The 457,608-nt window shown below is 63.4% G+C and carries 408 protein-coding genes and 7 pseudogenes (2 of these 415 cut by a window edge); 237 read left to right on the forward strand and 178 right to left on the reverse strand.

Annotated elements, in window-relative coordinates; genetic code table 11:
* On the reverse strand, positions 1–704 hold the 5' portion of the coding sequence (locus tag P9255_RS09010; protein ID WP_309767374.1) for an amino acid aminotransferase. The gene continues 493 nt to the left of window position 1, outside the view; the window shows 704 of its 1,197 coding nt (coding positions 1–704); it begins with the start codon at positions 702–704; its stop codon lies beyond the left edge, outside the window.
* Positions 705–738: 34 nt separating this feature from the next.
* Positions 739–2,142, reverse strand: coding sequence for an amino acid permease (locus tag P9255_RS09015; protein WP_309789387.1), 1,404 nt, complete (start codon positions 2,140–2,142; stop codon positions 739–741).
* A gap of 354 nt (positions 2,143–2,496) precedes the next feature.
* Here P9255_RS09015 and P9255_RS09020 point away from each other — a divergent pair, with 354 nt between their 5' ends.
* On the forward strand, positions 2,497–2,748 hold the full coding sequence (locus P9255_RS09020) for a hypothetical protein (protein ID WP_309767370.1): 252 nt from the start codon (positions 2,497–2,499) through the stop codon (positions 2,746–2,748).
* A 50-nt stretch (positions 2,749–2,798) separates the two neighbouring features.
* Positions 2,799–2,960 carry a hypothetical protein gene (locus tag P9255_RS09025; protein ID WP_309767369.1) on the forward strand — a complete coding sequence of 54 codons (162 nt, stop codon included), beginning with the start codon at positions 2,799–2,801 and terminating at the stop codon, positions 2,958–2,960.
* Positions 2,961–2,979: 19 nt separating this feature from the next.
* On the opposite strand, the gene aroQ is transcribed toward P9255_RS09025, so the two are convergent.
* The 9 genes from aroQ to P9255_RS09070 all read right to left on the reverse strand — a co-directional run bounded on the left by aroQ (position 2,980) and on the right by P9255_RS09070 (position 15,351).
* The gene (gene aroQ / locus P9255_RS09030; RefSeq protein ID WP_309767368.1) at positions 2,980–3,417 is read right to left on the reverse strand and encodes a type II 3-dehydroquinate dehydratase; all 438 of its coding nucleotides are present in this window, start codon (positions 3,415–3,417) and stop codon (positions 2,980–2,982) included.
* A gap of 103 nt (positions 3,418–3,520) precedes the next feature.
* Complete coding sequence (locus P9255_RS09035) at positions 3,521–6,814, reverse strand: ATP-binding protein (protein WP_309789388.1); 3,294 nt, start codon at positions 6,812–6,814, stop codon at positions 3,521–3,523.
* On the reverse strand, positions 6,814–7,479 hold the full coding sequence (locus tag P9255_RS09040) for a response regulator transcription factor (protein ID WP_309767364.1): 666 nt from the start codon (positions 7,477–7,479) through the stop codon (positions 6,814–6,816). The genes P9255_RS09035 and P9255_RS09040 overlap by 1 nt, the downstream gene beginning before the upstream one ends.
* Positions 7,480–7,776: 297 nt before the next feature.
* On the reverse strand, positions 7,777–8,124 hold the full coding sequence (locus P9255_RS09045) for a hypothetical protein (protein ID WP_309767362.1): 348 nt from the start codon (positions 8,122–8,124) through the stop codon (positions 7,777–7,779).
* 401 nt (positions 8,125–8,525) lie between these two features.
* Complete coding sequence (locus P9255_RS09050) at positions 8,526–10,295, reverse strand: methyltransferase domain-containing protein (protein WP_309767360.1); 1,770 nt, start codon at positions 10,293–10,295, stop codon at positions 8,526–8,528.
* Between the two features lie 7 nt (positions 10,296–10,302).
* On the reverse strand, positions 10,303–10,536 hold the full coding sequence (locus P9255_RS09055; protein ID WP_309767358.1) for a hypothetical protein: 234 nt from the start codon (positions 10,534–10,536) through the stop codon (positions 10,303–10,305).
* A gap of 2 nt (positions 10,537–10,538) precedes the next feature.
* Positions 10,539–12,275 (reverse strand): ShlB/FhaC/HecB family hemolysin secretion/activation protein, encoded by a 1,737-nt coding sequence (locus P9255_RS09060; protein WP_309789389.1) that lies wholly within the window; start codon positions 12,273–12,275, stop codon positions 10,539–10,541.
* Positions 12,276–12,538: 263 nt separating this feature from the next.
* Complete coding sequence (locus P9255_RS09065; RefSeq protein WP_309767356.1) at positions 12,539–14,425, reverse strand: peptide transporter; 1,887 nt, start codon at positions 14,423–14,425, stop codon at positions 12,539–12,541.
* A 278-nt stretch (positions 14,426–14,703) separates the two neighbouring features.
* On the reverse strand, positions 14,704–15,351 hold the full coding sequence (locus P9255_RS09070; protein WP_309789390.1) for a hypothetical protein: 648 nt from the start codon (positions 15,349–15,351) through the stop codon (positions 14,704–14,706).
* Between P9255_RS09070 and P9255_RS09075 the strand changes: the two genes are divergently transcribed.
* Positions 15,336–16,139, forward strand: coding sequence for a hypothetical protein (locus P9255_RS09075; RefSeq protein WP_309767353.1), 804 nt, complete (start codon positions 15,336–15,338; stop codon positions 16,137–16,139). The two genes, P9255_RS09070 and P9255_RS09075, sit on opposite strands and share 16 nt — an antisense overlap.
* Here the strand turns inward: P9255_RS09075 and P9255_RS09080 are convergent.
* The 13 genes and pseudogenes from P9255_RS09080 to P9255_RS09140 form a co-directional block, all read right to left on the reverse strand.
* The gene (locus P9255_RS09080) at positions 16,087–17,313 is read right to left on the reverse strand and encodes a filamentous hemagglutinin N-terminal domain-containing protein (protein WP_309789391.1); all 1,227 of its coding nucleotides are present in this window, start codon (positions 17,311–17,313) and stop codon (positions 16,087–16,089) included. The two genes, P9255_RS09075 and P9255_RS09080, sit on opposite strands and share 53 nt — an antisense overlap.
* Before the next feature lie 619 nt (positions 17,314–17,932).
* Positions 17,933–18,616, reverse strand: coding sequence for a response regulator transcription factor (locus P9255_RS09085; RefSeq protein WP_309789392.1), 684 nt, complete (start codon positions 18,614–18,616; stop codon positions 17,933–17,935).
* Between the two features lie 387 nt (positions 18,617–19,003).
* Entirely contained in the window at positions 19,004–21,328 is a 2,325-nt protein-coding gene (locus P9255_RS09090) for an EAL domain-containing protein (protein WP_309767348.1), read from the reverse strand.
* A 1-nt stretch (position 21,329) separates the two neighbouring features.
* On the reverse strand, positions 21,330–21,938 hold the full coding sequence (locus P9255_RS09095; RefSeq protein WP_309767346.1) for a methylamine utilization protein: 609 nt from the start codon (positions 21,936–21,938) through the stop codon (positions 21,330–21,332).
* Positions 21,935–22,369, reverse strand: coding sequence for a group 1 truncated hemoglobin (locus P9255_RS09100; protein ID WP_309767344.1), 435 nt, complete (start codon positions 22,367–22,369; stop codon positions 21,935–21,937). The genes P9255_RS09095 and P9255_RS09100 overlap by 4 nt, the downstream gene beginning before the upstream one ends.
* Before the next feature lie 8 nt (positions 22,370–22,377).
* Complete coding sequence (locus P9255_RS09105) at positions 22,378–23,271, reverse strand: DUF3034 family protein (RefSeq protein WP_309767343.1); 894 nt, start codon at positions 23,269–23,271, stop codon at positions 22,378–22,380.
* A 193-nt stretch (positions 23,272–23,464) separates the two neighbouring features.
* Positions 23,465–24,073, reverse strand: a complete 609-nt coding sequence (gene pssA, locus P9255_RS09110; protein WP_309767341.1) for a CDP-diacylglycerol--serine O-phosphatidyltransferase — start codon at positions 24,071–24,073, stop codon at positions 23,465–23,467.
* Between the two features lie 248 nt (positions 24,074–24,321).
* Positions 24,322–24,543, reverse strand: a complete 222-nt coding sequence (locus P9255_RS09115) for a hypothetical protein (RefSeq protein WP_309767339.1) — start codon at positions 24,541–24,543, stop codon at positions 24,322–24,324.
* Positions 24,540–24,938, reverse strand: coding sequence for an ester cyclase (locus P9255_RS09120; protein WP_309767338.1), 399 nt, complete (start codon positions 24,936–24,938; stop codon positions 24,540–24,542). The genes P9255_RS09115 and P9255_RS09120 overlap by 4 nt, the downstream gene beginning before the upstream one ends.
* Positions 24,939–25,046: 108 nt before the next feature.
* Complete coding sequence (locus P9255_RS09125; protein ID WP_309767336.1) at positions 25,047–27,179, reverse strand: DNA-binding protein; 2,133 nt, start codon at positions 27,177–27,179, stop codon at positions 25,047–25,049.
* Positions 27,180–27,302: 123 nt separating this feature from the next.
* Positions 27,303–28,337 (reverse strand): PDDEXK nuclease domain-containing protein, encoded by a 1,035-nt coding sequence (locus P9255_RS09130; protein ID WP_309767334.1) that lies wholly within the window; start codon positions 28,335–28,337, stop codon positions 27,303–27,305.
* Positions 28,338–28,444: 107 nt separating this feature from the next.
* Positions 28,445–28,867: an NUDIX domain-containing protein gene (locus P9255_RS09135; RefSeq protein WP_309767332.1), complete on the reverse strand. Its 423-nt coding sequence runs from the start codon at positions 28,865–28,867 to the stop codon at positions 28,445–28,447.
* Between the two features lie 191 nt (positions 28,868–29,058).
* Positions 29,059–29,433: pseudogene (locus tag P9255_RS09140) on the reverse strand (SDR family oxidoreductase); the annotation flags it as partial.
* Between the two features lie 85 nt (positions 29,434–29,518).
* On the opposite strand from P9255_RS09140, the gene P9255_RS09145 reads away from it, so the two are divergent.
* Entirely contained in the window at positions 29,519–30,724 is a 1,206-nt protein-coding gene (locus tag P9255_RS09145) for a DUF6402 family protein (protein WP_309789393.1), read from the forward strand.
* Entirely contained in the window at positions 30,724–31,206 is a 483-nt protein-coding gene (locus tag P9255_RS09150; RefSeq protein WP_309767327.1) for a hypothetical protein, read from the forward strand. Before P9255_RS09145 ends, P9255_RS09150 begins: the two co-directional genes overlap by 1 nt.
* 118 nt (positions 31,207–31,324) lie before the next feature.
* On the opposite strand, the gene fabG is transcribed toward P9255_RS09150, so the two are convergent.
* Genes fabG through P9255_RS09165 form a run of 3 tightly spaced genes read right to left on the reverse strand, consistent with a single transcriptional unit; the run spans position 31,325 to position 34,415 of the window.
* Positions 31,325–32,065 (reverse strand): 3-oxoacyl-[acyl-carrier-protein] reductase, encoded by a 741-nt coding sequence (gene fabG / locus P9255_RS09155; RefSeq protein WP_309767325.1) that lies wholly within the window; start codon positions 32,063–32,065, stop codon positions 31,325–31,327.
* 29 nt (positions 32,066–32,094) lie between these two features.
* A complete protein-coding gene (locus P9255_RS09160; RefSeq protein ID WP_309767323.1) occupies positions 32,095–33,429 on the reverse strand; it encodes an MFS transporter in 1,335 nt (444 codons plus the stop codon).
* Positions 33,430–33,476: 47 nt separating this feature from the next.
* On the reverse strand, positions 33,477–34,415 hold the full coding sequence (locus tag P9255_RS09165) for a 3-keto-5-aminohexanoate cleavage protein (RefSeq protein WP_309767321.1): 939 nt from the start codon (positions 34,413–34,415) through the stop codon (positions 33,477–33,479).
* 167 nt (positions 34,416–34,582) lie between these two features.
* Between P9255_RS09165 and P9255_RS09170 the strand changes: the two genes are divergently transcribed.
* From P9255_RS09170 to P9255_RS09215, 10 genes and pseudogenes are all read left to right on the forward strand, one after another.
* Positions 34,583–35,608: an AraC family transcriptional regulator gene (locus tag P9255_RS09170; protein WP_309767319.1), complete on the forward strand. Its 1,026-nt coding sequence runs from the start codon at positions 34,583–34,585 to the stop codon at positions 35,606–35,608.
* 197 nt (positions 35,609–35,805) lie between these two features.
* Positions 35,806–36,612: a class I SAM-dependent methyltransferase gene (locus P9255_RS09175; protein ID WP_309767317.1), complete on the forward strand. Its 807-nt coding sequence runs from the start codon at positions 35,806–35,808 to the stop codon at positions 36,610–36,612.
* Between the two features lie 316 nt (positions 36,613–36,928).
* Positions 36,929–39,175 (forward strand): polysaccharide biosynthesis tyrosine autokinase, encoded by a 2,247-nt coding sequence (locus tag P9255_RS09180; protein WP_309767315.1) that lies wholly within the window; start codon positions 36,929–36,931, stop codon positions 39,173–39,175.
* Positions 39,176–39,246: 71 nt separating this feature from the next.
* Positions 39,247–40,524 (forward strand): Vi polysaccharide biosynthesis UDP-N-acetylglucosamine C-6 dehydrogenase TviB, encoded by a 1,278-nt coding sequence (tviB, locus tag P9255_RS09185; RefSeq protein WP_309767313.1) that lies wholly within the window; start codon positions 39,247–39,249, stop codon positions 40,522–40,524.
* A gap of 23 nt (positions 40,525–40,547) precedes the next feature.
* A complete protein-coding gene (locus P9255_RS09190; protein WP_309767312.1) occupies positions 40,548–41,633 on the forward strand; it encodes an SDR family oxidoreductase in 1,086 nt (361 codons plus the stop codon).
* An 85-nt stretch (positions 41,634–41,718) separates the two neighbouring features.
* The gene (gene murJ, locus P9255_RS09195; RefSeq protein ID WP_309767310.1) at positions 41,719–43,014 is read left to right on the forward strand and encodes a lipid II flippase MurJ; all 1,296 of its coding nucleotides are present in this window, start codon (positions 41,719–41,721) and stop codon (positions 43,012–43,014) included.
* Entirely contained in the window at positions 43,011–44,177 is a 1,167-nt protein-coding gene (locus tag P9255_RS09200; protein ID WP_309767308.1) for a glycosyltransferase family 4 protein, read from the forward strand. Before murJ ends, P9255_RS09200 begins: the two co-directional genes overlap by 4 nt.
* A gap of 22 nt (positions 44,178–44,199) precedes the next feature.
* Positions 44,200–44,562 (forward strand): annotated as a pseudogene (locus P9255_RS09205) (glycosyltransferase); the annotation flags it as partial.
* A gap of 172 nt (positions 44,563–44,734) precedes the next feature.
* The gene (locus P9255_RS09210; protein WP_309789394.1) at positions 44,735–45,376 is read left to right on the forward strand and encodes a glycosyltransferase; all 642 of its coding nucleotides are present in this window, start codon (positions 44,735–44,737) and stop codon (positions 45,374–45,376) included.
* Positions 45,373–46,569, forward strand: coding sequence for a glycosyltransferase (locus P9255_RS09215; protein ID WP_309767306.1), 1,197 nt, complete (start codon positions 45,373–45,375; stop codon positions 46,567–46,569). Before P9255_RS09210 ends, P9255_RS09215 begins: the two co-directional genes overlap by 4 nt.
* A 95-nt stretch (positions 46,570–46,664) precedes the next feature.
* Here P9255_RS09215 and P9255_RS09220 read toward each other — a convergent pair whose 3' ends face one another.
* The 3 genes from P9255_RS09220 to P9255_RS09230 form a co-directional block, all read right to left on the reverse strand.
* Positions 46,665–46,904: a hypothetical protein gene (locus P9255_RS09220; RefSeq protein ID WP_309767304.1), complete on the reverse strand. Its 240-nt coding sequence runs from the start codon at positions 46,902–46,904 to the stop codon at positions 46,665–46,667.
* Between the two features lie 196 nt (positions 46,905–47,100).
* The gene (locus tag P9255_RS09225) at positions 47,101–48,204 is read right to left on the reverse strand and encodes a right-handed parallel beta-helix repeat-containing protein (RefSeq protein ID WP_309767302.1); all 1,104 of its coding nucleotides are present in this window, start codon (positions 48,202–48,204) and stop codon (positions 47,101–47,103) included.
* A gap of 559 nt (positions 48,205–48,763) precedes the next feature.
* On the reverse strand, positions 48,764–49,906 hold the full coding sequence (locus P9255_RS09230) for a GNAT family N-acetyltransferase (RefSeq protein ID WP_309789395.1): 1,143 nt from the start codon (positions 49,904–49,906) through the stop codon (positions 48,764–48,766).
* Positions 49,907–50,292: 386 nt separating this feature from the next.
* Between P9255_RS09230 and P9255_RS09235 the strand changes: the two genes are divergently transcribed.
* Positions 50,293–51,387, forward strand: a complete 1,095-nt coding sequence (locus P9255_RS09235) for a GNAT family N-acetyltransferase (RefSeq protein WP_309767298.1) — start codon at positions 50,293–50,295, stop codon at positions 51,385–51,387.
* A gap of 54 nt (positions 51,388–51,441) precedes the next feature.
* Here P9255_RS09235 and P9255_RS09240 read toward each other — a convergent pair whose 3' ends face one another.
* Together P9255_RS09240 and P9255_RS09245 are read right to left on the reverse strand one after the other, a co-directional pair.
* Positions 51,442–52,524 carry a hypothetical protein gene (locus P9255_RS09240; protein WP_309767296.1) on the reverse strand — a complete coding sequence of 361 codons (1,083 nt, stop codon included), beginning with the start codon at positions 52,522–52,524 and terminating at the stop codon, positions 51,442–51,444.
* A gap of 88 nt (positions 52,525–52,612) precedes the next feature.
* On the reverse strand, positions 52,613–53,527 hold the full coding sequence (locus P9255_RS09245) for a right-handed parallel beta-helix repeat-containing protein (RefSeq protein WP_309767294.1): 915 nt from the start codon (positions 53,525–53,527) through the stop codon (positions 52,613–52,615).
* A 207-nt stretch (positions 53,528–53,734) separates the two neighbouring features.
* Here P9255_RS09245 and P9255_RS09250 point away from each other — a divergent pair, with 207 nt between their 5' ends.
* A complete protein-coding gene (locus P9255_RS09250) occupies positions 53,735–54,289 on the forward strand; it encodes a DapH/DapD/GlmU-related protein (RefSeq protein ID WP_309767292.1) in 555 nt (184 codons plus the stop codon).
* 422 nt (positions 54,290–54,711) lie between these two features.
* Complete coding sequence (locus P9255_RS09255; protein ID WP_309767291.1) at positions 54,712–55,839, forward strand: glycosyltransferase; 1,128 nt, start codon at positions 54,712–54,714, stop codon at positions 55,837–55,839.
* Between the two features lie 24 nt (positions 55,840–55,863).
* On the opposite strand, the gene P9255_RS09260 is transcribed toward P9255_RS09255, so the two are convergent.
* Positions 55,864–56,883 carry a polysaccharide deacetylase family protein gene (locus tag P9255_RS09260; protein ID WP_309767290.1) on the reverse strand — a complete coding sequence of 340 codons (1,020 nt, stop codon included), beginning with the start codon at positions 56,881–56,883 and terminating at the stop codon, positions 55,864–55,866.
* Between the two features lie 187 nt (positions 56,884–57,070).
* Here P9255_RS09260 and bluB point away from each other — a divergent pair, with 187 nt between their 5' ends.
* A complete protein-coding gene (bluB, locus tag P9255_RS09265; RefSeq protein ID WP_309767288.1) occupies positions 57,071–57,739 on the forward strand; it encodes a 5,6-dimethylbenzimidazole synthase in 669 nt (222 codons plus the stop codon).
* 3 nt (positions 57,740–57,742) lie between these two features.
* On the opposite strand, the gene P9255_RS09270 is transcribed toward bluB, so the two are convergent.
* The 5 genes from P9255_RS09270 to fae all read right to left on the reverse strand — a co-directional run bounded on the left by P9255_RS09270 (position 57,743) and on the right by fae (position 64,404).
* Positions 57,743–58,957 (reverse strand): YeeE/YedE family protein, encoded by a 1,215-nt coding sequence (locus tag P9255_RS09270; RefSeq protein ID WP_309767287.1) that lies wholly within the window; start codon positions 58,955–58,957, stop codon positions 57,743–57,745.
* Positions 58,958–59,405: 448 nt separating this feature from the next.
* Positions 59,406–60,503 (reverse strand): carotenoid 1,2-hydratase, encoded by a 1,098-nt coding sequence (locus P9255_RS09275; protein ID WP_309789396.1) that lies wholly within the window; start codon positions 60,501–60,503, stop codon positions 59,406–59,408.
* Entirely contained in the window at positions 60,503–63,064 is a 2,562-nt protein-coding gene (locus P9255_RS09280) for an FtsX-like permease family protein (protein WP_309789397.1), read from the reverse strand. Before P9255_RS09280 ends, P9255_RS09275 begins: the two co-directional genes overlap by 1 nt.
* Positions 63,061–63,756, reverse strand: a complete 696-nt coding sequence (locus P9255_RS09285; RefSeq protein WP_309789398.1) for an ABC transporter ATP-binding protein — start codon at positions 63,754–63,756, stop codon at positions 63,061–63,063. Before P9255_RS09285 ends, P9255_RS09280 begins: the two co-directional genes overlap by 4 nt.
* Positions 63,757–63,870: 114 nt before the next feature.
* Positions 63,871–64,404: a formaldehyde-activating enzyme gene (gene fae / locus P9255_RS09290; RefSeq protein WP_309789400.1), complete on the reverse strand. Its 534-nt coding sequence runs from the start codon at positions 64,402–64,404 to the stop codon at positions 63,871–63,873.
* Positions 64,405–64,672: 268 nt separating this feature from the next.
* On the opposite strand from fae, the gene P9255_RS09295 reads away from it, so the two are divergent.
* The 6 genes and pseudogenes from P9255_RS09295 to P9255_RS09320 all read left to right on the forward strand — a co-directional run bounded on the left by P9255_RS09295 (position 64,673) and on the right by P9255_RS09320 (position 69,810).
* Positions 64,673–65,701, forward strand: a complete 1,029-nt coding sequence (locus P9255_RS09295) for a toxic anion resistance protein (RefSeq protein ID WP_309767281.1) — start codon at positions 64,673–64,675, stop codon at positions 65,699–65,701.
* A gap of 24 nt (positions 65,702–65,725) precedes the next feature.
* Positions 65,726–66,511: a VWA domain-containing protein gene (locus tag P9255_RS09300; RefSeq protein WP_309789401.1), complete on the forward strand. Its 786-nt coding sequence runs from the start codon at positions 65,726–65,728 to the stop codon at positions 66,509–66,511.
* Positions 66,512–66,525: 14 nt separating this feature from the next.
* Positions 66,526–67,563, forward strand: a pseudogene (locus tag P9255_RS09305) (DUF475 domain-containing protein).
* Positions 67,564–67,595: 32 nt separating this feature from the next.
* Positions 67,596–68,261 carry a TerD family protein gene (locus tag P9255_RS09310; RefSeq protein ID WP_309768208.1) on the forward strand — a complete coding sequence of 222 codons (666 nt, stop codon included), beginning with the start codon at positions 67,596–67,598 and terminating at the stop codon, positions 68,259–68,261.
* 62 nt (positions 68,262–68,323) lie between these two features.
* On the forward strand, positions 68,324–69,184 hold the full coding sequence (locus tag P9255_RS09315; protein WP_309789402.1) for a hypothetical protein: 861 nt from the start codon (positions 68,324–68,326) through the stop codon (positions 69,182–69,184).
* Entirely contained in the window at positions 69,181–69,810 is a 630-nt protein-coding gene (locus P9255_RS09320; protein ID WP_309767277.1) for an HAD-IB family hydrolase, read from the forward strand. The genes P9255_RS09315 and P9255_RS09320 overlap by 4 nt, the downstream gene beginning before the upstream one ends.
* A gap of 3 nt (positions 69,811–69,813) precedes the next feature.
* Here P9255_RS09320 and P9255_RS09325 read toward each other — a convergent pair whose 3' ends face one another.
* Together P9255_RS09325 and P9255_RS09330 are read right to left on the reverse strand one after the other, a co-directional pair.
* Positions 69,814–71,199 (reverse strand): sensor histidine kinase, encoded by a 1,386-nt coding sequence (locus P9255_RS09325; protein WP_309789403.1) that lies wholly within the window; start codon positions 71,197–71,199, stop codon positions 69,814–69,816.
* Positions 71,189–71,866 (reverse strand): response regulator, encoded by a 678-nt coding sequence (locus tag P9255_RS09330; RefSeq protein WP_309767274.1) that lies wholly within the window; start codon positions 71,864–71,866, stop codon positions 71,189–71,191. The genes P9255_RS09325 and P9255_RS09330 overlap by 11 nt, the downstream gene beginning before the upstream one ends.
* Positions 71,867–72,029: 163 nt before the next feature.
* Here P9255_RS09330 and P9255_RS09335 point away from each other — a divergent pair, with 163 nt between their 5' ends.
* Genes P9255_RS09335 through P9255_RS09345 form a run of 3 tightly spaced genes read left to right on the forward strand, consistent with a single transcriptional unit; the run spans position 72,030 to position 74,746 of the window.
* Positions 72,030–73,064 carry an ABC transporter substrate-binding protein gene (locus tag P9255_RS09335; protein WP_309789404.1) on the forward strand — a complete coding sequence of 345 codons (1,035 nt, stop codon included), beginning with the start codon at positions 72,030–72,032 and terminating at the stop codon, positions 73,062–73,064.
* Positions 73,065–73,072: 8 nt separating this feature from the next.
* A complete protein-coding gene (locus P9255_RS09340; protein WP_309767272.1) occupies positions 73,073–73,861 on the forward strand; it encodes an ABC transporter ATP-binding protein in 789 nt (262 codons plus the stop codon).
* Between the two features lie 24 nt (positions 73,862–73,885).
* Positions 73,886–74,746 carry an ABC transporter permease gene (locus tag P9255_RS09345; RefSeq protein WP_309767271.1) on the forward strand — a complete coding sequence of 287 codons (861 nt, stop codon included), beginning with the start codon at positions 73,886–73,888 and terminating at the stop codon, positions 74,744–74,746.
* Positions 74,747–74,822: 76 nt separating this feature from the next.
* Here P9255_RS09345 and P9255_RS09350 read toward each other — a convergent pair whose 3' ends face one another.
* Both P9255_RS09350 and P9255_RS09355 read right to left on the reverse strand, forming a co-directional pair.
* A complete protein-coding gene (locus P9255_RS09350; RefSeq protein WP_309789405.1) occupies positions 74,823–75,485 on the reverse strand; it encodes a hypothetical protein in 663 nt (220 codons plus the stop codon).
* A gap of 649 nt (positions 75,486–76,134) precedes the next feature.
* Positions 76,135–78,405 carry a multicopper oxidase domain-containing protein gene (locus P9255_RS09355; protein WP_309767267.1) on the reverse strand — a complete coding sequence of 757 codons (2,271 nt, stop codon included), beginning with the start codon at positions 78,403–78,405 and terminating at the stop codon, positions 76,135–76,137.
* Between the two features lie 106 nt (positions 78,406–78,511).
* Between P9255_RS09355 and P9255_RS09360 the strand changes: the two genes are divergently transcribed.
* The 3 genes from P9255_RS09360 (at position 78,512) to P9255_RS09370 (ending at position 80,765) form a co-directional block, all read left to right on the forward strand.
* Entirely contained in the window at positions 78,512–78,712 is a 201-nt protein-coding gene (locus tag P9255_RS09360; RefSeq protein WP_309767265.1) for a hypothetical protein, read from the forward strand.
* A 501-nt stretch (positions 78,713–79,213) separates the two neighbouring features.
* Positions 79,214–80,323, forward strand: coding sequence for an NADH:flavin oxidoreductase/NADH oxidase (locus P9255_RS09365; RefSeq protein ID WP_309767263.1), 1,110 nt, complete (start codon positions 79,214–79,216; stop codon positions 80,321–80,323).
* Between the two features lie 49 nt (positions 80,324–80,372).
* A complete protein-coding gene (locus P9255_RS09370; RefSeq protein WP_404980299.1) occupies positions 80,373–80,765 on the forward strand; it encodes a hypothetical protein in 393 nt (130 codons plus the stop codon).
* Between the two features lie 25 nt (positions 80,766–80,790).
* Here P9255_RS09370 and P9255_RS09375 read toward each other — a convergent pair whose 3' ends face one another.
* Positions 80,791–83,049 carry a glycogen debranching N-terminal domain-containing protein gene (locus tag P9255_RS09375; RefSeq protein WP_309789520.1) on the reverse strand — a complete coding sequence of 753 codons (2,259 nt, stop codon included), beginning with the start codon at positions 83,047–83,049 and terminating at the stop codon, positions 80,791–80,793.
* Here P9255_RS09375 and P9255_RS09380 point away from each other — a divergent pair.
* Positions 82,979–83,155 (forward strand): hypothetical protein, encoded by a 177-nt coding sequence (locus P9255_RS09380; RefSeq protein WP_309768262.1) that lies wholly within the window; start codon positions 82,979–82,981, stop codon positions 83,153–83,155. The genes P9255_RS09375 and P9255_RS09380 overlap by 71 nt on opposite strands.
* Positions 83,156–83,383: 228 nt before the next feature.
* Here the strand turns inward: P9255_RS09380 and P9255_RS09385 are convergent, their stop codons facing one another.
* Together P9255_RS09385 and P9255_RS09390 are read right to left on the reverse strand one after the other, a co-directional pair.
* On the reverse strand, positions 83,384–86,092 hold the full coding sequence (locus tag P9255_RS09385; RefSeq protein ID WP_309767261.1) for an ATP-dependent Clp protease ATP-binding subunit: 2,709 nt from the start codon (positions 86,090–86,092) through the stop codon (positions 83,384–83,386).
* A 130-nt stretch (positions 86,093–86,222) separates the two neighbouring features.
* The gene (locus P9255_RS09390; RefSeq protein WP_309767259.1) at positions 86,223–87,392 is read right to left on the reverse strand and encodes a zinc-dependent alcohol dehydrogenase; all 1,170 of its coding nucleotides are present in this window, start codon (positions 87,390–87,392) and stop codon (positions 86,223–86,225) included.
* Between the two features lie 379 nt (positions 87,393–87,771).
* On the opposite strand from P9255_RS09390, the gene P9255_RS09395 reads away from it, so the two are divergent.
* Positions 87,772–88,647, forward strand: a complete 876-nt coding sequence (locus P9255_RS09395; protein ID WP_309767256.1) for a manganese catalase family protein — start codon at positions 87,772–87,774, stop codon at positions 88,645–88,647.
* 179 nt (positions 88,648–88,826) lie between these two features.
* Positions 88,827–91,217, forward strand: a complete 2,391-nt coding sequence (locus P9255_RS09400; RefSeq protein WP_309767253.1) for an ATP-binding protein — start codon at positions 88,827–88,829, stop codon at positions 91,215–91,217.
* Between the two features lie 78 nt (positions 91,218–91,295).
* Here P9255_RS09400 and P9255_RS09405 read toward each other — a convergent pair whose 3' ends face one another.
* Positions 91,296–92,447, reverse strand: a complete 1,152-nt coding sequence (locus P9255_RS09405; RefSeq protein ID WP_309767251.1) for a porin — start codon at positions 92,445–92,447, stop codon at positions 91,296–91,298.
* 463 nt (positions 92,448–92,910) lie between these two features.
* On the opposite strand from P9255_RS09405, the gene P9255_RS09410 reads away from it, so the two are divergent.
* On the forward strand, positions 92,911–93,114 hold the full coding sequence (locus P9255_RS09410) for a CsbD family protein (RefSeq protein ID WP_309767250.1): 204 nt from the start codon (positions 92,911–92,913) through the stop codon (positions 93,112–93,114).
* 21 nt (positions 93,115–93,135) lie between these two features.
* Here the strand turns inward: P9255_RS09410 and P9255_RS09415 are convergent, their stop codons facing one another.
* A complete protein-coding gene (locus P9255_RS09415) occupies positions 93,136–94,947 on the reverse strand; it encodes an ATP-dependent DNA helicase RecQ (RefSeq protein ID WP_309789406.1) in 1,812 nt (603 codons plus the stop codon).
* A gap of 382 nt (positions 94,948–95,329) precedes the next feature.
* Between P9255_RS09415 and P9255_RS09420 the strand changes: the two genes are divergently transcribed.
* Positions 95,330–95,644: a hypothetical protein gene (locus P9255_RS09420; protein ID WP_309768200.1), complete on the forward strand. Its 315-nt coding sequence runs from the start codon at positions 95,330–95,332 to the stop codon at positions 95,642–95,644.
* 41 nt (positions 95,645–95,685) lie between these two features.
* Here the strand turns inward: P9255_RS09420 and P9255_RS09425 are convergent, their stop codons facing one another.
* The 4 genes from P9255_RS09425 to P9255_RS09440 all read right to left on the reverse strand — a co-directional run bounded on the left by P9255_RS09425 (position 95,686) and on the right by P9255_RS09440 (position 97,227).
* On the reverse strand, positions 95,686–96,075 hold the full coding sequence (locus P9255_RS09425; RefSeq protein WP_309768198.1) for a hypothetical protein: 390 nt from the start codon (positions 96,073–96,075) through the stop codon (positions 95,686–95,688).
* 162 nt (positions 96,076–96,237) lie between these two features.
* Positions 96,238–96,567 (reverse strand): cupin domain-containing protein, encoded by a 330-nt coding sequence (locus tag P9255_RS09430; RefSeq protein ID WP_309768196.1) that lies wholly within the window; start codon positions 96,565–96,567, stop codon positions 96,238–96,240.
* A gap of 85 nt (positions 96,568–96,652) precedes the next feature.
* Positions 96,653–96,943 (reverse strand): hypothetical protein, encoded by a 291-nt coding sequence (locus P9255_RS09435; protein WP_309768194.1) that lies wholly within the window; start codon positions 96,941–96,943, stop codon positions 96,653–96,655.
* Positions 96,944–97,023: 80 nt separating this feature from the next.
* Positions 97,024–97,227 carry a hypothetical protein gene (locus tag P9255_RS09440; protein WP_309768191.1) on the reverse strand — a complete coding sequence of 68 codons (204 nt, stop codon included), beginning with the start codon at positions 97,225–97,227 and terminating at the stop codon, positions 97,024–97,026.
* A gap of 112 nt (positions 97,228–97,339) precedes the next feature.
* Here P9255_RS09440 and P9255_RS09445 point away from each other — a divergent pair, with 112 nt between their 5' ends.
* Positions 97,340–97,783, forward strand: a complete 444-nt coding sequence (locus P9255_RS09445; protein ID WP_309768189.1) for an SET domain-containing protein — start codon at positions 97,340–97,342, stop codon at positions 97,781–97,783.
* A 25-nt stretch (positions 97,784–97,808) separates the two neighbouring features.
* On the opposite strand, the gene P9255_RS09450 is transcribed toward P9255_RS09445, so the two are convergent.
* Positions 97,809–99,053, reverse strand: a complete 1,245-nt coding sequence (locus P9255_RS09450; RefSeq protein WP_309768187.1) for a polysaccharide pyruvyl transferase family protein — start codon at positions 99,051–99,053, stop codon at positions 97,809–97,811.
* A 252-nt stretch (positions 99,054–99,305) separates the two neighbouring features.
* On the opposite strand from P9255_RS09450, the gene P9255_RS09455 reads away from it, so the two are divergent.
* Both P9255_RS09455 and P9255_RS09460 read left to right on the forward strand, forming a co-directional pair.
* A complete protein-coding gene (locus tag P9255_RS09455) occupies positions 99,306–100,574 on the forward strand; it encodes a PQQ-dependent sugar dehydrogenase (protein WP_309789407.1) in 1,269 nt (422 codons plus the stop codon).
* Positions 100,575–100,582: 8 nt separating this feature from the next.
* Complete coding sequence (locus tag P9255_RS09460; RefSeq protein WP_404980300.1) at positions 100,583–100,888, forward strand: c-type cytochrome; 306 nt, start codon at positions 100,583–100,585, stop codon at positions 100,886–100,888.
* A gap of 298 nt (positions 100,889–101,186) precedes the next feature.
* Here P9255_RS09460 and P9255_RS09465 read toward each other — a convergent pair whose 3' ends face one another.
* The 3 genes from P9255_RS09465 to P9255_RS09475 form a co-directional block, all read right to left on the reverse strand.
* Entirely contained in the window at positions 101,187–101,372 is a 186-nt protein-coding gene (locus P9255_RS09465; RefSeq protein ID WP_309768182.1) for a hypothetical protein, read from the reverse strand.
* Between the two features lie 127 nt (positions 101,373–101,499).
* Positions 101,500–102,165, reverse strand: a complete 666-nt coding sequence (locus P9255_RS09470; RefSeq protein WP_309789408.1) for a glutathione S-transferase family protein — start codon at positions 102,163–102,165, stop codon at positions 101,500–101,502.
* Between the two features lie 22 nt (positions 102,166–102,187).
* Positions 102,188–102,985 (reverse strand): enoyl-CoA hydratase/isomerase family protein, encoded by a 798-nt coding sequence (locus P9255_RS09475; RefSeq protein WP_309789409.1) that lies wholly within the window; start codon positions 102,983–102,985, stop codon positions 102,188–102,190.
* 273 nt (positions 102,986–103,258) lie between these two features.
* Here P9255_RS09475 and modA point away from each other — a divergent pair, with 273 nt between their 5' ends.
* From modA to modC, 3 genes are read left to right on the forward strand one after another with little or no spacing between them, the layout of a single operon-like run.
* Positions 103,259–104,002 (forward strand): molybdate ABC transporter substrate-binding protein, encoded by a 744-nt coding sequence (gene modA / locus P9255_RS09480; RefSeq protein ID WP_309768260.1) that lies wholly within the window; start codon positions 103,259–103,261, stop codon positions 104,000–104,002.
* Between the two features lie 7 nt (positions 104,003–104,009).
* Complete coding sequence (gene modB, locus P9255_RS09485) at positions 104,010–104,690, forward strand: molybdate ABC transporter permease subunit (protein ID WP_309768176.1); 681 nt, start codon at positions 104,010–104,012, stop codon at positions 104,688–104,690.
* Entirely contained in the window at positions 104,683–105,792 is a 1,110-nt protein-coding gene (gene modC, locus P9255_RS09490; protein ID WP_309768174.1) for a molybdenum ABC transporter ATP-binding protein, read from the forward strand. Before modB ends, modC begins: the two co-directional genes overlap by 8 nt.
* On the opposite strand, the gene P9255_RS09495 is transcribed toward modC, so the two are convergent.
* The gene (locus P9255_RS09495; protein WP_309789410.1) at positions 105,767–106,369 is read right to left on the reverse strand and encodes an NUDIX domain-containing protein; all 603 of its coding nucleotides are present in this window, start codon (positions 106,367–106,369) and stop codon (positions 105,767–105,769) included. The two genes, modC and P9255_RS09495, sit on opposite strands and share 26 nt — an antisense overlap.
* Before the next feature lie 194 nt (positions 106,370–106,563).
* Between P9255_RS09495 and P9255_RS09500 the strand changes: the two genes are divergently transcribed.
* Together P9255_RS09500 and P9255_RS09505 are read left to right on the forward strand one after the other, a co-directional pair.
* Entirely contained in the window at positions 106,564–106,902 is a 339-nt protein-coding gene (locus P9255_RS09500) for a hypothetical protein (protein WP_404980301.1), read from the forward strand.
* A gap of 27 nt (positions 106,903–106,929) precedes the next feature.
* On the forward strand, positions 106,930–107,442 hold the full coding sequence (locus tag P9255_RS09505) for a glycine zipper family protein (protein ID WP_309768170.1): 513 nt from the start codon (positions 106,930–106,932) through the stop codon (positions 107,440–107,442).
* A gap of 7 nt (positions 107,443–107,449) precedes the next feature.
* Here P9255_RS09505 and P9255_RS09510 read toward each other — a convergent pair whose 3' ends face one another.
* From P9255_RS09510 to P9255_RS09540, 7 genes are all read right to left on the reverse strand, one after another.
* A complete protein-coding gene (locus P9255_RS09510; protein ID WP_309768167.1) occupies positions 107,450–108,283 on the reverse strand; it encodes a hypothetical protein in 834 nt (277 codons plus the stop codon).
* 24 nt (positions 108,284–108,307) lie between these two features.
* Positions 108,308–109,060 carry a lipoyl protein ligase domain-containing protein gene (locus P9255_RS09515; protein ID WP_309768166.1) on the reverse strand — a complete coding sequence of 251 codons (753 nt, stop codon included), beginning with the start codon at positions 109,058–109,060 and terminating at the stop codon, positions 108,308–108,310.
* Positions 109,061–109,149: 89 nt separating this feature from the next.
* Entirely contained in the window at positions 109,150–110,280 is a 1,131-nt protein-coding gene (locus P9255_RS09520) for an acetoin dehydrogenase dihydrolipoyllysine-residue acetyltransferase subunit (RefSeq protein WP_309789412.1), read from the reverse strand.
* On the reverse strand, positions 110,280–111,296 hold the full coding sequence (locus P9255_RS09525) for an alpha-ketoacid dehydrogenase subunit beta (RefSeq protein ID WP_309768162.1): 1,017 nt from the start codon (positions 111,294–111,296) through the stop codon (positions 110,280–110,282). The genes P9255_RS09520 and P9255_RS09525 overlap by 1 nt, the downstream gene beginning before the upstream one ends.
* A gap of 27 nt (positions 111,297–111,323) precedes the next feature.
* Positions 111,324–112,322, reverse strand: coding sequence for a thiamine pyrophosphate-dependent dehydrogenase E1 component subunit alpha (locus tag P9255_RS09530; RefSeq protein ID WP_309768160.1), 999 nt, complete (start codon positions 112,320–112,322; stop codon positions 111,324–111,326).
* A complete protein-coding gene (locus tag P9255_RS09535; RefSeq protein ID WP_309789413.1) occupies positions 112,319–113,404 on the reverse strand; it encodes an NAD(+)/NADH kinase in 1,086 nt (361 codons plus the stop codon). The genes P9255_RS09530 and P9255_RS09535 overlap by 4 nt, the downstream gene beginning before the upstream one ends.
* Positions 113,405–113,576: 172 nt before the next feature.
* Positions 113,577–115,574, reverse strand: a complete 1,998-nt coding sequence (locus tag P9255_RS09540; protein ID WP_309789415.1) for a sigma-54-dependent Fis family transcriptional regulator — start codon at positions 115,572–115,574, stop codon at positions 113,577–113,579.
* A 220-nt stretch (positions 115,575–115,794) separates the two neighbouring features.
* Here P9255_RS09540 and P9255_RS09545 point away from each other — a divergent pair, with 220 nt between their 5' ends.
* Positions 115,795–116,025: a hypothetical protein gene (locus P9255_RS09545; protein ID WP_309789417.1), complete on the forward strand. Its 231-nt coding sequence runs from the start codon at positions 115,795–115,797 to the stop codon at positions 116,023–116,025.
* Between the two features lie 33 nt (positions 116,026–116,058).
* On the opposite strand, the gene P9255_RS09550 is transcribed toward P9255_RS09545, so the two are convergent.
* Positions 116,059–116,826, reverse strand: coding sequence for an SDR family oxidoreductase (locus tag P9255_RS09550; RefSeq protein ID WP_309768153.1), 768 nt, complete (start codon positions 116,824–116,826; stop codon positions 116,059–116,061).
* Between the two features lie 94 nt (positions 116,827–116,920).
* On the reverse strand, positions 116,921–117,427 hold the full coding sequence (locus tag P9255_RS09555) for a hypothetical protein (RefSeq protein ID WP_309768150.1): 507 nt from the start codon (positions 117,425–117,427) through the stop codon (positions 116,921–116,923).
* A 265-nt stretch (positions 117,428–117,692) separates the two neighbouring features.
* Between P9255_RS09555 and P9255_RS09560 the strand changes: the two genes are divergently transcribed.
* Together P9255_RS09560 and P9255_RS09565 are read left to right on the forward strand one after the other, a co-directional pair.
* Positions 117,693–118,397 (forward strand): glutathione S-transferase N-terminal domain-containing protein, encoded by a 705-nt coding sequence (locus P9255_RS09560; RefSeq protein ID WP_309768148.1) that lies wholly within the window; start codon positions 117,693–117,695, stop codon positions 118,395–118,397.
* 362 nt (positions 118,398–118,759) lie between these two features.
* Positions 118,760–119,086: a hypothetical protein gene (locus tag P9255_RS09565; RefSeq protein ID WP_309768147.1), complete on the forward strand. Its 327-nt coding sequence runs from the start codon at positions 118,760–118,762 to the stop codon at positions 119,084–119,086.
* Between the two features lie 76 nt (positions 119,087–119,162).
* On the opposite strand, the gene rpoD is transcribed toward P9255_RS09565, so the two are convergent.
* The 5 genes from rpoD to P9255_RS09590 form a co-directional block, all read right to left on the reverse strand.
* A complete protein-coding gene (gene rpoD / locus P9255_RS09570) occupies positions 119,163–121,166 on the reverse strand; it encodes an RNA polymerase sigma factor RpoD (RefSeq protein WP_309768145.1) in 2,004 nt (667 codons plus the stop codon).
* Positions 121,167–121,384: 218 nt separating this feature from the next.
* Entirely contained in the window at positions 121,385–122,674 is a 1,290-nt protein-coding gene (locus P9255_RS09575) for a replication protein O (RefSeq protein WP_309789418.1), read from the reverse strand.
* Positions 122,675–122,988: 314 nt separating this feature from the next.
* Positions 122,989–123,957: a ParB/RepB/Spo0J family partition protein gene (locus P9255_RS09580; RefSeq protein WP_309768140.1), complete on the reverse strand. Its 969-nt coding sequence runs from the start codon at positions 123,955–123,957 to the stop codon at positions 122,989–122,991.
* The gene (locus P9255_RS09585; protein ID WP_309768258.1) at positions 123,958–125,136 is read right to left on the reverse strand and encodes an AAA family ATPase; all 1,179 of its coding nucleotides are present in this window, start codon (positions 125,134–125,136) and stop codon (positions 123,958–123,960) included.
* Between the two features lie 172 nt (positions 125,137–125,308).
* Positions 125,309–127,273 (reverse strand): site-specific integrase, encoded by a 1,965-nt coding sequence (locus P9255_RS09590; RefSeq protein WP_309789419.1) that lies wholly within the window; start codon positions 127,271–127,273, stop codon positions 125,309–125,311.
* 176 nt (positions 127,274–127,449) lie between these two features.
* Here P9255_RS09590 and P9255_RS09595 point away from each other — a divergent pair, with 176 nt between their 5' ends.
* From P9255_RS09595 to P9255_RS09625, 7 genes are all read left to right on the forward strand, one after another.
* Positions 127,450–128,790, forward strand: coding sequence for an Nramp family divalent metal transporter (locus P9255_RS09595; RefSeq protein WP_309768138.1), 1,341 nt, complete (start codon positions 127,450–127,452; stop codon positions 128,788–128,790).
* Positions 128,791–128,814: 24 nt separating this feature from the next.
* Positions 128,815–129,960 (forward strand): dienelactone hydrolase family protein, encoded by a 1,146-nt coding sequence (locus P9255_RS09600; protein ID WP_309789420.1) that lies wholly within the window; start codon positions 128,815–128,817, stop codon positions 129,958–129,960.
* Between the two features lie 34 nt (positions 129,961–129,994).
* Complete coding sequence (locus P9255_RS09605) at positions 129,995–132,319, forward strand: cytochrome P450/oxidoreductase (RefSeq protein ID WP_309768136.1); 2,325 nt, start codon at positions 129,995–129,997, stop codon at positions 132,317–132,319.
* An 806-nt stretch (positions 132,320–133,125) separates the two neighbouring features.
* Positions 133,126–134,307 (forward strand): acetyl-CoA C-acetyltransferase, encoded by a 1,182-nt coding sequence (locus P9255_RS09610; RefSeq protein ID WP_309768134.1) that lies wholly within the window; start codon positions 133,126–133,128, stop codon positions 134,305–134,307.
* 117 nt (positions 134,308–134,424) lie between these two features.
* A complete protein-coding gene (gene phbB, locus P9255_RS09615; RefSeq protein ID WP_309768132.1) occupies positions 134,425–135,168 on the forward strand; it encodes an acetoacetyl-CoA reductase in 744 nt (247 codons plus the stop codon).
* A 104-nt stretch (positions 135,169–135,272) separates the two neighbouring features.
* Positions 135,273–135,491, forward strand: coding sequence for a hypothetical protein (locus P9255_RS09620; RefSeq protein ID WP_309768130.1), 219 nt, complete (start codon positions 135,273–135,275; stop codon positions 135,489–135,491).
* Between the two features lie 116 nt (positions 135,492–135,607).
* Positions 135,608–135,919 (forward strand): hypothetical protein, encoded by a 312-nt coding sequence (locus P9255_RS09625; RefSeq protein WP_309768129.1) that lies wholly within the window; start codon positions 135,608–135,610, stop codon positions 135,917–135,919.
* A gap of 2 nt (positions 135,920–135,921) precedes the next feature.
* On the opposite strand, the gene lpdA is transcribed toward P9255_RS09625, so the two are convergent.
* The 5 genes from lpdA to P9255_RS09650 form a co-directional block, all read right to left on the reverse strand.
* On the reverse strand, positions 135,922–137,676 hold the full coding sequence (gene lpdA / locus P9255_RS09630; RefSeq protein WP_309768128.1) for a dihydrolipoyl dehydrogenase: 1,755 nt from the start codon (positions 137,674–137,676) through the stop codon (positions 135,922–135,924).
* A 126-nt stretch (positions 137,677–137,802) separates the two neighbouring features.
* Positions 137,803–138,696, reverse strand: coding sequence for an ABC transporter substrate-binding protein (locus tag P9255_RS09635; protein ID WP_309768257.1), 894 nt, complete (start codon positions 138,694–138,696; stop codon positions 137,803–137,805).
* A gap of 112 nt (positions 138,697–138,808) precedes the next feature.
* Positions 138,809–139,831 (reverse strand): ABC transporter permease subunit, encoded by a 1,023-nt coding sequence (locus tag P9255_RS09640; protein WP_309768127.1) that lies wholly within the window; start codon positions 139,829–139,831, stop codon positions 138,809–138,811.
* 18 nt (positions 139,832–139,849) lie between these two features.
* The gene (locus P9255_RS09645) at positions 139,850–141,406 is read right to left on the reverse strand and encodes a sugar ABC transporter ATP-binding protein (protein ID WP_309768126.1); all 1,557 of its coding nucleotides are present in this window, start codon (positions 141,404–141,406) and stop codon (positions 139,850–139,852) included.
* Positions 141,396–142,655: an ROK family transcriptional regulator gene (locus tag P9255_RS09650; protein WP_309768125.1), complete on the reverse strand. Its 1,260-nt coding sequence runs from the start codon at positions 142,653–142,655 to the stop codon at positions 141,396–141,398. Before P9255_RS09650 ends, P9255_RS09645 begins: the two co-directional genes overlap by 11 nt.
* A gap of 223 nt (positions 142,656–142,878) precedes the next feature.
* Here P9255_RS09650 and P9255_RS09655 point away from each other — a divergent pair, with 223 nt between their 5' ends.
* Together P9255_RS09655 and P9255_RS09660 are read left to right on the forward strand one after the other, a co-directional pair.
* On the forward strand, positions 142,879–143,385 hold the full coding sequence (locus P9255_RS09655) for a GAF domain-containing protein (protein ID WP_309768124.1): 507 nt from the start codon (positions 142,879–142,881) through the stop codon (positions 143,383–143,385).
* A gap of 47 nt (positions 143,386–143,432) precedes the next feature.
* Positions 143,433–144,419, forward strand: coding sequence for a substrate-binding domain-containing protein (locus P9255_RS09660; RefSeq protein ID WP_404980302.1), 987 nt, complete (start codon positions 143,433–143,435; stop codon positions 144,417–144,419).
* A gap of 41 nt (positions 144,420–144,460) precedes the next feature.
* Here P9255_RS09660 and P9255_RS09665 read toward each other — a convergent pair whose 3' ends face one another.
* Complete coding sequence (locus tag P9255_RS09665; RefSeq protein WP_309768120.1) at positions 144,461–145,642, reverse strand: fumarylacetoacetate hydrolase family protein; 1,182 nt, start codon at positions 145,640–145,642, stop codon at positions 144,461–144,463.
* Between the two features lie 123 nt (positions 145,643–145,765).
* Here P9255_RS09665 and P9255_RS09670 point away from each other — a divergent pair, with 123 nt between their 5' ends.
* Positions 145,766–146,512 carry an IclR family transcriptional regulator gene (locus P9255_RS09670; protein ID WP_309768118.1) on the forward strand — a complete coding sequence of 249 codons (747 nt, stop codon included), beginning with the start codon at positions 145,766–145,768 and terminating at the stop codon, positions 146,510–146,512.
* Between the two features lie 18 nt (positions 146,513–146,530).
* On the opposite strand, the gene P9255_RS09675 is transcribed toward P9255_RS09670, so the two are convergent.
* Positions 146,531–147,022: a universal stress protein gene (locus P9255_RS09675; protein ID WP_309768116.1), complete on the reverse strand. Its 492-nt coding sequence runs from the start codon at positions 147,020–147,022 to the stop codon at positions 146,531–146,533.
* Positions 147,023–147,127: 105 nt separating this feature from the next.
* Entirely contained in the window at positions 147,128–147,367 is a 240-nt protein-coding gene (locus P9255_RS09680) for a hypothetical protein (protein WP_309768114.1), read from the reverse strand.
* 215 nt (positions 147,368–147,582) lie between these two features.
* On the opposite strand from P9255_RS09680, the gene P9255_RS09685 reads away from it, so the two are divergent.
* Complete coding sequence (locus tag P9255_RS09685; RefSeq protein ID WP_309768113.1) at positions 147,583–148,050, forward strand: response regulator; 468 nt, start codon at positions 147,583–147,585, stop codon at positions 148,048–148,050.
* A gap of 29 nt (positions 148,051–148,079) precedes the next feature.
* Here the strand turns inward: P9255_RS09685 and P9255_RS09690 are convergent, their stop codons facing one another.
* Positions 148,080–148,454: a hypothetical protein gene (locus P9255_RS09690; protein WP_309768112.1), complete on the reverse strand. Its 375-nt coding sequence runs from the start codon at positions 148,452–148,454 to the stop codon at positions 148,080–148,082.
* Between the two features lie 243 nt (positions 148,455–148,697).
* Positions 148,698–149,609 carry a serine hydrolase gene (locus tag P9255_RS09695; protein WP_309789421.1) on the reverse strand — a complete coding sequence of 304 codons (912 nt, stop codon included), beginning with the start codon at positions 149,607–149,609 and terminating at the stop codon, positions 148,698–148,700.
* 272 nt (positions 149,610–149,881) lie between these two features.
* Between P9255_RS09695 and P9255_RS09700 the strand changes: the two genes are divergently transcribed.
* Positions 149,882–151,309 carry an AarF/UbiB family protein gene (locus P9255_RS09700; RefSeq protein WP_309768109.1) on the forward strand — a complete coding sequence of 476 codons (1,428 nt, stop codon included), beginning with the start codon at positions 149,882–149,884 and terminating at the stop codon, positions 151,307–151,309.
* Here P9255_RS09700 and P9255_RS09705 read toward each other — a convergent pair.
* The 8 genes from P9255_RS09705 to cyoA form a co-directional block, all read right to left on the reverse strand.
* Positions 151,306–152,106: an IclR family transcriptional regulator gene (locus P9255_RS09705; protein ID WP_309768107.1), complete on the reverse strand. Its 801-nt coding sequence runs from the start codon at positions 152,104–152,106 to the stop codon at positions 151,306–151,308. The genes P9255_RS09700 and P9255_RS09705 overlap by 4 nt on opposite strands.
* A gap of 30 nt (positions 152,107–152,136) precedes the next feature.
* On the reverse strand, positions 152,137–152,862 hold the full coding sequence (locus P9255_RS09710) for an SDR family oxidoreductase (RefSeq protein WP_309789422.1): 726 nt from the start codon (positions 152,860–152,862) through the stop codon (positions 152,137–152,139).
* An 11-nt stretch (positions 152,863–152,873) separates the two neighbouring features.
* Entirely contained in the window at positions 152,874–154,175 is a 1,302-nt protein-coding gene (locus P9255_RS09715) for an MFS transporter (protein WP_309768104.1), read from the reverse strand.
* A gap of 61 nt (positions 154,176–154,236) precedes the next feature.
* Positions 154,237–154,764: a 2,4'-dihydroxyacetophenone dioxygenase family protein gene (locus P9255_RS09720; RefSeq protein ID WP_309768103.1), complete on the reverse strand. Its 528-nt coding sequence runs from the start codon at positions 154,762–154,764 to the stop codon at positions 154,237–154,239.
* A gap of 176 nt (positions 154,765–154,940) precedes the next feature.
* Positions 154,941–155,273 (reverse strand): cytochrome o ubiquinol oxidase subunit IV, encoded by a 333-nt coding sequence (gene cyoD / locus P9255_RS09725; RefSeq protein WP_309768101.1) that lies wholly within the window; start codon positions 155,271–155,273, stop codon positions 154,941–154,943.
* A complete protein-coding gene (gene cyoC, locus P9255_RS09730; protein ID WP_309768100.1) occupies positions 155,273–155,878 on the reverse strand; it encodes a cytochrome o ubiquinol oxidase subunit III in 606 nt (201 codons plus the stop codon). The genes cyoD and cyoC overlap by 1 nt, the downstream gene beginning before the upstream one ends.
* Complete coding sequence (cyoB, locus tag P9255_RS09735) at positions 155,879–157,885, reverse strand: cytochrome o ubiquinol oxidase subunit I (RefSeq protein WP_309789423.1); 2,007 nt, start codon at positions 157,883–157,885, stop codon at positions 155,879–155,881.
* Between the two features lie 3 nt (positions 157,886–157,888).
* Positions 157,889–158,776 carry a ubiquinol oxidase subunit II gene (gene cyoA / locus P9255_RS09740; RefSeq protein WP_309768095.1) on the reverse strand — a complete coding sequence of 296 codons (888 nt, stop codon included), beginning with the start codon at positions 158,774–158,776 and terminating at the stop codon, positions 157,889–157,891.
* Positions 158,777–159,201: 425 nt separating this feature from the next.
* Here cyoA and P9255_RS09745 point away from each other — a divergent pair, with 425 nt between their 5' ends.
* The 13 genes from P9255_RS09745 to P9255_RS09805 all read left to right on the forward strand — a co-directional run bounded on the left by P9255_RS09745 (position 159,202) and on the right by P9255_RS09805 (position 174,787).
* Positions 159,202–159,939 (forward strand): hypothetical protein, encoded by a 738-nt coding sequence (locus tag P9255_RS09745; protein ID WP_309768094.1) that lies wholly within the window; start codon positions 159,202–159,204, stop codon positions 159,937–159,939.
* Positions 159,940–159,965: 26 nt separating this feature from the next.
* Entirely contained in the window at positions 159,966–160,427 is a 462-nt protein-coding gene (locus tag P9255_RS09750) for a DUF2167 domain-containing protein (RefSeq protein WP_404980317.1), read from the forward strand.
* Between the two features lie 161 nt (positions 160,428–160,588).
* Positions 160,589–161,854 (forward strand): nitrate/nitrite transporter, encoded by a 1,266-nt coding sequence (locus tag P9255_RS09755; RefSeq protein WP_309789424.1) that lies wholly within the window; start codon positions 160,589–160,591, stop codon positions 161,852–161,854.
* Between the two features lie 54 nt (positions 161,855–161,908).
* Positions 161,909–163,294 (forward strand): NarK family nitrate/nitrite MFS transporter, encoded by a 1,386-nt coding sequence (locus tag P9255_RS09760; RefSeq protein WP_309768093.1) that lies wholly within the window; start codon positions 161,909–161,911, stop codon positions 163,292–163,294.
* Between the two features lie 181 nt (positions 163,295–163,475).
* The gene (locus P9255_RS09765) at positions 163,476–167,168 is read left to right on the forward strand and encodes a nitrate reductase subunit alpha (RefSeq protein WP_309768092.1); all 3,693 of its coding nucleotides are present in this window, start codon (positions 163,476–163,478) and stop codon (positions 167,166–167,168) included.
* Complete coding sequence (gene narH, locus P9255_RS09770; RefSeq protein ID WP_309789425.1) at positions 167,165–168,709, forward strand: nitrate reductase subunit beta; 1,545 nt, start codon at positions 167,165–167,167, stop codon at positions 168,707–168,709. Before P9255_RS09765 ends, narH begins: the two co-directional genes overlap by 4 nt.
* 13 nt (positions 168,710–168,722) lie before the next feature.
* Positions 168,723–169,370 carry a nitrate reductase molybdenum cofactor assembly chaperone gene (narJ, locus tag P9255_RS09775; RefSeq protein WP_309768089.1) on the forward strand — a complete coding sequence of 216 codons (648 nt, stop codon included), beginning with the start codon at positions 168,723–168,725 and terminating at the stop codon, positions 169,368–169,370.
* Positions 169,367–170,041: a respiratory nitrate reductase subunit gamma gene (narI, locus tag P9255_RS09780; RefSeq protein WP_309768088.1), complete on the forward strand. Its 675-nt coding sequence runs from the start codon at positions 169,367–169,369 to the stop codon at positions 170,039–170,041. The genes narJ and narI overlap by 4 nt, the downstream gene beginning before the upstream one ends.
* 2 nt (positions 170,042–170,043) lie before the next feature.
* Positions 170,044–171,954 carry a type IV pili methyl-accepting chemotaxis transducer N-terminal domain-containing protein gene (locus P9255_RS09785; protein ID WP_309768256.1) on the forward strand — a complete coding sequence of 637 codons (1,911 nt, stop codon included), beginning with the start codon at positions 170,044–170,046 and terminating at the stop codon, positions 171,952–171,954.
* Positions 171,955–171,965: 11 nt separating this feature from the next.
* Positions 171,966–172,655, forward strand: a complete 690-nt coding sequence (locus tag P9255_RS09790; protein ID WP_309768087.1) for a response regulator — start codon at positions 171,966–171,968, stop codon at positions 172,653–172,655.
* A gap of 50 nt (positions 172,656–172,705) precedes the next feature.
* Complete coding sequence (locus P9255_RS09795) at positions 172,706–173,914, forward strand: nitronate monooxygenase family protein (protein WP_309768086.1); 1,209 nt, start codon at positions 172,706–172,708, stop codon at positions 173,912–173,914.
* A gap of 116 nt (positions 173,915–174,030) precedes the next feature.
* On the forward strand, positions 174,031–174,249 hold the full coding sequence (locus P9255_RS09800) for a DUF3079 domain-containing protein (RefSeq protein ID WP_309768085.1): 219 nt from the start codon (positions 174,031–174,033) through the stop codon (positions 174,247–174,249).
* A gap of 106 nt (positions 174,250–174,355) precedes the next feature.
* Entirely contained in the window at positions 174,356–174,787 is a 432-nt protein-coding gene (locus P9255_RS09805; protein WP_309768084.1) for a hypothetical protein, read from the forward strand.
* Positions 174,788–174,800: 13 nt separating this feature from the next.
* On the opposite strand, the gene P9255_RS09810 is transcribed toward P9255_RS09805, so the two are convergent.
* Positions 174,801–175,103 carry a hypothetical protein gene (locus P9255_RS09810; RefSeq protein ID WP_309768083.1) on the reverse strand — a complete coding sequence of 101 codons (303 nt, stop codon included), beginning with the start codon at positions 175,101–175,103 and terminating at the stop codon, positions 174,801–174,803.
* A gap of 129 nt (positions 175,104–175,232) precedes the next feature.
* On the opposite strand from P9255_RS09810, the gene P9255_RS09815 reads away from it, so the two are divergent.
* On the forward strand, positions 175,233–175,553 hold the full coding sequence (locus P9255_RS09815; protein WP_309768082.1) for an HNH endonuclease: 321 nt from the start codon (positions 175,233–175,235) through the stop codon (positions 175,551–175,553).
* Here the strand turns inward: P9255_RS09815 and P9255_RS09820 are convergent.
* Positions 175,520–175,831: a hypothetical protein gene (locus tag P9255_RS09820; RefSeq protein ID WP_309768081.1), complete on the reverse strand. Its 312-nt coding sequence runs from the start codon at positions 175,829–175,831 to the stop codon at positions 175,520–175,522. The genes P9255_RS09815 and P9255_RS09820 overlap by 34 nt on opposite strands.
* 373 nt (positions 175,832–176,204) lie before the next feature.
* Between P9255_RS09820 and P9255_RS09825 the strand changes: the two genes are divergently transcribed.
* Positions 176,205–177,263, forward strand: coding sequence for an NAD(P)-dependent alcohol dehydrogenase (locus P9255_RS09825; RefSeq protein WP_309768080.1), 1,059 nt, complete (start codon positions 176,205–176,207; stop codon positions 177,261–177,263).
* 44 nt (positions 177,264–177,307) lie between these two features.
* Here the strand turns inward: P9255_RS09825 and P9255_RS09830 are convergent.
* A pseudogene (locus P9255_RS09830) lies at positions 177,308–177,659 on the reverse strand (type VI secretion system baseplate subunit TssE).
* A gap of 179 nt (positions 177,660–177,838) precedes the next feature.
* Between P9255_RS09830 and P9255_RS09835 the strand changes: the two are divergent.
* From P9255_RS09835 to P9255_RS09850, 4 genes are all read left to right on the forward strand, one after another.
* The gene (locus tag P9255_RS09835; protein ID WP_309768078.1) at positions 177,839–179,188 is read left to right on the forward strand and encodes a hypothetical protein; all 1,350 of its coding nucleotides are present in this window, start codon (positions 177,839–177,841) and stop codon (positions 179,186–179,188) included.
* 136 nt (positions 179,189–179,324) lie between these two features.
* Entirely contained in the window at positions 179,325–179,672 is a 348-nt protein-coding gene (locus P9255_RS09840) for a hypothetical protein (RefSeq protein ID WP_309768077.1), read from the forward strand.
* 107 nt (positions 179,673–179,779) lie between these two features.
* Positions 179,780–181,525, forward strand: coding sequence for an L-arabinonate dehydratase (araD, locus tag P9255_RS09845; protein ID WP_309768076.1), 1,746 nt, complete (start codon positions 179,780–179,782; stop codon positions 181,523–181,525).
* 15 nt (positions 181,526–181,540) lie between these two features.
* On the forward strand, positions 181,541–182,275 hold the full coding sequence (locus P9255_RS09850; protein ID WP_309768075.1) for a ribonuclease activity regulator RraA: 735 nt from the start codon (positions 181,541–181,543) through the stop codon (positions 182,273–182,275).
* A 74-nt stretch (positions 182,276–182,349) separates the two neighbouring features.
* Here the strand turns inward: P9255_RS09850 and nudC are convergent, their stop codons facing one another.
* Entirely contained in the window at positions 182,350–183,294 is a 945-nt protein-coding gene (gene nudC, locus P9255_RS09855) for an NAD(+) diphosphatase (RefSeq protein WP_309768074.1), read from the reverse strand.
* Between the two features lie 143 nt (positions 183,295–183,437).
* Here nudC and P9255_RS09860 point away from each other — a divergent pair, with 143 nt between their 5' ends.
* The 5 genes from P9255_RS09860 to P9255_RS09880 all read left to right on the forward strand — a co-directional run bounded on the left by P9255_RS09860 (position 183,438) and on the right by P9255_RS09880 (position 187,935).
* On the forward strand, positions 183,438–184,316 hold the full coding sequence (locus P9255_RS09860; protein ID WP_309768072.1) for a glycosyltransferase family 4 protein: 879 nt from the start codon (positions 183,438–183,440) through the stop codon (positions 184,314–184,316).
* A 327-nt stretch (positions 184,317–184,643) separates the two neighbouring features.
* Positions 184,644–185,303 carry a glutathione S-transferase family protein gene (locus P9255_RS09865; RefSeq protein WP_309789426.1) on the forward strand — a complete coding sequence of 220 codons (660 nt, stop codon included), beginning with the start codon at positions 184,644–184,646 and terminating at the stop codon, positions 185,301–185,303.
* Between the two features lie 34 nt (positions 185,304–185,337).
* Entirely contained in the window at positions 185,338–186,045 is a 708-nt protein-coding gene (locus P9255_RS09870; protein ID WP_309768070.1) for a DUF899 family protein, read from the forward strand.
* A 122-nt stretch (positions 186,046–186,167) separates the two neighbouring features.
* Positions 186,168–186,824, forward strand: coding sequence for a septal ring lytic transglycosylase RlpA family protein (locus P9255_RS09875; RefSeq protein WP_309768069.1), 657 nt, complete (start codon positions 186,168–186,170; stop codon positions 186,822–186,824).
* Positions 186,825–186,891: 67 nt separating this feature from the next.
* Positions 186,892–187,935 carry a phytoene/squalene synthase family protein gene (locus P9255_RS09880; protein WP_309768068.1) on the forward strand — a complete coding sequence of 348 codons (1,044 nt, stop codon included), beginning with the start codon at positions 186,892–186,894 and terminating at the stop codon, positions 187,933–187,935.
* Here P9255_RS09880 and P9255_RS09885 read toward each other — a convergent pair.
* Positions 187,932–188,783: a LysR substrate-binding domain-containing protein gene (locus P9255_RS09885; protein WP_309768066.1), complete on the reverse strand. Its 852-nt coding sequence runs from the start codon at positions 188,781–188,783 to the stop codon at positions 187,932–187,934. The genes P9255_RS09880 and P9255_RS09885 overlap by 4 nt on opposite strands.
* 109 nt (positions 188,784–188,892) lie before the next feature.
* On the opposite strand from P9255_RS09885, the gene P9255_RS09890 reads away from it, so the two are divergent.
* The 4 genes from P9255_RS09890 to P9255_RS09905 all read left to right on the forward strand — a co-directional run bounded on the left by P9255_RS09890 (position 188,893) and on the right by P9255_RS09905 (position 191,749).
* On the forward strand, positions 188,893–189,768 hold the full coding sequence (locus P9255_RS09890; RefSeq protein WP_309768065.1) for an alpha/beta hydrolase: 876 nt from the start codon (positions 188,893–188,895) through the stop codon (positions 189,766–189,768).
* 125 nt (positions 189,769–189,893) lie between these two features.
* On the forward strand, positions 189,894–190,241 hold the full coding sequence (locus tag P9255_RS09895; RefSeq protein ID WP_309768063.1) for a hypothetical protein: 348 nt from the start codon (positions 189,894–189,896) through the stop codon (positions 190,239–190,241).
* 153 nt (positions 190,242–190,394) lie between these two features.
* Positions 190,395–191,297 carry a fructose bisphosphate aldolase gene (locus P9255_RS09900; protein ID WP_404980303.1) on the forward strand — a complete coding sequence of 301 codons (903 nt, stop codon included), beginning with the start codon at positions 190,395–190,397 and terminating at the stop codon, positions 191,295–191,297.
* A 227-nt stretch (positions 191,298–191,524) separates the two neighbouring features.
* Complete coding sequence (locus tag P9255_RS09905) at positions 191,525–191,749, forward strand: hypothetical protein (RefSeq protein WP_309768060.1); 225 nt, start codon at positions 191,525–191,527, stop codon at positions 191,747–191,749.
* Here P9255_RS09905 and P9255_RS09910 read toward each other — a convergent pair.
* The gene (locus P9255_RS09910) at positions 191,742–192,692 is read right to left on the reverse strand and encodes a LysR family transcriptional regulator (RefSeq protein ID WP_309768059.1); all 951 of its coding nucleotides are present in this window, start codon (positions 192,690–192,692) and stop codon (positions 191,742–191,744) included. The two genes, P9255_RS09905 and P9255_RS09910, sit on opposite strands and share 8 nt — an antisense overlap.
* 114 nt (positions 192,693–192,806) lie before the next feature.
* On the opposite strand from P9255_RS09910, the gene P9255_RS09915 reads away from it, so the two are divergent.
* The 7 genes from P9255_RS09915 to P9255_RS09945 all read left to right on the forward strand — a co-directional run bounded on the left by P9255_RS09915 (position 192,807) and on the right by P9255_RS09945 (position 200,101).
* Entirely contained in the window at positions 192,807–194,318 is a 1,512-nt protein-coding gene (locus P9255_RS09915; protein WP_309789428.1) for a CoA-acylating methylmalonate-semialdehyde dehydrogenase, read from the forward strand.
* A 92-nt stretch (positions 194,319–194,410) separates the two neighbouring features.
* Positions 194,411–195,502 (forward strand): nitronate monooxygenase, encoded by a 1,092-nt coding sequence (locus P9255_RS09920; RefSeq protein ID WP_309768056.1) that lies wholly within the window; start codon positions 194,411–194,413, stop codon positions 195,500–195,502.
* Between the two features lie 124 nt (positions 195,503–195,626).
* Entirely contained in the window at positions 195,627–196,577 is a 951-nt protein-coding gene (locus P9255_RS09925; protein ID WP_309768054.1) for a TauD/TfdA family dioxygenase, read from the forward strand.
* A 20-nt stretch (positions 196,578–196,597) separates the two neighbouring features.
* The gene (locus tag P9255_RS09930; RefSeq protein ID WP_404980304.1) at positions 196,598–197,656 is read left to right on the forward strand and encodes an ABC transporter substrate-binding protein; all 1,059 of its coding nucleotides are present in this window, start codon (positions 196,598–196,600) and stop codon (positions 197,654–197,656) included.
* An 18-nt stretch (positions 197,657–197,674) separates the two neighbouring features.
* Complete coding sequence (locus P9255_RS09935; RefSeq protein ID WP_309768053.1) at positions 197,675–198,496, forward strand: ABC transporter permease; 822 nt, start codon at positions 197,675–197,677, stop codon at positions 198,494–198,496.
* 10 nt (positions 198,497–198,506) lie between these two features.
* Positions 198,507–199,310 (forward strand): ABC transporter permease, encoded by an 804-nt coding sequence (locus P9255_RS09940; RefSeq protein WP_309789429.1) that lies wholly within the window; start codon positions 198,507–198,509, stop codon positions 199,308–199,310.
* A 32-nt stretch (positions 199,311–199,342) separates the two neighbouring features.
* Positions 199,343–200,101 carry an ABC transporter ATP-binding protein gene (locus P9255_RS09945; RefSeq protein ID WP_309768048.1) on the forward strand — a complete coding sequence of 253 codons (759 nt, stop codon included), beginning with the start codon at positions 199,343–199,345 and terminating at the stop codon, positions 200,099–200,101.
* A gap of 1 nt (position 200,102) precedes the next feature.
* Here the strand turns inward: P9255_RS09945 and P9255_RS09950 are convergent, their stop codons facing one another.
* Entirely contained in the window at positions 200,103–202,457 is a 2,355-nt protein-coding gene (locus P9255_RS09950; protein ID WP_404980305.1) for a transglycosylase domain-containing protein, read from the reverse strand.
* Here P9255_RS09950 and P9255_RS27275 point away from each other — a divergent pair.
* A pseudogene (locus P9255_RS27275) lies at positions 202,372–202,653 on the forward strand (glycogen debranching N-terminal domain-containing protein); the annotation flags it as partial. The gene P9255_RS09950 and the pseudogene P9255_RS27275 sit on opposite strands and share 86 nt — an antisense overlap.
* Here P9255_RS27275 and P9255_RS09955 read toward each other — a convergent pair.
* From P9255_RS09955 to P9255_RS09970, 4 genes are read right to left on the reverse strand one after another with little or no spacing between them, the layout of a single operon-like run.
* Positions 202,540–202,881: a zinc ribbon domain-containing protein YjdM gene (locus tag P9255_RS09955; RefSeq protein WP_309789430.1), complete on the reverse strand. Its 342-nt coding sequence runs from the start codon at positions 202,879–202,881 to the stop codon at positions 202,540–202,542. The pseudogene P9255_RS27275 and the gene P9255_RS09955 overlap by 114 nt on opposite strands.
* A 58-nt stretch (positions 202,882–202,939) precedes the next feature.
* Positions 202,940–204,397: an efflux transporter outer membrane subunit gene (locus P9255_RS09960; RefSeq protein WP_404980306.1), complete on the reverse strand. Its 1,458-nt coding sequence runs from the start codon at positions 204,395–204,397 to the stop codon at positions 202,940–202,942.
* 19 nt (positions 204,398–204,416) lie between these two features.
* A complete protein-coding gene (locus P9255_RS09965; protein ID WP_309768045.1) occupies positions 204,417–205,988 on the reverse strand; it encodes an MDR family MFS transporter in 1,572 nt (523 codons plus the stop codon).
* Positions 205,981–207,108 (reverse strand): HlyD family secretion protein, encoded by a 1,128-nt coding sequence (locus tag P9255_RS09970; RefSeq protein WP_309768043.1) that lies wholly within the window; start codon positions 207,106–207,108, stop codon positions 205,981–205,983. Before P9255_RS09970 ends, P9255_RS09965 begins: the two co-directional genes overlap by 8 nt.
* A gap of 165 nt (positions 207,109–207,273) precedes the next feature.
* Here P9255_RS09970 and P9255_RS09975 point away from each other — a divergent pair, with 165 nt between their 5' ends.
* The 3 genes from P9255_RS09975 to P9255_RS09985 all read left to right on the forward strand — a co-directional run bounded on the left by P9255_RS09975 (position 207,274) and on the right by P9255_RS09985 (position 209,578).
* Positions 207,274–207,936: a TetR/AcrR family transcriptional regulator gene (locus tag P9255_RS09975; protein WP_309768041.1), complete on the forward strand. Its 663-nt coding sequence runs from the start codon at positions 207,274–207,276 to the stop codon at positions 207,934–207,936.
* A 213-nt stretch (positions 207,937–208,149) separates the two neighbouring features.
* Positions 208,150–208,437, forward strand: coding sequence for a heme-binding protein (locus P9255_RS09980; protein ID WP_404980318.1), 288 nt, complete (start codon positions 208,150–208,152; stop codon positions 208,435–208,437).
* A 181-nt stretch (positions 208,438–208,618) separates the two neighbouring features.
* Positions 208,619–209,578 carry a bile acid:sodium symporter family protein gene (locus tag P9255_RS09985; protein ID WP_309768040.1) on the forward strand — a complete coding sequence of 320 codons (960 nt, stop codon included), beginning with the start codon at positions 208,619–208,621 and terminating at the stop codon, positions 209,576–209,578.
* Here P9255_RS09985 and P9255_RS09990 read toward each other — a convergent pair.
* The gene (locus P9255_RS09990) at positions 209,575–209,997 is read right to left on the reverse strand and encodes an HIT family protein (RefSeq protein WP_309789432.1); all 423 of its coding nucleotides are present in this window, start codon (positions 209,995–209,997) and stop codon (positions 209,575–209,577) included. The genes P9255_RS09985 and P9255_RS09990 overlap by 4 nt on opposite strands.
* Positions 209,998–210,105: 108 nt before the next feature.
* On the opposite strand from P9255_RS09990, the gene P9255_RS09995 reads away from it, so the two are divergent.
* Both P9255_RS09995 and P9255_RS10000 read left to right on the forward strand, forming a co-directional pair.
* Positions 210,106–211,359, forward strand: coding sequence for a multidrug effflux MFS transporter (locus P9255_RS09995; RefSeq protein ID WP_309768252.1), 1,254 nt, complete (start codon positions 210,106–210,108; stop codon positions 211,357–211,359).
* 59 nt (positions 211,360–211,418) lie between these two features.
* Positions 211,419–211,712, forward strand: coding sequence for a DUF4148 domain-containing protein (locus P9255_RS10000; protein ID WP_309768037.1), 294 nt, complete (start codon positions 211,419–211,421; stop codon positions 211,710–211,712).
* 15 nt (positions 211,713–211,727) lie between these two features.
* Here P9255_RS10000 and P9255_RS10005 read toward each other — a convergent pair whose 3' ends face one another.
* Together P9255_RS10005 and P9255_RS10010 are read right to left on the reverse strand one after the other, a co-directional pair.
* Positions 211,728–212,192 carry a DUF2269 domain-containing protein gene (locus P9255_RS10005; RefSeq protein WP_309768036.1) on the reverse strand — a complete coding sequence of 155 codons (465 nt, stop codon included), beginning with the start codon at positions 212,190–212,192 and terminating at the stop codon, positions 211,728–211,730.
* A complete protein-coding gene (locus P9255_RS10010; RefSeq protein ID WP_309768035.1) occupies positions 212,189–213,484 on the reverse strand; it encodes an SDR family oxidoreductase in 1,296 nt (431 codons plus the stop codon). Before P9255_RS10010 ends, P9255_RS10005 begins: the two co-directional genes overlap by 4 nt.
* Here P9255_RS10010 and P9255_RS10015 point away from each other — a divergent pair.
* Positions 213,477–213,974 carry a hypothetical protein gene (locus P9255_RS10015; protein WP_309768033.1) on the forward strand — a complete coding sequence of 166 codons (498 nt, stop codon included), beginning with the start codon at positions 213,477–213,479 and terminating at the stop codon, positions 213,972–213,974. The genes P9255_RS10010 and P9255_RS10015 overlap by 8 nt on opposite strands.
* Positions 213,975–213,976: 2 nt before the next feature.
* On the opposite strand, the gene P9255_RS10020 is transcribed toward P9255_RS10015, so the two are convergent.
* Entirely contained in the window at positions 213,977–215,194 is a 1,218-nt protein-coding gene (locus tag P9255_RS10020) for a DUF2252 domain-containing protein (RefSeq protein WP_309768031.1), read from the reverse strand.
* 120 nt (positions 215,195–215,314) lie between these two features.
* On the opposite strand from P9255_RS10020, the gene P9255_RS10025 reads away from it, so the two are divergent.
* The 3 genes from P9255_RS10025 (at position 215,315) to P9255_RS10035 (ending at position 217,909) form a co-directional block, all read left to right on the forward strand.
* Entirely contained in the window at positions 215,315–216,424 is a 1,110-nt protein-coding gene (locus tag P9255_RS10025) for a patatin-like phospholipase family protein (RefSeq protein ID WP_309768030.1), read from the forward strand.
* Positions 216,425–216,497: 73 nt separating this feature from the next.
* The gene (locus P9255_RS10030) at positions 216,498–217,193 is read left to right on the forward strand and encodes a YetF domain-containing protein (RefSeq protein WP_309768029.1); all 696 of its coding nucleotides are present in this window, start codon (positions 216,498–216,500) and stop codon (positions 217,191–217,193) included.
* Positions 217,193–217,909: a YetF domain-containing protein gene (locus tag P9255_RS10035; protein WP_309789433.1), complete on the forward strand. Its 717-nt coding sequence runs from the start codon at positions 217,193–217,195 to the stop codon at positions 217,907–217,909. The genes P9255_RS10030 and P9255_RS10035 overlap by 1 nt, the downstream gene beginning before the upstream one ends.
* A 49-nt stretch (positions 217,910–217,958) precedes the next feature.
* On the opposite strand, the gene P9255_RS10040 is transcribed toward P9255_RS10035, so the two are convergent.
* The 6 genes from P9255_RS10040 to P9255_RS10065 form a co-directional block, all read right to left on the reverse strand.
* Positions 217,959–218,069 carry an oxalate:formate antiporter gene (locus P9255_RS10040; RefSeq protein ID WP_309768027.1) on the reverse strand — a complete coding sequence of 37 codons (111 nt, stop codon included), beginning with the start codon at positions 218,067–218,069 and terminating at the stop codon, positions 217,959–217,961.
* Between the two features lie 15 nt (positions 218,070–218,084).
* A complete protein-coding gene (locus P9255_RS10045) occupies positions 218,085–219,479 on the reverse strand; it encodes an OFA family MFS transporter (RefSeq protein WP_309768026.1) in 1,395 nt (464 codons plus the stop codon).
* 467 nt (positions 219,480–219,946) lie between these two features.
* A complete protein-coding gene (locus P9255_RS10050; RefSeq protein WP_309768025.1) occupies positions 219,947–220,732 on the reverse strand; it encodes an enoyl-CoA hydratase in 786 nt (261 codons plus the stop codon).
* Positions 220,733–220,747: 15 nt separating this feature from the next.
* Positions 220,748–222,391, reverse strand: coding sequence for an acyl-CoA synthetase (locus P9255_RS10055; RefSeq protein WP_309768024.1), 1,644 nt, complete (start codon positions 222,389–222,391; stop codon positions 220,748–220,750).
* A 67-nt stretch (positions 222,392–222,458) separates the two neighbouring features.
* Entirely contained in the window at positions 222,459–223,094 is a 636-nt protein-coding gene (locus P9255_RS10060) for a glutathione S-transferase N-terminal domain-containing protein (protein ID WP_309768023.1), read from the reverse strand.
* A 25-nt stretch (positions 223,095–223,119) separates the two neighbouring features.
* On the reverse strand, positions 223,120–223,746 hold the full coding sequence (locus P9255_RS10065; RefSeq protein WP_309789434.1) for a glutathione S-transferase N-terminal domain-containing protein: 627 nt from the start codon (positions 223,744–223,746) through the stop codon (positions 223,120–223,122).
* A gap of 364 nt (positions 223,747–224,110) precedes the next feature.
* Here P9255_RS10065 and P9255_RS10070 point away from each other — a divergent pair, with 364 nt between their 5' ends.
* Both P9255_RS10070 and P9255_RS10075 read left to right on the forward strand, forming a co-directional pair.
* Positions 224,111–225,247 carry a porin gene (locus P9255_RS10070; protein ID WP_309789435.1) on the forward strand — a complete coding sequence of 379 codons (1,137 nt, stop codon included), beginning with the start codon at positions 224,111–224,113 and terminating at the stop codon, positions 225,245–225,247.
* A gap of 78 nt (positions 225,248–225,325) precedes the next feature.
* The gene (locus P9255_RS10075) at positions 225,326–225,952 is read left to right on the forward strand and encodes a hypothetical protein (protein ID WP_309768019.1); all 627 of its coding nucleotides are present in this window, start codon (positions 225,326–225,328) and stop codon (positions 225,950–225,952) included.
* Positions 225,953–226,009: 57 nt separating this feature from the next.
* On the opposite strand, the gene P9255_RS10080 is transcribed toward P9255_RS10075, so the two are convergent.
* The 4 genes from P9255_RS10080 to P9255_RS10095 form a co-directional block, all read right to left on the reverse strand.
* Positions 226,010–226,174, reverse strand: coding sequence for a hypothetical protein (locus tag P9255_RS10080; RefSeq protein WP_309768018.1), 165 nt, complete (start codon positions 226,172–226,174; stop codon positions 226,010–226,012).
* A gap of 132 nt (positions 226,175–226,306) precedes the next feature.
* A complete protein-coding gene (locus P9255_RS10085) occupies positions 226,307–227,209 on the reverse strand; it encodes a DMT family transporter (protein WP_309768016.1) in 903 nt (300 codons plus the stop codon).
* A gap of 16 nt (positions 227,210–227,225) precedes the next feature.
* Complete coding sequence (locus P9255_RS10090) at positions 227,226–227,606, reverse strand: hypothetical protein (protein WP_309768015.1); 381 nt, start codon at positions 227,604–227,606, stop codon at positions 227,226–227,228.
* 3 nt (positions 227,607–227,609) lie between these two features.
* Positions 227,610–227,915, reverse strand: a complete 306-nt coding sequence (locus P9255_RS10095; RefSeq protein ID WP_309768014.1) for a DUF4148 domain-containing protein — start codon at positions 227,913–227,915, stop codon at positions 227,610–227,612.
* Positions 227,916–228,040: 125 nt separating this feature from the next.
* Here P9255_RS10095 and P9255_RS10100 point away from each other — a divergent pair, with 125 nt between their 5' ends.
* Positions 228,041–228,487 (forward strand): SRPBCC family protein, encoded by a 447-nt coding sequence (locus P9255_RS10100; RefSeq protein WP_309768013.1) that lies wholly within the window; start codon positions 228,041–228,043, stop codon positions 228,485–228,487.
* Positions 228,488–228,514: 27 nt separating this feature from the next.
* Here the strand turns inward: P9255_RS10100 and P9255_RS10105 are convergent, their stop codons facing one another.
* A complete protein-coding gene (locus tag P9255_RS10105) occupies positions 228,515–229,189 on the reverse strand; it encodes an HAD family hydrolase (RefSeq protein WP_309768011.1) in 675 nt (224 codons plus the stop codon).
* Between the two features lie 166 nt (positions 229,190–229,355).
* Here P9255_RS10105 and P9255_RS10110 point away from each other — a divergent pair, with 166 nt between their 5' ends.
* The gene (locus tag P9255_RS10110) at positions 229,356–230,474 is read left to right on the forward strand and encodes a 3-deoxy-7-phosphoheptulonate synthase (RefSeq protein WP_309768010.1); all 1,119 of its coding nucleotides are present in this window, start codon (positions 229,356–229,358) and stop codon (positions 230,472–230,474) included.
* Positions 230,475–230,496: 22 nt separating this feature from the next.
* On the opposite strand, the pseudogene P9255_RS10115 reads toward P9255_RS10110, so the two are convergent.
* Positions 230,497–235,382: pseudogene (locus P9255_RS10115) on the reverse strand (response regulator).
* A 287-nt stretch (positions 235,383–235,669) separates the two neighbouring features.
* On the opposite strand from P9255_RS10115, the gene P9255_RS10120 reads away from it, so the two are divergent.
* Positions 235,670–236,197 carry a low affinity iron permease family protein gene (locus tag P9255_RS10120; RefSeq protein ID WP_309768007.1) on the forward strand — a complete coding sequence of 176 codons (528 nt, stop codon included), beginning with the start codon at positions 235,670–235,672 and terminating at the stop codon, positions 236,195–236,197.
* Positions 236,198–236,226: 29 nt separating this feature from the next.
* Here the strand turns inward: P9255_RS10120 and P9255_RS10125 are convergent, their stop codons facing one another.
* From P9255_RS10125 to P9255_RS10150, 6 genes are all read right to left on the reverse strand, one after another.
* Complete coding sequence (locus P9255_RS10125; protein WP_309789436.1) at positions 236,227–238,023, reverse strand: thiamine pyrophosphate-requiring protein; 1,797 nt, start codon at positions 238,021–238,023, stop codon at positions 236,227–236,229.
* Between the two features lie 93 nt (positions 238,024–238,116).
* Positions 238,117–239,073, reverse strand: coding sequence for an ABC transporter permease (locus tag P9255_RS10130; protein ID WP_309789437.1), 957 nt, complete (start codon positions 239,071–239,073; stop codon positions 238,117–238,119).
* Position 239,074: 1 nt separating this feature from the next.
* Positions 239,075–240,070: an ABC transporter permease gene (locus P9255_RS10135; RefSeq protein ID WP_309789438.1), complete on the reverse strand. Its 996-nt coding sequence runs from the start codon at positions 240,068–240,070 to the stop codon at positions 239,075–239,077.
* Positions 240,067–241,629, reverse strand: coding sequence for a sugar ABC transporter ATP-binding protein (locus tag P9255_RS10140; protein WP_309768002.1), 1,563 nt, complete (start codon positions 241,627–241,629; stop codon positions 240,067–240,069). The genes P9255_RS10135 and P9255_RS10140 overlap by 4 nt, the downstream gene beginning before the upstream one ends.
* Positions 241,630–241,696: 67 nt before the next feature.
* Positions 241,697–242,713, reverse strand: a complete 1,017-nt coding sequence (locus P9255_RS10145) for an ABC transporter substrate-binding protein (protein ID WP_309789439.1) — start codon at positions 242,711–242,713, stop codon at positions 241,697–241,699.
* Positions 242,714–242,846: 133 nt separating this feature from the next.
* Positions 242,847–243,950: a LacI family DNA-binding transcriptional regulator gene (locus tag P9255_RS10150; RefSeq protein WP_309767999.1), complete on the reverse strand. Its 1,104-nt coding sequence runs from the start codon at positions 243,948–243,950 to the stop codon at positions 242,847–242,849.
* A gap of 191 nt (positions 243,951–244,141) precedes the next feature.
* Here P9255_RS10150 and P9255_RS10155 point away from each other — a divergent pair, with 191 nt between their 5' ends.
* Both P9255_RS10155 and P9255_RS10160 read left to right on the forward strand, forming a co-directional pair.
* On the forward strand, positions 244,142–244,942 hold the full coding sequence (locus P9255_RS10155; protein ID WP_309768251.1) for a phytanoyl-CoA dioxygenase family protein: 801 nt from the start codon (positions 244,142–244,144) through the stop codon (positions 244,940–244,942).
* Positions 244,939–245,883, forward strand: a complete 945-nt coding sequence (locus P9255_RS10160; protein ID WP_309767997.1) for an aldose 1-epimerase — start codon at positions 244,939–244,941, stop codon at positions 245,881–245,883. Before P9255_RS10155 ends, P9255_RS10160 begins: the two co-directional genes overlap by 4 nt.
* Before the next feature lie 23 nt (positions 245,884–245,906).
* Here P9255_RS10160 and P9255_RS10165 read toward each other — a convergent pair whose 3' ends face one another.
* From P9255_RS10165 to P9255_RS10175, 3 genes are all read right to left on the reverse strand, one after another.
* A complete protein-coding gene (locus P9255_RS10165) occupies positions 245,907–246,200 on the reverse strand; it encodes a hypothetical protein (RefSeq protein WP_309767996.1) in 294 nt (97 codons plus the stop codon).
* Between the two features lie 326 nt (positions 246,201–246,526).
* Positions 246,527–246,847, reverse strand: coding sequence for a hypothetical protein (locus P9255_RS10170; RefSeq protein WP_309767995.1), 321 nt, complete (start codon positions 246,845–246,847; stop codon positions 246,527–246,529).
* Between the two features lie 123 nt (positions 246,848–246,970).
* On the reverse strand, positions 246,971–247,192 hold the full coding sequence (locus P9255_RS10175; RefSeq protein WP_309767994.1) for a hypothetical protein: 222 nt from the start codon (positions 247,190–247,192) through the stop codon (positions 246,971–246,973).
* Between the two features lie 86 nt (positions 247,193–247,278).
* On the opposite strand from P9255_RS10175, the gene P9255_RS10180 reads away from it, so the two are divergent.
* From P9255_RS10180 to P9255_RS10190, 3 genes are all read left to right on the forward strand, one after another.
* On the forward strand, positions 247,279–247,638 hold the full coding sequence (locus P9255_RS10180) for a DUF3140 domain-containing protein (protein WP_309767992.1): 360 nt from the start codon (positions 247,279–247,281) through the stop codon (positions 247,636–247,638).
* 65 nt (positions 247,639–247,703) lie between these two features.
* Complete coding sequence (locus P9255_RS10185) at positions 247,704–248,915, forward strand: putative DNA modification/repair radical SAM protein (RefSeq protein ID WP_309767990.1); 1,212 nt, start codon at positions 247,704–247,706, stop codon at positions 248,913–248,915.
* Between the two features lie 7 nt (positions 248,916–248,922).
* Positions 248,923–250,356: a UdgX family uracil-DNA binding protein gene (locus tag P9255_RS10190; RefSeq protein ID WP_309767989.1), complete on the forward strand. Its 1,434-nt coding sequence runs from the start codon at positions 248,923–248,925 to the stop codon at positions 250,354–250,356.
* Here P9255_RS10190 and P9255_RS10195 read toward each other — a convergent pair.
* Positions 250,353–251,141 (reverse strand): SDR family oxidoreductase, encoded by a 789-nt coding sequence (locus P9255_RS10195; protein WP_309767988.1) that lies wholly within the window; start codon positions 251,139–251,141, stop codon positions 250,353–250,355. The genes P9255_RS10190 and P9255_RS10195 overlap by 4 nt on opposite strands.
* A 196-nt stretch (positions 251,142–251,337) precedes the next feature.
* Between P9255_RS10195 and P9255_RS10200 the strand changes: the two genes are divergently transcribed.
* The 11 genes from P9255_RS10200 to P9255_RS10250 all read left to right on the forward strand — a co-directional run bounded on the left by P9255_RS10200 (position 251,338) and on the right by P9255_RS10250 (position 262,861).
* A complete protein-coding gene (locus P9255_RS10200) occupies positions 251,338–252,117 on the forward strand; it encodes a DUF4410 domain-containing protein (protein WP_309767987.1) in 780 nt (259 codons plus the stop codon).
* 71 nt (positions 252,118–252,188) lie between these two features.
* Positions 252,189–254,255, forward strand: coding sequence for an EAL domain-containing protein (locus tag P9255_RS10205; RefSeq protein ID WP_309767986.1), 2,067 nt, complete (start codon positions 252,189–252,191; stop codon positions 254,253–254,255).
* Between the two features lie 142 nt (positions 254,256–254,397).
* Entirely contained in the window at positions 254,398–255,303 is a 906-nt protein-coding gene (locus P9255_RS10210) for an AAA family ATPase (protein ID WP_309767985.1), read from the forward strand.
* Positions 255,282–255,680 (forward strand): hypothetical protein, encoded by a 399-nt coding sequence (locus tag P9255_RS10215; RefSeq protein WP_309767984.1) that lies wholly within the window; start codon positions 255,282–255,284, stop codon positions 255,678–255,680. Before P9255_RS10210 ends, P9255_RS10215 begins: the two co-directional genes overlap by 22 nt.
* A gap of 399 nt (positions 255,681–256,079) precedes the next feature.
* Positions 256,080–257,996, forward strand: coding sequence for a type VI secretion system baseplate subunit TssF (tssF, locus tag P9255_RS10220; RefSeq protein WP_309789440.1), 1,917 nt, complete (start codon positions 256,080–256,082; stop codon positions 257,994–257,996).
* 14 nt (positions 257,997–258,010) lie between these two features.
* On the forward strand, positions 258,011–258,679 hold the full coding sequence (locus P9255_RS10225) for a DUF2345 domain-containing protein (protein ID WP_404980307.1): 669 nt from the start codon (positions 258,011–258,013) through the stop codon (positions 258,677–258,679).
* Between the two features lie 69 nt (positions 258,680–258,748).
* A complete protein-coding gene (locus tag P9255_RS10230) occupies positions 258,749–260,188 on the forward strand; it encodes a hypothetical protein (RefSeq protein WP_309789441.1) in 1,440 nt (479 codons plus the stop codon).
* Positions 260,181–261,086, forward strand: a complete 906-nt coding sequence (locus tag P9255_RS10235) for a hypothetical protein (RefSeq protein ID WP_309789442.1) — start codon at positions 260,181–260,183, stop codon at positions 261,084–261,086. The genes P9255_RS10230 and P9255_RS10235 overlap by 8 nt, the downstream gene beginning before the upstream one ends.
* A gap of 10 nt (positions 261,087–261,096) precedes the next feature.
* On the forward strand, positions 261,097–261,348 hold the full coding sequence (locus P9255_RS10240; RefSeq protein WP_309767978.1) for a PAAR domain-containing protein: 252 nt from the start codon (positions 261,097–261,099) through the stop codon (positions 261,346–261,348).
* A gap of 52 nt (positions 261,349–261,400) precedes the next feature.
* On the forward strand, positions 261,401–262,471 hold the full coding sequence (gene tssG, locus P9255_RS10245; protein ID WP_309767977.1) for a type VI secretion system baseplate subunit TssG: 1,071 nt from the start codon (positions 261,401–261,403) through the stop codon (positions 262,469–262,471).
* Positions 262,472–262,564: 93 nt separating this feature from the next.
* Positions 262,565–262,861: a DUF4148 domain-containing protein gene (locus tag P9255_RS10250; protein ID WP_309767976.1), complete on the forward strand. Its 297-nt coding sequence runs from the start codon at positions 262,565–262,567 to the stop codon at positions 262,859–262,861.
* 63 nt (positions 262,862–262,924) lie between these two features.
* Here P9255_RS10250 and P9255_RS10255 read toward each other — a convergent pair whose 3' ends face one another.
* A complete protein-coding gene (locus P9255_RS10255; protein WP_309767975.1) occupies positions 262,925–263,782 on the reverse strand; it encodes an EAL domain-containing protein in 858 nt (285 codons plus the stop codon).
* 292 nt (positions 263,783–264,074) lie between these two features.
* The gene (locus tag P9255_RS10260) at positions 264,075–265,196 is read right to left on the reverse strand and encodes a sn-glycerol-3-phosphate ABC transporter ATP-binding protein UgpC (RefSeq protein WP_309789443.1); all 1,122 of its coding nucleotides are present in this window, start codon (positions 265,194–265,196) and stop codon (positions 264,075–264,077) included.
* Between the two features lie 240 nt (positions 265,197–265,436).
* On the opposite strand from P9255_RS10260, the gene P9255_RS10265 reads away from it, so the two are divergent.
* From P9255_RS10265 to P9255_RS10295, 7 genes are read left to right on the forward strand one after another with little or no spacing between them, the layout of a single operon-like run.
* Entirely contained in the window at positions 265,437–266,807 is a 1,371-nt protein-coding gene (locus tag P9255_RS10265; RefSeq protein WP_309767972.1) for a sugar ABC transporter substrate-binding protein, read from the forward strand.
* Between the two features lie 42 nt (positions 266,808–266,849).
* The gene (locus P9255_RS10270) at positions 266,850–267,788 is read left to right on the forward strand and encodes a sugar ABC transporter permease (protein WP_309767971.1); all 939 of its coding nucleotides are present in this window, start codon (positions 266,850–266,852) and stop codon (positions 267,786–267,788) included.
* A complete protein-coding gene (locus P9255_RS10275; RefSeq protein ID WP_309767970.1) occupies positions 267,785–268,666 on the forward strand; it encodes a carbohydrate ABC transporter permease in 882 nt (293 codons plus the stop codon). Before P9255_RS10270 ends, P9255_RS10275 begins: the two co-directional genes overlap by 4 nt.
* 36 nt (positions 268,667–268,702) lie before the next feature.
* Positions 268,703–269,683: a sugar-binding transcriptional regulator gene (locus tag P9255_RS10280; RefSeq protein WP_309767968.1), complete on the forward strand. Its 981-nt coding sequence runs from the start codon at positions 268,703–268,705 to the stop codon at positions 269,681–269,683.
* A 7-nt stretch (positions 269,684–269,690) separates the two neighbouring features.
* Positions 269,691–270,437, forward strand: coding sequence for an SDR family oxidoreductase (locus P9255_RS10285; protein ID WP_309767967.1), 747 nt, complete (start codon positions 269,691–269,693; stop codon positions 270,435–270,437).
* A gap of 34 nt (positions 270,438–270,471) precedes the next feature.
* Entirely contained in the window at positions 270,472–271,506 is a 1,035-nt protein-coding gene (locus P9255_RS10290) for an NAD(P)-dependent alcohol dehydrogenase (RefSeq protein ID WP_309789444.1), read from the forward strand.
* Positions 271,507–271,532: 26 nt separating this feature from the next.
* Entirely contained in the window at positions 271,533–272,615 is a 1,083-nt protein-coding gene (locus tag P9255_RS10295; RefSeq protein ID WP_309767965.1) for an alcohol dehydrogenase catalytic domain-containing protein, read from the forward strand.
* Between the two features lie 38 nt (positions 272,616–272,653).
* On the opposite strand, the gene P9255_RS10300 is transcribed toward P9255_RS10295, so the two are convergent.
* Positions 272,654–273,997 (reverse strand): beta-glucosidase, encoded by a 1,344-nt coding sequence (locus P9255_RS10300; RefSeq protein WP_309767963.1) that lies wholly within the window; start codon positions 273,995–273,997, stop codon positions 272,654–272,656.
* Between the two features lie 654 nt (positions 273,998–274,651).
* Positions 274,652–277,033, reverse strand: coding sequence for a filamentous hemagglutinin N-terminal domain-containing protein (locus tag P9255_RS10305; RefSeq protein ID WP_309789445.1), 2,382 nt, complete (start codon positions 277,031–277,033; stop codon positions 274,652–274,654).
* 469 nt (positions 277,034–277,502) lie between these two features.
* Here P9255_RS10305 and P9255_RS10310 point away from each other — a divergent pair, with 469 nt between their 5' ends.
* Entirely contained in the window at positions 277,503–278,693 is a 1,191-nt protein-coding gene (locus P9255_RS10310; protein WP_309767961.1) for a glycosyl hydrolase, read from the forward strand.
* 82 nt (positions 278,694–278,775) lie between these two features.
* A complete protein-coding gene (locus tag P9255_RS10315; protein WP_309767960.1) occupies positions 278,776–279,615 on the forward strand; it encodes a methyltransferase in 840 nt (279 codons plus the stop codon).
* A 12-nt stretch (positions 279,616–279,627) separates the two neighbouring features.
* On the opposite strand, the gene P9255_RS10320 is transcribed toward P9255_RS10315, so the two are convergent.
* The 4 genes from P9255_RS10320 to P9255_RS10335 all read right to left on the reverse strand — a co-directional run bounded on the left by P9255_RS10320 (position 279,628) and on the right by P9255_RS10335 (position 284,263).
* Positions 279,628–280,599 (reverse strand): hydroxymethylglutaryl-CoA lyase, encoded by a 972-nt coding sequence (locus P9255_RS10320; protein ID WP_309767958.1) that lies wholly within the window; start codon positions 280,597–280,599, stop codon positions 279,628–279,630.
* Positions 280,596–281,804, reverse strand: a complete 1,209-nt coding sequence (locus P9255_RS10325; protein WP_309789446.1) for a CaiB/BaiF CoA-transferase family protein — start codon at positions 281,802–281,804, stop codon at positions 280,596–280,598. Before P9255_RS10325 ends, P9255_RS10320 begins: the two co-directional genes overlap by 4 nt.
* A 96-nt stretch (positions 281,805–281,900) precedes the next feature.
* Positions 281,901–283,229 (reverse strand): MFS transporter, encoded by a 1,329-nt coding sequence (locus P9255_RS10330; RefSeq protein ID WP_309767954.1) that lies wholly within the window; start codon positions 283,227–283,229, stop codon positions 281,901–281,903.
* A gap of 122 nt (positions 283,230–283,351) precedes the next feature.
* On the reverse strand, positions 283,352–284,263 hold the full coding sequence (locus tag P9255_RS10335) for a LysR substrate-binding domain-containing protein (protein WP_309767952.1): 912 nt from the start codon (positions 284,261–284,263) through the stop codon (positions 283,352–283,354).
* A gap of 309 nt (positions 284,264–284,572) precedes the next feature.
* Here P9255_RS10335 and P9255_RS10340 point away from each other — a divergent pair, with 309 nt between their 5' ends.
* The 5 genes from P9255_RS10340 to P9255_RS10360 all read left to right on the forward strand — a co-directional run bounded on the left by P9255_RS10340 (position 284,573) and on the right by P9255_RS10360 (position 291,564).
* Entirely contained in the window at positions 284,573–285,409 is an 837-nt protein-coding gene (locus P9255_RS10340) for an NAD(P)-dependent oxidoreductase (RefSeq protein ID WP_309789447.1), read from the forward strand.
* Positions 285,410–285,438: 29 nt separating this feature from the next.
* Complete coding sequence (locus tag P9255_RS10345) at positions 285,439–286,731, forward strand: MFS transporter (protein WP_309767950.1); 1,293 nt, start codon at positions 285,439–285,441, stop codon at positions 286,729–286,731.
* 246 nt (positions 286,732–286,977) lie between these two features.
* A complete protein-coding gene (locus tag P9255_RS10350) occupies positions 286,978–287,430 on the forward strand; it encodes a DUF2231 domain-containing protein (protein WP_309767948.1) in 453 nt (150 codons plus the stop codon).
* Complete coding sequence (locus P9255_RS10355; RefSeq protein ID WP_309767946.1) at positions 287,423–288,733, forward strand: sorbosone dehydrogenase family protein; 1,311 nt, start codon at positions 287,423–287,425, stop codon at positions 288,731–288,733. The genes P9255_RS10350 and P9255_RS10355 overlap by 8 nt, the downstream gene beginning before the upstream one ends.
* 506 nt (positions 288,734–289,239) lie before the next feature.
* Positions 289,240–291,564 carry a filamentous hemagglutinin N-terminal domain-containing protein gene (locus P9255_RS10360; protein WP_309789448.1) on the forward strand — a complete coding sequence of 775 codons (2,325 nt, stop codon included), beginning with the start codon at positions 289,240–289,242 and terminating at the stop codon, positions 291,562–291,564.
* An 8-nt stretch (positions 291,565–291,572) separates the two neighbouring features.
* On the opposite strand, the gene P9255_RS10365 is transcribed toward P9255_RS10360, so the two are convergent.
* Both P9255_RS10365 and P9255_RS10370 read right to left on the reverse strand, forming a co-directional pair.
* The gene (locus P9255_RS10365) at positions 291,573–292,838 is read right to left on the reverse strand and encodes an MFS transporter (protein ID WP_404980319.1); all 1,266 of its coding nucleotides are present in this window, start codon (positions 292,836–292,838) and stop codon (positions 291,573–291,575) included.
* Positions 292,839–292,951: 113 nt separating this feature from the next.
* Positions 292,952–293,854, reverse strand: a complete 903-nt coding sequence (locus P9255_RS10370; protein WP_309767941.1) for a LysR substrate-binding domain-containing protein — start codon at positions 293,852–293,854, stop codon at positions 292,952–292,954.
* A 165-nt stretch (positions 293,855–294,019) separates the two neighbouring features.
* Between P9255_RS10370 and P9255_RS10375 the strand changes: the two genes are divergently transcribed.
* The 8 genes from P9255_RS10375 to P9255_RS10410 all read left to right on the forward strand — a co-directional run bounded on the left by P9255_RS10375 (position 294,020) and on the right by P9255_RS10410 (position 303,833).
* On the forward strand, positions 294,020–295,147 hold the full coding sequence (locus tag P9255_RS10375) for a YbdK family carboxylate-amine ligase (RefSeq protein WP_309789450.1): 1,128 nt from the start codon (positions 294,020–294,022) through the stop codon (positions 295,145–295,147).
* Positions 295,148–295,159: 12 nt separating this feature from the next.
* Positions 295,160–295,762 (forward strand): intradiol ring-cleavage dioxygenase, encoded by a 603-nt coding sequence (locus P9255_RS10380; RefSeq protein WP_309767939.1) that lies wholly within the window; start codon positions 295,160–295,162, stop codon positions 295,760–295,762.
* Positions 295,763–295,926: 164 nt separating this feature from the next.
* Complete coding sequence (locus tag P9255_RS10385) at positions 295,927–297,531, forward strand: ABC transporter substrate-binding protein (RefSeq protein WP_309767937.1); 1,605 nt, start codon at positions 295,927–295,929, stop codon at positions 297,529–297,531.
* Positions 297,532–297,542: 11 nt separating this feature from the next.
* A complete protein-coding gene (locus tag P9255_RS10390) occupies positions 297,543–298,523 on the forward strand; it encodes an ABC transporter permease (RefSeq protein WP_309767936.1) in 981 nt (326 codons plus the stop codon).
* Positions 298,524–298,540: 17 nt separating this feature from the next.
* The gene (locus P9255_RS10395; RefSeq protein ID WP_309789451.1) at positions 298,541–299,497 is read left to right on the forward strand and encodes an ABC transporter permease; all 957 of its coding nucleotides are present in this window, start codon (positions 298,541–298,543) and stop codon (positions 299,495–299,497) included.
* 24 nt (positions 299,498–299,521) lie between these two features.
* Positions 299,522–301,213 carry an ABC transporter ATP-binding protein gene (locus P9255_RS10400; RefSeq protein ID WP_309767933.1) on the forward strand — a complete coding sequence of 564 codons (1,692 nt, stop codon included), beginning with the start codon at positions 299,522–299,524 and terminating at the stop codon, positions 301,211–301,213.
* Positions 301,214–301,237: 24 nt separating this feature from the next.
* Positions 301,238–302,455 (forward strand): acyl-CoA dehydrogenase family protein, encoded by a 1,218-nt coding sequence (locus P9255_RS10405; RefSeq protein ID WP_309767932.1) that lies wholly within the window; start codon positions 301,238–301,240, stop codon positions 302,453–302,455.
* A gap of 34 nt (positions 302,456–302,489) precedes the next feature.
* Positions 302,490–303,833 (forward strand): LLM class flavin-dependent oxidoreductase, encoded by a 1,344-nt coding sequence (locus tag P9255_RS10410; protein ID WP_309767931.1) that lies wholly within the window; start codon positions 302,490–302,492, stop codon positions 303,831–303,833.
* Between the two features lie 12 nt (positions 303,834–303,845).
* On the opposite strand, the gene P9255_RS10415 is transcribed toward P9255_RS10410, so the two are convergent.
* Positions 303,846–304,916: an MBL fold metallo-hydrolase gene (locus P9255_RS10415; RefSeq protein WP_309767930.1), complete on the reverse strand. Its 1,071-nt coding sequence runs from the start codon at positions 304,914–304,916 to the stop codon at positions 303,846–303,848.
* Positions 304,917–305,203: 287 nt separating this feature from the next.
* Here P9255_RS10415 and P9255_RS10420 point away from each other — a divergent pair, with 287 nt between their 5' ends.
* Both P9255_RS10420 and P9255_RS10425 read left to right on the forward strand, forming a co-directional pair.
* Complete coding sequence (locus P9255_RS10420; RefSeq protein ID WP_309767928.1) at positions 305,204–307,282, forward strand: EAL domain-containing protein; 2,079 nt, start codon at positions 305,204–305,206, stop codon at positions 307,280–307,282.
* Positions 307,283–307,402: 120 nt separating this feature from the next.
* Entirely contained in the window at positions 307,403–308,719 is a 1,317-nt protein-coding gene (locus P9255_RS10425) for a Gfo/Idh/MocA family oxidoreductase (RefSeq protein WP_309767926.1), read from the forward strand.
* 9 nt (positions 308,720–308,728) lie between these two features.
* On the opposite strand, the gene P9255_RS10430 is transcribed toward P9255_RS10425, so the two are convergent.
* Positions 308,729–308,977, reverse strand: coding sequence for an adhesin (locus P9255_RS10430; protein WP_309789452.1), 249 nt, complete (start codon positions 308,975–308,977; stop codon positions 308,729–308,731).
* Positions 308,978–309,316: 339 nt separating this feature from the next.
* Here P9255_RS10430 and P9255_RS10435 point away from each other — a divergent pair, with 339 nt between their 5' ends.
* From P9255_RS10435 to P9255_RS10505, 15 genes are all read left to right on the forward strand, one after another.
* Entirely contained in the window at positions 309,317–310,849 is a 1,533-nt protein-coding gene (locus tag P9255_RS10435; RefSeq protein ID WP_309789453.1) for an NADH-quinone oxidoreductase subunit M, read from the forward strand.
* A 601-nt stretch (positions 310,850–311,450) separates the two neighbouring features.
* Positions 311,451–312,740: a glycine betaine/L-proline ABC transporter ATP-binding protein gene (locus tag P9255_RS10440; protein ID WP_309767921.1), complete on the forward strand. Its 1,290-nt coding sequence runs from the start codon at positions 311,451–311,453 to the stop codon at positions 312,738–312,740.
* Positions 312,737–313,627, forward strand: coding sequence for a proline/glycine betaine ABC transporter permease (locus tag P9255_RS10445; RefSeq protein WP_309767920.1), 891 nt, complete (start codon positions 312,737–312,739; stop codon positions 313,625–313,627). The genes P9255_RS10440 and P9255_RS10445 overlap by 4 nt, the downstream gene beginning before the upstream one ends.
* 75 nt (positions 313,628–313,702) lie before the next feature.
* On the forward strand, positions 313,703–314,578 hold the full coding sequence (locus P9255_RS10450) for a glycine betaine ABC transporter substrate-binding protein (protein ID WP_309767919.1): 876 nt from the start codon (positions 313,703–313,705) through the stop codon (positions 314,576–314,578).
* Between the two features lie 83 nt (positions 314,579–314,661).
* Positions 314,662–315,957, forward strand: coding sequence for a serine hydroxymethyltransferase (gene glyA / locus P9255_RS10455; RefSeq protein WP_309767918.1), 1,296 nt, complete (start codon positions 314,662–314,664; stop codon positions 315,955–315,957).
* Positions 315,958–316,014: 57 nt separating this feature from the next.
* On the forward strand, positions 316,015–316,902 hold the full coding sequence (locus P9255_RS10460; protein ID WP_309767917.1) for a dihydrodipicolinate synthase family protein: 888 nt from the start codon (positions 316,015–316,017) through the stop codon (positions 316,900–316,902).
* Between the two features lie 12 nt (positions 316,903–316,914).
* Positions 316,915–318,246: an FAD-binding oxidoreductase gene (locus P9255_RS10465; protein ID WP_309767916.1), complete on the forward strand. Its 1,332-nt coding sequence runs from the start codon at positions 316,915–316,917 to the stop codon at positions 318,244–318,246.
* Positions 318,247–318,262: 16 nt separating this feature from the next.
* Positions 318,263–319,759, forward strand: coding sequence for an aldehyde dehydrogenase (locus P9255_RS10470; RefSeq protein ID WP_309767915.1), 1,497 nt, complete (start codon positions 318,263–318,265; stop codon positions 319,757–319,759).
* Between the two features lie 20 nt (positions 319,760–319,779).
* Positions 319,780–320,547, forward strand: coding sequence for a pyrroline-5-carboxylate reductase (locus P9255_RS10475; RefSeq protein WP_309789454.1), 768 nt, complete (start codon positions 319,780–319,782; stop codon positions 320,545–320,547).
* Positions 320,548–320,707: 160 nt separating this feature from the next.
* Positions 320,708–321,712, forward strand: a complete 1,005-nt coding sequence (locus tag P9255_RS10480) for a LysR substrate-binding domain-containing protein (protein WP_309767911.1) — start codon at positions 320,708–320,710, stop codon at positions 321,710–321,712.
* 114 nt (positions 321,713–321,826) lie between these two features.
* A complete protein-coding gene (locus tag P9255_RS10485; RefSeq protein ID WP_309767909.1) occupies positions 321,827–322,120 on the forward strand; it encodes a cupin domain-containing protein in 294 nt (97 codons plus the stop codon).
* A 234-nt stretch (positions 322,121–322,354) separates the two neighbouring features.
* Positions 322,355–323,146, forward strand: a complete 792-nt coding sequence (locus P9255_RS10490; RefSeq protein WP_309767908.1) for a PilZ domain-containing protein — start codon at positions 322,355–322,357, stop codon at positions 323,144–323,146.
* A 597-nt stretch (positions 323,147–323,743) separates the two neighbouring features.
* Positions 323,744–324,199, forward strand: coding sequence for a 2Fe-2S iron-sulfur cluster-binding protein (locus tag P9255_RS10495; protein WP_309767906.1), 456 nt, complete (start codon positions 323,744–323,746; stop codon positions 324,197–324,199).
* A gap of 1 nt (position 324,200) precedes the next feature.
* A complete protein-coding gene (locus P9255_RS10500) occupies positions 324,201–326,435 on the forward strand; it encodes a xanthine dehydrogenase family protein molybdopterin-binding subunit (protein ID WP_309767904.1) in 2,235 nt (744 codons plus the stop codon).
* Between the two features lie 11 nt (positions 326,436–326,446).
* Positions 326,447–327,736 carry a cytochrome c gene (locus P9255_RS10505; protein ID WP_309767903.1) on the forward strand — a complete coding sequence of 430 codons (1,290 nt, stop codon included), beginning with the start codon at positions 326,447–326,449 and terminating at the stop codon, positions 327,734–327,736.
* A gap of 31 nt (positions 327,737–327,767) precedes the next feature.
* Here the strand turns inward: P9255_RS10505 and P9255_RS10510 are convergent, their stop codons facing one another.
* The gene (locus P9255_RS10510) at positions 327,768–328,037 is read right to left on the reverse strand and encodes a DUF1488 family protein (protein WP_309767900.1); all 270 of its coding nucleotides are present in this window, start codon (positions 328,035–328,037) and stop codon (positions 327,768–327,770) included.
* A gap of 270 nt (positions 328,038–328,307) precedes the next feature.
* Between P9255_RS10510 and P9255_RS10515 the strand changes: the two genes are divergently transcribed.
* Entirely contained in the window at positions 328,308–328,706 is a 399-nt protein-coding gene (locus P9255_RS10515) for a DUF3331 domain-containing protein (protein ID WP_309767898.1), read from the forward strand.
* A gap of 265 nt (positions 328,707–328,971) precedes the next feature.
* Positions 328,972–329,376, forward strand: a complete 405-nt coding sequence (locus P9255_RS10520; RefSeq protein WP_309767897.1) for an H-NS histone family protein — start codon at positions 328,972–328,974, stop codon at positions 329,374–329,376.
* Here P9255_RS10520 and P9255_RS10525 read toward each other — a convergent pair.
* Both P9255_RS10525 and P9255_RS10530 read right to left on the reverse strand, forming a co-directional pair.
* Positions 329,365–330,801 (reverse strand): amidase, encoded by a 1,437-nt coding sequence (locus P9255_RS10525; RefSeq protein ID WP_309767895.1) that lies wholly within the window; start codon positions 330,799–330,801, stop codon positions 329,365–329,367. The two genes, P9255_RS10520 and P9255_RS10525, sit on opposite strands and share 12 nt — an antisense overlap.
* Before the next feature lie 43 nt (positions 330,802–330,844).
* Positions 330,845–331,552, reverse strand: coding sequence for a YceH family protein (locus P9255_RS10530; protein ID WP_309767893.1), 708 nt, complete (start codon positions 331,550–331,552; stop codon positions 330,845–330,847).
* A gap of 390 nt (positions 331,553–331,942) precedes the next feature.
* On the opposite strand from P9255_RS10530, the gene P9255_RS10535 reads away from it, so the two are divergent.
* Together P9255_RS10535 and P9255_RS10540 are read left to right on the forward strand one after the other, a co-directional pair.
* Positions 331,943–333,415 (forward strand): circularly permuted type 2 ATP-grasp protein, encoded by a 1,473-nt coding sequence (locus P9255_RS10535; protein WP_309789455.1) that lies wholly within the window; start codon positions 331,943–331,945, stop codon positions 333,413–333,415.
* Between the two features lie 55 nt (positions 333,416–333,470).
* On the forward strand, positions 333,471–334,493 hold the full coding sequence (locus P9255_RS10540; RefSeq protein WP_309767889.1) for an alpha-E domain-containing protein: 1,023 nt from the start codon (positions 333,471–333,473) through the stop codon (positions 334,491–334,493).
* 8 nt (positions 334,494–334,501) lie between these two features.
* On the opposite strand, the gene P9255_RS10545 is transcribed toward P9255_RS10540, so the two are convergent.
* Entirely contained in the window at positions 334,502–335,563 is a 1,062-nt protein-coding gene (locus P9255_RS10545) for a putative zinc-binding metallopeptidase (protein WP_309767887.1), read from the reverse strand.
* Positions 335,564–335,691: 128 nt separating this feature from the next.
* On the opposite strand from P9255_RS10545, the gene P9255_RS10550 reads away from it, so the two are divergent.
* The 4 genes from P9255_RS10550 (at position 335,692) to P9255_RS10565 (ending at position 343,637) form a co-directional block, all read left to right on the forward strand.
* Complete coding sequence (locus P9255_RS10550; RefSeq protein WP_309789456.1) at positions 335,692–339,123, forward strand: transglutaminase family protein; 3,432 nt, start codon at positions 335,692–335,694, stop codon at positions 339,121–339,123.
* A gap of 30 nt (positions 339,124–339,153) precedes the next feature.
* Positions 339,154–341,736 (forward strand): circularly permuted type 2 ATP-grasp protein, encoded by a 2,583-nt coding sequence (locus P9255_RS10555; RefSeq protein WP_309767885.1) that lies wholly within the window; start codon positions 339,154–339,156, stop codon positions 341,734–341,736.
* Positions 341,733–342,641 (forward strand): transglutaminase family protein, encoded by a 909-nt coding sequence (locus P9255_RS10560; protein WP_309767884.1) that lies wholly within the window; start codon positions 341,733–341,735, stop codon positions 342,639–342,641. Before P9255_RS10555 ends, P9255_RS10560 begins: the two co-directional genes overlap by 4 nt.
* Before the next feature lie 90 nt (positions 342,642–342,731).
* Positions 342,732–343,637 carry a hypothetical protein gene (locus P9255_RS10565; RefSeq protein ID WP_309767883.1) on the forward strand — a complete coding sequence of 302 codons (906 nt, stop codon included), beginning with the start codon at positions 342,732–342,734 and terminating at the stop codon, positions 343,635–343,637.
* An 11-nt stretch (positions 343,638–343,648) separates the two neighbouring features.
* Here the strand turns inward: P9255_RS10565 and P9255_RS10570 are convergent, their stop codons facing one another.
* Positions 343,649–344,398, reverse strand: coding sequence for a FadR/GntR family transcriptional regulator (locus P9255_RS10570; RefSeq protein ID WP_309767882.1), 750 nt, complete (start codon positions 344,396–344,398; stop codon positions 343,649–343,651).
* Between the two features lie 137 nt (positions 344,399–344,535).
* On the opposite strand from P9255_RS10570, the gene P9255_RS10575 reads away from it, so the two are divergent.
* From P9255_RS10575 to P9255_RS10595, 5 genes are all read left to right on the forward strand, one after another.
* The gene (locus tag P9255_RS10575; protein ID WP_309767881.1) at positions 344,536–345,384 is read left to right on the forward strand and encodes an NAD(P)-dependent oxidoreductase; all 849 of its coding nucleotides are present in this window, start codon (positions 344,536–344,538) and stop codon (positions 345,382–345,384) included.
* 100 nt (positions 345,385–345,484) lie between these two features.
* Positions 345,485–346,231 carry an amino acid ABC transporter permease gene (locus tag P9255_RS10580; protein WP_309767880.1) on the forward strand — a complete coding sequence of 249 codons (747 nt, stop codon included), beginning with the start codon at positions 345,485–345,487 and terminating at the stop codon, positions 346,229–346,231.
* Complete coding sequence (locus tag P9255_RS10585) at positions 346,228–346,881, forward strand: amino acid ABC transporter permease (protein WP_309767879.1); 654 nt, start codon at positions 346,228–346,230, stop codon at positions 346,879–346,881. Before P9255_RS10580 ends, P9255_RS10585 begins: the two co-directional genes overlap by 4 nt.
* Positions 346,865–347,593, forward strand: a complete 729-nt coding sequence (locus P9255_RS10590) for an amino acid ABC transporter ATP-binding protein (RefSeq protein WP_309767878.1) — start codon at positions 346,865–346,867, stop codon at positions 347,591–347,593. Before P9255_RS10585 ends, P9255_RS10590 begins: the two co-directional genes overlap by 17 nt.
* 43 nt (positions 347,594–347,636) lie before the next feature.
* Positions 347,637–348,431, forward strand: a complete 795-nt coding sequence (locus tag P9255_RS10595) for a transporter substrate-binding domain-containing protein (protein WP_309767877.1) — start codon at positions 347,637–347,639, stop codon at positions 348,429–348,431.
* 43 nt (positions 348,432–348,474) lie between these two features.
* Here P9255_RS10595 and P9255_RS10600 read toward each other — a convergent pair whose 3' ends face one another.
* A complete protein-coding gene (locus P9255_RS10600) occupies positions 348,475–349,155 on the reverse strand; it encodes a dihydrofolate reductase family protein (RefSeq protein WP_309789457.1) in 681 nt (226 codons plus the stop codon).
* Between the two features lie 54 nt (positions 349,156–349,209).
* Positions 349,210–349,437, reverse strand: a complete 228-nt coding sequence (locus P9255_RS10605; protein WP_309767874.1) for a hypothetical protein — start codon at positions 349,435–349,437, stop codon at positions 349,210–349,212.
* Between the two features lie 138 nt (positions 349,438–349,575).
* Between P9255_RS10605 and P9255_RS10610 the strand changes: the two genes are divergently transcribed.
* The gene (locus P9255_RS10610; protein ID WP_309767873.1) at positions 349,576–350,142 is read left to right on the forward strand and encodes an SLATT domain-containing protein; all 567 of its coding nucleotides are present in this window, start codon (positions 349,576–349,578) and stop codon (positions 350,140–350,142) included.
* Here the strand turns inward: P9255_RS10610 and P9255_RS10615 are convergent.
* A complete protein-coding gene (locus P9255_RS10615; protein ID WP_309789458.1) occupies positions 350,069–350,935 on the reverse strand; it encodes an ATP-grasp fold amidoligase family protein in 867 nt (288 codons plus the stop codon). The genes P9255_RS10610 and P9255_RS10615 overlap by 74 nt on opposite strands.
* A gap of 259 nt (positions 350,936–351,194) precedes the next feature.
* Positions 351,195–351,281, reverse strand: a complete 87-nt coding sequence (locus tag P9255_RS27280) for a hypothetical protein (RefSeq protein ID WP_404980320.1) — start codon at positions 351,279–351,281, stop codon at positions 351,195–351,197.
* Positions 351,282–351,952: 671 nt separating this feature from the next.
* Here P9255_RS27280 and bcsB point away from each other — a divergent pair.
* The 13 genes from bcsB (at position 351,953) to P9255_RS10680 (ending at position 369,819) form a co-directional block, all read left to right on the forward strand.
* Positions 351,953–354,115 (forward strand): cellulose biosynthesis cyclic di-GMP-binding regulatory protein BcsB, encoded by a 2,163-nt coding sequence (bcsB, locus tag P9255_RS10620; RefSeq protein WP_309789459.1) that lies wholly within the window; start codon positions 351,953–351,955, stop codon positions 354,113–354,115.
* Positions 354,116–354,130: 15 nt separating this feature from the next.
* Positions 354,131–355,312 carry a cellulose synthase complex periplasmic endoglucanase BcsZ gene (gene bcsZ / locus P9255_RS10625; protein ID WP_309789460.1) on the forward strand — a complete coding sequence of 394 codons (1,182 nt, stop codon included), beginning with the start codon at positions 354,131–354,133 and terminating at the stop codon, positions 355,310–355,312.
* The gene (locus tag P9255_RS10630) at positions 355,297–359,112 is read left to right on the forward strand and encodes a cellulose synthase subunit BcsC-related outer membrane protein (RefSeq protein WP_309767869.1); all 3,816 of its coding nucleotides are present in this window, start codon (positions 355,297–355,299) and stop codon (positions 359,110–359,112) included. Before bcsZ ends, P9255_RS10630 begins: the two co-directional genes overlap by 16 nt.
* Before the next feature lie 29 nt (positions 359,113–359,141).
* Positions 359,142–360,911 carry a BcsE family c-di-GMP-binding protein gene (locus P9255_RS10635; RefSeq protein ID WP_309767868.1) on the forward strand — a complete coding sequence of 590 codons (1,770 nt, stop codon included), beginning with the start codon at positions 359,142–359,144 and terminating at the stop codon, positions 360,909–360,911.
* A complete protein-coding gene (locus P9255_RS10640) occupies positions 360,908–361,099 on the forward strand; it encodes a hypothetical protein (protein ID WP_309767867.1) in 192 nt (63 codons plus the stop codon). The genes P9255_RS10635 and P9255_RS10640 overlap by 4 nt, the downstream gene beginning before the upstream one ends.
* The gene (gene bcsQ, locus P9255_RS10645) at positions 361,096–361,860 is read left to right on the forward strand and encodes a cellulose biosynthesis protein BcsQ (RefSeq protein WP_309767866.1); all 765 of its coding nucleotides are present in this window, start codon (positions 361,096–361,098) and stop codon (positions 361,858–361,860) included. The genes P9255_RS10640 and bcsQ overlap by 4 nt, the downstream gene beginning before the upstream one ends.
* Before the next feature lie 6 nt (positions 361,861–361,866).
* A complete protein-coding gene (gene bcsA, locus P9255_RS10650; RefSeq protein WP_309767865.1) occupies positions 361,867–364,398 on the forward strand; it encodes a UDP-forming cellulose synthase catalytic subunit in 2,532 nt (843 codons plus the stop codon).
* Positions 364,399–364,431: 33 nt separating this feature from the next.
* Positions 364,432–366,015 carry a cellulose biosynthesis protein BcsG gene (gene bcsG, locus P9255_RS10655; protein ID WP_309789461.1) on the forward strand — a complete coding sequence of 528 codons (1,584 nt, stop codon included), beginning with the start codon at positions 364,432–364,434 and terminating at the stop codon, positions 366,013–366,015.
* Positions 366,012–366,215, forward strand: a complete 204-nt coding sequence (locus P9255_RS10660; RefSeq protein WP_309767863.1) for a hypothetical protein — start codon at positions 366,012–366,014, stop codon at positions 366,213–366,215. Before bcsG ends, P9255_RS10660 begins: the two co-directional genes overlap by 4 nt.
* A gap of 11 nt (positions 366,216–366,226) precedes the next feature.
* Positions 366,227–368,347: a phosphocholine-specific phospholipase C gene (locus P9255_RS10665; protein ID WP_309767862.1), complete on the forward strand. Its 2,121-nt coding sequence runs from the start codon at positions 366,227–366,229 to the stop codon at positions 368,345–368,347.
* Between the two features lie 146 nt (positions 368,348–368,493).
* On the forward strand, positions 368,494–369,003 hold the full coding sequence (locus P9255_RS10670; protein ID WP_404980308.1) for an Hcp family type VI secretion system effector: 510 nt from the start codon (positions 368,494–368,496) through the stop codon (positions 369,001–369,003).
* The gene (locus P9255_RS10675) at positions 369,000–369,491 is read left to right on the forward strand and encodes an STM2901 family protein (RefSeq protein WP_309768263.1); all 492 of its coding nucleotides are present in this window, start codon (positions 369,000–369,002) and stop codon (positions 369,489–369,491) included. Before P9255_RS10670 ends, P9255_RS10675 begins: the two co-directional genes overlap by 4 nt.
* Positions 369,463–369,819: a DUF1493 family protein gene (locus tag P9255_RS10680; protein WP_309789462.1), complete on the forward strand. Its 357-nt coding sequence runs from the start codon at positions 369,463–369,465 to the stop codon at positions 369,817–369,819. Before P9255_RS10675 ends, P9255_RS10680 begins: the two co-directional genes overlap by 29 nt.
* Positions 369,820–369,834: 15 nt before the next feature.
* Here P9255_RS10680 and P9255_RS10685 read toward each other — a convergent pair whose 3' ends face one another.
* Positions 369,835–373,557 (reverse strand): tetratricopeptide repeat protein, encoded by a 3,723-nt coding sequence (locus P9255_RS10685; protein ID WP_309767860.1) that lies wholly within the window; start codon positions 373,555–373,557, stop codon positions 369,835–369,837.
* 356 nt (positions 373,558–373,913) lie between these two features.
* Here P9255_RS10685 and P9255_RS10690 point away from each other — a divergent pair, with 356 nt between their 5' ends.
* The 3 genes from P9255_RS10690 (at position 373,914) to P9255_RS10700 (ending at position 379,233) form a co-directional block, all read left to right on the forward strand.
* Entirely contained in the window at positions 373,914–376,772 is a 2,859-nt protein-coding gene (locus P9255_RS10690) for a PAS domain S-box protein (RefSeq protein WP_309767859.1), read from the forward strand.
* A complete protein-coding gene (locus P9255_RS10695) occupies positions 376,772–377,152 on the forward strand; it encodes a response regulator (protein ID WP_309767858.1) in 381 nt (126 codons plus the stop codon). The genes P9255_RS10690 and P9255_RS10695 overlap by 1 nt, the downstream gene beginning before the upstream one ends.
* 836 nt (positions 377,153–377,988) lie before the next feature.
* Positions 377,989–379,233 (forward strand): glycosyl hydrolase, encoded by a 1,245-nt coding sequence (locus P9255_RS10700; protein WP_309767857.1) that lies wholly within the window; start codon positions 377,989–377,991, stop codon positions 379,231–379,233.
* Positions 379,234–379,311: 78 nt separating this feature from the next.
* On the opposite strand, the gene P9255_RS10705 is transcribed toward P9255_RS10700, so the two are convergent.
* From P9255_RS10705 to P9255_RS10720, 4 genes are all read right to left on the reverse strand, one after another.
* Positions 379,312–381,021, reverse strand: a complete 1,710-nt coding sequence (locus tag P9255_RS10705; RefSeq protein ID WP_309789463.1) for a cellulase family glycosylhydrolase — start codon at positions 381,019–381,021, stop codon at positions 379,312–379,314.
* Positions 381,022–381,060: 39 nt separating this feature from the next.
* Positions 381,061–382,287, reverse strand: a complete 1,227-nt coding sequence (locus P9255_RS10710) for a hypothetical protein (protein ID WP_309767853.1) — start codon at positions 382,285–382,287, stop codon at positions 381,061–381,063.
* A 115-nt stretch (positions 382,288–382,402) separates the two neighbouring features.
* Positions 382,403–384,688 carry a polysaccharide biosynthesis tyrosine autokinase gene (locus P9255_RS10715; RefSeq protein ID WP_309789464.1) on the reverse strand — a complete coding sequence of 762 codons (2,286 nt, stop codon included), beginning with the start codon at positions 384,686–384,688 and terminating at the stop codon, positions 382,403–382,405.
* Between the two features lie 405 nt (positions 384,689–385,093).
* A complete protein-coding gene (locus P9255_RS10720; RefSeq protein WP_309789465.1) occupies positions 385,094–386,170 on the reverse strand; it encodes a glycosyltransferase family 1 protein in 1,077 nt (358 codons plus the stop codon).
* 568 nt (positions 386,171–386,738) lie between these two features.
* On the opposite strand from P9255_RS10720, the gene P9255_RS10725 reads away from it, so the two are divergent.
* Together P9255_RS10725 and P9255_RS10730 are read left to right on the forward strand one after the other, a co-directional pair.
* Positions 386,739–386,897, forward strand: a complete 159-nt coding sequence (locus P9255_RS10725; RefSeq protein ID WP_309767850.1) for a hypothetical protein — start codon at positions 386,739–386,741, stop codon at positions 386,895–386,897.
* Positions 386,898–387,012: 115 nt separating this feature from the next.
* Entirely contained in the window at positions 387,013–388,212 is a 1,200-nt protein-coding gene (locus P9255_RS10730) for a glycosyltransferase family 4 protein (RefSeq protein ID WP_309767849.1), read from the forward strand.
* 24 nt (positions 388,213–388,236) lie between these two features.
* Here P9255_RS10730 and P9255_RS10735 read toward each other — a convergent pair whose 3' ends face one another.
* Together P9255_RS10735 and P9255_RS10740 are read right to left on the reverse strand one after the other, a co-directional pair.
* A complete protein-coding gene (locus tag P9255_RS10735; protein WP_309789466.1) occupies positions 388,237–389,313 on the reverse strand; it encodes a hypothetical protein in 1,077 nt (358 codons plus the stop codon).
* A 349-nt stretch (positions 389,314–389,662) separates the two neighbouring features.
* A complete protein-coding gene (locus tag P9255_RS10740) occupies positions 389,663–390,856 on the reverse strand; it encodes a glycosyltransferase (RefSeq protein ID WP_309789467.1) in 1,194 nt (397 codons plus the stop codon).
* Positions 390,857–391,376: 520 nt separating this feature from the next.
* Between P9255_RS10740 and P9255_RS10745 the strand changes: the two genes are divergently transcribed.
* Complete coding sequence (locus P9255_RS10745; RefSeq protein WP_309789468.1) at positions 391,377–392,474, forward strand: zinc ribbon domain-containing protein; 1,098 nt, start codon at positions 391,377–391,379, stop codon at positions 392,472–392,474.
* Positions 392,475–392,539: 65 nt separating this feature from the next.
* On the opposite strand, the gene P9255_RS10750 is transcribed toward P9255_RS10745, so the two are convergent.
* Both P9255_RS10750 and P9255_RS10755 read right to left on the reverse strand, forming a co-directional pair.
* Positions 392,540–392,869: a hypothetical protein gene (locus tag P9255_RS10750; protein WP_309767844.1), complete on the reverse strand. Its 330-nt coding sequence runs from the start codon at positions 392,867–392,869 to the stop codon at positions 392,540–392,542.
* Between the two features lie 83 nt (positions 392,870–392,952).
* Complete coding sequence (locus P9255_RS10755) at positions 392,953–394,878, reverse strand: AAA family ATPase (protein WP_309789469.1); 1,926 nt, start codon at positions 394,876–394,878, stop codon at positions 392,953–392,955.
* Between the two features lie 460 nt (positions 394,879–395,338).
* Here P9255_RS10755 and deoC point away from each other — a divergent pair, with 460 nt between their 5' ends.
* The 8 genes from deoC to P9255_RS10795 all read left to right on the forward strand — a co-directional run bounded on the left by deoC (position 395,339) and on the right by P9255_RS10795 (position 404,994).
* Positions 395,339–396,346 carry a deoxyribose-phosphate aldolase gene (deoC, locus tag P9255_RS10760; RefSeq protein WP_309767841.1) on the forward strand — a complete coding sequence of 336 codons (1,008 nt, stop codon included), beginning with the start codon at positions 395,339–395,341 and terminating at the stop codon, positions 396,344–396,346.
* Positions 396,347–396,371: 25 nt separating this feature from the next.
* Positions 396,372–398,762 (forward strand): aldehyde dehydrogenase family protein, encoded by a 2,391-nt coding sequence (locus P9255_RS10765; RefSeq protein WP_309789470.1) that lies wholly within the window; start codon positions 396,372–396,374, stop codon positions 398,760–398,762.
* A gap of 73 nt (positions 398,763–398,835) precedes the next feature.
* Positions 398,836–399,306, forward strand: coding sequence for an RbsD/FucU domain-containing protein (locus P9255_RS10770; protein ID WP_309789472.1), 471 nt, complete (start codon positions 398,836–398,838; stop codon positions 399,304–399,306).
* Entirely contained in the window at positions 399,306–400,241 is a 936-nt protein-coding gene (gene rbsK, locus P9255_RS10775) for a ribokinase (protein ID WP_309789523.1), read from the forward strand. Before P9255_RS10770 ends, rbsK begins: the two co-directional genes overlap by 1 nt.
* Entirely contained in the window at positions 400,238–401,281 is a 1,044-nt protein-coding gene (locus P9255_RS10780) for an ABC transporter permease (RefSeq protein WP_309767837.1), read from the forward strand. Before rbsK ends, P9255_RS10780 begins: the two co-directional genes overlap by 4 nt.
* Positions 401,282–401,347: 66 nt before the next feature.
* On the forward strand, positions 401,348–402,352 hold the full coding sequence (locus P9255_RS10785) for a substrate-binding domain-containing protein (protein ID WP_309789473.1): 1,005 nt from the start codon (positions 401,348–401,350) through the stop codon (positions 402,350–402,352).
* Between the two features lie 54 nt (positions 402,353–402,406).
* Entirely contained in the window at positions 402,407–403,936 is a 1,530-nt protein-coding gene (locus P9255_RS10790) for a sugar ABC transporter ATP-binding protein (RefSeq protein WP_309767834.1), read from the forward strand.
* Positions 403,933–404,994, forward strand: coding sequence for an ABC transporter permease (locus P9255_RS10795; RefSeq protein ID WP_404980309.1), 1,062 nt, complete (start codon positions 403,933–403,935; stop codon positions 404,992–404,994). The genes P9255_RS10790 and P9255_RS10795 overlap by 4 nt, the downstream gene beginning before the upstream one ends.
* Before the next feature lie 4 nt (positions 404,995–404,998).
* Here P9255_RS10795 and P9255_RS10800 read toward each other — a convergent pair whose 3' ends face one another.
* The 8 genes from P9255_RS10800 to P9255_RS10835 form a co-directional block, all read right to left on the reverse strand.
* Entirely contained in the window at positions 404,999–405,724 is a 726-nt protein-coding gene (locus P9255_RS10800; RefSeq protein WP_309767832.1) for a DeoR family transcriptional regulator, read from the reverse strand.
* Positions 405,725–405,852: 128 nt separating this feature from the next.
* Positions 405,853–406,275 (reverse strand): hypothetical protein, encoded by a 423-nt coding sequence (locus tag P9255_RS10805; RefSeq protein ID WP_309768245.1) that lies wholly within the window; start codon positions 406,273–406,275, stop codon positions 405,853–405,855.
* A 99-nt stretch (positions 406,276–406,374) separates the two neighbouring features.
* On the reverse strand, positions 406,375–407,184 hold the full coding sequence (locus P9255_RS10810) for an alpha/beta hydrolase (protein WP_309767830.1): 810 nt from the start codon (positions 407,182–407,184) through the stop codon (positions 406,375–406,377).
* 44 nt (positions 407,185–407,228) lie between these two features.
* Complete coding sequence (locus P9255_RS10815) at positions 407,229–408,041, reverse strand: anti-sigma factor (protein ID WP_309767828.1); 813 nt, start codon at positions 408,039–408,041, stop codon at positions 407,229–407,231.
* Entirely contained in the window at positions 408,038–408,556 is a 519-nt protein-coding gene (locus tag P9255_RS10820; RefSeq protein ID WP_309789474.1) for a sigma-70 family RNA polymerase sigma factor, read from the reverse strand. Before P9255_RS10820 ends, P9255_RS10815 begins: the two co-directional genes overlap by 4 nt.
* Before the next feature lie 105 nt (positions 408,557–408,661).
* Positions 408,662–409,927: a LysR family transcriptional regulator gene (locus P9255_RS10825; RefSeq protein ID WP_309767824.1), complete on the reverse strand. Its 1,266-nt coding sequence runs from the start codon at positions 409,925–409,927 to the stop codon at positions 408,662–408,664.
* A 77-nt stretch (positions 409,928–410,004) separates the two neighbouring features.
* Entirely contained in the window at positions 410,005–410,841 is an 837-nt protein-coding gene (locus P9255_RS10830; RefSeq protein ID WP_309767823.1) for a siderophore-interacting protein, read from the reverse strand.
* Between the two features lie 11 nt (positions 410,842–410,852).
* Positions 410,853–411,602 (reverse strand): PadR family transcriptional regulator, encoded by a 750-nt coding sequence (locus P9255_RS10835; RefSeq protein ID WP_309767822.1) that lies wholly within the window; start codon positions 411,600–411,602, stop codon positions 410,853–410,855.
* A gap of 118 nt (positions 411,603–411,720) precedes the next feature.
* Here P9255_RS10835 and P9255_RS10840 point away from each other — a divergent pair, with 118 nt between their 5' ends.
* Positions 411,721–412,302 (forward strand): flavin reductase family protein, encoded by a 582-nt coding sequence (locus P9255_RS10840; RefSeq protein WP_309767821.1) that lies wholly within the window; start codon positions 411,721–411,723, stop codon positions 412,300–412,302.
* 20 nt (positions 412,303–412,322) lie between these two features.
* Here P9255_RS10840 and P9255_RS10845 read toward each other — a convergent pair whose 3' ends face one another.
* Together P9255_RS10845 and P9255_RS10850 are read right to left on the reverse strand one after the other, a co-directional pair.
* Positions 412,323–412,508 carry a hypothetical protein gene (locus P9255_RS10845; RefSeq protein WP_309767819.1) on the reverse strand — a complete coding sequence of 62 codons (186 nt, stop codon included), beginning with the start codon at positions 412,506–412,508 and terminating at the stop codon, positions 412,323–412,325.
* A 35-nt stretch (positions 412,509–412,543) separates the two neighbouring features.
* Positions 412,544–413,374, reverse strand: coding sequence for a CHAD domain-containing protein (locus P9255_RS10850; protein WP_309767818.1), 831 nt, complete (start codon positions 413,372–413,374; stop codon positions 412,544–412,546).
* Positions 413,375–413,786: 412 nt separating this feature from the next.
* Here P9255_RS10850 and P9255_RS10855 point away from each other — a divergent pair, with 412 nt between their 5' ends.
* From P9255_RS10855 to P9255_RS10865, 3 genes are all read left to right on the forward strand, one after another.
* Positions 413,787–414,005, forward strand: a complete 219-nt coding sequence (locus P9255_RS10855) for a hypothetical protein (protein WP_309767816.1) — start codon at positions 413,787–413,789, stop codon at positions 414,003–414,005.
* Positions 414,006–414,277: 272 nt separating this feature from the next.
* The gene (locus P9255_RS10860; RefSeq protein ID WP_309789475.1) at positions 414,278–415,534 is read left to right on the forward strand and encodes a PAS domain-containing protein; all 1,257 of its coding nucleotides are present in this window, start codon (positions 414,278–414,280) and stop codon (positions 415,532–415,534) included.
* 11 nt (positions 415,535–415,545) lie between these two features.
* On the forward strand, positions 415,546–415,899 hold the full coding sequence (locus tag P9255_RS10865) for a response regulator (RefSeq protein WP_309767813.1): 354 nt from the start codon (positions 415,546–415,548) through the stop codon (positions 415,897–415,899).
* A gap of 9 nt (positions 415,900–415,908) precedes the next feature.
* Here the strand turns inward: P9255_RS10865 and P9255_RS10870 are convergent, their stop codons facing one another.
* The 3 genes from P9255_RS10870 to P9255_RS10880 are packed head-to-tail and all read right to left on the reverse strand — an operon-like array spanning position 415,909 to position 419,235.
* The gene (locus P9255_RS10870) at positions 415,909–417,270 is read right to left on the reverse strand and encodes a 3-deoxy-D-arabino-heptulosonate 7-phosphate synthase (protein ID WP_309767812.1); all 1,362 of its coding nucleotides are present in this window, start codon (positions 417,268–417,270) and stop codon (positions 415,909–415,911) included.
* Between the two features lie 55 nt (positions 417,271–417,325).
* Positions 417,326–418,099: an alpha/beta fold hydrolase gene (locus tag P9255_RS10875; protein ID WP_309767811.1), complete on the reverse strand. Its 774-nt coding sequence runs from the start codon at positions 418,097–418,099 to the stop codon at positions 417,326–417,328.
* Positions 418,096–419,235, reverse strand: a complete 1,140-nt coding sequence (locus P9255_RS10880) for a DUF3182 family protein (RefSeq protein WP_309789476.1) — start codon at positions 419,233–419,235, stop codon at positions 418,096–418,098. The genes P9255_RS10875 and P9255_RS10880 overlap by 4 nt, the downstream gene beginning before the upstream one ends.
* Before the next feature lie 151 nt (positions 419,236–419,386).
* Between P9255_RS10880 and P9255_RS10885 the strand changes: the two genes are divergently transcribed.
* Positions 419,387–419,719, forward strand: coding sequence for a hypothetical protein (locus P9255_RS10885; RefSeq protein ID WP_309767809.1), 333 nt, complete (start codon positions 419,387–419,389; stop codon positions 419,717–419,719).
* Positions 419,720–420,113: 394 nt separating this feature from the next.
* Here P9255_RS10885 and P9255_RS10890 read toward each other — a convergent pair whose 3' ends face one another.
* The 6 genes from P9255_RS10890 to P9255_RS10915 form a co-directional block, all read right to left on the reverse strand.
* Positions 420,114–420,461, reverse strand: a complete 348-nt coding sequence (locus P9255_RS10890) for a multidrug efflux SMR transporter (RefSeq protein ID WP_309767808.1) — start codon at positions 420,459–420,461, stop codon at positions 420,114–420,116.
* A gap of 26 nt (positions 420,462–420,487) precedes the next feature.
* Positions 420,488–421,417, reverse strand: a complete 930-nt coding sequence (locus tag P9255_RS10895) for a choline ABC transporter substrate-binding protein (protein ID WP_404980321.1) — start codon at positions 421,415–421,417, stop codon at positions 420,488–420,490.
* A 76-nt stretch (positions 421,418–421,493) separates the two neighbouring features.
* Complete coding sequence (betA, locus tag P9255_RS10900; protein WP_309767806.1) at positions 421,494–423,197, reverse strand: choline dehydrogenase; 1,704 nt, start codon at positions 423,195–423,197, stop codon at positions 421,494–421,496.
* An 11-nt stretch (positions 423,198–423,208) separates the two neighbouring features.
* The gene (betB, locus tag P9255_RS10905) at positions 423,209–424,678 is read right to left on the reverse strand and encodes a betaine-aldehyde dehydrogenase (RefSeq protein ID WP_309767805.1); all 1,470 of its coding nucleotides are present in this window, start codon (positions 424,676–424,678) and stop codon (positions 423,209–423,211) included.
* Between the two features lie 32 nt (positions 424,679–424,710).
* Positions 424,711–425,298, reverse strand: coding sequence for a transcriptional regulator BetI (gene betI, locus P9255_RS10910; protein ID WP_309767804.1), 588 nt, complete (start codon positions 425,296–425,298; stop codon positions 424,711–424,713).
* A 125-nt stretch (positions 425,299–425,423) separates the two neighbouring features.
* A complete protein-coding gene (locus P9255_RS10915) occupies positions 425,424–426,323 on the reverse strand; it encodes a choline sulfate utilization transcriptional regulator (protein ID WP_309789478.1) in 900 nt (299 codons plus the stop codon).
* A 128-nt stretch (positions 426,324–426,451) separates the two neighbouring features.
* Between P9255_RS10915 and betC the strand changes: the two genes are divergently transcribed.
* The 3 genes from betC (at position 426,452) to P9255_RS10930 (ending at position 430,298) form a co-directional block, all read left to right on the forward strand.
* Complete coding sequence (betC, locus tag P9255_RS10920; RefSeq protein WP_309767801.1) at positions 426,452–427,987, forward strand: choline-sulfatase; 1,536 nt, start codon at positions 426,452–426,454, stop codon at positions 427,985–427,987.
* 41 nt (positions 427,988–428,028) lie between these two features.
* Positions 428,029–428,976 (forward strand): choline ABC transporter substrate-binding protein, encoded by a 948-nt coding sequence (locus P9255_RS10925; protein ID WP_309767799.1) that lies wholly within the window; start codon positions 428,029–428,031, stop codon positions 428,974–428,976.
* Positions 428,977–429,131: 155 nt separating this feature from the next.
* Positions 429,132–430,298, forward strand: a complete 1,167-nt coding sequence (locus P9255_RS10930) for a porin (RefSeq protein ID WP_404980310.1) — start codon at positions 429,132–429,134, stop codon at positions 430,296–430,298.
* Between the two features lie 2 nt (positions 430,299–430,300).
* Here the strand turns inward: P9255_RS10930 and P9255_RS10935 are convergent, their stop codons facing one another.
* A complete protein-coding gene (locus tag P9255_RS10935) occupies positions 430,301–431,272 on the reverse strand; it encodes a GlxA family transcriptional regulator (protein ID WP_309789479.1) in 972 nt (323 codons plus the stop codon).
* A 179-nt stretch (positions 431,273–431,451) separates the two neighbouring features.
* Between P9255_RS10935 and P9255_RS10940 the strand changes: the two genes are divergently transcribed.
* Genes P9255_RS10940 through P9255_RS10955 form a run of 4 tightly spaced genes read left to right on the forward strand, consistent with a single transcriptional unit; the run spans position 431,452 to position 434,818 of the window.
* Positions 431,452–432,396, forward strand: coding sequence for a choline ABC transporter substrate-binding protein (locus P9255_RS10940; protein WP_309789480.1), 945 nt, complete (start codon positions 431,452–431,454; stop codon positions 432,394–432,396).
* A 58-nt stretch (positions 432,397–432,454) separates the two neighbouring features.
* Positions 432,455–433,384, forward strand: coding sequence for a 3-keto-5-aminohexanoate cleavage protein (locus tag P9255_RS10945; RefSeq protein WP_309767795.1), 930 nt, complete (start codon positions 432,455–432,457; stop codon positions 433,382–433,384).
* 18 nt (positions 433,385–433,402) lie between these two features.
* Positions 433,403–434,350 carry an L-carnitine dehydrogenase gene (locus P9255_RS10950; RefSeq protein ID WP_309789481.1) on the forward strand — a complete coding sequence of 316 codons (948 nt, stop codon included), beginning with the start codon at positions 433,403–433,405 and terminating at the stop codon, positions 434,348–434,350.
* Between the two features lie 3 nt (positions 434,351–434,353).
* Entirely contained in the window at positions 434,354–434,818 is a 465-nt protein-coding gene (locus tag P9255_RS10955) for a thioesterase family protein (protein ID WP_309767792.1), read from the forward strand.
* Positions 434,819–434,893: 75 nt separating this feature from the next.
* Here P9255_RS10955 and P9255_RS10960 read toward each other — a convergent pair whose 3' ends face one another.
* On the reverse strand, positions 434,894–435,814 hold the full coding sequence (locus tag P9255_RS10960) for an EamA family transporter (RefSeq protein ID WP_309767790.1): 921 nt from the start codon (positions 435,812–435,814) through the stop codon (positions 434,894–434,896).
* 113 nt (positions 435,815–435,927) lie between these two features.
* Between P9255_RS10960 and P9255_RS10965 the strand changes: the two genes are divergently transcribed.
* From P9255_RS10965 to dctA, 3 genes are all read left to right on the forward strand, one after another.
* The gene (locus P9255_RS10965) at positions 435,928–436,848 is read left to right on the forward strand and encodes a LysR family transcriptional regulator (RefSeq protein WP_309767788.1); all 921 of its coding nucleotides are present in this window, start codon (positions 435,928–435,930) and stop codon (positions 436,846–436,848) included.
* 192 nt (positions 436,849–437,040) lie between these two features.
* A complete protein-coding gene (locus tag P9255_RS10970) occupies positions 437,041–438,009 on the forward strand; it encodes a LysR family transcriptional regulator (RefSeq protein WP_309767786.1) in 969 nt (322 codons plus the stop codon).
* A complete protein-coding gene (dctA, locus tag P9255_RS10975) occupies positions 438,006–439,280 on the forward strand; it encodes a C4-dicarboxylate transporter DctA (RefSeq protein ID WP_309767785.1) in 1,275 nt (424 codons plus the stop codon). The genes P9255_RS10970 and dctA overlap by 4 nt, the downstream gene beginning before the upstream one ends.
* 40 nt (positions 439,281–439,320) lie before the next feature.
* Here dctA and P9255_RS10980 read toward each other — a convergent pair whose 3' ends face one another.
* Together P9255_RS10980 and P9255_RS10985 are read right to left on the reverse strand one after the other, a co-directional pair.
* Entirely contained in the window at positions 439,321–440,103 is a 783-nt protein-coding gene (locus tag P9255_RS10980) for a substrate-binding domain-containing protein (RefSeq protein WP_309789482.1), read from the reverse strand.
* Between the two features lie 38 nt (positions 440,104–440,141).
* Positions 440,142–441,437, reverse strand: coding sequence for an MFS transporter (locus P9255_RS10985; protein WP_309767781.1), 1,296 nt, complete (start codon positions 441,435–441,437; stop codon positions 440,142–440,144).
* 297 nt (positions 441,438–441,734) lie between these two features.
* Between P9255_RS10985 and P9255_RS10990 the strand changes: the two genes are divergently transcribed.
* The 17 genes and pseudogenes from P9255_RS10990 to P9255_RS11070 all read left to right on the forward strand — a co-directional run.
* The gene (locus P9255_RS10990; protein WP_309767780.1) at positions 441,735–442,667 is read left to right on the forward strand and encodes an MBL fold metallo-hydrolase; all 933 of its coding nucleotides are present in this window, start codon (positions 441,735–441,737) and stop codon (positions 442,665–442,667) included.
* Between the two features lie 113 nt (positions 442,668–442,780).
* Entirely contained in the window at positions 442,781–443,701 is a 921-nt protein-coding gene (locus tag P9255_RS10995) for an RNA polymerase sigma-70 factor (RefSeq protein ID WP_309789483.1), read from the forward strand.
* A gap of 161 nt (positions 443,702–443,862) precedes the next feature.
* Positions 443,863–444,342, forward strand: coding sequence for a carboxymuconolactone decarboxylase family protein (locus P9255_RS11000; protein ID WP_309767775.1), 480 nt, complete (start codon positions 443,863–443,865; stop codon positions 444,340–444,342).
* 25 nt (positions 444,343–444,367) lie between these two features.
* Complete coding sequence (locus P9255_RS11005; RefSeq protein ID WP_309767773.1) at positions 444,368–444,763, forward strand: cupin domain-containing protein; 396 nt, start codon at positions 444,368–444,370, stop codon at positions 444,761–444,763.
* Between the two features lie 118 nt (positions 444,764–444,881).
* Positions 444,882–445,880: a LysR substrate-binding domain-containing protein gene (locus tag P9255_RS11010; protein ID WP_309789484.1), complete on the forward strand. Its 999-nt coding sequence runs from the start codon at positions 444,882–444,884 to the stop codon at positions 445,878–445,880.
* A gap of 174 nt (positions 445,881–446,054) precedes the next feature.
* The gene (locus tag P9255_RS11015) at positions 446,055–446,816 is read left to right on the forward strand and encodes an SDR family oxidoreductase (protein WP_309789485.1); all 762 of its coding nucleotides are present in this window, start codon (positions 446,055–446,057) and stop codon (positions 446,814–446,816) included.
* Between the two features lie 20 nt (positions 446,817–446,836).
* Entirely contained in the window at positions 446,837–447,388 is a 552-nt protein-coding gene (locus P9255_RS11020; RefSeq protein ID WP_309767766.1) for an Ohr family peroxiredoxin, read from the forward strand.
* 417 nt (positions 447,389–447,805) lie between these two features.
* Positions 447,806–448,501 (forward strand): GntR family transcriptional regulator, encoded by a 696-nt coding sequence (locus P9255_RS11025; protein WP_309789486.1) that lies wholly within the window; start codon positions 447,806–447,808, stop codon positions 448,499–448,501.
* Between the two features lie 46 nt (positions 448,502–448,547).
* Entirely contained in the window at positions 448,548–449,816 is a 1,269-nt protein-coding gene (gene mtnK / locus P9255_RS11030) for an S-methyl-5-thioribose kinase (protein ID WP_309767761.1), read from the forward strand.
* 11 nt (positions 449,817–449,827) lie between these two features.
* Positions 449,828–450,907, forward strand: a complete 1,080-nt coding sequence (gene mtnA / locus P9255_RS11035; protein ID WP_309767760.1) for an S-methyl-5-thioribose-1-phosphate isomerase — start codon at positions 449,828–449,830, stop codon at positions 450,905–450,907.
* On the forward strand, positions 450,904–451,572 hold the full coding sequence (locus P9255_RS11040) for a class II aldolase/adducin family protein (protein ID WP_309767758.1): 669 nt from the start codon (positions 450,904–450,906) through the stop codon (positions 451,570–451,572). The genes mtnA and P9255_RS11040 overlap by 4 nt, the downstream gene beginning before the upstream one ends.
* A 58-nt stretch (positions 451,573–451,630) precedes the next feature.
* On the forward strand, positions 451,631–452,740 hold the full coding sequence (locus P9255_RS11045) for a sugar ABC transporter substrate-binding protein (protein ID WP_309767756.1): 1,110 nt from the start codon (positions 451,631–451,633) through the stop codon (positions 452,738–452,740).
* 55 nt (positions 452,741–452,795) lie between these two features.
* Positions 452,796–454,331 (forward strand): sugar ABC transporter ATP-binding protein, encoded by a 1,536-nt coding sequence (locus tag P9255_RS11050; RefSeq protein WP_309767755.1) that lies wholly within the window; start codon positions 452,796–452,798, stop codon positions 454,329–454,331.
* Positions 454,328–455,329: an ABC transporter permease gene (locus tag P9255_RS11055; protein WP_309767753.1), complete on the forward strand. Its 1,002-nt coding sequence runs from the start codon at positions 454,328–454,330 to the stop codon at positions 455,327–455,329. The genes P9255_RS11050 and P9255_RS11055 overlap by 4 nt, the downstream gene beginning before the upstream one ends.
* A gap of 35 nt (positions 455,330–455,364) precedes the next feature.
* Entirely contained in the window at positions 455,365–456,375 is a 1,011-nt protein-coding gene (locus tag P9255_RS11060) for a dihydroxyacetone kinase subunit DhaK (protein WP_309767750.1), read from the forward strand.
* A gap of 13 nt (positions 456,376–456,388) precedes the next feature.
* Positions 456,389–457,018 (forward strand): DAK2 domain-containing protein, encoded by a 630-nt coding sequence (locus tag P9255_RS11065; protein WP_309767748.1) that lies wholly within the window; start codon positions 456,389–456,391, stop codon positions 457,016–457,018.
* Positions 457,019–457,329: 311 nt separating this feature from the next.
* Positions 457,330–457,608, forward strand: a pseudogene (locus P9255_RS11070) (IS110 family transposase); its annotated part runs 61 nt beyond the window's last position; the annotation flags it as partial.

Here is a 457,608-nt window from a genome sequence, read left to right on the forward strand (position 1 = left end):
CCGCGACGCGCAAGCTCGCGCACGGCGAACGCGTCGTCGTCGAGGCCGGAGCCGAATCCCTGATAGGCCATATCGACGAAGGGCAGCAACTCGCGCCGCTCGAGCACGTCGATGATCTTGACCCACTGCGCTTCGTCGAGATCGACGCCCGTCGGATTGTGACAGCACGCGTGCAGCAAGACGACGCTCTTCGCGGGCAACGCGTCGATGGCGTCCAGCATCGCATCGAAACGCAGGCCGCCGGTGGCTTCGTCGTAGTACGGATACGTGTTCACTTCGAAGCCCGCGCGCTCGAAGATGAAGCGATGGTTCTCCCACGTCGGATCGCTGACCCACAACTTCGACGCCGGAAAATAGCGCTTGATGAAATCCGCGCCCACTTTCAGCGCGCCCGAACCGCCGAGCGTCTGCACGCTGGCGATGCGGCCGTCGGCGCGCGCCGGGCTGTCGTTGCCGAACACGAGCGCCTGCACGGCATCGCGATAATGCGCGAAACCGGCCATCGGCAGATACGGCTTCGGGCCGGGATCGTTCAGGATCGACAGTTCGGCTTCGCGCACGGCCTGCATCACGGGCAGGCGGCCGGCGTCGTCGAAATAGATGCCGATGCTCAGATTGACTTTGTCGGTGCGCGGGTCCTTCTGAAAGTTTTCGTTGAGCGACAGGATCGGGTCGCCGGGGTAGGCATCGATATGTTCGAACATGGTGTCGGAATCGGATCGGAAGCGGAAGGAAGGATCAGCGAGACGGCGCACGGCGCGGCGCGCCCGCGTCGTCGCCGCGACTTTTGAGATAGTAGCCGATTCCCAGAACCGCGAGCCAGATGGGGATCAGGTACACCGACAGCCGCAGCCCCGGCGTCTCGAACATCACCCAGACGATGCCCGCGACGAACGCAAGGCAAAGATAGTTGGTGAGCGGAAAGCCGATGCTTCTGAACGACGTCGCCACGCCGCGTTCGCGCTTGTCGCGGCGAAACTTAAGGTGAATGACGCTGATCATCGCCCAGTTGATGACGAGCGCCGACACCGCGAGGCCCATGAGCAATCCGAACGCGCGGCCCGGAATGAAGTAGTTGATCAGCACGCACGCCGCCGTGACGAGCGCCGACACACACAGCGCCGCGATCGGAATGCCGCGCGCGTTCACGCCGCAGAGCGCACGCGGCGCATTGCCCTGTTGCGCGAGGCCGTAGAGCATGCGGCTGTTCGCATAGACGCCGCTGTTATAGACCGACAGCGCGGCGGTCAGCACGATCACGTTCAGCACGTTCGCCACGAGCGTGCTGTTCATCTCGCGAAAAATCAGCACGAAGGGGCTGCCGCCCGTCGCGACCTTGTCCCACGGATACAGCGACAGCAGCACGCCGAGCGCGCCGATATAGAAAATGAGGATGCGGTAGATGACCTGGTTCGTTGCGCGAGGAATGCTGTGCGACGGGTCTTCCGCTTCCGCCGCCGTGATGCCGACCAGTTCCAGCCCGCCGAACGAAAACATGATGACGGCCATCGACATGACGAGCCCGCTCACGCCGTAGGGGAAAAATCCGCCGAGCTTCCAGAGGTTCGTCACGCTGGCTTGCGGCCCTGCGTGACCTGAAACCAGCAGGTAGCCGCCGAACAGAATCATGCCGACGATCGCCGCGACCTTGACGATGGCGAACCAGAATTCGAGCTCGCCGTAGGACTTCACGCTCGTCAGGTTGATCGCGTTGACGATGACGAAGCACGCCAGCGCCGATACCCATGTCGGCAATGCCGGCCACCAGTACTGCATGTAGATGCCGACGGCGGAGAGCTCCGCCATGCTGACGAGGATATAGATGGCCCAGTAGTTCCAGCCGGAGATGAAGCCCGCCGCGCGGCCCCAGTACTTGTCGGCGAAATGGCTGAACGAGCCGGCGACGGGTTCGTTGACGACCATCTCGCCCAGTTGCCGCATGATGAAGAACGCCATGAGCCCGGCGATCGCATAGCCGAGCAGCACCGATGGGCCCGCCAGCCTGATCGTCTCCGCGACGCCGAGAAAGAGTCCGGTGCCGATCGCCCCGCCGAGGGCGATCAACTGGATGTGGCGGCTCTTGAGTCCGCGCCTGAGTGCTTCGGGCGATGTCGCCGTCGCGCCTGTATTGCCTGAAACCATGATCGATGCCTGCCTTCACTGCCCGTCCGCGCGTCGCCGCGACGCCCGCCGCCGCAACGTCTATAAAAACGCACGAAGTGTTGTTTTTCTGCGAGGAGAAATTCCCGCCGCCCCGCCATACGACCGCTTCGCTTCCCTTTCCGCCCGGACCAAAGTACGCGATTTTACAGCCCCACCGCCCGCAAAGCCTTGTGGAGCGGACTTGCGGCGGATTTCTAACCGTTTCGCGCCGTGCGTCGCGCGCGCCCCAAGCCGCGAAGAACAGGAAGTGAGGCCGGAATTGGGGCTTTTTCGGAGGATTGAGTTCGGGACCCGGCGCGCAGAATCACTTCATCCACTCAACGGGGAAGCGCCATGTTCCAGACGATGCAAAAAAACGCCGCGCCGCATCACATCGCGAATCTGAATGCATACGCGCACCTCGGCGCCCCGGCGGCCGAAGCCGATCTGCTTGCCCAGCTTCAGGCCGCCTCCGACAACGTGCTGCGCCTCGCCGGCGAACTGCATGCAAACGCGGACGCCGACGCCGATTCCCTCACCGAGCAGCACGCCATCGCGCAACGGCTGATCGGCCAGTTGCTCGCGATGCCCGCATCGCAACGCTGATTCATCGCCGCACCGCTCATCGCTCATCGCACTGAAACTGGAAGAACGAAATGAACTACTTGACCATCATCGCGGTTGTCTGGACGGTCTGCGCAATCTTCGCGGTGCTGTTCATCCGTGGAGCGACGGCGCAGGAACGCAAGCCGGCGCGCGTCGCCGCTCGCCGGGAGCGCGCTGCGGCCACGGTCAAGACGGCCGCTCGCATCTCCTGAGCGCGTTCCTGAAGCGGCATCACCGAATCGCGGATGCCGCCGCGCGCAAGCCGAGCAGATAGCTGTCCACGCCGAAGCCGCAGATTTGCCCCTTCGCGATTTCGGCGAAGACCGAGTGGTGACGGAACGGCTCGCGCGCATGAACGTTCGACATGTGCACTTCGACAATGGGCACGGTCAGAATGGCGAGCGCATCGCGAATGGCGACGCTGTAATGCGTCCACGCACCCGCGTTGATGACGACGGCATCGACCTTCTCGGCGAAAGCCTGGTGAATGCGCGCGCACATTTCGCCTTCGATGTTCGTCTGATAACACTCCACCTCCACGCCCAGTTCCTTGCCGAGCGCGTTCAGTTGCTCGTCGATTTGCGCGAGCGTCGCCGTGCCGTACTGCTTCGGATCGCGCTTGCCGAACATGTTGAGGTTGACGCCGTGCAGCGTCAGGATCTTTGCCATGATGTGTCCTCGAAGGTGGATGCCGCAGGCTGTAACGGGCAGATTCTGCAGTCCGTGACGCGCGATGACAATAGCCTCGACCCGGCGCCTCGCAATGCCGCCGCTATTTGTACTGCGCCTGCAGCGATGCGTGCAGCATGTCGCGAAGCTCGATCAGGTCGCCGCGCAGCAACGCGGTGAACGTGTTGACGTCCTCGACCCACTGGCCCGACTCCCGCAGCACCGTTCTCAGCTCTTCGCACTGGTCGTATAGCATCGACGGACCGAGCACCGTCATGCCGCCCGCCAGCTTGTGCGCCCATCCGCGCAATTGCTGCGGGTCCTTCGCGCGGCAGATGCGGTCGAGCGAAACGATATCCTCGTCCAGTTGCGTGACGAGATCGCGCATATACGCGGCGGGGATCGTCGGAAAGCGCGGCGGCAGGTCGTCGTCTTCAGCGTCGTCGAGCCGATGAATGTCCGCTTGACCGGCATGCTCCGCGCGCGCTGTCTGCAACACCCCTGCGAGCACGGCGAGCGGAAGCGGCTTCGTCAGATAATCGGTGAAGCCGCGAGCGCGGCCCGCTTCCACGTCCTGCGTGCTCGCGCTTGCGCTGACCGCGTAGACGCGCATCGACGGGTCCAGCGCGCGGGCGGCGACGAGCAGTTCCGCGCCCGACATCTTCGGCATGTCCATGTCGGTGAGCACGATATCCACGCGATTCTTGCGCAGCAGATCGAGCGCCTCTTCGCCATCGGCCGCCTCGAGCACGGTTGCGCCGAGCGTGAGCAACTGGTCGCGCAGCAGCCCGCGATTGAGCCGGTTGTCTTCAGCAATGACGACGGTCGGGCCTGCCGTGCGCCCGGACGGCACAGGCGTCGCATGGACGATGCCGGGCAGCGTGACGCCGCGCTCGCGTCCCCGGAGAATGTCGACCGCGTCCTTGAATCCTTTTACGCTGAAGATGCTCACTTCGAGCACGCCGTCATCGCTCTGCACGGGAACGAGCGGCCCGTTCTGTGTCATGCGGATCAGGCGTGCGGTGTCCTTCCAGGCCAACTGGATCTCCTTGTCAGTGAACTCGTCGGTGGCGATCAGATAGTCGCAACCGTCCGTCGACGCAGCGCCCGGCTGCGACATGAACGTGAGCGAGCTGCGTTCCGGGTCGTACAGATTCTCGAACCATTCGCGATACTCGTTCGCGCGGCACAGGATGGCAGGCCGGCCGCCGAGCATGACCGCATCGCTGGCCGCGCTCGCCGATACATCGACGGCGAGCGGCAGCGACACACGAATACGCGTGCCGACGCCTTCCGTGCTGTCCAGTTCGATGCGGCCTTTCATCAACTGGCAAAGCCGCACGCAAATGGATAGCCCGAGCCCGGTGCCGCGCGCCTGCGAGAGACGATGGGCGTCGCCCTGCATGAACGGCTGAAAGAGCTTTTCGCGCTGCGCTTCCGGAATGCCGATGCCCGAATCCGCGACGCTCAGCGCGAGCGCACCCTCGGCCCAGCGCGCCCGCACGACGACCTTGCCCGAATACGTGAACTTGAGCGCATTGCCGAGCAGGTTGTTGAGTATCTGGGAGACGCGGATCGGGTCGAAGAACAGCTTCGCCGGACACGAGCGGTCGATCACGACGAAGAGCCGCAAGCCCTGCCGGTTCGCGAGCGGCGCATGCGCGATCATCACGCGCACGACGAGATCGCGTATCGAGCCCCACTCCTCGGCGAGCTTCATTTCGCCGATATCCATCTTCGAGAAATCGAGGACATCGTTCACGACTTGCAGAAGCGCGCTCGCGGATGCCTGCATCGCCTGGACGCGCGCTTCCTGTTCGGCGACGAGCGGCCCGAGCGCGACGAGCTCCAGATTGCCGACGAGGGACGACAGCGGCGTGCGAATCTCGTGGCTCATCGATGCGAAAAAGCTCAGCTTGGCCTTCGCGGCGGCATCGCTCGTTTCCTTGGCCGCACGCAGAAGGCGCTCGACTTCGTGGTGCTCGGTGATGTCGGCGATTGCGCAGAAGAGCACATCCGTCTTGTTCACCACCGCCGACGCATACGAAATCTTGAGATGCACCGTCGCGGCGTTCGGCTTGTCGAGCGAATACTGAAGCTGTCGGATCATGGCTTCTTCGCCCTCTTTCGCCGGCGCGATGCCGTTCGCTTCGAGCGCTCCGCGCAGGCCTGCGGGCAGTCGCATGGACGCGTCGGTCAGATCGAGCACCGAGCGCGCGACCTGGTTCGCCGCGATGACGTTGAAATCGCTGCGAAGCGCGATGCACAGGCCAACGGGGGTAGCGTGTACGAGAAGGTGATTGAGAATGTCGCCTTCCACCGCGCGGCACGCCTGTTCGTAAGTTCGCGTGAGGAAGCGGTAGTTCCAGTATCGGTACATCGCGATCAGCATCGCGATGAGCGTTCCCGTCACGAGCGCGATGATGATGGCCGGCTCACGCTGCGATGCAAGCCGCGTCTTGATGGGCAGCACAGCGACGATATGGCCGATGCCGAGCGCGAGCGGTTCGAGCCGCATGCCCCATCCGTGGCCCGGCAGCCAGTGGTAGGAACCGACCTGACTCTTGGCCAGGCGTGCGTTGGCGTATCGCGTGTACTCGGTGTCGTCGCCGCCGATCACGCGTCCGTCCGCAGCGAAAACCGCAACCTGCGATTCGAGCGCGCGGGGCGCCACGCGGCGCAGCGCGACATCCGGCGCAAGGCTCGTGAACACGAAGCCGAACGGCTGCTCGTCCCGCGCGACGACCACGAACAAAACCACCGTGGGCTTGAGAAAGCCCAGCGATGGCGGCGCGAGGAACCACATGACGCGCCGGGCGTGCGCCGCATCGAGCGGTGCGATCTCGTGCGTGCTCATGTAGATCTTCGCTAACTGTACGAGCGCGGCGAGTCTTTTGGACGGAGCCACCTTGTCGTCGGTTTCTTCGAACACGCCGAAACCATGCGAGACGCTTCCGTCGAACGACACGTACTGAAGTCTCGGCGGCGTGCTTTCTTCCGGAATGAGTTGACGCGCGGCCTCGCATGCTTCGGCGAGCAGCTTGTCTTCCCGGCCGGAAGGGTATGCGTGGCAGCGGGGCTTGTTGGCCAGTGTCTGAACGTCCAGCTTCGGCGGGACTGCGCCCACTTCCAGCAGCAGGCTGCCGGGCGTGAGCATGTTGTAGCGGCTGAACACCGAGACGTTGATGCCGCGCATCGCGGCCTGCACCGCGTCCTGGTCGGTCTTCAACGAGGCGGTCAATACGAAGACCGCGGTCGCGGCGGCGCCGCACAGCGCGGCAAAGATCAGCAGCGCGACGGCGATCGCGAAGATGCGCCGCTCCCGCTTGAGGTTGTTTTCCAGCATCCGCAGCATCTGCAGAGGCGAGTTCTGCGATGCGGCGAAGAAACGCTCCATCAGGCCAGTCCTGTCTTGGCGGCGTACTTGACGAGGTCTACGTGGTTCTCGACATGCAGCTTGCGCATGGCGGAGCGCTTCTGAGTCGCGACCGTCGGCACGGACCGGTTGAGGGTGCGCGCGATCTCCGTGACCGAAAGCCCTTGCGCGAAGAGGCGCACGACTTCGAGTTCACGCGGAGAGAGCGGCTGGGCGCGCGCAAGGTCTTTCGTCGTCGATCCCTCGCGGGCCAGGCGATGCTGAATCTTCGGCGAGATGATGGTTTCCTTCGTGGCGAGCGCGCGCAGGCTGATCTGCGCGAGTTCGCTCGCAGGCTCTTCCTTGCTCACGATGGCGGCAACGCCCAGCTTGCACAGTTCATGGAACATGCCGCCGCTCGTGGTCATCGTCAGGATAACGAGCGGAATGTCGGGATAGGAGCGGCGCAGCCTGCTGACGAGGCGCAATCCGTCGAGTTCGACTTCCGCATCGCCCTGCATGACGAGGTCGGTGATGATGAGATCGGCAGGCTGCTTCTCGAGCACGCGGATGAGCTCCGCGCCCGAGTTCACCGTTGCGGCGATCTGATAGCCGGGAAGCTTCGCGAACTGGTCCGAGACGGCCATGAGAACGATGGGATGGTCGTCTGCCAGCACCACTCGGACCGTGCGGATGCTTTCGTTCATGCGCGCACCGTCGGGGAGGCTCTCAACGTCTGTATCGGAACCCGAAACAGACGCAGGGCTTCCCGCGAAAGAAGCAATAGACGAACAGGCCGGTTCATCAGTACGTCCCCCGAACGAGTATGCGCATTCAGGATTCATTCTAGGATAGCGCGCATCGCATTGAAAGACGTGCAGACACGCTCTCATACGTGTCATTTTGGCCCCTTCATCATGGACTCTTTTCATTCCGGTGTTCACAGTAAGCTCCACAAGTCTGTCGGTGAGACACGAGACGCACTCGCCGTTAGGGCAAAAGCTTCACCGCATGGGCAAGCCATTGCGTGATGCGTCGTTGTTCTTGCCCTTGCTGCCGTGATGCGCGCTGGACTGTCCGAGTTCATGAAGCGGCATGGATGTGATGCGGCGCGTCTTGTCCACTTTGCCTCGCCTGCTTTGCGCAAACAGCACGCACGTAATAAGGAGCATGCAGGCGATGAAGCCTGTCGCGATGGTCAGCACCGGCCACGAACGCCAGGTATCGAGTGCGAACACCGCAAGAAGGAAGAAGGACATCGCGAAGAATACCGGGACGAGCACCATTGAAGCGATGCCTGCAGCGTCGAAGGCCTTTTGCGCGATTCGGCGAATCGAATGGATTACGGACATACTGAGCACCCGGGAAGGAACGCGACAGGCGGCCGTTCGTGACGCCTGTCTGCAGAAGAGCAACGCAATCTGTAGTATCGAAACCTTCGCCGTACATCGACCGCGATCTTGAGTTGATTCGTTGGCTCGCAAAGCTTGACTGTATTCAACTGAGCAAGGCCGTTATATCGAAGAATGTCGAACCTGGTCCGCGTGCGTCACCCGCAAGCCTCGTTTTCGACCGGTCGGCGCTTTGCAAAAAAAAGCCGCCTGGACGGCGGCGAAAAGGGTCGATCGGTGATGAAGCCAGCGCGTCGCAGCGCCTCCTTGGGGGTCGGTCGCGCAGCTTTAAAGAACAGTTACATCTTCGCGCTTGACACCCCTTGCGGATATAGACGGAATTCGAAACACGCCGCTAGACATCAAGCTGTGAGCGTGCGTTCCGACTTCTCCATCACGAGTTGCCGCATGTGCCCGCCGATGCGCGCCACGACTTCCGACCAGTCGCATCCGAAGCGGCGGCGGAAAAGCCGCATCGTCGGATACCACGGACTGTCTTCACGCGTGTAATGCCAGCGCCAGTCGCCGAACGCGGGCAGCATGAGCCAGACGGGCTTGCCCATTGCACCAGCCACATGAGCGACGGATGTATCCACGGTCAGCACGACGTCCAGCGCTTCGATTGCGGTCGCGGTCTGCGCCATCGTGTTCAGGGCCGGGCCGATGTCGTGGAAGTTGCGATAGAGCTCGCCATAGCGTGCGGCTTCGTCTGCGCCTGCGCCTTTTTGCAGGCTGAAGAACTCCACGCCAGGCAACTTGATGAGGTTGTCGAGCACGCCGAGCGACGGCAGTGAACGCTGGCTGTCGTTCTCGTGCGTCGGGTTGCCCTTGAACACGAGGCCCACTTTCAGCTTTCGCGCATCCACGGACGGCAGCTTCGGCTCGATGCCTTGCGGCGCGCGCAGATAAGGAACCGTGGACGGCAGTTTGTCCAGGCTGAGCGGCAGATGCGCCGGAATGGCATGCGGGAACACCCAGTAATCGATGGCCGGCATCGAAGAGACATTGTTCACGTCGATGACGTCGTCCGCCGTGCCCGATGCTTCGTACAACTCGACGAGCGGCGACTGGCAGACGACGACCACGCGCTTCGCGCCGCATCGCTCGCGGAAAATCTTCGCGAATCGAAGGAAGAAGATTTCGTCGCCGAGACCGAACTCGCTCCAGATGGCGATGGATTTGCCCGCAAGCAGTTCGCCGTTCCATTGCGGAACATCGCGCGGCGGTTCGGCCGTGGTGCGGCGCTTCCAGCCCAACGGGCCCATGAGCGATTCGCGCAGCGCGAAGCCTTCCTGCAACTGCCCGCGGCCGATCGTGTGGAGCGCCTGATACAGCCGCGGCAGATGCTCGCCCGGCAGACGTTCGACGCATTGCTTCCAGAGCGCGTCGGCGGCTTCGGGCGTGTCCCAGCGCAGTGCATCCATCAGTCCGCGATGGTACGTCTCGAAGCGATACGGATACAGCCGCATGGCCGCCTCGCTCGCCGCGAATCCTTCCTCGCGGCTTCTGGCGATCCCGATGGCTGCGACCATTTCACCCGCCGTCGGCACCGCGCGCTTGCGCAGCACGATTTCGATCGCGCATTCGGCGACGCCATCGGCCGTCTGATCGGCTTGCGGGCGGCGCGCATCGTAGCCGTCGCGCACGAGCGTAATGCGCTCGCAGTCGGCTACCGGCGACATCGCCTGCACGAGTTCCAGCACGTTGATCGATTTCGGCAGCCGCTTGTCCGCCTTGCAAATGGTGAAGCTCGCCTTGTGCGAAGTATTGAAGCGGCTCGGCCACACGCCCTTGCCATAGAGGTCTTCGTCGGGCAGCGTGACGATTGCATGACCGCCGGGCTTGAGCACATCGAGCCAGCGCGCGAGGGCCTTGTGCGGATTGTCCTGCTCCGCCAGCAGATGGCTCGAATGAACGAAGTCGAGCGACGCGTCACGGATGCCATCGAGCGTCGTCGCGCTGCCTTGCGCCGGCGTCCACGACACGACCTTGCCGATCCGGGGAAACGCTTGTGCATGCGCCGAGAGAGGATCGTCGGCAGGGCCGATGTCGAGGCCGTCGCCGACCAGATAATGTTGTGCGAATGCGGTCTCGCGCGAGCGGCGCAGAACGGCTTTGCTGGTTTCTTTCATGATCGTTTCACTCCACTGCCGCTACGGGCGTTGCGTACTGCGCGTTACCGAGACGCGCGTCGATAAGCTCGCGGAATGTCGAGGTCGTCCCTCGGGCGAGCAGCTTGGGAAGCTCGCGGCTCGCCGACTCATCGTCGCGACGCTTGCCAGCGTATTCGTATCCGTCGATGCTGAATTGCGTGATCTTCTTGCGATGCTTGCCGCCAACGCGGCAAGCCCTGTCTGCGATGAACTGCATCACGATCAGTGGCTCCAGGTCACGGAGAGCCAGTACTGCGTCGGTCGCTTACCGGGTTCGATCCACGAGGTTTCGGAGAATCGATAGGGCTTCGAAACAGCTGCCGAGACGGTCGCACCGATCGGCGTGAGCCAGTCGACGCTCACGCCGTAGCCCGCGAGCACGCGATTGTTCGTCACGCCCGGAACGCCCGGATAACTCTTCTCCCAGCCATCCCACGGAGAATGGTTCACGCGTCCATAAGCGAAGTCGTTGAAGACGCCGAACTGCAACTGGTGTCCGGCCGCAACCGGCACACGCTGATACAGGCCCAGGCTCGCCACCGCGCCTTCGTCCGCGGAACCTTCATCGGCGCGATAGGCACGCACCGCGTCGGGACCGCCGAGACCGAGCTTCTCGCTCCCGTCGAGATTGCGGCTTGCCAGTTGCGTGCTGATGCGCGCCGACATGAAGGTGTTGCCGCTCTTCGACAGCGCATACGTGCCGAATGCGCTGCCCGCGAGCTTCGCGTAGTTGCCCGCGTGATGCACGGTGGATTCGAACGGGTCGTCGTTGCGTTGATGGCCGAGCGTCAGTGCAATCTGTCCGGTCGCGAGATTCGTGCGCATCGCGCGGGCGCGATCGCCGTTATCGGCTGTCAGCGAAAGTTGCAGCGAGTCGAGCTTACTGTGCGTGGCCGAGCTGTACTCAGGCAGATCCGTCGATGTCTGGCTATGCAGCACCGATGCGCCGCCCCACACGTTGGCGTCGAGCCCGCGTGCGAACGGGTATTGCACGCCGAGCTGGCCTGTCGTCGCGACGCCCTTCACCGGCGTGCCCGCATTGATGAAATACTGCTGGCGCGTGACGCCGCCCGTCATGCGAAGGCCATCGTCGAAAATGGGCACGCTGCCGGTGAGCGAACCCGTCCACATCTTCTTGTTGGTGCTGGTGATGGTGAACGCGTAAGCGTCGCCCTGGCCGAAGAGGTTATTCGCCGATGCCGTCACGCCCGCGCGATACGAGCCCGTCGACTCGACGCCCTTGTTATCGAGGATCAGATCCGCCGACACCGGCTTGCCGTTTTGCGCGATCTTGAACACGACATTGACATCGCCGACGCCTGCACCCGGCGAGAAGCTCGGTGCGCCATCGATTGCGACGCCGGGAAGGTCCTGAAGCAGCTGCGTCGCGCGTTCGAGATGCGACGTGCGCAACAGGCATACGTTGTTGATCGTCTCGCCGCCGCACAGTGCATGCGAGATGAGGCGTTCCAGCCGTGCATCCTTCACGCGCGACTTGTTCTTGACGACGATATTGCGGATACGGCCGGGAAAGACAGTGAATTGCACCTCGCCGCCCTTCTGCGCGGCCTGCCAGTCTTCCTGCGTCATCAGCACCTGGCCGAGCGGAAAGCCGCCCTGACGCAGCGCGACCGTCAGCACTTGCGACCAGTGATCGACGTCCTTCAGCGTCGCGGGAGCGTTGCCGAGCTTCTTGATGTCCGCGTCGAGCATCTGCTTCACCAGCAGCGCATCGGCGCCTTCAGCCGGCACGACCTTGACATCGACCGTGCGGATATCGGTGACCGGAGCCTGTTCCGCTGTTGCGGCGACAGGCGACTGAACAACAGGCTCCGCTTCTACCGCATCCACCGCTTGCGCCGCACCCGCGCGTTCGGCGCTTGCCACGCCCGCCAGCACCACTGATCCGACGCATAACATGCGGCGGACGGTCATCGCTATTTCGCTCATCTTCAACATTGCACGTATCCTTGCATTCGACCAGACGTTGGAACGTTCGCGCCTGGCTCATCGACTCTTGTCTGCGCATCGTTCTCAAATAGAAGGTTAAGGATTCGCTTGCTTCATTCGAATAGAACAAGTTCTAAAGTGGCGCGACGGCCCCGCGAAACGCGATGTTTCGGCACGCGAAGAAGATCGCCATGCGCACGCCCAATGAAGAAAGCCCGGCACGTGGCCGGGCTTTTGTTCGAATCGAAACGCAGTCGTTTCGATGCAGGTGCTTACGCGGTCTCCACTGCGCGCTCCGCCTTTTTGGCGCGGCCACGCGGCTTCGCACTCGGCAGTTGCTCCTTCCACAGCGCTTCCATGCGCTCGCCGAGAATCTCCGGACGGCCTGCGAAGATGAGCTTCTCGATGGCTTGCGGACCAGCGAGCTTCGCGGACAGTTCGAGACGCTCCTCCGCGTTTTCGATCAGACGCAGCGCCGATGCCTTGTACTCTTCGTTCGTCTTCGCGATCATCCAGTCGGGGAAGCCCAGGCGGCGGAACATGCCTTCGTCGATATGCTCGTGTACTTCGCGCCCGGTCTTGCACACGCCGACGAGCCCGGCCCATACCGTATCCACGATGCCGTTCGTATTGCCGAACGGGAACGGATTCAGGAACAGGTCGCAGCCCGCGATCACGTTCATGTAGCTGCCGTAGTTCTGATGCTTGTGCACAGTGGCCTTGTCGCCCATGAGGCGGCGCACCAGGTTGCGCACTTGCGGATAGATCAGGCCGTTCGCTTGTCCCATCAGGAAGTGGAAGTGCACCGGCACCTTGGAATCGCGTGCGATTTCGGCACACGTGTTGAGGAAGCCCGGGTTCTGCTTGATCGTGGTGCCCGCGACCGCGATTTTCACGACGCCATCCGACGGCTGCTTCTCCGGCAACTGAAGCTCGAGCAGCGCGGCCGGTGCGCGGTACGGCATGCCGTCCTTCGGCAGCTTGAGCAGCTTCTCGCTGAAGCAGGCTTCGTCGCCGACGTAGTCTTCTTCGACGACGACATAGTCCATTGCATGGCCGTGCGTGGTGGCCGGGTGGCCGAGCGCCATCATCTGGAGCGGCGCGACGCGCAGGCAGGCCAGCACCATCGTGATCGGGAACATGCCGACGCTCGGCATGTACATCATCTGCGCGTTGCGCGTTTCGCTCGTCTCACGCACATGCTTCGCGACTTCCCACAGATTCCCGCCTTGCAGCGGAATGAATTCGTGGAACACGGCTTTGCCCGCATCGTCCACGCGGCCGTCATAGCCCATGCCGACGAGATGGAACCTGTCGCGCATCGCGACCATCGTTTGCGAGTGCGTGCGATAGATCGAGTGATTCTTCGAGAACCATTCCAGCACGACGAGCACGACCGGCTTCTCGCCCTTCTTCGCCGGTTGCGGCTTGCGTTCGACGTCGTGGATGTCGAGGCTCTTCAGCTTGCGGCGGATGAGCGTGTTGATCGGCTTCTTGATGTCGTGCTTGCCGGAATAGTCAGCATAGCTCGAGTGCATGTACATGTCGTGGAAGACGCCCATCGGCAGCACGTCGAGGCTTTCGACTTCCGCGAGACGCTCGGGCAGCCAGCGCAGCAGCATTTCGCGCTTGGCATGAGCGGAAGGCGTGGCGAGAAAGCGTGACGACATGATGGTCGTCGCCATGCTCGCGGTCATCACCTTGTCGTGCTTCCACAGCAGGTCCCAGTCGAGACGCACTTCGGACTCGGGCATGTAGAAGAGCTGGAACTTGCGGAATTCACTGTTTCGCAGATTGATCGAGTTGCGCGATTCTTCGTCCGCGCTGAACGAACGCAGCACGTGGTCCGCGTTGCGGAACGGACTGGCGGCGAACATCGCGGCGAGCCAGCGCTGGAACAGCATGAGGCGGCTAATGCCGTGATCGGAGATGGTGAATTTCGGGTCCGAGACCAGCGTGCTGATGGCGGACGTCAGACGCGTGAGCAGGTGATCGTCCATGATGTCGAAGGCTTCCGCGGATTGCGCCCAGGTATCCACGTCCATCAGAACGCCGTAATTCTGGTCGATCTTGTTGAGCAACTCGATGAGCATCCGGCTCGCCGCTTCGTGTTCACGGCGATAGCACAAGTGTTCGAACTTTGCGATGCTGAATTTCATGTTTCGGTTCCTGAGTGGATTGATCTGGCGCGACGCTTGATCGCGATCCTGCTGGAGCCAGTTGCGTCCGGCTCTTCAATCTCGGATTCGCTCTAGCGCCCTCAGAAAGAAGATTAAAGTTTTGCCCGGTCGGATCGAATAGAAGAAGTTCTAATTTGAGAGAACACGCTTGCGCCGGATCGGCGTCAGAATTGAAAAAGCCCGGCGCTTAAGGCCGGGCCACTTACTGCTCGATGCTGGCGGAAGGCGGCGTTGCACCGCCTTCGCTTCGCCGATGCTTACTTCGCTGCGGCCTTCGCCGTTGCGTGCGCATGCACCGGATTCAGCGCGCCGGGCTTCAACCAGCCGTGCGACTTCACGACGTACGGCTGGCCGTTCTTCACGCCGCTTTCCGTGTAGAAGTACTCACGCGTCTGCATGTTCACCGCGAGATCCGCCTTCGTGTCCGACGACTTGTCTGCGTACGAATAGTGCTTCACGCCGTCAGCGCCGTCACGGTACGACATGTGACGCGACAGATCGCCCGAGCGGGTCACCACGTTCACGTCGGCGGTCTGCGTTTGCAGATCGACCCACACTTCGTCGATGCTCGCATCGGCCCAGAACGCGGCATCGCCCGATTCCATCGTCAGCGGCAGCACTTCGTCCAGATACATGTGCATTTCGCTTGCGTAGATCAGGTACGACACGCCGCCTGCCACCGCGATACCGCCCGCCACCGCCGCCGCTGCGCCTGCGCCCGAGCCCGAGCCGCCGTGCGAAGTGGTGCCCTGGGCGGTGGTGCCGCCGGTGCCGGTGTCGGTCGCCGTACCGGTGCCGGTGCCGGTGCCGGTGTTGGCCGTACCGTTCCGCGCATGGCGACGGCGGCTTCGTGGAGACGTCGGGTCATAGTCTCGACGTGCAAGGTCAGGTGAGCGCAGCGGCACCGGAAGGCAAGGCTGGCGAGTGGCTGATCGATCCGACGGACGTGACGATCAGCACGGGCGCGGATGCCGGCTATAGCGGCAATGTCTCCGGCGGTACGGGCACGGACATCAACGGTTCGATCAACACGACGGATAACGGCACGATCAACATCTCGGGCAACAGCACGGATGGCACGGGCGTGATCGTCGACCCGAACGGCTCGATCAACACGACGGACAACGGCACGACGAACATCTCGGGCAACTCGACCAACGGTAGCGGCGCGGACATCAACGGCTCGATCAACACGAGCGGTAATGGTTCGACCAACATCGACGGCAACTCGACCGACGGCACGGGTGTGATCGTCGATCCGAACGGCTCGATCAACACCACGGACAACGGCACGACGAATATCTCGGGTAATTCGACGAACGGTGACGGCACGGACATCAACGGCTCGATCAACACGAGCGGTAACGGTTCGACCAACATCGACGGTAACTCGACCACTGGCAACGGTACCGTGATCGAGCCGAACGCGACGATCAACACGACCGACAACGGCACGACGAACATCTCGGGCAACTCGACCGATGGCACGGGCGTGATCAACGACGGCACGATCAACACCACGGACAACGGCACGACGAACATCTCGGGCAATTCGACGAATGGTGCGGGCGTGAACGATGCGAACGCGACGTACAACACCGATGAAAACGGCACGGTCAACGTGATCGACAACGGCGTCATCATTCACACGACGGGTGGCAACCCGGCGGTGAACGGCGGCAACCCGCGTTGATCGTCGCGCCCGCATCGACTTGCGTGAAGTTCGCGAACTGCACGCCGTCCTGCAGCATGCCTTGCGCTTGCGTGCCGTCGAGCTTGTGCAGGCTGTCGCCGCCCAGGATCACCTTGCCGCCTTCGGTCGCGCCGCTCGCATCGATCGATGCATTGCCGAACACGCCCACGCGGTCGCCCGACAGCACCACCGTGCCGCCCGCGCCCGTTGCGTTCGATGCATCGATCTTGCCCGTCACCGCCACATCGCCCGTGTTGCCGGCATCGGCCACGACCGTGCCGGCGCGCGCCACGCCCGACATATTCACGACCGTGTCGAGCAGCGTGTTCGTGCCGCGTGCGGTCAACAGCACCGAGCCGTTCTCGGCCTTGATCGTGCCGCTGTTCTCCACCAGCGCGTTGGCCGTCGCATTCGTCAGCGTCAACTGGATGCCCTGGCCGTTCGGCAGTGCAACCGTTGCGCTATCGCCTGCCGCGAGCACCACTTGACCGCCTTGCGCCGTCTCGATGGAGCCCGAGTTACGGACCTGATCACCGACCAGCGTCACATAGCCTTGCGCCTGAATCGCGCCGTCGTTCACGACGCTTGCATTCGTGCCCGTCGAGCTCAGTTGCAGCGAGCCGCCTGCCATGAAGGCATCCGGATTGATCGACTTGGTCGTCGCGAGCAGCGCGCCGACGTTGACCACCGAGCCCTTGCCGAACAGCACGCCGTTGGCGTTCTGAATCAGCACCTGACCGTTCGCGAGCAGCGAGCCCTGAATGTTCGATGCACCCGCGCCCGAGACGCGATTCAGTGCCTGCGACTGCGCGTTCGGCTGATTGAACTGAACCGTGTTGCCCGCGCCGACGTTGAACGAGTTCCAGTCGATCACGGTGCGCTGGCTACCCTGATTGATGGTCATCGTGTTGCTGTTCTGCGAGATCGACGCCTGGCCGGCGGTGACCTGACCACCCGTCGGCAATGCTTGCGCGAAGCTCACGCCGGGTTGCGTCGCAAGGATGGCGACAGCAAACGCCGTCATCGCGGAGACGACGCCGAGGCCCTCAGCCGACGATGCCTGCGGACCTGCGCCTTCGCCGGGCGCCTTGCCCTGGCTTGTGACGTCCTCGGCTACAGCGACCAACATACCAAGCCGCTTGCTAAACACGCGGCGAAACCGATTCTTGTTCATGAGAGACAGAATTAAGAAATAGAAGAACGTTCCGCATTGACTGATCAACGCAAAACCCAACGCGCCGGGGCGCGATTCCGGGAAGCAATGCAGGCCCAGACGCCTTGACACGTCTGGATTCGACGACGCCCTTGAAGGGTCTATTGATGCGCCCGGCGGCGTACGACTGACTCACACACCGATGACGGCGGTCATCTTGGAGAGCCGTTTTGCCGGGACTGCTATGCGAATCCAACGACGAATGCTAGGAAGAGACGAGTGAGTTCGATATAGAAGAAGTTCGAAAGAAGCGCGAAGCGAACGGCGCCACAGTTACGCAATGCTTTCGAACGATCCACCGATGCTTTTTCGCCACGCGGCAATGAAAACAACGGCGGGAACGACGATGAAGAGGGATTAATACAGCGTCCCGTATAGAAGAATTCCGAATGAATGAATGCGCGAAACAAGAACCGACTGATTAGAAGTATTTCTAGGAAACTTAATCCAATCAGTCAGCCTTATCAATTGAAGAGGCGCGGAGCCTGCGAGCGCGGAGCGTGATGCAAGGTGCTATCAACCTGTGCGCCGGCAGTATTCTCGATGTGGTAACTGGAGCAAGTGGCACCAAAAGAACAACTCAAGCCGCCCTCAAATCATGCTCGGATGACGAAGACCGATCCAGCCACAACCCATGTCCCACAGCAAACCGGTACATCTCCGATTCCCCGGAGAAGCCCAACCGCCGGCAAGCCTCAGTGCGCTGCGCACTAATGGTATTCACCCGCCGATGCAATAAGCGCGCCGTTTCGCAGACGGAGAGACCGCAGAGCATGAGGCCAGTCACTTCCATCTGCCTGCGCGTGAGCAGACCGAACCGCTTATACTCGGGCAGCGCCTCGAATTGCCGAAGCGATCCCTGAGCGACAGAAGAGAGATAGCGATCGCCGCGCGCGAGCGCCCGCACCGCCGCGATCACTTCGTGCATTTCATCGCGCTTGCTGACGAATCCGGCGACGCCGCGTTGAACCAGACTGCCCACGAGGAAGGGATCGTCGAACTCGCTATAGACCAGCACCGGCACTTCAGGAAAGTCACTCGAAACCGAAGCCAGAAACTGCCAGCCGTCGAGCCCCTGATCGCCGGTGCGCGAGTAATCCGTCACGACGACATCGCCTTCCGAGGCACTCAGCAATTCCACTAATTCATCGGGACTCGTGACCGTGCCCGATACATCGAAGCCCGCGTCCTCGAGCGCCTTCCGAAGTCCGCATAGCACGAGCGGATGATCGTTGACGACCGCAACTTTCGTACGTTTCATCATGGTTATCTCCTGACAGGCCTCTCGCGGCCCTCATCAACTGCTGTCGCAGGCCTCAGCGTTCGGCCCGGCTGCAAACGAGCGTCGAGCGCGGAGACGATGAACATTCGCTGCCACGTCGTCACGCCGGCAATCATTCAGTGCCTTTCAAAGACTCGCCTTCTCGCGAAAAGCTTTATTCGTGACTTGCTCAAACGATACAGCCGCGAAGTGGACCGTCATATAGAACGATGTTGAAAACCCATCGCAATGGTCCTTAAGCACTGAATCGAACAGGAGAGCGATGAAACAGCATCGCAATCAGTAATTATCCGGAGACGGACTGAACGGTTCGCTGATTGGGCCCGATTGTTATACATCGTTATACGGGCACGCAGCGAAGGGGATGAGTCAGACCGGCATCGGCAATGCGGCCGCCGGCCACGCAGCGAGCCAGTCGACAAGTTTCGCAGGCGGCAAGGGCCGACTCAGGTGATACCCTTGCGCGAGATCGCATCCGAGCGCCTTGAGACGCAGCATCATCGCTTCGTTCTCCACGCCTTCTGCCACGACCTTCATGCCCATGTTGTGCCCGAGGTCGATGGTCGATCGCACGATGGTCTCGTCGTCCTTGTGATGCGTCATGCCCATCACGAACGACTTGTCGATCTTCAGTTCGTCCACGGGCATGCGCTTCAGATACGAAAGCGACGAGTATCCCGTGCCGAAATCGTCGATGGAAAGGCGAATGCCGAGCGCATGCAGGCGGTCGAGTGTTTCTATCGCGTGATTCGGATCGTCCATGATCGCGCTCTCTGTAATCTCGATCCAGATGCAGTCCGGCGAGACGCCATGCTTCACGAGCAGGCTCTGAAACATGTCCGGCAGCGACGACAGAATCAGTTCGCGCGCCGACACGTTCACCGACACGGCAAGCTCGATACCCTGCGCCCGCCACGCCGCGCACTGCGCGATGGCCTTGTCCGCGACCCAGCGCGTGATGGTCTTGATATAGCCCGTCTGCTCCGCGAACGGAATGAACTGATCGGGCGACACGAAGCCGCGCGTCGGATGATCCCAGCGCACGAGTGCTTCGACATACTTCACGCGATGCGTCGCGAGATCGACTTTCGGCTGATAGTAGAGCGTGAGCTGATCGTGTTCGACGGCCTGCCGCAACTCGCCCATCAGCGACAGACGCTCGGCGCTGTTGTGATCGTGCCGCGCGTCGTAGAGCGCATGGCCGAGGTTGGCTCGCTTGGCTGCATACATCGCGATATCGGCGCGTCGCATCAGCACGTTGATGTCCGTGCCGTTGTCCGGAAAACTCACGATGCCGATGCTCGCGCCCACATCGACGAGTTGCCCTTCTATCGTGATCGGCTCTTCGAGCGCACGCAGCATGCGCGCCGCCACGCTGCGCGCCGCCGTGAGATCGCCATCGGGCAACAGCACCGCGAACTCATCGCCGCCGAGCCGCGCGACCGTATCGGTCTGCCGGTGCAGCGTCGCGCGCAAACGGCCCGCCACTTCGCACAGCAGCATGTCGCCGATGGGATGCCCCAACGTATCGTTCACGAGCTTGAAGCGGTCGAGGTCCATCATCATCACGCACAACGGGTGACGCTTCTGCGCGGCAACGGCAATCGCCTGTTGCAGACGGTCGTTGAACAACGCGCGATTCGGCAAGCCGGTGAGCCGGTCCATGTACGCGAGTTCCGTGATGCGCCGCTCGCGTTCGACAATGCCCTCCTGCATCTGGTTGAACGCGTTCGCAAGCTCGCCGATCTCATCCTGATGACGCACGTCAATGGACCCGCTGTAATCGCCACGCCCGACGCGCCGGGAAAACTGCGCGAGCGCCGCGAGCGGCCGCGTGACCGAACGCGCCGTCAACATGCTGCCGACGATAGACACGATCACGCCCAGTATTGTGATCAGCAGCAACGTCGATTGCAGCCGATGGAATGGCGCGAGCGCCTGGTTCAGCGAACGTTCGAGCAGCACCGCCACCGTGCGCCCTTCCGAATGCAGCCGGACGACGCGCGTGGCGTAACCATCGTCCGCGAGTTGGGCCTGATCGGTGAGCTTCGCGCGCGACGCATCGGGCAGCGAGCTTGCGACAACATCCCATCGGCCGCGCGCATCGACGGTGAGGAAGGACACATCGAGCGATGTGAGCGAGCTCATCTCCCGGGCGAGGGCGTCGTCGATGGCGAAACCCATCACGACCCACGCGATGACAATGGGCGCCTTCACCGGCACCGCGACCAACTGATACGCCTTACCGCCGATGATGCCGAACGACGACGCATCGCCCTTCTTCGCAACCGCGCGGATCAGATGCGGAAACGAAAAGGCCATGCCTTCGTGCGCCGAGCCTTCGTTATCGGCGACGAGCTTGCCGTCGAGATCGACGAGCATGACTACGTCCGCATGAATGCGGTCGCCGTGATTCTGCAGCGCGGACGCCACGGTCTTGCTGTCGTGCGTGGCGACCGCCTCGCGAAATCCGAAGTCGGACGCGGCCACGCTCGCGGCCTGCGTCAACTGCTGGCTATTGCTTCGCAACACTTGCCCGAAGACGCGCTCGGCCACCGACAACTGCTCCTCCGCGTTCTCGTGCGCATTCTTCAGGATGACAGAATTAATGACGACGTAAGCCGCAGCCTGCGCAGCAAGCATCAGAACGACGAACACCAGCGCGATGCGCGCTCGCAGGCTGTGCAGGCGCATGCTATTCGGCGGCCCTCAGTTGCAATGCGAGCTTCACCGGCGCGTCCGTGGCAGCGTTGATCTTCTGCGACGGCAACGCGTTCGGATCGCCGAGGCGGTAGTGCCATGCAGTAAGCTTCAGCGCATCGGCAGGCACATTGTCGATGACGGCCACGCCCTTTGCATCGGTCTTCGCGAACCAGGGAGTATCGACGATCAGCAGATACGCCACCATTTCGTCGTGGATATTGCAGCCCATCACGACGAGGCCCGGCTTGTCGAACACGACCGGGTTCGCCGGAATGCCGTGGTACAGGTTCAACTCGAAACGCTTCGCGGGCGAGAAGGAGTACACGTCATGCTCGATGTTGTCCTTGTTCGGAAACGTCACCGACGCGCCCGTCTGCACGACGGAGACGCGCGGCACGAAGCGCCGCTTCACCTGATCGATGATCGCGCCGGCAGGCTTCGTCGCGGGCGGCTTGCCTGCGACGGGCGTTGCATAGACCACGGCATCGGCGACGGGCGCGCCCGCCTGATCGACCACCTGAACGTGAACGCTCGCTGCCTGCGCAAGCGATGCGAGAAGCGCCAGCAAGGGCGCGAGGAAGAATCGGTAGGCTTTCATCATTCACGGTCCTGCACATCGCGGTACATCGGCGCGAGTTTCGCGAGCAGCTTGTTTTGCGCGTGAAACGGCACGCCGTTCTTGTCCATCGCGGCCTGGAGGTCTTCGACGAGCGCATTGAACGCCGCGCGATCGATATTCTGGCCTTCGTGCGTGCGCTTCATCGGACGGCCGGTATAGACGCACGGTCCATCGAGCAGCACGCAGAACTGCTCGACGAGCTTCGTCTTGATGCGCCGTATCGGGGCGTTCTCGAAGTACGGCGCGGTGCGAGGATCGACGGTCACGGTCGCGTACATGTCGTCGACGATGCGCGTGAGCCCTTCTCTTTCGCCGAATTGCCGATACAGCGCGTTGTCCTCTGCATGCGCGTTCATGCTTGCCAGCGCGGCGAGCAGGCAGCAGGCCGCGAGCGCGGCGTGTCGAATAGTCATGGTCATGATCAGAAGCCCGCCTGCAGCGAAACATAGAATCCGCGCTGATTTCTGATGGTCGCGATATCGCCGAGCGATACATACGCGGCCGTCAGCGAGACATGCTTGTTCGGCGCCCACGCGATGAACGCATCGTAGGCGTCCTGTTCGCGGGCGAACGAGAGGTTGTCGGGCTTCATGCGATATTCGGCCCCGACGGCGATGTTCTTCGTCAGCAAGTACGCCACCGACGATTCGAACTCCGGCTTGTAAGCGTTGGATTTGTCGCCGCCGAAGCCGAGCAGGCCGAACTGGTTCGCTTTCGTCAGGCGCACCGCGCCGTTGAGAAGCAGGCTTTGCGCGAGCAGCAGCTTCGTGGCGGACAGATAAAAGTCCGTGCCCGAATTGCTCGCCGCGCCGATCGCCTTCAAGACGCCGCCTTCTTCGTTGTGCTTGAACTGGATGCCGGCTGCGATCTGCGGCATCCACGTGTCCTGATCGAGCACGGCGTCGCCCAGCAGGCGCACCTTCAGGCCGAAGATGTTCTGACTGAACGCATAGCCCGCGCCCAGGCCGAGCTTCGCGCCGGCATCGCGTGTGTCGAAACGCTGGCGGGCGAGCGACAGCTCGACGCGGTTCGCCACGCCCACGGTCAAGCCCCATGAGCCGAGCGCGTAGTCCTGCGTGCGGATGAGCGTGCCGTGAGCGTTGGCGCCGAGCTGGCCCGCCGTGCCGTAACCGCCGATCACGGCCCACGGCGCGAGACCGCCGCCCGCCGCGCCTTCGATCTGCGATACGCCGCCCGTGAGCAGCAGCTTGCCGCCGGTGAGCGGGACGTTCGGCGATTCGGGGGCGTCGTCGGCCAGCGCGGACGGCGAATACGCCGCGAGCGCGGCCATTGCGCAGGCCAGGCTCGCGGTCATGCGAGAAAAGTGCATTACGTGGATGGGCTCTCGAAACGGGTCCATGAGATTCCCGTTCATCGCCCTGGGAGTGGCGCGTGCGACGTCGTGCGTCTACGCGGCGAGCCTGGCGCTCGGGGACGGACGCGGCTTCATGCGCCGCGCCGCTTCATCCACGTGTATACGGCGGGGCTGGTCGAAACTTGATGGAAGCCTAGGGCTTCGGAATGCGGATGCGGCTGATCATCAGCGAACCGGAGATGGCGTAGACAAAGACGAGCGGATGCAGCGTGAACCCGGCGATGCGCCATTCGCCGAACCACATGCGCGGCCCCAGTGCATCGAACCATGCGGCGATGCCGAGCATCAGCACGATGGCGAACGATGTCGGAATGGGCGTGCCCTCGAAATGCGTGACCTTGCCCGTGCCGGCCGACATCTCTTCGGTCGTGACGTTATAGCGCGCGAGACGGGACACGCCGCACGCGACGAAGTACGCGAGCATCACGCGGTCATAGAGGCCGCGCATGCCGCATCCGTAACCAATGATGGCCGGCGCGACGCCGAACGAGATCACGTCGGCGAGCGAATCGAGTTCCTTGCCGAGCAGCGACGCCTTCTGACGCCACCGGGCGATGCGGCCGTCGAGCACATCGAACACGAGCGCCGCGAACACGAGCGCGCACGCCAGATAGATATGCATGACGTCGGAGTCGTCGATATAGCTGATCGTCGAGAACAGTGCGCCCGTGCCGCAGACCGCGTTGCCCAGCGTGAACCAGTCGGCGAGATGGAAGTCGCGAATCATCGAGAAACGTTTCATGCTTGTTGTCTTTGCTGTTCTTGCTGTTGTTGCGTTGGATTCGGGCAGCGCCAGGCGGGCGGCCGCAGGACGGATCGAGTCTATCATTACGCCTCGCCGTCATCGCCGCACGCAAGAGTCGGACTGCATCAGTCGACCGGCTCGCCGTTTCTGAGAACGCGCGCGTTGGCGAGCGCCTCGTGCGGCATCATCCGCGTGTTGACGCCCATGACCGGCCGGTCCGGATCGACCGCGCGCCAGTGCGTGACTCATCCGCACGACGCGCAGCGATGAAACACGAGCCTGCGCGCCCCCCACGTGTAGGTATCGGCCATGCCGTTGCCGGGAGCGAAGCGCACGCGCGACGGGTCGTAGTAGGCCCGGGGCACGCCGTATCGACGGCACAGGGAGCAATCGCAGTCGTTCACTTCGGCGGGCGCGGCATCGACGGTGAAGCGCACTGCGCCGCAATGGCAGGAGGCATCGATCATGGGAGCGTGCGAAGCTGGGCTTCGATGGCGGCTTTATCGATCACGGACCACACCTGCGCGATCTTCCCCTCGCGGAACTCGTAGAACACGTTCTCCGCAAACGAGACGCGCCTGCCGTCGATGGCGAGGCCGAGGAAATCGCGCGCCGGCGTGCAGTCGAACCACAAGCGGCACGCGACGAAAGGCGGATCGGCGGCGAGGAGCCGGATATTAAAGCGAAGGTCGGGGATTTGCCGGAAGTCCCGTTCGAGCATCTGCCGGTAATCGGCAAGGCGAACGGACTGGCCGTTGTAATGGAGGTCGTCGTGAACGAACGTGCCGAGCATCGGCCAGTTCTGTTCGTTCAGGCAAGCGATGTAGCCGCGATAGACGCCGGCGAGGTCGGTTCTTTCCATATGAACGGTCCTTTGCGAGGCATGGCTCGTTCGTATGGTCTCACATCGGGTTCGCGGCGCGCACCGCTCGCGTGACGAGCTGTGGCGATGCGCGCGCGACGCCGGCTTTCAGCCTTCGATCTTCGACATGACCGCCGTCGCCGGATCGTAGCGATAGCCTTTCTGCGCGAGCTGCTGCGCGATCTTGTCGCCGATCACGCGTTGCTGCGCCTCGCGGAACACGAGTTCGTGATCGGGCTTCAGGCGTTCGAGTTCGGTCGACAGGCGACGCAACAGCGCGACTTCGCCGGTGCTGCGGGCGTCGATGAACAGGATCTTTTCGTTGGCCACATCGAGGCGCTGCTTGAGATCGCGTGCATACATGACCCACTGCTCGGCGTTGGAACGAAGCTCGTCGTAGGCCTTCGCGTGCGTCTGCGCCTGAGCGGAGATGCGGCGCTGCAGTGCGGCGAGTTCCTCTTCCTTCGCCGCGCCTGCGGTCTGCAACGCGATCTTGTGATCGCGCAGCTCGTCGCGCATGGCGGCTTCGCTCTTTTCGCGCTCGGCGAGTTGTTCCGCGAGACGCGCGGCGTGCTGCTGCGCCTCTTCCGCACGCGTCAGCGCGGCGGTGGCGTCCTCGGACACACGCGCCAGCTCGGCTTGCACGGCAGCCCTTTCCTCGCTGACGGCGTTGAGTTGCGCGCGGGCTTCGTCCAGTTCACGCGCGATGCGAGCCAGCGCCTCTTGTCCCGCCGATGCCTCGGCCTGGCGCGCCGCGTTCGCCTCGCGATCCGCCGCGAGTTCGGCTTCGAGCGACGCGACACGCGAACGGCTTTCCTCGATTTGCGCGTGCGCTTCCTCGAGTTCGCGCGTGGCGCGCTGCAACGCTTCTTCCCGCGCCGATGCCTCGGCGTGGCGCGCCGCGTTCGCCTCGCGATCCGCCGTGAGTTCCGCTTCGAGCGACACGACGCGCGTGCGGCTTTCCTCGATCTGCGCGCGCGCTTCCTCGAGTTCGCGCGTGGCGCGCTGCAAGGCTTCTTCCCGCGCCGATGCCTCGGCCTGACGCGCTGCGTTCGCCTCGCGATCCGCCGCGAGTTCCGCTTCGAGCGACACGACGCGCGTGCGGCTCTCTTCGGTCTGCGCGCGCGCTTCCTCGAGTTCGCGCGTCGCGCGCTGCAAGGCTTCTTCCCGCGCCGATGCCTCGGCCTGACGCGCCGCGTTCGCCTCGCGATCCGCTGCGAGCTCGGCTTCGAGCGACACGACACGCGTGCGGCTCTCTTCGGTCTGCGCGCGCGCTTCCTCGAGTTCGCGCGTCGCGCGCTGCAAAGCTTCTTCCCGCGCCGATGCCTCGGCCTGACGCGCCGCGTTCGCCTCGCGATCCGCCGCGAGTTCGGCTTCGAGCGACATGGCACGCGCCCGGCTTTCGTCATTTTGTGTGCGCGCCTCGTCCAGCTCGCGCTTGACGCGCTGCAATTCTTCGTCGCGGGCGGATGCATCGGCGTGGCGGGCCGCGTTCGCTTCGCGTTCAGCCGCGAGTTCGGTGCGCGCCGTCTGCAAGTCGGCTTCCAGGGCCGCCATGCGGGCGGCGCTTTCCTCGCGCACCGCGTCACGCTCGCGAGCGATGCGGTCGATTTCCGCGCTCCTCGCCGTCACCTCGGCCTTGAGGGCTTCGCGGGAATTACGTTCCTCCTCGAGCGACACCCGCGCGGCGGCGAGCACGGCGTCCTGCGTCGACGCGCGCTCGGCCAGTTCGGCCGCGCGCGCCTGCGATGCCTCGGCGCGCTCCGTCGCGCCGGCGACCTGCGCGTGCAGCCGCGCGACCGTCTCCTCCGACGCCCGAAGCGCGCGTGTCAGCTCGTCGTGCTGCAGGCGGATGTCGGCGGCGGCGCCTTCGGCGGTCTGGAACACGGCGAGCGCTTCGTCGCGTTCCGCGAGCGCCGTTTGCAGCCGCTGGCTCAGGCTGTCGGCGTGCTGCCCGATCGCGTGTTGCGCGTGGTCCCACGACGCCTTTCTGATGCCGTGCGCCGCGTTCAACAGCGCGTCGGCGAATTCCGGGGGCATCTCCGCCGGCAGTTGCGCGGCAGGCATCGCGGGCTGGCGGGCGTCGCGCCAGCGCTGCAGTGCGGCCGCGATCGATACGGCCGATCCGCGGCGCACCTCCGACCAGACGGTGACGGGGGTGACCGGCCGCCCTTCGTCGGTCAGACGCTGGGCGATCGAGATGATTTCTTCATCGGTGATGGTGTCTGCTTCAGTGAACATAAACGCCTCGTGTTACAGGCATCGGGCACGGCGTGCCGGACGAGAGGAATGATTATCCAACAACTTGGCAAGGCTTCCCGATTTTGCCCGACGAAAACGTTGCACATGCGGCGAAAGAGGAACTTATTCCACATTTTTTTCGAGCAGCCGGGATCGCGCCGCCGCGATCGACTGCTGCAGCTTCGCTTCCAGCGTCTCGCGCGGCGGCAGCACCGTCAGATACTCCGCGACGTGGATGCCGCTCTTGTCCAGCTCCAGCAGCTCGATCTGCTCCTGTTTCTTGCCCGCGCACAGGATGATGCCGAGCGGCGGCAACTCGTCGGGTTCCTGTTCGTGCCTTGCGAGCCAGCGCAGATACAGCTCCATCTGGCTCTTGTATTCGGCCTTGAACGCGCCGAGCTTCAGTTCGATGGCGACGAGCCTGCGCAGCTTGCGGTTGTAGAACAGCAGGTCGATGTAGAAATCGTCCTCGTCGATCTGCAGGCGCTTCTGCCGCGCGACGAACGTGAAACCGGCGCCGAGTTCGAGCAGAAATTGCTCCATCTCCCGGAGAATCGCGTCTTCGAGGTCTTTTTCGAGATAGTGGTCGTTGAGCCCGAGAAAATCGAGCACATACGGGTCTTTTAGCAGCGTTTCGGGTGTGAGGCGGCCTTCGTCGCGCATGACGGCGATATCGTGCGCGATGGCGTCCTGCGGTTTGCGGGAGATGGCGCTGCGCTCGAACAGCATCGACTGGATGCGTTCCTGCAACTGCCGCGACGACCAGCGTTCGACGCGCGCCAGTTCGATGTAGAAGTCGCGCTTGTGCGGATCGTCGATATAGATGAGCGTCTTGAGGTGCGTCCAGCTCAATTGTCTCCGCACTGCGGAGACACTCGCCTCGTCGGCGAAGACTTCGGCGAGGCGGATGCAGTGGCGCAGCTGCTTGTCGCTCCAGCCGCGGCCATAGCGGGTGCTCAGTTCGTGCGCCAGCGTCGCGACGACTTGCCGGCCATATTCGGCCCGCTCGCCGCGCAGCACTTCGGCGCGGACCCGGTTGCCAACCTGCCAGTAGAGCAGCGTCAGTTCGGCGTTGACGGCGGCGGCAGCGCGTTCGCGCGCTGAATCGATCAGCCGTCTGACTTCATCGAAAAGGGAGGAAGGAATGAGGTCGGTCATGGAGCAGGTTCGGATCGGCGGTGATGATTGTCTCCGCGCTGCGGAGACAATTCCCGTGAAGCGCGATGCCCCGCGCATAAACCGATCCTAACGCAAGCGCCGAATCCTCAGAAACCCGGCGACGCCCCCGCGCCGCCGCGCCAGTCGGGCCGCGACACCGTGCCGGTCACGCCGGCCGCGCGTTCGAGGATCGCACGGGTGCCGGGCGTCACCGACATCCGCGCGAGCTGCGATAGTTCGACCCAGCGTACATCGTCGATGCCGGCACGCACGTTCGCACGCGGACGGGCATCGGCGGGAATCGCGACGCGGAAGACCTGATGCATGTGATGAGCCGACACGTGCTGCCACAGGAAAGCGGCCGCGCTTGCTTCGACGCATGTTTCTTCGTGCAGCTCGCGGATTGCGGCGGCCATCGCCAGTTCGCCCGGCCGGAGATCGCCTCCCGGCAGAAACCACGGGCCGCCACGTTCCTTCACCAGCAGCACCGCGTGTTGGCGCACCAGCAGCGCCGTTGCCCGAACCCTCATTCCCCCGTCTCCAAGATGAATTGCCGCGCCAGCGTGTCAACGCGTGCGGCGGTGTGTGCCAGCGTCGAGCGCCCTTATGGTCGGATTGTTGTAACGCATAAGGGGCGCATGGCGCAATCGGTTACACCGCTATTTCGGCATCGCAATGGAGAAGTTGAGGGAGGTGAATGCGGCGTCAATCGTCTGCTGATTTACAGGTACTCGACGTTGCCATCCACGCTGATGGCCTGCCCCGTGATGTTTCGCGCCGCCGGCGATGCGAGGAATAGGGCCATTGCGGCGATATCGTTGACGGTCACCATGCGTCGCAGCGAAATGCGCTGCAGGTACTGCGCGCGCATTTCATCGAAACCGATGCCGAGCGATTCCGCCCGCGCCGCGATCACGCGATCCATGCGCTCGCCCTCGACGACGCCGGGAAGGATCGCGTTGACGCGGATATCGCTCGGGCCGAGTTCGACGGCAAGCGACTTCACGAGCCCGACGATGGCCCGTTTCGTCGCCGCGTAAGGCGTGCGGAAGGCATAGCCGAGCCGCCCGGCCACCGACGCCATCGCGATGATGCCCACAAAAATGACAGTCGGAAGGAACTGAAAACCGAGACGGCGTTGATAAGGTATTCGTAATAAGAAAATCTGCGAGAGAGACCCGGTGCGAATTTCCGACTTTACGATTCCATACTACAGTTCCGACTTCCTGCGACGCTGGAAACGGCGCGACGGATGCAACGCCATTCTTGGCTTGAACGTTTCCCTTCAGCGCCAACCGCCCGACTGCCAGTTCCACGTTGCACCGCCGCCACCGCCCCCTCCTCTCGCAAAGCCTGACCCGGCAATCGCTTTTATCGACACTCTTCAGAAGGTCTACGATTTCTTCCACGAGCCGCCGAAGGCGCGCCCGCCTGCTCCGCCGAAACCAGCGATTCAAATTCCGCCGTTCGATTTGCAGGAGATCCCTGGGGCGATGCGCATGGTGAATATGCCGATGTCGGCCAAGCTCATGGAACGATGGTTCGCTGGCGCACTCAATTATTCGCCGACTGAGGACGATGAAAAGGCGCTGGTAAATCAAGACGGCAACCCGTATCCGCCGTCGATGTATGAAATGTCGATGGTTAAGCTCGATTGGGTACTGAGTTTTCCGCGCGCCAAAGAAGCCCATGATCAACTGTTGAGCCGAAGCGTGCTAGCCTCGCCTCGGGCACTGGACGGTTTGCAAAGCATTTTGGCTCCTTTTCGTGCGGCGGACCGTTGTTTCAACACGCTCGCTCTGTGTAACGGCAGCCTCATCGAAACGCATAAGCGCTTCCAATATCAATATCGCTCCGTCGAGTCGTCGTTCAATCAAAAAATACGGCAATTCGCGAATAGAGAATACGCATTTCGGGGCGTTCCTGATGATCTGACAGGTGCGTTGGGGTCGTTCAATATCTACGCCGCGCCCAGTGACGTCCGATTTAATTGGAACGGAACTGAAGCATCGATATCGAGCGTGGTGGTTTATGTGAGAGACAACTATACGTTCACAGATAAGGCGGGCGATGACTCGCAGTATCTCGGTCACTGGAATCGAGACCGCATCATCGTTGTTCCCTATAACATCGCGATGAGCATACTTAGCTGGCATCTGCCGGGGGTGGGCGAACTTCAGCCTCCCGATGAGGTGAACTTTAACTCGCTTTGGGCCAAAGCAGCGGTGGCCGTTGCCGATCCGCGCAAGCGCGGGAATGTTTATTACCCGGTCTATAACTCATCGTATCGTGATTGGCAACGCACACATAAGCGCGGCGGCGACTTCGTGATCTTCACGGATTACGAGACGATCAGGCTTAATCCCCCACTGGCGGTGAAATTCTGATGCAGGGAATCGGAAACTATGCGGTGACGCGGGCAATCGTGGCTCTTATATTCATCGCGGCGACCATCGTAATCGCCGTAGCCTACTATTCAGTGAAACATGGACTGCGGGAAACGGTGAAGCGAACTCTGCTTGCGATCTTGCTGCTTGTAGTGGCAACCATCGTCATCAACTACTCGCTAGAAGCTCGGACGCGCGCACGGATTGTCACCGCCAAGTGCGCGAAGTCGGTGTCTCCGACTTCGCGATACGTCGCGCGAACATGCTATTCGGGCGGTCGAGTGGTGTTGCGCGTGTTGACGGCGGATGAGTCGAGCTTGCTGGCAGAAAGGACGTTCTGGAGCTACGGCGACGACCCTGCCCGGTTGTATTGGGAGGATGGCAGGCTGAAATACGGGGATGGCGACGAGAACGGTGTCCACTTCAGCTCAATCACATTACCCCCCAATCTGAAAGATCGGCTGCTCGCTCATCTTCCGTGAGACTAAGCGCCGTCCACAATCACTATGAGGTTCGCGCCGCGCCCGACACGACCACGCGCAGTCCTGGCGCGGGCTTCAACAGATCGAATGTATTCATACTGCCGATGCCTTTTGAAAATCAGAGCGTCATGCCGCCCGACGCTTCGATCACCGCGCCGTTGATATAGCTCGCTTCGTCGCTCGCGAGGAACGCATAAATGTTCGCGATTTCCTCGGGCTTGCCGAGACGCCCGAGCGGCACTTGCGCACGCATCTTCGCGAGCACTTCCTCGGGCATGGTGGCGAGAATGGGCGTGTCGATGAACCCCGGCGCGACCGCATTCACGCGCACGCCCTTCGGCCCCAGCTCGCGGCTCCACGTCTTCGTGAAACCGATCACGCCGAACTTCGCGGCGGCGTAATTGGTCTGCCCGAAGTTGCCGTAGATGCCGACGACCGAACTCGCATTCAGGATCACGCCCGCGCGCTGCGCCACCATGTGGTCCGCCACGGCCTGCGTCGCATGAAACACGGCGCGCAGATTCACGTCGATGACCGCATCGAACTGCTCGAGCGTCATCTTCTGCAAGCGCGCATCGCGCGTGATGCCGGCGTTGTTCACGAGCACGTCGATCCGTCCGTACTGCTCGCGCACCGTCGCCACCATCTCGTCAACGCGCGCGCGATCCGACATGTCGATGCAAAACGCACTCGCCTGTCCGCCCGCCTCGCGGCATGCATCGGCGACACGCGTCACGGCATCGTTGTTCAGATCGCACGCCGCGACGATCGCGCCTTCGCGTGCGAACTTCAGTGCCGTCGCCGCGCCGATGCCTTGTCCCGCTCCGGTGATGATCGCTATTTTTCCTTGTAACCGCATCGTCTCAACCCTGGTCGTTGGTCATACGTTCATGAGTGGGCACCCGCGGCCGCGCCGACGGCCGGCCGCGGGGCCGCTTCGCGCCTGATTGCGCGACCCAGCAAGGGTACCAGCAGCAGGCCGAGCACCGATGCGACGACGATCACCATGAAGCCCGAATCGCTGCGTCCCGTCGCCGTCTCGGTCATGCCGAAGAGATACGGGCCGACGAATCCGCCGATCAAGCCGATCGTGTTGATGAACGCCAGTCCCGCCGCGGCCTGAATGCCTTGCAGGCGCTTCATCGCGATGGCCCAGTACGAAGGCAGCACGCCGCCCGCGAAGAATGCCGTCACCGCGAGCAGCACCATGCGCGCCGCCGGGCTTGCCGTCGCGACGAACGCGCAAGCGCCGGCGACCAGTCCCGCAGTCAGCACGCCGAGATAGACGCAGTCGTTCCCATAGCGCCGATGAATGCGCGGCAGGATCAGCACGCCCAGCAGAAACCCGATGCCGACGCTGCTCGACAGCAGACCGACGATGAAGGGCGTCTTGATCTGCATCTGCTGGATCATCGCGGGCGTGAAGAAATACAGGCCGACGAACGCCACCTGGTTCAGGAAGTAGATGAGCCCGATGAGCACGGTCGTCGGGCGCTTCAGCGCAGCGATCCAGTCTGCCGACGTGAGTTCGGGATGCCCCTGTGCATCGATGACGGCGCGCTGTTCGAGCGCATCGACTTCTTCTTTCGAGAGCCAGCGTGCATTGCGCGGCCGCTCCGGCAGCTTGAAGAACAGCACGATGCCCACGATGACGCTCGGAATGCCTTCGATCATGAACATCCACTGCCAGCCGTGCAGCCCGCCGATGCCGCCGAGTTGCATCAGCGCGCCGCCGAGCGGATTGCCGAGCATCAAGGCGAGCGCGGGCGCGGTGTAGATCCAGCCGACCGCAACGGGGCGGTCCTTCGGCGCGAACCACAACGTGACCATGTACATCAGTGCGGGAAAGAGCCCGGCTTCCGCGATGCCGAGCAGCACGCGCAGCACATAGAACGACCACACGCCCTGCACGAACATCATCGCGGTGGACAGGATGCCCCACGTGACTGCGATCCGCGCGATCCACCGTCGCGGCCCCACGCGATGCGCGGCCAGGTTGCTCGGCACTTCGAGCAGCGCATAGCCGATGAAGAAGATGCCCGAGCCGAGTCCGAACGCCGCCGCGCTGATGCCCACGTCGGCCGCGAGTTGCGCCTTCGCGAGCGCAACGTTCGTGCGGTCGAGGAAAGACATGAAGTAGATCGCGCACATCAGCGGGATGAGGCGCAGCATCGCCTTGCGTGTGGCGATGCGGTGAGTTTCGTCGATCGATAGGGATGTCATGGTGTCTCCGTATATGTCTTTATCGTTATGCCTCGTTCGATGTCAGGTCATGGCGTGACCTTGTCGCGGCCCTTCAGGCCGAGCATCTCGCGCGCGTCGTCGGGCGTCGCGATGTCGAACGACAGTTCCTCGAGAATCCGCCGGATCTTGCGCACCTGTTGCGCGTTTGATTCCGCCTTCACGCCCTTCGCGATATACACGCTGTCTTCGAGACCGACGCGCACGTTGCCGCCCATGATCGCGCCCATCGTGACGAGCGACATCTGATGCCGCCCCGCGCCGAGCACGGAGAACTGGTAGTTCTCGCGTCCGAACAGACGGTCGGCCGTCGAACGCATCACGGTCATGTTCTCGGGGTCCGCGCCCATGCCGCCGAGAATCCCGAACACGGACTGGATGAAAAACGGCGGCTTCACGAGCCCTTCATCGACGAAATGCGCGAGGTTGTAGAGATGCCCGAGGTCGTAGCATTCGAACTCGAACCGCGTGCCCTTGCCGCCGAGTTCGAGCAAGATGTGCCTGATATCCCGGAAGGTATTGCGAAAGATCATGTCCTCCATGCCTTCGACGTAATCCTTCTCCCAGCCATAACGCCACGACGAAATCTTCGAGGCGAGCGGGTGAATCGAAAAGTTCATCGAGCCCATGTTGAGCGAGCACATTTCAGGCGCCGCGAGCAGCGGATACGCCAGGCGCTCGCCGAGCGTCATGCGCGTGCTGCCGCCTGTCGTGATGTTGATGACCGCATCGGTCGCTTCGGCGATCTGCGGCACGAACTGCCGGAAGATATCCGGGTTCGGCGTGGGGCGTCCGTCCTGCGGATCGCGTGCATGAAGATGGATGATGGCCGCGCCGGCTTCGGCGGCTTCGATGGCCTGCGTGCGGATATCCGATGGCGTGAGCGGCAGATGCTCCGACATCGACGGCACGTGGGTGGCCCCTGTGACCGCGCACGAAATGATGACCTTGCGGCCCTTGGTGTTCATCTGGCGTCCCTCCGTCCCTATCGTCCATGCCGCGCATTCGTCGCGCGTGACATCTTGTGAGAGCGATATTAGTGGGATAGCATCGCGCTGGTAAGGTCATTTTCGGACACGCGAAAGTCCGCCGAGGACAACGCGCAATCCCGCTCACAGCAGCGAAGAGAGATGCCGTGGCAACGAGCCGCCCGCCGTACAACGAGCGCATCTACGCGCCTTACAAGATCGCCGCGCTGGTGGAAGTGCTGGCGGAGCAGGGCATCGCGCCCGCCGACACCCTGCGCGGCACCGACGTGCGTCCCGACCAGATTTACGATGCCGCCGTGCTGACATCGGTCGCGCAATACGCGACGGCATGCAGGAACGCGGTGTCGCTATCGTGCGATCCCGCCACGCCGTTCAAGGTCGGCACGCGGCTGCATCTGTCGGCTTACGGGATGTACGGGTATGCGCTGATGTCTTGCCTGTCGCTGCGTGAGTACTTCAAGCTCGGCGTGAAGTATCACCGTCTCGCGACCCCGACCGTCGCGATCGAATGGACCGAGTATCCGGACCGGATGGTCTGGACCTTCCCCGATGCGTTCGTGTCGAGCCCTTCGCGCGAGTTGCGCGAGTTCATCATCGAGCAGCAGTACACGCAGCATGTCACGCATCTTCAGGATGTCGCCGGAAGCCGCTGTCCGCCGGTCAAGGCGTGCTTCTCCTATCCCGCGCCCGCGCATGCCGACCTGTATTCGAAGTATCTCGACTGTCCGTGCTTCTTCGACCAGCCGCAATGCGAGCTCATTTATGACAGCACGATTCTCGACCGCAAGCCGCAGCTCGCGCACAAGCTCACGGCCACGCTGTTGCAGGAGACCTGCGACCGGCTGATCGGGCAGGCGAAGACATCGTCGGGCGTTGCCGGTGAGGTCTATCAAATTCTGATGAGCACGCCCGGCACCTTCGCCGGCATGGAGGCCGTGGCCCGGATGCTCAACATGACGACGCGTACGCTCAGGCGGCGTCTGGAAGCGGAGGGCACGTCGTTCCTCGCTATCGTCGATGACGTGCGCCGCTCGCTCGCGCTCGAATATCTCAAGACCACGAAGATGAGCACCGACGACGTCGCGATGCTGCTCGGCTTCAGCGATGCCGCGAACTTCCGCCGCGCGCTCAAGCGCTGGACCGGCAAGGGGCCGGGCGAGCTGCGTCGCTGACGCCGCCTTTGATACGGACTGCGATTCGACGCATCCATTCCTCACACGAACCGCGTGCCGAAGCGCTCTGTGCGCAAAGGCACATTCACGAAAGTAACTGAAAGCTATAACGTGCGAAGCCCGCGCGCTGCCGGCTAATCGTTGATCCCGTTCGTCCGTAAGCAATCCCCTTGCGACCACTCACCGAGGCATCGGCAATGAACACGTCTTCGATTAGCGGATTCAAGACGCGCGTGAAGCGCAGCATCAAATGGCCGTTGATCGCTGCAGTCGCATCGCTTCCGGACTCGGTGCAGACGCTGCTCTTCGCGCCGTCAATCCGCAAATACGCGCAACGCGTGCCGATACTCAGGGTCGTGTATTCCGGCTGCTATCGCACGCATCCCATCGACCGTTTGCTCGGCACGAATACCGGCGGCATCGAGCCGCCCGAAGCGATTTACGGTGACGGCGTCGATGCGACGAGCTTTCCCTATATGGGCTCGCAACCGAGCCTCATTCGATGCGCGCTCGCTCAACTCGGCGACTTGCGCGATCACACTTTCATCGACATCGGTTGCGGCAAGGGCCGGCCGATGATCGTCGCCACCGAGTTTCCGTTTCGCGCGGTGATCGGTTATGACCTCGCCGCGCATCTCGTCGATATCGCCAATCGCAATGCGCAGATCGTCGCGCGACGCTTTCCCGACCGCGTGCCGATGCGCGCTCATGCCGCCGATGCGCTCAAACTCGACTTTCCGCCGGGCAAGCTGGTCGTCTTCATGTTCAATCCTTTCGGCGCGCAACTGATGGCGCGGCTGCTCGAGAATCTTTCGTCCGCCTTTACGCGCGGTTCGATCGAAGCGTTCTCGGTCATCTACTTCAATCCCATTTGCGCACACGTGTTCGATTCATCGCCATTGCTCGAGCGCCGCTTCGCTTCGGCGGTTGACTACGCGCCCGAAGAAATAGGCTATGGCGCGGAAACACGCCAGGACGTATTCATCTGGACAACGAAAGCCTGAATGTTTAGATGAAATGTCCGATACGGATAAACACCGATACTGAATGCGCTTGCTTCTGTCACGAGAAATAGATTAGGCATACCCACATTAATCTATTTCTCAATCAATTTTTACTGCCGAAACTCAACCGCGGGTCGCAATGTGGTCTTCCGCGCATACCGGCAAAATGCAGGCTGATACGGTTTCACCACGCGCAATTTTCTCTCACGCATCCGGGCTTCGATCATTTGCTTTCCTTATGAAACTGAATGGGAAAAGCATCGCAACACGTGCCCAATCCGTTTGAGCCAACCACACGCGCCGGGACCTGCTCAACATGATTTCCAAAGTCAAAACGTCTGACGAAGCCGCTTCGGATAACGGCGATGAGATTCCCTTCGCGTCGCTGATCGATACGATGATCAACCATCGCGTATTGATTGCGGTGGTGGTCGTGTTCACCGTGCTGCTCGGCGCCGCTTACGCATATCTGAGCCCGCCCATCTATCAGTCCGCGATCCTGATCAAGGTCGAGGACAACAAGGACGTTTCCAATTCGCGCCCCGGCGATCCGCTCAGCAACATGCTGCCGACGCTGGACGACCGCTCGTCGGCGGAAGGGGAAATCCAGGTGCTCGGTTCGAAGCTCGTCGTCTCGCGCGCCGTCGATGCGCTCAAGCTCTATATCAGCGCCTATCCGCGGCGTTTTCCGGTGGTCGGCAACCGGCTCGCCCATCGTGACGGCAAGCTGTCCGAGCCGGGCCTCTTCGGCTTCGGCAACTACGCGTGGGGTGACGAATCGATCACGGTTCCCGACTTCGACGTGCCGCGCCAGCTGGAAGGCGCGAAGTTCATCGTCATCGCGCGCAAGGACGGCCAGTACGAGCTCAGCAACCCCGCGCTCGGCACGCCGGTGGTCGGCACCGTCGGCGAAGTGCTGCTCGTGCAGACGCCGCAAGGTCCCGTGCGGCTGCTCGTCACCGCGATGAAGGGCAACCCGGGCGTGGGCTTCGATGTCGTTCACTATTCGCGGCAACTGACCATCGACGCGATTCAAAGCCAGCTCAAGATTTCCGAACAGGGCAACAAGTCGAGCGTGCTCAAGGTGACGCTGGAAAGCGCGGACCCCGTGCAGGTCGCCGCGACGATCAACGAAATCGGACGCCAGTATGTGAGGCTGAATGGCGATCGTAAGGCGGTGATCGCGGAAAACTCGCTGACCTATCTGCAAAAGCAGTTGCCGGTATTGAAGCGTCAGATGGAAGACGCGGAGAACGCGTACAACTCGTATCGCGACAAGAACGCGATGCTCGATACCGACGAGACCAATCGCCTGCTGCTGAAGCAGACCGCCGATGCGAACGCGCAACTGCTGTCCTTGCGCCATACGCGTGACGATCTCACGACCACGTTTTCGAGCGCGCACCCGCGCATCACATCGATCGACAAGCAGATCGCCGCAACGGAACAGTTCCTCGCGAAGCTCAACGACCGCACGCGCTCCATGCCGATGGAAGAGCAAGGCGCGCTGCGTCTCTTGCGCAATGTCCGCGTAAGCACGGACCTTTATACGGCGCTGCGCAACAACATCGAAGAGATGATGCTGATCAAGGCGGGCAAGGCGGCGTCGGTGCAACTGATCGATACCGCCGACGTGCCGGAGCTGCCGGTCAAGCCGATCAAGTGGCTGGCCATCGCGATCGGGCTCGCGCTCGGACTGTTCCTCGCCGTCGGCCTCGCGATGCTGCTCGACCGCATCTTCCGCGGCGTCACCGATACGCAGGAGATCGAGATCGAGACCGGCCTCAGCGTGTTCGCGACGATTCCGCAGAGCGCGCGCCAGCCGGCGCTCTCCAGCGTCGTCAACGGCACGGCGCCGCGTCAGGCGGTGCTCGCGTCGCAGTTTCCGAAAGACCCGACTGTGGAGGCACTGCGCATCCTGCGTTCCGCGCTGCAGTTCACGCTCGTCGGGGCGCGCAACAACGTGGTGATGATCGCCGGTCCGCTGCCGGGCGTCGGCAAGTCGTTCCTTTCGGCGAATCTCGCGACGGTGCTCGCATCGGGCGGCACGCGCGTGTTGCTGATCGATGCGGACTTGCGCAAGGGCTATCTGCATCGGCAATTCGGGATTCCGCAAGGGCCGGGGCTCGCGAACATCCTGCTCGGCACGCATGCGCTCGAAGGCGCCATCCATCGCGAGGTGCTGCCCAATCTCGACGTGCTGCAAGGCGGCCCTTATCCGTCGAGTCCGGCCGAGCTGCTGCTGAGCGCGAAGTATCGCGACGTCATTCAGGAGGCGTCATCGCTCTATGACATCGTGCTGGTCGATGCGCCGGCCGTGCTCGCGGTCTCCGATGCCGGCGCGATCGCCCCTGCCGCGGCATCGATCTTCCTCGTCGGCCTGTATGGACAGACGCGCGTCGGCGAGATCAAGGAGTCGATGAAGCGGCTCAACCAGACCGGCGCGCGCGTGACCGGCGTGCTGCTCAACGGCGTCTCGCTGCATACGGCGAACAAGGCGCTCGCGGGACGCTATGGCAGCAGCGCCTACGTCGCGCACAACTACGAATCCGCGCCCGAATAAGCGCTTTTCGCGCGAAGCAGGCCATCCGCAGCATCCTATCTACGCGTAGCTTCGAGACTGGAGAGACCTTCATGCGTTCGCTTACTGACCAGAAAATCGCTGTGATCGGCCTGGGCTATGTCGGCCTGCCGCTCGCCGTCGAGTTCAGCAAGCATCATCAGGTAGTCGGATTCGATGTGAACCGCCATCGCATCGACTCGCTGCGCGAAGGACACGACGCGACGCTCGAGGTCGCGGACGACGAACTGCGCGCCGCCGAATCCCTCGCCTTCACCGACGATCCCGCCGCGCTCAAGGACTGCACCGTGTTCATCGCGACAGTGCCGACGCCGATCGACCGTCACAAGCGCCCGGACCTCGGCATGTTGCTGCGGGCGAGCGAAACCATCGGTTCGGCGCTGAAACCGGGCGACGTGGTCATCTATGAATCGACCGTGTATCCCGGCGTGACCGAAGAAGAATGCGTGCCGGTGCTCGAACGCGTGTCGGGGCTGCGCTTCAACGTTGACTTCTTCGCGGGCTATAGCCCCGAGCGCATCAATCCGGGCGACAAGCTGCATCGCCTGCCCGATATCAAGAAGGTCACGTCCGGCTCCACGCCCGAAGTCGCCGATGCGGTTGATGCGCTCTATCGTCAGATCATCACGGCGGGCACGCACAAGGCCAGCAGCATCCGCGTGGCCGAAGCGGCGAAGGCCATCGAGAACACGCAGCGCGACGTGAATATCGCGCTCGTGAACGAGCTGTCGATCATCTTCAACAAGATGAACATCGATACCGAAGCCGTGCTGCTCGCAGCCGGCACGAAGTGGAACTTCCTGAACTTCAGGCCGGGGCTGGTCGGCGGGCATTGCATCGGCGTCGATCCTTATTATCTGACGCACATGGCGCAGTCGATCGGCTACAACCCCGAGATCATCCTTGCGGGACGGCGCCTCAACGACAGCATGGGCACGTACGCGGTGTCTCAGCTCGTCAAGGCGATGACGAAGGCGCGCATCTATATTCCCGGCGCGCGCGTGCTGGTGATGGGTCTCGCATTCAAGGAGAACTGCCCGGACATGCGCAACTCGCGCGTCGTGGATATCGTCACCGAATTGAAGCAATACGGCACTAACGTCGATGTCTACGACCCCTGGATTTCGCGCGAGGACGCGTTCCACGAATACGGCATCCAGCCAATCGAAGAGCCGGCCCAAGGCGTGTATGACGCGATCGTTCTCGCGGTATCGCATCGCGAGTTCGCGGAAATGGGCGCAGCGGCGCTGCACGCGTTCGGCAAGGATCAGCACGTGGTCTATGACCTCAAGTACGTGCTTCCCGCCGAAGCCAGCGACCTGCGCCTGTGATGCCCGCAAGTTCGGAGAACCCGATGCCCGACCGATACGACTCCGTATGCGAAGCGTTGCGCGCCCGTCCGCGAACATGGCTCGTCACCGGCGTGGCCGGCTTTATCGGCTCGAATCTGCTGGAAGCGCTGCTCTCGCTCGATCAGCATGTCGTGGGACTCGACAACTTCGCGACCGGGCATCAGCGCAATCTCGATGAAGTGCGCGGCGTCGTCGATGAGCGGCAATGGCGGCGCTTTCGTTTCATCGAAGGCGACATACGCAGCCTCGACGATTGCAGACGCGCGACCGAAGGCGTCGATCACGTGCTGCACGAAGCGGCGCTCGGCTCGGTGCCGCGTTCCGTGCGCGATCCCATCGCGACGCACGAGGTGAACCTGAGCGGCTTCCTCAACATGCTGTGCGCCGCACGCGATGCGCAGGTCGAGAGCTTCACGTATGCGGCTTCGAGCTCGACTTACGGCGACCATCCGGGCTTGCCGAAAGTGGAAGACCGCATCGGGCAACCACTCTCGCCGTACGCGGTGACGAAGTATGCCAACGAGTTATATGCATCCGTCTTCGCTCGCGCGTATGACTTTCATGCGACGGGGCTGCGTTATTTCAACGTGTTCGGCAAGCGGCAGGACCCCGAGGGCGCCTACGCGGCGGTGATTCCGAAGTGGACCGCCGCGCTCATCGAGGACGAAGCCATCATCATCAACGGCGATGGCGAAACGAGCCGCGACTTCTGCTTCATCGACAACGTGGTGCAGGTGAACATCCTCGCCGCTACGGCGGACCAAGAGGCTAAGGGCCAGGTGTACAACGTCGCGGTCGGCGATCGCACGACGCTCGGGCAGTTGCATCAGGAACTCAAGCGGGCACTCGCGAACCATGGGATAGAGAGCCGCCGGGGAGCCGAATACGGGCCGTTCCGCGCGGGCGACGTGCGTCATTCGCAAGCCGATGTTTCCAAAGCCGAGCGCCTGCTCGGTTATGGGCGCAAGGTGACTTTCGCGGAAGGCGTCGAACGAGCCATGCCGTGGTACATCCGCTTCCTTTCAGACCAAGCTGATCGCGAGCCAATCGGCGCACATGCGCTTTCGGCCGCACGCAGCGGGACATGAGGCCGATGCGTTGATCTCACAATTCGCTGCACTGAAGAATCGCCTCTTGCAGCTCCACCCGGATCACCTGCGCGCGGCGCGAGGGATGGCACGGGTCGCCATCTTCGTTCTGCTCGGGCGTTGCGCGGGCGCGGCGAAGGAGATGGTCATTGCATATCGCTACGGCATCAGCAACGTGGTCGATGCCTATCAGATCACGCTGACGCTCGTCTCGTGGCTGCCCGCCGCGTGCTCGGCCGTGTTCGCGATCGTGCTCGTGCCGGTGTTCGTCGATCTGCGCCGTCAATCCACCGACGAAGAGACGCGCTTTCTCGGCGAACTGCTCGCGTGGGCGATCCTCGTCGGGGTGCTGTTCACCGCGATCATCTACACCGTCTGGCCATACGTCATCGACTTCATGGCGGGCAATCTGTCCGTGCAGACGCGCGAGATGGCGCATCACATGATGGTCGTCATGGCGCCCATCGGCGTGCTCATCATGGTGATCACCGCGTATTCGACGCGGCTGCAATCGCGCGAACGTCACATCGCGACGCTGCTCGACGGCCTGCCCGCCGTGATGACGCTGCTTCTCGTGCTGTTCGTCACCGGCAACACCGCAATGACGCCGCTCATGTACGGCACGCTGCTCGGCTATGTCGCGCTCGTGGCCGTGCTGTGGCCGCTGGCGGGCAAGGTGCATGGCCAGTACAGCCACCTGAGCCTGACGTTCCGGTCGCGTCGCTGGCAGCCGATCTATCACGCGGTGCGCGTCTATATGCTGGGTCAGCTCGTCGTGTGCTGCTCGCCCGCGATCGACCAGTATTTCGTCGCGCATCTCGGCGATGGCGCCGTCGCCACGCTCGGCTATGCGAATCGCGTGTTCGGGCTGCTGCTGAGCATGGGCGCGCTCGCCATCGCGCAAGGCACGCTGCCGGTGCTGTCCGACATCCTCGGCAAGGACGACATCAATCGCGCGCGTCATACCGCGTTCCAGTGGTCGCTGGTCGCGCTCGGCGCGGGGGCGGCCGGTGCGGTCATCGCGTATCCGCTTGCGCCGTGGGTCGTCGAAGTGCTGTTCCAGCGGGGCGCGTTCACGGCACAGAACACGGTGCTCGTCGCCGACCTGATGCGCTTTGCGCTCGTGCAGTTGCCGTTCTACTTCGCGTCGCTGGTGATGATGAACCTGCTGTCGGTCGAGGGCCGCTACAAGGACATGGCCATCGTGACGGCGCTCGGCTTCGCGGTGAAGGTTGTCGCGAATGCGGTGCTCACGCGATGGATCGGCATGCCGGGCGTGCTCGTCGCGACCGGCTTCATGCACGCGACAGTGTTCTTCGTGTCGATGACGATCACCCGGCGCGTCCCGCCAGCCAATCTCACCGGAGGCACGGTCCGATGAACATCACGCTGCTGGTCAGCTCGATGGGAAGCGGCGGCGCCGAACGCGTCGCGGCCACGCTCGTCAATGCGTGGAGCGAACGCGGCGACGATGTCACGCTGATCGCCACGTATAGCCGCAAGCGTCCGTGCTTCTATGCGCTGTCGGAGAAGGTGCGCTTCATTCATCTTGCCGATCGCGTCGGCAAGCGTCGCGGCGGCGTAGTCGGTTATATCGAACGTCAGCTTGCCTTGCGCACGCTGATACGCGAAAGCCGCGCGGATGTGGTCGTCTCTTTTCTCTACAACGTCAACGTGGCGAGCGTGCTTGCGACGATGGGCCAGCGCGTGCCGCTCATCGTATGCGAGCACAACGACCCTTCCGCCGACGGCCGCTCAGCGTTCTGGAAGCTCGCGACGCGCCTTGCGTACCCCCACGCGGACGCCGTCACGGTGCTGACCGAGAACGTCGTCGAACCGTTCCGCGCGATGGTGCCGGGCGTTCGGCACATGACCGTCCTGCCGAATCCGTTGCCGCCGGAACTCTTCTCGCAGCCCGCGCCCGCTGCGAGCGTGGATGGGCGCTTGCGCCTCGTATCGTTCGGGCGGCTGCATCCGCAGAAGAACTACGGCTTGCTGATCGATGCGTTCGCATCGGTGGCCCAACGCTTTGCGCACTGGGACCTGACGATCTGGGGCGAAGGCGCGGAACGCGCTCTATTGCAGGCGCGAATCGATGAACTCGGCCTCAAGGATCGCGTGTTCATGCCCGGCGTGACGAACGAACCGTGGCTGGAAATGCGACGCGCGCAAGCGTTCGCGATGTCATCGCGTTTCGAAGGCTTCGGGCTCGCGCTTGCAGAAAGCATGGCGCTCGGCGTGCCAGCGGTGGCCGTCGATTGCCCGAGCGGCCCGCGCGACATCACGCGCGACGGGCAGGACGCACTGCTCGTGCCGCCGAACGACCGCGAAGCGCTCGCGGACGCGTTGGCCCGATTGCTCGGCGACGAAGCCTTGCGCGGGGAACTCGCCCGCAAGGGCGCGCAGTCGATCAGGGAGCGCTACGCGGCGAGCGCGATCCTGCGCATATGGGACGACCTCTTCGCGCGCATCGGCGCATGCACCGGAAACGCAGAGCAGCCGGCGTCGATGAGCATGGGAAGTCATCAGCGGCAGGTGCTTTGAACGCAGAACGGAGATCCGGGCCATGAACAAAGTCATCCTCTTTGCCAACACCGACTGGTATCTCTACAACTTTCGCCTGTCGCTCGCGTATCGCTTGCGCGACATGGGTCACGAAGTCGTGCTGATATCGCCGCCCGGCGAATACGGGCCGCGTCTGCGGGAACTCGGCTTTCGCTGGCATGCCGTGCCGATGATTCGCCGCAGCCTCAATCCGCTTCGCGAACTGAATCTCGTCTTGTGGCTCGCGCGATTGTTTCGTGAGGAACGCGCGACGCTGGTGCATGGCTTCACCATCAAGAGCGCGGTGTACGGCTCGCTCGGCGCCAAGCTCGCGGGCGTGCCGGCGCGCGTGAACTCGGTCGCGGGACTGGGTTACGTGTTCACGAGCCGCGATATCAAGGCGCGGCTGTTGCGCCCGGTCGTTCGCCGCGTATTGCGGCTCGCGCTCGACGGCGACGGTTGCGCGCTCATCCTGCAGAATCCCGACGATGTGCAGATGTTCAGGAAAGCGCGTCTCGTTCGACGACACCGCCGTTCATCTCATCAAAGGTTCCGGCGTGAATTGCGCACGCTTCAAGGCGCGTCCCGGCGATGCCCCGCTGTCGCGCGAGCCGCTACGTGCGTTGCTTGCCGCGCGCATGCTGTGGGACAAGGGCATCGCCGAATTCATCGACGCGGCGCGCGCATTGAAGCGCGAAGGCCGCACGATCCGCTTCATCCTCGCGGGAATGCCGGATGCGGGGAATCCCGCCTCCATCGATCGCGCGACGATAGAAGGTTGGGTCTCCGAAGGACTGGTCGAATGGCGCGGCCACGTCAGCGACATGCCCGCGCTGCTCGCCGACACCGACGTCATGGTGCTGCCGAGCTATCGCGAGGGCTTGCCGAAATCGCTGATCGAAGCTGCCGCGTGTGCGCTGCCGCTCATCACCACCGACGCGCCCGGTTGCCGCGAAGTCGTCAGCGTGAACGGCGAAGATGGACTGATCGTGCCGGTGCGCGATGCCGTCGCACTCGCCGATGCAATGCGCCTGATCGACGACGATCGCGCGCTCGCACGCAAGCTCGGCCTCGCCGCACGCGACAAGGCGCTGCGCGAGTTCGACGAAGCGATCGTCATCGACAAGACGCTCGGCGTGTATCAGACGCTTGCGCCGGTGCGCCAGGCCGCGCCTTCATCCGTCGGCATCGCGCCGTGAAGATCGTTCATGTCATCACCGCGCTGCCCGCGGATGGCGCGGAAATGCTGCTGTACCGGCTGATACGCGCGTCGCGTGAAAGCGGCGTGCGGCACACGGTCATCTCGCTGTCGTCGGAGGACACGCTCGCTGCGCGCATCCGCGAAGCCGGCGCCGAAGTGCGCATTCTCGGCATGCGGCGCGGCGCACCGGGACCGGCGAAGTTCGCGACGCTCGTGCGCTGGCTCGACGAGCTCGATCCCGATATCGTGCAGAGCTGGCTTTATCACGGCGATCTGATGGGCGGCCTCGCGCTGCATGCCGCAAACGCATGGCGACGTCTGCGCGGCTCGCGCGCGCCGCGTCCCGCGCTCGTGTGGGGCATTCATCACACGGACCTGCGTTCGGCCGGCAGCAGCCGCATGACGCGCTGGGTCACGAAGGCGTGCGCGCTGTTATCCGCGCGCGTGCCCGACTCCATCGTGTGCTGCGGCGAAGCGGCGTTGCGATCGCACGTGGAAGGCGGATACTGCGCTGCAAAGATGACCGTGATCCCCAACGGTTTCGAACTGGATGTCTTCAGGCCGATGCCCGATGCGCGCGACGCCTTGCGCCGCGAGCTCGGCTTCGATGCGGCTGCGCCGGTGATCGGCATCGTCGGGCGATACCACGCGGTAAAGGACTATCCGAACTTCATCGCGGCGATGCGCCGCGTGCTCGACGTGCTGCCCGAGTGCCGCTTCGTGATGGCGGGCCGTGGGCTGGATGCCGGCAATCGCGCGCTCATGGCGCTGCTGGATGACGCGGGTATCGCGCATGCGGGGCGTCTGCTCGGCGCGCTGCGCCATCCGGAGACGATGCTCGCCGGGCTCGATGTGTTCTGCCTGTCGTCGCGCAGCGAAGGACTGCCCACGGTCGTAGGCGAAGCGATGGCCTGCCGCGTGCCTTGCGTGGCCACGGACGTGGGCGACACCGCATGGCTTATCGGCGACACGGGGTTGATCGCGCCGCCTGAAGACGCGGACGCACTGGCGCGCGCGCTCATCACCATGTTGACGATGCCCGCGAACGAACGGTCGAGACTGGGGCTGGCCGCTCGCGAGCGAATCGAACGTGTTTTCTCGATCGAAACGAGCTGGCGCCGCTATGAAGAGACGTACGTCCGTACGGCGAATGCGTTGCGCGCATCGCGTGCCGAACGACTCAGCGCGTGATTGCGTCGGATATCGGCAGACAGACTGAGGATTGAGGCAAAGCTAGCGAGTGCGTCGCGTGCGCTGCGAGGACCGCAGAATTTGCACGTCGCAAGTCATTTGTGATGACCCGAGCGCGACGAGTGCCCCGCTTCCTTCGGATTGAGTTCGTCCGACTTGTGCATGCGGCCGCGCAAGCCCCAGAGACCGGATGATCTCTCGCCGCCGCCTTCGTCGCTGCCTTTGCCGCGCCGATGCCGCCGCCGCGAAGGCAGCAGCACATCGGCCGCCGCCAGCAAGGCGAGCGCAACGACAGCGAAAAACACTATCGTGCCGACAGTAGTGGCGAAGTCCATTCCCTCTCCAGACGAATCGACGCTGGGTAATCCCGCAGCCGGGACTACTTAGAGCAGCATCCATGCCATTAGTTTTCGGCATTTTCCGCCGAAAGTTGAGGCCCCGTACAGGTGATTGTAAGAAAAAGACACTTGCGCAAACGAGAGCGCGGCGCCGGCGGGCCGCTCTCTCGTGCCCGGCGATGAACCGCTTCGCTTAACGCGTGTAGGTCATGTTCGTCACTTCGACCGACGGACCTGCATTGTCCCAGTCCGTCTTGCTGAAGCCGAGCGCCGAGTGCAGATAGACCGGCTTGTCGCTGCTGATATGACCCGTCACCGAATAGCCGTTCAGTTGCAGGCCGCCCACTGCATACGCCACGTGATAGGCGGCATTGTCGTGATGGTTGGTGATATCGATCGACACGTTCTTCGCCACCGGCCCCGGCAGCATGCCGAGATACACCAGGATGCCGTAGCGCGTGTTGTTCGTCGTCGGGCTGATGATCTTGATGTTCTGCAGCACCGCGTTGTTGTTGTTCGGCTCGATGTCGAGTCCGGCCGAAGGCAGCGTGCCCTTCGTGTTCGACCACGTCGGCGTATCGAACGTGATGTTGCTGCCGCTCGTGATCGTCGCGCCCTGGCGACGGTTTCCGTCCGCGAGGTGCTTGGTGATGGTCACGCCATTGCTCGGCGTCGTGCGCGTGCGATACGAATTGCCGATGTACACGCCATCGCCCCAGCAGTTGATCGTCGTCGGCGACGTGATGGTGACATTGCTCGCGCCGGCGATGGAAAGGCCCATGCCCTGGCCGCCATCGTTCGGATCGTTCGTCGCGGAGTTGAGCTCCTTGCTGCCGTCGAGATACGCGTTCTCGATCTGCACGTTGTTGACGTCCCACATACGCATGATCTGGTAGCTCGCCGCGTTGTGCGCGAGCAGCTTGATCGACGCGCCGCTTGCGAAGCGGATATGCGAATTCGAGCGCAGGTCCACGCCCGCGGAGTCGATGCGCACCTTGCCGGAGATCAGCAGGATCTTGCCGACGGAACCGTCGATGGCCTTCTGAAGCGCGACGCGGTCGTTCGTGACGCCGTCGGCCTTCACGCCGAACGAGCTTGCGTTGACGACCGTGCCGGACGTGGCCGTGGTGGCCGCCGCTTGCGTTGACGAGGCGACGTCCGTGCTCGATGCCGCCGTTGTCGTGGCGGCCGAGTTGCGGCGCCAGCGCTTGTCGGTGGCGGCGAGATCATCGGCGCTGCCGCCGCCGCATGCGGCCAGCACCATCACGCCGGTGCAGGCGGCAATTGCGTTAAGCAATTTACGACGTGTGAAAAGGGGATTCTGGATTTGCTCGGAAGAAAGAAGATTTTGTCTGGAAAAGGGCATTGTGCTTGACGTTATTAATAGGCGACTGGGAAAAAGAATGTCCGTCGAGACCGTAACTCGGACGAATGCGGAGCGTTTAACCGGGGCCGAAAAGTTGCCCAAAGCATGCAAGGCCGCGAATGCCGGTCAAACTTACTTCATAACGCTTGCGCGCAAAGTATCTAATACCGATACCGGGTCCGTATGATACAGAACGTGGTATGACAATTCGGAACGTTTCGTAACGCGATGTAACAATCGGGCGGGAACAGGTCGAAATGGCGGGAACGTACGTTCGCTCAATCCCCCGCCAGGCGGGGGATTGAGGAAACCGTTTGCATAATGATCGGACGATTAAAATAAAATCGCCGCAGACGCGAATATGAAGCCGTCGTTGCTACCGAACCACGGGTTTCACGTATGAAGAAAAGAGAATATCTTGCCGTTTATATTGCTCGTATTAAACGGTCGCCAGGCATAATGGATTGCTTTATTCCCCGAAAATGGGCCTTCAAAGTTTTTCCGACGCGACTTCTGCCTTTCCACGCCGCATCCCTGCCCGGATCGCCGCGAGCCTCGTCAAGCCGTCGTTCATGGCGAATGCCACGCGCCCCCAGGACGACTGCGCAATCTGAACACTCGACGCTGCCGACATATTCCCCTTGCTCCAATACGGCTTGAACGTCTCCGAGCCGACGCCCAGGTCGAAATCCATGCTGTTCTCGACGGCCCAGCGCACCCACGCTTCGGTCGAGATCGCACCCGGCGCGAGCTTGCTGCGCTCCCGGTCGAATCCGGCCATCACGCCGAGCATGATTTTTCGGCCGAGGCCGACCATGTTCGCGGCGATCGGCGCGCCGTCGAGCAGCAGCACCATGACGCGGGCGTAAGGCCTGCCGTCGCTGTCCGCCGGATGATTCGCAAGAGCGACGAGATAATCGCGGAACGCCTGCGAATAGAGCCACGCCCCCTTCTTGTTGACGCGTTCGGCCCAACTGCGCTTGCACGCGAGCATCCAGTCGATCATGCGTGCGTTCTCTTCTTCGTCGTCGGGGCCGAGAAAGCGCATCTCGACCTGGCCCTGACGTTCGAGCTTCCTGAGCAGCGCACCCGGCTTCTTCCCCGACAACGTGCCGAGCGATGCCGCGAAGCTTTCCCAGTCCTTCTCACGAGACAAACGCGCGATGGCATAAGGATGCTCCTTCGACGTCATCAGTCCGTCATGCGCCATGGCGAGGCGGAAGAGCGTGTCGTCGTGATCGAGATAAGGCAGCAGGAAGATATCGGACGGACAACGTTCGAGCGCGGCGCGCCAGATCGATTCAATCAGTTGAACTGAAGCATGGTCAGGATCGATCAGCACGGTCGTATAGTCAGCCGATTCCGGACTCAATGGCCGCAGCACGGTCCACAGCCGGTTGCGCGAACGAACGAGCGGCCACACGGCAATGAGCCGCTCACCGCGACGCACCGCGATGATGCGAAGCGATCGTCCGATGGGCTTCGCCACGCGCTCCCAGCTCAGCCAGCAAGTCACGAAGGACTCGTGATGCCGGCCGTCGGCGCGACGCCATAGCGCGTGCCATTCGTCGCCGAGCGCGCGAAATTCCTCTGTCGTTTTGATGATGTCGATACGTTGGGCCGGTGCAATCATGAATCTCTCTGCGACGATGCAAGGGTTACGATGGCAGCGCTCGAATGAAGTCCGCCACGAGTATGGCAAGCAATCCATTGGCTGTCCTGCGCTTGGCGCATCTTGCATCGCGGAGCAACCGGCGCAACGTGCGATGCCGTACAGTGGTGCACGCGAGTGGTCAATTACCCTCCGGTAAGCTCCTGTAATAAGTCGCGCGACGACTCTGCTTGACATCGTCGAAACTTATGCATTGCCTCTTCTGACATACGACGTTGACACCGCTTCTTCACTCTGTCTTCGCCAGCATCCGAGCGCTGTTGACTGCGTGCGAACGCCTGCGTTTCAAGCCTTTCGCGGATTTAAACGCGTAGCGAACTGCATCATGAACCGAGTTGCGAGGGACAATGGATAACGAATGCTATTCAGTCAGCTCTTCACCTGTTGCGACCAAGCCGAAGCCGGCGAAAGCGAAACCGAATAAAGCGAAGGACAACATCAACACCGTGGTCGCGGGCAATATCAAACCCCAAGGCCTGACCGCACGATCGATCTTTCACGAACCGTGGTGGCTCGAAGCAGCGACCGACGGCAAATGGGGCATTGTCGAAGTCAAACAGGGCGATGACGTCATTGGTGAAATGCCCTATATGCTGGAACGCAAAGGCTTGTGGCGCATTTGTGAATTGCCGCCGCTGACACGCACGCTCGGTCCCGTCATCAAGCCGCAACGCGCAGGCGGCAGTGAGCGTGAGTGGTGTTATCGCATGGAGATCGCGAATCAGCTCGTCTCGAAGCTGCCAGCGTGCGCGCACTTTCATCAACTGATGGACACGCGCATGTCGGAAGCGGAGGCCATTGCCTTTTCGCTGCATGGCTACGATGTGTCCATCGGCTACACGATGGAGATCCCAGCTGAACGCACGGAAAGCGAAGCGTGGTCGGCCCTGCGCCGCAATACGCGCAACTGGGTGCGGCGTGCGACCGAACGCCTCACGATACGAGAGATTGCGAGCCCCGATAGCTTCGTTGACTTCTACGACAGCAACCTCGCCGTTCGCAAGCGCAACAACGTCTATGGCTCGACGATCATGCGGCGCGTGCTCGGCGAAGTGCGCGCGCGCAATGCGGGCGTGATGCTCGGCGCATTCGACGACAACGGCACGCTCGTCGCCGAAACCGCGCTGGTCTGGGATGACCGTGCGGTGTATTACATGCTGTCGTCGCGCCGCGCGGATGCACACGGCGGCGCAATCAGTCTTCTGATCTGGGAAGCGGCGCGTATCGCGCGCGAGAAGAAGCTCATCTTCGATCTCGACGGCATCTCGACCGCGACCATCCTCGACTTCCTGTCGGGCTTCGGCGGACGGCTCGTCACGCGCTATGAGATCGAACGCATGCGTGCCGACTACGGCGCGCTGCGCACGGTGCTTCGCGGCGAAAAGATGGCGAGCAAGACGGGTGCGAAACGCCTGCGCAAGGCGCCGCTCGAGAAGACCTGAAGCCGCGTCGTCATCGGCGGCCGATGCCGTCGATGACGTATCGTTCGATGTCTTCTAGCTGCCGATGAAGTAGGCGTACACGCCTTCGTAATAGCTCTTGATGACTTCAGCGGACAGCACCAGCATTATCCCTACTACCCACCATATCGAGAATGCGTTTCGAAAGCGAATCTGCGGCATGATGAAAATCATCATGAGCGGGATGCAATACCATACACGCCCCTTGCCGAACGGAAACAGCACGAACGCAAGCAGCAGATAAAGCACCAGCACGATATGCATCGTGCAAAGCTCGGTCCATACGGTGGATTTCGCCGCCGGCCTGTTCTTCCACTCGGAATAAAGAAACACGATGGAAGCCGTCATGTAGATGACGAGCAGAATCACCAGCTTGATCGTGAAATCGTTCTGATAACCCGAGTATTCCTCGATCCGCCTGCCCCCGAAGTTCCTGAACAGGAAGCCCGCCGACGAGACGAGCACGAAGGCCATCGCGCTCGCGCTCGCGAACGCAAGGCGCCTGCGGTCGCCGCACAGGCGGATCGTCAGCAGCAGCAGCGCGGGTATCGCGAAGGTCGTATGAACGAAGCATGCGAGCACCCATCCGGTGACGGGGCGGTGATAGCGCAGTGTGAACAGCATCGCGATGCCGAACGCCATGCCCTGCCGGATCTGGAAAGTGCCGACCGTCGCGAGCGCCATCGGCACGACCGCCCAGAGAACCAGGCCCAATAGCGGCCGCCGGACTTCGAGCAGTGCGATGAACACCAGCGCATTGAGCATGACGACCGTGATGCGAACGCCGGTTTCGGGCGTGAAGCCGAGCGCATTGAGCCCCACCACCCACGCGCGCCAGCCGAACTCCTCGGTGACCGTGCTGATGATGAACGCGAGCGTCGACGTCCGCGCCTTATAGGTACTGACGAACCAGTCCCACGTCGTTCGGCGGAAATACTCGAGATAATTGTCCTGGTCGAGCACGGCCGAAACGTGCCGCGGGCTCGTCGCCATGATGACGAGAATGACCACGGCGAGCGTGACGAAGAGCCATCCGCCCGGCGTCGCGAGAAAATGTTGCCCACGATGCACGACACGCGAGGCCGATGCGCTTCGACCCTGCATCGCTCTTGCTCTCATCGAAGAATCCTCGCGTGAATTGTGGCATCGGACAGCGTGCGGCGATGCGTGCGCGGAGTCTGTGCGCTGTCCCACAGCATGTGAGGCTCTAGCGAACCAGCCGCAATCCGGTGACGACGATAGCCGGCCCGCGCTTGTCATAGTCGATGCTTTCCACGGATGCGAGCCGCGAATCCACCCATGTCGGAGAGCGGCTCTCCACGCGGCCTTTCACGATGAAGCCCTTCGTATCCAGACCGGACACGCTGAAGGCATTGTCGGTCGAGCCTTCATCGCGATGACCGCTGATCGAGATAGTCACCTGCTTCGCGAGCGGCCCGGGAAGCTCCGCGAGAAAGACCAGAATGCCGATATGGCAATTGCGCGTGACGGGATCGACGACGCGGATGTTCTCGAGCACGTCGCGATTCGAATTAGGCTCGATATCCAGTCCCGCCGATGGCGCCGTGCCCGCGATGTTCTGCCACGTACAGCGCTCTATCGCGATGTTCCGGCCGCTGATGATCGAGACGCCCTGCCGCCTGCAATCGCTCGCGTGATGTTCGATCAGGCGAATGTCCTCGGGCGCGACGGAAGGCGAGCGATAACTGTTGGCGATATACACGCCATCGCCCCAGCAGCCGGTCGTGGTGGCCGAGCGAATGGTCACGTCCGTGCTGCCCGCGATGGAAATGCCCATGCCGTAACCTTCCTCGCGACGCTTCGGCTTTGCCGCGTTCAACTCCTTGCTGCCGTCGAGCATCGCGTTTTCCAGTACCACATTGGTCACGTCCCAGAGGCGAATGATCTGGTAAAAGGGCGTATCGTGGGCGAGCAGTTTGATCGACGCACCCGGCTCGAAACGCACGCGCGATCCGCTGCGCAGATCGAGGCCCTTCGCGTCGATTCGGCAGCGTCCTTCGATCAGGAGCGTCTTGCCGACGGCTGCATCGATAGCGGCCTGAAGGCGCAGGCGGTCGTTGGTCGTCCCGTCGCCCTTTACGCCGAACGCACTGGACCTCACGATGTCCGCGGCGTGAACGGGCACTCGAGCAAGGGTTTGTACCAGCGCACCGGAGGCAATCAGCTTTAACGCAATCCTTCTTTTTCGCATGACGCGGCAGGCTCCTTGGCGTCGTTCGGGTACATCGAATGAAATGTGAGTTCTCAAACTTATACGCGATGAACGGCCCGTTACGCTACCGCGCAACGCATCTTCCTTAGGTTACCGATGAAACCGATCGATCTGATCAGAAGCGACCTTTACCGTTATGCGGGCGCGGCGAACGCGGGCGCGCTCGTGCGAAAGTTCGTATCGTCGGAGGGATTCAATTATTCCGTCTGGTTCCGTCTTGCATCGTCGAGACCGCGTGGAATTCTTGGCGTAGTCCTGAGGATCATCCTGCGTCGCAAGCAGAGACAGTTCGGCATCGTCATTCCGCCTGGGACAGCCATTGGCCCGGGACTATTCATCGGGCACTTCGGCAATATCGTGATCAACGAAACAGCCGTTATCGGCGCGAATTGCAATCTGTCGCAAGGCGTGACCATCGGCTCGAATCACGGCCAGGCCGCGACGATTGGGGATAACGTGTATATCGGCCCGAATGTATGCATTGTCGAAAACGTCGTGATCGGCGATTCGGTGACCATCGGCGCGGGCAGTGTCGTGACCGCCGACGTCCCTTCCAACGTCACGGTTGCAGGCGTGCCGGCGCGCGTGATGAGCGACGATCTCGCGCGTAACCGTCAGGGCCGGTATGTTCTTCGCCGATGGACTGCCTGACTTCGCGATGCCCTCGACGAGCAGCTATACGTAAAGGCGTCGTCATCATATCGACATACGCTATGTGTCAAGTGGCGCCAATGCACAAAAGAAGGCTTTCAGGAGCGTCCAATTCTTAACCAATACGCGGCCTAGCCAACATTTCATCAACAAAAAAACGTGCCATCGAAAAGTCGTGTCGGGCGATGATATTCGGACTCCCAACGTGATTCGTTTAGCGGGATATCCCTGATTAATCATAAAAAACGCGGGAATAAGAAAGGGTTATCGCACGTTTCTCGATTTGCATATCCGCAATATCGCTGGGTGCAGTCGCTTCATCGCAGGACTCGTGGGCCGAAGCACCGGCCTGCTTCAACGGGCTTGGTTTCCATGACTCATTCCGATCGACCGTCCGCGCTGTTGACCATGAGCACACGACAATGCTGAATCTTGCCCTCGGCTGCCTGACATCGTTTTGTCTGACCCTCTGGATCGTGAAATATACGTCTCGTGCCGGTTCCCGCTGGCTCGATTCCGATTTGAAGGGAGTACAGAAGATGCACACCGTCCCGGTCCCGCGCGTGGGCGGCGTGGCGATCATGGGCGGAACCGGAATCACGTTTTTCATAGGCGGCATATTCGACGCCAACCCGCCCGGCGAGTCGATGCTCCTGCTAGGCTGCGCCGCGATACCGTTTCTTGCGGGCTGCATCGAGGACATCACCAAGCGTGTGAGCCCGCGCATTCGGCTGCTCGCTGCGATGGCCGGCGCGATCTGCGCGGTCTATGCATTGAACGCGGTGCTCGGCCGCGTCGATCTGCCTATCGTCGATCGCGGGCTTGCGCTGATGCCGGTTGCAATCGGCCTCACGGTGCTCACGGTGTCGGGACTGACCAATGCCATCAATCTGATCGACGGCATGAACGGACTTGCGTCGGTATCGGCCATACTCATCTTCGGTTCGATCGGCTATGTCGCGCATCAGGTCGGCGACTGGCTCATCATGAGCGTCGCGTTGACGATGATCGGCACCATCCTCGGCTTCGCGGTGTGGAACTACCCCGGCGCGGCAATCTTTCTCGGCGACGGCGGCGCATACTTCATCGGCTTTCTGATGGCGGAACTGCTCGTGCTGTTGATTGCGCGGCATCCGAACGTTTCGGCGTGGTATGCGGCCGTGGTGGCGATCTACCCGCTCTTCGAGACGATCTTCTCCATCTACCGCCGCAAGTTCGTTCGCGGGCGGCCCGTCAGCGAGCCGGATGGCGTGCATCTTCATACGCTGATCTATCGCCGTATTGCGCTGCACGGCGCCGATTATGGCGATGCCCGCCAGCGCGGCCGGCGCAACGCGCGGACATCGCCTTATCTGTGGGCGCTGTGCTCGGTCGGCGTCGTGCCCGCGTCGTTCTTCTGGAACGAGCCGGTCGTGCTGTTCGCCACGGACATCGTGTTCGTCGGCGCGTACGTGTGGTTCTACGCGTGCATCGTGCGATTCAAGACGCCGCGCTTCCTGCTCGGTCACGCTTCCATCACGCCGGCCACGTCGCAGGAAACGCGCCGCTGACGCCGATCCTCGATACCGTCGCGTTCAGGCGGCGGTTTCGAGCGCGCTCGATGCGCGGCCGTCCGCGTGGTGGCGTTCGCCGAGCGCGCATAGCTCTTCCATGTTCAGCGACACGAAGCCGTATCGCTCGCGCAGTTCGACATAGTGGTCCGCGATACGCTGCAGGAACGCGATGTTCTGCGCCGTATCGCGTCCGAAGTTATGCGGATGCCACCACAGGTGATACAGCCGCTTGTGGATCGCGGCGTGCGTCATTGCATGCTTGATGCGGTTGAGGCGCAAGTGGTCGAATACCGCCAGCCTGCGCTTGAAAGGCCGTAGGAAACTGCTCGCAGGAAAGTTGAACGGCGCTGTGCGAAAGCAGTCTTCAAGCGCGTGCGTGTTGTGCCCGGACACGTTGACGTACGCATCGAGCAGGCGGCTCGCGCGCATCATGCGGCTTTGCCCTGCCTTGTCCGATGCCGCATAGGCGTGCCCGCCTTGCGTCCCGCGATAACACAGAATGCCGTGACGAACGAGCACGGCGAGATAGGCATCGTTGCATTGATTGCGCGGAAACACGATGCTCTTGATATCGACGCCCGAGCGCCGCGCCACGTCCACCGCGCATGCGATGTCCTCCTCGAACTCGCGCACGCCCTGCCCCTCTTCGAGACAGTAATAGTGCGAGTACGTGTGCGTGCCGATGGCCTGCCCCGGCTGTGCCGCAATGCGCGCAATCAGGTCGGGCGCGAAGTGATAGAGCGGATCGAGTTCATGCGCGGCATCGATATATTCATACGGCGATATTCCTGGCCGCTTGTAGTGCGGACGCGTTTTCGGAAGGCTTGCTTTCAGTTCGGCGGCATCGCGATGAAACATGAAGCCGACGGTCGCCCATGTCGCATGAATGCCGCTATTCTCGAAGACGTTGAGCATCTGCGGAATGGCGCGCCGCCCGCCTCGCAGATTCTCTCCATAGCTTTCGATGGTCCGCGTCTCGCGCACGCCCCAGAGCAGTTCGAAGTCGAGCGAGACGGTGAATACGCCGTGATCGAAGGTCATGTGCCTGCCTGGTCGATGAATATGCGGACGGTGAGCGTGTTCCGAACGGCATCGGGCATGTTCGCCGATTTTCCCGCGCGCGATGGTGGTCTACCGCACCGTGATGCACGTTCGCGCCCGGCATCGCTGTGCACGATTGCGCGATGCGGATACAGTTGCGCTGCCGCGCATTCCACGACTATCGACGATGAACGAGACTTTCAGCGAGACTTACAGCGAGACTTTCAGCGAAGCAGAACGAAGCGCGGTCTACCGCGCGATTGCCGAGCGGCGCGACATGCGGCACTTCGTGAGCGATGCCGTCGCGCCGCAAGTCATGCAGCGCCTCATCGACGCCGCCCTGCACGCGCCGAGCGTCGGCTACATGCAGCCGTGGCGGATCGTACGCATCACGTGCGCGCAGCTTCGGCAGCAGCTTCAGGCAGCGGTGGAGCGCGAGCGGCTTCTGACCGCCGACGCGCTCGGCGAACGTCGCGATGCGTTCATGAAGCTGAAGGTGGAAGGCATGCGCGAGTGCGCGGAATTGCTCGTGATGGCGCTGATGGATGGCCGCGAGCAGCACGTCTTCGGCCGACGCACGTTGCCCGAGATGGACCTCGCGTCGGTGGCGTGCGCGATTCAGAACATGTGGCTCGCGGCGCGCGCCGAGGGCATCGGCATGGGATGGGTATCGCTATTCGATCCGCGTGAGATCGCCGAATTGCTGGCGATGCCGGCCGGTGCGCGGCCCGTCGCGATTCTGTGCATCGGCCATGTCGAACGGTTTTATGACGCGCCGATGCTCGAAACCGAAGGCTGGGCGAAGCGTCGGCCACCGGAGGAATGCGTCTTCGAGAACCGGTGGCCGCGCGAGTGACGGTCAGCAGGACGTGGGCTTGAGCCGCTCGACTTCGAGCCCGAACATGGGGCGCAGCCGCGTGCCGAGCACGTTGCCGAAGAACGCGGCGACGAGCCAGAGCCAGCCGTGCAGGCTGCCCGACACGATGCCGCTGAAATAGGCGCCGATGTTGCATCCATAGGCGAGACGCGCGCCATAGCCGAGCAGCAGACCGCCGACGATGGCGGCAATCAGCGAGCGCATCGGCACGCGCCACACGGGCGCATAGCGTCCGGCGAGCGCGGCGGCGAGCATCGCACCGAGCACGATGCCGATGTCCATCACCGAGGTCACGTCATGCGAGACCGGCGCGGCGAGTGTCGCGGCGTTGGCCTTGCTCATCCAGTAGGGCCAGCTTGCGACATCGACGCCCATCGCCGCTGCCGCTTTTGCGCCCCACAGCGCAAACGCCGATGTAACGCCCCACGGCCGTCCGGACAGCGCGAGCGTCGCGAAGTTGAGCACGGCGAGCGCGAGCGCGCCGGCGATGAGCGGCCACGGTCCGTGCAGCCACGGCGACGTATGCGCGGGCTGCACGTGCGCCGCGACGAGCTTGCCGTGCCGGCGCTTTTCGACGAATACGGTCAGTGCCGCGATCAACGCGAACAGAATCCAGTTGAAGGCGAGCGCGGGTGCGAGGCCCATCGACTTGACGAGCGATATCGGCTGAAGCGATGGCATCGCGGTCCAGAACGGCATATGCGCGGTCGCGATCACCGATCCGGCGATGAACGCGAGCAGCGTCACGATCATGCGCGTGCTGCCGCCGCCGACGGTGTACAGCGTGCCGGATGCGCAACCGCCGCCGAGTTGCATGCCGATGCCGAAGATGAACGCGCCGACGATCACCGAGGTGCCTGCGGGAGATACCAGGCCGGTTACGGGCATGCCGAAGAGGGAGCCTGCTGCGAGCGCCGGGAAGAACAGCGCGACACCGACTGCGAGCATGAGCATCTGGGCGCGGAGCCCCGCGCCGCGGCCATCGGCGATGAAGACGCGCCACGCAGACGTGAAGCCGAACGCGGCGTGATAAAGCGCGATGCCGAGCAAAGCTCCGACGATGTAGAGCGCGGCCTGGCGCGGGCTGGCGGTTTGCGCGAGGTACCACGCGCCGGCTAGAAGCAGCAGTGCTGCTATGCCTAGCGGTTTGGGATTGATGTCGCTGCGGCGGCGGAGGGGGCTGGTTAGGTCGGACATGGCTTTCTGTGACGGGTTAACCCCTACATTGTCGCGGTTTTGGACGCGGTTTGCAGACAAGTGGGGCGGCGCTTTCGTGAAAGCATTGCGTGTTCCGCACACGGGCGTGGTTGGGGCAAGCCGCTCGATGCCTGACCTTGGCCCACTGTGCAGCGGCGTGCGATGCTTTGATTGCGGTACTTTGCTCGTCTTGGGCGTATTCAAAATCGCGCGGCGGCGGCCCGAAGACGCTCGGAGTCAGTGTTGTCAGTCTGCGAGAAAAACCAAGAAAAGCAGCATCCTTCCGAACCGCCCAATGCGCTACCTAATATCCCCAATCCATAAAGCATCGGTAGCAATCGAGTGAATCAGCCGCCGCTAATGCGCTTCCGCCCCCGCTGAGCGCCACGTCCTCGAGCCCTTGACTCGTCAGCCCCGGCGAGAAGCAAAAACGCAAGAGCACGATCATTCACCGCTTCCCCGCCTCCACCGCCTTCGCATACCCGGTCAACTCGAGATACCCCCGCCCCCGACGCCCCGCCCCCTGCGCTTCTCCCGTCACCGTCACCGCACCTTCCCAATACACCGCCCCCGTCGATTCCCGCGAGTCCAGTTCCTGATCGTCGATGAGCGGCGCCAGGCGCCAGCGCGTCGCACCGACGCGCACGGTCATCGCCACCGGATACTCCGTGTTCGTGCGCGGCGATCGCCACTGGCGCTCCGGCACGAACTCCACATCGCCGGGGCCGTATTGCGTCGTGCGGCCATCGCGGCCGCGCAGCGCGGCATGCGCCCACACCGCGCGGCCATCGCGCGAGCGGACCTTGAAGGCCATCAGCGCCGCGCCATCGTCGAGATTCGCGCCGAGCCAGTCCCAACCCGACGCATCCGCCGAAAGCAAAGTGCTCGACCACTCGTGATCGAGCCACGCACTGCCCGTCACATCGACCGTCTCGCCCTTGCCCGATGACGACGGCCGCGTCACCTTCCCGCTCACCTGCAACTGCGGCTCACTGTAGTAATAGCTCGCCTGCTGCGGCTGCGGACCCTTGCGCGAATAACCACCCTCGCCCTGAATCATCGGCGGCTGCGTCGGCGCAAAGACGAGATGCAACGCAAAACCGGCGGCGTCGGCGTTGACCGCGTAGCGGCCATCCGCGTCGCGTACCATGCGCCACGCATCCAGCTTGACGTCCGTATTGCCCGCGTTTGCGTACGCCAGGCCGAACCCTTGCCGCGCGATGTTCTGATCGTGCACGAGCCGCCCATGAGCCGGATCGGACAGCGCGGCATGCGCGACGATCAACTGCGACGGATCGAACGCGCCCCCGCCGTTCCCCTTGCCGGTGTTCGAGCGGAAGAACGTGATCTGAAAACCGAGCGGCTTGTGGTCCGGCGTCTCGAGCCAGCCGGTCGCGTACCACCATTCCGTGCGATACCCCGAATGCGCGCCGCTGTCCTGCGGCCACTCGATCGGCCGCCCCGGCGACACCGCCGCGAACTGTGGCTCGGCGGCGAGCGAGGTCGTCGAGAGAAGCGCCAGCAGCAGCATCGATAACGCGCGCATCACCAGTCCTCCCGCACGGCGCGCACCGCATCCACGGACACCGCGCGCCGCCCCGCCAGCACCGCCGTGGTACACGAAGAGACCAGCATCACGCAGCCGATGATGAAGAGCATCGACCACGGCACGTGCAGCGACATCGTCCAATGGAAGCTTTGCGGGTTCACCACGAACACGAGAATCAGGCTGATGGCGAAGCCGAGCACGCAGCCGACCGCGATGCCGAGCACCGTCAGCAGGCCGCCTTCGGAGGCAAGCAGCGCAAGGATCTGCTTCCTCGTCACGCCCACGTGCCGCAACATGCCGAACTCCCGCGAACGCGCGAGCGTCTGCACCGAAAACGTCGCGGCCACCCCGAACAGGCCGATGACGATCGCCACCGCTTCGAGCAGATACGTGACGGCGAAGCTGCGATCGAAGATGGTCAGCGTGCGCGCGCGAATGTCGCCGGGCTGCGAGAACTCGAGCGCATCGCCGAACGGCAGCTTCTGCAGCGCCGCGATGACCTGCCCGGCCGACGCACCCTGGCGCAGCGTAATGGCCGCATCGGTCGCGCCCATGTCGCCGGTCAGCCGCCGATAGTCCCCGAGGCGAATCTGCAGCGCGCCGGTCTGCCGGACATAGTCGCGCCAGATGCCCGCGACGACGAAACGCTCGCTCGCGCCGCCGACCGGCAGCGTGAGCCGTTGCCCCGTGCGATAGCCGTACAGGTCCGCCATCGCCTCGGACGCCCACACCGGCGTTTCGTCCGTACGCCACGATTGCGGCGGCAGCGTCGCGCCGGTCATCTGCAGCATCGCGCCGGGATCGGCCTCGTTGATTTCGCGGGCGATCAGCGCAACCGGCGGCTTCGATGCATCGAGCGTGATCTGCGATGCGCGCGAGAACGCCGCGTGCGCCACGCCGTTCGTCCCCGCAATCCGCGCTTGCTGGTCCGGCGTGAGGCCGCCGGTGTCGCCGCTCGACGCCACGCGCGCGTAGACATCGGCGGAGAGAAGATGCTCCAGCCAGTCTTCGACGGATACGCGAAAGCTCGCCACCATGATCGCCATCGCGACGATCAGCGTGAAGCTCGACAGCACGCCGCCCATCGCGATCGACGCCTGCCCCGGCGCGTTCGCAAGCCGGGCGAGCGCGAGCGTCGCGACCGCGCTTCGCTTGCTCTTTGCACGCAGCCACGCATGCGCGGCGCTGGCCGCGCCGAACACAATGGCGGTGAGACGCGGCATCAGCGCGATACCGCCTATCAGCAGCAGCGCGACAGCGGCATAGCCGGCGAAGGGCGCATCGTCGATGGGCGGCGCCTGCGTCAGCGCCGCGCCGAGCGCGAGACAGAGCAGCGCGGGCCACGGCGTTGACAGGGGCGAGAGCGCGGCTTCCTCGCTGCCCGCCTTCAGCGCCGGCGCAGGCCGCGCGCGGGCCGCTTCGAGCGCGGGAACCAGCGTGCCGGCGAGCGCCACGCCGATGCCGAGCGCGAGAAAAATCGCCGTCGAAACAGGCTCGAAGTGGACGCGCGGCTGCACGCCGGGGAAGTAGCCGCCGCCCAGGTCGCTGCCGAAAAAGCGCAGTGCGATGCCCGCGACCGCGAAGCCGAGCGCGATGCCCAGCACCGCGCCCGCCACGCCGAGCAGCGCGCCTTCGGCCATGATCTGCCGCACGAGATGCCCGCGCGTCATCCCGAGCACGCGCAGCATCGCGAACTGGGCGCGGCGGCGCACGACGCCCGCTGCCTGCGTCGAGAACACGAGGAACGCGCCCGTGAACAGCGCGACGAGCGCCAGCACGTTCATATTGATGCGATACGCCCGCGAGAGCCGGTCCGTGCGGCTCTCGATGTCCCGCGTCTGCCCGACGACGATGCGCGCGCCGAGTTCGTCCTGCAGCGCGCGCTGGAACGCTTCGCGATCGACGCCGCGCGCCAGTTGCAAATCGATGCGCGTCAGTCGGCCCTGCATGCCGAAGCGCGACTGCACGGCGGCGATGTCCATCACGCCGATACGCTGCCCCGGCAACGCGCGCACGACGCCGCCCGCCACGCGCAGCGGCACCGGCTGCGTGCCGTTCTGCAGATCGACCTGCAGGCCCACGCCGGTATGCAGCCATTGCTGCGCGGCGGTCGAGAGAAAGATCGCATCGTCGGACAGCACATCGAGCGGCGCTTGCGGCGACGGCGCGCCGATCAGATCGGGCGCGATGCGTTTCGCCCGGAACACGTCGATGCCGAGCACCTTGAGCGGCGCGGTCTGCTTCGGCACGGCGACATCGACTTCGAGCACGGGACTCGCCATCGCGACGCCGGGGCGCATTGCGAGGACCGGATAAAGGCGCTCGTCGATGAACGGCTGCACGCCGCGCACCTGGAGGTCGGCCTGACCCGACAGGCTGCGCGCGGCGGCGGAGAACTCGTTGAACGCGGCGCTGTTGATGAGTTGCACCGCATAGCCGAGCCCCACGCCGAGGGCGATGGTGAGAATGGCGACGAGCGCGCGTCCGCGATGACTGCGCCATTGCGCGCCGAGCAGCCAGCGCGACAGCAAGCGATGAGCGGCCGGGCGCGCCGTCATCGTGCGCGCGCTTCGTTGAACGCCGCGAGCGATGCAGCTTCGTGCAGGGCGCCATCGGCGAGAATCAGCACGCGGTCGGCAAACGCCGCTGCCGCTTCCGAGTGCGTGACCATGATCGCGGCGGCGCCGGTCGCGCGCGTCTCGGTGCGCAGCAGGCCGAGAATTTCATGCGCGGTCTGCGGGTCGAGATTGCCGGTGGGTTCATCGGCGAGTATGAGGCGCGGCCGGTGCACCAGCGCCCGCGCGATCGCCACGCGCTGCAGTTCGCCGCCCGAGAGCTGGCGCGGAAGATCGTCCTGACGATTGAAGAGGCCCACGGCCGCGAGCATGCCGTGCGCCGGTGCGAGCGGCATGCCGTTGAGCAGCAGCGGCACGGCGACGTTCTGCACGAGCGTCAGATGCGGCAGCAGGTGAAACGCCTGAAACACGAAGCCGAGTTTCTCGCGGCGCGTCCGGGTGGCGGCTTCGTCGCTCAGGGCGGAGATGGACACGCCGTCGATCAGGATTTCGCCGCTGTCCGGCGCGTCGAGGCCCGCGATGAGATTGAGCAGCGTGGACTTGCCGACGCCCGAGTCGCCCATGATCGCGATGAATTCGCTTGATCCGAGCGTGAAGTCCAGTCCCGCGAGAATGGTTCTGCCAGAACCGAAGGTTTTATGAAGGCGGCGGCATTCCAGTGCGGGGCGGGTCATAGGCAGGCGCGTTCCGGTGTCCTCGGGTGATGCCTATTATGCCTAGGTGTTTCGTCGGATGTGAGACGAAGACGCCGCCCGTTTCGTTCCGTTAGGACGCCATTGCTGTTTCGCTCAGCTCCAGTCGTCCATGTCGTGCTTGATGCTGTGCCGGTTCGCGATCAGCGTCTCCACGCTCGGCTCGTTGCTCATCGCGCGCTGGATGGCGAGCTTAGTCGCTTCGTAGTTCGTGCGGTACATGTCCTTTTTGTCGAGGTTGGCGTCGGCGCCGCAGCGCGGATCGATCCACACGAGGCTGATGATGCACAGATCGTCGGCCTGGTCCTTCGGCAGGATGCCTTCGATAAGGCAATCGACGACGGCATCGGCGGTGGCCGACTGCACCACGCCGCCGAACAGCTCGATGGCCGGCATGTCCTTGAGCGTGACCTTGGGGACGATCATCGTCGCGGGGCGGACCATCTGATTGCACGCGCGTATCGCGAACATCGCGGTATGTCCTTTCGACTGCGCCATCATGTTTGCGAATGCATGGCCGACCGGCCCGTTGACGCGGCCGATCAAGATCTCCGGCATGGCGTCGGTGGCCTGGCCGGGAGCGGCGAATACGGTGGCTTCGCCGGCGCGGAATTTCAAATCTACGGACATGAGCGGCTCCTGGGTCGTCGGGTATGCGAAGTGACAAGGGCATGCAAGGTGGATGCCATGCGTGCTGCCACAACGAAAGCTCCCGCCACGCGTGACACTTTGCTCAATGCGTCGCCGCCGAACAATTCAGCATTTCTGGCTCAAAGTGTCTCCGCTCTTGCGATTCCCTTTCGTCCATCGTCCAATGCCGCCTTCTATCCGCGTAATTCAGAGGCGTTTTACGCGCGGTTCGATCAGCATGACTGAAAAGAACAACGAGATAAGAACGATGAAGCCACTATTCGGCGAGAGCCGCGAGGCCCGCGCCCCGGCCTCGCGCGACGATGCCGCCGTCGCCAAACTCCTGACGGAGGATGAAATTCACGGCCTCGGCGCGAAAGCCGGCGAGCGCGTGGCCGGCCTGTCCCAGCGCATCCTGTCGGAGGTGCGCGCATCCGACGCCGACCAGTTTGGGGCGAAGCTCAACGAACTCATCGTGACCGCGAAGGGTCTCGATCCGGCATCGCTGGGAAAGCGCGGCATCGCCGGGCGCATCGCGGCAATGTTCCGTTCAACGAAAGAGCGCCTGCTCGCGCAATTCGATTCGGTCGAGAAGCGCATCGGCACGCTCGTCATCGAACTGGAAAGCAACGCGAACCGGCAAAAGCGCGATATCGCCGAGCTCGACCAGATGTACGCCGACAACTACGACACGTTCCGTCAGTTCGAAGACGCGCGCGCGCTCGGTCAGGCATCGCTCGAAGCGTATCGCGCGGTGCTTGCAGAGCCGCACGAAGCCGCCGACGCCTTCGCCGCGCAACGCACGATGGACCTGCGCCGCTGCGCGAATGCGCTGGAACAGAAGATCGACGACCTGTCCCGCGCCATGCTGATGTCCGAACAGCTTGCGCCGCAGATTCGACTCGAGCAGGACCACAAGCGCACGCTCATTTCGAAGTTCGCCACCGCGAAGACGGTGTTGATTCCCGCCTGGACCAATGCGTTCTCGCTCTACATCAAGCAGTTGAGCACGAAGAAAGCAGCCGATCTCGTCAACGCCACCTTCGATGCCGCCGACGCCGCGCTCCGCGCGCAAGCCGACCAGTTGCACGCGAACGCCGGCGCGGTCGCCACGCTGGGGCAACGGCCGGTGATCGCCACCGAGACGTTCCAGTACACGCAGCAAAAGCTCTTCGATGCAATCGACGAAATGTCGAAGATCATCGAAGACGGACAGCGGCGGCGTCGCGCGGACGAGCCGCGCCTGCGCCAGCTGGAACGCGACTTCGTCGCCCGCTTCAACGACGCAAAGAATTAAAGACGCCCTATCCAAAAGGCCAAGATGAGCACCATCAATCTGCACAAGCCCGCGCTGGCAAGCCGTGGCGAAACCGTATCCATCGTCCTGTCCAAACGCAGGCTGCCGCGTCCGCCCATCGTGCGGGTCGCGGCCGCACTCGATATTTCCGGCTCGACACAGCCGCTTTACGACTCCGGCGTGATTCAGGAAACGCACGACCGGATGCTCGGCATCGCGATGAAGTTCGACGACAACGGCGAAATCGATACCTGGACGTTCACCGAAGGCTTCGATCGCCTGCCGACGGCCACGCCCGAAAACTATGGCAGCTACATCACCGAGCACGTGCTCGGAAACAACGGCATTCGCAAGTGGGGCGGCACGATGTACGCGCCCGTCATGGCCGATATCGTCAACTTCTTCTTCGCGCCGCCGGAATCGCCGCAAGCGAAGCCGAAGGACAAGCGCGGCTTCTTCGCGCGGCTCTTCAGCGCGCCGGGCGCTGCGCCCTCGCCGCTGCCCGCGGAGCCCGCGAGCACGATGCCCGCGTGGGTGCTCTTCGTGACCGACGGGCAAAACACCCCACGCGATCGCACGGATGTCGAAACGCTGCTGCGCGATACGCGCAAGTTCCCGATCTACTGGTCGCTCGTCGGGGTGGGCGATCCGCGCGAGTTCACCTTCCTTCGCGACCTCGCGAACGACTTCCCGAACGCAGGCTTTCTGCATCTCGAATCGCTCGATATACCGGATCAGCAGATCTACGAGCAGCTCATCACCGAGGAATTCTGCGACTGGGTTCGCGGCAGGGAACAACCGCGCGCCTGACCCGCGCTCAACGCATCCTCCAGGCATTTCGACTCAAGCTCCAACATGAAACTCTTCAAGATCCGCTCGCGCTGACGTTCATCGCGCTCGTGGCCGCGCTCGCGATCGGCGGCGTCAAGGACATGATCCTCGTCGCCGTGCTGTGCATTCTGGAAATATCGCTCTCGCTCGATAACGCCGTCGCCAACGCAGCCGTGCTTCGCAACTGATCGCAGAAATGGCGCGACCGCTTCATGACCTATGGCCTGCCGCTCGCCGTGTTCGGCATGGGCCTCGTGTTTCCGTTGCTGATCGTGTGCATCGCGGGGCATATCGGCTTCATCGAAGCCGGCAGGCTCGCGCTCGAAGCGCCGCAGCAATACGCGGCCATCCTCACGTCCGCGCATCACGAAGTATCGGCATTCGGCGGGGCGTTCCTGCTGATGGTCTTCTTCAAGTTCATGCTCGATACCGACAAGGACGAGCACTGGATCGCCATCATCGAGCGGCCCCTGACGCGCCTCGGACGCCTCACCGCAATCGAAACCGCGCTCACGCTCGCCGTCATCGCGCTGGTGTCGCTGCAATTGCCGGAAGGCGAGCGCGCGTCGTTTCTCTTCGCAGGCGGCGGCGGCGTGATCGGGTTCATCGTCGCGCACGGCATCGGCGATCTCGTCGGCGGTGATGAAACCGGCGAGCGCGTCGTGCGCGAAGGCGTCGCGGGCTTCCTCTATCTCGAACTGCTCGATTCGTCGTTCAGTTTCGACGGCGTCATCGGCGCGTTCGCGCTGACGAACAACGTGTTGCTCATTGCGCTGGGACTCGGCGTCGGCGCGGCCTATATCCGCCAGATGACGCTGATCCTGCTGCAGAAAGGCACGCTCGCGCAGTATCGCTTCCTCGAACACGGCGCGTTCTGGGCCATCGGCGCGCTCGCGGTCATCATGCTTTGCGTCACGGTGGACGTTCCCGAAGTCGTCACCGGCCTCATCGGCGCGTTCACCATCTGCGTGGCCGTGGTGAGCTCGATCATCGTGCAAAGGCGCGAACAGGCAGCCGCATCGTCGCACTAACCACTCATCGATAAAGCATCAACATCATGTCAATGATCAATCTGTCCAAAGGCGGACGCATCAACCTGTCGAAAGAAGCGCCCAACGCGACCCGGTTCAAGGTCGGGCTCGGCTGGGACGCGAACGCGACCGACACCGGCAACGACTTCGATCTCGACGTCTCCGTCTTTCTCTGCGACTACGACGCGGAGAACAACCCGAAGCTGATTTCGCAGAAGCACTTCATCTTCTACAACACGGAGATCCGCACGCTCGACCGCCAAACGACGTTCTTCCAGCCCGGCGACGAATGGCCGCGCAAGGGCATGTCGGCGTCGGAGTGTCTCGGCGTCATTCATAGCGGCGACAACCAGACCGGCAGCGGCGGCGGTGACGACGAAGTGCTTTTCATCGACACGAAGAAGCTCGATGCGGCCGTGAATGAAATCTCGGTGGTGGTCACCATCGACCGCGCGCAGGAGCGCAAGCAAAACTTCGGGCAAGTGCGCAACAGCTACATCGCCATCTCCGAAGAAGAATCGGGCAAGGTGCTCGCGCGCTATGCACTCGAAGAGGACTTTTCGATGGAAACCGCCGTGCAGGTCGGCAGCTTCTATCGCCGCGACGGGCAGTTCATGTTCAAGGCCGTGGGCATGGGCTACAACCGCGGACTCGCGGACTTCGTGGCGGCCTATGGCGGCCGTGTGGACCGCGCCTGATCGATAAGGCCAACGGGCATCGCCTGACGCGATGCCCCTGATTTCGCGTATGAGAAGCCTGCGTGTCACGCGATAATTTCCAGCCCCGGCCGCTCGATTTCGGCGACGCGCGTCCGGAACCGCGCGTGCTGCGGTTCCCGGAAAAGAGACCCGCCGAACCGCCGCAAGTCGCCGCGCCACTATTCGACGAACGCAGCGCGCGCAAGCCCGCGCCGCGCGGCGAACCGGGACGCGCGCTCTTCGGCGAAAGCGGTCACCCGCTGCTCGACCGTTGCTTCGAACTCGCGATGCAGCGATTTCCCGAGCTGTATCCGAAGCATCGGGCGCGCATCGAACGCGCGATCCGGCAGTTGATGCCGCCGAGCGTGGAGAGCGCGACATCCATCGCCGATGCGCCGCTCAGGGCTTGCGGCGAATCCGTCGAAGCGCTCACGCGCATGACGCGCGACTTCGCCGACCTCGACGCGGCCGGTATCATGGCCAGCTTGCTCGATCGCGCCACGCAGAAGCCGGGGCTGATGAACCGCATCGCCGGCCGATACCTTGGCGTGCGCGAGCCCGAGCCGGATTACCGCGCCGCCCTCACGACGCTCAAGGTTTCGCTGCAGTCGTTCTCCGCGCGCATCGACGCGTTGCAGAAGACCGTGATGCAGGCGCGCGAAGGGCTCTGCATCGGTCTTGCGGCCCTGTGCGCCGTTGCCGATGTTGACGGCGAGCCGAACGACGCGACCGCGTCCAATGCGCTTTACGACCGCCGCGCGATCGTGCAGCAGGCGTTTCAGCAACTCGAACTGCTCGCGCTTCAGGCGCGCGGCTTCGAAGCCGAAATCGTCAACCTGCTGTCGCGCACCGATCAACTGATGAACGTGACGCTGCCCGCCGCGCTCGCGGCCCGGCAGACCACCAAGCACACTTTCCGATGACACGACGCGCAAGAACCATCGCCGCATTCGATTTCGACGGCACCATCACCACGGGCGACAGCCTGAAGGCGTTCGTGGTTCACACAGTCGGGATGGCACGATTCCTGGCGGCAGGCGCGCTCGCCGGGCCGCAAATGCTCGGCATGGCCGTGGGCACGTGCGACCGCGGCACGGCCAAGGCCGCCTTTCTGCGACACGCGTTGCGGCGCATCCCGCGCGCCGAACTAGAACGCGCAGCGCGCACCTTCTGCACGGCGCGCCTGCCCGCGATGATCCGCCCCGAGATGATCGAGCGGGTCAACGCGCATCGGGCGCTCGGACATGAGATCGTGCTCGTGAGCGCGTCACCGTCGTTATATCTGCGGATATGGGCGTCGGAGATGGCGGGCATCGGCACGTTGCTCTCGACGCAACTCGAACTCGACGATCGCGGCTTCACGGGCCGTTTCATCGGCCGGAATTGCTGGGGGCCGGAGAAAGTGGCGCGGCTCCAGGCATGGTGGCGCGACGATCCGCCCGCGAAACTCTTCGCCTATGGCGACAGCCGTGGCGACAAGGAAATGGCCGAACTGGCGCATGTCGCGTGGATTCGCGGAACCGGCCCGCTGCCGCCGCTCGCCCCCTGACAATCACGCCGCCGCGAACTGCACCGCCACGATCACGCCGCGCCCCGAAGGCTCGCTTGCCGTGATCGAAATTTCACCGCGATGCGCCTGCACGATCTCACGGGCGATCGCGAGTCCGAGCCCGGTGCCGTCCGTTTCCGCCGACGCGCGATAGAACGGCTCGAACACGCGGCTGCGCGCTTCGGCCGGTATGCCCGGCCCGTCGTCGGTGACGGCGAGCGTCACCCGTTCGCCCTCTCGCGCCACCGCGACAGTCACATGCCCGCCCGATTGCGTATAGCGCACGGCGTTTTCCGTCACGTTGAACACGAGCGCCGCAAGCAATCCCTCGTGACCGATGATCCACGCCGCATCGCCCAGTTCCGCGCCGAGATCGATGCCGCGCTTTTGCGCAACCAGCGCGAGATCCTCGACCACATCCTTTGCGATGCCGGACAAGTCCGCCTTCTGCGTGGCGAGCTGCGTGTAATCCGCCGCTTCGGCCTGGGCGAGCAGCAGCAGCTTGTTGGTCAAGCCGACCATCGAACGCGTACTGCGCTGCATCGCGGCGAGCGCTTCCGAAAGCGACGGCGTGAGCGGGCGATGCTGCCGCGCATATTGCACCTGCGTCTCGAGCACGGTCAGCGGCGTGCGAAGCTGATGCGCCGCATCCGCGATGAAGCGGCGCTGCGCCGCCACCTGCAGGCCGAGCCGCGCGATGCACTGATTGATCGCGTCGACGATAGGCCGCAACTCCGCATGCAAGCGCTCGACCCGCAGCGGCTCGAGCTGCATCGGATCGCGGTCCATCACCTCTTCCTTGATCTTCAGTAGCGGGCGCAATTCGAACGTCAGGCCGATGCACGCCAGCGCCACCGCGAGCAACACGATCTCGATCTGCCTCACGAGCTGGGGACGCCACAGCTCGCGCACCATCGCATCGCGCGATGCCTGCGTCTTGCCGACCGATACGAGCACGCGGCGAATCGACCCGTTGTCGTACATGCGGCGCACATAGCCGATCACGCGGATGGACGCGCCGTGCAAGGTCGCGTCGTAGTAGATGGGGGTATCGTGCGTGGCCGCCTCCGCCGCCGCGCGGTTCGACGGGAAATCCGGCAGGCCCGCGAGCAGGCGGCCATCGTTGACGCTGACGTGGTAATAGACCTGATCGCCATGAGGCGACGCAAACACTTCGAGCGCCGCTGGCGGAACGTTGACGCGCAACATGCCGTCCGACCACTCCACTTCGCCCGCGATCATCCGCGCCGATGCGAGCAGCGTGTTTTCCTGCAGGAGATCGGCCGTGTGGCGCGCGTTGTCGTACGCGGCCTTGCCCGTCACGAACACGTACAGCGCGAGCGGCACGAGCAGCCACCACAACAGGCGAACGCGCAGGCTATTGGTCATCGTCCTTCTTTCGAAGCAGATAGCCGAGCCCGCGCAAGGTCACGATCGCAGCCGAACTGCCGTCGAGTTTCTTGCGCAGGCGCGACACATAGATTTCGAGCGCGTCCTCGCTCGGCTGATGCTCATGCGTGAAGATGGCATCCAGCAGCGACGCCTTCGAGACCGTCTTGCCGAGCCGCAGCACCAGCGCCTCGAGCACGCTGCGCTCGCGCGGCGTCACGTTGAGCGGCGCGCCTTTCAACGCGAACTGGCGCGTGTCGATATCGAACACCAGATCGCCGCACGACACTTCGTTCGCCGTCGCGGCGCTGCGCCGGCGAATCATCACCTTCACCCGCGCAATCAGCTCGCGGACTTCGAACGGCTTGACGAGGTAATCGTCCGCGCCCGCGCCGAGCAGCTCCACTTTCTCGTCGATGGAACCGCTCGCCGTGAGGATCATCACCGGAGTCGCGTCGCCGCGCTGGCGCATCCGCCGCAGCACGTTCTTGCCGGAAAGCCGCGGCAGGTTGAGATCGAGCAGCACGACGTCGTAGTGACTGGCGCGCAGCAGTTGATCGGCCGCTTCGCCGTCCTGCACCGCGTCGAGCGCGAACGCCTCCTGTTCCAGCATCTTCGCGAGCCAGAGCGAAAGCGTCGGGTTGTCTTCGATCAGCAGCAGCTTCATGCCGCGCGATTGTAGGGCGTCTCGCACATGCGCGATGCATCGGGTTAACACCCATGCTCCGGCGCCGGCTCAGAAAGCTGGCAGAAGGTTTGGCGTTCCTATAATCGGCGCACACATTCGAAAAGCGGGCCGCGCACGACGGCCCATCTCAAGGAGACACCCCATGCGTACTCTGCGCCAGATCGCTGGCTTGACCGGTATCGCTTTTGCGCTTGCCGCCGCTTCCGTGTCCGCTCACGCGGAAAAAATATCGATCATGGTCGGCGGCGCGACCAAGATCATCTATCTGCCCGCCAAGCTGACCGAGCAACTCGGCTACTTCAAGGACGAAGGGCTCGACGTCGAAATCCTCTCGCAGCCTGCTGGCGTTGACGCCGAGAACGAACTGCTCGCGGGCGCGGTGCAAGGCGTGGTCGGCTTCTACGATCACACCATCGACTTGCAGAGCAAGGGCAAGGAAGTGCAGGCGCTCGTGGTCTTCGGTCAGGTGCCGGGCGAAGTGGAAGTGGTCTCGACCAAGGCTTCGGCGACGCTCAAAAGCATGGCCGACGTCAAGGGCAAGACGCTCGGCGTGACGGGCCTCGGATCGTTGACGAGCTTTCTCACGCAATACCTCGCGCAGCGCGCGGGCGTGACGTCGAAGGAATACACGCTGCTGCCGGTCGGCGCGGACAACAGCTTCATCGCGGCGATCAAGCAGGAGCGCATCGATGCGGGCATGACCACGGAACCGACGGTTTCGCAACTGCTCAAGACCGGCGACGCGAAGGTGCTGGTTGACATGCGGACCATCGAAGGCACGCGCGCCGCGCTCGGCGGCACGTACCCGGCGTCGAGCTTCTATGTGCAGCGCGCGTGGGCCGAGTCGCACAAGGCGGAGGCCGCGAAGCTATCGCGGGCGTTCGTGAAGACGCTGAACTTCATCGCGACGCATAGCGCCGAGCAGATCACCGAGAAGATGCCGAAGGATTACTACGCGAAGAACAAGGACCTCTACGTGGCCGCGCTGAAGGCCTCGCTGCCGATGTTCACGAAGGACGGCAAGATGCCGGCCGATGGCCCGGACACCGTGCTGAAGGTCCTGGCAGCGTTCAATCCTTCGGTCAAGGGCAAGCATATCGATCTCGCGCGCACCTATTCGAACGAGTACGTGTCGGGCGCGGCGATGGCGTCGGCATCCGCATCGGCCACCAAATGAGGCCGGCGATGAACCCGACACGACAACCCGCCATCGAGCTTCGCAACGTTTCCTGCCGCTTCATTTCGCCCGATGGCCGCGCGACCGTCGCGCTGCGCGACTTCAGCATGTCGGTGGCGAAAGGCGAGTTCGTCGCGATCGTCGGTCCGACGGGCTGCGGCAAGTCCACGACGCTCGGCATGATCACGGGCCTGCTGAAGCCGACCACCGGCGAAGTGCGCGTGATGGGCGCGCCCGTCGATGGCATCGATCCGCGCATCGGCTTCGTGTTTCAGGCCGATGCCGTGTTTCCGTGGCGCTCGGTGCTCGACAACGTCGCGGCGGGGCCGCTCTATCGCGGCCGCTCGAAGTCCGCAGCCTACGACGAAGCGAACGAATGGCTGCGCCGCGTGGGCCTCGACAAGTTCGGCAAGCACTATCCGCATCAGTTGTCGGGCGGCATGAGAAAGCGTGTGGCGCTCGCGCAGACGTTCATCAACAAGCCCGAAATCCTGCTGATGGACGAGCCGTTCTCCGCGCTCGACATGCAGACGCGCACGCTGATGCAGGACGAACTGCTGCAGCTCTGGTCGGCGAATGCGGGATCGGTGGTGTTCGTCACGCACGATCTCGAAGAAGCCATCGCGCTTGCCGACCGCGTGTTCGTGCTGACCGCGCGGCCCGCGACGCTCAAGAAGGTCTACGAGATCGACTTGCCGCGTCCGCGCATCACGTCGGAGATTCGGTATCACCCGCGCTTCATCGAAATTTCACGCGATATCTGGCACGACTTGCGCGAAGAAGTGCAAATCGGCTGAACCCGTCCGAAAGGAACCTCGAACATGTCAACACCTCAACAGACGATGCCCGCGGGCATCGACGCCGGCGCGCTGGCGCAAGTCGAACGCGAGGCGCAACGGCGCATCCGGCAGCGTCATGCGCTCGTGATCGGGCTGCGCATCGCGGTGCTGGTCATCGTGCTCGGCGGCTGGGAACTCTCCGCCCGGCTGCACTGGATCGATCCGTTCTTCTTCTCGATGCCTTCCGCAATCTATGAACAGATCGTCGAATGGTTCGTCGACGGCACCTCGCAAGGACCGTTGCTCACGCAAGTCTGGGTGACGCTCGAAGAGACCGGGCTCGGCTTCATCATCGGCTCGGTGGCGGGCGTGGTCTGCGGCATCGTGCTCGGGCGCAACAAGCTGCTGTCGGACGTGTTCAGCATCTACATCAAGATTGCGAATTCGATTCCGCGCGTGGTGCTCGGCTCGGTGTTCGTGATCGCGCTCGGCCTCGGCATGGCGTCGAAGGTCGCGCTCGCCGTCGTGATGGTGTTCTTCGTCGTGTTCGCCAATGCGTTCCAGGGCGTGCGCGAAGCGGACCGCTACATGATCGCGAACGCGCAGATTCTGGGCGCATCGCGGCGGCAAGTGACGACCTCGGTGGTCATTCCGTCGGCGCTCTCGTGGATTCTCGCGAGCCTGCATGTCAGCTTCGGCTTCGCGCTCGTCGGCGCGGTGGTCGGCGAATTTCTCGGATCGAAGCAGGGCATCGGGCTGCTGATCTCGACGGCGCAAGGCGCGTTCAACGCGAGCGGCGTCTTCGCGGCGATGATCGTGCTCGCGGTCGTCGCGCTCGCGGCGGACTACCTGCTGACGGCGGTCGAGCAGAGGCTCTTGAAGTGGCGGCCTGCTGCTACCTGACACGCTCGCTGCTGTTCCAAAAGCAAAAACCCCACGCGCGGCGCGTGGGGTTTTTTGTTTTCTGAAGGACGCCGGATCAGGCGCCCGAATCCGCTTTCATCTGCTTTTCCCAGCCGAACGCGTGAACCTCGGACACCGGCCGGTCTGTCGCGACGACGCCGCGCAGTTCGCCGGGCATCGGCAACAGAAGGCCATGCCACGTTGACGATGCCGCGCCCTCGCCGCACCCTGCTCTTTGCCTCGCGATATGCGCCGCTTCGACGAGCGCGATCTGCGCGCCCCGTGCGCCCGGCGCATCGACGCTGAGCCCGATTCCCACGTCGGCGGACGCCACCGCCATCACGATCCAGATGCCCGAGTACGACACATCGACGCCCACGCTGCGCTCACCGGCCGCGTCCTTCACGACGATGCGCTCGTCGGGCGCATCCTCCACGCGCACTTCCTGCGGGCGGCATCCGAACATCTGCGATACGACGAGCCGCAGCGTCGCCCGCGCGACGCCGAAGCGGCGGCCGATCGCCGAGTTGGGATAAAGCCGCGCGCGCCTGCGCTCCGCGACGCTCAGCCAGCTTCCGATATTCGACGCCGACGCGAAGCGGAATTCGCTCGTGATGAGCCACAAGCCAATTTCGCCCTCGGCGGGCGGCTTGTTGACGGTGCGCGACTTGGCGAGATCGTGGAAATGCCACGGAACGTTGTCCGCGAATTCCAGCGGCAGGGAGACCGGGCCCTGCATCACGCATTCGGTCCCGCTGAAACGACGATTTGATGCGGCATGGCGGCGCTCCTTCGGTTGTTCTTTGGACGATGTGCGCCCCGGGCGGACAACTATCGATTCTCGACAATGAATTCTTAAGAAATGCTTAGGCGCATGGGATAGCTCCGAAGTGGAGCAGGGAGAAGCCTGAAGGGTCACGCCTTGGTGGCCGTCGATTCGTGCGCCGTCGAATGCCGCCGCTGCATGGCCGCACCGGCCGATCAGGCGGAATCGACAGAGGAATGGTTCGACTCGAAGCGATCTTTTTGCGCGACCGCCGCCGACCGGTCGTGCGCGAAATATGCCGTTCGTCGCAGTGCAGCCGGCGTGCCGGCGTGCCGACGGGCCGCTTAAGCGCTCTGCGAGCAAGCACACATTCAAGGTGATTGCTACGTAAAGCCGCGTGAAGCGGTTCGCAGGCGGCATCGCGAAGGCGGTGGCCGAATCGTGCTAGACGTCGAAGGAATCTTTCGAATGGAAGTTGTGCTCGCCGCAGTTCTGCTCATCGGCATGACCGTGTGCATCGATGTCGCCGCAGACGAAGCATCTGACGTTGAACGAAGCAAGCGGCTCATAAAAAATGCGCCCGCTGCCTGGTTCGCAACGGGTGCGTATCAGGCGTCGTTCATCACCGCTTCGCGTAGTCCTTCGACGAGCACAGCGAAGCGGACAACGCAAGCTGCGTCTCATCGCGGCCGGCGAGCTTCGCAAGCCAGCGGCTCGCATCCTTCGTCATCGCGGTGATCGGCGCGGTCACGCCACGCAGATAAGCCGTCGTCGGCGACACGATGCTCACGTTCTCCATCATCCCGCGATCCTCGTGATCGAGGATATGACAGTGCATCACGAACTCGCCGGTGAAATCCTGATAGATGGTACGCATTTCGAGCGTATAGCCGGCTTTCAGGAAGAGCGTGTCGCGTATGACGCCCTGCAGGTTGCAGTACTCCGTATCGGCGCCCTCGTCCGCGATGCATCCGCCATTGCCGTTGAAGATGGATTTACCCGCGCCGTTCCTGATGTCCATGATCTTGAACGGATTCGTATGGATGTGGAACACGTGCGTAGCAAGCGCTGAAGCCGATACATTCCACTGGTCGATGTTGCCGAGCACGCCCGTATAGCCGATCTCGTCCGGCTTGTACGCTTTGCCGCTGATCAGAAAAAGCGCCGGTGCGGGGAAGGTCTGCGGCACGATCTGGAACTGCTTCTCGACCACGTTCGCCACTTTGCCATCGACGGGAATCGTCGGTGCGAACGCGCGCAGCGTGAGCGACTGGAGATCCGACTTCGCCGGCTGCGCGAGCGCCGGATTGGCGGCGACGAGCTGATCGCGAATGTACTGCCAGTACTTCGAATGATTGCCGACGGTCGTGTCCGGAATGTTGACGCCGGGGCCCACGCGAGCCAGCGACAGCAGCCGGCGATCCTTCACCTTCGTCGCGTTCGTGCGGAAGTTGATGGTCGCGGAAGCATCGGCGGCTTCATCGAGGATGCAGTACAGCCCGGGCCGGGGAAAAGCCACGAGTACGTCGCTGCGGTAGCCGGGGTTCATCGAGTTGACGTCTTTCTCGACCATCGCGGACATCGTGATGCCGTCCTCCGCGAACTCCAGTTGCTTGACCACTTCGCCGCTGCACAGTGAATCGAGCGTCAGGGTCTGCGACGACTTCGTACGATTCCTCGCAAGCGCGGATGCCGCCGCGCTCGTCGCCGTGTTGACCTGCGCCGCCGACAGCGATGGCGAATCCGCGAGTCCGAGCGCCGAAAGATTCGCGCGCACGATCTTCACGTTGATGGTGTCGCGATTGCCGCCGTGCACCATGCGCAGGCGGCGGACATCGCCTGCGGGCACATAGCCGATCGCGCTAGGAAATACGGGCTGCACGACGCCATTGATCTGCGTATAGCGGCCCGAGATGATCCACGTTGAATTGAGCTGGCCCGTGTGACCCGGCCGCGGATCGGGGATGAACCCGAGCTGGTTGTTATAGCCGCGAATCTCACCGACGCTGCCTTGCGGGCAGACCCATTCGGCAGTCGTCGGATCGGCGAGAGGGACATCGGAAGTCGCGTTGCTGAAGCAGCCGTATTCGATCTGCTGGAACAGCATCACATGTTCGCGCAGGGGCAGCGAGAGCAGGAACAGCCGGCGACGCAGGATCGTATCGATATCCGCGCCGCCGTTGGTCATCCCTGGTTTCGCTTGCCGCGAGCCGCGCACGATCAGCACGCCGGCCATGCCGCTCGCGACATCGATTGCCGTCGATCCATGCAGATGCGCGTGATACCAGAACGTGCCGGACGGATGATCGGCGGGCAGCCTGAAGCTGTAGTCCTGCGACTTGCCCGGCAGCACGGTGAGCAACACGTTATCGGCGTTGCCGGATGGCGATACGTGAAAGCCATGCGTGTGCAAGTTCGTGTTGTTGTAGCAATGCGGCGTCGAATGATCGGGATTGTCGGGGCAGTTCGACGGCGGATCGTTTGCGCCGAGCGTGTTCCTCAGCGAGACCTTGAGCGTTGCGCCTGGCTTGATGCTGATCGTCGGGCCGGACGGGCAGCCGTTGTACGAACGCATCGAGACCGTGTCGAACGAATCGGTCGATGGGTTATAGATCCGGTAACTGGCCTTCTGCACCTTCAGCGTGACCGATCCCGAATTGCCTGACGGATTCAATCCCTGCAGACATTGCAGGCGCTGAAGAACCGACGACAGACTGCCTGGCGTGGAGACGGCGGAATTATCGGTGGATGCCTCGGACTCGTCGCTCAGATCGCTGAACGAACGCGCCGTCAGCGACGTGGTGCTTTGTGCAACGCCCGGCGTCGGGACTAACACTAAGGTGAACAGCATGGCCAGCCCCATCCTGACGACCATGTGGACGCGCGTTTTCATGTCCTCTCCTTGCACTGTCGTTGGTGTTAGTTCATCGCAAGAGGACATTAGGAGATCAGAAACCGTCACGTATCCCTAATCGATCCGGCTGTGTGCGGTGTCGCACATGATGGTTTCGGGCGCTTTTCAAGAGCCTTGCAACGCGCAAAATCTTCCGGTTCGGGCCTGGCTGATGGCGGGCACGCGCGCCGTTCTCGTTCGCAGTCCGGTGAAAGCCCTGCATCTGGTTTCGATGCCGCGCCGGTTCAACGCGAGCGACGTTTTCGCCCGCGAAGCATCCAAGAATTCACGCTTGATCGGCGAGTGAATCCATTGTCGGATGCCATCGCCTGCGCCATTTCCGTCGGCCGTCGTTTCCGGATGAATCGCACGTCATCCTGATTAAATTGAAACGTGGGGAAAGTCTCGAGGCCCACAACATCTTGGTCGCGGCGGGCGGCTGCATGCCCCGTAGCGTCTTCGCGCAAGACAGCGTTACCTTGAATCGCAGAAACACGGTACGAGTGACGGGCGGCTATGCCAATTGATAACGGCAAATCCGCCTGCAACTTATTTTCTCCCGCGTGAGAGCAGCGTCGAGTTCGGCGGCGAATAACATACAGGCGCTCGACACAGCGTGCTCGATCGATCGTGCGTCGCTCCGCGTGGCGTTGCAGCACGCATTCGATATGGTTCGCCGGCAGGCTCAGCGCCGCTCCGGTTGCCATGCCGCCCGGCCTTCTAGCGCAATGCGCCGGAATAGCAATTGCTGCCTTCCGCCCGACAGCATCGCCCTGCCGGCGGCGCTGAAAACGAACCGGAGAATCGCATGGCACAACCACCCGCACTCTTCACACCGGCGCGCGTTCGCGGCCTGGAACTCGCGAACCGCATCGTCATTGCGCCGATGTGCCAATACTCGGCCGAAGACGGCTGCATGAACGAATGGCATCTGATCCATCTCGGCCAGCTCGCGCTGTCGGGCGCAGCGCTGCTTACGATCGAAGCGACGGCCGTGCTGCCCGAAGGACGCATAACCTGGGCCGACGTCGGCTTGTGGAACGATGAAACCGAAGCCGCCATCGATCGCACGCTCAAGGGCATTCGCCGCTGGTCGGACATGCCGATCGCGATTCAACTGAGCCACGCTGGACGCAAGGCATCGACGGAAGTGCCGTGGGAAGGCGGCGCGCAGATTTCGCCCGACGATCCGCACGGCTGGCAGACCGAAGCGCCATCATCGACGCCGTTCGAAGCCAGCGACACGCCGCCGGTCGAGCTCGACCGCGCAGGGCTGGAACGCATCCGCGATGCGTTCGCCGCATCCACGGAGCGCGCCGCGCGGCTCGGCATCGACCTGATTCAGATTCACGCGGCGCATGGCTATCTGCTGCATCAGTTTCTCTCGCCGCTGTCGAATCGGCGCGAAGACGAATACGGCGGCTCGCTCGAGAACCGCATGCGCTTCCCGCTCGAAATCTTCGACGCGGTGCGCGGCGCGTTCCCGGACGATCGCCCGGTGACGATTCGCGTGTCCGGCACGGACTGGGTCGATGGCGGATGGGATATCGAGCAGACGATTGCCTTCGCGCGGGCGCTCGAATCGCGCGGCTGCGATGCGATCCACGTGTCGAGCGGCGGGCTCGATCCCGCGCAGCAGATTCCGGTCGGCCCCAGCTATCAGGTCCCGCTCGCGCGCGCGGTGAAGGCGGCCGTGAAGATGCCGGTCGTCGCGGTCGGGCTGATAACGGGGATCGAGCAGGCGGAAGGCATCATCGGGACCGGCGACGCCGACATGATCGCGCTCGCCCGCACCGCGCTCTATGACCCGCGCTGGCCCTGGCACGCGGCGGCGGAACTCGGCGCGCATGTGCGGGCGCCCAAGCAGTATCTGCGCTCGCAGCCGCACAAGTACCGCGATTTGTTCGACGAGGATTGACGCACGGCACGCACGAATGCACCGGCGTGCTATCTTCAAAGCGTCGCGCGTGGATGTTGAAGCTGCCGCCATCATGAGTCATGTCCGCTATCCGCTCGGCCCGGACGATCGGGTGCATCTCCTGTGCTGGCTCACGTGCGGCTTTCTCGGCGCGTACTACCTCGAAGGCGCGTGGCCAGATCCGTCGTTTCAGGTGCGCGCGGCGCATCGCTGGCTCGAGCGGCACCAGCGCGCCGCCGACTGGATGGAGACCGCGAAACTCTCGGTCAAGGCGCAGGCGCTCGCGTCGCGCTTTCGTCCGGTTCTCGATACCGACGCCGGCCGACGCGCCATCGAACAGATGATCGATGCCGACGAACTCGATTACCAGAGCGTGATGGTGCAGCGCATCTTCAGCGCGTGTGTCATCGAGTTGACGGAGCGGGGACGGCCTTCGCGCTAGATCGTTAGGGTTCCGTATAGCTTCTTCAACTGCCGTTGATGGTGACGGTCGCGCCTTCGCTGCGCAACACATCGACAGCATATTTTCCGGACTTCTTTCGCGCGACCCTGACGCTGAACGACCCGGACCCGGCCTGCACGTTCTCGATGGTGATCGCGCCCCAGCCGTGCGGCAAGCCCAAAGGACTGATGGTCACATGAGCAGTTCGTCCATCCACGACGAGACCAAGCGCCGACTGGACGAGCGAAAACGGAACGCCGACCGTCCAGGCCTGAATCAGGTTCGCCGACTTGTATTCGACCGGGGGAATATCGCCGATGCGTTCGTAGCCGCAATACAGTTCGGGAAGGCGGTAATTGAAGGCGCGCGCGGCGGCAAGCGTTGCCGAAAGAATGCGCTCTACCGCTTCCGCCGACTTCGCGTTCGCTCCGCTCCACGCCGCGATAGCCATTTCATGCGGCCAGCAAGGTCCGCGGTGGTACAGGTCCGGCTTATAGCGCGCCTCGCCCTCCGCCAGCGTGCGAATGCCCCATCCCGAGAACAGCGGCGCGCTGAGCGCTTCCGCCATGATCGATCTCGCCCGGTCTGCGGATACGAGACCGCACCACGGCAAGTGAACCATGTTCGAAGCGCGTACCCGGCACGGCTTCTTGTCGCCGTCGAGTGCGAGCGCGTAGTAGCCTTTGTCTTCCTGCCAGAAGGCATTGTCGAAACGCGTCAGAATGACTCGCGCTGCGGCGTCGCAGAACCTGGCGCGCTCGGGCAAGCCCAGTTCCGTCGCCATCTCGCGGCCGGCCTGCCATGCCGCATAGGCGTATCCCTGTACTTCGCATAGCGCGATGGGTCCGCAAGGGAACGTACCGTCTTCATGCATGATGGCATCCCACGAATCCTTCCAGCCCTGATTCGCGAGACCCTTCCCGGGATCGGCCGCGTATTCGATGAAGCCGTCGCCGTCCTGATCGCCATAGTCGCTCATCCACTGCAAGGCGAGATCGACATGAGGCCAGAGACTGCGTAGCAGCGCGTGATCGCCGGAACGCACCCAGTAAGCGTGAACGCATATGACGAAGAGTATCGTCGTGTTGACGCTGCCGTAATAGCAATAAAACGGATTGAGTCTTGCCCTCGATGTCTCGCCGAGGCGCCTTTCATGCATGGTCTTGCCGGGCCACGCCTGCCGGAATGGGTCTGTCTGCGTGGCCTGGTACTTCGCATGATGAAGCAGCACGCCTTTCATGATTTGCGGGCTGAACAGCAGCGTCTGCAATCCGGTGATGAGGCCGTCGCGTCCGAACGGCACCGCGAACCACGGCAGCCCGGCGACAGGGTAAGGGCCGGTTTGCTGGGGCACGGTCATGATCGACAGATCGGCTGCGGCTCGCGTGAGCCATCGATTCACGTCCGCATCGGTGGAGCGAACGTGACAGCTTCCTTCGAACGGCGCCTGCCTGCCTCGTTTGAGTGTTTCCCATGCCTGCGTCCACGAGCCTGCTTTCGGCGTCGTTACGCCCGCGCCCGCCTGGAAGACGAGCGTCCACGGCTCCCCTGCTTGAACGCTTCGCATGAAGCTCATGCTTCCTGCGCGAGAATGAGCCGCCGGTTCCGAGGCCTCGATTGCGCTGCATAGCCGACGCCCGTCCAGCGTGTCGTACTCGATGCTTTGCCCGGAGATTCCGGTCTTCGCGGGATGAAGCGTGCCGCGCGGACCTCGCGGGGGGAACCGCACGTAGAAGGTATCGAAGAAGTCGGCTGCGAAATCGACATCCAGGGATACGTCGCAAATTTCAGTTCCGGTGTTCGTGGTGTCGAGCTTGATCCACAGACTCGATTCCGCGAACGTATAAGTCACCGTCAATTCGACATGATCGAGCGTCGCTGAGCGATAGCGGAAGGAGAATTGCGACAGCGTCGAATCCTTACTGGAGCTTTCCAGCTTGCATGCCGCGCCGTTGAGCCGGAACCGGAACAGTGAAACGATCCTCATGTCGTCGACATAAAATCCGGTCTCGCCGTTCCTCGAACTATCGATATCGCCATCGTTGGAAATGACGACCAGCGCCGTTGCGCCCGCGCGACTGATAAACGAAGTCGAGACAGCGCGCTGAGGGTCCGGCTGGTCATCGCCCGCATTGCTTAGTTTTCCGAATACATCCCATTGAGCAAGCGAGGCTTCGGGAGCGGACTCGGAAGCCTTGCGCGGGATATCGGGAATGTCGTCGGAATCGGAAATGCGCAGTCGGGCGACCCTGGCGGACGGCGAACCTGCAACGGCCTTCGAGATGGCCCAGCGCGATGGCGACGACCAGCGACGGGGGTCACGGGAACGCCAGCGCGTGCGCAAAACGGGTATTGGTAATTTCGGCATTCAACACGCCCCCGATGACTGATTGAAATGATCGAGGGAGGAGCCCTGCGATGCATGCCTATCGCGCCTTTCGTTCAGGCCATGAAGAAACATCAATCTGACCGCGTGATTCGAGCGATGCGTTGCCAACGGGCCTTCGCGGCAACGCAGCTTTGCAGAGTGTAGAACAGCCTCGCCGCGAACAGCAAGGCGATTACCGGTAGTCAGGCCGGTTAATCGTCACCGGCCCTCACCGATAAAACGATACGCCTCAGGGCGTAGGCGGCGTGCCAAGATCCCCCGCGCTGGACCGCTGCGCATCGAACACGATTCGCCGCGTATCGGCGTCATATCGGCAAAGCACGCGTGCGCCATCGACGATATCGCCCTTCAGCAATTCTTTCGCCAGTTCGTTCTCGATGAGTTGCCGAATCTGCCGGCGCAACTCGCGCGCGCCGAATTCCGGCCGATACCCCGCCTCGGCCAGATGACCGATCACCGATTCATCGAACTCCAGTGCAATGTCCTGGCTATGCGCCATGCGCTTCACCTGCTCGAGTTGCAGCCGAACGATATGGCCGATCTCATCGCGCCCGAGCGACTTGAACAGGATGATGTCGTCGATACGGTTCAGGAACTCCGGCCGGAAATGCTGGCGCAGCACGCTCATCACGCCGCTTTGCAGCGATGCGTCCGCGTCGGTGTCCGTGCTCGTGAAGCCGAGCGTCGCGCGCCGCTGCCCCGCGATCACATCGGACCCGAGATTGCTCGTCGCGATGATGAGCGTATTGCTGAAATCGACCACACGTCCCTTGCCGTCGGTGAGGCGGCCGTCGTCGAATACTTGCAGCAGCACGTTATAAACGTCGGGGTGCGCCTTCTCGATCTCGTCGAGCAGAATCACGCTGTAAGGGCGGCGGCGCACGCGCTCGGTCAGCTGCCCGCCTTCCTCGTAGCCGACGTATCCCGGCGGCGAACCGATGAGCCGCGCGACCGCGTGACGCTCCATGTACTCGCTCATGTCGACGCGAAGCATGGCGTCTTCATCGCCGAAGACGACGCCTGCGAGCGCCTTCGCGAGCTCGGTCTTGCCGACGCCCGTCGGTCCGAGAAACAGGAAAACGGCAATCGGGCGGTTGCGTCCCTGCAGGCCGGTGCGCGCCCGGCGCACCGCGTCGCTGACGGCGCTCACCGCTTCTTCCTGGCCGATCACGCGTTCATGCAGACGCGCTTCCATGTTCAACAGGCGCTCGCGCTCCTGTTCGGTGAGCTGCGTCACGGGAATGCCCGTGAGCGTCGCGACGATCTCCGCGATCTGCGTCACCGTGACATCCGATGTGTTCGTGCCGATGCGCTTCTTCCAGTCATCGGTGCCTTCGCCGAGCTGCTTTTCCTTCGCGGCGATCTCGGCATCGAGCGCATGCGCGCGATCGAACTGCTTGCGCGATGCCGCATAGTCCTGCTCGCGTCGCAACTGCGCGAGTTCCGATTCCAGTTCGAGGATGGCCGCGGGCCGCGAGGTCGCCGAGAGATTGACGCGCGCCGCCGCCTGATCCACGAGATCGATCGCCTTGTCGGGCAGGAAGCGCCCGGTGATATAGCGGTCCGACAACTCCGCCGCGCCGACGATCGCATCGTCCTGAATCGTCACCTTGTGGTGCGCTTCGAGCCGGTCGCGCAAGCCGCGCAGAATGTTGATGGTTTGCGCGACGCTCGGCTCGGAAACCAGCACCGGCTGGAAGCGCCGCTCCAGCGCGGCGTCCTTCTCGATGTGCTTCTGATATTCGTTGAGCGTCGTCGCGCCGATCAGATTGAGCTCGCCGCGCGCCATCGCCGGCTTGAATACGTTGGCGATGTCGAGCCCGCCCTCGCCGCCGCCCTGCCCCGCGCCGACGATGGTATGCACTTCATCGACGAAGAGCAGCAGCGACTCGCGATTCGCGGTGATCTCATCGACGATCTGCTTCACGCGCTCTTCGAACTCGCCGCGATACTTCGCGCCCGCAACGAGCGCATTCACGTTCAGTTCGACGAGACGCTTGTCGCGCAGCGATTCGGGCACATCGCCGCTGATCATGCGCTGCGCGAGTCCTTCGACGACCGCGGTCTTGCCGACGCCCGGCTCGCCGATCAGCACCGGATTATTCTTGCGCCGGCGCGCGAGCACTTCGACCATCGTTTCGATTTCCGTCGCGCGGCCGATCACCGGATCGAGATGGCCTTCGCGAGCGAGCGCGGTCAGGTCGCGGGCGAACTTGTCGAGGTGCGGCGTGCGCGAAGGCGGTCCGTCGCCGCGCGGGGGCCCGCCCGCGCCGACCGTCTGCGCGGTTTCCCGGCGCAGCGTCTGCGGATCGACGCTCATCTTGCGCAGCAACTGGCCGGCGAAGCTGTCGGGCACTTCCGCAAGGCCGATCAGCAGATGCTCCGGCGCGACATAGCTATGCCGCAACTGCCGGGACGCGATGAACGCGCGATCGAGCGCGCTCTTGAGACGCGGCGACACGCGGATCGTGCCGTCGGCGGGCGGCGGGCCGCCGTCGCGGCGCTGCGCGGTCGTATCGATGACCCTGCGAAGCTCGGCCGGGTCGATACCCATGCCCTTCAGCATCGCATGGATGACTTCGTTATCCGCAAGTTCGTAAAGCAGGTGCTCCGTGTCCACTTCCGGCCGACCGAACTGCGCGGCGCGCTCGGCCGCGCGCATCAGCATTTCCTTCGCGCCGTCGCTCAGATAGCGTTCGAGGCCGACGCCTTCCGCGCCCGTCGAACGTTCCGTGGGCGTCTGCTGCGCGGGCGGGACGGGTTGCTCCGGCATGCCGCCCATGAACAACGCTTCGAACGGCGAGAGCGCGCGCTGATGCCGCGTGAGCTGCGCGTAGTGAAAATCGCATACATCGAGGACGTGCCGGCGGCCATCGCGCAGCACTGCGAGCCGCACGGTCGCGGGACGCGCGCCGCATACGTCGCACATGTTGGGCATGGTGAATCTTCCTGTTCGGTGGGATAGGAAGGCGTGCAACCGCCATACCCGGTCGATGCCCGGGCACGCGGCGCATGGGGACTGCGAAGGTCGTTGACCCGCGCGCCGGACGACGCGCGGCCCGGCTGGTTCAGGGCTTCAGAACAACCTTGATGCACCCGTCCTTCTTGTCGCGGAACGTCTCGTACATGCCCGCGCCTTCGGAAAGCGGCAGCGTATGCGTGATCACGAACGACGGGTCGATCTGTCCTTCCTGAATGCGGCGCAGCAGGTCATCGGTCCAGCGCTTCACATGCGTCTGCCCCATGCGCCACGTGAGCCCCTTGTTCATCGACGCGCCGAACGGGATCTTGTCGATCAGACCGCCATACACGCCAGGCACCGACAGCGTGCCCGCCGGCCTGCATACATAGATCATCTCGCGCAGCACGTGCGGACGGTCCGTTTCCAGCATCACCGCCTGCTTCGCGCGGTCGTATATCGCGTCGATGGAGCGCGTCGCGTGCGATTCCATGCCGACCGCATCGATGCACTTCTCCGGGCCCTTGCCCTGCGTGAGATCGCGCAGGCGTTCCAGCACGCTCTCTTCCTTGAAGTTGATGACGATCGCGCCGCCCGCCCGCGCCATCTCGAGGCGCTCGGGCACCCAGTCGATCGCGATCACCTGCTTCGCGCCGAGCAGCACGGCGCTGCGGATCGCCATCTGGCCGACCGGGCCCGCGCCCCAGATCGCCACCGTGTCGGTCGGTTCGATGTCGCATTGCACCGCCGCTTGCCAGCCGGTCGGAAAGATGTCGCCGAGAAACAGCACCTGTTCGTCGGTGAGGCCATCGGGGATCTTGACGTGCGTCTTGTCCGCGAACGGAACGCGCACATATTCGGCCTGCCCGCCGGGATAGCCGCCCGTCAGATGCGTGTAACCGAACAAGCCCGCCGTGGTATGACCGAACAGTTTGTCGGCGACATCCTTGTTGCGATTGCTGCGCTCGCATACAGAGAAGTTGCCGCGACGACACTGCTCGCATTCGCCGCATGTAATGGTGAAGGGCACGACGATGCGGTCGCCCTTCTTCAATGCGCTGTTCTCGCTGCCGACTTCGACCACTTCGCCCATGAACTCGTGGCCCATGATGTCGCCGGATTCCATGCCGGGCATGAAGCCGTCGAAGAGGTGCAGATCGGAGCCGCAGATCGCGCACGTCGTCACCTTGATGATCGCGTCGCGCGGATGTTCGATCACCGGGTCCGGAACGGTCTCGTATCGAATGTCCTTCTTGCCTTGCCAAATCAGCGCTTTCATTGCTTGCCTCCTGCGGGAGTGAGTGGTCGTGTCGCGCGTGGGTCCGGTCCGCCGACAGTTTCAGGCTGCGACCGTACCCCGCTTTCAAGCAACGCTCGTTCCGCGCGGCAACGACACACGCCTTGCAAAGATGAAAGACAGCGGGAACGCCCGATGAAATGCAGAGGAACGCCGCGTGCGCCGCAGCAATGCGCCGTCGTGCGCCGCGATCCGCGTCGCATGTGACGGCTATCGATCCGATTGGCAAATTGAAACGCCGTGGGAATACGTACTGCTGCCGAGTGATTGCGCTCGCCGGAACGATGCACGCGACACGGCGGCGCTCCCGCATCGCCTCGTTCGATCCCTCGCACTCACAGTCCTAGTCAAGGAGGCTGCCATGTTTGTTCACAACAAACGCCTGCAATACACGGTGCGCGTTTCCGCGCCGAATCCCGGTCTCGCGAATCTCATGCTCGAGCAGTTCGGCGGCCCGCAAGGCGAGCTTGCCGCCGCCATGCGCTACTTCACGCAAGCAGTGACCGAAGACGATCCGGGCCGCAAGGACATGCTGTTCGATATCGCGACGGAAGAGATGAGTCACCTCGAAGTCATCGGCAATATCGTGGCGATGCTCAACAAGGGCGCGAAGGGCGCGCTCGCCGAAGCTGTCGAAGGAGAAGCGGAGCTGTATCGCACGATCACGAACAACGGCAACGATTCGCATACGACGTCGGTGCTGTATGGCGCGGGCTCGCCGCTGACGAATTCGGCGGGCGTGCCGTGGACGGCGGCCTATATCGATACCATCGGTGAACCCACCGCCGACCTGCGCTCGAACATCGCCGCAGAGGCGCGCGCGAAAATCGTGTACGAGCGGCTCATCAACGTGACGGACGATCCCGGCATCCGGGATGCGCTCGGCTTTCTGATGACGCGGGAAATCGCGCATCAGAAGTCGTTCGAAAAGGCGCTGCACTCCATTCAGCCGAACTTCCCGCAAGGCAAGCTGCCGGGCAAGCCGGAATTCACGAGCGTGTACTTCAACATGTCACAGGGCAACGATATGCGCGGCCCGTGGAACGAAGGCGGCGACTGGCAGTATGTCGAAGAGCCGCAACCGGCCGTCGATGGCGGCGACGGCACGGCGAGCGTCACGGTCAGCACGGCCGAGGAGCAGGCGCTCACCAGCTTCGCGACGCGCACCGAGTCCAACCCCGCCGCCGATCCGGCGACCGGCGCGGACCTCGGGTCGGGGCAAGGCAAGATCGTATGACCACGGCCGGAAGAACGGCCCGTCGCAAGGCGGGCCCCTGACGAATCATAGACGCGCATCATCGTCGGGCGCATTCTGCCGCTCGCAAGAGATTTCGCGCGCGCTTCGCGGAGAAATCGTGCACACTGCGACGTTTCGCGCGCATCGAGTCCCGGTCGCGCCGCCTCTTCCCGACGATGATGGACAAAACCACCAGCGCACCCATCGCCGCTTCCGGCGCACTCGACGTGTCCGCGTCCGCCGAATGCGCCCGCGAGCCTATCCATATTCCGGGCGGCATCCAGCCGCACGGCGTACTCATCAGCGTGGACGCGCAGGGCGTCATTCTTCAGATCAGCGGCAACATCGAACTGGTTGCGCGCGTCACGCCGCAGGCATGTCTCGGACAGCCGTTATCGAACCTGCTCGGCGAACAGGCAAGCGAACGCGCAAGAACGCGGCTCGGCCAACTGACGCGCGACGGCGCCGCGATTCACGTCGGCAACGTGCGTATCGACGGATGGGCGCACAGCGGTCCCCTCGCGGTCGTCGTGCATCGGCACGAAGGGCTGTTGTTCGTGGAGGTCGAGCCTGCGCAGGACACCGCCGACCCGTTCTCGACGATGTATCCGCTCGTGCGCTCATTCGTCACCGAAGTGCAATCGATGCGAACGGTCGAGCAGATCTGCCAGTTCGCCGCGACGGAGATACAGCGCATCACCGGTTTCGGGCGCACGCTCGTCTATCGATTCGATGAGGAAGGCCACGGTCACGTGCTCGCCGAGGCTATCGAGCCGGGCTATCCGTCTTATCTGAACCAGTACTTCCCCGCGTCCGACATTCCGGCTCAGGCGCGCGAGCTGTATCGGCGCAACCCGATCCGCCTGATCTCCAACGCCAATTACGAAGCCGCGCCGCTCGTGCCGCCGCTGCATCCGCATACCGGGCGCCCGACCGATCTCACCTATGCGTCGTTGCGCAGCGTGTCGCCGGTGCATCTGCAGTACATGCGCAACATGGGCACGCTGGCTTCCATGTCGATGTCCATTCTCGTCGACGACAAGCTGTGGGGTCTCATCTCCTGTCATCACGCGACGCCGCGCCTGCCGCCGTTCGAAGTCCGCACCGCATGCGAGCACGTCGCGCAGATCGTCTCGCTGCAGATCGAAGCACGCGAGACGCAGGCCGAATCGCAGTACCGTCTGGAACTGCGGCGCATGCTGTCGAAGCTGCTTTCGTCGATGGCCAATACGGACAGTTTCGTCGATGCGCTCGTCAACGATGCACCCGACCTGCTCGGCTTCACGCGCTCATCCGGCGCGGCGGTGATCTTCGAGGGGCGCACGTCCCTGATCGGCCTGACGCCGAACGAGCAAAGCGTGACCGCGCTCGTGGACTGGCTCGATCATCAGAGCGAAGACGTCGTGATGTCGGATCGCGCGTCGGAAGACTGTTCGGTGCTGAAGGATTCTGCGGATATCGCGGGTTTTCTCGCGGTATCCATTTCGAAGGTGTATCGCAACTACGTGGTGTGGTTTCGGCGCGAGGTCGTGCAGACGATCGAATGGGCCGGCGATCCGCGCGCGAAGCTCACGGCGCTGGCCACTTCGCTTTCGCCACGCGTGAGCTTCGACACATGGACCGACGTGGTGCGCAATCGCTCATTGCCGTGGCGCGCCGCCGAGCGCGAGATCGCGCTCGAGTTCCGGGCGGCGATGCTCGGCATCGTATTGCGGCGCGCCGAGGAAATCGCGCAACTCGCGACGGAGCTCGGCCGCGCGAACCACGAACTCGAAGGCTTCTCATACACGGTGTCGCATGACTTGCGCGCGCCGTTGCGGCATATCGTGAGTTTCGCGGACCTGCTGCGTCAGATCGATGGCGACAAGCTCTCCGATCGCGGACGCGGCTATCTGGATCGCGTGGTGACGTCCGCGCGTTTCGGCGGCCGTCTCGTCGACGATCTCCTGTCGTTCGCGCAGCTCGGCCGCGCCGCGCTGCGTCCGCACAAGGTCGATGTGCACGCGCTCGTGCATACGGTCATCCAGAACGATATCGACGAAGAGAGCTCGTCGCGCGTGCGCTGGTCGGTCGAGGCCCTGCCTTCCATCGAAGGCGATCAGGTGTTCCTGCACGTCGCGTTTGCGAACGTGATCGCGAATGCGGTGAAGTTCAGCGCGCCGCGCGAGCAGCCGGCCATTCGGATCGGCGCGCACGAAGGAACGGGCGAACTGGTCGGCCACGAAGTCTATTTCGTGCGCGATAACGGCGTCGGCTTCGACATGCGATACGTCGACAAGCTCTTCGGCGTTTTCCAGCGCCTGCACGTCAACGAGCAGTTTCAGGGGACGGGCATCGGGCTCGCGAACGTGCGGCGCATCATCGAGCGGCACGGCGGCAAGGTATGGGCCGAAGGCGTGCTCAACGAAGGGGCGACGTTCTTCATGGCGCTGCCGAAGCAGTTCCGCCCGGAAAGCGGCGTGCGGCGCGATACGGCTGCATCCGCGCTCGCGCGGCTCGCGGCGGGCACGGGTGGCGCCGGGCACGACATCGAACAGCTCGTGAAGCGCTCGCAGCAGGACAAGAAGTAAGGCGTCTTCCTGCTGCACGAAAGAAAACGGCCGCGATCGTGACGATCGCGGCCGTTCGCGCTTCTGGGAAAAGCGTGCTTAGAAGCGGTGACGCAGACCCACCGTTGCGGCGACCTGATTCTGCGTGGTCGACGGCGACAGCGTGTTGATCATCGCGACGTTCGCGCCGGCATCGCCCAGCTGACCCGATGCGTGCTGATAAACGCCTTCCACATAGACATCCGTGCGGCGCGACAACGAGTAGTCCGCTTGCAGCGACACGGTATGCCACTTCGGATCGCCCGAACCGTTCGAGCCGCTCAGCTTGCCGTCGGTGTACGTGTACGCTGCATCGAGGTTCAGCGCCGGCGTCAGTGCGTAGCGGCCGTTCACTTCGAAGTTGTTCAGGTGCAGGTTCGTGCCGGTCGGGATCAGCAGCGAATTGCCGCCTTGCGATGCCGCGATCAGGTTGTCGTAGTGCGTGTTGGTCCACACGAAGCCGACGGTCGCCGGGCCATACGTGTAGTTCAGGCCCGCGCCGAACGTGCGCTGCAGGTCGGCGGTGAGGTTCGTCTTGTTGCCCTGTCCTGCCGACACCGCGCCGCCCGCATTGCCGTTGCGCGAAGTGTTGGTCTGCAGGTAAGCCGTGGCGAAGTTGAACGGGCCGTTGGTATACGATGCGCCCGCGCTCCATGCGCGGTTGTTCGCGAACTGGCCGGCCTGGTTGCTGAAGCCATACAGGCCGCCGAACGTGAAGCCGGCATAGTTCGCGCTGCGATACTTGACCGAGTTCTTGACCGAGATGGAGTTGTCGAGGTTGTCGTTGTCGAGCGGGTGCGCGGCCAGGTTGTTGCCGTAGCCTGCGCCTGCGTCCGACAGCGGCGCGAGGAAGTCGACCATCGAGTCGTATTGACGGCCCAGCGTGACCGTACCGAACTGGTCGCTCTTCAGGCCGACGTACGCCTGACGGTTGAACATGCCGTCCTGATCGAAGCCACCGTTATTCAGGTTGAAGCCGCTCTCCAGTCTGAAGAGCGCGTGCAACCCGCCGCCCAGGTCTTCGCTGCCGCGCAGGCCGAAGTATGTATCGGAGACGGAGCCGCTGCCTTGTTGCCAGTTGCTGTGGCCCGCGGAATTGTTGGTGTACACGAGGCCCGCATCCAGCATGCCGTACAACGTGACGCTGCTTTGCGCTTGAGCCGATGCAGCGAAGGCGCCGAGCACGCCCGCGATGAGGAGAGTTTTTTTCATGGTTGCTATGTGTCCTGTGTAGAGCAAAAGCTTCTCGAGGCGATGTCGCGCTTGCCCCGGGAAACCGGACACACTTTATGTGACTGCTTCAATCGCGTCGCGCGTTTTGAGCGGTATTCGTCGGAAAGAATCCTTTGCTAAAACTGGAATAGCAGTAGTCCGAACACTTATATGTCTTTACGCTCAGTCGCTTACGTTCGTTAGCCATCTCGTTAGCGCCGTTTCGATGTTGCGCATGGGCGACGCTATTCACGCCGCATTTGCAGAGGTGCCTTACGCCTCGCGGCCTTGATCGTGCCCGACGCGCTTGCTAATCTATGCGCCGTCTGAAGTCTTGACGACGAGTTGCAGCCTGAGGACAGGGGACGGTCTCGCGAGAGGAGGCCGTCCCGTTCGCGCTTTGAGTCGGGCATAACGGTTGCATCCTTCACGTGCGAATCACTTCTTTCTCGAAGGAGCGCACATGGACAAGGACAAGACGGAAGGCATCAAGGAGCAGGTCAAGGGCTGGGTCGATACGGCCATCGGCACCGTAACCGGCGACGAGGAACGCAAGCTGAAGGGCGACGTCGAAATCACGAACGGCGCGAGCCGCAAAGACTACGCCGACCAGAAGGACAACATGGAAAAGGGCGTGGAAGACCCGGGCGAGCCGACCAACACTTAAGCCCGCCGCCCGCTCGACACATCACGCCGCGCGCTTCACATAGCGCGCGATGAAGGTGCGCGTCTCGTCGTCCGGGAAGCGCACCGCCACGCGATCCCCGCTCACCATCTCGACCGTGCCCTCGCCATAGCGGCGCACGCGAACGCGCTCGCCCTGATTGAAGACCTGCACGTTGCGCCTGGGTTTCGCCTCCTCGACGGAGCGTTCCTGAGACATCGCCTGCTCGCGCAACTCGCGCGGACTTTCGATCACTTCGGGCGGATGGAGGCAGTTATCGCATGAGCCGCACGTGCCGCCTTCGAGTTCGTCATCGGGCGCCCGATACTCGACTTCCGTCTTGTTCGCGGCCTCGGCCGCGTGCGTATCTTCGGCATCCGAAGCGAAATAGTCGAGCAGCATGCGCCATCGGCAACGCGCACTCTGCGCATAACCGATCATGCGTTCCAGCACCGCGCGATCGCGTTCGGCGCGCGATGCGTAGGCTTGCGCGGCATCGTCCAACTGGATGATGGCCTTTCCGTCGTCGATGAGCTTCATGCCGCCACGACGCGTGCGGCGCGTGACGCCCATGTCGTTGAGGAGCGTGGCCGCCACGCGCAGCTTGTTTGCGCCCACGTGCGGCAGCGCTTCACGCAAGCGTTCGAGCGGCTTGTCGAGCGTCTGGCTCGCGTCTTCGCGCGCGAGATCGCGCACGGCTTCGGCCACGCGGCGTATCGTCTCGGCGTTCGGATAGCGTCCGCCGAGAAAGAACTGCTGCACCTGCTTGTCCTTCAGTTCGAAAAGCAGGATGCACTTCGCAGCCTCGCCGTCGCGGCCTGCGCGGCCTGCTTCCTGATAGTACGCATCGAGGCTGCCCGGCACCTGCGCGTGCAGCACGAAGCGGATATTCGGCTTGTCGATGCCCATGCCGAACGCGTTCGTCGCCACCATCACGCGCACGTCGTCGGCCATGAAGGCGTCTTGCGCTTCGGAACGCGCGCTTGCGGAAAGCTTGCCGTGATAGCGCTCCGCCGACACATCGGCTTCGACGAGCGCGGCATGCAGCGCCTCGCATTCGGCGACCGTCGCGCAATAGATGATGCCGCTGCCCTCCAGAGTGCGAGCCAGTTCTATTGCACGCGCCCGCTTTTCCTCGGGGTTCGTCAACTGTTCGACGGCGAAGTGCAGGTTGTCGCGATACACGCCCGTATGAATCACATTGGCGCGACGCATCTGCAATTCCCGCACGATGTCGTCGATGACGGATGGCGTGGCCGTCGCCGTAAGCGCAAGAACGGGCGGTCTGCCGAGCGTCCTGATCGCGTGAATCAGTTCGACATAGGCGGGGCGGAAATCGTGGCCCCACTGCGAAATGCAATGCGCTTCGTCGATCACCACGAGCGGCACCGCAGGCATGTCCTTGCCCGTCAGCGTCGCGGTGAACTCGGCGTTCACGAGCCGCTCAGGGGTGACGAAAAGAATGCGGATCTCGCCGGCCGTGACCGCTTCCATGGCCTCGCGCTCTTCGGTGGTCGACAGCGTGCTGTTGATGACCGCCGTCGCGACGCCCGCTTCGACGAGCTTCGCCGCCTGATCGCGCATCAGCGAAATAAGCGGCGATACGACGACCGTCATGCCGTCGAGTTGCAATGCCGGCAATTGATAGCACAGCGACTTCCCCGCGCCTGTCGGCATGACGGCGAGCGTGTCGGCGCCGTCGAGCACGCTGTGTATGACCTTGTCCTGGCCGGGCCGCAGGTGAGGGAAACCGAAGACTTTGCGTAGCGCGTTTTCCAGTTCGCGGTCGAGCGGCTTGCGCGCGCGCGAGGTTACGGTGCGTGAGTTGTCGTTCATATGTCGAGTAGGATGAAGCGCGCCGCGCCGTTCGAGTCGTCGTGGACCGCTCGATAAAGGCGATTCTCGACATCGAAACGGTTCACATTCGGAAGAGACTTCTTGGTGCCGATGCAGGGTATCAAGCAAGGCTCAGTCCCAGCGAAGGCGTGTGCATAATCAACATCCGCGATGAAAAGATTGCGCGTTGCGGGATGCCGTTTCATCGCGAATGCTGCTGGCCGATGCGGTCGCATGAAAAAAATTGAAAACGCGACGGCCCGCCCAGCGTGTCTCACAGCACGAACGTTTCATTCAGATACATCTTTTGCGTGCTGTTGACAGCCAAATGGTATGAGCCTTGCTCTAATGGTCGCTTCTCGAATTTAGCCGGATGAATCACATGAGAAGCATCGATGCAAGCACCGCCAACGAATTCCGACAGCGACGCCCCGCGCAACTGGCCGAGCGCGAGCTCAAACATCTGGAATCGATCCTGGCGTGCTTCGTTGAAGGCAGCGCCGCACCGGGACGTCTGCCGACGAAGTATTGGGACATGCGCGTCGCGCAACTCGATAACGAATACGAGCTCGTCCCTTCGCAAAGCCACCGCGTCGCTTCGCTTCAGCGCAAGCTCGCCCTTCTCGATGCCGCGCTGAACTCCGCGTCGGCCGCCGCCGATCTGCAGGAACGCCAGAACAGGCGCGTCGCTGCCTGAGTCACATCGAGCGCTTATCCGCTCGAGTCTGCCGGATCACCTTACTTTGCGCGCCGTATCGCGGCATGCGCCACGTTCGCGGCAATGTCGGCGCGAAGCTCGGCCCACTTGCCGAGCAGCGACGGATCGTTGGTGAGGAAATAAGGCGTATCGGTCCATGCGGGCGCTTGCGCATCGGCGCCGGCGATTTCGAATACGCGCATGTCTTCGTCGTCGGATTCACCGATGCGTACAAGTTCGCTGAACGACTGCACGTCCTTCAGGGTCACGTCGTAGATCGCCACGCTGTTGAGCACGGCGATGACCGTCCTGCCGATGCGCGATGCCGCCTCGCGGCTGTCGGCCATGACGAACGCGACGCCTTCCACCGGCGTCGCCAGTGTCACGCGAAAAAGCCGCGATTTGCATTCGTCGCTGAGCTGAGTGGTCATGGGGTAGACGCATGTTCTGTCGAAGAGCGAGGACTCTAGCAAATGACGATCCAACGTCGCAGCCAAAGCGTAGCTATTCGCCTTCGTCAGTTATAGCACCACCGCAACGATAGCGCGTTGTCGAGCCCCGCTCTCGAGACGGCTTCGAGATGAAGTCGCGATTCAGTCGCAGCGCACAGTGGCGGTGTCGCTTCGTTCAACCGTGAGATTGACCGAGCGCGCGCCGAGCGGCCGCGTGCGATGGCGTGTGCCGGCCGGCACGGTCAGAACCTGGCCCGGGTGCAGTTCGACGGCGCCGTCGTCGAAATCGATCAGCAGCGTGCCTTCCACGCCGATGAACGTCTCGTCCGAATCCGGATGGATGTGCCATGCGTAGGGCGCGTGCATCACGCTGATGTGGATGTCGTGATCGTTGATGCGGGAGATCACGCGGTTCATGTAGCCGCCACGGGCCGTGGCGGCGATGGCTTCGGGGGTGATGGGATGAATCATCGCTGGCTCCTCTGAGAGCCCCTAGGCTATTCCAGCTTGCCGCAGGCGGGCAAACGAATGCTTTTGACGTCGATGTGAGGCATGTTCACATTGCGTTCGCCGCGCTCGCGCCTTCGGCCTCACGCACCACCGCGTCTATGTTTCCTACCGCGGGCTGCACATAAACAGGCGGCGGCGCATCGAGCGGCAGCGGCGCAGGGCCGGAATCGGTTGCGCGCGGATAGACCGGCAGCGGGGGTGCGCTCTGTCCGCTCGATGCGACCGGAAACACCGGCCCGCCCACGATACCCACGCCGATGAACGGATGCGCCTGCGCCGCCGTCACGCATCCCATGCTGATCGCCAGCGCCGCTGTCATGTACTTGATCGCCTTCATCTCGCGCTCCTTCGAAGTTGGTTTCCGGTCCGTCGATGGAAGCATTCTGCTTCGCGAGAATGAGCAGAAAATGAGGAGACTCAGAACAATTCCGAGTCGAGCGGAAGAAGGCTCGCCCACTTGACCGCGCTGCGGCGCTCGACGCCGTCGTCGTGAATGGAGCGGATCATCACGCGCTCGCCGCGCGCCTCTCCCAATATTTCGACGATGCGGTTACGATAGCGCGCAAGCGTGCCTCTCGGTGGCTTCTGCGCCTTGCTGCGGCGGGTGAAAACTGCGGGCATGGGGTAACGGCGACGAGAGACGATGAGTGGCGGCGATCGATAACGGCGCCATCATATCGACGGCCGCGCCCGCGCTCAAACATTCATTCTCTCTACTGCGACCCGCCACACCATGCGCCGAACCATTGTCCGCAATTCGCCCGTTCATGGCCGGGGCGTGTTCGCCCTCGCCGATCTGCCCGCAGGCGCGCTGCTTTTCGAATACAAGGGGAAGCGCCTTTCGTGGAAGGAAGCGCAGCGGGTGTACGAGCAATCGAATGCCGAAGACGGCCACACCTTTTTCTTCGGACTCGACGATGGCCGCGTCATCGACGGCGCGCGCGGCGGCAACTCGGCGCGCTGGCTCAATCACAGTTGCGCGCCGAACTGCGAGGCGGAGCAGGAAGGCGAGCGCGTGTTCATCCGCGTCATTCGTCCGGTCAGCAAGGGGCAGGAGTTGTTCATCGACTATCAACTGACGGTCGAGGGGCGGCGCACGGCTGCGCTCAAACGGCTCTATGCGTGCCGGTGCTCGGCCAAGGGATGCCGCGGGACGATGCTTTCCGGCTCGCGCTGAGCGTTCGCATGAGTTCGTTGCGGCATCAACGCTGGACCGCCTGCGCCACGAGCGGCGCGACGCCCGCGCGATACATGCTCGCCAGTTCGCGCGCGCGCCGCATCAGCGCATCGCGGTCAGCGCGGAGCGCATCGTGTATTGCGGATGCGAGTTGCTCGATCTCGACGGCATGCGGCATGCCTTCGTCCTCCCACGTCCTTGCATACGCGGCCTGCTTGCCGGTCCGCACTGCATCGTCGGGATGAAGGATGTTCACGCGCGGCAACGCATACGCCATCGCGACGATGCGTCCGTGCAGGCTGCTGCCCGCGAACCCCGCGCTGTTCGCGACGAGCGCGCAGATGTCCCAGATATCGAGCGAATCGAAGATCGTCACTGAGCGATGACGCATGCGTGCAACGAGCCGCCGATACACCGCGATGTCGTCGTGCCACGGCGCCGCGCCCGCCCGGAACAATGCGATGCCGAGACCGCTGCTCGCGCCGATCGCATCGAACTGACGTGCGAGGCGCGCGAGCGTCGCGTCGTCGCCGAAATCCGCACTGAACTGCACCGCGATGTAGCCGTGAGGGAACGCGTGCAGCACGCGCGCCGGGGCACCGTGGCGCGCGTGGGCGCGAATGCGCGCGTCGAACAGCTCCGCGATGATCGATACCGGATCGGGAATCAGCCGGGCCGCGATGCCGGCGGCTTGCAACGTGGCCTGCGTGTGGACGTCGCGCACGCATAGGAAATCGGCGTCGCGCAGCTTCGTCAGCACTTCGGCGCGCAACGGCGCATCGCGCGACTCGAGCGCGACGCCGCCGATGGCGTTGCAGCCGATCGGCGACGCCCGCCCGAATGTCTCCACGCCGATGACATAGGGCGCGAGCGCATCGGTGCCGAGCGTCGAGCGCGCCCACGTGCGGCGGTCGTCGGTGCGCCCGCCGTATCGTGCGATGCACGCTTGCGTGTGTTCGGGCCGCGTCAGCATCACGGCGGCTTCCCAGGCATCGCAAGTCAGCACTTCGCCGCCCGCGTGGATGAGGCTGACGGGCGCGCCGCGCCAAAGCGTCGCGAGCGAGGCAAGCGCGACGACATCGTGACCGCCATAGCCGCGCATGTCGCGCGCCGCGAGTCCGGCAAAGATCGGCTGCGCGTCCGGACGATGCTCTCGCAGCAAGCCGTCGATCACGTGCGCAAAGAGCATGTCGCCGAAGTTGTGGCGGTCGAATGCGCCGAACACGATGATCGGTCTTTCCGTGTGTGCTTTGGGGAGAGCGTCGAGCAAGTCGCCTCCTCGAAGGACCGGGGGAATCCGCAAACGTTTTGTTGACCAAAAAGCGGAAATATCGGCCGCCTGCACGTACGATCGTTGCGAATATCGTTAGTACAACGCTTACATCGTGCGATTCGTATCCTAAGATTCTTTCACCGTAGGCAGCGGCATGGCACGCGCGCGTCGGCTGGGCCGCCGCAGCTTCGGCGAAAGTCGTGTTGTTCGAGAAAAGCTTCCCTAAGTCGTAATAACCGGAGACAACGAATGAACGCAACGCTCAAGCTTTTGCCGTTGGCCGTCGGCGCGATGCTGGCCTGTCTGCCCGCCGCCCGCGCGGCGCAGGACAACCTCAACGCGCTGTCGAACTTTCGGCCGACGGGCACTTCGCAGCCGGCCGATACCGTTCCGCAGACCGGCCAGACTGCCGACGCGCTGCGCGAGAATCTGAAGCAGATCAAGGTCCCGCCCGGCTTCAAGATCGAGTTGTACGCCGTCGTGCCCGAGGCGCGGCACATGGCGGTCGAGCCGTTGACGGGTGTCGTGTTCGTCGGCACGCGGAAGAATCGCGTGTGGCAGGTGACCGACCGGACCAAGCAACGCGTGGCGAGCGATGTGGTGCAGTTCGCGTCGTCGGTGACGTTCAAGGTGCCGAACGGCGTGTGCTTTTCGCCCGATGGCGTGCTGTATGTCGTCGAGCAGAACCGCGTGCTCGGCTTCCCGGCCGCGCAGTTCTTCGGCGAGGGCGGGCCGGACGTGGCGGCGGCCGTCGTGCTCGCGCAGGGCAAGCTGATTCCGACGCAGTTCGAGAGCTTCAATCACGGTGCGCGTGCGTGCCGCGTCGGGCCGGACAAGAAGCTGTATATCGCGCTCGGGCAGCCGTGGAACGTGCCGCCGAAGGACAAGCTCGCGGACCTCGACCGCAGCGGGCTGGCGGGCATCATCCGTGTCGATCAGGACGGCAAGAACCGCGAAGTCTATGCGCATGGCGTGCGCAATTCGGTAGGCCTCGACTTCAATCCGAAGGACAAGACGCTGTGGTTCACGGATAACCAGGTCGACGGCATGGGCGACGACACGCCGCCCGGCGAACTGAATCGCGCGACGAAGGCGGGCGAGAACTTCGGCTTCCCGTGGTACGGCGGCGGCAAGGTGCGTACGGTCGATTACAAGGAACAGAACCCGCCGGCGGGCGTGGTGCCTCCGCAAGTCGAATTTGCCGCGCACGCAGCGGACCTCGGCATGTCGTTCTATACCGGCAAGAGCTTCCCGCAAAAGTACCAGGGCGGCATCTTCGTGGCCGAGCACGGGTCGTGGAATCGGACGAAGCCGATTGGTGCGCGCGTCATGTTCGTCCCGGTCAAGGACGACGGCACTGCCGGCGAAGCGGAAGTCTTCGCGGAAGGCTGGCTCACGCAAAGCGGCGAGTACATGGGCCGCCCGGTCGATGTCCAGATGCTGCAGGACGGCTCGCTTCTCGTCTCGGATGACTATGCGGGCGCGATCTACCGCATCTCGACCTCGGGGGCGAAATGAAGGGCGCGATGTTGGCGGGTGCGCTGGCGGCCATGCTGACGATGCTGTCGCAGGCATCGCTCGCCGCCGGCGATGTCAAGGCGGGCCGCACGAAGGCTGCGCAGTGTCAGGCGTGCCACGGGCTCGACGGCATGTCGAAGTTGCCGGAAGCCCCGAACCTCGCCGGCCAGACGGAAGAGTATCTCGTGAAGGCGCTGAACGATTTCCGCTCGGGCGCGCGCCAGAACGAAATGATGACGATGATGGCGAAGGGCTTGTCCGATGCGGATGTTGCGAATCTGGCGGCCTATTACCACAGCCTGGGCAAGCAGTGAGGGCCCGTTCGGGCTCGCGGTCAGGCGGCTGAGAATTTTTTCGACATTAACGCTCGATTGCGCTTGACTTGGCGGACTAAGGGTTTATACTAGCTCTTGTCTCCTCCATGTCTCAACCGATGTGGATTCAAGCCCGCTCAATGAGCGGGCTTTTTTTTGGCTATCGCTTGTGCGTCGTACTGTTTCCATGCGGCGCGCGCGCGTTGTCCACAGTTTCCGTGGAAGACCCTGTGGATATCCTGCTCGCGAACCCGGTAACGCGTTGATCGCAAACCACAAACGGGCCCCGCTTCCGCAATCACTTGCCCTCGGCCGTACACGACGCAAACATCGCTTGCGCGCGATGAAACTCCGCACCGATCATCGATTGCGGCGCCGTCACCGCGCTCAACTCATCGGCGGCTGAACGCGGCATCGCAAACGCAATCGTGCCGGCCGCGACCAGCGCCACGATCATCGATAAGAACCAGGAAAAGACGTACATCGCCGGCACCTCGCAGGAAACTCGTCATCTGGATTCGGCGCTCGTCAAGCTCGACGCCTGACCTGCAGAGTAGAGTCCCGCGACGGAACAGACAGCCCCACGGAGGGAGGGACTTGAAGGGGGGACGTCAGCGCATATCGGGCGCAGGCACCGGCGACACACCCTGCGCCCGCGCCGCCGTATCCTGAGCGCGCAACGCGCGGATAAAGCCATCGCGTTGCCGCAGCCGCGACCAGTATCGGGCGATGGGCTCGGCGAATCGATCGCTCAGACCGAGATGCTCGGCCAGCATCAGCGCATAGCCGACGGATATATCCGCTGCCGTGAAGCGGCCCGCGCACAGATACGCCTGCTGATCCAGAAGCGGCGCAAGCGTGCGCAGCCGCGCGTGGAACCACTTCGCGTAATCCTCGGCGACTTGCGGCTGTCTGCGCCCGGGCGGCTCGAAATGCGTATAACGCAGCACGAGCGTCTGCGGGAACGTGAGCGTCGCTTCCCCGAAATGCAGAAAATTGAGATAGCGTCCGAAATCGGCTTCGTGCGAGGCTACATCGAGCACGCCGGGTGAATGGCGCGCCGCCAGATACTGGCAAATCGCCGCGGATTCCGTCATGAAAAGCGCGTCGTCCTCGAACGCGGGAACGGTGCCGAGCGGATTCGTATCGAGAAAGGCGCGCGCCATCATTCGCGGCGGAAACGGCAGCATCTTCAGCTCGTACGGCACGCCGATTTCCTCCAGCGCCCATAGCGGCCGAAACGACCGCGCGCTGACGCAGTGATGCAGCGTAATCATCTCGTCTCCTCCGGCAATCTGCTCAGCCGAGCCACGACGGCTTGCGCTTCTCGAGGAAACTGCGCACGCCCTCACGCCCTTCGTCCGATGCACGGATGCGCGCGATGCGATCGGCGGTGTCGGAGATGAGCACGTCATCGATGGCGCGCTCCGCCATATCCGCGACCAGCCGCTTGCATTCGCGCACCGCGTTCGGGCTGTTCGCCGCGATGCTGGCCGCAATGCCGTTGACGGTCTGATCGAGCGCATCGCTCGCGACGACTCGATGCACGAATCCGATCCGCAACGCCTCCGCCGCGTCGAAGCGCTCGGCGGTCACGAAATAGCGATGCGCGGCGCGCGCGCCCATCGCGCGGATCACGTACGGAGCGATCGTCGCGGGCATCAGGCCGAGCTTCGCTTCGGACAGGCAGAACTGCGCCGTGTCGACGCTCACCGCGATGTCGCACGCCGCGACGAGGCCCATGCCGCCCGCGTAGGCATCGCCCTGCACGCGCGCGATGACCGGCTTCGCGCTCGTGTAGATCGTGTTGAGCATCGTCGCGAGGCCGAGCGCATCGGCGCGATTCTCGGCCTCGGTAAAGCCGGCCATGCGCTTCATGTAGTTCAAGTCCGCGCCCGCGCAGAACGCCGGTCCGTTCGCGGCGAGGACGATCGCCCGCACGCTGGCGTCGTCGTTGAGCGCGCGAAAGGCGGCGGTCAGTTCGACGATGGCCGCGTCGTCGAACGCGTTGCGCACGTCGGGGCGATCGAGCGTCACCCGGGCGATGGAGCCTTCGACCGCGAGCTTCAGACGTTGCAGCTTCATTGCGTCGCTCATCACTGTCTCTCCGTTGGCGCGCGGCTTGAGCGTCGCTCAATTCATTGCGCGTTGCTGTTCGTATATTGCTGCCTAGTCTGTTCGAAAACACAGCGCGTCGTCAACCCAGGCGCATGAGTCCGACTCACACGATGCGCCGGCATCCATCCTTCAGCATCATGTCACGAAGGCGGCGAGCGCGGACGTCGTATAGTCGGCTATATTACGAACCTCACGCACTCTCGCGCCGTTCATACAAGAGGAATCCAGGTGAAGTCACGACTCAAGCGCACGATGCTCCCCGCCGCGCTCCTGCTCGCGTTCGGCTTCGCGTCCGCGACGGCGTTTGCCGGCGAAGTCCAGGTCGCGGTCGCCGCCAATTTCACCGCGCCGGTAAAGGCTATCGCCGCCGGCTTCGAGAAGGACACGGGCAACAAAGTCGTCGCATCGTATGGCGCGACCGGCCAGTTCTATGCGCAGATCAACAACGGCGCGCCCTTCGAAGTGTTCCTCGCCGCCGACGACACCACGCCCGCCCGGCTCGAAAGCGAAGGCATGACCGTGCCAGGCAGCCGATTCACCTATGCGACGGGCACGCTCGCGCTCTGGTCCGCGAAGGACGGTTACGTCGACGCTCACGGCGACGTGCTCAGGAAGAACGCGTTCGCCCATCTTGCAATCGCTAACCCGAAAGCCGCGCCATACGGACTCGCCGCGACGCAGGCGCTCGACAAGCTCGGCCTGACGCAAGCGGTGTCGTCGAAGATCGTGGAAGGGCAGAACATCTCGCAGGCGCAGCAGTTCGTCGCGACGGGCAACGCGGAACTCGGCTTCGTCGCGTTGTCGCAAATCTACAAGAACGGCAAGATCACGAGCGGCTCGGCGTGGATCGTCCCGGCTTCGCTGCACGAGCCGATCAGACAGGACGCGGTCATCCTGCAGAAGGGCAAGGACAACGCCGTCGCGAAGCAGTTCGCCGATTATCTGAAAGGCCCGAAGGCCGCGGCGATCATCAAGTCGTACGGCTATCAGCTCTGATTGGAACATGCCGATCGACAACGCCGATCTTCAGGCCATTGCGCTCACGCTCGAACTCGCGTCGCTGACGACGGCGCTCCTGCTCGTCATCGGCATGCCGATCGCGTGGTGGCTGGCGCATACCGGGTCGCGGCTGAAGGGCGTCGTCGGCGCGGTGGTGGCGCTGCCGCTCGTGCTGCCGCCGACCGTCATCGGCTTCTATCTGCTCGTGCTCGCGGGGCCGCACGGCGTCGTCGGCAAGCTCACCGAGGCGGCGGGCATCGGCCTGCTGCCGTTCACGTTCGCGGGGCTCGTCGTCGGCTCGGTGATCTATTCACTGCCCTTCGTCGTGCAGCCGCTGCAGAATGCGTTCGAAGCCATGGGCCGCCGTCCGCTCGAAGCCGCCGCCACCTTGCGCGCCGGTCCGTGGGACACGTTCTTCACGGTCGCGCTGCCGCTTGCCCGGCCGGGCATCGTGACGGCGGCGACGCTCGGATTCGCGCACACGGTCGGCGAATTCGGCGTCGTGCTGATGATCGGCGGAAACATTCCGGGCCGCACGCGCGTGGTTTCCGTGCAGATTTACGACCACGTCGAGGCGCTCGAATACGCGCAGGCCCACTGGCTCGCGGGCGGCATGGTGCTGTTCTCGTTCGCGGTTCTGCTGCTGTTGTATTCGACGCGTCGAAAGGCGGCGATTCATGCGTAGCCGCACGCCCGGGAATGACATCGAAGCGCGCTTCGTCGTCGAACACGGCGGCTTCACGCTCGACCTCGATCTCGCGCTGCCGGGGCGCGGCGTGACTGCGATTTTCGGCCACTCCGGTTCCGGCAAGACGACACTTCTGCGCTGCCTCGCGGGTCTCGCGCGGCCAACGCAAGGACGGCTCGTCGTGGATGGCGAAGTCTGGCTCGATACCGCGCGCCGCATCCTCGTGCCGACGCACAGGCGCCCGCTCGGCTACGTCTTTCAGGAAGCGAGCCTGTTCCCGCACCTGAGCGTCCTGAAAAACCTGCGCTTCGGCCTCGATCGCGTGCCTGCCGCGATGCGGCGCGTCGATCTGGCGCACGCGGCGGAATTGCTCGGCATCACGCATCTGCTCGACCGCATGCCTGCCGGATTGTCGGGCGGCGAGCGGCAGCGCGTGGGTATCGCGCGGGCGCTGCTGACAAGCCCGCGTCTGCTGCTGCTCGACGAACCACTCGCTTCTCTCGATCAGAAGCGCAAGCTCGAAATCCTGCCGTATCTCGAACGCCTGCACGACGAGCTCGATATCCCCATGCTCTACGTCAGCCATGCGCCCGAGGAAGTCGCGCGGCTCGCCGATCATCTCGTGCTGCTCGATGCCGGGCGCGCGCTCGCGAGCGGTCCGATCACCGAAACGCTCGCGCGTCTCGACTTGCCGATGGCCCTCGCCGACGATGCGTCCGTGGTGCTCGAAGGCGTCGTCGCCGGCTACGACGCGCGCTACGGGCTGCTGACGCTCGCGCTGCCGGGCGGCCAGGCGTCGCTGACCGTGCTGCACGCATCGGCCGCGACGGGCCAAACGATGCGCGTCGCAGTCAAGGCGCGCGACGTGAGCCTCGTGACCGGCGAGCGCCGCGAAACGCAAACCAGCGTGCTGAACGTGCTCGCGGCGTCCGTCGTTGCGATCGCGGCGGATACGCATCCGTCGCAGGCCGTCGTGCGGTTGGACATCGACGGCTCGCCGCTGCTCGCGCGCGTCACGCGCTATTCGCTCGACCGGCTGCGCATCGCAGTCGGCATGCGCGTGTGGGCGCAGGTCAAGGCCGTGTCGCTGCTTGCCTGAGCGCAAGGTGCTGCAAGAGCATGATCGTCTTGCCGTCGACGATCTCGCCGCGCCGGATCATCGCCATCGCCTCTTCCAGCGGCAGTTCGAGCACCTCGATTTCCTCGCCCTCATCGGCGATGCCGCCGCCGTCTCCGACGCGCATCGAGCCGTCGTACTCGCCGAGATAGAAGTAGGCGCGTTCGGTGACCGCGCCGGGGCTCATGAACGCCTCGAAGACCTTCTCGACGTGTTCCACGCGATACCCCGTCTCCTCCTCGGCTTCGGCGCGGATGCGCGCTTCCGGCGATGCGTCGTCGAGCAGTCCGGCCGCCGTCTCGATCAACATGCCGTCGTGGCCGTTGACGAACGCGGGCATGCGGAACTGGCGGGTCAGCAGCACTTTGCCTTCGCGCGGGTTGTGCAGAAGGATCGTCGCGCCGTTGCCGCGGTCGTAGGTTTCACGGCTCTGACGCTGCCACACGCCGTCGCGGCGGCGGAAATCGAAGATCACTTTTCGAAGCACGTACCAGTCGTCGGACAGCACGACCGTATCGATGACGCGCACGCGATCCTTCGTCGCAATTTCCTCACTCATTCGGCTCTCCTTTGAGCAGCTTTTCTCGCACAGATTATTACCGGGTAACGGGCCGAAAAAATCATCGGCCTCGCTGTAATTGAGTTTTTGCCACAACTGGCATAGCGTTCAAAAATGCGCCGGACGGGGTCCGCGCGGGAATCGAATGACTTCCTGCCAAGAGGCAACGGCGCACGCAACTTCTGGAGAACGTCGTGATTCGCCTTAAGGCTTTGATAGTGGCGTCGGTGATCGCCACGGCGGGCGTCGCTGTTACCGCTCACGCGGGCGGCCGTGTCGGCGTGTGGTTCGGCGCGCCGCTGTATTACCCGGTCGCGCCCGCGCCGTATTACTACTATCCGCCGCCGCCCGTCGTCGCCGTGCCCGCCGCGCCGACCACTTATGTCGAACAGGGGCAGCCCGTCGCGGCGCCCGCGCAGCCCGCCGGCTCGTGGTACTACTGCGACGGCTCTCGCATGTACTACCCGTATGCGAAGGAATGTCCCGGTGGATGGCGCGAAGTGCCCGCCCAGCCGCCTCCGCCTTCGAACTGAAACCGCAGTCATAGCACAGTCACTTTCATGAACTACCGAAGGCTCGTCATTCTTCTTGCGCTCACCGGGCTGGGCGCATGTACCGTGATGCCGACCGGCCCCAGCGTCATGGCGCTGCCCGGCACCGGCAAGACGTTCGATCAGTTCCGTGCCGACGATGCCTCGTGCAGGCAGTACGCGTACCAGCAAGTCGGCGGCGTCACCGCGGATCAGGCGGCGACGAACAGCGCCGTCGGCAGCGCGGTGGTCGGCACCGCGATCGGCGCGGCGGCGGGCGCGGCGTTCGGCGGCGGATCGGGCGCGGCCATCGGCGCGGGCGCGGGGCTGCTGACGGGCAGCGCGTTCGGCGTCGGTGCGGCGCAGACATCGGGTTATGGCGTGCAGCGTCGCTATGACCACGCGTACCTCCAATGCATGTACGCCGCCGGAGACAAGGTGCCGGTGTACGGCCCGCTGCGCACCGCTCCGCCGAACGGCGCGTCTTACGCGCCGCCGCTGCCGCCGCCGGGCGTTCAGCCGCCTCCGCCGCCGTCGAGCTGAGGCGTCGTCAGCGGCGCGCATCGCTGGCGGGACGCGAACGCGGATGCACCGGGGCGACGAGTCCCGGGGCAACGAGCAGCCCCGTCACCCAGCCGATGTAGAACCGCAGGTCGCTCCAGAACTCCGCGTTTTCATAGACGCGGAACGTTTCGACGTGCGCGATCCACAGTGCAATCTGCAGCAGCCCCGTCAGCAGCAGCCACGTCAGCGCGATCACGCCGGTCGCGCGTGCGCAGCGGCCGAATGTCGAGACGTCCCACTGTTGCCGCACGATCATGCAGCCCGCGAGCAGAATCAGCATCGCGGGGATGAAACTCGTGACGAGCACGCGCGCTTCCCACTGGAACACCAGGCCGCATAGCAAGCCGGCGAGCACCGCGGCAATTACCGTTGGCCACGCGCTCCATGCCGGTCCGCGCGCCGCGAGCCATGCAATCGTGATGACGAACGGCAGCGCCGCCCATTGCAGCGCCTGCGCGACCGCTTTCGCGAGGTTTTCGCCGGCCTGCTGGTTCGAATGGCTCGCCGCGACATACACGGTGATCGCCTCGTGCACGCACACCGCGACGAACGCGAAGCTCAATGCCTCGCACGCGGCAAACGCCGGCGACTTGGCGGGACGTTCGGACTCCGTGTCCGACGCGAGTGCGCGCAAGCGTTCGAGCACCGGATCGACGAAGAATGCGAGGATCGCGCCGATCAGCAGCGCGGCGGCGGCGTCGGTGAGGGAGAAATGTCCGAAAAGCGAGAACACGCCTTGCCATAGAAACTCCGGCGCGGCGGCGCAGACGGCCACCCATAGCGCAAAAAAGAAGCCGTTCGATGCACGTCTGAGCGGCATGGCCACCTCGATGCGAAAGAGGACTCAGCTTCCCTCGGGCAAAGCCGATCTCGCGACGCGCGCGGCGACCGCATCGCGCACGCGATCGAACAGGTCGGCGGGAATATCGAAGCACTCGTAAGCGAGCGCCTGCGCGACGGTCACGACTTTCATTTCCTCGTAGCGTCGCCCGCTGCCGATCATCGCTTCGAACGCGTTTGCGCGCTCGTTGATCTCGATGGGATCGGCGTTCACGAGGAGGACCGCGTGAGCGAGCACGGCATAGCGCGGGGTGTGGGGATCGTCGGACGGCTCAGGCGCGCGCCGCCAGTACTGCGCGGTGCCCGCGATCTTGCGCGCATCGCCGCCCGGACCCCATGCGAGATTGAATCGCCCGTCGCAGAACGAGCCTTCGACGGCCTGATGATGCGTGAGGACGCCGAGCGTGTTCAGCGCATCGGCAAGCGTGCCGCACAGATGCAGATAGACGGGCTCGGCGAGCGCGCCCATCGTCCCGCGCACCGGATAGGCGAGGCTCAGATTGAGGATGCCGGGGCCTTGCGGCACGAGCCCGCCGCCCGACAGGCGCAGCCACACGGGACAGCCGCGCTGCGCGAAGGCCGCGCGGGCATCGGCGAGCGGCGCGTAACGCTGATAACTGCGCGGCACGATGAGCGATACCGGCGCGGTCCACAAGTGCGCGACGGCATGGCCCGCGCTGGCGCGCGCGAGAAGCGCTTCTTCGGCGTCGAGCGGATCGCCGGGAAGCGAAGCGGGGTCGAGCAGTTCGAAGGGCATGGGATGGATGAGTGGCCGCGCCGCCATCGACGCTATGCGCATGGTAACGAAGAACGGCGGCGGCGGCCAAACACGCGCGACGCCCGGACTCAGGCCTCGGCGTGCGCCACATGCTCCTTCAGCAACTGATTCACCTCATTCGCCTTCTCCATCTGGCTCATGTGCCCGGCGTCATCGAAAACCCGCACGGTCGCGTCCTGCGAAACGCTTTGCGCATGCGCCGCCGGAATGATGCGATCCTGCGCGCCCCAGATCACGAGCAGCGGCTTGCCCGCCGATGCCGCCGCTGCCCCGGGCTGCGCGCTCTGCTTTCCGCCCGCGAACAGCGCGCCGCCGAGCGCCGTCAACGCTTCGCTTACGCCGTCGAGCCGCTTGTACCTGAGCAGATCGTCGAGCATCTGACGGCTCACGAGTTGCGGATCGGCGAACAGCAGCTCGACAACCGGCTTCAGCTCGCGACGCGACTGCGCGCTGACGAAGCCATCGGTGTACGCGTTGTTGACTTCATCGCCGAAACCGACGGGCGATATCAGCGCCAGCGACAACGCGCGCTGCGGCGCATCGACGGCAAGCTGCGCCGCAATGCCGCCGCCCAGCGAATGGCCGACGAGATGCGCGGCGTCGATGCTCACCGCATCCATGAAGCGCGCGACGAACGCGGCAAGCTCCGGCAGCGTGGTGCCGGCGAGGCGCGGCGTCGATTGCCCGTGCGCCGGCAGATCGAGCGCGAACACGCGATTGCGCTCCGCCAGTGCGTCGAGATTGAACAGCCAGTTGTCGAGATCGCCCCCGAAGCCGTGGATGAACAGCACCGCCGGTCGCTTCGTGTCTTCGCCGCCGCGCGCCGCGTAGCGCACGCGAATGCCGTTGACATCGACGAAGCGATACGCCGACGCCGCCTCGTCGCCCTCGCCTTCCTCATCGGCGGGAGTGACGTACGAAGCCACGTACGCGTCGATATCCGCGTCGCTCACTTCGGCCGGCGCGAGCACGCCGAGCAGCGCCTTCACCGGCAGCGTATCGCCGGCGGACGCCACGCGACGGCGCAACAAGCCCGCATCCGGCGCTTCGACGGCGTTGGCGATCTTGTCGGTTTCGACGTCGAGAATCGGCATGCCCACGGTAATCTGCGCGCCCTCTTGCACGAGCCACTCGTTCACCGTGCCTTCCTTCATCGACAAGCCCCATTTGGGCATCACGATCGGTGTGATTGCGGACATCAGTGCTTGCCTCCTTTCATCGTCTTGCGCGCGGCGTCCGCAATCTGCGCGGCGCTCGGGATATACAGGTCTTCGAGCGTCGGCGAAAACGGCACCGGCGTATGCGGCGGGGTCACCATCTCGATGGCCGCCTTCAGCGCGCCGAACGCCTGCTGCGCGACTTGCGCGGAAATATCCGTGGCGATGTTGCAGCGGGGATTCGCTTCATCGACGACGACGAGCCGCCCCGTGTTCTCCACCGTCTCGAGCACCGTGTCGATGTCGAGCGGCGACAGCGTGCGCAAATCGACTACCTCGGCTTCGATGCCCTCCTTCGCGAGCGTCGCAGCCGCTTCGAGCGCGCGATGCACCATCAGCCCATACGTGACGATCGACACGTCGCGGCCGTCCCGCGCGATGTTCGCTTCGCCGAACGGAATCGCGTACGAGTTCTCCGGCACTTCGCCTTCGAAGCCGTACAGGTTCTTGTGCTCGCAGAAAATGACGGGATCGTTGTCGCGGATCGCCTGAATCAACAGGCCTTTTGTGTCATACGGCGTTGACGGGCACACGACCTTGAGGCCGGGAATGTGCGTGAAAATCGGCGTCAGCATCTGGCTGTGCTGAGCCGCCGCGCGAAAGCCCGCGCCCACCATCGCGCGGATGACGACCGGCGTTTCGGCGCGGCCGCCGAACATGTAGCGGAACTTGGCGGCCTGATTGAAGATCTGGTCGAAGCACACGCCCATGAAGTCGATGAACATCAGCTCCGCGATGGGACGCATGCCGCACGCCGCCGCGCCGATCGCCGCGCCCACATAGGCGGACTCCGATAGCGGCGTGTCGAGCAGCCGGTCGCCGTGCTTCGCGTACAGCCCCTTCGTCACGCCGAGCACGCCGCCCCACGCGTCCTTCTCGCCGTCAGCGCCTGCACCGCCGACGATGTCCTCGCCCAGCACGATCACGCTAGGATCGCGGGTCATTTCCTGATCGATGGCTTCGTTGATCGCCATCTTCATGCTTAGTTTGCGGGCCATGATGACTGTCTCCTTGTCGTCGGCGGTTCAGTAGCTCACGTAGACATCGGTGAGAAGATCGGCGGCGGTGGGCAGCGGCGCGTCCTTCGCTTCCTGCACCGCGCGGTCGATGAGCGCGGCGACTTCACGGTCGATCGCATCGAGCTCGCCGGGAGAGATCACGTCGGCGTTCGTCACTGCGTGCGCGAACTTCTTGAGGCAGTCCTTGTTCGAGCGGATGTCGTCCAGTTCGCCCGGCGCGCGATACGTCTGCGCATCGCCTTCGAAGTGGCCGTAGAAGCGGATCATCTTGCATTCGAGCAGCGCCGGGCCGCCGCCTTCACGCGCGCGCCGGATCACTTCGCCCGCCGCTTCGTGGACCGCGAAGAAGTCGGTGCCATCCACCGTCACGCCGGGAATGCCGAAGCCCGCCGCGCGATCCACGTAGCTGTCCACGGCGGTGCCGTATTCGCGCGCCGTCGATTCCGCATAGCCGTTGTTCTCGATCACGAAGATTACCGGCAGGTTCCACACCGCCGCGAGATTCATGCTTTCGAGGAAGGTGCCCTGGTTGGACGCGCCATCGCCCGTGAAGGTGATGCCCACTTCGCCCTTGCCGCGAAACTTCGCCGCGAGCGCCGCGCCGCAGATCAAAGGCGCGCCCGCGCCGAGAATGCCGTTCGCGCCCATCATCCCTCTGGAGAGATCCGCGATGTGCATCGAGCCGCCCTTTCCGTTGCACGAACCGCCCTTCTTGCCGTAGATCTCCTTCATCATCGCGACGGGATCGACGCCCTTCGCGATGCAGTGTCCGTGGCCGCGATGCGTGCTCGCGATGCGGTCGCCGTCGTTCAGGTGATGCATGATGCCGACGCCGGCCGCCTCCTCGCCCGCGTACAGATGCACGAAGCCGGGAATGTCGCCGCGCCCGAAATCGACGTGCAGGCGCTCCTCGAAATCGCGGATCGTCCGCATCTTGCGATAGACCGACAGCAGCTCGTCCTTCGACAAGGGCAAGCCGCCCGCATGCTGTTGCGACGCTGTCATTGCTGTCTCCTTTCGACTGGTTGAACAACGGGGGTGCTTCGACGCATGAGCCCGGCGCGCGCCGCGTACCGCATGCACGCGGCGACATCGATGCTTCGGAACGCGTTCTCGCGCAGGGTGATGGACACTTCGTCGCCGGGGCCGAACGCGAGCTCGCGTTCGCCATCGAGCGCGACGATGCCCGCGCGCTGCGTCACGCGATGCGGCACGCCATCGGTCAGGCGCTGCCAGCCTGCGATCGGCACCGGCTCGGTAAGCCCCGGCGCGATGGGCGCGTGCAGAGTGAATTCGCCATCGCCCGGCGCGGCCAGTTCGACGGCGAGACCGCCCGGCTCGTGACGCCCGAGCGGTTCGAGAAGCCCTGCGATCGCCGACATGCCGATGGCCTGCGGGTCGGCGTAGGACACGTACACGGCGGCGAACGTGTCGATCTTCCAGAGCGCCCGCGCGCCGATGAAATGCTCGCGCGAAATGACGGCGTCAACGAGCGCGATGTCGTGGCGCACTTCGCCGTTCCGGTCGCGAATGTCGATGTCGAGCCGCTTGTTCGCCACCAGCGCTTCGCTTGCCGGAATGCGGCCGGTCGCGTAGAGGCCCGCCGCGAGGCCCGAGATGGTCGGTTCTCGCATCTCGGGAAAGGCGTTGTTCGTTCCCGTCGACAAACCCGCGAGCGGCACCGCACCGCATTCGCGAACCACCGCGCGATGCGTGCCGTCGCCGCCCAGCACGATGAGCGCATCGGCGCCGGCGTCGCGCATCATGCGTGCGGCGCAAAAGGTATCGTTGACGCGGGCGGTGACGGGCATGTCGAGGAAGTTGACGCGGGGCAGCGTGGCGTCGGGGCCTTGCCGCCGCGCGAGATGCCGCTGGAGCATGACCTTGAGGCCCTCGCGATCCGGCATCATCACGACGCGCGGCACACCGCATGCCGCAAGCGACGACAGAATGCGCAGCACGATATTCACGCGATCCGCGAGTTGCAGACTGTTCGCGTTCGCGATCACGCGGCGAATATCGCGCGCCGATACGGGATTCGCGATGATGCCGACGAGCGGCGGCCCGGCCTTCGCGCTCTCACGCATGCCTGTGTCTCCTGGGTGTTCTTATGTCGTGGCGCGGATCAAGGCAAGGCGTATGCCAATGCGCCGGAGGCCGTTGCCACGCGGCGAAGCCGGAAAAGGCGGTGCGCTCGCGTGACAGGTGTCACAGCGCAGGTGTATCGCAAAGGTGGACAGGCGTATCGGGCGACGTGTGTTATCGCCCGCTCGCGTCGCGCTGATTCGGTGAACGAATGCCGTAGCGCTCCATCCGCCGATAGAGCGTCATCCGGCTCACGCCGATCTGCCGCGCCACCGCGCTCAGGTTCCAGCTCGCGGCGCGCAGGTACTGCATCAGCAGCATGCCCTCGGGCGGCAGGCGGTGCGCGTCGAAGTCGTCGGCGGCTTGCGGCGCACGCGGATTCGTCGCGGGCGTGGACGCGCCGAAGCCTTCGGGCAAGTCGTCGGCATCGATCGATCCGTGCGAGCACACTGCCCGCGCGTATCGCAGCACATTGCACAGCTCGCGCAGATTCCCCGGCCAGTCGTGCCGATGCAGCCGCTCGCGGGCCGCCGCCGACAACGTGACCGCGCCGTGGGCCGTATCCGCATCGAGAAACTTGCGGATCAGCCAGTCGAGATCGGTTCGCTCCCGCAGCGGCGGCAGCGTGAAGCGCGCGCCGTTGAGCCGGTAATACAGGTCTTCGCGGAAGCGGCCTTCGCGCATCAACGTGTCCAGCGAATGGTGCGTCGCGGAGACCACGCGGACGTTGACGGACACGGGCCGCGACGCGCCGATCGCCAGCACTTCGCCTTCGGCCAGCACACGCAGCAAGCGCGATTGCAATTCGCGCGGCATGTCGCCGATTTCATCGAGAAAAAGCGTGCCGCCATCGGCTTCCTGAATCAGCCCGCGCTTGCCCTTGCCACCCGCGCCGGAGAAACTGTTCGGCAGGTGTCCGAACAATTCGCTCTCGATCAGTGTTTCCGGGATCGCCGCGCAGTTCACGGCGATGAAGGGCCCCGCGCGCCGTGCGCTCGCGCGATGCAGCGCCTTCGCGAAGTATTCCTTGCCGCTGCCGGTTTCGCCATTGACGAGCAGGTTGATCGGGGAATCGACGAGCTTCGCTGCGCGTTCGAGCTGGCGCGTGAGCGTTGCATCGCCGCCCGATAGCGCCGCGAGCGGCGCGGGGAGTTGGGCGGTCGGGCTGGCGCTGTTGCTTGCGCTCGCTGTCGGCGTGAAGCATGGCGCGGGCGGCATCACGCTTATATACAGCAACGCGCCGCTTCTCGTGAGCGGCACCGCGCGTAATTCGCTCGGACGCGAATAGACAAAGCGCCCCAGTTCTTCGATACGCGCATCGAACAGTGTGTCGAAGCGCACGCCGATCAGCGATTGTGCCGGTTCCGTGGGCGATATCGGCCGGTCCAGTTCCGCCGCGAGCATCTCGTGCGCGCGCCGGTTGTGCCCGGCGATGCGCCCCGCTGCATCCAGCGCGATCAGATATTCCGGATCGACATCGACGAATTCGGGCGACGTATGCAGCTTGAGCAACCAGTCCTGCCGATGCGCGCGCAGGAAGTTGGCGTTCTCGATGTGCCTCGCGTAAAGGCGCACGAGGTGCAGCGCAAGGTTCTGGCTGTCGCGCGGCTGCGGCGACGACAGCGCCGAGATGTCGAGGATCGCGGCGAGCGTGCCGCGCGAATCGAAGAGCGGCGCGGCGGTGCAGGTCAGCGGAATATGCGTGGCGTCGAAATGATCGACCTGATGGACGGTCAGCGCCTGGCCCGTCGCGAGCGCGGTGCCGACCGCGCACGTGCCCGCGCCGGTCTCGCTCCACTCCGCGCCGAGATAGAGCCCCGCGCGGCGCAACGCGGCATCGGTATTGGCGTCGCCGATGTAGTTGACCGTGACGCCGAGGGCATCGGTGAGCAGCACGACGTAGCCCATGCCCGCCACCTGCTCGTACAAGGTCTGCAGACCGTGACGCGCGATGCGCGCGAAATCGTCGATGCGCTGTTGATGCTCGCGCAGCCGCGTCTGCGGCAGAATCCGCGCCTCCTGCATCCGCGACGGATCGAGCCCGTACTGATGCACGCAACGCCGCCACGAACTCTGGATGATGCCCTCGTGCGTGCGCGCCGGCGCAAGAACCTGCGCCCGCGTGGTCGCCGCGACGACCGCCTCGATGTGCTCGCGTTGCCGCATGTCCATCGCGCTCTCCTTGAGTGTCTCCTTTCGACGCGCTTTGTGTTTTTCGGATGCGTCGTCATGGCCGCTCGATGTCGGGAAAACACGGGGCCAGCCCGTCCGCGCGCGGCGTCGTTCAGGCCATATGATGCTCGAATCGGCACGAAGCGTCATGCACCGGACTTGCTGCGCTGCGGCACGGCCGTGACGACGATCACGCGATGACACGACAAGGAGACGACCGATGACGAAGATCGCCTATGAAGATTTCGAGCGCCAGGTAGTGCAGCATCACCTCATCAAGGGCAACGTGTACGAGAACGGCGCGGCGCTCGTCGAACGCGCGAACCGGTGGATCGCGGAGCAGCGCATCGACGTGCTGAACGTGGAGAGTCTGTTGACATTCGGCGCCGGCGACGATACCAGTGTCAGCCATTGGTACTCCGGCATTCGCGTCTGGTATCGCACCGAATAGGACGGGCAGCCGGAGAGCGGAAACGCGAAATGCCTAGCCGCGTCCGACGAACGGCATTTTGGTGGCCATCACGGTGTGGAACAGCACGTTCGCTTCGAGCGGCAGATTCGCCATGTAGAGCACCGACTGGCCGACGATCCTGACGTCCATCATCGGCTCGATGGCGATCTCGCCGTTGGCCTGCGGCACGCCGCGTGACATGCGCTCGGACAACTCGGTGAGCGCATTGCCGATGTCGATCTGACCGACCGCGATGTCGTGCTTGCGGCCATCGAGCGAAGCGGACTTCGTCAGGCCGGCGACCGCGTGCTTCGTCGCGGTATAGGCCGCCGAGTTCGGGCGCGGCGCGCTCGCTGAAATCGATCCGTTGTTGATGATGCGCCCGCCCTTCGGCGTCTGCGCGCGCATCGTGCGGAACGCTTGTTGAAGGCAGTAGAACATCCCGTTCAGATTGACGTTGACGACGCCTTGCCATTGCTCCGGCGTCCAGTCTTCGAACGGTCCCGGCGGATTGCTCACGCCCGCGTTGTTGAACAGCAAATCCACGCGGCCGAAGCGCTCGACCGCCGCCGCGAAAAGCCGCTCGACGGATTGCGGATCGGCGACGTCGGTCGGCACGGCGAATCCGCGCTCGCCTGCATCCGCTTCCGCAACCACCGCTTCGAGCGGCGCGGAACGCCGGCCCGCGAGCACGACGGACCAGCCGTCCGCCAGCAGCGCGAGCGCCGCCGCCCGGCCGATGCCGCTACCGGCTCCCGTGACGATTGCGATGCGTGAAGATGTGTTGGTTGCCTCGGGCATGTCTCCGTTCTCCTGTTGGTGTCCGCGCGACTGTGCACGCGGTCGTTATCGCGATCGGGAGAACATTATCGGCGAAATCCCTTGCAACACCGTTTCAGTGACTGCTCGACGCATCCGCCTGAACGGTGCCGGCCGTGTTGCGCAGCGTGCTGCCGTCGCAAAAGACGGCGGTCATCAACATCGGAAGAACTTCATGGACGACGGCCGTGCTGCCCGCCTCACGCACGCGCGCTTCGACCGTGTCCTTCGAGCCGAGCACGACGACGCCGTAAGCGGAATCGTTGATGGGCTGGCCAGCGCCCTGTTTGAACATCGCGTCGCCGTGTTCGTAGCCGAGCACCGCGTAGACGCGAAAGCCATAGGCGGTGAGGTCGCTGCCGTGCGTCGGCTTGAAGGCGTTGACCGAGTTGGCTTCGACGCGCATCGGCGTGGCGTCGATGTATTGCTCGTCGCGCAGCGGCGCGATGAACCGGTGTGCGCTCGACCGGCAGTCGAGCTGGCTTTCGAGCGGGTAAGCGCGGCAAACGCTCGGGATCGCACTACCGAGACCGCCAGCCACGGCAGCCAGCGCGATGAACCTTGCAAGAGGAACGTTTTTCATGGCAGCGGCAACATACGGTTGTCAGGTTTCGGTCGTCAGAGAGGCGGTCATCGACCGGCTCGTAGGCAAAGCACCGCGCACGATGCAATTCGCGAGCCAGCCGCATGCTTGCGCCGGGTGATGAGCCGCTTCGGCACGTTGCGCGGTTCGCCATGTGCGACGGGCACCGTCATTCCTACAAACCGCGTGTCGGCAGGCAAGGCCTTGCTCGGCGGTCCAGCCCCGAAGTGGTTATATTGAGCGATCCATTCAGACAGGATCGACCATGCCCACGCTTTCCGATTTCCCGATCACGCGCAAATGGCCCGCGCAGCATCCCGATCGCATCCAGTTGTATTCGCTGCCGACGCCCAACGGCGTGAAGGCGTCGATCATGCTGGAAGAGACCGGCTTGCCCTACGAGCCGCATCTCGTGCGCTTCGATCAGAACGATCAGACGTCGCCTGAGTTTCTATCGCTCAATCCGAACAACAAGATTCCGGCGCTCATCGATCCGAACGGGCCCGGCGGCGAACCGCTCGGGCTTTTCGAATCGGGCGCGATATTGATCTACCTCGCGGATAAGAGCGGTCAGTTTCTGCCACGCGATCCGGCGCGCCGGTACGAAGCGATTCAGTGGCTGATGTTCCAAATGGGCGGCATCGGCCCGATGTTCGGGCAACTCGGGTTCTTCCACAAGTTCGCGGGCAAGGACTACGAGGACAAACGCCCGCGCGATCGCTACGTCGCGGAATCGAAACGTCTGCTCGGCGTACTCGACGGACGCCTCGGCGGGCGCGAGTGGATCATGGGCGATGAATACGGAATCGCGGACATCGCGGTGTTTCCGTGGGTGCGCAATCTCGTCGGGTTTTATGAAGCGCGCGAGTTGGTCGAGTTCGATCAGTTTGCAAACGTCAAGCGGGTGCTCGATGCGTTCGTCGCGCGCCCGGCCGTGCAGCGTGGGCTGGAGATTCCTCAGCGGGTTTGACGCTGCCAAGGGGTGCGTCTTCGCGATGCCTGATTCATTTCGCATGCGAGCTGAAATGCGTTCTGCTTCAAGGCGTTGCGGTCGCGATGCTCAGGATATCCACATGCTTGTCCAAGATTTCTGTGGACAACGATGCGTTGAAGCTCGCTTCCGCGCGCCGCTTTTCGGCCGGCGCGCCTGGCGCGCCCGAAAGGTTCACAATGTGCGAACGCGCGCGTAAATCGCACGGCGGGTGAAACGCGTTTCGCATCAACGTGTTGGCCCGGCGATGCTCAGGATATCCACATGCTTGTCCAAGATTTCTGTGGACAACGCGATGCCCGAGCGACCTCACAAGCGATGCGGTAACGGACACCGACGCCATGATCGCCCTTCCCTCTTCTCGTCTATCGGCTGCCTTCACGCTGCTCGCGATCGGCGTTTGCGCGCATGCGGAATGTCCGGGCTATGTCGAAACCGATGCCGGCAGTGCGTTCGACATCGCCGCGATCATCAAGGACAGCGGTTCGCCGCAAACGGCGCTCGACAAGGTGCGCGGCGCCGTATCGAAGATCAACGCGGGCGGCGGATGCGCGATCTTCGCAAACAAGCGCGCGTGCGAAGAGACGCTGGCGCTCGCGCGAAAAGCGATCGTCGCGTTGCAGGCGTGCTCGTCGACGGCCTCGCCCAAGGGCGCTGCACGCGGGTGAGCGTTGTCGCGCGCAAAAAAAAGCGTGCCGCCCCGAAGGACGGCACGCTGTTCGATGCGTCAGAAAGCGTCGAGAATTAGCGATCCAGGAACGGACGCAGCTTGTCCGCGCGGCTCGGGTGCATCAGCTTGCGCATCGCCTTGCTTTCGATCTGACGGATACGCTCGCGCGTCACGTCGAACTGCTTGCCCAATTCTTCGAGCGTGTAGTCCGAAGCCGTATCGATACCGAAGCGCATACGCAGAACCTTCGCTTCGCGCGGCGACAGCGCGTTGAGCGCATCGTCGATTGCGGCGCGCATGTTCGCGTGCACGGCGGCATCGGCAGGCGAAGCCGCGCCCTGATCTTCGATCATGTCGCCGAGCGTGGCGTCGGCATCTTCGCCGACCGGCGTTTCCAGCGACACCGGCTGCTTCGCGATCTTCAGAATGCCGCGAATTTTTTCTTCGGGCATTTCCATACGCTCGGCGAGCACCGACGGATGCGCTTCCATGCCGGTCTGCTGCAGGATCTCGCGCGAGATGCGGTTCAGCTTGTTGATCGTCTCGATCATGTGCACCGGCACGCGGATCGTGCGAGCCTGATCGGCCAGCGAGCGCGTCACGGCCTGGCGAACCCACCACGTCGCATACGTCGAGAACTTCCAGCCGCGGCGATATTCGAACTTGTCCACCGCCTTCATCAGACCGATGTTGCCTTCCTGAATCAGGTCGAGGAACTGCATGCCGCGATTGACGTACTTCTTCGCGATCGAGATGACGAGACGCAGGTTCGCTTCGATCATTTCACGCTTCGCCTGGCGCATCTTCAGCTCAGCAGCCGTCATCTGACGATTGATTTGCTTCAGCTGCTGCAGCGGCAACGCAACGACGCCTTCGATGTCGATCAGCTTCTGCTGTTCGGCCTGAATGGCGGGCAAGCTGCGCTCGAGGGACGCACCGTACTGACGCGAAGCCGCCGCGGTCCGTGCCGTCCATTCGAGATCCGTCTCGTGACCCGGGAACGCCTCGACGAACTTGTCGCGCGGCATGCCGCAACGATCCACCGCGATCTGCAGAATGCGACGTTCGATTTCGCGGACGCGAGCGACTTGCTGCTGCACGTCGGCGCACAAGCGGTCGATGGTCTTCGCCGTGAAGCGAATCGAGCCGAGTTCGCGCTGAATTTCGCTGCGCGCACGCTCGACAGCCTTGGTCGCGGTCGAGCCCGTTCCCTTAGGATTGCTTGCTTGTTCCGCCAGCTCGCGCACGCGGGCGAAAATCTCAAGACAGTCGGCCTTCAACTGCTTCAAACGCGCTTCGTTCGATGCACCGGAATCGCCGCCTTCGAGATCGCTGTCTTCCTCGTCGTCGCCGTCGGATTCTTCGGTATCCGCATCAATTTCAGCCGATTCCGTTGTTTCGGGGGCCGAAATTTCTTCCTCTACTGCGTCGTCTTCCTTGAGGCCGTCGACGAGCTCGTCGATCTTGAGTTCACCAGACTCGACGAGCGCGGCGTCTGCCAGAATGGTGCCGACCGTCGACGGGCACGCGGCGATCGCCTGGATCATCTCGTGCAAACCGTCTTCGATGCGCTTCGCAATCGCGATTTCGCCGGCGCGCGTCAGCAGTTCCGTTGCGCCCATTTCGCGCATATACATGCGCACGGGATCGGTCGTGCGGCCGAATTCCGAATCGACGGTTGAAAGCGCGTTTTCCGCTTCCTCTTCCGATTGCTCGTCCGCTACCACGGCCGGGGCGTTATCGCTCAGCAGCAGCGTTTCGGCGTCGGGCGCCTGCTCGTACACCGCCACGCCCATGTCGTTGAACGTGCTGACGATGGTTTCCATCGCCGCGGTCTGTGCGAAGTTGTCCGGCAGGTGATCGTTGATTTCGGCGTGCGTGAGATAGCCACGCTCCTTGCCGAGTTGAATCAACGCGCGCATCTGACGCTGACGCTCTTCGTCCTGCTCCGCCGTCATGACGACATCGGGCTGCATCGTGCCGGCCTGGCCCTTGCTCTTACCCGCCTTGCGTCCCGCTGACCTGCGCGCCGGCGCGACGATATCCAGCTCCGAATCTTCCCGATCAAAACTTGCCATACTTTCTCCTCGACAGGTTTGCTCGGCGATGACAGGTCCCCGGAAGCGAGCGTGAGGCCCGCGTGATATCGACAACAGCTTCGACCACGGACGGCTTGCTGAGAATCGCATCGAGCAAAGCGCGCGAATCCACGCTTCAGGCGTGAATCGCGTAATTACAAGGCGCCATCAAAGACGCAACCTTAGAGTATATCAGCGTTTGCTGCGACGCAGCAGGTTTATTTTCCTGTCGTGCCTACGGGACTCTGCGTGTTGTTCGCACGCTGCATCGCGCGCCTTGCTGCATACCTTTCCCCCACGGCTGTAACGGATGTTGTGACGACGCCCGCTCGTTTCAACCGCAGGAAGTGCCTCAATGCATCCAAGTTGCGCGAGGCATTGTTCTTAGGATTCGACTGTGCTGCAGCGCGGTCAGGCGTTGAAATCGTCGGTGGCGCACGGAAATGAGACGTTTCGCCGGCCTCCCGGACAACGATACGTCCCGTACGCAAAGCTGCGAGAAAGTCGGTAGCCCAAGCGCCTGCATGGACACGAGGGCGAGCCTCGTCGCGGTGTTTAACCGTGACCGAACGCGCATCGTCCGCGACGACGTATTGGCGAAGATGATCGTGGCTGACGAAGGCGCGTCCGGCGAGAGCGTGAATTTCTCGCTCGGTTTGCGCTTGCACGGCGCATACCGTCGCCCGTTCGACAGCTTCCTGTCGTTTCGACCGAACGCGGTGCGCAAAATCGACTGGCGCGCGCAGCAGAGTCCGCAGGTAGCTTATGGGGCGCTTCGCTTGGCGAAGATGATCCCAGGTCGCCTCGACGACGTCCGAAAGGCGCTTCCCGTGGGAGCGCGCTTCGCGCATGAGTTTGAAGACCAGGAAGTCACGAAATCCCAGTTTGCCAAGGCGCTCAAGATCTGGGGGCAGGCGTCGTGGTTGTCTCTTTTGAGTAGAAGGGATTAGATCCTTATATATAGCACCGTCTGCCACGCTGACAGACGGTGTGCTCAAAATGACAGCCGGTGCGGGCTGCACCGCATCCTCCTGCGTCGGCGGGTAGGTTTCTTCCGGCTCGGATTGGATCTCTACCAAGCCGAGCAGTGCGGCTGCCTTGTGTGTGAGATGCAGGTACGCACGGCCGAAGAGCCCACCTCCACCGTATCGACTTTGGGGCGGTCGTGTGATGAATCCGGACGACTCGAGGTCGTCGAGGCTGCGATAGAACGTGCGCATCGATTGGAGCGCGCGCCCGGTCAGCAATTCACGCCGCGCGAAGATGGCGGCAAAGGGGCGCCCCGCGTCCACCGTTCGGGCTAACGCGGCCAGCACTGCGCGAGCGCGGGCGGGAAGGGCGGACAAATGGTTCGCCCTATGCGCGGCTCTGAATATGATCCACGGAAGATTCGAGCGGTCGCAAGCGTACTCATCGAGCGCTTTCTGATCCCCCTGCTCGGGGCGATCGGGTGAGATTTGCGGGCGAAGAACGGCCTCGCCTGCAACGGAAAGTTGCGCGATATGCATGTCAAGTGCATCCATTTCGAAAAATGGAGGACAAACGCTTGACTGCCGATCGCTATCCGCTAAACTTCGAGTTGCGTAGCTCGTGACCCGATTGGCGTCGGGAAGCGGACGGGCAAGCAGCAGTGAAGCCCGAATTCAAAAGCCTTCGGTTGGCGCCGAAGGCTTTTGTCTTTCAAGACCAGTTCGCTACATGACGACCTCGTTGACCTTATTTGGTTAAACCTTGATTTGAAACGAATTTCTAATAGAGCCGACTTCCTAGGTTGTCTTGAAAATCGTTAAACCATTGATTTCAAAGAAAACTCTAGTAGGCATCAATCTGGAGTCGACTCTTCCAACGATTTGTTGATGAAATCAGCAATTCGCTGCCCCCATGCCTCGGCCTCGGCTGCATCTTTCTCGTAGAAGCGAATGCCGACCACGCCGCTTCTGGTCGAAACCTCGCACACCTTTCTTCTTCCTGATCGCACGACTGTCATGCTTGGTGCGGCTGCTCTCGGTTTCTCGGCGGCCAGCGCGACGGCCTTGTCCTGCGTGAAATTGTCGTCATCGATCAATCGACGAATCGCTTCGACTACTTTGTCTGCCTTGCCGGCTTCTGTAAGAGCCGCGAGCTTTTGTGCCGCATTACTTCCTAGACGTTCAGGTTTTAGCGCTAAGGCTTGCTTCGCAGCGTCCGGCAGGGCGTCGAATGAAAAGATCCGCGTTACGTGGCTCTTACTCAGTCCCGCGCTCTCGGATATCTCCGTACGGGACAATCCGCTCAGTTCCTGTAGCCGTTTGAAGTTCCAGTACTTTTCGAAGTCGGTGAGCGACGGCGATAGCAGATTCGAAAAGAACGCTGCGAATTCGATCTCGCCTTCTTCGATTGACGCAACGTTCGCCCGAATCGTTGTGCGACCCAAGTCCCGATAGGCAGCGACACGATTGTGTCCCGCCACAATTTCGTATCGACCTTCAGAGACTGGACGAACGAGAATAGGCGTCGCTAGGGCGTGTTGGGCCAGATTCGACTTGAGCTCCTGGAACTGCTCTGCAGTGAGCTTCCGTCGCCTTCCCTCGACTTCGACGAGCGCATCCAGCGGCACTTCAAACGCCGCTCTTTCTTCGAGCTGCGTCTCCAGTTCCTTGATTCGCGCCTGGGCCGTGTTGATTCGATGCTGCGCATCCATCAACCTGCCCGGTGACGTACGCGGTTCCGAACTGGTTACACGCTGCGTCGGCTCGGTCGGTTTGTTCCCGACATTCGCGGTCTTCGCAAGAAGCCTGTCCCCGATACCCATTTACGCCTCCGCCTGATTCCACGCGCGGACGAACTGCGCGTCGAGATGTTCTGCAAGCCGGTCTAGCGGCTCCTTGAAACGGTTGTAAGCCGCTGTACTGCCGTCCGGCTTCGACAGATCGTAGACCGTGGACAGCTGGGCCGATGCACCCTTAGGCACCGTCGATTCCGGTATTTCGAACGGCAGCACGCGATCGCCGTAAGCCTTTTGTAGCCAACCACGCACCACGCGCGACACGTCGTCCGACTTCGCCTTCGTCAGAATGACGTTGACGAAATCGAATCGTTTCTGCTCCAGCACGCCGGGCAGCTTCTTTGCGATGTCCGCAAACAGATGCCAGAACTGAGTGGAACTGGCAAAGTCGAGCGCTTCAGGCGGGCACGGCAACAGGATGGCGTCCGACGCGAGGAGCGCGTTGATGGTCAGGTAACTGAGCGCGGGCGGGGTATCGATGACAACGGCATCGTATTCGTCGGTCAGGGGCATGAGTCCCTTGCGGACGATCTCCCAAAACTCGAAGGTGCTGTCGTTCAGCACCTTGGCCGGAATTTCAAACTCCGCGTCAAACAGCGACGACGAGGCCGGAATCAAATCAAGGTTGTGCCAGTAGGTTTCTTGTACCGCGTAATGCAATGACGTTTGGTCGCCGTAAATCAACGGCAGCAGCGTTTGATCGTCCGAAATTTCGGCGTCCGGCGCCCATCCGCACAGTTGCGTCGTGGTGCCTTGCGGGTCGCAATCGATGACGAGCACGCGCCGTCCCAGCAGTGTCAGCGCTTGGGCAGCGGATACAGCCGTCGTCGTTTTTGCGACGCCGCCTTTGAAGTTCGCAACGGTCACGATGCGCCCGCGCTTGCCCTCAGGTCGCCGGACGCGCTCCCTGGTCGCGCGAATCCACGTCAGCGCTTCTTCCAGGGTGAATTCCTTGCTTCGGCCCGCGCCCTTCGACGTCCCCGCTGGTAATTCGCCCTTTGTGGTCAGGTACTGAAACCGCTGCTTGTCGATTCCGCAAAGCGATGCGACTTGCGCGCTCGTAAACGTCGGCGCGCTCTTGCGTGGATAGGGCTCCAGCATTGCATCGCGGATCTGGTTGAGGATGTCAGTGGCTTGGGCGGCCACCCCCAAGAGCGTTTCGATCGAAACGGATTGGTCGACTTCGGGAAGCCGAGCGCTGAGCATGGAATTCGCGGTCACTGGCGGGCCTGGGTAAGCAAATAATTCTTCGGTTTGTGGAAAACATACTGCAAACCGAAGAATAAACGGCCAACCGGTAAACCTCAAGTAAACTCTGAAGTCTCTTTGACGCGAGCCCGGGCGATATTACAACGCCACCGCCGAGTAAACGTTGAGATTAAGGCGATTCCGATTCGCTCTCTGACTTGAATGTGCGCCGGATGAACCGTTCTACGCCAAGTAAACGGCTTGCGTCCTCGTGGTCGAGGTACAGCGCGGTCGTCGACACCTGCGCGTGGCCAAGCCCTTTGCTTATGTCGTCGACAGTTGCGCCGTGGGCGAGCGCGTGAACCGAGTGGCTGTGACGAAGCCAATGCGTGCTCGCCCGCGTAAGCCGTTGGCCGGTCCCGGCTGTGCTTGCTTCCAGATCGGCCGCCGCGTTGACGAAGCAATTTTTGATGATACGACCGATGCTATCGGGCGTGACGGCACGCCCCCCGCGGCTCTGAGCCAGTATCGGCGTGCCTTCGGGGCAATCGAGCGGGGACGGAAGTCCACGAAGCGCGAGGTTTTCGACCAGCACGTCGACCACTGCGGGCGGTAAAAGCACCGTTCTGCCCGGGCGGTTGCCGGCGGCCGGCGCGACGCTCAATTGCCACACCGGTACGCTGACACCGCGCAGGCGCCGGACGGAAAGCGAATCGGTCGTGGCGGCAGCGAGTTCGGCTCGTCGCAAGCCGGTCGAATAGGCGAGAAGAAGGGCGAGGCGATCCCGATGTTCGGCGAATGTATATTCTTGTCGCGTCGCGGAGCGGAGTACCGCTTGCCATTGATCGGCATCCAAGGTCCGCGACTTCGCATCGAAAGCCGGCGGAGCGGCCACGCGCTCATGGCCGAGCATCGGGTTCGTCAACAGATAAGCGCTCTCGACGAGCCATTCAAACATTGCGTTGAGAATCGCACGCGCTGTTTCACGGCTGCGGTCGGACAGCGGGCCGGCGAAGGGCTTCCATCCTGGCAGACAGCGTTCGATGGGCTGGCGGGAAACCCATCGCTCAACCGGTTGCGGATCTGTCAGAAAGTCAGCCAGAAACTCGGCGCAGTCGTGCCGTTCGAGAGAAGAGAGCGGTTTTCCTTTCTCGATCAACGCCCAGAGCAAGAGCCTTTCTGCCTCCCGCCGATATGCCCGCCGCGTATGGTCGCTCCCGGAGCGCGCATCGAGCCAGCCGTTGATCGCGGCGATATCGGTGTCGAACCGTGCGCCGGCACTCGTGTTCACCGCTCGGTTCGTACCGCTCGATCCGTCCAGCGGGCGCGGCACACGCAGGGATTCCAGGGGCGCAACGGCGACGGCATCCGACGCAACCGACTGAACAGCTCGATGCTCAGTCCGCCACTGTCGACGCGGCACGAGGGCAAACCCCGAAAGGCTGTGCTGGAGCGGCTCGGCGTGCAGAACGAGCCAATCGACGATACGTTGCGCGCCCTTCGGTCCGAGGCGCGGCACGCACGCATACCAGCGATGCCGCCGACGCTCGATCAGCGCGATGAGGTCTGCGATCGTCGTAATCCCGGCGGCGGCCAGCCGCGCGGTGACGACCGGCTCGAACCATCCGTCGATCGGATGTTCCTGGCTCGGCTCCTGAACAAGGTTTGCCTCCATCCGGGCAAGAGCATTTGCCTGCCGCCGACGCATCCGCGCGTTGCGGGCCGCGCGCCGCTTCGAGGCATCGGACTCGCTGTCCCCGTACTCTTCCTTATAGAGCGCGACAAGTTCGGACTCACCGTAGACGCCGTCAGGATCGACACGCTCCCGATACGCTTCGAGCGTCGGCGCCTCGAGAGAGGGGCTGTCGGAAGAGGATGGAATACTGCCGGGCCGCAACCGGAGCAGATGCGCTGCTTCGACATCGTGCGCTCGCCGCGCCAACACCGAAAGCGTGTCGCGTAATGCGGCGATGAGTCGCCGGGTGCCGCGAACATCCGAGCCGGCTTCGCCGTAAGAGGCGTGGAGTTGGGCTTCCGAAACGCCGTCCAGGTATCCGCGATAAAGCGCGAAATGCTGGCGCGTGAGTCGCCGTGGCGCGTTCGTTTGCGCCGGACGGTTCTCTTCGATCAAGCTTTTGCCTTTTGTATCAATCATTTGGCGCGAGATTATCAAGTACCGGTCCAAATGACAAGGCAAATCGCTATGTCTGATAAGACGGATTATCAGCGTTGACGATGCGACTCTGTAGCCGAATCGCCTGCTTGAATGTTCGTCTCGTCCGGAGCATATTCGATCAACTCATAGGAGCACTCTTAAGGAGGCACGTGCCGATGCGCGACCCCCGACGCCCCGCGTACAAAGAGCCGGGCAACGACGAATTTCGCCCGAGTCTGCCGGAGGTGTACGCGTCGGTGAAGGTGCCCGTCGGCGTCGGATGGCTCCGCCGCTTTCTCGCGTTCGCCGGTCCGGGCTACATGATCTCGGTCGGCTACATGGACCCGGGCAACTGGGCGACCGACATCGCCGGCGGATCCAGATTCGGCTATACGCTGCTCGCCGTCATCCTCTTGTCGAATCTAATGGCGATTCTTCTTCAGGCGCTGGCCGTGAGGCTCGGCGTCGCGACCGGGCGAGACCTCGCGCAGGCGTGCCGCGATCACTACTCGAAGCCAGTCAACTTCGCTCTGTGGATGGCATGCGAGGCGGCCATCGTCGCGTGCGATCTGGCCGAAGTAATCGGCACCGCCATCGCCCTGCAACTGCTCTTTGGTATTCCGCTGATCGCCGGCGCGTTGCTGACCGCGCTCGACGCGTTTCTTCTTCTGCTTCTGGTCAACAAAGGCTTTCGCCTGTTGGAGGCGTTCGTCATTTCCCTACTGATCGTCATCGCGGTGTGCTTCACGCTGCAGATCATCGCGGCGTCGCCGCCGATCGCGCAGGTGCTGCGCGGCTTCGTGCCATCGCCGCAGATCGTCATGAACCGGGAGATGCTCTATGTCGCGATCGGCATTCTCGGCGCGACGGTCATGCCGCACAACCTGTATCTGCACTCGTCGGTTGTCCAGACGCGTGCCTATGGACAGTCGGTCGAGGCGCGGCGCGATGCGATCCGCTGGGCGACGATCGACAGCACCATCGCCCTGACGCTCGCGCTATTCATCAACGCGGCGATTTTGATCGTGGCCGCAGCCGTGTTCCATGCGAGCGGCCACAACGAAGTGGCCGAGATCGGCGATGCGTTCAATTTGCTCTCGCCCTTGCTCGGCCTCGGCATTGCGTCGACGCTCTTCGCCGTCGCGCTGCTCGCGTCGGGCCTGAATTCCACCGTTACCGCTACGCTCGCCGGGCAAATCGTCATGGAAGGCTTTCTGCGACTGCGCTTGCCGAGCTGGGCGCGCCGGCTCATCACGCGAGGCATCGCGATCGTTCCGGTCGTCATCGTCACGGCGATCTACGGCGAGAAGGGCACCGGCCAACTGCTGGTCCTGAGTCAGGTCATCCTGTCGATGCAACTGCCCTTCGCCGTCATCCCGCTGGTGCGCTTCGTGTCGGACCGCCGCAAGATGGGCGTTTTCACGATCAACCGATGGATCGCCGCACTCGCATGGCTCGTGGCGGCTGTGATCGTCGTATTGAACGTGAAGCTGCTTGCCGATACGCTGCTCTCCTGATCCACGATAACGGAGACGCGCGCAATGACCGGCAATTTCATCGACATCGTGCCCCGCGAAGGCGGTGTGGTTCGCGCCTACGTGGCGCGCCCCGCCCAAGGCTCGGGGCCGGGCCTGCTGCTTTTGCATGATGCGTCCGGCTTGGACGCGTTCGTTCGGTCAACGGCCGACCACTTCGCGGAAGAAGGCTATGTCGTGCTTGCGCCCGATCTCGCCGGCCGCGCGCCGAGGCCAGGCGCTGGTTCGATTGAAAACTTCGCCGCCATCGCCGATGCGCTGCGCGCGTTGCCTGAGCAGGCCGGCAAAATCGGCGTGGTCGGCTTCGGCGCGGGCGGGCGCTTCGCGGTGCATGTCGCGGCCAACACGGACATCGATTGCGCCGCCGCCTATTATCCCGACGACGTCAACGGCTGCCTCGCCGATCTCCCGACGATTCGCTGCCCGATGGTTATCCACTTCGCCGACGCGCAGCAGAGCGAAGGCTTCGCGAAGAAGCCGAACATCGAGCGCCACGTTTATCCGGGCTGCCGCGCGGGCTTCGCCGTGCCGGAGAACCCGCAGCACGACAAGCCCGCCGCGCTGATGGCCTACTCGCGCACGCTCGCGTTGCTGCGCAAAGTGCTCGGCCCTGTCTTCGACCTTAACCACCTGTGGGAGCAGCATTGCTACTTCGAGTTCGCCACGCGCGACGTCGATTCCGTGATGCCGACGATGGTCGCCGAGCCGTACGTCAATCACGTGCCGACGATGACCGGCGGCGTCGGCCACGACCAGCTCAAGCGCTTCTACAAATATCACTTCGTCGACTCGAACCCGAGCGACACGAAGCTGATTCCGGTGTCGCGAACGATCGGCGCGGATCGTATCGTCGACGAATTCGTCTTCTGCGCGACGCACGATCGCGAAATCGACTGGCTGCTGCCGGGACTCGCGCCGACGGGCCGCTACTTCGAAGTGCCGATGCTCGCCGTCGTCCGCTTTCGGGGCGACAAGCTCTACAACGAGCATATCTATTGGGATCAGGCGTCGGTGCTGGTGCAGATCGGCGTGCTCGATCCAGCCGGGCTGCCGGTTGCGGGGCGGCAAACGGCGCGCAAGCTCATCGACGAGACTTTGCCCAGCAACGAATTGATGCCGAACTGGGCGTCGAGCGAAGAAAAGCCGATCTGACGCACCCATCTATACATATAAGAGGAGACATGGAATGACCGACGCGGCCCAGTGCCCCTTCCACGCGAGCGCGCCGACCGAAACCGCGGCGCCGAACGGCTGCCCGGTGAGCGCGCGCGCCGCCGGCTTCGACCCGTTCAGCGACGGCTATCAGCAAGACCCGCCCGAATACGTGCGCTGGGCGCGCGAGGAGGAGCCGGTGTTCTACAGTCCGAAGCTCGGCTACTGGGTCGTCACGCGTTACGACGACATCAAGGCTATCTTTCGCGACAACATCACGTTCAGTCCGTCGATCGCGCTCGAGAAGATCACGCCGACCGGTCCGGAGGCGAACGCGGTGCTGGCGTCGTATGGATTTGCGCTGAATCGCACGCTCGTCAACGAGGACGAGCCCGCGCACATGCCGCGCCGCCGCGCGCTGATGGACCCGTTCGCGCCCGAGGCGCTCGCGCATCACGAGCCGATGGTTCGCGCGCTCACGCGCGAATACGTCGATCGCTTCATCGACGATGGCCGCGCGGACCTCGTCGACCAGATGCTGTGGGAAGTGCCGCTGACGGTGGCGCTGCATTTTCTGGGCGTGCCTGAAGAGGACATGGACACGTTGCGTGAATATTCGATCGCGCATACGGTGAACACATGGGGCCGCCCGAAACCCGAAGAGCAGGTGCAGGTGGCGCATGCCGTCGGCAAGTTCTGGCAGTACGCGGGCAAGGTGCTCGACAAGATGCGCGAAGACCCTTCCGGCGACGGCTGGATGCAGTACGGCATCCGCAAGCAGAAGGAACTGCCCGATGTCGTGACCGACTCGTACCTTCATTCGATGATGATGGCCGGCATCGTCGCCGCGCACGAAACGACGGCGAACGCGTCGGCGAATGCAATCAAGCTGCTGCTTCAGCATCCCGACGCGTGGCGCGATATCTGCGACGACCCGGCGTTGATTCCGAACGCGGTCGAAGAATGCCTGCGGCACAACGGATCGGTGGCGGCGTGGCGGCGGCTCGCGACGAAGGACGTGACGATCGGCGGCATCGACATTCCGGCGGGCGCGAAGCTGCTGATCGTGACGTCATCGGCGAATCACGATCAGCATCGATTCGTGGACGCGGACCTCTTCGACATCCGCCGCGAAAACGCCAGCGATCAACTGACTTTCGGCTACGGCGCGCATCAGTGCATGGGGAAGAATCTCGCGCGCATGGAGATGCAGGTTTTCCTCGACGAGCTCACGCGCCGCCTGCCGCACATGCGGCTTGCGGATCAGCGCTTTACGTACGTGCCGAACACATCGTTTCGGGGTCCGGAGCATCTTTACGTCGAGTGGGACCCGGCGATGAATCCGGAGCGCACCGACCGGACGGTGCGGGAACCGCGCGCGGTGGTTCGCATCGGCGAGCCGTCGTCGCATGCGGTGAGCCGCGCGGTGATCGTGGAATCGGTGTCGGCGTGCGCGGATCGCATCGTGCGCGTGCGGCTGGTTGCCGCGGATGGCCGGCCGTTGCCGCGCTGGACGCCCGGCTCGCATATCGACGTGCTCTGCGGCGACAGCGGATTGTCGCGTCAATATTCGCTCTGCGGCGATCCCGCCGACGCCCGCGCTTTCGAGATCGCCGTGCTGCGTGAAACGGCGAGCCGCGGCGGCTCGGCTTGGGTCCATGACAACGTGAAGCCCGGCGCGCACTGGCGCATACGCGGGCCGCGCAATCACTTCCGGCTCGATGAAACCGCACGCAAGCTGGTGCTGATCGCGGGCGGAATCGGCATCACGCCGATCAGCGCGATGGCGCGCCGCGCGAAGGAGCTGGGCATCGATTATGAAGTCCATTACAGCGGACGCTCGCGCGCCGCGATGGCGCTCCTCGACGAGATGCGTGCCCTTCATGGCGACCGTCTGCGCACATTCGTATCGGAAGAGGGCGCGCGCAACGATTTCACCGCCTTGCACGTCGACGATGACACGCTCGTTTATGCATGCGGCCCCGCGCGGATGCTGGACGCGCTCATCGCCGCGAGCGCGGCCTGGCCCGACGATGCCCTGAAGATCGAGCACTTCGAAGCGAAGGCGGGCACGCTCGACCCCGCGCACGAACACGCGTTCGAAGTCGAACTGAAGGATTCGGGATTCACTGTCACCGTCCCCGCCGGCGAAACTCTGCTTGCGACTCTTCGTCGCGCCAACGTTGACGTCCAGAGCGATTGCGAGGAAGGGCTGTGCGGATCGTGCGAGGTTCGCGTGATCGACGGAGAGATCGATCATCGCGATCTCGTTCTAACGAAAGCCGAGCGTCAAACGAATCAGCGAATGATGTCGTGTTGTTCTCGCGCCAAAGGTTCCAGACTGGTATTAGCGCTTTAACGCGCCGCGGCGTTATTGGCTTCGCGGGGATGAAACGACTATGGAACCGATTCATCCCTGCGTCATAAGCACGCATTAAACCCTGTTTAAAGATTTTCGCGCTTTGGGAAGCGCTAAGCGTGTATTGAGGCGGGAGCGCTATTGCCGGAATAGAACGCAGATGTTTCCGCTTGCCTCTATTCGCACAACGCACGTATTCTTCATATCAGCCGCGCAATTTTCACTGCGTTTTGCCAAGCTTATTGAACGCACGTTCGATCATCGGCAAGGTTTATCGCATCAATGCGCCGGCAATTTGTACCGCATATAGGGTTATTACCTAGAAATATGCAAATTTTTGTCGATGGTTTACGTTTAGAATGGCTTTCAGTTGGTGCGACGCACAAGCCTTCGCAGCCAATAACTTCTTCAGAGCCATGCTGATCGAACGGATGAAGCGCATCCGCTGCGATTATGCATAGACGCTATTCGCAATTGGCATGGCTCAAGAAGGGCTAGTGACTGACCTGAGAGTTTTTATTATAGGCCCATATAAATGGACCACGTAGTTCGCTTCAAATCCGCGGATAACGGCATTGCAGGATCGCTGATTATCCGAATCGGCTGGCTGTTCCCGCCGATCCCAATAGCGCGCTTTGAAAAAAGGCGCGGCGCCGTCCGAGCAGGCAACTCCGGCCTGCTCCAGCCGTGCGCCCTCTCACGCCCCGCCTAGTGCGGGACTCCATTCTTGGGGCGCACCGTTCCGGCTGTCAGCATTGGCCGGACGAGGCTTCGGGATTTTCTTGGTTGTTCGACGAGGATCAAACATGTCTGACGTAGTGATCGTATCGGCCGCGCGTACGGCGGTTGGCAAGTTCGGCGGTTCGCTCGCGAAGATCGCGGCGCCGGATCTCGGTGCAACGGTGATTCGCGCGGTGCTGGAGCGCGCGGGCGTGAAGCCGGAGCAGGTGAGCGAAGTCATCATGGGGCAGGTGTTGACGGCGGGTTCGGGCCAGAACCCGGCGCGTCAGTCGGTGATCAAGGCCGGTCTGCCGGACATGGTTCCCGGCATGACGATCAACAAGGTGTGCGGCTCGGGCCTGAAGGCGGTGATGCTTGCGGCCAACGCGATCATCGCGGGCGATGCGGAAATCGTCGTGGCGGGCGGCCAGGAGAACATGAGCGCCGCGCCGCACGTGTTGCCGGGCTCGCGCGACGGGTTTCGCATGGGCGATGCGAAGCTGATCGACTCGATGATCGTCGATGGCCTCTGGGACGTGTACAACAACTACCACATGGGCACGACGGCGGAGAACGTCGCGCGCGAGTACGGCATCACGCGCGAAGCGCAGGATCAGTTCGCGGCGCTGTCGCAGAACAAGGCGGAGGCTGCGCAGAAGGCGGGCCGTTTCAACGATGAAATCGTGCCGATCTCGATTCCGCAGCGCAAGGGCGACCCGCTGCAGTTCAACACGGACGAGTTCGTGCGTCACGGCGTCACCGCCGAAGCGCTTTCGGGCCTGAAGCCGGCGTTCTCGAAAGAAGGCACGGTGACGGCGGCGAACGCATCGGGCATCAACGATGGCGCGGCGGCGGTGGTGGTGATGTCGGCGAAGAAGGCCGAGGCGCTGGGCCTCACGCCGCTGGCGCGCATCAAGGCGTATGCGAACGCGGGCGTCGATCCGAAGGTGATGGGCATGGGTCCGGTGCCGGCCTCGAAGCGCTGTCTGGAGCGCGCCGGCTGGGGCGTGAACGATCTGGACCTGATGGAGATCAACGAGGCGTTTGCGGCGCAGGCGCTGGCGGTGCACAAGCAGATGGGCTGGGATCAGTCGAAGATCAACGTGAACGGCGGGGCGATTGCGATCGGTCATCCGATCGGCGCATCGGGCTGCCGCATTCTGGTCACGCTGCTGCACGAGATGCAGAAGCGCGATGCGAAGAAGGGCCTGGCGTCGCTGTGCATCGGCGGCGGCATGGGCGTCGCGCTGGCGGTCGAGCGTCCCTGATACGGGGCGTAAGGCAAGGGCGGCATGAGTCGCCATTCTCCCGGCGTCGCAGCATAAAAAATAATCGATGCACGCCGGGATCAATTCGAGTGTCAAGTACCTGAGAGGACTATTAGCATGACTAAGCGAATCGCAGTGGTAACCGGTGGCATGGGCGGTCTGGGCGAAGCAATCAGCATCAAGCTGAACGACGCGGGTTTCGCCGTCGTCGTCACGCATTCGCCGGGCAACACGATCGTGTCGGAATGGCTCGCGCAGATGGATCGTCAGGGCCGCAACTTCCGCGCGTATCCGGTCGATGTCGCCGACTACGAGGCCAGCCAGCACTGCATCGCCAAGATTCAGCGCGAAGTCGGACCGATCGACATCCTCGTCAACAACGCGGGCATCACGCAGGACACCACGTTCAAGAAGATGACGAAGGTGAACTGGGATGCCGTGTTGCGCACGAATCTCGACTCCGTGTTCAACATGACGAAGCCGGTGTGCGAAGAGATGGTCGCGCGCGGCTGGGGCCGCATCATCAATATCTCGTCGGTGAACGGGTCGAAAGGGCAGATCGGCCAGACGAACTATGCGGCTGCGAAGGCCGGCATGCACGGCTTCACGAAGTCGCTCGCGCTCGAAGTGGCGCGCAAGGGCGTGACCGTGAACACGATCTCGCCGGGCTATCTCGCAACCAAGATGGTGACGGCCATCCCGCAAGAGATCCTCGATTCGAAGATTCTTCCGCAGATTCCCGCAGGCCGGCTCGGCAAGCCGGAAGAGGTCGCCGCGCTCGTCGCGTTCCTGTGTTCGGATGACGCGGGCTTCGTGACCGGCTCGAACATCGCGATCAACGGCGGGCAGCACATGCACTGATGCATCGATGGCCGCGCGAAGCGATGGCTTCGCGCGGCCATCGCCTTTTCTTCAAACGAATATCGCCGGCTGCGCGCGCAACGGCGCGTTCCGGCATCGCTTTCATGGACGATTCCTGCACGGGCGCACGTCCCTACAACGTGAACCAACTCGACTCGGCCATCGCGCATCTCGAACAGGTGCTCAACTTCGATGGTGCGAATTCGCTGTTCTCCAAAACCTACTGGCGCGTTCGCGTCGAACAGGCGTTATCGACGCCGGGGCTCATGCCGTGTCAGCATGCGCGATTGCAGCGGCTGCTGGATCGCATCGAGACATCCTGAGCGAACGAAAGCGGCCGGCGCGCACCATGCACGCCGGCCGCCCTCCCGGCGATTCGTGAAGAAACTCGAAGACGGCTGTACCATGCAGCCCTTTCGAATTGTCGCTTCACGAACGTATGACTCACCTCTTCTCACGCCGCACCGTCGCGGCATCGCTGCTGCTGCTCACGCTCGCTGCATGCGGCACGGCGAGCGACATCACCGCCGGCCCGCAACCCGATGTGTACAGCGTCACCGGGAAGGCGACCGGCACGCGCATGTCGTGGGTCACCGCGCGCAACCGCGCGATGGACGCTGCCAGCGACTACTGCCGGCAACGCCAGCAGCAGATGCTCTTGCGCTCCGGATCCACGAGCGGCGTGCGTTCGCTGCAAGAGCAAACGTCAACGGTCAACTTCACGTGCGTATCGCCGTCGGCGAGCGGCTGAGTTCAGATATTCAACGCCCGCTTCCCCACCGCGAGCGCCGCCTCGCGCATCACTTCCGACAACGACGGATGCGGATGCGAAATGATGCCGATGTCCTCCGACGCAGCCTTGAACTCCATCGCGACGACCGCTTCCGCAATCAGATCCGACGCATTCGCCGAAATGATGTGGACGCCGAGAATCTCGTCGGTCTTCGCATCGGCGATCACCTTGATGAAGCCGTCCGTCTCGCCGATGCCGAGCGCCCGGCCGTTGGCCATCATCGGGAACTGGCCGCTTCTGAACTCGCGCCCTTCGGCTTTCAGAGCCTGCTCCGTCTGCCCGACCCAGGCGATTTCCGGGTGCGTGTAGATCACCCACGGAATGCAGTTGTAGTCGATGTGCGGCTTCTGCCCGTCGATGATTTCCGCCACCAGCACACCCTCGTCTTCGGCCTTGTGCGCGAGCATCGGGCCGCGCACGACATCGCCGATCGCGTAGACGTTCGGGACTTTCGTCGCGCAATGGCCATCGACCGGAATGAAGCCGCGCTCGTCCGCCGACAGGCCGATCGAATCGAGGCCGAGATTGTCGGTGTTCGGCACGCGGCCGATCGACACGATCAGCCGGTCTGCTTCGAGCGTTTGCGAAGCGCCGTCCTTGTCGGTGTAGGAAACGGTCACGCCCGCATCCGATGACTCGACCTTCCCGATCTTCACGCCCAGATGAATGTTCAAGCCCTGCTTCTTGAAGAGCTTGGCGGCTTCCTTTTGCAGCGACGTATCGGTGGTGCCGAGAAAGTCGGGCAGCGCTTCGAGGATCGTCACCTCCGCGCCGAGCCTTCGCCACACCGAGCCGAGTTCGAGTCCGATCACGCCCGCGCCGATGACCGCCAGCTTCTTCGGCGCGGAGTCGAATGCGAGCGCGCCTTCGTTATCCGAGACGATGCGGTTGTCCACCGGCACATTGGGCAGATGCCGCGCTTTCGAACCCGTCGCGATAATGACGTGTTTCGCGGTATGGCTTCCGGTCGTATCGCCGCCGCTCACTTCGATGCGGAAGTTGCCGCCATCCTTGCCCGCGAGTTTGCCGTGGCCCTTGAGCCACGTGATCTTGTTCTTGCGAAAGAGAAACTCGACGCCGCCCGTTATCTTCTCGACGATCGCTTCCTTGCGGCCGATCATCTTGCCGAGATCGAGCGTCACGTTGTCGACGTTGACGCCGTGATCGCCCAGATGCAGACGTGCGTTCTCGAATTGCTCGGATGATGCGAGCAGCGCCTTCGACGGAATACAGCCCACATTGAGACACGTGCCGCCGAGCTTCGGCTTGCCGGCGGGGTTGATCCACTCTTCGACGCACGCGACGGACATGCCGAGTTGCGCCGCGCGGATCGCGGCGATGTATCCACCGGGGCCGGCGCCGATCACGATGACATCGAAGTCGGCCTTGCCGGCCTCGGGTTCGGGCGAGGGCGCCTGCTTCTGTGCGGGCTTTTCAGGCGCGGCCGGCTTCTCGGGCGCAGCGGGAGCCTTTCCTTCAGTGTCGATGGCCGCGAGCAGTTCGTCGGCGTGAACGATATCGCCTTGCTGCTTCAGCACTTCCGCGAGCACGCCCGACGATGGCGCGGGCACTTCGAGCACGACCTTGTCGGTTTCGAGCTCGACGAGGATCTCGTCTTGCGTCACGGGATCGCCCGCCTTCTTTTTCCACGGCAGCATCGTTGCTTCCGTGACCGATTCGGAAAGCTGCGGAACCTTGACTTCGACCCTGGCCATTCAGTTTCTCCTGTGAGCGATACTGCGCAATCGACTAAGGGGACGGCGAGAAGCCACAGGATACGCCGTGTGCGCGGCGGGCGTGCGAACGCCACGCCCGCCGCGCACGCAGCGGTGAACAGCCGGTCAGTGCGGCGACGACCAGCCCTTGTAATTGCCGACGTTCTCGCGCGTGACGAGCGTCGACGGCATCAGGATCATCGTGCTGCTCGGCTTCTGGCCGTTCATCAGCCCGTAGCCCACGCTCACCGCCTGTTGCGCCATCGACCACGGGTCCTGGCTCGCGGATGCCTGAACCAGCGTATCGGACTTCAGCGCGGTCTCGATATCGGGCGCGCCGTCCACCGACGTGATCACGATGTTCTTGCGCTGCAGCTGCTTGGCCGCGAGATCGCTGCCGATCGCTTGAGGATCGTTGATCGCGAAGAGGCCATCCAGTTTGGGGAAGCGCGTGAGATAGCCCTGCATCGCGTTCATGCCGCCTTCGCGCGAGCCTTTCGCATCCTGATCGTCGGACAGCACCTTGATGCCGGGATTCTTCGCGAGCACGGCCTTGCAGCCGTTCACGCGGTCGATCACCGCCGACACCTGCGGCCCGTTTTCGATCACCACGTTGCCCTTGCCGTTGAGCTTCTTCGCGAGGAAGTCGCACGCGAGTTCGCCCGCCTGCACGTTGTTGGTCTGCACGGTGGCGTCCGCGCCCGCCGCCGCGACATCGACCGCGACCACGACGATGCCCGCCGCCTTCGCCTTCCTGATGGCCGGCTCGATCGCCTTCGGATCGACGGCGTTGATGAGGATCATGTCGACGTGCGCGGAGATGAAGTTGTCGATCTGCGTGAACTGCTTGTTCATGTCGTAATCGGACGATACGGCCGTCACGCGGACGTTCGGATTGATCGTCTTGGCCTTCGCTTCCGCGCCCTTCGAAATGGTCACGAAGTACGGGTTGCCGAGGGAGCCGACCGTGATGCCGATGGCTTTCAGCGGCTTGTCGGCGGCGTGGGCGGTGAGCGTCATCGTGAATCCGAGCGCGAGTGCGACGCTCGCGAACAGCTTGTTGTGCTTGCACATGCTTGTTGTCTCCGGTTGCTTCGTTGGTATTTGAATGCTTCGACTTGCCAAGGATATGTCAGGTCCGCGCCGATCCGCGCTGACGGTAACGGTCGAGCGCCACCGCGCCGATGATCACGAGCCCCTTGATGATGTACTGCCATATATCCGATACGCCCAGCAGCACGAGCCCGTTCGACAGCACCGCGATGATGAGCGCGCCCACCAGCGTCCCGACGATGGACCCGACGCCGCCGACGAAGCTCGTGCCGCCAAGAATGACCGCGGCGATTGCATCGAGTTCATACGACTGGCCGAGCTGCAGGCCGTTGGCCGCATAAAGCCGCGCCGCCGACATCACCGCGCCGAGTCCGGCGAGCAGGCCGGAGATGGCGTAGACGAACATCTGGATGCCCCACACCTTGATGCCCGACAGGCGCGCCGCTTCCGGATTGCCGCCGACCGAGTAAATGCGCAGGCCGAGCACGGTGCGCCGCAGAATGAACCACGAGATGACGACCACCGCAAGCGCGATGATGACGAGCCACGGCACGCCCAGTACCGTTTCGTTGCCGATGAACGCGAACGGCAGTTGCGGATTGAAGATCGTCGTGTCGTGACCGATCAGCCGCGCGATGCCGCGCACGGCCGTCAGCGAGCCGAGCGTCACGATGAACGGCGGCAGCTTGAGAAGCGCGATCAGCGCGCCGTTGATGACGCCGAAGCCGAGCCCGACCGCGAGTGCCGCCGGTATGCCGAGCCATCCCATGCCCTGCAGGTTCGATGCGAGCAGCGCCGTCACCGCCGCGGCCGACAACACCGAGCCCACCGACAGATCGATGCCGCCCGTCAGAATCACGAAGGTCATGCCCGCCGCGAGCACGATGTTGATCGACGCCTGCTGCGTGACGATCGACATGTTCTGCAGGCTGAAGAAGCCGTCGGTGACGACGCCGAAGCCGATGCACAGCAAGATCAGCACCGGCAGCATGCCGGCGGTACGCATCAGCACCTGCATGCGTTCGCGATGCTCGATGCGTGTCTGCCGCTCCGCCACGCCCGGCGCGGCGACCTTGTCGTGCTGCTTGGTCATGTTGCTCATGTCTGTCTCCGATGTGTCCTACGCCGCCTGGTCGAGCGCGGCCCGCGAGCCGGTCGCCAGTTCGATGATTCCTTCCTGCGAGATCGGCTTGCCCGAATGGCCGCCCAGCTCGCCCGCAATCTCGCCTTCGCGCATCACGAGCACGCGATCCGCCACTCCGATCACTTCGGGCAGCTCGCTCGATATCACGATCACGCCGACGCCCGACCGCGCGAGATCGTTGATGATTCGATAAATCTCCGACTTCGCGCCGATATCGACGCCACGCGTCGGCTCGTCGAGGATCAGCACTTCGGGCTTCGTCTCGAGCAGGCGCGAAAGCAGCACCTTCTGCTGGTTGCCGCCCGACAGCGCGCCCACGTTCACGCGCATGTTCGGCACGCGGATCGTCAGCGCGGCGATCGCATCCTTCGCACGCGTGTTGCCCCGCGCGATGTCCATCACGCCGGCCTTCGCGTCGCGTCCGGCAATCGTGATGTTGATGTTGTCGCGCACGCTCATGTCGAGGAACAGGCCCTGGCCCTTGCGGTCTTCGGTGAGATAGACGAGGCCCGCGTCGATGGCGTCGCGCGGCGTGCGCAGCTTCAGCGGCTTGCCGTGCATCGATACGTCGCCGCGCGTGCGCTCCTCCGCGCCGAAGATCAGGCGCGCGAGTTCCGTGCGGCCCGCGCCGACCAGTCCCGCGATGCCGAGCACTTCGCCCGCGTGCAGATCGAGACTGCAGCCGCGCACGCGGTTGTCATCGGCGATATCGCGCACGGACAGCACGACGTTGCCAGGGTCGTACGGCGCGTGTTCTTTCTTGTAGAAGCCGGAGATGTCGCGGCCGACCATCATGCGCACGAGGCTTTCGGCGGACAGCTCGTCGCGCATCAGCGTGCCGACGTAGGCGCCGTCGCGCAGCACCGAGACGCGGTCCGACAGCTCGTAGATCTCGGCCATCCGGTGACTGATATAGATGATCGCGATGCCTTCCGCGCGCAGCTGCCGCACGAGCTCGAACAGGCGATCGGTTTCACGCGATGAGAGCGGCGTCGTCGGTTCGTCCATCACGAGGATGCGTGCGTTCGCATGCACGGCGCGCGCGATTTCGACGAGTTGCCGCTCGGCTATCGACAGATCGCCGACGAGCGTATGCGGCCGAAAGGCCGCGCCCAGACGCTTGAGCACATCGGTGCAGCCACGCTCCATGCCTGCGCGATCGACGAGCCGCCCGCGCCGCAGTTCGCGCCCGGCGTAGATGTTTTCCGCCACCGACAGATTCGGCGCGAGGCTCAGTTCCTGATAGATGACGGCGACGCCGAGCGAGCGGGCGGCGAGCGGGCCGTCGATGGTCACCGTCTGACCGTCAATCAGAATCTGCCCGCCGGCGTCGGCCTGATACGCGCCCGACAGAATCTTCATCAGCGTGGACTTGCCCGCGCCGTTTTCGCCCATCAGCGAATGCACTTCGCCGGGATAGACGGACAGGCGCACGTCGTTCAGTGCGCGCACGCCGGGGAACGTCTTGCTGATGCCGCGCATTTCGAGCAGCGGCGTGCCGGATGGCGGCGATCCGGGGGATTCATGCGGCATGGTTGACCTCCTGCGGTTTGACGCCCGCGCCGCGATGCAGCCCCACGCGCGGCGAGAAGTTGAAGAACATGGGCAGCGTGGCTGCGCCGATCGCACCCGCGTCCGGGCCGAAACTGCCGCGCACGATGGCCGGCGTGCCGCGCGCTTCGGGCGCGTTGGCGGTCATCGTCGCGAGGAGACGTCCGATGATGCGGTCGAGCAGGCCGCCGTCGATATCGGCGTCGAGCACGACCATCGGCACGTCGAGCACGCAGAGCGTCGTGCGCAGCGCCGGTGCGAGCGCTTCGATGCAGTCGTCGATCCATTCGTCGACGGCGGGCAGACGCCGCTCGATGCACGCCTGCAAGTCGATGCGGTTGTCCACCGCAGCGCCGCAATGGCGCAGATGCCGCGCGAGCGCATTGAGCGAGGCGCGCGACAGCAGAATGTCCCACTGGCGCGGCGGCTGCGGCGCGGAGGGCAGGCGGCTCGGCGGCACGGGAATGACGCCGATATCGCCCGCGTTGCCGGTCGCGCCGCGCAGGCAGTCGCCGTCGATCGCGATGCCGCCGCCGATCGCGGAGCCGAGGAAGAGATACACGAAGTCGTCGCAGCGGCGTCCGTGGCCGTAGAAGAGTTCGGCGGTCGCGGCGGCGTTGCCGTCGTTTTCGCCGAAGACCGGCAGGCCGATCGCGCGCGACAGCGCGGCCGGAAAGTCGGTTTCGTCCCAGGCGCGGAAGGTGTCGGCGCTGACCGTATCGGCGCTGACGCCCAGTTCGCGCAGCCACGCGCCGAGGTTATAGGGCTGCGCGACGCCGACGCCCGTCAGCCGTTCGCGCTCCGCCGCGCTCAGCAGTCCGAGCATGCTCTCGATATCGCGCTGAACGATGCCGAGCACGTCGGACGGATGCGGCAACACGGTATCGAGCGCGCTGCGCGCCAGGACATCGCCCGCGAAGTTGACGAGCACCGTCTCGATGCTCGTGCGATCCAGCCGCACGCCGATGCCGAACGCGCCGCGCGGATCGAGCCGCAACATCGAAGCGGGCTGGCCGCGCTGGCCGTCGAGCCGCCGTCCGGTGTATTCGATGAGGCCGGCTTGCGCCAGCGAATCGACGATGCCGCCGACCGCCGTGCTCGTCAAATTCGCATGACGCGCGAGTTCGGCTTTCGAGGCCGGCTCGGTGCGCCGCAAGGTCTGCAGCAGCAGACGCTCGTTGTACCGGCGCACGGTTGCGGAGTTGCTGCCTCTGCCGCTCGGGGATTTCACGCGGTGTCTCCGGTGACTGACCGTCGCTGTGAGTCAGCGCGGCCATTAATTAAATCAAGTTGATTTATTTAAAAACGATCGGCACGCGATGTAAACGAGGGAATTCCCGAAGCGTCCCGCGTCGACGGCGCGGGCTTGCCGCCGAAATACAGTAGGCGTCGAGGCTTGCAGGCGGCTTGCAATGTGTGCTGTGCTATCTTCGTCGACACTTCGGGAGGCCGCCATGTACACGCTTTCGCAGACCGCTCATGCGACCAGGTCCGCGCAATACGACGACCTGTTGCGGCAGGCGCGCTCGCTGATCGGCGATGAAACGGACTTCGTCGCGAACGCGGCGAACTTCGCGTCGCTCGTTTATCACACGTTGCCGGACCTCAACTGGGCGGGCTTCTATCTGTTCGACGGCGACGAGCTCGTCGTCGGTCCGTTTCAGGGCAAGCCGGCGTGTGTGCGTATTGCGCTCGGACGCGGCGTGTGCGGCGCGGCGGCGCGTGAGCGCAAGACGCAGGTCGTTCCTGACGTCGATGCGTTTCCCGGCCACATCGCGTGCGATTCGGCGTCGCGCTCGGAGATCGTCGTGCCGCTCGTCGGGAGCGATGGGACGCTGATCGGCGTGTGGGACGTGGACAGCCCGCTGCCCGGCCGCTTCGATGACGAGGACGCGGCGGGCATGGAGGCGCTCTGTGCGGCGTTTGTCGCGCTGGCGTGGGAAGAGCGCGAGGAGCCGTGAGCCTCGTCCGTCTACAATGAGGCGACCGCCGCCCCCGTCCTGCCTCCATGAGAAGCCCTGCCCGCCGCCGACTGCTTGCCGCGTGCGCCCTGAGCGCGTGCGGGATGTCGGCCATCCGCGATGCGGCCGCGCTCGCCGATACGAAGGCCACCGTCGCGCTCGTGATGAAGTCGCTCGGCGATCCCTTCGTCGCATCGATGATCGACGGCGCGAAGAACTACCAGCGCCACTACGCATCGCAACTCGACCTGACGACGCACGGCACGCTCACCGACAACGACGTCGCGGGGCAGACGCGCATCATCGAGTCGCTGGTCGATGCGAAGGTGAACGCCATCGTCATTGCGCCGACCGATTCGAAGGCGCTGGTGCCGGTCGTCGCGAAGGCGATCGGGGCGGGGACCATCGTGATCGCCATCGACAATCCGTTCGACGACGACGCGCAGAACGCCGCGCATGTGACGATTCCTTTCGTCGGCCCCGACAGTCAGCGCGGCGCGCGGCTCGTCGGTGCGTATCTGGCTTCGAAGCTGAAGGCGGGGGATGAGGTCGGCATCATCGAAGGGCCGTCCAACGATCGCAATGCGCAGCAGCGGACCATCGGCTTTCGTGAAGCGATGACGGCGGCGCAGGCGCGCGTGACGGCGCTCGACACCGGCGACTGGACGTTCGAGAGCGGCAAGTCGATCGCGCTGCGGATGCTGTACGCGCATCCGGGCTTGCGCGGCATGCTGTGCGCGAACGACAACATCGCGATGGGCGCAATCGATGCGATCCGCGTCGCGGGAAAGAAGGGGCAAGTGCTGGTGACGGGCTACAACAATATCGACGCCGTCCAGCCTATGCTCGATGACGGTCGCATGCTCGCGACGGTCGAACAGTTCGGCGCGCGGCAGGCGGTGTTCGGGCTGGATGTGGCGGTGAAGGCGCTCGTCGAACGGCGGCGTCAGCGGGATTTGTCGCCGTTCATGGAAACGCCGGTGCAGGTGGTGACGAAGGGGAAGGGGCGGGGGTTTCGGTTTGGGGGGAAGTGAGGGCGGCTTCATGCGCGCACCGTTTTCCCCCGATCGACGCTTTACTCCCCCGTCAACACCCCCCGCTCCACCAAACTCCGATACAACGCCCGCACGCCGAACGTCCACGGCTCGATCTCCGTTGACAGCCGCACGGTGTTGACGAGCGCGCCGAGCGTCGGCGTCGAGATGGTCACGACATCGCCGAGATGATGCGTGAACCCGCCGCCCGCGCTGTCGCGATCCTTGATCGGCGAGAACATCGTGCCGAGGAACAGCATGAAGCCGTCCGGATACTGATGATGCGCACCGTGCGTCTGCGCAACGAGATCCGCGGGATCGCGGCTGATCTCGCTCATGTGACTCACGCCCTCCAGCACGAAGCCGTCATCGTCGCCCTCGATGCGCAGCGCCACGCTCGTGCCGCGCACCGTGTCGAGCGTGAAGCGGTCGTCGAAAAGGCGCACGAACGGGCCGATCGCGCACGATGCGTTGTTGTCCTTCGCCTTGCCGAGCAACAGCGCGCTGCGGCCTTCGATATCACGCAGGTTGACGTCGTTGCCAAGCGTCGCGCCGACGATCTCGCCGCGCGCATTCACCGCCAGCACGATTTCCGGCTCCGGATTGTTCCATTGCGACGTCGGATACAGCCCGACATCCGCGCCGAAACCCACCGACGACATCGGCTGCGACTTCGAAAACACCTCCGCATCCGGCCCGATGCCGACTTCCATGTACTGAGACCACGCGCCGCGCCGCTCCAGCTCCGCCTTCAGCTTCGCCGCGCTTTCCGAACCGGGCTCGATCTTCGACAAATCCGCGCCAATCAGCTTGTTGATCGTGTCGCGCACTTCCTGCGCCTTGGTCGCATCGCCGCCTGCCTGCTCCTCGATCACGCGCTCAAGCAGGCTCACCGCGAACGTGACGCCGCACGCCTTGACCGCCTGCACGTCACAGGGCGCAAGCAGACGCAGCCCGCCAGGCGCCGCATCCAGCGTCGCCTGCAGCACGTCCTGCACCGGTCCTAGCGATTCGCCCGGCGCATTGCGCGCGATATCGACGGCGTCGGGACGGTCGAAAAGATCGGCGGTCGTCGGGGCGGCACGCGTGATGTCGAAGACTTCGCCGTGACGCACGGCAACGACAGCGGGGCCATCCACCGGCGCGGGACGCCATACGCGGCCGATCAGCACGGCATCGGCCAGGTCTTCGGGCAAGCAGGAAGCAATGGAAACGGGCTGCATGAGTGAATCACCGTGCGTCGAAAAGGGAGAATCGATCGTAGCCCGCGTGTTCATCGCTGTCCATCAGGTTGCATGTTTGTCCAATATATTGGAGTATCGTCGATACATCGGACGACGACGCTCATGGAAAAAGCCTACGAAGTGCCCGCGCTGCGCCGCGCCAGCGACATCCTGGAAACGCTTGCCGCCGCCGCGAAGCCGGTGCGCGCCGCGACGCTCGCCGAGCAGACGGGGCTGTCGCGCAGCACGCTGTATCTGATGCTCGAAACGCTTGCGCGCATGCAGTGGATCGAGAGGCGCGACGATGGCTATGTGATCGGCGTCGGCCTGTTCGAGCTCGGCAACGCGTATGTGCGTCACGACAAGCTGCAGGCGGCGTTTCGCGAGGGCGCCGGCGCGTTCATCAACAAGCATAACGAGGTCGTGCAACTGGCCGTGCTGGACGGCGTGCACGTGGTGTATGTCGCGCGGGAGGACGCGCATCGGCCGGTGCGGCTCGTCTCCGATCTCGGCTCGCGGCTGCCCGCGCATTGCTGCGCGCTCGGCAAGGCGCTGCTCGCGGGGATGTCCGACGACGCGGTGATCGAGCGGCTGCCCGAACGCCTCGAAGCGGTGACGCCGCGCACCATCACGCGGCGCGCCGCGCTGCTGCGCGAACTCGCCGCAATACGCGCGAGCGGTCTCGCCGTCGAGCGCGAGGAAGTCGCGGAAGGACTCACGTGTTTCGCCGCGTATGTCGGCACGACGCCGGCGGGCAAGCGCGTCGCCGTATCGACGAGCATGCCGGTCGGCCGGCTCGATGCGCGGCGCGAAAAGCAGATATCGATCGGCATCGTGCAGCTTGCCGCGCAGTTGCGGGGCGCGTTGTGACATCGCCCCGGTGCGTATTCACGCCCGCGCGTCCGCCGTCTCGCGCGTGACTTTCGCGTGCCCGTCCCTCATGCGATGCGCCGCGATCAGCACATCGCATCGCGTTTGCTTGCAGACGACATCGCGCAGACGCTCGCGGCCGTGTCCCCAGCCCGAATCCGTTTCGCCGCCGAGCACGATGAGATCCGCGCCCGCTTCATTCGCCGCCTTCGCAATGGCCTCGCCGACGGTCACGCCCGGCGGCAAGCTCACGCTCACTCCGGTTCCGTCGATGCCCGCGCTTTCGATCTGCCGCATGCTGTAACGGGTGAGGGCGCGCGCGTGGTCGTCGATGAGGGCGGCCGTATCGCGCGTATTGCAGTCGCCGGTGACGACCGCCCACCAGGGCGTGCGATCGACCACATGCAGCGCGGTCAGGCGCGCGTCGCACTCGCGGGCGCGGGCAATCGCGGTGGCGAGGGCGCTCTGGCTAAGACTCGTGCCGACCGCGACGAGAATGTGCTTGTACATGATGACCTCCGGTTCATAGCGCCGCTTCGGTGCGATGCGGCATGGGAGGCATGATCCGCTGCGAGAGTTAGGCGTGAATGAGCGAAAAGCGGCGGACCTCGTCGCCTAACGCCGCCGCTTCTTCCAGTCGTAGTCGGCGGGCGGATCGGCGACGCCCGGCTTGCCGACCGACTGCGGATTCTCGCTGCACAGCGTGACGAACCCGATCGCATCGCCCTGCGCCTGGCGCTTGCGCAGTTCTTCGGCGAAGCGCAAGGCTTCGGCGAGCGCGGCCGGATCGAATTTTTGATGACGTGCGTTGGCTTCCGTTTCCGGATCGCCATCGAGCCAATAGACGACGAACATCGTTTGCCTCTCGAATGGGACGACGCTGGGCGCCCGCCAGTATTCCGCCGATGCTGCAAAACCTGCGCGATCCGGCCCGCCAGATAACGCTACACAAGCACCGGGTATTCCCGAGGTGCGCATCGGGCAACCCGCGCGCGGCCTGACGCTCACAGAAGGATGGTGCGGCGCGGTACACCGGTTGCTCAGGCACACGGTCACTCCGAGGCTAGAACATGCAAACCATGCACCGACAGGCACACGTGCCCGAAGAAGCCGTCTGGCAGATTCCCGAGCGCGCCCTTCACCACGACGAGCCGCGCGTCCTCGTCGCGGACGACGATCTCGACGCCGCGCGCGCGCTGTGTCTCGCGCTCGAAGACGCCGACTTCACGGTGCGCGCCGTGCATACCGGCCTCGATGCCGTCACGATTGCGCGCAAGTGGCGCCCCGGCGTGGTGCTGCTCGATCTGATGATGCCGCTCGGCGACGGCTGGGAAGCGGCCGAGGCCATCCGCGCGCTCGACCTGTCGATGCTGCTCATCGCGCATACCGGCCGCACGTCGCCGGACGACCGGGCGCGTGCGCAGCGCACCGGCTTCAACGGCTATTTCATCAAGCCGACGCAACTGGACCGCATGATCCACGTGATGCGGGCGTATTACTCGACGCACGAAGCGCGGCAGCGCGTGCGGGAGTGCTGAAGCGCGCGAAGTATGTCCCGGCGGTGCAGTCAGGCGTTGACGCGCCTTGCCGGAACTTCGTCCATCGCGACAGCGGGCTGTTCGGTCTCGCGCTCGACGTGCTGCTTGAGCACGTCGTCCCAATACCGGCAGTAGCCGGCCCAGAAAGGCATCTGCGTTCGCGAGCAGGCGTCGGCTGGCAACGGATGCGGCAGCATCCTGCTCAGGCGGGCGATCTCCTTGCGCTTCCACTGCAGCAGCGTGCGGCGCGGTCCACGTATCGCCGGGCAAAGCTCGTTCATCTGCGCGACGGCTTGCCAGAAACCTTCGGCGGGGCGCGACGCCATTTGCGTGAGGATCGTCGTGTCGGGACGCGGCCCGCGCTCGTGACAGATGACCGCGCCGATCTGGCCGAGGAGGTACATCGTTCGTTCGATAGAGTGGTCGGCGGGCGGCTGCATGGCGTCCTTTATTTTGATGGTTGTCTCGTGGCGCGGGCTGTCTCGTGCGCGTCGGGAACGGCCGGAACCTCGCTCCCGTCGTTCTCGATATTGATACGTTGTTGCGCGAGACTATAAAGATACCGTACCGAAAATCCTTCGCATCGCCTGTTGACAAAAAATAACTAATTTTGAGATGCGCGATTTCGGAAAAACCGCGCAAGAGAATCACGCTCCGCCGATACCCAGCACATGCTGTTCGAACAACGCGCGCGCGTGTTTGGCGGCATCGTCGTTGTCCGACGTCACCGCGGCGACGATGCGCTCCTCGGGCGCCACGATGATGAACTGCTCGCCGAATCCGGCCGCGAAGAAGTAATGCGGCGCGATCCACCACAGGTAGCCGTAGCGCGCGTCGTGCATCGGCGGGCCGCCTTCACTGTGCACTGAGGTGGCGTCGTCGATGAACGATGCATCGACGAGTTGCGCGCCGGGCCACTTCCCGCGGTCGAGCATCAACGTGCCGAGCTTCGCCATGTCCCGTGCGCGCAGCATCAGGCCGCGCCCGGCGAAGGTGTGGCCGTCTTCATCGGCGATCCATTCGTCCTTATCGATGCCGAGCGGCGCGAACAGTCTCTCGCGCACGTATTGCGCAAGCGTCCGGCCGGCCACGGCCTCGACCGCGATCGACAACAGCTGCACCGAATGCGAGTCATAGACGAACTGAGCGCCGGGCGCATGAACGATGGCCCGCGACAGCACGAACGTCAGCCGGTCCTCGTCGCCGGCGAACCGCTCGCACGGGCCGAGCACGCAGTCGTCGATATCGCTCTGTTCCCATTCGAAGCCCGCTTTCATCGTCAGCAGGTGCCGCAGCGTGATGCTTCGGACGCGCTCGTCGAGCGACGGATTGCGGGCTCCATCGATGAAGTCGCAGATGGGCGCATCGAGGCTCGGCAGCAGTCTTTCCCCGAGCGCGATGCCGACCGCGAGGCCCACGACGCTCTTCGTGACCGAGTTGATGTTCTCGAGCGTATCGGGTGATGCGTCGCCGCGATAATGTTCGAACGCGATCCGTCCGTCGCGCAGGACGACGAACGTACGAACACCGCTGCCGTCCGCTTCGAGTGCTTCTTTCAAGGCAATCAGGCGATGGTTCTGATGCCGACCGCTCGACCCGCTTTCGTGGTTGCTTCGCATGATGAGAGTGATGTGTGAGCCGAAGAAGCGAGAAGCCGCTTCACTCTAACGCGCGGGGGAATCGGGCGTCAATGATTCGGAATGCGTAGGATGGCGAATCAAAACGCGTGGACCGCGCAATCGCGCCGGCAACGACAGGACCGAATCCTGCTGCATAATCAAGCAAACGCGATGCCGCGCCCGTCCACTCAGTTTCTCTCAGGAACCCGACCGTGCCCGTTCGACGACTCGCGACGCTGTGGCGTCTTGGCAGGGCGTTCGTCCGCGAAAGCCATGCGACGCACGGCGGCGCGTCGATGCAGCAGATCGCGCGTTTCTTCGCGCTGCATGGTGCACGCGCCGCGCCACTGAGCGCGGGCATGCCGGCGCTCAGGCAGTTGCCGCGCGTGCTGACTGTCGCGTCGGGCGTGCTCACGCGTCATCCCGCGCTCGCTGAGACGGCAGTGCGCGTGGCGCTCACGGAAATGAACGGGCTTTTTGCAACGTACGATGCGGCGCAGTTCCGCGCCGCCTGTGCGCTGGCGCTGGCCACCGCGCCCCGCGCCGATATCGACGGCATCGGGCTCGTGCCGCTGCGCTCGGGCATCGCGGAGCAGACGCACGCCGCGCGTATCGACGGCGTTCCGGTGCGCATCACGCTGCTGCGCGCCGATGCACGTCAGGAACTCATCGACGATCTCGACCTCGCACTCGCCGCCGCGCGTTACGCCGAGCGGCGTTCCGCCTCGGCGCGCGAGCTGCATGCCGCGGACTGCGTGCGCCTTCTCCGCGAAAATGTTCATTCGATGATCGACCTGCGCCAGCGCGCCGCCGATCAGAGCTATTTGCGCTATCGCCTGCGCGACGACGACCGCATCGCCGTGCCGGAAGTGCTCTGGGATTTTTGCAACGCGGCGGTACTGACTACGCGCGCGATCGAAACCGTGCCGCTCGCCGATGCGCACGCGCTGGCGTCGCACGGCCTGCAACAGGCGGATCTCGTCGCGACGCTCATCGAAGCGTTCTTCGAGATGGCGCTCGGGCAGGGTTTCTATCACGCCGGGCTGGACGCGGCGGGCGCGCGCGTGAGCATCGAGCGGGCAACGCTCGGTCAGATCGTGCTCGAAGCCGACAACCCGATGACTTTCTTCGCGGCGCATGAACGCGAGTTCATGGTCGGCGTATCGAATGCGCTGCTGGAAGGCGACCACAAGGCGGCGGCGCGCACGCACCTCGAACACGGCCGGCCGGATCGGCACGCGGCGCACCATGAAGTGCGCGTGGAATCGACGTATCGGCGGGAGGCGGAGCGCTTCGCGTCGCCGCAAGCGTGCAAGGGCACGGACGTTTCCCATCTGTTCGACGCCCTGGGCGCCGCGCCCGCCGAGCACATGTTCAGCGCGGCGCACGGCAGGATCGCATCGCGGGCGGTGCTGCTGTCGCGGTCGATGGAGACGATCGAGCGAATGGCGCACGCCGTCGCACCGGATGTGGATGTCTGGCTGATTGCGCGCCGCGTGATTGCGCGGCTCGCGGCGGACCAGTTCGGCTGCCACGGTCTCGTCGCGCACCTCGCGCATGAAGCGGCGCACTGGCCGCAGATGCTGCCGCGCCTGCCGACGCTCATCGCGAAACGGGCGGGCGCGGCGCAGCGAGGCTAGGCGCGCGCGCCAGGGCTCATGCGCTCGGCGATCGCGCGGCACGCGTCGCGCAGCGGCGTGACATAGGTTTCCATCGGCGTCGCGCTTTTGCGAAAGAGCGGAATGCTGACGCTCACGCAACCGAGCGTCGCGCCGTTCGCCCCGACGATCGCGCTGCCGTAGCAGAAGATTTGCGCTTCGTTTTCCTCGCGATCTTCCGCATAACCGCGCGCCCGGCAGGCATCGAGTTCGGCGTCGAGCGCGCTGCGCTCGACGATCGTATTCGGCGTGAAGCGTTCGAACGGGATGCCGTGCAAGAGCGCATCCCGTTCGGTGCGCGGAAGCGTCGACAGATACGCCTTGCCCACGGAACTCGAATAGAGCGTCACGCGCGTGCCGATGCGTGAGGCCATGCGCACCGCATGGGGACTCTCGAGCTTCTCGACGTACACCATCTCCGCGCCGCTGCGCACGGCGAGGTGCACGGTTTCCTGCGTGGCGTCGCGCAAGGTCTGCAGCGCGTCGGCGGCGGCGATGCGTAAATCCGAGCGCTCCCAGCTTCGGCTCGCGAGCGACATCAGACGCGGCCCGAGCGCATAGCAGCCGCCGCGCGCGCCTTCCGTGACGAGCCCTTCCGCCATCAGCGCGCCGACGATGCGATACACCGTCGGACGCGGATAGCCGCTCAGCGTGACGAGGCGCGCGATGGTCGGCGGCTCGGCGGCATCGGCGATCAACTGAAGCACCGCCATGAACTTCGAGAATGCGGCGGTGCCGGTTGCCTTGGCGGCGTCGAGGGAGGCGGGATCGGTGGACATAACGGACGATGTGAGAAGCGACGTCCGAATTTACGCGACCAGATAGCCGCCGTTGACCGGGACGATCGCGCCCGTCATGAACGACGCAGCCGGCGACGCCAGGAAGGCCACGACGCGCGCGACGTCTTCCGGCAGGCCCCAGCGCTTCATCGGCGTGCGATCGAGGATGGCTTGGGAGCGGCCGCCATCGTCCTGAAGCGCCTGTGTGAGGGGCGTCGCGATCCAGCCGGGCGCGACCGCGTTCACGCGGATGCCGTCGGCCGCGTAGGCGATGGCGAGCGACTTCGTCAATTGCGCGACGCCGCCCTTGCTGGCGCTGTAGGCAGGCACGAGGCCGCCGCCGAAGAACGTCAGCATCGACGCCGTGTTGACGATCGTGCCGCCGCTTTTCGCGAGCAGCGCACGCGAGGCGGCGCACATGCGCATCGTGCCGTTCAGATTGACGGCGATCACGCGCTCGAAGGTCTCGATGTCATGCTCGTCGCCGCGCTTGATCATGCCCGCGCAGTTGACGAGCACGTCGAGCGAGTCGAGGCGCGCGAAGAGATCGGCGGTGCTGCCGGCATCGGCGACATCGAGCGCGGCTACTTCGATGCCGGCGAGCGCGTCGCGTTGCGCGTCTGTCGGCGCGATGCCGGCGGCGATCACGCGCGCGCCGAGCGCCGCGAACTGCTGCGCGATGCCCGCGCCGATGCCCTGCGTGCCGCCGGTCACGACGACGGTCTTGCCCTTGAAGAGGTCAGCTTGAAAAGTCATGTTTGCAAGGTTTAAACGACGGGAACGGGCGACGCCGGTTGCTCGCTGTCCTGAATCGGCGAGCGGACGACGAACATGTAGACGAGCGCAGCGGCGAAGGCAACGCCCGCGCTGATCAGGAACGCGTTCACGAACGAATGCGTCTTGTCGACCACGAGTCCGGTGATGAACGGCGCGAACGAGCCGCCGAAATAGCCGCCGAAGTTCTGAATGCTGCCGAGCGATGCGACCATGTGGCGCGGTGCGGCCACCGACACGAGCGCCCATGCCGCGCCGCTCGCCATGTTGACGAAGAACATCGCCGCCGACAGGTAGACGATCGCGAGCGTCAGATTCGGCGTGAACGCGGCCGGCACGGTGAAGAGCGCGGCGCCGATGAGGCCCGAGCAGATCGGCCACTTGCGGCTGCGGATCGGCGCGACGCCGCGAGCCATCAGGCCATCCGCGATAAAGCCCGATGACAGCATGCCGAGCGTGCCCGCGAGATAGGGGATCGACACGATCCAGCCCGTCTTCGCAATGGTCAGATGCCGCTCATGCTCCAGATACGCCGGCAGCCACGTCAGATAGAGCCACACCATGTAGATGACGCCCATGAAGCCGAAGATCATGCCCCACGTGGTCGCCTTGCCGAACAGGCCGCGCCATTCGGCGAAACTCATGTTGCGTTCGCTGCGCTGCGCCGGCTCGCCCTCGGTCAGATGCGCGACTTCCTGCGGCTCGAGCGCGACATCCTTGCGATTGCGATAAACGATGTACCAGCCGATCGACACCGCAATGCCCAGCACGCCCATGATCACGAACATGTTGCGCCAGCCGAAGTTGAGCAGCAGCACGGTGAGGATCGGCGGCGCGAGCGCCGGTCCGATCGTCGACGAGGTGACGAAGATGCCCGTCGGCTTGCCGCGCTCGCGTTGCGCGAACCATTCCGAGACCACTTTCGCGCCGGCTGGAAACTGCGGCGCCTCGCCGATGCCGAGCGCGATGCGCGCAAACAGGAACTGCTGCAGGTTCGTGACGAGCCCGCCGAACAACTGCGCGACCGACCACACGAACATGCCGAGGCCGAGCATGATGCGCGCGCCGAAGCGGTCGAGCATCACGCCGATCGGCAATTGCGAGAACGCGTACGCGAACGAGAACGCGGACAGCAGCAAGCCCATTTGCGAAGCCGAGAGGCCGAGTTCCTGCGTGACCGAGTGATTGGCGATGGACAGCGTGCTGCGGTCCAGATAGTTCACGATTCCCGCGAGCGTCAGGAACGTGAGCGCGACCCATTGAATGCGCTTGAGGCGCGGCGATTTGCTCTGCATGTTGTCTCCTCCGAAGGCGCTTCTGTGAGGCTTCGGGTAGCTGTGGCCGATAGGCGAAGGTTTAGCGGATGAACTGATCGACGAAATCCGCGCCCAGTCCGACGGACTCGTAGTGCTTGCGGCACATGTCGACCTTGGTGAATACGTCTTCGTAACCGGTGTAGTCGCCGTACGGATCGCAATAGAACATCACGCCGTTCACCTGGAAGTACGTGATCATCTCTTCGACGTCTTCGGGCACGTAAAGCGTGTGCGTCTCGCCGGGCGGCTCGAACACATAGCTGCCTTCGGTCGCTTCCCAGTCGTGCTCGAGATAGCGCCAGCGGCCCTTCAGCACCATGCCATGCACGGCTTGCGGATGGCGATGCCGCGACAGTACGCCGGACTTGCGCACGCGCAGCAGGTTCATCCAGTAGCCGGTGGACACGTTCAGGCACAGCGGGCGGAACCAGACGTTTTCGGCTTGCGGGACCCACTCGCGCTCGTCGGTCGGAATCGCGTGTCCGACGACGATTTCCTTCTGCGCTTCCTTGGGATTGGGGTACTGATACGGCGTCATTGCGTCCGCCGTGGGTTTGGGCGCGGGCATCGCGTCTCCTCTGTCCATAATGTGGATCAATAAACCAAATTATGGACAGATGTTGTCGCTCAGCAGCCTTATTGTCAAGATTTGTAGTGGTCAGGGAAAACGCGGATATAAAAAAAGCGGGCCCGAATTCGGACCCGCTTGTCTCCGCCAATGAACGGCTGAGCTGCGCGCTTTTCTTATCGCGCCATCATCAGCATGTGGACGTTATGCATGACCCACACGGTTCCGACAATGATCACGAGCGACATGGTGATCGTATAAACGAACGACATGGCGTTCCAGCGCTGGCCCTTCGACGTGTTCACGTGCAGGAAGAACACCACGTGCACGACGACCTGGACCGCTGCCAGCACCGCCAGCCACACGAGCCCTTGCTCGCCGGACAGCTTGCCTGCCGTCGCGAGCCAGAACGATGCCACCGTCAGCACGACAGCCAGCACGAAGCCGATCAGGTAACCGCCGACGGTGACGTGCGGCATGTCGCTATGCGTTGTATGCGAATGGGCCATTAGACGATGCTCCCGAGGTAGACGAAGGAGAACACGCAAATCCAGACGATGTCGAGAAAGTGCCAGAAGAGGCTCAGGCAAGCGAGGCGGCGCAGTTCGCGTTCGCCCATCGCCGGCTTCTTCAAGATTTGCACCGCCAGCACGACGAGCCAGACGAGACCGAGCGTGACGTGCAGGCCGTGCGTGCCGACCAGCGTGAAGAACGCCGACCAGAACGCGCTGCGTTGCGGACCCGCGCCTTCAGCCACCAGATGCGAGAACTCCTGCAGTTCCAGGCACAGGAAGCCCGCGCCCAGGAGCGCCGTGACGAACAACCACAGCAGCACGCCGCTCTTCTTCTGACGAACCGCGGAAATCATCGCGAAGCCGAACGTCAGGCTGCTCGTGAGCAGCAGGCCGGTTTCGATCGCGACGTCCTTCAGGTTGAACAGGTCCTTCGCCGTCGGGCCGCCTGCATACTGATTCGCGAACATCGCGAAGGTCGCGAAGAGCGACGCGAACAGCAGGCAGTCGGTCATCAGGTACGACCAGAAGCCGAACACCGAATGCGACGGCTGGTGTTCGTGCTCGTGCGCGTGATGCGCGGAAAGTGTCGATTGCGACATTTACAGAACCTCCAGTTCCATTTCGCGGCCCGCGCCTGCCTTGGACGGCGCCTTCGGACGGTTCCGCTCCTCGGTTGCCTTCACGGTAGCGGCGGGGATGATGTAGCCCGCGTTTTCCGCGAAGCTGTAGCCGATCGCAACCGCGGCGACACCGATCAGACCGACGATAGCCAGCCACCAGATGTGCCAGATCGCCGCGAAGCCGAAGACCAGCGCGAACACGCCGATCAGGAAGCCCGCGCTCGTATTCGACGGCATATGGATGTCGCGCAGCGGACGCGTTTCGATGCGGCCCCTTTCCTTCGCGCGGGCGAAGTCGTCGAGCTCACGCACGTCGGGAACGTGTGCGAAGTTGTAGACCGGCGGCGGCGAACTGATCGACCATTCGAGCGTGCGGCCATCCCACGGATCACCCGTGACATCGCGATAAGCCGGCTGATTGCGGCGAATCACGCTGACCACGATCTGTGCGACCTGGAACACGACGCCCAGCGCGATGATGCCGACGCCGCAAGCCGCGACGATCAGGTACGGCTGCCATGCGGGGTTGTCATAGTGCTGCAGACGGCGCGTCATGCCCATGAAGCCGAGGATGTAGATCGGCACGAATGCGACGAAGAAACCCACGAACCAGCAGATGAACGCGTTGCGGCCGAGTTTTTCGTCGAGCTTGAAGCCGAACACCTTCGGCCACCAGTACTGCACGCCCGCGAAATAGCCGAACACCACGCCGCCGATGATCGCGTTGTGGAAGTGCGCGATCAGGAACAGGCTGTTGTGCAGCACGAAGTCCGCGCCCGGAATGGCGAGCATCACGCCCGTCATGCCGCCCAGCGTGAACGTGATGATGAAACCGATGGTCCAGAGAACCGGCGTGGTCATCTGCACGCGGCCACGGAACATCGTGAACAGCCAGTTGAAGATCTTCACGCCCGTCGGGATCGAGATGATCATCGTCATGATGCCGAAGAAGGCATTGACGTTCGCGCCCGAACCCATCGTGAAGAAGTGGTGCGCCCACACGAGGAACGACAGCACCATGATGCAGCACGTGGCCCACACCATCGTCTTGTAGCCGAAGAGCGGCTTCTTGGAGAACGTCGAGACGACTTCCGAGTAGATGCCGAATGCCGGCAGAACCAGGATGTAGACCTCGGGGTGACCCCAGGCCCAGATCAGGTTCAGATACACCATCGGGTTGCCGCCGCCGTCATTCGTGAAGAAGTGCATGCCCATGTAGCGGTCGAGGCCGAGCAGCGCAAGCGCGACGGTCAGGATCGGGAACGTGGCCATGATCAGCACGTTCGAGCAGAACGCCGTCCACGTGAAGACGGGCAGCTTCATCCACGTCATGCCGGGCGCGCGCATCTTCACGATCGTCACGAAGAAGTTCACGCCGGTCAGGAGCGTGCCGACACCGGACAGCTGCAACGCCCAGATGTAGTAGTTGACGCCGACGCCCGGACTGAACTGCGTCTCGGAGAGCGGCGGATACGCGAGCCAGCCGGTCGTCGAGAACTCGCCGATGAAGAGCGACAGGTTGATCAGGACGGCGGCCATGGCCGTCATCCAGAACGAGAGCGAGTTGATGAACGGGAATGCAACGTCGCGTGCGCCGATCTGCAGAGGCACCACGAGGTTGAAGAACGCCACGAGCAGGGCCATCGCCATGAAGAAAATCATGATGGTGCCGTGCGCCGTGAAGATCTGGTCGAAGTGATGCGGCGGCAGATAGCCGGGCGAATCCATCGCGAGCGCTTGCTGCGCACGCATCATGACCGCGTCGGCGAAACCGCGCACGAGCATCAGGCCGGCCACGACCAGATACATCACGCCGATGCGCTTGTGATCGGTTGACGTCAGGTACTCGCGCCAGAGCCAGCCCCATTTTCCGAACTTGGTGAGAGCGGCGACCGTACCGAGCGCGAGGATCGCCATGAGGACGGTCGCCCCCATGATGATCGGCTCGTGGTACGGGATCGCCTCAAGCGTTAATTTGCCGAACATGGCTTACCCCTTGGTTACACAATTCGCACCAACGGCGACATTCCCGTTGTTGTACTTGCCGACGATGTTGTTGAAGAGCTTCGGATCGACGGTGGAGAAGTAGCGCACCGCTACCTTCTGGCTCGGCCGCGAGACGCCGGCATAGACGTTCATGTCGAGGCCTTCGGGCGCGGTCTTGACCTTCTGCACCCACGCGTCGAAGTCGGCTTGCGACATGGCGAGCGCGCGGAACTTCATGTCGGAGAAGCCTGCGCCGCTGTAGTTCGCCGAGATGCCGGCGTAGTCGCCCGCGTGATCGGCCAGCAGATGCAGCTTCGTCTGCATGCCTGCCATCGCGTAGATCTGGCCGCCGAGTTGCGGGATGAAGAACGAGTTCATCACCGAGTCCGACGTGATGCGGAAGTTGACCGGCGTGCCGACCGGGAACGCGAGCTGATTGACGGACGCAACGCCGAGATCGGGATAGATGAAGAGCCACTTCCAGTCCAGCGCGACGACTTCGACGTTGATCGGCTTCACGTTCTCGACCTTGATCTCCTTGTACGGGTCGAGCTCGTGCGAGGTCTTCCACGTCAGGATGCCGAGATAAAGAATGATGATCGCGGGAATGGTCCAGACGACGACCTCGATGGCCGTGGAGTGCACCCATTTCGGAGCGTAGGTCGCGTTCTTGTTGGATGCGCGATAGCGCCAGGCGAAGATCAGGGTGAGCAGGATCACCGGAACGACGACGAGGAGCATCGTGAACGTCGCGGTCCCGATGAGCGCGCTTTCCGCTGCGCCGATGGGACCTTTCGAATCGAGCACCTCGAGTTTGCATCCCGAGAGACAGACACTGGCCAACAAACCCGATAACAATGGCGCTGCTAAACGGTGAGTATTTTCATTCATTGCATTCGCTGGTTTTTTTGGATCGAAGCGTCCTCTGGAGAACGCCGTTTCACGGCGTTTCGCCGCGCCGCGATCATGCCACGCGAGATTTATCGCGATGTTGCGAATGTATGGAATTTGGTCTCAAAGCGGGCGATTGCGACGCTGTGTCGCGCGCATTTTTAGCCCTAATGAGTCGTGCAGGAAGATGGTCGGCGTTGCTAACTCATTATTGTGACTGGCACGCACGCGCTTGACGAGTACGTGCAACGCACTCTCGTTGCGAAGCATCAAAATTTTGCATTGTTGGTTGATTGAGTTTTTTACCTGTCAAATCATGTTGCGCCGGTTTATCGAGTGAGTGAGAGGCTGCAGAATGCGAACCCCGGCTGACTCAAGTTAATGAGTCGCCGGGAGTCAAAGGCTTGATACCGAACAACATGAAAATGAAAATGCTTATTGCGGCCGCCAGTTTGTTGGCGCCGATGCTCGCTCATGCCGATTGCAAAGACATGATGTCGGCGTGGGCCGAAGAACTGCATCCTGGCCGCGTGCTCGATTCGCAGCGCAGCGAGTGCCAGACATGGCCGGCGAATCCGCAATTGACACTCGCGGCGCTGAGCCTGGCTCACGATGCGGACAATGACGACGCCGGCGCCACTGATCTCGAAGTGCTCGTTGCCGATACTGCGTCCGGGGCGATCGTCGCTCACCTGTTTCAGCGGAACGCGATTAACCACGATGCCGAACGCTTCTCCGACATCGCGCTCGATACGGCGCGCTATCAACTCACGCCGACGAGTCGCGCGTTCGGTGTACGCGTGAGTCATGAAGGAACGGAGCGAATGATTCCGAAGGGCGCGACCTCGCTCAGCCTCTATGTGCTCGAAGGCGCGAACGTGCGTCCTGTGCTGGACTCGTTGATCGTCGAAGAAGCAACCGGCGCATGGGACCTGCGATGCACGGGCGCCTACGACGTGACGAAGCGAACCATCGCGATCGGCCCCGCTGGCCACGATGGCTATGCGTCGCTGAAAATCACGGAAAAGAGGGTACACACCGTCACGCGCATGGCGAAGAACGAATGCGTGAAGAAGGACGGCCGCCCGAAGCAAAGCGCCTACACGCTTGAATACCGCAACGGCCAGTACAGCGTGCCGGAGGGCATGCAGCGTCCCGGCTGACGCAACCGTGCAACCGCGAACGCGGTATTCCGGAGATGGAACTCATCGGCTGGGCCGAGCGCCCGCACTATGACGCAGCGAGGCGCCAACTCGTCTGGTCGATGTCTTCGCGCTCGAAGGGAGAGCCCGCCGATGCGCCGCACGGCATCAACTACAACACGTATGCGCTGGGCCGCGACGGGTATGTGAGTCTGAACCTCATCACGGAGCAGCCGCAACTCGAGAAGGACAAGAAGGCAGTTCAGGCGCTGCTGGCCGGCCTGGAATTCGACAGCGGAAAGCGCTATGCCGACTTCAACGCGAGTACCGACAAAGTCGCCGAATACGGCCTCGCCGCTCTGGTCGGCGGGATCGCGCTCAAGAAGCTCGGCTTGCTCGCCATCATGGGAGCGTTCTTTGCAAAGTCGTTCAAGCTGATCGCGATTGGTGTGGTTGCGCTGGGCGTCGCCGTCAAGAAGATTTTCACGCGCAAGAACCCGGGAGCGTGAACGTCGCGCGTTAGAACGCGGCGGCGGGTTGGCTGCGTGCCTCGTCCGCCTACTCCTTCCTGCCTAGCGACCAACCGCCGCGCCCCTCCACCCGGCGGATACCGTCACCGCATCCCAATCCCTATTCTCGCGATGAAGTCTTTCATCACGAGGATAGGACGATGAGCGTCGTCAACCCACCTGCCGCGTCTTCGGCCGCGACCGATACCACTGCCTGGCGCGTGCTCTGCGCGAGCACGTTCGCCTTCACCATCTGCTTCGCCGTCTGGATGATGTTCGCCATCCTCGGCATTCCGCTGAAGCAGCAACTTCATCTCACCGACACCGAATTCGGCCTCATCGCCGCGACGCCCGTGCTGACCGGCTCGCTCGCCCGCGTGCCGCTCGGCATCTGGACCGATCGCCACGGCGGACGCATCGTGTTCTTCTGCACGATGGCCGTCACCATCGTGCCGATCTGGCTCATCGCATACGCCACCGAGTTGTGGCAGTTCCTCGTGCTCGGCCTGTTCGTCGGCGTCGCGGGGGCGTCGTTCTCGGTCGGCACGCCCTATGTCGCGCGCTGGTTTCCGAAATCGCGACAGGGCCTCGCGATGGGCATCTTCGGCGCGGGCAACTCGGGCGCGGCGCTGAACAAGTTCGTCGCGCCGGTGATGATGCTCGCCGCCGGCACATGGACCATCGTGCCGAAGGTCTACTCCATCGCGATGTTCGTCACCGCGATTCTGTTCTGGCTGCTGTCGGCGTCGAACCCGGCGCATCGCAGTGCGAACGCACAGCGCTTCGCCGCGCAGATGGCCGTGCTGAAGGATCGCCGCGTGTTGCGCTATGCGCAGTTCTACTCCGTCGTGTTCGGCGGCTATGTCGGCCTCTCGCTGTGGATGCCGCAGTACTACGTGAACCAGTATGGCTTCCGTATCGAACAGGCGGCGTTTCTGGCCGCGTGTTTCTCGCTGCCCGGCGGCGTGCTGCGCGCGCTCGGCGGCTGGATGTCGGACCGTTTCGGCGCGCAGCGCACGACATGGCTCGTGATGTGGGTCACGCTGGCGTGCTTCTTCTTCCTGAGCTATCCCGTCACGGATTTCACCGTTCACACGAGCAGCGGCCCGCGCACCTTCCATATCGCGATGGGGCCGACCGCCTACACGGTGCTCATGTTCGTCGTGGGCGTCGCGATGGCCGTCGGCAAGGCGTCGGTGTTCAAGTTCATCTCCGACGATTTCTCGTCGAATATCGGCGCGGTATCCGGTGTCGTCGGACTGGCGGGCGGGCTCGCCGGCTTCCTGCTGCCGATCCTGTTCGGCATCCTGATGGATGTCACCGGCATACGCACGACCTGTTTCATGCTGATGTTCGGCGCGACCGCCGTCAGCCTCATTTCCATGCATTTCACATTCAAGTCGGACCGCATCGGGCGCGTTGCCTGACGCAAGCCAGGGCGCGGCCAACGAAAGCCGCGCCGTCATCATCGAGCACTTCTCATGTCACGCTATCTACTCACTCAATGGGAGCCCGAAAACAAGGGCTTCTGGCAAGAAACCGGCGAAACCATCGCGCGCCGCAATCTGTGGATCTCCATTCCGGCGCTGATGCTGGCCTTCGCGGTGTGGTCCCTGTGGAGCGTCGTGGCCGTCAATCTCGACAAGGGCGGCTTTCACTTCTCGAAGGATCAGTTGTTCTGGCTGACCGCGTTGCCCGCGTTATCCGGCGCGACGCTGCGCATCTTCTACTCGTTCCTCCTGCCGATCTTCGGCGGCCGGCGCTTCACCGCGTTCTCCACGGCGAGTCTGCTGATTCCCGCACTCGGCATGGGCTTCGCGCTGCGCGATCCGTCGACCGGCTATCCGACGCTGCTCGTGCTTGCCTTGCTCTGCGGACTGGGCGGCGCAAACTTCAGTTCGTCGATGGCCAATATCAGCTTCTTCTTCCCGAAAGCGAAGAAGGGCTTCGCCACCGGCATGAACGCGGGCATCGGCAATCTCGGGGTGTCGGCGGTGCAGTTCGTCGCGCCGCTCGTGATCGCGGCGTCCGTGTTCGGCGCGCTCGGCGGCGGCGGGCAGACGTACGCGGTCAATGGCGTCGAGCGCAGCATCTGGCTGCAGAACGCGGGTTTCGTCTGGGTGCCGTTCATCGTCGTATCGGCGCTCGCCGCATGGTTCGGCATGAACGATATCGCCGATGCGAAAGCATCGTTTGCGGAGCAGGCGGTCATCTTCAAGCGCAAGCACAACTGGCTGATGTGCCTGCTGTATATCGGCACGTTCGGATCGTTCATCGGCTTCTCGGCGGGGCTCGCGTTGCTGACGAAAGCCGAGTTCCCTTCCGTGAATCCGACCGCTTACGCGTTCCTCGGACCGCTCGCGGGCGCGCTCACGCGGCCGTTGGGCGGCTGGATTTCCGACCGCATCGGCGGCGCGCGCGTGACGTTGTACACGTTCATCGCGATGATCGCGGCGGTCATCGGCGTGATCTTCTCGCTGCCGCACGACGGCGCGGGCGGCAGCTTTGCCGGCTTCCTCGCGATGTTCATCGTGCTCTTCGCGCTGACGGGCATCGGCAATGGGTCGACGTTCCGCATGATCCCGGTCATCTTCCTCACCCAGAAGCAACGGGAATCGGCGCGCGGCGGGGAAGCCGCGAAGAAGCAGGCGCTGCAGGAAGCCGGCAAGGAGTCGGCGGCGGTGCTCGGCTTTGCGGGCGCGATCGGCGCTTACGGCGGATTCTTCATTCCGCGCAGCTTCGGCACGTCGATCAGCGCGACGGGATCGCCCGACATGGCGCTCTATTGCTTCATCGCGTTCTATGCGGTCTGCGCCGTGGTGACGTGGTGGTGCTACGCGCGCCGCAACGCGCCGATGCCCTGCTGAAACGCGGACTACTACCAAAGGCGTAGCCGACCGATACGGCGGCTACGTCTCATGACGAACGTCAACTGCTCCCTTCGATGAATGGGCGGGCAAGCGCCGCGCCCCTACACTCGGACCCATACTTTCAATTGCCACGCGCTGTATGGAAAGCCGCGCGTGGCCGCAAAGCCCGGAGAATCGGATGAGTCACTTTCTGGACCGGCTGAAGTTCATGTCGCGCGTCAAGTCCACGTTTGCCGATGGACACGGCGCGGTCGTGGACGAAGACCGCAAGTGGGAAAACGGCTACCGCAGCCGCTGGCAGCACGACAAGATCGTGCGCTCGACGCATGGCGTCAATTGCACGGGTTCGTGCTCGTGGAAGGTGTATGTCAAGAACGGCCTGATCACCTGGGAAACGCAGCAGACGGACTATCCGCGCACGCGCCCGGACTTGCCGAATCACGAGCCGCGCGGCTGTCCGCGTGGCGCGTCGTATAGCTGGTATGTGTATTCGGCGCAGCGCGTGAAGTATCCGCTCATTCGCGGCAGGCTCGTCGAGATGTGGCGCGAAGCGCGCAAGACGCTCGATCCCGTCGCGGCGTGGGCATCCATCTGCGAAGACCCGGTGAAGGCGAAGCGGTACAAGAGCGTGCGCGGGCTCGGCGGCTTCGTGCGTGCCGACTGGGACACGGCGACCGAGATCATCGCGGCGGCGAATGCCCATACCATCGCCAAGTACGGGCCGGATCGCGTGATCGGCTTCTCGCCGATTCCCGCGATGTCGATGGTCTCCTACGCTGCCGGCGCGCGCTATCTGAGCCTGATCGGCGGCGCGTGCCTGTCGTTCTACGACTGGTATTGCGACTTGCCGCCGGCATCGCCGCAGATCTGGGGCGAGCAGACGGACGTGCCGGAATCGGCGGACTGGTACAACTCGACCTATCTGATGGTCTGGGGCTCGAACGTGCCGCAGACGCGCACGCCCGACGCGCACTTCTACACCGAAGTGCGCTACAAGGGCACGAAGACGGTGGCGGTGTCGTCGGATTACGGCGAAATGGTGAAGTTCGGCGACATCTGGCTCGCGCCGAAGCAGGGCACCGATGCCGCGCTCGCCATGGCGATGGGCCACGTCGTGCTCAAGGAATTCCACGCGAACGGCAAGTCCGCCTACTTCCGCGCTTACGTGAAGCAGTACACGGACATGCCGATGCTCGTCCTGCTGCGCGAGCACGAAGGCACGCTCGTCCCCGATCAGTTCCTGCGCGCGTCGCAACTGCAAGGCAATCTCGACGAGGCGAACAATCCGCAGTGGAAGACGCTCGTCATCGATGAAAAGAGCGGCGATATCGTCGCGCCCAACGGCACGATCGGTTTCCGCTGGGGTGAGCAGGCGAAGGCCGGCCGCTGGAATCTCGAGCAGAACGATGCCGGTTCGGGCCGCGAGATCGATCCGCGCCTGTCGATGATCGGCGCACACGACGACGTCGTCGACGTGAGCTTCCCGTACTTCTGCGGCGAACATGACGCCTTGCTCGCGCGGCGCGTGCCGGTGAAGCGCGTCACGCTCGCGGATGGATCGCCTGCGATGATCGCGACCGTCTACGATTTGCAGATGGCGAACTACGGCGTCGATCAGGGTCTCGGCGGGCCGAACGTCGCTGCATCGTTCGATGACGACGTGCCCTACACGCCCGCATGGCAGGAGAAGCACACCACGGTGCCGCGCCATCTCGTGATTCAGGTGGCGCGCGAGTTCGCCGACAACGCGGACCGCACGCAGGGCAAGAGCATGGTGATCGTCGGCGCTGCGCTGAATCACTGGTATCACAACGACATGATCTATCGCGGCATCATCAACCTGTTGATGATGTGCGGCTGCGTCGGCAAGAGCGGCGGGGGCTGGGCACATTACGTCGGCCAGGAAAAGCTGCGGCCGCAGTTCGGCTGGGCGCCGCTCGCATTCGCGCTCGACTGGTCGCGCCCGCCGCGCCAGATGAACGGCACGTCGTTCTTCTATAACCACACGAGCCAGTGGCGGCACGAGAAGGTGAACGTCGGCGAGATACTCGGTCCGGGCGCGGACAAGTCGCGCTATTCGAATCTCTCGATGATCGACCTCAACGCGAAGTCCGAGCGCATGGGCTGGCTGCCGTCCGCGCCGCAGCTCGGCGCGAATCCGCTCGATATCGCCGATGCCGCGAAGCGCGCGGGCCGCGATCCGATCGAATACACGGTCGAGCAACTGAAGTCCGGCGCGCTGGACTTCGCGTGTGACGATCCCGACAATCCCGCCAATTTCCCGCGCAACATGTTCGTGTGGCGCTCGAACATTCTCGGCAGCTCAGGCAAGGGGCACGAGTATTTCCTGAAGTATCTGCTCGGCACGCAGAACGCCCTGTTCGACGATGAATCCACCGCGATCAAGCCGAGCGAGGTGAAGCTGCGCGCCGCCGCCGAGGGCAAGCTCGACCTCTTGACCGTGCTCGATTTCCGCATGAGCACGACGTGTCTCTATGGCGACATCGTGCTGCCGAGCGCCACGTTCTACGAGAAGGACGACCTCAACACGTCGGACATGCATCCGTTCATCCATCCGTTATCCGAAGCGGTCCAGCCGTTGTGGGAGAGCAGGACGGACTGGGAAATCTACAAGGGCATCGCCAAGAAGTTCGCGGAAATCGGCGGCAAGCATCTCGGTACGCGCACCGATATCGTGACCACGCCGCTGATGCACGACACCCCCGGCGAACTCGGCCAGGCGTTCGAGCCGAAAGACTGGCGCGCGGGCGAATGCGATCTGATTCCGGGCAAAACCGCGCCGTCGATGACGCTCGTCGAACGCGACTACACCGCGATCTACGACAAGTTCACATCGGTCGGACCGTTGCTGGAAAAGCTCGGGAACGGCGGCAAGGGCATCAACTGGAACACGGCGCATGAAGTGCGCGAGCTCGCCACGCTGTCCGGCGAGAAGCAGGGCCGGCCGCGTCTCGATACAGCCGTCGATGCCGCCGAGATGATCCTCACCTTCGCGCCCGAAACCAACGGCCACGTGGCGGTCAAGGCGTGGCAAGCGCTCTCGAAGATCACGGGCCGCGATCACACGCATCTCGCAGCGGGCCGCGAGCACGACAAGATCCGTTTCCGCGACGTGCAGGCGCAACCGCGCAAGATCATCTCCGCGCCGACGTGGTCGGGCCTCGAGTCCGAGGAAGTCAGCTACAACGCGGGCTATACCAACGTGCACGAGCTGATTCCCTGGCGCACGCTGACGGGCCGGCAGCAGTTCTATCAGGATCATCGCTGGATGCTGGATTTCGGCGAAGGCTCATGTGTCTACAAGCCCGCAATCGATACGAAGACCATCGCGCCGATGCTCGGCGCGAAGCCGAACGGCGAGCACGAACTGGTGCTGAACTGGATCACGCCGCATCAGAAGTGGGGCATCCATTCGACGTACACGGACAACCTGCGGATGCTCACGCTGTCGCGCGGCGGGCCGCACGTATGGGTGTCGGAGGCGGAAGCGAAGGAAGCCGGGCTCGCCGACAACGACTGGGTCGAAGTGTTCAACACGAATGGCACGCTGACGGCGCGCGTCGTGGTGAGCCAGCGCGTGCCGCGCGGCATGTGCCTCATGTATCACGCGCAGGAAAAGATCATCAACGTGCCGGGTGCGGAGACGAGCGGCATGCGCGGCGGCATCCATAACTCGGTGACGCGCACGGTGCTGAAGCCGACGCACATGATCGGCGGATACGCGCAGCAGGCGTATGGTTTCAACTATTACGGCACCGTGGGCAGCAATCGCGATGAATACGTGATCGTGCGCAAGATGAAGAAAGTGGACTGGCTCGAAGGCCCGCTCAAGGAAGGAGCAGCATCATGAAGATCCGCGCCCAGGTGGCGATGGTCCTGAATCTGGACAAGTGCATCGGCTGTCATACCTGCTCGGTGACGTGCAAGAACGTGTGGACGTCGCGCGATGGCGTCGAATACGCGTGGTTCAACAACGTCGAGACGAAGCCGGGCATCGGGTATCCGAAGGAATGGGAAGACCAGGAGAAGTGGAACGGCGGCTGGGTGCGCAAGAGCGATGGCCGCATCGATCCGCGTCAGGGCGGCAAGCTGAAAGTGCTGGCCAACATGTTCGCGAATCCGAACCTGCCCGCCATCGACGATTACTACGAGCCGTTCACCTACGACTACGAGCATCTTCAGAAAGCGCCGCTGTCGCAGACACCGCCGACGGCGCGCCCCGTATCGGCCATCACCGGCAAGAAGATGGACAAGATCCACTGGGGGCCGAACTGGGAAGACGACCTCGGCGGCGAGTTCGATTCGCGCAGCCGCGACAAGCTCTTCGACAACGTGCAGAAGGAGATGTACTCAAGCTTCGAGAACACCTTCATGATGTATCTGCCGCGCCTTTGCGAGCATTGCCTGAACCCGGCCTGCGTGGCGTCGTGTCCTTCCGGTTCCGTCTACAAGCGTGAAGACGACGGCATCGTGCTCGTCGATCAGGACAGGTGCCGCGGCTGGCGCATGTGCGTGTCCGGTTGCCCGTACAAGAAGATGTACTTCAACTGGAAGTCGGGCAAGGCGGAGAAATGCGTGTTCTGCTATCCGCGCATCGAGGCGGGGCAGCCTACCGTGTGTTCGGAGACGTGCGTCGGGCGCATCCGTTATCTCGGCGTGATGCTGTATGACGCGGATCGCATGGAGCAGGCGGCATCGGTCGAACGGACGACGGACCTGTACCAGTCGCAACTGGATGTCTTTCTCGACCCGAACGACCCGCACGTGCAAGCACAAGCGCTGCGTCAGGGCATATCGCAGAGCTGGCTCGACGCCGCCGTGCGTTCGCCGGTGTATCGGATGGCGGTGGAGTGGAAGATCGCGTTCCCGCTGCATCCGGAATACCGCACGCTGCCGATGGTCTGGTACGTGCCGCCGCTCTCGCCGATCCAGTCCGCCGCCGACGCCGGCCATATGGGCATGAACGGCATGATTCCCGATGTGCCAAGCCTGCGCATCCCGATGCGTTATCTCGCCAACCTCCTGACGGCGGGCGACGAAGCGCCGGTCGTCGATGCGCTCAGCCGCATGCTGGCGATGCGCGCCTACAAGCGCGCGCAGACGGTGCACGGCGTGGCGGACGATGCGATCCTGCGCGATGCGGGCCTTACGGCGTCGCAAGTCGAGGCGATGTATCAGTTGATGGCGATCGCCAATTACGAAGATCGCTTCGTCGTGCCGTCGTCGCACAAGGAAATGGCCGAGGACAGCTTCGACGAGAAAGGCAGTTGCGGCTTCTCGTTCGGTAACGGCTGTTCGTCGGGTGTATCGAATGGATCGCTGTTCGGCTCGCGGGCGCAGGGCGAATTCGCTTACGCGGACTTGCCTAAGTCGCGCAAGAAGGCCGTCTGACGAAGGAAATACGATGTCGCTCTATCCCATGCTTTCCGCTTTGCTGGACTATCCGGAGCACGCGCTCATCGATGCGCTGCCGGAAATCGAAGGCGCGCTCGCCGCGTGGCCGCGTGCGCAGGCCGATCTCTCGCCGCTCGTGGATGCGTTGAAGTCGCGCTCGCTGATCGAATCGCAGGAGACGTACGTCGCGACGTTCGATCGCACGCCGTCGCACTCGCTGCATATGTTCGAGCACGTTCACGGCGAAAGCCGCGACCGTGGCCCCGCGATGGTCGATCTGCTCGATGAATATCGTGCGCTCGGGTTCGAAGTGACGAGCAACGAACTGCCGGACTACGTGCCGCTGTTTCTCGAGGTGCTCGGCCTGATCGATCCGGCGAAAGCACAGTCCCTGCTCGACGACGCCATTCACGTGCTGAACGCCATCGGCGAGCGGCTCGCAAAGAACGAAAGTCCGTACGCGGGCGCATTCCACGTGTTGCGCGATCTCGCATCCGTCGAACCTCGCCCGCTGACGCAGCCGCCCGTGCGCGACATGGACGAGGCGCTCGAAATGTTCGGCCCCGGCCACGATGGCGTCGAGCCGCTGCTCGTGCCGTCGCGTGCTTCTTCAACGCAGACCATTCGTTTTCATCCGACCGCAAAGGAGGCCCGATGAACACTTTCCTGTTCGGCATCTACCCGTATATCGCGGCGTGCATCTTCTTGTTCGGCAGCCTCATGCGCTTCGAGCGTGAGCAATACACCTGGAAAGCCGACAGCACGCAATTGATCGAGCGCGGCAACCTGAGGCTCGGGAACATCCTCTTTCACGTCGGCATTCTCGGCCTGTTCTTCGGGCATCTGTTTGGCTTGCTCACGCCCGTCGCGGTATGGGACCGGCTCGGCGTCGAGCATAGCGTGAAGCAGGCCGTCGCGATGATCGCCGGCGGCGTGATGGGAACGATGTGTCTCGCGGGCCTCGCGATCCTGCTGCATCGCCGCCTGACGAGCGCGCGGCTGTCCGCCGTCACGAAGACCGGCGATCGCGTCTTGCTGCTGTGGATTCTCGTGACGCTGCTGCTCGGCTTGTCGACCATCGGCGAATCGGCTGGTCACATGGACGGCGCGATGATGGTCAGCCTGATGACCTGGGCGCAGCATATCTTCACCTTCCAGGGCGATGCGGCGAGCCATGTCGCGAATGCGCCGCTGCTGTTCCGCGTGCACCTCTTCATGGGCATGACGCTCTTCGTGATCTTCCCGTTCACGCGCCTCGTGCATGTGTGGAGCGGCTTCGCGTCGCTGACCTACCTGGCGCGCGCGTGGCAGCTCGTGCGCAGCCGCTGAACATGGAAACGCCCGCGGTTGATCCACCGATGCGCGAGCGGCTCGCGACCCGCATCGTCATGTTGTCGGCGGTGGCGCTCGTGCTCGTGCTGACGATGATCGGCGGCACGCTGTGGCTCTCGTGGCAACTGCAGGGCGCGGGCGCGGCCATCAACGATGCCGGAAGCCTGCGGATGCGCGCGAACGCCGTGGGGATCGCGCTGCTGGCCGCGCAACGCGATGGCGGCGCATCGGCGGCATCGGCGGCAGACGAGCACATCGCCATGATGAACGCCACGCTCGATCGTCTGCGGCGCGGCGATGCGGCGCGTCCGCTGTTCCTTCCCGACGATGCGCGCATTCGCAGTCAATTCGACAGCGTCGCCGATGCCTGGCATGCGCGTCTCGAACCGCAAGCGCGCGATACGGCGGATGCATCGCGCTATCTGGAGGCGCTGCCTTCGTTCGTCGCGGGCGCGGATACGCTCGTCCGGCTCATCGAACAGGAGAACGCGCGCAAGACCGCGTGGCTGCGCATGTCGCAGATGGCGCTTGCGGCGCTGTCGTGCCTCGGCACCGTGGCCATCGTGTATCTGCTTTATCTGTGGTTCGTCGCGCCCGTGCAGCGCTTGCAGGAAGGACTTGCGCGCATTCAGCGGTGCGAATTCGACGTGCGCCTGCCGGTCGAATCGCGCGACGAGTTCGGCAATCTGGCCGAGGGCTTCAACCGGATGGCCGCCGAATTGCAGGCGCTCTATGGCGATCTGGCCGGGCGCGTCGAAGCCAAAACAGCGGAACTGGCGGCGCAGAATCGCGAACTGACCGCGCTGTATGAAATGACCGCGTTCCTCAACTTGCCCAACGACGTGCCCGCCTTGTGCGAGGGGTTCATCGCGCGTCTCACGCATCAGTTCGACGCGTCGGGCGCGACCGTCCGCCTTATTTCCGACGAAGACGATCGCCTGCATCTCGTCGCATCCGATGGCGTGCCGCCCGAACTGCTCGATGCCGAACGCTGCATGCCCGTCGACGGTTGCCTCTGCGGCGATGCCGCGACGCAGGGCGCGGCCGTCGTCCACGATGCGCGGCGCATGAGCCAGCGGCCTTGCCTGACCGACGAATCGGCGGGCGTGGCGGCGTTCGGCATCGTGTCGCAGGGCGAGAAGCTCGGGTCGTTCTCATTGCACTTCGACAGAAAACGCCCGATCCCCGCGTCCGAAATGAAACTGCTCGAAACGCTCGGCAAGCACTTCGGCACTGCGCTCAAGAATCGCCGGCTCGCGGCGCTCGAACGGCAGTTCGCGGTATCGGAGGAAAGGAACCTCGTCGCGCAGGGCTTGCATGACAGCATCGCGCAGAGCCTCAATTTCCTGAAGATGCAGGTGCATCTGCTCGATGCCGCCGCCCGCGAATCCCGCATGGACGAGATACGCGAGATCGTGCCGCTGCTCGAAGGCGGTGTCGCGGAAAGTTACGACGACGTGCGCGAGCTGCTGAACAACTTCCGCTCGAAGCTCGGCAGCGGCAAGTTCCGCTACGCGGTGGAAAGCACCATCGAGCGCTTTCGTTCGCAAGCGGGCATACCTGTCGCGCTCGATTATCGGGAGGCGGGCGGGCCTCCGCTTGCGGCGGATCATCAGTTGCAGGTCATCTTCATCCTGCAGGAAGCGCTGTCGAACGTGCGCAAGCATGCGGAAGCAAGTCACGTTCATGTGACGATCGTCAACGAGAGTGAATTCCGGCTCTTGGTCGAAGACGACGGCCAGGGCTACGATCCCGACGATATGCGTTTTCTCGACGAAAGGCACGTGGGTTTTCACATCATGCGCGAGCGTGCGGAACGGTTGTCGGCCAGGCTTCAACTGACCGGGTCGCCCGGGCGCGGTGCGCGCGTCGAACTCGTTTTGCCCACTCATGCGCGTCAGGCGGTCTGACGCTTCTCATCATGGCCATCCGCATCCTGCTTATCGACGATCACACGCTGTTCCGCTCGGGCGTGCGTGCGCTGCTGCAGCGCACGCCGGATTTCGAGGTCGTCGGTGAAGCGGCGGACGGGCACGAAGGCATCAAGCGGGCGATGCAGTTCTGCCCGGACGTCATCCTGCTCGACATCAACATGCCGGGGCTTTCGGGTCTCGAAACGCTGCGGCTGCTCGTGCAAGACCTGCCGCAAGCGGCGGTCGTCATGCTGACGGTCTCCGAAGACGTCGATGAACTCACGGTCGCGCTGCGCGACGGCGCGTGCGGCTATCTGCTCAAGAACATCGAAGCGGACACGCTTGCGGCGGCCATCCGCAAGGCGGCGGCGGGCCAGCCCGTCATTGCCGACGACATGACCGTCAAGCTCGTCGCAAGCATGCGCCGGCCAGCGTCCACGATGCAAGGCGACACCGCGCCCGTGCCCACGGCATCGGCGGCGGCCGATCCGCTTACCTCGCGCGAACGCGACATCATCCGCGAATTGTCGCGCGGTGCGAGCAACAAGGAAATCGCGCGCACGCTGTCGCTCGCCGAGAGCACCGTCAAGATCCACGTGCGCAACATCCTTCGCAAACTGAATTTCACGAGCCGCGTTCAGGTCGCGCTCTATGCAGCCGGGCGCGACGCCGCGTCCGTGCTTTCCGAATCCAATTGAACGCCTCATGCGTCGAGCATGTCATGAGCGCGTCGTCAGGCAGTCACATCATGAATCGAAATCAAGCTGAAACTTCGTCTCCTTCGATATCCGCGTACCACGGCTTCAGGCCGCTCACGATTCGCGGACGCAGCGTGCTGCCCATCGTGCAGGGCGGCATGGGCGTCGGCATCTCGGCGCATCGGCTGGCGGGGAGCGTCGCGCGGGAAGGGGCCGTCGGGACCATCGCGAGCATCGACTTGCGTCATCATCACGCCGATCTGACCGCAGCGTGCAAGGCAGATCCATCGCGCGAGACGCTGGAACAGGCCAATCTCACCGCGCTGGCACGTGAAATTCGCAGTGGGCGAGCGTTGTCCGAGGGGCGCGGCATGATCGCCGTGAACGTGATGAAGGCGGTCAGCGCACATGCCGATTACGTGCGCGTGGCCTGCGAGGAAGGCGCAGACGCCATCGTGATGGGCGCGGGCCTGCCGCTCGACCTGCCCGACCTCACGGACGGGTACCACATCGCGCTGATCCCGATTCTTTCCGACAGCCGCGGCGTCAATCTCGTCCTCAAGAAGTGGATGAAAAAGGGGCGCTTGCCGGATGCGATCGTGATCGAACATCCCGCGCATGCGGGCGGGCATCTCGGCGTGACGGACGTCGCCGACATGAACAACGAGCGCTTCGGCTTCGCTCGCGTGCTGGAAGAACTGGAGACGGTGTTCGCCACGCTCGGCATCGCGCGCGCGGACGTCCCGGTAATCGTCGCGGGAGGCATCAACAGTCATGAGGCGGTGCGCGGGTGGCTGTCGGCGGGCGCGGATGGCGTGCAGATCGGCACGCCGTTCGCCGTCACGGAGGAGGGCGACGCGCATCCCGAGTTCAAGCGCGTGCTGGCCGAAGCGACGCCGGAGGATATCGTCGAGTTCGTCAGCGTGACGGGATTGCCGGCGCGCGCGGTCAAGACGCCCTGGCTCATGCGCTACCTGCGCAACGAGGATCGCATCCGCACGAAAATCGGCGCACGCAAGCAGACGTGTCCGACCGCGCTCGAATGCCTGAGTGCGTGCGGTCTGCGCGACGGCATCGAGAAGTTCGGCCATTTCTGTATCGATACGCGCCTCGCGGCGGCGCTGCGCGGCGATGTCGGCAATGGACTTTTCTTCCGTGGACGCGAGACGCTCCCTTTTGGCGCGGCGATTCGCAGCGTGCGCGAACTGATCGAACTGCTGCTCACGGGTACGACGAAGACGGCGGGCGCGGGCTGCTGATGTGTCGTCCGGAAATGTCGCGTTTCACATGCGGGCGCGTTGAATCGAACTCGTCTTATGGCTCGACGGTTTGCTGCGCCCTAGGCTAAGAACAGTTCAACGAAAGGCGTTACGTCATGGCCAAGCGATTTCCCCTTCATCCCAAGCATCCCGAGCGCAATTGCTGGGGCTGCGACCACTACTGCGCCGCGGACGCCATGCGCTGCGGCAACGGCTCGAATCGCACGCAGCATCCGGCCGAACTGATGGGCGAAGACTGGTACGAGTTCGGCGACTGGGGACTCGATGTCGCGGACGACGCGACATCGATCGTGCCGTCCGCAAGCAAGGCTTGAAACGGAGTGAACCCGAACGCGCGCCAGGTATTCGTCCTGTTCCTACACGCCGGCGAATAGCGCCTGCCTAGAATTCCGGGCAATCCAACTCACCGCGTTGCCCGCCATGCACACCAAGCTCGAATTCGAAACACCGGAAGGCCGTCTGTCACTGCATATCGACGATGTCCAGTTCATGGCTTACGACGCCGCCGAAACCGCGATGAAGTCGATGTACACGTTCGTCGAGCGCATGCGCGACATGGGGCTGGGCGCTCTTGCCGAAACGCATGCGCGGGTGTTCGCGCAAAACCGCGTCAATGTGATGGAACTGCGCGAAGCCCACGACGACGCGCAAACGCTGCTCGCATGCGGCGCAATCGGCGATGCAATGGCCGACACCATCCAGCCCCGGCTCGAGATATTGCGCGAGAACATTGCTCAGACGCATCGGCAGATGCGCACGAGCGTCGACCGGCTGGCGGCTTTATCGGCGGCGTGCCATGAAGCGTTGAGCCAGATTCCGGGCTACACGCCGCCGAAGCGCGCGCGAGGCTGACGCGCTGCAACGCTCATCCGCCGGAATATTTTCTCAACAGCGCATTCACGTCGATGCGCTGTCCCTGCAGCAAGAGCAGCCGCGCGTGCAACACGAGATTCTCGATCAGAAGCAGCGCGGTCGTGAGCATGTAAGTGAGATTGACATCGCTCGCGTTGAGCCCGCTCGCCTGCAGGTTGCGATGTTTCTCCAATAGCGACGTCAACACGAGACTGCGAAGTTCGGGCTCACCGAACGGCAGGTCGCCGTAATCGACGGGATCTTCCTGTTCCAGTTCCGCGAGCAGGCCTGTCAATTCGCTGATGGTCACTTCCATGACGTCTCCGCCGTGAGCATGCGTGAAGGGTGAAGAGCGCCTTCATGATGCCACGTATCGGTCGACGGCATCATCGCGCGACGGCGGGTACACTGAATCATCGATTCCTATCTGCAAACGACTAGCCCGATGCCCAGGCGCGCGCCCGAACCGTGGTATCAACCGCCGCAGGAAGAGACTTGCGCGTTGTGCGGCCGTCCGGTGCCGCCGTCGGAGCGCGACCTGCATCATCTCGTGCCGAAGTCGCAGGGCGGCAAGAAGACGGCGGTGTTTCATCGCATCTGTCATCGGCAACTGCATGCGCTCTTCACCGAGAAGCAGCTCGCGCAGCAGTTTTCCACCGTCGAGGCGCTGCTCGCCGATGACCAGGTGCGCGGCTTCGTCGAGTGGGTCAGGACGAAGCCGAACGGTTTCTATCAGCGCACGCGGCGCTCGTCGCGCAAGTCGTAACCGCGCAGTGCAGGCGTGGTCCACGGCGCGCACGCGGCTTCCTTGTTCAGCGCGGACATGCCGAAGCGCTGCATGATGAAGCTCTCCAGCACGAGGTAGAGATCCGCTTCCCGTGGCCGCGTCCCCCAGCGGCTGTTGCCTGCCACCGACGCCACCGTGAACCAGGAGTGCGGTGGAAAAAGTTCGACGCGCAGCATGTCGCGTTCGAGAATCCTCAGCCGCCCGGTATCTGCGTGAAACTCGGCGCTGACGGCGCCGCCCGGTAGATCGATGCTCACCCTCGTTGCATTCGCCCGCATGGTCTCGCCCTCTTTGTGGTTCCGATACGGTGCCCGCACGTTCGTGACAACGTTATGACGTCCGTTCGCTCTCGAATAGTCCCGCTTAAGGAGGGGCGCACGCGCGCCGCCCGCCGTTCAAGCAGAGATATTCCGATAGGCATACAGTAATGAGGTTGCCTGCTGACGCCGAAGTATCGGCAGCATCGGCAACGGAGCAGCAACGGATGCATAGCGTGGTGGCGAAGGTTCGCTCCCGCACATAAAATGCCGCGCGACAGGCGCGGACCCACCTGATCTGGCCGCGTCTTCGCAACGGGCGAAGGCGCGAGTCTCATGTCGATAGATTCAAGTCAATAGAGGAAATTCGTCCATGTTCAAAGCGTATTCGTATGCAGCATCGGCAGCCGACAAGCCGCTCGGCCCGCTGGAGATTCAGCGCCGCGACGTCGGCCCGAACGACGTGCGTATCGACATCCTGTTTTGCGGCGTGTGCCACTCCGACCTGCACATGGCGCGCAACGAGTGGGGCGGCACGAACTATCCGGTCGTGCCGGGTCACGAGATCGTGGGGCGCGTGGCGGAAGTCGGATCCGAGGTGACGAAGTTCAAGGCGGGCGATCTGGCCGGTGTCGGCTGTATGGTCGATTCGTGTCGCGTCTGCGATGCCTGCAACGAAGGTCTCGAACAGTATTGCGAAGGTCCGGACAGCTTCATTCAGACGTATAACTCACCGGACAAGAAGTCGGGCGGCGTGACGTATGGCGGATATTCGACGTCGATCGTCGTCGATGAAGCCTTCACGCTGCGCGTTCCGGAGAATCTCGAGCTGGCTGCGGTTGCGCCGTTGCTGTGCGCGGGCATCACGACGTATTCGCCGTTGCGTCACTGGAACGTGAAGCCGGGCGACAAGGTTGGCATCGTGGGTCTGGGCGGGCTCGGGCACATGGGCGTGAAGATCGCCGCGGCGATGGGCGCGCATGTCGTGCTCTTCACCACGTCTCCGAACAAGACCGAGGATGCGAAGCGCCTGGGCGCGCATGAGGTCGTGGTGTCGAAGGACCCTGACCAGATGGCCGCGCACGCGAACAGTTTCGACTTCATTCTGAACACGGTGGCGGCATCGCATAATCTGGATCAGTTCATTGCGCTGCTCAAGCGTGACGGCACCATGACGCTCGTCGGCGCGCCGGAGCATCCGCACCCGTCGCCGTCGGTGATGAACATGATCTTCAAACGCCGGTCGCTGGCGGGCTCGCTGATCGGTGGTATCGCCCAGACGCAGGAAATGCTCGATTTCTGCGGCAAGCACGGGATTACTTCGGACATCGAAATGATCCGCATGGACGAGATCGATACGGCTTATGAGCGCATGCTGAAAAGCGATGTGAAGTATCGGTTTGTTATCGATATGGCGACGATGGAGAAGTAAGAGTGCTCGGACGAGGCTCTCTCGCGGGCCTCGTCCGGCACCATCTATCTTCCCTCGCGCACGCGCCGTTCCAGCCTGAAGATGCCGGGCGGCTCGAAGTAGGTGCCGAAGCGCACGAGGCCCGCTTTCTTAAGGTGGCAGGTCATCTCGAAGCTGACCTGCAGCCCCGGCTCCGGCGTGTCGACGATGGCCACATCGATTGAACGGATGCGCGGCTCGTATTTGAGCAGCGTCAGTTCCATCTGCTTCTTGAGCGCGTGCGACGACGCCTCGCACGTTTTGCTGCACGCTCAGGGCTTCGAGCGTGCGGTCGTCGAAATAGTGGATCGGCTCGCCGTCGATTTGACCGAGCAGAATGTCGTAGAGCGATGGATTTTCACGTTCGCGAACGAGCATCAACGCAAGCAGGCCATCCCCCATGCATTCGCGCGACTCGCACGCGTCGCCATCGCGATGCCGCTAGCAACGAACCTCTCGCTTGCCGCACCGCATGAAACAATGTGTCCTTCGTCTTGCTTACGACCGCCCAGGGGACGCAGAATCAAGACCTCCCCTGCGATTCCTCCGCGCCTCACATGACGACGAAGCTGATCAGTTTCTTTGCGACCCGCGACGCCAACGCGTCGCTGGAAAATCATCGGCGATACTGCGCGAGCCGCGCGTACACGCACGAATTCGTCGATGCAAGCAGCATCGGCTGGGCGCATCTGCGTGTCTTGCTCAAGTACCAGACGCTGTTGCGCGCCATGCGGGCCATGCCCGACGGCGATCTCATCCTGCTGCTCACGCAGGACTGCCTGATCGTGCGCGACATTGCCTGCGAAGCGTTGATGGAGGCGGCTCGCGACCATATCACCGTGTCGATGGGCGACGCCGGGCACGACACGGTCATCGCCGCGTTTCAACTGTGGCGCAACACGGCCGCATCGCGCGAAATGGTGGAACGCCTGTGCGCGCGTGCCCGGTTCGGAAGCACCGCCGTGAGTGAATCGGAGTTGCTTCGCTCGACTTCTCCATTCGCCTATATCACGCGCTTCGACGACGTTCATCCCGCAGTCCCCGCAGCATGGCATATCGATCCCATCTGGACGCAGTGGCGCGCATTCACCATCGCGCTTGCCGATATCCCCGATGCCCCGCCGAACCAGCCCGTCCATGCCGACCTGCGCGACCTCTTCGCCGAGCACATCAACGCGTGTCAGGCGAACGGCCAGCCCTATCTGACGCTGCCGCCGCAGCCGGAACCGCAAGCCGTCGATACGGCATACGAGGCCCTGAATCCCGACGCGCCGATCGCGCTCGTCATGCTCTATACGCCCAACATCCGGGCCTACGGGGAGATTGCCGAGCGCAATCTGCGCCGCTATTGCACGCGTCACGGCTACGCATTGCACGTGTATCGCGACCTGCCGCAAGAGGCCGGACAGAGCGCGAGCGGCAACTGGCTGAAGCCGTGGGTGCTGCGCCGCCATCTGCCATCGCACGAGTGGGTCATGTGGATCGATGCGGACGTGCTCGTCATCGATCAGTCGACGCCGCTCGACGCGCTCTTCACGAATCGCGATCGTCTTATCGCGATGGACATGAGCTGGCAGTTCAACTCGGGCATCATGGGCTTTCGCCGCACGCCGCAAAACCTCGACGTGCTGGCGGAAGTCGAGGAGACGATCGGCGGCGTCGCGGACAAGTCATCGACGTACGCAAGCGGCGGCGATCAGGACGCCTTCATCAAAGTCCTCATGCGGCACGGCATGGCGAGCGACGCCGAACTGGTCGACTGCATCACGCTGAACACGCCATATCAGCTGCAAAAGCCCGATAGCTTCATGGTCCACTACATGCACATGTGGCTGTCGCTGCGCGCCCTCGCGATGCATCGCGGCGACCTGGCGAGCCGACACATGACGGACGGCGCGACCACATAAAGAAAGTCTTTCGAAAGAAACGCTCGCTTGTTGCAACGCAAAACGCTGAAAACCTTTAGAAACCTACTCGTTACTCCGCCGGCGCCCGGCCGCCCGTGCAGTAAAATGCGGACCTCATTTCACGACACGACGACGCATGTTGCGCAAGGCCTGGCGCGGGGAAGAACGCTTCTGGAAAGTCTGGTGGCTGCTCGGCCTGCCGTTGCATCTCGCATGGTGGGCCGTCTATCTGTACCTTTGGGGTACCGGGGTCGCTCCCGAACCGTTCCTGCTTATCACCATCTGGTTCTGGCCCGGCATGCTCGGCCTGTTCGCCGCGTGCGCGGCGCTCTATCTCGCGTGGTGCACGGCGGCCTGGCGATGCTCGGCCAATGTCGATCGCCGCGTATGGACGTATGTCGCACGCGTGCTCATCGGCGTGGGGCTCGGGTCGTTCCTGACCGAATGCGCGCTCATACTGACCGCGCCGTTCGTGTCCGGATAAGCGCATCCAATTAAGCGTTCTCGCAAAAACCCCAAGCGACGACACTGCTCCGCAACGCTACCATCGTCCCCATCGAAGTGGAGACGCTGCGCGCGAGGAGACACCGCTTGGCCTACGATCCGACCATCCGCAAGAAGCCAGAGGAATTACGGAGCCATCGCTGGTATGGCGCCAACGATCTGCGTTCGTTCGGCCACCGCTCGCGCACGGCGCAGATGGGCTATCACCCGTCCGACTACATGGGCAAGCCGGTGATCGCCGTTGTGAATACGTGGAGCGAAATCAACTCCTGCCACACGCACTTCAGGCAGCGCGTCGAGGAAGTCAAGCGCGGCGTCTGGCAGGCGGGCGGCTTTCCGGTGGAAATGCCCGTGATGACGCTCGCGGAGCCGTTCCAGAAGCCGACGACGATGCTCTATCGCAATTTCCTCGCGATGGAGGTCGAGGAACTGCTGCGCTCGTATCCGTTCGACGGCTGCGTGCTGATGGGCGGCTGCGACAAAACCACGCCCGGCCTGCTGATGGGCGCGATCAGCATGAACCTGCCCGCGATCTTCCTGCCCGCCGGTCCGATGCTGCGCGGCGACTGGAACGGCCGCACGCTCGGCAGCGGCTCCGACACGTGGAAATACTGGGCCGAACTGCGCGCGGGCAAAATCACCGAGGAGGAGTGGAAGGGCGTCGAGAGCGGCATCGCGCGCTCGCCGGGTCATTGCATGACGATGGGCACCGCCTCCACGATGACGAGCGCCGCCGAGGCGCTCGGCCTCACGCTGCCGGGCTTCGCGTCGATTCCAGCGGTCGATTCGCGCCATGCGCAGTTCGCGTCGCTGACGGGGCAGCGCATCGTCGAGATGGTCTGGACGGATCTGAAGCCGTCCGACATCCTCACGGCGAAGTCGTTCGACAACGCCGTTACCACCGTGCTGGCCCTGTCCGGCTCGACCAACGCGATCGTGCATCTGGTGGCGGTCGCGCGGCGCGCGGGCGTGCCGCTCACGACCGCGCGCTTCGACGAGCTGTCGCGCGTGACGCCCGTCATCGGCAACGTGCGCCCGGCGGGCAAGTATCTGATGGAGGACTTCTTCTACGCGGGCGGCCTGCGCGCGCTGCTCGCGGAACTGGGGAATCTCATCGATGGCGCCCAGCTCACGGTCAATGGCGCGACGCTCGGCGAGAACATCGCGGGCGCGGAGATTTTCGACGACGACGTCATCCGCAGGCGCAGCAATCCGCTCGTGCCGAACGATGCCCTTGCCGTGCTGACCGGCAACCTCGCGCCCGACGGCGCCGTCATCAAGCCGGCGGCGATGGAAGCGCATCTGCTTAAGCATCGCGGCCCGGCGGTCGTGTTCAGGGACTACGCGGACCTGGCCGCGCGCATCGACGATGAAGCGCTCGACGTGACCGCCGATTCCGTGATCGTGCTGCAACATGCGGGACCGGTCGGCGCGCCCGGCATGCCGGAGTGGGGCCAGTTGCCGATTCCGCAGAAGCTGTTGAAGCAGGGCGTGCGCGACATGGTCCGCATCTCCGATGCGCGCATGAGCGGCACGAGCTACGGCGCGTGCGTGCTGCATGTCGCGCCGGAATCGTTCGTGGGCGGGCCGCTTGCGCTCGTGCGCGACGGCGACATCGTCGAACTCGACGTACCCGCGCGCAGGCTGCATCTCGAAGTCGGCGACGATGAACTCGCCGCCCGCCGCGCCGCGTGGGTGCGCCCGAAGCGGCCGTTCGAACGCGGCTTCGGCGTGATGCATCAGCTGCACGTCACGCAGGCGAACAAGGGCTGCGACTTCGACTTCCTCGAAGAGAAATTCGTCGCTGATGGCGGCGAGCCTGAAATCCACTGAACGACGAGCATCGACATGACGACTCACGACATCGCCGTCTCCGGCGAGACCCTCGAACTGCTGCGCCACGTCAGCACCGCGACGCTCACGACGCAACTCTTCAAGCGCGGCTTGCGCAATGTGTTCCTGCAAGGCGTCGCGCCGCTCGTCAAGCCGGCGAATGGCGCACCGAATCTCGTCGGGCCGGCGTTCACGCTGCGCAACATTCCGGCGCGCGAGGATATCGATCATCTCGGCGTGTTTCAGAACCCGGATCACCCGCAACGCAAGGCGGTCGAGACCGCTCCGCCGGGCAGCGTGCTCGTGCAGGATTGCCGTGGCGATCGCACGGTCGCATCGAGCGGCTCGATTCTGACGACGCGTCTCCAGGTGCGGGGCGTCGCGGGCATGGTGTCGGATGGTTGCGTGCGCGATAGCGGGACCATCGGCGATATCGGCTTGCCGATCTTCTGCGCGGGCCCGAGCGCGCCGCTGAACCTCGCGAAGCATCACGCGGTGGACATGAACGTGCCGATCGCGTGCGGCGGCGTGGCGGTGTATCCGGGCGATATCGTCGTCGGCGATGTCGATGGCGTCGTCATCGTTCCGCGTCATATGGCCGAGCAGGTGGCGAAAGATGCGGCGGAGCAGGAACTGCTGGAAGCGTTCATCACGATGCGCGTGGAACGCGGCGCCGCGTTGCGCGGGACGTATCCGCCGGATGAGGCGACGCTTGCGGAGTATGCGGAGTGGCGCAAGGGGCAGGTGTAGAGGACAACGCCGGACGTGGAATCGTCTCGTCAGGCGACCAACAGCTCGGCCGCCTGGGAATCCACCCTGCGCAACTAGCGCCCGCCCTCTGCGAAGCCCCGCAACAAATGATGCGCGATAGCAAACGGCTTCGGCGCGGACAGTCCGTCCGCGTGCGAGCCGTCGAGCATCGCCGCGACTTCGGCGCGCGTGAACCAGCGCGCGTCTTCGAGCTCGTTCTTGTCGATGACGATGTCCGTATCGACTGCCTGCGCGAAACAGCCGATCATCAGCGACGAAGGAAACGGCCACGGCTGCGACGCGAAGTAACGCACGTCCTTGCAGCGGATGCCGGCTTCCTCCAGCACCTCGCGATAGACCGCATGCTCGAACGTCTCGCCCGGCTCCACGAAGCCCGCCAGCGCCGAGTACATCCCCGGCGCGAATTGCGGCTGACGGCCGAGCAGGCAACGCTCGCCGTCGGTGACGAGCATGATGACCACCGGATCGACGCGCGGAAAATGCTGCGCGCGGCAGTTGCCGCAGATGCGCCGCCAGCCCGCGCCTGCGTCGTCGGTCGGATGGCCGCAATTCGCGCAGAAGCGATGCCGCCGGTGCCAGTCGAGCATCGATCGCGCTTCGCCGAGCGCGCTGACGATCGGCGCATCGACGAGTCCCTGCATCGCGACGGGCCGCAGTTCCATCGTTTCGACTGGCACGCCCTCGAGCGCGCTCGCCGCGGCTTCCGCGCTCGCGTCGACGGCGCAGGCAAAGAGCGCGCGCCCATCGGCGTCGCGGCCCAGCAGCACCGTCTGCAGCGGCGCGCCGAACGTCGCGGCTTCATGCGCGGCGAACAGCGCATCGAGGCGCCCGTCGCGGCCGTCGATGCGCTTGAACAGCGGCACGTCCTTTACAAAGAGCAGAAAGCGCGTGGCGGCATCGTCGCGGAGGCGGGCGACGAACGCTTCGTCATCGCGTTTGTCGGACATGCGGTCGAGCGGATCGAGCGTGAAACCGATGGCATGAGGCGGCGTGGGCATGATTGAGTTCGTCGAAGCGGCGGCGCGCGCCTGAGGAAAAGGGTCAGCGAGCATCCTAGCGAAGTTGGCGCATCCTTGCTGGCGAAGCAAGGCGTCGCGGCTATGCGATAAGTCCGCCTGTATCGGATACCGGTGTAAGCATCATGGAAGTCAACGAATTCTCACGCGAGGCCAATGGCGGGACGGAGCTGATGCTGCGCCGGTTGCATCGCTCACTCGACGCGGGCCTGCTCGCGAAGTTTCAGATCATCCCGTCGCGTATCCGCGAGATCGACCCGCACAGAAAAACCGTGCTCTGGCTTCACGACGTGCCGACCGAAGAAACGGTGGCGCTGAAAGACGCCGCTTACCGCAAGCAGTTCGCCAGAATCGTGATGGTGTCCGACTGGCAAATGCAGATGTTCCACATCTTCTACGGCATGCCGTACTCCGAATGCATCGTCATTCGGAACGGCATCGAACCGATACCGCCGCTGCCCAAGCCGGACCTGCACGAGGTCATCAACGTCATCTACCACACGACGCCGCAGCGCGGTCTTCAACTCCTCGTGCCGGCTTTCGAGCATGTGCTCGCCAGATTCGGGCGGCTGCACCTGCACGTGTATTCATCGTTCGATGCCTACGGCCAACCGGAGCTCGACGCGCCTTACGCGCCGCTTTTCGAACATTGCAGGCATCACCCGAACATCACGTATCACGGCTTTCAACCGTACGATGCCGTGCGGCGCGCGCTTCAGCAAAGCCACGTGTTCGCTTATCCGTCGATATGGCCCGAGACCTCCTGCCTCGCCGCCATCGAAGCGATGTCCGCAGGCAATCTGGTCGTCGCGCCGAACTACGGCGGACTTTTCGATACCTGTAATCGATGCGCGCTCGGCTATCAATGGACGGAAAAGCCGGCCGATCACGTGGCGGTCTTCGCCGATGCGTTATCGGACGCGGTCGTCAGACTGCGAAACGATCCCGCGGGCTGTCAGAGCCATCTCGACGCGCAGAAGGGCTTTCACCGATCGTTTCTATGACTGGAATGCGCTCGCGCCCGTCTGGGACCGCATGTTGAGAGCACTGCTGACCTGATGCGCGACCGTTGCGATCTGCAACGACAAGTCCTATCTTGTCGGCACGCAGCACTGATCGCATAGGACTCACGGAAGTTGACGGCTTCGCGCTCCAAGCCAGCAGAGCCGCACTGCCGCACTGCCGCGACGATCGAACGGCGGTCGCATCGCGTTCCCGCAACGCACAACGACAGGATGATCGTTCCATGCCGAAGCGTGTCGATTCTCAGCCGCGCCGATCGTCGTCATGGAGCCGGCCATGAAGCCGCCGACCATCATGGAGATCGTCCGATGAGCCTGAGCCTGTACGCCCATCCGTTTTCGTCGTATTGCCAGAAGGTGCTGGTCGCGCTCTACGAAAACGCCACGCCGTTCGAATGGCGGCCTCTCACGCCCGAAACGCCGCAGTCCATGCGCGAACTGGCGGAACTCTGGCCCATCAGGCGCTTTCCCGTCCTCGTCAACGATGGCCGGGCGGTGATCGAAGCGACGATCATCATCGAGTATCTGGACCTCTTTCATCGCGGACCGGTGCGCCTGATTTCGTCCGATCCGCGCGCCGCGCTCGACGTGCGCTGGATGGACCGCTTCTTCGACAACTACGTGTCTACGCCGCAGCAAAAGATCGTCTTCGATTGCATGCGGCCCGATCACGAGCGCGATCCACGCGGCGTCGCCGATGCCCGCGCGATGCTCGACACGTCGTACGGCATCCTCGACCGCCTGATGTCGGCGCGCGAATGGGCCGCCGGCGATGCCTTCACTCTCGCCGACTGCGCCGCCGCGCCGTTCCTGTTTTATGCCGACTGGACGCATCGCATCGGGGATGCTTATCCGAACGTGATCGCGTATCGCAAGCGGCTGCTGGCGCGGCCTTCGTTTGCGCGCGCGGTGGACGAGGCGCGGCCGTATCGGCGATTGTTTCCGCCGGGCGCGCCGGATCGCGACTGACCCCCGTCGAGTTCGTCAACACAGGAGAACACGCATGACATCCACGCCTTCACGCCTTCCCGCAGCCGAACTGGCGGCGCGGGCCACGATGACCTTCCCGAATGAAAGCGCCGACTATCGGCGGGCGCGCATTGCGCTGCTGGCCGAAGAAATCGAGTTGCGGCGGCATATCGAGCGCGTTGCGCAGATGCGGCGCGCACTGCCGCCCGGCGGCGAAGTCACGGGCGATTATCGCTTCGAAGGCGAGCGCGGTTCCGTCGATTTCGCCGGCCTGTTCGGCGACAAGGACACGCTCGTCACCTATAGCTACATGTTCGGACCGCAGCGCGAGCGGCCCTGCCCGATGTGCACGTCGCTGCTGTCGGCGTGGGAAGGCGAGGCGCGCGATATCGAACAACGCGTGGCGCTCGCGGTCATTGCGCGCTCGCCGCTCGCCAGGCTCGTCGCGTTCAAGAAAGAGCGCGGCTGGCGCGACCTGAAGCTGTATGCCGACACCAACGGCAACTTCAGCCGCGACTATCACGCGATTTCGAAAGAAGGCGGCGATGAACCCGCTCTCAACGTGTTCACGCGGCGCGACGGCGTGATCCGCCACTTCTGGGGCGGCGAAATGGACTTCGCGACCGCCGATCCGGGCGAGGACCCGCGCGGCGCGCCCGATCCGATGCCGCTCTGGACCGTGCTCGACATGACGCCGGAAGGACGCGGTACGGACTGGTATCCGAAACTGAACTATTCCTAGGCGGCGCGTGGCTTGTGTGACGTTCAGTCAAATCTGGGCGCGCGTGGTCAACTTCGGTCGCGGGCCGGCGTTATGGGCGAACCGTTTCACGGTGAATCGGTATTACCGGGAGAAGTTCGCTCATGGTTGCAAACGCATTCATCCGGCGCGCGCGCGTCGTCAGTCTCGCATCCGTCGGCGCGCTCGTCGTGGTCAGCGGATGCGCCGCGCATCGGCCGGTGAGCGCGGCTGCGGCGCCGGAGCCGTCGCAGGACGAGCCGCGGGACGTGCGCGAAACGCCGGCGGCCGAGGCATCATCGGTCGATGCGCCCGCCGCGATCGCACCCGACAACGCAGTGTCGCAACCCTTGCAGGTCGGCGAGGCGTCGTTCTATAGCAGCAAGTTTCAGGGACGTCGCACCGCAAGCGGCGAGCGCTACGACATGAACGCGCTGACCGCCGCGCATCGCACGTTGCCGCTCGGATCGTATGTGCGCGTGAGCAATGTTTCGAGGACGCGGTCGGTGGTGGTGCGTATCAACGATCGGGGCCCGTTCGTCAAAGGGCGGATGATCGACCTGTCGTTCGCCGCCGCGAGCCTGCTCGGCCTGCGCAATGCCGGGCACGCGCGCGTCCTGCTCGAACCGGTCGAGCCGATCAGGCTGCAGATCGCGCAGCCGGTCGCGGCGTCGAACAAGGCGCGCGTGTATCACGCCAAAGCGCCGAAGAGGCCGATGAAGCTGCGCCTCGCGCATCCGCGGCGTCACGGCGCGCGAGCGCGGGCCCAGGCTTCGGCCTGACGGCCATCGGACGGATACAATGCGGCGGCACAAGACCTGCGCCCTGCCGAGTCATCCGATCCGACACATGAACCAATCGCCCCGGGCCTTTCTTCTCGGCCCGCTTCTCAAAAGCGTTTCGCGGTCTTTCTATCTGACGCTGCGCATCTTGCCGCCCGCGATGCGCGATCCCATCGGGCTCGCCTATCTGCTCGCGCGCGCGGCGGACACCATCGCGGATACGTCGCTCGTCACGCCGGCGCGCCGGCTCGACTTGCTGCTGTCGCTGCGCGCGCAAGTGAACGGCGCGCCGGACGACGGCGCGCTCGCCCGCATCGCCGATGAAGTCGCGGGGCAGCAAACACAGCCCGACGAACGCGTGCTGCTCGAATCGCTCGGACCCGCGCTATCGATTCTGAGCGACCTCGGCCCAGCCGATGCCGCCGCCGTGCGCGATATCGTGACCACGCTCAGCACCGGCATGGAGTTCGACCTGCGCACGTTCCCGGACGAAACATCCGGACAGATCGCGGCGCTCGATGCATTCGCCCAACTCGACCGCTACACGTATCTGGTCGCGGGATGCGTCGGCGAGTTCTGGACCAAGATGACCTTCGCGCACATGCCCGGCCTCATCCGGACGGCGCCCGACGTGATGCTCGCGCGCGGCGTGCGCTTCGGCAAGGCGCTGCAGATGACCAACGTGCTGCGCGATTGCGCACGCGATCTGCGCATCGGCCGATGCTATCTGCCCGCCGACCTGCTCGCGCGTCATGGTCTCGCGCCGCAAGACCTGCTGGCAGCGGATGCTTCGTCGCGTGCGCGGCCCGTCCTGGCGGAGCTGCTGCGCGCGAGCTTGCCGCTCTTTCAGGACGCGCTCGAATACACGCTCGCGATTCCGCCGCACGCCGTGCGACTTCGGCTCGCGTGCCTGTGGCCGATCATGATCGGGCTCGACACGCTCGTGCTTCTCGCCGGCAACGACGCGTGGCTCGATCCAGCGCGCATCTCCAAGGTCCGGCGCAACGACGTGTATCGCATCATGGCGACGTCGATGCCGCTCGTCGCATCGAACCGCATGTTGCGCGCGTGGGTGTCGCGCCGAATGAACGCGATCGAACTCGCGCTCTAGCGGCGCAATTCCGCGATGATCCGCTCGGCCAGAAAATCGCAAGGCGGCCGTTGCGATGCGGCGCTGCGCGCGAGCACCACTTCCAGCGCGGCGATTTCCGGCAGTCCCTGCGCTTGCCCGAGCAGCGTGAAATGCGCGGGCACGGCGCATTTGGCGAGCGGCGTGACGGCGAGCCCGGCTTCGGCCATCGTCAGGAGACCGAGCAGGCTGGGACTTTCATACGACGTGCGATAGCCGATGCGCGCCCGCTCCAGGCTTCGAATGGCGTTCTCTCGCGCGACGCTGCCCGGCAGGAACACGGCGATCGGCAGCGGCCGTTCGCGCCAGATGTCGGTCGCGCCGGGGGCGGCGGCCCAGACCATCGGCTCGTGGCGCAGGAACTCGCCGGAGATGCCTTTCACGCGCGTGGCGCAGACGAGATCGACGGCGCCGTCCTTCAGCATCGGCGCGAGCGCGGCGCTCGGCAAGCCGACCACCTGAATCTCGACCTTCGGATACGTCGCTGAGAACTTCTTCAGGATCGGCGGAAAGAGCGACGAGGCGTAATCGTCCGGCACGCCGATCACCACGCGCCCGGTTACGTCGGGGCGGACGACCGCCGCCCACGCTTCGTCGCGCAGCGCGATCATGCGGCGCGCGTAGGTCAGCAGCACTTCGCCGTCCTGCGTGGGCGTGACGCTGCGCGGCTTGCGCACGAAGAGCGCCTTGCCGAGCGCCGTTTCGAGCGTCTTGATCTGCATGCTCACCGCCGATTGCGACCGGTGCACGAGCCCCGCCGCGCGGCTGATGCTGCCGGTATCTGCGACAGCGATGATCATCGAGAGAACGTCCAGGTCGAGCGCTTTCATGAAGAGTCGGTGCGAGGCTTTGGTATCAGAAAATCTGAACGAATCTATCAATATTATGCGATTTTCTTTTAGCTTGCCGGGCGGCATAGTGCAGGAAAGGAGCCTACCGATGAACGCGCGTACCGATCCCGCTGTCCTCGCCGCCGTGCAAGCCATGCCCGAACCGTCGTTCGCGACGACCGCGTCGGGCCTATCCGTGCCTTACGTCGAATGCGGCGAAGGGGAGCCGCTCGTGTTCGTGCACGGCTCGCTGTGCGATTACCGCTACTGGTGCGCGCAACTTGCGCCGCTCGGCAAGCACTTCCGCGCGATCGCGCCGAGCCTGAGCCACTACTGGCCGGCCGTCGATGCCTTCGTGCAGGGCGAGTTCGGCTGGCGCGCGCACGTCGACGAGATCGCCGAGTTCATCGTCGCGATGGACCTGGCGCCCGTGCATCTCGTCGGGCATTCGCGCGGCGGCTGCATCGCGTTCCATCTGGCGCGCGAATATCCGCGGCTTGTCAAGACGCTGACGCTCGCGGATCCGGGCGGTCCGCTGCAGACATCGGCGCAGGCGTCCGCTGCCCTCGCCACCCTCCCGCCCGCAACGAACGCGCTGCGTGCGCGCGTCGCGGAGTTGATCGAACAGGGCGATTTCGACACCGGTCTCGAAATGTTCGTCGATTCGGTGAGCATGCCCGGCTTCTGGCAGAAGAGCACGGAGAGCTTCCGCCGCATGGCGCTCGATAACGCGCTCACGCTGCCGAAGCAGTTCCGCGATCCGCTTCCCGCCTACACCCGCGAGGCGGCGCGCGACATCAAGTGCCGCACGTTGCTGATCGACGGCCAGAGAAGCCCGCGCATGTTCCGCAACAACGTCGACAAGCTCGTCGAATGGATCGAATTCGCCGAACGGCAGACGATGGCGGGGGCGTCGCACGGAATGAACGTGGCGAGTCCCGCCGCGTTCAATCGCGCGGTGCTGGGCTTCGCGGGCGCGTGGTAATCGCCGGCGGACGAACGGTCGGGCTTTCCGTCATACATTTTCGTTGCGTGTTGTGACAACGCAACCGTGAGCGCGTGGCTGCCGGGCTAAGATCGTTGCCACCTCATTGCCTTCGCGAGGCGCATGTGAGCACCGGGCACGACGATCTCGACGCATGGAAGCGCCAGCGCACCGTCACGCTGGCGTTCGAACTGGCCGATAGCGGCCGCTGCGAGCACTTCGGCGATATCGCCTACACGCTGCAGTTCGAGCGCGGCTTGTCGATATCGCTCATCGACGATCCCGCCGTGCGCCGCCAGCTCAACGAGCGATGCGCCGATGCCCGCGAGGCGCTCGCGCCCGAACCGGAACCGCCCGAAGCGCCCGAAACCGTGACGACGCGAGCGCAAACGCCTTCGCTGCTGCGCCGCGCCGCATCCGCGCTGCGGCGATCCGGCACGCTCGCCAGCGGCCTCCGGTCCGCCGCGTCCTGACCATCAATTGCGCCTTTTCTAGCCAAATCGCCGGGCAAATGGCGGATTTGCACGAGAGTTGCGCGTCTCAAAACCTGTAAACTCAAGAAAGTAGAACCAGAAGCCCGGACACGCACCGCGCGTGCGGTCCGGCGTTTGAACTTTGAGGAGGAAATGCTCGTGGCTAACGAAAAGATGCTGGCGCAGATGGCGGAGAAGCAGGGTTTCATCGCCGCTCTGGATCAAAGCGGCGGTTCGACACCCGGCGCGCTGCGCCAATACGGCATTGCGGACGACGCCTACAACGGCGATGCCGAGATGTTCAAGCTCATGCACGAAATGCGCGTGCGCATCATGACCGCGCCGGCCTTCACGGGCGAGAAGGTCATCGGCGCGATTCTGTTCGAGCGCACGATGGACGGCGAAGCGGAAGGCAAGCCGGTGCCCACGTTCCTGTGGGAAGACCGTGGCGTCGTGCCGTTCCTGAAGGTCGACAAGGGTCTCGAAGCCGAAGCCGACGGCGTGCAGATCATGAAGCCGATCCCTGGCCTCGATGAACTGCTTCAGCGCGCGGCGAAGCTCGGCGTGTTCGGCACGAAGATGCGCTCGGTGATCCATCAGGCGTCGGAGAAGGGCATCGCGGCGGTCGTGAAGCAGCAGATCGAAGTGGGCGAGCAGATCATCGCGCAAGGTCTCGTGCCGATCCTGGAACCGGAAGTTTCGATCAAGAGCCCCGACAAGAAGGGCGCGGAAAAGATTCTTCGCGATGAACTGCTGAAGGGCCTCGACGCGCTGCCGGAATCGAGCCGCGTGATGATCAAGCTGACCATTCCGGACGAAGCAGATTTCTATCGCCCGTTGATCGAACATCCGCGCGTCGTGCGCGTCGTGGCGCTGTCGGGCGGCTACACGCGCACCGATGCGTGCAAGCGTCTCGCCGAAAACCACGGCATGATCGCGAGCTTCTCGCGTGCGCTGATCAACGAACTGAAGCAGTCCATGAGCGACGACGAATTCAACGCGACGCTCGCGGAATCCATCGACGAGATTTACGAGGCATCGGTCGAAAAGGTCTGAAGCTCACCATTCGATGTCAGAAAACGCGCCCGTTTGCGGCGCGTTTTTTCATGGTCGAGCGCAATCCTTCCGATCATTAACTGGGGTTTGTCAGCCCTTCTGCACTCTCGTTCGCTTCCTATACTTCCTGCATGGGACGCGAACCGCGATCGCATAGAGCGTGTTCCGCAGGCTCGCGGCCGTCCCGGGTCACGGCACGCGTGCCGGAATCATCGTCGACGACCACCATGAAAGACCTCGCCTGGAACATCTTCATTTCGGTATCCTTTATAACGGCGATCGCGATGCTCTCGTGCACCGTCATCACCTATCTCGATCTATGGCAGTTTCACGGCGACGCGCGTCGCCATGACGAGCCGTTGCGTTTCCGCTTGCTTCGCTCCACCTGGTTCTTCTACTTCAACGCCTGTACGTGCCTCACGTCGGTAGCGGCGCTGCTTTATGTCACGTGACCGATAGCGGGAAGCCGCCTGCAAAGGCCTCGCGCAAGTATCCGATGAAGAGCGCGACCGCTCGCGGGACATGGGGCGCGTAGGGGCGCACGACATAGAGCTGATCCGCGAAAGCGCCTACCGGACGCCAGTCCGGCAGCAGGACCACGAGCTTGCCGGCCTGCACGGCGGCCTGCGCGGTGAAATCGGGCAACAGCGCGATGCCGAGATCGTCCAGCGCCGCGTCGCGCAGCAATTCGCTGTTGTTCGCCGAAAACGCGCCGTTGACCGCGAGCGTGTACGGCCCCGATGCCGTCTTGCGCGCGCCCTTGCGCACGAACGACCAGATGCTTGCCGCCTGCGTGCGCGGGTAGAACAGGCAGTCGTGTACGGCCAGATCGGCGGGCGTCGCGGGCGTGCCGCGCCGTTTCAGGTACGCGCGCGTCGCGACGATGACCGAGTGCGTATCGCACAGCTTCCATGCGACGTGCGTCTCCGGCGCGTGCGCGCTGTGGCGGATGGCGAGGTCGAAGCCTTCGGTGGCGATCGACGTCAGCCGGTCCGACGCCTCAAGCTGCACGCGCACTTCAGGATGCGCGTGCAGAAAGCCCGCGAGCTTCGGCGTCAATTGCTGCCGTGCAAAAGCGACCGGCGCGGTCACGCGAATCAATCCCCGCGCGATGCCCGCCATTTCCCTCACGCCCGAAAAGCTCGCGGCGATATGTTCATACTGCACGCGCGTTTCATCGACGAGACGCCGGCCTGCTTCCGTGAAGCGCACGCTGCGCGTGGTGCGTGTGACGAGCGGCACGCCCGCCGCGCGTTCCAGTTCGGCGATGCGCTGGCTCATGGCTGCCTTGCTGACGCCGAGCCGCGCCGCCGCCGCCGTATAGCTGCCTTGTTCGGCGAGCACGGTGAGCCAGTGCAGATGCGTCCAGAGCGCCTCGATCTTTTCGTCTTCCATGCGCCGATTGTTTGCAAGCGTGAACAATGAGTTCAATCATAGCGTCTTTGCAGCGCCCGCAACGCTTCTTACACTTATCACATTGCCAAAACCATTCCGCAGACGGGAGACGAGATGCAAGCCTTCAACGATACCGCCGATGTCGTCCACTACATTCACGGCGAGCGCGTGAACGGCTCGGGCGCGCGCTCGCAGCCGATCTTCAACCCGGCGACGGGCGAACGTCCCCGCAAGCTCGTGCTCGGCGAAGCCGCGGATGTCGAAGCCGCCGTCGCGAGCGCGAAGGCCGCGTTTCCCGCCTGGCGCGACATGCCGCCGATCCGTCGCGCGCGCGTCATGCAGCGCTTCCTGGAGCTGATGAACCAGAATCGCGATGCACTCGCCGCGATCATCACCGCCGAGCATGGCAAGGTCTTTTCGGATGCGCAGGGCGAAGTGACGCGCGGCATCGAAGTGATCGAATTCGCGTGCGGCATTCCGCAACTGCTGAAGGGCGATTACACCGAACAGGTTTCCACGGGCATCGACAACTGGACGACGCGCCAGCCGCTCGGCATCGTCGCGGGCATCACGCCGTTCAACTTCCCGTGCATGGTGCCGTGCTGGATGTTCCCGGTTGCCATCGCAACGGGCAATGCGTTCATCCTGAAGCCGAGCGAGCGCGATCCGTCGGCATCGCTTTTCATGGCGGATTTGCTGAAGAAAGCGGGCCTGCCCGACGGCATCTTCAACGTCGTGCAGGGCGACAAGGTCGTCGTCGATGCGCTGCTCGAACATCCCGATGTCCGCGCGATCAGCTTCGTCGGCTCGACGCCGATCGCCAATTACATCTATGAAACGGGCGCGAAGCACGGCAAGCGCGTGCAGGCGCTCGGCGGCGCGAAGAATCATATGGTTGTGATGCCGGACGCCGATATCGACCAGACCATCGATGCGCTGATCGGCGCGGGCTACGGCTCGGCCGGCGAGCGCTGCATGGCGATATCGGTGGCCGTGCTCGTAGGCGACGTCGCCGACAAGATCGTGCCGCGTCTCGCGGAACGCGCGCGTCAGCTCGTCGTGAAGAACGGCATGGAGCCGGATGCGGAAATGGGCCCGATCGTCACGCGAGCCGCGCTGGATCGCATCGAAGGCTACATTGCGATGGGTGTCGACGAAGGCGCGCAACTCGTTGTCAACGGACGCGGCCTGAAGGTCGAAGGTCACGAAGACGGCTTCTTCACTGGCGGCACGTTGTTCGATCACGTGACGCCTAACATGCGCATCTACAAGGAAGAGATTTTCGGGCCGGTGCTCGCATGCGTGCGCGTAAAGGACTTCGCGGAAGCCGTCGATCTCGTGAACGCTCACGAGTTCGGCAACGGCGTCGCCTGCTATACGCGCGATGGGCACGTCGCCCGCGAGTTCGGCCGGCGCATCGAAGTGGGCATGGTCGGCATCAACGTGCCGATTCCGGTGCCGATGGCATGGCATGGCTTCGGCGGGTGGAAGCGCTCGCTTTTCGGCGACATGCACGCGTACGGCGAAGAAGGCGTGCGCTTCTACACGAAGCAGAAGTCGATCATGCAGCGCTGGCCGGAAAGCACGGAGAAGGGCGCGGAATTCGTGATGCCGACTTCGAAGTAACTCCGTAACGCATGAACATGACGCCCGCTTCTCCGCAAAGGACAAGCGGGCGTTATGCTTTGCGGATGACAGCACTCACGAGGGACCTTTCCATGACCAATGCATTGCTGCAAAGGCTCGGCATTACGAAGCCCATCATTCAGGCGCCAATGGCGGGCGTCAGCACGCCCGCGCTCGCGGCGGCGGTGTCGAATGCGGGCGGGCTCGGCTCGCTCGGCGTCGGCGCGATGAATGCCGACGCCGCGCGCAAGACGATTCGCGAAACACGCGCGCTCACCGACAGGCCGTTCAACATCAACGTGTTCTGTCATCGTCCGGCGAAGGCGAACGAAGCCATCGAGAAGGCATGGATCGACTGGCTTGCGCCGCGCTTCGCGCAATACGATGCAAAGCCGCCGCAAACCCTCGGCGAAATCTATACGAGCTTCGTCGTCGACAAGGACATGCTCCATGTCTTCCTCGAAGAGAAACCGGCCGTCGTCAGTTTTCATTTCGGACTGCCACCGACCGGGACGATTGATGCCTTGCGCGATGCGGGCGTCACGCTGATCGCATCGGCAACGAACGTGCGGGAAGCGCAAAGCCTGGCCGATGCCGGCATGGATGCGATCGTCTCGCAGGGCATCGAAGCGGGCGGCCATCGCGGTCTCTTCGACGTGAACAGCGACGACGACCATCTCGGGACCTTTGCGCTCACGCGTCTGCTCGCCAGCAAGTTCGACGTGCCTGTGATCGCGGCAGGCGGGATCATGGACGGCGCAGGCATCGCGGCGGCGCTTGCGCTCGGCGCGCAGGCCGCGCAATTGGGCACAGCGTTCGTGCCGTGCACGGAGACATCGATCGATGCGGGTTATCGCCGCGCCATTCTCAGCGATGCCGCGTATCGCACGACCTTCACAGCGGCAATCTCCGGACGCGCGGCGCGCGGGCTCGTCAACAAGTTCACCGACCTGGGGCGCAACGCCGATGCACCGCAGAACCCGGACTATCCCATCGCGTATGACGCCGGCAAGGCACTGCATGCCGCCGCCAAAGCGAAGGGCGACTTCGGCTACGGCGCGCAATGGGCGGGGCAAGCGGCGGCGCTCGCACGCGAATTGCCCGCCGCCGAACTGATGGCGCGGCTCGTCGCGGAGCTGGATGAAAGCATCGCAGGACTGCAGCGTTATTCGAGCGCGCGCTAAAGTATTCGTGCTATTTGCATCACGTTGACGCTGTAAAGCTAAGTCGAAACGCTTCGTTGGTCAGTTGTGCAGGGAATGCTTCAATGTCTTCTCCCCGCCGCACACCATAACCACGGAGCCTTCGATGTCCGATACCGCCTCGCTCGTCAACGCATCTTCCACGGATGCCGCCCGCCAGCCCGCTGCATCGCATGAGCCGTTTCAGGTCCGCCCGATAGGCGGGCGCATCGGCGCCGAGGTGCGCGGCGTCGCGCTGTCCGCCGATCTGGACGATGCCGCCATCGGCGCGATCAACAGCGCGCTGCTCGAGCATAAGGTGCTGTTCTTTCGCGGCCAGTCGCATCTCGACGACGACGCACAGGAAGCCTTCGCCGCGCGCTTCGGCGAGACTGTCGCGCATCCGACGGTGCCTTCGCTATCGAGCGGAAGCCGTCTGCTCGAACTCGATTCGAAGCACGGCGCACGCGCGAATTCGTGGCATACGGATGTGACTTTCGTCGATGCCTACCCGAAGATTTCGATTCTTCGCGGCGTCGTGATTCCGCCCGCTGGCGGCGATACCGTGTGGGCCAACACAGCCGCCGCCTACGCGAACCTGCCGGCGGCATTGCGCGACCTCGCGGACGGCTTGTGGGCGCTGCATACGAACGCCTACGACTATGCGGCCTCGCGCAATACCCCGGATAGCGACGCCGACCGCGAATACCGCAAGCAATTCACTTCGACGCTGTACGAGACGGAGCATCCCGTGGTGCGCGTGCACCCGGAAACCGGAGAGCGGACGCTCGTGCTGGGTCACTTCGTCCAGCGCTTCCTGGGCTTGTCGCAGCGCGATTCCGACCGGCTCGCCGCCATCTTCCACGATCACGTGACGCGCCTCGAAAACACCGTGCGCTGGCGCTGGACGCAGGGCGACGTGGCCATCTGGGACAACCGCGCTACGCAGCACTATGCCGTCGCCGATTATGGCGATGCGCATCGCGTGGTGCGGCGCGCGACCGTGCATGGCGATGTCCCCGTCGGCATCGATGGACGCACAAGCCGCAGCGTCCGACAAGAGACGCGTACTCATTAATCCAGCAAGCGATCATGCCGATGACACTCATCAAACGCAGTATCGTTGCATTGCTGGGCGTCGCGCTGATCGGCGCGGCGCAGGCGGCCGAACCCGAAGTGGTCCGCATCGGCGTGGCGCAGCAAGGCTCGGGCGATCCGCCGACCTTCGGCGGTTCCCCCGCCGCGACCGCGCAATTGCAGCATCGCGTGGAAGATGCGCTGCAGACCGAGCACGTCAAGGTGCAGTGGATCTTTTTCAAGGGCGCCGGGCCGGCGGTCAATGAAGCGCTCGCCAACAAGCAGGTCAACTTCGCGTATCAGGGCGATCTGCCTTCGGTGCTCGGACGCGCGAACGGGCTCAAGACGCACGTCCTGCTGGCATCGAACGTGCGCTCGGGCGTGTATCTCGCGGTGCCGCCCGACTCGGACATCAAGGGCGTCAAGGACCTGAAGGGCAAGCGCGTCGGAATATTTCGGGGAACGAATCTACAGCTCGTCGCGGATAACGTGCTGAAAGAGAACGGCCTCACCGAGCGCGATCTGCGCGTGATCAATCTCGATACCGCGGCGGCGCAGGCCGCGCTGGCATCGAAGGGTGTGGATGCCGTTTTTCTCGATTATTCGCTTTTCAAGCTGCAGCGTCAGGGGCTTGCGAAGATCGTCTATGCATCGCGCGATGGCGGCTTGCAGCTGACGCGGCAGGCCCACTTGCTCGTGCTCGACGACTTCGAGCGCGCGCATCCCGAGACGGTGCAGAAAGTGGTGACGTCGGTGGTGCAGGCGGCGCAATGGTCGTCGGATGAAGCGAACCGCAACGCGCTGTTCGCGCTGTGGGCCAAAGCCGGCGTGCCGGCTGAATCGTGGCAGTCCGAGTATTCGAATCAGCCGATGAAGGACCGCATGTCGCCGCTGATCGATCCGTTTCTCGTCGCGCGATACCAGGCCGTCGCCGACGATGCGCTGCGCCTCAACCTCATTCGTCAGCCAGTCAGCGTGAACGGATGGTTCGAGCCCAAGTATCTGGAGCAGGCCATCAAGACGCTGAAGCTCGATGGCTACTGGCCGCGCTTCGACGCAAGCGGAAAGCCGCTCGCGTAGGACAAGGAGATTCGAATCATGGCGAACACGCTTTCGCGCGCCCTTCCTTCAACGCATCGCGCGAAGTCGGTCGGCGCGGGGCCCTGGCGCATTATCGGCTGGACGGCGCTGCCCTGGCTCCTGCCGCTCGCATGTGCTCTGCTGTGGGTGCTCGGCTCGCGCAATGGCTGGATCTCCGCGCAAGTGCTGCCGCCCCCCGCTCTCGTGTTCGATACGCTGGCATCGCTCGCAAGAAGCGGTGAGCTGTGGATGCATCTCGCGGCCAGCATGTCGCGCGTCGCCGTGGGATTCTTCGGCGGCGTGGCGCTGGGGGTCGTGCTCGGCGCGATGATCGGACTATCGCGCTCGCTCGAAGCCTACGTGTTGCCGAGCTTCAATGCGATCGTGCAGGTGCCCGTGCTCGGCTGGCTGCCGTTCCTGATGATCGTCGTCGGCATCGGCGAGCCGCTCAAGTACCTGCTGATCGGTCACGCTGCGCTCGTGCCTGTCACGCTCGGCACGCTGCAAGGATTTCGCAGCACGCCGTCGGCGTGGCGCGAAGTTGCGTCGGTGTATCGCTATTCGCGCTGGCAAACGGTCCTTCACGTGATCCTGCCTTCCGCCATTCCGATGATCGGCACCAGCGTGCGGCTCGCGTTCACGAAGGCGTGGCTGACGCTCGTCGTGGTGGAACTCGTTGCGTCGTCGGAAGGGCTCGGCTATCTGATCGTGTACGGGCGCCAGCTCTTTCAACTGGACCTCGTGCTGGCGGCGGTGCTTATCGTCGGCACGATCGGCTATCTTGCGGATCGTTCGCTGACTGCGCTCGAACGCAAGCTCGATCGCGCAGGCGCTCGTTAAAGGAGTCGCAATGTCGGCATTGGATCTCGAAGCAGCCCGGTTAGACGATCCGCTAGTAAGGAAGCCGAATCGATGGCGCGGCGCCGTTTTGCCGCTCGCCGCGCTCGCGTTGTGGTGGTTCGTATCGCGTCATGCACAGCCGGGGCATGGCGTGATGGTCTCGCCCGCGCAAGTGCTGCACACCGCGATCGAACAGGCGAGAAGCGGCTCATTGCTTCGCGCGATGTCGGCATCGCTTGCGCGAGAACTGACAGGCTTCGCCATCGGCGCGGCGCTCGGTCTTGCACTCGGCGCGCTGCTCGGCATGTCGAAGATCGCCAACCGTGCGATCGGGCCGAGCTTCAACACCTTCAAGCAGGTCTCGTTGTTCGCATGGATCCCACTCATCTCCGTGTGGTTCGGCTTGGGCGATGTCGCGAAAGTCGTGTTCCTGTCGCTGGCCGCGCTGGTGCCGGTCGTCGTGCATACCAGCGATGGATTTCGCGCGGCGCCGCCGCAGTGGATCGAAGTGGGGCGCACGTTCGGCTATGGCCGCGTGCAGACGCTGCTGCACATCGTGCTGCCGGCCGCGGTGCCGTCGATCTTCACGGGCGTCTATCTCGCGCTCATCTACTCGTGGCTCGCGACGCTCGGTGCGGAGTATCTGCTCGTCGCGGGCAGCGGCATCGGCAATACGTTAGTGGATGGCAGCGAGCAATTCCGCATGGATCTGGTGATGTTCGGCGTGATCGTGGTCGGCCTGACGGGCTGGGCGCTGAATGCGCTTGCACGCGCGGTGCAGCGTCGATGGTTCGACGCATCGCGCTACGTTTGAGGAGATTCGTTTCTATGGCAACGGTATCGACGATGGCAACCCGGGACGGCAGCCTCGCGCTTCGTCACGTGAGCAAGCGTTTCGCTGGCGATGACACCGCGCCCGTGCTCGACCGCATTGATCTGCATGTGGAAAGCGGCGAGTTCGTGAGCATCGTTGGGGCGAGCGGCTGCGGCAAGTCGACGCTACTGCGCCTCATCGCCGGTCTCGACGATGCCTTCGATGGCGAGATCGACTTCGGCGGCGAGCGCGTCGTCTCGGCGGACCTGTCGCGCGGCATCGTGTTTCAGGACCATCGGCTGTTTCCGTGGCTGAATGTCGAGCAGAACATCGCGGTCGCGTTGCGCAATGCGCCGCTATCGAAGGACGAAAAGGCCCGTGCCGTCGCCGAGCATGTCGCGCTCGTGGGCTTGCGCGGGTATGAGCGGCATCATCCGCATCAGTTGTCGGGCGGCATGGCGCAGCGCGTGGCGATTGCGCGCGGTCTCGTGAATCGTCCGCGTCTCTTGCTGCTGGATGAGCCGTTCGGCGCGCTCGATGCTCTCACCCGTGCGCGCATGCAGGATGAACTGCAGCGCATCTGGGCGACGGAACGGATCACGATGGTCCTCGTCACCCATGACGTGGAGGAAGCCGTCTTGCTGTCCGATCGCGTCGTGGTGATGCAGGCGCGGCCGGGGCGAATCGCCGAAGTCGTCGATGTCGCCGTGCCGCGTCCCCGAAAACGCGCCGATGCGAAGCTCGCGCTTGTCAGGGATCGCATCGTCGCCGAGTTCTTTTCCGAAGCCTGAATCAGGGCGCCGATGCAGGCGCTTCGCTCACTGCTTCGCTGGCGGCTTCGGGGCTCGAAGGCAATAACGGCGGCATCGTCTGAAAGACCGGTGGCTGAGCAGGCGCTTCTTCGGTCACTTCGGCTTCGGGTTCGGCAGGCGCACGCTTCACGCGAGCCGGCTTTTGCGTGGTCGTCTGGCCGGGCTTCGCCGTGGTCGGCTTCGCATCGTGGCCGAACGTCTCGTCGATCCATCCGCGCAAACGCGTCGTGAACGTCTGCCATGCGCTCGGCGGCGTCTGGATGTCGAAGCGCGCGCGGGCATCGATCAAATGCGAACGCAGCGCGCGCCGCGTGAAGTCGCCGACCATCGGCAACGCGCTATGCGCGCCTTGTCCCCAGTAGTCGCTGCGCAACGTGACGCGGCTATCGTTAAAGCCGACCCACGCGCCCGCGACCAGTTGCGGATGCATCAGGATGAACCAGCCATCCGCGTTGTCCTGCGTCGTGCCGGTCTTGCCCGCCACATCGGCGCGAATGCCGAAGCGCGTGCGAATGGCCGCGCCGGTGCCGCGATTCACCACGTCGCGCATGACATCGACGAGCTTGTGCGTCGCATCGACCGATAACGCGCGCTCCGGCGTGCTGTCGAACTGTGCGAGCACTTCGCCCTGCCTGTTTTCGATGCGCGTGACGAAGAGCGGCTCCATGTAATTGCCGTCGTTCGCGATGGTCCCGTACGCCGAGACCATCTCCTTCAGCGTGACCGGGCTCGTGCCGAGCGCAAGCGACGGCACTTCGTCGAGACGGCTCTCGCGCACGCCCATATCGCGTGCGAGCCGTGCGACGCGTGCGGGGCCGACCGTCTGCATCAATTGCGCGGTGATGCGGTTTCTCGAATACGCGATGCCGTCGCGCAAGCTGACCGCGCGGCCACTCGGCGGCGCTTCGTCGGTCGGATGCCAGGTTTCGTCGCCTTTGACGGGAATCGTCACGTCCTGGTCGATCAACGTATCGGTCGGCATCGCGCCGCGCGCGAAAGCCGCGCCATAGACGAACGGCTTGAACGTCGAGCCGGGCTGGCGGCGGGCCTGCTGAACGTGATCGAACGGGTCCTGCGTGAAGTCGCGGCTACCGACCCATGCCTTGATCTGGCCGGTGCGCGGATCGAGCGCGAGAAACGCGGCCTGCACGCGCGTCTTGTCTTCGCAGAGCGCACGCATGAAATTGCGATCCGCAATCAGATGCTTCAACGCATCGGCATCGTTCGCGCCGGCATCGCGGGCCTTTCGATAGTCGCCCGTCTCGCGGATGAATGCGCGCGTCAGATCCTCGTTCGCGCTCGCGCAGCCGCCGCGCCCGCCCCATGCCGCATTCGCGATCGATTGCAACTGATTGCCCTGCCACATCAGCGACTGAGTCGCCATCGACTGCAGACGCGAATCGATCGTCGTCCGAACGATCAGGCCATCGGAGTAGATATTGAAGTCGTTGTCATCGGCCCATGCGATCAGCCATTTGCGCAACTGCTGCGCAAAGTGCGGCGCGCGTCCCGGCTCCTCGGTCTGCCGCTCGAAGTCGATGCGCAGCGGGCGCTTCTTCAGGGCATCGAGCTTCGCGGGCGCGAGATGACCGAAGCGCACCATCTGACCGAGCACGATGTTGCGCCGATCCAGCGCGCGCTCCGGATTGATGACGGGGTTGTAGTAGCTGTTGCCCTTCAACATGCCGATGAGCGTTGCGCTTTCGAGCACGTCCAGTTGGCCGGCGGACTTGTCGAAATAAGTACGCGCGGCCATTTCGATGCCGTAGGCGTTATACAGGAACGGCACCGTGTTCAGATACGTTTCGAGAATCTCGTCCTTCGAATAAACGGCTTCGATCTTGAACGCGGTGATCGCTTCCTTCATCTTGCGCGTGAGCGTCTGCGAGCGGCCGACTTCATCCGGGTACAGGTTCCGTGCGAGCTGCTGCGTGAGCGTCGAGCCGCCCTGACGATCACCCGAGAACGTATGCAGCGCCGCCGAAGCGGTGCGCCGCCAGTCGATGCCGTGATGCTCGTAGAAACGCCGGTCCTCTGTTGCGATGAGCGCATCGATGACGTTCGGCGATATCTGCTTCAGGCTCACCCATTCACGATGCGTCGGCTTGAACTCGGCGAGCAGCTTGCCGTCGGCGGAATAGATCTGTGCGGGTTGATCGACCTTGGCTTTGCGAATGTCGCGGATGCCGGGGGTAAACGGAATCAGCACCAGCACATAAAGGAGGAACAACGCGGGCAGCAGAAGCAGCGTGCGGGGCCGCAGATGCGGGCGCAGCCGGACCGCGAGTCGGGTCAGCGCTGCGCGCGCGAGGGCTTTGAATTCGGACGCGGTCAAAACGAAACGGCGGGGCCGGACAGGGAAAAGACTGCATCGTAACGCATCTTTACATGTTCCCCGCCGGCGTTTTATCGCAAGATCATGCCTTGCGGACGAATTCGGACTTCAGGCTCATTGCGCCGAAGCCGTCGATCTTGCAGTCGATATCGTGATCGCTATCGACCAGGCGGATATTCTTGACCTTCGTGCCCATCTTGACGACGCCGCCCGAGCCCTTCAGTTTCAGGTCCGTGATGACGGTGACCGTGTCGCCGTCCTGAAGGATGTTGCCCGCCGAATCGCGATACACCTTGGCGGCGGCGTCCGGGGCGTCCCCGGCTTGCGCCTTCCATTCGTGCGCGCATTCGGGGCAGATGTAGACGCCGCCATCTTCATAGGTGAATTCGGAATGGCATTGCGGGCAGGGAGGGAGGGCGTTCATCGGTAATCCTGTGTTGCTGGTTCAAAGCGCGAGAGTATAGCGCCGCGCGTGCAGCCGATTACGAGCCTGCATTATCACGCTGTTGCCAGCCGAGTCCAAGACTCTTTTGCAGCGAAACGAAGTCCTTCAGCAATTCCGCCTGCGCCGCGACCACGTCCTGTTGCGCGGCGAATTGCGTGCGTTGTGCATCGAGCAGATCGATCAATGTCGATACCCCCGCCGTATAGCGTTGACGCACGAGCGTGGCCGAACGTTCGGACGAAGCCTGCACCTGCTGAAGCCGCACCACATGTTCGCGCTGATTGCCATAACGCGAGAGCGCGGAATTGGCGTCCTTCAGCGCAGCGAGCACGGTCTTCTCATAGCGCGCCTCGGCTTCGTCGCGCGACGCCTTCGCTGCATCGACGTTCGCGGTGGTGCGGCCGAAGTCGAACACGTTCCATTGCAGATACGGCACGCCCAGCCACGAGAAGTTCTGCTTTCGCAACAGATGGCCGGGGTCGGCAGCGGAGAAGCCGATATCGCCGAGCAAAGACACCTTCGGGAAATAATCGGCGATGCGCTCGCCGATCTGGGCATTGCTCGATGCAAGACGCCGTTCAGCCGCGCGAATGTCGGGGCGCTGCTGGAGCATCGTCGCGGGATCGCTGATGGAAACCGATGCGGGCAACGCAGGCAACGGCGCGGCCGGCGCGAGTTCGGCATCGAGCGCGCCAGGTGCGCGGCCCGTGAGCACGGCGAGTTGGTCCAGCGAATCGGTGATCTGAACCTGCAGCGGCACGAGCGTCGCGCGCGTCGTATTGACTTGCGTGGACAGGCGTTCGACATCGACTTCGGCCGCCGTGCCGCGTGCGCGCCGCTGCTCCGTAAGCGTCAGCATCTGCTGCTGATATTCCGCGGTGCGCTGGGCGAGCGCGAGACGTTCCTGCTGATCGCGCAGGTCGATATACGCCGACGCCACTTCCGCCGCAAGCGACACTTGCGTATCGGAGAGATCGGCCTGAACGGCGTCCGCTTCGCCGGATGCCGCTTCGATCGCGCGCCGCGTGCCGCCGAAGAGATCGATTTCCCAGGAGGCATCGAAGCCCACGGTGTAGAAATCGACGGGCCCGCGACCGCCTGAGCCCTCGGATTGCCCGAGGAACGACGTATCGGGCGAACGCATGCGCAACGCCGCGGCGGATGCCGACACCTTCGGCAACTCGCTCGCCTGCTGGCCGCGCAACTGCGAGCGCGCCTGCCGCAGACGCGCTTGCGCCATCTTGAGGTCAGGGTTGTGCGCGAGTGCGGCATCGATCAGCAAGTTCAGCTGCGGATCGTTGAGCGCGGCCCACCATGCAGCGGGCGCATGGGTCGTCGCAATGCCGTCGAGCGGCGCACGCACGAAGACGCCGCTACCTACGGATTCAGAGGCGACATCCGGCGCACCGCGATAGTCGGGGCCGACCGTGCACGCGGCAAGCGCGAATGCGGCGAGCGGCAGCAGCCGGGCGAACGAAAAGGGGCGTGGTGGCATCGTTGAGTGATTCATTGCATCAGTGTCCGGCCGATGGCATTTCGCCGGGCTGCGGCTTCGGCGTCTTCAGGAGCAGCGCGAGCGGCAGGCATGCGAGCAGTGCGATTGCGAGCACATAGAACGTTTCGGAGTACGTCATGACGATGGCTTGCTGGCTGATCTGCATCGACAGTTGGCCGAGCGCCTGCAGTTTCGCGTGCGCCATGTCGCCGGTCTGCGCGAAGAAACCGGCCGCGCTGCCGGCAATCCTTTCCTGGCCGATGATCGAATTCGCGGTCACGGATTCGCGGATGGCCGCGCCGTGAAAGTCGTTGCGCCGGTCGATGACCGTGCCGAGAATCGCGAGTCCGACCGATCCGCCCAGATTGCGCGCCATGTTGTAGAGGCCGGCGGCATCGCCTGATTCCTCGCGCGAGACCGCGGCCATCGAGGCCTGGTTGAGCGGCATCATCGCGAGCATCTGCCCGAAGCCGCGCAGAATCTGCGACCAGAAGAAATCGTGACCGACGCTTTGCGCGGTGAGCGAAATGTCGAGCAGGCAGCTTGCGGCGAAGAACAGCAAGCCCGCAATGACGAGCACGCGGGAATCGACCTTGCCGAGCAGGCGTGGCAGCACCGGCATGATGAGAAACGCGGGCACGCCGGATATCAGCATGATCGAACCGGACTGAAACGCGTTGTAGCCCGCGACGATGCTCAGGAACTGCGGCAGCAGGAACGACACGCAATACAGCCCCGCGCCGACCGCGAACACGATGAAGATCACGCTCGCATAGCGCGGATTGCGCAGCAGCGACAGCCGCACGATAGGCTGCTTCGCGACGAACTGCGACACCGCGATGAGGATGAAGCCGAACACGGTGATGCACGTCAGCATGACGATTTCATGCGACTCGAACCATTGATTGCGCTGGCCTTCTTCGAGCACGACCGTGAGCGAGCTCAGACCGATAGCCAGCCCCGCGATGCCGATCCAGTCCGCCTTGAAGAACGCTTCCCACTGCGGCCGATCCGCCGGCAGGCCGGTCACGAGCAGCACGGCAAGCGCGACGCCCACCGGCAGATTGATGAAGAAGCACCACGACCACGAAATGTTCTCCGCAAGCCAGCCGCCCAGCACGGGGCCGAGCAGCGGCCCGAGCAGCACGATCAGGCCGAAGATGGTCATGCCGACGGGCATCTGCTCGCGCGGCAGCCGCGTGCGGATGATGGTCTGCGCGGTCGGGATCATCGCGCCGCCGGTGAACCCCTGGCCGATGCGGCCCGCGACCATCATCGGCAGGGAATTGGAGAGGCCGCACATTACCGAGAACAGCGTGAAAAGCACCGCATTGCCGAGCAGAAAATTGCGCAGCCCGAACACGCGCGTGAGCCACGCGGCAAGCGGAATCATCACGATTTCCGACATCAGATAGCCGGTGGAAATCCAGGTGCCTTCGGTGCCGGTCGCGCCGATTTCGCCCTGAATCTGCGGCAGCGCGGAGTTCGTGATGGAGATGTCGAGCGTGGCCATTAACGCGCCGAGCGCGCCCGCCGTGACCGCGATCCAGTCGGTGGCGCTCGCGCGGGCTTGCGCTTTCGCGTCAGTCATGGCGATTTTCAGCGGCGATGCGCTTGCTTTCGTCGGTTGCGGATTTCGTATCGACATCGACGGTCACGGACAGCCCCGGCAACAGCACCTTGCGCGTTTCCGGCCCCGTGTCGATGCGAATGCGGACCGGCACGCGCTGCACGATCTTCGTGAAGTTGCCGGTTGCGTTCTCGGGCGGCAGCAGCGCGAACTGCGCGCCCGTGCCGGGCGAGAAGCTCTCGACGACGCCGTGCAGGTCGGTGCCCTTCAGTGCGTCGACGTGCAGCGTCGCCGGTTGCCCGACGCGCATGCGGCCCACTTGCGTTTCCTTGAAGTTGGCTTCCAGATAGACCGTCTGCACCGGCACCACGGTCATGAGCCGCGTGCCGGGTTGCACGTACTGGCCGACGCGGACTGAACGATCGCCGACGCGCCCGGCGAGCGGGCTATACAGCGTGGTGTCGTTGAGATCGAGCTTCGACTGATTCAGTTGCGCCTCTGCTGCTTCCATTTGCGCGCGGGCCTGGACGATCTGCGCTTGCGTCGCGCCGATCTGCGTGGCGGCGGAGCGGGCTGCGGCCTGATTCGCGGCGAGCGTGGCGCGCGCCTGATCGCGCCTGCTGACGAGGCTTGCAAGACGCTCTGCGCTTTCCGCGCCGGTCGCGACGAGCGGACGATAGCGCGCCACGTCGTCTTCCGCGTGCTGCAGGCTCACGCGCGAGACTTCGGCCTGAGCCTTCGCCTGATCCGCGTTGGCCTGCTGCTGCTTCAGCTCGGCTTCGGCGCGCTGGATGTCCGCGGCGCGGGCATCCAGCGTGGCCTTGGCCTGATCGAGCGATGCCTGATACTGCCGCGTGTCGAGCCGCGCGAGCGGAGCACCGACCGCGACGGCCTGATTGTCTTCGACGAGGACTTCGGTGATATAGCCGCTGACCTTCGGCGCGATGGTCACGCTATCGGCCTTCAGATACGCGTCGTCCGTGCTTTCGACGAAGCGGCCGACGGTCCACCACCGAAGCCCCCATGCGATGGCAACGACGGCCGCGACGATGCCGACGATAATGAGCAAGCGCCGCCGCGAGGGCTTGCCTTGCGTGGCCGCATTGGAATCGCCGCCTTGTGTGGGCGCTGCAACTGCCATGTTTTCTCCGGAGATTCGTGAGCGCGCGCGAGGGACGGCGACTCATTCGAGGCGGCGCATGCGATGTGAAGGTGCACGCCGTTGCGCTCGCCAAACTAGACGATGTCGTCTAGTATGCACGAATGTAGACGCGAGCGTCTAGTTTGATCAGATCATGGACACAAGATGACGAAGCAGCGCCACGACCGCGACACCGAAGACCACGACTCCGGCCGCGCCAGCGCCGCCCGCTCGCCGTTGCAGGCGCGTGGCCGCGCGAGGATCGAAGCCGTTCTCGACGCGACGGCGGAACTCATCGTGGAAAAGGGCTTGCCTGGCGTGACGATGCACGGCGTCGCGCGGCGGGCGCAAACGCCCATCGGCTCGATGTATCACTTCTTTCCGGACCGCGAGAGCCTGTTGAGCGCGCTGTGGGACCGGCACATGGCGGCGACCGGCGAGATCGACGACGAACTCGGCCAGATCGATAACGAAACGTGGCGCGCGCTGTCGTCCGAGGCGGTGATCGATCGCTTCATGACGCCGTACATCACCTATCTCGAGCAGAATCCGGATTGCCTGATCCTGATGACCGTCATGCCGCACGACGACAACAAGAAGCGCGATGCCGGCACGCTGAGAAAGGTGGTCGATGCGCGCATGCCGCACGTGAAGCCCGCCGAGCGTGCGCTCTATGTCGAAATCCTGCGTGCGCTCGCGAGCGGCTCGCTCGCCATCAAGCTGCGGCCTGCAATGGGCGACGTGCAGCTCGCCAGGCGTTATCTGCGTGAGGTGAAGCGTGCGCTGGCCGCTTATCTGGCGGCTGTCGAGGCTTCGGTGCTGAAATGAAGCGGCGGCAGGCCGCCTCCTTTCGAACCGCATAAAAGCCAATACAAAACAAAAAGGCGTTCGTCTGGCGGCGGATACGCGAACGGCTTCAGCAACGACGCGTTCGCGCTATCGGCCGCCAATCTCTATGCAGCCACGCAACCGGGCGGATCGCTGTGTGGCCTGAACAACTCGAATCCATTCGATGCGCGCTTTCTCGAACAGGGAAGCGGCATCGGGCGCACGCTCGGGGGCGTCATCACGTTCGGCGGCGGCGTCGCGCTTTATGCGGGCGGCAAGGTGATCGGCGGGCTGGGCGTGAGCGGCGACAGCGCATGCGCCGATCATATCGTCGCATATCGCATGCGCAAGCTCGCGGGGCTCGGGGGCGTGCCCGCCGGCCAGGGTCCGGGCAATGCGGACAACATCGCCTGTTCGACGGGCGCATCGCCGATGGGCTTCGAACGTCCGCATTGTTTTCCCACTGACACGCGCGCGCTTCCTGTCGCTCATAGCCGGTAAAATGCCACGCCCGCCGTCATTCCGGCCGCGCCGTGCGCCACCCGCGCACGCCGGCGCCACGGCGGGCATGCGCCCCACGAAGGCAAGCCTTTCGCAGTTCTCTTCGACCGCAAAGCCGCAGCGATTGCCGGCTCACGCGTCATTGCACCCATCAGCACACGACTTTCGAGGAACGCTTCAAATGCTTGCCCGCATCACCCGTCTTTTTCCGCTCTGGGCGGTCGTGGTTTCGATCGCCGCTTACCTCTCGCCTTCGTCCGTGACCGGCATTGCGCCGCACGTCACCACGCTGCTCACCATCATCATGCTGTCGATGGGCGTCACGCTTTCCATCGATGACTTCCGCCGCGTCTTCACGCGCCCCGCGCCCGTCATCGCGGGCATCGTGCTGCATTACCTCGTGATGCCGCTCGCAGCATGGGTGATCGCGAAGGCGCTGCGCATGCCGCCCGATCTCACGGCGGGCATGGTGCTCGTCGGCAGCGTCGCGAGCGGCACGGCGTCGAACGTGATGATCTATCTCGCGCGCGGCGACGTGGCGCTGTCCGTGACGATCAGCGCATTGTCGACGCTCGTCGGCGTGTTCGCGACACCGCTGCTCACGCGCCTCTACGTCGATGCGTCCATCGCCGTGGACGTGCACGGCATGCTGATGAGCATTCTGCAGATCGTCGCGCTGCCGATCGTCATCGGGCTGGTCGTGAATCACCTGCTCGGCAAGTTCGTGCGCAGGATCGAGCCGGTCCTCCCCATCATATCGATGGTCTCGATCCTGCTCATCATCGCCGCGGTGGTCGGCGGAACGCAGAAGAGCATCGCGTCGGTCGGCGTGGTGGTGGCGCTGGGCGTGGTGCTGCACAACGGCATCGGCCTGTTGGGCGGCTATTGGGGCGGCCGCCTGCTCGGCTTCGACGAAGCCGTCTGCCGCACGCTCGCGATCGAAGTCGGCATGCAGAATTCCGGCCTCGCCGCGACGCTCGGCAAGCTGTATTTCACGCCGATCGCCGCGCTCCCCGGCGCGTTGTTTTCCGTGTGGCACAACCTGTCGGGCTCAATGCTGGCCGGCTACTGGGCGGGCCGTCCGGCGAAAGGATCGACGCGTGACGCCGATGCTCCCGGCGTCGCGGCGCGGCAGAACTAAGCGGTCAGGGCCGGGCGAATGCGCTCGGCCAGCGCTTCCAGCGCCGCATCGTCGGCCCGCGTGCGGCCGTGCTGCCTGAGCGGCACATCGCGCCAGCGCGGAATCATGTGGAAGTGGATGTGCGGCACCGTCTGACCGGCCGCCTCGCCGTTGAACTGCGCGATCAGCATGCCATCGGGTTGCAGCGCATCCCGCACCGCTGCCGATACGCGCTTCACCTCGCGCATGCATTCGGCGAGCGCGGCATCGGATACATCGTGGACGGTGGCGGCGGGCTCTTTCGGAATGACGAGCACGTGCCCGTCCGATTGCGGCATGACATCCATGAAGGCGAGCGTGTGCTGCGTCTCGCGCAACCTGATGCACGGCAGTTCGCCGCGAAGAATGCGGGCGAAGATGTTGTTCGGGTCGTATTGCATGGGCGGCTCCGTGGAAGATACCCGAGTGTAGTGCGTCCGGATGGCGGGCGATCGCACGGCCTTTCGCGATGACAGGCAAAATACGCGTTCGACCTGACCGCCGCTCCCATGAACCCTGCCAACCCCGACCGCTCCTTCGCCGCCGTTCGTGAATCGAATTCGCCGCGTTTCCTGCTGTTTCTCGTTTGCTTCTTCGCGTCCGCTGGTCAGCTTGCCATCGACATCTACGTGCCCGCGCTTCCCGCGATGGCGCGTTACTTCGCCACGTCGCCCCAGGCGATCCAGTCGAGCGTGTCCGGCTACATGGCGGCGTATGCGCTCGGCCAGCTGATTTTCGGACCCGTCGCCGATGCTTACGGCCGCAAGCGTGTGCTTGCCTTCGGCCTCGTGATCTTCACGCTCGGCTGCCTGCTTTCGCTCGCCGCGACGAACCTCGAAACGTTTCTGCTCGCGCGCTGCATGCAGGGCTTCGGCATCGCGACGACCAACCTGCTCGCGAAGACCATCATCACCGATTCGTTCAAGGGCCAGGCGCTGTTGCACGCGTTCACCTATATGTCGATCGCATGGGGCCTCGCGCCGATCGTCGCGCCGGTGATCGGCGCGCACCTGCAGACGCTGTTCGGCTGGAAGTCGTGCCTCGTATTCCTGCTGCTTTACTCGATCGTGATGTGGTTCCTCGTCTGGCGCTATCGCGAGACCTTGCCGCGTCCGGTGCGTCTTGCGCCGCGCACGCTCGTGACGAACGCGGGCAAGGTGCTGTCGAGCCCGGTGTTTCAAAGCTGCTTCCTCGCGCAAGGACTGTGCTACAGCATCCTGCTCGTGTTCAACATCGTCGGCCCGTTCATGGTGCAGAACACCTTGCACAAGCCGCCGACTTACTTCGGCTATCTCGCGCTCGGCATCGGCCTGGCGTACTTCCTCGGCGGCCTCTCGAACCGCGTGCATGGTCCGCGATTGCCGAGCGCGGAGCGGCGGCTGCGTATCGGGGCCTGCACGATGGCCGTCACTTCCATCGCCATGCTGCTGCTTGCGTTGACGGTCGGCCTGCGCGTGTGGACGCTGGCTGTGCCCGTGCTCGTGATGGGCTTCTGCGCCGGCGCGATGTATCCGACGCTGATGGCCAAGGGCAATTCGCTGTTCCCGCATATCGCCGGGCTGACGAGCGCGATTCTCGGCTGCGCGTTGCTGCTCGTTTCATCGGCGATGATGGGCCTCGCCGGTTTCGTATCGGTGCATGTGCTCGCGCCGCTCGCGGTGTTCTTCGTCGCGCTGGCGTTCACCGTCGTCTGGATGGTGACGAAGCTGTTGCGGCATCTCGAGCTGGCGCAAGCCGAGCCCGTCATGCAGCGCGAGGCCTGATATGGCGCATGGGTTGCTGGTGTCGCGTACAGATGTCCCACGCTCCCGGAGCGACCGTAATGAATCGAGCTGCATCCATCCGCAAGCGAATGGCGCTCGTGTGCGCGTTGACGGCAGCCTGCGCGTCGCCTTCGTTCGCCGATACCGCGCCGCCCCCGGTCACCGATGCAACGCGCGAACGCATCCAGCAGGACCTCGCGCAATACCGCTGCGCGGGCTTCAATCCGATGGCCGACGAGATCACCTACCCGGCCGATGTCGAAGCGGCCACGCAACGCCTGCAGACGAGCGGATGCCCGAACTCCGACGCGGCGGGAAACTCGTCGAAGCGGCGCAGCGGGCAATCGAAATGATCGCGGGGCGCGGAGTCAGAGCGTCTTCGTGACCATGAGCCAGAAGATCGCGAGGAACGCGACGAAGGCGAGCACGCCGAGCGCGGTCCATATCGCCATGAGCCGCCAGAAGCGCCGCGACAGCCGCGCCTGCGACGCCGCACAGTCGCGCGCTTCGGCGGCGATCAAAACCTGCAGCCACACGACCGGCAGCCAGCACGCAATCGCGAACACGTATAGCCCGATGGACCACGCGAGCCACGGCGTCTGCATCGGGAAGCCGACGAGCCGCATCATCAGATAGCCGGTAAGCGGCTGGATGATGGCCGTGGGCGTCGTGAAAAGCCAGTCCGCGAGCACGACGAGACGGCTCACGCGCGCGACCGTGCGCGCATCGCGCCCGAGGCTCGCGCTCAGCAGATAAAACGCCGAGCCGATGCCGGTGCCGAAGAGAATCGTGGACGACAGCACATGCACCCACTTGATGATGAGGTAAGTCACTTTCGGTTCTTTCTATCGAGTTGAATCAGTAAGACGAGGGCCGCGAGCATCGGCAGGTTCTTCGAAAGCGGACCATACGGATGCAGCCAGAACTCCGGCAAGCGCCAGCTGATGAGCGCCGTATAAGCGACGATCAACGCAATCTGACATTGCCAGAGCCGCGTGCGCGGGCCGAGACGCGCGGGCCACCAGAGCGACAGCACGCCGAGCAGCAGATCGAAGAGGGCAGCGGCGTAGAGCAGGAAAAGGCGCGTGCCGGGCGGCGCGCCGACGCGCGCGAGCAAATCGAGACTCGCCGCTTGCGGATAGAGCCATGCGGAAACGATCGCGGTCCAGATCCACACCGCCGCAATCGACGCGATCAGCAACGGCACGAGCCACGCGAGCTTCGCCTGCAGGCCGAGGCCGTGCGGCATCGCGCGCAACTGCGAGAGCCCTTTCGGCGGCCGGCCGAGCCATCGCGCGATGCCGTCGGCGGGCGCTGTGTTGCCGCGTTCCAGCATGCCGATGGAATCGCCGCTGACGAAGCCGCCCGGCAACTGTTCGCCGATGCGGGCGCTCAGCCGCACGAGCGGCATCGGCACCGATACGAAACGCGGGGCCGATGCGCCGGCGAGGCGCGCGAGCACGGCGAGATAGCTTCGCATCGTCATCGGCTCGGGGCCGACTGCGGCCACCGTTTCGTTTGGGGCATCCACGGCAATCGCGCCCTGGGTGACGAGTGCGACGACGTCATCGACATGCACGGGTTGGATGGACTGCGCGCCGCGCCCCGGCAGCGGGACGACCGGCAGCGTCGACCATGCGGTAAAAAACTTCGTGCTGGCTCCGTCCGGCGAAAAGACCAGCGACGGCTGCACGATCAGCGACGACACCGGTAGCGCGCGCAACGCATCGTCGGCGGCGCGCTTCGTCAAGTGATACGTGCTTGCGGCGTGCTCGTCCGCGCCGAGCGCCGAAATCTGCACGATGCGCCGCACGCCGGCCCGCGCCGCCGCATGAAAGAGCGCGATGGGCGCATCCGCATGCAGACGCTGGAAATCGTGGCCGGTGCGATCGTTGAAGATGCCGACCGCGTTGATCAGGATATCGACGCCTTCGAGAAGCGGTATCAAAGTTGCTTGATCGTCGATGCGCGCGAAGTCGAGCGCGACAAACCGGCATTGCTTCGATGGGTCCGCGTCCGCCGACGGATGGCGCGCGCAGCAGATCACCGAGTGACCATCGGCGAGCAAGGCCGCCGCGATGCGTGAACCGAGAAGGCCGGTTGAACCCGAGAGGAATATGACCATGACGCTGGGCATCGACCCGAAAAGAGACATTCTGTGGCCCGGCATCGCGGCCGGGCTGCTATCGACCGCGGCGCTCGCGGTGTGCGGCCGCCTCCACGGCAAGCGCGCGACGGCTCCGGTGAGCGCCGTGAGCCACTGGGTCTGGCCGCAAGAAGCGAACCAGACGGCGCGTCCGAAGCCACGGCATCTGCTGACGGGTCTCGCGATCCATCAACTGATGTCGGTCGGATGGGCGGCGGGCAACGCACTGGCTGTCGCGGCGGCGCGCCGTTCGATGGATCAGCGCGGCGGGCAGGGGGGGCACGGCCGGCGCATCGCGCTCGCTGCCGCGACGACCCTGGCCGCGGCGGCGGGCGATTATATTGTGGTGCCAAAGCGCTTCACGCCGGGCTTCGAATATCACTTGCCGGTCGCGCACATCGCGGCGGTGTATCTCGCGTTCGGGGCGGGGCTCGTCGTGCCGTTCATGATGAAGCGCCCGGCGCGCTGAGACTATTCCGCCGCCAGCGCATAGCGCCGGCAGTGCTCCAGATAGCCCACCTCGTGGCTGCCGACCAGCTCCACGATGCTGCTCCAGAGCCACAACGGCGCATCGATCGATTTGGTCTTCGCGCGCCGCAGTTCGGCGAGCCAGCCGCGACGCGTCGCCTTGTCCATCTGGCGCGCGTGCGCCTGGCCGACGACGAACGCGAGATAGCGCGCGACTTCCATCGCTTCCGTCTCGCCGATCTGCTCGATCTCCAGCTTCAGGTCTTGCGGCAGCAGTTCGCGCAGGACGACCGGCCGTTGCTGCAAGGTAGCGGCGAGCATCCGCTCACCGAGATGCGGCGACAATGCCCGCGCGCCCGCGACGACGCGTTCCGCGTTGTCGCGCGGCATCGAGACGCCGGGATATCGCGGCGCGGCCGCCTTCACGCCTTCCTTGATGTCGATGAGGCACAGATCGTCGCCTTCGACCACGCCGCCGTCGACATCGAGCAGCACGGCGTAGCGAAGGCGTCCGAGCGAGCTGCATCCCTTGACCCAGAACGCGGCGTCGAGGACGGTGACGTGTCCCGTATTCGGGCGATGACGCAGGCTCGTTGCGAGATCCGCGACCGTCGCCTTCTCGAAGAGCGCGTCGATTTCCGCGCGTTCGTCCTTGCTCACCGGCCAGAAGCGGCTGCCGAACGGAATGGTCGGGCGGGTGTCGTCGAGACGCTCGCGCGCGAGGTGCTTCCATGAGCGGCGCACCGCTTCGCGCATCACGACGCGCACCACTTCGGGCTTGCGGCACGCTTCGTCGGAGGCGCGGTCGCGGTCGAACGCGAGCACATAGCCCTGAAACAGCGCCTCGATCATGTTGATGGTGGTGACGCCGGGCAAGGCCGAACCGCGCGCCGCCGTCGCGAGCGAGAGCCCGAGGCGGATCAGGTCGTGCACCGGATTGCCGATGACCGTCTGATCGAGATCGCGAATCTGCACTTCGATGCGCCCATGCGCGTCCGCGACGGGCCCGAGATTGCCGGTGTGGCAATCGCCGCAGATCCAGATCGCCGGTCCTTCCGGCAGGCTGCGGATATCGGCCTGTTCCAGCCAGTCGTAAAACTTGGCGGTATTGCCGCGCACGTAGGCGTGCGTCGAGCGCGACATCTTGGCGTTGCGCCGCGCAGTCAGCAGGTCCTGTCGTTGGTCGAAGCGGGTCAGCCTGGGCTGTGGGGGATTGCGCATGGTGGCGTGTGTGCTGTGCGGACGTTTTCTCTCGTCCGATGAACGCATGGCGTGTGCCTGATTGTCAGCGGGTAGGCACGCGCTTCGCTGATCGATTGACGATTCCTACTCGGAGCACGAATGAGCACGCCGGAAACCATCGATAAAGCATCGACAGGCCGCATCGCACTGGCCTTGCAGGGCGGCGGCGCCATCGGCGCGTTCCAGGCGGGCGTGCTGGAAGTGCTGCACGAAGCGCAGGTGCCGATTCACGCGTGCTGCGGGTCGTCGATCGGTGCGATCAACGCGGCGCTCTTTTTCGGCAATCCGGCGTCGTCACGAATCGACCGCCTCCGCGCGTTCTGGGACGGCGTCTCGACGCCCGGCTCCGCCGCCCGCGACCAGATGCTGATGTTCTCCGGCTTCGCTCCGCTCGGCGATAACCTGCGCCGCATGTTCGCGGAGGCCGATCAGGGTTATGCGATGAGCTTCGGCATACCGGGTCTCTTCACGCGGCGGCTGAACGTTCCCTGGACGGTCGGCGCGGGCGATCCCGGCCTCGCGAGCGTCATGGACACGCGTCCGCTCATGCAGACGCTGACGCGCCTCTGCGACTTCGGCGCGCTGAACGCCAGCGAGACGCGCGTGTCCGTCATCGCGGCGAACGTGGCGACCGGTCAGCCGCGCTACTTCGACAATCGCGATGACGCCCTCGATGCGCGGATGATCGTCGCTTCCGGATCGCTCCCGCCGTGGTTCCCGGCCGTGGAGATCGACGGCGCGTGGTACTGGGACGGCTCGCTCGTGACGGCCGCGCCGCTGCGCCGCCTCATCGATACCGCGCCGCCCGGCCTGCCGACGACGGTGCTTCGCGCGGACCTGTGGAGCCCCGATGGCCCCGTGCCGGACACGATCACCGATGCCGAGATTCGCCAGAAGAACATCGAGCATGGAAGCAGGGCGGCCGAATACTACGAAGCGCTGCGTGAATCGCAGCAACTGAAGGCGCTGCTCGCGCATGCGCTCGAATCCATCGATGCGTCGCGCAGAGCGTCCGATCCGCAACTCGTGCGCGCCGCGTCGATGGTCGAGGCGAAGCCGGTGAACGTCGTGCCGGTCGATTACCGGCGGTCGCAATGCGTATCGCATTACAAGGACGGGCAGTTCGGCCGCGCGGCGCTCGCTGAACACTGGCGTCGCGGGCGCGATGCGGCCGAAGCGGCGCTTGCGCGAATGAATCGCGGCGGCTAGTGCGACGGGAAGGCGGTCGCGGGCACGATGAATGCGCGATGCGTCGCATCGAGTCACCGTTGCGGGTTCCGTCGTGGATCATCCTCCGTTCAGACTGACCGACTGGCATCGCTTCCTGTTCGGCAACACGTCATGGCACTTTCTGCTCGAAGTGCTGCTCCGGACGAGCCTCACCTATGTGCTGCTCGTCATGACGATGCGTCTGCTCGGCCGGCGTGTCGCGGCCCAATACACGCTGTTCGAGATATCGATCGTCGTCACGCTGGCGGCTGCCATCGGCGTGCCGCTTCAGGCTGCGAATCGCGGCATGCTGCCGCCGCTCCTGATCGCGCTCGTCGCCGTCGGATTGCAACGGCTGATCGCGCGGGCGGGCATCACGAATCGTCGCGTGGAAACGATGGTCGCCACCGATGTCACGCTGCTCGCCCGCGACGGCCGCCTGGATCACGCGGAACTCGTTCGCACCGCGATGCCGCGCGAGAAAATTTTCGAGGCGATGCGTATCGGCGGCTGGCAGCATCTCGGCCAGGTCAGCCGTCTGTACATGGAACCTTCGGGGCGCTTTTCCTTCATTCCGGCGCGTCCGGCGAAGCCCGGCCTGTCGGTGTTGCCCGCCGTCGACGAAGAGCTGCGCGCCGAGGCTCGCGTCGACGGATGGTCCGCGTGCACGCACTGCGGCAACACGGTCGGCGCCGACGGTTCAGCGGCGGCGTGCGACAACTGCGGCGCACGTGAGTGGACCTACGCCGTGTCCGACGTGGAGCGTTGATGGCATTCATCGAGCGGCTGCTCATCGGCGACGGACCGTGGGCCTTTCTCATCGAAATCATCGTGCGGGCCATCGTCATGTATGCGCTGCTGCTGGTCGCCATGCGGATGATGGGCAAGCGCGTGGCCGCGCAGCTCAGCATCACGGAGCTTGCGGTGATCCTGATGCTCGGCGCGGCGATCGGCATGCCGATCCAGGTATCGTCGCAGGGCGTGCTGCCCGCTGCGGTCGTCCTGCTCACGGTGGTCGCGCTGCAGCGCCTGAGCGGCAAGGCGGGGCTGCGCTGGCGGCGTTACGAAGTGCTCGAACAGGGCGACGTCACGATCCTCGTGAAGGACGGCCGCATTCTGATGGACGAGCTCAAGCGGAGCCAGATATCTCGCGAGATGCTCGCGTCCGAACTGCGCGCGATGAACGTCGCGCATCTCGGACAGCTCCGGCGCGTGTATCTCGAAGCGTCGGGGTCGTTCAGCATCGTCTACCGGAAGGAGCAGCGCCCCGGTCTCACGGTGCGGCCGGACATGGAGCAATCTCTTCTGGAGGCGATCGGCGTCAACGGTCATTTCTCATGCTGGAGCTGCGGCGTGACGGTCGCATCCCAGGAGCGGCCCCGCGAGCCGTGCGCGGCGTGTGGCGCGCATCGATGGGAATCGGCGGTGCGCGTACCCGACGAGCGATCGACGAAGACCGATCTCGGCGCGGCGCTCGACGCCTGAACATGGCCGCGCGAACCGGACGCGACGTCCGGCCCGCTGCGGCCGTCGGTCAATGAAAGAGCTTCACCGCCTGCGTGAGCGTGTTGGTGACGCCCCATGCGAGCGGGATCAGCACATAAAGCCAGAACAGCACCAGCAATCCCTTGTTCGACGAATTCATCGAGGTCTCCGAGTGTCAGCCGGCAGTCTGCGCCGCCGTGTCCATGTGATGCCTGTCGTTCACGCGCGTGACCAGCAGGTTGCAGAAGAAACCGATGACGAGCAGCACGGCCATGATGTGCAGCGTCATCGTGTAGGCATCCGCCTTGGCGACGCCGTGCGCCACTTCATACGCGCGGATATAGTTGACGAGCACCGGCCCCGCGATACCCGCCGCAGCCCATGCAGTCAGAAGCCGTCCATGAATGCCGCCGACGAACGCGGTGCCGAACATGTCCGCGAGATAAGCGGGAATGGTCGAGAAACCGCCGCCGTACATCGAGAGAATCACGCAGTACGCAGCCACGAAGAGCGCGACGTTGCCGGCCACGGCGAATTGCGGCACGAGATAGTAGAGCACCGCGCCGAGCACGAAGAAGACGAAGTACGTGTTCTTCCGGCCGATCCAGTCCGATGCCGACGCCCACACGAAACGTCCGCCCATGTTGAACAGCGACAGCAGCCCGACGAAACCCGCCGCCGCGCCCGCCGTGATCGACGACTTGAAGCTCTCCTGGATCATCACCGATGCCTGCCCGAGCACGCCAATGCCCGCCGTCACGTTGAGAAAGAGCACGAGCCACAGCAGATAGAACTGCGGCGTCCTGAGCGCCTGATCGATATGCACGTGGTTCTTCGTGATCATCCGGTTCGCGGTCACGGGCGGCGTCCATCCGGCGGGCTTCCAGTCGGCCGGGGGAATGCGGATGGCGAGCGCGCCGATCGTCATCGAGATGAAATAGACGACGCCGAGCACGACGAACGTCTCCGCCACGCCGGTGCTCGTCGCGCTCTTGAAGTAGTTCATCAGCGCGACGGAGCCGGGCGCCGCGATCATCGCGCCGCCGCCGAAGCCCATGATCGCCATGCCCGTCGCCATGCCGCGACGGTCGGGGAACCAGCGGATCAGCGTCGATACGGGCGATACATAGCCGAGCCCGAGCCCGATGCCGCCGATCACGCCATAGCCGAGATAAAGCAGCGCGATCTGATGCAGGTACACGCCGAGCGCGGAAACGAGGAAGCCGCCGCCGAAGCAGCATGCCGCGGTGAACATCGTGCGGCGCGGGCCGACCTTCTCGAGCCATTTGCCCGTGAACGCCGCCGATAGCCCGAGAAACACGATGGCCAGCGAGAAGATCCAGCCGAGCGTGGTGAGCGACCAGTCATCCGGCGCGGACTGCGTGATGCCGATGATCTTCGTGAGCGGCGCATTGAACACCGAGAACGCATACGCCTGCCCGATGCACAGATGCACGGCGAGCGCGGCGGGCGGCACCATCCAGCGTGAGAAGCCGGGCCGGGCGACGGTTGCTTCCTTCGAAAAGAAGCCATGCGGGCCATGTGCGGCCCCTTGCTTGATGCTGGTCATCGTGGTCTCCGTGACGCGCCGTTCGACTTCGAATTGCCGGCGCGCTCATCTTTGCTTTGTCATGGCCGTCCTGAAGCGCTGCGTCAAACATGCGATCCGCCGACATATGACGGAGGCAACGCATGACGGCTGCGCATGACCTTAGACAAGAGCAATGCGCTTTGCAATATGAATCGGCCCGGCATAAGCGTTTGCCCCAACCCGATGCGGGGCGCGGCCGCCACGCGCTTTGCACTGCAGGGAATGTGAACAGCGAGCGCGATGCCGGCATCGGCGCTTGTGCCGGTCGTCCATGCATCGGGGCTTCGCGCACGCAAAGGCGTCGAACGCGCGGATACGTCCCGCGCGGTGACGAAGCACGCATGAATCGCGTGCCGGCAACGGCGGGATGTTCCCGCTGGAACGTGCAAGGCGGAACGTGCCTGGCTAACGGGCCATGTGGTGCGAGGCGCGCGCTCGGTCGATCATCACCAGCGCGGCAACCGCTTCTCGACGAACGCCTGTGTCCCTTCTAGCGTGGCCTCGTTCATCATGTTGCAGGCCATCGTTTCCGATGCAAGCGCATAGGCGGCATCGATGCCCGCTTCGAGTTGCCGATAGAAAAGCCGCTTCCCCGCCGCGACGGCTTCGCGCGGCTTCCCTGCGATGCTCGATGCAAGCGCGCGGACCGCATCATCGAGTTCGCCCGGCGGCGCGACGCGATTCACGAGCCCGCGTTCCCGCGCCGTGCGTGCATCGATGAAATCGCCCGTCATCAGCATCTCGAACGCGGCCTTGCGCGATACGTTGCGCGAGAGCGCCACACTCGGCGTCGCGCAGAAAAGCCCCAGATTCACGCCGGATACCGCAAAGCGCGCTTCCTCGGATGCGACCGCGAGATCGCACATCGCGACGAGCTGGCAGCCCGCTGCAGTCGCAATGCCATGCACCCGCGCGATGACCGGCTGCGGGATGCGCTGAATCGTCAGCATCATGCGCGAACACCGCGTGAACAGGGCGCGATAGGTGTCGAGCGCCGGCTCCGCGCGCATCTCCTTCAGATCGTGGCCCGCGCAGAACGCGCGCCCTTCGCCGGCGATCAGCACGACGCGCGCCTCCGATTCACCGACGCGTTCGAGCTCGCGCTCCATCGCATCGAGCATGGCCTCCGAGAGCGCGTTGAACGCGTGCGGGCGATTCATCGTGAGCCTGACGGCGCCTTCGATGCCGTATGCGTCGTGTTCCACTACGACGAGTGCTTCGCTATCGCTCATTCGAAAGAGCCTCCTTCAAACGTCGATTGCCGCAACCGAGCCTGCGCGTTTGCGCAGTTCGAACTTCTGGATCTTGCCGGTCGATGTCTTCGGCAACTCGCAGAACTCGACGGCACGCGGCACCTTGAAGCCCGCAAGGTGCGCCTTGCAATGCGCGATCAGTTCGTCCGCGCTCACTTGCGCGCCGGGCTTCGTCTCGACGAACGCGCAGGGCGTCTCGCCCCATCGCGCATCCGGCTTCGCGACGACGGCCACCGTGAGCACCGCAGGATGCCGGTACAGCACGTCCTCCACTTCGATGCTCGATATGTTCTCGCCGCCCGAGATGATGATGTCCTTGCTGCGATCCTTGATGCGGACGTAGCCATCCGGATACGCGACGGCCAGATCGCCCGTATGAAACCAGCCGCCGCTGAACGCTTCCCCGGTGGCCTTCGCGTTTTTCAGATATCCCTTCATCGCGATGTTGCCGCGAAACATGATCTCGCCGATGGTTTCGCCGTCGTGGGCAACAGGCTGCATGGTCAGCGGATCGAGCACGCTGACCGCATCCTGCAAGTGATAACGCACGCCCTGCCGCGCATTGAGCCGCGCCCGCTCGCCGATATCGAGCGCACGCCATTCCGCTTGCTGCGCGCAGACGGTTGCGGGCCCATACACTTCGGTGAGCCCGTACACATGCGTCAGTTCGAAGCCGAGCCGCTCCATGCCTTCGATCATCGCGGCGGGCGGCGCGGCGCCCGCGACCATCGCATGGACCTTCTGCGCGATGCCTTGCTTCATCTCCTCCGGTGCGTTGACGAGCAGGTTCTGCACGATGGGCGCGCCGCAGTAATGCGTCACGCCTTCGTTGCGGATCAGATCGAAGATGGTCTTCGCATCGACCTTGCGCAGGCACACGTTCACGCCCGCCCGCGCGGCGACGGTCCAGGGAAAGCACCAGCCGTTGCAGTGGAACATGGGCAATGTCCACAGATACACGGCATGCTTCGGCATGTCCCATTCGAGGATATTGCTGATTGCATTCGTATAAGCGCCGCGATGGTGATACACGACGCCCTTCGGATTGCCCGTCGTGCCCGAGGTGTAGTTGAGGCAGATGGCGTTCCATTCGTCCGATGGCGGGGACCATTCATAAGCAGGATCGCCGCCCGCGAGCAACGCTTCATAGTCTATTTCGCCGATGCGCTCGCCTTCGCCCGCGTACTGGGAGTCATCGACATCGATCACCAGGATGGACTGCGGCACGTCTTCGAGCGCCTTCTTCATCGTACCGGCGAACTCACGGTCGACGAGCACCGCTTTGGCTTCGCCGTGCGTGAGCATGAAGGCGAGCGTGGCTGCATCGAGCCGCGTGTTGAGCGTGTTCAGCACGGCGCCCGTCATCGGCACGCCGAAGTGCGCTTCGACCATCTCGGGCGTATTCGATAGCATGGCCGCGACCGTATCGCCGATGCCGATGCCGCGCGCGATCAGCGCCGACGCGAGCCGGCGCGTTCGCGCGTACGTTTCGCCCCACGTGCGCCGTATTTCGCCATGCACGATGGCCGGCCGCTGCGGATACACGGACGCCGCGCGCTCGATGAAGGTCAGCGGCGTCAGCGCCGCGAAGTTGGCGGTGGTCTTCGGCAGGCCCTCGTCGTACATGTGCGCGGTCATGGTCGTCTCCTCGTTGCATCGGCCTCGAATGCCGCTCATCTTACGCGTGCCTGACGGTCGCGACGCATCAAGGCTGGTTGTCGAGCTTCACTTCGAAGCCGCGTCGCACGCCGGGCCTCGCGAACAAGGCGTCATACCAGCGTTCGACGTTCGGGTAATCGCCGAGCGCCACCTGATGACGCTCGTGCCGCCACGCCCAGCCGAGTATCGCGAAGTCCGCCACCGACAGCGCGCCCGCGACGAATTCGACTTCCGACAGCCGCTTGTCCAGCACGCGATAGAGGCGGCGCGTTTCGTCGGAATAGCGCTTCAGGCCATAGCGCCGGTCGCTTTCCGCTTCGACCATGCGGAAGTGATGCACTTGTCCCGGCATCGGCCCGAAGCCGCCCATCTGCCACATCAGCCATTCGAGCACCGGCACGCGATCGCGCAGGCTCGCGGGCAGAAACTGTCCGGTCTTTTCGCCGAGATAGAGCAGGATCGCGCCCGATTCGAACACGCTGATCGGCAGGCCGCCGGGGCCGTCGGGATCGACGATAGCCGGAATGCGGTTATTCGGGCTGATGCGCAGAAACTCGGGCGCGTGCTGCTCGCCTTTCGTGATGTCGACCGTCCTCACGGTATAAGGCAGTTGCATTTCTTCCAGCGCGACGCTGATCTTGCGCCCGTTGGGCGTGTTCCAGGTGTGCAGTTCGATGGTCATGTCGGTAGGGCGCCGATGGATGCGTTCAGGTCAGTTCTGCTGCGACGTAGCGCTGGAATCCCGCGCGCACGGACTGTTGCGCGTACCAGCGTTCGAGATCGGGCAGCGCGGGGCGTTCCAGTTCGGCGATGCCATACCATCGGCGCGCGTAAGCCGCGATGACGAGATCCGCCAGCGAGAACGCGTTGCCTTCGAGATGGTCGCGGGCTTTCAGGTGCGCGTTGACTACGCGCCAGAGTGTTTCGACTTCCCGCGCATCGGCTTCCAGTTGCCTGAGATGGCGCTTGGCTTCGGGCGTGCGGATGTAGCCCCAGAACACCGGGCGTTCCGCCGGCTGCAGCGTGGACAGCGTCCAGTCGAGCCAGCGATCGACGCTCGCGCGCAGCTTCGGCTCCGCCGGATAGATGGCGCTGCCGGGGCCGTACTGCATCGCGAGATAGCGGATGATTGCGTTCGATTCCCACAGCACGAAGTCGCCGTCGACGAGCGTCGGCACGCGGCCCATCGGGTTCATCGCGAGATAGCCGGGTTCGTGATTGCGGCCGAACTGCATGCCCGCGTCGATGCGTTCGTATTCGAGTCCCAGTTCGTCGCAGCACCACAGCACCTTCTGCACGTTGACCGAATTGGCCCGGCCCCAGATCGTCAGCATTCGATGTCTCCGTCTTGTCGAGTGTGTCGTTTGCTCAAGCATAACGGCTATTAAGCGAGGGCTGCAATCCGGCTTTGCTCTTACATAAGAGAGGGCTAATTCGTCCCTGGAAGATGCTTGGAAATACTAATCAAACGGCTGCGACCGTCGACAGCCGCGAGAACGCCCCGGAATGCCCGCGCGTTTGCGCTAAAGACAACACAAACGCCTGCCCGCTTGCCTGAGCCGATGCGCTGCGATATTTGATGTGATAAAAGTCCGCGTGCCCATCCGTCGTGCGGTCGCGCCCGCGATCCGAAGACAGCTAGACGAAAGCCGCTCGGATGGGCGCATCACATCGAACAGCAATAACGCCAAGACAACCATGAAGACGATCACCTCGCGCGCGGCCACCGCGCTTGCCGCATCCGCCATTGCCTGCGCCTGCCATTCCACGTTCGCGCAAAGCTCGGTCACGCTGTATGGCGTCGCCGATGTCAGCGTGCGCTATCTGACGAACGCCAACGCCAATAACGACGGCAAGCTGTCCATGACGAACGGCGCGATCACGAACAGCCGTATCGGCCTGAAGGGCACGGAAGACCTCGGCGGCGGACTGAAGGCGATCTTTCGCCTGGAGAGCGGCGTCGAACTGAGCAACGGCCAGTATTCGGACAGCCAGCGCGCCTTCAATCGCGCGGCCTATGTGGGGCTCGCGAACCAGTATGGCGCGCTGACGCTCGGCCGCCAGAAGACGCCTCTCTTCGACATGCTCGGCGATACCTACGATCCGCTCACGGTCGGCAATTACTTCGAGAACGCGTGGCTCCCCGTGGCGCTCGGCGCCGGACTCTATGCGGACAACGCCGTGAAGTACAACGGCACGTTCGCGGGCCTCACCATCGGGGCAATGTATTCGTTCGGCACCAACTACACGGCGACCGGCCCCGGTGGCTTCTCGGGCCAGGTGCCGGGGCATCTCGGCGCGGGCAACATGTACGGCTTCACGGCGTCGTATGCGGTGGGGCCGCTGTCGATCGGCGGCGGATACCAGCAGAACAGCGACAACGCCAGCAACAAGCAGAAGATCTGGAACGCGAACATCGTCTATGCGGTCGGGCCTGCGAAGCTCTATGTCGGCTATCTGCATTCGACCGACGACACCGGCTTTGTCAACAGTCTGCTCGCGCAACGCAATCTCGTATCGGGCGTGGACATTCTCAAGGGCTCAGGCCGCCGCGACGATGGCCCGTTCGCCGGCGTGACGTGGCAAGTGACGCCCGCGCTGCTGCTCACGGGCGCGTTCTACTACGATCACATGAAGAACGCGGCAATAGGCGGTGGCGAGACCGGCAGTGGCAATCGCTATACGGGCGTCGCGCTCGCGGAATATGCGTTGTCGAAGCGCACCGAAGTGTACGGCACCGTCGACTTCAACAAGGTCACGGGCGCGGGCTTCGTCGAGCTGCCGGGCAGGTCGAATCAGACAGGCGTATCGGTCGGATTGCGCAATCTGTTCTGATCGTGCCGATGGTGTCGGCTCCCACGCGGGCGCGGAACTTGCAACGCAGCGCGCGTAGTCAATATCAGGGAGACGAGGATGTCCGACACTCAAAGCACTCGACAGATCGACCCGTGCAGGCTCGGCGTTGCGTTCATCGACGCGCAATTGCTGTCGCTCTGCACGCACGCCGGCTTGCTGGCCGACTGGATCGAAAACGGCGAGCACGCGCCGGATTTCAGCGCACTGGCGCGGCTGGTTGCGCATCGGCGCGCGCATCCGGAAGCGCACGCGCATAGCGAAGACGGCATGCCGATGAAACAGGAGCCGACCGACGACCTGCAACCGTGGCCTTCGCTCGCGACTGCTTCCGAGCGCATGGCGTTCGCGTTGCGCGTGCCGTGCGTGAACGCGATTCTCGCGGTGGCGGATTTCTTCGACGTGCATCGGCTGTCGAGTTCGCGCACGCCCGAAGTGCAATTCCTGATGCGCCTGCGCGATGCCGCCGTGAATGGCGAGCGCTTTCGCATCGGCGAGGATGAGTACGTGCCGCATGCGGCATACGGCGGTCTCATCATCGACAAGACACTCGACGGTCAGGCCTTGTTCGGACAGACCGCGGATACCGGGTTCATTGCGTTCGGCGATGTGGTCGGTCTGCTCGCGTACTTGCGCAAGCTCCTGAAGAGCATGCAGGCGGTGATCAGTTCGGGCGATGCCGGCTGAAGCCGGAGAAACGCGGCCGCGTGCCATCTTGCGCGGCCGCGTTTCCTCGATGATGCGTTACTGCGCCGTCGCCTTCTTGTGATGCTTGTGGTGCTTGTGCGTCTTGCTATAGGCGGGGCGCTTCTGGTTCGACGGATAGTCGGCGGCGGCGAACGACAGCGTCGGCGCGGCAAACGCTGCGAGCACGAGCAGCGCGAGGGTCTTCTTGAAGGCAGTTTTCATCGGATGATCGAAAGTGAATCGTGAAAGATGCGGCGCGAACGATTCGACCGTCCGGGCCGCAGGCAATAAACGGTACGGCGCGGCCAGTGTAGCCGGACAAAATGACAGTGCCTCGATTGCCGCTTTCATGATTCACGCGTTCGGTCCTTCCGGCAACTTGCGCTGCCACGCCACCGCAATCGCGCTGCCGACGATCAGCGCAATCCCGCCAATCGATAACGCCGCGATCGTCTCGCCCCACGCAAGATAGCCGAACAACGCGGCCCACACGATGCTCGTGTAATTGAACGGTGCGAGCGCGCCCGCGTCGGCGCGGCGATAGGCAACCGTCATCAACAGTTGTCCCGCCGTCGCAAACGCGCCGAGCAGCGCCATTACGCCGAGCGCCTGCAGCGTCGGCATCTTCCAGCTGAAGGGGAGCGTGCACGCGGTGACGATCGTGCCGACCGCGCTGAAGAAGAGCACTGTCGTGCGTGAATCGTCGGTGGCGCGAATGCGCTTGATCTGCATGATCGACAACGCGCCGAAGAGCGCGCTCGCGAGCAGCAGCAACGGACCGAACCAGTTGGCCTCGCCCCCTCCGGGCCGCACGACCAGCAGCACGCCCGCGAAGCCGATGCACGCGGACCATGCGCCGCGCGTCGTCAATTTCTCCTTGAGGATGAACGGCGCGAGCACCACGACGATCAGCGTCTCCGAATAGGCGATCGCGACCGCTTCGCCGAGCGGGATGAACGGCAAGCCCGCGAAGAAGAAGCCCGATGCGCCGAGCAGCGTCAGCGCGCGCAAGGTCTGGCCTTTGACATCGAGCGTCCTGATGCGCTCGATCAGCGAGCGCTTGCCGATGCAGCACATTGCGAAGGCGGGAACGAGGCCGAACAGCATGCGAAAGAAGGTCACTTCGTTCGGCGGATACTGCAGCGCGACGACTTTCGCGAGGGCATCGACGATGGCGAAGGACAGCATCGACGCGAGAATGCAGCCGATGCTCGCAAGCGGTAGCGGCCCGGTGCGTGTGGCGGTGATCGATGGCATGAGGCGCAATGAGCAATCAGATAGCGGACAGGGCGCTGCCGCGACGCTTGCGCGGCTTCGGCTCGACGCCCACGCGCGGATCGCGGGCGAGCACGAGCGCGGTCAATTGCGCGGCGACGGTCTCGAAGTCGGGGCTTTCCTGCGCGACATACAGCCACTTCCCGAGCACCGGATGCGGCCGCAAGGCGGGCATCGCGTCGATCAGCGCTCCGTGGCGTTCGTGCGATGTACACACGAGCAGGCCGTTCCACGGCTTCTCGCGATCGGCGGCGACGAGGCACAGCAGGCCGTCGATATACGCCGCATCGCACCCGAACATGCGGCGGCGAATGTAAGTGGCGTCGCCTTCGAGAGCGTCGAAGATCCAGAGCAGCGAATTGCGGATGGAGGCGGGCATCGTTCAACCGGGTTGCTGCTGGCAGTCCGTCTGCAGCCAGCGAGCGATGCGGCGCTGCGCCATCTGGAGATCGTCGGGATAGTACGGGTCGTACCACTTCGACGGGTCGTAGCCCGCCTTCCTGAGCGCGGTCAGCTCGCTGCGCTTGCGCTCGGGCGTCGGCGGCGCGTGATCGCGCAGCGCGATGAGGTCGCGGCATTCCGTTGCGGACAGGCGCCCCGCGTCGGCGGGGGAGCCGCTCGCGGCGCAGCCCGCCAGCGCCGGTATCAGCGCGCACAGCGTCAATGAGGTGATAAAGGCGATCTTCATGTCAGGTCTCGGAGGAGAAGCCATTGCGCGGCTGGTGAATTGTGTCCGATTTCTCGCGATGTCGATTTGGGCCCCGGTGCATCGTCGTAGACTGTGTCGACTTTTTCAAGTGAAGGGTGAACACCATGGCTACCGGCACCGTCCGTCTGCAACGCGTCTTGCGCGCCACGCCCGAACGCGTCTATCGCGCGTTCGTCGAACCGGACGCCATCGCGAAGTGGCTTCCGCCGTATGGCTTCACGTGTCAGGTTCATCATATGGACGCCCGCGCGGGCGGCACGCACAAGATGTCGTTTCGCAATTTCAGCACCGGCCACAGCCATTCGTTCGGCGGCGAGTACATCGAACTCGTGCCCTTCGAGATGCTGCGCTACACCGACCGTTTCGACGATCCCAACCTTCCCGGCGAGATGCACGTCACCGTCTCGCTGCGGCAGGTGTCCTGCGGAACGGAGTTGAGCGTCGTGCAGGAGGGCATACCCGAAGTCATTCCAGTCGAGATGTGCTATCTCGGCTGGCAGGAATCGCTGCTGCAACTCGCGAGACTCGTCGAGCCCGACATCGCGGAATGACGTGTCGCGGCGCGTGTGCCGTTACGCTCAGGGCCTTGCCGCGACTTCATCCAGATGCGCCAGCAAGTCGGCCGGATCTTCGTACACGCGCAACGCGCCCGCGCGCTCCAGTTCGTCGCTGCCGTAGCCGCCCGATAGCAGGCCCACGCCGAGCGAACGGCAACGGCGCGCCGCGAGCATGTCCCAGATGCTGTCGCCGACGACCACCGTATGCTCGATCGGCACGTTCAGCCGTTCGGCGGCGGCGAGGAACAGGTCGGGGTCGGGCTTCGCATACTTGACGTCGTCGCGCGTAATGACGACCTGCTTCGACGCATCGACACCCAGCGCCTCGAGATTGACCGCCGCCGTTTCCATGCGTCCGCTGGTCGCGATGGCCCAGCGCGTGCCCGCGTCCGTCAGCGCGGCGAGCAGTTCACGCGCGCCCGGCAGCGGACAGACCTGCGCGCGCAGCCGCTTGTACGCTTCGGCATGCAACTGACGCAAGCGCTCCACGCGCTCCGCGCTGATCTCGCCGTGCGTCTCGCGCAAGAGCTGGTTGGTGAAGAGCCCGCCGCTCATGCCGATCTTGCGATGAATCCGCCACACCGACAGTTCGATGCCCTCGGCATCCAGCGCTTCCTTCCAGGCGAGCACGTGCTGATAGACGCTATCGACGAGCGTGCCGTCCAGGTCGAAGAGAAACGATGTTTCGATCCGCATGTTCTGCTCCCTTGAAGTCACTCCATGATACGCACGATCCCGCACGCGAGGGCCAATGCCCTGCATCGATGCGATAATCGATCCTCGCGCCTACTGGCCGCAATGACGCGGTAAAACCGCATCCAATCCCACTTCGAAGCATCGACAACGCACCACGGAGCCCATTTTGAGCCGCATCGACAATCCCGCTCGCGATCAGGAGGCCGGCGTGGCCGACTCCACGCAAGATACGACCCGCATCGACGACACGCGCATCGGCGCGGTGCGTCCGCTGATTTCGCCCGCGCTGCTGCTCGACGAACTGCCGGTCACGTCCGAGGTGCAATCGCTCGTCGAGCGAAGCCGCGCGGGAATAGCGAATATCCTGCATGGCCGCGACGACCGGCTCGTCGTCGTCGTCGGGCCGTGTTCCATTCACGACCACGATCAGGCGATGCAGTATGCGCGGACTTTGAAGACCGTCGCCGAGCGGCTCAGCGACGATCTGCTCATCGTGATGCGCGTGTACTTCGAGAAGCCGCGCACGACGGTCGGCTGGAAGGGCTATATCAACGATCCGCGTCTCGATGGCAGTTTCCGCATCAATGAAGGTCTGCGCCGCGCGCGCGAACTTCTGCTCGAAATCAGCGCGCTCGGGTTGCCGACCGCCACCGAGTTTCTCGACCTGCTGAGTCCGCAGTACATCGCGGATCTGATCGCGTGGGGCGCGATCGGCGCGCGCACGACCGAGAGCCAGAGTCATCGACAGCTCGCATCGGGGCTGTCATGCCCGATCGGTTTCAAGAACGGCACCGATGGCGGCGTGCAGGTGGCCGCCGACGCGATCGTCGCGGCGAGCGCGAGCCATGCGTTCATGGGCATGACGAAGATGGGCATGGCGGCGATCTTCGAAACGCGTGGCAATGCCGACTGTCACGTCATTCTGCGCGGCGGCAAGAAAGGCCCGAACTACGATGCGGACAGCGTGAACGCCAGTTGCGCGGCGCTGGCGGCGCTCGGTCAGCGCGAACAGGTGATGATCGACTGCTCGCACGCGAACTCGAACAAATCGCATCAGCGTCAGGTCGATGTCGCCGAGGACATCGCGCGCCAGTTGTCGGCGGGCGAGACGCGCATCACGGGCGTGATGATCGAGAGTCATCTCGAGGAAGGGCGTCAGGACCAGAAGCCCGGCGTGCCGTTGAAGCACGGGGTATCGATCACGGATGCGTGCCTCGGCTGGACGCAGACCGAGCCGGTGCTCGAGTTGCTGGCGGAAGCGGTGCGCAAGCGCAGGGCGCGGTAAGGCAGGGAAAAAGCTGCCGCGCTCAGGCGGCAGCCGCTGAATTTACCGCATCGAGCAGCGCTTCCGGATCGTAGGGCTTGCGCAGTTGAATCGCTCCCGGCAGCGCCTGGCGTTCCTCGTCGCTCAGTGCAAGCTCGTAGCCCGTCACGAACACCACGCCGAGCGACGGTTCTTCGCGACGCGCGGCCATCGCCAGCGCAACGCCGGACTCCCCCGCGAGGTCCACGTCCGTCAGCAAGACCTCGAAGCGATGCGCGCGCAACAGCGCCGTCGCTTCATCGACGCTCGCGGCTTCCGTCAGGTCGAGTCCCAGCGAGCGCAACAGTTCCGCGCTGCTCGTGCGGACCATTTCGTTATCTTCGACGAACAGCACGCGCTTGCCCGACACGCCATCGTCCGTGCCTTCGGGCGGCGCGGCTGCGGCATCGGCATTCGCGTCCGCGCTCTTGCGAACGTGTCGCCCGAGCACGAGCCGGACCTTGCGCGCGAGCGCGTCGTGCGTATAAGGCTTGCTCAACAGGTCGATGCCTTCGTCGAGCCGCCCCGCATGCACGATCGCGTTGTCGGTGTATCCCGACGTGAACAGCACCGCGATGCCCGGCACGCGCTCGCGCGCCTTGCGCGCCAGTTCGGTGCTGCGCAGCGGCCCCGGCATCACGACATCGGTGAAGATCATGTCGATGGGCACGCCGCTTTCGACGATGGCGAGCGCGCTATGCGCGTCCTTCGCGCGCAGCACGCGATAGCCGAGATCGGCGAGCAGGTTGACGACGGTGGCGCGCACTTCCTCATCGTCCTCGACGACGAGAATGGTTTCGCTGCCGCCCTTGGCCGGTCCCGCTTGCGTATTCGTTTCGAGGTCTTCTTCCTCGCGCGCACGCGGCACGTAGATACGCACCGTCGTGCCGTGGCCTTCCTCGCTGTAGACCTTCACGTGCCCGCCCGACTGCTTGACGAAGCCGTACACCATCGAGAGGCCGAGGCCCGTGCCTTGTCCTTCGCGCTTGGTCGTGAAAAACGGCTCGAACGCGCGTTCCTGCACTTCCGGCGACATGCCCGAGCCCGTATCGGTGACGGCGACCATCACGTACTGGCCGGGCAGGACATCGGCGTTGCGCATCACGTAGGTCTCATCGAGCGATGCATTGCCCGCCTCGATGGTGAGCTTGCCGTGGCCGTCCATCGCGTCGCGGGCGTTGATCGCGAGATTGAGCAGCGCGTTCTCCACCTGGAAAGGATCGACGAGCGTGTTCCACAAGCCGCCCGATACGATCGTCTCGATCTCGATGCCGTCGCCGAGCGCGCGGCGGAACATGTCGTCGAGGCCGCGCACGAAGCGGCCCAGATTGACGACCTTCGGCGCGAGCGGCTGGCGTCGTCCGAACGCGAGCAGTTGCGATGCGAGATTCGCGCCGCGCGCCACGCCCGCGAGCGCGCTGCGCACGCGCTGCTCGGCCTTGTCGTGACCGGCGACATCCTTCGCGAGCAGTTGCAGATTGCCGCCGACCACCTGCAGCAGGTTGTTGAAGTCGTGCGCGACGCCGCCCGTCAGCTTGCCGATGGCCTCCATCTTCTGCGCCATGCGCAGCGCCTCTTCGGCGTGACGCAGCGCGTCGGCGGTTTCGCGGTCGGCGGTGACGTCGCGGCCCACGCCGTGAATGCGCCGCGTGCGCGGATCGAGCGACAGCGTCCACGCGATCCATCGCCATCCGCCGTCGATGCGCGCAAGCCGGCACTCGTACCGCACCGGCGCGCCGCTCGCGCGCAGCTTGTCGAGTTCGAGCGCGACGCCGGGCGCGTCGTCGGCATGGACGAGTTCGAGCATCGTGCGCGCATGCAGGCGCTGCGCATCGATTCCGAGCACCGACGACCACGACGGACTCACGCGCAACAGCGCGCCTTCGAAACTCGCGATCACGAACAGGTCTTCGCTGAGTTCCCACAGCCGGTCGCGGTCCGCGACGACTTCCGTCACGCGCCGCTCGAGCGTTTCGTTCAGATCGCGCAGCGCGGCCTGCGCGCGGGTGCGCTCGGCGATCTCGTCCTGCGCCGCCTGAAAGAGCCGGGCATTGTCGATGGCGATCGACGCCTGCGCCGCGATGCCGCTGAGGATATGCTCGGCGCGCTCATCGAATATGTTTGGTTCGGGATGCCCGAAGAAGAGACCGCCGAGCACTTCGCCGGTTCGCGAGATGACGGGCGCGGCGAGATAGCTGCACACCGCGAGATGGCCCTTCGGCATGCCGTAATGCGGCGCGCTGTGGCCGTAGCGCGGGTCTTTCGTGATATCCGGCGAACGGACGATGCCCTCGCCGCGAAACGTCGGCCCGAAGACGCTCGTGTTGCGCGGCATCGGAAACTTCGCGAAGCTGTCTTTCGGCACGCCCGAGAGCGCATAGAGCTTGTAACTGCCGCCTTCGTTGTCGGGCACGTTATAGAAGAACGAACCGAACGCCGCGCCCGTCAGTTCGGTGGCCGCGTCCGTCACCACCTGGACGACACGCGCCAGATCGAGCTCGCCCGCGACCGTGGTTCCGACGCGGTTGAGCACTTCCAGCACGCGCGATTCCTCGCGCAGCCGCAGTTCCGTCTCGCGCCGCAGCCGCGCGAGCCGCAGATTGTTCGCCACGCGCGCGAGCAGTTCGCGAGCGGAGAAGGGCTTGGTCAGGTAATCGTCGGCGCCGGCGTCGAGGCCGCCCACGCGCGCTTCCTCGCCCGCGCGCGCCGACAGCAGCACGACGGGCGTGTCGCGCAGCATGTCGTCGTCACGCAGCGCGCGCAGCAGGCCGAAGCCGTCGAGGCGCGGCATCATCACATCGGAGACGATCACGTCGGGCGCAACGCACGGGCGGCATCGAGCGCGGCGGCGCCGTCTGCGGCGACGTCGACCTCGTGGCCTGCGGCGGCCAGCATGCGGCGCATGTACTCGCGCAAGTCGGCGTTATCGTTGACGACGAGCACGCGGCCCGTCGTCGCGAGGATCGACGCCGTTTCACCGTCGGCAGGCGCGAGCGGTGCGTCGAACGCGGGCGCAAGGCCGTCGATCGCGCGGAGATCGCCGGTTTCGTCGGCATCGGGCGTCCAGCGCAGCGCCGCATCCACGTATGAACGCGCGCCGCTGCTCGCTTCGGCGCGCGCGGCGGCGTCGCGCGGAACGGACGCCAGCTGCGCGGCGGGCAGCGTGACGCGGAAGCACGCGCCGTCGCCGGGGCTGCTGTTGACGCCGATGCGCCCGCCGTGCAGCTTGACGAGTTCCTGGACCATCGCGAGGCCGATGCCGCTGCCTTCGACCGAGCGCCCCGTCGCGCCCGCGACGCGATGAAAGCGCTCGAAGACGCGCTCCAGCTCCTCTTGCGGAATGCCGATGCCCGTATCGCGCACGCACATCTCCACTTCCTGACCGGCAATCGTGCGCAGCGACACTTCGATCGCGCCGTCGAACGTGAACTTGAACGCGTTCGACAGCAGATTCATCACGACCTTCTCCCACATGTCGCGGTCGATGTCCGCGATGATGGGCGTATCGGGAATGTCGATGCGAAGCTCGATCCCGGCCGATTCGATGGCCGAGCGGAACAGCGACGCGAGTTCGGCGGTGAAGGCGGCGATATCCGTCGTCTGCCGGTGAATCTCGATGCGTCCCGCCTCGATGCGCGAAAAGTCCAGCAGCGCGTTGACGAGCTTCAGAAGCCGCAAGCCGTTGCGATGCATCATCTCGACGAGCCGCACGTCGCCGGGCGCGACGCGCTCGCGGTTCGCGAGCATCTCTTCGAGCGGGCCGAGCATCAGCGTGAGCGGCGTACGAAATTCGTGGCTGATGTTGGAGAAGAACGTCGTCTTGGCGCGATCGATTTCCGCGAGCGCCTCGGCGCGGCGGCGCTCTTCGTCGTACGCATGGGCGTAGCCGATCGCCGCGCTGACCTGTCCCGCGACGAGATTCATGAACGCGCGATAGCCGTCATCGAACAAGCGATACGGATTCAGCCCGACGACCAGCACGCCAGCCGGGCCCGTCTCGCCGGTCGGTGCAATCGGCAGGAGCGCGGCGCGCGTCGGCGCGGCGTTCCATGCGCCGCTCGGCAGGGCGGTGTCGAAGTGCTCTTGCAGATTCGTCACGAGCCGCGCCTGATTTTCGCGCAGGACGTCGTGAACGGGCCATGCGCCGGGTTGCCCCGCATGCAGCGTGTCGGGCGCGGCCGGATGCCCCGGTGCGATGCCGCACGCGCCGACGAGCGCCGCCGTCTGGCTGGCGGGCTCGGCTGCGTAAAGGAGCGCGAACGGCATGTCGCGCGGCGCGTTTCCGAGCGCTTTCATGGAACGTTCGCAGGCTTCCCGCCAGGTGCGCGCATCGGCGGCGGAAGTCGCCAGTTCGCGCAGCACGAGTAGTTGCCGCTCGCCGAGCACGCGTTGCGTATCGTCGCTGTTCGCGCAGATGATGCCGCCCGCGCTGCCGCGGTCGTCGGGAATCGGGCTATAGGAGAACGTGTAATACGTTTCCTCCGGAAAGCCGTTGCGCTCCATGATGAGCAGCTTCTGTTCGACGAATGTCCCTTCCACGCCCGAGAGCGCGGTGTCGAGCAGCGGGCCGATGTCGTTCCAGATTTCCCGCCATACGACCGAAGTCGGCTGGCCGAGCGCCTCGGGATGCTTGCCGCCGATGATCGACTTGTACGCGTCGTTATAGAAGAACAGCAGTTCGCGGCCCCAGCCGATCCAGATGGGCTGGCGCGAGGTGAGCATGATGCGGATGGCGGTCTTGAGGCTCTGCGGCCAGAGCATCGGTTCGCCGAGCGAAGTCTGCGCCCAATCGAAGCCCCGGATGAGCACGCCCATTTCGCCGCCGCCGAGCAGGAAACTCGGTTCCACGCCGTCTGCTGTCGTATCCGGGATCAGATTGTTGGACTTCATCGACGCAAAATCTCCTCGCTGGTCTTTTCGATGCCGCGGCATGATCGCGCAAGAGCGACGTTCTGTGGATGAGGCTGCCTGAATGAGCCACGCGATTTTCGCATGGAACAGCGGTCGCCCCGCGTCGGCTCGCGCGGCCGCGATGCGCTTTTTTGCGTGACGGCGATAGCAACTTTCGTGACCAGCGCGCGCCCGCGGATTGCGGACGGACAGGATTGCAGGGACCTGGAAGTCTCGTGTAAGGATTGCTTCTTGCTGTCCGGCTTGTGTCCAGCAGGGAGGAATATATGCAAACCAAAGGCCACACTTCCACCGACCAACTCGACACCATCCCCGACACCACGAGTCCCGCCTATGCGAAGGCGAACCCGATCATGCGGGCGTTCGACAGTTTCGCGAGTCTCGTCACGCGTTGGGCCGGCTCGCCGTATGCCTTCGGCTTCGCGGTGACGAGCATCGTCGTATGGGTCGTCACCGGGCCGCTCTTTCATTACTCGGACGGATGGCAGCTCGTCATCAATACCGGCACCACGATCGTCACGTTCCTGATGGTGTTCCTCATTCAGCAGAGCCAGAACAAGGACAGCGTCGCGCTGCACCTGAAGCTGAACGAACTGCTCGCGACGCATCGGCGGGCGAGCAATCATCTGATCGGCATCGAGGATGCGAGCGAGGAGGAACTGCGCAGACTCGCCGCGGCGTATCTGCGCCTGGCTGCCGACGGCGGTTCGAAAGCGGGGGCGAGTCCGTCGCCCGCGTGCGATGTTGACGCTCAAACCGAAGTGGAAGGCGCGAGCGCCAAGGGCGCACGCTGAAGCGCGGCGCCCGTTAGGAACAGCGCCGGTTACTTGTCCTTATGCCCCGGCAGCACGGCGCCGAGCACTTGCCTGGCCGTATCGACGATGACGTTGCCCTGATCGGGATCGCCCTCGAACAACGTCGTCGCGAACGCCTTCGCCTGTTGCAGCGTGAAGTGCGGCGGCAGTGGCGGCACATTTGGATCGGTCTTCACTTCGATCACGACAGGACGGTCCGACGCCAGCGCTTCGTCCCACACGGCGGCCATGCGCTCCGCGTCGTCGACATAGAAGCCCCGCAAGCCGATCAGCTCCGCGAACCGGTGATACGGCACCGACGGAATGTTCTGGGATGCTTCGAACTTCGGATCGCCGTTCATCACGCGCTGCTCCCATGTGACCTGATTCAAGTCTTCGTTGTTGAGCACCATGCAGATCCAGCGCGGATCGGACCATTGCTTCCAGTACTTCGATACTGTGATGAGCTCGGCCATGTTGCTCATCTGCATCGCGCCATCGCCGACGAGCGCGATCACCGGTCTGCCCGGATGCGCGAACTTGGCTGCGATCGCATAAGGCACCGCCGCGCCCATCGATGCAAGGCCGCCCGATAGCGAGCACATCATGCCGCGCTTTACTTTCAGGTCGCGCGCATACCAGTTCGCGCACGATCCGGAATCGCTCGTGACGATCGCATTCGACGGCACGCGCGGCGACAGTTCCCATACGGTGCGTTGCGGATTCACGCCGGTCTCTGCAGGCTCGAGCGCGCGCTTTTCGAGCTTCTTCCACCAGTCGCCCATCCAGCCTTCGATGTCGTCGCGCCATCCGTGATCGGTCTTCTCCTGCAGCAGCGGCAGCAGCGCACGCAACGTCTCGGCGCTGTCGCCGACGAGATTGACTTCCATCGGATAGCGGATGGAGAGCATGTCCGCCTTGATATCGATCTGCACGCCGCGCGCCTGACCTTCCTTCGGCAAGAACTCGGAATATGGAAAGCCCGAGCCGATCATCAGGAGCGTGTCGCATTCGGTCATCAGCTTGTAGCTGGGCTCGGTGCCGAGCAGGCCAATTGAGCCGGTGACGAACGGCAGATCGTCGGGCAACGCGGCCTTGCCGAGCAGCGCCTTCGCGACGCCCGCGCCGAGTTTTTCGGCGACCGCGATCACTTCGTCAGTCGCCTGAAGTGCGCCCGCGCCGACGAGAATCGCGACCTTCTTGCCGGCGTTGAGGACATCGGCGGCGCGTTGCAGATCGTCGGCATAAGGGACGATCTTCGGCGCGCGATAGCCCACGCCCGAATGCACGGTGCCATGCTTGCGCGGCGGCGGCTCGTACTTCAGGTCCTGCAAGTCGTTCGGCAGAATCAGCGCGGTTACGCGGCGTTCGCCGAGCGCCGTACGCACCGCGCGATCGACCAGATGGCGAACTTGCGACGGCACGCTCGCCTGCTCGACGAAAGCGCCCGCGACGTCCTTGAACATCGCCTGAAGGTCGAGTTCCTGCTGATAGTGTCCGCCGAGCGCGGCCCGCGCCTGCTGGCCCGCGATGGCGAGCACCGGCATGTGATCGAGCCTTGCGTCATAGAGACCGGTGAGCAGATGAGACGCACCCGGTCCCGAAGTCGCGATGCACACGCCCAGCTCGCCCGTGAACTTGGCATGGGCGGAGGCCATGAACGCGGCCATCTCTTCGTGGCGCGCCTGAATGAATTCGATCTTGCCGTTCGCGCGATTGAGCGCGCCGAACACGCCGTTGATGCCATCGCCCGGATAGCCGTAGATGCGGCGCACGCCCCAGGCGTACAGGCGGTCGACCAGAAAATCGCCGACGGTGGTGCTCATGATGATTGCCTCCGTGATGCGTTCGGAAAGGAATGCAGGAACGAGAGGCGGGCAGCAAGGCACATGCCGTGCGCGTGCAATCGACGCGTAAGCTCAGTGCGCGACTTTCGCAGGCATCGCCCTTCGCTTCAGCACGCGCGCCTGCAGCACGATCACGAGCAACAGGAACAACCCGCGAATCACCGACTGCCAGTACGCCGACAGGCTGATATAGCCCAGACCATTTTCGAAGTTCAGCAGATTGAACACGAGCCCGAGCAGCGCGACGCCTGCAATCGTCATCGCGATGGAGCCTTCGCCGCCCGTCAGCCGGGTGCCGCCGAGCACGACCGCCGAAATCGCGAACAGCTCCCAGCCGACGCCTTCGTTCGGCTGTCCCGCGCCGAATTGCGCCGCGAGAATCGCGCCCGCGATGCCCGCCAGCAGTCCGCTCACCGCATAGACCGCGACGAGCGTGCGATCCACGTTCAGGCCCATCAGCCGCGATGCCTCTTCGCTCCCGCCGATGGCGAGCGCATGCCGCCCGAAGCGCGAACTGCGCAGCGCGATCCATCCCGCGACCGCTGCGATCAGCGACACGATGCCCGGTATCGGCAGGCCGAACAGATCGTCCTGGCCGAAGGCGGCGAAGTTCATGCCGGATGAAATCGCGACGGCATCGTTATGGCCGAGCAGCAGCGCGAGACCATGCGCGCCGAGACTGGTCGCGAGCGTGACGATGAACGGAAGAATCCGCATGTGCGTGATGACCATGCCGTTCAGCACGCCCACGGCCAGCCCCGCGAGCGAACCCGCAAGCACGCCCGCCACCGCGCCGTAGGGGCTCGCCAGCGCCGCCACGACGCTCGCGAGCGCGGCCACCGCGCCCACGGAGAGATCGATGCCGCCCGTGATGATGACGAACGCCATGCCGATGGAGATCAGCGCGAACATCGAGTTGTATCGCCAGAAGGACGTGACGTTGTATGCCGACGCGAAGTGCTCGTAGCGCACGAGGCCGAGCACGACCAGCGCGACGAGTGCGATGAGGATGGGAAGGTTCTTCTTCATGTCATGAGCCCCGGCGACGCTGCACATAGACGGCGGCGATGATGATCGCGGCCTTGAGCACGAGCGCGGCGGCATCCGGAATGCCGTGCGCGAGCAGCGTATAGCGCAATAGCTGGATGATGAGCGCGCCGATCAGCGTGCTCGTGATATAGGCCTTGCCGCCCGTCAACGCGGTGCCGCCGACGGCCACCGCCGCGATGGCGTCCAGTTCGACGCCGAGACCCACCACGTTCGCATCCGACGACGAATTGACCGAGATCGAGATCAGGCCCGCGAGTCCCGCAAGCGCGGCGCACAACGTATAGGCGATCATCTTCACGCGCGCGGTCGGAATGCCGCATAGATAGGCTGCATCCTCGTTGCCGCCGGTGACGAGCAGGTACTTCCCGAAGAGCGTCTTGCGCACGATCCACGTGAAGATCGCGACGAGCGCGAGCATCAACAGAATCTGGAACGGCACGCCGGCGACCTTGCCGAGCGCAATCCACTGAAACGCGGGATTGTTGAACGCCTGCAGGCTGCCATCGGTGACGACCTGCGCGATGCCGCGGCCCGCGATGAACAGCACGAGCGTCGCGACGATCGGCTGCACATGGAGCCTCGTCACGAGCAAGCCGTTGAAGACGCCGCATAGCGCAGCGGCCAGCACGGGCAACGTGAACGCGAGCAGAATGCCCAATGGCCCGTCGATGTTCATGAAGAGCATCGGCGCGAGCGCGCCTGCAATGGCCATCGAAGCGCCCACGGACAGGTCGATGCCCCCCGTCGCCACGACGAGCGTCATGCCGATGCCGACGATCACGATCGTCACCACCTGCGTGAGATTCACGTTGAAGGTCTGCAGCGACCAGAAGTGGTCCGTGAAGATGAGGTTGAACACGATCATCGCGACGAGCACGACGATCTCTCGCTGGATTGCGATGCCGCGCTTCTTCTTCGACGGCGTTGCCTGCGCGTCGGCGGCGAGGGGTGCGGCCGGTTGCGTCTTGTCGATCATGCTTCGTTCCCTTGCGCGGCGCTCGCTTGCGCCAGCGACGATTCTTCGCCCGAACCGTAGGCGATGGCATCCATGATCGATGCCTCGTTCATTTGCGCGCCGTCCAGTTGCGCGACCGTTTCGCCATCGCGAATGACGACCGCGCGGTCGGCCACGGCGGTCAGTTCTTCGAGCTCGGATGCCGATAGCAGCACGGCCATCCCCGCATCGCGCAGTTCGCGCACGATCTTCGCGACATCCGCTTTCGCGCCGACGTCGATGCCGCGTGTCGGCTCGTCGAGCAGCAAGAGACGCGGACTGGTCGCGAGCCAGCGCGCGAGCAGCACTTTCTGCTGATTGCCGCCCGACAGCTCGCGCACCGGCTGATCCGGCGAACGCAGCTTGATGCCGAGCGATGCGATGAAGCCATCGACGATCTCCCGCTGTTTCGCGACATCCACGATGCCGCGTTTCGTCAGCGCGGGCAGGCAGACGAGCGTGAGGTTGTCGCGCACCGAAAGGTCCGGGACGATGCCCTCGGCCTTGCGGTCCTCGGTCAGATACGCGATGCCCCGCGCGATCGCATCCTTCGGAGAACGGAACGATACGTCATCGCCGCCGACCGCGAGCGCACCCTGAGACGGACGGTCCGCGCCGAACAGAAGGCGCATGGTTTCCGTGCGGCCCGAGCCGAGCAGGCCCGCGAGGCCGACGGCTTCGCCCGCGTGGACATCGAGCGATACGTTCGTGACCTTCGCGCCTGCCGCAAGCGACTGCGCGCTCAACGCAACCGCGCCGCGCTTCGCGAGATTCGCTTCCTTCACCGCGCTGTCTTCGTGAACGACGGCGGCGAGCGTGCGGCCGAGCATCGTCGTGACGAGCCTGAGCTTGTCCATCTCCTGCATCGTGCTTTCCGCGACGGTCTGACCATCGCGCATCACCGTGACGCGGTCGCATAGCGCGTAGAGTTCGTCCAGCCGGTGCGATACGAAGATCACCGCGCGGCCGTCGTCACGCAGGCGGCGCACAACGGTGAACAGCAGTTCGACTTCGCGTTCGTCCAGCGAAGATGTGGATTCGTCCATGATGACCATCTTCGCATCCGACGACACCGCACGGGCGAGCGCGACCATCTGCTGAATCGCGGTCGAATAGTCGCGTACGGGCTTTCTCACGTCAATATGCAATCCGAATGATTCGAGCAGGCCGGACGCCTGACGCTGCACCGTTTTCCAGTCGATGAGGCCGAAGCGCCGCGGCTCACGCCCGAGGAAGATGTTCTCGGCGACCGAGCGGAACGGCACGAGGTTGATCTCCTGATAGATCGTGCTGATGCCGGATTCCCGTGCTTCCTTCGGCGTGCGGAAATCGACTTCGCGGCCGTCGAAGCGAATCGTGCCGCCGCTCTTGCGATAAGCGCCCGTCAGGATCTTGATGAGTGTCGACTTGCCCGCGCCGTTCTGGCCGATGAGCGCGTGCACTTCGCCCGCCGCCACGGTGAGCCGCGCGTGCTTGAGCGCCGCGACGCCGCCGAACGCGATATCGATGTCCTGCATGTCGAGTAAGGGAGTCTGAGCCATGCGTGTCGTCCGTCGATTGAGAAAAGCGGGCGCGCTCGAACACGCGCCCGCAACACACACGCCTGCTTCAGTACCCGTACTGCATGCTTTGATCGACGTTGCTCTTGTCGTAGAAGCGGTCGGACACCTTCACCCAGGCCGGAATGGTCTCGCCCTTCGCGTACTTCTGCGCAACTTCGCACGCAAGCGGTCCGAAGAACGGGCTCGACTGCACGCTCGCGCCGAGCTCGCCTGCCTTGATCGCTTCGAGGCCGCCCTTGGTGCCGTCGATGGTCACGAGAATGATGTCCTTGCCGGGCTGCTTGCCGGCGGCCTTGATCGCGGCAATCGCGCCGAGCGCCATTTCGTCGTTGTGCGCGTAGACGGCGGTCACGTCCGGGTGCGCCTGCAACAGCGTTTCCATGACCTGGCGGCCCTTGTCGCGCGCGAAGTCACCGCTTTGCGACGCGATGATCTTCATGCCCGGATTCTTCGCGATGACTTCGTCGAAGCCCTTCTTGCGATCGTTCGCGGCCGATGCGCCCGTCGACCCTTCGAGTTCGATGATCGTGGCTTTGCCGTTCGTCGCCTTCACGAGCCAGTCGGCGGCGCGGTGTCCCTGATCGATGAAGTCCGAGCCGATGAACGTGAGGTAGTCGCGGCCGGCCTTCGCCATCGACTGATCGATGTTGCGGTTGACCAGGATCACCGGAATGCCCGCCTTCTTCGCCTGCATGACGACCGGCACGAGCGGCTTCTCTTCGCGCGGCGGAAACACGAGCAGGTCGACGCGCTGCGCGATCATGCTCTGGATATCCGAGACCTGCTTCGCCGCCGAACTGTTCGCATCGGTCATCACCATCTGCCAGCCGCACTTCGCGGCGACGTCCTTGAAGCTCTTCGTTTCCGCAAGCCGCCACGGGTTGTTGCTTTCGGTCTGTGCGAAGCCCACGCGCAGCGGCTTCTTGTTCGGAATCTTGGGCAGGGCGTCGTCGGCGGCGTGCGCGGCGGTGAAGCCCGCGGAAAGCGTCAGCGCGGCGAGCGCGCTGAGTGCGGCGGCGAGCGGGCGCAGGCCCGGGCGTGATTGCTTCTCTAGCGACAGCATGTCTTCCTCCGATAAGGATGCTTCTCTTGTGGTGATGCCGATGCTTGTTGTTGCACGGTCGATCTGCTGCGAGAGTGGCTTGCTGTTGCTGCTTTTATGGTTATGTGCGCCGGGTCATCCGCCGTCAGCCGATTCACTCGCCGATTTGATTGATGGCGAGTTGCCTGACTTCATTGATGGCCCTGACCGATCCGCGCTCGATCAGCGGACCGTCGAGCTTCACGGTGCGGCGTCGCACCGGCGCGCCCGCCGCGCGATTGTGTTCTTCCTGCAAAAGCGTTTCGACGGCCCAGCGGCCGAGATCGTAGTTCGGCAGCACGACCGTCGTGAGCGGCGGATGCGTGTGCCGCGCGATTTCCTGATCGTCGTAGCCGACGACGGACACATCGTCCGGCACGCGCAGTCCCAGTTGCTTCAGCGCTTCGATGGCGCCGAGCGCCATCAGGTCGTTCGCGCAGAAGATCGCCGTGGGCGGATTGGCTTCGCGCATCAGCGAAAGCGTCTGCTCGAAGCCGGTGCCGGAACTCCAGTCGCCTTCGCGCACGAGTTCCGGCGCGAACGGCAGATCGGCTGTCGCAAGTGCCGTGCGATACCCCTTCAGGCGCTCGCGCGCGGCGTCCTGCCATGGCTCGCCGTTGATATACGCAATGCGCCGATGCCCCGCCGCGAGCAGATGATCCGTCGCCGTATGGCCGCCCGCGACCTCCGCCGGCACCACCGACGACACGCTCGCCTCGCTCGTGTAGCAGTTGAGCAGCACGGTCGGCACCTGCGCGAGCGAAGCGGGCAGCGTGACGCGGCGTGTGTACACCGTCGCGTAGATCACGCCGAGCACGTTCGGATTGCCGAGCGTCGAGTCCAGCACGCGCTGCTCGATCTCCGCGTTGCCGTGCGTCGAATAGACGGCGAGCATCCGGCCATGCGCAAACGCCGTTTCACGCGCGCCGTCGATGCTGACGACCGGATGCGGGCTCGTCGAGATTTCGTCGGCGAGATACACGATCAGATTGCGCTCGCCTTGCGCGCCGAGCGTGTCGATGGCTTCGAGGCTCGCCGATTCGCGCGGCGTCATGCGATAGCCGAGCTCTTGCGCGACCTTCAGCACCTTGTCGCGCGTCGCGTCCGAGAACTTCGCGCCGCTCGCGTTGTTGAGCACCAGCGATACCGTCGATTGCGAGACTCCGGTGAGCTTCGCGATGTCGGTCATCGTCGGACGGCGGGGCGTGGTTTTCTTCATCGTGCGGGCAACGCAAGTCATAGAGCGAATGAAACTTACCACTAATATTAATGATGAACAACGCGGGAAGCCCCTAAGCGAACAGAGCCGTCACGGGGTTTTCCCTGTCTATTACTAATAATATTGACGAGCCGATTACCCCCATGCCATGCTGTTTTCGATCGAACCGAGACCGAAACATGGAGGAGACGATGGGCCGGTATGACGAAAGCACGAGAGATGCGCTCGCCCGAGCGTTCGAGCAGGATGGATTCGTACTGCTGCGCGACCACTTCGACCGCGCGAAGCTCGAAGCATGGCGCGATGCGTTCGCGCCGCTCTTCGCGCCGCATGTCGAGTCGGCGAAAGCGGCATCCGTCAGTGGCAACCGCGGGCCGGGGCGCTACTACGTGACCTTGCCGTTCGAAGGCGAGTTCGCGGACCCGGCTTTCTTCTGCGATGAGGATATCGTCGGCATCGTGGAGCGCGTGGCGGGGCCGGACCCGGTGATGTGCCAGCTCGCCACCGATACGCCGGTGCGCGGCTCAGATTTCCAGGACTGGCATCGCGACACGCCGCCGCTCTTCGACGACGCGCCCGAAACGCCATCGTTCCAGCTTGCCGTGAACTTTCCGCTCGTCGATGTCGACGACAGAAACGGGTCGCTCGAAACGACGCGCGGCACGCATCGCATCTCTCGCGAAGAAGCGCTCGCCGGTCTCGCCGATGGCCGCTTCCCGCCCGAGCGCGTGCCGATGCGCCTCGGCGACGTGATGATCCGCGACGTGCGCGGGCTGCATCGCGGCACGCCGAATCTGACCGACGAGCCGCGTCCGATGGTCGTGATCGGTTATAGCCGCGCCTGGTACTTCCGGCCCGAAGTGCATATCGACGTGCCGCGCGCCGTGCTCGCCAGCTTGCCGCCGCGCGCGAAGCGTCTCTTGCGATACTGCCCGGTGGTCGAGCAAACCGCGCGCACCTTCGACGAAAACTACCGGCAGTTCGCATATTGAGCGCCGATCCCAACGAAGGCGCGGACCACGCGCTCGTCACATTGCGGCATGGCGCGCGGCGCGTGGTGCTCGCGCCGCATATCGGCGGGGCGATTGCGGCGTTCTTCGACGCGCACGGGGACGGCGAGCGTCACTGGCTGCGTCCCGCCACGCCCGATGCGCTCGCCGCGCGCAATCCACTCGGCATGGCGAGCTTTCCGCTGGCGCCGTACTGCAACCGCATCCGCGATGCGCGTTTCACGTTCGATGGCGCGCCTGTCGATCTGTCCGGCGACGGCAACCTGTTCCCGCATGCGCTGCACGGCAATGCGTGGCGGCGGCCGTGGCGCGTCGATGCGTTGTCGGAGGCGAGCGCGCGGCTCACGCTCAGTCACGATCCGTCGATGGACGTGGCGCATCACTGGCCGTTCGCCTATGAGGCCGCGCAGGACATCGCGCTCGACAACACATCGCTGACGGTCACGATGTCGCTCTGCAACCGGTCCGACCGGCGCATGCCGTTCGGCATCGGCCATCATCCGTACTTTCCGCGCACGCCGAACACGCGCGTGCGTGCGCAGGTTTCATCGATGTGGCATACGACGCCCGATCCGCTGCCGACGCACATCGGACCGCATCCGTGCGTGGATGCGCTGGCATCGCCCGAAGGCATGGCCGCCGATGCGTTCGACCTCGACAACAACTTCGCGGGCTGGACGCGCACGGCGTCGATTGCCTGGCCGGATGAGCATCGCTCCATCACGCTCGATGCCGATGCGCCGTTCGACTTCATGGTGATCTATGCGCCGGCGGCTTTTCCGTCGCTGCTGTGCGTGGAGCCGGTGAGCAACGTGGCCGACTGGGTGAACCTCGATGTCGATCACGCGCTCAAGGGCGGCGGCGTGCTGGAACCCGGTGAAGCGGCCAGCGTCGCGTTCCGATTGACGCCGCGGACGGATTAGGGTCCACGGCGTCCGCACGCGTTTCAATGCCCGAAGAACACGGTACATGCAGGCGCCCATGCGCAATCGGCGCTGCGTCCGCTCGCCGATGTTCCCGCGTTGCCGGTCGCGCCGCCATAGGCGCGATCGTCGCTCGCCCTCGACTGCGCGCTCGCATCCTGTTCGGGCGCGCCGTTGTGCGGCTGCATCGGACGCATCGTCTGCACGAGTTGCTGCGCGGACTCGGGCATGCCTTCGGCGCGCGCAGTGCCGACGGTCGCGGTCACTGCACAGGCGGCCATCATCGCGACGACTTTCAGGTTCAGGCTCGGCTTCATGTTCCAGCTCCTTGTAACGAATGCTCAAGCAGCCGGAAACGAATTTCGCGGACTCCTTGCAGCGTTGGGACGAAGTGGCGCGATGATCGAATGCGGCCAGGCGCGCGAACGATTCGGCCATGCGGCGTGTTTGCCGCAGTGCCGTGTCGAGCGCGTGAGACATCGCGCAGGCACACGTTACGGATTCGGGAGAGGACGCGAAATCCCTATGTCGAAGGGATGCGTTCGGAGGGATTGGTCATGGGGCGTGACCGTCGACAGCGAAGTAATGAGGGAAGAAAAGGCCGCGCATTCAACGCGGCCTGTGCGTTCATCGGCGCAGCGCGTTAATACGCCTTGCTGCCGCTGCTCGAACCGCTCTTCTTGTTCATATGGCTGCTGGAACCGGTCGATCCGCTCGTGCCGCCCGAGGAATCCATCGTGCTCGAACCGGATGCGCCTGACGTGGCGCCGGTCGTGCCGTGTGCGTTCGGCGTGCTCATGCCGGTGCCGCCCTGGCCAGCGCCATTACCGCCCGCCGTGCCGCCGCCCGCACCGCCCGCTCCACCGCCGCCGCCCGCACCGCCGCCTGCACCCTGCGCGAATACAGCGCCCGACATGCTCAGAACCAGCGCGGATACAAGCAAGCTCTTCTTTGCGATCTTCATGGTGCCTCCCTTGATGATGGTTTAAGCGCGCCGCTTCGCGTGGACTGCGCGGCGTCGCGGCTTACATACCGCAATCGCTGTGCCGCGCGATGAAAGCCGCCACGTCAGGAAGTAACGAACACGTCAGGCGAGCGCTTCGTCGCACCATTCGATGGCCCATGCCCGCGCGCAATGTAAGGCGTCCCATTCATTCGCGAAGGCGTCGAGGTCACCAGAGTCGTGGACTTCGAGATTAGGCGTATTTTCGTTCGGCGCGCTCGTGATCCGGGCATGTGCGTAGAAGCTGCCGTCTTCATCATGACGGGCCGTGCAGTCGATATGAAAGTGCTTGTAGTCGAAACGCATTCGGGAAGTCTCCGCTAGTAAGGAAAGGCGATGTCACGGGAGCGATGTTTGCTCGAACAATGCGACGCGATACCGGGAGCAAACTCGTGACCACAGCCACTACGCATGGACAATCGACGGACGAAGAAGACAGGGCCGCGTTCGAAGAGTTCAAGACGCTCGTCAACATGACGGCGCACCAACTCGAGAAGTGGCTTGCGACGGAAGAGTCCCGCGCAGTCGGCCAGAAAGACGGTGATGCGGAGTCCGTGGGCCACAAGTCGGGCAGACGCATTATCGAGCTGCTCGGCGCGAAGAAAAGCGATTTGCAGGCCGACGACTACGCGCACATGCGCAAGGTGGCCGGCTACGTGAAGCGCCATATGGCGCAGCGCCCGCATGGCGATATCGAGCATACGAACTGGCGTTATTCGCTGATGAACTGGGGACATGATCCGCTGAAGTGAAGCGCCCTTTCAACCTCGCACGACACCGATAGCATACTGTATAAACATACAGTATCATAGCCAGAATGGAACTGTCAGAGAAGCTCGAAATTCTTGCGGATGCCGCCAAGTACGACGCCTCGTGCGCGAGCGGCGGCGCGCCGAAACGCGAGTCGCGCGGGGTAGACGGCCTCGGTGCGAGCACGGGTTCGGGCATCTGTCACAGTTTCACGCCGGATGGCCGCTGCGTGTCCTTGCTGAAAATCCTGCTGACCAACTTCTGCCTGTACGACTGCCGTTATTGCATCAATCGCCGGTCGAGCAACGTGCCACGCGCGCGCTTCACGCCGGAGGAAGTCGTCTCGCTGACGGTGGACTTTTATCGCCGCAATTACATCGACGGCCTCTTCCTCAGTTCGGGCGTCATTCGCTCATCGAACTACACGATGGAACAACTCGTTCTCGTCGCCAGGACGCTGCGCGAGAAACATCAGTTTCGCGGCTATATCCACCTGAAGACCATTCCCGACGCCGATCCCGAAATCATCGCGCAGGCGGGGCGGTATGCGGACCGGTTGAGCGTGAACATCGAGTTGCCGACCGAGATCAGCCTGGAGCGTCTCGCGCCCGAAAAAAGCGGGCGGACGATCAAGCTCGCGATGGGCAATATCCGCGTGGCGCGCGAGGAATCGGAAGCGGAGCCGCGCGCTCCGCGTTTCGCGCCGGCGGGGCAGAGCACGCAGATGATCGTCGGCGCGGACGAGACGGACGACCGCACGATCCTCGGCACCGCTGAAACGCTGTACGGCTCGTATCAATTGAAGCGCGTCTACTATTCCGCGTTCAGCCCCATTCCCGACAGCCCGACCGGCGTGCCGTCGAAAGCGCCGCCGCTCTTGCGCGAGCATCGGCTGTATCAGGCGGATTTTCTGATGCGCGGTTACGGCTTCAACGCAGCCGAATTGCTCGGCGATGCCGGCAACCTGCCACTCGATGTGGATCCGAAGCTCGCCTGGGCGCTCGCGCACCGCGAGCGCTTTCCGGTGGACCTGAACGTCGCGCCCGGGCGGATGATCGCGCGCGTGCCGGGCATCGGGATGCGCAACGCGAAGCGCATCGTCGAGTTGCGGCGAACGCGCCGCGTGCGCTATCACGATCTCGTGCGGCTGCGCTGCAGCATGGACAAGGTCAAGCCGTTCGTGGTGACGGAAGACTATCGGCCGCCGCTCGTCGAGGCGTCGTCGGAAAATCTGCGGCGAGCGCTCGCAACGCAGCCGGTGCAGTTGTCGCTTCTCTAGCGCCACGATGCAGGCCATCACCATCGACGACGACTTCGACGCCTGGCGCAGCGCGGCACTGAACGCGCTGTCGCTCGGGCTTGCGCCCGAAGCGATCGACTGGCGCACGCGCGAAACAGAGGCGCCGCCGCTATTCGACGCGACCGACCCCGGCGCCGCGCCATCCGGCAATCCGGAACAGGTGCGCGTTTCGCGCGAGCTTGCCGCGCTGCTGAAAGACGCCGCCCATTTCCGCGACGTGCATCGCTGGGGCTTTCTGTATCGCGTGTTATGGCGATGGACGCACGGCGACCGCTCGGTCGCCTCTCCCGCCGATGAGGACGGCGCGCGCCTCTACAAAATGGCGAAGGCCGTGCGGCGCGCACAGCACGACATGATCGCCTACGTGCGTTTCCGCCAGCGCGATGCATCGCTCGGCGCGCCGGAATACGTCGCGTGGTACGAGCCTGATCACGATGTGCTCGCGTGGGGCGCGGAGCACTTCGCAGCGCGCATGGGCCGCTCGACGTGGCTCATCACGACGCCCGATGGCGCGGCGATGTGGAACGGCGAGCGCTTGCAGATCGAGCGTCGCCGCGCGCTGGCGGCGGACCATGCGACGGACACGCCCGACGCCGCCGAAGACCTCTGGATGACTTACTACCGCAGCATCTTCAACCCGGCGCGGCTCAACGAATCCGCGCTCGAACAGCAGATGCCGGTGCGGTTCTGGAAGGGCTTGCCCGAAGGCGCGCTGATCCCGCAAATGCTGAGCGATGCGCGCGGCGGGGCGCGGCGCGTCGCGCAGGCGAGAACGGTCGGCGCGCTCGGCGGCAAGACGGTGCACGTCGAGGCCGAAGATGCGCAGCCGGAACGCGACGCGCCCACATCGCTCGATAGCTGCCGCCGCTGCGATCTCTGGCGCAACGCGACGCAGGCGGTGCACGGCGCGGGGCCGTCGGATGCGCGCATCATGCTGCTTGGCGAGCAGCCCGGCGATCAGGAAGACCTGAAGGGCGAGCCGTTCGTCGGACCGGCGGGACAGCTGCTCGATGACGCGATGCGCCGCGCCGGCGTGCCGCGCGAACAGGTGTATCTCACCAACGCGGTGAAGCACTTCAAGTGGGAACCGCGCGGTAAGCGGCGTCTGCACAAGACACCCGGGCAGCAGGAAGTCGAAGCGTGCTCGTACTGGCTCGAACGCGAGCTGGACGACACCGCTGCGCGCGTCATCGTCACGCTCGGCGCGACGGCGCTTACCGCGCTCCTCGGCAAGCGCGCGACGTTGCGCGAGCATGTCGGACGCGTGGTGCCGTTCGGCGACAAGCTGATCGTCGCGACGTATCACCCGTCATACGCGCTCAGGCAACAGGACGATACGGCGCGCGAGAAGACCGTCGCCGATATCACCGATGCGCTCGCAAAAGCGCACGCGCTGAGCAACGATCCGGGCACGCGCTAGAACGCCGCGCGCACCACGCCGCCATCGGCGCGTAACGCCGCGCCGTTCGTCGCCGACGACAGCGCCGAGCACACGTACACGACCATGCTGGCGATCTCCTCCGGCTCGATGAAGCGCTTGAGCAGCGAACTCGGCCGCGCCTCCGCGAAGAACGACTTCTCGGCTTCCTCGAAGCTCTTGCCGCCCGAGAGCTTGTCGACGAACTCGGTCACGCCCTCCGAACTCGTCGGGCCGGGCAAGACCGCGTTCACCGTCACGCCGGTGCCGGCGCACGTTTCGGCGAGACCGCGAGACAGCGCGAGCTGCGCGGTCTTCGTCAGCCCGTAGTGAATCATCTCCACGGGAATCTGGATGCCGCTCTCGCTGCTGATGAAGACGACGCGGCCCCAGTTCCTCGCCTTCATCTTCGGCAGATATGCACGCGACAGCCGCACGCCCGACATCACGTTGGCGTTGAAGAAGCGCAGCCAGTCGTCGTCGGTAATGTCTTCGAACGGCCTCGGTTCGAAGATGCCCATATTGTTCACGAGAATATCGACGTCCGGAAAGCGCTGCACGAGCGCGTCGACTTGCGCGGCATCGGAGACATCGCCGGCGAAACCTTCGGCCTGCGCATTCGGCACGGCCTTACGCAGCTTGTCGAGCGCGGCATCGACGGATGATTGCGAGCGTCCGTTGACGATCACGCGCGCGCCTTCACGCGCGAGACTCACCGCGATTGCATGACCGATTCCTTTCGTCGATCCGGAAACGAACGCGAGCTTGCTGGCGATCTGTAGGTCCATTCCTGACTCCCTGGTTGATCTGGTTGACTGGCGATTCGTGCAACCGGTGAATGGTAGCGACGTCGGCGCAAACGCGCTGAATCGCGGGCAGAAGGCCCATCGCGCGATGAAACTCCGCGACATAAATGTTCGATGGCGTGAGCGTCGGGCGTCGTCCATAGTTGCGCCTGCAGCCAACCACTGAGCCAATGTCACCATGTCCAAGCCGATCCTTGTCTCCTCACTCGATTCCATCCTCAAACATGCGCGCCGCGTCGTGATCGCCGGCGTGATGACCGGCACCGCATTGTTCGCGGGCTGTGCGCAAGCCGGCCCGTATGCGGATGCGACGACGGTCGCCTCAGCGCCCGCGACGCGTCCCGATGCGATCTACGTCTACGCGTTCGACAGCGATGCAAGCGACGTCAGGCTCGACGACCACGGTCTCGCAGCCAAGCTGAAAGCCTCGATGTCCGGCGAATCGCGCGCGCAGCAGCAATCGCAGGAAGCGGTCGAAGCGCGTGAGGAAGTCGCCAACGAAATCGTCGCGAAACTTCAGTCGATGGGCTTGCCCGCGATCCGTGCCGATGTCCCGCCGCCGGACGACCGGAGCGTGCTCGTCGTCGCGGGCAGCATCGACAGGATCGACGCCGGCAACCGTCGGCGCCGCATGCTGATCGGTCTTGGCGCGGGCGAAAGCAAGGTCGGCGCGACGGTGCAACTCGTCTACAAGCCGGCGCACGGCGTGCCGCAACTCGTCGAACAGTTCGACGCGAGCGCGGACAGCGGTCACGCGCCGGGCGTCGCGGAAATGGCGGGCGTCGGCGCAGCGGCGGGTCATGCGGTGAGTTCCCTCGCGGTATCGGGCGGTCTGCATGCGGTATCCGAAACGAAGCGGGCGGGCGTCTCGTCCGACGAGAAACGCCTCGGCGATGCGATCGCGGCGCAGATCGGTAAAAGCGGCGCGGCGCAGGGCTGGATGCCCGCGAAGAGCTGAGCGCGGATTCAAGATTGCCCGGCACGCGCCGATAAGACGCAGAAGCAAACAAGCATCTTCAACCGGCACCCATGCACGGCACTTACAACTTCTGGCTCGTCGCGGCGTCGCTCGTCGTGGCGGCGCTCGCCTCGCTCACGGCGCTCGACATCTCCGGCCGCATCGCGATGCTGTCGCGCTCGCGCGTGCGCTATCTGTGGCTCGCGGGCGGCGCGGCATCGATGGGCACCGGCATCTGGTCGATGCACTTCATCGGCGTGCTGGCTTTCTCGTTGCCGATTCCGCTCGGCTACGACCTGCGCATCACGGCGGCGTCGCTCGGCGTCGCGATACTGGTTTCGTTCTTCGCGCTGTCGGTCATCAATGGCGCGCGGCTCACCTTCGCGCGGCTCGCGGTGAGCAGCGTGCTGATGGGCGCGGGCATCGCGACGATGCACTACATGGGCGATGCCGCGATGCGGATGCAACCGGCCATCGTCTACGATCCGGCGCTCTTCGCTGCATCGATTGCGATCGCGGTCGTGGCATCGGGCGCGGCGTTGTGGATCGCGCGTGCGTTGGCCGATGCGAGCCAGGCGCACCTGACGGCCAAGCGTATGGCATCGGCACTCGTGATGGGTGTCGCGATCACCGGCATGCATTACACCGGCAATGCCGCCGCGAAATTTCCGCTCGGCGCGATCTGCGGCGCGGCCAACGATGTTGACGTGTACTGGCTCGGCACGACGGTCACGCTCTTCACGCTGACGATTCTCGTCATCACGCTCGTGCTGTCGCGCTTCGACGCGCATAACGCGATGCTCGCCGGCTCCGTGACGCGCCTGCACGGACAGATGGTGCACATGGCGACCTTCGACACGCTCACGGACTTGCCGAACCGCCGCACGATGACCGAGCGCATCGAGCTTGCCGTGCGCAATGCGACGCATGGCGGCACGCGCTTCGCGATTCTCTTCATGGACCTCGACGGCTTCAAGACCATCAACGATTCGCTCGGCCACTCGACGGGCGACGAAGTGCTCAAGGCGTTCGCGCGACGGCTGCTGCGATGCGTGCGCGGCGGCGATACGGTGGCGCGGCTCGGCGGTGACGAGTTCGTGGTGTTGCTGGAGAACATGAAAGCGCATGAGGATGCGGAGCGGCTTGCCGAACGCATCCTCGATACGATGAGGAAGGGGCTCGTGATCGGCGAGCATCCGTTGCAGGTGATGCCGAGCATCGGCATTGCGCTCTTTCCCGACGATGGGGAGAGCGTCGAGGCGCTGCTCAAACATGCGGATGTCGCGATGTACGAAGCGAAGCGCGGCGGACGCAGCACGTATCGCTTCTTCGAGGCGAGCATGAACGAGGCGGCGGTTCGCACGCTGCAGATTCAGCAGGCGTTGCACGAAGCGCTGGACGCGGGCTATTTCTTTTTGCTGTTTCAGCCGAAGTTTCGCGGCGACGGCGAGCTTGCGGGCGCGGAGGCGCTGATCCGGCTCGATCATCCGCAGAGCGGGTTGCTGACGCCGCTCGAGTTCATTCCTATTGCGGAGCGTTCGGGGCAGATCGTGGAGATCGGCTATTGGGTCGTGCGCGAGACATGCCGGCAGATCGTGCGATGGCGCGAAGCGGGATGTCCGCCGGTGAAAGTGGCGATCAACCTGTCGCCGCGGCAGATGAACGAGACCGATCTCGTCGAGCGCATTCTTGCGATTTTGCGCGAGGAAGGCGTGGCGAGCGAGCAGTTGATGTTCGAGATCACGGAGTCGGTGGCGATGCAGGACGCGCCGCGCACCATCGACATGATTCGCGCGTTTCAGGACAGCGGCTTCGAGATCGCCATCGACGATTTCGGCACGGGGTATTCGAGTCTCGCGTATCTGCAGCGGTTTCGCGCAAAGCAGTTGAAGATCGACCGGTTCTTTACGAACGGGCTCGACGAGAACGGGCAGGAAGGGCGCGCGATCGTATCGGCGATCATCGCGCTTGCGCATTCGCTGGATATGGATGTGGTCGCGGAAGGCGTCGAGACGGGGACGCAGCGGGATCGATTGCGGGATCTCCGGTGCGACGAGATGCAGGGCTTCTTGCTGGCGAAGCCGCTTTCGGCGCAGGCGTTCGAGGCGTTGCTGGAGGAGGGGGCGGTGGGTGTCTGAGTCCACGCATTAGCGGCGCGCGCTTTCGTGCGCGTGCATTTCGATTAGGCATCCTACGACTCTGTGTTAAATCTCCCCTCGCGCGGATCGACTTCGTTCATCCCCGCGTGATGACAACGAGGCAACAAACGAGGGGGGCAGTATGACCAAGAAGCAAACGTCGCACGTGTTGAGCTTTATCAATCTCAAAGGCGGCGTCGGCAAGACGACGACGGCGGTCGCCGTCGCTGAAATCCTTGCGCAGGACATGGGCAAGCGCGTGTTGCTCATCGATCTCGATCCGCAGACCAACGCGACGGTGAACCTCATCACCGAGGAAGCGTGGGATGAACTGGACCGCGATGGGCGAACTATCGCCCAGCTTTTCAGCGACAAGATCAATCATCATTTGCCGCCGCGCTTCGATATCGCCCGTTCGATTGTCCGCGGCGTCTCGACCATCGACGGCGGCATCCGGACACTCGATCTTCTGCCTTCGAGCATCCAGTTGGTCGAACTGCAGGACAGGATTCCGACGATCGCGATGACGGGCAACTTTACGGTGAATCCGCGCGACATCCTGAGAATTGCGTTGCAGCCGGTCATCGACGACTACGACTATGTGATTATCGATTGCCCGCCGAGCCTCGGAACAGTGACAAAGAACGGGCTGAACATATCGAACAGCTACGTCATCCCGACGATCCCCGACATCGTGTCGACGTGGGGCATTTACCAGATCGTCGAGAATGTGCGCCGCTTCGCGCAGGAAGTGAAGCAGTCCATCGAGCCCCTCGGCATTGTCGCGACGAAGGTGCAGGGCAACAACCTGCACGTAAGGGTGATGAGCGATCTCTCGCACGGACGTCTCGGCAAGTTCGCGGAATCGGACGTGCCGCAACCGCGCTTCTTCAAGCATCACATTCCGCAATCCGTCGCTGTCGCACGCGGCGCCGATGCGCAAGCTGACTTGCGCACGTTCAAAGGCAAGTACGGCGTGCCCGCTTACGAGGCATTGCTGGGCGTGACACAGGAAATTCAGACGCTATGCGAAGCAAGCAATCTTTGATCGAATTGCTGCATGGGCTCGTCCAGCTCATCGACGACGAAGCGTCGCGCAATTCCGAATTCGCGGCGAAACTGGATGCGCTGGTGCAGCCGGTTTACGACCGGCCAGAGGGGCGCGCGAGAGCGGGGGGAAAGCGGAAGGACGCGGACGTACCCGACGTGCATCAAGAACTCGCGTCGCGGGGCGAGGATGCGTTTCGTACATGGCTCCGCGAGCAGAGTGTCGAGGTGCTCAGAGCGATCATTCGTCGTGAAGACCTCGATGCGTCGCGACGGGCGTCGAAGTGGAAAGACGTGACGAAGCTGGCGAATTTCATAGCGGATGGGTTGAAGGCAAGGATGTCGCGAGGGGCGGCGTTCATGGCGAGGAAAGACTAAGAGCCGTGCCGCAATGGATGAAAGCGTCATGGTTCGTTCGTTGCGGCTCTTGGTGACCGGTTTGCAATCGGCGAAGAACGTGCTGCTTCGCGGCTTTCGGAAAGACACAGCGGCTTACAGGCAACTATTCATATCGAGAATCGGATTCTTCCGAATTGCATTGCGCTAGGCAGTACCTCACAATGCTGTCACTATTTTTCGGGCTGGTGAACGAGCGTTACCGCGCATCACACATGCGCCGTCGTTCAATCGAGACATAGTCACTGAATAGATAGTAAGCATGACGTAATGGCGTTAGTCGACGATGTTTTTCGTCGCCTGGTCACGCACGCACCAACGTCCGGGTCGTGCAGGCCTCTTCATTGGTCACTAGACAGCGATTCACCAGTCGGAGCGGACGTGAAACCAAGATTTCAGGAGTACTATGAACGGGAAGAAAACTACGTTAGCGAGTCGTTCCGGGATTTTGCGGTAGACCATCCAAAGATCGCTGCGAGGCTCGGCGCGCGGGCGGGCGACGCCCAGGATTCTTATGCGCAGCGTTTGCTTCAGGCTTTTGCGTTCGCGTCTGCGCGCTCCCAGATGCGTATCGATGACTGGACCCTTGATCTACCGCTGCGCGAACTCGAGGCCGTCAATCCTAACTTTGTGGCGCCGCTGCCTTCGCTGGCCGTGGCGCGTTTCTATCCTGATGCGCAAGCTGCTCATAGTCCTCAGGGTCTTCTGTTGCCACGCGGCACACGCCTCACGACACACGCTACAGACAAAGGCGCGACTGCTGAATTCCGCACCGCTCAACCCGTCAGAGTATGGCCGCTCCGGATAGATCGCGTACGCTCGACGGGCATTCCTGCCGATATTCCTTCATTACATCGTTTTGTGGAGGGAAGCCAGGACGTCGCGGTCGTGCGCGGAGCACTCCGTATTCGTCTTGCCACGATCAATGGTGCGCGCCTGTCGAGCCTGGCAGCGCTGGACAGGTTGCCGGTCTACTTGTGTGGCGAGGAACGCTTGGCCTCGCGCCTCTTCGAGTTGATCCATACCTCTGTGATAGGAATGGTGATGGGCGCGCCGGACCGGTTCGAGAGCGGCGACCTGTACGGTGCGAAGCTTCCCGGTCTGCCGCACATGACTGTGAGTTACGAAGGGCTGAATCCCGACGAGAGCTTGCTGCGCCCAATTTCGCCAAAATTTCACGGGCAGATGCTGGTGCACGAATTCTTCGCACTACCCGCAAGATTCTGGTTCTTTGCCCTGAATGGCTTAGGTCCGGGGTTGCGGAAGATCGATGGTCCGGAGGTGGAAATCGTGCTCCTGCTCTCGCGGGAAGTGAACGTGTTCGAAGAGCACATCGACGCTTCGCAATTTGCGCTCTTTTGCTCTCCGGTCGCGAATTTGTTCCCGACGCGAACGGCGCGTCTCGATCTTGCTACGCAAGCGGCAGAGCCGATCATTACACCCGTTGCCGGGGCACCCGATGATTTCGAAGTCCATTCAGTCGATCTGGTATTGGGCCAGGTGGACAAGGACTCCGGGCCCGTAGCATTTCGGCCTCTCGACGTGCCGTTTGCCGACGACAGTGCTCGTCACCCGCGCTTTTTCACGTTACGGCGGGAGCTCGAAGCAGTCGTGGACCACGAACGCCGCTACGACACGCGTCAGCAGTTCGTCCGCACACGCACGCGACTGAAGCTGCTCGGTCCGGACCTCCAGCCGGACGACATCGGTATCCAGTACGTCACCCTCGAAGCGTGGCTGACGAACGGGGACCTGCCGTGTATCGTGCCGCGCAACGGAGTGAACGACCTGATCGCGAAGGATGCGAAGTCGGTCGCGACGGTCGGTTTCGTGCGTGCCCCGACTGCTCCCCGGGCGCCGCTCGCGTTCGATGCCGGTAGCGACGCGGCTTGGGATCTGCTGCGCCAGCTCCATATCGAGTTGCAAGCCTTCGATGACGAGTTCGACGAGAAAGATCCAGGCGAAGGACTGCGCTCGATGCTGCGTCCTTTTCTCGGTGCGGGCGATCCGACAATGGCCCGCTGCCTTGAAAGCCTCGTCGGCGCGAGTGTCAGGCCCGTGTACGACATGCATCGCTGCGGCGGTGAACTCGAACTGTCGCGTGGCATCGAGGTGACGCTTACCTTCGACGAAGAGGACGAAGGCGACTGGTTACCGTTCACTTTCGCCTTGGCGCTGGAGCGCTACGTCGCGCGTCACGTCTCAGCGCATGCCTTCACGCGCACCGTTATGCGTACCGTGCAGCGCGGAGTAGTTTTCACTTGGCCGACGCGCGCGGGCACGCGCGGCATCTTCTAGAAAAGGTTAACAAAATGGACTGGCTGACTCAGGCCCGCCCGCTGGCGGTCCACAGCGATGCGTTCCCGAACTATTGCGGAGAACCGATCTTCGAAGCCGCGCGCCTGTGCGGCGTGGAGAAACTCGGGCGGCTGTCGGTGCGCGGCACCGTGTCGCTGTTCGCGTACCAGCAGGGGATGCGGTTCATTGCGGCGAAGGGACCGTGGATGGCACAGGCGCAAAGCGGCGCGATGTCGCTGGCTGCGCTCAACGATGTGACGGTCAGCAGCTCCGATGGACGCGTGGTGATCACGGCGGCGAAGGAGGTGTGGATCGGGGCGGGGGGATCGTATGTGCAGATCAACGGCAGTGGAATTGTGAATGGATCGCCGGGGGCGATTCTGGAGAAGGGGGCGGTGTGGGATAAGGCGGGGGCGGATTCCATGCGCGTCCCGCCTCCGGATCTGCCTGGAGAGAAAGCGTACAGCGCGCAATTCACCGTGCGCGACCGGGATGGCTCAATTCTCAAGAACTACTCATACCGAATGGAAGCGGAAAGCGGTGTGACATGGTACGGGAGGACGGATGAGAATGGTCTGACGGAGCGGGTCTGGACGGCAAGCGAACAGTCAATTCATTTGTATCCACACGCCGGGCCACATCGAGATGATGAGTGCGACGACGCACGCTGCAGTTGCACCTGAGTAAGAGTGCTCACGCTGGCACGCGAAAGGCCATATTGGCCTGCGCTCAACTAATAAAACCGACAAGACATGGCCACACAAACAAAAGCAACGGAACCGATAGCCACGATGAGAAGTGGCACGCAACTTCCTACTGAGCCCGCTCATCATAAGCGTCGCGTGGTCAAGTTCAATGTCTATTGCGCGCCGCTGGATGAGCGCGGAGCAAATCCGCTTTACAACGCGAAGTATGACGGAGACACAAGCAAGCTCGCTTGTACGGATTCCGCCTCATACTTGACAGGCTCGCCGTACGTGCTAATTGACGCCGACACTAAGGCGGAGCTTGCGAGAGCGAATTTCCAAGCGTACACCAAAGTTTCCGTTTGGAGGGATGGAACGAGAAACTTACACGCGCTGACTCCGATCACAATTCGCGATGATGTCAAGAAGATCGCTCTCTTCATTGCCAACGATTCATACAGGTCTCGGCGCCAATATCCCTTGTTCCCATTTGATCTGCCCGATTCGGCGAGTACGACGATTAATATCTTCGAGATCAGAACGGACTTGGTCCTGGATTTCTGTGACGTCAACACATTGGGCGCAGCGCCGGACACGAACAGCTTAAAGAAGGCACCATCCCACACAGACGAATACTTCGGGTTCCTCACCGGAGACATGTGGCGAAAAATTAGCCACGAGTTTCATAACGAAGTAGGAACGCTGTGCCCGATCGAGTCCATTTCTCGGCCGCTCTTGAAAGGACACCCGGCGCATATTCCGCCCGAGTCGTCGCTAGCTAATGTGTCAAGCACCCGGCCAGCGCAGATTCCTCGACTACCTGACCAATCCGAAAATCCGCAGACTCATAGTGGACCAGTGACCGGTCCATATGCCAGCGGGACGCCAACCACTCCGCGCGGTGGCACCGGTGCTCCGCCTCAACTCTCGACCAAGGACGGAGTCGAAACGCTGAGCAATGTAGATTGGACCGCGGTACTTTCGCCGATCTACGAGGCCGGCGCTGGATCGCGGTCATTGGACGCCTTTGAAGTCCACATACCGTTGTTACAAATCAAGCTGACGTTTGCCGAGAGGTCGTTTGCTAATGCGATTAACTCTAGTAACGACACCAACGTCCGGGATGCTATTCGACGTACGTCGCCAGGGACATTCGCCGCAATATTGAAAGCTATGTGGCGCTTGCACATTAATACGGTGGCACTGAGCAGTTCGTGGAGACCGATGCTCGGTTCGCGGCTCCATAAGATGGGAACGGCTCTGGACGTGGCGCGCTTTGACGACGACGATGAGGACATTCACTTCGCCCTACATAACAACGGCAAGAATGACCGCGGCAAACCATTTCCAAAGGGCGCGGGAGGCAGCAAGATGGCCGCATTTTACAGAGAACTCACCTCGGATTCGCATATCCAGGCGGGCGCAGTTTACACCCCGTGGGTCAATTGGGTTAGACCCCACGATAGCCATATGCATGTGACAGCGAAGGATAATGCCGATGAATGAATTCGAGCCTCGAACGTTCGAGCGAGTCACCAGTGCGGTTGCGGCTCTGTCGCTGCTCATTTCCAGCAATGCGATCGCCGCAAGCGCGGCGATCCGGATAAATGACCTAACCATCCACTACGACGAAGTTCTTAAGCCCAAATGTAACGTTTTTTTGAGGAGCACCATCGGTGAATGGCGGGCCGGCTCCGCCCTGCTATCGGTGCCATGTTTTACCTATCGAGGCTCGTCAGATGACGACATTCTAAGAACTATACGGCCCACTGATAGCCGGAGAGACCAGTTCATTTTTAGAAAAAAGGACATGATCTCGCTTGAGGAGATGTCCCCCAGAGAAGGGCTTCCCCCATATCGAGTGTCATTCATGATTCAGTATAAGGTTGAGCCACCCGATCCGGAAGGCGCCGTACCTTTTTTTCCTTATGACAGCAGTAGGCAGGTCGTCAACTATCTCGCCATAAATGCTGATGGATTTGAGTTGGATCCAAAGACTGGAACTGCTACGGGCTATAGGGTGTTTGAATCTTCGGGTACTTGTTACCTGGCAACGGACAGGAAACCTCGTTCATATAAGCTGTTCTGGTTCTGGAGTGATGCATCCACTCCGCGGTACAAGGGCCTGCCCTCGACGATAGATACGACCACGCTCCCGTGGGTGAACGTTTCTTACGAAAACACAATCGCGAAGAACGTGGAAATGCCCAAAGAAGTGGCGATCGACGCAAGACTTCCTGTGAAGCCGCTGATTTATTCCGACTACGCGATTAGAGCAGACGGACGAGTTCGAAAAGGGAAGGCTATGTGCAAGGCAGACTGTCCTCCCGGAATGCTAATGAAGCTGCTCCATGCCGGACAAAGCATCTGGGGACCGTCGGGCAAGCCACCTGTAACCAAATGAGGAGCTTCGAATGATTAATCTGATCCGCCTCGGCGACACCACCGACCACGATGGCGAAGTCATAACCGCATCGGACAGCATGCGTTACGACGGCATACCGGTCGCCCGCAAGGGTGACGAAGTGAAGTGCCCGCAGCATCCGGAGGTGCAGCCCAATTTAATCGTGGAAGGCGATTCCGGCATCACCGACAACGGCATCCCGGTTGCTCGAGAGGGGCATCGGGGCACCTGTGGTTGTCGCTTGATATCGAGCATCAAGTGAATTGGAGGACCGTTTGATGTGCGGCTTAACGACAGACGGACACAGGCACAAGATGGATTTTCCGGTACAACTGATGGAGCGTTTGCAGTCCGCGCCCTGGCGCTTCGGCTTCCTGCCACTTCTGCGCCAGATCAACGCCAACTGCGCGCGCGACCCGGTCGGCGCCGCACAGCGCCCGGGCGCCGAGCCGTATCGTATCGGTCAGAAACCCAGTCTCGTGTTTGCTCCGCGCGAAGTCGCGGACGCAAAGCTGAGAAATGGCAAGCTGCATATCCGGCTTTTCGGCCTCGGCATGCTGGGACCGAACGGGCCGTTGCCGATTCACGTCACCGAAATCGCCCGCGAGCGCGAAGAGCAACGACACGACCCGACGCTTTGCAACTTCCTCGACATCTTTCACCATCGATCGCTGACGCTGCTGTATCGCGCCTGGGCGTCGGCGCAATCGGCGGCGAGTCTGGACCGGCCCGAGCACGACCGCTTCTCTGCCTATACGGCCAGCTTCTCCGGACATGCGCAACGACGCGGCCGCGCACCGTTGCTGCCGGAACACGCGCGTCTGTCTGCCGCGCCGCACCTGGTCGGCGAGTCGCGCGATCCATCCGCGCTTTGCAACGCGGTGGCGCATCACTTCGGCGTGCCGGTGAGCATCGAAGAGTACGCGGCGCACTGGATTGTGCTGCCGCCAGAGCTTCATTGTCGTTTGGGGCATTCGAACGCGGCAGCGTGTCTGGGCGGTGGCGCGTTGCTGGGCGAGCGCGCGCCCGACCGGCGGCACCGCTTCTGCATGACCATCGGACCACTCGAGATAGAGACGTATCACCGCTTCACTCCGCGCGGCGATGATCTGTTGCGGCTCATCGAGTGGGTGCGGGTCTACGTCGGCCTCGAGTTCGAGTGGATGCTGGAGTTGCAGATCGAACCGCATAGCGCGCCGGCGGCGGTACTGGGCGGCTCTCAACAACTCGGGTGGTCGAGCTGGCTCGGTGAATCACGGAGCAACGCGCCGATCACCGGCATGCGCTTTGAACCGGAGCAATACCGGCGGCAGTTGCGTGCGAAAGGCGGGCGACGAGTCGATGAGTCAACACGACGGCCTCGAGTCGGCGTCAATGGAAAGTAAGTGGAAGAACTGCGAGCCGCACTGGACGCGAAAAACGCAAACCGGATCGCTTCTTGCTCTTGGATTCGGAAACCCACCTCACCGGAGCCGCCCATGCTCACACTCCGCACCGCCCCTCTGGCAGTCATCGCCTTGTCCGTCGCCGCGCTCGTCACTGTGCCCGTGACGCCCGCGCAGGCTCAGGACTCCGCCGCCTCCACACCGAAGGAAGCCAAGAAGGCCGAGCGTAAAGCCGCACGGGCGAAGAAGAACGCCGAGCTTAAAGAACTGGAGCAGAACGGCTACAACCCGTCGGGCGAGCAGACGGACTATCCGCGCAATCTGCAGAACGCGCAGCAGCGCATCAACGCGCAGAAGGCCGGTCAGGCTGCGCCGGCTTCGGCGCCTTAATCGGAGCATGAAACGCGATGCGCCTTTGATCCGCGCATCGCCCGATCAGGCATACAAGCGCCATCAAGCTGCAGTCGCGAGATGCAGGTCCGTCACGACGCTACCCCGCATCGACGCTCGTACGCCCGGCACGTTACCCATTCCGAACACAGGCCTCGCGAGATAGAAGCCCTGCGCAAGCGCTTGCGGCCACTGTGCGAGCCACTGCGCCTGCGCGGGCGTTTCCACGCCCTCGACGACGATTTTCACGTTGAGCCGCGTCAGCAGCGCAAGCACCGACGAAAACACCATCCGCGCGTTCGGGCAACGCGGCGCTTCCGCCAGCAGTTCCTTCGCGATCTTCACCGTACTGAAGTCGATAGGCCCGAGCGCCGAAAGACAGGCGAAGCCTGTGCCGAAGTCGTCCATCGCCACGCCGACGCCGCGATTGCGCAGCCGTTGCACGACCCTCGGCATGGAAGGAAAGCGCGCAAGATCCTGGCTCTCGGAGAGTTCGAGTTCGATCAGGTCAGGCGTGATGCCGTGCGCATCGCATACGGTTTCGAGCCTTTCGCCGAACCCGTCCGACGACGCGACCGAGGGCGGGACGTTGATCGCGACGGGATAGCACACGCCGCGCGCCTGCAGCGCCGCGATGTCGCGCGATACGGTGTTCATCACGAAGTCCGTCAACTCGACGACGACCTCGTCATCTTCGAGCGCCTCATGAAAACTCCCTGGCAACAACACGCCGAACTCCGGATGACGCCACCGGATGAGCGCTTCCATCTGTGAGAGCTCGCTGGTATCGACCCGGTAGATGCCCTGGTAAGCCACGCAAAACTCACCGGCTCTCAACCCCTGAAGCACACGCCGCTTGAGCGCATGACCGGCTTCTGGCGCGGCGTTCGAAATGTACGACCGACGTGTTGCTGCGTTCATGCTGTGCCGCCCCTTGATTGAACCGGGCGTTTAAATGCATGACTCGTGCCCGTGGCCACAATGGTCGGGCGAATTGGGATGGCAGCGAGGGAAAACCCCGATGCATGCATCATGACGGGGCGTATCCCCAGTCGTACCAAGTATCGCGGCGAAGTAAAGGTAGGAACATTGCACGCCGTCGCCGGTAACACTGACAGCAAGAGCGAACGATCGTGCCGAAGCGCTTTGCAGCAAACGTTGAAGTTTCTTCGAAGTTTTGTAATACGGACTAACGAAACGTCAGAGCCTTCAGTCAGACGATAGCCGCCTCGGCGACCGGCCGCATGCGTTCGAGCGCGCTGCCGTCTTCGCGAAAGAGATGCACGTGACGAATGCTGAAGCCGACGTTGAGGCGTTGACCATCCACCGCGGTCGACTCGCCCGAGCCCTTCACGTTGATGACGAGATCGTTCGGCAAGCGGATGTGCAAAAGCGTTTCGCCGCCAAGATGCTCGATCACCATGACTTCGCCAGTGAGGCCGCTGTCGATGTCGCCGCTGCCCGACTCGGTGAAATGCTCCGGACGGATGCCGAGCGTAAGCGTCTCTCCAACGTTGACAGATGCCCCTGCGAAAGGAAGCGTCAGCGGTTCGCCTCCCGGCAATTCGATGGTGACGCCCGCGGCATCGGCACGCAGCACGCGGACATCGATGAAGTTCATCTTCGGCGAGCCGATGAAGCCCGCAACGAAGCGATTGTGAGGCGTACGATACAACTCCAGCGGCGAGCCGATCTGCTCCACACGTCCATGATTCAACACGACGATGCGGTCGGCCATCGTCATCGCTTCGGTCTGATCGTGCGTGACGTAGATCATCGTCGCGTTGAGTTGCTTGTGCAGCTTGATGAGTTCGAGGCGCATCTGCACGCGCAACGCTGCATCGAGGTTCGACAAGGGTTCATCGAAGAGAAAGACTTTCGGCTCCCGAACGATCGATCGGCCAATGGCGACGCGCTGCCGCTGCCCGCCCGACAGCGCGCGTGGACGCCGTTCGAGCAGTTGCCCGATCTGCAGGATCTCCGCAGCGCGATTGACCCGTTCCCTGATCTGCGCTTCGGGCAGCTTCAGCATGCGCAACCCGAACGCGATGTTCTCGTACACCGACATGTGCGGATACAGCGCATACGACTGGAACACCATTGCGACGCCGCGCTGTGAAGGCTCGAGGTCCGTCACGTCTTCACCGCCGATCAGCACTTGTCCCGAGTCGCACTGCTCGAGTCCGGCAATGCTGCGAAGCAGAGTGGACTTGCCGCAGCCTGACGGTCCGACAAAGACCATGAACTCGCGGTCGGCCACTTCGATATCGACGCCCTTCAGCACTTCGGTACTCGCGAAGGTCTTGCGAATCTGCTGCAAATGGACTGCACTCATGCGTGTCTCCATCTAAGCCGCGTTTCAATCGCCGGACTGCGCAGCAAGCATCGCAGTGCAGCATCGAATGCCTTGACTCACATTGTTCTTGACAACCTGTTCGGGCCCAAATATACAATTGTAAAACCGAAATTACAAGTGAAACGACGCGGCGCTCAACCGTGTCTTTTCAATCCGCCACGCAGGGAAGGACGCACGACACGAACGTATCCGCTCGAGAAAACAGAAAGGAGACAAGGCATGAAAAAGCGCATCATGCAGGGCATACATTCCCGTCCGTTGAAGCACATTGCGGCGGTCACGCTGCTGGCAGCAAGCGCGGCGTTTGCTGCATCCAGTGCGCAAGCGTGGACGCTGAAGGAAGCGGCGCAGCCGTACTCCGGCACCACCATCAAGGCTATATTTCTCGATCGCCCCGGCTACAAGGCCGCACAAACCCTGATTCCTCAGTTCGAGAAAGAGACGGGGATCAAGGTGCGCTGGGAAGTCATTCCCTACGAGAACACGCGCGAAAAGGAAGTGCTCAACTTCGTCGGCGGCGGGGAGCAGGATGTCGTGCTCGTCGATGTGGTGTGGATCGGTGAATTCGCAAGCAACAAGTGGCTCGTGCCGATCAAGAAGTTCACCGATGACCCCAAGCTCGCGGACCCGAACCTCAACCTGCAGGGCTTCTTCCCGATCCTGCTCGATTCGTTCGGCACATGGGACAAGGTCACCTACGGCCTGCCGTTCGATAACTATTCGGGCCTCATGTTCTACAACAAGTGCATGTTGAAGGACGCCGGCTTCGATGAGCCGCCGAAGACCTGGGACGAACTCCTCAACACCTATGCGCCGAAGCTCACGAAGGGCGACAAGTTCGCATTCGCGCTCCAGTCGCGGCGCGGCGAAACGCAATCGGCAGACAGCTTCATGCGCGTGCTGTGGCCCAACGGCGGCTCGCTGCTCGATGCGAAGTTCAAGTCGAACCTGATGTCCCCGCAATCGCAGGCGGGGCTCGAGTATCGGCAAAAGCTGATGAAGTACATGCCGCCGGGCATCGTCGATTTCGATCACGCCGAAGCGGTGAACGCGCTTGCGCAAGGCCAGGTCGCGATGATCACCGAATGGTCCGCGTTCTACCCCACGCTTACCGATCCGAGCAAGTCGAAGATCGGCAACTGTCTCGCGATCACGACCGAGCCGAAGGGTCCGGCGGGCCTTAAGCCAGCACTCGGCGGCTTCTCGCTCGCGGTCAACGCCAAGTCGAACGCGAAGAAGCAGGCGGCATCGTGGCTGTTCATTCAGTGGATCACGTCCGAGGCGATGGCGAAGCCCTATCTCGAAGCGGGCGGCGTGCCGGCGCGCACGGCGGTGTACCAGGACAAGGCCGTGCAGGACAAGTATCCGTTCGTGAAGCCGATGGTCGAATCGTGGCAGGGCGGCGTGCCGGATTATCGGCCGCGCTTCCCGGAATGGCCCGCGGTGTCGGAAGTCATCGGCGAATGGGGCAGCAAGATGATGCTCGGTCAGGTCACGGTGAAGGAAGGCGCCCAGACCATCGGCCAGAAAACCGAGGACATCCTGAAGAAAGCGGGCTATTACGACGGCAAGAAGCCTTTGTTGAAGTAATCCCTGATCACGCAGCATCCCTAAGGAACCGGAGGCGATTCAATGGCGAACGGCACTGCATCTGCGACGCAGGCGAGGGGGCCGCGCAGGCATGCGCGCCGCTTCGGCGTATTGCCGCGCTCGCCCGCCTTCTGGTTCCTGTTTCCCGCAATCTTCGCGCTCGCGGTCATCGGCATCTATCCGCTGCTGCTTGCGCTCTACAACTCGTTTCATCAGTACAAGCTGGCCGATCTCGCATCGGGCACGCCGTTCGTCGGCGTCGATAACTACATCGCGACGCTGTCCGATCCCTCGTTCTGGGGCGCGCTCGGCCGCACCGCGCTCTTTCTTTGCCTCACGCTGCCGATCGAAGTCGCGCTCGGTCTCTTCGCTGCGCTCATGTTGCATCGCATGGATTTGCGCTTCATGCGTGCCGCCGCGCGCGTGAGTCTCGTCATTCCGATGGCGACGACTTATGCGGTCGTCGGTCTCATCGGCCGGCTGATCTTCAACCGGCAATTCGGTGTGGCGAACTATTTGACGGGGTTGCTGGGCATTCCGCCGCAAGACTGGCTCGCCGATCCCACGCTCGCGTTCGTCTCCGTGATGATCATGGATATCTGGCAGTGGACGCCGTTCTGCGCGCTCATCATGCTCGCGGGTCTTTCAATGGTCCCGAAGGAAGCGGAAGAAGCGGCGCGCCTGGAAACGCCGAAGTGGAGCATGATTCTCTGGCACTTGCAGCGGCCTTACCTGTTGCCGGGCCTGACCGCGATCCTCATTCTCCGCTCCGCCGACATGCTCAAGATGTTCGACGCCGTCTTCACGATGACGCGCGGCGGCCCCGGCGCGGCGACGGAGTTCATCAGTGTCTATATTCAGCGCGTGGGCTTCCGGCTCTTCGATCAGGGCATGGCGTCGGCGCAAGCCATCATCCTGCTGATCCTGACCATCGTGCTGTCGCGACTTTATATTCGCTTCGTTTATCGGGAGGCCGCGTGAGCACGACAAATTCGCAAACCCCAAACGGCGGCGTGGCGCAGCGCGGCAAGCGTGCGCGCGCAGCACGCAGACGCGCAACCGTATGGCACTTTCTGGGCCTTCTGGTGGTGTTTCTGTCGTCCGTGTTTCCGTTCTACTGGATGGTGACGACGAGCCTCAAGAGCCAGTCCGACGCATTGGCGTATCCGCCGAAATGGCTCTTCAGTCCGACGTTCCATCACTATTCGGCCGCGCTCTTCGAGCATGACGTGGCGGGCAGTCTGCTCAACTCGTTCATCATCGCGAGCTCGACGACCGTGCTCGCCATCCTGCTCGGCGCACCCGCCGCTTACGCGCTCGCACGTTATGAATTCCGCGGCAAGGAAGACCTGTGGTTCTGGTTCATCTCGAACCGCATGGTGAGTCCCGTGGTGCTCGCGGTGCCGTTCTTCCTGATCGCGACGAAGCTCGATATCGTTGATACCCATATCGTGCTGATCCTGCTCTATCTGACTTTCTCGCTGCCGATCGTCGTATGGATATGCACCGACCAGTTCCGCAACATCCCCGTCGAGCTCGATGAAGCCGCGCGGCTCGACGGCGCATCGCCGTGGCGCGTGTTCTGGCGCATCAACTTGCCGCTCGCGATGCCGGGCATCGTCGTATCCGCGATCTTCGCGTTCATCTTCTCGTGGAACGACCTGCTCTATGCGCTCGTGCTGACGCGCACCGAAGCCATCACATCGCCTGTTGCCGCGACGAGTTACATGAGCGGCTATGAGTTGCCCTGGGGCGAGATCATGGCGACAGGCACGCTGATCGTCTTGCCGATGGTGGTATTCGCGCTGCTCGTATCGGGCCGGCTCGTGCAGGGGCTCACGATGGGTGCAGTGAAGTAAACTCGCGCGGCCCTTCATTGCGACTACATAGAGAACATGAGCAAGACAGCCCCGCCCATCGCGATTGCCGTAACGGACGGTTCGATCGACTCGGAGGAGGAACTGCAGGCGCGCGTCGCGTGGCATTACTACGTCGGCAATCTGACGCAGCAGGAGATCGCGCAGCGCATCGGCAGCAATCGCGTGCGGGTGAACCGGCTGCTCGCCGCGAGCCGCGAATCGGGCCTCGTGCAGATCACCATCAACAGCAAGATCGCGCCGTGCGTGGCGCTCGAGGAGGCGCTAGTCAGGCGCTTCGGGCTCGAAAGCGCGGTCGTGGTGCCGAGCGGTGCGAACACCGAGGCGAACAATGCGGCGCTGGGGATCGGCGCGGCGAGTTACTTCGCCAAGCAGATCGTCGCGGGGCAGACCATCGGGCTAGGCTGGGGGCGCACGATACGCGCCGTCCTTCGTGCGATGCCGCAGCGTTCGTACGGCGCGGTGTCGGCGGTATCGCTGCAAGGGGGACTGTCGCATTGCCCGAGCATCAACACATTCGATCTCGTATCGGATTTCGCGGACATCTGCCGCGCCGACGGCTATATCTTCGCGGCGCCGATCTACGTGAGCAGTCAGAAGGCGCGCGACGTCATCCTGCAGGAAGGCACCGTGCGCGAAACCTACGATCTTGCGCGCAACGCGGACCTTGCCTTGCTGACGTGCGGCGATCTGACGGAATCGCTCGTCGTCACGTACGGCATCGACAATCCCGAGCAATTGCGCACGCTGGAGAAGGCGGGCGCGGTCGGCGACATGCTCGGCCATTTCATGGATGAAGACGGCGAGCTGATCGATCATCCGCTGAATCGCCGCACCGTGGCCATTACGCTCGAAGACTTGCGCAAGATTCGTCGCGTGATACTGGTCAGCGGCGGACCGAAGAAATTCCATGTGACACGCGCGGCGTTGCGCGGCCGCTATCCGTCGGTGCTCGTCACCGATGAAGAGACCGCGCGGCGCTTATGTGACGAGCCTTGAACGAGCCATGACGACCATCGACAGAAATCGCGAATTCGAAGGAAAGACCGTGCTCGTCACGGGTGCGGGCAAAGGCATCGGTCATGCGACGGTGCATCTGCTGAGCGAACGGGGCGCGCGCGTCATTGCACTGAGCCGCAGCGCGGAAGACCTCGCGGTGCTGGCGAGGGAAACCGGCTGCGACACCATCGCAGTCGATCTCGCCGATGCCCGCGCCGCGAGCGAAGCCGCGCGATCCGCGCAGCCGGTCGACCTGCTCGTCAACTGCGCCGGTCTCGTGGAACTGCAGCCGTTTCTCGATACCACCGCCGATGCCTTCGATCTCACGATGAACGTCAACGTGCGCGCGGCGATGATCGTCGCTCAGGCATGCGCGAGAAGCATGATCGAGCGCGGCAACGGCGGAGCGATCGTCAACGTGTCGAGCATATCGGCGGCGGTCGGCTTGCCGCTGCATGCGTCGTATTGCGCATCGAAGGGCGCGCTCGACGCGATGACGCGCGTGATGGCCGTGGAACTCGGCCCGCACGGCATACGCGTGAACGCAGTCAACCCTGTGGTCACCATGACGCCGATGGCGGAAAAGGCATGGAGCGACCCCGCGAAATCAGGCCCGATGCTCGCGCGCGTTCCGATGAATCGCTTCGTGCAGCCGGTGGAAGTGGCGCGCACCATCGCTTACTTGCTGAGCGACGATTCGAGCATGGTAAGCGGCGTGAGCCTCGCAGTCGACGGCGGCTTTCAGGCGGGATGATACGGAATCCTCATACAAACGCGAAGGAACGACGATGGAAGCACTGGTTCTTGAAGAAGCACGGCGCATCAGCCTGCGTCCGTTCAGCTTGCCGCAGGTCGTGGGTCCGCATGACGTGCGGATACGCATCCACACGGTAGGCATTTGCGGCAGCGATGTTCACTATTATCAGCACGGACGCATCGGGCCGTTCGTCGTGAACGAGCCGATGGTGCTCGGGCACGAAGCATCCGGCACGATCGTGGAAGTGGGCGATGAAGTCACGCATCTGAAGGCGGGCGACCGCGTGTGCATGGAGCCGGGCGTGCCGGACATGCAGTCGCGTGCATCGCGCGAAGGCATGTATAACCTCGATCCCAAAGTGCGCTTCTGGGCGACGCCGCCAGTGCATGGCTGCCTCGCGCCGTTCGTCGTGCATCCGGCGGCGTTCACCTACAAGCTGCCCGACAACGTGAGCTTTGCGGAAGGCGCGATCGTCGAGCCGCTGTCCATCGGGTTGCAGGCCGCGAAGAAAGCGGCGATCCAGCCGGGTGATGTTGCCGTGGTGCTCGGCGCGGGCACCATCGGGATGATGTGCGCGCTCGCCGCGCTCGCGGGGGGATGCAGCCGCGCGATCGTCTGCGATCTGGTACAGGAAAAGCTCGATCTGATCGGCGCGGTGCAGGGCGTCACCGCAGTCAATATTCGCGAGCAGCGCGTGCAGGACGTGATCGCCGAACTGACGGACGGCTGGGGCGCGAACATCGTGTTCGAAGCAAGCGGCAATGAGAAGGCGTTCGAAGGCATCGTCGATCTGCTGTGTCCCGGCGGATGTCTCGTCCTCGTCGGCATGCCGCAACACGCAATTCCGCTCGATGTCGTCGCGGTGCAGATCAAGGAAGCGCGCATCGAATCCGTGTTTCGCTACGCGAATATCTTTCCGCGTGCGATTCAGTTGATCGCATCCGGCAAGCTCGATGTCAAGCCTTTCATCTCGCGCACGTTCCCCTTCGCCGAGGGCATCAAGGCCTTCGAGGAAGCCGCGAGCGGCGTGCCGACGGATGTGAAAGTACAGATCGTCATGGAATGACGCGACAACTACCGGGAGACGCGATCATGGAGAACACCGACAACGCGGAGATGACGGCGATCGTATGCCGTGCGCCGAAGGATTATCGCGTCGAGCGCGTGCAGCGTCCGCGTGCGGGGCCGAACGAGCTGGTCATCCGCATCGCGGCATGCGGCATCTGCGCGAGCGACTGCAAATGCTGGTCGGGCGCGAAGATGTTCTGGGGCGGGCCGAATCCGTGGGTCAAGGCGCCGGTCATCCCCGGACATGAGTTCTTCGGTTATGTCGAAGAACTCGGCGATGGCGCCGCGGAACATTTCGGGGTGCAGAAGGGCGATCGCGTGATCGCGGAGCAGATCGTGCCGTGCGCGAAGTGCCGCTATTGCAGGTCGGGCCAGTACTGGATGTGCGAAGTGCACAACATCTTCGGCTTTCAGCGCGAAGTGGCGGACGGCGGCATGGCGGAATACATGCGCTTTCCGCCCACGGCAATCGTTCACAAGATTCCCGACGGCATCTCGCTCGAAGACGCAGCGATCATCGAACCGCTTGCCTGCGCGATCCATACGGTGAACCGCGGCGACATTCAGTTGAGCGATGTCGTCGTGATCGCAGGCGCGGGTCCGCTCGGCCTGATGATGGTGCAGGTCGCGCATCTCAAGACACCGAAGAAACTGGTCGTGATCGATCTCGTCGACGAGCGTCTCGAACTCGCGCGCGAATACGGCGCGGATATCACGATCAACCCGAAGACCGACAATGCGCTCGAAGCGATCCGCGCGATCACCGATCAATACGGCTGCGATGTGTACATTGAAACCACCGGCTCGCCGGCGGGCGTCACGCAAGGGCTCGAACTGATTCGCAAGCTCGGGCGTTTCGTGGAGTTCTCCGTCTTCGGCAGCGATACGACGGTCGACTGGTCGATCATCGGCGATCGCAAGGAACTCGACGTGCGCGGCGCGCATCTCGGACCGTACTGCTATCCCATCGCCATCGACCTGCTCGCACGCGGTCTCGTGACGTCGAAGGGCATCGTCACGCACGGCTTTACGCTCGAAGAGTGGGACGAGGCGATCGAAGTCGCGAACTCGCTCGATTCGATCAAGGTGCTGCTGCGGCCCAAATAAAAAAGGCGGAGCGCGATACGCGCTCCGCCCGGAGACACTTACTTCGAGGCCGCGACCGCCGCCTTCACCGACGAATAGACCGCCTTGTTCGCGCCGCCATTCGTCAGGATGCCGAACGTGCCGCTAGGATCGTCATACAGCTCGTACCAGTTGAAGCCGATCACGTTGTACGTGCTTCGCGCCGCGTACAGCTCCGGAATCGTCTTGGCGATGTAAGCCTGCGCCTTGGCCGTCGAGAAGTCCGCGTTGATGCCGATTTCGGTGAACATGATCGGCAGGTTGTATGTGTCGTGAAGAATCTTGAGCACGTTATAGTTGGTGCCGTCCTTGCCCCACGTGTTCACCGGATCGAGACCGTCCGAGTACCAGTGCAACTGGATGATGTCCGTGGGCACTTTCGGATGGCCCGTCGAACCGTCCGGCTGCGTGCCGGTCAGCATGCCCTTGTACCAGCCGAGATTCAGGAAGCCCGTCGACGCCGTGTTGATGATCTTCGTCTGGCCGGACTTGTCGACCGAGCGCCAGCCGTCATACGAGCCGCGCATCGTGCCGCGCCAGATCGGCCACGTGTTGTTGTCGTAGTCGGAGACATTGACGCCGTCGTTCGCGATGCGCTGATTGTGCTCGTCGATGTCGTACTCGTTGCCGAACTCCACGACCGGCACGCCCTTGAAGCGCGTCGCCGCGTAAGCGGCCATGTTGTAGGCGTACGTGTAAGCCGATGCTTCCGTCGGCGTGCGGCCGTTGAGCGTCGGGTCCATCCACGGATGAGGAATCACCAGCGGCATCACGTTGACCTTCGAGCCGACGTTCGGCATGACCTTGTCGGCGAGGATATCGATCTGCGCGTTGCTGTAGACGTCCTGACGCACGCTCGTCAGACCGAGGTCGACCATCGTCGCGGATTGCGTCGCGAGCGGGATCGACGAATACACGCCGCCCTGAATGTAGTGGGCGTTCACGCCGAAGAACGGGATCGCCGTCGAAGCGGCGGCGGCCGTCGCCGTGCGCGGATCGCTGGACGTGACCCACGTGTTGTTCTGCCACACCCACCACAGCTTGTTCACGTTCTGCTGATAAATCTTGCCGCCGTACCACAGCAACTGGATGACCGCCTGCGAGAAGCCAGCCTTCTGGCCCGCGCGATAAATCACGCCGTTGGTCACGGTCCAGACCGCGTTCGAGGAATCGACGATCGACGTGGCGGAAGGGATGGTCGTGCCGCTGGGCGAGGGGGCTTGCGTGCCCGCTTTCGCAACCGCCGCCGGATCATTCGCGCTGTTTGCCACGCTCGACGGGAGATTGTCCGCGCCGCCGCCGCATGCCGACAGGATTAGCGAGCTTGCACAGAAAGAATAAACGATGAAATGGTTTTTCTTCATTGTGAGTTTGGATGAACGTGTTCCAATTCCGACCGCCGAAAAAAGGTCTTCCCTGAATGCTTTTCGAAGCACTCGCGATTCGAACCTGAAGGGAATAGACAGGCGATCAACCAGTGCGCCTCAGAAATGAGAGGCGCGTTTCGCAGTCGTTTTTGCTGACCGGACGAAAGCAATGGTACCTGCTCGTTATTTCTTACCGTATGAAAAAGGCCGTAACGGTATGTAACAGTGAACGTTTGCGCGGCAATTTATGCATTCATGCGCATACAAATAAGAACGGAACCCGTATTAGGTCTTGCGTCTCGGCTTCAACGTCGATAAGAACCGGTCATTTGAAAGCATGTGTTCATATGAATGGTGGCATAACTTACGTATCGCCGCATTGCTCGTTTCATCGGATAAATGTACTTTCTATCGAACGTGCGGGCGCTAAAAAGTAACCTTTTTTTGACTATGGTTAAATCGCGGTTTCTGAACGCGCTGAAACTCGCGTGTCAACCGGTTCAAAAAATGGGAATCGCAAATAATGGGCGTTTTGCGAAGCCGGTATTTGCACGGATATCGGATCGCCATTTACGAGCCATTCGCGGTCGAAAAAAAGCCCGCCATCGCTGGCGGGCCGGGCATTCAAAGCGTAAATGCGCTTGCGGATTATCAGGAGCCGTACAGCCACCGCAACGCCGGCGACAATGATCCGACCGGCATTGCCCATGCGCCGTTGGCGCTGAAGTCCCACGTCGGACCGAAGCTTGCCGTATCGCCCAGTTGCGCGTCGGTGAGCCCGGCTGACGCCGGCGCTCCCGCGCCCTGGCCGACCGGCGAGGCTACGCCCGACGACTCCTTGTTCCAGAACACGTTCGACGCGATCAACCCGCGGTTTCCGCCCACGATGCCGCCCGCTCGCGCGCCCGCGCCGGTGGACAGCGTGGACGTCGTGTAGGACTCGTAGATGCCGCCCGCATTGCCGCCCACGAGTCCGCCGACGGCTCCGTTGCCCGTCAGCGATTCCTGCGCATACGACTGCACGACCCTGCCGTTATTGATGCCGACGAGTCCGCCGAGCGCGCCCTGGCCGCTTGCCGCCGCGGAGCCGAGCGCATACGACTGGCCGATGAACCCGTCGTTGCGGCCGACGAGTCCGCCGACCGCGCTGCCGCCGCTGACATTGCCGCCGGCCCACGATTGCTCGATGCGTCCGAAGTTCTCGCCCGCCAGTCCGCCCGCCACCGTGGAGCCTTCGCCCGTCAACGTGATCACACCCGATGCGCCCACGTTCACGAGATAGCCGCGGTTAGTGCCGACGAGCATCCCGACCGGTCCGCTGGACGCCGTGGCCGTGGTTCCGGCAAGCACGAAGTTGCGCAGGATGCCGCTCGCGCCGACGACGCCGAAAAGCCCCGTCTCGCCACCGCCCAGCGTGAGGCCCACGGGCAGATGGCCCATGCCGTCGAACTGTCCGGTGAACGGCGTTGCCGCCGTGCCGATGCCACCGAGACCCGTCGCGCCGAAGAGTCCGAGGCTCGTGCCGAGCGCGTAAGTGCCGGAGAGATCGTTCTTGACCGCGCGCAGATCGTCGATCGAATTGACGAGCCTATATGCCGTGTACTGCGTGACGAGGCCGCTATAGGGCGCGGCGCTCCACGACGGATTGACGCGCACCGTGCCAGGCGTATTCGCGCCGTTCATGTCGTAAAGCACGGAGATGACGCCGTTGCTGCGCGACCAGTCGATGGTCCCGAGGTTCGTCACGCTGCCGCCGTTGTTGAACGCGTGCGCGTCCGCGTACAGCTTGAGCGAGCCCGAACCGGCATTGGCGACGGTGACGCCGGGCGCGATCGTCACCGAGTGCGCCGCGTTGAGCGTGAGCGACGACGCGCCGTTCCAGCGCAGGTTCGTCGGCACGACGATATTGCCCTTGCCGGTCGCGCCGGCGCTGCCGTCCGTGCCGTCCGCATTCACCGTGATCGACGTGCCGCGGTTCAGGCTCGATGTGAACGTGCCGGCGGTCGCGGCATCGGCGGTGAATTCGCCGGTCGTGATGTTGAGCGCGCCCGCGCTGATGTCCGCGCCGCCGACCTTGACGTCCCGGCCGATCATGTCAACGCCCGACGGCGTGCCGTCCGCATTGCGTGCGCTGATCTGCGCGCCGCGTGCATCGACCGAGCCGGTATCGGCAACAAGCCACACGTGGCCGTCGCGCGTGGCGGTGCCAGTCGCGCGCAACGCGGCCGAGCGGCCCGCGAGCGCGAAGATATTGCCGTCGGCTGCCTGCAGATTAATGAGCGCCGCCTGGACTTCGCCCGCGTTCGCGATCGTGCCGTGGCTGCCGACGGCCACGCCGATCTGCTGGTCGTAGCCGGTGTCGATCAGCGACACGGAACGGCCCGCCACGAGATTGGCCGATCCCTCCGGCGCCTCGATGCGTCCCGCGTTCATCACCTTGTTCGCGGAGATGAGATACACGTTGCCGCCGGTCGAACTGATGTTGCCCAGATTGACGACGCTCGCATTGGAGTTGCCGGTGAACGTGGCCTGATAGCCGGAAGCGAAGTCGTCGTTGCTGATGTCGAGCGTCGAGGCGACGAAATGGCCGCCCGTCAACACGACGCCGCGCGGTCCGACGACCACGCCGTGCGGATTGATGAGGTAGACCGTACCGGTTCCCTTGAGCGTGCCGTAGATCGAAGAGACGTCGTTACCGGTCACGCGATTGAGCGTCGCGCCGGTCCCGTTGTTGATCGACACCGTCCGCCCCGAAGCAATCGAGAAGCTGTTCCAGTCAATGACGCCGCGCGCCCCCGATTGCGTGATGGTCATGTTGCCGCCGCTTTGCGTGATGCTTCCCGCGCCGGCGACGAACTGCCCGCCTTGCGGCAGAGGCGGAGCGGCTATCGCGGCCGATGCGAACGACCCGCAAGCAATGGCGATGAACATGGAAAGAGGGCGGATGGTGAAGCACGCCGCCCGCGCGCCTGCATGACCGGCAGCACTGCCGGTTGCGAAGGCGCTTACGAGACGATTGACTGAATGACGCATAGGCCCCCCTTTGGGCTGTGACATTCCCCGTCTTACTGGTCGCTATTATCTGGTCGCTTAGTGGCGCTCTGGTGGCAGGGCAGTGTAGCAGCACTAACGAAGCGCAACGACAGTCTTTTGCGTTCGTGTCGGATCGGCGGCACGCTTCGAATTCTTGTGGCGTCAGCCCGGAGAATGTGCCGTTGTGGCGAGAGCGAATGACTCGCAAGTCTGCAAGTCGGGATCGACCGGGTACTGCAACTCATCGCGATGGACAAGCGCATCCCCGCGCCGGTAAAAATGCCAGTCACCCCCGAATGTTTTCCGGCGCACATACAAGAGACGATTCAAGCCCGTGCCCGCATGGCCGTAAACGTGAGCATCAACGCCACCCTTTGCGGCCATGCCAGTCCCGAACCAAGCCTCACGACCCCGACTCTCCCATCCCGCCGCTTCGCTCGACGCACCGAAGCGCAGAACCTTTCTCGCGATGATGCTCGCGTCGGCCGGCAGCGCCGTGCTGGCCGGCTGCGGCGGCGGAGGCGGCGGCAGCAGCGATTCGCAGGCCGCCGGCAAGACGAGCGCGAGCACGAACCCGGCGTCGTCGACGACCTCGACGCCATCGACGAACGGAACGCCGGTCGCGACGACGACGGCAGCGAATACGACCGCAAGCACGAGCACCAGCAACGCGACGCAGCCCGCGAACACGAACGCGAACGATGCGAGCTCGCAAGCGCCGGCCGCATCGGACGGGCTTTTCTACGGCATCAACGGTCACATGGCGTGGGGCGAAGGCATCTACATGACGATGCCGCCGGCTGCGCAGCTCGCCATCCTTCAGGATCTGGGCGTCACGAACTATCGCTGCGACATCGCCGACGGCGGCATGGCGACCACGCTCGCCAACGCGCTGAAGGGACCGTTCGCGAACAGCGGCGTATCGATCCTGCCGGTGTTCAATCCGCTGTCGGCGCACTGGGACCCGCACAGCAGCGAAGCGGATGCCTATGCGCTCGGCTATGACCTCGCGGTGCGCTGCACGCGTCCGTTGAAGGGGCTCGTCAAGTACATCGAGTGCGGCAACGAGCTTGACGTGGACCTGAAGATCGCCGGCGACGGCAGTTCGCGCGCGGACTGGGACCCCGCCTGCTGGCCGTCGTTTCGCGGTGCGCTGCGCGGCATGATCGACGGCGTGCGCGCTATCGATCCGACTATCCAGTGCGGCGTGAACGTCGGCATTCCGATGGCCTACGGCGCACTGCAAATGCTGTGGAACGGCATCTCGCCCGATGGCACGGTGCAGGGCGTGAGCGGCGCGGCGTCGCTGCGCTGGGACTTCACGAGCTATCACTGGTACAAGAGTTCGGGCGACATCCAGTGCGGCGGCCGCAACAACGCGTGCATCGACGTGCTGCAAGTGCTGAAGGATTCTTTCAACGTGCCGATCTGGCTGACCGAGTGGGGCTGGTCCGGTGCGAACGATACGCCGCAATCGGCCGCTGCATATACGAGCAGGGCGCTCACGCAGTATCGCGCGATCAAGGACAAGTACAACATTCAGTCCATCATGATGTATGCGGTGATGGACCGGAACTACGGTCTCATGCAGCTCGACGGCGTGACGAAGAATCCGGCGTATGCCGTGTTCAAGGACTTCATTGCGGCGAACCCGGTATAAGTCGCGGGGCGGCTGGAAAGGGAAAAGCGCATCGCGCGATTAACGGGTATCGTGTCGCGAATACCGGACTCTCGCCGATGCCATGAACGCCATTCGTCTTGCCCGCGCGCGCTCGGTCGCGCTTTCGACCTTCGTTGCGCTCGCGCTGGCAGGCTGCGCGTCGTCGTCGCTCAAAGACAACACGTCGCTCGATGCCGCCATCGGCGGATCGCAACGCGCGGACAAGGCGCGTGCGCGAGATGGATATCGCCATCCGAAAGAGACGCTGCAGTTCTTCGGTCTCGCGCCGACACAAGCCGTGCTGGAAATCGCGCCGGGCGGCGGCTGGTACACGGATATTCTCGCCCCTTATCTGCGCGATGCCGGCCATCTCTACGAAGCGCAATATCTGAGCACGTCCGCCGATCTTGCCGCTGAAGACAGCGCAAGCGACACCGCCTATCGACGCAAGCTCGCGAGCAATCCATCGGTGTATGGAAAGGTTGTCGTCGGCACTTTGCATGCCGGGCGGTTCATCGGCTTCGACGCCGCCGAGCGGTTCGACCGCGTGCTCACGTTCCGCAATATCCATAACTGGATCAAGGACGGACAAGTCGATGCGAACCTGCGGGCGTTCTACGGCGCGCTCAAGCATGGCGGGGAATTGGGCGTCGAAGAGCATCGCGCGCGGCCGGGGGCGAGCGTGCAGCAGATGATCGATACCGGTTACGTGACCGAGGCCTTCGTCATCGAACGTGCTCAGGCAGCGGGCTTCGTGCTGAGCGCGCGCAGCGAGATCAACGCGAATCCGAAGGATACGAAGGATCACCCGCACGGCGTGTGGTCGCTGCCGCCCACTTACGAAGGCGGCGATGCCGACCGCTCGCGCTTTGCGGCCATCGGCGAATCGGACCGCATGACGCTCAGGTTCGTCAAGCCGTGAGCGTCGTCTCGTTTATCGGCTGTGTGCGCGTTGCCGGATGGCTTCGAAGTCGGCCGGCAGCCGATGCAGGTCCAGACGGCGGCCCGCCTTGACGATCTGACTCGGAATGTCATGGCCGATGAGCGCCGGCAAGCGCCGCGAAGCATCGATGAGACCGCCGAGGTCCACGCCGGTGTCGTAGCCCATCAGTTCGAGGCCATGCACGATTTCTTCCGTGCACACGTTGCCCGTCGCGCCCGGCGCATACGGACAGCCGCCGATGCCGCCGAGCGACGCATCGAAACGGTCGGCTCCTGCATCGATCGCGGCGAGTACGTTCGCCATCCCGAGACCCCGCGTGTTATGGAAGTGCAGCGTCAGTTCCACGCCGGGCCATCGTTCGCGGAAGGCTTGGGTCAGTGCCGCGACTTGCGTCGGATAGGCCATGCCGGTGGTGTCGCATAGCGTGATGCCGCGCGCGCCCAGCTTGCCGACGAATGCGCTGCACCAGTCCATGACCGTGTCTTCGGGCACATCGCCTTCCATCGGGCAGCCGAAGGCGCAGGATAGCGAAACGTTCACCGATACCCCGGCATCCCGCGCGATCGACGCGACTTCGGACAGCGCATCGAACGACTGGCTGCGCGTCATTCGCAAGTTCGAGAGATTGTGGGTTTCACTCGCGGACATGACGAGATTCAGCTCGTCGGCACGGGCTTCGATCGCACGTTCGGCGCCGCGCACGTTCGGCACGAGGGCGCTGTACACGACGCCGGGCCGGCGCTCGATGCCGCGCAGCACCGCATCGGCGTCGCTCAGGGCCGGAATCGCTTTCGGCGAGACGAAGGCCGTCACTTCTATCTTGGCCAGGCCGGAGCGCGATAACGCATCGACGAGCGCGATCTTGTCCCGCGTCGGGACGAACGCCGTTTCGGCCTGCAAACCGTCGCGCGTGCCGACTTCCTGCATATGGATGCGCCGTCCGGCGCCGTTCCAGAGTGTCATGCGACCACCTTTCTGCCGCGCAGCGCGGCGATGTCCTGCGTCGAATAGCCGAGTTCCTGCAGCACGGCGTCGGTGTCGTCGCCGAGACCGGGAGCCGAACTGCGCACCGTGCCTGGCGTGCCCATCAGCTTCGGCACGACGCCGGGGACCTCGACTTCGTAACCGTCGCGCGTGGTTTGCGAGAGGATCATGTCGCGCGCGCGGTAGTGAGGGTCCTCGACGATATCCTTCGCGGTGTACACCTTGCCGGCCGGCACGCCTGCCGCGCCGAGCACATCGAGCACCTGCTGCACGGACTGCGTGAGCGTCCATGCTTCGATGGCCCGGTCGAGTTCGTCGGCCCGCGCGACGCGGCCTGCGTTGTCGGCGAGATCGGGTGCGCCGCCGAGGTCGTTGCGGCCGATCGTCTCCATCAGGCGCCTGAAGATGCTGTCGCCGTTTCCGGCGATCAGCACGAAGCCATCCGTGCATCGATACGCATTCGACGGCGCGATGCCGGGCAGCGCGCTTCCGGCTGCTTCGCGCACCGCGCCGAACGCGCTGTATTCGGGGACGAGGCTTTCCATCACGTTGAACACGGCTTCGTTCAACGCCACGTCGATGACTTGCCCCACGCCGCCGTTCACCTTGCGGTGATAAAGCGCAGTCAGAATGCCGATGGCGCCGTGCAAGGCCGCGAGCGTATCGCCGATCGATATCCCGCATCGCACCGGCACGCGGCCCGGCTCGCCGGTCACGTGACGCAGCCCGCCCATCGCTTCCCCGATTGCGCCGAAGCCCGGCAAATCGCGATACGGGCCGGTTTGCCCATAGCCGGAAATGCGCAGCATGACGAGGCCGGGATTGATGCGGGACAGCTCGTCCCAGCCCATGCCCCATCGTTCGAGCGTGCCGGGGCGGAAGTTTTCGATGAGCACATCGGCTTCGGCGATCAGCTTGCGCGCGATCTCCTGACCCTCGGCGCTGCGCAGATCGAGTGCGATCGAGCGCTTGTTGCGCGATTGAACCTGCCACCAGACCGATGTGCCATCCTTGATCAGACGCCAGTTGCGCAGCGGATCGCCGCGGCCGGGCGCTTCGATCTTGATGACGTCGGCGCCGAAGTCACCGAGCGTCTTTCCGGCGAACGGCCCGGCGATCAGTTGCCCCATCTCGACAACGCGCAGTCCCTGCAAGGCGGCGGCGGATATGCCGTGGTTCATCATCGTGTTCCTTCTAATGACGCGTCCGCGCCGGCGAGGCGGCATGGACGTCGTGTATCGGTTTCATCTGGAAGTCCGTCGTGAGTCGAGGCGGACGCATCAACTGGCGGATGCATGCGCTTCTCTTGCACGCAGCCTGGCGGGCAGCGCGAAGAGCAGAATCGCCGCGCAGACGATGGCAAGCCCGCCGATCGCATAGAGCGCCGGTGTGGTGCTGCCGGTGACGTCCTTGATGCGGCCGACCATCACGGGACTGACGATGCCGCCGAGTTGACCGAGCGTGTTGATGAGCGCGATGCCGCCCGCAGCGCCCGCGCCGGTCATCAGCTTCGGCGGCAGCGCCCAGAAGGCCGGAATGGAAGCGATGATGCCCGCGCCCATCACCGCCAGCGCGGCGATCAGAAAGGACGTGTGCTTGTCGAAGAGGCCCGCGCACAGGAAGCCCACGGCCGCGAGCAGCATGAGCGCGGCGACGAAGCGGCTGCGATGTCCGCTCGCATCGGAGAGCCGGCCGACCACGACCATCGTCACTGCGCCGCAGATATACGGCACGGCAGTGAGAAAGCCGATCGTCGTCGGATGCGTGATGCCCGAGGTGCGAATCAGATGCGGCGCCCAGAAGTTCAGCCCGTAGGAGCACACCTGGATCATGAAGTAGACGAGGCCGAGTTTGAGAAAGCCGGGCGTCTTCAGCGCGCCGGGCAACGAGTGCCCGCCGATGTGCCGGTTTTGATCGGCGATTCGCCGTGACAGCATCGCTTGCTCGTCGGATGTGAGCCACGGCGCGTCCTCGATACGATCCTTCAGCACCTTGAACACGAGATAGCCGAGCGCGACGCAAGGCAGTCCGCCCACGAGAAAGAGCCAGTGCCAGCCGCGCATGCCGAGCACGCCTTCCATCTGCGAAAGCACGAGTCCCGCAACGGGCGCGCCGAGGATGCCGGCGAAAGCCGAGGCGAGGAAGAGCGTCGACGTGATGCGGCCGCGATACGCCACCGGGAACCACAGCGTCAGATAGAACAGGACGCCGGGTGCGAAGCCGGCTTCCATCGCGCCGATCAGAAAGCGCAGCGTATAGAACTGCCACTCGGTCTGCACGAAGGCCATCAACGCAGTGGCGATGCCCCACGAGATCATGATCCGGCAGATCCAGCGGCGCGCGCCGACCTTGTAGAGCATCATGTTGCTCGGGACTTCGAAGAGCACGTACCCGACGACGAACAGGCCCGCGCCGAGGCCGTAGGCCGTGTCGGTCAGTGACAGATCGCTCTGCAGCGCGAACTTGGCGAAGCTGATGTTGATGCGGTCGAAGAACGCAAAGAGATAGCACACCATGATGAGCGGCATGATCCGCCAGGCGACCTTGCGAACGGTGCGGGCTTCGTCGGGAGGCGCCAGGCCGATGCTGGCGGATAGGGCTTCGTTCACGTTTGTCTCCGGTGACCAGTCAGGAATCGTGCGCTTCTCATGGCGCATGGAGACATGGTGATGGCGCGCTCGCGCCTCGAAAAGCGCAAAGCGGCGAAACGAGCTTTCGCGATTCGCGAAAGCTAAGCCGACGGCTCGCTGTTCGCGTTGCAGAGATGATCGACTAGCAGGCGAGCGTGACGTGGGACGGCGGCCGGATCGCGCATGCCGATGAGCAGCCGGCGTTCGGTCCATGCGTCTTTCAATGCGACCTGCCGCAGGTTCAGCGATCGCACGAGCGCATGAACGGCAAGCGATGGCAGCACGGCGACGCCCATGCCGGCCGCCACCATCTGACACATGGCGTCGAAACTGCGGACGCGGATGCGCAGCTTCAGATGTCGCCCGAGCGCTTCGGCTTCCATCTGCATGCGCTCGGCCAGGGATGTTCCCTTCGACAGACTCACGAAATCGTATTCGAGCGCTTCTTCGAAGCAGATCGACCGTCGCCCGGCCAACGGATGCGTCCGGGGCATGACGAGCACGAGACGGTCCACGCGATAGTCCGTCAAATGAATGCCGAGCGCCGGCGTGCGGTCCGCGAAGATGCCGAGATCGGCGCGGCCATCGAGCAACGCCAGCACGATTTCCCTGCTGTTCTGCTCTTCCAGTTCGATGCGTATGCCCGGATTCGTCTCGGTGAAAGCCGCGATCTCGGACGGCAGAAACTGCGTGATCGCCGATGTATTCGCCCACAGCCGAACGATGCCGACCATCCCCGACGCATAGTCGGACAGATCGGCGGCGAGGCGGTCGACATCGTGAAGAATGCGCTGTGCGTGGTCATACAACGCCTGTCCCGCGACGCTGAGCGTCACGCCTCGCGAATGGCGCTCGAGCAAGCTCGAACCGACGGCGCCTTCCAGGTCCGAGATGCGCTTGCTCGCAGCGCCGACAGCCAGGTTCGCGAGCGCCGCGCCCTTGCTGATGCTGCCGGCGCGCACGACGAGATTGAACAGCGACAGGGAGACGAGGTCGAGGCGGTGCAGGTTCATCGCGGAGGGCTCGGAGACGATTCGCGCCATTGTGCGCTAGGGAGTCGGTTCGTCGTCGGGCAAGTGTCTTAGCGTCGTTTCGAAAGCCATCTGAAAACACGCGGTAAGTCGTATGACATCTGACTGCATCACGCTCACTCTTTCGAAGAAAGCCCCTAGTTAAACGGTATCCCTCTACGGGTAATTGCCTAGTGAATTCGAGCCGGTCGTCGGCGATAGTACGTCATCGTATGACTTCGCGCAGGCATTGATACTGAAGGCGCAGCCGCTTCGCCGGCGTCATCGTCATCTTCCCGGAAAAGGTTTTCCATGAAAAAGATCGCTCTCAGTGGCGCCGGAGGGCAGCTCGGCGCTGTCGTCCGCGCTGCGTTCGTTGCGCGCGGCGTTCCGCTGCGCTCGGCTGCCGGCTCGAAAGCCCTCACGCCGCTGGTCGTCGGCGAGGATGTGATGCACGGCGATCTTCGCGATCCCGCCGTCGTCGACCGGCTGCTGGACGGCGTCGATGTACTGATCCACTTCGCCGGCACGAGCGTCGAGCGGCCACTGCCGGAGATCATCGAGAACAACCTGCGCGGCCTCGTGGAAGTGTACGAAGGCGCGCGCCGGCACGGCGTGAAGCGCATCGTCTTTGCAAGCTCGAATCATGCGATCGGCATGTACCCCGTCACCGAGCGTCTCGCTCTCGATTGGGAACTGCGTCCGGACGGCTTCTACGGCCTGAGCAAGGTTTGGGGCGAAGCGCTCGCGCGAATGTATTGGGACAAGCACGGCATCGAGAGCGTCTGCGTGCGCATCGGCAGTTGCCTCGAGCGGCCGACGGAGCCGCGGCATCTGAGCACGTGGTTCGGTCATCAGGACCTGCTGCATTTTCTTAACCGCTGTATCGAAGCGGACGACGTGGGTTTTCTCACTGTCTGGGGCGTGTCCGCGAACACGCGCAGCTGGTGGGACAACAGCGGCGCGGCACGCCTCGGCTATCGGCCGACGCAAAACGCCGAGGACTACGCCGACGAAATTCTGGCGCGCCCGAATCCGCTCGATGCGCTCGGTCAGCGTTTCCAGGGCGGCAGCTTCGTCGGCATCGACTATTCGCGTAACGATGCAGCTGCAAGCGGTCAGTCCGCTTCGACGGCTGCGCAAGCCTGACCGCATCGACGCTCAGGAGGAGACTTCACATGAAAATCAAGGGCATTCGCTGGTGGATGGTCAGCCTCGTCGCTGCCGGCCTCATCATCAACTATCTGGCTCGTAACACGCTGTCGGTCGCGGCGCCGAGTCTCATGAAGGATCTGAACGTCACGACGGAGCAGTACGCGCATGTCGTGGTCGCGTGGCAGCTTTGCTATGCGTTCATGCAGCCGGTGGCGGGCTTCATTCTCGATACCATCGGGACCAAGGTCGGCTTCGTGGTCTTCGCGCTCGCGTGGTCGCTTGCATGCGCGGCGGCGGCGTTGTCGACGGGCTGGCGCAGCCTCGCGTTCTTCCGCGGCCTGCTCGGCGTGGCCGAGGCGGCGGGCATTCCGGCCGGCGTCAAGGCGACGAGCGAGTGGTTTCCCGCGAAGGAGCGGTCCGTCGCGATCGGCTGGTTCAACATCGGCTCGTCCATCGGGGCGCTGCTCGCGCCGCCGCTGGTCGTGTGGGCGCTGATGCACGGCGAGTGGCAACTGGCGTTCGTGCTGGTGGGCGTGGCGGGCATCGTATGGTGCGTGCTGTGGATGGCGCTCTATCAGCATCCGCGCAAGCAGAAGATGCTGGGCAACGCCGAGCGCGACTACATCCTGACCGGCCAGGAAGCCATTCACAGCGATGCGGGCGGCGCGAAGCGCAGCCGCTTTGCGATGCTGCGCAGCCGCGACTTCTGGGCGATCGGCATCCCGCGCATCTTGTCCGAGCCGGCATGGCAGACCTTCAATGCGTGGATTCCGCTCTACATGATGACCGAGCGCCACATGAATCTGAAGGAAGTCGCGCTGTATGCATGGATGCCGTTCCTTGCCGCCGATATCGGCTGCGTGCTCGGCGGTTATCTGAGCCCGCTCTTTCATAAGTACGCGAAGGTGTCGCTTTTCACGTCGCGCAAGATGGTATTCGTGGTCGGCGCGCTGTGCATGGTCGGACCGGCGTGCGTCGGGCTCGTCGCGAGTCCTTATGCGGCGGTTGCGCTGCTGTGCGTCGGCGGCTTCGCTCACCAGACCTTGTCCGGTGCGCTGTATGCCATCACGTCCGACATGTTCGGCAAGAACGAAGTCGCGACGGCGACGGGCATGGGCGGCATGGCCGGCTATCTCGGCGCGGCGGCCTTCACTGCGCTCTTCGGCGTGCTGGTGACGCGCATCGGCTACAGCCCGCTGTTCGTCGTGCTCGCGGTATTCGACATCATCGCGGCAGGCGTCGTGTGTCTGCTGGCAAGGCGCGACGACCGTGCGACCGCGCCGGCCTGGGCCGCAGCGGGCGCAGCGGCGAAGTAAGTCAGCCTGGATGTGTTGTATCGACGCCGTCGCTTCCTCAACGAGCGACGGCATTTTTGCTTTCGCCCCCGGGACGCCGGTTCTGTCGGCCGCATGTCGTCTCATACGGGCGTGGTGTCGGCATCGTGTCGGACAACGAAAAGCCCGCTGTAAGCGATGCATCGCATCCCGATGACGGCTGCTCGTCAGGCACGACTCGTGCACCTTCCGCATGGCCGTTTCCTTCAACTACAAAGGGATTCGTCCATGATTCCGCTCCGTCCGCGATACCGCTCGCGACTGGCCACGGCGCTCTTCGACTGGCTCAATCCGGTCCCGTATGGCCTCTTCGTTGGCACGCTCATCTTCGACATCGTCTACGCGAACACCGCCGTGATCTTCTGGGCGAAGGCGGCTGCCTGGCTCGTCACCGTCGGCGTTCTCTTTGCGATCGTTCCGCGTTTCATCAACCTCGGCCATGTCTGGTTCGGCCCGCGCGGGACAGTCACGGGCCTCGAACGCACCGACTTCTGGCTGAACTTCGCAGGCATCGTGGCCGCGATCGTCAATGCATTCGTCCATAGCCGCGATGCTTATGCGATGGTCCCGCTCGCCACCATCCTTTCGGTCGTGACGGTGGCGCTCCTGAGCGTCGCCCAGATCGCGCTCGCGCTAGACAGGTTCAACCGATTCGACCTGCCGGAGGCCGCCCGTGAATAAATCCATGTTGACCGGCGTCCTGTCGATGGCCGTTGCGCTGTGCGTTGCGGGATGCAACGAGCACGCCGCTTACGATTCGCAGCATCAGGCCGGCGCGAATCCCCCGCTGCCGGGACCGCGCAACTTCTTCACGCCGCCGATGCAGGTTCCGAAGCACGTCGGCTGGAAAAGCGGCGAAGCGCCCAAGGTCGCGGACGGTTTGAGGATAGAGAACATCGCTTCGGGCCTCGAGCATCCGCGGCAGGTGCTCGCGCTGCCGAACGGGGATATCCTCGTCGCCGAATCGAGCAGCCCGCAGGAAGAACCGGTGACGACGCCGAAGCAGCTCGTCGCGGGCATGGTGCAAAGCCGCTCGGGGAAGGAGGCGAAGGGCGGCAACCGTATCACGCTGCTGCGCAAAAGCGGCGGCGCGTGGCAGAAGCATGTGTTCATCGAGCATTTGCATTCGCCGTTCGGCATGCAGTTGATCGGCGATACCCTCTACGTCGCCGATACCGATGCGATCCTCGCGTTCCCATACAAGGCCGGGGCGACGAGCATCGCGCAGCCGGGCGTCGAACTGGCCGATCTCCCGAGCACGATCAATCATCACTGGACGAAGGCGCTGCTGGCGAGCCGTGACGGCAAGAAGCTGTATGTCGGCGTCGGTTCGAACAGCAATGTCGGCGAGAACGGTCTCGAGGTGGAGTACCGGCGCGCGGCCGTGCTGGAGGTCGATGTCGCGACCGGCGCAAGCCGCGTCTATGCGTCGGGCATTCGCAATCCGACCGGCCTGCAGTGGGAGCCGAGCACGGGAGCGTTGTGGGCGGTCGCGAACGAGCGCGACGAGATCGGTGCGGATCTCGTTCCCGACTATCTGACATCGGTGCGCGAGCACGGTTTTTACGGCTGGCCCTATAGCTACTACGGACAACATCTCGATGAGCGCGTGCATCAGCAGCGGCCCGATCTCGTCGCGAAGGCGCTGAAGCCGGACTACGCGATCGGCTCGCACGTCGCGCCGCTCGGCCTGTTGTTCTATACGGGCGATAACCTGCCGGCGCAATATCGCGGTGGCGCGTTCATCGGCGAGCATGGCAGTTGGGACCGTTCGCCGCTGTCGGGATATGCCGTCGCGTATGTCGCGTTCGAGAACGGCAAGCCTGTGGGTGCGCCGAAGCCGATCGTCACCGGGTTCGTCACCGCCGACGAGAAGGAACTGCGCGGCGCGCCTGTTGGACTGGCGCAGGATAGAGACGGCGCGCTCATCATTGCCGATGACGCGGGCAACGCGGTGTGGCGGGTAACTGCGGCGGGTGGATAGCGGCGAGCGGCATTTTGAATGCGGGCGGGTCATGCGGCGTGCTGCATGCCGCATGCCGCATGCAAAAAGCGATGCGCGTTCGCATGCAAAAGATGCGCGCTCAACGCTGCGCAACGCCTCGATAACGTCGCCGCCGACGATGTTCGTGTGTTGCATGCTGCGTGTGGCGCGCTGCATGCCGCACGCAAAACGAGGGCTTCGATCGCGGCCACTTGTCCGCCGCGCCACGCCACGCTCGTGCACCGCATCCCAGCCGTCGACCGATCGCTCCACCGCGACGGTCGCCTGCGTGCTGGCATTTGCATCGTTCAACCCGTCGGCATCGCGCAGATACGCTTTTTGCGCCGCGAGCACACCGAGAAAGCCCGATGCGTTCATCGTCCACAGCGCAGACGCGCCTGCCTTTCGTCAGAACAGCCCGACGCACAGACCAAGCGTTCATGAACTATGCTTGAACGCACGGCGGCACGCGTCCGCGGTTCGATGGCCTCAGACGGAGGTGCGTCATGTCATGCATTGCCGCGCGAGCGCATGGCGCTCCTTTCGCTTTCTCGCTGACTTCCATCGCGCTTGCCGTGATGTTCGCATCGAATGCCGGCGCGGCTCCGCCATTGCCTCAGTGCGGGCAGTTCGTGGCGGGACAAGGTTCGATCAGCACGCAAGCGCAGTCCGTCAGCATCACGCAGACGACATCGCGCGGCGTGATCGACTGGCGCAGTTTTTCCATCGGCAAGGGCAATAGCGTCAGATTCGACAACGGCTCGGGCGCGACGCTCAATCGCGTGACCGGGCTCGAACGCTCGATCATCGACGGAAAACTGAGCGCCACCGGAAGCCTCTATCTGATCAATCCGCAGGGCGTCGTGATCGGACGGTCAGGCGTGGTGACGACCGGCGGGCGCTTCGTCGCTTCCTCGCTCGATGCGTCGAACAGCGCCTTCATGACCGGCGGCGATGTAAGGCTCGGCGGAACCGGCGACGGCGTCGTGGCGAATCTCGGGAAGATCGAGTCGAGCGGCGGCGATGTGTTCCTGATCGCGCGCCGGGCGGTCTTCAATCGCGGGGAAATCAGCGCACCGCAAGGCACGGCGGAACTCGCGGCCGGAACGCAGGTGCTGCTGCACGACGCGGCTTCCGGCCAGCAAGTGTTCGTGCAGGCCGGAAGCCGTGGCACCGTGGATGCCTCCGGCGCCATCGCCGCCGCGCAGATCAGCCTGCAGGCCGCCGATGGCAACGTCTTCGCGCTCGCCGGACGCCCCGGCGAACTGCGCGCGACCGGCACCGCGACGCGCCAGGGCCGCGTGTGGCTCGTCGCGGAGAGCGGCGCAGTGCACGCGCACGGCCGCATTGCGGCGGCGAACGTGGACGCGAGCGGCGGCGCCGTCGACATGAACGGCGCGACGCTGCACATCGATCAGGCATCCGTCGACGCCGCGAAGTGGAATCTTATTACCCCGGCCTTCACGGTCGATGCCGGCGCCGCCGGCGCGCTCGCGAACGCGCTGACACACCGCGTATCGGTGGCCATCGATACGACAGGCAGGAACGGCAGCAGCGGCGACATCGACGTGAATGCGAGCGTGCGCTGGAACGGCGGCGCATCGCTTGCGCTGAACGCATTCCATGCGGTCACGCTTGCGCCGTCCGCAACCATCGCGAATATCGGCGCGGGCAGTCTCACCGTGCGCGCGGACGCGACCGCCATCGATAACGGCGGCGGCGTGGTCAATGCGGGCGTCATCGACTGGTCGCATAGCGTGGGCATCGTCGCGATTCTGCGGGACATGAACGCCGCCTACACGCCCGGCGCCATCACGACGAACGCCCAGTGGACCGCCGCGCCGTACAGCGGCCTCGCGACGCAGCTCGCGGCTTATCGCGTCGTCGACACGCGGGCCGACCTCGACGCCATATCCGCCGATCCGGGCGGCGTCTATGCGCTCGGCAAGGACATCGCGCTGACGACGCCTTTCGCGGGCATCGGCGTGCCGTCGCAAACGGCTTTCAGCGGACAGTTCGACGGCATGGGGCACACGATCTCGGGCTTCAGTCTCATCGATCCTCCCGCAGGAAGCGACGCGGGGTTGTTCAGCACGATTGCGGCCGGGGGCATCGTGCGCAACCTGAACGTGAACGGCGTCGCCGCGACATATGCGGGCGCGAACATCGGCTTGCTCGCGGGGCGAAACAACGGGCGCGTGGCCGGCGTGCACACTGCAGGCACGGTCTATAACGGCGACGGCGTGACTTCGCTGGCCGGAGGCGGTCTCGTCGCGGTGAACGGCGGGACCATCGAACGGTCGTCGAGCACAGCCGACGTCTCCGCGCTGGAGACGATGGGCGGCCTCGTCGGCGCGAACGCCGGCGTCATCAGCCAGTCGTACGCCACCGGCGCGGTGACTGGCGGCTCGCGCGCCGATGCGGTCGGCGGGCTCGCCGGGCGCAGCACCGGAACCATCGCGCAGTCCTACGCAACCGGTTCGACCTTCACCGTACTCGGCGACAGCGGCGGGCTCGTCGGCGATAACGCCGGCATCGTGCGCGAGTCGTTCGCGACCGGCCCGGCGACGCCGCTCGGACCGAATCCGATCGGCGGATTCATCGGCGCGAACGGCGGCCCGATATCGAACAATTTCTGGGATGTGCAGACGACCGGCAAGACCATCGGCGTGAACGGCAGCGGGGCGGAAGGCGCGACCGGCCTCACGACGGCGCAGATGAGCACGGCCCGGAGCTTCGGCCCGGCATGGGACTTCGGCCCGAACGGGACGTGGGTCATCCCGTCGGGCGGCACGCATCCGATCCTGCGCTGGCAGCAACAGACGCATTGATCGCACGGTCAGGCACGCGCCTGATTGCGCTGCGGCAGTTCGATGGTGACTGCGCGGTCGTCGATAGGGAAGTGCAGCAGCGCCGCGACGAGCCCCGCGATGGCCGTCGCGCCCCAGATGAGCGAGTAGGAGCCGGTCGCATCGAACACATAGCCGCCGAGCCACGCGCCGAGAAACGAGCCGAGCTGATGGCTCAGGAACACGACGCCGAACAGCGTGCCGAGATGCCGTGTACCGAAGACTTTGGCAATCAGCCCGTTCGTGAGCGGTACGGTGCCGAGCCAGGTCAGGCCCATCACGGCGGCGAACACGACGACCGAGACACTCGTCGTCGGCAGCAGCACGAACAGTGCGATCGCGCCGCCGCGTATCAGGTACAGCCACGCGAGCACATGATGCTGCCGCAAGCGTCCGCCGAGCCAGCCGCATCCCCAGCTGCCGATCATGTTGAAGAGGCCGATCAGCGCCAGCGCCGTCGCGCCGAGGCCGACCGGCATATGGCAAATGAGCAGATAGCCCGGCAGATGCGTCGCGATGAACGCGAGTTGGAAGCCGCATGTGAAGAAGCCGAGCGTCAGCAGCCGATAGCCGCGATGGCGCGAAGCGTAGGCGAGGGTATCGCGCAGCGGCATCGCGGCCTCCTGCAGCTCGGGCGATCCTGCAACGGACGCGCTCCGACTTCGGCTCGCACGGTCCAGCACGATGCCGAGCGGCGCGGCCAGCAGGATCGCGAAGGCGAGCGCATAGAGCGATGCCGGCACGCCGGCGTGCACGCGGACTTCCTGCGCGAACGGCACCATCAGCACCTGACCGAGCGATCCGCCCGCGCTGGCGATGCCCATCGCGACGCTGCGCGTTTGCGGCGACGCGGCGCGCCCGACGGTGGCGAGCACCACGCCGAAACTCGTGCAACTGATGCCGATGCCGACCAGCAGCCCGAGGCCGAGCACGAGCATCCATCCTGAAGTCAACGCGGCGGCGATGGCGAGCCCGGCGGCGAACGTGGCCGCGCCGGTCGCGACGACCGGGGCGGCCCCGTACCGGTCGGCGGCGGCCCCCGCGAACGGTTGCGCGAAGCCCCACACGAGATTGTGCAGTGCGATGGCGAACGCGATCAGCGTGACGGGCAGCCCCCGGTCGAAAGAGAACGGCCCGATGAAAAGCCCGAAGGTCTGCCGCACGCCCATCGCGGCGCTGAGGATCAGCGCCGCCGCGCCGATGAGCGCCCAGGTCGCCGCGCGGTTCGTACGGGTCGTGCAGGTCGAATCAGTCATGGACGGCATGATCGCGTTCCTCCTTGCGGCCATCGTCGCAGGCGAGCGAGCGCGCTGACAAACGAAAAGTTTTCGTTGACGGATGAGCGCGGTTCAACCGTCGTCGCGCGCGCTCAAAGACGCCCGGCGAAGTCCGTGGCCTGCTCGATCAGCCAGTTTCGAAACGCGGCCCGCTCCGCCCGTTCGCTGCTCTGCGGCGCTTCGCATAGCCAGTATGCGGTCTGCGTTTCGATCGTCGTCCCGCTTGCCTCGACGAGCGCGCCGTCCGCAAGCTCGCGGTCGACGAGCGGCCGTCTGCCCATTGCGACGCCGAGACCCGCGGCGGCGGCATCGAATGCGAGCTGCACGGTATCGAAGCGCAGCCCGCCTTGCACGTCGAGCCCGTCGATGCCCGCCCCGTCCATCCATGCCTGCCAGTCCTGGCTCGCGGTATCGACGTGAATCAGCGTGGCGCGCGAGAGATCGGGCATGACCGCGCCGCCCGTCAGCATCGCGCGATAGCCGGGGCTGCACACCGGCACGAGCCGCTCGCCGAAGAGACGCAGCCACGATGCGCCGTCCACCGGGCCGCGGCTCAGGCGCAGGCCGAAATCGAAACCGTCGACGGGAAAGCCGGCCTGGCGGCGGGACGTGTCCACGCTGACATCGACGTTCGGCCAGCGCGTGCGAAAGTCCGCGAGACGCGGGACGAGCCAGCGCGCGGCGAGCGTCGGCGCGCAGGTAACGGAGACGGAGCGGCGCTTGCGCCGGCCCGGCAGCGATTGCGTGCCGATGGCGATCAGCCCGAACGCTTCCGCGATATACGGCAGATACAGCTCGCCCGCCGCGCTCAGCGACAGGCCGCGCGCTTCCCGCACGAACAGTTCGACGCCGAGCATCTCCTCCAGCGCGCCGATGCCGTGGCTCACCGCGCCCGGCGTCAGGTTCAGTTCGGCGGCGGCGAGCTTGAAACTGTTGTGCCGCGCCGCCGCTTCGAAGAGGCGCAGGGCGTTGAGCGGAGGCAGGCGCTGAGGCATGAGCGTGCTTTTTTCCGGCGAGGGACGGTGACGCTATCGTACCGCTGTGCCTCGTGCCAGACGATGCTCCGTGCGTTTGCAACATCGGCCTTAGCAAACTGAAAGGCGACGCCTAGAATCAAAGGCACCGCGTACCGCCTTCGTCCCCGTTCAACAGGACACGTCATGCTGCAGCCTTTCGCCTCCTCGGACTGGTTCACGATCGGCGTCGAACTCGAGGTTCAACTCGTCAACACGCACGACTACAACCTGACGAAGGCGACGACGGAACTGCTGAACCGCGTACGCGCGGAGACTTTCGCGGGCGCGATCAATCCCGAAACGACGGAAGGGATGATCGAGCTGTCAACCGGTATTTGCCGCAACTTCGAGCAGGCGCGAAGCGAACTGCTGGGCCTTCGCGATACCCTGGTTCGCGCGGCCGACTTTCTGAACGTCGGCGTATGCGGCGGCGGCACGAACTTCTTTCAGAACTGGTACGACCAGCGTTCGGACGGGCGTGCGCGTTCCGAATATCTGATGGGCCTGTACGGCGCGCTCTATCAACAGTTCACGATTTTCGGCCAGCACGTGCATGTGGGCTGCGCCGATGCCGACTCGGCGCTCGTGCTGTTGCATTCGCTGTCGCGCTATGTCCCGCACTTCATCGCGCTGGCGGCTTGTTCTCCGTTCGTGCAGGGCAGCGACACGCGGTTCCAGTGCGCGCGACTGAATTCCGTCGCGCCGTTTCCGTTGTCGGGGCAGGCGCCGTTCGTCACCAAGTGGTCCGAGTTCGAACAGTACTTCGACCGCATGACGAAGACGGGCCTCGTGAAAAGCCTCAAGGATTTCTACTGGGACATTCGTCCGAGCCCCGGCTACGGGACGATCGAAGTGCGCGTGATGGATACGCCGCTGCGGGTCGAATGGGCCGCCGCGATTGCCGCGTACATACAGGCGCTCGCGCGATATGTCCTCGTCGACGAGCCGCTGCGTCTCACCGAACGCGATTACGAGGTGTATCGGACGAACCGGTTCATGGCCTGCCGCTTCGGGCTGGAGGGCGCCTGCGTGAATCCGGAGACCGGGCAAAGCGGCCTCATTCGCGACGACATCCTTGCCACGCTCGACGCGATCGCGCCGCATGGGCGTGCGCTCGGCGCGGAAGAGGGCCTCGATGAAATCCGGCGCGCCGTGACCGATGGCCAGAGCGATGCGACGTGGCTGCGGCGTGTCTACGGCGCGCATCGGTCGTTGCATGAGGTCGTCCGTCAGGAGTGCCGGATATGGCGTGGCGCGCAAACGAGACAGTGAGGGGCGTCTTCGATGTCGAAACGATTCGTGAGTCAGGGGCGGCGCAGGTTCTTGCTGGAGTCGCGTGTCGTGCCGTCCGCGCTATTGATGATGGCTTTCGGCGATGCAAGGACGGCGCTCGCTGCGACGCCCGCCTGCCGCGACGGAGACGCGCCGACGCGGCGGCAGACGGCGGGCCCGTTCTTCCTGCCGCGCTCCCCGCAACGGACATCGCTACTGGAACCGGGCATCGACGGGACGAAGGTCGTATTGAGCGGCCGCGTGTGGTCGTCGCAATGCAGGCCGGTGGCGGGCGCGCTGCTCGATTTCTGGCATGCCGACGATACCGGCGAATACGACGTCGACGGTTTTCGGCTGCGGGGGCATCAGTTCGCGGATGGCGAGGGGCGGTATCGGCTGGAGACGATCGTGCCGGGGTTGTATCCGGGGCGCACGCGGCACTTTCATGTGAACGTGCAGCCGCCCGGCGGGGCGATGCTCACCACGCAACTGTACTTTCCGGATGAGCCGGGCAATGCGCGGGATGCGCTGTTCGATCGAAGGCTGCTGGTCGCCACCGGCGAGGAGGGCGGGCGAAAGACGGCGCGGTTCGGTTTCGTGCTTACGCTCGCATAGCGATTCGCCGCACTAGCTTATTCGATGACGCGCGCTTTAGTTATGCATAAGCATTCGTTCCTTTGGCAGGCGGTCCGTTTTACCGTAAGCGCTGCGGCAGCAGCACGTTCTGCACGCGCAACGGCAAACCGGACGCTCAACGACACGCAAAGGAACGGCATTACATGGCAGGCTTCAATCGACGTGACTTCCTGATTACATCCGGTGCGGCCATCGCATCGACGGGTCTGTCTTCGCTGGCATTCGCACAGAATCAGGGCGCGGCGCCCAAACGCGGCGGCACGCTCAACATGCTGATCAATCCCGAGCCGCCCGTGCTGGTTTCGATCTTCCAGACGACCGGACCGGCACTTGTCGCAAGCTCGAAAGTCATCGAAGGGCTGCTCGCCTACGACTTCGATCTCAAACCCCGGCCGCAACTCGCCACCGCTTGGAACGTAAGTCCCGATGGTCTCAAATACACATTCACGCTGCGAGAGAACGTCAAGTGGCACGATGGCCAGCCGTTCACGTCGGCGGATGTCGCCTTCTCCATCGATCTGCTGAAGTCCATTCATCCGCGCGGCCGCAGCACCTTCGCCAACGTGACGCGCATCTCAACGCCCGACGCCCGGACTGCGGTCATCGAACTGTCGAAGCCCGCGCCTTATCTGCTGAAGGCGCTGTCGGCGGGGGAATCGCCGATCGTGCCGAAGCATCTTTACGCGTCCGGCGATCCGCTGACGAATCCGCATAACAACGCGCCCATCGGGACCGGGCCCTTCCGCTTCAAGTCGTGGACGCGCGGCGCGAATATCATCTATGAGCGCAACCCGGACTACTGGGATGCGGGCAAGCCGTACATCGATTCGCTCGTCCTCAAGGTCATTCCGGATGCCGCCGCGCGTTCGGCCGCCTTCGAAACGGGTTCGCTCGATCTCGGCGGCGAAAACCCGGTGCCGCTGTCGGATTTGCCGCGCCTCACGCAATTGCCGCAGCTCGCGGTGGAAACGCGCGGCTATCGCTTCCTGCAGCCGCAAGGCGAGATCGATTTCAACCTCGCGCATCCGATCCTGAAAGACCTGCGCGTGCGGCAGGCCATCGCCCACGCAGTGAATCCGCAGATCGTGCAGAAGACGATCGCCTACGGATACGCGGATCTGTCGCCGACGCCGATCACGCCCGCCTCGCCGTATCACGACGCGAAGCTCACCCCTTATGCGTTCGACACCGCGACCGCCGAGAAACTGCTGGACGCGGCGGGTTATCCGCGCAAAGACGGCGGCCCGCGCTTTCAGCTCACGCACGACTATCTCCCGTATGGCGACATGTACCGGCGGCAGGCGGATTACGTGAAGTCCGCGCTTGCGCGCGTGGGCATCGACGTGACGGTGCGCTCGCAGGACTTGCCGTCGTTTCTGAAGCGCGTGTATGCGGACCGGCAGTTCGACTTCACGAGCATCGGGGTGAACACGCTTTTCGATCCGAGCGTGGGCGTGCAGCGGCTTTACTGGTCGAAGAACATCCGCCCCGGCGTGCCGTTCTCGAATGCGCCGCACTACAGCAATCCGCAAGTGGATGCGTTGCTCGAATCGGCATCCGTCGAAACGGACGAAGCGAAGCGTGTCGCGTTGTATCAGCAGTTTCAGCAGATCGTGTATCGCGATTTGCCGATCCTCAATCTGATCGCGCCGCGTATGGTCACACTCGCCAACCGCCGCGTGCATGACCATACCGTGTCCGCGCAAGGGCTCGAGGGCAATCTCGCCAATGTGTGGCTGAGCGCCTGAGGACACGCGACATGAACCGACGCACGCGCCTTCGCGCAATCGCGCGCCGCACGGCATGGCAGGCGGTGCCCGCGATGCTCGCCATCGTGATTCTCAACTTCCTTCTGCTGAAGCTGATGCCCGGCGATGCAGCCGATGTCATCGCCGGCGAGTCCGGCTCGGCGACCGCGGAGACGCTGCAGGCGTTGCGCGTGAAGTTCGGTCTCGATCAGCCGGTGCTGCATCAGTTGTGGTCGTATCTCTCACACCTTGCTCACGGCAGTCTCGGCTACTCGCCGCGTTACGACGCGCCTGTGATGCAGCTCATCCTGGCGCGGCTGCCGAACACGCTCATCCTGATGGGCACGGCGCTCGGCATGGCGATCGTCGCGGGCATCGTGCTCGGCGCGATCATGGCGCACTGGGCGGGCAAGTGGCCCGATCGCGTGCTGTCGGTGCTTGCGCTGTTGCTGTATTCGACGCCGGGGTTCTGGATCGGCCTGCTTGCCATCGTTCTCTTTTCGGTGCGCCTCGGGTGGCTGCCGAGCGGCGGCGATGTGACCGTCGGCGCGCAACTGCATGGGATAGGGCATGTCGTCGATGTCGCGAAGCACGTGCTGCTTCCCGCGACCACGTTGGCGACCTTCTTCGTCGCGATCTACGCGCGTCTCACGCGTGCCGCGATGCTCGAAGTGCAGCGTCAGGACTTCGCGCGCACCGCGCATGCGAAGGGGCTGCATCCGTTGCGGGTGTCGCTGCGTCATGTGTTGCGCAATGCGCTCATGCCGCTCACGACGATGATCGGCATCCACTTCGGCACCTTGCTCGGCGGCGCGGCCGTGACCGAGACCGTGTTCAGCTGGCCGGGCCTCGGCCGGCTTGCGCTCGATGCGGTGATGGCTCGCGATTTCAGCGTGCTGCTCGGCGTGCTGCTGCTTTCGTCGTTTCTCGTGATCGTCGCCAATGTGCTGGTCGATCTGTTTCAGGCGTGGCTCGATCCGCGCATCGCATGACTTTTTATCGACGACGTATGGCTTCCGATTCCACTGACCTCCCAGCTTCCGCCCGCAACGGCTCGGCCTGGCGCAATCAGCTTGCAGGCACGCTGTTCGGCATGCGGCGCGCACGAACGGCGCCATCTGCGCGCGCATCGCGCGGTGTCTGGCGAGGGTTGCTGCGTAACCCGTCCGCGCTTGCCGGCGTGCTGCTGCTGGCCGCGTTCGCCGTGCTCGCGATTGCCGCGCCGCATCTCTTTCCCGGCGATCCGCTCGACATGGTCGCGGCGCCGTTCGAATGGCCGGGCAGCGATCCGGCGTATCGCTTCGGCACCGATTCGCTCGGCCGCGATGTCGCCGCAGGCATCGGGCACGGCACGCGCGTCTCGCTGCTGATCGGGGCATCGGCGGCGGCGATCGGCCTCCTGATCGGCACGCTCGTCGGCGCGGCCGGCGGCTACTTCGGCGGCGTGCTCGACGACGTGCTCGTGCGGATCACCGAAATCTTCCAGACGGTGCCGTCGTTCCTGCTCGTGATCGTCATCGTGGCGATCGGGCGGCCGAGCGTGACGATCATCGCGCTCGCCATCGGCATCGCATCGTGGCCGACGGTCGCGCGCATCGTGCGCGCCGAGTTCCGCGCGCTGCGACAGGCCGACTTCGTTCTGGCCGCGCGCAGTCAGGGCTTTTCGAACGCGCGCATCATCTTCGGCGAAATCCTGCCGAATGCGTTGCCGCCGGTGATCGTCACCGCATCGGTGATGGTGGCGAGCGCCATCCTCATCGAATCGTCGCTGTCGTTTCTCGGCATGGGCGATCCGAACGTCGTCACATGGGGCGGCATGATCGGCGCGGGCCGCGATGCATTGCGCACCGCCTGGTACCTAACGGCGATCCCCGGCGCGGCCATCGTGCTCGCCGTGCTCGCGCTCAACCTGCTCGGCGACGGACTCAACGACGCCCTCAATCCGCGCTTGCGTGAACGCGCGTGAATCACTGAATCACCGGAACCGAACGTGGCCCATCTTCTCGAAGTGCGCGATCTGCGCGTGAGTTTCGGTGCGCATCGCGCCGTGCGAGGCATCGACTTCAATATCGCGGAAGGCGAGACGCTCGCCCTCGTCGGCGAATCCGGCTGCGGCAAATCAGCGACGGCGCTCTCGCTGATGCGCCTCTTGCCCGAGCCGGGGCGTGTGAGCGGCAGCATCCGTTTCGACGGACGCGAACTGCTGACGCTCCCGCCGCGCGACATGCGTGCATTGCGCGGCAGTCAGATATCGATGATCTTTCAGGAGCCGATGACATCGCTCAATCCGGTCCTGCCGGTGGGCGCGCAGATCGTGGAAACCTTGCGTCAACACGAATCGCTGTCGAAACCGGCGGCGCAGCGGCGCGCGGTCGAACTGCTCGATCTCGTGCATATTCCGCAGCCGCATCGGCGTGCGGCCGATTATCCGCACGAGTTGTCGGGCGGGCAGCGGCAGCGCGTGATGATCGCGATGGCAGCCGCGTGCCGTCCGCGCCTGCTGATCGCCGACGAACCGACCACCGCGCTCGATGTGACCATTCAGGCGCGCATCCTCGAACTGCTCGATGAGCTGAAGCGCGAATTGTCCATGTCGCTGATGCTCATCACGCACGACCTCGGCGTGGTCGCGCAACACGCGGATCGCGTCGCGGTGATGCTCGCCGGCGAGAAGGTCGAGGAAGCGCCCGTCGCACGCCTCTTCACCGAGCCGCGGCATGCGTACACGCGCGGCTTGCTCGGCACATCGCTGAACGTGGCGACGGACCTTCACTATCGCGACTGGAAGCTTCCCGAGATCCGCCACGCATCGACCGATGACGGCGCGACCGCGTTCAACGTGATACCGCTCGCGCCGCGTGCGGACGTATCGACTGCGCATGAGACCAGCGCCGCGCCGCTGCTGTCGGTGAGAGACCTGCGAGTGGACTACGCGCATCGGCACGGCAAGGGCGCGCTGCGCGCCGTCGATGGTGTCTCGTTCGATATCGCGCGTGGCGAAACGGTCGGTCTCGTCGGCGAATCCGGATGCGGAAAGTCGACGCTCTCGAAGGCGATCATGCGTCTCGTGCCTTCCATGAGCGGATCGATCCTGCTCGATGGCGACGATATCGCACCGCTTTCGGAACGCGCATTGCGCCCGTTGCGGCGACACGTGCAGATGGTGTTTCAGGACCCGTATGCATCGCTCAATCCGCGCCGCAGCGTCGGCGAGATTCTCGAGACCGTGCTCGCGGTCAACGGTATCGCCGATACGAACGCACGCCGCGCCCGCGCCGCCGCGATGCTCGATCGGGTCGGACTGCCGGCTGCCGCCCTGCGGCGATTCCCGCACGAGTTCTCCGGCGGCCAGCGTCAGCGCATCGGCATTGCGCGAGCGCTGATTCTCGAGCCTGCCCTTCTGATCTGCGACGAACCGGTGTCGGCGCTCGACGTTTCCATCCAGGCGCAGATACTGAACCTGCTCGTCGAACTGAAGCGCGATCTCGGCCTCGCGTATCTCTTCATTTCGCATGACCTGTCGGTCGTGCGCTATATCGCGGATCGCGTGCATGTGATGCATGGCGGGAAGATCGTCGAGAGCGGCGATCATCGCGAAATCTGGCGCGCACCGCGGCATGCCTACACCCGCGCGCTGCTCGATGCGGTTCCCGTCAACCGGTTCGACGCGCAAGCCGCATAAAACATGACTCGACAAGGAAAAGAGATGCCGGAACATCACACCCCTTCGGCTTCACCCGCCCTGCAGCAGGCGCTCGATGCGCTGCCCGCGCTCGCGGCCGCGATCGGAGAAGAAGCGGCGGCGCGCGAAGCGCGTCGGGAGCTGCCGTTCGAAGCGTTCGCGCGCTTTCGCGAATCGGGGCTCGGCAAGCTGCGTCTGCCGGAGGAGTGGGGCGGCTTCGGCGGTTCGCTCGAAGATGTCTTTCACGTGATATCGACGCTTGCCGCGCATGAGAGCAACGTCGCGCATGCGTTGCGCATCCACTTCGACCAGACTGAAGCGCTGTTGCTGTCGCCGCGCACGCCGTTCAACGAACTGCAGATCCGACGCGTGGCGGACGGTGCGGTCTTCGGCGGCGCGTCAACGGAAGCGGGCACGTCGAGGCCCGGCGAAATCACGACGCAGCTCACGCGCGACGGCGGCCACTATCGCCTGAGCGGCCGCAAGTACTACGCGACGGGCACGGCATTTTCCGACTATGCGCGTCTCAACGTGCAGGACGAAAACGGCGCGCCGGTCATCGCCATCGTGCCGACGCAGCGCGAAGGACTGAACGTGCTCGACGACTGGGACGGCATGGGACAGCGCATGACCGCGAGCGGCAGCCTCGTGTTCGAAGACCTGCTCGTGCGCGCCGACGAAGTCGCGCCGCGCACGCTGACGACGCTCGCCGGACGCCACGGCGGCGCGCTGCGGCAGTTGCATCTGGTGGCGGTGGCGGCGGGCATCGTGCGCAACGTCGTGGCCGATGCAAAGCGCTACGTGCTTCGTCACGGGCGTCCGGTGCTGCACAGCGCCGCACCGTCGGCCCGGGAAGACGGCTTCATTCAGCAGGTGGTCGGCGAGTTGTCGGCGCACAGCCATGCGATCGATGCACTGGTGCGCGACAACGCACGCGTGCTGGACCGCTCGTCGCGTGCCATCCGGAACGGCAGCGCCGATGCCGATGCGCTCGTGCTGGAAGGCGCGCTGGCCACCGCGCGCACGCAGCTCGTCGTCAGCAAGCTGGCGCTCCACGCAGCCGAGCGCATGTTCGAGGCGGGCGGCGCGTCGGCGACGGCGCGCGCGCATAACTTCGACCGGCACTGGCGCAATCTGCGCACGATCTTCAGTCACAACCCGCTGCTGCACAAGTCGCGCGTCATCGGCGACTACGAGCTCAACGGCGTGACCACGCATCTCACCGAAGGACGCGTGTTCTGACGCGCTTCGCCCATCATCCGAACCGGAGGCTTCCATGAGCGGCGATTTTCCGCGCCAGCTGCATCTGAACATCAACGCGCTGCACTCGGGTTTCGTGCCGTCCGCGTGGCGCGTGCCCGATGCCGATCCGCGCGCTTTCATCGACGTGAACCATTACGTGCGCGTCGCGCGAATTGCGGAACGCGCCTGTCTCGATGCGATCTTTCTCGCCGATAGCGCCGCGATTTCCGATCAGCTCGACCTGCGTCCGATCACCGCGCTCGAACCGACGCTGCTGCTCACGAGCATCGCCGCCGCGACGACGCATATCGGGCTGATCGCGACCGCATCGACGAGTTACAACGAGCCGTACAACATTGCGCGGCGTTTCGCGACGCTCGACCTCGTCAGCAACGGGCGCGCGGGATGGAACATCGTGACGACGGCGGACCTGCCTTCCGCGCGCAACTTTGGTCTCGATGCCGTTCCGGATCACGCGCAACGCTATGCCCGCGCCGACGAGTTCGCCACGCTCGTCAAGTCGCTGTGGAATAGCTGGGAAGACGATGCGTTCATCGCGGACAAGGCGAGCGGCCGGTTCGTCGATCTCGGCAAGCTGCATCCCGCGGCGCATCGCGGGCGCTTCTTCGGCGTGCAGGGCGCCCTGAACCTGCCGCGCTCGGCACAGGGCCATCCGGTGCTCGTGCAGGCGGGCGCATCCGGCGACGGGCGCGATCTCGCCGCACGTCACGCGGAAGCGGTGTTCTCGGCGTCGCAGTCGTTCGATGAGTCGCGGGCGTATCGCGAAGACCTGAATGCACGTGCCGCGCGCTATGGCCGCGGCCCGAACGCGGTAAAGGTGCTCGCCGGGCTGACCACAATCATCGGCGCGACCGAGACCGAAGCGCTGCGCCGCCGCGACGAGCTCGTCGACCTGATTCCGTGGCGCTACAGCCTGAACCGGCTGGCCGGGACGCTCGGCGTGCCGGTGGATGCTCTCTCGCTCGACAAGCATCTGCCGGACGATCTGCCGCTGCCCAATAACGGCAACGGCAATCACACGTTCTTCAACGCGACGCTCGCGCAGGCGCGCGCGCATGGCTACACGGTGCGCGAACTGGTGCGGGCGCTGGCGGGCGGCGGCGGGCATCGCGTGATCGTCGGGACGCCGGAACAGATCGCCGACGACATCGCGCACTGGTTCGAGAACGGCGCCGCCGATGGCTTCAATCTGATGCCGGACGTTCTGCCCGACGGGCTCGAAGCATTCACGGAAGGCGTCGTGCCGATACTGCAGCAGCGCGGCATTTTCCGTCGCGCATACGAAGGCCATACGCTGCGCGGCCACCTGGGCCTCGCAAAGCCGGCAGGGCGCCGTGCCGCCCAAGAGGCGGCGTAACGAACCAGCCGGTCACGGCACGGCCGCATCCGCTTCCACCGGCAACCCCTCCGCCTTCCACCTCAGCATCCCCCCGGCGAGGTTGGCCACCTTGCCGAATCCGGCTTTGGTCAGCAGCACGCTCGCCTGAGCCGACCGCACTCCCGAGCGGCACACCGTCACGACCGGCCGCTCGCGATCCAGCTCGTCGAGCCGGCTCGTCAACTGCGAGAGCGGCACGAGCTTCGCGCCCCGCAGATGCCCCAGCCGGTCGATGAACTCGGGCGCCTCGCGCACATCCACTATCTGCAGCGCGTTTTCCTGCTCCAGCAACGCCATCGGTTCGATCTCCCATACGCCGCTGAAACGTAGCGTCAGCGGCGCCCAGTCCGGGACGTCGTCGGCCTGCGCGCCGGCTTCGGGCTGCCCGCAGCGCAGGTTCGCAGGCACCGCCACGGCCATCCGCTTCGGATGCGGCAGGTCGAGATGGCTCATGTGGCCCACGAAGTCGCCCATATCGACATCGCCGCCGAGGCGCGGATTGAACCGCCGCTCCTCGGCGATGCTCGTCACGGTGATGCCCCGATAATCATGCGCAGGGTAGAGCAGGCAGTCGTCCGGCAGCGTCAGAATCTGCTCGTGAACCGATGCGAACAGCTGGCGCGGGCTGCCGTGCTGGAAATCGGTGCGGCCGCAGCCGCGAATCAGCAGGCTGTCGCCGGTGAAGGCCATGCGCCGATGGTCGAGCACGTAAGTCAGGCAGCCGTTGGTGTGGCCCGGCGTCGCGCGGACCGTCAGATGCCGGCCGCCGAAGCCGATGCGATCGCCATGTTTCAAAGGCCGGTCCACGCCCTCCGCGCCCGCCGCTTCCGCAAGCGCGATGGCACTGCCGCATCGCCGGCGCAGCCGCCACGCGCCCGTCACGTGATCGGCATGCACATGCGTGTCGAGCGTCGCGCACAGACGCAGGCCGAGTTCGTCCAGAAGCGCGAGATCGCGCGGAGCCTGCTCGTAGACAGGGTCGATCAAGAGCGCCTCGCCGGCATCGCCGAGAAGATAGGTGTAGGTCGAAGAAGCGGCATCGAAAAGCTGGCGGAAGATCATCGCGGAAATCCGAAGTTGCGGTCTCCCTCCATTCAAGCCGCTCAGGCGCCAATGCTCAAGTGCGGCGTGCGGCCGCCGTCACCCGAGCCGGGACCCGCTCTCGAAAAGCCAGTCCTATGAATGTTTTCGATTGCCAAGGCTGCTGCTTGGCAACATACTTGCCTGCTCGTAGGGCCGCGTCTTCTCGTGGTTTCGGGCGTTTTGCGCGCCGGCGGCCGAAACCCCTGTCCCTTGATTCCCCCTTACGAGCGATGATCGAAGATCGGCGCTTCCAACGATAACGGCCGATGCTCGCCAATACCTATAACCCGCTGCTGGTCGTTTGTTCGCTGCTTGTCGCCATGCTGGCCGCCTATACCGCGCTCGACATGGCCGGCCGGATCGCGCTCGCGCAAGGGCGGGCCGCGCGCTGGTGGATGATCGGCGGCGCGTGCGCGATGGGCCTCGGCATCTGGTCGATGCACTTCATCGGCATGCTCGCGTTCAACTTGCCGATCGCGCTCGGCTATGACCCGGCGATCACGCTGCTGTCGCTGCTGATCGCCGTCGCGGCGTCGATGTTCGCGCTCTGGCTCGTCGGCCAGAAAACGCTTCCGGTCTCGCGGCTGATCGTCGGCGCATTGCTGATGGGGCCGGCCATCGCAGGAATGCACTACACCGGCATGGCGGCCATGCGGATGCGGCCCGGCATCGAATACGAACCGGCGCTCGTCGTGTTGTCCGTCACCATCGCCATCGTCGCTTCGGGCGCGGCGCTGTGGATCGCGTTCCGCTTGCGGCAGGCGTCGGGCAGGCTCTTTCTTCGCGGGATTGCATCGCTCGTGATGGGCGTGGCGATCGTCGGCATGCATTACACCGGCATGGCGGCCGCGCATTTTCCGCTCGGCAGCGTCTGCGATGCCGCCCAGGACGGCGCCGATCCCGCGTGGCTCGCGCTCGTGGTGATTCTCGTGACGCTGGCGGTGATCGCCATCGCGCTCATCATCTCCGTGCTCGATCTGCGCATGGAAGCGCGCACGGCGGTGCTCGCGGCATCGCTCGCGGAGGCCAACAAGGAACTCGCGTTCCTCGCGCTTCACGACAGTCTCACCGGCCTGCCGAACCGCGTGCTGCTCGATGACCGGCTCGAACAACTGGTCCGCGGCGCGCGGCACGCCAAAGGCCGTTTCACGCTGATGTTCATGGACCTCGACAGCTTCAAGGCGGTCAACGACGCGCTCGGGCATCGTGTCGGCGACAAGCTGCTCGTCGACGTGTCGCGGCGGCTTCGCGATGCGCTGCAATCGCACGATACGATCGCGCGCGTCGGCGGCGACGAGTTCGTGCTTCTTTCGGATGTGGAGGATGCGACTGGCGCGGCGGCCGTCGCGCAGGCGCTGACGCAGGCCATCGAAGCGCCGTTTCAGGTGGAAGGCCACGATGTCCGCATCTCGCTCAGCATCGGCATCGCCATCTATCCGGACAACGGCGCGGACCCGGAAGCGCTGCTCAGCAACGCCGATGCAGCGATGTACCACGCCAAGGCGCTCGGCAGCGGCAGTTGCTGCTTCTTCGAACCGTCGATGCAGGCCGACGTCTACGAGCAGATGCAGCTCGCGCATGAGTTGCGTTCGGCGCTTGCGGCCGGGGAAATGGTCCTCCATTACCAGCCGAAGTTCGGGGCGCTGAGCGGCGCGGCGGTCGGGGCGGAAGCGCTGCTGCGCTGGAATCATCCGGTGCGGGGGGTGTTGTCGCCCGACCGGTTCATCGCGCTCGCGGAGAAGACCGGGGCGATCGTGCCGATCGGCATGTGGGTGCTCGACGAAAGCTGCCGCCAGTTGAAGCTGTGGCATCGCGCGGGGCACGCCGACTGGAGCATCGCGGTGAACCTGTCGCCGCTGCAGTTCATCGACGACGGTCTCGTGCAGGCCGTGCAGGATGTGCTGCGCCGCCACGATCTGCCCGCGCATTGCCTGATTCTCGAAGTGACGGAATCCACCGCGATGCGTGACGTCGACGTGAGCCTCGCGGTGCTCGAACAGCTGCGGCATACCGGCGTGCAGATCGCCATCGACGATTTCGGCACCGGCTATTCGAGTCTGCTTTACCTCAAGCGGCTGCCGGCGACGGAACTGAAGATCGATCGCGGTTTCGTGCGGCAACTGTCGCACGGCACCGAGGACGCGGCGATCGTATCGGCGGTGGTGGCGCTCGGGCGGACACTGAATCTGCGAATCGTCGCGGAAGGCGTGGAGACGCGGCAGCAGCGCAAGCATCTGACCGAAGTCGGCTGCGACATTCTTCAAGGCTACTTGCTGGGCAAGCCGATGCCCGCCGATGCGTTCATCGAGGCGGTGATGCCCGCTTACGCGTCGCTTGCCCGATAGCGGACGCGCTTGTCCTTGTTTTGACCAACGGCGTCCGTCTGCAAGGCGATGTAACGGAACGGAGCTTGCTCGAACACGGGTTCGCAGCGAGCCTCCTTCCATCCATCACCGATCCTCCTCATGCCGACGACTCCCCCTCTCGACGACGAGCGCGTTCCGCTCGACTCCCAACCCCCGCGCCGCCGCTTCCTGCAGCGAACCGGAACCGGCATGGCGGCCGCGCTGATCGCGGGCGGTGTCGGCACGGCGCGGGTCGCGAACGCCGCGCAAGGCACGCCCGGCGATGCGAACGCTGTCGACCTTCCGCCCATCGCGGATACGCAGACCGAGCAGCAGGAAAAGACGCCCGATCCGCGCGCGCGCCCGGATGAACGCGTGGGCTTCGCCGTCGTCGGGCTCGGGCGGCTATCGCTGAATCAGATCCTGCCGGCGCTCGCATCGTCGAAATATGCGAAGTTGTCCGCGCTCGTCAGCGGCGACGCCGACAAGGCGCGCAAGCTCGCGCGGCAATACGGGCTCGCCGACAACGCGGTCTACGGCTACGACAGCTTCGAGCGCCTCGCCGACAATCGCGACGTGCAGGTCGTCTACATCGTGCTGCCGAACAGCATGCACCGCGAATACACGGAGCGCGCCGCGAAAATCGGCAAACACGTGCTGTGCGAAAAGCCGATGGCGACGAGCGTCGCCGACTGCCAGCGCATGATCGACGCGTGCCGCAACGCGAACCGGCTGCTGATGATCGCGTACCGCAGTCAGTATGAGCCGATGGATCGTCTCGTCGCGAAGTGGATCAAGGACAAGCAGCTCGGGCCGGTGACGGAGTTCGTCGCCGGCAATTCGCAGAACGCGGGCGATCCCGGCCAGTGGCGGCTGAAGCGCGCGCTCGCGGGGGGCGGGCCGCTGCCGGACGTCGGCATCTACTGCATCAACGCCGCGCGATTCCTGCTCGACGAGGAGCCCACGGAAGTGATCGGCACCGTCGTGCAGCCGGCGTCCGATCCGCGCTTTCGGGAAGTCGAGCAAAGCGTGCACTTCATCCTGCGCTTTCCGAGCGGCGCGACCGCGACGTGCGCGTCGAGCTATGCGACCCACGAAGCGCGATTCTTCCGCGTACAGGGCGCGAAGGCGTGGGCCGAGATGAATCCCGCGTTCGCGTACAACGGGCTGCGATTGCGCAAGGGCATGCTGGTCGAAGAGAAAAACGCCGCGACGGAGATCACGATCGATCCGGTCGATCAGTTCGCGCGCGAGATCGATCACATGGCGTTGTGCGTGGTGCGCAACCGGACGCCGCATACGCCCGGCGAGGAAGGGCTGCAGGATCAGCGGATCATCGAGGCAATTTACGAATCGGCGCGCACCGGCCGCGTCGTGAGGCTCGCGCCGCCGCCAGGGCCGACGCGAGGCCCGATGCCCGACGAGGAGAAGTTCTAGCGCGACGCCTCAGCGCGCGGCTTGCCAAACGGCCGCGCGCGCGCCGCCCGTCACCAGACATTGCGACCGGAACGCCGCGCCCTGGCTGTTCGCGGCGGCGTGACTGAAGCCTTGGTCGAGCGCATCCAGCCGGACTTGCTCGGCGCCCCGCACGCACGCCGAGGCGTCGAGGTCGCGCGCCTGAGCGTGCAGCATGGCGCGATCCGCCACGAGGTAAGCGACGATCGCGAAGACGACGGCGTTGAATAGTTTCTTCATTCTTGTCTCCTTCCCGCTAGGCTAAGCGGCCATCGGGCCGGCGCAAATCAGGGCAAGCCCCGAGCGAAACGAACGATCGGTGGCCGCCTTTATCGATCCGCGCGCGTTTGTCAATGCCGCCACACGCAATGAACTTGATCCCCGCCAATTCCCCGAAAAGTTTTTCTTTGAGTTATTCTCGTTAACCCTAGCAAAAACGTAGCTTTCAATCGGTTGCGTTCCGGGCTTCGGATCACCCGCGCAACTGTTCCGCCCGTCAGCTCATCGTCAACCTCGCCGTCCCGGCGCGTCCCCAAGCGGCGTGCGGGAGGCGTTTTGCGCTTCGAACCGTTCAAATCTATGCATCTGCCGTCAGTACTCAGTTTTCTCATCTGGATTCCAGTGGTGTCGGGCATCTTCGTGTTCACGTTCGGTCCGTCGGCCACGCTGTCGCGCGCGGTCGCGTTGTTCGGGGCGGTGCTCGGGCTGCTGCCGGTCGTGCCGCTGCTCGCGCGCTTCGATGCGTCCTCGAGCGCCATTCAGCTCGCCGAGCGCGTCAACTGGCTGCCGCAGTTCGGTATCGCCTACCACCTGGGCGTCGACGGCATTTCGCTGTGGTTCTCCGTGCTGACCGCGGTGACGACGCTGATCGTCTTCGTCGCGTCATGGCGCAGCGTCACGAAACAGGTCGCCCAGTATTACGGGGCATTTCTCGTGCTGTCGGGCTGCATGCAGGGCGTATTTCTCGCGCTCGACGGCATGCTGTTCTTCGTCTTTTTCGAAGCGACGCTGATTCCGCTGTATCTGCTGATCGGAACCTGGGGCTCAGAGCGTCGCGTGTATGCGGCGATGCGCTTTTTCTTCATTTCCCTCTTCGGCTCGCTCGCGATGCTGGCCGCGCTCGTGTATCTCTGGAGCCAGTCGCACACGTTCGATATCGACGCATGGCGTCATTTGAAGATCGGCTTCGCGCCGCAACTGGCCGTCTTCGTGTGCTTCATGGCCGCCTTCTCGGTCAAGGTGCCGATGTGGCCGGTCCATACGTGGCTGCCCGACGTGAACGCCGAAGGTCCGACCGGCGCGGCCGTGCTGCTCGGCATGCTGAAGATCGGCGGCTACGGCATGCTGCGCTACGTGCTGCCGATCGTTCCCGATGCATCGCACTTCTTCGCGCCCGCGATGATCGCGCTCGCGCTCGTCGCCGTCATCTACGGCAGCCTCGTCGCGCTCGCGCAGACGGACATGCGCAAGCTGCTCGCGTATTCGGCAGTCGCGCACATGGGGCTCGTCACCCTCGGCCTCTTCACGTTCGATCCGCTGGGCACCGAGGGCGCGGTCGTGCAGATGCTGTCGTACGGCGTGGTTTCCGGTGCGATGCTGCTGTGTACCGGCGTGCTCGTCGACCGCACGCGCAGCGGTTCGATCGACGCTTACGGCGGCGTCGTCAACACGATGCCGAAGTTCGCCACCTACGCGATGCTCTTTTCCATGGCGAACGTCGGCTTGCCGGGCACGTCCGGTTTCGTCGGCGAATTCCTTGTGCTGATGGGCGCGATCCGCTTCAACTTCTGGGTCGGTGCGATTGCCGCGTTGTCGCTCATTTTGAGCGCGGCCTATACCTTGTGGATGGTCAAGCGCGTGTTGTTCGGCGCCGTCAGGAACGAGCGCGTCGCGATGCTCAAGGACATCGGCAAGCGCGAGTTCGCCGTGCTCGGCGCGATGGCGGTGCTCGTGCTGGCGATCGGCGTCCATCCGAAGACTTTCACCGATGCCATCGGGCCTTCGGTCGAGGCTGTCGTATCGGCCGCGCAGGCATCGTCGCTGCCGGCCGACGACAACGCGCCTTCTTACGACGCGCATGGCGTCGAAGGTGTGAAGCGTCTGCCGGGCTAAAAACGACAGGCACTTGCTGCAAGACGGCCTCGGCGCGAGAGTTGCACGCCGGGGCCGTTTCTCTTTGCGACGGCTCATCGCGGCGCCGCCTCGCAAGACAATTCTTTAGCGACAAGCCGGCTAAGGACAATCCCTTAGTCGGCCGCTTAAGGACATTCCCTAAGTTCACCGCTTTGCGCGTGAAGCATCGACCGCAACGGTCGGTGGCGCCGGGTATCTGTCATCGCCCGCCAAGCCCCGCTGCACAACGTCTCCAGCCATTCGGCCCTGACGTGGTGCGTCTGCACGCCTCCATTCCCTCTAAAGCAGCATTACCAAAAGTAGGGCATATGGCCTAGGAAATGTTAGTGGGCGTTTGTAATTGACTTGATACGCTTTGACCCGTGCATGAACGAACCGATGACAAGCACTGACGAATCAGACGCTTTGATTTGCAGGCGATAACAAACACTGTGTGCGATTCGCATGCGCCACATTGAACGATTACAGCCGTTTGGTAACAGGGCATAGAGCCGGATAGCAGGACCTGAGCGATGCGCTCGACGCGGGCCGCGCCGGACAGTGTGCTGCCGGATTCGTTGACTATCAGTCGGAACAAAAGATGACACCCAACTTGACCCTTGCGCCGGAGCACCTGGCACACGTTAGTGTTCCTGAGCATTCGGCCGCCGCTTCGAGCCGTGAAGCCGGCGTTGCAGCCGGAGCGGAGATTCTGCAAGTCAGGAACCTCTCCAAGATCTTTGGCCAGAAGCCCGAGCGCGCGCTCGACATGATGCGGCAGGGCCGCGGACGCAACGAAATCTTCGAACTCACCGGCAACATGGTCGCCGTGGACGATGTGAGTCTCAGCGTACGCGCCGGCGAAATCTTCGTCATCATGGGACTGTCCGGATCGGGCAAGTCAACGCTGGTTCGCCTCCTGAACCGGCTGATCGAGCCGACATCGGGCAGCGTGATTCTGGAAGGCCGCGATATCGCACCGATGTCCACCATCGAATTGCGCGAAGTGCGGCGTCAGAAGATGTCGATGGTGTTTCAGTCCTTCGCGCTGCTTCCGAACCGTTCGGTGCTCGACAACATCGCTTACGGGCTGGAAGTGTCGGGTCAGAAAAAAGCCGAACGTTACGAGACCGCGCGCGCGGCGCTTCAGCGCGTCGGACTCGGTTCATACGAAAAGCTGTTGCCGAGTGAACTCTCGGGCGGGATGCAGCAACGCGTGGGCCTCGCGCGGGCGCTCGCTGTCAATCCGTCCGTGCTTCTCATGGATGAGGCGTTCTCGGCGCTCGACCCGCTCATCCGCTTCGAAATGCAGAACGAGTTGCTCCGTTTGCAGAAAGAAGAGCAGCGCACGATCGTTTTCATCTCGCACGATATCGAAGAGGCGATCAAGATCGGCGGCCGGATCGGCATCATGAAAGACGGCCGCCTGATTCAGGTCGGCACGCCTGCCGAACTGATCCAGACGCCCGCCGACGATTATGTGCGGGACTTCTTCCGCAACGTGGACGTCTCGCGCTTTCTGACTGCGTCGAGCCTGATGGAAAAGCCGGAGAAGGGCGTGTTCGCTTGCGACATGGGCGCTTCGGCGGAACGCTATCTCACCGACATGATCGACTCGAACGTCGATTGCGGATACGTCTGCGACCAGGCCGGCCGATTCGTCGGCTGCGTGACGCTGGACCGGCTGCACAAGGCAGGCAACCGCACTGTGCGCGATGCGTTGCATCCCGACTTGCATGCGGTGCAATCGGAAGCCGACCTGCACGAACTCGCTGAAGTGGCGCTCGGCCGCGAGTACGACGTTCCCGTCGTGGACGGGGACGGCAAGCTCGCCGGCGTCGTCTCGTGTCGGACCATCCTCAGGCAAGTGTTGGAGCGGAGAGCAGCATGAACTCGTCATCATCGATTTTCGGTAAGTTCGCGGAAGACCTCGTCAACTTTCTCTTTCAGCATTTTCGCGGCGGTTTCGACGCCTTTTCTTCGGTCCTCGGCGCATTCGTGAAGCTGCTCGAAGATGGACTGGCCGCTGTGCCGTTCGTCGCCATGCTCGTGCTTCTCATGGCGCTCGCGCTCTGGCGTCGCGGCGTGTTCTTCGCGGCGTTCGTCGGCGTCGCGCTGTACGTCATCAATTACATGGGGCTGTGGGCGCAGACCGTATCGACACTTGCGCTCGTTGTGGCCGCTACGTTTTTCAGTCTCGTCATCGGCGTGCCGTTGGGCATCTGGGGCGCGCGCAACCGGCGAGTCGAAGTGGTCCTGCGTTCGCTGCTCGACTTCATGCAGACGATGCCCGCATTCGTCTACCTTATCCCCGCCGTCATTCTGTTCGGCCTCGGCCGTGTGCCTGCGGTGATCGCCACCATCGTCTTCGCGATGCCGCCCGTCGTGCGACTGACGACGCTCGGCATCAAGCAGGTGCGCGAAGAACTGCTCGAAGCGGGGCGCGCGTTCGGCAGCACGGATGCGCAGTTGCTGTGGAAGATTCAGCTTCCGAACGCGTTGCCGTCGATCATGGCCGGCGTGAATCAGACGATCATGATGGCGCTGTCGATGGTCGTCGTCGCCTCGATGATCGGCGCGGGCGGGCTCGGCGAGTACGTGTTGAGCGGCATTCAGCGCCTCGATATCGGTATCGGCTTCGAAGGCGGGCTGGGTGTCGTGCTGCTGGCCATCGTGCTCGACCGCCTGACCGAGAGCTTCGGCGTCAAGTCGAAGAAGAAGCCGCGCAAGTCGGCGAAGTCCCTGAAGCAAGGCGCGAGCGGTGCCGCGCAGACCTGAGCGATGACGCACCGGTAACACCTTACGATCAACCCACGCGATCTAACGACTGTACGAACTATAAAGGAGTGCAAAATGGCGGGCGGCTTCCTCAAAGGATTCCTGGCAAGAACTGCATTGGCTGTGACGTTCGGTGTGACGGCGGTATCGGCGGGCGCTGCGGAGCCCGTCAAGATCGCCGTGACGAACTGGGCGGACGTGCTCGCGGTGGCGAACGTCGCGAAGTACGTGCTCGAGACGAAGCTGCAACAGCCGGTCAAGCTGGTGCAGGCCGACATCGGCATTCAGTATCAGGGCGTCGCGCGCGGCGATCTCGACATCATGGTCGGCGGATGGCTGCCGGTGACGCATGCGAACTACTACTCGCGCTACAAGAACGACATGTCGGACACCGGGATCATTTATTCGGGCGGCAAGAACGGCTGGGCGGTGCCGGACTATATCCCCGAAAGCGAGCTCGGTTCCATCGCCGACCTGAACAAGCCCGAGGTCAAGAGCAAGCTCAATGGAACCATCCAGGGCATCGAGCCGGGCGGCGGACTGATGCAGGCGTCGGAGAAGGCGATCAAGGAATACAACCTGTCCGGCTACAAGCTGCAGTCGTCGAGTGAAGCCGGCATGCTCGCCTCCATCTCGCGTGCATACCAGTCGAAGAACTGGGTGGTCACGACGGTCTGGAGCCCGCACTGGCTGTGGCAGAAATGGAAGATGCGCTATCTGAAGGACCCGAAGGGCGCGCTCGGCGGCGAAGAGCAGGTGCACGGCTTCGCATCGAAGCAGTTCGCGACGAAGTTTCCCCGCGCCGATGTCTTCTTTCGCCACTTCAAGCTGACGCTGGCGGACGTGGAGTCCATCGAATTCGAAGGCAACACGACCAACGACTGGCCCGGCGCCGCGAAGAAGTTCGTCGAGGCGCACCCGGAAAAAGTAAAAGCGTGGCTCGAGCAGTGAGAGCCGCAGGCGCTTTCTTCGACCGATGCATCCACGAAGAAAGCGCTGCCATGTCTTGTCAGGAAGGTGTCGGAGTCGCATACATGAATCAAACAGCACGCTTTTTCGCGGAGACGCTTCAGGACCGCGATCCGGTCATTGCCTCGGAAATTACGCTCGAGACGCGCCGCCAGCAGACGCAGATCGAGTTGATTGCGTCGGAGAATATCGTCTCGGCAGCGGTCATGCAGGCTCAAGGGACGGTGTTGACCAATAAGTATGCCGAAGGATATCCGTCGCGTCGGTATTACGGCGGATGCGATCACGTGGATCGCATCGAATCGCTTGCCATCGATCGCGTCAAGGCGCTTTTCGACGCCGAATTCGCGAACGTGCAACCGCATTCCGGCGCGCAGGCCAACGGCGCGGTGATGCTCGCGCTGCTCGAGCCCGGCGACACGGTGATGGGCATGGCGCTCGATGCGGGCGGTCACCTCACGCACGGCGCACGTCCCGCGTTGTCGGGGAAATGGTTCAACGCGGTGCAATACGGTGTGAGTCCCGATAGCTATCGCATCGACTTCGAACAAGTCCGGCGCCTGGCCGAGGAGCATCGCCCGAAGATGATCATCGCGGGTTACTCGGCTTATCCGAGGGCGCTCGATTTCGCGAAGTTCCGCGAGATCGCCGATAGCGTCGGCGCATTGCTGATGGTCGACATGGTGCATATTGCGGGCATCGTCGCGGCGGGGCGTCACGAGAATCCGATCCGCTTTGCGGACGTGGTGACGTCGACGACGCACAAGACGTTGCGAGGCCCGCGCGGCGGCTTCGTGCTGACGAACAACGGCGACATCGCCAAGAAAATCAATTCGGCGGTATTTCCCGGCTTGCAAGGCGGGCCGTTGATGCACGTCATCGCGGGCAAAGCGGTGGCATTCGGCGAGGCGTTACGGCCCGAGTTCAGGACGTACATCGATCAGGTGTTGAACAACGCAGTCGCACTCGGCGACGCTTTGAGCGCAGGCGGCGTGCGTCTCGTCACGGGCGGAACGGACAACCATCTGCTGCTCGTCGATCTTCGCACGAAAGGTCTCACCGGCACCCAAGCCGAGAAAGCGCTGGAACGCGCGGGCATCACCTGCAACAAGAACGGCATTCCATTCGATACCGAGAACCCGACGGTGACATCCGGCATTCGTCTCGGTACGCCAGCCGGCACGACGCGCGGATTCGGACCGAGAGAGTTCGAGCTGGTCGGCGAGATGATTCTCGAAGTGCTGAATGCGCTCGAAAGCGATCCGCAGGGCAACGACGCCGTCGAACGTTCAGTGCGCAGCCGCGTACGCGATCTTTGCAGCCAGTTCCCGATTTACTCGCCGGCCGACGCGCTCGTCTGAGTCGAGTGCCGCATCGCCCTTAACCGAAAGTTCATAACCGCATCGAGAGAGAACACGATGGTCAGCTTCGAAGGAGTTCATGCACCGCTCGTCACGCCATTCACTGCGGACGGCGAAATCGATCATGCGCTGCTCGCAAGGCACGCGAAAGGACTCGTGGGCCGGCTAAGCGGCCTGGGTGTCGGTGGCACGACGGGCGAGTATTACGCGCTGACGCTGGACGAACGCGTGAAGACGTATCACACGGTCGTCGATGCAGTAGGCGGCAAGACGGTGCTCTCAGCAGGCATCAATGCGACGACGACAAAGGACGTGATCCACCTTGGTCTTGCTGCGAAACAGGCGGGCATGTCGGCGCTGCTGATGGCCACGCCTTACTACGCACAGCCGACGCAGGAAGAGCTTCTGTCGCACTTCCTGAAGGTCGATGACGCCGTCGATCTTCCGGTCATGCTCTATAACTTCCCCGCGCGAACAGGCACGGAAATCAGCGACGCGGTCCTGGAAAAGCTGCTCGAACGCCCGAATTTTCAGGCAATGAAAGAAAGCACGGGCGACATCGGGCATTTGCACCATCTCGCAACTCACTTCAAGGATCGACTCGTCCTCAGTTGCGGCATGGACGATCAGGCGCTCGAATTCTTCGCGTGGGGCGCCAAGAGCTGGGTGGGCGCTGCGGCGAATTTCATTCCCGAATCGCACGTCGAGTTGCTTGAAGCATGCACGCAAGGCGACTTCGTCAAAGGGCGCCAATTGATGGGCGCATTGCTGCCGGTGCTCGAACTGCTCGAGCGCAGCGGCAAATTCATTCAGTACGTGCGATACGGCTGCGAACTGGCTGGCCTGCCCGTCGGGAATGCGCGCGCGCCGCTCGGCACGCTGACGGACGAAGAGCGCAAGGCATTCGCATCCGTCGTTCAACCCTTGCTGCGCAACGCACAGTAACTCGTGAATCGTATGAGCTCCAAACTGGACTTCGGGCGCGTACCAACCCCCGACGGCGTGAATGGCTGGTGGGAGAGTCTTCCGCCCCCCGCCCAAGCGGCGAAAGTCGCCTCAAACCTTCAGTTCGATTGGGTCGTGATCGGAGGAGGCATTACGGGACTCTGCGCGGCCCGGCGTCTTGCGGAGCTTAGTCCCGATTCATCGATTGCACTGGTCGAGGCTGACCGGATAGGACGCGGAACAGCGGGGCGCAACTCGGGCTTTTTCGTGGACCTTCCGCACGATATCAGCAGCGAAAGCTATTCGCGCAGCGTCGAAGCCGATAAGGCCGACATACGCTTGCAGCGTCATGGTATCGACTATGTGCGGTCCGCCGTCATCGAACACAAGATCGATTGCGACTGGCGCGATGACGGCAAGTATCACGCCGCCGTCAACAAGCACGGCAAGGCGGCGCTCGAGCACTTTGCGAAGGGACTGGAAACCATCGGTGAAAACTTCGAACGGCTCGATGAAGCAGCGATCCAGTCAGTGACTGGCAGCGGCTTCTATAAGGCCGCGATTCTTACGCCGGGATGCAGCACGGTGCAGCCTGCCGCGCTGATGCGTGGACTCGCCGCTGCACTGCCCGACAACGTCAGGATATTCGAGCTAAGTGCAGTCAAAGGCATCGATTCCGGCGCGGGCGTGAAGACGCTTACGTTCGCTGAAGGAAAAATCGTCGCAAGGCAAGTGATTCTCTGCACGAACTCTTACGCTGCGACGTTCGGAAAGGACGCCAATGGCTTGCTGCCGGTGTACACCTTTGCATCCATGACGCGTGTGATGAATCGCGAGGAAGTCGCGCGGCTCGGCGGCCTGCCGTCGTGGGCGCTGATTCCGGCAGACCCTGTCGGGTCGACGGTGCGCAGGCTGATCACCGATCGTATCTGTGTGCGCAATCACTTCGCTTTCCGGCCGGGCGTAACTATTTCGGATGCCGATATAAGTAAAGCGAAGGCAATGCACCAGCGATCCTTCGACCGGCGGTTCCCGATGTTGAAGGACGTCGAATTCGAGTACACGTGGGGCGGCGCATTATGTTTGTCGGCCAATAGCGGATCGCTTTTCGGAAAGCGCGACGACGGTGTTTTCCAGTCGATCGGCTGCAACGGGCTCGGACTCAGTCGCGGCTCGTCGGCCGGAAAGCTGATCGCGGAATATGCGCTAGGCCAGTCGAACGAACTCGTGCAGCAAGTCCTGAAGCATCCGAGGCCGCGTCCGCTACCGGGCCGGCCGATTTCAGACATCGCTGTATCGACAGCCATTTGGTTCAAGGAACTTTCGGCAGGCGCCGAACTTTGATTTCGCGAGGTCAGACATGAGCACATACGAAGAATGGAAACAGATGGCGGCGAACGCATCGCTCGATGGCCTTGCGTTCATCGGCGGCAAGCGTTGCGCGGCGGCATCGGAAGCGACGTTCGAAACGTTGAATCCCGCGACGGGCAAAGTACTGACGAAGATTGCCCGATGCGAGCAGGCCGACGTGGACCGCGCGGTGATCGCGGCGCGCGAGGCTTTTGAAAGCGGGGTCTGGTCCAGGGCCGCGCCGTCGCATCGAAAGGCAGTCTTGTTGCGGCTCGCGCAACTCATCGACGATAACGCCGAGGAGCTCGCGCTGCTCGAGGCGCTCGAAGCGGGGAAGCCCGTTAGCGAGTGCATGGGCCTCGACATTCCCGAATCGGCAGCGTGCATCCGTTGGCATGCCGAAGTAACGGACAAGCGCTATGACGCACTGTCGCCCTCGGGCGCGGGTGTCGTGAGCATGATCACGCGCGAGCCCATCGGCGTCGTGGCGGGCGTGTTGCCGTGGAATTTTCCGGCGCTCATGCTTGCGTGGAAAATCGGCCCGGCGCTATCGGTCGGCAATAGCGTGATCATCAAGCCTGCAGAACAGACATCGCTTTCCACGCTGAGAATTGCGGATCTCGCTGCTGAAGCGGGGCTGCCGGCAGGGGTGTTCAGTGTGGTCACGGGCTTCGGCGAAGGCGCAGGCCAGGCGCTGGGCCTTCATCCGGATGTCGATCTCGTCGCCTTCACGGGTTCGACAGAGACGGGCAAGCGATTTCTTCGCTATTCGGCTGATTCGAATCTGAAGCGCGTCGTGCTCGAATGCGGCGGCAAGAATCCGCAGGTCGTCTTGCCCGATGTCGCCAATCTCGACCCCGTCGCGGAAAACGCGGTTGCCGCTGCATTCTGGAACATGGGCGAGAACTGCAGCGCGGGCTCGCGGATCATCGTTGCATCCAGCAAGAAAGCCGAATTGCTGGAGAAAGTGCTTGCAGTTCTTGACGGCTGGAAGACCGGTGATCCGCTCGACCCCGATGTCAAACTCGGTGCGCTCATTGAATCCGGCCACTACGACAAGGTGCTTTCTCACATCGAGAAGGCAAAGAAGGAAGGCGCAAACCTCGTGTGCGGCGGGAGGGCGGTTCAGAGCGAATCGGGCGGCTGGTTCGTCGAGCCGACGATCTTCGACAAAGTCACGCCAGAGATGAGCATCGCACGCGAAGAAGTGTTCGGGCCGGTGCTTTGCATCATCGAATACGACGATGTCGAAGACGCGGTGCGCATCGCCAACGACACATGCTATGGCCTCGCCGCGTCGCTCTGGACGGACAACGTCAATCACGCGCACAAAATCGCTGCGCGGATTCGAGCGGGCACGGTCACGGTGAATTGCTTCGGCGAGGGGGATTTGTCGACGCCGTTCGGCGGATTCAAGCAATCCGGATTCGGCGGGCGGGACAAGTCGGTTTATGCACACGACCAATACTGCGAACTCAAGACCACCTGGATCAAGCTTGAAGACTAGCCGAAAGGATGAACAAGAAGATGCGAATCGGATTCATTGGATCAGGCGGGATCACGCGCGCGGTCGTCACGGGTCTTTGTCATGGCGACGCGAAGCATGACATATGGCTCTCGCCTCGCAACGCAGAAGTGTCCGCGCAACTCGCGCAGCTCGACGATCACGTGCGTGTGTGCGAATCGAATCAGCAGGTGGTGGATGCAAGCGATGTCGTGTGCATCGCGGTCGTCCCGGATATTGCCGAAGAGGTGTTGCAGACGCTTACGTTTCGTCCCGGTCAGCTCGTCATCAGTTTCGTGGCGGGCCTGACGGTCAACCGTTTGCAGCGTCGCATGGGCGTCGAGGCAGAGATCGTTCGCGCGATTCCCTTGCCCGCAACGGCGCATCGAAGCGGCAGCACGGTCATCTACCCTCGCAACGCCGAAGCCAAAGCAATATTCGATGCGATCGGCGCGACAGTCGAAGTGACGGAGGAAGCGCAGTACGACCTGTTCTCCGTGGCGACGGCCACGATGTCGACCTACTACGGCTTCGTCGAGGCACAGGCACAGTGGCTTGCGCAGAAAGGCGTTCCTTACGAGGGCGCGCGAACGTTTCTCGCGGGCTATTACTCGGGATTGGCGAAGCTGGCTCAAGTTAGTCACGACTCGTTCGACGAATTGGCGAAGCAATGCACGACCGAGGGAGGCATCAACGAACTGATGCAACGGAAGCTGGAATCCGAGGGCTTCTTCGAGCAGGTCCGGACCGCAATGGACGCCGTTCAGAAGCGACTCATGAACGGTAGATAAGCGGGCGCTTTCGCATTGCTTTATCGGCGCGCGCTTCAGAGCGCGCGCCAGGGAGCGAACTCCCCATAAAAAGAGCTGCGCGGTAAGATAATGAAGGCGCCGACCTGTCGGCACAATCATCGAGCGCTATCGCTCGCCGCGCGACAAGAGGTTTCAGACCATGCAGAAGAAGCAAATCTTCACTGACCGGTTGCTCGCGCAAATGCCATCGCTGCGCGCCCTGAAATGCTTCGTGACCGCAGCGCGTTATGAGAACTTCACGCAGGCGGCCGAGGTGTTGTGCGTCACTCAGGCGGCCATCAGCAGACAAATCAAGGAACTCGAAGACTCGCTCGAAGTCGCGCTGTTCGATCGTTCGGGGAAACATATCGCGCTGACGGAGGCGGGGCGTCTCCTCTACAACGCGTCGTACCTGTCGATCATGAACATTGCGGAGACGGTAGAGACGGTGCGCCGCGCCGGCCGGTCCGCGCTGACCATCTGCGTGTCGCATACGTTTTCGGCATTGTGGCTCACGCCACGATTGCAAGCCTTCAGAAAACAGTTCCCGGATGTGAAGCTGCATGTGATCGTCACCGATCACTTCATGGAATTCGACAGGCTCATCGATCCCGACATCATCATCACGAAGAACCCGCCGCGCGAAGCGGAGTACGAAGTCGAACGCCTGTTTCATGACGTCGTGTACCCGGTCTGTAGCAAGCGCTTTTTCGACGAAGAGTATCGCGGCAGGAAATTGTCCGCGCTGGACTTGCTCGTTCATCCGACGCTTAACTTATCGCCTCTCGGGCGCACGCAAGTGTGCGAACACGTCGACTGGCGTGTATGGCGCAACTGGTTTCAACAAGGCGAATCCGGCGAGCGGCTGATGGAGACGGATCATCTGGAAAGCAATGACTATCGCTTGCTCGTCTCGCAAGCCGAGGAAGGCGAGGGCACTTTGCTTGGATGGCATCACCTCGTGCATCGGCAAGTGCAACAGGGCGTGCTGGTGCGTCCGGTGGAAGAAAGTCTCGTGTTCCGCGATCGTTACCACTATCTCATCACGCACAAGAATGCAGTCGAGCGCCCTGAATACAAGCTATTCCGCACCTGGCTCGTCGGCGAGGTCAAGGACATGATGGCGAGCTGGCGTGAAGACGCGGAAGAACGCGCGATCTCTTGATAAGCCCTTTCTCTTGTAATGCAAACGACGCCTATGACCGTTAAAGACATCGCCTTGGATGAAGCGCCGCCTGGCCGGCGGGTTCACACCGTCGCGGAAGACGCATGGACTCCCATGCTTATCGAGGGAAAGCGGCATCCCGGCTTTTCGATAATTCCCATAGTCGACGATGAAAGCGGCGCATGGACGAGCTACTGGATGCGGCTCGACGCGGGGGCGAGGTCATTGTTCCATACGCATACGTCGACAGAACTGCTGATCGTCATGGACGGTGTCTACACCGATCAGGACGCTACGGACTTCACTGCGGGCCAGGTGGTGACTTTTCCCGCAGGCACGTCGCACTGGTCGTATTCGCGCGAAGGGTGCACGGTGCTCGTCGTGACGAATAGTGAATCGGCGCTATAAGCCGAATGGTTTCCGTAAGGACGGCCGCTTCTGGTGCTTTTTGTCGGATGAATGCGAGGTCACGCACTTAAAGCGTGCGGGCGGTGAGGTACGGTAGCGCAACAGAAAACAGAACAGGTCAGTTGCGCCATGAACCTTGTCAAGATTGCCCCACACGAACTGAAAATCGGAACGCCTCTTCCATTCGCGGTTTATTCCGCAAGCGGCAAGTTGCTTCTCACTCGAGGCTATTGCGTGCGATCGGAAGGCCAGCGCGACAAGCTTCTCACGGCGGGCGGCTTTCGCGATGAAGACGCGTCGGCAGAACGCGATGATGCGACCTCCGCGCCGTCTAATCTGCTCATCTCGACTGCAAAGCACGAGGCGTCGGCAGCGGAAAGCGCCAATCCCCTTGCCAGCATCGCAGGCACATTGCCCAAGGTGATCGACGCGATGCAGTTGTCCCTTGTCGGGCAGACGCACGCACCGTTGCAGACGGAATACGTCGGCTCGATTGCTGGACAGGCGCTTTTGCTGACTTGCACGACCGGGCACGACTTGCTTCAACCGGGCGCGGAAATCGACTGCAAGGCGCTTCGCGGACGAAAGGTTTATATGTTCCGCAGCACCGTCATCGGGCGGAGCGAGACACCGGTAAGCCTTGTGTATCTTGCTCAACCCGACACCGTGCGCACGCATATCGTCCGAAAGCACGTGCGGGTCTCGACGGAACTGGCGGGAAGACTCATTCGAAACGACTGCATCGCGGCGGGGTTCGACGTGACCGTCGTCAACGTGAGTCTTGGCGGCGTTGCATTGAGCGCCGGCGATGCCGTTGTCAACGTGGGCGAGCACTTCAAGCTCGCGTTGCGTCTGCGCGCCGACGGCAAGCTGCATGCGGTCGTGTTGAACTGTATCGCTCGCAGTCTCAGGCATGTCGACGGCGCCGTGCTGGTCGGTGTCGAATTCAGCAATCGCACTGCGGACATAACGGCTTTGCTAAGGGCGCATTTGTTCGAAATGGCAACGGGCAGCGGGGCTGATTAAATCGTTTCGGTGCTTGGCGGGAATCGCGCGTCGTCAACATGCAATAGGCGCCTGCAGGTCCGGGCGCTGCATTAGCCGGGTTTGAACCGACTGGCGAGACGTCCGGGTTCGACTGCTGTCATCACGCGTCCACATCTCTCACCACAGACGGCGAGTTCCATCACGAAGTAGTTCTGCAGGACGAAGCCAGAGTCTCGGCTTCGAGCGAACGCTGGATAAATGCGCTTCGACATACTTCACTTCCTAGTGGGCGCGGCCCATTCAATAGCCGACATCCGAGTGAATCGGCTGCAACTAACTGTCTGCCGCTACAACCCACTTAAATACCGCGCGCTTGAATTGTTTAGCGATTCAAGCCTGCACTAAATTGGCTTCTTAGCCCGTAAGGAAATCGTCAAGTCAGCTTGATTTCTTAAGCGGCGCTACAATCCCGAAGCCTTGCAATGCACCGCCGCCGGTGCCATCGCGTCAAGCGGCGGTCGAAGTAATAACGAATCGACTCCGCAACGCATGTCGCCGCCAGGCCGTTGGCTGCCGCCCCACGCAGCCATCCATTTGCGCTACCGCTTACACCAACGCACAAGCCCGGAGCCGCTCATGACCACGCTTTCCATCAATGGCCAGTCGCATTCCGTCGATGCGCCGCCCGATATGCCGCTGCTTTGGGTGCTTCGCGATATCGTCGGCCTGACCGGCACCAAATTCGGCTGCGGTATCGCGCAATGCGGCGCTTGCACCGTGCATCTCGATGGCGTCGCCGTGCGCTCTTGCGTACTGCCGATCGCGGCTATCGGTGATCGCAAAGTGACAACGATCGAAGCTGTCGGCGCGACGCCCGCTGGAAAGAAAGTGCAAGATGCATGGAATCAGCTCGACGTCGTGCAGTGCGGTTATTGCCAGTCGGGACAGGTGATGTCGGCGGCTGCATTGATCGCGACGGTCCCGAATCCAAGCGATGCGGACATCGACGCGGCAATGGCCGGAAATATCTGCCGCTGCGGAACGTATAACCGCATTCGTGCGGCGATCAAGCAAGCAGCCAAGGAGGCGTGAGATGTCGCGAGGATTACTCGAAGCGGGACGTCATCGGGCTTCCAAAGGTTTTTCACGCCGCGCATTCCTGAAGTTCGGACTGACGGCGAGCGTCACGGCGAGCGGCGGATTTCTTATCGGCTTCAGCGTGCCGGCCGCGAGTCAGGATCAGGACAAAGGAAAGTCGGTGATCGGCGGCGATGGCATCGAGTCGCCGCAAGACGGTGTGTTCGCGCCGAATGCGTTCGTGCAGATCGACAAGAATGGCAAGGTCGTGCTGATCATGCCGAAAGTGGAAATGGGGCAGGGCGTCTATACCGCATTGCCGATGTTGATCGCGGAAGAACTCGAGGTGCCGCTCGACAGCGTCACGATCGACCACGCGCCGCCCAATGAGAAGTTATTCATGGACCCGCTGTTGGGCGGGCAATTAACGGGCGGTTCCACGTCGGTTCGCTATGCGTGGGAGCCGATGCGCAAGGCGGGCGCCGCGGCGCGCATGATGCTCGTTGCGGCAGCCGCACAGCAGTGGCAATGCGATGCATCGGCGTGTCGCGCGGAGAATGGGAAGGTCGTTCATGCAGCGGATGGCCGCAGTGCCGGTTATGGAGAGCTCGCGCAAGCGGCAGCGGCTATGCCGGTGCCCAAGGATATCAAGCTGAAAGACCCTAAAGACTTTCGCATCGTCGGTACACCGGTCAGGCGCCTCGATTCACCGGAGAAATCTAATGGCACAGCGGTCTTCGGCCTCGATGTGCGCTTGCCCGGGATGGTGTACGCGGTCATCGTGAATTGCCCGGTATTCGGCGGCACGCTCGCTTCCGTCGACGACACGCACGCCAGGAAAATTCCAGGCGTGCGTCAGATCGTCAAGTTCGATAACGGCGTAGCGGTCGTCGGCGATCACACCTGGGCCGCGAAGCGCGGGGCCGCAGCCCTTGCGATTCAATGGAACGAAGGCGCGGGTGCGAACGTATCGACTCGAATGCTCTTCGATGAGATGGCGAAGGCATCGGAAAAAACGGGCGCAGTCGCGCGCAAGGACGGCGATGTAGGCAAGGGCTTCGCCAATGCAAAGACGCGGGTCGATGCGGTGTATCAACAGCCGCTCCTCGCTCACGCGACGATGGAGCCTGTCAATTGCACGGTGCACGTGCGTCCGGACGGATGCGACATCTGGATCGGCACGCAAGTGCCCACGCGAATTCAGGGGGCCGGCGTTCTGGCAACCGGATTGCCGCCCGAAAAGGTCTTTGTGCATAACCATCTCTTAGGCGGTGGCTTCGGCAGACGGCTCGAATTCGATATGGCCACGCAAGCGCTCAAGATCGGCAAGCAACTCGGCGTGCCTGTGAAGGTGACGTACTCGCGCGAAGAAGACATTCAGCACGACATGTATCGTCCGTGCTACTACGACAAACTCTCTGCGGCGCTCGACGCAAACGGCAAGCCGATAGCGTGGACGCATCGCATCGTGGGATCGTCGGTGCTCTCGCGATTCGCGCCGCCTGCCGTGAAGAACGGGCTCGATCCGGATGCGATCGAAGTCGCGGCCGACCTCCCGTACGACCTTCCCAATCAGGTGGTCGACTATGTGCGTCAGGAACCGCGCCATGTGCCGACCGCGTTCTGGCGCGGTGTCGGGCCTACGCGAGGGACTTTCGTCGTCGAGAGTTTCATCGACGAACTCGCCGCGCAAGTGAAGGTCGATCCGGTTCAATACCGGCGCGATCTGCTAAACAAGACGCCCCGTGCGCGCAACGTGCTGGATGTCGCGACGCAAGCTGCAGGCTGGGGCAAGCAATCCATGCCACAAGGACAGGGACGCGGCGTGTCGGTGATGCACGCGTTCGGCAGTTACTTCGCGATGGTCGCGGACGTGACCGTCGACAAGGAGGGCGGCGTGCGAGTGAATCGCGTCGTCTGCGCGGTGGACTGCGGCATGGTGGTGAATCCGAATACCGTGGAGGCGCAGGTGCAGGGCGGCATCATCTTCGGCATCACGGGTGCGCTCTACGGCGAAATCACCATTAAGAATGGCCGCGTCGAGCAGAGCAACTTCACCGATTACCGCATGCTGCGCATCGATGAAACACCGCCTATCGAAGTGCATATCGTCAAAAGCACAGAGGCGCCGGGCGGTATTGGCGAGCCGGGTACGGCCGCGCTTGCGCCTGCCATCACGAATGCGATTCATGCGGCAACCGGCAAGCGGCTAAGGCAATTACCCGTCGGCAATCAATTGCGCAGCGCCTGAGGAGGCCAGTCATGAAAAACAAGTCTCTCAAGGTTGCGATGGCCGTAGCGACCGTCGCGCTGGCATCGGCTCCCCTGTTTGCGCGCGCCGATGCCGCCAGCGATGCGCTCGTTTCGCGTGGCGCTTATCTCGCGAAGGCCGGCGACTGTATCGCTTGCCATACCGCCCCGCGCGGCAAGCCAATGGCAGGCGGCTTGCCGATGATGACGCCGCTCGGCGCAATCTACACCACGAACATCACGCCGGATGCGGATACGGGCATCGGCCGCTATAGCCAGGAGGACTTCTCGCGTGCCGTGCGCGAAGGCGTCGCGAAGGATGGCCACAATCTTTATCCCGCAATGCCATACCCGTCGTACGCAAAGATCAGCGACGAGGACATGCAGGCGCTTTACGCCTATTTCATGCGTGGGGTATCGCCTGTCAAGCAGGCGAATCGTGAGCCCGGCATGAAATGGCCGCTCAACATGCGCTGGCCGCTCAAGATATGGAACGTGTTCTTTCTCGACAAAGGCGTCTATAAGGAAAAGGCCGGCAAGGACGTCGCGTGGAATCGCGGCGCTTATCTGACGCAAGGACTTGGACACTGTGGCGCGTGTCATACGCCGCGTGGCGTTGCATTCCAGGAAAAGGCACTCGATGAAAGCGGCGGCGCCTATCTGACCGGCGGCGTGCTGGATAACTGGTTCGGCTCGAATCTGACTGGCGATCACAACACGGGGCTCGGCCGCTGGTCCGAGCAGGAAGTCGCGACCTTCCTGAAGACGGGCGCGAACGCTCATGCAACGGCTTTCGGCTCGATGACGAGCGTCATCAACAACAGCACGCAAGCGCTCAGCGACAACGACATCGCGGCAATGGCGCGCTACCTGAAATCGCTGCCCGCAGCTGGCGGCAATGGCAATCCGCCTTATTCGTACGATCCCAAGGCAACCAAGGTGTCATTGGCACGGCCTGCGCCCAACGATTCCGGCGCACGCGTCTACGCGGCCTTCTGCATGCACTGTCATGGCATCGACGGCCGTGGCTTTGCACCGATGCTCGCGCCGCTTGCCGGCAACCCTAATCTGCTGGAAAAAGACGCGTCGTCACTCATCAACGTGACGCTCAACGGCACCGAGGATCTCGTGATCCAGGGCGTACCCGCGCCTTACCCGATGCCGCGCTATGCGCCGGTACTGAATGATCAGCAGATAGCGGACGTCGTGACGTTCATTCGCGGCGCATGGAACAACAACATGCCGGCGGTGAAGGTAGAGGACGTGGCGAAGATGCGGAAGTCGACGGAAGCGGCGCGCTGACGCGTGCCGCTTTTTTCCGGTCCGACGGCGTTCAAGAAGAAAAATCGATGACGTCGAGGTGGATCGAATTCGACGGATGCGCCAGAAATTTCCGGTGCACGCGGGCGCTGATGCGCTCGTAGCCATCACTTAGCGCTTTGAGCAGGCGCTCGTCGCTAGCCCCGGCGGGCGCCCAGAAACACTGCTCCAATGCCTTGCGCGTGATATTGCATTGAATCTCCCGTTCCCGCGTAAAGGTGACAAAGCTGACCGAAGCGCGGTCCGCCGAAATGGTGGCATTGATGGAGATCTTGGTTGTCATGATTCGACAGATATATCCGGTTCGCTTCATTTTATTTTGTCAGAATTCGGCGATTTTGCGCATCCTTCTTGCCGCGTCCAACGTGCGAAAGCAGGCACAAGTTGAACGTTTGCGAGCCCGCCCGTTAAAAAACGATCGTTCGTTATTCGGCTCGATGTTGAACGCCGTTGGCTTGAACTCGACAAAACACGGGCAAGAAAAACGAAACGAGACTTGCTCAGGTGTACTACTCTAGGAACCGACAACCGAAGCCGATCAGCAGGAGGAAGCATGAAGCATCCATCGCTGATGGACCCGTGGAGCCGTACTTTCGCCATGCTCGACGACGGTTCGCGCCGCCATGCTCAATGCAGCGACATGCGTGGCAGGCGCAGTGACGCTCGCGAGGCGCGGTCGGTGAGTATCCGGCTGCTGGAGCGTCTGAGTGAGTCGACGCTCGCGCTATCGTGGCACGACCCGACGTCTTTCAATTACTCGGAACAGGTCTGGGCGCTCTGCACCGCACGCAAGCGGGGCGTATGCGCGCTGAGCGGTCAGACTATCCGGCGCGGGCAGCCGGTCTATCGGCCACGACGGGTAGGCAGTTCGGTTCCGCTCAATAGCGGAGCGATGATCCTCGCGTTTGCGCTTGCGCCGTGCGAGCAGGAATCGCATGAGGAGTCCGACTAATGCTCATCGACAGCGGTCGCTTTGACGAATCGGATGGGCGCACTAAGCGCGCCATATGCCGTTCGGGTAAAGCGTTGTCATATCGAGTCGGAGCGTGCGGATTCTAAACGTAATCTTTTGCGCGATTACGTGTGCCAAACGCACGTCGCTCTAAGATGCCCCGTGGCAGACACGCGCGCATGATTCGATAACCAGGCATTCGCCTGGTTCATGGTGGCATTCCCAAGCGCTGCCCGTTAGAGACCACGGAACGTTGGGGAACAGAATGGCGACACTGAGTGAGTTGGAAACGCAGATCAGAAAGCTGCAGCGCCGCGCGGATACATTGCGTGAGAAGAGATCGCGGGAAATCATCGCGACTATTCAGTCGTTGATGCAGCAATACGGGCTGACAATAGCGGATCTCACCGCCGATGTCGAAGCGGGTGCTGTCAAGCGCGGTCGTCCGCTGGGCTCGAAGAACCGGGCAAAGCCGCAAGGTAGCCCGGTCGGCTCCAGGTTGCCGCCGAAATACCGCGATCCATTATCGGGCGCGACGTGGAGCGGTCATGCACGTCCGCCATCGTGGATCAAGAACGCAGCGGACCGCAGTGTGTTCCTCATCGACAAGCCGAATAGCAAAAGTGTCGCCAAGAAGGCTGACATGAAAGTGAGACGGTCATTCGAGTAATGGACTGCGCACGCTCGAATAACCACTCACGCGATCATAGGCGAGTCCCATCTGCAGCACTGCGAGGTCCATCTGTGCCGGTCCGATGATCTGCAGCCCGGCCGGCAAACCATTCGCGCCAAAGCCGGCCGGGGCGCATAGCGCCGGCAATGAAGCCATCGTCGCTGGAATTACCGCTTCCATCCAGCGATGATAACTATCCATAGCCCGGTCGGCGATCTTGTCGGGCCAATGGAGCGTTGCGTCGAACGGAAAGACTTGCGTCGCTGGCATGACGAGAAAATCATGGCGATTGAAGAGCGCGTTCAGTGTCTGATACCACGCGGACCTGTCGCGTGCGGCCCGCGATACGTCTTCGCCCGACAAACTCAAGCCCCGTTCGATTTCCCACACCGCTTCTGGCTTGAGCTTGGCCCGCTTGGCGTCATCGCGGTATAGCGGCGCATGACTTCCCGCGAAAGTAAAGCTCCGCAAGTCCAGCCACGCTTGCCATAAGCGCGCGAGATCGAAAGCCAATGTAATCGGCTCGACGATACAGCCTGCCGCTTCAAAATGCTTCAGCGCCGACGCACAGGTATCGAGCAAGCCGGCTTCCATCGGCAAATGGCCGTTCAGATCGCCGAGCCATGCAACGCGCGCGCCTCGCATATCGCGTTCTAGCGAGCGCGTGAAGTCGGCGGGCGCATCGCTTCTGCGCGAGAGTGGCGCGCGTGCGTCGAAGCCCGCTTGCCTCGAAAGCAATAAGCCGAGGTCTTCGACCGTGCGGGCAATCGGACCGACGACGCTGAACTGCTGAAAGAAGACATCGTCGGCTGGCGCATAGGGCACGCATCCTGGCGACGTGCGAAATCCGAATACGTTGTTGAACGCGGCGGGTGTGCGAAGCGAGCCCATCATGTCCGATCCATCGGCGAAGGGCAGCATGCGCAATGCGACGGCAACTGCCGCGCCTCCGCTGCTGCCGCCTGCTGAGCGCGAAGGATCGAATGCGTTGCGCGTGGTGCCATAGACCGGGTTATACGTATGCCCGCCCAAGCCGAATTCAGGCGAATTGGTACGCCCGACAAAAACCACGCCCCCGCGACGCATGCGCTCGTGAACGACGGCGTCCGCCTGACTGATCTCGCCCGCATAGATTGGCGATCCCTTGGTCGTCACCATGCCGGCAACGGGCAAGATGTCCTTGGGCGCTTGAGGGAAGCCGTGCAAAGGTCCGCGACTTTCTCCGCCCGAGAGTTGCTCGTCGCATTGTCGAGCTTTCGCGATGAGCGCATCGCGGTCCTGCATGGCGACGATCGCATTGACTTGCGGATTGAACCGATCGATCTGAGCAAGATAAGCCTGCATCACTTCGACGCACGATACGTCGCGCGTGTGAATCGCTTTCGATAGGGCGACCGCATCGAGTGACACGATATCGTTCATGGCCTTAGCGCTTTGCCGCGCCGAGTTGTGCATCAGGAGTCTGTCACGCTTCCGACGACGGCTTCTCGAAGGTAACACCAAGCTCGTTCGCCATGCGTTCCACCATACTGCGCAACTGTGCGACTTCATGCACGAGGCGCTTCTGTTCAGCTTTGAGCGCCTCGAATTCAGAGGGCGCGTAGGGCTCCGCAGCCGTCGATTCGCGCACGGGCGCATCGCTCACACTCGCTGCGCCGCAAAGAAGATGCATCCAGCGGCTTTCGCGTTCTCCGGGCGTACGCGGCAGCTTGACGACGCGGGGCGGATCGTTCGTCGCGAGTTCATCGAGAAAACTCTCCACCGACGATATATCCGCAAACCCATGCAGCCGTGCGCTGTTAGCGCGCAATTCGGCGGCCGTTTGCGGACCCCGCAGAAAGAGTGTCGCAAGCAACGCGATCGATTGACTCGGCAAGCCAAGCACGCGATTGATGTTGTGCTCGAAACGCGGCACGCGACTGCTACTGCCTTCGATCACGAGAGAGAGTCGCTTGAGCCCGTCGATGGTGGCGAGAACTTCGTCCTCGCTGACAGTCATCACCGGCGAGCGTGCTGTTTTTTGATTGCATCCCGCGGTCAGGGAGTTCAGCGACAGTGGATAAGTATCCGGCACGGTCTGCTGCTTCTCGACGAGCACGCCAAGCACGCGTGCTTCGAGCGGAGTCAGTTCCCGCAGGGCGGGGCGGGGTGCGGCTTCGGAAGGTGTATTCATCGTATTCGAGGGTAATGCGCTCAAGGTGCCTATCATACCGATGTGGCGACGCCTCAGATCGACTGTGCACCGTCATGCGGCATACCCAGGGACTCGTTCGTGTGCAAACGGCCGGGCTGCCGCGCTCTTTCGGTGCAATACCGGCGCTTGCGATCAGCATTGTGTGAATTAAATACGCTGCCTGACGTGGCATCGATGTTGCTCTATCTGCTTTGGCACTGGGCTGCCCGCGCGAGCGATGCAAACTACGTATGCATCGCGCATGGAGGTCGCCTAAAGAAAGGACGCATGCAGCGTCGTCGGGCGCTTCGATTCATTGCGAGTGCAACCAGAATGACTAAACCAGAGGGATTGCGGTCCCCGGCCCGCACTTGATATGGAAGTTCGTCCATGACGCAAGCATTCTTCAACGAGATGTTCGAACGCAATGATCTGGAAGCCCGCGGAGTGCCGCCCTCGGCGTTCCGGGGTGTCGGCGACCCCCGGACGCATTACCGGGAGTTCATGGATTGGCTGAGCGCGCAAAGCGAGCAGCAGATCGACCTCAAGCGCGCGGAGGCAGACCTTAACTTTCGCCGCGTCGGCATTACGTTCGCCGTCTATGGAACGAGCGATCTACCGGGCATCATTCCCGAGCGGACCATTCCATTCGACGTGATTCCGCGCATCTTTCCTGCAGACGAATGGCGGGCGCTGGAGCGTGGTCTGAGGCAGCGCGTCAATGCGTTGAATCGTTTCATTCACGACATCTATCACGATCAGGACATCGTCCGCGCGGGCATTATTCCCGAAGCGCAGGTCGTCGGTAATGCACAATACCGGCCGCAGATGCGCGGCGTCGACGTGGCTCGCGACATCTATGCACATATCGCGGGCATCGATATCGTGCGGGCGGGGCAAGGCGAGTTCTACGTGCTCGAAGACAACCTGCGCGTGCCGTCCGGCGTGTCGTACATGCTCGAAAACCGCAAGATGATGATGCGGCTCTTTCCCGACCTCTTTGCGCGCAATCGCGTCGCACCCGTCGCGCATTATCCGGACTTGCTGCTCGACACCTTGCGCGCGGCCGCGCCGGCCGGTGTGGACAACCCGAACGTCGTCGTGATGACGCCCGGCATGTACAACTCCGCTTACTTCGAACACGCCTTTCTGGCGCAGCAGATGGGAGTGGAACTGGTCGAAGGACAAGACCTGTTCGTCGACGGCGGTCACGTCTACATGCGTACGACGCAAGGGCCGCAGCGAGTCAACGTCATTTATCGCCGCGTCAACGACGACTTTCTCGACCCGCTCGTATTTCGCGCGGACTCGGCCTTAGGAGTCGCGGGACTCATTTCCGCGTATCGGGCGGGCAAGGTGTCGCTTTGCAATGCAGTAGGCACGGGCATCGCTGATGACAAGTCGATCTACCCGTACGTGCCGGACATGGTGCGCTTCTATCTTGGCGAAGAGCCGATACTGAACAACGTGCCTACGTGGATGTGCCGCAAGCCCGATGATCTCAAGTACGTGCTCGCGCATTTGCCGGAGTTGGTCGTCAAGGAGACGCACGGCGCGGGCGGCTATGGAATGCTCGTCGGGCCTGCATCGACGGCCGCGCAAATCGCAGAATTCCGCGCAGTGCTCGAGGCGAATCCGGAGAAATATATCGCCCAGCCGACGCTTGCGCTTTCGACTTGCCCGACTTACGTCGAGACAGGCATCGCGCCGCGGCATATCGACTTACGACCGTTCGTATTGTCAGGCACGGAAGTACGCATGGTCCCCGGCGGACTGACGCGCGTCGCGTTGCGCGAGGGGTCGCTCGTAGTGAATTCTTCGCAAGGGGGTGGCACTAAAGACACGTGGGTGCTGGAACGCTAAGAACGCTAGCGCGCTAAAGGCGCATAGACCATCAAGACACAAAGCGAGTAAACCCATGCTTAGCCGCACCGCGGATCATCTGTTCTGGATGGCGCGTTATACCGAGCGCGCAGAAAACACCGCGCGCATGCTCGACGCAAATTACCAGCTCTCGCTCTTGCCGCAATCGGACGAATACGCGGAGCTAGGCTGGCGCGCGATGCTCTCTATTTCCGAGTTGAGCGGCAGCTATTCGGCGGTGCATCGCGGCATGAAAAGCCGCGAGGTCATCGACTTCATGGCGCGCGACATGACGAATCCCTCGTCGATCCTCAGTTGCCTGCGCGCCGCACGCGAGAACGCACGCGCGGTTCGCAGCGCGACCAACAGCGAGCTATGGGAAACGCTCAATACGACATGGCTCGACTGCCAGCGCCTGCTTGCGGACGGGATTCTCGATCGCGAGCCTTATACGTTCTTCGAATGGGTGAAGTTCCGGTCGCATTTGTCGCGCGGCGTTCAGCTCGGCACGCTCGTCAAGGACGATGCGTTCTATTTCATGCGGCTCGGCACGTTCATCGAACGCGCGGACAACACGGCGCGCATTCTCGACGTCAAGTTCGAAATGATGGAACAACGCGCCGATACGTCCGCGCAGCCCTTCGACTATCACCACTGGACAGCGGTGCTGGGTTCGGTCTCCGGCTTCGAGGTGTATCGCAGGGTGTATCGCGATGTCATCACACCCGAGCGCGTCGCTGGCTTGCTGATTCTTTATCGTGACTGGCCGCGCTCGATGGCCGCGAGCATCGCGGAAGTGGAGCAACTCGTCGGCCAAGTGACTAAGGGGCGTAGTTCGGACGCCGCTCGCTTAGCCGCGCAATTGAGCGCCGAGCTCAAGAACGGCGATATCGGCGCGATCCTGCAAGGCGATCTGCATGCCTATCTGGTGCATTTCCTTGCGCGAGTGAATGAACTCGCAAGCCGGATCAGCCGCGAGTTTCTCTTGCCTATTGCGCCGGAAATTCCCGAGACATCGGAAACGTCCGGGGCTTCGCAGACACAAACCCAGTCGCAGTCGCAAAGCGCGCCGAGTTGAACGTGCTATCAGCGCCGGGCCGCCGCTGCGACGACACGATGCACGAAACGCAACTTGTCGATGACAGGCGGCGCGAGCGCGAACGGATATCCATCCGGCATGCCGAGACTGCGATTCAAGCTGTTCAGCACATACGTGAGTGGAAACCAGCGATCCATGAGGTTATCGAACGAGGTTTCCTCCACAGGCGTCTGGTCGGTAAGCATGGGCTCGTGCGGACTGTCGGGTACGAGTACGAGTCCGCAGGACACGGCCGTATCGACCGTATCGACGATATGCAGATAGTGCGCCCACGTCTCCGCCCAGTCCTCCCAGGGGTGCATCGTCGCATAGGCGCTGATGTAGTGGTCGGCCCAGTCGGGCGGCGGACCTTTTTTGTAATGACGGTCGAGCGCAGCCGAGTAGTCCTGCTGTTCGTCGCCGAAAGCCGTGCGGAACGGTTCGATGCGAGGCGTTTCCGCGATCAGGCGATCAAAGAAATAGTGCCCTGTTTCATGGCGGAAATGGCCAAGCAGCGTGCGATACGGCTCGTGCAGCGAAGAGCGGACCTTCTCGCGATGCGCGTCGTCAGCCTCTGCAATGTTCAGTGTGATAAGGCCGTTGTTATGGCCCGTCATCACGCCTTTGCCTTCGGCGTCGCCTTCGAGGAACTGGAATTCGAGTCCGTGTTCCGGATCTTCCTGGCGAGACTTCACATCCAGCCCGAGTTCGTCGAGCGTATAGAGCAGGCGGCGCTTCGCGTTTTCCAGCCGATACCAGTAAAGGCGGTTATCGGGCGAGGTGAGATTCGGAATGGTGCTCGTCAATTGACAGGAACAACACAGCGTATCGTCGGACTCCGCAGGAATCATCCAATTGCAGACGTTCTCGACGGAATAGTTGTGGCAAGGCCTGAACAATGCGCCTTCAGCGAGCGGATGCAGGCTTTTCCAGCGACCGTCTTCATCCTCCTCGAAGGCGCTGATCTGACGCAGCTCGGGCACATATCCAAGGCGTGCGCCACACTTCTCGCAGTGAGTGTTTTCGAAGAACACGAGTTGATTGCATCGATTGCAATGGAAGGTCTTCATGTCGGGGATCGGAAGGAGGGATCGGGGCGAATGGTGCGGGGTGGGCCAGCGCGACCGTTGCAAGGAGCGTGCCGCGCGCGCCGTGCCCAAGCCCGTTTGCAGCATTAATATTGACCAAGGAGTTGTTTGTGTCCATTCGCGTCGCGTTGAATCATGTCACGCATTACCGCTACGACCGCCTTGTCGGCCTTTCGCCGCAAGTGGTGCGCTTGCGGCCTGCACCGCACTGCCGCACGCCGGTGCTTTCCTATTCGATGCGCGTTGAGCCGGAAGAACACTTCGTCAACTGGCAACAGGATGCGTTCGCCAACTATCAGGCCCGGCTCGTTTTTCCCGAGAAGACACGGGAATTCAAGGTGACCGTCGACCTCGTCGCCGAGATGGCCGTCTACAACCCGTTCGATTTCTTTCTCGAACCGTCTGCGGAAACGTTTCCCTTCAGCTACGCGCCCGACCTGCTGCACGACCTCGCGCCCTACATGATCAAGCGTGAGCTGACGCCGCGCTTTGCGGCTTTTATCGAAAGCATCGACCGGTCGTCGGCGCGGCCTACGGTAAATTTTCTCGTCGAACTGAATCAACGCTTGTCGCAGGACATTCGTTATCTGATCCGCATGGAGCCGGGCGTCCAGACGCCGGAGGATACGCTTGCGCATGCCGCGGGATCTTGCCGCGATTCGGGGTGGCTGCTTGTCGAAACGCTGCGGCATTTAGGGCTTGCGGCGCGGTTCGTGTCGGGATATTTGCTGCAGCTCGCACCCGATACCAAATCGCTCGATGGTCCGAGCGGCGCCGAAGCCGACTTTACCGACCTGCATGCATGGTGTGAAGTCTTCCTGCCTGGGGCGGGCTGGATTGGCTTCGACCCGACCTCGGGACTGCTGGCCGGCGAGGGGCATATCCCCGTTGCATGCACGCCGGAGCCGGATAGCGCAGCGCCCGTGTCCGGCGCCGTCGAAAAATGTGAAGTCGAATTCACTCACGCGATGTCCATCGAACGCGTGCTCGAAACCCCGCGCGTCACGAAGCCGTACAGCGATGACGAGTGGAACGCGGTGCTGCGCATGGGGGCGCAAGTCGATACGCAACTGGACGCATCCGATGTTCGCCTGACGATGGGCGGCGAGCCGACCTACGTCTCGATACGCGACCGCGATGCACCGGAGTGGAACACTGACGCCCTCGGCCCGACCAAGCGCGCGTACGCCGTGTCGCTCATGAACAAGCTGCGCGCGCAATACGGCAGTGGCGGCTTTCTGCATATCGGTCAGGGCAAGTGGTATCCGGGAGAGCAGTTGCCGCGCTGGGCTTTGTCGTTTTACTGGCGCGCGGATGGCGAGCCATGCTGGACAGACCCCGCGCTTTTCGCCGACGAGCGCCATCCCGCGAACTACACATCGGAGGATGCGGCCCGCTTCATCGGGCATCTGGCCGGCAACCTGTCGCTGAATGCAAAATACATTCAACCCGGCTTCGAAGACACGTGGTACTACCTTTGGCGCGAACGCCGTCTGCCTGTCAACGTCGATCCTTTCGACTCGCGCCTCGCCGATGAACTGGAACGCGTGCGCCTGCGCCGCGTCTTCGATGCGGGGCTGTCATCGGTGATCGGCTATGCGCTGCCGATTGCGCGCGCCGAAGCCGATGCTATGCATCCGGCACGGTGGACGAGCGGCCCGTGGTTCCTGCGCGACGAACGCATGTACCTGGTTCCGGGCGATTCGCCGATGGGCTACCGCTTGCCGCTCGATTCGTTGCCGTGGGTCGCGGAGGGTGACTATCCGTGGCAGCACGAGCACGATCCGTTTGCGCCATCGGTCCCGCTCCGACGGGCTGCCGAGCTTCGCATGCAATACGCCGAGTCGCATCCTGCATTCGGCATGCAACATGCGCAAGGCAGGATGCAATCCGAGTCCGAACCGGCGAACACGGACCGCATGCCTGAGCGCGGCGAGTCGGCGGCATGGGTTGCGCGAACGGCGGTCTGCGTCGAAGCACGCGATCCCGCGCGCGCTGCAGGCCCTAAGGTCGAGGAGCAAGCGCTGCGGAACGGAGGCGAGGGCAGCAAGCTCGTGCATGTCTTCATGCCGCCGCTGGCCGGTATCGACGAATACCTCGACTTGCTCGCGGCCGTCGAAGCGACCGCCGCCGATCTCGCGATGCCCGTCATCATCGAAGGTTATCCGCCGCCGCGCGATGCGCGACTGAAAGTGCTGCAGATCACGCCCGACCCCGGGGTGATCGAAGTGAACATACATCCGGCATCGAACTGGAAGGAACTCGTCGACCACACGGAGTTTCTCTACAACGCAGCGCACGAGTCGTATCTCAGCCCCGAAAAGTTCATGCTCGACGGGAGGCACACCGGCACCGGAGGCGGCAATCACTTCGTGCTCGGCGGCGCAACGCCCCCGGACAGCCCGTTTCTGCGACGCCCCGATCTGCTCGCGAGCCTCATCGGCTACTGGCACAACCATCCGTCGCTGTCGACCCTATTTTCTGGCCTGTTCATCGGTCCGACGAGCCAGGCGCCGCGCGTCGACGAAGCCCGCAACGATCAGGTCTACGAGCTCGAGATTGCATTCACCGAACTTCAGCGACAACTCGACCTGCTCGGCGGACGCGGCAGCGCGACGGTGCCGCCGTGGCTCATCGACCGCATTCTGCGCAATATCCTCATCGATGTGACTGGCAACACGCATCGCGCGGAATTCTGCATCGACAAGCTGTATTCGCCGGATGGTCCCACGGGCCGCCTCGGCCTCCTGGAACTGCGCGGCTTCGAGATGCCGCCGCATGCGCGCATGAGTCTCGTCCAGCAACTGTTGCTGCGTGCGCTCGTCGCCCGCTTCTGGCAGACGCCGTACACGGCGCGTCTCACGCGCTGGGGCACCGAGTTGCACGATCGCTTCATGCTCGGCACGTTCGTGCAAATGGACTTCGACGACGTGCTGACCGAACTGCGCGCTGCGGGCTTTGCGTTCGAGCGCAAATGGTTCGATCCGCATTTCGAATTCCGTTTTCCGCTTGTGGGTGAATACGTTGCCAACAGCATTTCGCTCACCATCCGCAATGCGCTCGAGCCGTGGCACGTGCTGGGTGAAACGGGCGCGATCGGCGGCACCGTGCGCTACGTGGATTCGTCCGTCGAGCGGCTCGAAGTGCGGGTCATCGGCTTGAACGACAGCCGGCATGTGGTGACGGTCAACGGCGAGCGACTCCCGCTGCAACCGACGGGACGCGCGAGCGAGTATGTCGCCGGCGTGCGCTTTCGTGCGTGGGGCCAGGCCCAGTCGCTGCATCCGACCATCGGTGTGCATGCGCCGCTTACATTCGATATCGTCGATACATGGGCCGGGCGCGCGATCGGTGGCTGTCAGTATCATGTCGCGCATCCGGGCGGTCGCAACTACGAGACGTTTCCGGTCAACGCGTATGAAGCGGAAAGCCGCCGGCGTGCGCGCTTCTTCGCGAGCGGGCATACGCCGGGACGTATCGAGACCGAGCCGCGTGAACGCAGCCTCGAGTTCCCTTTCACGCTCGATCTGCGGCGTACCTGAACGCAAGCACATTACCCCGACGAGACGACCTTGACGTTTCAATCGACACTGCCGTTCGACGCTTCCGCCGCGCGCATCGACCCGCTCGCGATGTTGCGTGCGTTGCCTGCTCGCGAGGGCCGATGGGACGAACTGCGCGATGCATCCGGCCAGTTGCGCGAGCCGTGGCGCCATTTCTTCGCACTGCTCGGCGAACAGGGCATCGCGCGCCTCGATGATGGCGTCGCCGCCGTGGCGCAACAGGTGCGCGACAACGACATCACCTATAACGTCTACGCAGACAATGGCGAGCCGCGAGCATGGTCGCTGGATCTGCTGCCACTCGTGATCGATGAAGACGAGTGGGCCATCATCGAACGCGGTGTCGCGCAACGTGCACGTCTGATGGAAGCCATCGTCGCCGATGTCTATGGTCCTCAAACGCTGCTTCATCGCGGGCTGTTACCGGGTGCGCTGGTGTACGGGCATCCGGGCTATCTGCGCTCAGTGAAAGGCTTCGTGCCGCCGAACGAGCGCTTTTTGCAGATCGTGGCGGTCGATCTTGCGCGTTCGCCATCGGGTGCATGGACGGTCATCGCGCATCGCACCGAAGCGCCTTCGGGACTGGGCTACGCATTGGAGAACCGGCTGATCGTCGCGAGTCTCTTCACCGAGCCATTTCGTGCCATGCGGGTGAGCCGCCTTGCATCGACTTATTCGCAGCTCGTCGCCACGCTCGCACAAGCCGCACGTGCAACCATGCACGGCGACGAAGGAGCGCGCAACGATGCCCCCCACATTGCGTTATTGAGCCCGGGCCCGTTCAGCGAGACCTATTTCGAGCATGTGTTTCTCGCGCGCTACCTTGGCGTGACGCTCGTCGAAGGCAAGGACCTGACCGTGCGTCAGGACAAGCTCTACCTCAAGACGCTGGCAGGGCTGTCGCGCGTACATGCGGTGCTGCGACGTCTCGACGATGCGTTCTGCGATCCCGTCGAACTGCGTGCGGATTCGAGCATCGGCGTGCCGGGCCTGTTGCAGGTGATGCGTGCGGGCAACGTGGCGATATCGAATGTGCCGGGCGCGGGGTTCACCGAATCCCCCGCGCTGAATGCGTTTCTGCCGGGCATCGCCGATGCCTTGCTCGATGAAGCCCTTCAGTTGCCGACCGTGCCGACATGGTGGTGCGGCGAAGAGGCCGCGCGCCGCGAAGCCTTCGAACGCGTCGATGATGCGTTGCTCGTGCCGACGTGGCCGGGTATGCAGGCGCATCATGCACCGGGCATCGAAGCGGGCGTGCAGAAGCTCGCGGACTGGCAAGAGCGCATCGAGCGTGCGCCCGATGCTTTCACGGTGCAACAAAGCTTGCCGTTCTCCTGCGCGCCGCGCTTTCATGATGGCGCGCTCGGCGCTCGCCCATGCGTGTTGCGAGCTTATGCAATAGCCGATATGGACGGAGCATGGCGCGTGATGCCCGGCGGCTTCACGCGTCTTGCAGGCGACAAACGCGCGACGGTATCGATGCAGCTGGGCGGCAGCAGTGTCGATACGTGGGTGCTGTCGAGTCATGCCGCGCCGCCCGCACCGTTGCGCCCGACGATAAAGCCCGGCGATTTGCGCAAGCATCGCATCGTGTCGAGCCGTGCCGCCGAGAACTTGTTCTGGGCGGGACGCTATGGCGAGCGTGCGGAAAACAACGTGCGCCTGTGCCGCCTGTTGCTCGGCTCCCTCGATACCAGCGATGCCGATGCCATGTTCAGCACGCTCGTCGAACTTGCGAGGCAATGCGGACTCATTCCGTCGATCGACACGCTTGCGCGCAGTTCGCCGCATGCGTTCGAACGTGTGCTCGTCGCGGGACTCGCGGAAAGCGCGATAGCGACGAGTATCGGCGGCAATCTCGCGGATCAGACACGCGCATGTGGCGAGATACGCGACAGGCTTTCCACCGATCACTGGCGCACCATCCTCGCATCGCGCAACGATTTCCGCGATGCGCTCGCGCGCCTGGGCCTAGCATCGCCGGAAGCGGGCTTCGATTATGACCGCGTCATGCTCGCCGGCGCGCTCGAGCATCTCGCGACGCAGCTTCTTGCCATCAGCGGCGCGCAAGGCGACCGCATGACGCGCGACGAAGCATGGCGGCTCATCTTCATCGGGCGCATGATCGAGCGCGTATCGACGATGGCGACGTTTCTGCGCGTGGCGGCGGAGCGCAACACGCTGGGTTCGCCCGCGGGCTTCGAGCTGCTCTTGCAACTCTTCGATAGCACGCTGACGTATCGCTCGCTCTATCCGGGACGCATGGAAGTGCCCGCGCTCATCGATCTGATCGTGGTGGACGAAACCAATCCACGCGGGCTTTATGGCGTCTACGCGCGCTTATGTGCGAAGCTCGATGACATCGCGGCTTCGGCAGGCGGGAGACGTCACGCCGATCTATCCGGAATCCTGAGCAAAGCCGACGCCTTGCCTCAGCTGGATGCACTCTGCGAAACGGCCGACGACGGCCGCTATGACAAGCTCGTGCGCCTGTGCAACGCGATGATCGCATCGGTGAGTACGGCGTCCGGCGAAGTCAGCGCCCGCTTCTTCAGTCACGCCAATACGCTTGCCGCGCAGGTCTCGTCATGATCCCGACGCTCGACGCCAGCGATAAATCGACGACGCTTGCAATCACGCATCGCACGATGTATCGCTATTCGACGCCTGTCGAGATTGCGCAGCATCTCGCGACCATTCGACCGCTGCATTGTCCGTGGCAGCAGGTGATCGCACATACGGAGCGCATTGAACCGCCGCCGTCGTATGTGCATAGCCGCGTCGATGCATTCGGCAATGACCTGCTTTACTTCTCGCTCGATGCCCCGCACGAACGTCTTTCGATGACGAGCGAAACCACGGTGCGCCTGAGTCCGCGATGGAACGCGCTCGATCCGCATGCGACGCCGCCGTGGGAAGAAGTCGCGCACGGACTGCGCTATCGTGCGGGCGCGGCGTTCCTGCCGCAGAGCGAATTCTGCTATGCGTCGCCCAACATCGCGATGAACGATGCACTGCGCAGTTACGCACGCGAGAGCTTTGCGAATGGCACGCCGCTGATCGCCGGCGCGATCGACCTCATGCATCGCATTCATGCGGACTTCGAGTACCGGCCTTCGTCCACTGCCTTCGATACGCCCGCCACGCGTGCGTTCGAACTGAAGCACGGCGTATGTCAGGACTTCGCGCAAGTGATGATCGGATGTCTGCGCGCGCTGGGCTTGCCCGCGCGCTACATCAGCGGCTATTTGCGCAACGATCCGCCGCCGGGACACCCTCGTCTGATCGGCTCGGACGCATCGCATGCGTGGGTGTCGCTGCATTGCCCGCAAAGCGGATGGATCGACCTCGATCCCACGAACGATGTGCTGGCCGACCTCGATCACGTGACGCTTGCGATGGGCCGGGACTACAGCGATGTGTCGTTGTTGCGCGGCATGATACTGGGCGGTGGCTCGCATCATGTTGACGTAGCGGTGAATGTGCTCGCGTTATGAACGTGCCACACATTAGGACGATGCGGCTCGGCATGCAAGGTAGACTTGCCCGCCAGCCTTAGTCGCCTAACCGTAGTGGAGAGACATGACGTGCAGACTAACAAGACGCTTGGCGTGATGATTTACGTCGACAATAGTGCGACCATGTTGCAAGAATTCGAGTGGATCTACAAGAGCTGGATTTTCAGCGGCAACTGGACCACGTCCGACTTGATCGTGGTTCATCATCCCGACGTTGCGCATGCGCTTCCTCTCGATGACGAAGGCATTGTCGGCGTGCCCTGTCTGCCTGTTGCGGTGCCGGGCAGCCCGTTCGAAGGCTACCACTTCATGAATTCCATCGGTTGCGTGTCGGGGCCTCATATCGATGACATCGCCTTGCGCTATCCCTTCCTGCTGCGCACCGACGCCGATGTGTTTCTGACCAGCAATCTTGTTGACTTCAGGCCAAGCTATCCGGTGCATGGGCGCGGTCACTATCACCGCAGGCCGGACTTCCGCGAGAAGATGCTCGACTTCTGCAAGCGGCATGGCGTGATACATCACAATCATTTCGGCTGCGGCAGTTCGCTGCTCGCGCAGTCGCAGCTGGTCGTCCCTTTCCTGCGGAGGCAGACGTATTGGTGCGAGAAGCTGCTGCGTGACTTCGGCGACGATCCGGCGAACTGGGGCACATGGCCCGACTGGTTTCGGGGGGTGTCGAGCATGTATGCGGCCGAGATTGCCGCAGCGGAAGCGGGCAACGCGTTTCTTCGCCTGGGACGCGAGCGCATTCTCGATGTAGAGAGCTTCTGCGACGAGAAGATCGACAGCCTCGTGTTCCACATTCATGCGGTGCATACGGACACTTATTTTTCGAAGTTCGAGTACCGCAACGGCGCGTACGATGACGTCGATATCAATGCGCTCGATATCAGCTACATTGATCAATACTGCCATTGGCTGGCGGCTACGCCTTTGGAAGACATCAAGCGCCGCGCCGCGTATCCGCAATAAGCGGCTACGCTTCAACTCTGCGCGCGCCGCAATCGCTCGCGGCTGTTGATGAGATGCAGGCGCATTGCGGTGCGCGCGGAATCGGCGTCATTGCGCTCGATGGCATCCGCAATCTGCTCATGCTCACGATTCACGCGCAGCAGGTAGTCGGCGTAGTCGTCGTGGGGTATCGCCGTGGCTGTCAGTCGCGTGCGCGGAAACATGCGCAATCCGAGATGCTCCATGATCTCCACGAAATAGCGATTCCCCGTTGCGTGCGCAATCTCGAGATGGAAGCGAAAGTCGGGCGACACCGTGTCTGCGGCGGTCCCGACGCTGCCCGCGAAATCGTCGAGCGCAGAGCGCATCCTCGCGAGCCTCGCGGCATCGCCCCGCATCGCCGCAAGCCCCGCGCATTCGGTCTCCAGACTGATGCGCAGTTCGAGGATGGCAAGCGCGTCCATCGAGCCGGCCACATCGGCGGGATCGAGTTGCAAGAGCGGCGATGCAGCCGCTTCGCACACGAACGTGCCGATGCCATGGCGCGTCTCGACGAGCCCGGCTGCCTGCAACCTCGACAGCGCCTCGCGCACGACAGTCCTGCTCACGCCATAGCGTTGCACCATCTCTGCCTCGGTGGCGATTCGGCTGCCGGCCGATAACACACGCGATTCGATCTGCGCGCGCAGCGCATCGACGAGTTGTGTCGTCAGACTGCGCCTCGCACCGGGCGCGGGTGAGACAGCATTCACGAAGGCGAACGAATCGGGCGGTGGCGTCACGGCGCTCCTGTTTGGTTTTGACAAGCGTTGACAAAACGTCCGGTAAGTGATGATATGCGCCATGTTGTGATATGACAACGTACAAGAACATGCGCGCAGGGTAATCCCTAGGCGTGAATGCAGGAGACAAAATTCGCATGGCATACCAAACGGACGCACCCGCGCAGGGTGGCGGCTTCACACGCTTGCTGTTGACGGGCGCGGCAGGCGGCATCGGGACCGCGATTCGGCGCCGCGTAGCCCAGTTCGCACAAAGCGTTCGAATCTCGGATCTGCCGGGCGCGATCTCGAACGAGGCCGCACCGCACGAGGAAGTCGTGCCCTGCGATCTTGCCGACCGCCAGGCAGTGGACGCACTCGTCGCCGGCTGCGATGCGATCGTCCATCTGGGCGGCGTATCGGTCGAGCGGCCCTTCGAGGAAATTCTGGAAGCGAACATCAAGGGCGTCTTTCACCTCTACGAAGCCGCGCGCCGTCACGGCGTGAAGCGCGTGGTGTTCGCGAGTTCCAACCACGTCACCGGGTTCTATCGGCAGGACGAACGGATCGATGCGAGCGCGCGCAAGCGGCCCGACGGCTATTACGGCTTGTCGAAATCCTTCGGCGAAGACATGGCGCAGTTGTACTTCTACCGCTACGGCATCGAGACGGTGAGTATTCGCATCGGGTCGGTGTTCCCCGAGCCGAAGGACCGCCGCATGATGGCGACGTGGATGAGCCATGACGACTTCCTCGAACTGCTGCGGCGCTCGCTTTTCACGCCTGACGTCGGGCACATGATCGTCTTCGGCATGTCCGCCAACGCGTACACATGGTGGGACAACCGCGAAGCCGCGCATCTCGGATTCACACCGCGGGACTCGTCCGAGCAGTTTCGCGAGAAGGTGGAAGCGACGCCGCCTCCCGCCGCCGACGACCCTGTCGCGGTCCTGCAAGGCGGCGTATTCACGACGATAGGTCCGTTCGATCCGCTGCCGCCGGTTTAATGCATGCGGCATGCAACATGATGAATGCCATGTAGCGTAGTCAGTCGTCATACGTCAATTGCGCTTAATGGTACAGCCGGTTTCCAGGGACATCGCTGCCATGTTTTCTCTCGACTTCTCTCCGTTGCTGCCGTACTGGCCGACGTTTCTCCTCGGCGCGTGGCTCACGCTCAAGATGACGTGCGTGGCCGTGTTCTTCGGCCTGATACTCGGCATGCTCGTGGCGTTCGCGAAGCGCGCCAGGGTGCCCGTGCTTTCGCGCGCGTGCATCGTCTATATCGAGGCGGTGCGCAACACGCCGTTCCTCGTGCAGATCTTCCTGTTGTACTTCGGACTTGCGAGTATCGGCTTGCGCATGCCGACCTTCGCAGCCGCCGCGCTCGCGATGACCATCAACATCGGCGCCTACGCAGCCGAAATCATCCGCGCAGGTCTCGAATCGGTGCCTCGCGGACAGATCGAAGCCGCCGAATGTCTCGGCTTGCCGAAGTGGCGAATCGGCTGGCATGTGATGCTGCAGCCGTCGATCGAGAAGGTCTATCCGGCACTCACCAGCCAGTTTCTGCTGATGATGCAGGCGTCCGCAGTCGCATCGCAGATTTCGGCTGAAGAGCTCACGGCTGTGGCCAATACCGTGCAGTCCGATACGTTCCGCTCGCTGGAAACCTACATAGTGGTCGCGGCGCTTTACCTCGCCTTGTCCTTGCTCATCAAGCTGATTGCCTGGGCAATCGGCGAGCATGTGTTCAAGCGCCGTCGCGCGATCCGTCTTGCAGCCAAACGCGCGGGCAAGACGCCGCCGGATCCGCAACGCATCGATACGGTCATTCCCGGAGGCGCGGCATGAGCGGCGGATTCACGTACTCGCACCTCGTCTATCTGGTGCAATCCATCGGCTGGACGCTTGCGCTCTCCGTGCTTGCGTTCGTGCTCGGCGGATTAGGCGGCTTCGTGGTGATGCTCGCGCGCATCTCGCCGCGCCGGTGGCTCTCGCGCGCGGCGCTCGTGTTCATCGAAGCGATTCAGGGCATTCCGTTGCTGATTCTGCTGTTCATCGTGTATTTCGGGTTGTCGGTTTATGGCTATCAGGTGCCCGCACTCGTCGCGGCAGGGATTGCGTTGATGGTCTATTCGAGCGCCTATCTCGGCGATATCTGGCGCGGCTGTATCGAAGCGATGCCACGGCCGCAATGGGAAGCCGCCGAATGCCTGTCGCTGTCGCGCTGGCAGAGCCTGCGGCTCGTGATCATTCCGCAAGCCATGCGCCTCGCCTTGCCGCCGACGGTCGGCTTTCTCGTGCAGCTCATCAAGATGACGTCGCTTGCTTCGGTGATCGGCTTCATCGAATTGACGCGCGCGGGCCAGATCATCAACAACTCGATCTTCCAGCCGTTCCTCATCTTCGGTTTGGTCGGCGTGTTCTATTTCCTGCTGTGCTATCCGCTCTCGCGCTGGAGCCAATCGATGGAGAACAAGCTCAATGTCAGCAATCGTTAAGGTCGGCGATATTCACAAGAGCTTCGGCTCCAATCACGTGCTCAAGGGCGTGTCCTTCGAAGTCAACAAGGGCGAGATGATTGCGGTGATCGGCGCGAGCGGCTCGGGCAAGAGCACGGCCTTGCGTTGCATCGACCGGCTGGAGACAGTGGATCAGGGGCAAATCGAAGTGTGCGGCATTCGTGTTGACGATCCCAAGGTGGACCTGCATCGCTTGAGGCGGGAAGTGGGTATCGTGTTTCAGAGCTACAACCTCTTTCCGCACCTGACGGTCGAAGAGAACATCATGCTCGCCCTGCGGCACGTGAAGAAGATGTCGCGCGACGAAGCGCGGCGCATTGCGCTCAGGGTGCTCGAGCAAGTCGGACTCGCGCAGAAGGCCGAGTCGTATCCCGAGCAGTTGTCGGGCGGACAGCAGCAGCGAGTCGCGATCGCGCGTTCGCTCGCCATGTCGCCCAAGGTCATGCTGTTCGACGAAGTGACATCCGCGCTCGATCCGCAACTTACAGGCGAAGTGCTGCGCGTGATGGAGGACCTCGCGGCGGACGGCATGACCATGCTGCTCGTCACGCATGAAATGGCCTTCGCCAAGCGCGTGGCGGACCGGATCATCTACATGCATCACGGCAAGGTCTGGGAAGTCGGCGATGGCGGCATGCTCGACGCCCCGCGCACGCCCGAATTGCGAGCGTTCCTCGATAACGGTCTTTAACCCCGCTTCAACTTCTGTACATTCATAACGACGGAGACACCACTTGAAAGCCAGCAAATTCATTGCACGCGCTGCCCTGGCAACCTTCATGTTCGCGGGCGCGGTGCATAGCGCGATGGCCGATCAACTCGACGACATCAAGAAGGCCGGCGTGGTTCGCGTCGCCATTGCGATGGGCACGCCGCTTTTCAGCTATGCCGACGAGAACCTCAAGCCTGCAGGCTCGGACGTTGACACCGCCGCGGCCCTTGCCAAGGATCTCGGCGTGAAGCTGGAGCTCGTGCAAATCACCAATGCGGCGCGCATTCCGACCCTGCAGGCCAAGCGCGCGGACCTGGTGATCGCCGATCTCTCCATTACGCCCGAGCGCGCCAAAGTGGTCGATTTCTCGACGCCGTATGCGGTCATCACGATCATCGTGGGCGGCATCAACAGCGCCAAGGTCAAGGATTATGCGGATCTCGACGGCAAGACCATCGGCCTCACGCGTGCAACCGTCAACGACACGCTGACGACGCAGCAAGCCAAGGGCGCGCAGATTCAGCGCTATGAAGACGATGCAACCCTCATCACGTCGATGGTGACGGGCCAGATCGATATCTTCTCGAGCACGCCGTCGAACCTGCAGGAAATGCAGCGCCGCGCGCCGCAACGTCACATCGAAATGAAATTCGAGCAGAAGAATTTCGATCTCGGCATTGCAATGAACAAGGACCAGCCGCGCCTCAAGGACTGGGTCAACAACTGGGTTCACACCAACATGCAGAATGGCAACCTGAACACGATTTACAAGAAGTATCACGGTCGTGACTTGCCGGATGCCGTCCGCAAGAGCTAAGGCGCTTCAGAAGCGGCGGATCATCCGCCGCTTCTTCAGGGAATCAGCCCTTGCGGGTGTAGCGCAGCCACACAACATCGCTCTCTAGTTTTTCGACTGACTCCAGCTTCAGATACGCCGGCGTTTGCCACTTTTCCATTCCCACTTCAAAGGATGACGGGTGGGCTTCGCGTCCGTTGACGAGCGGCATCAGCAGTACGCTTATTTCATCGGCTAACCCCGCATTGACGAACGCGCCCGAGACGTGGCCGCCGCCTTCCACGATCAACTTATCGATTCTTAATTCGCGCTCTAGCGTCTCGACGACATGCTCGAGATCGATGTCTTCTTTGCCGCCGAATAAGTACGATGCGCCGATGGATTGCAGATAGGCGAGGTAGTCGTCCTCAACGGTTTCGGCGAGGACTTCGACGATATGCGAGTCGAGTGCCGTGCTGCTTTTCCATGCGACGCGTCCCTTGGGGTCAATGGAAATCGCGTATTGACTGGCATCGCGCGCGGCGAAATGATTGGTGCGCGCAATCGGCTCTTTAGCCAGTCCGCGCGGATAATCGCGGTCCTTGCCGTGCGATATTTCCTGCATTGTCACGCGCCCGCATGCCCAGGCGTCCGCCTTGAATGTCGCGGCGGTGTCTTCATAGCAGGGGGAGGCAAAGCCGAGATGCCAGCCGTCGGTGAGGCTGCGGCCGTTGACCGACGACATCATGTGGCAAACGATATGCATACGTGCTCCAGCGCCGAAAAAGTGGACGCTGGCGCAAAGCACATGCCCGACGCGCTACTTTTCTTCCTTGCTGTCTGGCGGAAGCGGCCCTTCCTGATCGATGGTGCTTCCCTGGCGCCAGACGTCCTTGCCCGCTTCGGACAACGCTCCGCTGCTTGCGTTCTTTCCCGCTTCGGTGCCTTCGACCGCCATGTCGCCGCCCGCCTGCTCCTGCGACGGCAATTTCTCCCCTTCGCGCGCTGAAATGCGATCTTCCTGCGACCTGCCTGCATGCGTGGACATAAGCCCTCCATGAAATTAACGATTCCGCGGAAGACGCAGCAAGCCGCAAGCCAAGTTCACATGCGAGCGCTTAAGAGACGATTCATGTCCGGGTTGTGGTCGATAGTTGTAGGCATTCAACCGTAAAGCGCTTCAAACATGACTTTCTTGTCGCCAATCGCGGAGCAGGCCGAAGACTGCTGCGAATACCATCCACCTGACGATGTTCGAACACTGCTGCTGCTATGGACCAAGCGCGCTCGCGAGGCGCAGATACGCCACTATGCAATGGCGGACCGGCTATCTGCATACGGAAGGCGGCTCGGGCTTGCCGTAATCGGAATGACCGCGCTCACGGGCACGTCGTCGTTCTTATCGCTTGTGACGGCTGCGGTTTCGCCCGAGTTACGCATCGTCGTCGGCATGGCGAGCATGGGTGCGGCCGTTATGGCTTCGTTGCAGACCTTTCTTCGCTATAACGAGCGCGCCGATCTTCATCGAAGAGCAGGCGCTCTCTATGGCGCGGTCCGGCGACGACTCGAAGCGATGCACGCGCAAGGCAGCAGCGGCGAGGCCGTGAGCAACACGTGCGACATGAGTGCCGTGCGCGACGAACTGGATCGCATCGCGCAGGCGGCGCCGCACGTCTCGCTCAACTCATCAACCGGCCCCATTCATAGTCGACGGCATCCGGACGCATCGGAAACACGCCGGCCCCCGGCGTGAACGTCAATTCGCCGAAATAGATTTTGTCGCCGGGTGCGTACAGGTTGACGCGCACATATTCGAAGCCTTCGGCGAGCGCGGTCGCAATCGACAGCAGCTTGTCGAAGTTGTCCGGCCGTGGCAGCGGCACTTCACTGCGTGCGTAATGGCCGATTGCAATGTCGAGGCGGTTCCAGTTGCCGTCGTACATGTCGCCGCGCGGATGCTCGCCGAAGCGATCCGAGATCAGCGCGGTAAAGACGGTCGGCTTGCGCTCGCCCGCGCGGAAGAAGCAATGCATCTTGATGTCCGCGGGCACGATGCCGGTCTGTTCGAGCAGCAGTTCCTCAAAGAAAATGCGCGGGCTGATGGTGCGGTAATGACGCTCGCGCGCCACGCGGTAGAAGTCCGTGGCGAGCCACTGCTGCGCCAGCGCATGGAGTTCCTCGAACGTGGTCTGCGACTTGTCGCGCACGAGCTTGACGAAGCCGCTGCCGTGATTCGCCTTCATCACGAAGCGATCGGGCAGGGCGTCGAAGACATCGCGCGTGAACTTGTCCGGAGCGGCATAGAGCTTCGGCAGATGCTCTTCGCCGATCTTGCTGCGAACGTAGTCGCGCACGGTCAATTTGTCTGTCAGATCGACGAACCTCGGGTCCGGATACAGGCAGCGGTAGAGAATCTTTTCGTTGAAGGTCTTTGGCGCTTTGATATTAGGAAAGCGGCCGACCTTGTGCAAATGGGCGATGCGCAAAAATACGCTATCGGGCAGCCAGTCCTTGGCGCCGTCGACCAACCTTTTGGAAAGCGACATTCTTTCTCCCGGATAGGACGCGGTGTGTCGTTGTGTCAGTGAGCGAACAAATGATACTTACGTTTGTAAAATAGGCAACGGTCTAGTTCCATGAAAATGCTTCCACTGACGCCGTGCGCGGTATCGCACAGACATGGACTGTTCGTCTGGGCTTGCGTGAAATGGACGTTTGTGCGTTAGGACCAGAGCCATCGAATGATGGTTGGTGTGCAGATCGTAGCCCATGACGGGGTTTCGCGGTCTTTAACACACGCGATACTTAATGTCGTTCCAGCGAAATGCGATCGATTGCTGCTTCGATACTGCAGTTGATCAATTCGACGAGTATCTCCATCAACGGGTTAATGGCAAGTACAGCCGTTGATTAGCGGAAATGTCAAGGACAACGATGAATGGCAGGAAAATGGCACAAACGACAACTTCCCGCCCAAACAAGATTTTCTTGCGCCGCTCCGCATGAAAACCCTTGACGGAATTTCGCAGCGCGAATAGAGCGCGCAAGGCTCCGGTCAATTTTGCGCTCGTTTCTCAATCCTCAACGATTGCACCGCGCGATTGGTCTCCGTCGGGCGTTTGCGTCGATTCCATTGCCGCGAAGGTTTAGCACACGTTATTTGAGGCAGCGTCCGTCCACTTAGGAGGACGCATCGATACAGTCGATTTACGGAGAAGTCCGTAAAGCGTTTTCACTCTTTTTTGACAAGCGTGTGAAACGAAATGACAATTCGTAAGGCTGTGTGCGGAGCCGCACATTGTGGACTATCGTGTGTTTATAGAGTTTGGCTCCAGATGCCTACGCCAATGAAACAACGATTGCCCGGGCTGCGCGGTAAAAAAGACTGAGAGCTTGGAAATAGCCCCACAAAAACGCGTGCGAGATTAGTGATGCTAACGATCGTCATAAAGCGGGAGGCGCGCGGCAGCGAGGCGGGCATTCGTGCGAACGTGCGGTTTCAGCGAGAAGACCGGTCGTTCGTTCTCATGTTGCAAAGGGCGGGACTTTGGTTCGTTGTCGCGATGATCGCGTCACTCGCGGCTGTCCTGCCACGTTTCGCCGAGGCTGCGTCGAGCGCGGCGCAAGCATCGCCCACGGAAGCCGCGCCCGCGAGCGACGGCAAGGTTCACATCCCGTTCTCAGCGCTCGGCGCATATCGGACACTCAGTCTGCGCGGACTCGAAGACGTGCGCACGGTCAACGTAGGCGTGAGGCGCGACCGCATCGTCAAGAGCGCGCGTCTGCGGCTCGTCTATTCGTACTCGCCCGCATTGCTGTTCCCGATGTCCCATCTCAAGGTGTCGATCAACGACCAGGTCGTCGCGACGCTGCGGTTCGCACCGGAAAGCGCGGGGCGGACCGTGACGCAGGACATCGAAATCGATCCGCGCCTCATGACCGACTACAGCGCGCTGCAATTGAAGCTGATCGCGCATTATTCGATGGAGCATTGCGAGGACCCGGGCAACACCGGATTGTGGACCGATATCAGTTCGAGCAGCGAGATCGTGCTCGATGAAGTGCCGATCACGCTGCCGAACGAACTCGCGCTTCTGCCCGCTCCGTTTTTCGACGAGCACGACGTCAATCCGTTGCGCCTCACGTTCGTACTGCCATCGAACGCGAGCGATGCCAGTCTGCGCACCGCCGCGGTGATTGCTTCGTGGTTCGGGTCCCTCGCGGATTACCGCAAGGCGCGCTTTCCCGTCACGCCCGACTTGCCGAAGAACGACCACGCCGTGATCGTCGGCCGTCTCGACGACTTGCCGCCGAACGTTCGTCCCGCCGGCATCAGCGGACCGGCGCTCGTCATCGCGGAGAATCCGGCCGCGCCCGGACACAAGCTGCTGATCGTGACGGGTGCGAATGCCCAGGATGTTGACAGTGCGGCCTATGCACTGGTGCTACGCACGCCGGGCCTCTCGGGGCCGGTCACGAACATCGGCCGCCGCGATCCCGAACCGGAACGCAAGCCCTACGACGCGCCGCGCTGGACGCCGGTTGACCGCCCCGTGCGGTTCGCGGAAATCGTCAAGCGTCCTGAACAATTGCAATCGCTCGGTGGTGCGCTTGAAACCATCAGCCTGGATTTGCGCGTGCCTGTTGACTTGACGTCGTGGAACGAAGTCGGCGCGCCGCTCGATGTGCGCTACCGCTATACCGCGCCGAGCGTCCAGAACAACTCCGCGTTGTCCATCGAGATGAACAAGCAGTTGATCAAGTCGTATCGCCTGACGCCGAACGGCGAGGCGGCCGGCGCGAAGTCGTCCGGTGCACGCGGCTCGACCGCCGAGCTCGAAGTGCCGGCCTATCAGCTCGTCGGCGATAACCAGCTCGATTTCCGCTTCAATCTCGATTCCGAAAAGAGCACGCTATGCGCCAGTGCAACCGGCAATCCGGCGCGCGCGTCCATCGATCCCGATTCGACGATCGACTTCAGCCGCTTCGTGCATTACGCGTCGATGCCCAACCTCGCGTATTTCGCCAACAGCGGCTTCCCGTTTTCCCGCATGGCCGATCTGTCGCAGACGGTCGTCGTCGTGCCTGTTCACCCCGCGCCTCACGAACTCGAGACCATGCTGACGATGCTGGGCCGCATCGGCAAGTGGACCGGTTATCCGGCATTGCGCGTGCAGGTCGCGCGTCCGTCGGACACCGCGCGCCTGGCCGACAAGGACGTGCTGATGATCGGCGGTTCGCCCGCGACGCCGCTTGTGAGCGCCTGGAGCGAGTCGATCCCGCTTGCCGTCGATAGCCGCGTGTCCGATGTGAAGCGCGTCGGTTTCTCGAAGGCGACATCGCCGCAAGCCGGAGCCGGCGCGCTGCGCCTGAATCCCGACGCGGCGCTGTCGGCGGTGTACGGCTTCCAGTCGCCGGTCGCGAAAGGACGCTCGGTCGTCGCGCTGGTGGCGAGCGACGCCGCCCACGCGCGCGAGCTGCTCGATGCGTTCGACGATCCGCAACTCGTCGGCCTCATTCGCGACGACGTCGCCGTGATCCAGCGCGACAGCGTCGAGAGCGCGCGCATCGGCGAACGCTATGCCGTGGGCCATGTGCCCTGGCGCGACCGGGTGCTCGGCTTCGCGTCGCGGCATCCGGTGCTGCTCGGCATCCTCGGCGTGCTGGCGGGGCTGCTGCTCGCGGTCGGCGCGTTCAACTTGCTGCAGCGCCTGGCGCAGCGTTGACAGGGATTCTGACCGATGATCCGCCTCGTGTCCGCCCTGCGTTTTCGGCTCATCATCGGCGTGGCCGGACTCTGTGTCGCGCTCGTCCTCATGCCCGCCGCGCGGGTCGAAGCGGCCGAAGGCTGCGGCCCGTGGCCCGCGTGGGAGCAGTTCAAGCGCGATTTCGTGTCCGACGATGGCCGCGTGATCGATCCGAGCGAAGCCGACCGGCGCACCGTGTCGGAGGGGCAGTCGTATGCACTCTACTTCGCGCTCGTGGCGAACGACCGCGCCGCCTTCGACCGGATCATGCACTGGACCGAGAACAATCTCGCGCAAGGCGATCTGACGGGGCATCATCCGGCATGGCTTTGGGGCCGCGCGAGCGATGGCTCATGGAGCGTGCTCGATTCGAATCCCGCCTCGGACGCGGATTTGTGGATCGCCTATGCGCTGCTCGAAGCCGGCGTGCTGTGGGGCGAGCGCACTTATTCGCTGCGCGGCGCGCGCCTCGCAGCCCGCGTGCTGGATGACGAGACGTTCCCCGTCGCGGGCGTGGGGCGGTTTCTGATGCCGGGCACGGTCGGCTTTCATCCGTCAGAGAACACGTGGATCGTCAATCCGAGCTATGCGCCTTTGCAGGTGCTGCGCGCACTGGCGACGCGTTTCCCGGCGGAGCGACGCTGGCAGCAGCTCGTCGATGGCAGCGCCGTCATGCTGAGGGACTCCGCCCCGCGCGGCCTCGCGCCGGACTGGGCGACGTATCGCGTGGGCCATGCCTTCGACCGCGAGGCGAGCGCAACGGACGATACGACCGGGTCCTACAACGCGATCCGCGTCTACCTGTGGGCCGGCATGCTCGATGGCGGCGATCCGCACGGCGCGGCCTTGCGCCGGCATCTCGTGCCGTTCGCGGACTTCATCGCGGCGCGCGGCGCGCCTCCCGAGAAGGTCGATGCCGCGACCGGCGCCGCCGCAGCCAACGACGGCAACGCGGGCTTCTCGGCGTCGGCGGTGCCGTTTCTCGTGTCGCTCGGAGAACGGGCGCTGGCGTCGGGACAGGCTGCGCGCGTCGCACGACTCAACGCGGACAGCGCGCCGGGCTACTACACGAGCGTGCTGTCGCTATTCGGCATCGGCTGGTACGAGGGACGCTATCGCTTCGCCGCCGACGGCACGCTCAGTCCCGCATGGAGCGCCACATGCACGCCTCGATGAGACAGGGCGCCTTCGGGGGCGCGGTCGCGGCGTTGCTGCTCGCACCGGGCGCGGGGCGGGCGTCGGGCGCATCGCCGCCTGGCGCGTTGCCCGAGGATGCCGGGCGCTTCTACGACATGTCGCGGATGTGGGCGGCGAAACATCGCGACGACCTCGCGCTGTCGCAGCTCCAGAAGGCGCTGCTGATCGCCCCGGACGATCCGATGCTGCTCGCCGAACAGATCCGCATTCTGTTGAGGCTGGGGCAGCCGGAACCGGCGAAGGCCATTCTCGACGGCATGCGCAAACGTTCGCCCGATGCCGTGGAGACGCGCTGCATCGAAGAGGAATACCGCGTCGCGACGACCGGCCGGCAGGAGATGGCCGGCATCCGCCTGCTTGCGCGCAGTGGCCGCGCCGACGAAGCGCTGCGCCGCCTGAAGGCGTTCTTTCCGAACGGCGCGCCGTGCGGCCCGCTCGGCGCGGAGTACAACAAGATTCTCGGCGCAACCGATGCCGGCCGCCCGCAGGCGGTGACTGCGCTGCGCCGCGCGCTCGCCGCGAATCCCGACGATGTCGATGCCGCGCTCGTGCTTTCCGTCCTGCTCAACGAACGCGCGACGCGCCCCGAAGCTGAACGCATCGCACATGCGCTCGTCGGTCGCGACGACGTGAGCCGCGAAGTATCGCTCGATGTCTGGCGGCGCGTGCTGAAGGCGGGATCGGACGAGCCGGTGTTCCTGCCGTCGCTGCGCGCCTATGTCGAGATGGTCCCCGACGACGATCAGATGCGCGAGCGCCTCGCCGGACTCGAAACGGCCGTCGATGCCCAGCAGCGCCTCGAACGCGATCCCGCGTACATCGCGCGGCAGCATGGACTCGCGGCGCTCGCGCAGGGCGATCTCGCGCGCGCGGAGCCGCTGCTCGTGCGCGCGGCGGCGGCCCGCCCGGACGATCCCGACGCCGTCGGCGGACTCGGGCTGCTGCGCCTTCGCACAGGCGATCAGGACGCCGCGCACGCGCTTTTCATGCGCGCGGCGGAGCATGCGCCGGACAACCGCAGCAAATGGGTCGGTCTCGCGCGCACGACCGAACTCTGGAGCGCGCTCGCCAAAAGCCGCGAGGCGCTGGCGAGCGGCCGTCCCGCCGATGCCGAACGCGCCGCGCGTGCGGCTCTGCGCATCCAGCCGAAGAACGACGACGCGCGCCTCTTGCTCGCGAACGCGCTCGTCGCCCAGCAGCGATGGACTGACGCAGAACCGTTGCTGCGCGGTCTGCTCGCGGCGCGCAAGCCGAATCTGGACGCGGTCGCGCCGCTGCGCGTCGTGTACGAGCGCACCGGGCGCACCGCCGAGCTGGAGAGTCTCTTCGATTCGCTGCAGCGCCGCGTCGCGTCGCCGAAGGAGAAGCAGGAGATCGCACAGATGCGCGCGGAACTGCTCGTCAAGCAGGCCGAGCGATTCCACGCCGACGGCCGCGACGGTCCTGCCGCCGATCACTACGAAGCCGCGCTGAAGCTCAATCCCGACGCCGCGTGGACGCGCTTCGCGCTGGCGCGGCTGTATCGCGATCTGGGATCGCCCGAGCTCGGACGCCGCGTGATGGAGGACGGGCTCGCGGCCAGTCAGGCGCCGTCGATGCGCTATGCCGCCGCGCTCTACGACAATTCGCTCGACGATGTCCGCAGCGCGAAGGCGCTGATCGCCCCCTTGCCCGAGAGCGAGCGCACCGACGGCATGCGCGAACTGGTCCGCAAGCTCGACGTGCACGAGGCGCTCGAAACGTCGCGCGAGGCGGCATCGCACGGAGAACGCGAACGCGCCGCCGCCGCGCTGAAGGAAGCGCGCGACAAGGCGGGCGACGATCCGTATCTGCTCGCCTCGGTCGGCGCGGCGTATATCGACCAGGGCGAGCCGGACCGGGGCGTCGTGTTGCTGCGCGACTGGATCGACGCGCACCCGGACGCCGCCGACGCCGACATCCGCCTGCGCTACGGCGATCTCCTCAGCAGCTCGCACCGCGACCGCGAATTGCAGGCCTGGCACTATGCGTTGCGAGAGCGCGGCGGGCTCAACAAGCGCCAGTTCGCGCGTCTGGAAGATCAGGCGTTGCGGCTCGCGCTGCGTCAGACCGACGAAGCGCTGGAAAACGACGACTTCGAGCGCGCGCGCAAGGTGCTCGCTTCGGTGAGCCCGGCCGGGCGCGCGGACCGGCGCTACACGCTGGAACTCGCGGAGGTCGAGCGCAGGCAGGGCAACTTCGCGGTGGCGCGCGAGCAGCTCGAACCGGTGCTCGCGAAAGCGCCCGACGATACCGAAGCGCAACTCGCGCTCGCGCGCGTGCTGGAAGACAGCGGCGAACGCGCCGAAGCGCTGACCGTGACGCGCCGCGTGCTGTCCCAGGCCCCGCACGATGACGTCGATACGCGGCTCGGCGCGGTGCGGCGGCTCGCATCGTTACAGGAGACGGACGAAGCGCGCGCGATCACGGCGGGCTTGCGGCAGGAGTATCCGCAGCGGCCCGACGTGACGGTGCAGGCCGGGCGGCTGGCGCAGCGCGCGTATCAGTTCGACGAAGCGGCGTCGCTCTACAAGACGGCGATCGCTCAGGAAACGGCGACCGGCCTTGCCGCCGATCGCGGCACGTCGCCCGCGCAGCGCGCCCTCGATCAGCTCGAAGCGCGCCGCGAACCCGACGTGGAAGCGGGCTTCCTGCTCGCCTACAAATCGGGCGATGCCGGCATTTCCAACTATCACGCGCAGCAGGTGCCGGTGTACGGGCAGGTGCCGATCGGCTATGCGGGGCATCTGTTCGCGCACGTCGACACCGTGCATCTCGATGCGGGCACGCTCCAGAATCCCGACATCGACAGCTATACGCGCAACACCTTCGGCACCTTCGCGGCGCGCTCGGCCGGCACGCCGCTCGTGGCGTCGGTGCATCAGCGGGCGTTCGGCGTGGCGATCGGGGCCGGCTATCAATCCGATGCGTGGCGCTTCGATCTCGGCACGACGCCGCTCGGCTTTCCGGTGCAGTACGTCGTCGCGGGTCTCCGGTATCGCTTCGAGACCGACAAGGCGAGCGTCACGGTCAGCGCGTCGCGGCGGCCGGAGACGGGCAGCGAGCTGTCGTACGCGGGCGCGCGCGATCCGGTGACGGGCGTCGTGTGGGGCGGCGTGCGGCGCGACGGCATCGACGTGCGCGGCTCGGTCGATATCGGCAAGGTCAATGTGTTCGCGAGCATCGGCGGCGGCGTGCTGACCGGGCACAACGTCAAGACCAATCAGGAAGTGACGGCGCGCGCCGGCTTCGCAGTGCCGGTCTACGAGCGCCCGGACATGCGCGTGTCGACCGGGCTCGTCGGCAATGCGTGGCACTACACGAACAACCTGCGCTTCTATACCTACGGACAGGGCGGCTATTACAGCCCGCAGCGGTATCTCGCGCTCGGCGTGCCTGTCGAGTGGACGGGACGGCGCAATGCGTTCACCTGGGATGTCGAGGCGGTCGTCGGCATGTCGTGGACTTACGAACGCGATTCGCCGTATTTTCCGATCGGCCTGCCCGCGTCGGCGAACGTGCAGGGCGGCGGCAACAACGTGTTCAGGGGCGGCTCGGGCGGCGGCTTCTCATACGCGTTTCGCGGCGTGCTCGAGTATCGGTTCAATCCGAAGCTGGTCGCGGGCGTGCGCCTTTCGATCGAACATTCTCACGACTACATGCCGAGCGCGGGCATGGTCTACGTGCGATACGACTTCGATGCCCGCAAGCGCGACACCGGCATGCAGACGCGGCCCGTCCGTCTTTATTCGAGCTACTAACGATAACTTCTACAAAACTGGGAGAAACCATGAACGACGCGACCTGTGCCAGTTACAGCCGGGCGACGAAGCGGCCGGCGGGATGGCTCGCCGGGCTGCGCGCCACGGTGCGACGCCTGCCGCGCGCGGGGTCCACGCAACGGCTCGTCATCGACGGCCTGCCGGAGAAATGGTCGACGCTCGCACGCGGCGCGGTGCACGGCATCTACACGACGCCCGGCACGCGCGCCTGCGATGCGCTCATCTGGAACACGGCGCGCAAGGCCGGTGCGGAACACGTGACGGTCGTGCGCGCGCTGGCCGGCGAAGAGATCGCCGCGCAACTGCGCGCGCGCGGCCTGTCCGCCGACGAACGCGCGCCGGGCTGGCCGCGTCATCTCAACGTGCTCGCGATGCCCCCGGACGGCGCCGCAACGCCGCTGCGCGCAGCCCTGCGTGCGCTGTGCAAGCGCGGCCTGCGCTCGCATTCGCTGTCGATCATCGAAGGCGCGGAGCGCTGGTTCAGCTGGGACGATCCCGCCGCGCTCGGCCGCGAGGGTGAATTTCTTGCGCGCTGGTGCGCGAAGCGCGCGGTCTCGATGATCCTCGTGTTCCGCGCGGAGCCGCCGGCGCGCGCGTATGCGAGCTCCGAGACGCTTCATGTGCGTTTTGCGGGCGTCGCGCGGATGGGCGAGCTGGCGGGCGAGTTGCGCTGGCACGTCGACTTCTGGCGCACCGGGCAGACGCTCGTCGCGAACGAGACCTGCGCGCTGCGGCTGAACGCGGCCGGCGCGCTCGTCGCGGAGCCGGAGTCGCCGTCGCATGGACGCATTCCGTCGAAGCCCTTCATCGACGACGAACACCGCGTCGTCATCCCGCGTGCGCTCGTGAACCCGGACGCGTGGTTTCCCGGCGACTGGGAGCTGCACGCGGACAATGCCTCGGTATTCGCGGCGTGCGGCGAGGCGCGGGCCGCATCGGTCTTCTTCACGCTCGACGCGCAGACATCGCTCGCGGAGCTATGCACGATGATCCACGCGCGGCGCTTGCAATGCGGCGGGGCGCTCAAGATCGCGGTCGTGGAACGCAGCGACGCCATCGCCCTGAATCACGAGCTTCTGCTGCTGCGCGTCGGCGCCGACGCGGTGCTGGCCGATCGCGATCTTTCCATCTCGCGATTGCTGTGCGCGCTGCGCTCGCTGCAGGGCCACGTCCACACGGGCGCGACCGTTGACGATCCCGCCGCCGCGTTCGCCGCCGCGCAGCCGGACGGCATCGCCGGTTATGCGCCGCTCGCGCGCTTCTGCGATCGCGTCGCCGCGGCGTTGCAACGAAGCGCGCCGCTCGCGCTGCCGCATGTGCTCGTCGAATTGACGCTCGGCCCCGACGTGTCGCATCTGGACGCGCTATGCGCGACGCTGTCGCGTCAGCCGGGGCGGCTCGCCACCGTTGACGCCACGCGCGTCTATCTGTTCCTCTTCGCGTGCGAGCCGCCCGACGCGCAGGAACGTCTCGCGCAAATGCTCGGCACGTCGGGCGCCGGTTTCTTCGCGGAACGCAGGCTGTACGCGGGCAGCGGCATCGCGCAGCAACTGGACGCGATGCGCGAACGCGCCCGCCGCGTCCATGCGCCCGATTACAGCGACGTGCTGCCGATCGCGCCGGCACCGATGCCGCGCGCGGCGGCCGGCGGCGGGACGCCGTCGCGGGTGCTGCACTGGGCTCCCGTCGCCGGCGCGGCGATGCCCGAGCGCGAGTTGCGCGAACCCCGGCGCGCGGAGCGCTGCACGCTGCCGATCCGTCGAGAGGTGGACGCATGATGACGATGCTCCTTGCGTGCGTCGGCGCGGGCGTCGCCATCGCGATACCGCTGTGTGTCATCGGGCATCGAAGGCGGGCCCGCAGCGAAGCGCTGCCCGAATTGCGGCTCGAACGCGTCGTCAGCGACACGCGGCTCGTGCGGGCCGAGGGCGGCCCAAGCACCGCGCCCGACGGGAACGGCCGATGACCGTGATCGCAGTGGTATCGACGGCGGGCGGGGCGGGGCGCACCACGATCTGCAGCGCGCTCGCGGTGCTGCTCGCGCGGCGGGCGCGTCAGGTCTTCGCGATCGAGCTGGATGCGCAGAACATTCTCGGCGCGTATCTGGGCCTCGAGGCGCTCGCGCCGCGCGGACTCGTTCACGCGCTGCTCGACAGCAGCAGCGACTGGCACGCCGAGTCGTTTCGCAACGACGACGGCGTCATGTTCGTGCCCTACGGCGCGCTCGACCCGGACGAGATAGCGCCGAGCGAAGCCGCGTTCGCCGCGCTGCCCGGCTGGCTCGCGGGCGCGCTCGGCGACATCGACCAGCGGCCGGATGCGGCGGTGCTGATCGATGCGGCGCGTTATCCGTCGCAGCAGGCCGAAGCGGCGATGCGCGCCGCCGATCTCGTGCTGTGCGTGACGACGCCGGAGCCGGCGGGATGCGTGTCGCTGGCGTCGTCGATTGACCGGATGCGGCGGGGCGGCGCGGCGTTCTTCATCGTCGTGAACCAGTTGCATCCGACGCACGAGATGCACCGCGATGCGCTGGCGTTGCTGCGCGCGCGCGTCGGCGACGGGGTGATCCTGCCGCAGCGGCTGCACCGGGATGCGGCGCTGCCCGACGCGTTCGCGCGCGGCGTGTGGGTTTTCGACGCCGCGCCGCATGCGCAGATTTCTCACGACCTGCACGGCCTGGCCCGCTGGCTCGACGGCTGGCTGTCCGCGCACGGCGAAACGGCTTGATACGACATGCAGCCAATCGACGACGCCCGCCCATCGCTACGTTCGAGACTCGCGAACTGGCTCGCGCCGCGCCTGGGTCTCGCCGATACCCGCACGCCCGCCGACTGGTTCGTGCGGCTGTTGTTTCATGCGCCGCGCCCCGGCCGCCGCGACGTGCCGCAGCTCGTGATCGCTGCGTTCGTCGCGCGGCTCGCAAGCGAATGGCGGATCGCCGCGCGTGCGCCGCTCTCCGTGTGGCTGTGGCGCGCGTTCGTGAAGCCCGCACGCGCGGGCGGCGTGGCGGCGTCGGTTAGGGCGGGCATGGCGGGAGCGGCGCTCGTGGGGAGAAGGGCGGCCGGCTTCGTGCATCGACAGCAGCGCAGCTTCGATGCCGCCATCGCGCGGCTGCCGTGGGCGCCGCTATCGTCGGCGCTGGAAGGCGCGAGCCGGGTCGCGGGCCGCGGGCGGCTCATGCTGCCCGTCGTCGTGCTGACAGGCGGCGCGCTCTTCGCGCTCGCGAGCACCGCGCCGCTCTCGACCACCGCGCAGTTGCAATTCGGCGCGGTGTCGCTCGCGGCGTCGCTGCTGATCCGGCGCATGCCCGGCCGGCTGCCGCTTCTGCTGCTGTCGTCGCTCGCGCTGCTGATGACCGCGCGCTATGCGTACTGGCGCGCCACCGCGACGCTCGATTTCCGCTCGCCCGGCGATACGCTCGTCGGCTACGCGCTCTTCGGCGCCGAAGCGTACACGTGGATGATCCAGTTGTTCGGCTTCATCCAGACGGCCTGGCCGCTCAAACGCCCGATCGTCCCGATGCCGCCCGATCCGGCGACGTGGCCGACCGTCGATGTCTATATCCCGACGTACAACGAGCCGCTCTCGGTGGTGCGTCCGACGGTGTTCGCTGCGCAAGGCATCGACTGGCCGGCGGACAAGCTGCGCATCTATCTGCTCGACGATGGCCGCCGCCCCGAGTTCCGCGCATTCGCGGAAGCGGCGGGCATCGAGTATCTCGTGCGCGACGACAATCGCCACGCGAAGGCCGGCAACATCAATCGCGCGCTCGCGCGCACGCACGGCGAGTACATCGCCATTTTCGACTGCGATCACGTGCCCGCGCGCTCGTTCCTGCAAACGACGATGGGCACCTTCCTGCGCGAGCCGAAATGCGCGATGGTGCAGACGCCGCATCACTTCTTCTCGCCCGATCCGTTCGAGCGCAATCTCGCGACGTTTCATCGCGTGCCGAACGAGGGCTATCTGTTCTATGGACTCGTGCAGGCGGGCAACGATCTCTGGAATGCGTCTTTCTTCTGCGGCTCGTGCGCGATCATCAAGCGGGCGCCGCTCGAAGAAGTGGGCGGGATCGCGGTCGAAACCGTGACCGAGGATGCGCATACGGCGCTCAAGCTGCATCGCCGCGGCTACACGACGGCCTATCTGCCGACCGTGCAGGCGGCCGGTCTCGCCACTGAAAGTCTCGCGAGCCACATCAAGCAGCGCACGCGATGGGCGCGTGGCATGGCGCAGATCTTCCGCATCGACAACCCGTTCCTTGGGCGCGGCCTGAACTTCTTTCAGCGCCTGTGCTACGGCAACGCGATGCTGCATTTCTTTTACGGCATCCCGCGCCTCGTCTTTCTGACGATGCCGATGGCCTATCTCTTCTTTCACATGCATTTCATCCACGCGCCCGCGCCGGCGATCGTCGCTTATGTGCTGCCGTACATCGCGCTGGCGAACGTCGCGAATTCGCGGTTGCAGGGCGGCTTCCGGCATTCGTTCTGGGCCGAAGTGTACGAGTCGGTGCTGGCGTGGTACGTCGCGCTGCCGACGACCATCGCCGTGCTCAGTCCGAAGCACGGCAAGTTCAACGTGACCGACAAGGGCGGACGGATCGATCAGGGGTATTTCGACTGGTCGGTGTCGCGGCCGTACATCCTGCTCGTCGCGCTGAATGCGCTGGCGCTCGCCGTCGGCTGCTACTCGCTCGTCGCGGGCGATCCGTACGAAGTGCCGACCGTGCTGATGAACATGCTATGGACCACCTACAACCTCGTGCTGCTCGGCGGCGCGCTGTGCGTGGCGCGCGAGGCCAGGCAGACGCGTGCGGATCAGCGTATCGCGATGCGCCTGCCCGCGACGCTCGTGCTCGCGGATGGACGCTCCATCGCCTGCACGACCCGCGACTGCTCGATGGGCGGCTTCGGCCTCACGCTGCCCGAGGGGCAGCGTTTCGCCCCGGACGAGTCGATGTCGGTGTGCGTGAGGCGTCCCGGGCAGGAGTTCAGCTTTCCGGTGCGCTCGGTCTGGCAATCGGGCACGCAGCTCGGCGTGAAGCTGGAACGACTCGATCTCGAAGCGGAGCGGCGGCTCGTGCAGATGACCATCGGCCGCGCGGACGCGTGGATCAAATGGCACGACACCGAGCTCGCCGACAGGCCGTTGCGCGGACTGCGCGATGTCGTCGGCGTCGGCGTGCGCGGCTACGGGCGGCTCGGACGCGATGCGGTGCGCGCAACGCGGGCGTGGGTCGCGGCGGCAAGGGCACGTTCATGAGCACGGCCACGACATCGACCGGAGCATGAAGCAATGGCGTTCTGGAATCTCTACTTCATCCTCAAGCTGTATCTATGGGCGACCGGCCATCTGACGCCGATCTGGTCCGCGAATATCGCGTTTGCGCTGGCGCTCGGCGCGACGTCGTTGTGGCGCGCGCGGCTCGCGCGCATCGCACGGTTTCTCGCGGCCCTCGCGATCGCGCTGCCGCTGCTGTACACCGAGGCGAAAGTGCCGCCGTTCTCGCGCCTTGTCAGCGAACTCGGCGCCATGCTGCACTTCAGCGCGGGTTACTGGCTCGAACTGGCGCAGCGCTTCGTGCCGCCGGCGCTGCTCGTGGCGGGCGTGGGCGCGGTCGCCGTGTACGTCGTGGTGAACCGCTGGGTGCGCGTGTTGACGCTCGTCATCGCGGCGCTCATCACCGCGCCGGTCTATGAACTCGGCCGCGCGATCCAGTTGCCCGGCACGGCGGGCGCGCCTGCCGGGACGTCACCGCAGGCGCTTTCCCAGGCGATGCGCGCGGGCAATGCAGCGGGCCAGGCGGGCGCGGCGGGCCACGAGACCGAACTTACGGCGTTCCGCACGGAAGAGGCGAAGCGCCGCGTGAGCTTCTCGCATCTCACGAACGATGCCAGCGCGCAGTTCGACATCATCGTGCTGCACGTGTGCTCGCTGTCGTGGAACGATCTCGATGTATCGAAAGCGCGAGATCATCCGATGCTCAGTCACTTCGACTACGTGTTCACCAATTTCAGCACGGCGGCGAGCTACAGCGGCCCGGCGGCCGTCCGCGTGCTGCGCGCCGCCTGCGGGCAGGAGCCGCACAAGAAGCTGTACGAACCCGCCGATGCCGACTGCTACCTGATGAGCGCGCTGGCTCGCGCGGGCTACACGCCGCAAGTGCTGCTCAATCACGACGGCCATTTCGGCGACTTCGGGCAGACGGTCGCGCGCAACATCGGCGCACCGAACGTGCCGTTCGTGCCGAACGCTGCCGCGCCGGTCCAGATGCGCTCCTTCGACGATTCGCCCATCCGCGAGGACTACGGCGCGCTTGCCGGCTGGTACGCGCAGCGCGCGCAGGTGCAGGGGCCGGTCGCGCTTTACTACAACACGATCAGCCTGCACGACGGCAACCGGCTGCCGGGCGTCGCGGGCACGAGCCTGCAGACGTATCCGCGCCGCGTGCAGAAGCTGATGACCGATTTCGACCGCTTCGCCGATCTCGTCGCGAGTTCCGGGCGGCGCGCCGCGATCATCTTCGTGCCGGAGCACGGCGCGGCGCTCGCCGGCGACAAGGACCAGATCGCGGGCCTGCGCGAAGTGCCGACGCCGCATATCGTGCACGCGCCGGTGGGCATCCGCCTCGTCGGATTCAGCGGGACGCATCCGGCGGCGACGGTCATCACGCAGCCGTCGAGCTTTCTCGCGCTTGCGCAACTGCTGTCGAATCTGGTCGCGCGCAGCCCGTTCCAGCCGGGCGCGGCCCTTCCCGAGTACGCCGCCAATCTGCCGCGCACGCGGATGATCGGAGAAAACGAGCAGACGGTCACGATCGGCACGGCGGAAGGCTTCTCGGTTCGCACGCCGGATGGCGTATGGGTGGATCAGCAATGAACGATACTTCGAACGAGCGCGACGACTGGCCGGAGAACGACGTCAGCGGTCTCGCCGAACGGCTGCCGGGCCTCGATCCGCAGACGTACTACGATGACGAAGCAGCGCGCGCGTACGACGCCGCGTTGCGCCGCTGCCCCGCGCTCGCGCGGCTGCTCGGACTTCCCCCGCCCGCAACCGGGCACGACCCGATTTCCTGACGGTGAACGCGATGGCCGCCACGACCCGAAGACAGTTTCTGCGTACGATGTCCGCGTGCGCGGGCGCATTGCTTGCACCGCCCGCGCCGCCGATTCGCGCAGCGCTCACGCTGCCCGCGACCGGCCACACCGGCACGATCAAGGACGTGGGGCACGTGGTGATCCTGATGCAGGAGAACCGCTCGTTCGATCATTACTTCGGCACCCTCGGCGGCGTGCGCGGCTTCGAGGACCCGCGCCCGCTCGTCCTCGCGAACGGACGGCCGGTGTGGTATCAGCCGGGCGCGTCGGTTTTCACGAGCGAGTATCGCAGCCGCGGCCTGCCGAACGACGCGCCGTATGTGCTGCCGTTTCATCTGGATTCCAAAGCGACGACCGAGTTCACGCCCGGCACGGATCACAGCTGGAGCACGGGGCACCTCGCGTGGAACGAGGGCCGCTACGACGCGTGGGTGAACCACAAGCAGGACCCGCTGACGATGGCCTTTCTGCGCCGCGCGGACCTTGCCTATCACTACGCGCTCGCGGACGCCTTTACTCTCTGCGACGCCTATTTCTGCTCCGTTCACGCCGATACCGCCCCGAACCGCCTCATGTTGTTCAGCGGCACGATGGACACGCGCAACCGGCTCGGACCGCTGCGCACCGGCCCGGGCTTCAGCGAACGCGACGCGACCGATCCGTACAGCTGGACGACGTATCCCGAGCGGCTGGAAGCGGCGGGCATCGAGTGGAAGGTGTATCAGGGCGGCACGGGCCTGCCCGGCGACGCCACCGACAACTACACGAATAATTCGCTGGAGTTTTTTCAGCGCTTTCAGGCCGCGCACAATGCGCCGGCGTCGCTCGTGCAGAAGGGCGTATCGCAGCACACGCTGCTCGAATTCCAGCGCGATGTCGACGAGAATCGCCTGCCTGCGGTGTCGTGGGTGATCGCGCCGAAGATGTATTGCGAGCATCCGAACGGCTGTCCCGCCGATGGCGCGTTCTATATCAACCGCATTCTCGAAGCGCTGACGTCCAATCCGACGGTGTGGGGCCGCACGGTTCTTTTCATCAACTACGACGAGAACGACGGCTTTTTCGATCACGTCGTTCCCCCGATGCCGCCGCAGACGAGCACGCAGGGTAACGCGGGCCTGGTGTCGCGCAAGCTCGTCGACAGTCTGGGCGATGAATTCGTCGATCTCGATGAATATCCGCGCCACAAGCGGCCGCTGATTCCGAACGCGGACCCGGGCGGGCGGCAACCGATCGGCCTTGGACCGCGCGTGCCGATGATCGTCGTATCGCCGTGGACGAAGGGCGGGTGGGTGTGCTCGCAGGTCTTCGATCACACATCGGTGCTGCAGTTTCTCGAGGCGCGTTTCGGCGTGGCGGAGCCGAACATCAGCGCGTGGCGCCGCGCGGTGTGCGGCGATCTGACTTCGGCGTTCGATTTCACCGTGAAGCCGGATGCGGCGAGCGGGCCGATCGGGCCGGTGGCGCGTGTCGGATCGAGAGGCGCGGCGATCGCGATACCCGATCCGCAGGCGATGCCCAGTTGCGAGCGCAACGCGCGGCGCGCGCGTGCGTTGCCGTATGCGCTTGCGATGAGCGGCCGCATCGCCGATGACTTGTTTCTCATCGACTTTCGCAATAGCAGCCGCGTGGGCGTGGCGTTCTATATCTACGACCGCGTGCGTGCCCGGAACGCGCCGCGCCGCTACACGATGGCCGCCGGCGATGCGTTCTCCGACTTCTGGCCGCTGCGCGATTCTCAGGGCCGCTATGACCTGTCGGTGTACGGGCCGAATGGGAGTCTCTTCGAGTTCAGTGGTTCTGCCGAGGGCAATGCGTTGCCGGAGGTTCAGCTTTCGGTCGATGCGGGCGCTTTGCTCGCGACGCTGCGCGTGACGAATCGTGGGCGGGCCGCGTGCCGGCTACGCGTGGCGAATGCGTATGACAGTGCGCCGGCGCGCGAGATCAGCGTGAGTCCGGGCGAGACGCTGCAGGATCGATGGGATGTGTCGGGAAGATCGGGCTGGTATGACCTGAGGGTGTCGTCGATCGATTTCGAAGGGTTTGCACGGCGCTTTGCGGGGCATGTGGAGACGGGGGCGCCGTCGATGAGTGATCCGGGGCCGGTTTAGGGTCTTGCGATGCAACGCCGATGGCGCGCGGCTACCGCGAATTAGGACTTTCCGGTTCCCCTAGCCCTTGATTCTTGACATTCTGTTGCAAGTTCAATAAGAACTTCGAAGTAATATGGCCGTTCTTCAGTTCTCTGAATGAAGTGATGGCCGATATTTTCATCAAGATCGATGGCATTTGTGGCGAATCGCAAGACGCCACTCACCGCCATGAGATAGAAGCATTTAGTTGGCATTGGACCGTGTCGCAGATTGCCAGTATGCATTCTGGCTCCGGTCGTGGCGCGGGAAAAGCGTCGATTTCAGATTTGCATTTCTCTCACGCAATCGACAGGACAAGCCCGAATCTAGCCAGTTATTGCGCGCAGGGGAGACATATCTCTCAGGTCAAGCTGACGATGCGCAAACCGGGTGGAGATCCCCTCGAATTCTATAAGATCATCATGTATGACGTGATTATTACCGACGTATCGCCTGCGGCAGGCGCCGGACAGACGATTGAACATGTGGCGCTCTCATTCGCCAGGGTAAGAAAGGAATATGTCGTTCAAAGCGAGAGGGGCGGGAGACAAGGGATAGTGACGACGATCATCGATGTTGAAAGGGAACCGCGTCGGTTAATAGTTGATTGGGCGCAGCCGAACGATGAACGATGAACGAATACGAATACCTGATCGCCGATACGACTCCGCCGAAATCCAATGTCTATCTCTACGATGGCCGAACGCTGACACCGCAGCAAATTTACGTGTGCGTGTTGATTCAAGAAACGCTCGATCACTTGGGAATTCAGGACGTAGAGGCAGTGATAGCGATCATCCTGGGGCGGCCCCTGTTGCCAACAAGAGGCAAGTTCCGGTTCGCCACCAAGGGAACCTCTCTTGCATCGGCGGTATGCCGATATCTATTCGACGTCGAGCTTCCATATCGACTTCCGACTCTCACAGGCTCAACCTTGGCGACGTTGAGATTGTCGTCTACCAGGCACCTTGGGGCATTCATAGGGCGAAAAGTGCCGTATGCAGGATGGGCTATCCTCGCTCACGATGTCATTGCCATCAACATCAAGGCGATTGCCCATTACAACCGTTTGGTTAAGCCAGAGGACCAGATCAATGACGCAACCGTCGGAAGTCTCGGCTGAATTGGAGAACTTCATACGCGCCCAGATGGGTATCCCATCGACGCGAGTAGTGAGTCCGTCGGATAGTCTCGAACGAGACCTGGGTCTGACCGGCGATGATGCCGCTTATTTCATGGAGGCCTACTTCGAGCGTTTCTCGATTAGATTAGGCGATTTCGACTTCACTCGATACTTCATGGAAGAAAGCTCGCCCGGCCCCTTCCTTCTGTTAGCAAGTCTGATGTCCAAACGGGTGCGGAGGCACTACCAACGGGAGCCTCTGACCGTTGCAATGCTTCAGCGCGCAATCGATATTGGCGCGTGGGATAGCGTGCGGGTTCGGAACTGAAAAGCCGCTGCAGAATCACCGCGTCGCATACGTCGCAGCCATCAACTCCAGATACCGGCGGCAATCCTCCACCGCGATTCGCCGCTCCGCGATCGCATGCGCTCCGGCAGCGTACGTGCGATCCCGCCGCGCAAGCTCGCCCTCCATCCCCAGGCCAGCCGCTGCCTCCAGATCGCGGATCGCGCCTTCCGTATCCCCGCGCTTCCGACGAAGCAAGCCCCGGTTCCGATATGCCAGCGCATCGCCGGGGGCGAGGCGGATCGCTTCGTCGAAGTCGCTTAGCGCGCCGTCCATATCGCCCTGATCACGGCGGGCGACCCCACGGTTGTTCAACGCATCGGCATGAGCGGGCGCGACGCGAATCGCTTCGTGCAAGTCCAGCAGCGCCCCGTCGATGTCCCGCCGCGCAAGCCGCGCGACGCCGCGATCGTTCAGCGCATCCGCATGAGCGGGCGCGAGGCGGATCGCTTCGTCCAGGTCGCTCGCAGCACCCGATACATCGCCCGCGTCGCGGCGCGCTCTTGCCCGGCGCGCGTAGGCGTCGGCGTAAGCCGGGTCGAGGCGAATCGCCTCGTCGTAATCGGCGAGCGCGCCCTCGATATCGCCGGCATCGGCCCGCGCCGCGCCGCGATTCGCATAAGCGACGGCGTGATCGGGCGCAAGCGCCAATGCAACATCGAAGTCGTTCAGCGCGCCTTCGAAGTCGCCGCTGGCGTGGCGGGCGTTGCCCCGGTTGCAGTGCGCGTCCGCGCGGCCGGGATCGAGACGCACGGCTGCGTCGAAGTCGCCGAGCGCGCCGGCGAGATCACCATTGCGCGCCCGGATGACGCCCCGATCGTTAAAAGCCGCCGCGAAATTGGGCAAGCGCGCGATTGCATCGTCAAGGTCCGCGAGCGCGCCCGCCGTATCGCCCGATTTCACGCGTGCGACACTGCGGTTGTAGTAGGCAACGGCGAAATCGGGCCGCAATCGCAAAGACTCGTCGAAATCGCCCAACGCATCGTCGACATGATCTTTCGCCATCCTGATGATGGCGCGATTCGCATAAGCCTCCGCCCGATCGGGAGCCAGACGGATGGCCGCATCGAAGTCCTGCAGCGCGCCGTCCAGATCGCCGACACGTCCGCGTGCAGCGCCGCGATCCACATAGGCTCCCGCCACGTCCGGCGCAAGGAGGATCGCACGGCTGTAGTCATCGAGCGCACCGTCGATGTCGCCGTCGTCGCTGCGCAGCGTGCCTCGGCTGTGATGCACGGCGGCATCGTCGGGGTCGAGGCGAACGGCTTCGTCCAGGTCACGCAGCGCATTCCGTCGATCCCCACGTTTGGCATGCAAAAGACCACGTGCGACATAGGCGTCCACAAAATGCGGTCTGATGCGGATGGCTTCGTTCAGATCCGCGAGCGCACCTTCCATGTCGCCGCTGCCGGCTCGCATATCGGACCGCGATACATAAGCCGAAGCGCGGCCCGGTTCGAGCCGCACCGCTTCGTCGAGATCGTGCAGCGCGCCTTGCGCGTCGTTCATCGCCAGCCGCAATTGCGCGCGGATTGCATGCGCATCGGCCCAGGCGGCATCGATGCGGATCGCCTCGTTCAGATCAGCGAGCGCGCCGGAGAGGTCGCCCCGCTCGCGGCGCGCGTTCGCACGGTTGAGCCACGCCACCGCATAACCCGGATCGAGCCGCACGGCGACGCCGTAATCGCGCAGCGCGGCTTCGATATTGCCCTGATCGCAGAGCACGTTGGCGCGGTTGTTATGCGCGACCGCATCGTCGGGACGGAAGCGGATCGCGGCGTCGAAGTCACGCAGCGCGGCGTCGAAATCGTCCTGTTGCACGTGCACGAGGCCGCGGTCGTGATAGGCGGCGGCATCGTCGGGGGCGAGGGCGATCGCGCCGTTCAGATCGGCGAGCGCGCCGTCGATGTCGCCGAGCTTCGCACGCGCATTGCCGCGTCGTGCCAGGGCGCGGGCATCGCGCGGACGCAGCGCGATGGCTGCGTCGAAGTCGCGCGCGGCGGCTTGCCAGTCGCCTTGCGTCTGCTGCGCGATGCCGCGTTCGACATAGGCATCCGCCAGCTTCGGCTGCGCGCGGATCGCTGCGTCGAAGTCTTCGACGGCGGCTTGCACGTCGCCCGTCTGGAGCCGAACCCGTCCGCGCTGCAATCGCGCATCGGCGTCGGCGGGCGCGATGCTTAGGCATGCATCGTAATCGCCAAGGGCCGCGTCCAGATCGCCGGCGGCTTGATGCAACTCGGCGCGGCCGCGATATGCGTGTGCGTGATCGGGTTCGAGACGGAGCACGGTGGCGAAGTCGTCGAGCGCGCCATCGGTGTCGCCCTTGCGCGCACGAACGCGTCCGCGCTCATACGAGGCCCGCGCGTTACGCTCATCGATGGCGATCGCGTGATCGAAGTCCCGCAGCGCGCCGTCCAGTTCGCCGATGCCCGCCCGCGCGATGCCCGCTTCGACGTACGCGCCGACGTGGTCCGGCGCGGAGCGGATCACATCGCCGAAATCCCGCAGCGCGCCCGCGACGTCGCCGAGCTGGCGGCGCAGGCAGCCACGGTCGATGTGCGCTTCGACGAATCCCGGCTGCAGGCGCAGGGCCTTGTCGTAGTCGAGCAGTGCGCCGCGTGCGTCGCCGCGAGCGCCGCGCACCTCGCCGCGCAGCCGGTACGCAGCCGCACAGTCCGGTTCCAGCCGGATCGCGCGATCGAGATCGCTCACGGCGCCGTCGAAATCGCCCTTCGACGCGCGCACGCGTCCCCGATGACGAAGCGCTTCGGCATCGCCCGGCGCGAGACGCAACGCGCGGCTCAGATCGACGATGGCGCCGTCCGCATCGCCCTTCGCGTATCGCACGAGTGCGAGCGCAACGTGAGCGTCGACGCACCCGCGATCGATGTCAACCGCGCGGCGATAGTCGAGCAGCGCGCCGTCCGGATCGCCGGCGGTCTCGCGCGCACGGCCCCGGCCGAGGCGGCCCGATAGATCGTCGGGCTCGCTGCGCAGGGCCGCATCGTAGTCGAGCAGCGCCGCGTCGGTCTGACCTTGCGCCATGTACACACGCGCCCTTTCGCGAAACCCGAGCGCGCTGAGCGGATCGAGCCGGATGGCTTCGCCGTAACACCGCAGTTTGTCGTCGATGTCCGTCGCCGCGAAGCCCTGTTCGAAGCATTGCTGCGCGATCAGTTCATCGACCGCGACGGCGCGTGCCGAACGCGCGGCGGCGCGTTCGTTCAGCGCGGCGTCGTGCGCGAGGTCCATTCCTTCAGCCGGCAGCGGCGTGCGCCACGCATCGCGCGGCTGGAAGTGCTGACACCGGCGATGTATCTGCGCGATGCCTTCGTCGAAGCGATGCGCGTCGATGATGAGCGGTTCGTATTGCGCGAGCTTTGCCAGCTTGCCTTTGAGCCGTCCGGCGATCGCGGGCGATTCGAACGCGCAGCCGTCCGTGACGAGCGGAACGACGTGGCAGCGGGCGTCGAGGGCCGTCTCGATCTCGCGGCGCAACCGGTCATCGGGCCTCGATCGGTCTTCGAGCGCCGATGGCGTCAGCAGGACGACGAAGTGTGCGCAAGTCTGGATTTGCGTGCGCGCGATGCGTTCATAGGCGGTATCGGCGACGTCGAGGAAATCGAAGACCACGTCGTAACCGTGCCGCTCCAGATGCTGGAACATCGCGACGGCCCACGGCCGGTTGTTGCGGTGATAGCTGATGAACAGAGACCGCATGAGGCGCTCCATTGAGGACGGTCGTTCGATGAAACGGTCGCGTCGATGGCAAGCGGCAGTTGTGCGGAGTGTGCGCTTCGACAAGGCTTTTTTAGCAGCATCGACAAGCGCCGGCAACTCGGAGCGGTGCGGATAGGCAATGCCCGCCGCCTGCCGCGTCGTCCGCATTCACGAGGGCATCGACGGATAGGGAGACACGGCGTACCTGCCGGCAAGCGGCGCTGTCGGCGCATTGCGTGAACCCTCGGTGCGGGTTCGAACGATGCTCGATGGCGTCGAACAATCGCAATACGCGGCTCGCGGAACGGATTATGCGAGCTTGTCTGTCTTTCATGCGCCGAATGTGTTCTCGCTCCATGCCAGCCGACGTCGAATACAAAAGTCAGTCTTCCTCCGCTCTCCCTGCAAGCGTCGTCCTTGCGCGCGACTGGGCCGAGACGCCGCTCGGTCCGTCGCAGCACTGGCCGGTCGCGCTGCGTACGTTATGCGATGTCATCGACGGCTCCGCGCAGCCGATGTTCATCGTCTGGGGCCCGGAGCGCGTCCTCGTCCATAACGACGCCTACGGAATCATCCTGGCGGAGAAGCGTGCCGACGCGCTCGGCCGTCCGTTCCTCGACGTGTGGTCCGAGATCGAGCGTGAACTCGCTCCGCTGGTCGATCAGGCGTACGCGGGCATCCCCGTGCATATGGACGACATTGCCCTCACGATGCATCGCCACGGGCGTGCCGAGGAAGCGCACTTCGCGTTCTCCTACACGCCGGTGCGCGCCGAAGACGGGACGGTCGGCGGCTTTCTGTGCGTGTGTGTCGAGACGACGCAACGCGTGCTCGCCGAACGCGAACGCAGCGCCGTCGAGGCGCAACTTCGGGCGACGCTCGGGATCAAGACCGTCGGCGTCATTCGCTGGGACCGGCGATTCGGCCTTTCGGAAGTCAACGAGGGCTTTCTGCGCATGTCCGGCTTCACGCAAGACGAAGCGCTCGGCAAGACGTGGCGCGAACTGACGCCGCCGGAGTTCTGGCCGGAATCGGAACGCGCGGTGTCGCAGATATTGGGTACCGGCGAGGCCGTGCCGTACGAGAAGCAATACTTTCGCAAGGACGGCTCGCGCTGGTGGGGCCTGTTCGCGCCGGTTGCGTTCGGCGACGGCGCAATCGAGATCGTGCTCGACATCACCGAGCGCAAGGAAGCAGAAAAACGGCTGCGGGAGCGCGAGCAGCGTCTGCGGCTGATCGTGGAATCCGCGACGGAATACGCAATCGTCACCGCCGATTCGGATGGCCGCGTCACGACATGGTCGCCGGGCGCGGAACGCACTTTCGGCTATCGCGCGGACGAAATCATCGGCAAATCATGCGATGCGCTCTATGTGCCCGAAGACCTGGACGCCGGCATTCCCGCGCTGGAAGCGGCGCGAGCCCGCCGCGACGGACAGAGTTCCAATACGCGCTGGCATCGGCGTCAGGATGGCAGCCGCGTGTTCGTGAGCGGATCGACGAATCTGTTGCGCGACCCCGGCGGCGCGGAGATCGGCTTTCTCTACGTGATGCACGACGAAACCGAGCGGCGTCGCGCCGAAGAGGAACTGCGCGAGGCCGAGGAACGCTATCGCTTCGCGGCGCGTGCGACGAGCGACGCCATTTGGGACTGGAACCTCGCGAGCGACACGATCCAGTGGAACGAGGCCATCCAGGTGCACTTCGGTTTTGCGCCGGGCGTCATCCCCGGATCGAGCGCCTGGTGGAAGGAACACATTCACGCGCAGGATCGCGAGGCCGTCGTCGCGTCGGTCGAGGCCGTCATCGCGGGCGACCGCGATACATGGCTCGCGGAGTATCGGTTCGAACGCAGCGACGGCACATACGCCGACGTGCTCGACCGCGGCGCGGTGTTGCGCGACAAGGATGGCCGCGCCGTGCGGATGGTCGGCGCCATGCACGACCTGACGCGCCGCAAGCAGGCCGAGGCGACCTTGCGGCATCTCAACGAGACGCTGGAGGAGCGCGTCGTTCAGGAAGTGAGCGCGCGCCTCAAGACGGAAGAGGCGTTGCGTCAGAGCCAGAAGCTCGAAGCCATCGGGCAGCTGACGGGCGGCGTGGCGCACGACTTCAACAACCTGCTGACCGTGATCCGTGGCGCGGCGCAGATGCTTGCGCTGCCGAGCCTGCGCGAAGAGAAGCGCGCGCGCTATGTCAGCGCCATCGCCGAGACCGCGGACCGCGCAGCCAAGCTCACAAGCCAGTTGCTGACCTTCGCGCGTCGTCAGGCGCTCAAGCCAGAAGTATTCGACGTGTGCGAGCGCATCGGTTCGATCGGTGAGATGCTGCGCACCGTCGTCGGCTCGCGTGTGAAACTGACCATCGATTCGGCCTGCGACGACTGTTATGTCGATGCCGACGCGAGCCAGTTCGAGACCGCGCTCGTGAACATGGCGGTGAACGGGCGCGATGCGATGAACGGCGACGGCGAACTCGTTATCCGCGTGCAGCAGGCGAGCGCCGTGCCGAAGGTGCGCGGGCATGGCAAGGCGGACGGCGACTATGTGGCGGTCAGCGTCACCGACACCGGCTGCGGCATCGCGCTAAAAGACCTGGCGCAAATCTTCGAACCGTTCTTCACGACGAAGGAAGTCGGCAAGGGCACGGGCCTCGGCTTGAGTCAGGCCTACGGTTTCGCGAAGCAGTCGGGCGGGGAGGTCGATGTCAGGAGCGCCCCCGGACAAGGCGCCACGTTCACCATCTATCTGCCCCGCGTGCCGGCAGCCGTGGCGGGCGCGGCGCTCAAGAAGGCCGCGATCGAAGACGCGCGCGGTAACGGCTGCGTGCTGCTCGTGGAGGACAACGAGCAGGTCGGGCAGTTCTCGACCGATCTGTTGTCGGAACTCGGGTTCGAGACATCGTGGGCGTCGAATGCGGAGACCGCATTGCGGCTGCTGGAGCGGCATCCGGATCGATACGCCGTCGTTTTCTCCGATGTCGTGATGCCGGGAATGAACGGCATCGAGCTGGGAACCGAAGTGCGCAAGCGTCATCCGGACATTCCGGTCATTCTTGCGAGCGGCTATAGCCATGTCGTATCGCAGGGCGCCGAGCACGACTTTCAACTGCTGCAGAAGCCTTATTCGATCGATGAACTCGCGCGGGCCCTTCGACATGCGATCTCCAGCCGTTCGAAGTCAATCGGGCGAAGCGAATTTCACAAGGATCAGTGATGCACGATCTCCACGGTGTCAATGTGCTCGTGGTCGAGGACGAACGGGCGATCGCCATGCTCATGCAGGACATGCTCGAATTGCTCGGCTGCGGTGTCGTCGATTGCGTATCCACGTTGCACGATGCCTGCGCCCGCGCTCAGTCGGGCTCGTTCGATGTCGCTATCCTTGATGTGAATCTCGGCGGACATCCTGTGTATGCGGCCGCCGAAATCCTGCGCACGCGTGGCATTCCGTTCGTGTTCAGCACAGGCTATGGACACGGTGGCGTGAGCAATGAGTTCCACGGCGTGCCGATCCTGGCGAAGCCTTTCGCAATGACCGATCTCGAGCGCACTGTCGCGAGCGCCTTGGCTGCAAAGAGCGCGGACGGCGCATGAATAAGCCTGTCCGGCGGCGATTTTGTGACAAGACTTTTCTCCCGATGACCGATGGCTAGCTGCTTAGCGGTAAGAATTCACTCCGGCTTAACGCAGGGCAGACGAGTCATCGAAAGAGAATTCTTTCCGCCTGCATCCGCACGCGCGTCGTTCTTTCTCCTCTCGAACCGCTGCCTGTACTGTCAGTAGACCTGTCAAAGCTGACCGGTAAGGGTTAACGCGGCTTCTATTCTTCCTCAGACGCTCGAAGCGATCGGAAAAAACGCCCGCCCCGCGTTTTTTAGCTTCGTTCCAGTGTTCAGTCAAAAATCCCGATCCTAAGCCCCTCAAGCGTTAGCGGGGCATTTTGCGCGTATTCGATCGACCCAGACGTTTCGCAAGACTAACCAATGGTCCTTTGCGACAGTCAGTTTTTGCGGCCGATTTCGGTACGTTTGACGTACGAACTGACTCGGATTGGCGGAAAAACGACTAAGAATGACCGATTCCCTGTCAATCGTCTTAAAAAACGCGAACGTTTGTTCCGCGTTTGCAAACGTTTGCAGGAGTATTTCCCGTCTACGATATGAATAAAGCAACTGATTACTTTTTTCTTCGGCTGTTACATTCAGAAACGTCTCAGGGAGTTTTAGGACTTTATACTCCGGTCTCCTTAACGCAGACATGAATAAATTCCCGTGCCGTCGAACCAGCCCACCCGATCGCAGGACGAAACTTCCTTGTTTCCCGTGTCCAACCGCAACAACGCGCCCGTTTCGCGTAGAAGCTTCCTGTCTCTGATGATGGCAAGCGCCGGAAGTGCTGCATTGGCGGCATGCGGCGGCGGCAGCGAAACCATGTCTGCCGATAGCGTCGTGAACGCTCAGGCCGTCGCCAAGAGCGCCTCGGCGAGCGGAACCGTCATTCCCCCGGCCGCATCGATTACAGACAGCGCAGGCGCCGTGTGGACGCTCGTCGGCGGCCGCGTGAATCGCAATGGCGTCGGCGTATCGACCGGTTCGCCTGCCGCGCTCACCACCATCCTCTATTACAACGGCGCGATCTACGCGAAGAACTCCGCCGGTACGTGGTTCAAGAACGGCAGCCCGTGGCAGAACGTCGGTACGGCCGACCCGCGCGGCGTGGCGTCGGCGGCGGCTGCGGTGACTTCGGGTTCGAAGTTCTACGGCATCAACGGCCACCTCGCTTACGGCTCGGGCATCTACAAGACGTTGTCGGCGGCTGCTCAGCTCGCGATCCTCAAGGATCTCGGCGTGACCAACTATCGTGCTGACGTAGCCGATTCCGGCATGGCCAAGACCGTTGCCGCAGCGTTGACGGGCGCTTTCAAGGGCAGCGGCGTGTCGATCCTGCCGGTTCTGAATCCGCTGTCGGCCGGCTGGAATACGTCGCTTAGCGAAGCCTCGGCCTACACGCTCGGCTACAACCTCGCGACGGGCGTCACGACGCAGCTCAAGGGCCTCGTGTCGCACATCGAGTGCGGCAACGAACTCGACGTTCCGCTGAAGATCAGCGGCGACGGCAGCAGCGCGGCAAACTGGAGCGCCTCGGCGTGGCCGTCGCTGCGTGGCGTGCTTCGCGGCATGATCGACGGCGTGCGCGCGATCGACCCGTCGATCAAGTGCGGCGTGGGCACCGGCATTCCGCTGTCCTACCGCGCACTGCAAATGCTGTGGAACGGCGTGTCGCCGAACGGCACGACCAACGGCGTGAGCGGCGCCGCATCGCTTCGCTGGGACTTCACCTGCTATCACTGGTATGAGAGTTCGGGCGACATGCTGTGCGGCTGGCAGAACAGCAAGTGCTACGACGTGCTTCAGGCGCTGAAGGATTCGTTCGGTGTGCCGATCTGGTTGACGGAGTGGGGCTGGAACGCGCAGAAGGACACGATGGATCAAAAGAACGCGTACATTCCGAAGGCGCTGGCCGAGTACCGGTCGCTGAAGGACAAGTACAACATCGAATCGATCATGATGTACGCGGTCATCGACGACAACTACGGGCTCATCGCCGGCGATGGCGTCACGAAGCGCGCATCGTACGATGCGTTCAAGAACTTCATCAAGGCGAACCCGGTTTAAGCGGAACGCATTCGGCAAGCACGGAACTCAAACGCTCCGACTCTCTTCGAGTCGGAGCGTTTTTTTTCGCGCAGTCGATTACTTGGCCGGAATAAGATACTTCGGCAACGCGCCGAGCTTCCACTCGAAGCCTTCCTTGACCGTCACCGTCGATGTCGCGCCTTGCCAGTCGATCTGCTTGTACGTGCCAGGCGGCACCGGGACCGACGTGGGCACGGGGTCCGCGTTGACATCGCTTCGCCAGCCGACGATCACGCGGTCATCGCCGCCATACTGGAACACCTTGGTATCGCCGCTGTCGACGAGCGCGTGGTCCCATGCACGAGAGCCGATGTTGCGCATGAGCGTGGTCACGGCGACATACGACGGCTTCGGCGTGAGGTCGAGACGCACGAGGCCGAAGTTCGCTTCCTTGTCCGACGGCTTCACACCGTCATCGACGAAGTCGTACCACATCACCGTTTCCACCGCGTTGAAGCGCCGCGAGAGCAGGAACGTGCGCGCCGCATAAGCGGCCTGCTTCTGCTCCGAAAGGCCCGCTGCCGTCGGGCTCGACGGCCAGCCGATCTCCGTGATGTACACCTTGAGCTTTCCGATGTCCGGCCGCGGATGAGACTGCGCCATGTTTCGCAGATGCGGCCATACCGTCGGCACGTTCACGCGCGGCAGCGGCGATCCTTGCGCGCTGTAGCCGTGATCCGGGTCGTAGGGCGACATGTACGGATGGATGCTGAAGCCGTCCTGATACTCGATCGCACCGGCCTTGACGATCTGCGTGATGCAATCGCCGCCCGGCCCGCCGCCCGCGCCGCCGCCGCCGCACGACACGACATTCGCATCGGGGCTGACCTTCTTGATCGCGCTGTACACCGGCTTCAGCAGTGCGATGTAGTTGTCGTAGCCGATACGCTGAAACGCGGGCTCGTTCCAGATTTCCCACGTCTTCACGTCGTCGCCGTAGAAGCCGACGACCTTCTGCGCATAGCGCACGAAGAGATCGCGTTCCTGGTCCGTTCGCGGGAAGCCTTGCGGTCCCTTGAAGAGGGCAGGGTAGGCGCGAGCGTTGCCGTAATCGAGCACGATCAGCGGCTTGATGTTCATCCTTACCGCCTGACGCACGTAGCCGCCGTACTCGTTTTCGTTGCGCCCGAACTGAAACTTGCCGGGCGTTTTCTCGACTTCGCTCCAGTACAGTTCGTCGCGTATCCAGGTGAAGCCCGCCCGCTTGATGAGCGCAAGCACCGTCGCGGGATTGCCCTTGCGCTGGCCGAAATGCGTGGCGACGCCTGCATCCCTGAACGTGCCCTTGCCCGCAGCGAGCGCGGCGAGACTGACCTTGACCGAATCGCCTTCGCCGCCGCTCGCGGAGACGAGCTTCGCGTCCAGCACGTACAGGCCGGGGCCGGGCAAGGACACGTTGACCGTCGCTTGCGCGCCACCGTTGCTTCCTGTTGCCGACGCGCGATAGGTATCGACCGGCGTCTTCGCCAACTCGGCATTGTCGTCATAGCGATAAAGCGTGGCGACGACTTGCGCGCCTTCCGACGCGCCTCCCGGAAGTCTGAACGTGATGCGCTTGCTGCCGGCATCGTCACTGATGAGGGAGCCCGGCGCGTTCGATACCGTCAAGCCGCTGGCGGCGAACGCATCGTTGCTGACGACGAGTCCTGCGAACTGCGCGGCGAGCATCAGCGTGGCCGATGCGATGAGGCGCGGATGAATCGCGCGGCCTTGACGCGGGCCGCGCGGTAAGGCACGCATGGCCCGCGTCGTGCGAAGCACTGGCATTGAAACTCCTATGGAATGCGAACCTGTTTTGAACAGCGGTCATTCGCCTTCGATGACGCGCATCGGACGCGCGCGCGGAGTGCGCGGCGGCGCGAAGCGCCGGGCGCGGGTGAGTGCGCTGCGCGGTCCCTTGTGCCACGCTGCGAGCCGCTGCTCGGCGACATACGCCTGGAAGCGCGGCCAGTAAAGCAGCAGGTAGCCGAGCGGCACGAACGACGTGACCGTCGTGATGCTCACCGTCGACGATATCAACAGGAACAGCAACAACACGAAGCCATCCGATGCGGTGAACGCCACGACGCCGAACAGCAGGATCGCGCTGAAGAGGCCCATGTCCGCGATCGATGCAGGCAGGCCCGCGAACGGCACGCCCGCCACCATCATGTCCGCTTCGATGAGCCGGATGAACGGCAGATAGCGATAGTGCTTGAGGATCTCGGGCGCAGTGATGCCGGAAATGAGATCTTCGAGCTTAGCTTCGACCAGGAACGGATAACCGCCGAAGCGGTGACCGAACGTCTCCGATCCGAAGAAGTTGTGGTTCCCCATGTAGACCGACAGCGCCGTGATCGCCACCGCGAATGCGCAAAACACCATGAGCGGATGCGTCGCGCGCAGCGGCTTGCGGAAAGGGTAGAGCGCGGCGAACAGGAACAACAGCATCGACGACTTCGAGAAACTGATGATGAGGCCGAACACGTAGAGCGCGACGACACGCTTGTCGATGCGCTCGCTCGTCGCGAGATACACCACCAGCGATGCAACCAGCAGCGAAGAGAAGAAGCCTGCTTCACGCGAGAGCCCGGAAACGCGCGCGAAATAGAACACTTCGAAGAAGTTGGTGTACGCGGCGGTCGCATACGAGCCCCAGATCGCCTGTCCGAGTGCGCGCGGGCCGATAGCCATCGCGAGATCGCGGTTCACGTAGTACAGCACGAACTGCGCTGCCGCAAAGCCGATGTTGATGATCATCCACACGTGCAGATAGAAGATGCGTCGCTGCTTCGAATACAGCAGATAGCCGATGCATATTGCGATCGAGACGACCCGCACGGCTACCGTCGGCGAACCGATGAGACTGACCGCGACCGCGACCGCGAGCGGCCCGCTCCAGCGACGCGCAGTCGCTGCGAGAAATTTGGTGAAGCCCGGATCGAAGAACGGGATGAAGAGATAGAAGTAGATCGTGAAGCCCCCCACCTGCGGATTCAGAATCACGCAGGTGAAGAACATGTAGAACAGCATCGAGATCGTACGTGCGTACATGGGTCTCTCCGGACGCTAACGTCCATCGACTCGAATTGTTATGACGCCAATGGCAAGACCGCGCGCCGATGCTTCGGCGGCGGTCCGACTGCCTTGTCGAAAGGGGACGACGAGCTTAGTCCTCTTCCGTCGCCACGTTGGACATGTAGGCGCTTGCGTACGCATACGTGCGCTTCTCGCTGCGGCGCTTGGGAACCGCATTGAAAATCACGCCCGCGATACGCGCGCCCGTCAGGTCGAGGCGCTTGATGGCTTCCTGCAACTCGCCTTCGCTCTGCGCGCTCGGCCGCACGACGACCACCGAAGAACCCGCATTCGCGGCGATCAGGTTGGCGTCGCTCACGGCGAGGACGGCGGGCGTATCGATGATCACGAGGTCATAGCGCTGCTGCAGCAGATCGAGAATCAGCGGCAGACGCGGCGTCGACAACATCTTCGACGGATTCGCCGGGAAGCGGCCCGAAGTCATCAACGAAAGACCTGGCACATCCGTCGCGCGGATCGCCTGATCGAGCTGGATCTTGCTCGCGAGCACTTCTGCAAAACCATTGCTGCCGTGTTGCCCGAAGATCGAAGCGATGCGGCCGCGCCGCATGTCACCGTCGATCAACAGCACGTTCTTGCCCGTTTGCGCATGCAGCACGGCGAGGTTCGACGCGACAAAGGTCTTGCCGGTGCCCGGCGTTGCGCCGACCACGGCAAGCACGTTGTTCGGCGCGGGGCCGATATCGAGCATCAGCGATGCATGCACCGCACGCAATGCCTCGACGGCCATGTCCCGATCGCCGAGCGCAGACAGCGGGTGATGGCCGGCGTCATCGGCGGCAAGTCCCTTGGGATCGCGTTCGTCGCTCAGCACGCGCTGCGACGGGTCGCCGGCCAATGCGCCCGGACGGCTCTTGCCGGGCAGAAGCGATGCCTTCGACGGACGATCCAGACGCGCCTGCATCGGGCTGAAACTCACTGCACCGAATACCGGCAGGCTCAGACGGCTTTCAACCGAGTGCGGGCTTTTCACGCTGCGCGAAAGCTGATCGCGGAAGAACACGAAGAGGATACTTAGGACTACACCTGCAGCCGCACCGCCGGCAATGACGAGCGGGCGCTTCGGCTTCGACGGGTCCGTCGGATAGATAGCCGAATCGATCAGATGCACGTTGCCGATGGTGCCCGCACGCGTCACGGCGAGTTCGCTCGCCTTCTGGCGCATCGCGACGTAGATGTCTTCTGCGACCTTCGAATCGCGCGTCAGATCCATCAGCTTGCGCTCGGAGCCCGGCAGTTGACCGAAGCGCTGATCGAACGCCTGCTTTTGTGCTCTGAGCGTGGCGAGCTGCTCGTCGATGGTGCGCACTTCACGCGTGGTCGGCGCAAAGCGGGCCGCCGTCTGCGTGCGCTGCATCTGGAGCGTCGCGATTTGCCGTTCGATATCGAGACTGCCCTGAAGGTACGACGTTGCTTCCGTGCCGGGCTGCATCGAATTGGACGAGCGGCGGTAGCTGCTCAGCTCGGTTTCGGCGCGTTGCAGCTCGCGCTCGAGTCTCGGCAGTTCGCCCAGAATGAAGTTGCGCGTGACGCTCGCTTCCTCGCGATGCTGATCCACGTGCGCCGCGATATACGTCTGCGCGATGGCGTTCGTGATTTCCTGCGCGAGGCGGGGATCTTCGTTTTCGTACAGCACTTGAACGACGCCCGAGTCCTTCGTCGATTCCATCACCTTGAGGTTCTTGGCGAAGCGCGTCACAGCCTGATATTCGCTGAAGCGCGTGACGTTGAACTCGGTGCCGGGACGAGCGACGAGCTTGTCGATCATCAACGAGATGCCGTCAGCGTTCGCCGGGCGGCCAACGGTGCCGTGCAGGATCGAATTGCCATCCGGATCGACCAGCTCATACGCGCCTTGCGGCAGCACACGCAACAGCAGCTTTCTGTTTTCCAGGCGCGGCGGCACGTCGAGCTGGCTGACGTTCACTTCTTCGCCGCCCCATGCAAAGGAGCTGAAGCCGAGCACGGGCGACGAGGGCTGGCCGGGTGTCGCCAGCAGTTCGGAAATGCGGCCGGCAAGCGGCATTTCGCGCGGCGCGACCAACACGTCCTGATGGTATTTCTTGATGACCGGCAAAAGCACTGCGCGGCTCTGAATGATCTGAATCTCGGCGTCGGTCGGCAGCGTCGAGGGCACGACCTGCTGCTGGCCTTGCGTGTTGTTCACGCCAAGTGCGTTGGGGTTCGGATAGTCCACCTTGATGAGCGCATCGGTCGCGAACATCGGTGTGGCGAGGTAGGCGTAAGCCGTCGCCAGCGCCGTGATGCCGATGATGATCGACACAACGAGCCACGCGTTGTCGACGATGAGCTTCCAGAAGTCGCTCGCGGAGAACCCGTCGTCTCGACTGCGCACAGGGACTGGATCGATCCCAAGAACTGGTGTGTTCATTAGAGGGTTTCCTTATGGATTCGAATGTCGGTCCAAAAACCAGCGACGCGCGGTGCAAGGAATACCGTTCCCGCAATCGCACGGCCAGTAAAAAATTCCAACGTTTGCTAGAGAAGAAGAATGTTTGGGACGTCCAAACACCGGACAGCCCACCCGAAAAAGACAAAACTCGGGAAAACGCGTAGCCGTCGCAATACCGCCTACCTTCCAGCCTCGTCAAATTAAGGTACGTGCGATAACGCACATTACGAATAAAGGGACGTAGCAGTCGCAAAAAGTCTTCGTCGATTGCATAGTTGGGGTTGACGCGCATGAGCTTTTCCTTCAGAGCCGATGTTGCAGCGCAAAAGAAAAAACGAACGTGTAATCTCAACTCGCTGTTTGTAGAATCTGCATCAGCTTCTTCGCGGCGCCTTCCCATTTGAACTGCGCGGCGTGCGTCAGGCCGGCGCGCCGATGCTGCGCGCGCAACGCGTCGTCCGTCGCCATCAATTCGATCTTGGCCGCGATGTCTTCAACGGACGTCGCATCGCAATACATGGCCGCCTCGCCGCACACTTCCGGCAGCGACGCCTCCTTCGATACGATCACCGGACAGCCGCAATACATGGCCTCGAGCGGCGGCAAGCCATAACCCTCGTAGAGAGAAGCAAATACCAGGCAAGCCGCGCTGCTATAAAGCGCCTTGAGTTCGCCATCGGTGACGAAACCGGCCCAGATGACGCGATCCGAGTATGACTGCTGTGCCGAGTCGTTGTTCGCGAAGACACGCGGATTCGCGCCGCCTGCAATCACGAACTTGAAATCCTTGTCGAGATGGCCGAGCAGCTTCGTCGCGGCGAGCACCCTTTGGAGGTTCTTGCGCGGATCGAGACTGCCGACGAGGATGCAATACTTGTCCTTACCAAGCGCGAGCTTATCGAGAATAGATGGCTCTGCCGTGACACGGTCCATGTGATCGGCGCCCGGCCTGATCACTTCGACGCGCGACTCATCCAGGCCCAGGTGATGGCATATGCGCTCGCGCGAGAACCGCGAGACAGTGAGTATCAGATTCGCTTGCCGGCGCAGCACGGAAAATCTGAGCCGATACCACATCACGAATTTCTTGGAGAACCCGTGCGGCACGTCGTAGACGGCCATGTCATGGATCATCAGAAGGTGACGCCGCTTGAAGAGCGGGCCGGTATTGCACAGACTAATCAACGTGTCGCGCCGCGATTCGAGCGGAAGCGTGATTTGCTCCCACAGGTTGCCCTTGAGATTACGGGCGATGTGCGTGGTACGCGCGACCAATCCCAGATCGGTTGCGTCGGGGGGCACCAGCACGGGGAGTTCGGTCGGCGATGACGCGCGTGACTGCATGGCGCGCGTCAATTCATACGCCACGCGTTGCACGCCGGTAATACGCTGTGAGGCGAACTTGCCGTTTATTGCAAAGCCCATCAAGTGTCCTTGGTTTTTTGCGAATGCCTATGCTGCCTATGACGCGGACGCCGGCCTCGCATCGACAGGCGTGCGCCAACACACGCAGACGAACGAAGCAGCCTTTCTATCAGACGAGAATCGATTTGTCATTCGCATTCAACTCGCTTATGTGCGGTAGCGGACGCCCGAAAATCTTTTGTTATTCCGCGTGAATTTCTTTAGCGCAGCCGGGTCTCTCTCTGCCTGAGACTGAATGCGATGTAAGCAGTTTTCAGCCCGGACGACCGATCGTCTTATTTCGATCGCTCTATCCGGGCTTCGTTGCCGAAGCGGTGCGCATCGCTTAGAGTGTCGACTTTACAGCGCATCGTGAGGATGTTGCCATCGTCCGTCACTGCTGCCTGAAGCTCGCCACCGCATCGAACCCACGCGCGCTTTGCGCGTTTGGCATCATCCGTGCTAAAGGTCGGTGTCGCGTCGCTACCCTCGGATCATGCGTGCGGTCCTGTGCGATTGCATGCAGGCCGCGAGCGTATGCAGTGCCGTGCCTTGTCGAAACGACACTTTTGAACGTATGGGACAAGCAATGTCATTCGTCACGCGTGTGAACTCGATCGTCGGGGTCATCGCGCGCGCGCTCGATATCGTCCGCGTTATAAGCCTCTTTCTCGTCGCGACGGTCTCGATGTGGCTGTTCGAGAGCATGGAAAGAATGGTGAACCGCGTGAAAGGTAGTCGTCAGTAATTCAAGCGGCGTCGCGTTACGTCTGCGTTTTGCGCGAGCGGCGCTGTCGTTTGCAAACTCAACACACCATTGGCGGTCTGCCAAATCCGGAAGCGTCCATGTATCAGGAGAGACTGTGAAAGTTGCCATTGTCCACGACTGGCTCGTGGTGACCGGCGGAGCCGAAAAGGTATTGCAGCAGATCATCGACTGCTATCCCAACGCCGACATCTTTACCCTCGTCGACTTTCTGGAAGATCGCACCTGCCTCAGGAATCGTCCGGTCAAGACATCTTTCATCCAAAAGCTGCCGTCGGCAAGAAAGCGCTACCGGAGCTACTTGCCGCTCATGCCGCTGGCAATCGAGCAGTTCGATCTCTCTGGCTATGACCTGGTCATATCGAGTTCATACGCGGTCGCGAAGGGCGTCATCACCGGCCCGGATCAGTTGCATATCAGCTATATGCATTCGCCGATCCGCTACGCGTGGGACCTGCAGCACCAGTATCTGACCGAAGCTGGCCTCTCCAAGGGGTTCAAGTCAGTGCTAGCGCGCGGTCTGCTGCACTATATTCGCGGCTGGGATGCGCGCTCGACTAACGGCGTGGATCACCTGATCGCCAATTCGCACTTTATCGGGAGGCGCATCAAGAAGGCGTATCGCCGCGACGCGACGGTCATTTATCCGCCGGTCGATGTCAGCGCATTCTCGATGCGGTCGCAGAAGGAAGACTTCTATGTGACGGCGTCGCGCATGGTGCCGTACAAGCGCATCGACATGATCGTGAAGGCGTTCTCGATGACACCCGAGCGGCGTCTCGTCGTCATCGGCGACGGTCCCGACATGCACAAGGTTCGCGCGGCCGCGGGCCCCAACATAACGATCCTCGGCTATCAGTCGTTCGAAGTCTTGCGCGACCATCTCCAGCGCGCGCGCGCCTTTGTTTATGCTGCCGAAGAAGACTTCGGAATTTCGATCATCGAAGCGCAGGCTTGCGGCACACCTGTCATCACCTATGGACGCGGCGGTGCACTCGAGACGGTGATCGGCATTCCGCGCGAGCGCCCCACCGGTGTGTTCTTCAAGGACCAGACGCCGGCATCGCTGAATGAGGCAGTCACGCGCTTCGAGCGTAATCTGCATGCGTTCGATCCCCGCGTTTGCCGCGAGAACGCCGAGCGGTTTTCCAGCGAAATCTTCAAGGCTTCGCTGACGTCGTTCGTAGAAATGCGGGTCGCACGCTTTCAGTCAGAAGCGGCTGTAGACCGCCGGCCCATGCATCATGAGCTTGCAGTGCATGAGAATGCGGTTGCATCCGTCGAGCCGTTGGAGTGACAACGTTCCCGTCGGGCTGAACGATCAGCTGGCGGTCTTGGCAGTATCGATGAGTGATGTGGCGGCCACGGGCCTGAAGCCCGACGCGATTGCGGCCAGCGCATGACCGACAGTACGCGCGGCCAGCGGCACGTGAACGCCTGAGGACTGCTGCGTGCTCTCACAGCGTTCCCGCGCGGTGAGAGGCGTCTGTCCGTAAAAGCCGAGGAAAGGTCCCGCGTTCGCCTTTGCGCGGAGATACATGCGCGCTTTGTCCGTCAACGCGACGAGCATCTTTTGATCGATCTGCTCCTCGTGGCGTCGGAGCGTATCCAGCGCCGTGGACGCAACGGCCAGCGATTGCGCGAGCACCGGAAGCGCACGGCCAATGCCGACATCCAGCAAGCGAAGGACGCGCGGGAGGTCGCTCGGACTATCGGCAAGTTCACGGTTAGCGAGCAGAATGGCCGCGTCGGCCGATCCCCGCGCGCTTTGAAACAGGCTCACGGCATCTGCGAGCGTGAACCTGTCGCGCGCGCGAAGGCGAATGGCCGCATGAGCCAGCGCGCATCCTATTAGCGGGTCATCGCGTACGCTATTCCAGTCGAATCCGTTAGTGAGTTCCTCGGCAAGGCGCGGGGCCTGGACCATCTCATCCATTGCAAGAAGCGACAGCAGGGCGTTGCGGGGCCCTTCCGAGACACGCGAGACAACGACGTTCAACGGATAGTCGTCTTCGCGATCGCTTTTGCGCGGCGTAAGCAGCACCTTTACGTGACCGGCAGGAAGCGATACGAAGCACGCGGAAAGTTCAGGACCCACGATCTGCAATAGCGAGGGTTCGCGTGTTGACAGTTCGAACTGCTTTGCATAATCATTCGATCGATGCTCCGTGCTCACGAGTTCGGCAGGCCGCCAGGTGCCGAATTGCTGCGTCCAGAGCCGTCCCCAGACCTGGTAGGCACGCGTCTCGCTGAACGAAAGGCGCGATGCCTCCGCGAGATCGACATGCGCGGCTGCCCATGTAAGCCAGTCGGGGACATCGTCCGGAACGAGGTCGATCGTATGTTGAGCGAAACGTCCGATGAACGGAATGCGCCGTGTGATGTTCGGACCATTCATCGTGGCCACTTTTACGACCACCGCGGACAGCGCGCTGTGGCCCGGTCGCTCAAGACTCTCTGCTGATCTTCTCAGGACGCTCGCATCATCCGGCAATTCCACTGTCGTGGCGTGCTTCGTCGAAATAAGCACCCGTTCCACTGCCGACCCGAGCTCGCTCTTGACCTCCGCAGGCAATGCGACGTCTTCCTTATCGTCATCACTCAACGATGCGAGACTGAGGATAACGACTCGGCTCATGACATGAGGCTCTTCGAAATAGGAAGGAGCATAGTAGTTCAAATGAAACGCTTTTACTATGAGCAATGTCGCCCGCACGCGCGGTGCAACGTGCACGGGAGACGCGACTTCATTTCTTCAGGACATCCGGGCTAGGCGCCGATGCAGCGTCGAATGCGTCAGCCGAAGGAATGGGAAGTGTCATCACGCGCTGCGCCTGCGCATCGAACACTTCGCGCGAAAAGCGGCGGCGAAACTCTTGCGCAATGGATGCGACCGGCACTTCCCGCGCGGCGAAAACGCGCTCGACGAAGGCATTGTGATCGCCCGGCGAAAAGAGCAGTGCGTTCGGCAAGTAGGCATCCAGCCCCGACACGCGCGCGACGACGATAGGACGCTCCGCGAGTATCGACTCGATCATGACGAGTGGCACGCCTTCGAATGCGGAGGGCAGTACGAGCGTATCGCTCGCGACGATATAAGGAAGCACGTCCGTCTTGCGTCCTAATATGCGCACGCATTCCGACAACAACGGGCTTGCTTCGACCATCGCAGCCAGTCGCCCGGAATCCGGTCCTTCACCAATGATGATCACGATGGCGCGTTTGAACGCGGCCGCATGGCGTTCGATCGATTCGAGCAGAAAGTCGTGCCGCTTGTGCTCGAAGTTGACGCGTCCGATATGAGCGATGATCGTCGTGCCGTCGTCGGGCAGGCCGAGCATCGCCCGCGCGTCTGAGCGCGTGAGTGTCGAGTGACCGAAGCGGGAATCGACGTAATTCTCGAGAATCATCGTGCGCGCGTTTGGTGCCAGAAAGCGCAGCTTGGCGCGCAAATGCTCGTTCAAGGTGACGTATTCATTCGGCATGCGATACACGCCGCGCTTTGCGAGCCACTTCGCTTTGTCGATAAAACGCGTGGTTTTAGGGCAGTCGTTGACGAGCGGCAAATAGCTGACGCTGCGTGTCCCGGACAAACGCGCGGCAAACAGGCCCGCGAGGCCCGAAACGATGGTGCCCTGAGCGATCAGCAGCTTATGCAGTTGCAGGTCGCGCAGTATGGCCGCTGTCGAACGTGACATGCGAAGCATTGCCCAGAGATTGCCGCGTATGGATTCGGCGGTATAAGGAAGGGCAATCGTCTGCACTTTGCGGTGATCTCTCGCAAGGTCGGCCACGTAGCGAAAGAGTGCCGGATTGTCTCTCGGCACAAAGATGTGCAAGGCATCGATGTCCGCGCTTTGTACAAGCGCGAGCATGAAGCGCTTGAGCATCTCTTCGTGACCGCCGTTTATGCCCGAGTCGCAATAGATTCCGACCTTCACGACGTTCTCCCTTTGTGCGCGCCTCGATGCGCGTCTTCCCGGCCGTTCTGTCGATACGGATCAACTCGTCTGTGCATGAAGACCTTTGCGACCGCTTGCTGTCGATGTCGAAGAAACATCATTGGCTGGCGCCTCATGAAGCTTAGGCAAGAAAGGACCGAAATATTAGAGCGTAATGGTTTCAAAAAGGTCTCGCGTTGGCCACCAGCGATTCTGATACGAGTTTCGAAGCCCGGAGCGTGCTGCAAGAGCATTATTGGGGCCACCTGGCAGGAATGGCTGCGCCTTTCCATCCCGACGCGCCGTATCAGAGCAACGCACGTGTGTTCAGCTTACATTCTTCCTGCTTCGAACGCTTGAACGATCGTTCGCAGGGCTATGGATTGTACCGGCGAGGAGAGTATTTTCGGCTATCTAACGGTGCATCGGTGTGCTAACGTCGCTTGTCAACTGTGAACCGTGCCGCCGACAGCGAGGCCGCACTGGCCCGATCGGCGCTGTCCGCAAGGCAGCCGGCAACTTGTATGAAGTGACGTTTGGATTCGTTCTGAACCGCGCCCCGGCACACTCGCCGTCAGATATGACCATGGATGAGCAGGAAGAGTTGCGGTCCCTTTACTCCGTGATCTGCCCTCGTTGCCAGAGCGTCTCGCAAGCGGGTGATATCGCGTGCCCGTACTGCGGGGCCGATCGACATGGAGCCGTTCTCACACGAGCCGACGAGCCGCTCGCGCCGCACGAGGAATTCGTGCAGGCGGAACTGCCTGCTTCGTTCACAGTGGGCAGTGTGAGCGTGCCTGCAACGAAGCGAAACCGTACGGCAGTGTTTGCGGTGGTCCTTGGCGTCGTCGCTGTATCTTACGGACTCGTGCGTGCCCCCTCGCACGAGAGCGCGCAAATATCGGCAGTCGATCAGGTGAGCGCCACAGGAGCCGTGCGGTCCGCAGCATCGGTCAACCGTGCAGCGCTGTCGGGCAACGACCGTGCGATGCAAACGGATACATCGCTGCGAGTAGTAGCTTTTGGCGTGCCAGTTCGATCGCCACTGCCGCCGTGCGAGGTGGAAGGCGCGGCAGCGTTCGGCCTGAGGATGTTCTGGTGCGACGCGCTATCGCTTGGGCGTCCGGTTCTGCCGCTCGGCATGAACACACCGGATAATGCGGCGGCTGCAGCGCTTACATCTGCACGGAAAGACGTCGAGTCGAGCGGTACGACGAAGAGTCGGCCCTCGACAAAATCTGAACGCAACGAATCACGTATTTACGCAAGTGCTAAAGAAAAGGAGAGCGGGAAACGGCTTGCCGGGTCACGAAAAACCATGGCGTGCGGTCACAAAAAGAGCGAAGCATGCAACGCGAAGTCGCCGGTTCGAGCATACGCGGCTGGAGAAAAGCGGCAACGCGCGCCTCACGTTGCATCGTCGGCCAGAAAGAGAGAGAACGTCGAATCCTTTCGGGGGTCGAGCATAGGCGCGAATGCCAGCAATCCCGCAATGACTTCAGCTGGCAGCTGGACGCCGCCTACCAATGCGGAACCGATCATGGCCACGGGCCAGGCGGAAAGCGGAGCGTCGTCTCAGGGAGTGAAAGCACCCAGGGGCCGCGGAGAAGCGCACTGAGATGTGCGCATATCGTTCAGTATGGCGAACGAAGCGTGATTGCGGAACCTACACCACCTCGCCGCTTACTTCTTCGCATATCTGCCGGCCACGAATCCGAGCAGAAGCCCGACTACGAGGACCACAACGCCAAGTCCCCATAACGTCAGAAGCTCCGAACGATCAAACGTGAAACGGGGCGAAACAACCGCTGCGACCTCGCGTGCATCGACTTGCGTCATTCGAGGAATTTCAGCAATCCCATAGACGCATATCTCTCCGCTCGGCAATGAGCAAAACCGGTCAGCAGGGCATTGCTTCAAAATCTTCTGCGGCGCGCCATCGCCGCACACCGCTCCTGCGCCCTTCAGCACTCGGAGCGTCACGTCGGGATACTTGGTGATTTGTTCCGGCATGAGATGGCCGCCTTCGTCGAACGAACACGGACCATCATCAATACGCCGTCGAGGCTAAAGATGCAACGAAAAATGCGCCTGCCTCAGGCTGCGAGTGCCTCGTCAATTTCGTCGATGTCCGCCACCGATCGCATTGCAGCGGCATGCTCGCGAATCAGCTTATAGACCGTTTCGCCCGGCACCGTTTCGGATTCGAGCAACTGATCGGCAATCGCGCGCAACACCGGCTCGTTAGCTTTCAGCAGCGAGAAGCACGCATCGTTCAGGTCGTGCAGAAGCTCGTTCGCATGCTCGATCGCCGTCTTGAGTTGCAAGCCTGCGACCTGCTGCGGCAGGGCGGCCAGACTGAAGAGATTGCCGTCCGTGTTGAAGCCGAATTTGGAAACCATATCCAGTCCGATTCGCGACGCTTCCTGCAAGTCATGCGCAGCGCCACTCGACGCTTCTTTGAATATCAGCAGTTCCGCATTGCGTCCACCAAGCAGCACCTGAATTTCGTTGCGCATCTCCGTTTCTCGATAGAGATGCTTGTCTTGCGTCTTGGTGATGAGCGCCACGCCCAACGCGCCACCGCGCGGCAAGATCGTGACTTCTTCGAGCACGCCCGTATTCAGCAATGCCGCGACGAGTCCATGACCCGCTTCATGAATGGCAATGCGCGTGCGTTCATCGTCTGACAACGCGCGCTCAGCACCGTTGATGTCGCCGATGCGCGCGATCTTGACCGCTTCGACGAAGTGCTCCGCGGCCACTTCCTTTTCGCCTGCCTTGCGCGCGACGAGTCCCGCCTGATTGACGATCATCGCGAGCGTGGCCGGAGAAAGGCCTGTTGTCAGACGCGCGAGCTGTGCGAAGTCGATGTCGCCAGCCTTTGTTTTCAGGTTTGCCCCATAGAAACGCAAGATCTTCTCGCGGTCCTCGATATCCGGCAGCCGCACTTGAATTGTTCTATCGAAGCGGCCCGGGCGACGCAGCGCTTCGTCCAGATTATCCGGGTGATTCGTCGCCGCGACGATAATTACGCCTTCGTTGGATGCAAAGCCATCCATTTCCGCAAGCAATTGATTGATGATGCGGTTGCTCTCCGTTTCGACCGGTCCGCCGCCCGTGTCCGTGCGCTTCCCCAGGCCGTCTGCTTCGTCGATGAAGATCACGGTCGGCGCGTTCTTGCGCGCGAGCTCGAACAAGTGCTTCACCTTCTGAATGCCGACGCCATAATACTTGGCGCTGAAATAGCTGCCCGTGATCGCAATGAAGTTCGCACCGCACTCGCCGGCGAGCGCCTGGGCAAGCCGTGTCTTGCCGACGCCGGGGCCGCCGGTCATCAAGATGCCGCACGGCGCGCGCACGCCCATGCCGGTGAATTGCGCGGGCTCCGTGAGCCACGCGCGAACGTCGGCAAGCGCGGCCTTTGCCTCGCCCGCGCCGATGACATCGTCGAAGCGCATCGTCGGTGACTTGGCGAGCAACTGCGCGCCGCCGCGCATTTCGCGGCGCATGAACCACAGGAGACCGCCGACCATGAGTACCGGCAAGAGCACGCTGAGCACATCGCGCAGACGGTCGAAGCTGTCGGTCCAGCGCGCCATTCCAGTCTGTACATTTGCGTCCGGCAGCCAGACGAGCTGGTAAGGCGCCTTGGCGCCTGACTTTAGATCGCCAACCAATAATGCGTTGGAGAATGAGCCGTTATGGTCGGCTACGAAGTATTTCTCGCCGCTTTGTGTGGACACCAGAATGGCGTCGCGACTTACACCGATTGCCGTGACCGCATTCGAGCGCATATCTCCCGTCAGTTGGGACACGTCCTTCTCGCGGTGCGTCCAGGGCGTCGCGTCTGTGCGCATCTCACTTGCAACACCGGGCAGCGCCAATGATTCATGTTGCGGCAGGGCCGCATTGTGACGCCAGATCAAAGCGGTCGCGGCGGCGGCCAGTGCGGCGACGGTCAAGCCATATACGAAGAAGCGGCCAAAGCGTGACCGCAAAAGATTCCTTACCGGTTTCATCTGGCAAATCCTGGACGGGTCGCGCCCGGCGGCCCTTTGATCTAAGCCGGAGCGCTTGGCGTCCGGGTGTGTCGGAATGCTTCGGTGGTGGGATGCCCGCCGTGCTCGGCTTGACGATTGACCTTGAACCGCTAGGGAGAAAGTTGCTTAGTGCATTGCCATTTTAACGGCAGACGGTGCGTGTTCTTGATTGAGACGCTGGAAAGCGGTAATAGCTACGCAAAACTCACTGCAGTCATGCGCCTTTGCACACCGTCGTCGAGAATAGCACAGCATTTAAGCGCGTTCCACGCGGTAATTAGTGCAGGTCCGGCGTGCACCCTCGAAGCCGCCTCCAAGCTGGATTCGGATCGCGCGTCTCCGCGATTTCCCTATGTTACGATCGTAACAACACTGCGTTAAACTGAGATCAACCTATCAAAACGTGTTGTGCGTCGTCCGTGCGCAACTACAGGATCTCATGGTGGAAACAGCTTCGAAGTCCGTCGTCGCATGGCCGGGCAAAGCGCAAACTCACGCGAGCGCTCGAAATCCGGGCGTGCCTTTTGACCTCGCGTGGCTGGATGGACTGCGAGTGAATCAGTCGGCTGTCTCGCGCAGATCATCCACGCTCGGCACACGCCGCACCGTCAAGAAGGACGCGCAAGCCGCGTGGCTGCTCAAAGCCATTACGTGTATAGACCTGACCACCCTGAGCGGCGACGATACCACCGCGCGTGTCGAACGCCTGTGCGCTAAAGCGCGCCGTCCTTTGCGCGACGATCTGCTCGATGCGCTCGGCATGTCGGCTCAGCCGATTACGACAGGCGCGGTCTGCGTCTATCACCGCTTTGTCAGAGCGGCCGTCGATGCGCTCGAAGGCAGCGGCATTCCAGTGGCGGCCGTGTCCACCGGCTTCCCTGCCGGACTGAATCCTCATGCACTCAAGCTGAGAGAAATCGAAGCATCCGTGGCGGATGGCGCTAAGGAAATCGACATCGTCGTGACGCGCGAGCATGTGCTGACAGGAAACTGGCAAGGGCTTTATAGCGAGATGCGAGACTTCCGCGCGGCTTGCGGCGATGCACATGTCAAAGCCATTCTTGGCACCGGCGACATTCGCACTTTATCCAATGTCGCTAAAGCGTCGATGATCTGCATGATGGCCGGCGCGGATTTCATCAAGACTTCGACCGGTAAGGAAAGCGTCAACGCCACGCTCGACGTATCGCTCGTCATGGTGCGCATCATTCGCGAGTATCTCGCGCGCACCGGCGTAGCAGTCGGCTTCAAGCCAGCAGGCGGCGTCTCTACGGCCAAGTCCGTGCTTCAGTACCAGATACTGATGAAGGAGGAGTTGGGACGCGCGTGGCTCGAGCCGGAGTTGCTGCGCATCGGTGCTTCCAGCCTGCTTGCCGATATCGAACGGCAACTCGAACACCATGTAAGCGGACGCTATTCGGCGTTCAATCGTCATCCGGTCGCTTGAATCAAGCACTCAAACATAAAGCCTCATGAGCGTAGCCGAATACTTCTCTTCAATGGAATACGGACCTGCACCGGAAGACGATTGCGCTGCGCGCGCATGGCTCGACGAACACGCCGGCCGCTTCGGTCACTTCATCAACGGCGCGTGGCGCAATGGCGCCGATGACGAGCGCTTCGATTCTCGCGAACCGGCGACGGGTCGCGTGCTCGCATCGGTCGCGCAAGGAACGAGTGCGGACATCGATGCCGCCGTGCAAGCCGCGCATGAGGCGCTAGAGTCGTGGCAAGGCATCGGGGGAGCCGGGCGAGCTCGGCATCTTTATGCGTTGTCGCGTATGGTTCAGAGACACAGCCGTCTCTTTGCCGTGCTCGAATCGCTCGACAACGGCAAGCCGATTCGTGAGTCGCGCGATATCGACATCCCCCTCGTTTCCAGGCACTTTCTGCATCACGCGGGATGGGCGCAACTGCAAGACAGTGAATTTCCGCATTGGGCTCCGCTTGGTGTCATCGGGCAAATCGTTCCCTGGAATTTTCCGCTGCTGATGCTCGCCTGGAAGATTGCGCCTGCGCTTGCGCTCGGCAACTGTGTCGTGCTTAAGCCTGCGGAATATACGTCGCTGACTGCATTGCTTTTTGCCGAGCTTGCGCATCGCGCAGGCTTACCCAAGGGTGTGCTCAACGTCGTCACGGGCGATGGCCGCACGGGCGCAGCGCTCGTCAAGCATCCGCGTGTCGCCAAGATCGCATTCACGGGTTCCACCGAAGTCGGCCGCCAGATTCGCGCGACGACTGCGGGATCGGGTAAGTCGCTTACGCTCGAATTGGGCGGCAAGTCGCCGTTCATCGTATTTGACGATGCCGATCTGGATTCCGCCGTCGAAGGCGTGGTCAACGCGATCTGGTTCAATCAAGGCCAGGTGTGTTGCGCAGGTTCGCGTTTGCTCGTTCAGGAAGGCATAGAGGCCCGGTTCATCGACAAGCTCAAGCGCCGCATGGAAACATTGCGCGTGGGGTCCTCGCTCGATAAGGGCGTCGATATGAGCGCTATTGTCGATGACGTGCAGCTCGAACGCATCTGTGCGCTCGTTGCCAGGGGAGAAAGCGAAGGCTGTGCGATTCATCAACCGTCGCGCCTTGCGTTGCCGGAAGGCGGCGCATACTTCCCGCCGACGCTTATCACGAATGTCGCTCCCGCTTCGACGCTCGCGCAAGAGGAGATATTCGGCCCTGTGCTCGTGACGATGAGCTTTCGCACGCCGGAAGAAGCGGTCGCGCTGGCAAACAACACACGCTATGGCCTCGCCGCCAGCGTATGGAGCGAGAATATCAGCCGCGCACTGGATGTCGCCCCGCGCCTGCAATGCGGTGTCGTATGGATCAATGCGACGAATCTCTTCGATGCGGCCGTAGGCTTTGGCGGTTATCGCGAATCGGGATTCGGCCGCGAAGGCGGACGCGAGGGCATATACGAATATCTCAAGCCCCGTGCGTGGGCCAGGCTGCCGATACGCGAAGAAGCGAAAGCGCTTCCGATAGAGTCGGGTCCGGTAGTCAACACGGGCAACGTCAGTGCAATCGACCGCACCGCCAAACTCTATATCGGCGGCAAGCAGGCACGTCCCGACAGCGGCTACTCGCGCTTCGTGCGCGCGCCGTCGGGCGCGATCGTCGGGGAAGTGAGCGACGGAAGCCGCAAGGATATTCGCGACGCCGTCGCTGCGGCGCGAGGCATGACGAAGTGGGCAACCGCGACGGCGCACAATCGCGCGCAGGTGCTTTATTACCTTGCGGAAAATCTTAGTGCGCGTTCAGAAGAATTCGCGCGGCAACTCGTATTGCGTGCGGGCTCGAGCGAGCGCGACGCCAAGCGAGAAGTGGATGCATCGATTGCGCGCTTCTTCACGTATGCTGCATGGGCCGACAAGTTCGATGGCGCCGTGCATGCGCCGCCGCTACATGGCGTTGCGCTTGCCATGCATGAGCCGCTTGGCGTAATCGGTATCGTGTGTCCGGACGAAGCGCCTTTGCTTGGCTTCGTTTCGCTGATTGCGCCTGCCCTTGCGCTGGGTAATCGCGTAGTCGTGGTGCCGAGCGAGACATGTCCGCTCATGGCGACCGACTTCTATCAGGTCGCGGAAACGTCGGACGTGCCGGGCGGGGCGCTCAACATCGTTACTGGCGATGCTAAGACATTGGCGCAGACGCTTGCGAAGCATGACGACGTCGATGCGCTCTGGTGCTTTCATGGCGCGTCGCTGTCGGCAATGGCCGAGCGCGAGTCGGTCGGCAATCTGAAGCGAACCTTCGTCGACCAGGGGCGCGTCTTCGACTGGCACGATGCGTCGAGCGAAGGCTTGCCGTTCATGCGTCAGGCGATACAAGTCAAGAATATCTGGGTGCCGTACGGGGATTGACGGGAGCATTCATTTACAAAGATCAACGGGCGTAGATTTCGAATGAGACACGTCCACGCATGGAGGAGACGCTGTGCTGAAGAACATTGATCCGCTGCTTAACGCTGACATTCTTTACGCGCTTGCCGCTATGGGTCATGGCGATGAATTCGTGATTTGCGACGCCAATTTCCCCGCCGATTCCGTCGCGCGTCAAACGGTGCTTGGCAAGCTGTTGCGTGTCGATGGCGCGACTGCGCCGCGCGTCGTGCGTGCGGTTCTGTCGGTAGTGCCTCTCGATACTTTCGTCAACGATCCCGCGGGCCGCATGGAAGTGGTCGGCGATGCATCCGCGTTGCCCGCCGTGCAGCAGGAAGCGCAACGCGAAGTGAACGAGGCCGAAGGACGCGCGCTCGATTTTGCACCTATCGAACGCTTTGCTTTTTATGAGCGAGCCAAGAAAGCCTATTGCGTCATCGCGACAGGCGAAGCGCGCGGGTATGGCTGCTTCATCTTCAAGAAGGGCGTGCAGCTTGCACCCGATGCACCGCAAGGGGTTGCATGATGAGCGGCAGCGTCGTCATTCTCGGCATCTACGTGACTGACCTTGCGTTTCGTGCGCAACGCATGCCTTTGTTAGGCGAGACGGTAGCAGGCTCCGCGTTTGCAATGGGACCTGGCGGCAAGGGCTCGAATCAGGCGGTCGCGGCTGCGCGTGCCGGGGCGGACGTGATCTTCTGCACCCGCATCGGTAACGATGCGTTCGGCAAGATCGCGCAAGAGACATGGGCGGCGGAAGGCATCACGTCGCGCGCCACGGTCGTCAACGAAGTGGCTACGGGCGCTGCGCACATCTATGTCGATGAGATTACGGGCGGCAATGCGATCATCGTCGCGGCAGGTGCGGCAGGCACGCTCGGCCCTCAGGATGTCGATGCCATCGAAGCGGATATCGCGCGTGCCGCCGTATTCGTTACGCAACTCGAGCAGCCTATTCCGGCCGCACGGCGCGGACTCGAACTCGCGAGGAAGCACGGCGTGACAACGGTATTCAATCCTGCGCCCGCGTTGCCGCTTGCCGACGACATTTTTCCGCTTTGCGACTACATCACGCCCAATGAAACAGAGGCGGCCGCATTGACCGGCATAACGGTTTCATCCGTCAACGATGCCCGGCGCGCAGCGACCATTCTGCTAGAGAAAGGCGCAAGCGCCGCCATCATTACGTTGGGCGCGGCAGGAGCACTTCTACACACTGCGAATGAATCGGTGCTCGTGCCGGCCTTCGATTGCGGACGTGTCGTGGAAACGGCAGGCGCGGGCGATGGTTTCACCGGTGGCTTCGCAGCCGCCCTGGCACGCGGCGATAGCCCGATCGAAGCCGTGCGCTTCGGCTGCGCCCTTGCAAGCATATCGGTGACGCGCGCGGGCACCGCGCCTTCCATGCCGCGCCTCGACGAAATAAATGCGCTGCTAGGCGAAAGGAGCGTTGTTCAATGAAGGCGTCGAAGTGGCTCGCCGACCGGCAATTCAATTTTCTCGTCGGCGTGAATCTGCTTGTGATCATCGTCGCGACGTGGCTTTCGCACGGCCAGTTCCTCGATATCGACAATCTGCAGTCGATGGGCGGCCAATTGCCGGAGCTGGGCTTGCTCGCACTCGGCATCATGCTTTCGATGGTGTCGGGAAATGGCGGCATCGACTTGTCCGGTGTGGGGCTTGCGAACCTCTCCGGCATGGTCGCGGCGATGCTCTTGCCGCAGTTGATATCCGCCGATGACTCGCCCGCGCTCTATACCGCCGTCTTCGTATGCATCGTCGTGGCGATGGGCCTGATCGGTGGCTTGCTCAACGGTGTCGTCATCGCCAGGTTAAGACTTACGCCTATTCTATGCACGCTCGGCACTCAGTTGCTGTTTACGGGCATTGCGGTCGTGCTGAGCAATGGCGCTTCGGTGCGAGTCGAATATGTCGATCCATTGTCGAATATCGGGAACGGCGTCTTTCTGCAAGTGCCCATTTCGCTCTGGATCTTCATCGCGGCCGTTCTCTTGCTCGGCTGGATTCTCAAGCGCACGCCGTTCGGCTTGCGGCTGTATCTCATGGGCACCAATCCCAAGGCTGCGTTCTATGCCGGCATTCCGCGCGCGCGGATGCTGATTCTTACTTATGGCATGTGCGGTGTGCTCGCATCGCTAGCCGGTCTCATCAGTGCAACGCACACTTCCAGCGCAAAGTGGGATTACGGCAATTCGTATCTTCTGATCGCTATCCTGATAGCGGTGATGGGCGGCGTGAACCCGGCAGGCGGCTATGGCCGCATTGTCTGTGTGTTTCTCGCGGCGACCGTGCTGCAATTTCTGTCGAGCCTCTTCAATCTGCTTGGCGTCTCGCAGTTCTTCGGCGATTGTGCCTGGGGCTTTCTGTTGCTGGCGTCGCTTGCTTTCGCGGGTGGCGAACGCGTCCGCGCCATCTTTGGCATCGGCGGCGCCGCGCCAGGCACCAAGATTCCACCGCCCCCCGCATCGACAGGACGTTGATATCTGCCGCGTGATTGCTTCAAAAGACCAATCGAAATCTATTCGAAACATAAAGGAGACAGCGCAATGAAGCTCAGGAAATTCGGCACGGCTCTTACGGCAATCGCGCTTGCCGCAGGCGCCATTGCAGCCGCGCAGGCTGCGACTAACCAGACCATCGTCACCGTTGTCAAGGTGACCGGCATCAACTGGTTCAATCGCATGGATGACGGCGTCAAAGAGTTCGGCAAGGAGAATCCGAACATAAGCGTGTATCAGACAGGCCCCGGCCGTGCGGACGCCGCGCAGCAACTCAAGATCATCGAAGACCTGATCGCCAAGAAAGTGACGGCAATCGCAGTGGTTCCCTATGATCCGCCGACGCTCGAGCCCGCATTGAAGAAGGCAATGGATCGCGGAATCAAGGTCGTTACGCATGAAGCCGACAACGCCAAGAACACGATGGTCAACATCGAGGCGTTCGATAACACCGCCTATGGCGCGGGCCTGAACGAACGGCTTGCGAAGTGCATGGGACAACAGGGCAAATGGGCCGTGCTCGTCGGCTCGCTCGGCAGCCGCTCGCAAGTGCAATGGGCCGATGGCGGCATCGGCAATGCCAAGGCCAAATATCCCAAGATGGACCTGGTCGAGCCTAAGCTCGAAACCAATAACGACGGCGAGCGCGCTTATCAGGTCGCCAAGGAAGTGTTGCGCAAGCATCCGGACCTGACTGGTTTTCAAGGCTCTTCGTCACTGGATGTGATCGGCATCGGGCGCGCGGTGGAGGAAGCCGGCAAGGTCGGGAAGATCTGTGTCTATGGCACCGGCTTGCCGACGGAAGCAGGCAAATTCCTCGAGAGCGGCGCGATCAACGGCATTGCCTTCTGGGATCCGAAGCTCGCTGGCATTGCGATGAACAAGGTCGCGCAGATGCTCATCGATGGCAAGTCGGTGGAGAACGGCGCGGATCTCGGCATTACCGGCTATAACAAGGTCACTGTGAGCAAGGGACCGGGTAAAGGCGTGATCGTGCGCGGCACCGGCTGGGTGGATGTCGACAAGACGAACTACAAACAATATCCGTTCTGATGTAAGGCTTGCGGCGCGTGTTCTCAAGCCACGCGCCGCGCGAATCATTACGCCATGACCCAAGAGACACCGCTCCTCGAAGTCGTCGATATTCATAAGCGCTTTACCGGCGTCTATGCGCTGCGCGGCGTGACGCTCGCATTCCAGCGCGGGCAGATCTATCACCTGCTTGGCGAGAACGGCTGCGGCAAGAGCACGCTCATCAAGATCATCTCGGGCGCGCAACCGCCCGATCAGGGCGAACTCGTCATCGAAGGCGTGCGCCATGCACGGCTGTCGCCGCTGGAGGCTTTGTCGGCGGGCATCGAGACCGTGTATCAGGACTTGTCGCTGCTGCCCAACATGAGCGTGGCCGAAAATGTCGCGCTGACATCGGAACTCGCCGAGCACGCCGGAAAGCTCGCGCGCACGTTCGATCGCCGTGCGCTTGCCGCAACGGCTGCGCGCGCGCTTGAGGCCGTGGGCCTGCCGGGCGATGCAGCCTTTCAGAAAACATTGATCGAACAGTTGCCGCTTGCCACGCGCCAGCTCGTCGCGATTGCGCGCGCCATTGCCAGCGAAGCGAAGTTCGTCATCATGGATGAACCGACGACTTCCCTCACACAGAAGGAAGTGGACAACCTCATTGCAGTGCTTGGGAAGCTGCGCGCCGAAGGCGTTGCAGTGTTGTTCGTCAGTCATAAGCTCGACGAGTGTTATGCCATTGGCGGCGAAGTCATCGTGCTGCGAGACGGTCAGAAGATGGCGCAAGGTCCGATTGAAAATTACACGAAAGCGCAGATCAGCGAGCTCATGACGGGCAAGCATTTGTCAACGGAGCGTTATCGCGACGATGGCGATGTCGGCGCATCGCAGGTAGTGCTCGACGTAAAAGGCCTGGCACGTAAAGGACAATTCTCCGATGTGTCGTTTGCTTTGCACAAAGGAGAAATACTCGGCGTAACCGGGCTGCTCGATTCCGGACGCAATGAGCTTGCGCGCGCGCTGGCGGGCGTGGCGCCCGCGGATGCGGGCAGTGTGACGCTCGACGGCATGCGCGTGCGCCTGCAATCTCCCGCTGACGCGAAAGCGCAAAGAATAGGCTATGTACCGGAAGACCGCCTGAATGAAGGCTTGTTTCTCGACAAGCCGATACGCGATAACGTCGTCACCGCGATGATTTCGAGCCTGCGCGACCGCTTCGGCCAGATTGATCGCAAGCGCGCGCAGGCACTTGCCGAGCGAACCGTCGAAGACTTGCAGATCGCAACGCCCGATGTCGACAAGCCAGTGCAATCGCTTTCGGGCGGCAATCAGCAGCGCGTGCTGATCGGGCGCTGGCTCACCATCGATCCACGCGTACTCATTCTGCACGGTCCTACCGTAGGCGTCGATGTCGGATCGAAGGACATCATTTACCGCATCATGCAGCGGCTGTCCAAGGAAGGCATCGGCATCATTCTGATCAGCGATGACTTGCCCGAACTGCTTCAGAACTGCGACCGCATTCTGATGATGAAGAAAGGCCGGATCGCCAATGAGTATCGTGCGGACCGATTGAACGAAGCCGATCTTTACCACGCGCTACTTTCCGAGGCAGCATGAGTATGAGTGAATCCGTTCGCCGCGCCGGCAGCGAAAACATGACGGCACAGTCCAGCGAAGTGGCGCCGCGTGTGCGCAAGGGCAATCTCTATGCGCAACTGATGCGCAATCCCGAATGGTTCACGATGGGATTGATCGTCGTCACGTGTCTCATCGTGGGCAGCCTCAATCCGCGTTTCTTTCAATTCGCGACCCTGTTCGACATGCTGCATTCGGCGACCACGGTATCGCTGTTTGCACTGGGAACGCTCGTGGTGCTCGCATCCGGCGGCATCGACGTGTCTTTTACTGCGATAGCCGCATTGACGATGTATTCCATCACCAAGGCGGTATTCGCCTGGTGGCCCGAATGCCCGTTTGCGCTGATCCTGCTCGCCGGCGCGCTCGGCGGCGTGCTGCTCGGCGTAGTCAACGGCGTGCTGGTACATCGGCTAAAGGCGCCTTCGCTGATCGTGACCATCGGCACGCAGTATCTGTTTCGCGGCTTGCTGCTGACCTTCGTCGGTACGCAGTTCTTCATGAACATTCCGCATAGCATGGATACGTTCGGCCGCTTGCCGCTCTTTTTCTATCACACGGCCGATGGTTTGCGGGCAGTGTTGCCGGTGTCGGTGCTGGCGCTCGTGATCGCAGCCATCGTCACATGGTGGCTGCTCAATCGAACGATGATGGGCCGTGGCGTCTATGCGATGGGCGGCAGTCTTGCCATCGCCGAACGTCTCGGCTATAACCTCCGCGCAATTCATCTCTTCGTGTTCGGTTACACCGGCCTGCTTGCGGGCGTGGCGGGCATCCTGCACGTATCGACGAACCGGCTGGCGAACCCATTCGATCTCGTCGGCACGGAGCTGGATGTGATCGCTGCCGTCATTCTGGGCGGTGCGCGCATTACCGGTGGCACAGGGACGGTAATCGGAACGCTGCTCGGCGTCGTGCTCGTCACGCTGATCAATAGCGTGCTGATACTGGTGGGCGTGCCGAGCACATGGCAGAAGGTCATTATCGGCGCGTTCATTCTCGTCGCAGGGACGCTTTTTGCGTTAGGGCGCCGGCAATGATTTCCTAGGCGCGTATGTGCGGCGTCTGTCCGTGCTCGGTGATGATGGAATCGAATTCGGACAGCTTGGAGAATCGTACTGCCTTCACCTTTCCGAACTTGCTCGAGTCAACAACCAGGTGCCGTTCAACGGCGCTGGCCATCGCAGCCTGTTTGATTGCGACTTCATGAAAGTTCCAGCAGGTGACGCCGCGCGCCTCGTCAACGCCGCCTGCGGACATGAATGCCTTGTTGATGCCCATGCGCCTGAGCGTTTCCACGCTCTCATCGCTGGCAAATGACTCCGACGAAGGCACATAAACTCCGCCTAGCAAAATCATTCGAACATTCGGCTTGCGCCGCAGAATTTCCGCCACGTTGAGGGAATAACACACGACCGTCAGATGCATGTCGGCGGGAATCTGACGCGCGAGCGTAGTCAGCGTGGTCCCGCAATCGATGAAGACCGTCTCGCTATCGACGAGCAGATGCGCCGCATGTCCAGAAGCAATGGCTTTTGCTTGTGCGAAGTGGTCCTGTTCCTCATCGATGGTATAGCCCGCGGCATTCGGCAAATCCGCGGCGCTGACGATGTAACCGCCGAGATACGTGAACTGACCGGGATTCGCCGCGATGTCGCGGCGCACCGTCATTTCGGATACGCCGAGCAGTGCCGCCGCATCGCGCAGGCGCATCACGTTTTGTTTTTCCAGCGCGCCGCTAAGCGTGCGGAGGCGGTCGGTCTTGGCCATCGAATATGCGTTCTTGCAACGCGTCGCCGCGATGTTAGGTTTCGGTCGTTAGATGAGAAAATTATAACAATGCAAGGCGCAAGGATTTGCGCCGTTAATCAGCGTCCCGGGTAAATACCGAGTGAACTCTAGGCTGCTGCTTCGTGCGCTTCGAGCATCACCGATAGCGTGCCTGATTCGCTCTGAACGCCTGCATCCAGATTGATTTCGTGAGGCGTCATCTTTGCAATCGCTCTTAGCAGACGAGGGGAAAATGTCGCGCCAAAGAGCGCGATGGCGTCATCCCGTTCTCTCTCGTTTGCATTCGCAAGCGCGCGCAGTTCCGCCAAAGGCAAGCCGACAAACAGCTCGATGCGGTAGGGCGGAGCGTCCGGTTCGGCCGTCGTCGCCGGCGATTCGGGACCGCGCACGCGCAAACCCGGTTGGAGATGATTCTCCAGCTCCATCACGATTTCATAATCCGCCTCCGCTTCTAGCGACGTGCGCGCTTCGCTTTGCAGAAATGGCGCAATCGGTTGAAGCCGGGCGAGTTCTTCATCGGTCAACAGCATGGCAATTCTCCTTGAACGAGGTCGGGGCAAACACTTAAGCCAGTTGCTTGCCCGGTACGCGATGGCTTCGCGACCCATTCAACAGGAAAAAATGACAGGTCACGCTTGATGCGAGCCGAAGAAGTCGGCGATAGCGTCATTCACCGCGCTTGCGGCATCGCGGTGCGGGGTATGACCGCAATGCGGCAGCTTCACAAGTTGCGCGTGCGGGACCTGCACCTTGATTCTGTCGATTTGTTCCATCGTTGCGTATTCGTCCTCTCGGCCCTGAATTGCAAGCAGCGGTCGCATGATCGATCCAAGCTCGTCTGCGATGTTCCAGTGACGAAAAGCAGGATTGAGCCATGCATCGTTCCAACCATAGAAGGCGGAGTCCACATCTTCATGGTATTGCATCAGCTTCGCGCGCAAGCCGGTGTGTTCATAGGCGTTTCTCGTTTGCGTGATGGCATCGACAGTCGTCGGTTCGACGAACGTATGCGGCGCGAGCACGGCTGCGCCAGCGAGCGCTTCGGGGAACGCGCTCGCGTAGAGCAAGGCGATCGAGCCACCGTCGCTGTGTCCAACGAGCCACATGCGCGCGCGTTCGGCGTCGTCTATGCCGATAGCATCGAGAAACGCAGGCAGCACTACTTGCGCTTGATGATGCAGGAACTCGACCGGCCATCTTTCGGCCGGGGAACGCGGTGTGGAGCGTCCATAGCCCGGACGCGAATAAACGACGCCACGGCACCCGAGCCGATCACAAAGGGACTGCGGCCAGTCCTTCCATAGCGCGATGGAGCCCAGGCCCTCATGCAGAAAAAGGACGACAGGCGCGTCAGAACGATCAGCGTTGATCCATTGATATTCGATGCTTAGCGGATAAGAGCCGCAATTCAACCGGGCAAACTGCACTTGACTGTTCATGGCGTATCGGGCCTCTGGATACGCGCAAGGTTAGCAGAGACCACTTAGCCCGGCGCAGTCGCTGCAAGTTGCGCGTGGACATCGTGCGCGAGTTCGAGCATGACCTTTCTATCGATACCGCCGGACACCGCATAGCCGAAGTCGCCGTCAACCCAGTAGAACACGCTCACCGGGCCGTCCTGATACAGCTTGAACGCAGTCGTGTTGGCGTCGGTCTTGCGTTGCGATATGCAGAGCGTCACGCGCTCGCCTTTCGCGTCGCGGTACATGAACTGCGCCATCGGGCCGTCATCGCCGGCCAGAATGCGACCGCCCATCAACTGAAAGCCGCTTTTCGTCAGCATGGGTGGATGGACATCCGTTCCGAGCTTATTGGAAAGGTACTGAACGAAGTCGTGCTCGCGGTCTTTGCCGATTTCACTCGGGCGATCCACCGTCGGCATATAGACGACATGCGCAAGCGCGGCTTCCCGCGCCATCGCTTCGTTCGTGTCTGCGCTGGCCGCATTAAGCTGAGACGAATTGGTCCACGAATGATACGAACTCGTGCCAAAGCCGATGGCGATGCCGAGCACGAGCGTCGCAGCCAATGCGGCGAATCGTGGCCAACCGGCGCTTCCCCATGCGCGCCGTTCGCTCTTTAGCGCGCGCAACCTGGCCGGCACCGGCTCATTGAGGACCCGGTCATAGCGCTCATGAAACATGTTGTTGAGCGAGAAATAATCGCTTACGCGTGCAGCCAGCGCCGGATTGAGTTCGATCGCGCGTTCCACTTGCTCACGGCGCTCGGACGATAACGCACCATCCACGTACGCATGAATTTCTTCTTCGCTGACTGCAGTCGGTTGCTCGCTCATCGCACCACCTTCAGTTTCGCTCCGGGCTGCGCGCCCGCCATCAGTGCCCGCAGTCGTTCCCGGCCACGCGAGAGCCGCGACATCACGGTGCCAACAGGGACGTCCAGCGCGCTTGCTACTTCCGCATAGCTCATTTCTTCGAGGCCGACGAGCAATACGACCTCACGCTGTTCCGCCGGCAGGCGCTGCAACGCATAGTCGAGATCGCGGACTTCGAGTGAATGTAATTGCCCGCCCGATGCGGCCACTTGCGCTTCACCGAACGCTTCATCGTTGACGGAAACATGGACAGCGCGCGCCGACGCCTTGCGCACCTGATTGACGAAGACGTTATGCATGATCGTGAAAAGCCAGGCGCGCAGATCAGTGCCGGATTCGAACATGCGGCTGCGCGAGAGCGCGCGTTCGAGCGTGTCCTGTACGAGATCGTCCGCAAGTTCACGATTGGTCAGCAGCGCCCGCGCATAACGCCGCAAGCGTGGCACGTGTTCCATTAAGTCATTGCGGATATCCATGCTCGATCCGTCGCTCATTGCACCGCGCAGCCATTTCCAGGCGTGCTCCTAGGAGAAAGAACAGGCGCGTCGGCATTTTATTCCCGGCGCATGCGACTTTTTTGTCTAAACGATGTGCGTCGTCGTGCGGCTTGCGATGGCGGACGTATGCCGCAGTTGATCGACGGTCAGTCGTATTGCGTCGATCAATGCCCGCGCGGCCGGCGAGGGCGTGCTGCCGGCGCGCACCGTCAGGCCGATATCCCGCCGGGTGTTTTGCATCGCAATGTCCAGCACGACCAGTTGCCCCGCCTCGCACTCATAATGCAATTGCTGCGCCGATACTGCCGCGAGCATGTCCGTATGCGCGAGCAGTCCGCGAATGACGGCCAGATCCGCGGTTTCGACCGTCGGCATGGGTGGCTTTAGCTTGAGCCGCTTGAACTGCGCTTCGAACATGCCGCGCGCGGGCGCATGGCTGCGTGGCAAAACCCATTGCGCCGAACTCAATTCCTTGAGCGTCAATGCTCGCACGCCCGCTAAAGGATGATCTCTTCTCGCGATGACGACCATGTCTTCGGACATCAGCCGTTCGTTCGCGAGGCCGCTCGATGCATCGTTTGCCCGGAGCGCGCCCAGCACGAAGTCGATATCGCCCGCTCGCAAGCCGGCGACAAGCGGTTCATAGGCGCTCTCATCCGTTGCGATGCGTACGCCGGGATATTGGGCAGCAACGCGTGCAATCGCGCCGGGGAGGATCAATGTCCGGCCGAGCGGAAGGGCGCCGACCGTCACATAGCCCTGAATGGTCCCGCGCAAGGCGGCAAGGTCGTCAGGAATATGACGCAACTCATTCAGCGCGCGACGCACGTGCAATACGAACGTCTCGCCTTCGCTCGTCAGCAGAAGCCCGCGCGGGCTGCGATGAAACAACGGCATGCCCGCGCCCGTCTCCATGATGCGGATCGCGCTGCTCACTGCGGGCTGACTCAGGCCGAGCGTCTGCGCGGCGCTCGGCATGTGCCGGTGACGCGCCAGTGCGGAAAACAGCTGCAGCCGCCGCGTATTCAACAGAAAAGCGGGCAACGCATTACCTGATGTCGAGCGCCGGCGCGACTGCCGCGCCGCGCACCACTGGGCGAGTGCTTCCAGTTCGGAGAATATGCGTTCGCATCGCAGGAGGACGGCGCGTCCGGCAGGCGTCGGCAACATGCCCGACGGACGGCGCTCCAGCAGCGTTTCGCCCACCGCTGCTTCGAGTTCCTGCAGCGAGCGGGTGACGGCCGACTGCGCACGGAATAGCGCGGCTGCAGCGCGGGTTGCGCTGCCGGTCTGCGCAACGAGTCTGAACGCGCGCAGGTACGCGAGATTGAGCAGTTCGCGGTTGTCCATTTGGACCGAAGAAAAAGTGACGTCCGGGCCATCAGTTTAGTTTATCGGACGCGCGCTTCTTACAGGACGGCAGTGAATCAGTCTTCGATTGTCCCATGCACACCTTGCTCGCCGCGCTTCCAGTAAGCGGACGCACGAATGCGTCGCTTGTCGATGCCTCGCTCGTTGCACAGCACCTGACGCACTGCGCGCATGAGCGTCGCTTCGCCGGCCGCCCAGACATAGCCTTCGCCGTCCGGCAGAAAGAGTTCACGCAATGCGAGCAACAGCGCGTTCGAATGCCCGCTTTCGCTGTGATAGCACCACTGCGCATACAGATCGGCGCGACTATTCAATTCGATGCGCGACGATGCGTCGGCCACTTCGATCAGCGTGGCTGCACGTGTGCCTTCGGGCAGTTCCTCCAGGCGACGCGCGATGGCGGGCAGCGCGGTTTCATCGCCGATCAGAAGATGCCAGTCGAAGTGCGCCGGCACCACGAATGAACCCCGTGGCCCGCCGATGCCGAGATACTGCCCCGGCGACGCCTGCGACGCCCAGGCCGTCGCCGGGCCGGCTTCGTGCAAAGCGAATTCAATATCCAGTTCGAGCGCTTCGCGATCGAAACGGCGCGGCGTGAAATCCCGCGCGATCGGGCGAGGCTTTGCGGGATCGAACACCGGGCCGTCCGGACCCGCTTCGGGCACGACGGGCATTGTCTCGCCGGGTTGCGGGAAGAAAATCTTCACGTGGTCGTCGAAAGACGCGCTTTCGAAGTCGGCAAGTGCTTCGCCCGTCAGCGTCACGCGCACGAAACGGGGATTGAGCGCATGCACGCGGCTGACTTGCAGCAAACGGAACCTGAGCGCATGGCGCACGCGTGTGACTTGAAGATCGGCACGGTCCGGCTGCTCTCTGAGAGAAGCATCGTTCATCGGGTAGTCCTTTACGCTTGCGGGCGTGCATCGCCCTGTTCAATTTCGGCCGTCGCGCGCGAGAGAATCTCCGCGATTCGGCGTTGTTCGTCTTGCGATGCGTCGGTGCGCAAAAGCAAAGCGCGCTTCAGCGCCCTGCGCGCGGCGATGAGTTCCGGCGCCCATCCTGAACCGGCTGCTGCTTCTTCCGGCTCCTCGCCGGCATAGGCGCGGCGTACAAGGTCCATCTTGCGTGCGAAATGCAAAAGTCTTGCAAGCATCAGGTCGACGCGCTCGCGATTCGTCGCGAGGTATTCACGGCCCGCGTCGGACAGGGCGTAGCGCTTGCGATTGCCTTCCAGTTCGACAGTCGCGTAACCCAGTTCTTCCAGATAGGTCAGGGCGGGATAGACCATGCCGGGACTCGGCGTGTAAAAGCCATTGGAACGGTCGGCCAGTGCCTTGATCAACTCGTAGCCGTGTCGCGGCGTTTCCTCGAGCATTGCGAGGAGCAGCAGTTGCAGGTCTTCCGACGAGAATTTGCGACTGCGCGGCATGCCGCCCATGCCGCCCATGTCGTCGTGGCCATCCCCGAAGCCACCGAGGCCGCCCGGGCTGCCCGGGCCGCCGCCGAAACGTCCGCCGCCGTGCCGATGCCGGCCGGCCATTTCTCGGTGCTCGTGCGCGTGGTGCGAATGGTGGAAAGCCGATTTGAATTCAGAATGCAGATGAAGATGGTGTCCACCCGGCGTGCGCGGGTGGCTCAAGTCGCGAGGTCGCATGTCGATCGTCCTTGAATTATCGTAAAACATATCTAAAGATATATATCGTAAGACTGTCTGTCAAGGAGTTTCGGCGTGCGCCTACAATCTCGGGTCTCTCATCAAGCGGATTTCGCACATGACTCAATTCGTCCCCGTCGCACTGGAGCACGCCAGCCGCCTCATCAATCACGGACCGACCGTCCTTGTCACGAGTGCTCACGGCGATCGGCGCAATGTCATGGCAGCCGCCTGGTCGATGCCGGTGGAGTTCACCCCGCCGCGTATCGCCGTGGTAATCGACAAGACCACTTACACCAGAGAACTGATTGCGGCGAGCGGGTCGTTCGGCGTGTGTGTGCCGGGCGCGGCTTTGATTGACCTTGCGTATGCCGTGGGAACGACGAGCGGCCGCGACATCGACAAGTTCGATGCCTTCGGGATTGAAGCGACAACGGGGCCGGTGTTGGGGATGCCGCTCATCGAGAACGGCTGCGCGGCCTGGCTGGAATGCAGGCTAATCAGCGAGCCGCATACCGAGCAGGCTTACGACACCTGTTTTGCGGAAGTCGTCGCTGCGGCAGCGGATGCGCGCATATTCGCGAACGGACACTGGACCATCGACGAATCGAATGCATCTCTGCACACGATTCATCATCTGGGCGCTGGCAAGTTCGTGCGGGCGGCGCAGGTGCGGCAGGCCGTGCCGATGCCGCGCTGATATCGGGGAAAAGTTAGCGATCAGGGCTTGCGATTAGGCTCGGCTTCGGTGTCGGTGCCCGTCTTGCCGTCGCTGCGGTTCGTCACTGCGCCCGTCTCGTCGAGTACATCGTCGAGATCATCGCTGTCGGCATCTGTCGACTCGTCATCTGGTGTCGACATCATGTGAATAAACGGCGGTACGGAATCGAGGCTTGCGAATTGCATAGTCACGGTGTTCTCCCAGTGGTGACGTTGAGCGGCTATAACAGCTTGGCGGCCGCCTTGAATCGACGCTTCTGTTCCTTCTTCAAAGCACGCAGCGCTCTTTCGGCTGCGGCGCCATTGATCGAGGATGAACGATGTTGTTCGAGCAAGCTGCGCGTCGCGACGACATCGTTGAGCGCGCCAAAGCGCTTTTGAATCTGCTTGAGCTTCTTTAGCCCTCTGCGTTGCTTTTCTCCGATCAACGGCTCGAAGAATTCCACGAGATAACGCACTTTCTTTCCCGTCTTGCGCACATCATGGAACGACTCGTAGTCGTTGCGTTTGGCTTTAGAAGCAGCTCGCATGCGCTTCTCCAACTGCTTCTGAGCCTTGGCCACGCGTTTCCTCGCGAACTTGACCAGCGGCGTTCGCTTGGCCGCCGTGTTCAATTCGCGATTCGCCTCGCTTACGGCTTCGCGCAGCACTTGCTTTACATTGGCGTGAGACAGCGTAGCCAGGCTTCGCTCGGATGCTTCCGCACGATCTTTTCTGAATGATTCCGCCGCGTCCCGGTCACCCGTCGCTTCAACGAGTTGAATCAGGATGTCCCAATCGCGCGTATTGCCAGCGGCGTTAGCAAGAAACTTGTAAATAGCGCGCTGTTGGGCGCCGAATTCGGCATCGAGAATCGGACCATATGCCCAGATGAGCGTGCGCAAGCGACGAAGCGCAACCCGCAGCTTATGCAGCTTCTCCGCATCGGCAGCGGCTTCCAGGGTCGCGGCTTCGGCGATAGCTTCGCCAACGAGCGGTCCAGCGTATGCAGAGAAGCTGGTTTCCGCGCTGTCGTCGCGATGGGCGTGAGGGTCCGCGTCGGTTTTTTTCATATCGTTGCGCCGTGAATTGGACTTCACCAAAGAGGCAAATTACGTACCGACGCGGCGCATTCAATCACTTGTCATTGAAGTTTCACGCACAGCGCTGAATTACGCTTCCTCGCGCTGCGCATCCGCTAGCACTGCCGCTTTCGCAAGCACGTCTTTCGGTCCGGGCTTGCGTCATCGCGCCGAACCCGCGCACACGACCGATCGATCGCGATATGAAAAAACGAAGAACCTTGCGCGCAGGGCGACACACGCGGTCGGCACGCGCGTTGCTCTCTGCGAATAAATCGACGGTGACCGACCCTGCTCACAGGCTTCGGGGCAGGCGAGACTGCTTGGTTCATCACGCTACCATCGACGACACATCACGGACCACGAACGCGCAACAGGCGGCAATAGGACGGCAGAGACAATCATGGATCTCGATTACAAGCAGTTTCGCATCGAGGCCTCGTGCCTGAACGAGGGCGGCCGGTACTATGCCCGTGCGAAGATATTCCGCGGCTCGCGGGACGCAGGCACGAGCGAGGAGGTGAAGTGGTCCGGCGATATCGGTGACTATCGAAGCGAGGCCGAAGCCGTCGATGCAGCCCAGCAGTGGGCCATGCGCTGGTGCGACGAACAAGCGGCGTGAGTCGACTGACGCGCATGTCGTTCGACATGCCTGGACCTGTCCGTTGTCCGCAGCCTTCGCTCGGTGCGATAGCTGCATTGAAGCTCCTCGAAATGCCGCAGGCATAGCCGCTGCTCTGACCGCGAGGCGTTAGCCCGACTACGAGGAGCGAATGTCGTTCTGGCGACGTCGATGCCAGTGCGACCACGCTGAAGCGCCGTTAATCCCGCCGCCGCCTGCCTGCTTATAGCCCCGTCATTCCCAGAAAAACGTTGCAAGAACTTCAAGATCACATGTCAGGAACAGAAGACAAAACACCGGATGTAGAGGGAGGCGGGCAGAGTGTCGGCATTCCCGCTGCCGGCGAGCTGGACAATCATTCGTTCACGCCGACAGGCGCATCGGACAGGCAACATTGGCAAGCGGGCTATGTATCCAATCCTGGCCTAGATGATCGCAGCGGCGTCTTCTTCGCCGCCGTGGAAATGACGCGCATGCCGATGGTCGTCACCGATCCGAGGCTGCCGGACAATCCCATCGTGTTCGTGAACGGGGCCTTTCTGGACCTCACGCAGTGCACGGAGGACGAAGTCATTGGCCGGAACTGCCGCATTCTGCAAGGAAAGGATACGGACCCCGAGACCGTCGACGAGATTCGGGAGGGCCTGCGCGAGCAGCGTGCGGTGGCCGTCGAGATCCTGAACTACAAAGCCGACGGTACGCCGTTCTGGAACGCGCTCTTTCTCGGACCGATATTCGACAAGGACAACAACCTCGTCCATTTCTTTGCATCGCAAATGGACATTACTCGGCGGCGTGTGTCGGAGCAGGCGTTTCGACAGGCTCAGAAAATGGAGTCGATCGGGCAGTTGACCGCCGGACTCGCGCATGACTTCAACAACCTGCTGCAAGTCGTGACGGGGAACCTGGAACTGGCCAAAAGAAGAATCGAAGGTCACGGCGATGCGCTGCTGGAAACGCTGATCGACAACGCCAAGGGCGCGGCCGAGCGTGGCGGCAGACTCACTCAACAGCTTCTGACGTTCGCGCGCAAGCAGCAGCTCGCGCCGAAGAGCGTGAACCTCAATACGCTCGTGCTCGAATTCAGCGACATGCTCGCGAGCACGTTAGGACGACATATCGATCTTCGTCTGGACCTCAAGCCCGGTCTGCCTGTAACGATGCTCGATCCCGAGCACCTCGAGATGGCGCTGCTGAACATATTGATCAACGCACGCGACGCGATGCCCCACGGCGGCAAGGCTACCGTCGCGACATCGATCATGTCGCTGGGAACGGGATCGGCCGAAAGGCATCTTCCAGCGGGCCGGTATGTGATTCTGTGCGTTCACGATGAAGGCACGGGCATGGATGCCGAAACGTTGCGACGCGCCGCCGAGCCTTTCTTCACCACGAAGGGACCCGGCACCGGCCTGGGCCTCGCCATGGTCCACGGATTCATGCAGCAGTCGAACGGGAGGCTCGAAATAGAAAGCACCGTCGGGAAGGGCAGTATCGTCAAGATGATATTTCCTCTGGCTGCGGACTGATACGAATATCGATGAAGCACATTCTTGTTGTCGATGACGAAAGCTCCATCACTCAAGTGATGAAGTTATTTCTGGAGTGGGAGGGCTTTCGGGTCAGCGTCGCGCACGATGGCATCGAGGCCCTCGAGGTCGACGAAAGAGATCCGGCGGACGCCGTCGTGACCGATCTCACCATGCCGCGCATGAACGGCAGAGAGCTGATCGAAAGACTGGGCGCGCGACGCCGCGATATCCGGACCATCGTGGTTACCGGCTGGGCCGGAGCCGAAGACCTGACGAACGTGCATACCACCGTCATGCGCAAGCCCGTGGCGCTCGACAAACTGCGCGCCTGCCTCTCCGATATGCTCGATGCGGCGTCCTAGAGACTCGACTCAATGAGCCGTCGCTGCAAGCAGGTCTTCGGTATGCACCATCAATTCGCGCACTTGCCGCAGCATCGCGTATTGATCGAGCACGCTCCGCCACCGTGGCGCTTCGAGCAATGCCTGCCAGACGGACTCCAGCGCGAACGGGTCCGCGTGCTGTTCGTCGATCAATGCGCTCGCGTAGGCGAGGCTCGCCGGTGCGGACAGGAGCTGCATCCTGCTCGCCGCGTTGAGCAGTCGCGCAGGTTCATCGGCGGGGGCGTCGCAGCAATAGAGGACGATATCCGCAACGCCGTCTCCTTCCACAGGCAGCGCGTGCAGTGACGCGCCATTCAGGCGCACGACACCCTGCTGCGTTTCGAATGAGTAATCGGCGGTGGCGTCGGCGCTGGCCAGAAGGCGCAGACCCCGCAGGAGCCGTGCGAAATCGGTCGATGCCGCATCGACGGAAGCCTTTGCCTCGATCAGAAAGCACACGTCCCACACCGCTGCTTCGTCGGGCGACGATGCACACCGCAATAGCACGGCGTCCCATTCTGTCTTCGCGTGCTCGTGACTGGCGCGAATCGATGAAGGAACACGCATCGATGTGACGACGCGATATGACGCCGGCGCTTCTTCTTCATTCAATCGTCGGGCCAGTGCATCGAGCGCGCGGGCAGCGAGTGCTTCAACGTCAGCGCCGCGCTGCTTCGCGGCAACTCCTTGCGCGGCGGCCGCAGTGCTTCCGGAGCGAGGACCCTGCTGGTTCCACAGCGACTCGTATCGGCGAACCGATGCATCGGCCTCCAATGACCGAAGCGCTCGCAGCCGCGCAAGCGCTCCGTCGCTTAACAACTGCTGCACGCGCGGCTTGATGGGATCATCGTCAGGCAGATCGAGCAGACGGCGTGCGTCGTCTTCTGCCCGCTCCCACGACGATGAAGCCGCCGACGCATGCAATTCAGCCAGCCATTCCCGTTGCTGTCCGGGCGCCATGCGTTGCAGCCTTGCTGGATGCGCGATGCCATTTACGGCAGCGTGAACGAATCGGCGATCGCGCTCGGCCTGCGCGGACAGCGACGTGTAATCTCGCACGGTCGCTTCACGATGCCGAAGCAACATCGCCTGAAAAACGGCATCCCCGGTCCGCGGATGAATCGCAGCCGCGATCATGCGCGCGAGCGAATCGAGGAAGCGCTGCTTGAGTGGCCCGTCGGGCGCAGCGCCGCCCGCCGTCGCAATACGCGCCTGTTCGATGACGAGCGCAAGCGCCGTCTCGGGACTGAGCGCATGAGTATCGGGCGAAAGCACGTCGAGTTTCGGCAAGCGATAACGACGCGTAACGGCGTTCAACGTCCGGTTGAGCAAAGAAGCGTTGTGTGGCATGGCGTTCCATCGGTGCAAGCGCGCATGTTATCCGAACACGCGGATGCGCCCTGCATCACTTGATGAGTTGCGGCGCTTCGCCACGGCTCCCCGCACGCCTTCCGCCAATCATCTCCGCAAGCCAGCTGACGACGAGCGCCGTGTAGGCGCGCTGACTGCCTTCATCGGACAGACCATGATCCGCGCCTTCGATCACGCGATACGTCAGCGAGTGCGATTGCAGAAACGCCTGCAGATAGCTGGCGAGCACCGCATGCGGCACGGTTTCGTCATGCTCCGATTCGACCAGCAGCACATCGCCGCGAAACTCGGAGGCCGCACGCAATGCACGGTTCTCGTCGGCCTTGACGATGCGCCTGCGATACGCCGCAAGATCGTGTTCCTTGTGAAGCGCGCGCTTGGGCGTCGTCCATCCCTCGTCGAGATAGAGCGCCGGCACGCGAAGCCCCAGCCAGCGCACGGGGCGCAGTGATGTCGCGATCGACGCGAGATAGCCGCCATAACTGCTGCCGACGATGGCGATCGACGTCGCATCGACGAGTGGATGCGCAACGAGCCTGTCGTATGCCGCGAGCACGTCCTTGAGATTGGTTTCGCGCGTCACCGTCTCCTGTTCCTCTTTCGTGCGCGCGTGGCCGGTCAGATCGAAGGTGAGGCACACGCAGCCGAGCGACGCCGCCTGCCGCGCGCGCTCCATGTACTGTTCCTGATCGCCGCCCCAGCCATGTACGAACAGAACGCCTGGAATCGCGGTCTTGGGCGTGACGAGCGTGCCGTCGAGATAGCCGCGTTCGACGGGAATCTGTATCTGCTGCCGGGCTGCTGTCATGCACTCGCTCCTTTCATGCGCGGGCCGGGTTCGACCGTGAAGAACTTGGTGACGCGCCCCGAATGTGCGTCGATGCCCTGATAGACGATGACCGCGTTCGCCGGAACCTTTACGTCTTCGCCATACAGTTCGACGGTGGATGCCCGCACGCTCGTCAACGCGGGATCGTTCGCGAACGCGCGCAGCGCTCCGATTTCCGCGCCGCTCGCGCCGCCGATTCTCCACGACTGTTCAAGCACGCCGCGATGCCGATGCCCGCTCTCGTCGACGCCCGATGCGACGTCGTAATTCCTTCGCGATGCGATGAAGCCCGGAAACGCGCTGCGAATGGCGGCGTGGAATGCGCGGGCGCATTCCACGGCGGCGCGCGTTTCGTCGGGCATCGGCTCGCGTAACAGGGCGTCGAGCGTGCCCCGCACGACGACGAGATCGGAACCGCCATAGACCGCATGACCGCGATTGTTTCGCGTCAGCCGCTGCACGCCGTAGTAGCTCGCACGATGTGCACGCACGTGAATTTCGCCGACGCTGAACGTCGTGATGTCGCGCAAGTTCCGCTCCAGCACGATGCCTTCCGTGCGGAGCGTGTCGTCGCCAATAGCGTTCAGGTGCGCCTCGAGTTCGGTTTTGTTGACGATGACCGCCTGTCCCGTACCGCCGATGCCCGAAGGCCGCTTCAGCCGTACCGATCCGTCTGCCAGAAGTTGCGCGGTGGCAGCGCGTGCATCGGCGCCCGTGAAGGCGGAGAAGCCGGGCAGCACCAGATCGCGCACGCTTTCGCCGAGCAAGTCTTGCCATCCTTCGGGCTTGACTTGCGCTCCCGGTGGCAGGCCGTGCACTACGACCTTCGTTCCGACGAACGGATACGGCACGACGCCGCCGAAAAGATCGTCGCCGGTGACGATGCCGAGACGATCGGCGATGCAGACGGGCAGCGTGTCATCGGGAACGAAGTAGCGTTGCGGCGGATACGTGCGTGCGGCGTCGAATTCGACGCATTCGGATGCGCCCAGCAGCAGCGCAAGCTGACCGGCAAGCGCGCGTTGCGTGGCGCGCTCATGCTGCGATCGCGCGGCATGGCCGTCGCGGTGGAATACCACCACGATCGCATGCGGTTCGGTTGACGGGGTGTGCATTCGCGCGTCCTCCGCTGGAAAGCCTTCTGTCGTGTTTCGAACGCCTTGCAATCGGCCTGCTAAACACCTTGCGAGCAAGGTTCGTTCCGGTCGGCCGATTGATCTGGGTCAAACGCATCGACGGCAGATAGCGCACGATGGAAGCGACGCAATGGAGGAAAACACGATCATGGGTCTCGGATTGCAGATCGCCTATCGCGGCTTCGCCGGCTCGCACGCCGGGGAATGCGCAGCGGAAATGGAACTCGTGAGGCTCGAAGTCATGGCGAGCGATATCGTTGACTGTCACCTGGCGGTGGAGGCGTATCGCGATCGGGCCGGAAGCCGCGTCTTCGATGCGCGTCTCGACCTCATCACGCGTGGCTACGACCTGCTGCCCGTGGAACGCGGGACGAACGCCGAGCTCGGCGCCGCGATTCACAGCGCCTTCGACAATGCGGTCAGGCTGTTGCAGCAACGACGCGTGCCGTCTCCGGCGCGCTGAAGCACATGGATTGGATGACTTCACTTGCTGGTCATGCAGACAGGTCGGTCTCGCGGCAAATACGTCGGATACCGAATCACATAACGTCGATGCGTCGCATCCGACTAGCCCGCCGGAGAGGGTTGCCGATTCAGTGTCCCCGCTCGCTCGCCCTATGCAAGCTGCGCCGCGCCAGCACGCTGATAAAGAGCGTGCCGCTGACGAGCGCCGCCAGATACACGCCGGCCATCATCCAATCGAATCCGTTCACAGTCATTCTCCTTTCGGCCAGGTCAAGGCCCAGCGCCACGGCAGTGAGCCAGGTGAGTCAAATAGGTCTGGCATGTATAACGGCAGCGGCGCGCCGAGGTTTAGCCGGCGACTGCCTGAACATCGACATACGGATTCTTCGCTTTCAGTGCACTTTCGCGGTGGAAAATACGTTGATGATCACCACGCCCAATACGATAAAGCCGAGACCGAGGACGGCAGGCGCGTCGAGCCTCTGACGAAAGACGAAAAAGCTCACCGTCGAAATCAGGACGATACCCAGTCCGCTCCATATCGCGTAAGCCAGCCCGACCGGAATCGTTTTTAGAACGATCGACAGAAAATAGAAGGCGCCAAGGTAACACGCAGCCATGGCCAACGTAGGCACGAGCTTCGTGAACTGATCGGATTTCTGCAGGCAAGTGGTGCCGGCAATCTCGAGCAGGATCGCGATGAAAAGGGCTGCGTAGGCCGACATCTTGTCGTTCAACATGATGGAGGGGAGGTGGCCTTCCTCGCTCAGTGCTCGGCCAGGTAGGCTTTCACCGCAGGCAGTCCTGGCTTGCCATCGAGCGTGGTCACGCCGGAAAGCCAGTTGTCGAGCACCGACGGATTCGCTTTCAGCCAGGCCAGCGTCGCCTTGTTGGGGTCTTCCTTGTCCATGATGCGCGTCATGATCTGGTTTTCCATGGAAGTGGTGAAGCGAAGATTCGCGAATAACCTGGCAGCATTCGGGCATCGTGCGGCGTAGTCGCTCGGCTGTACGGTGTACACCTTGGCTTCGCCGTAGTTCGGTCCGAAGACATCGTCACCGCCGGCCAAGTACTTGATCTTCATGCGGACGTTCATCGGATGCGGTTCCCATCCAAGAAAAACGATCCACTGCTTGTTCTGCACAGCCCGATTCACCTGCACCAGCATCCCCGCCTCGCTCGACTCGACGAGCTTGAACTTGCCGAGGCCGAACTGATTGGTCTTGATCATCTTGTCGATCAGCCCGTTCGCTTCATTTCCCGGCTCGATGCCATAAATCTTGTACTGGAGTTTATCCGCGTTCCTGGCGATATCCGCGAAGCTCCGGATTCCCGCGTCATAAACATAGTCGGGGACGGCCAGCGTGTATTTCGCGCCGGTCAGATTGGGGGGATTGACCACCTTCAGCGATCCGCCCTTCACGAACGGTTCGATGACCGAATCCATCGATGGGGACCAGTAGCCGAGGAAGGCGTCGATCTGTTTCGCCTTGACGCCGGCGAAGGTGATCGGCTCCGATGCGATGATTTTCGATGGCGCGTAGCCGAGGCCCAGCAGGACGTTGGTGGCGAGGCCCGTTGTCGCGGCGATGTCGGACCATCCGATGTCGGCCATGCGGATGGCGCGGCACGCGGCGGGATCCGCCGCATGGGCGCTGACGCCGAAGCTGCTCGCGATAGCGATCGAACACATCATGCGGGCTGTGAACTTTCTCATCGGTACTCCCAATCAATGGTTTATCGAGCGTGCCTACGTTGCATGGAAACGGGGGCTACGTTACCTTCGGATCGAATTGCCGCTGGTCCGCGAAGACCCGGTCATCGCGTCTGGCCGCAACGTAGTAGGGCGTTTGGCGCTTTTCGAGCGGCTTGATGCCGCGGATGCGGTCCGCGATCTTCTCGGCCATCATGATCGTCGGCGCGTTGAGGTTGCCAGTCGTGATCTGCGGCATGATCGACGCATCCACCACGCGCAGGCCCTGCATCTCATGAACGCGGCCTTCGCCATCCACCACAGCCATGTCGTCATAGCCCATCTTGCATGAACACGACGGGTGATAGGCGGTCTCGGCCCTGGCGCGCACGAATGCGTCGAGTTCGGTATCGCTCGCGGCGTCCGCGCCGGGATGAAGCTCTTGTCCACGGTAACGCGCCAGTGCGGGCTGCCGCATGATGTCCCGCGTGATGCGAATCGCGTCGCGGAACTCTCGCCAGTCGAGCGGATCGGCCATGTAATTGAACAGAATGCTCGGATGTGCATTCGGATCGCGCGACTTGAGCTTCACGCGTCCCCGGCTCGGCGAACGCATTGATCCGACGTGCGCCTGGAATCCATGCATCCTGATCGGATTCGAGCCGTTGTAATTGATCGCGACAGGAAGGAAGTGGTACTGAATATTCGGCCACGGGTCGTCATCGCGCGTGCGGATAAAGCCGCCTGCCTCGAAATGATTCGTCGCGCCGATCCCCGTCCCGTTGATGATCCATTCGAGCCCGATGGCCGGCTGATTCCACCATTGCAGGGCAGGGTACAGCGTCACCGGTTCCTTGCATGCATACTGCATGTACATTTCGAGGTGGTCCTGCAGGTTCTCGCCGACGCCCGGCAGATCGTGCACCACCGGAATCTCCAGCTCTTTCAGCCACGCAGCGCGACCGACGCCCGAACGCTGCAACAACTGAGGCGAAGCGATCGCCCCGCTGCACACGAGCACTTCGCGCCGCACATTCGCGGTCGTACGCTGGCCGCGATGCAGATACGCAACGCCGATCGCACGCTTGCCCGAGAAGAGCACGCGGTCGGTGGTGGCATGCGTGACGATGCTCAGGTTCGAACGGTGCTTCGCGCGGTCCAGATAACCACGCGCCGTGCTCGCGCGTCGTCCGTTAGCGGTGACGGTGCGATCCATCGGCCCGAAGCCTTCTTGCCGATAGCCGTTGAGATCGTCCGTGCGCGCATAGCCCGCCTGCACGCCGGCCTCGACCATCGCGGCAAAAAGGGGATTGTTTCCCGGTTTGCTCGTGGTCACATGCACGGGACCATCGCCGCCGTGATAGTCGTTCGGGCCGATGTCGCGTGTCTCCGCCTTGCGGAAATACGGCAGGCAATCGAGGTAGCTCCAGTTTTCGAGGCCCGGCATCGACGCCCAGTTGTCGTAGTCCAGCGCATTGCCGCGGATGTAGCACATGCCGTTGATCAGCGACGATCCACCCAGCCCCTTGCCGCGTCCGCACTCCATGCGGCGATTGTTCATATGCGGTTCGGGCTCGGTTTCGTAAGCCCAGTTATAGCGGCGCCCCTGCAGCGGATACGCAAGCGCGGCCGGCATCTGCGTGCGAAAGTCGAAGCGGTAGTCAGGACCGCCCGCTTCGAGCAGCAGCACGGTCACGTCCTCGTCCTCGGTCAGGCGGGACGCGAGCACATTGCCCGCCGATCCCGCACCGACGATGATGTAGTCGTATTCCTTCGCGCTCATCGAAAAGGCCCTCAAAACACGGGTTGATAGGGTCCGAGCTCGACCTGGACCGATTTGATGCGGGTGTAAGCGTTGAGCGTCACGATGCCGTTCTCGCGGCCGATGCCCGACTGTTTGTAGCCGCCCACCGGCATCTCGGCCGGCGACTCGCCCCATGTATTGATCCAGCAAATGCCGGCGTCGAGCCGATGTATCACGCGATGCGCGCGCGACAGGTTCTCGGTCACGACCCCCGCTGCCAGGCCATAGGCGGTATCGTTCGCGCGCGCGATCGCCTCGTCTTCGTCGTCGAAAACGAGGATGCACATAACCGGGCCGAAGATTTCTTCCTGCACGATGCGCATGTCGTCGCGGCAATCCGCGAACACGGTCGGCTCGACATAGTGGCCGCGCGCCAATGCGCCATCGGTCGGACGTGTGCCTCCCGCGACGAGCCGCGCGCCTTCGCGCATGCCGATCTCGATGTAGCCGAGCACCTTCTGCAACTGAGCCGCGCTGACGAGCGGGCCGAAGTTCGTATTCGGATCATCGGGTGCGCCAATGCGAATGCGCTTCACACGCGCCCGAATCAGGGCTTCGAACTGCGCGGCGATATTTCGTTGAACGAACACACGCGTGCCGTTCGTGCATACCTGCCCCGAGCTGAAGAAGTTCGCGCTCATCGCGATATCGGCTGCGCGTTCGAGGTTCGAATCGTCGAACACGATCAGCGGCGACTTGCCGCCGAGTTCCATCGTCACTTCCTTGAGCGTCGATCCGCCCGCGCGGGACATTACCTTCTTGCCGGTCTCGACGCCGCCCGTGAACGATATCTTGTCGATGCCGGGATGCTCCGCGAGCATTGCGCCGACGCGGGCATCGCCCTGTACGACGTTGAACACGCCGTGCGGGACGCCTGCCTCGACGTAGATTTCCGCCAGCTTGAGCGCACTCAAGGGCGTGATTTCGCTGGGCTTGAAGATCATCGCGTTGCCTGCCGCGAGCGCCGGCGCAGACTTCCAGCATGCGATCTGGATGGGATAGTTCCACGCCCCGATGCCTGCGCATACGCCTATCGGCTCGCGCCGCGTATAAACGAACGACGATTCGCGCAGCGGTATCTGCTCGCCTTCGATGGCGGTCGCAAGACCCGCGTAATACTCGATGACATCCGCGCCCGTGACGATATCGACGGCGCGCGTCTCGGAGATGGGCTTGCCGGTATCGAGCGTTTCCAGTGCGGCAAGCTCGTCGTTACGTGCGCGTAGCAGGTCCACCGCGCGGCGCAGGATGCGCGAGCGCTGCATCGCGGTCATCGCGGCCCACTCGCATTGTCCTGCTCGCGCGGCCCGAACCGCACGATCGATATCGGCCTGCGACGCCTGCTGCACCCGTGCGAGCGTTTCGCCCGTGGCGGGATTGCGCGTGTCGAAGGTTTCGCCGCTGGTCGCATCGACATATTCGCCGCCGATGTGAAGCCGTTGCTCTTCGAATGCGGACATCGCGTGCGTCTCCTGAATGCGTGGAAATGAGATCAGCCGCGTGGCTGAATCATCATGTCGATGTAGTCGTACGAGACCCGCAGGGCGGTCTTCGTGTCGAAAGGCTCGCCCGCGAGGGCGCCGCGCAACCAGAGGCCGTCGATCAAGGCCGCGAGTCCGGTCGCCGCGCGGCGGGCAGCGGCCCGGCTCAGCACGCGCGAGAATTCCGCGCACAGATTGGAGTAGAGACGCCGCGTGTTCACGTACTGCAAGCGCCTCAACCGGTCCTTGTGCATGCTTTCCGACCAGAACGCGAGCCATGTTTTCATGACCGGCCCGTTGACCTGTTCGACGTCGAAGTTCGCGGCGACCACCGCGCGCAGCTTCGAGCGTGGATCGGCCTTCGCGGCCTTGCGCCGGCGCGAGGTGCCTTGCCACAGCGATCGAAGCACATGGCGCATGGTGGCTTCGAGCAGGCCGTCCTTGTCGCCGAAGTAATGGCTCACGATGCCCGTCGAAATCTCGGCGCGTTGCGCGACCGACGCGAGCGTCGCTCCTGTGAGTCCGAGCTCGTCGATGGTGAGCAGGGTGGCATCGATAAGCTGTGCGCGGCGCACTTCCCGCATTCCAAGTTTTGGCATGGACGTTCGACTTCGAAAATGACGCAGAGGGTTTTGACCGTGCAAACCATCCTACGGGTTTTATATTGAACGGTCAATCAACAAAAGCGCGGCGCGTGCATGTCCTGGCGGCGAGCAAAGAGACGTCAGACGAGCGCGTCGCACTCGTCGAGCAGCCAGTCCTGAAACGCGCGGACGGCGGCTGACGGTTCGCGTCGCGTGAGCAGCACGTAGCCGCGATCGGTGACGAGCGGCGTATCGCGGAGCGCGACGAGCTGACCGGTGGCGACGAGTTCATCGATCAGCGGCGACCAGCCAAGCGCGACGCCCTGGCCCATGACCGCGGCGTGGGTCACGAGCGCATAGCTGTTGAAGGTAAATGCGCCGTGCGTCGGCGGGGCGGGTTGTCCGTGCGCGTCGAACCAGGCGCTCCATGAGAGCCATCGTTCGGGCTGCGTGCGTTCGACATGCAGCAGCGGCAGCTTCGAAAGGTCCGATGTGTCGTGCGTTGCAGCAAAGGTCGGGCTGCATACGGGCGTCACGCGTTCGGGAAACAGCTTCACGGCGCGGCGCGATCCCCAGTCGCCATGCGTGTCGCCGAACACGATGACGACATCCGCAAGCTCGCCCGATGCGCTCGGCAACTGTTGCGACGTGATGATGGTCACGTTGACATCGGGCATCAGCGACTTGAATTGCGGCAGGCGCGGCATCAGCCAGTAGGTGGCGAAGCCGAAATCCGTTGACAAGGTCAGGCTGCGTTGCGTGTGCCGCGTGCGGATATCGGCTGCGGCCTGGCGGATCAGATCGAAGCTCTCACGCACGGCCTCGAAGAGACGCGCGCCGTCTTCCGTCAACGTGACGCCGCGATGTCCGCGCTCGAAAAGCGGTGTTCCGAGCGCTTCCTCCAGTTGCACGACGCGCTGGCTCACGGCTGGTTGCGTCGAGCCGAGTTCACGCGCTGCCGCCGTGAAGCTCGCGAGCCGCGCGGCGGATTCGAAGATCAGCAGCGCCTGCATGGGCGGCAGGCGGTCTTGTCGCGGCATAACCGCTCCTTATGGGCGCATAACGAAATGCCGTCTTCACAGACGCAAATGGAACGGCAATAGTGACGTTGCGCGAACATCCGAGGTCCGCGCGTTCGCTGCACTGGATTCTATTCGAGGCTTGCTCCATGCATGAGACGAAACAAAATATCCTTGTTCTGATGGCCGATCAACTGACGCCGTTCGCGCTCGCGGCATACGGCAATCGCATGACGAAGACGCCGCATATCGATGCGCTCGCGCGTGAGGGCGTGGTCTTCGAATCGGCGTATTGCGCGAGTCCGCTGTGTGCGCCGTCGCGCTTCTCCCTGCTCGCGGGCAAGCTGCCCTCGAATATCGGCGCTTACGATAACGCCGCCGAGTTTCCCTCCGAGACGCTGACATTCGCGCACTATCTGCGTGCCGAGGGTTATCGCACGGTGCTGTCGGGCAAGATGCATTTCTGCGGCGCGGACCAGTTGCACGGCTTCGAGGAGCGACTCACCACCGACATCTATCCTGCGGATTTCGGCTGGACGCCCGACTGGCAGAACTTCGAAGCGCGCCCGTCGTGGTATCACAACATGAGTTCCGTCATCGATGCAGGCCCGTGCGTGCGGACCAATCAACTCGATTTCGATGACGAGGTCATTTTCACCGTCCGCCAGAAACTCTTCGACATTGCGCGGGAGCGGCATGCGGGCAAGGATGCGCGGCCCTTCATGATGGTCGCGTCGCTGACGCATCCGCATGATCCGTATGCGATCCCGCGCAAATACTGGGACATGTACCGCGAGGAGGACGTGGACATGCCGCTTCATCGCGATTCGCTCGAGGCGAGCGATCCGCATTCGAAGCGTCTGCGCCATGTGTACGAAGCCGATCGCACGCCGCCGACGGACCGGCAGATCCGCAACGCACGGCGCGCGTATTACGGTGCGGTGTCGTACGTTGACGATCAGTTCGGCGCGATTCTCGAAGCGCTGGAACAGGCCGGACTTGCTGACGATACGACCATCGTCGTCACGTCGGACCACGGCGAGATGCTCGGCGAGCGCAACCTCTGGTACAAGATGACGTTCTTCGAAGGCGGCTGCCGCGTGCCGTTGATCGTGCATCGGCCGGGGCGCTTCGACGCGCATCGGGTGAAGGAGTCGGTCTCGCATCTCGATCTGCTGCCGACGCTCGTCGAGATCGCGCGCGGCGAGTTGCCGGCGCATTGGCCGGACGCCATAGACGGGCGAAGCCTCGTGCCGCATCTTGCGGGAGGCGGCGGCCATGACGAAGCCATCGGCGAATATCTTGCGGAAGGCGCGATTGCGCCCATCGTCATGATCCGGCGCGGGGCGTACAAGTTCATTCACTCGCAAGCCGATCCCGACCAGCTATATGACGTGCAGGCCGATCCCTTCGAGCGAACGAATCTCGCGCGCGACGAGCGGCATCGAGCGACGGTGAGCGCATTTCGCGACGACATTGCACGTCGCTGGAATCTGGAAGCGCTGCATCGCGATGTGCTCAAGAGTCAGCGCCGCCGTCATTTCCACTTCGCATCGACGACGCTCGGCGCCATCCAGTCGTGGGACTGGCAGCCTCGCGTCGATGCGAGTCAACGCTACATGCGCAATCATATCGACCTCGACGATCTCGAGGCGATGGCGCGCTTCCCGGCTGTCGAACACTGAAGCCGCACGACGATCACCCTGCCCAACCAACAGGAACGCAGATGAAAAAAGCCTTGTTTCATGCGCTTTTCACCGCCTCGCTCGGCTGCGCGGCGTCGCACGTGTTCGCCGCCGATCCGCCGTCGTGCAAGCAAGTACGCATGGCCGATCCGGGCTGGACCGACATCGACGCCACCAACGCGATGAGCGGCATCGTGCTGAAGGCGCTCGGCTACAAGCAGGACGTCGCGAACCTGTCGGTGCCGATCACGTATCAGGGATTGAAGAAAGGGCAGATCGACGTGTTCCTCGGCAACTGGATGCCGGCGCAAGCTCCGCTGGTGAAGCCGTTCGTCGAGGAGAAATCCATCGATGTGGTGCGGCCGAATCTGTCGAATGCGAAGTTCACGCTCGCCGTGCCGGATTACGTCGCCGCAGCGGGCGTGCATTCGTTTGCGGACTTGCAGAAGAACGCGGACAAGTTCGACAAGCGCATCTACGGCATCGAGCCGGGCGCGCCGGCCAATCAGAATCTGAAGAAGATGGTCGACGAGAAGGCTTTCGGTCTCGGTGACTGGAAGGTGGTCGAATCGAGCGAGACCGGCATGCTGACGCAAGTGGAGCGCGCGATACGCGACAAGAAGTTCATCGTCTTTCTCGCGTGGGAACCGCATCTGATGAACACGAAGTTCAGGCTCGCCTATCTGGACGGCGGAGATCGCTATCTTGGCCCGAACTTCGGCGGCGCAACGGTCAACACCGTATCGCGCAGCGGGTATGAGCAGCAATGTCCCAACGTCGGGCGTCTTTTCAGGCAGATGGCGTTCAGCGTCGACCTGGAAAACGGCGTGATCGCCGACGTGCTGGACAAGAAGAAAGCAATCGGTACGGCGGCCACCGACGCGCTCAAACGTCACCCCGAGCTTCTGAAGACCTGGCTCGACAACGTGACGACGGTCAGCGGCGGCAATGGACTGGAAGCCGTGCGGAGCGCACTGGGCGTGAAATAGGCGTGACACACCGTTAGTATCCCTATCGTATTCATTGCGGTGCGTCCCATGAATCGAGCAGTCGCAGTTGGGCAGATTTGTGTCGCAATCAGTCGAGCCGCCGCGTATATGGCACCTTATTTTTACGTGTCGCCCCACAACAAGAGGACACGCTCATGAAAAGAAAGCCATACGCCGCACGCCGTTCGTCTTTGATGACCGCATTCGCACTCGCCGCAGGCGCCGCCGTTGCACCGGGCGCCGCGCACGCACAAAGCAGCGTGACGCTCTACGGCATTCTCGATGCGGGCATCACCTACGTGAACAACACCGGCGGCTCGCACGTATTCAAGTTCGATGACGGTATCTCGTACGGCAACCGTATCGGCTTTCGTGGGGCCGAAGACCTCGGCGGCGGGCTGCAAGCGGTATTCGTGCTGGAATCGGGCTTTCACGTCGGAACGGGACGCTACGCGTTCGGCGGTGCGGAGTTCGGGCGTCAGGCGTACGTCGGCTTGAAGAGCAATCAGTGGGGCCAGATATCGTTCGGTAATCAGCTCGATATGACGGAAGAGTTCGTGTATCTCTACAACATATCGGCCTGGGCGAGCGGCTATGCGATTCACCAGGGCGACTTCGATCGCATGAACGGGGACCGCCTGCCTAACTCGGTGAAGTTCCTGTCCAATGACTATGGCGGCTTCACGTTCGGCGGCATGTATTCGTTCGGCAACGTGTCGGGGAATTTTCATCAGAACAGCGCATGGAGCGTAGGCGGGCATTACGCCGCGAACACGTTCAACCTCGGCATCGCCTATACGCAGCTGAACAATCCGAATGGAATCTATGCGTTCGATCCGTACGCGATGATCGGCGCACACACTTTTCTAGGGCAACCGGCAGTCAGCATCGACCCGGCCACGGGTGCGCGCACCGATCCATACAGCACCAACGCTTTTCCCGTTGACAGGCAGGGCGCGCTGGCCGTGGGTGGCGCATGGACGATCGGTAACCTGATGGTATCGGGCAACTTCACGTGGACGAACATCAAGGGACTGGGCGTCACTTCGTACATGAAGGTGTACGAGGCAGGCGCATCCTACAACTTCAGGCCGGATATCGCGCTATACGGCGGCTATCAGCACACGCGCTTCGAAGGCAATCACTGGAATCAGGGATCGCTCGGTCTGCACTATCTGCTGTCCAAGCGCACCGACGTCTATATTTCCGGCGATTATCTGCGCGCCTCCGGCCCGGTCGATGCGGTCATCGGCTATAGCTTCACGCCGTTGACCTCGAACACGCAGGCCGATGTCCGGATCGGCATGAGGCAATCCTTCTAGCGTCACGCGGCCTGTGCGGCGACCACGGCGCGCAATGCGCTGCGGTCCTGACGCGGGCTCGTGTTGAAGCGCGCGCGATACGTCCGCGAGAAATGCGACGGCGATTCGAAGCCGCACGCGACGCACACCGCGAGTATCGACATGTCGGTTTGCTGAAGCAGTTCGCGGGCGCGCGCGAGACGCAGGCCGAGATAGAAGTGCGTCGGCGTGTCCTTCATCGCCGAGCAGAAAAGACGTTCGAGCTGGCGCCGCGTGACACCGATGGATTGCGCGAGCGCATCCGGCGAGAGCGGCTCCTCCATGTGCTGCTCCATCACGCCGATAACCTGAATCAGCTTTCGATTGTGCACGCCGTAGCGCGCCGCGATCTTCATGCGTTGATGATCGCTGCGCTGACGAATGCGCCCGAGCACGAACTGCTCCGAGACCTGCGCGGCGAGCTCGGCGCCATGATCGCGCGCGATCAGATCCAGCATCAGATCGATCGACGCGGTGCCGCCCGCGCACGTGATGCGCCGCGCGTCGATCTCGAACAGTTCCTGGCTCGTTTCAATCGACGGATAACGTTCGGAGAACGCGGCCAACGCTTCCCAATGCAGCGTCGCTCGCTTGCCCGAGAGCAGCCCCGCTTCGGCGAGAATGAAGCTGCCGGTATCGATGCCGCCGAGCGTCGCGCCCGCCCGATCCAGCCGTCGCAGCCACTCGCCGATGCTGCGCGTGTATCGCGCAAGCGGCTCGAACCCCGACACGACGATGACCGTGCGCGCGTCGGCGGCAGCGGCGATCGATGCCTCCGCATTGAGCGAAATGCCGTTGCTCGCGACGACCGGCCCGCCATCCACCGACAGGATATGCCAGCGGTAAAGCTCGCCCTGGAAGCGATTGGCGACGCGCAACGGCTCGATCGCCGACATGAAGCCGATCGACGAGAATTCAGGCAGCACCAGAAAGTGAAAGTCTTGAGGAGCGGGCATCGATGATTGAGCACCAGGCGGCGATCCTTCACGCTAACAAGCGCAAAAATCGCGCGCAATCAGGCGTGTCCCTGAAAACCCTGACGTCGCTGACAGTCAACTCGCGGTCGCAATGGGGCGTTCGGGTCTTTTAATGCAGCGGTACTTTCTACTCACGTTCTCTAGACGGTCACTCCACCATGAAACATCGCCTGCTTTCGATTCTCGTTGCATCCGCCTGCGCAGCCAACGTCGCGAGCGCCTTCGCCGCCGACGACGCCACATGCCGCACGGTGCGCTTCGTCGATATCGGCTGGACCGACATCACTTCGACGACCGCGCTGGCCTCCGTGCTCTTCGAAGGGCTCGGCTATACGCCGCGCACGACGGTCGCCTCGGTGCCCATCTCGCTGGCGGGCCTGAAGAGCAAGCAGATCGATGTCTCCCTCGGTTACTGGTGGCCGGTGCAGGAAAAGGCGGTGCAGCCATTCCTCGATGCGAAGAGCATCGACAAGATCGAACCGCCGAACCTCTCGGGCGCGAAAGCGACGCTCGCCGTGCCGGCCTATGCCTACGACGCGGGCATCAGGACGTTTGCGGATATTGCGAAACACAAGGACGAGCTCGACGGCAAGATCTACGGCATCGAGCCGGGCAGCAGCGCGAACGCAAAGATTCAGAAGATGATCGACACCAATCAGTTCGGTCTCGGCGGCTTCAAGCTGGTGCAATCGAGTGAGGCCGGGATGCTGGTGACGGTCGAGCGCGCGATTCGCGACAAGAAGCCGGTCGTGTTTCTCGCGTGGGAGCCGCATCCGATGAACATTCAGATGAAGATCAACTATCTGTCCGGCGGCGATGAGGTATTCGGCCCGAACTATGGCGAAGCACGCGTCTATACGCTCACGAACCCGGACTTCCTCACGCGCTGCCCGAACGCGGGCCAGCTCGTGAAGAACCTGCGCTTCACGACCGATCTCGAGAACCGCCTCATGCAGCCGGTGATGAACAAGGAGCGTCCCGCCGAAGCCGCGAAAGCCTATCTCAAGAAGAACCCGCAACTGCTCAGTTCGTGGCTTGCAGGCGTGAAGACCGTCGATGGAAAGGACGGCCTGCCCGCCGTCAGGCAGTATCTCGGACTCTGAATCTCCGGCCCGGTGACGCGGTCGCCGGCTTCAATAACGATTAGCTATCCCTATCATCATGAACTACGACGTCATCGTAACCTGCGCAGTCACCGGGGCCGGCGACACGACCGCCCGGCATCCCGCGATTCCTGTCACGCCGAAGCAGATCGCCGGGGCAGCCATCGAAGCGGCCCGCGCCGGCGCGACCGTGGCGCATTGTCATGTGCGCGATCCCCGCACCGGACGTGGCAGCCGCGATCCCGCGCTTTATCGTGAAGTGGTGGACCGCATTCGCTCATCGGATGTCGATGTCATCATCAATCTGACAGCCGGTATGGGCGGCGACCTGGAGATCGGTCCGGGCGAGGAGCCGATGCGCTTCGGCAAGGGCACCGATCTCGTCGGCGGTCTCACGCGTCTCGCTCACGTGGAGGAGTTGCTTCCCGAGATTTGCACGCTCGATTGCGGCACGCTCAATTTCGGCGACGGCGACTACATCTATGTATCGACGCCCGCGCAGTTGCGCGCCGGCGCAAAGCGCATTCAGGCACTCGGCGTGAGGCCCGAACTCGAGATCTTCGACACCGGCCATCTATGGTTCGCCAATCAGTTGCTCAAAGAAGGGCTTCTCGATGCGCCGCCGCTCTTTCAGCTTTGCATGGGCATTCCGTGGGGCGCGCCGCCCGACACCGGCACCCTGAAGGCGATGGTTGACAACTTGCCGCCCGGCGCGCACTGGGCCGGCTTCGGCATCGGCCGGATGCAGATGCCGATGGTCGCGCAAGCGATGCTGCTCGGCGGCCATGTACGCGTAGGGCTCGAAGACAACCTCTGGCTCGACCGCGGCGTGCACGCAAGCAACGGAACGCTGGTGCAGCGCGCCATCGAGATCATCGAACGGCTGGGTGGCCGCGCGCTCACGCCCGCGGAAGGACGCAGGAAACTGGGTCTGCCCGCGCGCGGCGAGCGTCCGCTGGAGAAGCGCGTCGTCGAACAATTCGCCTGAGTGTCGAAGGAGAATCACATGCAAGTCAAACAGTTCGCCGCGCTCGGCGCTGGCGTAATCGGTAGCGGATGGGTGTCCCGTGCGCTGGCGCATGGTCTTGACGTGACCGTGTGGGACCCGGCTCCGAACGCCGAAGCGGTCGTGCGCGCCAACGTCGCGAATGCGTGGCCTGCGCTGGAGCGCGTGGGACTCGCGCCGGGCGCATCGCAGCAACGGCTGCGCGTCGTCGAGACCGTCGAGCAATGCGTCGCGGGTGCGGATTTCATTCAGGAGAGCGCGCCGGAACGCGAGGAACTCAAGCTCGCGCTGCATGAGCGCGTGAGCCGCGCAGCGAAGCCGGAGGCCATCATCGCATCATCGACGTCGGGGCTTCTGCCGAGCGATTTCTACGCGAACGCGGTCCGTCCCGAGCGATGCCTCGTGGGGCATCCGTTCAATCCGGTCTATCTGCTGCCGCTGGTCGAAGTGCTCGGCGGCGGGCACACCTCGGAAGAGGCGATCGATGCGGCATCGACGTTCTATTCGTCCATCGGCATGCGGCCGTTGCGCGTACGCGCCGAAGTGCCGGGCTTCATCGCCGACAGATTGCTCGAGGCGCTGTGGCGCGAGGCGCTTCATCTCGTGAACGAGGGCGTCGCGACGACCGGCGAGATCGACGACGCCATTCGCTACGGTGCGGGCATCCGCTGGTCGTTCATGGGCACGTTCCTGACCTACACGCTTGCAGGCGGCGAAGCGGGAATGCGGCATTTCATGCAGCAGTTCGGGCCGGCGCTCGAATTGCCGTGGACGAAGCTCGTTGCGCCCAGGCTGACCGATGAACTCATCGATCGCGTCGTGGAAGGCACCGCGAAGCAGACGAACGGGCGCAGCATGAAGGATCTTGAGCGGTATCGCGACGACTGCATCACGAGCGTCATCGAGGCGATCGCGCAGGCCAGGGCGCGTCACGGCATCGAGGACTGAGCGATGATCTACCGCGACACGGTCAGGCCCGAATGGGTCGATTACAACGGCCACTTGCGCGATGCGTTCTACATGCTGATCTACAGCCTCGCCACCGATGCCTTCATGGACGGCATCGGTCTCGGCGATGAAACGCGCCGCGCGCGGCATCGCACGCTGTACACGCTGGAGGCGCACGTCACCTATCTGCGCGAGTTGAAGGAAGGCGCGGCGGTGCGTGTCGATGTCCGCGTGATCGCGAAGGACACGAAGCGCATTCACCTGTATCTGCAAATGTTCGAAGGCGAGGGCGTCGATGCGGTGTCCGCGTGCGAACAGATGCTGATGCATATCGATACGAGCGGCATGCCGAAGGCCGCTGCGTTCGACGGCGATATCGCTGCGAATATCGCGGCGCAGGCGACGATCGCAGCGGCGCAGGCGAGTCACGCGGGGCGCGTGATCGGCTTGCCGGTGCGCCGGCAATAGTGGTCGAAGTCAGCTCTGCGCGCTTCTTTCCTGCGACTGGTTCGAGGCGCCCGTTCGCGCCAGGAAGAAGCTGATTCACGCAGCCACGGCTTCCGGCGGGCGCCCGCGCTTCGATCCGCTCACGGTGGTAGCCAGCAGCGACGCCGCCACGATCAGCCCGCCACCAATCCATGCAATGAGCGAGATTGTTTCGCCCAGCCAGAAGCACGCGAACAACGCGCCGAACGCCGGCTCGCTGCCCATCAACAGCGCGACGCGCGTCGGGCTACTGTGCTTGATGCCGTAGTTCTGCGCGAAGAACGCGAACAGCGTGCATGCCAGCACCAGGTACAACACGCATCCCCAGAACATCGGATGAGCGGTCATCGACGGCAGCGATTGCCACTGCGCACGCGAGAACATCAGCGCCGCCGCTGCACTGCCGATCGCCACCACGCCGGATTGCACAGCGGTCACCGTCAAGGGCGGCAGCGCCGCATCGCGCATCAACTGCTTGGTCACGCAGACGGTGATCGCGCGAAGGAATGCGGCTGCAAGAATCAGCATGTCGCCACGATTGAGCGTCAATGCGCCATCCCCGGTCAGGAGCCATGCGCCCAGCAGCGATACCCCCACGGCCATCCATTCGATGCGACCCGGCCGCCGCTTCAGCAGCGACCATTCCACGAGCGGCGTCAACACCACGCACAAACCAATCAGAAACGCCGCATTGGCTGCGCGCGTGAGCAGCAAGCCGAACGTCTCGCACAGAAAGATCCCGAGCAATAGCAGGCCCACGCCGATTACGCGGCTCAGTGTCCGGACACCGGCATGACGCATCGCGCGCAGCGCAGGCGACAGCAACACGAACGTGATGCCGAAACGCAGCGCAAGCAGCCCGAGCACCGGGTAGTACACGAGCGCGCTCTTGGCGATGCCGTAGCTCGAGCCCCATACGACGGCGACTGCCAGCAGCATCAGGTCGGAAATCAATTGCAGGCGATAGGGTCTGGACATGGCGAATCTCGATGACGGGATTCGCATTGTCGAGCTTTGCTTTTCTCGTGATAATCCGGTCACGGCGCATAGCCATTGTGCGTGGCGTGCATGAATCCTTCTTTGCGGACACGATGGACCACAACGAACTCTTCGACTTGTTGCCCGACATGGCGGTCTTCGCGCGGGTCGTTGACGCCGGCAACTTCTCGCTGGCGGCACGCCAGCTCGCGAGCACGCCATCGACGGTCAGCCGGCAGATCAAGCGTCTCGAAGAAGCGCTGGCCACGCGCCTGCTGGAACGTTCGACGCGCAAGGTCCGCGTCACCGAAGCGGGCGAGCAGGTCGCGCGCTACTGCCGCGAGATGGTGAGCGCCGCCTCCGCTGCGGTCGATGCCGCGGGTCAAGGCGGCGACCGTCCGCAAGGCAGAGTGAGCGTCAGCGCGCCGAGCCAGTTCGCGAGAACGGTGCTTCATCCGCTCGTGCCCGCATTCCTCCGTGCCTATCCGGAAGTTGACCTGAAGCTGTTGTATTCGGACCGCGACATCGACCCGTTGACCGATGGCCTCGATCTCGTGATCCGCTTGACCGAGCGGCCGCCGCCCGGTCTCGCGGGCCGGCAGCTCGGTGCGGTGCGCTGGGTGCTCTGCGCGTCGCAGGCCTATCTCGACGCACGAGGTACGCCGCAAGAGCCGCGCGATCTTGCGCAGCACGATTGCATCTATCTGGGAGAAACGCCGGGGGACAATCGATGGCGGTTCCGGCGCGGCACGCACGCGCAGACCGTTGACGTGCATGGGCGCTATATCGCCAACCATGCGGGCGCGCGGCTCGAAGCGGCGCGCGACGGTTTCGGCGTGGCGAACGTGCCGGAATTCACGGCGGCGGATGCCTTCGCGCGCGGCGAGCTGGTGCGCGTGCTGCCCGAGTGGTCACTCGACGCGCAGCCGTATGCGGGTTCGTTGTGGCTGCTGTATCCGCCGAACCGGTTCTTGCCGCTCAAGGTGCGGGTGTTGATCGATTATCTGGTCGAGCGGTTGCGGGATGCCGGCTGACGTTCGCCGATAGTGTCATCGATGAGCGATCGATGGCAGCGCCGCCGCTTGCTTCGCCGCTGTCGCGCACGCCCCTTCGATGACGCCTCCGACGCCTGCCTTCGTGATAACGAGCACGCCGTCCTCGTCGCATGAAAGCCGGACACCGGGGATCATGCAAAATACGCGGCATCTGAATGCGGAGACCGGCCCGTGGGCGTCAACTTCGATTTGAACGATTTGCAGGCGTTTCGCGCGGTGGTCGAGCTGGGGAGCTTTCGCAAGGCCGCCGAAGCGGTCAACATCTCCCAGCCCGCCCTGAGCCGCCGTATCGACAAGCTCGAGGAAGCGCTCGGCGTGCGCCTCTTCGAGCGCACCACGCGCAGCGTGACGCTCACCACCGTGGGCCGCGTGTTCGCGCCGAGCGCCGAACAACTGCTCGACGATCTCGACGTCGCGCTGCTCGGTATCCGCGATGTATCGTCGAGCCGGCTCGGGCATGTGAACATCGCGTGCGTGCCTTCGGTGGCGTACTACTTCCTGCCGGGCGTGATTGCGAGCTTTCATCGCCGCTTTCCCCGCATCAGGGTGAAGCTGCTCGATTCGAGCGCGAACGAAGTGCTCGGCGCCGTCATCAGCGGCGAGGCCGATTTCGGCGTGAGCTTCATGGGCAGCCAGGAGCCGGAGATCGAGTTCAAGCTGCTGCTGCAGGAGCGGTTCGTCGCCGCGTGCCGCCGTGACCATCCGCTCGCGGGAAAGAAGCGCGTCACTTGGAGCGAGCTCTACGAGCACGAATACGTGTCGGTGGACAAGACCTCCGGTAACCGTCTGTTGCTCGATCAGGCGCTCTCGGCCGTCGCGCCGCCCGCGCCGAGCGTCTGCGAAACGCGTCACGTGACGACGATGCTCGGGCTCGTCGAAGCCGGCCTCGGCGTTGCCGCGGTGCCGTCGATGGCCATGCCCGGACACGATCACCCGATTCTCACGAGCGTGCCGCTCGTCGAGCCGGTGGTGAAGCGGCGCGTGGGCATCGTGAGGCGGCGCGGACGGCCGCTCACACCGGCCGCGCAGGAGTTCCATCGGGCGATCGTCGAGACGAAGCGCGATGGCGTCGCAGCGGGCGATGCGGCGAGCGACAGCACCACGGCAAGCGAGCGGACGAAAAGGAAGAGCGCATCGTGAGCCTGGCGAGACCGCTCCGCTTGCTCTACGTGCAGGTCGTGCTGGCGATGGTGCTCGGCGTGTCGCTCGGCCACTTCTGGCCGTCGGCGGGCGCGCTCCTCAAGCCACTCAGCGATGCGTTCGTCGGCCTCGTGCGAATGATGATCGCGCCGATCGTCTTCTGCACGATCGTCTCGGGCATCACGTCGCTTGCGAGCGGGAAGGCCATCGGGCGCACCATCGTTCAGGCGCTGGCGCTCTTCTATTTCCTGACGGCCGTTGCGCTCGCGTTCGGGCTCGTCACGGCATTCGCGCTGCGGCCCGGCGCGGGAATGCAAATCGATGTGCATCACCTGGATACGGGCATCCTCGCGCCCTATGCGACGCACGCGCAGACGCGCGGGCTCGTGGAGTTCGCCCTGGGCATGATTCCGCAGACGCTGTTCGGCGCGTTCGAAAAGGGCGAAGTGTTGCCGGTGCTGCTGCTTTCGGTGCTCTTTGGCTTCTCGCTCAACGCTTGTCCGGGCGCGGGGCGGCCGGTGCTGGCGCTCATCGACGGTGTGGCTCAGGCGCTCTTTCGCGTGCTCGGCATGATCATGCGGCTCGCGCCGCTCGGCGCATTCGGTGCGATGGCCTTCACCGTCGGCCGCTTCGGCATCCGTTCGGTCGGTTCGCTCGGCATGCTGATGGTGTCCTTCTACGTGGCCTGCGTATTGTTCGTCGTCCTCGTGCTCGGGCCGCTCGCGCGGCTGCATGGCTTCGCGCTCTGGCGGCTCTTGCGCTACCTGCGCGAGGAATTGCTGATCGTCCTCGCCACGTCATCGACCGAGCCGGTATTGCCGCGCCTGATCGGCAAGCTGGAGGCGCTCGGTTGCGACAAGGGCGTCGTGGGGCTCGTGCTGCCGGCGGGCTATTCGTTCAATCTGGATGGCACCGCGATCTATCTGACGCTCGCTTCGCTCTTCATCGCGCAGGCGTGCGATGTCCCTCTTTCCGCGCCGCAGATCGTGACGATGCTCGCCGTCATGCTGCTCACATCGAAAGGCGCGGCGGGCGTGTCCGGCAGCGGACTGGTCGCGCTCGTCGCGACGCTGACGGTCATTCCCGATCTGCCCGTCGCCGGCGTGGCGCTGCTCGTGGGTATCGACCGCTTCATGTCCGAGGCCCGCGCGCTCACGAGCGTGATCAGCAACGCGTGCGCGGTGATCTTCGTTTCGCTGTGGGAAGGCGCGTGCGATCGGGCTCGTCTCGAGCGGATGCTGGGCGCGGTCGGACCTGCCGCCCCGGATTGACGGGCGGGCCGGCTCGCGCGGGCGTCGCAAGTCGTCCGGGTCAATGCGCGGACACGGAATCCAGCCCGGTCGATTTCACTTCCGCTTGCACGTCCGGCGAAGCGAGATAGTCGAGAAGCGCCTTCGCTTCCCTCGGATGCTGCGCGCCGACGGGAATGCCGGCGGCGAAGCGCGTGACGGACTGCAAGGATTCGGGAATCTTCCCGGCGAAGGTCGCGCCCTTGACCGGCAGCAGTTCGCTTACTTGCTGGAAGCCGATTTCATAGTCGCCGTTCGCCACCACCGACGCGACGGGAATCCGCGGAATCATCTTCGCCTTGGGCTTCACTTGCTCTTCGATACCGAGCTTCCTGAACAGCTCGCGCTCGATATAGACGCCGCTCGCGCTGTCCGAATAAGCGATCGACTTTGCATGCAGCAGCGTCTCCCTGAGCCCGTTGACGGACGCGATGTCGGGCTTCGCCGCGCCTTCGCGCACCACCATGCCGATGCGCGAATCGGCCAGTTCCACCCGCGATCCGCGTATCACCTTGCCGTGCTCGATCAAGTCGTCGAGTGCGTAGCCGACCATGATGACGGCGTCCGCAGGCTCGCCGCGCCCGAGCCTGTTGGGGATGGCTTCGGGCGACTTGCCCATTGACGGGCCGAGCGCGGTGTCGAGCGTGTTGCCCGTCTGCGATGCGAACCGGGGGCCGAGCACCTTGTAGGCGGCGGTGAAGCCGCCCGAGCTCATGACGTGCAGGTCGGCGGCCTGTACGTTGGCCGCAGCGGCCGAGGCGGCGACGAGCGTGGCCGCGCCGAGTTTCAGAAGCAGTTTCTTCATGATCGTGTGTGTTCGGAGCATAGGTGACGGCTTGCGCCTCAGTGCGCGGGCGTCAGTGTCGCCGAGGGGCGTCGATAGAGCGCGAACGTCGCGAGAAGCGCGCACGCGGCGGCGAGGCTCATCCAGTAGCCGGGCGCGGCCTTGTCGCCGGTCAGGTGGATGAGCGCCGTCGATATTGCGGGCGTGAAGCCGCCGAACACCGCCGTGGCGAGGCTGTACGCGAGCGAGAAGCCGGCGACGCGAACCTGCACGGGCATGACTTCGGTGAGCGCGACGACCATCGCGCCGTTATAGATGCCGTACATGAACGAGAGCCAGAGCAACACGAACAGCATGTTGAGAAAGCTCGGCGCATGAGCGAGCAGCGACAGCGCCGGGTATGCGGTTGCGATGGCGAGCACGCTCATGCCGACGAGCAGCGGGCGGCGGCCGATGCGGTCGGACAGCGCGCCGCCGATCGGCAGCCACACGAAGTTGGACACGCCGACGCACAGCGTCACGAGCAGGCTGTCGGCGGTGCTCAGATGCAGCACGGTCTTGCCGAAGGTCGGCGCGTAGACCGTGATGAGATAGAAGCTCGTCGTGGTCATCGCAACCAGCATCATGCCGGCGATGACGACGGTCCAGTTCCGGGCCAGCGTGCCGAACACTTCCTTCATGCTCGGGCGATGCCGGCGCGCCTTGAACTCCTGCGTTTCCTCGAGATTGCGGCGCAGCATGAAGATGAACGGCACGATCATGCAGCCGACGAAGAACGGAACGCGCCAGCCCCACGCGGCGATGGCCGGCGTGCTCAGCCATTGGTTCAGCGCGAAGCCGAGTCCGGCGGCGACGACGATCGCGACTTGCTGGCTCGCGGACTGCCAGCTCGTGAAGAAGCCCTTGCGGCCGGGCGTCGCCATTTCGGCGAGATAGACGGATACCCCGCCGAGTTCGGCGCCCGCCGAGAAGCCTTGCAGCAGCCGCCCGAGCAGCACGAGCGCGGGCGCAAGAAGCCCGATCGTGGCGTAGCCCGGTACGAATGCGATGAGGATCGTCCCGCTCGCCATGATGGACAGCGTGACGATGAGGCCCTTGCGGCGGCCGACATCGTCGATATACGCGCCGAGCACGATCGCGCCCAGCGGCCGCATCAGGAAGCCGGCGCCGAACACGGCGAAGGTCATCATCAGCGAGGCGAATTCGCTTGCCGCGGGAAAAAAGACGTTGGCGATCTGCGTGGCGTAGAAGCCGAACAGAAAGAAGTCGAACTGCTCCAGGAAATTTCCGGCCGTCACGCGGAATACCGCAGCGGCCCTGGATTGCCCGGTTGAAAGGCTGGACGAGGAATGCATCGAGGTGTCTCCTGAAATCCGGAAAGAACGCCGTTTTCCGGTCGATGTTGTTCAGCCATATTCGCGCGGAACCGGCAAAACGATAAGTGCGATTTTCGGATCGATTGATGCGCGCCGGTTATCAATCGGCCGCTTGTTCGTCCGCGCGATTGTTGTCGCCGGGACAACATCCTGTGCGCCTCCGGAAGGCTACTGACGCGGGCGTCTCGTCCATACAATCGTCCACACGATCAAGGCAGAGCGCGTGATCGTGCTTCCCGTGCGGATCGCCGCACTTCCCATACAGGATTCCTGACTATGAACACGACAAGCAGAAATGTGCAGCCGGTCACCGCCAGCATCGGCAAACAAGGATCGGGCGAACTCGTGTCTTCCCGATACGCCGTGCGCGTGGGCGATGTCGATGTCGTACTGATCAGCGACGGCGTTCTGCCGCTGCCCACTTCCACCATGTCCACCAACGTGAGCGAGGCAGACCGCAACGAATGGTTCGATGGCCGTTTCCTGCAACGCGACACGTTCGACTGGGCGCTGAACGTCGCGCTCGTGCACAGCGGCGAACGCCTGGTGCTGATCGACTCCGGCGTGGGCGACGGTTTCGAATACTTCGCGCGCGCCGGCCGCTCGGTGAGCCGCCTCGAATCGGCCGGGATCGATCTCTCCGCCATCACCGATATCGTCATCACGCACATGCACATGGACCACGTGGGCGGGCTCAACGTCGAGGGCGTCAGGGCGAAGCTGCGTCCCGATGTACGCATTCACGTCGCGGCGGCCGAAGTGGCGTTTTGGAAGGACCCTGACTTCAGCCGGACGGTCATGCCGGAGTCGGTTCCTCCCGCGCTGCGCAAGGCGGCAGCCAGATTCACGACGCTCTATGCCGAGAACATCGTGGAGTTCGACCGCACAGTGAGCGTTGCGCCCGGCGTATCGGCACGCGTGACGGGCGGGCACACACCGGGGCATTGCGTCGTGGACGTCGCATCGAAAGGCGAGAAACTGACGTTCGTCGGCGATGCGATCTTCGAAGTGAACTTCGATCATCCCGACTGGCAAAACGGCTTCGAGCACGATCCCGAAACGGCGAGGGAGGTGCGTATCGCGCTGCTCGGCGAAGCGGCCAAAACGGGCGCGCTGCTGGCCGCGGCACACGTTGCGTTCCCGTCGGTCTGTCACGTGGCGAAGGAGGGCGATCGCTTCCGTTCCGTACCCGTGCTGTGGGACTACTGAGTCGGACCCGGCCCTCGACCGTTTATCGATGCGCGTCTTCGCTTGCCTGTTATTCTTTCGGGCAGGCGTCGAAGGACGGGCGATGCCGATGTCGAACCACAGGGCCATCAGCGATGAAGACAGCCGCATCACCGACTTCCTCCCATGAAAGCCTCGACGACGCGACGGGTACATTCGACGCCCTGCGTGCGCGTCTGCAGGGCATCGCGTATCGGATGCTGTCGTCGGTCGCCGAGGCCGAGGACGTCGTGCAGGACGCGTGGCTGCGCTGGTACGGCGCCGATCGCGCGAAGATCGACAACGGTGAAGCGTGGCTCGTCGCCGTGACCACGCGCCTCTCCATCGACCGGCTGCGCGCTCTGAAGGCGCAGCGCGAGCATTACGCGGGCATCTGGCTGCCCGAGCCTCAAGCCATCGACGCGCCGCATACGCCGGAGCAGATCCGCGAACGCGCGGACGACATATCGGTGGCCTTTCTGCTGCTTCTCGAACGTCTCACACCTGAAGCTCGCGCGGCGTTCCTGCTGCGAGAAGTCTTCGACGTCGATTACGACGAAGTAGCCAGCACATTGGGCAAGACCGAGACGGCGTGCCGCCAGCTGGTCAGCCGCGCGAAAATCCAGCTCCGCGAAAGCCGCCCGCGACTGTCCGTTCCACGGGAGATTCATCTGCGCCTGCTGACGAAGTTCGCCGAGGCGCTTCAGAAAGGCGACTTCGCCGAGATTCACAGCATGATTGCCGACGAGGCCACGCTCGTCGGCGATGGCGGAGGGCGCGTGCCGAGCTTTCCGAAGCCGATGGAAGGAGGGCGGCGCATCGCCCAGCTGTTCTACGCGGCCAGGCTGCGCTTCAAGGACGAACTGCGCATCGAACTGGCCGTGCTCAACGGGCAATGGGCGCTTCTGCGCTTCATCGAAGGCAAGCTCGAATCCGCGCAATCGTACGAGACCGACGGCGAGCGTATCGTCCGCATTCACGTGCAGCGCAATCCCGACAAGCTCCTGCGGCTTGCTGCGGCCTTCGGCGCCTGCTAGGCCGTACCCGTGACGCCGCGTTTGTTGCCGCCCGGTCAACAGCGTGAGTCCGTCGTCGTGGCTTTCGGAGCGGGTCGCCGTTCCCTACGATGATCTCGTGCGATATCGGCGCGCCGATGCCCTCGAACAAGGCATCGAACGATACCTTCACCGGAGCAATCATGAGCCAACGCATCAACTACATTCAACAATCGCCGGAACTGTTCAAGCGGTTCGTCGCTTTCAGCATGGCGGCGCATGAAGGCAGCATCGAAAAGTCCGTCTCCGAACTGATCGCGCTGCGGGCGTCGCAGATGAACGGCTGCGGCTTCTGCGTGGACATGCACGTCAAGCAGGCGACGATACACGGCGAGCGCGCATTGCGTCTTCATCATGTAGCGATCTGGCGCGAGTCCGCCTTGTTCTCCGCGCGCGAACGTGCCGCGCTCGCGTGGACGGAAGTGCTGACGAAGCTGCCCGAGCACGGCGTCCCCGACGACGTCTACGAAAGCGTTCGCGCGCAGTTCACCGAACAGGAGTTGTCGGAGCTCACGTTCAAGATCGTGGAAATCAACGGCTGGAACCGGCTGAACGTGGCGTTCAGGACCGAACCGGGGTCGTCCGACAAGGCGTTCGGACTCGAGAAGGCCAATCTGGCCTGAGCGCCTGCTTCGAAAGGAGAAGCCAATGTCCGCACTCAGGAAATTCGCGTATTTCGCGCTGATGAGCTGCGCGCCGCTTGCGCACGCCGCGCCCGAAGCGGTCGTCACGCCGGTGCTGGAAAAGCCGTTGCCCGACTATCCCGGCAAGGAAGCATTGATGATCACGGTGGACTATCCGCCGGGCGCGGTGGACCCGGTCCATGTGCATCGGGCGCATGGCTTCATCTATGTGCTGGAGGGATCGATCGTCATGGGCGTCAGGGGAGGCAAGGAAGTCACCTTGACGCCCGGACAAACCTTCTATGAAGGCCCGAACGATGTTCATACGGTTGGCCGCAATGCAAGCGACAAGGAGCCGGCCAGGTTTCTCGTCCTGTTGCTGAAAGACGAGAAGGCGCCTGTGCTCACGCCCGTGAAATGACGCCCTGAGCACGGCGCCGATCCTCCAACCCGCCCGCCACGGAAAAAATGGCGGGCGGTGTCACAACTTGCCCGCATCGAACGTCTTGTGGATGTGCTTCCTTCGATTCGGGCAAATCATGTCATTCACCTCAACTACGTCTTCGCCGACCCGCGACGATTCGCTCGCCAGCAGCTTCGCAACGAGCTACGCGGGCGTGGTCGCCTTCCTTGCCGTGGCGAGCGAGGGCAGTTTCGCCAAGGCCGGCGACCGGCTGGGTATCGGCCGCTCCGCCGTCAGCCGGAACGTTCAGAAGCTCGAAGCGCAACTCGACGCGCGGCTCTTTCTGAGGACCACGCGCAGCACATCGCTCACGCGGGAAGGCGAACTCTTCTATGAGCATTGCCATCCGGGCGTGGAGCGGATCGTCCAGGCACTGGAAGAGATGCGCGAACTGCGCAACGGCCCGCCCCGAGGCCGCCTGCGCATCTGTTCGACGACGTGCTTCGGACGCGCCATCGTCGCGCCGCTCCTGCACGGATTCCACGAAGCGTACCCCGACATATCGCTCGAACTTCTGCTCGACGATCACCCCGTGAACTTCACGACGGACCGGGTCGATGTGGCCTTCCGCGATGGCCGCATGGAAGACAGTCAGATCGTTGCACGACAGCTCATCCCGATGCAGATGCTCGTCTGCGCATCGCCCGGATACGCAAGCGAGCACGGCTTGCCGCGCAACGTCGGCGAACTCGGCGGACATCGCTGCATCAACTTGCGGACGGCGTCCGGACGCATCGCCGAGTGGGAGTTCAAGGTTGACGGCCGTCCTCATAAGGTCATGCCGGGCGCATATCACACGTTCAACTGCCCGGAGCTCGTACTGCAGGCGGTCAACGCGGGGCAGGGCATCGCGCAGCTTGCGGCGTTTCAGGTCTGTGACGCGTTACGCGACGGACGCCTCGTCACGTGTCTTGCGCAAGATGCGCCCGACGACCGCGGCCACTACGTTTGCTATCTCAGCCGCAAGCATCTGCCGGCGCGCATCCGCGTGTTCGTTGACTACATGACGGAGCACATACGCGCGCTCGACCTCGATTTCCTCACTGCGTTGCCGCCGGCCGCCCCGGCCGATTGATGCCGCGTCGTCAACAGTGCGAGTCCTCGCGCGCGTCTTCCGGACCGCTCATCCGGCGCCTACGATTCATCCCGTACGGTGGCCGCTCGCAAGCGCGCTCCGGCAACAGGTGCGGCGCAATCACGCGGCGCGGCCGCGGCTTCGTGCCGCTGCGAAGTCATAGAGGGAAACACCATGAAAATCGTCGTCATTGGCGGTAGCGGACTCATCGGCGCGAAGGTCGTCGAGCATTTGCGCGCGCGTGGCCATGAAACCATCGCGGCATCGCCTGCATCGGGTGTGAACACCGTCACGGGCGAAGGTCTCGCAAATGCGCTGGCAGGCGCACACGTCGTCGTGGATGTCGCCAACTCGCCGTCCTTCGAAGACGATGCAGTCCTCGCGTTCTTTCAGACATCGGGCCGCAATCTCTGCGCCGCAGAGAAGGCCGCGGGCGTCGGTCATCACGTCGCCCTGTCGGTGGTCGGCACCGACCGGCTGGAAGAAAGCGGCTACTTTCGCGGCAAGATCGCGCAAGAGGCGCTGATTCGCGTATCCGGCGTGCCGTACACGATCGTGCGTTCGACGCAGTTTTTCGAGTTCGTCGGCGGGATTGCGCAAGCAGGGGCCGATGGCGATACGGTGCGTCTTCCGCCTGCCGACATCCAGCCGATCGCATCCGACGATATCGCGCTGGCCGTCGCGGACTACGCGCTCGCCGCACCGATCAACGGCGTCGTCGAAGTAGCCGGGCCCGAGGGGATGCGGCTCGTGGACCTGGTTCAGCGCTATCTGACCGCAACCGGCGATGGGCGCAAGGCCATCGAGGACGAGCAAGCACGCTACTTCGGCGCACGACTGAACGACGATACGCTCGTGCCGGGCGCGAATCCGCGGCTTGGCAGCACAGGTTTCGATGCGTGGTTCGCCCGCTCGCGTGCCGTTGCCGCGCGCTGACCGGAGCGAGAGCCGTCGTCATGAATCCCTTGCGTCCGCCGCCCGCGTCGCTGCTCGACAAGTTTCACGGCCAGGACCCGCGCGAACTGTACTCGACCTCCGTTACCGTCTCGGGCGGCGAGGCCGGGCACGGCCGCGCCTCGGGCATCGCCCGCTCGGATGACGGCAACCTCGACGTGCATCTGCGTCTGCCTGCCGAACTCGGCGGGCCCGGCGGCGGCACGAATCCCGAGCAGCTTTTCGCCGCCGGTTACGCGGCGTGCTTTCACGGCGCGTTGACGCTTCTGGCGGCCAGGGAAGGCATCGAAATAAAAAGCGCCGCGGTCGTGGCGACGATCAGCTTCTCACGCGATCCGATGGACGGCCTCTTCATGCTCGCAGCCGATATCTGCGTGCATCTGCCGGGCGTCGAGCGCGAACTCGCGAGGGCGCTGGTCCGCAACACCGAACGATTCTGCCCATACGCGAAGATGGCGCGGCAGGGCATCGTGAATGTGGTGAGGCTCGCATCGCCCGATGAGGCATTGCCCGATGCCGGGTGGATTGCAAGTGCCGGGCGGCGTGAGGGCTGAAGGCGGTCTGCTTCGCCACTTGGTCGCGCCCAATCATCGACCTGCTGCCGCCTTCACAACCGCCAAACTGCTTTCTAATCGTCGTCTCCGGATAGAACCGCTTCGGTATCTTCCACTGCTCACTCGCCAGTCCGCGCTCTGCCGCCCTTCACACCGAATCATTTCTGCGCCTGCAAGAGTGTGTTTTACCGCGCTCTTTCTTTAACGATAAGGGAGTGAGTTATTGCGTTGCGACAAGCGCGCAACTCAGGCGGAGCGAGCAACTCACTCATGGAATTGCTGCGCCCGCGAGAGAAAACGCCTGGGTTTAAAAGCAACCGCATACGGGAAAATCCCAAGAAATACATCAGACGTCTGATGTATATTTGACGCCGGGCCACTTGCGAGAGCACCATGCGTCTAAGCGTCGAACGTTCGATGAGCGACAAGATTCAGGATTCGCTACTCACGATGATTCGCGAGCGCAAGCTGAAACCGGGCGACCAGATTCCCACGGAAATAGAATTGTGTGAGTTGCTGGGCGTCGGACGTTCCAGTTTGCGCGAGGCGGTCGCGCAGATGATTTCGCATGGACTGCTCGAACGCGTGCAAGGCAGGGGTACCTTCATCAGACAAATTTCGCTCAAGCTGCAAGGCGGGCTGGATGATCTGATGTCCGTGACCGACATGATCAAGAGCGTCGGCGCAGTGCCGTTGACGAGTCGCATCCAGATTGACACCATCGCGGCGTCGGAGAGTCTCGCGGAGAAGCTCGGCATCGAAGCGGGCGACGCATGCGTTCGCATCGAGCGCGTGCGCCGCGCCGACGACGCGATCGCCGCGTACTGCATCGACACCATCCCGAAGACGTTGTTCGATGCCGCGGACGGTGAGCTGGGCGAATCGCTGTTCGGCATGTTCGCGCGTACCGGGCGGCGTCTGTCGCATACGCATACGTCGATACAGCCGACCATTCTCACGCCGCGCGATCTGCCCGAACTGGGCGACGGCTTCGGTCTGTTCTTGCTGCTGGACGAAGTGGATTTCGATCAGAGCGGCCAGCCGCTTTGCTATAGCAACGACTACTACAACACGAGCATCTTCAAGTTCGATCTGGTGCGCAAACGTCGCTGAAGCGTGTCGATGGCTTGCGCTTTGCAACACATCGGAGGAGACACCGATGGAGTTCGAAGCATTCACCGCATCGGCGCTTGCCGATTACCTGGGCGGCATCGCCGAGCTGCGCGCCCGTCTGGGCGATCCCGCCGATCTGGAGATCGTCGAAGTCGGCGACGGCAATCTCAACTTCGTGTACTTCGTGACCAATGCGAAGGCGCGCGAGCGCAGCGTCGTCGTCAAGCAGGCGCCACCGTTCCTGCGGCTCGTCGGCAAGAACTGGCCGCTATCGTGTCAGCGCATGGACCATGAGGTCGCGGCGTTGCGCCGCTTCGGCGCACTCTGTCCGCAGCATGTGCCACAGGTCTATCACGCCGACGAAAAGCGCTATCTGATGGTCATGCAGCATCTCTCCTCGCATCGCATTCTGCGGCAGGGATTGATCGATGGCGTCACCTATCCGCTGATGGCCGAGCATCTGTCGACCTATCTCGCGCAGACGCTGTTTTTCGGCTCCGACCTGTATCTCGCACCCGACATCAAGAAACAGGCAGTGGCCGCGGCCGTCAACGCGGAGCTATGCAAGATCACCGAGGACCTGGTCTTCACGTTCCCGTTCGAAGCGCATCCCTCGAATGTCTACAGCGCCGCCCTGCCGAAGTCCGCGCTCGAGCGGCTGCGCACGAACGGCGCCTTGCGCAGCGCTGCGGCAGACATGAAGTGGGCCTTCATGAATCATGCGGAGACCTTGCTGCACGGCGATCTGCATACCGGCTCGATCATGGTCAACGAGCGCGAGACGTATGTGATCGACCCGGAGTTCGCTTTCTATGGGCCGATGGGATTCGACATCGGCGCGCTGATCGCGAATCTTCTGCTCGCCTATTTTTCGCGTGACTATCACGGCCGCCTCGATGGCGGCGATCCCGTCGCGTATCAGGAATGGCTGCTCGAACAGATCACGCGCATCTGGAACGGCTTCAGCGCGAAGTTCCTCGCGCTGTGGCGCGATCACGAGAGCCGCAGCGGCCGGCCGTTCATCGGCGGATCGGCGGACGGCCGCGCGGCCGAAGCATATCGCGCCCACTTCATGCGGCGGCTGCTCGCCGACACGCTGGGCTTCGCGGGCTGCAAGATGATCCGGCGCATCGTCGGCATGGCGAAGGTCGCGGAGATCACGCGCATTCCCGATGCGGACCTGCGTGCGCAGATCGAAGTGCGCTGCCTGCGCTGCGCCGAAGCGTTGCTCGTGCAGCGCGCCGCGCTGACCGATATCGAACACGTCGTCCTGCTCGCGCGCGACATGGCGCGCGATGCCCTCGCACAACGCTGACCGGAGCCTCAATGAATTCGCAGACCCTGTTGCCGACGCTGGCGCCGACCATCGAATGGCGTGACGGCAAGCTGCTGCTGCTCGACCAGACGCGCCTGCCGCACGAGATCGTCGTGGAGCATGTCGCCGATGCCGCCGCTGTGTGGCGCGCCATTCACGAACTGCGCGTGCGCGGCGCGCCGGCCATTGGTGTTGCGGCGGGATACGGACTTTGCGTCGCGATGCAGGATGCGCGCGCGTTGCCGGTGGCGCAGTTTCGCGCGGAACTGGAACGGCGCGCCGCATGGCTCGACACCGCGCGGCCCACGGCTGTGAATCTGAGCTGGAGTCTGCGGCGCATGACGAGCCGCGCGCGCGAATGCGATACGCAGGACTCCGCCGTGCTGTACGACGTGCTCGTCGATGAAGCGAGGCGCATCCACGAAGAGGACATCGCCTTGTGCGAAGGCATAGGCGTGCATGGCATGTCGCTGATCGGCGAGGGCAACGGCGTGCTCACGCACTGCAACGCGGGTGCGCTCGCGACGACCGGTCTCGGCACGGCCACGGCCCCGATCTATGCGGCGCATCGCGCGGGCATCGCGTTCAGCGTCTTCGCCGATGAAACGCGCCCCCTGCTGCAGGGCGCGCGCCTCACGGCTTTCGAGTTGCAGCAGGCGGGCGTGGACGTCACGCTCATCATGGATGGCGCGGCCGCGTCGATCATGTCTCAGGGGCTGGTCGATCTCGTCATCGTCGGCACGGACCGGGTGGCCGCGAACGGCGACTTCGCGAACAAGATCGGCACGCTCGGGCTCGCCATCGCCGCGCGCCATTACGGCATCCCGTTCTATGTCGCGTGCCCGTCCTCGACGCTCGACTTCTCGTCGGCGACGGGGGAGCGCATCGAAATCGAGGAACGCTCCGGCACGGAGGTCACGCATCTCGCGGGGCAGCGGGTCGCGCCCGAGCACATCAAGGCCCGCAATCCCGCCTTCGACGTGACGCCGCACGAGCTCGTCACCGGCTTCATCACCGAGCGCGGCATCGTGAAGGCGCCGTTCGAACGATCGCTGAAACGCCTCTTTGCCGCCGAAGGCAACGCCGCATGAGCGCCGTGAATGAAGCTGAACTGCGACAGGGCATCGTCGAAACGGCGCTCGAAATGGAGCGGCTCGGCATCAATCAGGGCACATCGGGCAACGTCAGCGCACGCTTTCGCGATGGCTTGCTCATCACGCCGAGCGGCGTTCCGGCACGCGAACTGAGCGCGGCGAGCATCGTCTATCTGCCGCTCGATGTATGCGACGGCGACGACGCGCTACGCGTGCAACGGCCTTCATCGGAATGGCGCATTCATCGCGATCTGCTGCGCGCGCGCCCGGACATGCATGCGGTCGTGCACACGCATTCGACGGCGGCAACGGCGCTCGCCATTCACGGCCGCGAGATTCCGGCCGTGCATTACATGGTGGCCGCCGCGGGCGGAACATCGATTCGCTGCGCGCCGTATGCGCTCTTCGGCACGCAGGCGCTGTCGGACCATGCGCTCGCCGCGCTCGCAGGACGGCGCGCATGTCTGCTTGCGCATCACGGTGTCGTCGCGCTCGGGGCGGATCTGTCGGGGGCCGTGTGGCTCGCGCATGAAGTCGAAGTGCTCGCGAGGCAATACCTGCTGGCCTTGCAACTGGGCGCGCCGCCGGTGCTGTCGAACGAGCAGATGGATGAAGTGCTGGAGAGATTCAAGACGTACGGCAAGCGCAGCAAGGATGAATGAAATCGGCGACAAGACATCAAGCTAACTGCAATGAACAACTCGTACAAAGGAGACAGTGATGGCCTGGAGTTCAGCACGGTTCGATAGTTGGGGCAGCTTCGGCAAATCAACCGGCGCGTTGCTGCTGTGCGCAGCGGCGCTCGCGGGATGCAACAAGAGCGAGAACGCGTCGTCGGGCAGCAGTTCCGCGAAAAGCGCGAGCGACAGCGCAAGCGCACCGGCGAGCGCGCCAGCGGCGGCTGCGGCGAGCGGCAGCAAGCCAAAGATCGGCTTCTCGATCGCGACGTTGAACAATGCGTTCTTCGTGGGCCTGAAGGCCGGCGTGGAACGCGGCGCGAAGGATCAGAACTTCGACCTGGTTCAAACCAACGCGAACGGCGATGCGCAACAGCAGGTCAACGATGCGCTGAACCTGCTGAGCCAGGGCGTGACCGCGCTCGTGCTGAATCCGATCGATTCGAAGGCGATCATTCCGGCGGTCGAGAAGGCGAACCAGATGAACGTCCCGGTCTTCACGCTCGATCGCGGATCGGACGGCGGCAAGGTGACGTCCTTCGTCGCATCGGACAACGTCGCGCTCGGCCAGACAGCCGCGAAGTGGATCGCGGAGCAACTGAAGAAGCGATACGGGTCGGAGAAGGGCAACGTCGTCGACCTGATCGGTCTCGTCGGCACCACGGCGGCGACCGACCGCGAGAAGGGCTTCAGCGATGAGATTGCGAAGTATCCGGACATCAAGGTGGTCGCACGTCAGGAAGGCGCGTTCGATCAGGAGAAGTCGCTCAACGCGATGACCAATATCCTGCAGAAGTATCCGCAGATCGACGCGGTGTTCGGCGCGAACGACGACAACACCGTCGGCGCGGAGAAGGCCATCGACAACGCGGGACGCTACAAGCCGCTCGACGACAAGGCGCACATCATGGTGATCGGTGCGGACGGAACCGCACAGGCGCTCTCGGCGATCCGCGCGGGCAAGCAGGACGCGACCATCTCGCAGAACCCCATCAAGATGGCGGCGAAGTCGCTGCAGTTCATCGCGGACTACAACGGCAAGAAGGACGTGCCCGCGAACTATGCGTGGCCCACGATGCTCATCGACAAGTCCAACATCGACTCGGATGCGGTCAAGCAATATGGCCTGTGGTCCGAGGAAGTGAAGCAGTAAGGCCAACCGGCGGCCGCGCGTGCAGCAAGCGCGCGGCCGCGAGCGGAATGCGAACATGACAGTCGAAACCGAAGCGCTCGCGCGCATGCCTTCCGGCACGAAGGCGCCGCTGCTGCGCATGCAGGGCATCGTCAAGAGCTTTCCCGGCGTGAAGGCGCTGCGCGGCGTCAGTCTCGAACTGCACGCCGGTCACGTGATGGCCATCGTCGGCGAGAACGGCGCGGGGAAGTCGTCGCTCGTGAAGACGCTCTCGGGCGCTTACGAGCCGGACGAAGGCAACATCGAAATCGACGGCAGGCCGCTTGCGCGCGGCACGAATGCGGCGATCGACGCGGGCGTGGCCGTCATCTATCAGGAGCTGTCGCTCATCAACGACATGACGGTTGCCGAGAATCTCTTTCTCGGGCGCATGCCGGCGAAGCGCGGCTTCGTCAGACAGCGCGAGGCCCATGCGATGGCGCGCGAGGCGCTCGCGCGGGTGGGTCTCGACAACGTGCCGCCGTGGATGCGTCTCGGCGACCTGCCGCTCAACAAGCGGCAACTCGTGGAAGTGGCGAAGGCGATTGCGCGCGATGCCCGCATCCTCGTGATGGACGAGCCGACCGCCGCGCTCCAGAGCCACGACATAGAAAACCTCTACGCGGTCGTGCGGCGATTGCGCGAAGAGGGCATGGGCATCATCTTCATCTCGCATCATCTGGAAGAAGTCTTCGAGCTGGCGGATTCGGCGGTCGTGATGCGCGATGGCGCGACGGTCGGCGCGCGTCCCATGTCCGAATGGACCGAAGCCGAACTCGTGCAGGCGATGGTCGCGCGCAATCTCGAGTCGTTCTATCCGTGGGAGCCGCGCGAGTATGGCGACGTCGTGCTCGACGTGCGCAACCTCGCGAGCGCGCCGCTTCTGCGCAACGCGAGCTTCACCGTGCGCGCCGGGGAGATCGTCGGCATTGCGGGCATCGCGGGCGCGGGACGCACGGAATTGCTGAAGACGATCTTCGGCGCGCTGCCCGCGACGCACGGCGAGATCGCCGTGAGGGGCAGGACAGTATCGAATCATTCGCCGACAGAGGGCGTGCGCCACGGGCTTGTGTATACGTCGGAGGATCGCAAGCTCGAAGGGCTCGTGCTCGACGCCAGCATCGAAGAGAACATTGCGCTCTCGAGCCTGAAGGCGCTGGCGAGCGGCGGCTTCGTGCGGGGCGCGCGAAAGCGCAAGCTCGCGCAGGATGCGAGCACGCGTTTCGGCGTGCGCGCGTCGTCGGTGCTGCAGATCACGGGCACGCTCTCGGGCGGCAATCAGCAGAAGGTCATTCTCGGCCGCGCCACGGCGACAAATCCCGCCGTCATCATGCTCGATGAACCGACGCGCGGCATCGACGTGGGCGCAAAGACCGAAATCTACGCGCATATGGTGAGGATGGCGCGCGCGGGCGCGGCGGTCATCATGGTGAGTTCGGAGTTGCCGGAACTGCTCGGCATGTCGGATCGCGTGCTCGTGATGTATCGCGGCAGCATCGTGACCGAAATCGCCCGCGACAAGGCGGACTCCGAAACAGTGATTCAGTGGGCAACGACAGGAGCAGGCGCATGACATCCACGGCAGCCAACCGGGCGGACACCGAAGCGCTGTCGCGCCGCGTGATCCGTCAACTGAGAAGCGGCATCGGGCCACTGTTCGCCGCGCTCGTCATCATCTGCGTGGCGTTGTCGATCGCATCGCCCGAATTTCTGACGACGAGCACGCTCACCAACATCATGGTGCAGGTGTCCGTCGTGGGCATCGCGGCGGTCGGGGGCACCTTCGTCATCATCACGTCGGGCATCGATCTGTCGGTCGGGTCGCTCGTCGCGCTGAGCGGCATGGTCGCGGCGACGTTCATGGCCGGGTCGAGCCCGGATGCGGTCGGTCTCGGCATCGGCGGACTTTTCATTGCGCTGGCGGCAGGCGCGGCGGTCGGGGCGATCAACGGCTTCGCGATTTCATGGCTGCGGCTCGTGCCCTTCATCGTCACGCTCGCCGCGATGGCGATGGCGCGCGGCCTCACGCTCGCCATTTCCGACGGCCGCACCAAGTTCGACTTCCCGAACGCGTTCACCGTCTTCGGCGCGAAGGCGATCGCGGGCCTGCCGATGCCGATGATCGTGATGCTCGTCGTGTTCGTCATCGGCCATGTGCTGCTGCGCAAGACGACGTTCGGCCATCAGGTCTTCGCGGTCGGCGGCAATCAGGAGGCCGCGCGGCTCGCGGGCATTCCGGTGCGGCGCGTTGTCTTTTTCACGTACATGCTCGCGGGTGTCACGGCGGCGATCGCGGGCATCGTGCTCGCGGGGCGTCTGAACTCCGCATTGCCCTCGGCGGCCAACGGGCTCGAGCTTCAGGTGATCGCGGCCATCGTGATCGGCGGCACGTCGCTCGCGGGCGGACGCGGATCGATCGTCGGCACGTTCATCGGCGTCGTGCTGATCGGGGTCATCAACGTCGGTCTGTCGCTGCTCGGCGTGAACCCGTTCTGGACGCAGTTTATTCAGGGCGGCGTGATTTTCGCGGCGGTGCTGCTCGACGCACTGAGCCAGCGCAGGAAGCTTTGACGCCCGCCATCCACGCAAATAACGGAGACACCAGAATGAAGAAGATCATCAACAACCCGGAAACCTTCGTCGACGAAATCATCGATGCGCTGCTGCTCGCGCATCCGAAATGGATCAAGGCGGCCAACGCGGACAAGCGCGCACTGGTTCGCGCCGATGCGCCGAAGGAAGGCCGCGTGGGCATCGTGACGGGCGGCGGCTCGGGCCATATGCCGGGCTTCCTGGGCTACGTGGGCGAAGGTCTGTGCGGCGGCGTGGCGGTGGGCAACGTGTTCTCGTCGCCGTCGTCCGAGCAGATTCTGGAAGCGACGAAAGGCGTGAACGGCGGCGCGGGCGTGCTGTACGTGTACGGCAATTATGGCGGCGACGTCCTGAACTTCGATCTCGCGTCCGACCTCGCGGATGCGGAAGGCATCGACATCGAGACCGTCGTGCTGACGGACGACGTGGCATCGGCGCCGAAGGAACGCGCAGCCGACCGGCGCGGCGTGGCAGGCATGGTGTTCGCGTTCAAGTGCGCGGGCGCGGCGGCCGAGCGCGGCGATTCGCTCGATGAAGTCGCACGCATCTGCGCAAAGGCCAATGCGAACTGCCGCACGATGGGCGTGGGGCTGTCCCCGACGATCCTGCCTGCAGCGGGCAAGCCGACCTTCACGCTGCCCGATGGCGAGATGGAGATCGGCATCGGCATCCATGGCGAACCGGGCACGCATCGCGGCGCGCTGCAATCGGCCGATGCGATCGCGGACGACCTGATGCGCCAGATTCTCGACGATCTCGCCGCGCCGAAGGGTTCGCGTCTTGCCTTGCTCGTGAACGGACTCGGCGCGACGCCGCTCGAGGAACTGTATCTGCTGTACCGGCGTGCGGCGAAGATCATCGACGGCGACGGGCTGACGGTCGCGTGGTCGTATGTCGGCGAGTACGTGACGAGCCTGGAGATGGCGGGCGCATCGATCACGGTGATGCTGCTCGACGACGAGCTTGAAGCGCTGCTGGCCGCGCCGGCGCATTCGCCGTTCTTTCGTGAAGGCACGCGTGCATGATGAGGATCACGAAATGATGACGACGAAGCAATTGATCGACGTTCTGAGCCGCGCGTTGAGTGCGCTTCCCACGCATGCCGACGAGTTGCGCGACCTCGACGCCGCGCTCGGCGATGGCGATCTCGGCATCACGGTGCGCGCGGGGTCGGAAGCGGTCGTGAAGGCCATCGGCGCGTTGCCGGACGAGGCGAGCGTCGGCGACGTGCTGCTCGCGGCGGGGAAGGCGTTTTCGACGGCCAATCCATCGACGTTCGCGGCATTGGTGGGCGGCGGACTGCTCGCTGCCGCGAAAACGATGCAGGGGAAGACCGGCATCGGCCGCGAGGATGTGCTCGGCATCGGGCGGGCGATGGCGGCGCGCATCATCGAGCGCGGCAAGAGCAATGTCGGCGACAAGACCGTGCTCGATGCGCTGGTGCCGAGTCTCGACGTACTCGAAGCATCGCAGGGAAGCGCGGCCGATGTACTCGACGCGATGATCGCGACGGCGAGCGAGCGCGTCGCCGAAACCGCGAAGATGCAGTCGCAGAAGGGTCGCGCGGCGTGGGTGCAGGAACGCAGCATCGGCCATCCCGATCCGGGCGCAACGGCTTACGTGCGCTTTCTGGAAGCGTTGCGCAAGGTGGTGGATCAGGAAGCGTGAAGGCCGGATGGACGGCGTCAGAGGCGGTATGCCCGGCGCCGATTTGGGATACCGAGCTCATCGAGCTTTCGATGTGGGATGGCGGCGTTGGGTTTGTTTGGGGGATGGGAGGTCGCCGGCGTTGCGGGCTCGTCGGAGCGGGTTCTGCGAGGACTCGTTTCCGTTCGATAGAGTGAGACTAGCGTCGATTTGACAGATCGGCAGAGCTTTCGAAAAGAAATGGTCGCCTCTCGCCTTAACGGGTGCGGCAGTCTCGCGTCCAGAGCATGCGACTTTGCTGGTTGGGCGTCCCAGCCGTCAAGTAGAACCAGATGAAACCCATAACCATTGCCATCGATCTGGTCACGCACGCTCCACACATTCATTAGGATCAGCCAGAGACTGGCGCGATCCGAAACAAATTGCCGCTAGCCGTGTCGTCATGGAGGCCTGCGGCAGGGCCCATCACCGGGCACAAGGGCTTGGCGCGGCTTCGCCACGACGTCCGGCTGGCTGATCGCGGCCCAGTCCGTACGGCCATTCGTGAAGTCGAACACGAACGACGCGGCCGACGCTGCGGCGATTGGAGAGGCCGCCCAGCGTCCCAGCAT

The sequence above is a fragment of the Caballeronia sp. LZ019 genome (assembly GCF_031450825.1).
GTDB lineage: Bacteria > Pseudomonadota > Gammaproteobacteria > Burkholderiales > Burkholderiaceae > Caballeronia.

What these genes read in the sequence shown, in the direction of transcription:
- P9255_RS09015 (WP_309789387.1), bottom strand. Translation starts at nt 2,142, where the DNA reads ATGGTTTCAGGCAATACAGGCGCGACGGCGACATCGCCCGAAGCACTC.
- P9255_RS09020 (WP_309767370.1), top strand. Translation starts at nt 2,497, where the DNA reads ATGTTCCAGACGATGCAAAAAAACGCCGCGCCGCATCACATCGCGAAT.
- P9255_RS09025 (WP_309767369.1), top strand. Translation starts at nt 2,799, where the DNA reads ATGAACTACTTGACCATCATCGCGGTTGTCTGGACGGTCTGCGCAATC.
- aroQ (WP_309767368.1), bottom strand. Translation starts at nt 3,417, where the DNA reads ATGGCAAAGATCCTGACGCTGCACGGCGTCAACCTCAACATGTTCGGC.
- P9255_RS09035 (WP_309789388.1), bottom strand. Translation starts at nt 6,814, where the DNA reads ATGGAGCGTTTCTTCGCCGCATCGCAGAACTCGCCTCTGCAGATGCTG.
- P9255_RS09040 (WP_309767364.1), bottom strand. Translation starts at nt 7,479, where the DNA reads ATGAACGAAAGCATCCGCACGGTCCGAGTGGTGCTGGCAGACGACCAT.
- P9255_RS09045 (WP_309767362.1), bottom strand. Translation starts at nt 8,124, where the DNA reads ATGTCCGTAATCCATTCGATTCGCCGAATCGCGCAAAAGGCCTTCGAC.
- P9255_RS09050 (WP_309767360.1), bottom strand. Translation starts at nt 10,295, where the DNA reads ATGAAAGAAACCAGCAAAGCCGTTCTGCGCCGCTCGCGCGAGACCGCA.
- P9255_RS09060 (WP_309789389.1), bottom strand. Translation starts at nt 12,275, where the DNA reads ATGTTGAAGATGAGCGAAATAGCGATGACCGTCCGCCGCATGTTATGC.
- P9255_RS09065 (WP_309767356.1), bottom strand. Translation starts at nt 14,425, where the DNA reads ATGAAATTCAGCATCGCAAAGTTCGAACACTTGTGCTATCGCCGTGAA.
- P9255_RS09080 (WP_309789391.1), bottom strand. Translation starts at nt 17,313, where the DNA reads ATGAACAAGAATCGGTTTCGCCGCGTGTTTAGCAAGCGGCTTGGTATG.
- P9255_RS09085 (WP_309789392.1), bottom strand. Translation starts at nt 18,616, where the DNA reads ATGATGAAACGTACGAAAGTTGCGGTCGTCAACGATCATCCGCTCGTG.
- P9255_RS09090 (WP_309767348.1), bottom strand. Translation starts at nt 21,328, where the DNA reads ATGCGCCTGCACAGCCTGCGAGCGCGCATCGCGCTGGTGTTCGTCGTT.
- P9255_RS09095 (WP_309767346.1), bottom strand. Translation starts at nt 21,938, where the DNA reads ATGATGAAAGCCTACCGATTCTTCCTCGCGCCCTTGCTGGCGCTTCTC.
- P9255_RS09100 (WP_309767344.1), bottom strand. Translation starts at nt 22,369, where the DNA reads ATGACTATTCGACACGCCGCGCTCGCGGCCTGCTGCCTGCTCGCCGCG.
- P9255_RS09105 (WP_309767343.1), bottom strand. Translation starts at nt 23,271, where the DNA reads ATGACCGCGAGCCTGGCCTGCGCAATGGCCGCGCTCGCGGCGTATTCG.
- pssA (WP_309767341.1), bottom strand. Translation starts at nt 24,073, where the DNA reads ATGAAACGTTTCTCGATGATTCGCGACTTCCATCTCGCCGACTGGTTC.
- P9255_RS09115 (WP_309767339.1), bottom strand. Translation starts at nt 24,543, where the DNA reads ATGATCGATGCCTCCTGCCATTGCGGCGCAGTGCGCTTCACCGTCGAT.
- P9255_RS09120 (WP_309767338.1), bottom strand. Translation starts at nt 24,938, where the DNA reads ATGGAAAGAACCGACCTCGCCGGCGTCTATCGCGGCTACATCGCTTGC.
- P9255_RS09125 (WP_309767336.1), bottom strand. Translation starts at nt 27,179, where the DNA reads ATGTTCACTGAAGCAGACACCATCACCGATGAAGAAATCATCTCGATC.
- P9255_RS09130 (WP_309767334.1), bottom strand. Translation starts at nt 28,337, where the DNA reads ATGACCGACCTCATTCCTTCCTCCCTTTTCGATGAAGTCAGACGGCTG.
- P9255_RS09135 (WP_309767332.1), bottom strand. Translation starts at nt 28,867, where the DNA reads ATGAGGGTTCGGGCAACGGCGCTGCTGGTGCGCCAACACGCGGTGCTG.
- P9255_RS09150 (WP_309767327.1), top strand. Translation starts at nt 30,724, where the DNA reads ATGCAGGGAATCGGAAACTATGCGGTGACGCGGGCAATCGTGGCTCTT.
- fabG (WP_309767325.1), bottom strand. Translation starts at nt 32,065, where the DNA reads ATGCGGTTACAAGGAAAAATAGCGATCATCACCGGAGCGGGACAAGGC.
- P9255_RS09160 (WP_309767323.1), bottom strand. Translation starts at nt 33,429, where the DNA reads ATGACATCCCTATCGATCGACGAAACTCACCGCATCGCCACACGCAAG.
- P9255_RS09165 (WP_309767321.1), bottom strand. Translation starts at nt 34,415, where the DNA reads ATGAACACCAAGGGCCGCAAGGTCATCATTTCGTGCGCGGTCACAGGG.
- P9255_RS09175 (WP_309767317.1), top strand. Translation starts at nt 35,806, where the DNA reads ATGAACACGTCTTCGATTAGCGGATTCAAGACGCGCGTGAAGCGCAGC.
- P9255_RS09180 (WP_309767315.1), top strand. Translation starts at nt 36,929, where the DNA reads ATGATTTCCAAAGTCAAAACGTCTGACGAAGCCGCTTCGGATAACGGC.
- tviB (WP_309767313.1), top strand. Translation starts at nt 39,247, where the DNA reads ATGCGTTCGCTTACTGACCAGAAAATCGCTGTGATCGGCCTGGGCTAT.
- P9255_RS09190 (WP_309767312.1), top strand. Translation starts at nt 40,548, where the DNA reads ATGCCCGACCGATACGACTCCGTATGCGAAGCGTTGCGCGCCCGTCCG.
- murJ (WP_309767310.1), top strand. Translation starts at nt 41,719, where the DNA reads ATGGCACGGGTCGCCATCTTCGTTCTGCTCGGGCGTTGCGCGGGCGCG.
- P9255_RS09200 (WP_309767308.1), top strand. Translation starts at nt 43,011, where the DNA reads ATGAACATCACGCTGCTGGTCAGCTCGATGGGAAGCGGCGGCGCCGAA.
- P9255_RS09220 (WP_309767304.1), bottom strand. Translation starts at nt 46,904, where the DNA reads ATGGACTTCGCCACTACTGTCGGCACGATAGTGTTTTTCGCTGTCGTT.
- P9255_RS09230 (WP_309789395.1), bottom strand. Translation starts at nt 49,906, where the DNA reads ATGATTGCACCGGCCCAACGTATCGACATCATCAAAACGACAGAGGAA.
- P9255_RS09235 (WP_309767298.1), top strand. Translation starts at nt 50,293, where the DNA reads ATGGATAACGAATGCTATTCAGTCAGCTCTTCACCTGTTGCGACCAAG.
- P9255_RS09240 (WP_309767296.1), bottom strand. Translation starts at nt 52,524, where the DNA reads ATGAGAGCAAGAGCGATGCAGGGTCGAAGCGCATCGGCCTCGCGTGTC.
- P9255_RS09250 (WP_309767292.1), top strand. Translation starts at nt 53,735, where the DNA reads ATGAAACCGATCGATCTGATCAGAAGCGACCTTTACCGTTATGCGGGC.
- P9255_RS09255 (WP_309767291.1), top strand. Translation starts at nt 54,712, where the DNA reads ATGCTGAATCTTGCCCTCGGCTGCCTGACATCGTTTTGTCTGACCCTC.
- P9255_RS09260 (WP_309767290.1), bottom strand. Translation starts at nt 56,883, where the DNA reads ATGACCTTCGATCACGGCGTATTCACCGTCTCGCTCGACTTCGAACTG.
- bluB (WP_309767288.1), top strand. Translation starts at nt 57,071, where the DNA reads ATGAACGAGACTTTCAGCGAGACTTACAGCGAGACTTTCAGCGAAGCA.
- P9255_RS09270 (WP_309767287.1), bottom strand. Translation starts at nt 58,957, where the DNA reads ATGTCCGACCTAACCAGCCCCCTCCGCCGCCGCAGCGACATCAATCCC.
- P9255_RS09275 (WP_309789396.1), bottom strand. Translation starts at nt 60,503, where the DNA reads ATGCGCGCGTTATCGATGCTGCTGCTGGCGCTTCTCTCGACGACCTCG.
- P9255_RS09280 (WP_309789397.1), bottom strand. Translation starts at nt 63,064, where the DNA reads ATGACGGCGCGCCCGGCCGCTCATCGCTTGCTGTCGCGCTGGCTGCTC.
- P9255_RS09285 (WP_309789398.1), bottom strand. Translation starts at nt 63,756, where the DNA reads ATGACCCGCCCCGCACTGGAATGCCGCCGCCTTCATAAAACCTTCGGT.
- fae (WP_309789400.1), bottom strand. Translation starts at nt 64,404, where the DNA reads ATGTCCGTAGATTTGAAATTCCGCGCCGGCGAAGCCACCGTATTCGCC.
- P9255_RS09295 (WP_309767281.1), top strand. Translation starts at nt 64,673, where the DNA reads ATGAAGCCACTATTCGGCGAGAGCCGCGAGGCCCGCGCCCCGGCCTCG.
- P9255_RS09300 (WP_309789401.1), top strand. Translation starts at nt 65,726, where the DNA reads ATGAGCACCATCAATCTGCACAAGCCCGCGCTGGCAAGCCGTGGCGAA.
- P9255_RS09310 (WP_309768208.1), top strand. Translation starts at nt 67,596, where the DNA reads ATGATCAATCTGTCCAAAGGCGGACGCATCAACCTGTCGAAAGAAGCG.
- P9255_RS09320 (WP_309767277.1), top strand. Translation starts at nt 69,181, where the DNA reads ATGACACGACGCGCAAGAACCATCGCCGCATTCGATTTCGACGGCACC.
- P9255_RS09325 (WP_309789403.1), bottom strand. Translation starts at nt 71,199, where the DNA reads ATGACCAATAGCCTGCGCGTTCGCCTGTTGTGGTGGCTGCTCGTGCCG.
- P9255_RS09330 (WP_309767274.1), bottom strand. Translation starts at nt 71,866, where the DNA reads ATGAAGCTGCTGCTGATCGAAGACAACCCGACGCTTTCGCTCTGGCTC.
- P9255_RS09335 (WP_309789404.1), top strand. Translation starts at nt 72,030, where the DNA reads ATGCGTACTCTGCGCCAGATCGCTGGCTTGACCGGTATCGCTTTTGCG.
- P9255_RS09340 (WP_309767272.1), top strand. Translation starts at nt 73,073, where the DNA reads ATGAACCCGACACGACAACCCGCCATCGAGCTTCGCAACGTTTCCTGC.
- P9255_RS09345 (WP_309767271.1), top strand. Translation starts at nt 73,886, where the DNA reads ATGTCAACACCTCAACAGACGATGCCCGCGGGCATCGACGCCGGCGCG.
- P9255_RS09350 (WP_309789405.1), bottom strand. Translation starts at nt 75,485, where the DNA reads ATGCAGGGCCCGGTCTCCCTGCCGCTGGAATTCGCGGACAACGTTCCG.
- P9255_RS09355 (WP_309767267.1), bottom strand. Translation starts at nt 78,405, where the DNA reads ATGAAAACGCGCGTCCACATGGTCGTCAGGATGGGGCTGGCCATGCTG.
- P9255_RS09360 (WP_309767265.1), top strand. Translation starts at nt 78,512, where the DNA reads ATGATGGTTTCGGGCGCTTTTCAAGAGCCTTGCAACGCGCAAAATCTT.
- P9255_RS09365 (WP_309767263.1), top strand. Translation starts at nt 79,214, where the DNA reads ATGGCACAACCACCCGCACTCTTCACACCGGCGCGCGTTCGCGGCCTG.
- P9255_RS09380 (WP_309768262.1), top strand. Translation starts at nt 82,979, where the DNA reads ATGTCGTCGGAATCGGAAATGCGCAGTCGGGCGACCCTGGCGGACGGC.
- P9255_RS09385 (WP_309767261.1), bottom strand. Translation starts at nt 86,092, where the DNA reads ATGCCCAACATGTGCGACGTATGCGGCGCGCGTCCCGCGACCGTGCGG.
- P9255_RS09390 (WP_309767259.1), bottom strand. Translation starts at nt 87,392, where the DNA reads ATGAAAGCGCTGATTTGGCAAGGCAAGAAGGACATTCGATACGAGACC.
- P9255_RS09395 (WP_309767256.1), top strand. Translation starts at nt 87,772, where the DNA reads ATGTTTGTTCACAACAAACGCCTGCAATACACGGTGCGCGTTTCCGCG.
- P9255_RS09400 (WP_309767253.1), top strand. Translation starts at nt 88,827, where the DNA reads ATGGACAAAACCACCAGCGCACCCATCGCCGCTTCCGGCGCACTCGAC.
- P9255_RS09405 (WP_309767251.1), bottom strand. Translation starts at nt 92,447, where the DNA reads ATGAAAAAAACTCTCCTCATCGCGGGCGTGCTCGGCGCCTTCGCTGCA.
- P9255_RS09410 (WP_309767250.1), top strand. Translation starts at nt 92,911, where the DNA reads ATGGACAAGGACAAGACGGAAGGCATCAAGGAGCAGGTCAAGGGCTGG.
- P9255_RS09415 (WP_309789406.1), bottom strand. Translation starts at nt 94,947, where the DNA reads ATGAACGACAACTCACGCACCGTAACCTCGCGCGCGCGCAAGCCGCTC.
- P9255_RS09420 (WP_309768200.1), top strand. Translation starts at nt 95,330, where the DNA reads ATGAGAAGCATCGATGCAAGCACCGCCAACGAATTCCGACAGCGACGC.
- P9255_RS09425 (WP_309768198.1), bottom strand. Translation starts at nt 96,075, where the DNA reads ATGACCACTCAGCTCAGCGACGAATGCAAATCGCGGCTTTTTCGCGTG.
- P9255_RS09430 (WP_309768196.1), bottom strand. Translation starts at nt 96,567, where the DNA reads ATGATTCATCCCATCACCCCCGAAGCCATCGCCGCCACGGCCCGTGGC.
- P9255_RS09435 (WP_309768194.1), bottom strand. Translation starts at nt 96,943, where the DNA reads ATGAAGGCGATCAAGTACATGACAGCGGCGCTGGCGATCAGCATGGGA.
- P9255_RS09440 (WP_309768191.1), bottom strand. Translation starts at nt 97,227, where the DNA reads ATGCCCGCAGTTTTCACCCGCCGCAGCAAGGCGCAGAAGCCACCGAGA.
- P9255_RS09445 (WP_309768189.1), top strand. Translation starts at nt 97,340, where the DNA reads ATGCGCCGAACCATTGTCCGCAATTCGCCCGTTCATGGCCGGGGCGTG.
- P9255_RS09455 (WP_309789407.1), top strand. Translation starts at nt 99,306, where the DNA reads ATGAACGCAACGCTCAAGCTTTTGCCGTTGGCCGTCGGCGCGATGCTG.
- P9255_RS09460 (WP_404980300.1), top strand. Translation starts at nt 100,583, where the DNA reads ATGTTGGCGGGTGCGCTGGCGGCCATGCTGACGATGCTGTCGCAGGCA.
- P9255_RS09465 (WP_309768182.1), bottom strand. Translation starts at nt 101,372, where the DNA reads ATGTACGTCTTTTCCTGGTTCTTATCGATGATCGTGGCGCTGGTCGCG.
- P9255_RS09470 (WP_309789408.1), bottom strand. Translation starts at nt 102,165, where the DNA reads ATGATTACGCTGCATCACTGCGTCAGCGCGCGGTCGTTTCGGCCGCTA.
- P9255_RS09475 (WP_309789409.1), bottom strand. Translation starts at nt 102,985, where the DNA reads ATGAGCGACGCAATGAAGCTGCAACGTCTGAAGCTCGCGGTCGAAGGC.
- modA (WP_309768260.1), top strand. Translation starts at nt 103,259, where the DNA reads ATGCTCCCCGCCGCGCTCCTGCTCGCGTTCGGCTTCGCGTCCGCGACG.
- modB (WP_309768176.1), top strand. Translation starts at nt 104,010, where the DNA reads ATGCCGATCGACAACGCCGATCTTCAGGCCATTGCGCTCACGCTCGAA.
- modC (WP_309768174.1), top strand. Translation starts at nt 104,683, where the DNA reads ATGCGTAGCCGCACGCCCGGGAATGACATCGAAGCGCGCTTCGTCGTC.
- P9255_RS09495 (WP_309789410.1), bottom strand. Translation starts at nt 106,369, where the DNA reads ATGAGTGAGGAAATTGCGACGAAGGATCGCGTGCGCGTCATCGATACG.
- P9255_RS09505 (WP_309768170.1), top strand. Translation starts at nt 106,930, where the DNA reads ATGAACTACCGAAGGCTCGTCATTCTTCTTGCGCTCACCGGGCTGGGC.
- P9255_RS09510 (WP_309768167.1), bottom strand. Translation starts at nt 108,283, where the DNA reads ATGCCGCTCAGACGTGCATCGAACGGCTTCTTTTTTGCGCTATGGGTG.
- P9255_RS09515 (WP_309768166.1), bottom strand. Translation starts at nt 109,060, where the DNA reads ATGCCCTTCGAACTGCTCGACCCCGCTTCGCTTCCCGGCGATCCGCTC.
- P9255_RS09520 (WP_309789412.1), bottom strand. Translation starts at nt 110,280, where the DNA reads ATGTCCGCAATCACACCGATCGTGATGCCCAAATGGGGCTTGTCGATG.
- P9255_RS09525 (WP_309768162.1), bottom strand. Translation starts at nt 111,296, where the DNA reads ATGGCCCGCAAACTAAGCATGAAGATGGCGATCAACGAAGCCATCGAT.
- P9255_RS09530 (WP_309768160.1), bottom strand. Translation starts at nt 112,322, where the DNA reads ATGACAGCGTCGCAACAGCATGCGGGCGGCTTGCCCTTGTCGAAGGAC.
- P9255_RS09535 (WP_309789413.1), bottom strand. Translation starts at nt 113,404, where the DNA reads ATGCGTGAGAGCGCGAAGGCCGGGCCGCCGCTCGTCGGCATCATCGCG.
- P9255_RS09540 (WP_309789415.1), bottom strand. Translation starts at nt 115,574, where the DNA reads ATGGACATGCGGCAACGCGAGCACATCGAGGCGGTCGTCGCGGCGACC.
- P9255_RS09545 (WP_309789417.1), top strand. Translation starts at nt 115,795, where the DNA reads ATGACGAAGATCGCCTATGAAGATTTCGAGCGCCAGGTAGTGCAGCAT.
- P9255_RS09550 (WP_309768153.1), bottom strand. Translation starts at nt 116,826, where the DNA reads ATGCCCGAGGCAACCAACACATCTTCACGCATCGCAATCGTCACGGGA.
- P9255_RS09555 (WP_309768150.1), bottom strand. Translation starts at nt 117,427, where the DNA reads ATGAAAAACGTTCCTCTTGCAAGGTTCATCGCGCTGGCTGCCGTGGCT.
- P9255_RS09560 (WP_309768148.1), top strand. Translation starts at nt 117,693, where the DNA reads ATGCCCACGCTTTCCGATTTCCCGATCACGCGCAAATGGCCCGCGCAG.
- P9255_RS09565 (WP_309768147.1), top strand. Translation starts at nt 118,760, where the DNA reads ATGATCGCCCTTCCCTCTTCTCGTCTATCGGCTGCCTTCACGCTGCTC.
- rpoD (WP_309768145.1), bottom strand. Translation starts at nt 121,166, where the DNA reads ATGGCAAGTTTTGATCGGGAAGATTCGGAGCTGGATATCGTCGCGCCG.
- P9255_RS09575 (WP_309789418.1), bottom strand. Translation starts at nt 122,674, where the DNA reads ATGCATATCGCGCAACTTTCCGTTGCAGGCGAGGCCGTTCTTCGCCCG.
- P9255_RS09580 (WP_309768140.1), bottom strand. Translation starts at nt 123,957, where the DNA reads ATGGGTATCGGGGACAGGCTTCTTGCGAAGACCGCGAATGTCGGGAAC.
- P9255_RS09585 (WP_309768258.1), bottom strand. Translation starts at nt 125,136, where the DNA reads ATGCTCAGCGCTCGGCTTCCCGAAGTCGACCAATCCGTTTCGATCGAA.
- P9255_RS09590 (WP_309789419.1), bottom strand. Translation starts at nt 127,273, where the DNA reads ATGATTGATACAAAAGGCAAAAGCTTGATCGAAGAGAACCGTCCGGCG.
- P9255_RS09595 (WP_309768138.1), top strand. Translation starts at nt 127,450, where the DNA reads ATGCGCGACCCCCGACGCCCCGCGTACAAAGAGCCGGGCAACGACGAA.
- P9255_RS09600 (WP_309789420.1), top strand. Translation starts at nt 128,815, where the DNA reads ATGACCGGCAATTTCATCGACATCGTGCCCCGCGAAGGCGGTGTGGTT.
- P9255_RS09605 (WP_309768136.1), top strand. Translation starts at nt 129,995, where the DNA reads ATGACCGACGCGGCCCAGTGCCCCTTCCACGCGAGCGCGCCGACCGAA.
- P9255_RS09610 (WP_309768134.1), top strand. Translation starts at nt 133,126, where the DNA reads ATGTCTGACGTAGTGATCGTATCGGCCGCGCGTACGGCGGTTGGCAAG.
- phbB (WP_309768132.1), top strand. Translation starts at nt 134,425, where the DNA reads ATGACTAAGCGAATCGCAGTGGTAACCGGTGGCATGGGCGGTCTGGGC.
- P9255_RS09620 (WP_309768130.1), top strand. Translation starts at nt 135,273, where the DNA reads ATGGACGATTCCTGCACGGGCGCACGTCCCTACAACGTGAACCAACTC.
- P9255_RS09625 (WP_309768129.1), top strand. Translation starts at nt 135,608, where the DNA reads ATGACTCACCTCTTCTCACGCCGCACCGTCGCGGCATCGCTGCTGCTG.
- lpdA (WP_309768128.1), bottom strand. Translation starts at nt 137,676, where the DNA reads ATGGCCAGGGTCGAAGTCAAGGTTCCGCAGCTTTCCGAATCGGTCACG.
- P9255_RS09635 (WP_309768257.1), bottom strand. Translation starts at nt 138,696, where the DNA reads ATGACGCTCACCGCCCACGCCGCCGACAAGCCGCTGAAAGCCATCGGC.
- P9255_RS09640 (WP_309768127.1), bottom strand. Translation starts at nt 139,831, where the DNA reads ATGAGCAACATGACCAAGCAGCACGACAAGGTCGCCGCGCCGGGCGTG.
- P9255_RS09645 (WP_309768126.1), bottom strand. Translation starts at nt 141,406, where the DNA reads ATGCCGCATGAATCCCCCGGATCGCCGCCATCCGGCACGCCGCTGCTC.
- P9255_RS09655 (WP_309768124.1), top strand. Translation starts at nt 142,879, where the DNA reads ATGTACACGCTTTCGCAGACCGCTCATGCGACCAGGTCCGCGCAATAC.
- P9255_RS09660 (WP_404980302.1), top strand. Translation starts at nt 143,433, where the DNA reads ATGAGAAGCCCTGCCCGCCGCCGACTGCTTGCCGCGTGCGCCCTGAGC.
- P9255_RS09665 (WP_309768120.1), bottom strand. Translation starts at nt 145,642, where the DNA reads ATGCAGCCCGTTTCCATTGCTTCCTGCTTGCCCGAAGACCTGGCCGAT.
- P9255_RS09670 (WP_309768118.1), top strand. Translation starts at nt 145,766, where the DNA reads ATGGAAAAAGCCTACGAAGTGCCCGCGCTGCGCCGCGCCAGCGACATC.
- P9255_RS09675 (WP_309768116.1), bottom strand. Translation starts at nt 147,022, where the DNA reads ATGTACAAGCACATTCTCGTCGCGGTCGGCACGAGTCTTAGCCAGAGC.
- P9255_RS09680 (WP_309768114.1), bottom strand. Translation starts at nt 147,367, where the DNA reads ATGTTCGTCGTCTATTGGCTCGATGGCGATCCGGAAACGGAAGCCAAC.
- P9255_RS09685 (WP_309768113.1), top strand. Translation starts at nt 147,583, where the DNA reads ATGCAAACCATGCACCGACAGGCACACGTGCCCGAAGAAGCCGTCTGG.
- P9255_RS09690 (WP_309768112.1), bottom strand. Translation starts at nt 148,454, where the DNA reads ATGTACCTCCTCGGCCAGATCGGCGCGGTCATCTGTCACGAGCGCGGG.
- P9255_RS09705 (WP_309768107.1), bottom strand. Translation starts at nt 152,106, where the DNA reads ATGTCCACCGATCCCGCCTCCCTCGACGCCGCCAAGGCAACCGGCACC.
- P9255_RS09710 (WP_309789422.1), bottom strand. Translation starts at nt 152,862, where the DNA reads ATGACTTTTCAAGCTGACCTCTTCAAGGGCAAGACCGTCGTCGTGACC.
- P9255_RS09715 (WP_309768104.1), bottom strand. Translation starts at nt 154,175, where the DNA reads ATGCAGAGCAAATCGCCGCGCCTCAAGCGCATTCAATGGGTCGCGCTC.
- P9255_RS09720 (WP_309768103.1), bottom strand. Translation starts at nt 154,764, where the DNA reads ATGCCCGCGCCCAAACCCACGGCGGACGCAATGACGCCGTATCAGTAC.
- cyoD (WP_309768101.1), bottom strand. Translation starts at nt 155,273, where the DNA reads ATGGCCCATTCGCATACAACGCATAGCGACATGCCGCACGTCACCGTC.
- cyoC (WP_309768100.1), bottom strand. Translation starts at nt 155,878, where the DNA reads ATGTCGCAATCGACACTTTCCGCGCATCACGCGCACGAGCACGAACAC.
- cyoB (WP_309789423.1), bottom strand. Translation starts at nt 157,885, where the DNA reads ATGTTCGGCAAATTAACGCTTGAGGCGATCCCGTACCACGAGCCGATC.
- cyoA (WP_309768095.1), bottom strand. Translation starts at nt 158,776, where the DNA reads ATGAATGAAAATACTCACCGTTTAGCAGCGCCATTGTTATCGGGTTTG.
- P9255_RS09745 (WP_309768094.1), top strand. Translation starts at nt 159,202, where the DNA reads ATGAAAATGCTTATTGCGGCCGCCAGTTTGTTGGCGCCGATGCTCGCT.
- P9255_RS09755 (WP_309789424.1), top strand. Translation starts at nt 160,589, where the DNA reads ATGAGCGTCGTCAACCCACCTGCCGCGTCTTCGGCCGCGACCGATACC.
- P9255_RS09760 (WP_309768093.1), top strand. Translation starts at nt 161,909, where the DNA reads ATGTCACGCTATCTACTCACTCAATGGGAGCCCGAAAACAAGGGCTTC.
- P9255_RS09765 (WP_309768092.1), top strand. Translation starts at nt 163,476, where the DNA reads ATGAGTCACTTTCTGGACCGGCTGAAGTTCATGTCGCGCGTCAAGTCC.
- narH (WP_309789425.1), top strand. Translation starts at nt 167,165, where the DNA reads ATGAAGATCCGCGCCCAGGTGGCGATGGTCCTGAATCTGGACAAGTGC.
- narJ (WP_309768089.1), top strand. Translation starts at nt 168,723, where the DNA reads ATGTCGCTCTATCCCATGCTTTCCGCTTTGCTGGACTATCCGGAGCAC.
- narI (WP_309768088.1), top strand. Translation starts at nt 169,367, where the DNA reads ATGAACACTTTCCTGTTCGGCATCTACCCGTATATCGCGGCGTGCATC.
- P9255_RS09785 (WP_309768256.1), top strand. Translation starts at nt 170,044, where the DNA reads ATGGAAACGCCCGCGGTTGATCCACCGATGCGCGAGCGGCTCGCGACC.
- P9255_RS09790 (WP_309768087.1), top strand. Translation starts at nt 171,966, where the DNA reads ATGGCCATCCGCATCCTGCTTATCGACGATCACACGCTGTTCCGCTCG.
- P9255_RS09795 (WP_309768086.1), top strand. Translation starts at nt 172,706, where the DNA reads ATGAATCGAAATCAAGCTGAAACTTCGTCTCCTTCGATATCCGCGTAC.
- P9255_RS09800 (WP_309768085.1), top strand. Translation starts at nt 174,031, where the DNA reads ATGGCCAAGCGATTTCCCCTTCATCCCAAGCATCCCGAGCGCAATTGC.
- P9255_RS09805 (WP_309768084.1), top strand. Translation starts at nt 174,356, where the DNA reads ATGCACACCAAGCTCGAATTCGAAACACCGGAAGGCCGTCTGTCACTG.
- P9255_RS09810 (WP_309768083.1), bottom strand. Translation starts at nt 175,103, where the DNA reads ATGGAAGTGACCATCAGCGAATTGACAGGCCTGCTCGCGGAACTGGAA.
- P9255_RS09815 (WP_309768082.1), top strand. Translation starts at nt 175,233, where the DNA reads ATGCCCAGGCGCGCGCCCGAACCGTGGTATCAACCGCCGCAGGAAGAG.
- P9255_RS09825 (WP_309768080.1), top strand. Translation starts at nt 176,205, where the DNA reads ATGTTCAAAGCGTATTCGTATGCAGCATCGGCAGCCGACAAGCCGCTC.
- P9255_RS09835 (WP_309768078.1), top strand. Translation starts at nt 177,839, where the DNA reads ATGACGACGAAGCTGATCAGTTTCTTTGCGACCCGCGACGCCAACGCG.
- P9255_RS09840 (WP_309768077.1), top strand. Translation starts at nt 179,325, where the DNA reads ATGTTGCGCAAGGCCTGGCGCGGGGAAGAACGCTTCTGGAAAGTCTGG.
- P9255_RS09850 (WP_309768075.1), top strand. Translation starts at nt 181,541, where the DNA reads ATGACGACTCACGACATCGCCGTCTCCGGCGAGACCCTCGAACTGCTG.
- nudC (WP_309768074.1), bottom strand. Translation starts at nt 183,294, where the DNA reads ATGCCCACGCCGCCTCATGCCATCGGTTTCACGCTCGATCCGCTCGAC.
- P9255_RS09860 (WP_309768072.1), top strand. Translation starts at nt 183,438, where the DNA reads ATGGAAGTCAACGAATTCTCACGCGAGGCCAATGGCGGGACGGAGCTG.
- P9255_RS09865 (WP_309789426.1), top strand. Translation starts at nt 184,644, where the DNA reads ATGAGCCTGAGCCTGTACGCCCATCCGTTTTCGTCGTATTGCCAGAAG.
- P9255_RS09870 (WP_309768070.1), top strand. Translation starts at nt 185,338, where the DNA reads ATGACATCCACGCCTTCACGCCTTCCCGCAGCCGAACTGGCGGCGCGG.
- P9255_RS09875 (WP_309768069.1), top strand. Translation starts at nt 186,168, where the DNA reads ATGGTTGCAAACGCATTCATCCGGCGCGCGCGCGTCGTCAGTCTCGCA.
- P9255_RS09880 (WP_309768068.1), top strand. Translation starts at nt 186,892, where the DNA reads ATGAACCAATCGCCCCGGGCCTTTCTTCTCGGCCCGCTTCTCAAAAGC.
- P9255_RS09885 (WP_309768066.1), bottom strand. Translation starts at nt 188,783, where the DNA reads ATGAAAGCGCTCGACCTGGACGTTCTCTCGATGATCATCGCTGTCGCA.
- P9255_RS09890 (WP_309768065.1), top strand. Translation starts at nt 188,893, where the DNA reads ATGAACGCGCGTACCGATCCCGCTGTCCTCGCCGCCGTGCAAGCCATG.
- P9255_RS09900 (WP_404980303.1), top strand. Translation starts at nt 190,395, where the DNA reads ATGCTCGTGGCTAACGAAAAGATGCTGGCGCAGATGGCGGAGAAGCAG.
- P9255_RS09905 (WP_309768060.1), top strand. Translation starts at nt 191,525, where the DNA reads ATGAAAGACCTCGCCTGGAACATCTTCATTTCGGTATCCTTTATAACG.
- P9255_RS09910 (WP_309768059.1), bottom strand. Translation starts at nt 192,692, where the DNA reads ATGGAAGACGAAAAGATCGAGGCGCTCTGGACGCATCTGCACTGGCTC.
- P9255_RS09915 (WP_309789428.1), top strand. Translation starts at nt 192,807, where the DNA reads ATGCAAGCCTTCAACGATACCGCCGATGTCGTCCACTACATTCACGGC.
- P9255_RS09920 (WP_309768056.1), top strand. Translation starts at nt 194,411, where the DNA reads ATGACCAATGCATTGCTGCAAAGGCTCGGCATTACGAAGCCCATCATT.
- P9255_RS09925 (WP_309768054.1), top strand. Translation starts at nt 195,627, where the DNA reads ATGTCCGATACCGCCTCGCTCGTCAACGCATCTTCCACGGATGCCGCC.
- P9255_RS09930 (WP_404980304.1), top strand. Translation starts at nt 196,598, where the DNA reads ATGACACTCATCAAACGCAGTATCGTTGCATTGCTGGGCGTCGCGCTG.
- P9255_RS09935 (WP_309768053.1), top strand. Translation starts at nt 197,675, where the DNA reads ATGGCGAACACGCTTTCGCGCGCCCTTCCTTCAACGCATCGCGCGAAG.
- P9255_RS09940 (WP_309789429.1), top strand. Translation starts at nt 198,507, where the DNA reads ATGTCGGCATTGGATCTCGAAGCAGCCCGGTTAGACGATCCGCTAGTA.
- P9255_RS09945 (WP_309768048.1), top strand. Translation starts at nt 199,343, where the DNA reads ATGGCAACCCGGGACGGCAGCCTCGCGCTTCGTCACGTGAGCAAGCGT.
- P9255_RS09955 (WP_309789430.1), bottom strand. Translation starts at nt 202,881, where the DNA reads ATGAACGCCCTCCCTCCCTGCCCGCAATGCCATTCCGAATTCACCTAT.
- P9255_RS09960 (WP_404980306.1), bottom strand. Translation starts at nt 204,397, where the DNA reads ATGCCACCACGCCCCTTTTCGTTCGCCCGGCTGCTGCCGCTCGCCGCA.
- P9255_RS09965 (WP_309768045.1), bottom strand. Translation starts at nt 205,988, where the DNA reads ATGACTGACGCGAAAGCGCAAGCCCGCGCGAGCGCCACCGACTGGATC.
- P9255_RS09970 (WP_309768043.1), bottom strand. Translation starts at nt 207,108, where the DNA reads ATGGCAGTTGCAGCGCCCACACAAGGCGGCGATTCCAATGCGGCCACG.
- P9255_RS09975 (WP_309768041.1), top strand. Translation starts at nt 207,274, where the DNA reads ATGACGAAGCAGCGCCACGACCGCGACACCGAAGACCACGACTCCGGC.
- P9255_RS09985 (WP_309768040.1), top strand. Translation starts at nt 208,619, where the DNA reads ATGCTTGCCCGCATCACCCGTCTTTTTCCGCTCTGGGCGGTCGTGGTT.
- P9255_RS09990 (WP_309789432.1), bottom strand. Translation starts at nt 209,997, where the DNA reads ATGCAATACGACCCGAACAACATCTTCGCCCGCATTCTTCGCGGCGAA.
- P9255_RS09995 (WP_309768252.1), top strand. Translation starts at nt 210,106, where the DNA reads ATGAACCCTGCCAACCCCGACCGCTCCTTCGCCGCCGTTCGTGAATCG.
- P9255_RS10000 (WP_309768037.1), top strand. Translation starts at nt 211,419, where the DNA reads ATGAATCGAGCTGCATCCATCCGCAAGCGAATGGCGCTCGTGTGCGCG.
- P9255_RS10015 (WP_309768033.1), top strand. Translation starts at nt 213,477, where the DNA reads ATGACCATGACGCTGGGCATCGACCCGAAAAGAGACATTCTGTGGCCC.
- P9255_RS10010 (WP_309768035.1), bottom strand. Translation starts at nt 213,484, where the DNA reads ATGGTCATATTCCTCTCGGGTTCAACCGGCCTTCTCGGTTCACGCATC.
- P9255_RS10020 (WP_309768031.1), bottom strand. Translation starts at nt 215,194, where the DNA reads ATGCGCAATCCCCCACAGCCCAGGCTGACCCGCTTCGACCAACGACAG.
- P9255_RS10025 (WP_309768030.1), top strand. Translation starts at nt 215,315, where the DNA reads ATGAGCACGCCGGAAACCATCGATAAAGCATCGACAGGCCGCATCGCA.
- P9255_RS10035 (WP_309789433.1), top strand. Translation starts at nt 217,193, where the DNA reads ATGGCATTCATCGAGCGGCTGCTCATCGGCGACGGACCGTGGGCCTTT.
- P9255_RS10040 (WP_309768027.1), bottom strand. Translation starts at nt 218,069, where the DNA reads ATGAATTCGTCGAACAAGGGATTGCTGGTGCTGTTCTGGCTTTATGTG.
- P9255_RS10045 (WP_309768026.1), bottom strand. Translation starts at nt 219,479, where the DNA reads ATGACCAGCATCAAGCAAGGGGCCGCACATGGCCCGCATGGCTTCTTT.
- P9255_RS10050 (WP_309768025.1), bottom strand. Translation starts at nt 220,732, where the DNA reads ATGAGCGATAGCGAAGCACTCGTCGTAGTGGAACACGACGCATACGGC.
- P9255_RS10055 (WP_309768024.1), bottom strand. Translation starts at nt 222,391, where the DNA reads ATGACCGCGCACATGTACGACGAGGGCCTGCCGAAGACCACCGCCAAC.
- P9255_RS10060 (WP_309768023.1), bottom strand. Translation starts at nt 223,094, where the DNA reads ATGACCATCGAACTGCACACCTGGAACACGCCCAACGGGCGCAAGATC.
- P9255_RS10065 (WP_309789434.1), bottom strand. Translation starts at nt 223,746, where the DNA reads ATGCTGACGATCTGGGGCCGGGCCAATTCGGTCAACGTGCAGAAGGTG.
- P9255_RS10070 (WP_309789435.1), top strand. Translation starts at nt 224,111, where the DNA reads ATGAAGACGATCACCTCGCGCGCGGCCACCGCGCTTGCCGCATCCGCC.
- P9255_RS10075 (WP_309768019.1), top strand. Translation starts at nt 225,326, where the DNA reads ATGTCCGACACTCAAAGCACTCGACAGATCGACCCGTGCAGGCTCGGC.
- P9255_RS10080 (WP_309768018.1), bottom strand. Translation starts at nt 226,174, where the DNA reads ATGAAAACTGCCTTCAAGAAGACCCTCGCGCTGCTCGTGCTCGCAGCG.
- P9255_RS10085 (WP_309768016.1), bottom strand. Translation starts at nt 227,209, where the DNA reads ATGCCATCGATCACCGCCACACGCACCGGGCCGCTACCGCTTGCGAGC.
- P9255_RS10090 (WP_309768015.1), bottom strand. Translation starts at nt 227,606, where the DNA reads ATGCCCGCCTCCATCCGCAATTCGCTGCTCTGGATCTTCGACGCTCTC.
- P9255_RS10095 (WP_309768014.1), bottom strand. Translation starts at nt 227,915, where the DNA reads ATGAAGATCGCCTTTATCACCTCATTGACGCTGTGCGCGCTGATACCG.
- P9255_RS10100 (WP_309768013.1), top strand. Translation starts at nt 228,041, where the DNA reads ATGGCTACCGGCACCGTCCGTCTGCAACGCGTCTTGCGCGCCACGCCC.
- P9255_RS10105 (WP_309768011.1), bottom strand. Translation starts at nt 229,189, where the DNA reads ATGCGGATCGAAACATCGTTTCTCTTCGACCTGGACGGCACGCTCGTC.
- P9255_RS10120 (WP_309768007.1), top strand. Translation starts at nt 235,670, where the DNA reads ATGCAAACCAAAGGCCACACTTCCACCGACCAACTCGACACCATCCCC.
- P9255_RS10125 (WP_309789436.1), bottom strand. Translation starts at nt 238,023, where the DNA reads ATGAGCACCACCGTCGGCGATTTTCTGGTCGACCGCCTGTACGCCTGG.
- P9255_RS10130 (WP_309789437.1), bottom strand. Translation starts at nt 239,073, where the DNA reads ATGAAGAAGAACCTTCCCATCCTCATCGCACTCGTCGCGCTGGTCGTG.
- P9255_RS10135 (WP_309789438.1), bottom strand. Translation starts at nt 240,070, where the DNA reads ATGATCGACAAGACGCAACCGGCCGCACCCCTCGCCGCCGACGCGCAG.
- P9255_RS10140 (WP_309768002.1), bottom strand. Translation starts at nt 241,629, where the DNA reads ATGGCTCAGACTCCCTTACTCGACATGCAGGACATCGATATCGCGTTC.
- P9255_RS10145 (WP_309789439.1), bottom strand. Translation starts at nt 242,713, where the DNA reads ATGCTGTCGCTAGAGAAGCAATCACGCCCGGGCCTGCGCCCGCTCGCC.
- P9255_RS10150 (WP_309767999.1), bottom strand. Translation starts at nt 243,950, where the DNA reads ATGAAGAAAACCACGCCCCGCCGTCCGACGATGACCGACATCGCGAAG.
- P9255_RS10155 (WP_309768251.1), top strand. Translation starts at nt 244,142, where the DNA reads ATGGGCCGGTATGACGAAAGCACGAGAGATGCGCTCGCCCGAGCGTTC.
- P9255_RS10165 (WP_309767996.1), bottom strand. Translation starts at nt 246,200, where the DNA reads ATGAAGCCGAGCCTGAACCTGAAAGTCGTCGCGATGATGGCCGCCTGT.
- P9255_RS10170 (WP_309767995.1), bottom strand. Translation starts at nt 246,847, where the DNA reads ATGAAGATCGCAAAGAAGAGCTTGCTTGTATCCGCGCTGGTTCTGAGC.
- P9255_RS10175 (WP_309767994.1), bottom strand. Translation starts at nt 247,192, where the DNA reads ATGCGTTTCGACTACAAGCACTTTCATATCGACTGCACGGCCCGTCAT.
- P9255_RS10185 (WP_309767990.1), top strand. Translation starts at nt 247,704, where the DNA reads ATGGAACTGTCAGAGAAGCTCGAAATTCTTGCGGATGCCGCCAAGTAC.
- P9255_RS10190 (WP_309767989.1), top strand. Translation starts at nt 248,923, where the DNA reads ATGCAGGCCATCACCATCGACGACGACTTCGACGCCTGGCGCAGCGCG.
- P9255_RS10195 (WP_309767988.1), bottom strand. Translation starts at nt 251,141, where the DNA reads ATGGACCTACAGATCGCCAGCAAGCTCGCGTTCGTTTCCGGATCGACG.
- P9255_RS10200 (WP_309767987.1), top strand. Translation starts at nt 251,338, where the DNA reads ATGTCCAAGCCGATCCTTGTCTCCTCACTCGATTCCATCCTCAAACAT.
- P9255_RS10205 (WP_309767986.1), top strand. Translation starts at nt 252,189, where the DNA reads ATGCACGGCACTTACAACTTCTGGCTCGTCGCGGCGTCGCTCGTCGTG.
- P9255_RS10210 (WP_309767985.1), top strand. Translation starts at nt 254,398, where the DNA reads ATGACCAAGAAGCAAACGTCGCACGTGTTGAGCTTTATCAATCTCAAA.
- P9255_RS10215 (WP_309767984.1), top strand. Translation starts at nt 255,282, where the DNA reads ATGCGAAGCAAGCAATCTTTGATCGAATTGCTGCATGGGCTCGTCCAG.
- P9255_RS10225 (WP_404980307.1), top strand. Translation starts at nt 258,011, where the DNA reads ATGGACTGGCTGACTCAGGCCCGCCCGCTGGCGGTCCACAGCGATGCG.
- P9255_RS10230 (WP_309789441.1), top strand. Translation starts at nt 258,749, where the DNA reads ATGGCCACACAAACAAAAGCAACGGAACCGATAGCCACGATGAGAAGT.
- P9255_RS10235 (WP_309789442.1), top strand. Translation starts at nt 260,181, where the DNA reads ATGAATGAATTCGAGCCTCGAACGTTCGAGCGAGTCACCAGTGCGGTT.
- P9255_RS10240 (WP_309767978.1), top strand. Translation starts at nt 261,097, where the DNA reads ATGATTAATCTGATCCGCCTCGGCGACACCACCGACCACGATGGCGAA.
- tssG (WP_309767977.1), top strand. Translation starts at nt 261,401, where the DNA reads ATGGATTTTCCGGTACAACTGATGGAGCGTTTGCAGTCCGCGCCCTGG.
- P9255_RS10250 (WP_309767976.1), top strand. Translation starts at nt 262,565, where the DNA reads ATGCTCACACTCCGCACCGCCCCTCTGGCAGTCATCGCCTTGTCCGTC.
- P9255_RS10255 (WP_309767975.1), bottom strand. Translation starts at nt 263,782, where the DNA reads ATGAACGCAGCAACACGTCGGTCGTACATTTCGAACGCCGCGCCAGAA.
- P9255_RS10260 (WP_309789443.1), bottom strand. Translation starts at nt 265,196, where the DNA reads ATGAGTGCAGTCCATTTGCAGCAGATTCGCAAGACCTTCGCGAGTACC.
- P9255_RS10265 (WP_309767972.1), top strand. Translation starts at nt 265,437, where the DNA reads ATGAAAAAGCGCATCATGCAGGGCATACATTCCCGTCCGTTGAAGCAC.
- P9255_RS10270 (WP_309767971.1), top strand. Translation starts at nt 266,850, where the DNA reads ATGGCGAACGGCACTGCATCTGCGACGCAGGCGAGGGGGCCGCGCAGG.
- P9255_RS10280 (WP_309767968.1), top strand. Translation starts at nt 268,703, where the DNA reads ATGAGCAAGACAGCCCCGCCCATCGCGATTGCCGTAACGGACGGTTCG.
- P9255_RS10285 (WP_309767967.1), top strand. Translation starts at nt 269,691, where the DNA reads ATGACGACCATCGACAGAAATCGCGAATTCGAAGGAAAGACCGTGCTC.
- P9255_RS10290 (WP_309789444.1), top strand. Translation starts at nt 270,472, where the DNA reads ATGGAAGCACTGGTTCTTGAAGAAGCACGGCGCATCAGCCTGCGTCCG.
- P9255_RS10295 (WP_309767965.1), top strand. Translation starts at nt 271,533, where the DNA reads ATGGAGAACACCGACAACGCGGAGATGACGGCGATCGTATGCCGTGCG.
- P9255_RS10300 (WP_309767963.1), bottom strand. Translation starts at nt 273,997, where the DNA reads ATGAAGAAAAACCATTTCATCGTTTATTCTTTCTGTGCAAGCTCGCTA.
- P9255_RS10305 (WP_309789445.1), bottom strand. Translation starts at nt 277,033, where the DNA reads ATGCGTCATTCAGTCAATCGTCTCGTAAGCGCCTTCGCAACCGGCAGT.
- P9255_RS10310 (WP_309767961.1), top strand. Translation starts at nt 277,503, where the DNA reads ATGATGCTCGCGTCGGCCGGCAGCGCCGTGCTGGCCGGCTGCGGCGGC.
- P9255_RS10315 (WP_309767960.1), top strand. Translation starts at nt 278,776, where the DNA reads ATGAACGCCATTCGTCTTGCCCGCGCGCGCTCGGTCGCGCTTTCGACC.
- P9255_RS10320 (WP_309767958.1), bottom strand. Translation starts at nt 280,599, where the DNA reads ATGACACTCTGGAACGGCGCCGGACGGCGCATCCATATGCAGGAAGTC.
- P9255_RS10325 (WP_309789446.1), bottom strand. Translation starts at nt 281,804, where the DNA reads ATGATGAACCACGGCATATCCGCCGCCGCCTTGCAGGGACTGCGCGTT.
- P9255_RS10335 (WP_309767952.1), bottom strand. Translation starts at nt 284,263, where the DNA reads ATGAACCTGCACCGCCTCGACCTCGTCTCCCTGTCGCTGTTCAATCTC.
- P9255_RS10340 (WP_309789447.1), top strand. Translation starts at nt 284,573, where the DNA reads ATGAAAAAGATCGCTCTCAGTGGCGCCGGAGGGCAGCTCGGCGCTGTC.
- P9255_RS10345 (WP_309767950.1), top strand. Translation starts at nt 285,439, where the DNA reads ATGAAAATCAAGGGCATTCGCTGGTGGATGGTCAGCCTCGTCGCTGCC.
- P9255_RS10350 (WP_309767948.1), top strand. Translation starts at nt 286,978, where the DNA reads ATGATTCCGCTCCGTCCGCGATACCGCTCGCGACTGGCCACGGCGCTC.
- P9255_RS10360 (WP_309789448.1), top strand. Translation starts at nt 289,240, where the DNA reads ATGTCATGCATTGCCGCGCGAGCGCATGGCGCTCCTTTCGCTTTCTCG.
- P9255_RS10365 (WP_404980319.1), bottom strand. Translation starts at nt 292,838, where the DNA reads ATGACTGATTCGACCTGCACGACCCGTACGAACCGCGCGGCGACCTGG.
- P9255_RS10370 (WP_309767941.1), bottom strand. Translation starts at nt 293,854, where the DNA reads ATGCCTCAGCGCCTGCCTCCGCTCAACGCCCTGCGCCTCTTCGAAGCG.
- P9255_RS10375 (WP_309789450.1), top strand. Translation starts at nt 294,020, where the DNA reads ATGCTGCAGCCTTTCGCCTCCTCGGACTGGTTCACGATCGGCGTCGAA.
- P9255_RS10380 (WP_309767939.1), top strand. Translation starts at nt 295,160, where the DNA reads ATGTCGAAACGATTCGTGAGTCAGGGGCGGCGCAGGTTCTTGCTGGAG.
- P9255_RS10385 (WP_309767937.1), top strand. Translation starts at nt 295,927, where the DNA reads ATGGCAGGCTTCAATCGACGTGACTTCCTGATTACATCCGGTGCGGCC.
- P9255_RS10390 (WP_309767936.1), top strand. Translation starts at nt 297,543, where the DNA reads ATGAACCGACGCACGCGCCTTCGCGCAATCGCGCGCCGCACGGCATGG.
- P9255_RS10395 (WP_309789451.1), top strand. Translation starts at nt 298,541, where the DNA reads ATGGCTTCCGATTCCACTGACCTCCCAGCTTCCGCCCGCAACGGCTCG.
- P9255_RS10405 (WP_309767932.1), top strand. Translation starts at nt 301,238, where the DNA reads ATGCCGGAACATCACACCCCTTCGGCTTCACCCGCCCTGCAGCAGGCG.
- P9255_RS10410 (WP_309767931.1), top strand. Translation starts at nt 302,490, where the DNA reads ATGAGCGGCGATTTTCCGCGCCAGCTGCATCTGAACATCAACGCGCTG.
- P9255_RS10415 (WP_309767930.1), bottom strand. Translation starts at nt 304,916, where the DNA reads ATGATCTTCCGCCAGCTTTTCGATGCCGCTTCTTCGACCTACACCTAT.
- P9255_RS10420 (WP_309767928.1), top strand. Translation starts at nt 305,204, where the DNA reads ATGCTCGCCAATACCTATAACCCGCTGCTGGTCGTTTGTTCGCTGCTT.
- P9255_RS10425 (WP_309767926.1), top strand. Translation starts at nt 307,403, where the DNA reads ATGCCGACGACTCCCCCTCTCGACGACGAGCGCGTTCCGCTCGACTCC.
- P9255_RS10430 (WP_309789452.1), bottom strand. Translation starts at nt 308,977, where the DNA reads ATGAAGAAACTATTCAACGCCGTCGTCTTCGCGATCGTCGCTTACCTC.
- P9255_RS10435 (WP_309789453.1), top strand. Translation starts at nt 309,317, where the DNA reads ATGCATCTGCCGTCAGTACTCAGTTTTCTCATCTGGATTCCAGTGGTG.
- P9255_RS10440 (WP_309767921.1), top strand. Translation starts at nt 311,451, where the DNA reads ATGACACCCAACTTGACCCTTGCGCCGGAGCACCTGGCACACGTTAGT.
- P9255_RS10445 (WP_309767920.1), top strand. Translation starts at nt 312,737, where the DNA reads ATGAACTCGTCATCATCGATTTTCGGTAAGTTCGCGGAAGACCTCGTC.
- P9255_RS10450 (WP_309767919.1), top strand. Translation starts at nt 313,703, where the DNA reads ATGGCGGGCGGCTTCCTCAAAGGATTCCTGGCAAGAACTGCATTGGCT.
- glyA (WP_309767918.1), top strand. Translation starts at nt 314,662, where the DNA reads ATGAATCAAACAGCACGCTTTTTCGCGGAGACGCTTCAGGACCGCGAT.
- P9255_RS10460 (WP_309767917.1), top strand. Translation starts at nt 316,015, where the DNA reads ATGGTCAGCTTCGAAGGAGTTCATGCACCGCTCGTCACGCCATTCACT.
- P9255_RS10465 (WP_309767916.1), top strand. Translation starts at nt 316,915, where the DNA reads ATGAGCTCCAAACTGGACTTCGGGCGCGTACCAACCCCCGACGGCGTG.
- P9255_RS10470 (WP_309767915.1), top strand. Translation starts at nt 318,263, where the DNA reads ATGAGCACATACGAAGAATGGAAACAGATGGCGGCGAACGCATCGCTC.
- P9255_RS10475 (WP_309789454.1), top strand. Translation starts at nt 319,780, where the DNA reads ATGCGAATCGGATTCATTGGATCAGGCGGGATCACGCGCGCGGTCGTC.
- P9255_RS10480 (WP_309767911.1), top strand. Translation starts at nt 320,708, where the DNA reads ATGCAGAAGAAGCAAATCTTCACTGACCGGTTGCTCGCGCAAATGCCA.
- P9255_RS10485 (WP_309767909.1), top strand. Translation starts at nt 321,827, where the DNA reads ATGCTTATCGAGGGAAAGCGGCATCCCGGCTTTTCGATAATTCCCATA.
- P9255_RS10495 (WP_309767906.1), top strand. Translation starts at nt 323,744, where the DNA reads ATGACCACGCTTTCCATCAATGGCCAGTCGCATTCCGTCGATGCGCCG.
- P9255_RS10500 (WP_309767904.1), top strand. Translation starts at nt 324,201, where the DNA reads ATGTCGCGAGGATTACTCGAAGCGGGACGTCATCGGGCTTCCAAAGGT.
- P9255_RS10505 (WP_309767903.1), top strand. Translation starts at nt 326,447, where the DNA reads ATGAAAAACAAGTCTCTCAAGGTTGCGATGGCCGTAGCGACCGTCGCG.
- P9255_RS10510 (WP_309767900.1), bottom strand. Translation starts at nt 328,037, where the DNA reads ATGACAACCAAGATCTCCATCAATGCCACCATTTCGGCGGACCGCGCT.
- P9255_RS10515 (WP_309767898.1), top strand. Translation starts at nt 328,308, where the DNA reads ATGAAGCATCCATCGCTGATGGACCCGTGGAGCCGTACTTTCGCCATG.
- P9255_RS10520 (WP_309767897.1), top strand. Translation starts at nt 328,972, where the DNA reads ATGGCGACACTGAGTGAGTTGGAAACGCAGATCAGAAAGCTGCAGCGC.
- P9255_RS10525 (WP_309767895.1), bottom strand. Translation starts at nt 330,801, where the DNA reads ATGAACGATATCGTGTCACTCGATGCGGTCGCCCTATCGAAAGCGATT.
- P9255_RS10530 (WP_309767893.1), bottom strand. Translation starts at nt 331,552, where the DNA reads ATGAATACACCTTCCGAAGCCGCACCCCGCCCCGCCCTGCGGGAACTG.
- P9255_RS10535 (WP_309789455.1), top strand. Translation starts at nt 331,943, where the DNA reads ATGACGCAAGCATTCTTCAACGAGATGTTCGAACGCAATGATCTGGAA.
- P9255_RS10540 (WP_309767889.1), top strand. Translation starts at nt 333,471, where the DNA reads ATGCTTAGCCGCACCGCGGATCATCTGTTCTGGATGGCGCGTTATACC.
- P9255_RS10545 (WP_309767887.1), bottom strand. Translation starts at nt 335,563, where the DNA reads ATGAAGACCTTCCATTGCAATCGATGCAATCAACTCGTGTTCTTCGAA.
- P9255_RS10560 (WP_309767884.1), top strand. Translation starts at nt 341,733, where the DNA reads ATGATCCCGACGCTCGACGCCAGCGATAAATCGACGACGCTTGCAATC.
- P9255_RS10575 (WP_309767881.1), top strand. Translation starts at nt 344,536, where the DNA reads ATGGCATACCAAACGGACGCACCCGCGCAGGGTGGCGGCTTCACACGC.
- P9255_RS10580 (WP_309767880.1), top strand. Translation starts at nt 345,485, where the DNA reads ATGTTTTCTCTCGACTTCTCTCCGTTGCTGCCGTACTGGCCGACGTTT.
- P9255_RS10585 (WP_309767879.1), top strand. Translation starts at nt 346,228, where the DNA reads ATGAGCGGCGGATTCACGTACTCGCACCTCGTCTATCTGGTGCAATCC.
- P9255_RS10590 (WP_309767878.1), top strand. Translation starts at nt 346,865, where the DNA reads ATGTCAGCAATCGTTAAGGTCGGCGATATTCACAAGAGCTTCGGCTCC.
- P9255_RS10600 (WP_309789457.1), bottom strand. Translation starts at nt 349,155, where the DNA reads ATGCATATCGTTTGCCACATGATGTCGTCGGTCAACGGCCGCAGCCTC.
- P9255_RS10605 (WP_309767874.1), bottom strand. Translation starts at nt 349,437, where the DNA reads ATGTCCACGCATGCAGGCAGGTCGCAGGAAGATCGCATTTCAGCGCGC.
- P9255_RS10610 (WP_309767873.1), top strand. Translation starts at nt 349,576, where the DNA reads ATGACTTTCTTGTCGCCAATCGCGGAGCAGGCCGAAGACTGCTGCGAA.
- P9255_RS10615 (WP_309789458.1), bottom strand. Translation starts at nt 350,935, where the DNA reads ATGTCGCTTTCCAAAAGGTTGGTCGACGGCGCCAAGGACTGGCTGCCC.
- bcsB (WP_309789459.1), top strand. Translation starts at nt 351,953, where the DNA reads ATGATCGCGTCACTCGCGGCTGTCCTGCCACGTTTCGCCGAGGCTGCG.
- bcsZ (WP_309789460.1), top strand. Translation starts at nt 354,131, where the DNA reads ATGATCCGCCTCGTGTCCGCCCTGCGTTTTCGGCTCATCATCGGCGTG.
- P9255_RS10630 (WP_309767869.1), top strand. Translation starts at nt 355,297, where the DNA reads ATGCACGCCTCGATGAGACAGGGCGCCTTCGGGGGCGCGGTCGCGGCG.
- P9255_RS10635 (WP_309767868.1), top strand. Translation starts at nt 359,142, where the DNA reads ATGAACGACGCGACCTGTGCCAGTTACAGCCGGGCGACGAAGCGGCCG.
- P9255_RS10640 (WP_309767867.1), top strand. Translation starts at nt 360,908, where the DNA reads ATGATGACGATGCTCCTTGCGTGCGTCGGCGCGGGCGTCGCCATCGCG.
- bcsQ (WP_309767866.1), top strand. Translation starts at nt 361,096, where the DNA reads ATGACCGTGATCGCAGTGGTATCGACGGCGGGCGGGGCGGGGCGCACC.
- bcsA (WP_309767865.1), top strand. Translation starts at nt 361,867, where the DNA reads ATGCAGCCAATCGACGACGCCCGCCCATCGCTACGTTCGAGACTCGCG.
- bcsG (WP_309789461.1), top strand. Translation starts at nt 364,432, where the DNA reads ATGGCGTTCTGGAATCTCTACTTCATCCTCAAGCTGTATCTATGGGCG.
- P9255_RS10660 (WP_309767863.1), top strand. Translation starts at nt 366,012, where the DNA reads ATGAACGATACTTCGAACGAGCGCGACGACTGGCCGGAGAACGACGTC.
- P9255_RS10665 (WP_309767862.1), top strand. Translation starts at nt 366,227, where the DNA reads ATGGCCGCCACGACCCGAAGACAGTTTCTGCGTACGATGTCCGCGTGC.
- P9255_RS10670 (WP_404980308.1), top strand. Translation starts at nt 368,494, where the DNA reads ATGGCCGATATTTTCATCAAGATCGATGGCATTTGTGGCGAATCGCAA.
- P9255_RS10675 (WP_309768263.1), top strand. Translation starts at nt 369,000, where the DNA reads ATGAACGAATACGAATACCTGATCGCCGATACGACTCCGCCGAAATCC.
- P9255_RS10680 (WP_309789462.1), top strand. Translation starts at nt 369,463, where the DNA reads ATGACGCAACCGTCGGAAGTCTCGGCTGAATTGGAGAACTTCATACGC.
- P9255_RS10685 (WP_309767860.1), bottom strand. Translation starts at nt 373,557, where the DNA reads ATGCGGTCTCTGTTCATCAGCTATCACCGCAACAACCGGCCGTGGGCC.
- P9255_RS10690 (WP_309767859.1), top strand. Translation starts at nt 373,914, where the DNA reads ATGCCAGCCGACGTCGAATACAAAAGTCAGTCTTCCTCCGCTCTCCCT.
- P9255_RS10695 (WP_309767858.1), top strand. Translation starts at nt 376,772, where the DNA reads ATGCACGATCTCCACGGTGTCAATGTGCTCGTGGTCGAGGACGAACGG.
- P9255_RS10700 (WP_309767857.1), top strand. Translation starts at nt 377,989, where the DNA reads ATGTCTGCCGATAGCGTCGTGAACGCTCAGGCCGTCGCCAAGAGCGCC.
- P9255_RS10705 (WP_309789463.1), bottom strand. Translation starts at nt 381,021, where the DNA reads ATGCCAGTGCTTCGCACGACGCGGGCCATGCGTGCCTTACCGCGCGGC.
- P9255_RS10710 (WP_309767853.1), bottom strand. Translation starts at nt 382,287, where the DNA reads ATGTACGCACGTACGATCTCGATGCTGTTCTACATGTTCTTCACCTGC.
- P9255_RS10720 (WP_309789465.1), bottom strand. Translation starts at nt 386,170, where the DNA reads ATGGGCTTTGCAATAAACGGCAAGTTCGCCTCACAGCGTATTACCGGC.
- P9255_RS10725 (WP_309767850.1), top strand. Translation starts at nt 386,739, where the DNA reads ATGTCATTCGTCACGCGTGTGAACTCGATCGTCGGGGTCATCGCGCGC.
- P9255_RS10735 (WP_309789466.1), bottom strand. Translation starts at nt 389,313, where the DNA reads ATGAATGGTCCGAACATCACACGGCGCATTCCGTTCATCGGACGTTTC.
- P9255_RS10750 (WP_309767844.1), bottom strand. Translation starts at nt 392,869, where the DNA reads ATGCCGGAACAAATCACCAAGTATCCCGACGTGACGCTCCGAGTGCTG.
- P9255_RS10755 (WP_309789469.1), bottom strand. Translation starts at nt 394,878, where the DNA reads ATGAAACCGGTAAGGAATCTTTTGCGGTCACGCTTTGGCCGCTTCTTC.
- deoC (WP_309767841.1), top strand. Translation starts at nt 395,339, where the DNA reads ATGGTGGAAACAGCTTCGAAGTCCGTCGTCGCATGGCCGGGCAAAGCG.
- P9255_RS10765 (WP_309789470.1), top strand. Translation starts at nt 396,372, where the DNA reads ATGAGCGTAGCCGAATACTTCTCTTCAATGGAATACGGACCTGCACCG.
- rbsK (WP_309789523.1), top strand. Translation starts at nt 399,306, where the DNA reads ATGAGCGGCAGCGTCGTCATTCTCGGCATCTACGTGACTGACCTTGCG.
- P9255_RS10780 (WP_309767837.1), top strand. Translation starts at nt 400,238, where the DNA reads ATGAAGGCGTCGAAGTGGCTCGCCGACCGGCAATTCAATTTTCTCGTC.
- P9255_RS10785 (WP_309789473.1), top strand. Translation starts at nt 401,348, where the DNA reads ATGAAGCTCAGGAAATTCGGCACGGCTCTTACGGCAATCGCGCTTGCC.
- P9255_RS10790 (WP_309767834.1), top strand. Translation starts at nt 402,407, where the DNA reads ATGACCCAAGAGACACCGCTCCTCGAAGTCGTCGATATTCATAAGCGC.
- P9255_RS10795 (WP_404980309.1), top strand. Translation starts at nt 403,933, where the DNA reads ATGAGTATGAGTGAATCCGTTCGCCGCGCCGGCAGCGAAAACATGACG.
- P9255_RS10800 (WP_309767832.1), bottom strand. Translation starts at nt 405,724, where the DNA reads ATGGCCAAGACCGACCGCCTCCGCACGCTTAGCGGCGCGCTGGAAAAA.
- P9255_RS10805 (WP_309768245.1), bottom strand. Translation starts at nt 406,275, where the DNA reads ATGCTGTTGACCGATGAAGAACTCGCCCGGCTTCAACCGATTGCGCCA.
- P9255_RS10810 (WP_309767830.1), bottom strand. Translation starts at nt 407,184, where the DNA reads ATGAACAGTCAAGTGCAGTTTGCCCGGTTGAATTGCGGCTCTTATCCG.
- P9255_RS10815 (WP_309767828.1), bottom strand. Translation starts at nt 408,041, where the DNA reads ATGAGCGAGCAACCGACTGCAGTCAGCGAAGAAGAAATTCATGCGTAC.
- P9255_RS10820 (WP_309789474.1), bottom strand. Translation starts at nt 408,556, where the DNA reads ATGGATATCCGCAATGACTTAATGGAACACGTGCCACGCTTGCGGCGT.
- P9255_RS10825 (WP_309767824.1), bottom strand. Translation starts at nt 409,927, where the DNA reads ATGGACAACCGCGAACTGCTCAATCTCGCGTACCTGCGCGCGTTCAGA.
- P9255_RS10830 (WP_309767823.1), bottom strand. Translation starts at nt 410,841, where the DNA reads ATGAACGATGCTTCTCTCAGAGAGCAGCCGGACCGTGCCGATCTTCAA.
- P9255_RS10835 (WP_309767822.1), bottom strand. Translation starts at nt 411,602, where the DNA reads ATGCGACCTCGCGACTTGAGCCACCCGCGCACGCCGGGTGGACACCAT.
- P9255_RS10840 (WP_309767821.1), top strand. Translation starts at nt 411,721, where the DNA reads ATGACTCAATTCGTCCCCGTCGCACTGGAGCACGCCAGCCGCCTCATC.
- P9255_RS10845 (WP_309767819.1), bottom strand. Translation starts at nt 412,508, where the DNA reads ATGCAATTCGCAAGCCTCGATTCCGTACCGCCGTTTATTCACATGATG.
- P9255_RS10850 (WP_309767818.1), bottom strand. Translation starts at nt 413,374, where the DNA reads ATGAAAAAAACCGACGCGGACCCTCACGCCCATCGCGACGACAGCGCG.
- P9255_RS10855 (WP_309767816.1), top strand. Translation starts at nt 413,787, where the DNA reads ATGGATCTCGATTACAAGCAGTTTCGCATCGAGGCCTCGTGCCTGAAC.
- P9255_RS10860 (WP_309789475.1), top strand. Translation starts at nt 414,278, where the DNA reads ATGTCAGGAACAGAAGACAAAACACCGGATGTAGAGGGAGGCGGGCAG.
- P9255_RS10865 (WP_309767813.1), top strand. Translation starts at nt 415,546, where the DNA reads ATGAAGCACATTCTTGTTGTCGATGACGAAAGCTCCATCACTCAAGTG.
- P9255_RS10870 (WP_309767812.1), bottom strand. Translation starts at nt 417,270, where the DNA reads ATGCCACACAACGCTTCTTTGCTCAACCGGACGTTGAACGCCGTTACG.
- P9255_RS10875 (WP_309767811.1), bottom strand. Translation starts at nt 418,099, where the DNA reads ATGACAGCAGCCCGGCAGCAGATACAGATTCCCGTCGAACGCGGCTAT.
- P9255_RS10880 (WP_309789476.1), bottom strand. Translation starts at nt 419,235, where the DNA reads ATGCACACCCCGTCAACCGAACCGCATGCGATCGTGGTGGTATTCCAC.
- P9255_RS10885 (WP_309767809.1), top strand. Translation starts at nt 419,387, where the DNA reads ATGGAGGAAAACACGATCATGGGTCTCGGATTGCAGATCGCCTATCGC.
- P9255_RS10890 (WP_309767808.1), bottom strand. Translation starts at nt 420,461, where the DNA reads ATGTTGAACGACAAGATGTCGGCCTACGCAGCCCTTTTCATCGCGATC.
- P9255_RS10895 (WP_404980321.1), bottom strand. Translation starts at nt 421,417, where the DNA reads ATGATGTGTTCGATCGCTATCGCGAGCAGCTTCGGCGTCAGCGCCCAT.
- betA (WP_309767806.1), bottom strand. Translation starts at nt 423,197, where the DNA reads ATGAGCGCGAAGGAATACGACTACATCATCGTCGGTGCGGGATCGGCG.
- betB (WP_309767805.1), bottom strand. Translation starts at nt 424,678, where the DNA reads ATGTCCGCATTCGAAGAGCAACGGCTTCACATCGGCGGCGAATATGTC.
- betI (WP_309767804.1), bottom strand. Translation starts at nt 425,298, where the DNA reads ATGCCAAAACTTGGAATGCGGGAAGTGCGCCGCGCACAGCTTATCGAT.
- P9255_RS10915 (WP_309789478.1), bottom strand. Translation starts at nt 426,323, where the DNA reads ATGCCGCGACAAGACCGCCTGCCGCCCATGCAGGCGCTGCTGATCTTC.
- betC (WP_309767801.1), top strand. Translation starts at nt 426,452, where the DNA reads ATGCATGAGACGAAACAAAATATCCTTGTTCTGATGGCCGATCAACTG.
- P9255_RS10925 (WP_309767799.1), top strand. Translation starts at nt 428,029, where the DNA reads ATGAAAAAAGCCTTGTTTCATGCGCTTTTCACCGCCTCGCTCGGCTGC.
- P9255_RS10930 (WP_404980310.1), top strand. Translation starts at nt 429,132, where the DNA reads ATGAAAAGAAAGCCATACGCCGCACGCCGTTCGTCTTTGATGACCGCA.
- P9255_RS10935 (WP_309789479.1), bottom strand. Translation starts at nt 431,272, where the DNA reads ATGCCCGCTCCTCAAGACTTTCACTTTCTGGTGCTGCCTGAATTCTCG.
- P9255_RS10940 (WP_309789480.1), top strand. Translation starts at nt 431,452, where the DNA reads ATGAAACATCGCCTGCTTTCGATTCTCGTTGCATCCGCCTGCGCAGCC.
- P9255_RS10945 (WP_309767795.1), top strand. Translation starts at nt 432,455, where the DNA reads ATGAACTACGACGTCATCGTAACCTGCGCAGTCACCGGGGCCGGCGAC.
- P9255_RS10950 (WP_309789481.1), top strand. Translation starts at nt 433,403, where the DNA reads ATGCAAGTCAAACAGTTCGCCGCGCTCGGCGCTGGCGTAATCGGTAGC.
- P9255_RS10955 (WP_309767792.1), top strand. Translation starts at nt 434,354, where the DNA reads ATGATCTACCGCGACACGGTCAGGCCCGAATGGGTCGATTACAACGGC.
- P9255_RS10960 (WP_309767790.1), bottom strand. Translation starts at nt 435,814, where the DNA reads ATGTCCAGACCCTATCGCCTGCAATTGATTTCCGACCTGATGCTGCTG.
- P9255_RS10965 (WP_309767788.1), top strand. Translation starts at nt 435,928, where the DNA reads ATGGACCACAACGAACTCTTCGACTTGTTGCCCGACATGGCGGTCTTC.
- P9255_RS10980 (WP_309789482.1), bottom strand. Translation starts at nt 440,103, where the DNA reads ATGAAGAAACTGCTTCTGAAACTCGGCGCGGCCACGCTCGTCGCCGCC.
- P9255_RS10985 (WP_309767781.1), bottom strand. Translation starts at nt 441,437, where the DNA reads ATGCATTCCTCGTCCAGCCTTTCAACCGGGCAATCCAGGGCCGCTGCG.
- P9255_RS10990 (WP_309767780.1), top strand. Translation starts at nt 441,735, where the DNA reads ATGAACACGACAAGCAGAAATGTGCAGCCGGTCACCGCCAGCATCGGC.
- P9255_RS10995 (WP_309789483.1), top strand. Translation starts at nt 442,781, where the DNA reads ATGAAGACAGCCGCATCACCGACTTCCTCCCATGAAAGCCTCGACGAC.
- P9255_RS11000 (WP_309767775.1), top strand. Translation starts at nt 443,863, where the DNA reads ATGAGCCAACGCATCAACTACATTCAACAATCGCCGGAACTGTTCAAG.
- P9255_RS11005 (WP_309767773.1), top strand. Translation starts at nt 444,368, where the DNA reads ATGTCCGCACTCAGGAAATTCGCGTATTTCGCGCTGATGAGCTGCGCG.
- P9255_RS11010 (WP_309789484.1), top strand. Translation starts at nt 444,882, where the DNA reads ATGTCATTCACCTCAACTACGTCTTCGCCGACCCGCGACGATTCGCTC.
- P9255_RS11015 (WP_309789485.1), top strand. Translation starts at nt 446,055, where the DNA reads ATGAAAATCGTCGTCATTGGCGGTAGCGGACTCATCGGCGCGAAGGTC.
- P9255_RS11020 (WP_309767766.1), top strand. Translation starts at nt 446,837, where the DNA reads ATGAATCCCTTGCGTCCGCCGCCCGCGTCGCTGCTCGACAAGTTTCAC.
- P9255_RS11025 (WP_309789486.1), top strand. Translation starts at nt 447,806, where the DNA reads ATGAGCGACAAGATTCAGGATTCGCTACTCACGATGATTCGCGAGCGC.
- mtnK (WP_309767761.1), top strand. Translation starts at nt 448,548, where the DNA reads ATGGAGTTCGAAGCATTCACCGCATCGGCGCTTGCCGATTACCTGGGC.
- mtnA (WP_309767760.1), top strand. Translation starts at nt 449,828, where the DNA reads ATGAATTCGCAGACCCTGTTGCCGACGCTGGCGCCGACCATCGAATGG.
- P9255_RS11040 (WP_309767758.1), top strand. Translation starts at nt 450,904, where the DNA reads ATGAGCGCCGTGAATGAAGCTGAACTGCGACAGGGCATCGTCGAAACG.
- P9255_RS11045 (WP_309767756.1), top strand. Translation starts at nt 451,631, where the DNA reads ATGGCCTGGAGTTCAGCACGGTTCGATAGTTGGGGCAGCTTCGGCAAA.
- P9255_RS11050 (WP_309767755.1), top strand. Translation starts at nt 452,796, where the DNA reads ATGACAGTCGAAACCGAAGCGCTCGCGCGCATGCCTTCCGGCACGAAG.
- P9255_RS11055 (WP_309767753.1), top strand. Translation starts at nt 454,328, where the DNA reads ATGACATCCACGGCAGCCAACCGGGCGGACACCGAAGCGCTGTCGCGC.
- P9255_RS11060 (WP_309767750.1), top strand. Translation starts at nt 455,365, where the DNA reads ATGAAGAAGATCATCAACAACCCGGAAACCTTCGTCGACGAAATCATC.
- P9255_RS11065 (WP_309767748.1), top strand. Translation starts at nt 456,389, where the DNA reads ATGATGACGACGAAGCAATTGATCGACGTTCTGAGCCGCGCGTTGAGT.